The sequence below is a fragment of the Microbacterium sp. JZ101 genome (assembly GCF_053903175.1).
Genome location: NZ_CP096400.1, coordinates 2,038,369 through 2,499,741 on the forward strand (window position 1 = coordinate 2,038,369; position 461,373 = coordinate 2,499,741).

The 461,373-nt window shown below is 72.1% G+C and carries 392 protein-coding genes, 4 tRNA genes, 4 pseudogenes and 3 riboswitches (2 of these 403 cut by a window edge); of the genes and pseudogenes, 175 read left to right on the forward strand and 225 right to left on the reverse strand.

All coding sequences use genetic code 11. The features are described 5' to 3' along the window. Positions 1–606, reverse strand: the 5' portion of a protein-coding gene (locus tag M1D56_RS09580; protein WP_282977978.1) for an HAD family hydrolase. It extends 63 nt beyond the left edge of the window; the window shows 606 of its 669 coding nt (coding positions 1–606); the start codon lies at positions 604–606; its stop codon lies beyond the left edge, outside the window. Positions 607–678: 72 nt separating this feature from the next. Here M1D56_RS09580 and M1D56_RS09585 point away from each other — a divergent pair, with 72 nt between their 5' ends. Then, positions 679–1,530 (forward strand): PAC2 family protein, encoded by an 852-nt coding sequence (locus M1D56_RS09585; RefSeq protein ID WP_271172111.1) that lies wholly within the window; start codon positions 679–681, stop codon positions 1,528–1,530. A 36-nt stretch (positions 1,531–1,566) separates the two neighbouring features. Here the strand turns inward: M1D56_RS09585 and M1D56_RS09590 are convergent, their stop codons facing one another. From M1D56_RS09590 to M1D56_RS09610, 5 genes are all read right to left on the reverse strand, one after another. Beyond that, a complete protein-coding gene (locus M1D56_RS09590; protein WP_271172112.1) occupies positions 1,567–2,400 on the reverse strand; it encodes an undecaprenyl-diphosphate phosphatase in 834 nt (277 codons plus the stop codon). Between the two features lie 103 nt (positions 2,401–2,503). Continuing rightward, positions 2,504–3,799 carry a M20/M25/M40 family metallo-hydrolase gene (locus M1D56_RS09595; protein ID WP_456283399.1) on the reverse strand — a complete coding sequence of 432 codons (1,296 nt, stop codon included), beginning with the start codon at positions 3,797–3,799 and terminating at the stop codon, positions 2,504–2,506. A gap of 60 nt (positions 3,800–3,859) precedes the next feature. Next, positions 3,860–3,945: transfer RNA gene (locus M1D56_RS09600), tRNA-Leu, on the reverse strand. Between the two features lie 107 nt (positions 3,946–4,052). Beyond that, the gene (locus M1D56_RS09605; protein WP_456283401.1) at positions 4,053–5,141 is read right to left on the reverse strand and encodes a VIT1/CCC1 transporter family protein; all 1,089 of its coding nucleotides are present in this window, start codon (positions 5,139–5,141) and stop codon (positions 4,053–4,055) included. A gap of 113 nt (positions 5,142–5,254) precedes the next feature. After that, entirely contained in the window at positions 5,255–7,012 is a 1,758-nt protein-coding gene (locus M1D56_RS09610) for a DEAD/DEAH box helicase (RefSeq protein ID WP_374727734.1), read from the reverse strand. Positions 7,013–7,150: 138 nt separating this feature from the next. Here M1D56_RS09610 and M1D56_RS09615 point away from each other — a divergent pair, with 138 nt between their 5' ends. Further along, positions 7,151–7,975 (forward strand): SGNH/GDSL hydrolase family protein, encoded by an 825-nt coding sequence (locus M1D56_RS09615; protein ID WP_282977987.1) that lies wholly within the window; start codon positions 7,151–7,153, stop codon positions 7,973–7,975. Between the two features lie 3 nt (positions 7,976–7,978). Here M1D56_RS09615 and M1D56_RS09620 read toward each other — a convergent pair whose 3' ends face one another. After that, on the reverse strand, positions 7,979–8,806 hold the full coding sequence (locus tag M1D56_RS09620) for a TrmH family RNA methyltransferase (RefSeq protein WP_456283402.1): 828 nt from the start codon (positions 8,804–8,806) through the stop codon (positions 7,979–7,981). Between the two features lie 88 nt (positions 8,807–8,894). Here M1D56_RS09620 and M1D56_RS09625 point away from each other — a divergent pair, with 88 nt between their 5' ends. Further along, positions 8,895–9,761: a Sir2 family NAD-dependent protein deacetylase gene (locus M1D56_RS09625; protein WP_271172118.1), complete on the forward strand. Its 867-nt coding sequence runs from the start codon at positions 8,895–8,897 to the stop codon at positions 9,759–9,761. 24 nt (positions 9,762–9,785) lie between these two features. Beyond that, complete coding sequence (locus M1D56_RS09630) at positions 9,786–10,361, forward strand: histidine phosphatase family protein (RefSeq protein ID WP_324014535.1); 576 nt, start codon at positions 9,786–9,788, stop codon at positions 10,359–10,361. 46 nt (positions 10,362–10,407) lie between these two features. On the opposite strand, the gene M1D56_RS09635 is transcribed toward M1D56_RS09630, so the two are convergent. Further along, complete coding sequence (locus tag M1D56_RS09635) at positions 10,408–11,517, reverse strand: polysaccharide deacetylase family protein (protein ID WP_456283404.1); 1,110 nt, start codon at positions 11,515–11,517, stop codon at positions 10,408–10,410. Between the two features lie 135 nt (positions 11,518–11,652). On the opposite strand from M1D56_RS09635, the gene M1D56_RS09640 reads away from it, so the two are divergent. Continuing rightward, positions 11,653–12,126 carry an Lrp/AsnC family transcriptional regulator gene (locus M1D56_RS09640; protein ID WP_271172121.1) on the forward strand — a complete coding sequence of 158 codons (474 nt, stop codon included), beginning with the start codon at positions 11,653–11,655 and terminating at the stop codon, positions 12,124–12,126. Positions 12,127–12,133: 7 nt separating this feature from the next. Here the strand turns inward: M1D56_RS09640 and M1D56_RS09645 are convergent, their stop codons facing one another. After that, a complete protein-coding gene (locus M1D56_RS09645; RefSeq protein WP_456283405.1) occupies positions 12,134–13,009 on the reverse strand; it encodes an alpha/beta fold hydrolase in 876 nt (291 codons plus the stop codon). A 67-nt stretch (positions 13,010–13,076) separates the two neighbouring features. Between M1D56_RS09645 and M1D56_RS09650 the strand changes: the two genes are divergently transcribed. After that, entirely contained in the window at positions 13,077–13,847 is a 771-nt protein-coding gene (locus tag M1D56_RS09650) for a 3'-5' exonuclease (RefSeq protein ID WP_324014529.1), read from the forward strand. Between the two features lie 3 nt (positions 13,848–13,850). On the opposite strand, the gene M1D56_RS09655 is transcribed toward M1D56_RS09650, so the two are convergent. Further along, entirely contained in the window at positions 13,851–15,080 is a 1,230-nt protein-coding gene (locus tag M1D56_RS09655; protein ID WP_456283406.1) for a CDP-glycerol glycerophosphotransferase family protein, read from the reverse strand. A 136-nt stretch (positions 15,081–15,216) separates the two neighbouring features. On the opposite strand from M1D56_RS09655, the gene M1D56_RS09660 reads away from it, so the two are divergent. After that, the gene (locus M1D56_RS09660; protein WP_456285228.1) at positions 15,217–16,248 is read left to right on the forward strand and encodes a glycosyltransferase family 2 protein; all 1,032 of its coding nucleotides are present in this window, start codon (positions 15,217–15,219) and stop codon (positions 16,246–16,248) included. A 4-nt stretch (positions 16,249–16,252) separates the two neighbouring features. Here the strand turns inward: M1D56_RS09660 and M1D56_RS09665 are convergent, their stop codons facing one another. From M1D56_RS09665 to M1D56_RS09675, 3 genes are all read right to left on the reverse strand, one after another. Beyond that, entirely contained in the window at positions 16,253–17,683 is a 1,431-nt protein-coding gene (locus M1D56_RS09665; protein ID WP_456283407.1) for a CDP-glycerol glycerophosphotransferase family protein, read from the reverse strand. Continuing rightward, the gene (locus tag M1D56_RS09670) at positions 17,680–18,942 is read right to left on the reverse strand and encodes a CDP-glycerol glycerophosphotransferase family protein (protein ID WP_456283408.1); all 1,263 of its coding nucleotides are present in this window, start codon (positions 18,940–18,942) and stop codon (positions 17,680–17,682) included. The genes M1D56_RS09665 and M1D56_RS09670 overlap by 4 nt, the downstream gene beginning before the upstream one ends. Before the next feature lie 63 nt (positions 18,943–19,005). Beyond that, positions 19,006–20,499, reverse strand: coding sequence for a S1C family serine protease (locus tag M1D56_RS09675; RefSeq protein ID WP_282978001.1), 1,494 nt, complete (start codon positions 20,497–20,499; stop codon positions 19,006–19,008). Positions 20,500–20,606: 107 nt separating this feature from the next. Between M1D56_RS09675 and M1D56_RS09680 the strand changes: the two genes are divergently transcribed. Continuing rightward, complete coding sequence (locus tag M1D56_RS09680; RefSeq protein WP_456283409.1) at positions 20,607–21,809, forward strand: aminotransferase class I/II-fold pyridoxal phosphate-dependent enzyme; 1,203 nt, start codon at positions 20,607–20,609, stop codon at positions 21,807–21,809. Positions 21,810–21,812: 3 nt separating this feature from the next. Here the strand turns inward: M1D56_RS09680 and M1D56_RS09685 are convergent, their stop codons facing one another. Both M1D56_RS09685 and M1D56_RS09690 read right to left on the reverse strand, forming a co-directional pair. Beyond that, a complete protein-coding gene (locus tag M1D56_RS09685) occupies positions 21,813–22,619 on the reverse strand; it encodes a carbon-nitrogen hydrolase family protein (RefSeq protein ID WP_324014517.1) in 807 nt (268 codons plus the stop codon). A 9-nt stretch (positions 22,620–22,628) separates the two neighbouring features. After that, positions 22,629–23,168: a DUF6328 family protein gene (locus M1D56_RS09690; RefSeq protein WP_271172130.1), complete on the reverse strand. Its 540-nt coding sequence runs from the start codon at positions 23,166–23,168 to the stop codon at positions 22,629–22,631. Positions 23,169–23,258: 90 nt separating this feature from the next. Between M1D56_RS09690 and M1D56_RS09695 the strand changes: the two genes are divergently transcribed. Beyond that, positions 23,259–23,335: transfer RNA gene (locus tag M1D56_RS09695), tRNA-Met, on the forward strand. Positions 23,336–23,580: 245 nt separating this feature from the next. Here the strand turns inward: M1D56_RS09695 and M1D56_RS09700 are convergent. Together M1D56_RS09700 and M1D56_RS09705 are read right to left on the reverse strand one after the other, a co-directional pair. Then, a complete protein-coding gene (locus tag M1D56_RS09700) occupies positions 23,581–26,517 on the reverse strand; it encodes a UPF0182 family membrane protein (RefSeq protein ID WP_456283410.1) in 2,937 nt (978 codons plus the stop codon). 49 nt (positions 26,518–26,566) lie between these two features. Further along, a complete protein-coding gene (locus tag M1D56_RS09705; RefSeq protein WP_374727735.1) occupies positions 26,567–27,694 on the reverse strand; it encodes a YlbL family protein in 1,128 nt (375 codons plus the stop codon). A 121-nt stretch (positions 27,695–27,815) separates the two neighbouring features. Between M1D56_RS09705 and M1D56_RS09710 the strand changes: the two genes are divergently transcribed. After that, the gene (locus M1D56_RS09710) at positions 27,816–29,231 is read left to right on the forward strand and encodes a zinc-dependent metalloprotease (RefSeq protein WP_456283411.1); all 1,416 of its coding nucleotides are present in this window, start codon (positions 27,816–27,818) and stop codon (positions 29,229–29,231) included. A gap of 788 nt (positions 29,232–30,019) precedes the next feature. On the opposite strand, the gene M1D56_RS09715 is transcribed toward M1D56_RS09710, so the two are convergent. Next, positions 30,020–31,729, reverse strand: coding sequence for an ATP-dependent helicase (locus M1D56_RS09715; RefSeq protein ID WP_456283412.1), 1,710 nt, complete (start codon positions 31,727–31,729; stop codon positions 30,020–30,022). Continuing rightward, a complete protein-coding gene (gene nudC / locus M1D56_RS09720; protein ID WP_282978012.1) occupies positions 31,726–32,616 on the reverse strand; it encodes an NAD(+) diphosphatase in 891 nt (296 codons plus the stop codon). Before nudC ends, M1D56_RS09715 begins: the two co-directional genes overlap by 4 nt. A gap of 64 nt (positions 32,617–32,680) precedes the next feature. On the opposite strand from nudC, the gene M1D56_RS09725 reads away from it, so the two are divergent. Beyond that, a complete protein-coding gene (locus M1D56_RS09725; RefSeq protein WP_456283414.1) occupies positions 32,681–33,928 on the forward strand; it encodes a phosphotransferase in 1,248 nt (415 codons plus the stop codon). 6 nt (positions 33,929–33,934) lie between these two features. Here the strand turns inward: M1D56_RS09725 and M1D56_RS09730 are convergent, their stop codons facing one another. Together M1D56_RS09730 and M1D56_RS09735 are read right to left on the reverse strand one after the other, a co-directional pair. Next, positions 33,935–37,429, reverse strand: a complete 3,495-nt coding sequence (locus M1D56_RS09730) for an ATP-dependent helicase (RefSeq protein ID WP_456285229.1) — start codon at positions 37,427–37,429, stop codon at positions 33,935–33,937. Positions 37,430–37,431: 2 nt separating this feature from the next. Further along, the gene (locus M1D56_RS09735) at positions 37,432–40,665 is read right to left on the reverse strand and encodes an ATP-dependent helicase (RefSeq protein WP_456283416.1); all 3,234 of its coding nucleotides are present in this window, start codon (positions 40,663–40,665) and stop codon (positions 37,432–37,434) included. Positions 40,666–40,802: 137 nt separating this feature from the next. On the opposite strand from M1D56_RS09735, the gene M1D56_RS09740 reads away from it, so the two are divergent. Next, the gene (locus tag M1D56_RS09740) at positions 40,803–41,027 is read left to right on the forward strand and encodes a DUF3107 domain-containing protein (protein ID WP_271172138.1); all 225 of its coding nucleotides are present in this window, start codon (positions 40,803–40,805) and stop codon (positions 41,025–41,027) included. Between the two features lie 17 nt (positions 41,028–41,044). After that, a complete protein-coding gene (locus M1D56_RS09745; RefSeq protein WP_271172139.1) occupies positions 41,045–41,335 on the forward strand; it encodes a hypothetical protein in 291 nt (96 codons plus the stop codon). Positions 41,336–41,357: 22 nt separating this feature from the next. Here M1D56_RS09745 and M1D56_RS09750 read toward each other — a convergent pair whose 3' ends face one another. Further along, the gene (locus M1D56_RS09750; RefSeq protein ID WP_271172140.1) at positions 41,358–42,092 is read right to left on the reverse strand and encodes a ferritin-like fold-containing protein; all 735 of its coding nucleotides are present in this window, start codon (positions 42,090–42,092) and stop codon (positions 41,358–41,360) included. Between the two features lie 201 nt (positions 42,093–42,293). On the opposite strand from M1D56_RS09750, the gene M1D56_RS09755 reads away from it, so the two are divergent. After that, the gene (locus M1D56_RS09755) at positions 42,294–43,712 is read left to right on the forward strand and encodes a DEAD/DEAH box helicase (RefSeq protein WP_324014503.1); all 1,419 of its coding nucleotides are present in this window, start codon (positions 42,294–42,296) and stop codon (positions 43,710–43,712) included. A 4-nt stretch (positions 43,713–43,716) separates the two neighbouring features. Here the strand turns inward: M1D56_RS09755 and M1D56_RS09760 are convergent, their stop codons facing one another. Further along, positions 43,717–44,592 (reverse strand): PHP domain-containing protein, encoded by an 876-nt coding sequence (locus tag M1D56_RS09760; protein ID WP_456283417.1) that lies wholly within the window; start codon positions 44,590–44,592, stop codon positions 43,717–43,719. 94 nt (positions 44,593–44,686) lie between these two features. Between M1D56_RS09760 and M1D56_RS09765 the strand changes: the two genes are divergently transcribed. Beyond that, on the forward strand, positions 44,687–45,715 hold the full coding sequence (locus M1D56_RS09765; RefSeq protein WP_271172143.1) for an endonuclease/exonuclease/phosphatase family protein: 1,029 nt from the start codon (positions 44,687–44,689) through the stop codon (positions 45,713–45,715). 1 nt (position 45,716) lies between these two features. Here the strand turns inward: M1D56_RS09765 and M1D56_RS09770 are convergent, their stop codons facing one another. Next, the gene (locus tag M1D56_RS09770; RefSeq protein WP_271172144.1) at positions 45,717–46,112 is read right to left on the reverse strand and encodes a DUF3054 domain-containing protein; all 396 of its coding nucleotides are present in this window, start codon (positions 46,110–46,112) and stop codon (positions 45,717–45,719) included. Between the two features lie 53 nt (positions 46,113–46,165). Here M1D56_RS09770 and M1D56_RS09775 point away from each other — a divergent pair, with 53 nt between their 5' ends. Beyond that, the gene (locus M1D56_RS09775; RefSeq protein ID WP_456283418.1) at positions 46,166–47,578 is read left to right on the forward strand and encodes an aminopeptidase P family protein; all 1,413 of its coding nucleotides are present in this window, start codon (positions 46,166–46,168) and stop codon (positions 47,576–47,578) included. Positions 47,579–47,587: 9 nt separating this feature from the next. Here M1D56_RS09775 and M1D56_RS09780 read toward each other — a convergent pair whose 3' ends face one another. Together M1D56_RS09780 and M1D56_RS09785 are read right to left on the reverse strand one after the other, a co-directional pair. Beyond that, positions 47,588–48,268 carry an alpha/beta hydrolase family protein gene (locus M1D56_RS09780; protein WP_456283420.1) on the reverse strand — a complete coding sequence of 227 codons (681 nt, stop codon included), beginning with the start codon at positions 48,266–48,268 and terminating at the stop codon, positions 47,588–47,590. After that, the gene (locus M1D56_RS09785) at positions 48,265–48,951 is read right to left on the reverse strand and encodes a general stress protein (protein WP_456283422.1); all 687 of its coding nucleotides are present in this window, start codon (positions 48,949–48,951) and stop codon (positions 48,265–48,267) included. Before M1D56_RS09785 ends, M1D56_RS09780 begins: the two co-directional genes overlap by 4 nt. Positions 48,952–49,082: 131 nt before the next feature. On the opposite strand from M1D56_RS09785, the gene M1D56_RS09790 reads away from it, so the two are divergent. From M1D56_RS09790 to M1D56_RS09800, 3 genes are read left to right on the forward strand one after another with little or no spacing between them, the layout of a single operon-like run. Continuing rightward, complete coding sequence (locus M1D56_RS09790; RefSeq protein ID WP_271172148.1) at positions 49,083–50,372, forward strand: magnesium transporter; 1,290 nt, start codon at positions 49,083–49,085, stop codon at positions 50,370–50,372. Then, positions 50,372–50,902, forward strand: coding sequence for a DUF1003 domain-containing protein (locus M1D56_RS09795; RefSeq protein ID WP_416383304.1), 531 nt, complete (start codon positions 50,372–50,374; stop codon positions 50,900–50,902). Before M1D56_RS09790 ends, M1D56_RS09795 begins: the two co-directional genes overlap by 1 nt. Next, complete coding sequence (locus tag M1D56_RS09800; RefSeq protein ID WP_456283423.1) at positions 50,899–52,041, forward strand: P-loop NTPase; 1,143 nt, start codon at positions 50,899–50,901, stop codon at positions 52,039–52,041. Before M1D56_RS09795 ends, M1D56_RS09800 begins: the two co-directional genes overlap by 4 nt. Before the next feature lie 6 nt (positions 52,042–52,047). Here the strand turns inward: M1D56_RS09800 and M1D56_RS09805 are convergent, their stop codons facing one another. After that, complete coding sequence (locus M1D56_RS09805; protein WP_271172150.1) at positions 52,048–52,443, reverse strand: Sec-independent protein translocase family protein; 396 nt, start codon at positions 52,441–52,443, stop codon at positions 52,048–52,050. 79 nt (positions 52,444–52,522) lie between these two features. On the opposite strand from M1D56_RS09805, the gene M1D56_RS09810 reads away from it, so the two are divergent. Next, positions 52,523–53,158 carry an O-methyltransferase gene (locus tag M1D56_RS09810; protein WP_324014492.1) on the forward strand — a complete coding sequence of 212 codons (636 nt, stop codon included), beginning with the start codon at positions 52,523–52,525 and terminating at the stop codon, positions 53,156–53,158. Between the two features lie 77 nt (positions 53,159–53,235). On the opposite strand, the gene M1D56_RS09815 is transcribed toward M1D56_RS09810, so the two are convergent. From M1D56_RS09815 to dapE, 3 genes are all read right to left on the reverse strand, one after another. After that, on the reverse strand, positions 53,236–53,406 hold the full coding sequence (locus tag M1D56_RS09815) for a DUF3117 domain-containing protein (RefSeq protein WP_156240919.1): 171 nt from the start codon (positions 53,404–53,406) through the stop codon (positions 53,236–53,238). A 95-nt stretch (positions 53,407–53,501) separates the two neighbouring features. After that, a complete protein-coding gene (locus M1D56_RS09820) occupies positions 53,502–54,743 on the reverse strand; it encodes a hypothetical protein (RefSeq protein ID WP_456283425.1) in 1,242 nt (413 codons plus the stop codon). Then, positions 54,725–55,801: a succinyl-diaminopimelate desuccinylase gene (dapE, locus tag M1D56_RS09825; RefSeq protein WP_282978035.1), complete on the reverse strand. Its 1,077-nt coding sequence runs from the start codon at positions 55,799–55,801 to the stop codon at positions 54,725–54,727. The genes M1D56_RS09820 and dapE overlap by 19 nt, the downstream gene beginning before the upstream one ends. A gap of 79 nt (positions 55,802–55,880) precedes the next feature. Between dapE and dapD the strand changes: the two genes are divergently transcribed. Beyond that, the gene (gene dapD, locus M1D56_RS09830; RefSeq protein WP_456283427.1) at positions 55,881–56,834 is read left to right on the forward strand and encodes a 2,3,4,5-tetrahydropyridine-2,6-dicarboxylate N-succinyltransferase; all 954 of its coding nucleotides are present in this window, start codon (positions 55,881–55,883) and stop codon (positions 56,832–56,834) included. Positions 56,835–56,900: 66 nt separating this feature from the next. Here dapD and M1D56_RS09835 read toward each other — a convergent pair whose 3' ends face one another. The 11 genes from M1D56_RS09835 to M1D56_RS09885 all read right to left on the reverse strand — a co-directional run bounded on the left by M1D56_RS09835 (position 56,901) and on the right by M1D56_RS09885 (position 68,703). Continuing rightward, a complete protein-coding gene (locus tag M1D56_RS09835) occupies positions 56,901–58,196 on the reverse strand; it encodes a citrate synthase (RefSeq protein ID WP_271172155.1) in 1,296 nt (431 codons plus the stop codon). A gap of 180 nt (positions 58,197–58,376) precedes the next feature. Beyond that, positions 58,377–59,489 carry a succinyldiaminopimelate transaminase gene (gene dapC, locus M1D56_RS09840; protein WP_271172156.1) on the reverse strand — a complete coding sequence of 371 codons (1,113 nt, stop codon included), beginning with the start codon at positions 59,487–59,489 and terminating at the stop codon, positions 58,377–58,379. Between the two features lie 4 nt (positions 59,490–59,493). Then, positions 59,494–59,814, reverse strand: a complete 321-nt coding sequence (gene fdxA / locus M1D56_RS09845; RefSeq protein WP_271172157.1) for a ferredoxin — start codon at positions 59,812–59,814, stop codon at positions 59,494–59,496. 47 nt (positions 59,815–59,861) lie between these two features. Next, positions 59,862–60,260: a histidinol dehydrogenase gene (locus M1D56_RS09850; protein WP_282978038.1), complete on the reverse strand. Its 399-nt coding sequence runs from the start codon at positions 60,258–60,260 to the stop codon at positions 59,862–59,864. Between the two features lie 2 nt (positions 60,261–60,262). Further along, a complete protein-coding gene (gene typA / locus M1D56_RS09855) occupies positions 60,263–62,167 on the reverse strand; it encodes a translational GTPase TypA (protein WP_456283428.1) in 1,905 nt (634 codons plus the stop codon). 100 nt (positions 62,168–62,267) lie between these two features. Then, on the reverse strand, positions 62,268–62,816 hold the full coding sequence (locus M1D56_RS09860) for a PH domain-containing protein (protein ID WP_456283430.1): 549 nt from the start codon (positions 62,814–62,816) through the stop codon (positions 62,268–62,270). Continuing rightward, positions 62,813–63,358, reverse strand: a complete 546-nt coding sequence (locus tag M1D56_RS09865) for a PH domain-containing protein (protein WP_456283431.1) — start codon at positions 63,356–63,358, stop codon at positions 62,813–62,815. Before M1D56_RS09865 ends, M1D56_RS09860 begins: the two co-directional genes overlap by 4 nt. Then, positions 63,355–65,013: an ABC transporter ATP-binding protein gene (locus M1D56_RS09870; protein ID WP_324014479.1), complete on the reverse strand. Its 1,659-nt coding sequence runs from the start codon at positions 65,011–65,013 to the stop codon at positions 63,355–63,357. Before M1D56_RS09870 ends, M1D56_RS09865 begins: the two co-directional genes overlap by 4 nt. Before the next feature lie 23 nt (positions 65,014–65,036). After that, positions 65,037–65,969, reverse strand: coding sequence for an ABC transporter permease (locus M1D56_RS09875; RefSeq protein ID WP_271172163.1), 933 nt, complete (start codon positions 65,967–65,969; stop codon positions 65,037–65,039). Continuing rightward, a complete protein-coding gene (locus tag M1D56_RS09880) occupies positions 65,959–66,888 on the reverse strand; it encodes an ABC transporter permease (RefSeq protein ID WP_271172164.1) in 930 nt (309 codons plus the stop codon). Before M1D56_RS09880 ends, M1D56_RS09875 begins: the two co-directional genes overlap by 11 nt. A gap of 183 nt (positions 66,889–67,071) precedes the next feature. Further along, positions 67,072–68,703, reverse strand: coding sequence for a peptide ABC transporter substrate-binding protein (locus M1D56_RS09885; RefSeq protein WP_271172165.1), 1,632 nt, complete (start codon positions 68,701–68,703; stop codon positions 67,072–67,074). A 243-nt stretch (positions 68,704–68,946) separates the two neighbouring features. On the opposite strand from M1D56_RS09885, the gene M1D56_RS09890 reads away from it, so the two are divergent. Further along, entirely contained in the window at positions 68,947–69,708 is a 762-nt protein-coding gene (locus tag M1D56_RS09890) for a CPBP family intramembrane glutamic endopeptidase (protein WP_456283433.1), read from the forward strand. Between the two features lie 112 nt (positions 69,709–69,820). Here the strand turns inward: M1D56_RS09890 and M1D56_RS09895 are convergent, their stop codons facing one another. The 4 genes from M1D56_RS09895 to M1D56_RS09910 all read right to left on the reverse strand — a co-directional run bounded on the left by M1D56_RS09895 (position 69,821) and on the right by M1D56_RS09910 (position 72,451). Then, on the reverse strand, positions 69,821–70,750 hold the full coding sequence (locus M1D56_RS09895; RefSeq protein WP_456283435.1) for a hypothetical protein: 930 nt from the start codon (positions 70,748–70,750) through the stop codon (positions 69,821–69,823). 212 nt (positions 70,751–70,962) lie between these two features. Then, the gene (locus tag M1D56_RS09900; RefSeq protein WP_456283436.1) at positions 70,963–71,382 is read right to left on the reverse strand and encodes a GNAT family acetyltransferase; all 420 of its coding nucleotides are present in this window, start codon (positions 71,380–71,382) and stop codon (positions 70,963–70,965) included. Continuing rightward, complete coding sequence (locus tag M1D56_RS09905; protein ID WP_456283438.1) at positions 71,379–71,846, reverse strand: GNAT family N-acetyltransferase; 468 nt, start codon at positions 71,844–71,846, stop codon at positions 71,379–71,381. The genes M1D56_RS09900 and M1D56_RS09905 overlap by 4 nt, the downstream gene beginning before the upstream one ends. Beyond that, the gene (locus tag M1D56_RS09910) at positions 71,843–72,451 is read right to left on the reverse strand and encodes a GNAT family N-acetyltransferase (RefSeq protein ID WP_456283439.1); all 609 of its coding nucleotides are present in this window, start codon (positions 72,449–72,451) and stop codon (positions 71,843–71,845) included. The genes M1D56_RS09905 and M1D56_RS09910 overlap by 4 nt, the downstream gene beginning before the upstream one ends. Positions 72,452–72,500: 49 nt before the next feature. On the opposite strand from M1D56_RS09910, the gene M1D56_RS09915 reads away from it, so the two are divergent. Then, complete coding sequence (locus M1D56_RS09915; RefSeq protein WP_271172171.1) at positions 72,501–72,980, forward strand: NUDIX hydrolase; 480 nt, start codon at positions 72,501–72,503, stop codon at positions 72,978–72,980. A gap of 119 nt (positions 72,981–73,099) precedes the next feature. Here M1D56_RS09915 and gcvP read toward each other — a convergent pair whose 3' ends face one another. The 7 genes from gcvP to thiM form a co-directional block, all read right to left on the reverse strand. Next, complete coding sequence (gene gcvP, locus M1D56_RS09920; RefSeq protein WP_456285230.1) at positions 73,100–75,880, reverse strand: aminomethyl-transferring glycine dehydrogenase; 2,781 nt, start codon at positions 75,878–75,880, stop codon at positions 73,100–73,102. 65 nt (positions 75,881–75,945) lie between these two features. Beyond that, complete coding sequence (gene gcvH, locus M1D56_RS09925; protein WP_271173689.1) at positions 75,946–76,326, reverse strand: glycine cleavage system protein GcvH; 381 nt, start codon at positions 76,324–76,326, stop codon at positions 75,946–75,948. After that, on the reverse strand, positions 76,323–77,453 hold the full coding sequence (gene gcvT, locus M1D56_RS09930; protein ID WP_456283440.1) for a glycine cleavage system aminomethyltransferase GcvT: 1,131 nt from the start codon (positions 77,451–77,453) through the stop codon (positions 76,323–76,325). The genes gcvH and gcvT overlap by 4 nt, the downstream gene beginning before the upstream one ends. Before the next feature lie 10 nt (positions 77,454–77,463). Beyond that, positions 77,464–78,891 carry an L-serine ammonia-lyase gene (locus M1D56_RS09935; RefSeq protein WP_456283441.1) on the reverse strand — a complete coding sequence of 476 codons (1,428 nt, stop codon included), beginning with the start codon at positions 78,889–78,891 and terminating at the stop codon, positions 77,464–77,466. A gap of 47 nt (positions 78,892–78,938) precedes the next feature. Continuing rightward, positions 78,939–79,031: riboswitch (glycine riboswitch) on the reverse strand. After that, positions 79,032–79,122: riboswitch (glycine riboswitch) on the reverse strand. A 27-nt stretch (positions 79,123–79,149) separates the two neighbouring features. Continuing rightward, positions 79,150–80,658 (reverse strand): bifunctional hydroxymethylpyrimidine kinase/phosphomethylpyrimidine kinase, encoded by a 1,509-nt coding sequence (gene thiD, locus M1D56_RS09940; protein WP_456283442.1) that lies wholly within the window; start codon positions 80,656–80,658, stop codon positions 79,150–79,152. Beyond that, complete coding sequence (gene thiE, locus M1D56_RS09945) at positions 80,655–81,326, reverse strand: thiamine phosphate synthase (RefSeq protein ID WP_456283443.1); 672 nt, start codon at positions 81,324–81,326, stop codon at positions 80,655–80,657. The genes thiD and thiE overlap by 4 nt, the downstream gene beginning before the upstream one ends. After that, positions 81,323–82,156: a hydroxyethylthiazole kinase gene (thiM, locus tag M1D56_RS09950; protein ID WP_456283444.1), complete on the reverse strand. Its 834-nt coding sequence runs from the start codon at positions 82,154–82,156 to the stop codon at positions 81,323–81,325. Before thiM ends, thiE begins: the two co-directional genes overlap by 4 nt. Continuing rightward, positions 82,148–82,243, reverse strand: a riboswitch (TPP riboswitch). (Overlaps the previous gene by 9 nt.) A 151-nt stretch (positions 82,244–82,394) precedes the next feature. Between thiM and M1D56_RS09955 the strand changes: the two genes are divergently transcribed. The 6 genes from M1D56_RS09955 to M1D56_RS09980 all read left to right on the forward strand — a co-directional run bounded on the left by M1D56_RS09955 (position 82,395) and on the right by M1D56_RS09980 (position 88,821). After that, positions 82,395–83,000: an NUDIX hydrolase gene (locus tag M1D56_RS09955; RefSeq protein ID WP_324014856.1), complete on the forward strand. Its 606-nt coding sequence runs from the start codon at positions 82,395–82,397 to the stop codon at positions 82,998–83,000. An 83-nt stretch (positions 83,001–83,083) separates the two neighbouring features. After that, positions 83,084–84,415, forward strand: a complete 1,332-nt coding sequence (nadA, locus tag M1D56_RS09960; RefSeq protein ID WP_282979524.1) for a quinolinate synthase NadA — start codon at positions 83,084–83,086, stop codon at positions 84,413–84,415. Then, on the forward strand, positions 84,412–85,929 hold the full coding sequence (gene nadB, locus M1D56_RS09965; RefSeq protein ID WP_456283445.1) for an L-aspartate oxidase: 1,518 nt from the start codon (positions 84,412–84,414) through the stop codon (positions 85,927–85,929). Before nadA ends, nadB begins: the two co-directional genes overlap by 4 nt. After that, positions 85,923–86,774: a carboxylating nicotinate-nucleotide diphosphorylase gene (nadC, locus tag M1D56_RS09970; RefSeq protein WP_456283447.1), complete on the forward strand. Its 852-nt coding sequence runs from the start codon at positions 85,923–85,925 to the stop codon at positions 86,772–86,774. Before nadB ends, nadC begins: the two co-directional genes overlap by 7 nt. A 3-nt stretch (positions 86,775–86,777) precedes the next feature. Further along, positions 86,778–87,899: a cysteine desulfurase family protein gene (locus M1D56_RS09975; RefSeq protein WP_271173699.1), complete on the forward strand. Its 1,122-nt coding sequence runs from the start codon at positions 86,778–86,780 to the stop codon at positions 87,897–87,899. Positions 87,900–87,933: 34 nt separating this feature from the next. Further along, a complete protein-coding gene (locus M1D56_RS09980) occupies positions 87,934–88,821 on the forward strand; it encodes a glycosyltransferase family 2 protein (RefSeq protein WP_456283448.1) in 888 nt (295 codons plus the stop codon). Between the two features lie 157 nt (positions 88,822–88,978). Here M1D56_RS09980 and M1D56_RS09985 read toward each other — a convergent pair whose 3' ends face one another. Continuing rightward, a complete protein-coding gene (locus tag M1D56_RS09985; RefSeq protein WP_456283449.1) occupies positions 88,979–89,788 on the reverse strand; it encodes a hypothetical protein in 810 nt (269 codons plus the stop codon). Between the two features lie 288 nt (positions 89,789–90,076). Beyond that, a complete protein-coding gene (locus tag M1D56_RS09990; protein ID WP_282979637.1) occupies positions 90,077–91,951 on the reverse strand; it encodes an ABC transporter ATP-binding protein in 1,875 nt (624 codons plus the stop codon). Positions 91,952–92,102: 151 nt separating this feature from the next. Between M1D56_RS09990 and M1D56_RS09995 the strand changes: the two genes are divergently transcribed. Further along, a complete protein-coding gene (locus tag M1D56_RS09995) occupies positions 92,103–93,599 on the forward strand; it encodes an MDR family MFS transporter (RefSeq protein WP_421074488.1) in 1,497 nt (498 codons plus the stop codon). Positions 93,600–93,831: 232 nt separating this feature from the next. On the opposite strand, the gene M1D56_RS10000 is transcribed toward M1D56_RS09995, so the two are convergent. Further along, the gene (locus tag M1D56_RS10000; RefSeq protein ID WP_271173703.1) at positions 93,832–93,975 is read right to left on the reverse strand and encodes a MetS family NSS transporter small subunit; all 144 of its coding nucleotides are present in this window, start codon (positions 93,973–93,975) and stop codon (positions 93,832–93,834) included. Beyond that, complete coding sequence (locus M1D56_RS10005) at positions 93,972–95,537, reverse strand: sodium-dependent transporter (RefSeq protein WP_271173704.1); 1,566 nt, start codon at positions 95,535–95,537, stop codon at positions 93,972–93,974. Before M1D56_RS10005 ends, M1D56_RS10000 begins: the two co-directional genes overlap by 4 nt. A 110-nt stretch (positions 95,538–95,647) precedes the next feature. Between M1D56_RS10005 and M1D56_RS10010 the strand changes: the two genes are divergently transcribed. Continuing rightward, the gene (locus tag M1D56_RS10010) at positions 95,648–96,631 is read left to right on the forward strand and encodes a bile acid:sodium symporter family protein (RefSeq protein WP_324014453.1); all 984 of its coding nucleotides are present in this window, start codon (positions 95,648–95,650) and stop codon (positions 96,629–96,631) included. Between the two features lie 47 nt (positions 96,632–96,678). Here M1D56_RS10010 and M1D56_RS10015 read toward each other — a convergent pair whose 3' ends face one another. From M1D56_RS10015 to M1D56_RS10025, 3 genes are all read right to left on the reverse strand, one after another. Continuing rightward, positions 96,679–97,188 carry a COG4315 family predicted lipoprotein gene (locus M1D56_RS10015; RefSeq protein ID WP_456283451.1) on the reverse strand — a complete coding sequence of 170 codons (510 nt, stop codon included), beginning with the start codon at positions 97,186–97,188 and terminating at the stop codon, positions 96,679–96,681. A gap of 63 nt (positions 97,189–97,251) precedes the next feature. Continuing rightward, positions 97,252–97,935 carry a zf-HC2 domain-containing protein gene (locus M1D56_RS10020; protein ID WP_282979541.1) on the reverse strand — a complete coding sequence of 228 codons (684 nt, stop codon included), beginning with the start codon at positions 97,933–97,935 and terminating at the stop codon, positions 97,252–97,254. After that, positions 97,932–98,438 (reverse strand): sigma-70 family RNA polymerase sigma factor, encoded by a 507-nt coding sequence (locus tag M1D56_RS10025; RefSeq protein WP_271173708.1) that lies wholly within the window; start codon positions 98,436–98,438, stop codon positions 97,932–97,934. Before M1D56_RS10025 ends, M1D56_RS10020 begins: the two co-directional genes overlap by 4 nt. Positions 98,439–98,521: 83 nt before the next feature. On the opposite strand from M1D56_RS10025, the gene M1D56_RS10030 reads away from it, so the two are divergent. Beyond that, positions 98,522–99,004, forward strand: a complete 483-nt coding sequence (locus tag M1D56_RS10030; protein ID WP_456283453.1) for a DUF2231 domain-containing protein — start codon at positions 98,522–98,524, stop codon at positions 99,002–99,004. A gap of 1 nt (position 99,005) precedes the next feature. Here M1D56_RS10030 and M1D56_RS10035 read toward each other — a convergent pair whose 3' ends face one another. Then, positions 99,006–99,623, reverse strand: coding sequence for a class I SAM-dependent DNA methyltransferase (locus M1D56_RS10035; RefSeq protein ID WP_456283454.1), 618 nt, complete (start codon positions 99,621–99,623; stop codon positions 99,006–99,008). A gap of 52 nt (positions 99,624–99,675) precedes the next feature. After that, positions 99,676–100,992, reverse strand: a complete 1,317-nt coding sequence (locus tag M1D56_RS10040) for a cytochrome P450 (protein ID WP_456283455.1) — start codon at positions 100,990–100,992, stop codon at positions 99,676–99,678. A gap of 136 nt (positions 100,993–101,128) precedes the next feature. Between M1D56_RS10040 and M1D56_RS10045 the strand changes: the two genes are divergently transcribed. After that, positions 101,129–103,009 (forward strand): penicillin-binding transpeptidase domain-containing protein, encoded by a 1,881-nt coding sequence (locus M1D56_RS10045; RefSeq protein WP_456283456.1) that lies wholly within the window; start codon positions 101,129–101,131, stop codon positions 103,007–103,009. A 15-nt stretch (positions 103,010–103,024) separates the two neighbouring features. Here the strand turns inward: M1D56_RS10045 and M1D56_RS10050 are convergent, their stop codons facing one another. The 3 genes and pseudogenes from M1D56_RS10050 to M1D56_RS10060 form a co-directional block, all read right to left on the reverse strand. Further along, the gene (locus M1D56_RS10050) at positions 103,025–103,567 is read right to left on the reverse strand and encodes a mismatch-specific DNA-glycosylase (RefSeq protein WP_456285231.1); all 543 of its coding nucleotides are present in this window, start codon (positions 103,565–103,567) and stop codon (positions 103,025–103,027) included. Positions 103,568–103,774: 207 nt separating this feature from the next. Then, positions 103,775–103,942, reverse strand: a pseudogene (locus M1D56_RS10055) (putative quinol monooxygenase); the annotation flags it as partial. After that, the gene (locus M1D56_RS10060) at positions 103,942–104,559 is read right to left on the reverse strand and encodes a TetR/AcrR family transcriptional regulator (RefSeq protein ID WP_324014446.1); all 618 of its coding nucleotides are present in this window, start codon (positions 104,557–104,559) and stop codon (positions 103,942–103,944) included. The gene M1D56_RS10060 and the pseudogene M1D56_RS10055, both read right to left, overlap by 1 nt. 1 nt (position 104,560) lies before the next feature. Here M1D56_RS10060 and M1D56_RS10065 point away from each other — a divergent pair, with 1 nt between their 5' ends. Further along, positions 104,561–105,544: an alpha/beta fold hydrolase gene (locus M1D56_RS10065; protein WP_456283457.1), complete on the forward strand. Its 984-nt coding sequence runs from the start codon at positions 104,561–104,563 to the stop codon at positions 105,542–105,544. Between the two features lie 19 nt (positions 105,545–105,563). Here the strand turns inward: M1D56_RS10065 and M1D56_RS10070 are convergent, their stop codons facing one another. Next, complete coding sequence (locus tag M1D56_RS10070; RefSeq protein WP_456283459.1) at positions 105,564–106,070, reverse strand: pyridoxamine 5'-phosphate oxidase family protein; 507 nt, start codon at positions 106,068–106,070, stop codon at positions 105,564–105,566. A gap of 65 nt (positions 106,071–106,135) precedes the next feature. Beyond that, positions 106,136–107,005, reverse strand: a complete 870-nt coding sequence (locus M1D56_RS10075; protein ID WP_456283460.1) for a sigma-70 family RNA polymerase sigma factor — start codon at positions 107,003–107,005, stop codon at positions 106,136–106,138. Between the two features lie 88 nt (positions 107,006–107,093). On the opposite strand from M1D56_RS10075, the gene M1D56_RS10080 reads away from it, so the two are divergent. Continuing rightward, positions 107,094–107,597 carry a carboxymuconolactone decarboxylase family protein gene (locus M1D56_RS10080; RefSeq protein WP_324014442.1) on the forward strand — a complete coding sequence of 168 codons (504 nt, stop codon included), beginning with the start codon at positions 107,094–107,096 and terminating at the stop codon, positions 107,595–107,597. Positions 107,598–107,654: 57 nt separating this feature from the next. Here M1D56_RS10080 and M1D56_RS10085 read toward each other — a convergent pair whose 3' ends face one another. Then, positions 107,655–108,248 (reverse strand): NAD(P)H oxidoreductase, encoded by a 594-nt coding sequence (locus M1D56_RS10085; protein ID WP_456283462.1) that lies wholly within the window; start codon positions 108,246–108,248, stop codon positions 107,655–107,657. 65 nt (positions 108,249–108,313) lie between these two features. Between M1D56_RS10085 and M1D56_RS10090 the strand changes: the two genes are divergently transcribed. Continuing rightward, complete coding sequence (locus M1D56_RS10090) at positions 108,314–108,748, forward strand: MarR family winged helix-turn-helix transcriptional regulator (RefSeq protein WP_456283464.1); 435 nt, start codon at positions 108,314–108,316, stop codon at positions 108,746–108,748. Positions 108,749–108,839: 91 nt separating this feature from the next. Here M1D56_RS10090 and M1D56_RS10095 read toward each other — a convergent pair whose 3' ends face one another. Next, entirely contained in the window at positions 108,840–109,811 is a 972-nt protein-coding gene (locus tag M1D56_RS10095) for a helix-turn-helix transcriptional regulator (protein ID WP_456283466.1), read from the reverse strand. A 106-nt stretch (positions 109,812–109,917) separates the two neighbouring features. On the opposite strand from M1D56_RS10095, the gene M1D56_RS10100 reads away from it, so the two are divergent. Both M1D56_RS10100 and M1D56_RS10105 read left to right on the forward strand, forming a co-directional pair. After that, complete coding sequence (locus M1D56_RS10100; RefSeq protein WP_456283467.1) at positions 109,918–110,334, forward strand: VOC family protein; 417 nt, start codon at positions 109,918–109,920, stop codon at positions 110,332–110,334. Between the two features lie 103 nt (positions 110,335–110,437). Further along, positions 110,438–111,346: an alpha/beta hydrolase gene (locus M1D56_RS10105; RefSeq protein WP_456283469.1), complete on the forward strand. Its 909-nt coding sequence runs from the start codon at positions 110,438–110,440 to the stop codon at positions 111,344–111,346. Between the two features lie 14 nt (positions 111,347–111,360). On the opposite strand, the gene M1D56_RS10110 is transcribed toward M1D56_RS10105, so the two are convergent. From M1D56_RS10110 to ychF, 8 genes are all read right to left on the reverse strand, one after another. Next, positions 111,361–112,071, reverse strand: a complete 711-nt coding sequence (locus M1D56_RS10110) for a nucleotidyltransferase domain-containing protein (RefSeq protein WP_456283471.1) — start codon at positions 112,069–112,071, stop codon at positions 111,361–111,363. After that, entirely contained in the window at positions 112,055–112,612 is a 558-nt protein-coding gene (locus M1D56_RS10115) for a putative immunity protein (protein ID WP_456283473.1), read from the reverse strand. The genes M1D56_RS10110 and M1D56_RS10115 overlap by 17 nt, the downstream gene beginning before the upstream one ends. Positions 112,613–112,737: 125 nt before the next feature. Continuing rightward, positions 112,738–115,200, reverse strand: coding sequence for a hypothetical protein (locus tag M1D56_RS10120; protein WP_456283475.1), 2,463 nt, complete (start codon positions 115,198–115,200; stop codon positions 112,738–112,740). Between the two features lie 1,064 nt (positions 115,201–116,264). Continuing rightward, a complete protein-coding gene (locus M1D56_RS10125) occupies positions 116,265–116,555 on the reverse strand; it encodes a DUF7701 domain-containing protein (RefSeq protein ID WP_456283476.1) in 291 nt (96 codons plus the stop codon). Continuing rightward, entirely contained in the window at positions 116,552–116,992 is a 441-nt protein-coding gene (locus tag M1D56_RS10130; protein ID WP_456283478.1) for a RipA family octameric membrane protein, read from the reverse strand. Before M1D56_RS10130 ends, M1D56_RS10125 begins: the two co-directional genes overlap by 4 nt. A 29-nt stretch (positions 116,993–117,021) precedes the next feature. Continuing rightward, positions 117,022–117,402, reverse strand: a complete 381-nt coding sequence (locus M1D56_RS10135; protein WP_456283479.1) for a TIR domain-containing protein — start codon at positions 117,400–117,402, stop codon at positions 117,022–117,024. Between the two features lie 130 nt (positions 117,403–117,532). After that, a complete protein-coding gene (locus tag M1D56_RS10140) occupies positions 117,533–117,940 on the reverse strand; it encodes a hypothetical protein (RefSeq protein ID WP_456283480.1) in 408 nt (135 codons plus the stop codon). A 221-nt stretch (positions 117,941–118,161) separates the two neighbouring features. Next, positions 118,162–119,235, reverse strand: coding sequence for a redox-regulated ATPase YchF (gene ychF / locus M1D56_RS10145; protein WP_456283481.1), 1,074 nt, complete (start codon positions 119,233–119,235; stop codon positions 118,162–118,164). Positions 119,236–119,346: 111 nt separating this feature from the next. Here ychF and M1D56_RS10150 point away from each other — a divergent pair, with 111 nt between their 5' ends. Further along, the gene (locus tag M1D56_RS10150; protein WP_456283483.1) at positions 119,347–120,423 is read left to right on the forward strand and encodes an aromatic acid exporter family protein; all 1,077 of its coding nucleotides are present in this window, start codon (positions 119,347–119,349) and stop codon (positions 120,421–120,423) included. Here the strand turns inward: M1D56_RS10150 and M1D56_RS10155 are convergent. Genes M1D56_RS10155 through M1D56_RS10165 form a run of 3 tightly spaced genes read right to left on the reverse strand, consistent with a single transcriptional unit; the run spans position 120,413 to position 123,770 of the window. Continuing rightward, complete coding sequence (locus M1D56_RS10155) at positions 120,413–122,305, reverse strand: YhgE/Pip family protein (RefSeq protein ID WP_456283485.1); 1,893 nt, start codon at positions 122,303–122,305, stop codon at positions 120,413–120,415. The genes M1D56_RS10150 and M1D56_RS10155 overlap by 11 nt on opposite strands. Continuing rightward, on the reverse strand, positions 122,302–123,153 hold the full coding sequence (locus M1D56_RS10160; protein ID WP_456283486.1) for a hypothetical protein: 852 nt from the start codon (positions 123,151–123,153) through the stop codon (positions 122,302–122,304). The genes M1D56_RS10155 and M1D56_RS10160 overlap by 4 nt, the downstream gene beginning before the upstream one ends. Continuing rightward, a complete protein-coding gene (locus tag M1D56_RS10165; RefSeq protein ID WP_456283487.1) occupies positions 123,150–123,770 on the reverse strand; it encodes a TetR/AcrR family transcriptional regulator in 621 nt (206 codons plus the stop codon). The genes M1D56_RS10160 and M1D56_RS10165 overlap by 4 nt, the downstream gene beginning before the upstream one ends. Positions 123,771–123,874: 104 nt before the next feature. Between M1D56_RS10165 and M1D56_RS10170 the strand changes: the two genes are divergently transcribed. Beyond that, on the forward strand, positions 123,875–124,459 hold the full coding sequence (locus M1D56_RS10170) for a 3'-5' exonuclease (RefSeq protein WP_456283489.1): 585 nt from the start codon (positions 123,875–123,877) through the stop codon (positions 124,457–124,459). A 30-nt stretch (positions 124,460–124,489) separates the two neighbouring features. Here the strand turns inward: M1D56_RS10170 and M1D56_RS10175 are convergent, their stop codons facing one another. Both M1D56_RS10175 and glpX read right to left on the reverse strand, forming a co-directional pair. After that, on the reverse strand, positions 124,490–124,711 hold the full coding sequence (locus tag M1D56_RS10175) for a UDP-N-acetylmuramyl pentapeptide phosphotransferase (protein WP_271173757.1): 222 nt from the start codon (positions 124,709–124,711) through the stop codon (positions 124,490–124,492). A 120-nt stretch (positions 124,712–124,831) separates the two neighbouring features. Then, positions 124,832–125,836: a class II fructose-bisphosphatase gene (glpX, locus tag M1D56_RS10180; protein ID WP_271173758.1), complete on the reverse strand. Its 1,005-nt coding sequence runs from the start codon at positions 125,834–125,836 to the stop codon at positions 124,832–124,834. Between the two features lie 179 nt (positions 125,837–126,015). Here glpX and fbaA point away from each other — a divergent pair, with 179 nt between their 5' ends. Beyond that, on the forward strand, positions 126,016–127,044 hold the full coding sequence (gene fbaA / locus M1D56_RS10185) for a class II fructose-bisphosphate aldolase (RefSeq protein WP_282979568.1): 1,029 nt from the start codon (positions 126,016–126,018) through the stop codon (positions 127,042–127,044). A 59-nt stretch (positions 127,045–127,103) separates the two neighbouring features. Here the strand turns inward: fbaA and M1D56_RS10190 are convergent, their stop codons facing one another. Both M1D56_RS10190 and M1D56_RS10195 read right to left on the reverse strand, forming a co-directional pair. Continuing rightward, entirely contained in the window at positions 127,104–127,646 is a 543-nt protein-coding gene (locus M1D56_RS10190) for a DUF6264 family protein (protein WP_456283490.1), read from the reverse strand. Next, positions 127,643–128,704, reverse strand: coding sequence for a 4-hydroxy-3-methylbut-2-enyl diphosphate reductase (locus M1D56_RS10195; RefSeq protein WP_271173761.1), 1,062 nt, complete (start codon positions 128,702–128,704; stop codon positions 127,643–127,645). The genes M1D56_RS10190 and M1D56_RS10195 overlap by 4 nt, the downstream gene beginning before the upstream one ends. A 72-nt stretch (positions 128,705–128,776) precedes the next feature. Between M1D56_RS10195 and xseA the strand changes: the two genes are divergently transcribed. From xseA to M1D56_RS10225, 6 genes and pseudogenes are all read left to right on the forward strand, one after another. Further along, positions 128,777–130,069: an exodeoxyribonuclease VII large subunit gene (xseA, locus tag M1D56_RS10200; protein WP_456283491.1), complete on the forward strand. Its 1,293-nt coding sequence runs from the start codon at positions 128,777–128,779 to the stop codon at positions 130,067–130,069. Positions 130,070–130,081: 12 nt separating this feature from the next. Then, a complete protein-coding gene (locus M1D56_RS10205; RefSeq protein WP_271173763.1) occupies positions 130,082–130,306 on the forward strand; it encodes an exodeoxyribonuclease VII small subunit in 225 nt (74 codons plus the stop codon). Further along, positions 130,306–130,953: a DUF4245 family protein gene (locus M1D56_RS10210; protein WP_455971178.1), complete on the forward strand. Its 648-nt coding sequence runs from the start codon at positions 130,306–130,308 to the stop codon at positions 130,951–130,953. The genes M1D56_RS10205 and M1D56_RS10210 overlap by 1 nt, the downstream gene beginning before the upstream one ends. Next, positions 130,950–131,600 (forward strand): carbonic anhydrase, encoded by a 651-nt coding sequence (locus tag M1D56_RS10215; RefSeq protein ID WP_271173765.1) that lies wholly within the window; start codon positions 130,950–130,952, stop codon positions 131,598–131,600. Before M1D56_RS10210 ends, M1D56_RS10215 begins: the two co-directional genes overlap by 4 nt. A 19-nt stretch (positions 131,601–131,619) precedes the next feature. After that, a complete protein-coding gene (locus M1D56_RS10220; protein ID WP_271173766.1) occupies positions 131,620–133,014 on the forward strand; it encodes a class II fumarate hydratase in 1,395 nt (464 codons plus the stop codon). 197 nt (positions 133,015–133,211) lie between these two features. Beyond that, a pseudogene (locus M1D56_RS10225) lies at positions 133,212–135,263 on the forward strand (PhoX family protein); the annotation flags it as partial. Positions 135,264–135,681: 418 nt separating this feature from the next. Here the strand turns inward: M1D56_RS10225 and M1D56_RS10230 are convergent. The 5 genes from M1D56_RS10230 to M1D56_RS10250 all read right to left on the reverse strand — a co-directional run bounded on the left by M1D56_RS10230 (position 135,682) and on the right by M1D56_RS10250 (position 141,752). Next, positions 135,682–135,888, reverse strand: coding sequence for a YbdD/YjiX family protein (locus M1D56_RS10230; RefSeq protein WP_271173767.1), 207 nt, complete (start codon positions 135,886–135,888; stop codon positions 135,682–135,684). Then, on the reverse strand, positions 135,888–138,128 hold the full coding sequence (locus M1D56_RS10235) for a carbon starvation CstA family protein (RefSeq protein WP_456283493.1): 2,241 nt from the start codon (positions 138,126–138,128) through the stop codon (positions 135,888–135,890). Before M1D56_RS10235 ends, M1D56_RS10230 begins: the two co-directional genes overlap by 1 nt. 112 nt (positions 138,129–138,240) lie before the next feature. After that, positions 138,241–139,587 (reverse strand): PhoH family protein, encoded by a 1,347-nt coding sequence (locus M1D56_RS10240; protein WP_271173769.1) that lies wholly within the window; start codon positions 139,585–139,587, stop codon positions 138,241–138,243. 202 nt (positions 139,588–139,789) lie between these two features. Further along, positions 139,790–140,923, reverse strand: a complete 1,134-nt coding sequence (locus tag M1D56_RS10245; protein ID WP_456283495.1) for an aminotransferase class V-fold PLP-dependent enzyme — start codon at positions 140,921–140,923, stop codon at positions 139,790–139,792. A 43-nt stretch (positions 140,924–140,966) separates the two neighbouring features. Next, positions 140,967–141,752: an isoprenyl transferase gene (locus M1D56_RS10250; RefSeq protein WP_271173771.1), complete on the reverse strand. Its 786-nt coding sequence runs from the start codon at positions 141,750–141,752 to the stop codon at positions 140,967–140,969. Between the two features lie 65 nt (positions 141,753–141,817). Here M1D56_RS10250 and trhA point away from each other — a divergent pair, with 65 nt between their 5' ends. Continuing rightward, positions 141,818–142,555, forward strand: a complete 738-nt coding sequence (gene trhA, locus M1D56_RS10255; RefSeq protein WP_271173772.1) for a PAQR family membrane homeostasis protein TrhA — start codon at positions 141,818–141,820, stop codon at positions 142,553–142,555. Here trhA and M1D56_RS10260 read toward each other — a convergent pair. After that, on the reverse strand, positions 142,539–142,850 hold the full coding sequence (locus M1D56_RS10260; RefSeq protein WP_456283497.1) for a hypothetical protein: 312 nt from the start codon (positions 142,848–142,850) through the stop codon (positions 142,539–142,541). The two genes, trhA and M1D56_RS10260, sit on opposite strands and share 17 nt — an antisense overlap. A gap of 102 nt (positions 142,851–142,952) precedes the next feature. Between M1D56_RS10260 and M1D56_RS10265 the strand changes: the two genes are divergently transcribed. Together M1D56_RS10265 and greA are read left to right on the forward strand one after the other, a co-directional pair. Continuing rightward, positions 142,953–143,345, forward strand: a complete 393-nt coding sequence (locus M1D56_RS10265; protein WP_324014416.1) for a DUF4307 domain-containing protein — start codon at positions 142,953–142,955, stop codon at positions 143,343–143,345. A gap of 96 nt (positions 143,346–143,441) precedes the next feature. Continuing rightward, entirely contained in the window at positions 143,442–143,930 is a 489-nt protein-coding gene (gene greA / locus M1D56_RS10270; protein WP_271173775.1) for a transcription elongation factor GreA, read from the forward strand. Positions 143,931–143,977: 47 nt separating this feature from the next. Here greA and ilvA read toward each other — a convergent pair whose 3' ends face one another. Both ilvA and M1D56_RS10280 read right to left on the reverse strand, forming a co-directional pair. Continuing rightward, positions 143,978–145,249, reverse strand: coding sequence for a threonine ammonia-lyase (gene ilvA / locus M1D56_RS10275; protein WP_271173823.1), 1,272 nt, complete (start codon positions 145,247–145,249; stop codon positions 143,978–143,980). Between the two features lie 5 nt (positions 145,250–145,254). Then, positions 145,255–146,490 (reverse strand): AI-2E family transporter, encoded by a 1,236-nt coding sequence (locus tag M1D56_RS10280; protein WP_456283499.1) that lies wholly within the window; start codon positions 146,488–146,490, stop codon positions 145,255–145,257. A gap of 94 nt (positions 146,491–146,584) precedes the next feature. Here M1D56_RS10280 and M1D56_RS10285 point away from each other — a divergent pair, with 94 nt between their 5' ends. Both M1D56_RS10285 and M1D56_RS10290 read left to right on the forward strand, forming a co-directional pair. Continuing rightward, positions 146,585–147,853 (forward strand): winged helix-turn-helix domain-containing protein, encoded by a 1,269-nt coding sequence (locus M1D56_RS10285; RefSeq protein ID WP_456283500.1) that lies wholly within the window; start codon positions 146,585–146,587, stop codon positions 147,851–147,853. Positions 147,854–147,876: 23 nt separating this feature from the next. Further along, positions 147,877–148,800, forward strand: a complete 924-nt coding sequence (locus M1D56_RS10290) for a hypothetical protein (protein WP_456283502.1) — start codon at positions 147,877–147,879, stop codon at positions 148,798–148,800. A gap of 24 nt (positions 148,801–148,824) precedes the next feature. Here M1D56_RS10290 and M1D56_RS10295 read toward each other — a convergent pair whose 3' ends face one another. Next, positions 148,825–149,391 carry a LemA family protein gene (locus M1D56_RS10295; RefSeq protein WP_282979584.1) on the reverse strand — a complete coding sequence of 189 codons (567 nt, stop codon included), beginning with the start codon at positions 149,389–149,391 and terminating at the stop codon, positions 148,825–148,827. Positions 149,392–149,483: 92 nt separating this feature from the next. On the opposite strand from M1D56_RS10295, the gene M1D56_RS10300 reads away from it, so the two are divergent. From M1D56_RS10300 to M1D56_RS10315, 4 genes are all read left to right on the forward strand, one after another. Then, positions 149,484–150,020, forward strand: coding sequence for a GNAT family N-acetyltransferase (locus M1D56_RS10300; RefSeq protein WP_456283503.1), 537 nt, complete (start codon positions 149,484–149,486; stop codon positions 150,018–150,020). Positions 150,021–150,084: 64 nt separating this feature from the next. Then, a complete protein-coding gene (locus M1D56_RS10305; RefSeq protein WP_456283505.1) occupies positions 150,085–150,855 on the forward strand; it encodes an isocitrate lyase/PEP mutase family protein in 771 nt (256 codons plus the stop codon). A gap of 19 nt (positions 150,856–150,874) precedes the next feature. Then, the gene (locus tag M1D56_RS10310) at positions 150,875–152,035 is read left to right on the forward strand and encodes an aminotransferase class I/II-fold pyridoxal phosphate-dependent enzyme (protein WP_456283507.1); all 1,161 of its coding nucleotides are present in this window, start codon (positions 150,875–150,877) and stop codon (positions 152,033–152,035) included. Between the two features lie 24 nt (positions 152,036–152,059). Then, complete coding sequence (locus M1D56_RS10315) at positions 152,060–152,740, forward strand: DNA alkylation repair protein (RefSeq protein WP_282979588.1); 681 nt, start codon at positions 152,060–152,062, stop codon at positions 152,738–152,740. 60 nt (positions 152,741–152,800) lie between these two features. Here M1D56_RS10315 and M1D56_RS10320 read toward each other — a convergent pair whose 3' ends face one another. The 13 genes from M1D56_RS10320 to M1D56_RS10380 form a co-directional block, all read right to left on the reverse strand. Then, complete coding sequence (locus M1D56_RS10320) at positions 152,801–153,883, reverse strand: LCP family protein (RefSeq protein ID WP_456283509.1); 1,083 nt, start codon at positions 153,881–153,883, stop codon at positions 152,801–152,803. 145 nt (positions 153,884–154,028) lie between these two features. Continuing rightward, positions 154,029–154,101: transfer RNA gene (locus M1D56_RS10325), tRNA-Leu, on the reverse strand. 70 nt (positions 154,102–154,171) lie between these two features. Then, a complete protein-coding gene (locus tag M1D56_RS10330; RefSeq protein ID WP_282979590.1) occupies positions 154,172–155,563 on the reverse strand; it encodes an NAD(P)/FAD-dependent oxidoreductase in 1,392 nt (463 codons plus the stop codon). A gap of 35 nt (positions 155,564–155,598) precedes the next feature. Beyond that, positions 155,599–156,969, reverse strand: coding sequence for a S8 family serine peptidase (locus M1D56_RS10335; protein WP_324014407.1), 1,371 nt, complete (start codon positions 156,967–156,969; stop codon positions 155,599–155,601). After that, on the reverse strand, positions 156,966–157,484 hold the full coding sequence (locus M1D56_RS10340; RefSeq protein ID WP_455969592.1) for a DUF501 domain-containing protein: 519 nt from the start codon (positions 157,482–157,484) through the stop codon (positions 156,966–156,968). The genes M1D56_RS10335 and M1D56_RS10340 overlap by 4 nt, the downstream gene beginning before the upstream one ends. Before the next feature lie 9 nt (positions 157,485–157,493). Beyond that, positions 157,494–158,042 carry an FtsB family cell division protein gene (locus M1D56_RS10345; protein ID WP_271173788.1) on the reverse strand — a complete coding sequence of 183 codons (549 nt, stop codon included), beginning with the start codon at positions 158,040–158,042 and terminating at the stop codon, positions 157,494–157,496. A 33-nt stretch (positions 158,043–158,075) separates the two neighbouring features. Continuing rightward, entirely contained in the window at positions 158,076–159,356 is a 1,281-nt protein-coding gene (gene eno / locus M1D56_RS10350; RefSeq protein ID WP_271173789.1) for a phosphopyruvate hydratase, read from the reverse strand. Positions 159,357–159,443: 87 nt separating this feature from the next. Beyond that, positions 159,444–160,112: an O-methyltransferase gene (locus M1D56_RS10355; RefSeq protein WP_456283511.1), complete on the reverse strand. Its 669-nt coding sequence runs from the start codon at positions 160,110–160,112 to the stop codon at positions 159,444–159,446. A 10-nt stretch (positions 160,113–160,122) separates the two neighbouring features. Then, a complete protein-coding gene (locus tag M1D56_RS10360; RefSeq protein ID WP_455969600.1) occupies positions 160,123–160,914 on the reverse strand; it encodes an ABC transporter ATP-binding protein in 792 nt (263 codons plus the stop codon). A gap of 5 nt (positions 160,915–160,919) precedes the next feature. After that, complete coding sequence (locus tag M1D56_RS10365; protein ID WP_324014404.1) at positions 160,920–161,885, reverse strand: ABC transporter permease; 966 nt, start codon at positions 161,883–161,885, stop codon at positions 160,920–160,922. 21 nt (positions 161,886–161,906) lie between these two features. After that, positions 161,907–162,914, reverse strand: a complete 1,008-nt coding sequence (locus M1D56_RS10370) for an ABC transporter substrate-binding protein (RefSeq protein WP_456283512.1) — start codon at positions 162,912–162,914, stop codon at positions 161,907–161,909. Between the two features lie 99 nt (positions 162,915–163,013). Next, the gene (locus M1D56_RS10375) at positions 163,014–164,060 is read right to left on the reverse strand and encodes a DUF1648 domain-containing protein (protein WP_456283514.1); all 1,047 of its coding nucleotides are present in this window, start codon (positions 164,058–164,060) and stop codon (positions 163,014–163,016) included. A 27-nt stretch (positions 164,061–164,087) separates the two neighbouring features. Beyond that, positions 164,088–164,438: a GntR family transcriptional regulator gene (locus M1D56_RS10380; protein ID WP_271173795.1), complete on the reverse strand. Its 351-nt coding sequence runs from the start codon at positions 164,436–164,438 to the stop codon at positions 164,088–164,090. 86 nt (positions 164,439–164,524) lie between these two features. Here M1D56_RS10380 and M1D56_RS10385 point away from each other — a divergent pair, with 86 nt between their 5' ends. After that, entirely contained in the window at positions 164,525–165,784 is a 1,260-nt protein-coding gene (locus tag M1D56_RS10385) for an APC family permease (protein ID WP_456283516.1), read from the forward strand. Positions 165,785–165,787: 3 nt separating this feature from the next. Here M1D56_RS10385 and hisS read toward each other — a convergent pair whose 3' ends face one another. The 4 genes and pseudogenes from hisS to mfd all read right to left on the reverse strand — a co-directional run bounded on the left by hisS (position 165,788) and on the right by mfd (position 172,671). Continuing rightward, entirely contained in the window at positions 165,788–167,083 is a 1,296-nt protein-coding gene (hisS, locus tag M1D56_RS10390; protein WP_456283518.1) for a histidine--tRNA ligase, read from the reverse strand. A 25-nt stretch (positions 167,084–167,108) separates the two neighbouring features. Further along, on the reverse strand, positions 167,109–167,789 hold the full coding sequence (locus tag M1D56_RS10395; protein ID WP_456283520.1) for a MazG family protein: 681 nt from the start codon (positions 167,787–167,789) through the stop codon (positions 167,109–167,111). Between the two features lie 17 nt (positions 167,790–167,806). After that, positions 167,807–168,967, reverse strand: a complete 1,161-nt coding sequence (locus tag M1D56_RS10400) for a Na+/H+ antiporter NhaA (RefSeq protein WP_456283522.1) — start codon at positions 168,965–168,967, stop codon at positions 167,807–167,809. Positions 168,968–169,054: 87 nt separating this feature from the next. Then, positions 169,055–172,671: pseudogene (gene mfd, locus M1D56_RS10405) on the reverse strand (transcription-repair coupling factor). A gap of 72 nt (positions 172,672–172,743) precedes the next feature. On the opposite strand from mfd, the gene M1D56_RS10410 reads away from it, so the two are divergent. Then, positions 172,744–173,307, forward strand: coding sequence for a hypothetical protein (locus tag M1D56_RS10410; protein WP_456283523.1), 564 nt, complete (start codon positions 172,744–172,746; stop codon positions 173,305–173,307). 16 nt (positions 173,308–173,323) lie between these two features. On the opposite strand, the gene pth is transcribed toward M1D56_RS10410, so the two are convergent. The 3 genes from pth to M1D56_RS10425 all read right to left on the reverse strand — a co-directional run bounded on the left by pth (position 173,324) and on the right by M1D56_RS10425 (position 175,770). Beyond that, on the reverse strand, positions 173,324–173,908 hold the full coding sequence (pth, locus tag M1D56_RS10415; RefSeq protein WP_271173802.1) for an aminoacyl-tRNA hydrolase: 585 nt from the start codon (positions 173,906–173,908) through the stop codon (positions 173,324–173,326). A 70-nt stretch (positions 173,909–173,978) separates the two neighbouring features. Then, a complete protein-coding gene (locus tag M1D56_RS10420; protein WP_271173803.1) occupies positions 173,979–174,572 on the reverse strand; it encodes a 50S ribosomal protein L25/general stress protein Ctc in 594 nt (197 codons plus the stop codon). Positions 174,573–174,786: 214 nt separating this feature from the next. After that, on the reverse strand, positions 174,787–175,770 hold the full coding sequence (locus tag M1D56_RS10425; protein ID WP_324014396.1) for an alpha/beta hydrolase: 984 nt from the start codon (positions 175,768–175,770) through the stop codon (positions 174,787–174,789). Between the two features lie 123 nt (positions 175,771–175,893). Here M1D56_RS10425 and M1D56_RS10430 point away from each other — a divergent pair, with 123 nt between their 5' ends. Next, entirely contained in the window at positions 175,894–176,016 is a 123-nt protein-coding gene (locus tag M1D56_RS10430; protein WP_271173805.1) for a hypothetical protein, read from the forward strand. Positions 176,017–176,115: 99 nt separating this feature from the next. Then, positions 176,116–177,579 (forward strand): NADP-dependent phosphogluconate dehydrogenase, encoded by a 1,464-nt coding sequence (gndA, locus tag M1D56_RS10435; RefSeq protein ID WP_271173806.1) that lies wholly within the window; start codon positions 176,116–176,118, stop codon positions 177,577–177,579. A 73-nt stretch (positions 177,580–177,652) separates the two neighbouring features. Here the strand turns inward: gndA and M1D56_RS10440 are convergent, their stop codons facing one another. Both M1D56_RS10440 and M1D56_RS10445 read right to left on the reverse strand, forming a co-directional pair. Then, on the reverse strand, positions 177,653–179,149 hold the full coding sequence (locus tag M1D56_RS10440) for a sensor histidine kinase (RefSeq protein ID WP_309299973.1): 1,497 nt from the start codon (positions 179,147–179,149) through the stop codon (positions 177,653–177,655). Then, positions 179,146–179,886 (reverse strand): response regulator transcription factor, encoded by a 741-nt coding sequence (locus M1D56_RS10445; RefSeq protein WP_271173807.1) that lies wholly within the window; start codon positions 179,884–179,886, stop codon positions 179,146–179,148. The genes M1D56_RS10440 and M1D56_RS10445 overlap by 4 nt, the downstream gene beginning before the upstream one ends. Before the next feature lie 170 nt (positions 179,887–180,056). Here M1D56_RS10445 and M1D56_RS10450 point away from each other — a divergent pair, with 170 nt between their 5' ends. Beyond that, the gene (locus M1D56_RS10450; protein ID WP_456283525.1) at positions 180,057–181,517 is read left to right on the forward strand and encodes an ABC transporter permease; all 1,461 of its coding nucleotides are present in this window, start codon (positions 180,057–180,059) and stop codon (positions 181,515–181,517) included. Positions 181,518–181,543: 26 nt separating this feature from the next. Next, positions 181,544–182,227 carry an ABC transporter ATP-binding protein gene (locus M1D56_RS10455; RefSeq protein WP_456283527.1) on the forward strand — a complete coding sequence of 228 codons (684 nt, stop codon included), beginning with the start codon at positions 181,544–181,546 and terminating at the stop codon, positions 182,225–182,227. Positions 182,228–182,278: 51 nt separating this feature from the next. On the opposite strand, the gene M1D56_RS10460 is transcribed toward M1D56_RS10455, so the two are convergent. The 6 genes from M1D56_RS10460 to M1D56_RS10485 all read right to left on the reverse strand — a co-directional run bounded on the left by M1D56_RS10460 (position 182,279) and on the right by M1D56_RS10485 (position 187,821). Further along, positions 182,279–183,826 carry an FAD-dependent oxidoreductase gene (locus tag M1D56_RS10460; protein ID WP_455969581.1) on the reverse strand — a complete coding sequence of 516 codons (1,548 nt, stop codon included), beginning with the start codon at positions 183,824–183,826 and terminating at the stop codon, positions 182,279–182,281. Next, entirely contained in the window at positions 183,823–184,686 is an 864-nt protein-coding gene (locus tag M1D56_RS10465) for an FAD:protein FMN transferase (RefSeq protein ID WP_456283529.1), read from the reverse strand. Before M1D56_RS10465 ends, M1D56_RS10460 begins: the two co-directional genes overlap by 4 nt. Before the next feature lies 1 nt (position 184,687). Continuing rightward, positions 184,688–185,140, reverse strand: a complete 453-nt coding sequence (locus M1D56_RS10470) for a hypothetical protein (protein WP_456283530.1) — start codon at positions 185,138–185,140, stop codon at positions 184,688–184,690. Positions 185,141–185,248: 108 nt separating this feature from the next. Next, complete coding sequence (locus M1D56_RS10475) at positions 185,249–186,283, reverse strand: ribose-phosphate diphosphokinase (protein WP_324014390.1); 1,035 nt, start codon at positions 186,281–186,283, stop codon at positions 185,249–185,251. After that, positions 186,258–187,664 carry a bifunctional UDP-N-acetylglucosamine diphosphorylase/glucosamine-1-phosphate N-acetyltransferase GlmU gene (glmU, locus tag M1D56_RS10480; protein WP_456283532.1) on the reverse strand — a complete coding sequence of 469 codons (1,407 nt, stop codon included), beginning with the start codon at positions 187,662–187,664 and terminating at the stop codon, positions 186,258–186,260. Before glmU ends, M1D56_RS10475 begins: the two co-directional genes overlap by 26 nt. Positions 187,665–187,749: 85 nt before the next feature. Then, positions 187,750–187,821: transfer RNA gene (locus M1D56_RS10485), tRNA-Gln, on the reverse strand. Positions 187,822–187,922: 101 nt separating this feature from the next. On the opposite strand from M1D56_RS10485, the gene M1D56_RS10490 reads away from it, so the two are divergent. Beyond that, positions 187,923–188,426 (forward strand): MarR family winged helix-turn-helix transcriptional regulator, encoded by a 504-nt coding sequence (locus M1D56_RS10490; protein WP_271173815.1) that lies wholly within the window; start codon positions 187,923–187,925, stop codon positions 188,424–188,426. A gap of 6 nt (positions 188,427–188,432) precedes the next feature. Here M1D56_RS10490 and M1D56_RS10495 read toward each other — a convergent pair whose 3' ends face one another. Further along, complete coding sequence (locus M1D56_RS10495; RefSeq protein WP_456283533.1) at positions 188,433–189,377, reverse strand: aldo/keto reductase; 945 nt, start codon at positions 189,375–189,377, stop codon at positions 188,433–188,435. A 53-nt stretch (positions 189,378–189,430) separates the two neighbouring features. On the opposite strand from M1D56_RS10495, the gene M1D56_RS10500 reads away from it, so the two are divergent. Then, on the forward strand, positions 189,431–189,793 hold the full coding sequence (locus M1D56_RS10500) for a MerR family transcriptional regulator (protein ID WP_324014387.1): 363 nt from the start codon (positions 189,431–189,433) through the stop codon (positions 189,791–189,793). Between the two features lie 172 nt (positions 189,794–189,965). Here the strand turns inward: M1D56_RS10500 and M1D56_RS10505 are convergent, their stop codons facing one another. Both M1D56_RS10505 and M1D56_RS10510 read right to left on the reverse strand, forming a co-directional pair. Then, positions 189,966–190,445 carry a hypothetical protein gene (locus M1D56_RS10505; protein ID WP_456283535.1) on the reverse strand — a complete coding sequence of 160 codons (480 nt, stop codon included), beginning with the start codon at positions 190,443–190,445 and terminating at the stop codon, positions 189,966–189,968. A gap of 240 nt (positions 190,446–190,685) precedes the next feature. After that, on the reverse strand, positions 190,686–192,080 hold the full coding sequence (locus M1D56_RS10510; RefSeq protein WP_456283537.1) for a DUF222 domain-containing protein: 1,395 nt from the start codon (positions 192,078–192,080) through the stop codon (positions 190,686–190,688). A gap of 142 nt (positions 192,081–192,222) precedes the next feature. Between M1D56_RS10510 and M1D56_RS10515 the strand changes: the two genes are divergently transcribed. The 4 genes from M1D56_RS10515 (at position 192,223) to M1D56_RS10530 (ending at position 194,454) form a co-directional block, all read left to right on the forward strand. Then, positions 192,223–192,675 carry an N-acetyltransferase family protein gene (locus M1D56_RS10515; protein WP_456283538.1) on the forward strand — a complete coding sequence of 151 codons (453 nt, stop codon included), beginning with the start codon at positions 192,223–192,225 and terminating at the stop codon, positions 192,673–192,675. A gap of 54 nt (positions 192,676–192,729) precedes the next feature. Further along, positions 192,730–193,383: a GNAT family N-acetyltransferase gene (locus M1D56_RS10520; RefSeq protein WP_456283539.1), complete on the forward strand. Its 654-nt coding sequence runs from the start codon at positions 192,730–192,732 to the stop codon at positions 193,381–193,383. After that, positions 193,380–193,928 carry a GNAT family N-acetyltransferase gene (locus M1D56_RS10525; RefSeq protein ID WP_282978525.1) on the forward strand — a complete coding sequence of 183 codons (549 nt, stop codon included), beginning with the start codon at positions 193,380–193,382 and terminating at the stop codon, positions 193,926–193,928. Before M1D56_RS10520 ends, M1D56_RS10525 begins: the two co-directional genes overlap by 4 nt. 76 nt (positions 193,929–194,004) lie before the next feature. After that, on the forward strand, positions 194,005–194,454 hold the full coding sequence (locus tag M1D56_RS10530; RefSeq protein ID WP_456283540.1) for a DoxX family protein: 450 nt from the start codon (positions 194,005–194,007) through the stop codon (positions 194,452–194,454). 30 nt (positions 194,455–194,484) lie between these two features. On the opposite strand, the gene M1D56_RS10535 is transcribed toward M1D56_RS10530, so the two are convergent. Both M1D56_RS10535 and M1D56_RS10540 read right to left on the reverse strand, forming a co-directional pair. Continuing rightward, the gene (locus M1D56_RS10535; protein ID WP_456283541.1) at positions 194,485–196,290 is read right to left on the reverse strand and encodes an ABC-F family ATP-binding cassette domain-containing protein; all 1,806 of its coding nucleotides are present in this window, start codon (positions 196,288–196,290) and stop codon (positions 194,485–194,487) included. A 138-nt stretch (positions 196,291–196,428) separates the two neighbouring features. Further along, positions 196,429–197,448 carry an ABC transporter substrate-binding protein gene (locus M1D56_RS10540; protein ID WP_456283542.1) on the reverse strand — a complete coding sequence of 340 codons (1,020 nt, stop codon included), beginning with the start codon at positions 197,446–197,448 and terminating at the stop codon, positions 196,429–196,431. Positions 197,449–197,540: 92 nt separating this feature from the next. Here M1D56_RS10540 and M1D56_RS10545 point away from each other — a divergent pair, with 92 nt between their 5' ends. The 3 genes from M1D56_RS10545 to M1D56_RS10555 are packed head-to-tail and all read left to right on the forward strand — an operon-like array spanning position 197,541 to position 200,457. Beyond that, a complete protein-coding gene (locus M1D56_RS10545; protein ID WP_456283543.1) occupies positions 197,541–198,602 on the forward strand; it encodes a FecCD family ABC transporter permease in 1,062 nt (353 codons plus the stop codon). Further along, complete coding sequence (locus M1D56_RS10550) at positions 198,599–199,669, forward strand: FecCD family ABC transporter permease (RefSeq protein WP_456283544.1); 1,071 nt, start codon at positions 198,599–198,601, stop codon at positions 199,667–199,669. Before M1D56_RS10545 ends, M1D56_RS10550 begins: the two co-directional genes overlap by 4 nt. After that, positions 199,666–200,457 (forward strand): ABC transporter ATP-binding protein, encoded by a 792-nt coding sequence (locus M1D56_RS10555; protein WP_271172692.1) that lies wholly within the window; start codon positions 199,666–199,668, stop codon positions 200,455–200,457. Before M1D56_RS10550 ends, M1D56_RS10555 begins: the two co-directional genes overlap by 4 nt. A 60-nt stretch (positions 200,458–200,517) precedes the next feature. Here M1D56_RS10555 and mmsB read toward each other — a convergent pair whose 3' ends face one another. The 9 genes from mmsB to M1D56_RS10600 form a co-directional block, all read right to left on the reverse strand. Continuing rightward, positions 200,518–201,735 (reverse strand): multiple monosaccharide ABC transporter permease, encoded by a 1,218-nt coding sequence (mmsB, locus tag M1D56_RS10560; protein ID WP_271172693.1) that lies wholly within the window; start codon positions 201,733–201,735, stop codon positions 200,518–200,520. Further along, positions 201,722–203,248 (reverse strand): multiple monosaccharide ABC transporter ATP-binding protein, encoded by a 1,527-nt coding sequence (gene mmsA / locus M1D56_RS10565; protein ID WP_271172858.1) that lies wholly within the window; start codon positions 203,246–203,248, stop codon positions 201,722–201,724. The genes mmsB and mmsA overlap by 14 nt, the downstream gene beginning before the upstream one ends. A 99-nt stretch (positions 203,249–203,347) precedes the next feature. Further along, positions 203,348–204,466 carry a multiple monosaccharide ABC transporter substrate-binding protein gene (gene chvE / locus M1D56_RS10570; protein ID WP_456283545.1) on the reverse strand — a complete coding sequence of 373 codons (1,119 nt, stop codon included), beginning with the start codon at positions 204,464–204,466 and terminating at the stop codon, positions 203,348–203,350. A 176-nt stretch (positions 204,467–204,642) separates the two neighbouring features. After that, positions 204,643–205,632, reverse strand: coding sequence for a LacI family DNA-binding transcriptional regulator (locus M1D56_RS10575; RefSeq protein ID WP_456285232.1), 990 nt, complete (start codon positions 205,630–205,632; stop codon positions 204,643–204,645). Positions 205,633–205,786: 154 nt separating this feature from the next. Continuing rightward, positions 205,787–206,719, reverse strand: a complete 933-nt coding sequence (locus M1D56_RS10580; protein WP_456283546.1) for a 4-(cytidine 5'-diphospho)-2-C-methyl-D-erythritol kinase — start codon at positions 206,717–206,719, stop codon at positions 205,787–205,789. Next, entirely contained in the window at positions 206,716–207,588 is an 873-nt protein-coding gene (gene rsmA, locus M1D56_RS10585; RefSeq protein ID WP_456283547.1) for a 16S rRNA (adenine(1518)-N(6)/adenine(1519)-N(6))-dimethyltransferase RsmA, read from the reverse strand. The genes M1D56_RS10580 and rsmA overlap by 4 nt, the downstream gene beginning before the upstream one ends. Next, the gene (locus tag M1D56_RS10590) at positions 207,585–208,478 is read right to left on the reverse strand and encodes a TatD family hydrolase (RefSeq protein WP_456283548.1); all 894 of its coding nucleotides are present in this window, start codon (positions 208,476–208,478) and stop codon (positions 207,585–207,587) included. Before M1D56_RS10590 ends, rsmA begins: the two co-directional genes overlap by 4 nt. Before the next feature lie 19 nt (positions 208,479–208,497). Next, entirely contained in the window at positions 208,498–210,075 is a 1,578-nt protein-coding gene (metG, locus tag M1D56_RS10595) for a methionine--tRNA ligase (RefSeq protein WP_271172700.1), read from the reverse strand. A gap of 42 nt (positions 210,076–210,117) precedes the next feature. After that, positions 210,118–211,131 carry a LacI family DNA-binding transcriptional regulator gene (locus M1D56_RS10600; RefSeq protein WP_456283549.1) on the reverse strand — a complete coding sequence of 338 codons (1,014 nt, stop codon included), beginning with the start codon at positions 211,129–211,131 and terminating at the stop codon, positions 210,118–210,120. Between the two features lie 139 nt (positions 211,132–211,270). Between M1D56_RS10600 and M1D56_RS10605 the strand changes: the two genes are divergently transcribed. The 5 genes from M1D56_RS10605 to M1D56_RS10625 all read left to right on the forward strand — a co-directional run bounded on the left by M1D56_RS10605 (position 211,271) and on the right by M1D56_RS10625 (position 219,185). Beyond that, a complete protein-coding gene (locus tag M1D56_RS10605) occupies positions 211,271–213,274 on the forward strand; it encodes a beta-galactosidase (protein ID WP_456283550.1) in 2,004 nt (667 codons plus the stop codon). Between the two features lie 115 nt (positions 213,275–213,389). Further along, positions 213,390–214,619 (forward strand): sugar ABC transporter substrate-binding protein, encoded by a 1,230-nt coding sequence (locus M1D56_RS10610; protein WP_456283551.1) that lies wholly within the window; start codon positions 213,390–213,392, stop codon positions 214,617–214,619. 58 nt (positions 214,620–214,677) lie between these two features. After that, entirely contained in the window at positions 214,678–216,276 is a 1,599-nt protein-coding gene (locus M1D56_RS10615; RefSeq protein WP_456283552.1) for an ABC transporter permease subunit, read from the forward strand. A gap of 17 nt (positions 216,277–216,293) precedes the next feature. After that, positions 216,294–217,172: a sugar ABC transporter permease gene (locus M1D56_RS10620; protein WP_456285233.1), complete on the forward strand. Its 879-nt coding sequence runs from the start codon at positions 216,294–216,296 to the stop codon at positions 217,170–217,172. A 57-nt stretch (positions 217,173–217,229) separates the two neighbouring features. Then, positions 217,230–219,185, forward strand: a complete 1,956-nt coding sequence (locus M1D56_RS10625; protein WP_456283553.1) for a glycosyl hydrolase 53 family protein — start codon at positions 217,230–217,232, stop codon at positions 219,183–219,185. A 6-nt stretch (positions 219,186–219,191) separates the two neighbouring features. Here the strand turns inward: M1D56_RS10625 and rsmI are convergent, their stop codons facing one another. Together rsmI and M1D56_RS10635 are read right to left on the reverse strand one after the other, a co-directional pair. Continuing rightward, positions 219,192–220,007 (reverse strand): 16S rRNA (cytidine(1402)-2'-O)-methyltransferase, encoded by an 816-nt coding sequence (rsmI, locus tag M1D56_RS10630; RefSeq protein WP_456283554.1) that lies wholly within the window; start codon positions 220,005–220,007, stop codon positions 219,192–219,194. Then, on the reverse strand, positions 220,004–221,461 hold the full coding sequence (locus M1D56_RS10635; RefSeq protein ID WP_456283555.1) for a DUF4407 domain-containing protein: 1,458 nt from the start codon (positions 221,459–221,461) through the stop codon (positions 220,004–220,006). The genes rsmI and M1D56_RS10635 overlap by 4 nt, the downstream gene beginning before the upstream one ends. Before the next feature lie 113 nt (positions 221,462–221,574). On the opposite strand from M1D56_RS10635, the gene M1D56_RS10640 reads away from it, so the two are divergent. Continuing rightward, positions 221,575–223,122, forward strand: coding sequence for a dolichyl-phosphate-mannose--protein mannosyltransferase (locus M1D56_RS10640; RefSeq protein ID WP_456283556.1), 1,548 nt, complete (start codon positions 221,575–221,577; stop codon positions 223,120–223,122). 57 nt (positions 223,123–223,179) lie between these two features. Here M1D56_RS10640 and M1D56_RS10645 read toward each other — a convergent pair whose 3' ends face one another. The 9 genes from M1D56_RS10645 to M1D56_RS10685 form a co-directional block, all read right to left on the reverse strand. Continuing rightward, complete coding sequence (locus M1D56_RS10645; protein WP_456283557.1) at positions 223,180–224,355, reverse strand: glycoside hydrolase family 1 protein; 1,176 nt, start codon at positions 224,353–224,355, stop codon at positions 223,180–223,182. Positions 224,356–224,399: 44 nt separating this feature from the next. Further along, positions 224,400–226,103, reverse strand: a complete 1,704-nt coding sequence (locus M1D56_RS10650) for an ABC transporter ATP-binding protein (protein WP_456283558.1) — start codon at positions 226,101–226,103, stop codon at positions 224,400–224,402. Beyond that, positions 226,100–227,014: an ABC transporter permease gene (locus M1D56_RS10655; protein ID WP_282978545.1), complete on the reverse strand. Its 915-nt coding sequence runs from the start codon at positions 227,012–227,014 to the stop codon at positions 226,100–226,102. Before M1D56_RS10655 ends, M1D56_RS10650 begins: the two co-directional genes overlap by 4 nt. Continuing rightward, the gene (locus tag M1D56_RS10660; protein WP_282978547.1) at positions 227,011–227,991 is read right to left on the reverse strand and encodes an ABC transporter permease; all 981 of its coding nucleotides are present in this window, start codon (positions 227,989–227,991) and stop codon (positions 227,011–227,013) included. The genes M1D56_RS10655 and M1D56_RS10660 overlap by 4 nt, the downstream gene beginning before the upstream one ends. Then, positions 227,988–229,649 (reverse strand): ABC transporter substrate-binding protein, encoded by a 1,662-nt coding sequence (locus M1D56_RS10665; RefSeq protein WP_456283559.1) that lies wholly within the window; start codon positions 229,647–229,649, stop codon positions 227,988–227,990. The genes M1D56_RS10660 and M1D56_RS10665 overlap by 4 nt, the downstream gene beginning before the upstream one ends. Positions 229,650–229,804: 155 nt before the next feature. Further along, a complete protein-coding gene (locus M1D56_RS10670) occupies positions 229,805–230,905 on the reverse strand; it encodes a LacI family DNA-binding transcriptional regulator (RefSeq protein WP_324014358.1) in 1,101 nt (366 codons plus the stop codon). 145 nt (positions 230,906–231,050) lie between these two features. Continuing rightward, positions 231,051–231,887: an aldo/keto reductase gene (locus M1D56_RS10675; RefSeq protein WP_282978551.1), complete on the reverse strand. Its 837-nt coding sequence runs from the start codon at positions 231,885–231,887 to the stop codon at positions 231,051–231,053. Positions 231,888–231,936: 49 nt separating this feature from the next. Continuing rightward, positions 231,937–233,211 carry a glycosyltransferase gene (locus M1D56_RS10680; RefSeq protein ID WP_456283560.1) on the reverse strand — a complete coding sequence of 425 codons (1,275 nt, stop codon included), beginning with the start codon at positions 233,209–233,211 and terminating at the stop codon, positions 231,937–231,939. A gap of 136 nt (positions 233,212–233,347) precedes the next feature. Then, the gene (locus M1D56_RS10685) at positions 233,348–235,618 is read right to left on the reverse strand and encodes a glycoside hydrolase domain-containing protein (protein ID WP_456283561.1); all 2,271 of its coding nucleotides are present in this window, start codon (positions 235,616–235,618) and stop codon (positions 233,348–233,350) included. 85 nt (positions 235,619–235,703) lie between these two features. On the opposite strand from M1D56_RS10685, the gene M1D56_RS10690 reads away from it, so the two are divergent. Beyond that, positions 235,704–236,432, forward strand: coding sequence for a ribonuclease H family protein (locus tag M1D56_RS10690; RefSeq protein WP_456283562.1), 729 nt, complete (start codon positions 235,704–235,706; stop codon positions 236,430–236,432). On the opposite strand, the gene M1D56_RS10695 is transcribed toward M1D56_RS10690, so the two are convergent. Next, on the reverse strand, positions 236,398–237,288 hold the full coding sequence (locus tag M1D56_RS10695) for a DUF817 domain-containing protein (RefSeq protein WP_456283563.1): 891 nt from the start codon (positions 237,286–237,288) through the stop codon (positions 236,398–236,400). The two genes, M1D56_RS10690 and M1D56_RS10695, sit on opposite strands and share 35 nt — an antisense overlap. A gap of 61 nt (positions 237,289–237,349) precedes the next feature. Here M1D56_RS10695 and hrpA point away from each other — a divergent pair, with 61 nt between their 5' ends. Beyond that, a complete protein-coding gene (gene hrpA, locus M1D56_RS10700; protein WP_456283564.1) occupies positions 237,350–241,309 on the forward strand; it encodes an ATP-dependent RNA helicase HrpA in 3,960 nt (1,319 codons plus the stop codon). A 5-nt stretch (positions 241,310–241,314) separates the two neighbouring features. Here the strand turns inward: hrpA and M1D56_RS10705 are convergent, their stop codons facing one another. The 3 genes from M1D56_RS10705 to M1D56_RS10715 are packed head-to-tail and all read right to left on the reverse strand — an operon-like array spanning position 241,315 to position 243,387. Then, positions 241,315–242,037, reverse strand: coding sequence for a DUF1361 domain-containing protein (locus tag M1D56_RS10705; protein ID WP_456283565.1), 723 nt, complete (start codon positions 242,035–242,037; stop codon positions 241,315–241,317). Positions 242,038–242,060: 23 nt separating this feature from the next. Beyond that, on the reverse strand, positions 242,061–242,858 hold the full coding sequence (locus M1D56_RS10710) for a MerR family transcriptional regulator (protein WP_456283566.1): 798 nt from the start codon (positions 242,856–242,858) through the stop codon (positions 242,061–242,063). Further along, positions 242,848–243,387: a VOC family protein gene (locus M1D56_RS10715; RefSeq protein ID WP_282978558.1), complete on the reverse strand. Its 540-nt coding sequence runs from the start codon at positions 243,385–243,387 to the stop codon at positions 242,848–242,850. Before M1D56_RS10715 ends, M1D56_RS10710 begins: the two co-directional genes overlap by 11 nt. A 161-nt stretch (positions 243,388–243,548) precedes the next feature. Between M1D56_RS10715 and M1D56_RS10720 the strand changes: the two genes are divergently transcribed. The 17 genes and pseudogenes from M1D56_RS10720 (at position 243,549) to M1D56_RS10800 (ending at position 269,100) form a co-directional block, all read left to right on the forward strand. Continuing rightward, complete coding sequence (locus M1D56_RS10720; protein WP_271172725.1) at positions 243,549–245,759, forward strand: NADP-dependent isocitrate dehydrogenase; 2,211 nt, start codon at positions 243,549–243,551, stop codon at positions 245,757–245,759. A gap of 147 nt (positions 245,760–245,906) precedes the next feature. Next, complete coding sequence (locus tag M1D56_RS10725; RefSeq protein WP_456283567.1) at positions 245,907–246,872, forward strand: acetylxylan esterase; 966 nt, start codon at positions 245,907–245,909, stop codon at positions 246,870–246,872. 111 nt (positions 246,873–246,983) lie between these two features. Then, complete coding sequence (locus M1D56_RS10730) at positions 246,984–247,988, forward strand: LacI family DNA-binding transcriptional regulator (RefSeq protein WP_456283568.1); 1,005 nt, start codon at positions 246,984–246,986, stop codon at positions 247,986–247,988. 131 nt (positions 247,989–248,119) lie between these two features. Next, positions 248,120–253,117 carry a rhamnogalacturonan lyase family protein gene (locus M1D56_RS10735; RefSeq protein ID WP_456283569.1) on the forward strand — a complete coding sequence of 1,666 codons (4,998 nt, stop codon included), beginning with the start codon at positions 248,120–248,122 and terminating at the stop codon, positions 253,115–253,117. A gap of 77 nt (positions 253,118–253,194) precedes the next feature. Next, a pseudogene (locus M1D56_RS10740) lies at positions 253,195–254,969 on the forward strand (ABC transporter ATP-binding protein). A gap of 97 nt (positions 254,970–255,066) precedes the next feature. Next, positions 255,067–256,191, forward strand: a complete 1,125-nt coding sequence (locus tag M1D56_RS10745; RefSeq protein WP_456283570.1) for a Gfo/Idh/MocA family protein — start codon at positions 255,067–255,069, stop codon at positions 256,189–256,191. Continuing rightward, positions 256,188–257,114, forward strand: a complete 927-nt coding sequence (locus M1D56_RS10750) for a DUF6807 domain-containing protein (protein ID WP_456283571.1) — start codon at positions 256,188–256,190, stop codon at positions 257,112–257,114. Before M1D56_RS10745 ends, M1D56_RS10750 begins: the two co-directional genes overlap by 4 nt. 109 nt (positions 257,115–257,223) lie before the next feature. Continuing rightward, the gene (locus M1D56_RS10755; protein ID WP_456283572.1) at positions 257,224–258,501 is read left to right on the forward strand and encodes an ABC transporter substrate-binding protein; all 1,278 of its coding nucleotides are present in this window, start codon (positions 257,224–257,226) and stop codon (positions 258,499–258,501) included. Positions 258,502–258,669: 168 nt separating this feature from the next. Beyond that, complete coding sequence (locus M1D56_RS10760) at positions 258,670–259,974, forward strand: ABC transporter substrate-binding protein (RefSeq protein WP_456283573.1); 1,305 nt, start codon at positions 258,670–258,672, stop codon at positions 259,972–259,974. Positions 259,975–260,028: 54 nt separating this feature from the next. Beyond that, positions 260,029–261,012, forward strand: a complete 984-nt coding sequence (locus M1D56_RS10765) for a carbohydrate ABC transporter permease (protein ID WP_421074405.1) — start codon at positions 260,029–260,031, stop codon at positions 261,010–261,012. Then, the gene (locus M1D56_RS10770; RefSeq protein WP_271172734.1) at positions 261,009–261,908 is read left to right on the forward strand and encodes a carbohydrate ABC transporter permease; all 900 of its coding nucleotides are present in this window, start codon (positions 261,009–261,011) and stop codon (positions 261,906–261,908) included. The genes M1D56_RS10765 and M1D56_RS10770 overlap by 4 nt, the downstream gene beginning before the upstream one ends. Before the next feature lie 2 nt (positions 261,909–261,910). Beyond that, positions 261,911–262,552: a DUF624 domain-containing protein gene (locus tag M1D56_RS10775; RefSeq protein ID WP_456283574.1), complete on the forward strand. Its 642-nt coding sequence runs from the start codon at positions 261,911–261,913 to the stop codon at positions 262,550–262,552. Positions 262,553–262,579: 27 nt separating this feature from the next. Beyond that, positions 262,580–264,646 (forward strand): beta-galactosidase, encoded by a 2,067-nt coding sequence (locus tag M1D56_RS10780; protein ID WP_456283575.1) that lies wholly within the window; start codon positions 262,580–262,582, stop codon positions 264,644–264,646. A 163-nt stretch (positions 264,647–264,809) separates the two neighbouring features. Continuing rightward, positions 264,810–265,937 (forward strand): Gfo/Idh/MocA family protein, encoded by a 1,128-nt coding sequence (locus tag M1D56_RS10785; RefSeq protein ID WP_456285234.1) that lies wholly within the window; start codon positions 264,810–264,812, stop codon positions 265,935–265,937. 5 nt (positions 265,938–265,942) lie between these two features. Further along, a complete protein-coding gene (locus M1D56_RS10790) occupies positions 265,943–267,148 on the forward strand; it encodes a dihydrodipicolinate synthase family protein (protein ID WP_456283576.1) in 1,206 nt (401 codons plus the stop codon). After that, a complete protein-coding gene (locus M1D56_RS10795; RefSeq protein WP_421074402.1) occupies positions 267,145–268,011 on the forward strand; it encodes a sugar phosphate isomerase/epimerase family protein in 867 nt (288 codons plus the stop codon). The genes M1D56_RS10790 and M1D56_RS10795 overlap by 4 nt, the downstream gene beginning before the upstream one ends. A 57-nt stretch (positions 268,012–268,068) precedes the next feature. Next, positions 268,069–269,100 (forward strand): LacI family DNA-binding transcriptional regulator, encoded by a 1,032-nt coding sequence (locus M1D56_RS10800; RefSeq protein WP_421074401.1) that lies wholly within the window; start codon positions 268,069–268,071, stop codon positions 269,098–269,100. A 450-nt stretch (positions 269,101–269,550) separates the two neighbouring features. On the opposite strand, the gene M1D56_RS10805 is transcribed toward M1D56_RS10800, so the two are convergent. Further along, the gene (locus M1D56_RS10805) at positions 269,551–270,528 is read right to left on the reverse strand and encodes a LacI family DNA-binding transcriptional regulator (protein WP_282978571.1); all 978 of its coding nucleotides are present in this window, start codon (positions 270,526–270,528) and stop codon (positions 269,551–269,553) included. Between the two features lie 172 nt (positions 270,529–270,700). On the opposite strand from M1D56_RS10805, the gene rhaI reads away from it, so the two are divergent. From rhaI to M1D56_RS10830, 5 genes are all read left to right on the forward strand, one after another. Next, positions 270,701–271,879 (forward strand): L-rhamnose isomerase, encoded by a 1,179-nt coding sequence (gene rhaI / locus M1D56_RS10810; protein WP_271172744.1) that lies wholly within the window; start codon positions 270,701–270,703, stop codon positions 271,877–271,879. A 33-nt stretch (positions 271,880–271,912) separates the two neighbouring features. Continuing rightward, the gene (locus M1D56_RS10815) at positions 271,913–272,680 is read left to right on the forward strand and encodes a DeoR/GlpR family DNA-binding transcription regulator (RefSeq protein ID WP_456283577.1); all 768 of its coding nucleotides are present in this window, start codon (positions 271,913–271,915) and stop codon (positions 272,678–272,680) included. Positions 272,681–272,800: 120 nt separating this feature from the next. Then, a complete protein-coding gene (locus M1D56_RS10820; protein ID WP_282978575.1) occupies positions 272,801–274,837 on the forward strand; it encodes a bifunctional aldolase/short-chain dehydrogenase in 2,037 nt (678 codons plus the stop codon). An 88-nt stretch (positions 274,838–274,925) separates the two neighbouring features. Beyond that, positions 274,926–276,338, forward strand: a complete 1,413-nt coding sequence (locus M1D56_RS10825; protein ID WP_456283578.1) for a rhamnulokinase — start codon at positions 274,926–274,928, stop codon at positions 276,336–276,338. Next, complete coding sequence (locus M1D56_RS10830) at positions 276,335–277,294, forward strand: serine hydrolase domain-containing protein (protein ID WP_456283579.1); 960 nt, start codon at positions 276,335–276,337, stop codon at positions 277,292–277,294. Before M1D56_RS10825 ends, M1D56_RS10830 begins: the two co-directional genes overlap by 4 nt. Positions 277,295–277,350: 56 nt before the next feature. Here M1D56_RS10830 and M1D56_RS10835 read toward each other — a convergent pair whose 3' ends face one another. Together M1D56_RS10835 and M1D56_RS10840 are read right to left on the reverse strand one after the other, a co-directional pair. Next, on the reverse strand, positions 277,351–278,886 hold the full coding sequence (locus M1D56_RS10835) for a DUF222 domain-containing protein (RefSeq protein ID WP_456283580.1): 1,536 nt from the start codon (positions 278,884–278,886) through the stop codon (positions 277,351–277,353). A 243-nt stretch (positions 278,887–279,129) separates the two neighbouring features. Further along, positions 279,130–280,044 carry a pseudouridine synthase gene (locus M1D56_RS10840; RefSeq protein WP_456283581.1) on the reverse strand — a complete coding sequence of 305 codons (915 nt, stop codon included), beginning with the start codon at positions 280,042–280,044 and terminating at the stop codon, positions 279,130–279,132. A gap of 69 nt (positions 280,045–280,113) precedes the next feature. Between M1D56_RS10840 and M1D56_RS10845 the strand changes: the two genes are divergently transcribed. The 11 genes from M1D56_RS10845 to M1D56_RS10895 all read left to right on the forward strand — a co-directional run bounded on the left by M1D56_RS10845 (position 280,114) and on the right by M1D56_RS10895 (position 292,651). Further along, positions 280,114–280,848: a FadR/GntR family transcriptional regulator gene (locus M1D56_RS10845; RefSeq protein WP_456283582.1), complete on the forward strand. Its 735-nt coding sequence runs from the start codon at positions 280,114–280,116 to the stop codon at positions 280,846–280,848. Then, positions 280,817–282,091 (forward strand): alpha-hydroxy acid oxidase, encoded by a 1,275-nt coding sequence (locus tag M1D56_RS10850; protein ID WP_282978589.1) that lies wholly within the window; start codon positions 280,817–280,819, stop codon positions 282,089–282,091. Before M1D56_RS10845 ends, M1D56_RS10850 begins: the two co-directional genes overlap by 32 nt. Positions 282,092–282,153: 62 nt before the next feature. Next, positions 282,154–283,095: a quinone oxidoreductase family protein gene (locus M1D56_RS10855; RefSeq protein ID WP_456283583.1), complete on the forward strand. Its 942-nt coding sequence runs from the start codon at positions 282,154–282,156 to the stop codon at positions 283,093–283,095. A gap of 79 nt (positions 283,096–283,174) precedes the next feature. Continuing rightward, positions 283,175–284,482 (forward strand): O-acetylhomoserine aminocarboxypropyltransferase/cysteine synthase family protein, encoded by a 1,308-nt coding sequence (locus tag M1D56_RS10860; protein WP_456283584.1) that lies wholly within the window; start codon positions 283,175–283,177, stop codon positions 284,480–284,482. A 228-nt stretch (positions 284,483–284,710) separates the two neighbouring features. Then, a complete protein-coding gene (locus tag M1D56_RS10865; RefSeq protein ID WP_456283585.1) occupies positions 284,711–285,772 on the forward strand; it encodes a M24 family metallopeptidase in 1,062 nt (353 codons plus the stop codon). Positions 285,773–285,877: 105 nt separating this feature from the next. Beyond that, on the forward strand, positions 285,878–286,870 hold the full coding sequence (locus M1D56_RS10870; protein ID WP_456283586.1) for a LacI family DNA-binding transcriptional regulator: 993 nt from the start codon (positions 285,878–285,880) through the stop codon (positions 286,868–286,870). Between the two features lie 71 nt (positions 286,871–286,941). Further along, the gene (locus M1D56_RS10875) at positions 286,942–288,279 is read left to right on the forward strand and encodes a Gfo/Idh/MocA family protein (protein WP_456283587.1); all 1,338 of its coding nucleotides are present in this window, start codon (positions 286,942–286,944) and stop codon (positions 288,277–288,279) included. Further along, entirely contained in the window at positions 288,276–289,220 is a 945-nt protein-coding gene (locus tag M1D56_RS10880) for an NAD-dependent epimerase/dehydratase family protein (RefSeq protein WP_456283588.1), read from the forward strand. The genes M1D56_RS10875 and M1D56_RS10880 overlap by 4 nt, the downstream gene beginning before the upstream one ends. Then, complete coding sequence (locus M1D56_RS10885; RefSeq protein WP_456283589.1) at positions 289,213–290,124, forward strand: 5-dehydro-4-deoxyglucarate dehydratase; 912 nt, start codon at positions 289,213–289,215, stop codon at positions 290,122–290,124. Before M1D56_RS10880 ends, M1D56_RS10885 begins: the two co-directional genes overlap by 8 nt. After that, positions 290,121–291,209 carry a mandelate racemase/muconate lactonizing enzyme family protein gene (locus M1D56_RS10890; RefSeq protein WP_456283590.1) on the forward strand — a complete coding sequence of 363 codons (1,089 nt, stop codon included), beginning with the start codon at positions 290,121–290,123 and terminating at the stop codon, positions 291,207–291,209. The genes M1D56_RS10885 and M1D56_RS10890 overlap by 4 nt, the downstream gene beginning before the upstream one ends. Beyond that, positions 291,206–292,651 (forward strand): aldehyde dehydrogenase (NADP(+)), encoded by a 1,446-nt coding sequence (locus M1D56_RS10895; protein WP_456283591.1) that lies wholly within the window; start codon positions 291,206–291,208, stop codon positions 292,649–292,651. Before M1D56_RS10890 ends, M1D56_RS10895 begins: the two co-directional genes overlap by 4 nt. Before the next feature lie 96 nt (positions 292,652–292,747). On the opposite strand, the gene M1D56_RS10900 is transcribed toward M1D56_RS10895, so the two are convergent. The 5 genes from M1D56_RS10900 to M1D56_RS10920 form a co-directional block, all read right to left on the reverse strand. Then, complete coding sequence (locus tag M1D56_RS10900) at positions 292,748–293,911, reverse strand: ROK family protein (RefSeq protein WP_456283592.1); 1,164 nt, start codon at positions 293,909–293,911, stop codon at positions 292,748–292,750. Between the two features lie 159 nt (positions 293,912–294,070). Further along, positions 294,071–296,476 (reverse strand): beta-xylosidase/alpha-l-arabinosidase, encoded by a 2,406-nt coding sequence (locus M1D56_RS10905; protein ID WP_456283593.1) that lies wholly within the window; start codon positions 296,474–296,476, stop codon positions 294,071–294,073. A gap of 26 nt (positions 296,477–296,502) precedes the next feature. After that, positions 296,503–297,333: a carbohydrate ABC transporter permease gene (locus tag M1D56_RS10910; RefSeq protein ID WP_456285235.1), complete on the reverse strand. Its 831-nt coding sequence runs from the start codon at positions 297,331–297,333 to the stop codon at positions 296,503–296,505. Between the two features lie 59 nt (positions 297,334–297,392). After that, positions 297,393–298,385 (reverse strand): carbohydrate ABC transporter permease, encoded by a 993-nt coding sequence (locus tag M1D56_RS10915; protein ID WP_456283594.1) that lies wholly within the window; start codon positions 298,383–298,385, stop codon positions 297,393–297,395. Between the two features lie 8 nt (positions 298,386–298,393). After that, positions 298,394–299,671: an ABC transporter substrate-binding protein gene (locus M1D56_RS10920; protein WP_271172765.1), complete on the reverse strand. Its 1,278-nt coding sequence runs from the start codon at positions 299,669–299,671 to the stop codon at positions 298,394–298,396. A gap of 188 nt (positions 299,672–299,859) precedes the next feature. Between M1D56_RS10920 and M1D56_RS10925 the strand changes: the two genes are divergently transcribed. Further along, the gene (locus M1D56_RS10925) at positions 299,860–300,903 is read left to right on the forward strand and encodes a LacI family DNA-binding transcriptional regulator (RefSeq protein WP_456283595.1); all 1,044 of its coding nucleotides are present in this window, start codon (positions 299,860–299,862) and stop codon (positions 300,901–300,903) included. Between the two features lie 495 nt (positions 300,904–301,398). Here M1D56_RS10925 and M1D56_RS10930 read toward each other — a convergent pair whose 3' ends face one another. The 5 genes from M1D56_RS10930 to M1D56_RS10950 form a co-directional block, all read right to left on the reverse strand. Next, positions 301,399–304,278 (reverse strand): endo-1,4-beta-xylanase, encoded by a 2,880-nt coding sequence (locus tag M1D56_RS10930; RefSeq protein ID WP_456283596.1) that lies wholly within the window; start codon positions 304,276–304,278, stop codon positions 301,399–301,401. Between the two features lie 176 nt (positions 304,279–304,454). Further along, positions 304,455–306,782: an alpha-xylosidase gene (gene yicI / locus M1D56_RS10935; protein WP_456283597.1), complete on the reverse strand. Its 2,328-nt coding sequence runs from the start codon at positions 306,780–306,782 to the stop codon at positions 304,455–304,457. A gap of 105 nt (positions 306,783–306,887) precedes the next feature. Continuing rightward, the gene (locus M1D56_RS10940) at positions 306,888–307,895 is read right to left on the reverse strand and encodes a LacI family DNA-binding transcriptional regulator (protein WP_421074375.1); all 1,008 of its coding nucleotides are present in this window, start codon (positions 307,893–307,895) and stop codon (positions 306,888–306,890) included. A gap of 72 nt (positions 307,896–307,967) precedes the next feature. Continuing rightward, entirely contained in the window at positions 307,968–310,091 is a 2,124-nt protein-coding gene (locus M1D56_RS10945) for a beta-galactosidase (protein WP_456283598.1), read from the reverse strand. A 146-nt stretch (positions 310,092–310,237) separates the two neighbouring features. Beyond that, entirely contained in the window at positions 310,238–312,571 is a 2,334-nt protein-coding gene (locus M1D56_RS10950; RefSeq protein ID WP_456283599.1) for a glycosyl hydrolase family 95 catalytic domain-containing protein, read from the reverse strand. Between the two features lie 56 nt (positions 312,572–312,627). Between M1D56_RS10950 and M1D56_RS10955 the strand changes: the two genes are divergently transcribed. From M1D56_RS10955 to xylB, 3 genes are read left to right on the forward strand one after another with little or no spacing between them, the layout of a single operon-like run. Then, positions 312,628–313,356, forward strand: a complete 729-nt coding sequence (locus tag M1D56_RS10955) for an alpha/beta hydrolase (RefSeq protein WP_456283600.1) — start codon at positions 312,628–312,630, stop codon at positions 313,354–313,356. Positions 313,357–313,405: 49 nt separating this feature from the next. After that, positions 313,406–314,596: a xylose isomerase gene (xylA, locus tag M1D56_RS10960; RefSeq protein WP_455970819.1), complete on the forward strand. Its 1,191-nt coding sequence runs from the start codon at positions 313,406–313,408 to the stop codon at positions 314,594–314,596. 11 nt (positions 314,597–314,607) lie between these two features. Then, complete coding sequence (xylB, locus tag M1D56_RS10965) at positions 314,608–315,999, forward strand: xylulokinase (protein ID WP_456283601.1); 1,392 nt, start codon at positions 314,608–314,610, stop codon at positions 315,997–315,999. 60 nt (positions 316,000–316,059) lie between these two features. Here the strand turns inward: xylB and M1D56_RS10970 are convergent, their stop codons facing one another. After that, positions 316,060–318,534: a rhamnogalacturonan lyase gene (locus M1D56_RS10970; RefSeq protein ID WP_456283602.1), complete on the reverse strand. Its 2,475-nt coding sequence runs from the start codon at positions 318,532–318,534 to the stop codon at positions 316,060–316,062. A gap of 195 nt (positions 318,535–318,729) precedes the next feature. On the opposite strand from M1D56_RS10970, the gene M1D56_RS10975 reads away from it, so the two are divergent. From M1D56_RS10975 to M1D56_RS10985, 3 genes are all read left to right on the forward strand, one after another. Further along, positions 318,730–319,749 (forward strand): NYN domain-containing protein, encoded by a 1,020-nt coding sequence (locus M1D56_RS10975; protein ID WP_271172775.1) that lies wholly within the window; start codon positions 318,730–318,732, stop codon positions 319,747–319,749. Beyond that, positions 319,749–320,498 (forward strand): sulfite exporter TauE/SafE family protein, encoded by a 750-nt coding sequence (locus M1D56_RS10980; protein ID WP_456285236.1) that lies wholly within the window; start codon positions 319,749–319,751, stop codon positions 320,496–320,498. Before M1D56_RS10975 ends, M1D56_RS10980 begins: the two co-directional genes overlap by 1 nt. Positions 320,499–320,595: 97 nt before the next feature. Continuing rightward, complete coding sequence (locus M1D56_RS10985) at positions 320,596–321,198, forward strand: DUF624 domain-containing protein (protein WP_456283603.1); 603 nt, start codon at positions 320,596–320,598, stop codon at positions 321,196–321,198. Between the two features lie 71 nt (positions 321,199–321,269). Here M1D56_RS10985 and M1D56_RS10990 read toward each other — a convergent pair whose 3' ends face one another. The 6 genes from M1D56_RS10990 to M1D56_RS11015 form a co-directional block, all read right to left on the reverse strand. Beyond that, complete coding sequence (locus M1D56_RS10990) at positions 321,270–323,033, reverse strand: type 2 periplasmic-binding domain-containing protein (protein WP_324014308.1); 1,764 nt, start codon at positions 323,031–323,033, stop codon at positions 321,270–321,272. Positions 323,034–323,061: 28 nt separating this feature from the next. After that, positions 323,062–324,027, reverse strand: coding sequence for a carbohydrate ABC transporter permease (locus M1D56_RS10995; RefSeq protein WP_271172779.1), 966 nt, complete (start codon positions 324,025–324,027; stop codon positions 323,062–323,064). Positions 324,028–324,037: 10 nt separating this feature from the next. Beyond that, positions 324,038–325,039 (reverse strand): ABC transporter permease, encoded by a 1,002-nt coding sequence (locus M1D56_RS11000; RefSeq protein ID WP_456283604.1) that lies wholly within the window; start codon positions 325,037–325,039, stop codon positions 324,038–324,040. Positions 325,040–325,321: 282 nt separating this feature from the next. Next, positions 325,322–326,269, reverse strand: coding sequence for a nucleoside hydrolase (locus M1D56_RS11005; protein WP_455970053.1), 948 nt, complete (start codon positions 326,267–326,269; stop codon positions 325,322–325,324). 9 nt (positions 326,270–326,278) lie between these two features. Beyond that, on the reverse strand, positions 326,279–327,355 hold the full coding sequence (locus tag M1D56_RS11010; RefSeq protein ID WP_324014305.1) for a 3-deoxy-7-phosphoheptulonate synthase: 1,077 nt from the start codon (positions 327,353–327,355) through the stop codon (positions 326,279–326,281). A gap of 223 nt (positions 327,356–327,578) precedes the next feature. Beyond that, positions 327,579–330,104, reverse strand: coding sequence for an ATP-dependent Clp protease ATP-binding subunit (locus M1D56_RS11015; RefSeq protein ID WP_324014304.1), 2,526 nt, complete (start codon positions 330,102–330,104; stop codon positions 327,579–327,581). Positions 330,105–330,284: 180 nt separating this feature from the next. Between M1D56_RS11015 and M1D56_RS11020 the strand changes: the two genes are divergently transcribed. Genes M1D56_RS11020 through M1D56_RS11030 form a run of 3 tightly spaced genes read left to right on the forward strand, consistent with a single transcriptional unit; the run spans position 330,285 to position 331,770 of the window. Next, complete coding sequence (locus M1D56_RS11020; RefSeq protein WP_324014303.1) at positions 330,285–330,770, forward strand: DUF2975 domain-containing protein; 486 nt, start codon at positions 330,285–330,287, stop codon at positions 330,768–330,770. After that, the gene (locus tag M1D56_RS11025) at positions 330,771–330,980 is read left to right on the forward strand and encodes a helix-turn-helix domain-containing protein (RefSeq protein WP_271172785.1); all 210 of its coding nucleotides are present in this window, start codon (positions 330,771–330,773) and stop codon (positions 330,978–330,980) included. It begins immediately after the preceding gene. A gap of 34 nt (positions 330,981–331,014) precedes the next feature. Next, a complete protein-coding gene (locus M1D56_RS11030; RefSeq protein WP_456283605.1) occupies positions 331,015–331,770 on the forward strand; it encodes an EI24 domain-containing protein in 756 nt (251 codons plus the stop codon). On the opposite strand, the gene M1D56_RS11035 is transcribed toward M1D56_RS11030, so the two are convergent. Continuing rightward, the gene (locus M1D56_RS11035; protein ID WP_456283606.1) at positions 331,746–332,141 is read right to left on the reverse strand and encodes a histidine kinase; all 396 of its coding nucleotides are present in this window, start codon (positions 332,139–332,141) and stop codon (positions 331,746–331,748) included. The genes M1D56_RS11030 and M1D56_RS11035 overlap by 25 nt on opposite strands. 222 nt (positions 332,142–332,363) lie before the next feature. Here M1D56_RS11035 and M1D56_RS11040 point away from each other — a divergent pair, with 222 nt between their 5' ends. Further along, the gene (locus tag M1D56_RS11040; RefSeq protein WP_271172788.1) at positions 332,364–332,612 is read left to right on the forward strand and encodes a WhiB family transcriptional regulator; all 249 of its coding nucleotides are present in this window, start codon (positions 332,364–332,366) and stop codon (positions 332,610–332,612) included. A 108-nt stretch (positions 332,613–332,720) separates the two neighbouring features. Here the strand turns inward: M1D56_RS11040 and M1D56_RS11045 are convergent, their stop codons facing one another. Genes M1D56_RS11045 through M1D56_RS11055 form a run of 3 tightly spaced genes read right to left on the reverse strand, consistent with a single transcriptional unit; the run spans position 332,721 to position 336,175 of the window. Beyond that, the gene (locus M1D56_RS11045) at positions 332,721–334,214 is read right to left on the reverse strand and encodes a sensor histidine kinase (RefSeq protein ID WP_271172789.1); all 1,494 of its coding nucleotides are present in this window, start codon (positions 334,212–334,214) and stop codon (positions 332,721–332,723) included. 9 nt (positions 334,215–334,223) lie between these two features. Next, positions 334,224–335,522, reverse strand: coding sequence for an AAA family ATPase (locus M1D56_RS11050; RefSeq protein ID WP_456283607.1), 1,299 nt, complete (start codon positions 335,520–335,522; stop codon positions 334,224–334,226). Further along, positions 335,519–336,175, reverse strand: a complete 657-nt coding sequence (locus M1D56_RS11055; protein ID WP_456283608.1) for an SAF domain-containing protein — start codon at positions 336,173–336,175, stop codon at positions 335,519–335,521. Before M1D56_RS11055 ends, M1D56_RS11050 begins: the two co-directional genes overlap by 4 nt. Positions 336,176–336,273: 98 nt before the next feature. Between M1D56_RS11055 and M1D56_RS11060 the strand changes: the two genes are divergently transcribed. Beyond that, positions 336,274–336,537, forward strand: coding sequence for a helix-turn-helix domain-containing protein (locus tag M1D56_RS11060; protein ID WP_271172792.1), 264 nt, complete (start codon positions 336,274–336,276; stop codon positions 336,535–336,537). 4 nt (positions 336,538–336,541) lie between these two features. Here the strand turns inward: M1D56_RS11060 and M1D56_RS11065 are convergent, their stop codons facing one another. Then, positions 336,542–337,156, reverse strand: coding sequence for a hypothetical protein (locus M1D56_RS11065; RefSeq protein ID WP_271172793.1), 615 nt, complete (start codon positions 337,154–337,156; stop codon positions 336,542–336,544). 130 nt (positions 337,157–337,286) lie between these two features. Here M1D56_RS11065 and M1D56_RS11070 point away from each other — a divergent pair, with 130 nt between their 5' ends. Continuing rightward, complete coding sequence (locus M1D56_RS11070; RefSeq protein WP_421074363.1) at positions 337,287–337,727, forward strand: Rv3235 family protein; 441 nt, start codon at positions 337,287–337,289, stop codon at positions 337,725–337,727. On the opposite strand, the gene M1D56_RS11075 is transcribed toward M1D56_RS11070, so the two are convergent. The 3 genes from M1D56_RS11075 to M1D56_RS11085 form a co-directional block, all read right to left on the reverse strand. Then, positions 337,728–338,957: a pyridoxal phosphate-dependent aminotransferase gene (locus M1D56_RS11075; RefSeq protein WP_271172795.1), complete on the reverse strand. Its 1,230-nt coding sequence runs from the start codon at positions 338,955–338,957 to the stop codon at positions 337,728–337,730. A 90-nt stretch (positions 338,958–339,047) separates the two neighbouring features. Beyond that, complete coding sequence (gene secA, locus M1D56_RS11080) at positions 339,048–341,822, reverse strand: preprotein translocase subunit SecA (RefSeq protein WP_282978643.1); 2,775 nt, start codon at positions 341,820–341,822, stop codon at positions 339,048–339,050. Between the two features lie 116 nt (positions 341,823–341,938). Beyond that, positions 341,939–342,412, reverse strand: a complete 474-nt coding sequence (locus M1D56_RS11085; RefSeq protein ID WP_456283609.1) for an SRPBCC family protein — start codon at positions 342,410–342,412, stop codon at positions 341,939–341,941. Positions 342,413–342,659: 247 nt separating this feature from the next. On the opposite strand from M1D56_RS11085, the gene M1D56_RS11090 reads away from it, so the two are divergent. Both M1D56_RS11090 and M1D56_RS11095 read left to right on the forward strand, forming a co-directional pair. Continuing rightward, positions 342,660–343,640, forward strand: coding sequence for an epimerase (locus M1D56_RS11090; protein ID WP_456283610.1), 981 nt, complete (start codon positions 342,660–342,662; stop codon positions 343,638–343,640). 205 nt (positions 343,641–343,845) lie between these two features. Next, entirely contained in the window at positions 343,846–345,378 is a 1,533-nt protein-coding gene (locus M1D56_RS11095; protein WP_282978646.1) for a stealth family protein, read from the forward strand. Positions 345,379–345,381: 3 nt separating this feature from the next. Here M1D56_RS11095 and M1D56_RS11100 read toward each other — a convergent pair whose 3' ends face one another. Next, a complete protein-coding gene (locus M1D56_RS11100) occupies positions 345,382–346,350 on the reverse strand; it encodes a phosphodiesterase (protein WP_456283611.1) in 969 nt (322 codons plus the stop codon). A 141-nt stretch (positions 346,351–346,491) separates the two neighbouring features. On the opposite strand from M1D56_RS11100, the gene M1D56_RS11105 reads away from it, so the two are divergent. The 9 genes from M1D56_RS11105 (at position 346,492) to M1D56_RS11145 (ending at position 357,226) form a co-directional block, all read left to right on the forward strand. After that, positions 346,492–347,085, forward strand: a complete 594-nt coding sequence (locus M1D56_RS11105) for a PadR family transcriptional regulator (protein ID WP_456283612.1) — start codon at positions 346,492–346,494, stop codon at positions 347,083–347,085. Between the two features lie 198 nt (positions 347,086–347,283). Beyond that, positions 347,284–348,597: an ABC transporter substrate-binding protein gene (locus M1D56_RS11110; protein ID WP_456283613.1), complete on the forward strand. Its 1,314-nt coding sequence runs from the start codon at positions 347,284–347,286 to the stop codon at positions 348,595–348,597. A 24-nt stretch (positions 348,598–348,621) separates the two neighbouring features. Next, complete coding sequence (locus M1D56_RS11115; RefSeq protein ID WP_282978650.1) at positions 348,622–349,617, forward strand: carbohydrate ABC transporter permease; 996 nt, start codon at positions 348,622–348,624, stop codon at positions 349,615–349,617. Next, positions 349,614–350,471, forward strand: a complete 858-nt coding sequence (locus M1D56_RS11120; RefSeq protein WP_282978652.1) for a carbohydrate ABC transporter permease — start codon at positions 349,614–349,616, stop codon at positions 350,469–350,471. The genes M1D56_RS11115 and M1D56_RS11120 overlap by 4 nt, the downstream gene beginning before the upstream one ends. Continuing rightward, positions 350,468–352,936: a glycoside hydrolase family 2 protein gene (locus M1D56_RS11125; RefSeq protein ID WP_456283614.1), complete on the forward strand. Its 2,469-nt coding sequence runs from the start codon at positions 350,468–350,470 to the stop codon at positions 352,934–352,936. The genes M1D56_RS11120 and M1D56_RS11125 overlap by 4 nt, the downstream gene beginning before the upstream one ends. Then, the gene (locus M1D56_RS11130) at positions 352,933–353,874 is read left to right on the forward strand and encodes a glycoside hydrolase family 113 (protein ID WP_456283615.1); all 942 of its coding nucleotides are present in this window, start codon (positions 352,933–352,935) and stop codon (positions 353,872–353,874) included. Before M1D56_RS11125 ends, M1D56_RS11130 begins: the two co-directional genes overlap by 4 nt. A 17-nt stretch (positions 353,875–353,891) precedes the next feature. Next, the gene (locus M1D56_RS11135) at positions 353,892–354,797 is read left to right on the forward strand and encodes an N-acetylglucosamine kinase (RefSeq protein WP_456283616.1); all 906 of its coding nucleotides are present in this window, start codon (positions 353,892–353,894) and stop codon (positions 354,795–354,797) included. Between the two features lie 34 nt (positions 354,798–354,831). Next, on the forward strand, positions 354,832–355,878 hold the full coding sequence (locus M1D56_RS11140) for a LacI family DNA-binding transcriptional regulator (RefSeq protein WP_455970033.1): 1,047 nt from the start codon (positions 354,832–354,834) through the stop codon (positions 355,876–355,878). Between the two features lie 10 nt (positions 355,879–355,888). Continuing rightward, on the forward strand, positions 355,889–357,226 hold the full coding sequence (locus M1D56_RS11145) for a hypothetical protein (RefSeq protein ID WP_324014287.1): 1,338 nt from the start codon (positions 355,889–355,891) through the stop codon (positions 357,224–357,226). 64 nt (positions 357,227–357,290) lie between these two features. Here M1D56_RS11145 and hpf read toward each other — a convergent pair whose 3' ends face one another. The 5 genes from hpf to mtrA form a co-directional block, all read right to left on the reverse strand. Then, a complete protein-coding gene (gene hpf / locus M1D56_RS11150) occupies positions 357,291–357,956 on the reverse strand; it encodes a ribosome hibernation-promoting factor, HPF/YfiA family (RefSeq protein ID WP_271172810.1) in 666 nt (221 codons plus the stop codon). A 110-nt stretch (positions 357,957–358,066) separates the two neighbouring features. After that, positions 358,067–358,738, reverse strand: a complete 672-nt coding sequence (locus M1D56_RS11155; protein WP_456283617.1) for a ComF family protein — start codon at positions 358,736–358,738, stop codon at positions 358,067–358,069. A 97-nt stretch (positions 358,739–358,835) separates the two neighbouring features. Next, a complete protein-coding gene (locus M1D56_RS11160; protein ID WP_282978658.1) occupies positions 358,836–360,539 on the reverse strand; it encodes an LpqB family beta-propeller domain-containing protein in 1,704 nt (567 codons plus the stop codon). Continuing rightward, the gene (mtrB, locus tag M1D56_RS11165) at positions 360,536–362,197 is read right to left on the reverse strand and encodes an MtrAB system histidine kinase MtrB (protein ID WP_421074349.1); all 1,662 of its coding nucleotides are present in this window, start codon (positions 362,195–362,197) and stop codon (positions 360,536–360,538) included. Before mtrB ends, M1D56_RS11160 begins: the two co-directional genes overlap by 4 nt. A gap of 5 nt (positions 362,198–362,202) precedes the next feature. Continuing rightward, positions 362,203–362,883: an MtrAB system response regulator MtrA gene (mtrA, locus tag M1D56_RS11170; protein ID WP_271172814.1), complete on the reverse strand. Its 681-nt coding sequence runs from the start codon at positions 362,881–362,883 to the stop codon at positions 362,203–362,205. Positions 362,884–363,062: 179 nt separating this feature from the next. Between mtrA and M1D56_RS11175 the strand changes: the two genes are divergently transcribed. The 5 genes from M1D56_RS11175 to M1D56_RS11195 are packed head-to-tail and all read left to right on the forward strand — an operon-like array spanning position 363,063 to position 368,655. After that, the gene (locus M1D56_RS11175; protein WP_456283618.1) at positions 363,063–364,520 is read left to right on the forward strand and encodes a glycerophosphoryl diester phosphodiesterase membrane domain-containing protein; all 1,458 of its coding nucleotides are present in this window, start codon (positions 363,063–363,065) and stop codon (positions 364,518–364,520) included. Next, positions 364,517–365,194 (forward strand): DUF4129 domain-containing protein, encoded by a 678-nt coding sequence (locus M1D56_RS11180; RefSeq protein WP_421074347.1) that lies wholly within the window; start codon positions 364,517–364,519, stop codon positions 365,192–365,194. Before M1D56_RS11175 ends, M1D56_RS11180 begins: the two co-directional genes overlap by 4 nt. Then, positions 365,191–366,369, forward strand: a complete 1,179-nt coding sequence (locus M1D56_RS11185; RefSeq protein WP_456283619.1) for a DUF4350 domain-containing protein — start codon at positions 365,191–365,193, stop codon at positions 366,367–366,369. Before M1D56_RS11180 ends, M1D56_RS11185 begins: the two co-directional genes overlap by 4 nt. Before the next feature lie 41 nt (positions 366,370–366,410). Next, complete coding sequence (locus M1D56_RS11190) at positions 366,411–367,334, forward strand: AAA family ATPase (RefSeq protein ID WP_271172865.1); 924 nt, start codon at positions 366,411–366,413, stop codon at positions 367,332–367,334. Positions 367,335–367,350: 16 nt separating this feature from the next. Further along, a complete protein-coding gene (locus M1D56_RS11195) occupies positions 367,351–368,655 on the forward strand; it encodes a DUF58 domain-containing protein (RefSeq protein ID WP_456283620.1) in 1,305 nt (434 codons plus the stop codon). A 174-nt stretch (positions 368,656–368,829) separates the two neighbouring features. Here the strand turns inward: M1D56_RS11195 and katG are convergent, their stop codons facing one another. Together katG and M1D56_RS11205 are read right to left on the reverse strand one after the other, a co-directional pair. Further along, a complete protein-coding gene (katG, locus tag M1D56_RS11200) occupies positions 368,830–371,094 on the reverse strand; it encodes a catalase/peroxidase HPI (RefSeq protein ID WP_456283621.1) in 2,265 nt (754 codons plus the stop codon). Positions 371,095–371,127: 33 nt separating this feature from the next. Then, entirely contained in the window at positions 371,128–371,589 is a 462-nt protein-coding gene (locus M1D56_RS11205) for a Fur family transcriptional regulator (protein WP_416383293.1), read from the reverse strand. Between the two features lie 127 nt (positions 371,590–371,716). Here M1D56_RS11205 and M1D56_RS11210 point away from each other — a divergent pair, with 127 nt between their 5' ends. Then, positions 371,717–372,472: an aquaporin gene (locus tag M1D56_RS11210; protein WP_271172821.1), complete on the forward strand. Its 756-nt coding sequence runs from the start codon at positions 371,717–371,719 to the stop codon at positions 372,470–372,472. 7 nt (positions 372,473–372,479) lie between these two features. Here M1D56_RS11210 and M1D56_RS11215 read toward each other — a convergent pair whose 3' ends face one another. After that, on the reverse strand, positions 372,480–373,301 hold the full coding sequence (locus tag M1D56_RS11215) for an RDD family protein (RefSeq protein WP_456283622.1): 822 nt from the start codon (positions 373,299–373,301) through the stop codon (positions 372,480–372,482). Positions 373,302–373,317: 16 nt separating this feature from the next. On the opposite strand from M1D56_RS11215, the gene M1D56_RS11220 reads away from it, so the two are divergent. After that, on the forward strand, positions 373,318–374,313 hold the full coding sequence (locus tag M1D56_RS11220; protein WP_456283623.1) for a stage II sporulation protein M: 996 nt from the start codon (positions 373,318–373,320) through the stop codon (positions 374,311–374,313). 17 nt (positions 374,314–374,330) lie between these two features. Here M1D56_RS11220 and M1D56_RS11225 read toward each other — a convergent pair whose 3' ends face one another. Then, positions 374,331–374,537 (reverse strand): DUF3499 family protein, encoded by a 207-nt coding sequence (locus M1D56_RS11225; RefSeq protein ID WP_271172823.1) that lies wholly within the window; start codon positions 374,535–374,537, stop codon positions 374,331–374,333. 71 nt (positions 374,538–374,608) lie between these two features. Between M1D56_RS11225 and M1D56_RS11230 the strand changes: the two genes are divergently transcribed. Beyond that, on the forward strand, positions 374,609–375,067 hold the full coding sequence (locus M1D56_RS11230) for a hypothetical protein (protein WP_421074342.1): 459 nt from the start codon (positions 374,609–374,611) through the stop codon (positions 375,065–375,067). A 4-nt stretch (positions 375,068–375,071) separates the two neighbouring features. Here M1D56_RS11230 and M1D56_RS11235 read toward each other — a convergent pair whose 3' ends face one another. The 4 genes from M1D56_RS11235 to manA all read right to left on the reverse strand — a co-directional run bounded on the left by M1D56_RS11235 (position 375,072) and on the right by manA (position 380,990). Next, complete coding sequence (locus M1D56_RS11235) at positions 375,072–376,448, reverse strand: DUF5719 family protein (protein ID WP_456283624.1); 1,377 nt, start codon at positions 376,446–376,448, stop codon at positions 375,072–375,074. Continuing rightward, positions 376,445–379,240: a glycosyltransferase gene (locus M1D56_RS11240; RefSeq protein ID WP_456283625.1), complete on the reverse strand. Its 2,796-nt coding sequence runs from the start codon at positions 379,238–379,240 to the stop codon at positions 376,445–376,447. The genes M1D56_RS11235 and M1D56_RS11240 overlap by 4 nt, the downstream gene beginning before the upstream one ends. Before the next feature lie 74 nt (positions 379,241–379,314). After that, positions 379,315–379,635, reverse strand: a complete 321-nt coding sequence (locus tag M1D56_RS11245; protein WP_271172827.1) for a WhiB family transcriptional regulator — start codon at positions 379,633–379,635, stop codon at positions 379,315–379,317. A 197-nt stretch (positions 379,636–379,832) separates the two neighbouring features. Beyond that, the gene (manA, locus tag M1D56_RS11250) at positions 379,833–380,990 is read right to left on the reverse strand and encodes a mannose-6-phosphate isomerase, class I (RefSeq protein ID WP_456283626.1); all 1,158 of its coding nucleotides are present in this window, start codon (positions 380,988–380,990) and stop codon (positions 379,833–379,835) included. 49 nt (positions 380,991–381,039) lie between these two features. On the opposite strand from manA, the gene M1D56_RS11255 reads away from it, so the two are divergent. From M1D56_RS11255 to M1D56_RS11275, 5 genes are read left to right on the forward strand one after another with little or no spacing between them, the layout of a single operon-like run. Beyond that, the gene (locus M1D56_RS11255; RefSeq protein WP_456283627.1) at positions 381,040–382,467 is read left to right on the forward strand and encodes an O-antigen ligase family protein; all 1,428 of its coding nucleotides are present in this window, start codon (positions 381,040–381,042) and stop codon (positions 382,465–382,467) included. Then, entirely contained in the window at positions 382,464–383,777 is a 1,314-nt protein-coding gene (locus M1D56_RS11260; protein ID WP_271172830.1) for an O-antigen ligase family protein, read from the forward strand. The genes M1D56_RS11255 and M1D56_RS11260 overlap by 4 nt, the downstream gene beginning before the upstream one ends. A gap of 56 nt (positions 383,778–383,833) precedes the next feature. Next, positions 383,834–385,744, forward strand: a complete 1,911-nt coding sequence (locus M1D56_RS11265) for a glycosyltransferase (protein ID WP_455970017.1) — start codon at positions 383,834–383,836, stop codon at positions 385,742–385,744. Continuing rightward, entirely contained in the window at positions 385,741–386,754 is a 1,014-nt protein-coding gene (locus M1D56_RS11270) for a glycosyltransferase family 2 protein (RefSeq protein ID WP_324014271.1), read from the forward strand. Before M1D56_RS11265 ends, M1D56_RS11270 begins: the two co-directional genes overlap by 4 nt. Positions 386,755–386,758: 4 nt before the next feature. Then, positions 386,759–387,214 carry an acyltransferase gene (locus M1D56_RS11275; RefSeq protein WP_271172833.1) on the forward strand — a complete coding sequence of 152 codons (456 nt, stop codon included), beginning with the start codon at positions 386,759–386,761 and terminating at the stop codon, positions 387,212–387,214. Between the two features lie 8 nt (positions 387,215–387,222). Here M1D56_RS11275 and M1D56_RS11280 read toward each other — a convergent pair whose 3' ends face one another. Genes M1D56_RS11280 through M1D56_RS11295 form a run of 4 tightly spaced genes read right to left on the reverse strand, consistent with a single transcriptional unit; the run spans position 387,223 to position 393,799 of the window. Then, the gene (locus M1D56_RS11280) at positions 387,223–388,380 is read right to left on the reverse strand and encodes a glycosyltransferase (RefSeq protein ID WP_421074335.1); all 1,158 of its coding nucleotides are present in this window, start codon (positions 388,378–388,380) and stop codon (positions 387,223–387,225) included. Further along, positions 388,377–390,098, reverse strand: a complete 1,722-nt coding sequence (locus tag M1D56_RS11285; RefSeq protein ID WP_456283628.1) for a DUF6020 family protein — start codon at positions 390,096–390,098, stop codon at positions 388,377–388,379. The genes M1D56_RS11280 and M1D56_RS11285 overlap by 4 nt, the downstream gene beginning before the upstream one ends. Beyond that, positions 390,095–391,981 (reverse strand): DUF6020 family protein, encoded by a 1,887-nt coding sequence (locus M1D56_RS11290; RefSeq protein WP_456283629.1) that lies wholly within the window; start codon positions 391,979–391,981, stop codon positions 390,095–390,097. The genes M1D56_RS11285 and M1D56_RS11290 overlap by 4 nt, the downstream gene beginning before the upstream one ends. A 3-nt stretch (positions 391,982–391,984) precedes the next feature. Further along, positions 391,985–393,799 (reverse strand): glycosyltransferase, encoded by a 1,815-nt coding sequence (locus tag M1D56_RS11295; RefSeq protein ID WP_456283630.1) that lies wholly within the window; start codon positions 393,797–393,799, stop codon positions 391,985–391,987. A 145-nt stretch (positions 393,800–393,944) separates the two neighbouring features. Here M1D56_RS11295 and M1D56_RS11300 point away from each other — a divergent pair, with 145 nt between their 5' ends. Together M1D56_RS11300 and M1D56_RS11305 are read left to right on the forward strand one after the other, a co-directional pair. After that, entirely contained in the window at positions 393,945–395,591 is a 1,647-nt protein-coding gene (locus M1D56_RS11300; RefSeq protein WP_456283631.1) for a glycosyltransferase, read from the forward strand. A gap of 8 nt (positions 395,592–395,599) precedes the next feature. After that, positions 395,600–397,636: an acyltransferase family protein gene (locus M1D56_RS11305; RefSeq protein WP_456283632.1), complete on the forward strand. Its 2,037-nt coding sequence runs from the start codon at positions 395,600–395,602 to the stop codon at positions 397,634–397,636. A gap of 4 nt (positions 397,637–397,640) precedes the next feature. Here the strand turns inward: M1D56_RS11305 and M1D56_RS11310 are convergent, their stop codons facing one another. The 4 genes from M1D56_RS11310 to M1D56_RS11325 are packed head-to-tail and all read right to left on the reverse strand — an operon-like array spanning position 397,641 to position 401,589. Beyond that, the gene (locus M1D56_RS11310; RefSeq protein WP_456283633.1) at positions 397,641–399,044 is read right to left on the reverse strand and encodes a glycosyltransferase 61 family protein; all 1,404 of its coding nucleotides are present in this window, start codon (positions 399,042–399,044) and stop codon (positions 397,641–397,643) included. A 27-nt stretch (positions 399,045–399,071) separates the two neighbouring features. Continuing rightward, the gene (locus tag M1D56_RS11315) at positions 399,072–399,818 is read right to left on the reverse strand and encodes an ABC transporter ATP-binding protein (RefSeq protein ID WP_271172841.1); all 747 of its coding nucleotides are present in this window, start codon (positions 399,816–399,818) and stop codon (positions 399,072–399,074) included. Next, complete coding sequence (locus tag M1D56_RS11320) at positions 399,818–400,615, reverse strand: ABC transporter permease (protein ID WP_271172842.1); 798 nt, start codon at positions 400,613–400,615, stop codon at positions 399,818–399,820. Before M1D56_RS11320 ends, M1D56_RS11315 begins: the two co-directional genes overlap by 1 nt. Next, entirely contained in the window at positions 400,612–401,589 is a 978-nt protein-coding gene (locus M1D56_RS11325; protein ID WP_271172843.1) for a glycosyltransferase, read from the reverse strand. Before M1D56_RS11325 ends, M1D56_RS11320 begins: the two co-directional genes overlap by 4 nt. A 133-nt stretch (positions 401,590–401,722) precedes the next feature. Between M1D56_RS11325 and M1D56_RS11330 the strand changes: the two genes are divergently transcribed. Continuing rightward, complete coding sequence (locus tag M1D56_RS11330) at positions 401,723–402,184, forward strand: GtrA family protein (RefSeq protein ID WP_421074329.1); 462 nt, start codon at positions 401,723–401,725, stop codon at positions 402,182–402,184. Positions 402,185–402,385: 201 nt separating this feature from the next. Here M1D56_RS11330 and M1D56_RS11335 read toward each other — a convergent pair whose 3' ends face one another. Both M1D56_RS11335 and glf read right to left on the reverse strand, forming a co-directional pair. Continuing rightward, complete coding sequence (locus tag M1D56_RS11335; protein WP_456283634.1) at positions 402,386–404,437, reverse strand: DUF6541 family protein; 2,052 nt, start codon at positions 404,435–404,437, stop codon at positions 402,386–402,388. Positions 404,438–404,465: 28 nt separating this feature from the next. After that, entirely contained in the window at positions 404,466–405,605 is a 1,140-nt protein-coding gene (glf, locus tag M1D56_RS11340) for a UDP-galactopyranose mutase (RefSeq protein ID WP_324014260.1), read from the reverse strand. 96 nt (positions 405,606–405,701) lie between these two features. Here glf and M1D56_RS11345 point away from each other — a divergent pair, with 96 nt between their 5' ends. Genes M1D56_RS11345 through M1D56_RS11355 form a run of 3 tightly spaced genes read left to right on the forward strand, consistent with a single transcriptional unit; the run spans position 405,702 to position 407,967 of the window. After that, positions 405,702–406,187 (forward strand): GtrA family protein, encoded by a 486-nt coding sequence (locus M1D56_RS11345; protein ID WP_271172847.1) that lies wholly within the window; start codon positions 405,702–405,704, stop codon positions 406,185–406,187. After that, the gene (locus M1D56_RS11350; protein ID WP_456283635.1) at positions 406,184–407,014 is read left to right on the forward strand and encodes a glycosyltransferase family 2 protein; all 831 of its coding nucleotides are present in this window, start codon (positions 406,184–406,186) and stop codon (positions 407,012–407,014) included. Before M1D56_RS11345 ends, M1D56_RS11350 begins: the two co-directional genes overlap by 4 nt. Next, a complete protein-coding gene (locus M1D56_RS11355; protein WP_271172849.1) occupies positions 407,011–407,967 on the forward strand; it encodes a glycosyltransferase family 2 protein in 957 nt (318 codons plus the stop codon). The genes M1D56_RS11350 and M1D56_RS11355 overlap by 4 nt, the downstream gene beginning before the upstream one ends. Here the strand turns inward: M1D56_RS11355 and M1D56_RS11360 are convergent. Both M1D56_RS11360 and M1D56_RS11365 read right to left on the reverse strand, forming a co-directional pair. Continuing rightward, entirely contained in the window at positions 407,922–410,114 is a 2,193-nt protein-coding gene (locus tag M1D56_RS11360; protein WP_456283636.1) for a hypothetical protein, read from the reverse strand. The two genes, M1D56_RS11355 and M1D56_RS11360, sit on opposite strands and share 46 nt — an antisense overlap. Before the next feature lie 76 nt (positions 410,115–410,190). Beyond that, entirely contained in the window at positions 410,191–411,528 is a 1,338-nt protein-coding gene (locus M1D56_RS11365) for an MFS transporter (RefSeq protein ID WP_271172851.1), read from the reverse strand. Positions 411,529–411,689: 161 nt separating this feature from the next. On the opposite strand from M1D56_RS11365, the gene rfbA reads away from it, so the two are divergent. Genes rfbA through M1D56_RS11390 form a run of 5 tightly spaced genes read left to right on the forward strand, consistent with a single transcriptional unit; the run spans position 411,690 to position 418,100 of the window. Continuing rightward, on the forward strand, positions 411,690–412,559 hold the full coding sequence (gene rfbA / locus M1D56_RS11370; RefSeq protein WP_456283637.1) for a glucose-1-phosphate thymidylyltransferase RfbA: 870 nt from the start codon (positions 411,690–411,692) through the stop codon (positions 412,557–412,559). 5 nt (positions 412,560–412,564) lie between these two features. Continuing rightward, the gene (gene rfbB, locus M1D56_RS11375; protein ID WP_324014256.1) at positions 412,565–413,563 is read left to right on the forward strand and encodes a dTDP-glucose 4,6-dehydratase; all 999 of its coding nucleotides are present in this window, start codon (positions 412,565–412,567) and stop codon (positions 413,561–413,563) included. Between the two features lie 6 nt (positions 413,564–413,569). Beyond that, the gene (locus M1D56_RS11380; protein ID WP_324014255.1) at positions 413,570–414,982 is read left to right on the forward strand and encodes a bifunctional dTDP-4-dehydrorhamnose 3,5-epimerase family protein/NAD(P)-dependent oxidoreductase; all 1,413 of its coding nucleotides are present in this window, start codon (positions 413,570–413,572) and stop codon (positions 414,980–414,982) included. Beyond that, positions 414,979–417,018, forward strand: a complete 2,040-nt coding sequence (locus M1D56_RS11385) for an acyltransferase family protein (RefSeq protein ID WP_456283638.1) — start codon at positions 414,979–414,981, stop codon at positions 417,016–417,018. The genes M1D56_RS11380 and M1D56_RS11385 overlap by 4 nt, the downstream gene beginning before the upstream one ends. Beyond that, the gene (locus tag M1D56_RS11390; RefSeq protein WP_456283639.1) at positions 417,015–418,100 is read left to right on the forward strand and encodes a glycosyltransferase; all 1,086 of its coding nucleotides are present in this window, start codon (positions 417,015–417,017) and stop codon (positions 418,098–418,100) included. The genes M1D56_RS11385 and M1D56_RS11390 overlap by 4 nt, the downstream gene beginning before the upstream one ends. Here M1D56_RS11390 and M1D56_RS11395 read toward each other — a convergent pair. Both M1D56_RS11395 and M1D56_RS11400 read right to left on the reverse strand, forming a co-directional pair. Continuing rightward, positions 418,063–419,733, reverse strand: a complete 1,671-nt coding sequence (locus M1D56_RS11395) for a glycosyltransferase (RefSeq protein ID WP_456283640.1) — start codon at positions 419,731–419,733, stop codon at positions 418,063–418,065. The genes M1D56_RS11390 and M1D56_RS11395 overlap by 38 nt on opposite strands. 22 nt (positions 419,734–419,755) lie before the next feature. Next, a complete protein-coding gene (locus M1D56_RS11400) occupies positions 419,756–421,852 on the reverse strand; it encodes a hypothetical protein (protein ID WP_456283641.1) in 2,097 nt (698 codons plus the stop codon). 184 nt (positions 421,853–422,036) lie between these two features. Here M1D56_RS11400 and M1D56_RS11405 point away from each other — a divergent pair, with 184 nt between their 5' ends. Next, a complete protein-coding gene (locus M1D56_RS11405; RefSeq protein ID WP_456283642.1) occupies positions 422,037–423,338 on the forward strand; it encodes a UDP-glucose dehydrogenase family protein in 1,302 nt (433 codons plus the stop codon). A 1-nt stretch (position 423,339) separates the two neighbouring features. Beyond that, positions 423,340–424,248, forward strand: a complete 909-nt coding sequence (locus M1D56_RS11410) for a glycosyltransferase family 2 protein (RefSeq protein ID WP_324014250.1) — start codon at positions 423,340–423,342, stop codon at positions 424,246–424,248. Positions 424,249–424,272: 24 nt separating this feature from the next. Here the strand turns inward: M1D56_RS11410 and M1D56_RS11415 are convergent, their stop codons facing one another. The 6 genes from M1D56_RS11415 to M1D56_RS11440 form a co-directional block, all read right to left on the reverse strand. Further along, positions 424,273–425,034 (reverse strand): ABC transporter ATP-binding protein, encoded by a 762-nt coding sequence (locus M1D56_RS11415; RefSeq protein ID WP_271173826.1) that lies wholly within the window; start codon positions 425,032–425,034, stop codon positions 424,273–424,275. Further along, complete coding sequence (locus M1D56_RS11420) at positions 425,034–425,909, reverse strand: ABC transporter permease (RefSeq protein ID WP_271173827.1); 876 nt, start codon at positions 425,907–425,909, stop codon at positions 425,034–425,036. The genes M1D56_RS11415 and M1D56_RS11420 overlap by 1 nt, the downstream gene beginning before the upstream one ends. Before the next feature lie 96 nt (positions 425,910–426,005). Beyond that, a complete protein-coding gene (locus tag M1D56_RS11425) occupies positions 426,006–427,082 on the reverse strand; it encodes a glycosyltransferase (protein ID WP_324014248.1) in 1,077 nt (358 codons plus the stop codon). Next, positions 427,079–428,509: an LCP family protein gene (locus M1D56_RS11430; RefSeq protein WP_456283643.1), complete on the reverse strand. Its 1,431-nt coding sequence runs from the start codon at positions 428,507–428,509 to the stop codon at positions 427,079–427,081. The genes M1D56_RS11425 and M1D56_RS11430 overlap by 4 nt, the downstream gene beginning before the upstream one ends. An 11-nt stretch (positions 428,510–428,520) precedes the next feature. After that, on the reverse strand, positions 428,521–428,988 hold the full coding sequence (purE, locus tag M1D56_RS11435; RefSeq protein WP_282979736.1) for a 5-(carboxyamino)imidazole ribonucleotide mutase: 468 nt from the start codon (positions 428,986–428,988) through the stop codon (positions 428,521–428,523). A gap of 216 nt (positions 428,989–429,204) precedes the next feature. Further along, positions 429,205–430,035 (reverse strand): endonuclease domain-containing protein, encoded by an 831-nt coding sequence (locus M1D56_RS11440; protein WP_456283644.1) that lies wholly within the window; start codon positions 430,033–430,035, stop codon positions 429,205–429,207. Between the two features lie 278 nt (positions 430,036–430,313). On the opposite strand from M1D56_RS11440, the gene M1D56_RS11445 reads away from it, so the two are divergent. The 5 genes from M1D56_RS11445 (at position 430,314) to M1D56_RS11465 (ending at position 434,789) form a co-directional block, all read left to right on the forward strand. Continuing rightward, on the forward strand, positions 430,314–431,096 hold the full coding sequence (locus M1D56_RS11445; RefSeq protein ID WP_456283645.1) for a biotin--[acetyl-CoA-carboxylase] ligase: 783 nt from the start codon (positions 430,314–430,316) through the stop codon (positions 431,094–431,096). Between the two features lie 52 nt (positions 431,097–431,148). Further along, on the forward strand, positions 431,149–431,709 hold the full coding sequence (locus tag M1D56_RS11450) for a PH domain-containing protein (RefSeq protein WP_271173832.1): 561 nt from the start codon (positions 431,149–431,151) through the stop codon (positions 431,707–431,709). Between the two features lie 36 nt (positions 431,710–431,745). Beyond that, positions 431,746–432,867: a 5-(carboxyamino)imidazole ribonucleotide synthase gene (locus tag M1D56_RS11455; protein ID WP_282979657.1), complete on the forward strand. Its 1,122-nt coding sequence runs from the start codon at positions 431,746–431,748 to the stop codon at positions 432,865–432,867. Positions 432,868–432,988: 121 nt separating this feature from the next. Further along, the gene (locus tag M1D56_RS11460) at positions 432,989–434,560 is read left to right on the forward strand and encodes an acyl-CoA carboxylase subunit beta (protein WP_282979738.1); all 1,572 of its coding nucleotides are present in this window, start codon (positions 432,989–432,991) and stop codon (positions 434,558–434,560) included. A 13-nt stretch (positions 434,561–434,573) separates the two neighbouring features. After that, complete coding sequence (locus tag M1D56_RS11465) at positions 434,574–434,789, forward strand: acyl-CoA carboxylase subunit epsilon (protein WP_271173834.1); 216 nt, start codon at positions 434,574–434,576, stop codon at positions 434,787–434,789. A 214-nt stretch (positions 434,790–435,003) separates the two neighbouring features. On the opposite strand, the gene M1D56_RS11470 is transcribed toward M1D56_RS11465, so the two are convergent. From M1D56_RS11470 to M1D56_RS11485, 4 genes are read right to left on the reverse strand one after another with little or no spacing between them, the layout of a single operon-like run. Further along, the gene (locus M1D56_RS11470; protein ID WP_282979658.1) at positions 435,004–436,020 is read right to left on the reverse strand and encodes a hypothetical protein; all 1,017 of its coding nucleotides are present in this window, start codon (positions 436,018–436,020) and stop codon (positions 435,004–435,006) included. Continuing rightward, a complete protein-coding gene (locus tag M1D56_RS11475; RefSeq protein WP_324014243.1) occupies positions 436,017–437,315 on the reverse strand; it encodes a sensor histidine kinase in 1,299 nt (432 codons plus the stop codon). Before M1D56_RS11475 ends, M1D56_RS11470 begins: the two co-directional genes overlap by 4 nt. Continuing rightward, positions 437,315–437,962 carry a response regulator transcription factor gene (locus tag M1D56_RS11480; RefSeq protein ID WP_271173837.1) on the reverse strand — a complete coding sequence of 216 codons (648 nt, stop codon included), beginning with the start codon at positions 437,960–437,962 and terminating at the stop codon, positions 437,315–437,317. The genes M1D56_RS11475 and M1D56_RS11480 overlap by 1 nt, the downstream gene beginning before the upstream one ends. A 31-nt stretch (positions 437,963–437,993) precedes the next feature. Continuing rightward, a complete protein-coding gene (locus M1D56_RS11485) occupies positions 437,994–439,265 on the reverse strand; it encodes a class I SAM-dependent RNA methyltransferase (protein ID WP_456283646.1) in 1,272 nt (423 codons plus the stop codon). Positions 439,266–439,313: 48 nt separating this feature from the next. Between M1D56_RS11485 and M1D56_RS11490 the strand changes: the two genes are divergently transcribed. Continuing rightward, positions 439,314–439,967 carry a Maf family protein gene (locus M1D56_RS11490; protein WP_271173839.1) on the forward strand — a complete coding sequence of 218 codons (654 nt, stop codon included), beginning with the start codon at positions 439,314–439,316 and terminating at the stop codon, positions 439,965–439,967. Positions 439,968–440,045: 78 nt separating this feature from the next. Beyond that, positions 440,046–441,815, forward strand: a complete 1,770-nt coding sequence (locus M1D56_RS11495; protein ID WP_282979660.1) for an acetyl/propionyl/methylcrotonyl-CoA carboxylase subunit alpha — start codon at positions 440,046–440,048, stop codon at positions 441,813–441,815. A 76-nt stretch (positions 441,816–441,891) separates the two neighbouring features. Here the strand turns inward: M1D56_RS11495 and M1D56_RS11500 are convergent, their stop codons facing one another. From M1D56_RS11500 to M1D56_RS11540, 9 genes are all read right to left on the reverse strand, one after another. Continuing rightward, complete coding sequence (locus M1D56_RS11500) at positions 441,892–443,058, reverse strand: acyl-CoA dehydrogenase family protein (RefSeq protein ID WP_271173957.1); 1,167 nt, start codon at positions 443,056–443,058, stop codon at positions 441,892–441,894. A gap of 57 nt (positions 443,059–443,115) precedes the next feature. Beyond that, positions 443,116–443,943: an HpcH/HpaI aldolase/citrate lyase family protein gene (locus tag M1D56_RS11505; protein WP_271173841.1), complete on the reverse strand. Its 828-nt coding sequence runs from the start codon at positions 443,941–443,943 to the stop codon at positions 443,116–443,118. Next, positions 443,940–444,416, reverse strand: coding sequence for a MaoC family dehydratase (locus M1D56_RS11510; RefSeq protein ID WP_271173842.1), 477 nt, complete (start codon positions 444,414–444,416; stop codon positions 443,940–443,942). The genes M1D56_RS11505 and M1D56_RS11510 overlap by 4 nt, the downstream gene beginning before the upstream one ends. Further along, entirely contained in the window at positions 444,413–446,356 is a 1,944-nt protein-coding gene (locus M1D56_RS11515) for an acetyl/propionyl/methylcrotonyl-CoA carboxylase subunit alpha (protein WP_456283647.1), read from the reverse strand. The genes M1D56_RS11510 and M1D56_RS11515 overlap by 4 nt, the downstream gene beginning before the upstream one ends. A 5-nt stretch (positions 446,357–446,361) precedes the next feature. Next, positions 446,362–447,969, reverse strand: coding sequence for a carboxyl transferase domain-containing protein (locus tag M1D56_RS11520; RefSeq protein WP_456283648.1), 1,608 nt, complete (start codon positions 447,967–447,969; stop codon positions 446,362–446,364). An 8-nt stretch (positions 447,970–447,977) separates the two neighbouring features. Continuing rightward, a complete protein-coding gene (locus tag M1D56_RS11525) occupies positions 447,978–449,285 on the reverse strand; it encodes a dihydrolipoamide acetyltransferase family protein (protein WP_456283649.1) in 1,308 nt (435 codons plus the stop codon). After that, positions 449,282–450,301 (reverse strand): alpha-ketoacid dehydrogenase subunit beta, encoded by a 1,020-nt coding sequence (locus tag M1D56_RS11530; RefSeq protein WP_456283650.1) that lies wholly within the window; start codon positions 450,299–450,301, stop codon positions 449,282–449,284. Before M1D56_RS11530 ends, M1D56_RS11525 begins: the two co-directional genes overlap by 4 nt. Continuing rightward, positions 450,298–451,416, reverse strand: coding sequence for a pyruvate dehydrogenase (acetyl-transferring) E1 component subunit alpha (gene pdhA, locus M1D56_RS11535; RefSeq protein WP_456283651.1), 1,119 nt, complete (start codon positions 451,414–451,416; stop codon positions 450,298–450,300). The genes M1D56_RS11530 and pdhA overlap by 4 nt, the downstream gene beginning before the upstream one ends. Positions 451,417–451,746: 330 nt before the next feature. Beyond that, positions 451,747–453,186 (reverse strand): NAD(P)H-quinone dehydrogenase, encoded by a 1,440-nt coding sequence (locus M1D56_RS11540; RefSeq protein WP_271173848.1) that lies wholly within the window; start codon positions 453,184–453,186, stop codon positions 451,747–451,749. A 69-nt stretch (positions 453,187–453,255) separates the two neighbouring features. On the opposite strand from M1D56_RS11540, the gene M1D56_RS11545 reads away from it, so the two are divergent. Together M1D56_RS11545 and M1D56_RS11550 are read left to right on the forward strand one after the other, a co-directional pair. After that, a complete protein-coding gene (locus M1D56_RS11545; RefSeq protein WP_271173849.1) occupies positions 453,256–454,086 on the forward strand; it encodes a purine-nucleoside phosphorylase in 831 nt (276 codons plus the stop codon). Then, on the forward strand, positions 454,086–455,741 hold the full coding sequence (locus M1D56_RS11550; RefSeq protein ID WP_456283652.1) for a phospho-sugar mutase: 1,656 nt from the start codon (positions 454,086–454,088) through the stop codon (positions 455,739–455,741). The genes M1D56_RS11545 and M1D56_RS11550 overlap by 1 nt, the downstream gene beginning before the upstream one ends. 96 nt (positions 455,742–455,837) lie before the next feature. Here M1D56_RS11550 and M1D56_RS11555 read toward each other — a convergent pair whose 3' ends face one another. Further along, on the reverse strand, positions 455,838–457,760 hold the full coding sequence (locus M1D56_RS11555; RefSeq protein ID WP_324014235.1) for a BglG family transcription antiterminator: 1,923 nt from the start codon (positions 457,758–457,760) through the stop codon (positions 455,838–455,840). A gap of 162 nt (positions 457,761–457,922) precedes the next feature. Between M1D56_RS11555 and M1D56_RS11560 the strand changes: the two genes are divergently transcribed. The 4 genes in view from M1D56_RS11560 to M1D56_RS11575 are tightly spaced (at most 29 nt apart) and all read left to right on the forward strand, a layout consistent with a single transcriptional unit that may run on beyond the window. After that, positions 457,923–458,246: a PTS sugar transporter subunit IIB gene (locus M1D56_RS11560; RefSeq protein ID WP_271173852.1), complete on the forward strand. Its 324-nt coding sequence runs from the start codon at positions 457,923–457,925 to the stop codon at positions 458,244–458,246. A 16-nt stretch (positions 458,247–458,262) separates the two neighbouring features. Further along, positions 458,263–458,538: an HPr family phosphocarrier protein gene (locus M1D56_RS11565; protein ID WP_271173853.1), complete on the forward strand. Its 276-nt coding sequence runs from the start codon at positions 458,263–458,265 to the stop codon at positions 458,536–458,538. Beyond that, a complete protein-coding gene (gene ptsP / locus M1D56_RS11570; RefSeq protein ID WP_456283653.1) occupies positions 458,538–460,193 on the forward strand; it encodes a phosphoenolpyruvate--protein phosphotransferase in 1,656 nt (551 codons plus the stop codon). Before M1D56_RS11565 ends, ptsP begins: the two co-directional genes overlap by 1 nt. 29 nt (positions 460,194–460,222) lie before the next feature. Continuing rightward, positions 460,223–461,373, forward strand: partial view of a PTS mannitol transporter subunit IICBA gene (locus M1D56_RS11575; protein ID WP_456283654.1) — the 5' portion only. It continues 919 nt past the right edge of the window; only the first 1,151 of its 2,070 coding nucleotides appear in the window; the start codon lies at positions 460,223–460,225; its stop codon lies beyond the right edge, outside the window.

Below are 461,373 nucleotides of genomic sequence, written 5' to 3' on the forward strand. Positions count from 1 at the left end.
CCACAGCTCGTGTGCGCCGACGCCGTCGAGACCGACGAAGTGCGGCACTCCGAGCGACACGGCGCCCGACGAGACGGCGGCGCGCAGGCCGTTCGGCGAGTCCTCGATCGCGACCGTGTGGGCGATGTCGACGTCGAGCAGCTCGGCGGCGCGCAGGTACGGGTCGGGGTGCGGCTTCGGCATCGGCACGTCGTCTCCGCCGAGCACGAGGTCGAAGGCGTCGAACTCGAGCAGCTCGACGATCGCGGCTGCCATGCGGTGCATCGACATCGTGACGAGCGCGGTCTTCACGCCGGCCGCGCGCAGCTCGCGCAGGAGCTCCTGCGCGCCAGGGCGGAAGGGGACGCCGAGCTCGCCCATCTGGCGCAGCACGTCGTCGGTGAGGTGCTCGACGATCGCGTCGACCTCCATCCGCACGCCCGCTCCCTGCAGGACGCGCGCGGCGTCGTGCAGGCCGAGGCCCACGAGCTGCAGAGCCTGCTCGTGGTCCCACGTGCCGCCGAAGCTCTCCACGAGCGGCGTCTCCGCGGCCATCCAGTACGGCTCGGAGTCGATGAGGGTGCCATCCATGTCCCAGAGCACGGCGTGGGGCTGCTTCACTGTCACCGGTTCAGCCTACTGGGGCGGCATCCGGGACTAACCTGGACGGACACCCGCGCTGCGGGAGGAGGGAACCCGGTGCAGACACTCGGACGCAGGATCATCGTCGCCGCCTTCGACGGCTGGAACGACGCCGGAGAAGCCGCCACGGGAGCCGTGCGGCAGCTGCGCGAGGAGGCCGACCTCAGACCCGCGTTCTCGGTCGACCCCGAGCTCTACTTCGACTACCAGTACACGCGGCCGCAGATCGAGTCCGACGGGGAGGGCGGCCGCAGCCTCCGCTGGCCCGAGGCGACGCTGCACCGCCCCGAGCAGGGCACCGGCGACGTGTGGTTCTGGACGATCACGGGAAGCGAGCCGGCCCGCGCGTGGCGCTCGTTCGCGAGCGAGTTCGTCGACCGCGCGCTCACGGAGGGCATCACGGGCCTCGTGACGCTCGGATCGATGATGTCGGATGTGCCGCACACGCGGCCGATCTCGGTGTTCGCAAGCAGCGAGAACGCCGAGGTCCGGGCGCAGCTGGGCCTCGAGCGCTCGACGTACGAGGGGCCGGTCGGCATCCTGACCGTGCTCGGCGACGCCGCCGAGCGCGCGGGCATCCCGACGCTGTCGCTGTGGGCGAGCGTGCCGCACTACGTCGCGGGCGCGACGCCGTCGCCCAAGGCGACGCTCGCACTGCTCACGCGACTCGAGGAGCTCACGGGCGCGATCGTCCCCAAGGGGACCCTCGCGACCGACGCCGCCGCGTGGGAGGCCACGATCGACGCGGCGGCCGCGGACGACGAGGAGATGAGCGAGTACATCCGCCAGCTCGAGCAGACGCGCGACACCGTGGACTCGCCCGACGCATCGGGCGACGCGATCGCGAAGGCGTTCGAGCGGTACCTCCACCGCGACGACCCGCGCGACGGACGCGACGGCCGCCGCTGAGCGGAAGGGGCGCCGCACCTGGGCGCCCCTTCCCGATCAGTACGCGGTGAGGACGCCGGTCGCGAGCAGGGCGAACAGCACGAGGCCGAGGCCCACGCGGTACAGCACGAACGGCAGGAAGCTGCCGCGCTTGAGGTACCGCATGAGGTACGCGATGACGATCCAGCCCACGACGAACGCGATCACTGTCGCGACGAGCGTCTCGGCCATCCCGTAGCCCTGCTCGCCGGGCTCGGTGAGCGCGTGCATGAGCTCGTAGAGGCCGCTGCCGAAGACCGCGGGGACGGCGAGCAGGAAGGAGAACTCGGCCGCCGCCGTGCGGTTGTAGCCGAGCGCGCGAGCGGCGGTCGTCGTGGCCCCCGAACGCGACACGCCGGGGATGAGCGCGAGCGCCTGCGCGACGCCGAGCGTGAGCCCGTGCGGATAGGTGATGTGCGCCATGTCGCGCTCGCGACGCCCGTAGCGGTCGGCGAGACCGAGGATGATGCCGAAGACGATGAGGACGGTCGCGACGAGCCAGAGGTTGCGGAAGACGTCGCGGATGACGTCCTGGAAGAGGAAGCCGAGCACGCCGATCGGGAGCGTGCCGATGATGACGAGCCATCCCATCCGCGCGTCCGGGTCGTTGCGCGGCACGCGTCCGGACAGAGACAGGGCCCACTGCTTCACGATGTGGACGATCTTCTTCCAGAAGTACACGAGCACCGCGAGCTCGGTGCCGATCTGGGTGATCGCGGTGAAGGTCGCTCCCGGGTCCGATGCAGACGGCAGGAACTCGCCGACGACGCGGATGTGCGCGCTCGAGGAGATCGGGAGGAACTCGGTCAGGCCCTGCACGAGCCCGAGGATGATGGCTTCGATGAACGACATGGGGTCTTTCTCTCGCGATGCCGCGGCGGAGCGCGCGACGTCACGACTTTAGGCGACGGCTGCTGATGATCGCGTCAGACTCCCGGATGACCGGGGAGCGCGGCTAGTACGTACGGATGAGGTCGGTCAGCACCCGCTGGCCGAACTCCAGGGCGTCGACCGGGACGCGCTCGTCGACCCCGTGGAACATCCCCGTGAAGTCGAGGTCGCGCGGCAGCCGCAGCGGGGCGAAGCCGTAGCCGGCGATGCCGATCGTCGAGAGCGCCTTGTTGTCCGTGCCCGCGCCGAGCAGGTACGGCAGCACGGGGACGCCGGGATCGTGCCGCCCGAGGGCGCCGACCATGGCCTCGACGAGCGGGCCCTCGAACGGGATCTCCATGCCGATGTCGCGCAGGAACATCCGGATCTCGATGTCGGGGCCGACGATGCGCTGGACCTCCGCGAGGACGGCGTCCTCCGATCCGGGGAGGACGCGGATGTCCACGGTCGCGGAGGCCGCGTCGGGGATCACGTTGTGCTTGTACCCGGCGGTGAGCCCCGTGGGGTTGGCGACCGTGCGGAACGTCGACTTCACGAAGGCCTCGGCCGGGCCCGTGTGCGCAGCGAGCGCGTCGGGGTCGCGCGTGGGGTCGCCCGTGATCTCCCCGATCCCCTCGAGCAGGCGGCGGGTCGTCTCGGTGAGCTCGACCGGCCAGGTGCGCGCACCAAGGGCCGCGACGGCCTCGGCGAGCCGCGTGACGGCGTTCTCGGGGTGGAACCTGCTGCCGTGCCCCGCGCGTCCGCGGGCGACCAGCGTGACCCACATGAGGGCCTTCTCGCCGACCTGCAGGAGATAGGCGCTGCGGTCGCCCACGGGGATCGAGTACCCGCCGACCTCGCTGATCGCCTCCGTGGCGCCGTCGAACCACTCGGGGCGGTCGCGCACGACGAGCTGGGACCCCTCGACGCCGCCGTTCTCCTCGTCGGCGAAGAACGCGAGCACGAGGTCGCGCTCGGGCTGCTCCCCCGCGCGCAGCAGCTCGGCGACCGACGTGAGGATCATCGCGTCCATGTTCTTCATGTCGACCGCGCCGCGACCCCAGAGCATGCCGTCGCGGATCTCGCCCGCGAACGGATCGACCGACCAGTCGTCGGCCATCGCCGGCACGACGTCGAGGTGCCCGTGCAGCACGAGCGCCGGCTTGTCGGGATTGCGCCCCCGCACGCGCGCGCAGACGTTCGTGCGGCGCGGGATCGGCTCGTGGTACGCGGTCTCGAGGCCGAGGCCTTCGAGGTAGGTGCCCACGTACTCGGCCGCCTCGCGCTCGCCCCTCGCGTCGCCGCCGCCGAAGTTCGTCGTGTCGATCCGGATGAGATCGGCGGCGATGCGGGCGACTTCGGGGATCTCGGCTTCGGGCATGCGCTCCACGCTACCCGGAAACGGCGAAGGCCCCGGTCTCTCGACCGGGGCCTTCCGCTGTGCGCGAGGGGGGACTTGAACCCCCACGCCCTAATACGGGCACTAGCACCTCAAGCTAGCGCGTCTACCTATTCCGCCACCCGCGCATTGGGTGTGATCCGTTCTCCGGAGCTTCTCACTCCGTTTCCCGAACCGAGAGACAACATTACCACCCCTCCGGGACCCCGACGAACCGGGGCGCACCCCGGGCGCGTCACCCGAGCGACACGCCGAACAGGAGACCGAGCAGATACGTCACGGCGGCCGCCCCGAAGCCGATGCCGAGCTGCCGCAGGCCGCGCCGAAGCGGCGATCCCCCGGACAGGAGGCCGACCGTCGCACCGGTCAGCATGAGCGCGATCCCGACGAGGACGAGGGCGAGCAGCACCGCGGGCAGTCCACCGAGCCCGAGCAGCCACGGCAGGACCGGGATGATCGCACCCGACGCGAAGAAGAGGAAGCTCGAGAGCGCGGCGCGCCACGCCCCGCCGACGACCTCGTGGGCGTCGCCGTGCCGCGCGCGAGCGGGCATGCTGCCGCGCTTCGCATCCTCGATGACGGTGCGCGCGCGCTCAAGCGCCTCCTGCTCGCCGAGGCCGCGCGCCCGGTAGACGAGCGCGAGCTCGTTCGCCTCGAGGTCGAGATCGGGCAGACCCCCGTCGGCGTAGCCGCTCGGCTCCGTCGACTCGAGCAGCTCGCGCTGCGAGCGGACCGACACGAACTCCCCGGCGCCCATGGAGAGCGCCCCCGCGAGGAGTCCCGCGATGCCGCTCAGCAGCACGAACTCGGGGGCGACCCCGGCCGCTCCGATCCCGAGGACCAGGGCGAAGTTGCTGACGAGCCCGTCGTTGGCGCCGAAGACGGCCGCGCGGAACGTGCCGGACAGCCGACGGCGCCCCTTCGCGGCGAGGCCGCGCACGACCTCGTGGTGGATCTTCTCGTCGGCGCGCATCGCCGCGGTCGCCGACGGCTCGCTGTCGTAGGGCGAGCGCGCCTCGGCGTTCTGCGCGAGAGCGAGCACGAACACCGAGCCGAAGCGCCCGGCCATCCACCCGAGCAGGCGCGTGCGCACGCTCGCGGACGGCAGCTTCGACGGCTCGCCGCCCAGCAGCTCGACCCAGTGCGCCTCATGGCGCCCCTCGGCCTCCGCGAGGGCGAGGAGGATCTCCCTCTCCTCGCCCGAGCGCCGCCGCGCGAGCTGCTCGTAGACGGCGGCCTCCGCGCGCTCGTCGACGAGGTACTGCGCCCACCTGCGGCGGTCGGCTGGGGTCGGGGCGAGCGGATGGTCGGAGGGCGCGGCCAACGTCGGGCTCCTTCGTGGAGAGGTGAGGGGGGATGCCTCCACGCTAGTTCGCGGCCCGCCGCGTCACCGCGTCAGGACGCGGATTGACAGCATTTCGGAGCGCCGAACGAGCCTCAGCTGTGCACGCGCCGGCGAAGCGTGTCGATGCGCTTCTGCAGCTGCGCGACGGTCGCCTGTGCGACGGCCGGACCGCCGCACGTCTTCCGGAGCCAGGCGTGGATCGCGCCATGCGGCTCGCCCGACTGGCGCGCGTAGACGCCCACGAGGCTGTTCAGCAGCTGGCGCTGCTCCTTGAGGGTGCGGTGCAGCGGAGCGGGGAGGGTCGTCTCCTCCCCCGTCGACTGCGTGCGCGCCTCGCGCGCCTCCCGGTGCTTCGACTGGCGGCTCTGCCGCTGCATGAGCAGCTCGTGCACGTGCTCGGGCTCGAGCAGGCCTGGCAGCCCGATGAACTCGAGCTCCTCGTCGGTTCCCGGTTCCGCGAGCTGTCCGAACTGCTGCCCCTCGAACACGACGCTGTCGAAGTGCGCGACGGAGCCGAGCGACTGGAACTCGAACTCCTGCGTGAGCGCGTCGGACGCCTTGTCGCCGCGCTCCGCCGCCTCGAGCAGCGCGTCGTCGAGCCCGTCCTCGTCCTTCTCGCCGCGGTCGAGGACGTGGTCGCGCTGCCGCTCCATCTCGGTCGCGAGGGCCATGAGCACGGGGATGTTCGGCAGGAAGACGCTCGCGGCCTCTCCCCTGCGGCGAGCGCGCACGAAGCGCCCGATCGCCTGCGCGAAGAACAGCGGGGTCGACGACGACGTCGCGTAGACCCCGACCGCGAGCCGCGGCACGTCGACGCCCTCCGACACCATCCGCACCGCGACCATCCAGCGCGTGGTGTTCGCGGAGAACTGCTCGATGCGGCTCGATGCCTCGGCCTCGTCGGAGAGCACGACCGTCGGGCGCTGGCCCGTGATCTCGTGCAGGATCTTCGCGTACGCGCGGGCGTTCGTCTGGTCGGTGGCGATGACGAGGCCGCCCGCATCGGGCACGTGGTGCCGGATCTCGGTGAGCCGCTTGTCCGCGGAGCGCAGGACAGCGGGCATCCAGTCGCCGTTCGGATCGAGCGCCGTCCGCCACGCCTGCGACGTGATGTCCTTCGTGTTGTCCTGGCCCAGGTGCGCCTCGAGCTCGTCTCCGGCCTTCGTGCGCCAGGTCATGTGGCCCGAGTAGACATGGAAGAGTACGGGGCGCACGACGCCGTCGGCGAGCGCGCGGCCGTATCCGTAGCTGTAGTCGGTGATCGAGGTGCGCAGGCCCTGTGCGTCGGGCGCGTACTCGACGAACGGGATCGGCGCCTCGTCGCTGCGGAACGGCGTTCCGCTGAGGGAGAGGCGCCGGACCGCGGGCGTGTACGCCTCGCGGATGCCGTCGCCCCAGCTGAGGGCGTCACCGCCGTGATGCACCTCGTCGAGGATGACGAGCGTGCGCGCGCTCTTCGTGAGCTCGCGATGCACCTCGGGCTTCATCGCGACCTGCGCATAGGTCACGACGACCCCGTGATAGTGGCGCGCGGGCTGCCAGTGGCTGTTCTTGAACTCGGGATCGAGGCGGATGCTCACGCGCGCCGCGGCGTCGGCCCACTGCGTCTTGAGGTGCTCGGTCGGGCACACGACGATGATCCGATCGACCTCGCCGCGATGGCGCAGCTCGTTCGCGAGGGTCAGCGCGAAGGTCGTCTTGCCGGCGCCGGGGGTGGCGGCGACGAGGAAGTCACGGCGGTCGGGCTGCGCGAAGTAGATGTCGAGCGCCTCCTGCTGCCACGCGCGCAGCTTGCCCGCCGTCCCCCAGGGAGCTCTCTGCGGATAGGACGGACTCAGCACGGGGATCAACCCTAGACGGTGCCGCGGACACGATCTCCAGCGTTCGTCGAGACTAGCCCCGGGCGCCGAAACCGGTGCGGGGTGCGCTGGTCTCGACGACCGGGACTAGTCTCGATAGGCGCGGACGAGGCACGGAGGCGAGGGACCATGGCGACGGGCGACGAGACGCGGATGGCGGCGGCCGACAACGAGGGAGTCCACCCCTGGCGGCGCTATGTCGCTCTCGGCGACTCGTTCACCGAGGGGATCGGCGACCCGGATCCTGCGGCGCCGGGCGGCCATCGCGGATGGGCGGATCGCGTCGCCGAGGTGCTCGCGACGCAGGTCGACGACTTCGCCTACGCCAACCTCGCCGTGCGCGGGCGCCTCATCGGCCAGATCGTCGACGAGCAGGTCGAGCCGGCGATCGCGCTGCGCCCCGACCTCGTGACGTTCTGCGCGGGCGGCAACGACGTCATCCGCCCCGGCACCGATCCCGACGCGATCGCCGCCCAGTTCGAGGCAGCCGTCGAGCGCCTGGGCTCTCAGGGCGCGACGATCGTCGTCTTCACCGGGATCGACGTCGCGTGGACGCCGGTCTTCCGCCCGTTCCGCGGCAAGATCGCGATCTACAACGAGAACATCCGGGCGATCGCCGACCGCCACGACTGCGTCGTCGCCGACCAGTGGGCGCTCAAGGAGATCCAGGATCCGCGCTTCTTCGCGGCCGACCGGCTGCACATGAACCCGCTCGGGCACCACGAGGTCGCCCGCATGGTGCTGCGCGCGCTCAACGTCCCGAACGATCTGCAGCCGCTCCAGCCCGACCCGCGGCCCGCGACCTCCTGGCGGGCTGCGCGGCAGAACGATCTCGTATGGGCCCGCAGCCACCTCGTCCCGTGGGTGCTGCGGCGGCTCCGCCATCAGTCCTCGGGAGACTTCGTCTCGGCGAAGCGCCCGCAGCCCGGCCCGGTCTCGATCGCGGAGGACTGACCGTCAGCCGGCGGGCGGGTGCTGCAGCGCCCACAGCGCCACCGCAGCCGCCGACGCGACGTTGAGCGAGTCGACGCCGCCCGCCATGGGGATCGTCACGACGGTGTCGGCCGCTGCGAGCGCGCGACGGCTGAGCCCGTCGCCCTCGGAGCCCATCGCGAACGCGACCCGCTCCGGGCGGCGGGCGGCGAAGGCATCGAGCGGCACCGCGTCGTCGGCGAGCGCCATGGCGGCCAGGTGGAAGCCCGACGCGGTGAGCAGCTCGCGCGCGCCCACGCCCTCCCGAGGCGCCCACTCCGGCAGCCGCGTCCAGGGCACCTGGAACACCGTTCCCATGCTCACCCGCACGCTGCGACGGTAGAGCGGGTCCGCGCACCGCGGCGTCACGAGCACGGCGTCCGCACCGAGACCTGCGGCCGCGCGGAAGGCGGCGCCGACGTTGGTGTGGTCGACGATGTCCTCGAGTACGAGCACTGTCCTCGCGTGAGCGAGCACCTCGGCGACCGCGGGCGGCTCAGGACGCTGCATGGCCGCGAGCATGCCCCGGTGCACCGCGAACCCCGTCACCTGCTCGGCGACCTCGTCGGGGACGACGTACACCGGGACATCCCGATCGCCCACGAGCCGTTCGACGTCCGGAAGCCACTTGCGCGCCGTGAGCACCGACCGCGGCGCGTGGCCCGCGGCGAGCGCACGGCCGAGCACCTTCGCGGACTCGGCCATGTAGAGGCCGCGCTCGGGCTCGCTGACGCGGCGCAGCGCCACGTCGGTGAGGTCGCGGTAGTCGGCGAGGCGCTCGTCGGCGGGGTCGTCGATCGGGTGCAGGATCATCCGTCCATCGTCCCATCCGGGCGCGGGATGAGCCGTCCGTAACCTCCGCGAAAGACAGCGCGCCTAGACTCGGCCACGAGGAGGCTCCATGGTTCTCACCGAGCGGATCGACGCGGGCGCGGCCGCCGGCGTCCGGCAGGCGATCGAGGTGCTCGCGGGGCGCCGCATCGCCGTGCTGACCGGTGCCGGCGTGTCGACGGACTCCGGCATCCCCGACTACCGCGGCGAGGGTGCGCCCCGCCGCACGCCGATGACGGCGCAGACGTTCCTCTCCGACGAGGCGGCGCGGCGGCGCTACTGGGTCGGATCGCACCTCGGCTGGAAGGCGTTCGCGGCCGCCGAGCCCAACGCGGGGCACGCCGCGATCGCCGCTCTCGAGCGCACGGGGGTCGCCACGGGCGTCGTCACCCAGAACGTCGACGGGCTCCACCTGCGCGCGGGATCGCGCAGGGTCGTCGAGCTGCACGGCACGATGCGCCGGGTTCTCTGCACGCACTGCGGGCAGGTGTTCGACCGCCGCGACGTCGGCGAGCGCCTCGAGCGGGAGAACCCCTGGATCACTGTGCCGGACCGCGTGCAGCTCGGGCCGGACGGCGATGTCCTCCCCGCGTCGTCGGAGGGCTTCGTCGTCCCGGACTGCACGGTGTGCGGAGGCGTCCTGAAGCCCGAGGTCGTGTTCTTCGGCGAGTTCATCCCCGCGGAGAAGTTCCGGGAGGCCGAGCAGCTCGTGGCCACGAGCGGGGCCCTGCTCGTGGCGGGCTCCTCGCTCGTCGTGAACTCGGGCATCCGGCTCGTCGAGCGCGCACGGCGTCGTCGGATCCCCGTCGTGATCGTCAACCGCGGGGAGACCCGCGCCGACCGGCGCGCGACGGTGAAGGTCGACGCGGGCACGAGCGAGGTGCTCGCCGCGCTGGCCGACGAGCTGCCGGCCCTTCGAGGATCCGGCGCTCTCTGAGGCGCGTGCCCCTAGGCTCGAGGGGTGACCGTCATCACCCTCGTCCGCCATGGGCAGACCGACTGGAACATGCTCGGCCGCGTGCAGGGCCGCACCGACATCCCGCTCAACGACACCGGACGCGCTCAGGCGCGCGAGGCCGCTGAGGCGCTGCGCCACGGCGGATACGCGGCGGTCGTGTCGAGCCCGCTGAGCCGCGCACGAGAGACCGCCGAGATCATCGCCGGCGTCCTGGGGGTGCCGGGGCCCGCCCTGTACGACGGGCTCGTCGAGCGCGACTACGCCTCGGCCGAGGGCATGACCTCGGAGGACCTCTGGAAGCTCCAGCGCCGCGCCATGGGTCCTGACGCCGAGAGCGACGAGGCGGTTGCGACCAGGGCCGTGGCCGCGCTGCGCGACGCCGCTGCGGCGCACGCGCATGTCGACGGACCGCTCATCGCGGTCGCGCACGGGTCGCTCATCCGGGTGCTCATCGCCCTCGCTTCGGACGGCGAGTTCCCCCGCCCCGGCGAGCGCGTCGAGAACGGGTCGCAGCACGCGTTCCGCCTGGACGACGAGGGCCTCTCGCTCCTGTCGTACTCCGCTGTCCCTGCCGACTGACGCACGCGTCTCTCCCACGGCAACCGAGACACGCCGATCTGGCGTCTCAGCTCACGGCGTCGATGAAGGCCTCGAGGCCCATCCCGTAGTCGATCCGCACGCGCGGGAGGGCGAGCTTGTCGGCGCCCGGACGGACGAACCCCGGCTCGATCGTCACCGCCATCTCGAAACCCGCGTCGGCGACGCCCTGCTTGCTCCGCTCGTCGTAATGGCCGAACGGGTAGGCGACCACCTCCGCCGCCCCGAGGATGTCCGCCGACGTGCGCAGATCCGCGGCGATCTCCTCGGGGGTCCAGTTGACCATCCGTCCGCGCCCGTCCGCACCCGGATCGTGCATGTCGTGCGTGTGCGAGCGCTGCAGCACGTACGGCGACGGCGTCGGCTCCGAACGCCACTTCGTGATGACGAACGACGTCGCGAGCACGCCGTGCTCGTCGAGCACGGGCACCGCGAGGTCGAACCAGGACGCGTGCGCGTCGTCGTCCGTGACGATGACCGAGCGCTCGGGCAGCCGCAGCCGCCCGTCGATGAACGCCGACAGCTCGCGCCAGCTCGGCAGGTAGTAGCCCTCGTCGGCGAGATAGGCCATGTGCTGCTCGAAGTCGCCCGCGTACGCCCAGTTGAGCCGGAGGGGGTCGTCGACGCCGGCGGGGTCGGCGGTGAACTGGTGGTACATGAGGATCGGCACCCCGACGTCGGCGGCTGCGGTCTCCTCGGGTGTCGTCCACGCGGCGTGCAGCGGGAGCCTGCGGTCCTCGTCGCATGAGACGACGTCGGCGATGTTCACGCGCTGCGCGACGTCGAGGGCCGCCGCCGCCTCGGCGTCGAGGTACCAGCCGGCGAACACCGCGCCCTCGCGCTCCGGCAGCGGCAGCTCGGCGACGTGCGCGCCCTCGGTGGCGAGAACGGGATCGAGCGCGATGCCCTCCCCCGCGAAGGTGACAGCGCACGCGGCAGGGTCGCCGGCCTCCTCGAGCAGCGCGGCGGCCGCATCGGGCGCTGCGGTCGGGCTCGACGGTGCCGATGCACCGGGGGCGGATGCACCGGGCTCGGATGGCGAGGACGAGGACGGCGCGGATGGCGCGCACGAGAGCACGAGGACCGCTGCCGCGGCGACGACGGGAAGCGCGAGGAGGCGGCGGCGGGAAGCTCTCATATCCCGGTCAGGATAGCCGCTCGCGCAGTCACGGCCGTGTCGGCCGGGGTTCCGGACCAGCACGCGCAATCGATCCGATAACGACTGAGCAGGATGCGCAATCGCGCGACGGCCCGGGTGCTACCGTCTCTCTCTATGGCCTCCCTCGATCACGTCGATCTCGAGCTCCTCGCCGCGCTCTCCGAGGACCCGCGGGCGACGGTCGTCGCGCTCGCGGAGCGCCTTCGCCTCTCCCGCAACACCGTGCAGGCCCGCATGGCGCGCCTCGAGCGCGCGGGCGTGTTCCACTCGTTCGAGCGCGCGATCTCGACCGAGGGCCTGGGCTTCCCGCTCCAGGCGTTCCTGTCGATCGGCGTGCGCCAGCCCGAGCTCCCTGCGATCACGGACGAGCTGCGGCGCATCCCCGAGGTCATCCAGGTCTACGGCGTGAGCGGGCAGGTCGACCTGCTCGCGCTCGTCGCGTGCCGCGACGCGCGCCACCTCTTCGACGTCGACGCCCGCATCCTCTCCGTCTCGGGCGTCGAGCGCACCGAGACGTCCCTCGTGATGAGCGAGGCCATCCCCTACCGCGTGAGCGGCCTCATGGAGCTCGCGCGCCGCGAGCGCTGAGCGCGCCTCACACGAACGAGCGGATGGCCTCGGCCGCTTCCGCGGGCCTCTCGTAGTGGATGAGGTGGCCGACGTCGGCCAGCTCGACGAGCCGCGCATCGGGGAACAGCCCGCGCAGCGCGCGCTCGGCCTCGATCGGCGTGATGTCGTCGCGGTCGGCGGCGATGAGCAGCGTGGGCTGGGCGATGCGCGGGGCGAACGCGCGCACATCGTGCGACACGCTCGTGACGAACGCCTCGCGCAGCGCCTGCCGGTCGGAGAACCTCGAGAAGAAGCGATCATGCTGGTCGTGGATCCAGCGGCGCAGGGCCCTGTCGCGCGTCTTCGCCATCGCGATGCTCATGATCCGCACGATCACCGGCCAGCGCAGGAGCCACGTGCCGACGGGATCGGGCAGCCGAGCGCCCGCCGCGTAGTAGAGCACCGCCAGGCGCGTCATCACGCCCCGGGGTCCCTCGAGCGCGGGCGCGCCGATCGGGTTCACGAGGATCAGCCGCGGTGTCGGCAGTCCGCGGGCGACGGCCGCGGACGCGACGATCGATCCGAACGAGTGCCCGAGCACGACGGCGCCCGGCGCGACCTCGGCGGCGAAGGCGGTGAGCCACGCGACGAACGCATCCAGGTCGAGGGGCCGGCCCGGCACGGGCGGCGTCTCGCCGAAGCCCGGCAGGTCGGGCATGACGACGCGCACGCCGGGCAGATGCGCGACGACCGGCTCGAGCCCGTGGTGGTCTCCGCGGAACCCGTGCACCGCCAGGATGCTCGTCTCGGCGTCGTCGGGCCCGTACACCCAGTAGGCCGTCCGCGTGCCCAGGACCTCGACCTCCGCGCGGCGGACGGGGATGCGGGCGAGGCGGGACGCGTACGGGGAGGCGACGGGCACCGCACGAGTCTACGTTCGCCGGGGTGGCATACGCGGGTTTGTCCCCGCTGCGCCCTACATTCTCCCTATGGCGACATCATGGCCGGATCCGCCGCCCCTGTTCGAGCTCGATGACGCGGGCGAGCGCCCCACCTGGTTCGCCGCGCCCGGCGGGCGCCTGGATCGCCTCGGGGTGTTCGACCTCGAGACGACGGGCGTCGACGTCGAGTCCGACCGTATCGTCACGGCCTACGTCGGACTCCTCTCGGCCGACGGCACGGTCCTGCGGTCGCGTCACTGGATGGCCGACCCGGGCATCGACATCCCCGAGGGAGCGACCGCGGTCCACGGCATCACGACCGAGCGGGCGCGCGCGGAAGGGCGGCCGGCAGCCGAGGTCGTCGCCGAGGTCGTGTCGGCGCTCCGCGCGATCTTCGCCGAGGGCGTGCCGATCGTCGCGTACAACGCGCCCTTCGACTTCTCCCTGCTCAAGCACGAGGCCCTGCGCCACGGCGTCGAGCCGATCGCGTCGCCCACCCCCGTGCTCGATCCGCTCGTCGTCGACAAGACGTGCGACCGGTATCGCCGCGGCAAGCGCACGCTCGCGACCGTCGCGGCGCACTACGACGTGGTCCTCGAGGCCGCGCACGACGCGTCGGCCGACGCCGTGGCCGCGGGGCGGCTCGCCTTCGCGCTCGTCGAGCGCTACGCGGGGATGCTCCCCGAGGATGTCGCGGAGCTGCACGACCGGCAGATCGGCTGGGCGCGCGAGCAGGCGGAGAGCCTCACCGAGTACTTCGTGAAGATCGGCCGGCTCGACCCCGCCGACGCGCTCGACGGCAGCTGGCCGATCCGCTGAGGATCAGGACGACGAGCGCGCGCGCCACTCCTCCCAGCTCGCCATGAGCTGCTCGATGGCGGCGTGGAACTTCGCCGTGGCGATCCCCGGCGTCGTGTCGCCGAAGTAGTGAGCGACCCAGTGCGCGAGGCGCTGCGCTGCCTCAGGGTCCTCGCGCACGCGCTCGACGTGCGCGACGATGTCCGGGGCGTCGGCCGGCTCGAGCCATTCGCACGCCGACAGGTAGCCGCCCTCGTCGATCTCCGCAGCGGGGTCGGCGGGCCTCGTGATGAGCAGGGGCTTGCCGACCGCGAGCCGGTCGTAGACCATCGCCGAGATGTCGACGATCGCGACATCGGCCGCCGCGAGCTGCCATCCGAGCTCCGGCCGATCGTCGTAGACGTGCTGCGCGGACGGGTCCTTCTGGTTGGCCGCGCGGATGGCCTGGATGATCCGCTCGTTCGCCTCCCCGAACGCCGCGTTCACGACACCGCTGCGCGGATGCGGACGGTAGATGACGCGGTGGCGGCCGGTCGCGAGCAGCGCCGCGACGAGCGCCTCCCCGTGCGACGCCACCGAGCCGTAGCGCGCGGCGGGGCGGTCGCCCTCCCAGGTCGGCGCGTAGAGCACGACCGTGCGCTCGTCGGGCGTGTAGGGCAGCTCGCCCGAGTAGTGATCGGCCTGCGGGCGGCCGATCTCGATCGTGCGCGCATCGACGTCGTAGTCCCACAGCACGCGGGAGAGGCGGTCGCGCGCCGCCTGGCCCGCGACGAGAGCACGGTCGTAGGCCTTGTACTGATTGGTCGTCATGTACATCTTGTCGGACTCGCCGTGGTTGATGAACACGTGCCAGCGCTCGCCGTACCGGAACATCTGGAAGTTGCGCGTGTTCTGGTTCACGTAGAGCACGATGCGGATGTCCTGCGCCTCGAGGAACCGCTCGATGCTCGTCACGCTCGGGGTGAACGCCACCGGCAGCGCGCCGTCGTCGAGAAGCGCCTGCGCCCCGAGCGAGTTGCGCGCCATGACGACGACCGGCCAGCGCTCGGCGAGCTCCTGCAGCGGTCGGTACCACTGGCGCATCTGGTACATGTTGACCGCGCCGTCGGCGAAGTACACCGCGATCCGGAACCTCCGCGGGGTGAGCGGGGGCCGCGTGGCGAGCGTGCGGCGCACCGTCCTGTGTGCGTTCCGCGTCGCGACGGCCTTCCGGAGGAGCTTGATCGCCTTCTTCACATCGCGCGTCACACCCACCCGACCAGGCTACCGGGGGCTTTCCCGGCGGCCGTCATGGGATGATCGTCGAATGCGTAACGATCCCCTGCCGGGCCCCCGCGCGCCTCGGAGGGACGCGCCGTCGGTCCCGCTCGACGCGGGTGTGTCGTTCGTGATGCCGGTTCTCAACGAGGCCCCGTACCTGCGCCGCGCGGTCGAGTCGACCCTCGCGCAGGAGATCCCCGGGCCCGTCGAGCTCGTCCTCGCGCTCGGACCCTCGTCCGACGGCACGACCGAGCTCGCGCGCGCTCTCGCGGAGGAGGACGAGCGCATCGTCCTCGTCGACAACCCCGCCGCCGACATCCCGGTCGGGCTCAACGCGGCCATCCGCGCGAGCACGCACCCCACGATCATCCGCGTCGACGCCCACTCGGAGCTCACGCCGGGCTACGCGGCCCGCGCTCTGGAGACGCTCGCCCGCACCCGCGCGGGCAACGTCGGCGGCGTCATGCGGGCAGACGGACGGACGCCGTTCCAGCGCGCAGCCGCCTGGGCGTACAACTCCCCCGTGGGGCTCGGCGGCGGCGCGTACCACGGAGGGTCGCGCGAGGGCGAGGCCGAGTCGGCGTACCTCGGCGTCATGCGACGCGCCGTTCTCGAGGAGGTCGGGCTCTTCGACGAGACCATCCGCCGCGGCGAGGACTGGGAGCTCAATCTGCGCATTCGCACGGCGGGCTACCGCGTCTGGTTCGATCCCGCGCTGTCGGTGACCTACTGGCCGCGCGAGCGGTGGACGCGCCTCGCGCAGCAGTTCCTCGCCACCGGCCGCTGGCGCGGTGAGCTCTTCCGCCGCTACGGACGCCGCAACTCGCTCAAGTACTTCGCGCCGCCCGCGCTCGTGATCCTCGTGGCGCTCGCCGCGATCAGCGGGGCGCTGCAGCTCGCCGGCGTGCCCGCGCCCGGTCTCGCCATCGCGACGTGGGCCCTGTGCGCGCCGCTCGTCGCCTACGCCGCGCTCGTCGCGGCGGTCGCGATCGGCGCGCGGGCGCCCGGGCCGTTCGGATGGCGGGAGCGGGCATGGCTGCTCGCGGTGCTGCCGACCATGCACCTGTCGTGGGGAACCGGGTTCCTCACGGGCGCGGTGCGCGGCGCGCACGACACCGTCGACACCTCGCGCCTCTCCGGGCGCAACACGCCGCTGCCGTAGCGGGTCAGCCGACCGGCAGGAGCCCCTGGTCGATGAGGCGCGCGACCACGCGCTCGGCGGCACGGCCGTCCTCGCGCGCGTTGAAGGCGCGTCGCCACGCCGCGTAGCGCTCGGCGTACTCCGCGGGATCCGCCGCGAGCGCGGCGAGGAGGCCGTCCATGTCCTGCACGAGCGGGCCGGGGGCGCGCGCGGCGAGGTCGAAGTAGAACCCGCGCAGAGCGCCCCGGTAGTGGGCGAGATCGGGCACGAGGAAGTACATGGGCTTCCCCGTGACGCTGAAGTCGAACATCACCGACGAGTAGTCGGTGATGAGCGCATCGGCGGCGAGGAGGAGCTCTGACGTGTCGGGGTACGCCGTGACGTCGACGACCCGCGGACCCGCGACGTCGCGCCCGGGGATGAGGGTGCGCGAGTGCCCGCGGACGAGCACGACGGCGTCCGCCTCGACCGCGAGTCGCGCCGGGTCGATGAACGCCACGATCTCGTCGCGGTCGTCGCGCCAGGTCGGCGCGTACAGCAGCACGCGCTCCCCCGGCTCGATGCCGAGGCGCTCGCGCACGGCGAGCGGGTCGCCCGTGACGAGCGCGTCGTTGCGCGGGTAGCCCTCGACCCAGACGGGCTTGCGGAAGAAGGCGTAGGCGCGCGCGAGGATCCTCGCGGCGTACGGATTCTGCGCGAGGAGCACGTCCCACCGGCGCGACTCCTTGATGACCGCTCCCCATCGGCGCGGCGCGAACCCCTTGCGGTGGAGGGCGAGGCGCTTGAGCGGCGTGCCGTGCCAGGTCTGCAGCACGCGCTGGCCATCACGGCGGGCGAACGCGCGGCGGAGCCAGTCGTTGACGATCACGAGCTTCGCGACGCTCCGGGCGCGCCACCACTCGGGGCTCCCCTCGACGACCGCGACCGCGCCTTCCGGGACCGCCACGGAGAGATCGACCACGCTCCAGTAGCGGGTGACCCCCGGGGCGCGGAGCGCGATCTCCCGGTCGAGCGCGAGCGGGTTGCAGCTCGCGCTGCGCCCGTAGAAGCTCTCGAAGAAGACCGCGTCCTCGAGCGGCGCGGTGTGCGAGAGGTAGCGGCGCTCGAGCGAGCCCTGCGCCTCTCCGCCGTCGTACACGGGGTCGACGGGCGGGCCGACGAGCACCGTGTCGCCGTCGAGCTGCGCGCGCAGCGTGCCCAGCATCTCCACCGGCAGCGTCGCATCGAGCTCGGCGCCGGCGACGGCCACGCGATAGCGTCCGGACGGGAGCGGTCGCTCGGGCCCGCCCCAGCGTGCGGCGACGAGCGCGAAGCGCACCGACCATCCGCCCCCGCTCGCGGAGACCGCGCCCTCGACCGCCGCGCGCGAGCCCTCGAGGCGCGCCGAGGCGGGCGCGTCCCCCTCTCCCTCCACGACGAGGGCGGGGCCGTCCTGCTCGAACCGGGCGGTCGTCATCGGTTTCCTCTCCTCGGGCCCCTGGCCCGCGCGCGTCGAGCGACGATCGCATCGTGCACACGGCGAGCGCTGCCGCCGTCGCGGAACGCGTGCACGCGCTCGCTCAGTCTCGCAGACCGCGCGGTGCGATCTGCGAGCGCCGCGGGGTCGGAGGCGACCTCCGTCAGCTGCGCGACGAGGCCGGGCCAGCCGGTCGCGTAGTCCTCGCCGGCGACGTCCTCGTATCGGCCGTAGAAGCCCCGTCGCGCGCGGTACGCCTCCAGATCGGGGGCCAGGTACAGCACGGGCAGGGGCACGAGGCCCGCGTCGTACGCGAGCGACGAGTAGTCCGTCACGAGGACATCCAGTCCGGGCAGCGCCGCCGTGACGTCGCGCAGCCGATCGGAGCCGAGGTCGCGCACCCGGTCCGTCGGGAAAGGCGGCACGTACGCGCCCGCCCCCAGGCGGTGCGAGCGGACGAGCAGCACGAGGTCGGCCGCGGCGAGCGCGTCCACGATCTCGCGCCACTCCTCGGCCGTGGGAACGGCCGGGTCGGGCTCGCCGTCGCGCCAGGTCGGGGCGTAGAGCACGAGACGCGCGCCGTCGGGAAGATCGCCGACCGCCGCACGCAGGAGCTGCCGCGCGCGAGCCCTGCGCTCGTCCGCGGTGCCCGCGCTCAGCACGTCGACCCGGGGCTCCCCCGTCACCACCACGCGGTCATCCGGCAGCGCGAATGCCGACTCGAGGCGCCCCCGCACGAGGTGCGACGCGGCAGGGAGCAGCCGGATCCGGCGCTGCGCTCCCCGATACAGCCGGGCCAGCAGCCCGCGGACGAGCGTCGAGTCGGGCAGCAGCGCCGAGCGGACCGTCTCGGGCGAGTCGAGGCCGATGCGCTTGAGCGGGATGCCGTGCCAGAGCTGCACGAGGAATCCGCCCGACACGGCATACGGGTTCACATCGCCCGTGCCGTAGGACACGACGAGGACGCCGCCACGCGCGGTCGCCCAGAACCCGCGCCAGGAGAGCTTCGGGAGGGTCGGGATGCCCCGCGCGGCCGCCTCCTCCGCCTCGCGCGAGTCCGACGTCAGCCACACGGCACGGTGACCCTCGGCGGCCGCCACCTCCCACAGCGCGAGCGGCCCGTCGCCGACGCCCGCGCCGCATCCGAAGACCCAGCGGTCGCCGCGCGGGATCGCGAGCGTCGCGATCCTCCCCAGCGCATACAGGGGCAGGCGCAGGAGCTTCGCCGCGTTGCCCGCACCGAACGAGAAGGACGCCACCCCACGAGCGTACTGGTGGGGCGGCGTCCTTCCGGTCAGCCCGCTCTCACGGGCGCGGGGTGGTCACTCGAGGGTGCCGAGCTCGACCGTCGCGGTGTGCTCCTCGCCGTCGCGGACGTAGACCACCTCTGCCTCGCTGCCGCCGGCGGCCGCGCGGACCTGGGCGGTGAGGTCGACGGCGTCGTTGATCTTGGCGCCGTTGAACCGCGTGACGATGTCGCCCTCCTGCAGTCCGGCGGCCTCGGCGGCACCGCCCTCGACGACCTCGGCGATGTACGCGCCCGTGATGGTCGCGCCCTCGACCTGGCTCGAGGGCTGCACGCTCGCGCCGAGGAGGCCGTGCGTCGCGGTGCCGTTCTCGATGATCTCGTTCGCCACCCGCTCGACGACGTTCGACGGGATCGCGAAGCCGACGCCGATCGATCCGGACTCCGACGAGCTCTGATCGGCCGTCGCGATCGCGACGTTCACGCCGATGAGCTTGCCCTCGCTGTCGACGAGCGCGCCGCCGGAGTTGCCAGGGTTGATCGCGGCGTCGGTCTGGATGACCGAGATCGCGATGGACTCGCTCGCCTGCGCCTGCTGGTCCTCCTGGCCGGGGATGTCGAAGAACCAGGGACTCGATCCCTCTCCCTGCCCCTCGTCCTCGCCCTCGACGCTGTCGCCCTCGGGCGCCGCGGCCGACGCGATCTCGATGCTGCGGTTGAGCGCGCTCACGATGCCGGTGGTGACCGTGTTGGCGAGTCCGAGGGGCGCGCCGACGGCGACCGTCGTGGCGCCCACGTTGAGCTTCGACGAGTCGGCGAACTCGATCGGCGTGAGACCGGACGCGCCCTCGAGCTTGATCACCGCGAGGTCGTACGTCGGGTCGGTGCCGACGATCGTGGCGTCGTAGATGCGGCCGTCGCTCGCCGTGACACGCACGGTCGCGTCGGCCGCCGTGCCGCCGAGGGTCACGACGTGCGTGTTCGTGACGACGTAGCCGTCCTCGCTGATGACGACGCCCGATCCGCTGCCCGACGACTGCCCGCCGGCCACCTCGATCGTGACGACGCTCGGCAGCACCTCGGTCGCGACCGCCGTGGCCTCGTTGACCGACCCGGGGTTGTTCACCGTGATATTCGACGGCGCGCTGCCCGACTCCGCGACCGATCCGCCGCCGGCCGTCAGGGAGTTCGAGACCCAGCCGCCGCCGAAGCCCGCGCCGCCGCCGACGAGAGCGGCCACGAGGATGGCCGCGGCCACGCGGCCGCCGCCCTTCGACTTCCGCTCCTCCGCGCGCGGCTGCGGCGCCCACACGGCCTGCGGCGCGCCGTCGTGCGGAAGCGGCTGCGTGGGCTGCGTCGCGCCGAACGCCGCGCCCTGCCCCTCGCCATGCGCCTCGTACGCGCTCTGCGCGCGGTAGGGAGCCCCCGGGTGACCGGGAGCGGCGTGCGGCGGAGCGGCGTGCGGCGGCGTCGGCTGCGCGGGAGCCTCCTGCGGCCGCCCGTAGCCCGTCGGCGGCGCCGGCCGCGGCGGGATGTTCAGAGGGGTGTCTTCGGAACGCTGCTCGTCCATGGGTGCTCCTTCTTCCACGTCCTCTTCAGGGTGATCCCGCAGTCTGTGTGCTTCCTATGATGCGCGTATGCCGCGGGCGTGACTTCGCGCGCGGGTAGCCTGAGCGGATGCGACACGTCAGCGGCGCCTGGAGGCGCACCGCCGCAGGAGCCGGGCTGCTCGGGGCAGACGGCTCGCCCGCCCCCACGATCTTCGCCGAGATGTCGGCCCTCGCGACCGCCACGGGCGCCCTCAACCTCGGGCAGGGCTTCCCCGACGAGGATGGCCCCGCCGAGGTGCTCGACGCGGCGCGGGCGGCCATCGCCGGGGGCCGCAACCAGTACCCGCCGGGGCGCGGCGTGCCCGAGCTGCTCGAGGCGATCGCCGAGCACCAGCGCCGCTTCTACGGGCTGGAGCTCGATCCCGCGCGGGAGGTGCTCGTGACGGCCGGCGCGACCGAGGCGCTCGCCGCGACGCTGCTGGCGCTCGTGGACGGGCCCGACGACGAGGTCGTCGTCTTCGAGCCGCACTACGACTCCTACGCCGCGTGCGTCGCGCTGTCCGGGGCACGCTTGCGCACCGTGCCGCTGCGCTGGCCCGACTTCCAGCCGGACCTCGACGAGCTCGAGGCGGCCGTCACCGACCGCACCCGGATCATCCTCGTGAACGATCCGCACAACCCCACGGGGGCGGTGTTCTCGCGGGAGGCACTCGAGCGGATCGTGGCGCTGGCGGACCGCCATGACGCCGTCATCGTCACCGACGAGGTGTACGAGCACCTCGTGCACCACGGTCCGCATGTGCCCATCGCGACGCTGCCCGGCGCCGCAGCGCGCACGCTCACCATCTCGTCTGCGGGCAAGACCTTCCGGACGACCGGGTGGAAGATCGGCTGGGTCTCGGGGCCGGCCGAGCTCGTGGACGCGGTTCTCGCCGTCAAGCAGTTCCTCACGTACGTCAACGGCTCGCCGTTCCAGCCCGCCATCGCGGTCGGGCTCGGCCTGCCCGACGCGTTCTTCCGCGGGGTGTCCGCCGACATGCGACGCAAGAGCGAGATCCTCGGCGAAGGGCTGCGCGCGGCGGGCTTCGACGTCTCGACCCCGGCCGGCTCGTACTTCACCGTCGCGGATGCCGCGGCTCTGGGCGCGAGCGACGCGGCGGAGTTCTGCCGCGCGCTCCCCGAGCGCGCGGGCGTCGTCGCGATCCCCCTCACCGCGTTCGCGACGCGGGAGCGGCGCGACGAGTACCGCACGCTCGTGCGCTTCGCCGCCTGCAAGCGGGACGAGGTCCTCCAGGACGCGGCGACCCGCCTGAGCGCGCTGCGGAGCTGAGGCTCAGCGCGGGGCCACGCGGTAGCGCCGGAGCGCGAGCGCCGGGTTGACCCGCCGCACGTTGTCGATCGCCGATCGCTCGGCGAATGCCACGGCGACGTCGGTCGTCGTGCCCACGCTCGCGACCGCCGTCCCCTGCGGGTCGACGATGAGCGAGCTGCCGACCGCGAGCGGAGGCGTGTGGTCGGCCGCGGCGACGTACATCGTGTTCTCGATCGCGCGCGCGGTGACGAGCGTCCGCCAGTGATGCTCCTTGAGCGGACCGCGCACCCACTGCGCGGGAACGAGCGCGACGTCGACACCCGCATCCGCGAGGACGCGCGCCGACTCGGGGAAGCGCAGGTCGTAGCAGGTCATGAGGCCGCACACGAGGCCGTCGACCTCGAACGTCTCGGGCTCCGTCAGCGCCCCCGGCTCCACCCAGTCGGACTCGCGCTGACCGAACGCGTCGTAGAGGTGGGCCTTGCGGTACGTCGCGCGCACGCCATCCGCGTCGACCGCGACGACCGTGTTGCGCACGCGACGCGGGTCGTCGGCGCGCTCGAGGAGCCCCGCCACGATCACGAGGCCGTGGTCGGCGGCGACGCGGGCGAGGTGCTGCGCGAACGGGCCGTCGAGCGTCTCCGCGCGTTCGACGAGCGTCTCGTCGAACGGGTGGATGAAGCTGCTCGCATACTCGGGGAAGAGGACCACTCTCGCCCCTCGCTCGGCGGCGCGCTCGGCGAGCGCCGCGATGTCCTCGCGGTTGGCGCGGGGCTCGGCGCCCGGCGAGAACTGGGCGACGGCGACTCCGACGGCGTGCTCCGACATGCCGCCAGCCTATTGCGCCGGTCGCGGGGCGGCGTCGGCGGGGGCGCCGCTCTCCCCCGGCCGCGGAGGGCGCGTGCGCAGGAGGAGCGGCAGCGCGACCCAGAGGACCAGCATCACACCGCCGAGGATCCCTCCCGCGAGCCAGGCGGCCTGATCGCTCACGACGACGTCGAAGATGAAGCCGACCACGCCGACGAGGAGGACGGAGACGACGACGAGCGCCGACAGGAGCGCGATGTGCCCGAAGCGCACGGTGAGCCCCTTCCTCCCCTCGCGGAAGAGCACGCGGTGCAGCGCGACGGGCGCCAGCGCGATCACGGCGCTCACGGCGGAGAGCACGACGAGCACGAGGTAGAACACCCGCTGGCCGGCGGTGAGGTCGGCGAAGGCCGGCTGGAACGCGAGGGCGAGGAGGAAGCCCGTGATGATCTGGGTGCCGGTCTGCAGGACGCGCAGCTCCTGGAGCACCTCGTTCCAGTTGCGGTCGAAGCGCTCCGCCGCGCTCTCCCCCGGACGCAGTCCCGCCGCCCGTGCCGTGTCAGCCGTCATGCCCTCCATCATTCGCGCCACGCCCGGGGCGCGCAAAGGGGGCCGCTCGATTCGCCCTCTCCGCGACGCCGTGTTAGGCTGTTCATGTGCCGCGGGGTGGAGCAGTTCGGTAGCTCGCTGGGCTCATAACCCAGAGGTCGTAGGTTCAAATCCTGCCCCCGCAACCAAGTGAAGGCCCGGATCCGAGAGGATCCGGGCCTTCTGCCTTTTCTGCATGCGCTGCCTGCCCGGCGCTGGCCATCCCCTTCCTCGCGCGAGCGCAGGAGGATCCGCCCGCTGCAGGACGCCGATCGCCGCCGCCGTCCTGCAGCCATCCGATTCTCCTGCTGCGGGGCGGCGCACACGACCGGAGACGCGGAGCGGCCCCGCAGGATCGCTCCTGCGGGGCCGCGTGCGTGCGCGCTGCGCCGGCTTACTCGGCCGGGGCCTCCTCGGCCGCACCCGTGTCATCGACGAACGCGAGCAGGCGCTCGACGGCCTCGGTGAGGTCGGCGTCGGCCTCCGCGTACGCGACCATGTCGCCCTCCTCGAGCGCGGCCTTCTTCGCCTCGATCGCCGTCTGCGCATCGGCGAGAGCCTGCTCATAGGTGTCGCTCGACGGCGGCGTCGGCTGCGTCGGCTCCTCCGGCTGCTCGGGCTCGGTCGGCTGCTCGGTCTCCGGGTCGACGGGCGTGACATCCTCATCACCCGTGTCGGCACCCGAGTCGCCGCCGAACAGCTCGTCGAGCGCCTCGGCGAGGGTGTCCTCGAAGGCGAGCTGGTCGCCGAACGCGACGAGCACCTTGCGCAGGAGCGGGTACGACGTGCCGCCGGTCGACTGCACGTAGACGGGCTGCACGTAGAGCAGGCCGCCGCCGACGGGCAGTGTCAGCAGGTTGCCGAGGCTCACATCCGACGCGCCGATGGTGAGGATGTTCATCTCGTTCGCGATCTGCGAGTCCGAGTTGAACGAGTTCTGCACCTGACCCGGCCCCGGCACGGTCGTGTCGGCCGAGATCTCGAGCATCGTCAGCTTGCCGTAGTCCTCGCGCACGCTGCCGGCGTCGGCGCCCGCGTCGGAGTCGACCGCGAGGTAGCCCATGAGCACGTTGCGCGTGCCGCCGTCGGGGATGAACGTCGTGAACATCGAGAACGTGGCCTCGTCCTGCCCCGGCATCCGCATCGACAGATAGTACGGCGGCTGCAGCTGCTGGTCGCTGGTCGGGTCGTTCGGCGTCGTCCAGGCGTTGTCGCGCTGGTAGAACGCCCGGGCGTTGTCGACGTGGTACGTGCCGAGCATCGCGCGCTGGACCTTGAAGAGGTCCGTCGGGTAGCGCACGTGGCTCATGAGCTCGCCCGACATCTCGTCGATCGGCTTGATCGTGTTCGGGTAGATCTTCTGCCAGGTCTCGAGGACCGGGTCCTCCTCGTCCCACGCGTACAGCGTGACGCTGCCGTCGTAGGCGTCGACCGTGGCCTTGACCGAGTTGCGGATGTAGTTGATCTCGTCGATCAGCAGGTTCGGCGTCGGGTTGGTCGAGTCGCTGATCGCCTGCGACAGGCTGACCTGCGACGAGTAGGGGTAGGTCGCGCTCGTCGTGTAGCCGTCCACGATCCACACGATCCGGCCGTCGACGACGCTCGGGTACGGGTCGTTGTCGAGGGTGAGGTACGGCGCGGCCTTCTGCACGCGCGTGAGCGGATCGCGGTCGTAGAGGATCTGCGACTCCTCGTTCACGTAGTCCGAGAAGAGGATCTGCTCGGACTGGAACTTGAGCGCGTACAGCACGCGGTTGAAGAAGCTGCCGACGCTCGGGCCGCCGTCGCCGGAGAACGTCGTGTTCGTCTGCGACGCGCCCTCCTCGCCGGCGGGGTAGTCGAGCTCGACGGGGTCGGCGCCCTCGGGCGCTCCGACGATCGAGTACTCCGGGTTGTTCTCGCCGAAGTACACGCGCGGCTCGTACTCGAGGTCGCTCAGCGCGCCGCTGGACGGGATGCCGCCCTCGATGAAGACCGGCTCGCCCTCGTTCGTGCGCTCGTTGCCCTTGGCGGCGACCATGCCGTAGCCGTGCGTGTAGACGAGGGTCGTGTTGTTCCAGGTGCGCGCGTCGGCGTCGAGCTCGTCCATGTCGAGCTCGCGCACCGCGACCACGGTGTCCTGCGTCTCACCGTCGACCTCGTAGCGGTCGACGTCGAGCGTGTCCTCGAAGCCGTAGTACGCGCGGTACTGCTGCAGCTGCTGGACGGTCGGGCCGATGATGCCCGGGTCCATGAGGCGGATGGACGCCGTCGTGTCCGCGTCGTCGCGCAGCTGACCGGCGGCCGCGTCGGTCTCGGCCGCGAACGGCACCTTCTCGATGCCGTCGAGGCCGTACGCGGCGCGGGTGGCGTCGACGTTGCGCTGGTAGTAGTCCATCTCGAGCGCCTGCTCGTTGGGGCGGACCTGGAAGGTCGTCACGGCCCACGGGTAGCCGACGCCGATGACGAGCGAGGTCACGATGAGCAGGGCGGTCGCGATGAGCGGGTAGCGCCAGCGGCCGATGACCGCGGTCACGAAGAAGAGGATGGCCACGAGCGCCGCGACGATCGAGAGGATCGTCTGCGCGGGGATCACGGCGTTGACGCCCGCGTAGCCCGGGCCCGTGATGCGGCTGCCCTGCTCGACCATCGTGAAGTAGCGGTCGAGCCAGAGGCTGGCCGCCTGCACGAGGAGGTAGACGCCGGCCGTGATCGCGAGCTGGATCCGCGCGGGCTTCGAGATGCGCAGCTCGCCCTGCCCGATGCGGACCGACCCGTAGAGGTAGGCCACGAGCGCGGTGACGAGGAGGCTGATGAGGACGGTCGCCGATGCGAACCCGACGACGCCCGCGTAGAACGGCATCGCGAACATGTAGAAGCCCGTGTCGAGCCCGAACAGCGGGTCGGCGTCGCTCGTCGGCGTGCCGTTGGCCCACAGCCAGGCGGTCTCCCACTGCGACGAGGCCGCGAAGCCCGCGAAGAAGCCGAAGAACACCGGGATGCCCCACATCGCGAGGCGGCGGAGCGGCTCGACGACCTCCTGGTACCGGTCGAGCTGCGAGCTCAGGCGCGCATAGACCGGGCGCAGGCGGTAGGCGAGGAAGATCGCGAGCCAGACCGGCACCGCCATCCCCGCGAAGCCCACGACGAACATCACGACCCGAGCCGTCCACTGCGTCAGCAGCACCGACTCGAAGCCGAGCTGATCGAACCAGAGGAAGTCGGTGTAGAGCGATGCGAACACGAAGAAGGCGACGACGAGCGCAGCGATGACCGCAAGCGAGATCGTGACGATTCTTCGGAACGGAGACGGGGTCGTGGCCGGAGTCGGCGCTGAGGTCGAGGTCACCATTCCATCCTAGGCATGCGCATCACGCGCATCGCCCGGTCATGGGGAATGCTCAGCCGGCCGTGCACGTGGGCAGGTCGCCCGTCTCCCCCTGCGCGATCGCCTCGACGGCCGTCATGGCGTCGTCGAGTGTCTCGATCGAGAAGACCTCGAGACCCGCCGGGACATGTCCCACGACCTCGTCGCAGTTCGACGCCGGCGCGAGGAAGAAGTCGGCGCCCGCGCCGCGCGCCCCGTAGAGCTTCTGCCGGATCCCGCCGATCGGGCCGACCGTCCCCGCCGCGTCGATCGTGCCGGTGCCGGCGATCTCCTCGCCGCCGGTCAGCGACCCGGGCGTGAGGGTGTCGATGATGCCCAGCGCGAACATCGTGCCGGCGCTCGGGCCGCCGACGTCGTCGAGCTGGATCGTGACGTCGATCGGGAAGTCGAACGTCGTCGTGAGGTAGACGCCGATCAGCCACGTCGTCCTGCCGTCGACCTCGCCCTCCTCCGGCGTGATCTCGAGGTCCTCCTCCGCGCCGTCGCGCTGGACGGTGAGCGTCACGGGAGCGCCCTCGCCCTCCGCGACGATCTCCTTGAGCCGATCGATGTCGGCCACGTCCTCGCCGTTCGCGGCGACGATCACGTCGCCCTCCTCGACGACGCCGCTCGCAGGCGAGTCGTCGCTCGTGGGCCGCACGACCTCGAGGCGGGCGCCGACGTCGTAGCCCAGCTGCGAGAGCGCGGCGGCCGTCGCCTCGGCCTGCGAGTCGACCATGAGCGCGGCGTTCTGCTCCTCGCGCTGCTCGCTCGTCTGCCCCTCGGGGAACACCGCGTCGATCGGCACCACCGCGCGCGAGCCGTCGAGCCACGCGAGTGCGAGCTCGAACCACGACGGCGTGCGCTCGCGGTTGCCGACGACCTGCACGGTCGTGAGGTCGAGCGATCCCGACGTCTCGTACGTCTGCGCCCCCTCGACCGAGATGAGCGGCTTCTCCTCGCCGTCGTGGTCGGGCGCCGTCCCGATCGTGTCGTACACGGGCCCCGGCTGCTGGATGACGTACGACGTCGGCAGGAAGGTGATCGCGACGAGGGCGACGAGGGCGACCACGAGCGCCCAGATGCCCGCGACGGTGCGCCGTGACGCGGGCGAGGACGGCGTGCGGGCAGACCGGGAGTGCGGGGCGTCGATGAGTGTCACGGGGATCCTTCCGCCGTCGTTCGCGGGTGGCGTAAGCGCATCCGCCTCACTGCGGGAGGAGCACGGACCGGCGCGATTAGCCTAGATCGCACGGACCGAGACCGGCTGAAAGGCGGCTGACGTGGCTGACGACGACAGGACTCCCGACGACGACCTGCAGGAGCTCCTGCGCCGCCTCATGAACGGCGGCGCGATCGACCCCGAGCAGCTGTCGCGCATGGCGGGCATGCCCGTCGACCCGGCGACGCTGTCGCAGATGATGCAGCAGTTCCAGGGCATGTTCGCCGGCGCGCAGGACGGCTCGATCTCGTGGGACGCGACGAAGCGCCAGGCGCTCCACATCGCCAACCAGGACGGTCTCGGCGTGACGGACGGGCAGCGCACCGATCTCGACCAGGCCTTCGCTCTCGCCGGGCTGTGGCTCGGCGAGGTGACGACCCTCTCGCCGACCGCCGAGCTGCCGCGCGCGATCACGCGCGGCCAGTGGGTCGAGCAGACGCTGCCCGTGTGGCAGGAGGTGGCGGAGCCGGTCGCGACGAGCATCGCCGACGCGCTCACGGAGGCCCTGCGCTCGCAGGTGCCCGAGGAGATGCAGGACATCGTGCAGAGCGCAGGGCGCCTCATGCGCGGGGTCGGCGGCACGCTGTTCGCGACGCAGCTCGGCCAGGTCGTCGGCAAGCTCTCCCTCGAGGTCGTGAGCGGCGCGGATGTGGGGATCCCGGTGATCCCGGCCGGCAGCGCCGTGCTCCTTCCGCAGAACTTCGCGGAGCTGGGGGCCGGCCTGGAGATCCCGGAGGATCAGCTCGCGCTCTACATCGCGGCCCGAGAGCTCGCCTCGGCGCGCCTGTTCCGGCACGCGAAGTGGCTGCGCCTGCACATCCTCTCCCAGATCGACGACTACGCGCGCGGCATCAGCGTCGACACGGACGCGCTCGAGGAGATGGCGTCGCGCCTGGATCCCTCGAACCCGGAGGAGCTCCGCCAGGCGCTCGAGAGCGGCGCTCTGCTCCCCCAGCAGTCCGAGGCGCAGAAGCTCGCCCTCGCCCGCCTCGAGAACCTCCTCGCGCTCGTCGAGGGCTGGATCGACGTCGTGACCGCCGACGCGACCGCGCGCGTGCCGCATCTCGAGCGCATCGCCGAGGCCATCCGCCGCCGCCGCGCCGAGGGCGGGCCGGCCGAGGACGCGCTCGGCGCGCTCGTCGGGCTGCGCCTGCGTCCCCGGCGACTGCGCGAGGCGGCCGCCATGTGGCGCGCCGTCGGGGACGCCGTGGGCATCGCCGCGCGCGACAGCCTGTGGGACTACCCCGACCTCATGCCCACCTCGGAGGACATCGACGATCCGGCCGGTCTCATCGCGCGGCTCGAGGCGCAGGCCCGCGGCGAGCAGCCGGAGGCCGACGACATGGACGACGCGCTCGCGCGCCTGCTCGCCGAGGAGGCCGAGCGCACCGAGGGCGACGCCGACCGCGATGCGCCGGCGCCGCCGTCCGACGACGACGAGGGCCATCCGCGGCCCGAGGGCGACCAGCCCGTGTGACGTCTCCTCCACAGGCGGCCCGACCTGCGCGCGCAGGTCGGGCCGCCTGTGGACAGTCCGCTCGCGCCGGCGTCGCGCGGAGCAGAATCGCGCTATGGCGCACCTCAGCCTCGACCCCGCGCGGCTCCCGCTCTGGCGCGACGCCGCGACGATCCAGCTCGGACTCGACGGCGGCGTCCGGATCCGCGAGCCGGCGCCCTGGCAGGAGCGCCTCCTCGTCCGGCTCGCGGACGGCGTCGACGAGCACGACGACCTCGCGGGTGCGGTCGGCGTCGACGAGGTGCGCCTGCGGACGTTCCTCGCGCACATCGCCCCCGCGCTGCGGCGCGAGGAGGACCCCGGGCTCCTGCACATCCTCACCGCCGACGGCGTCTCCGCGGCGACGGTCACGGCGCTGTGCGACGCCCTCGCCGCGTGCGGATGGGCGCCGGAGTGGGTCACGCTCGCGGCCGTGAGCGTGCACGTCCCCGTCGCGCTCGTCGCCCATCACGCCGTCGCGCCAAGTGCGTGGGTGCCGCTCGTGCGCGACGACGTCGTCCATGCGCCGATCGTCTTCGCCCGCGAGAGCGCCGAGGTGGGGCCGCTCGTCCGCCCCGGCGAGACGCCCTGCCTCGGCTGCCTCGCAGCGCATGAGCGCGAGCGCGACCCGGCCTGGCCCGTGCTCGCGCTGCAGCTGCTCGCGCGCCGCCCGCCCGAGACGCCGTCGCCCCTCGTCGCGGCGACGGCGACGCTCCTGACCGAGCTCCTGCGCGCCCCGGCGGGCGACGACGCCGCGCGGTCCGCGCGCGTCAGCGGCGACGGGCGCCGGCAGTGGCGGAGCCACCGGCACCACGCAGAGTGCCTGTGCCGATCTCCGCGAGGAAGCGCGACGGCTCTCGCTGCAGCCGACCCGACGCCGACGCGCGAGGCCACGACAGCGACAGCGATCGCCCTGCGCGCGTGATGCCGACGTACGCGAGGCGCCTCTCCTCGTCGACCCCGTCGAGCGACGTCGCGTACGAGATCGGCAGGAGCCCCTCGGCGAGTCCCAGGAGATGCACGTGCGGCCACTCCAGGCCCTTGGCGGCGTGCAGGGTCGAGAGGGTCACCGTCTGCAGCGTGGGCTCGTGCTGGTCCTTCGCGCGGGCGAGAAGCCCCTCCGTGAACGCGCGGAGGGTCGTGCCCGGCGGGGCCTCCTCGGCGAGGCGCAGGATGGCGGCGCGCGCCTCCCACGCGTCGCGCAGGGCACCGCCCGCGGCCGGCGGCTCCTCGGCGTGGCCGAGGCTGCGCAGCACGTCGCGCACGAGGTCGGCGAAGCCCTGATCGGTCGGCGCGACCGACGCCCCGCGGAGGGCGAGCAGCGCCTGGCGCACCTCGGGCATGTCGAAGAACCGCCGCCCGCCGAGGACGGTCGTCGGGATCCCCCGCCGCGCGAGCGCGTCCTGGATCTCGGCGGACTGGGCGTGCGAGCGGTAGAGCACGGCGATGTCGGCCGGCGGCACCGACTCGAGCTGACGGGCGATGGCGTCGGCCACGCCCTCGGCCTCGAAGTGCTCGTCGTGGTAGCCCGTGACGACCGGCATCTCACCGGATGTCGCCGCGGCGGACGCCTCGAGCCGGAGCGCACCGGGACGACCGCGCATGAGCGCGTTCGCGACATCCACGATCGCCGGCGTCGAGCGGTAGTTGCGCTCGAGCCGCACGACCGTCGCATCCGGGTACCGGCGCTCGAAGTCGAGCAGGAAGCGCGCCTCGGCGCCCGTGAACGAGTAGATCGTCTGGCTCGCGTCGCCCACGACGCAGATGTCGCGGCGATCGCCGAGCCACAGCTCGAGGAGCCGGTTCTGCAGCGGCGAGACGTCCTGGTACTCGTCGACCGTGAAGTGGCGGTACTGCTCCCGCACGGCCCGCGTCACCTGCGGCTCCGCCTCGAGCATGCCCGCGCACGCGAGCAGGACGTCCTCGAAGTCGAGCTGCCGCCGGGAGTCCTTGAGCTTCTCATACGCGCGCATGAGGTCGACGAGTGCCGACGGGCGGATGCTGCCGACGGAGCGCTGCAGGGTCGCGTACTGCTCGATCGAGCGCATCGTGACCTTGCGCCACTCGATCTGCGCCGCGATGTCGCGCAGCGTCGCCTTGTCCGGACGCAGGCGCAGCTCGTCGGCGGCGTGCGCGAGCAGGCGCACCTTGTTGTCCACGATGGTCGGGGCGACGTCGCCCGTCACGGTGGGCCAGAAGAAGTTCAGCTGCGCGAGCGCCGCCGCGTGGAAGGTCTTGGCCTGCACGCCCTCGACGCCGAGCGCCCGCAGCCGCCCGCGCAGCTCGCCGGCCGCCTTGGCCGTGAAGGTGAGCGCCATGACGCGCTGCGGCGTGTACGCGCCCGTGTCGACCCCGTGCGCGATCCGGTGCGTGATGACGCGCGTCTTCCCGGCGCCGGCTCCTGCGAGCACGGCGACGGGGCCGCGCAGGATCGACGCTGCCCTGCGCTGCTGCTCGTCGAGGGCGTCGAGTGCGCTCACGCGGCCTCGTACCAGGCTCGGATGAGGCGGTGCGCGATCGAGACCGCGCCGGGCAGAGCGACGGGGCCGCGCCCGGCCAGGCCCTCGCCGATCTCCTCGCGGGTGAACCAGCGGACATCGAGGATCTCGGTGCCGTCGGCGCGCGCCTCGGCGTCATCGACGGCGGCCGCGTGGAACCCGAGCATGAGGGAGCGCGGATACGGCCACGGCTGCGAGCCGAGGTAGCGGATGCCGTCGACGCGGACGCCGGCCTCCTCGCGGATCTCCCGGTGGATCGTCGTCTCGAGCGACTCCCCCGCCTCGACGAACCCCGCGAAGCAGGAGTACATCCGCCCCTGCCACGAGGCGTTCGCGCCGAGCAGGAGGCGCTCTCCGTCGGCGCTCGTGATCGCGACGATCACCGCGGGGTCGGTGCGCGGGAAGTGCTCGCGGCCGCAGCCGGGGCACAGCCGAGACCATCCGGCCTGACGCACCTCCGTGCGCGAGCCGCAGGCCGGGCAGAACGGCGCGTCCACGAGCCAGCGGCCGAGGGCGACCGCGACGACGAGGACGTCGAGCTGCCCGGCGGGAAGGAGCGCGCCGGACGTCCGGATGGTGCTCCACTCCGCGTCCACGAGCAGGGCGTCGGCGTCCTGCGGGAACGCGGCCAGGAGCACCGCCGCGCCCGACGCATCGCGCCCGAGGAAGGCCCAGGTCGCGCCGTCGCGGACGTCGCCCGGCTCGACGAGCGCGAGCGCAGGCGCGGGGTCCGCCGCGACCGGGGCCGCGTCGCCGCGGACGGCGAGGACGCGCGTCGCGGGATCGGCGATCGCCGTCTCGAGCAGGCCGGGCGCGTCGCGCTCCTCCGCGCTCCTGTCGATCCTCGCAGGGGCGGAATGGACGGGCATCCGGTACCTCTCTCGCGGGCGTGGCGCGGTGGGACGAGCACGGCGGCGACCTAACCTGGTACCCATGCCACGCTCACTCCTCACTCTAGCCGCGGCCGCGACGGCCGCCGTGCCCGGTGCGGAGGTCACGGGCGTCAGGTCCCTCACGGCCGGCGGCGCCGGCCGCTTCGACGCGGCGGTCGCGACGCTCGCCGACGGGCGCGAGCTCGTCGTCCGCGTGCCCGTCGACGAGGCCGCCGAGCGCGAGATCTCGGCCGAGATCGTGGCGCTGCGCGCGCTCACGTCGGGCGTGCGCGAGCTCCTCGGCTTCGACGCCCCCGAGTTCCACGGCGCCGTGCCGTTCGACGGGACGAGCGCGGTGGTCACGGGCTACGTGCGCGGCTACCAGGTCGAGGCGAGCGAGATCCCGCCCGGGCGCGGGGTCGCGGAGTCGCTCGGCCGCGCGATGGCCGTGCTGCACGCGCTGCCCGGCTCGGTCGTCCGGTCGGCCGGGCTCCCGGTGCGCACGCCGGACCAGTCGCGCGCCGACATCGAGCGGGTGCTCGACGCCGCGGGCGCGAGCGGGCGCGTCCCCGTCCGGCTCATGGTGCGCTGGCGCGAGGCCGTCGAGGACGACCGACTCTGGGCGTTCGAGTCGTCCGTGTGCCTCGGCGGAACGCAGTCCACCTCGTTCGTGCTGACCGACGACGTCGCGGGCGTCCCGCGCGTCGCAGGCGTGCTCGACTGGCACGGCCTGTCGATCGACGACCCCGCCGTCGACCTGCGCTGGGTGGCGTCCGCGCCCGACGCCGCCGAGGACATCCACGAGGCGTACGCGGCGGCCGCGCACCGCGCGCCCGACGCCGCGCTGCGGGTGCGCGCCCGACTGCACGCCGAGCTCGAGTTCGCCCGATGGCTCGTGCACGGCCTCGAGGCGCACCGTCCGGACGTCGTCGACGACGCGGCGGCCCTGCTCGAGTCGCTGTCGGACGGCGTGCGCGACGACCGCCTGCTCGCGGGCCTCGGCGCCGCCTCGTCGGACGTCGACGACGCCCTCGCGGCGATCGGCCGAGTGCCCGAGACGACGCCGGCGGCGGTCGACACCTCGATGCAGACCGACGCGTACGACCCCGCTCAGCTCTCCCTCGACGGAGACGGCCACTGGGGCGAGCGGTGGGACGACGCGGACGCCGCCGAAGCCCGGATCACGACCGACACCGTCCCCGAGGTGCGCCTTCCGACGGCGCAGCCGGCGGACGATCCGTCGGGCGCGACGGTGCCGCTCGACATGGAGGCGTATATCGCCCAGGAGCGCGAGCAGCGCGGCGACTGACCGGCGCTAGCCGACGCGCGCCGCCGTGCGCCCCTGGGTCTCCTGCCAGCGCGCGGCGAGCTCCTCGGCGGTGTACACGCGGTCGCCCCGCAGGACGAGGTCGTCGGCGACGTAGTACAGGGCCACGTCGATCTCCTCCAGGGGCACCCCGTGCCGCCGGTGGTAGGCGAGCCGGTAGAGCGCGAGCTGCAGCATCCGCTCGTCGCGCTCGGCCGCCGTCTGCGGGGCTCGTCCGGTCTTCCAGTCGACGATCTCGATCCGCCCCCCGCGATCCTCCCGGCGGTAGACCGCGTCGAGCTTGCAGATCACGATGTGCTGCGGCGCGCCGCCGAGGGAGGGAAGGGGGAAGTCGATCTCCGTCTCGACCTCGAGGGGGCGCAGCGACGCCCACTCGCTGCGCAGGAACGTCTCCCGGAGTCGCTCGAGCGCCGCCTCGTCCTCGGCGGACACCTCGGTGCCCGCTGCGTCGTGATCGCTCCACAGCTCCTCGTCGCTCTCCCAGAGGGCGTCGTCGACGGACGATCCGGCGCCGGCCGCACCGGAGCGCGCCTCGACCCACTGATGGAACAGCGTCCCGATACGGGTCTGCTGGTACGGCCGCTCGGGCATGGGCCGCGCGATCTGCGACACCGTCCCCGAGAAATCGGACACGTAGTCCTTGAACCGCGACGCCGGCACGCGCGTGGGCACGCCGAACCGGCGCCCGCGCTCCCGCTCGGCGCGCTCGGCCAGCAGCAGGGCGAGCTCGTCCGAGGGCTCGGCGCTCGTCGCCGCGGCCACGGCCGCCGCGGCCGCCGCGACCCGTGCCCTCCGCGAGCCGAGCGGATCCATGGGCCAGGTCCTGGTCATCGACGCGCCCTCGTACGGGTTGTCGTCCGGATCGACGTCGCCGATCGGGTCGAGGCCCTGCTCGTCGATGATCTCGAGGAGGTAGTCGCTCGGCGTCCGCGGCGTCTTCTGACCCGCCCAGTGCGAGCCGGTCAGCAGCAGGTCGCGACGTGCGCGCGTGATCGCCACGTACGCCAGGCGCCGCTCCTCCTCGCGCTGATAGTCGCCGTTGGCTCTCTTGAACGCGGTGATCGCCGTCGCGAGCGCCTTCTCAGCGGCTCTGAACCGCTTGGCGGGGTCGTCGCCCGCTGACTCCATCGCGGCCTGAGGATCCCAGGCGAGCTGCGGAAGCGCCGTCCGGTCGCCGCGCAGGGCGAACGGCAGCACGCCGAAGCCGAGCCATCCGGAGGCGTCGGTCACGCGGCTGGGCAGCTCGTCCTTCACGAGGCGCACGACGGCCACCGCGTCCCACTCGAGACCCTTCGAGCCGTGGATCGTCAGCAGCTGCACGACCCCGGGCTCTGGCGGCTCCGGCCGCGGCACGAGCTCGTCCGTGCGCTCGGCCTTGTCGAGCCAGGCGAGAAGGCTCCCGATCGTGCCCCGCTCGTCCGCGGAGAGGAACGCGCGCACCTCGTCGCCGAAGGCGCGCAGCTGGGTGGCCGCGACGCGCGCCGGTCCGCGCGACTCGTTCGCGGCGAGCTCGATGTCGAGACGCAGCTCGAGCTCGATGAGGCGGATGAGCTCCGGGATCGGCTGGCCCGCGGCGCGACGGAGTCGCTCGAGCATCTCCCCGGCCGCGCGGAGCCGCGCGCGCCCTTCGGGGCTGATGCTCTCGAGCAGGCGGTAGTCGTCGCGGGCCGTGCGGATGAACTCGACCGCGTCGACGATCGACACCGCCTCGTCGGCCCCGCGCGACGCCCGAAGCCGATCGCGGACGTCGTCCGGCAGCGGATTCAGCGAGCCGTCCCGCTGCGCGAGCGCGGTCGCGAGGTCGTGGAGCGCCGCCATGTCGGCGACGCCGACCGCGAAGCGCGGGCCGACGAGCAGCCGGATGAGCGGGGAGCCCGATGTCGGGTCGTGGATGACCCGCAGCACCGAGACGACGTCGGTGACCTCCGGTGTGGACAGCAGTCCGCCGAGCCCGAGGATGCGGTGCGGGATGCCGCGGCGGCCCAGCGCGGACGCGAACGTCTGCATGTGCCGCTTCGACCGGAAGAGGATGGCCCCCGTGTGCGGGCGATCTGCTCCCGACGCGGCGTGCTCGGCGCGCACCGCGTCGAACCAGGCGGCCACCTCGTCGGCCTCGTCGTCGACGGTCTGGGCGAACCGCACGCCGACGCGGCCCTCGCCGGCGCCGGGCCGCGCCTCGAGCGCCGGCACCGCGAACGCCCCTGCGCCCTGCAGCGGGCGGAGCACGCGGTTCGCGGCGTCGAGGATGCGACGGTCGTTGCGCCAGCTCGTCATGAGGCTGTACGACGTGGCCGCGCTGTCGCGCGCGAACGCGCGCGCGAACGCGTACAGGTTGTCGGCGCTCGCGCCGCGCCATCCGTAGATCGACTGGTGCGGGTCGCCGACGGCCATCACCGCGCTGTCGCGGAAGAGCTCGGCGAGGAACCGGGTCTGGATGACCGAGGTGTCCTGGTACTCGTCGAGGAGGACAACGCGGTACTGCTCGCGCAGCTGCGCGCGCACGTCGGGGGCTCCCTCGACGATGTCGTACGCACCGCCCACCTGGTCGGCGAAGTCCAGCACGCCTCGGCGCGTCTTCTCGGCCATGTACGCCCTGACGAGCTGCACGAGCACGGGCATGGCGTGCAGATGCCGCCACGCCTTCTCGATGTCGCGGTCCTTCGCGTCGTCGACGTACGGCGCGATCGCCGCCTCCTCCGCCGCGCACACGCGCTCGAGCTCGTCGAGATCGACCCGGTGGTCGAGCACGTCGGCGGCGAGGCGCTGCACGGCGTCGATGAGCGTCGAGAGCGCCTTGTCGATGTCCTCGAGGCCGCCGATGTCGGCACGCAGCACGACCGCACGCGCGATGAGCCACGACGCCGACTGGCTGAGCATCGCGGCGTCGGGATCGCGGCCGATGCGCGCGGCGTGCTCGCGGACGATGGAGTCGGCGAACGCGTTGTACGTCGCGACCCGGGGCCGGATCATGAGGTCGTCCGCCGTGCGGGGCGCGGACGGATCCCAGCCGGTGGCGAAGCGCGCCGCGAGCTCGTCGAGCACCTGCCGCCGGATCGTCTCGCGCTGGCGCGGCGCGACGGCCGTCTCGACGCGCGCGAGCGCTCCCTCGGCGACGATGCGCGGCAGGTGCGGCAGCAGCCCCCTGCGGCCGAACTCGTCGATCACGGCCAGGCGCGCCGCGATCCGCTCCGCCAGCTCGCCGGCCGCCTTCCGCGTGAAGGTGAGCCCGAGGATCTCGTCGCGGCGCACGTGGCCGTTCGCGACGAGCCAGACCACGCGCGCGGCCATCGTCTCGGTCTTGCCGCTGCCCGCGCCTGCGACGACGAGCGCCGGCGTCTGCGGCGCCTCGATGACCCGCTGCTGGGCAGGCGTCGGCGTCGGCTGTCCGAGCGCCGCCGCGATGTCGGTAGCGCTGATGCCGTGCCCGCCCGGCCATCCGCCGGCCCGGCGGGTGTCGTCGGCGTGCAGGGTCTCGACGCCCATCGTCATGAGCTCACCGCCTCGATCGTGTGGATGCGGCACGGATGCACGCGCTGCTGGGTATCGGCGCAGTGCGCCTCGACCTGGGCGGTGAAGCTCGCGGCCGACATGCCGCGCGCCGCCTCGGCGACCCGGCGGAGGAACGCCGCGCGCGTCTCGGGTCCCAGTGCGTGCTGATGCGCGACCCGGTAGTCGCTCTTCGCGAGCGTCTGGGACACGATCACGAGCCGAGCTCCGCCGAGGGCGTCCGCAGGGGCGCCGTCGACGAGCCCCTCCTGCACCGCGATCTGGTAGGCCGCGAGCTGCGCGTGCTCCACGACAGCCGAGTCCGACGGCTTCTCGCTCTTGCCGGTCTTGAGATCGACCACGACGACGCTGCGCTCGGACGCGGCCTGGCGCATGGGCTCCCAGCCTCGGGCGCGCGCCGGGGCATGCTCGCCCGCTCCGGGCGGGTAGGACTCCACACGGTCGATGACGCCGCTCACGACCGCGCGATGCGGCGCCGCGATGTCCTCGCCCACGTGCACGGCGGGCGCGTCGTCCGCCGCGCGCGGCGACGTCTCGACCGCGAAGCGGAACGGGGCCTCGGACGCGATGACGTTTCCCCCGTCCGCGCGCACCCCGCGCAGGTAGGCGTGGAGGCGGTCCACGTAGAGGTCGGCACGGCGCCGCTCCTTCGCCGCGATCCAGGGGGTCTCGAAGTCGAGCTCGGGCCAGTGCTCCTCGACGACGGCGCGCAGCACGGCGAGGTCGCCGTCGGGCGCGCGCTCCATCGCCTCGTGCAGGATCGTCCCGATGCCCGCCGACGGGGGCGCGACGGTGTCGCCGCCGAGGGCCGCGATCACCCAGCCGAGACCGCACTCCTCGAACGCCTCGACGCGCGAGGGCGAGACCCGCGCGGGGCCGGCCGCGAGATCGCGCAGCGGCGCATCCGTCGTGGGGGCGAGCATGCCGTACCACTCGTGCGGGTCGGCGCCCGGGACGCCGGCTTCCGCGAGCACCCTGAGCTGCCCGGCCGCCGCCGCGCGGGCGGCCTCGTCGGCATCGTCGGTGAGCGTCCGCCGATGCCGGGCGACGAGGCCCCTCAGCGTGAGCGGGTGCTCCGCGCGCTCGCCGTCGTCGTCGCGCGGCGGAGGGAGGAAGGAGAACAGCGCGCTCGGCCCCGTATCGTCGTCGTCGACGGCGGTCACGAGCAGACGACGCCGGGCGCGCGAGATCGCGCGGACGAACAGGCGCAGCTCGTCGTGCAGTGCCGCGCGCCGCCGGTCGAGCACCCCGAGCGCATCCGCGCGGGCGCGCCCGGCGCGGTGCGCCTCGACCGCCTCCGCCAGCCGCCACGTGTCGAGGAGCCCGCCGCGCAGCCGCACGTTCGGCCACACCCCGTCCTGGACGCCCGCCACCACGACCGCGTCGAACTCTGCGCCGAGCGCGTTCGCCGGCGTGAGCAGGGTGACGGCGTCGTCGCGCTCGGGGGCCGAGAGGGTGTCCTCCGGGACGTCGCTGTCGAGGATCTCGCGGATGAAGGGCAGCGGCCCCTCCTGCGGGTTGCGCTCGATCGCCCGCTTGGCCGCGTCGAACAGCGCGACGAGGCCGTCGAGCGCGCGCCCCGCCTCCGCCGCGAGAGGGCCCTGTCCGAGCGCGAGGTCGCGCCACGCGCGGTCGAGCCGGCGTCCGTCGCCCGTGCGCGCGCGGTCCCACACGGTCCACAGGAGCTCGTGCACGGTCGCGCCGCGCGCGCCCTCGTCGTGCACGATCGAGAGCGTGCGCGCGAAGCGGGCGGCGGTGCGCCCCTCCGGGGTGTCGAGGAGGTCGAGCAGCACGGGCTGCGCGAGCGCCTCCCGCAGGAGAACGCGCGCCGGCCGACTGCCCCCCTCCGAGAGCTCGGCGTGACGCAGACGCGCGCGCAGCCGACGCAGACCCACACCGTCGAGACCGCCGAACGGCGAGCGCAGCGCCTCGAGCAGCTTGTCATCATCGCGGTCCTGAGCCTCCTGCAGGCCGAGGCGGACGATCTCGACGATGTCGCGGACGACCGCCTCGGCGCCGAGCGGGCGCTGCACCCCGGCCGCCCGCGTGGGCACCTCGCGCGCCGCGAGCTCGGCCTCGAGCGACGTGATCTGCCGCGTGTCATGCGCGATGACGGCCATCCGCTCCCACGGCACGCCCTCGACGAGGTGCCACTGACGCAGCGCACGCGCGATGCGGTCGGCCTCCTCGTACGGCGACGCCGCATGGCAGGTCTCCACCGTCCCGCCGGACGGCTCCTCGGGGCCGGGCGGCCTGCGGTGGTCGATCACGCCGGCCGCCCCGATGGCCTGGGTCACGCTGCGCGCGAGCCGCGTCAGCGCCGTCGTGCCCCGATGCGCCTCGTCGAGGACGTGACGCGGGCCCAGCGACGCCGCGAGGCGCGCGAACAGCTCGGGCGTCGCGCCGCGGAACGCCCCGGAGCCGATATCGGGATCGCCGAACGCGAGCACCGCTGCGCCCTGCGCGTGCAGGGCCTCGACGAGGGCGACGCCGCCGCGCGTGAGCTCCTGCGCGTCGTCGACCAGGACGACCCGCAGGCGCTCGAGCCCGGGCACGCGCGCGCCGTCGCGCACGGCGGCCGCGGCCTCCGCGTACAGCTCCGAGACGTCGCGATGCGGAGAGCGCATGCGATCGAGGACAGCCCGGTAGTCGCGGAGGAACCCGGCCACCGCCGTCCACGCATCGACGCCGAGCCGCGCCAGCTCGGCGGGCGTCGTCCCGAGTTCGGTCATCTCGGCGATGAACGCGCGCAGCTCCGAGCGGAACCCCTTCGTCGCGCGCACGGGCGCGCCGAGATGCGCGGGCCACCGCGATGCTCCGTCGCGCTCGTCCTCCTCGTCGCCGAGCAGGATGTCGGCGATGATGCGGTCCTGGTCGGCGCCGGTGAGGAGCTTGGGCGGCTCCCCGCCCCGCCGCACGGCGTCGGCTCTGACGACCTGGTACGCGAACGATCCCACCGAGCGCGCGAGCGGCCCGGGGCTCGCGACGTCGACGCGGAGCCCGAGCTCGTCCCGCAGACGCGTCGCCGACGCGCGCGTGGGCGTCAGGACGACGAGCTCGTCCGGCGCGACGCCGGCCGCGACGAGGGCGGCGACCCTGCCGACGAGCACCGCCGTCTTGCCGGTGCCGGGCGCCCCGACGACCGTGCCCGATGCGCCGTGGGGCAGCTCCACGACAGCGCGCTGCGCGTCATCCCATTCCGTGCTCGGCATGGACTCCACGGTACCCAGCGCCGCCGACATCCCCGGTCGGAGGCGCGGGCGTTCGCCCTGAGCGTTCGCGCGGCCGGGCGCATCCCGCCGTGCCGTAGGCTTTCGATGCAACGAACCGCAGACGAAAGGCAGTCACCGTGGAGATCCGAATCGGCATCACGAATTCCGGCCGCGAGCTGACCTTCGAGACGACCGAGAGCGCGGACGCCGTGAAGTCGGCCGTCGCCGCGGCCCTCGACGAGGGCGCGAGCCACCTCTCCTTCACCGACGTCAAGGGCAACTCGTACTTCGTCCCGTCGGCGAACCTCGCGTTCGTGGAGATCGGCACCGGCGAGACGCGTCGCGTCGGCTTCGTCGGCTGAGCCCGGGCGGGACGGCCGTGTACATCCTGCTCGCGATCATCGCCGCCGCGGCGATCGGCGTCGCGGCGCACTACGCGCTCCCGCACCGGGAGCTGCGCGGCGTCGCGCTGGTCCCGGCGGTGGGAACGGCCGTCGCCGCCGCTCTCTACGCGATCCTGACCTGGGCCGGGCCCGGCGAGGCCAGCCCCTGGCTGTGGATCGCCGTGCTCGCGGCCGGGGCGGTCGCCGCCGTCGCGACGGCGCTCGCATCCACGCGCATCCGCGCCCGGTCCGACGCGGCGGCTGCCGCGGCAGCCGGGATCCGCTGACCGCGCGCCGCGGCACTCCCGCTCAGGCCGCGAGGCCCAGCGCGTCCATGCGCCGCGCGTGCGCGGCCATGAGCGCGGTGAAGACGGGCTCGACGACCTTCTCGACGTCCTCGCCCCCGCGGGCCTGCGCGTCGGCCATCCCGCCCCGCAGCGCACTGCGGGCCACGAGCAGCGTGTCGCCGACGAGGCGGCGCGCCCACATCGACAGCAGAGCCCGCCACTCGTCGTCGCTCTCGATCGTGCGCACGAGGAGCTCGGCGATCTGCTGGCGGTCGTGGTCGGCGCGGAGCACCTTCGCGACCCTGCGTCCGCGCTCGCCGTAGCTCGAGGCGAGCGCGAGGTAGAAGTCGTCGAGCATGCCGGCAGTGATGTGCACGGTCAGCATGGTCTCGCGAGGCCGGGCCCCGAGCGTCTCGCGCCGGAAGGCGTCGAGAGGCTCCTGGAACGGCGCCATGAGCGCGGTGGGGTCGTCGCCGCCCTCTCGGATGATGTCGACGAGGCCGAGGTGCTTGCGCAGCGCCGCGCCCGCGGCCAGCGAGAGCGCCTCCTTCTCGTGCAGATCGGGCGTCGCCCGGATGAGCCGCGTGAGCGTCTCGAAGTAGCCGAGCTGGAGGTAGGCCGCCTGGCCGAGGAACGTGCGCACATCGGGCGCCAGCTCCTGGAAGTCGACGCGCACCGCGTCGGAGAGCTCTCCGCGCGGTCGCAGGCGGAGGATCCGCGCGGGCGTGGGCCGCTTCCAGAACTGCCAGTTCACCACGCCGAAAGCCTACGTCCTGCTCCCCTGCCCCGCCGCCATCCTCGCCTCCACGCGCCGCGGAGCCGCTGGCGCTAAGGTGGAGACGGCCCCGACGACGGCTCGGGGCACCGCGCCTGTGGCTGAGAAGGGCGTGGACGCATCCAGCGGCGCGGCCCCGTCCGGCATCCGCCGACCGGCCCGCCGAGACAGGCACACAACTCCATGACGTCATTCGCCGAACTCGGCATCGACCAGGACATCGTCGACGCGCTGGCCGCCAAGGGCATCGTCGACACCTTCCCCATCCAGGAGCAGACGATCCCCCTGTCCCTCCCGGGTCAGGACGTGATCGGCCAGGCCAAGACGGGAACGGGCAAGACCTTCGGCTTCGGGATCCCCGTCGTCCAGCGGCTGGGCCTCGACCCCGAGCCCGGAGTCAAGGCCCTCATCGTCGTGCCGACGCGCGAGCTCGCCGTGCAGGTCTACGAGGACATGGACCTGCTCACGTCCGGCCGCTCCACGAACGTCGTCGCGATCTACGGCGGAAAGGCCTACGAGGGCCAGATCGAGCAGCTCAAGGCGGGCGCGCAGATCGTCGTCGGCACGCCGGGCCGCCTCATCGACCTCGCGGGGCAGCGCCTGCTCGACCTCTCGCACGCGACCGAGGTCGTGCTCGACGAGGCCGACAAGATGCTCGACCTGGGCTTCCTCCCCGACATCGAGAAGATCTTCCAGCGCGTGCCGGCCAAGCGCCACACGCAGCTCTTCAGCGCGACGATGCCGGGCCCGATCATCGCGCTCGCGCGCCGCTTCATGGTGAACCCCATCCACATCCGCGCGACCGACCCCGACGAGGGCCTCACGCAGGCCAACATCCGCCACATCGTCTACCGCGCGCACGCGCTGGACAAGGTCGAGATCGTCGCGCGCATCCTGCAGGCCGAAGGGCGCGGCAAGACCGTCATCTTCACCCGCACGAAGCGCGCGGCGCAGAAGCTCGTCGACGAGCTCAACGACCGCGGCTTCAACGCCGCGGCCGTCCACGGCGACATGGGCCAGGAGCAGCGCGAGCGCTCGATGGCCTCGTTCAAGACGGGCAAGAAGGACGTGCTCATCGCGACGGATGTCGCCGCGCGCGGCATCGACGTCGACGACGTCACGCACGTGATCAACCACACGATCCCCGAGGACGAGAAGGCCTATCTCCACCGCGTGGGGCGCACGGGCCGCGCCGGCCGCACGGGCATCGCCGTGACGTTCGTCGACTGGGACGACCTGCACAAGTGGGCGCTCATCAACCGGGCACTCGACTTCGGGCAGCCCGAGCCCACCGAGACGTACTCGTCGAGCCCGCACCTCTACACGGACCTCGACATCCCCGCCGGCACGAAGGGCCGCCTGACGAAGGCGCCCGCCACGGGCGCCGTCCGCACCGCCAAGGCCGACGGCGAGGGCGCATCGCGCCCGCGTCGCCGTCGGCGCGCCGAAGGCGACGCACCGCGCGAGGGCGCGGCGCACGAGGCCGGCGAGGGGCGCGGCACGCACGACGGAGCCGGCAAGGAGCATCACGACGGCAAGCCCGCTCCTGCGCGCCGCCGTCGCCGGCGCCGCGCGTCAGGTCAGCCGCAGCAGGGAGCCTGAGCGCTCAGGCCCGCACAGGACGGGAGCCGACGCCGGCCGCGATGATCCGCTCGACCATCGCGGCCGGCGTCGTGTTCTCGCCAGGGAGGTTGGGCTTGCCGAGCCCGTGGTAGTCGCTCGAGCCCGTCGCGATGAGGTCGCGCTCGGCCACGAGCCGCTGCAGCACCTCCCGGCCGTCGGCGGTGTTCTCGCGATGGTCCACCTCGAAGCCGGCGAGCCCGGCGTCGACGAGATCGTGCAGCGTGCGCAGGGGGATCATCCCCGACCGCCCGGATGTCGCGGGGTGCGCGATCACGGGGACGCCGCCGGCCGCGCGCACGATCTCGATCGCGCGGAACGTGTCGGGCGCGTAGTGCGGAACGTAGTAGCCCTCGCGCGGGTGGAGGATGCCGTCGAAGGCCTCTCCGCGGTCGGCCACGATCCCCCGGGCAACGAGCGCGTCGGCGATGTGCGGGCGCCCGACCGTCGCGCCCGTCTGGGTCTGCGCGACGACGTCGTCCCAGACGAGGTCGTAGTCGCGCGAGATGTTCGCGACGATCCGCTCGGCACGGCCCATGCGATCGCCGCGCACCTCCTCCATCTGCGCCCGCAGCGCCGGGTCGTCGGGATCGAAGAGGTAGGCGAGCAGGTGCACGCTGCGCCAGTCGAGACGCGTGGAGAGCTCGGATCCCGGCAGGAACGTCATCCCGAGCGACACCGCCGCGTCGGCCGCCTCGGCCCACCCCGCCGTCGTGTCGTGGTCGGTCAGCGCGAGAGTGCGCACGCCGTGCGCGTGCGCCGAGCGGACGACCTCGGCGGGCGGCTCCGTCCCATCCGATCGGTTCGAGTGGAGGTGCAGGTCGGCCGGCTCCTCCACGCGGCGCGCACCCGAGACATCCATGGACCTCATCGTACGGCGTGCACGGAGGTCGCTCTCGGCCCCCACGGCGCGTGCTCGCGACGCTTTCCCAGCGGGTGCGCCTAGGGTCGGATCCGTGCTGCGCTTGCTCGGGATCCTCGTGACCGTGCTGTTCGCGATCGCGACGGCCGTCCTCACGTGGCCCGGCTTCTTCCGCCTCGAGCAGACCTTCCCGATCGCTCAGCTCGCCGCCCTCCGGGGGCTCGTCGTCGTCGCTCTCGCGATCATCACGATCCTCTTCCTGCTCGTCGCCTTCATCCGCCCGATGCGCGGTTTCGCGCTCTCGATGGCGCTCGTCTCGGCCATCGGCGCGATCTCGGGCGGCGTCGTCCTCGGCATGCGCGGCTACGGCACGGACGCCCTCCCCGCGGCGACCGACACGAGCGTGCGCGTGATGACCTGGAACACGGCGGGCAACGCCATGGGCGCCGACGAGATCGCGGAGACCGCCGTTGCCATGGGCGTCGACATCGTGGCGCTCCCCGAGACCGCGGACTTCGTCGGCGAGGAGGTCGCCGTCGCGATGCGCGACCTCGGCAGCCCCATGTGGGTGCATCACGTCGCGCTGCGGCCCGACGTCGAGGACGGGCCGCAGGCGTGGCAGACCACGCTGCTCATCTCGCCCGAGCTCGGCGACTACTCCGTGATCGAGGCGTCGAGCGACCTCACGAGCAACACCGAGGTCGTGCCGAGCGTCGTCGCGATGCCCGTCGACGGCCAGGGCCCGATCGTCGTCGCCGTGCACGCCGTGTCTCCGCAGCCGGAGTACATGGACGAGTGGGCCGACGACCTGCGCTGGGTCTCTGACCAGTGCGTCGACGGCAACGTCATCCTCGCGGGCGACTTCAACGCCACGATCGACCACATGGCCTCGCTCGGGGTCGACGGCGCCGACCTGGGCTACTGCTCAGACGCCGCGGCGACCACCGGGAACGGCGCGGTGGGCACGTGGCCGACCGACATCCCGGCCCTCCTGTCCGCGCCGATCGACCACGTCATGCACTCGGCGTCCTGGAAGGCGACCGGCTCCCTCGTGCTCACGAACCTCGACGACGCCGGCAGCGATCACCGGCCGCTCGTCGTGCAGCTCGAGCCCGCCGGCTGACTCACTGCGCTGACGGGCGCCTCCGGGCGCGCGCCGAGCGCAGGGCGTGCACGGCGAGGCGCCAGCCGACGAGGAAGACGAGCAGCACGATCGCCGTCACGACGACGAACGGGATCGCCGCGCCGCCGCCCGTGATCACGCGCAGCGCGAGGCCGCCGAGCGCCGTCATCGCCCACAGCGGGAGGCCCTTCCGCACGGGAGCAGAGGGATCCGTCCAGACGCGCAGCGCGAGCCATCCGGCGAGGAGCGCGACCGCGAACGGCCACGCGACGCGCACGAGGCCGGCGGGGTCCACGGCGCCCTCGTGGCTGGCCAGCCCGAGCGCCGCGAACACGATCACGAGCACGATGTCGGCGGCGAGAGCGGCAGGGGCGGAGGAGGACGTCGAGCGGGCCATGGTCATCCACCCTACGGGCCTCCTCCGCTGAGCTGCGGTGAGAGACTGGTGCCATGACCACCGGCGAGACGAACACCCAGGCAGAGGCCCAGAAGGCCGCCGACTCCAACACCAACCGTCGCCAGCCCTACCCCCAGGGCTTCCTCGACGTGATCTCGAGCGGATGGGCCGAGCGCCCCGAGCCCCTGCCGGAGCCGCGCGCCCAGGCGCCGTTCGCGGCGCGACGGCGCGACGCCGTCTCGGCCGCGTTCCCCGGGAAGCGCCTCGTCATCCCCGCCGGCTCGTTCAAGCAGCGCAGCAACGACACCGACTACCCGTTCCGTGCGCACTCGGCCTTCGCGCACCTCACGGGCTGGGCGGTGGACGCCGTGCCCGACTCCGTGCTCGTGTTCGAGCCGGCGGGCGACGACCACGATGTCACGCTGTACCTCCGCGATCGTGCCACGCGGGAGAGGCCCGAGTTCTACCGGGACGCGACGATCGGCGAGTTCTGGGTGGGTCCGCGCCCCTCGCTCGCGCAGGTGTCCGCCGACCTCGGCATCCGCACCGCCCACGTCGACGCGTTCGCGCGCTCCGACGAGGACCTCGTGCTCGAGGAGGACGAGGAGCTCACGCGCTTCGTCTCCGAGCTGCGCCTCGTGAAGGACGCGTACGAGATCGATCAGATGCGACTCGCGGTCGAGGTGACGGCCGCGGGATTCGACGACATCGTCCGGGAGCTGCCCCGCATCGTCGAGCACCCGCGCGGGGAGCGCGTGGTCGAGGGCGTCTTCCACCAGCGCGCCCGCAGCGACGGCAACTGGGAGGGCTACGACACCATCGCGGCGTCGGGCCCGCACGCCTGCTACCTGCACTGGACGCGCAACGACGGCGCGGTCGTCCCGGGAGATCTCATCCTCATCGACGCGGGGGTCGAGGTCGACAGCCTCTACACCGCCGACATCACGCGCACTCTGCCCGTGAGCGGGACGTTCACCGACATCCAGCGGAAGATCTACGAGGCCGTGCGCGAGGCGGCCGACGCGGCGTTCGCGGCCGCGCGCCCCGGCGTGCGCTTCCGCGCCGTGCACGAGGCCGCGATGGAGGTCATCGCCGCGCGCACGGCCGAGTGGGGGCTGCTGCCGGTGTCGGTGGAGGAGGCGCTCGACGCCGACCGCGGCGGCCAGCAGCGCCGCTACATGGTGCACGGCACGAGCCACCACCTGGGCATCGACGTGCACGACTGCGCGCAGGCGCGCCGCGAGATGTACTACGACGGAGAGCTCGCACCGGGCATGGTGTTCACGATCGAGCCCGGGCTCTACTTCCAGATCGACGACCTCACGGTGCCCGAGGAGTACCGCGGGATCGGCGTGCGGATCGAGGACGACATCCTCATGACCGAGGACGGCCCGGTCAACCTCTCGGCGGGCATCCCCCGCACCGCCGACGAGGTCGAGGCCTGGATCGCGCGTCTGCGCGGCTGAGCCGAGCGGTCAGCCGCGCGAGCGCTGCCGGATGAACCGCACGACGGGGTCGGCGAGCGATGCGCCGATCTCGTCGGCGGGCCGCCGCCGGCCCTTGACCTCGAAGGCGTGGGTGCCACCCGCGATCCACTCCACGGTCGCGTCCTGACAGGAGGCGACGGCGTCGTCGAACTGCGCGCGGGGCTGGATGAACGGGTCGTTCTCGCCCTCGACGAACAGCTGCGGCGGTGCGACAGCGGGCAGATGCTCGGCGCGCGGCTTCTCGGGCCTGCCCGGCGGGTGGAGCGGGTACGCGAGGTACACGAGCCCCGCGACGTCGAACGCGCCCTCCGCGGCCGCCATCGACGCCATCCGCCCGCCGTACGACTTGCCGCAGGCCCACAGGGGCGCAGGCAGGCTCGCCGCGGCGAAGCCCGCCACCGCGCGCCACGCGGCGATCGCGTGGGCGGCGGGCCCTGGCATCCGCCGACCCGCGACGATGTACGGGAAGTCGAACCGCACGGTGGCGATGCCGGCGTCGCGGACCGCGGCGGCGAATCCGACGAGGAATGGATGGTCCTTGCCCGCTCCGGCGCCGTGCGCGATCGCGAGCGTCGCCCAGGCTCCGTCGGGGGCGCCGACGGCGGCGGGCAGCTCGACGGCCCCCGCGGGCAGCTCGACGCGGATGGCGGCGGCGCGCTCCTCGGTCACGCGCGCTCGTCGGGACGCGCGGGCCGGTCCGACTCCGCGCTCTGCGGCTCGGAGGACGCCGCATCGGCCGGCGGCGCCGGCTCCGCGCTCTGCGGCTCGGAGGACGGCGCGGTGTCGGCGGACGCCGGCGCGACCGGCGCGCCCGTGCGCGGGTCGATGCGGACGCCGAACCGCGGCGGCTCCGTGAGCGAGACCGGGTCGATCCGCTCGGTCCGCGTCGGCGCGGTGCCGAGCACCTGGCGCGCCTTCGCGACGCTCGCGCGCTCGACCGCGACCTCGTAGTGGTCGGCGGTCACCTGCATGACGCTCGCGAAGTCGCGGCGGCGGCGCACGATCATGTAGTTGACGAGGCCGAAGACCATGCCCATCGCGACGCCGAGCAGGAGCATGCCGACGAACGCGCCCATCGGGAGGGCCGGGGTCCAGATGACGACCATCGCCCCGAGGAGCAGGCCGAGGAGCACGCCGTTGAGGGCGCCTGCCCACGCGGCCTGCGCCCAGCCGAGTCGACCCGTGACCTTCTCGATCGAGCGCAGCGCCGTGCCGACGATCGCGATGTCGCGCGCCGGGACCTCCGCGGCGATCAGCTTCGACACCGCCTTCAGCGCGCCGTCGTAGTCGCGGAAGCTCGCGACCGTCTCGCCGACCTCGGGGGCTCGGCCCCGCCCGCTCCACATGCTCATGTCGGCATTCTCCCATGCGGCCGCGCGCCTCAGCCTGTGCCCTGGCGATGCGCCGCCTGTGAGGGCGCGGCTCCCCTGAACATCGCGTGACGCCCGCGTCGCGGGAGGAGCGCGCGCATTACGCTGGGTGGGTGAGTACGCAGAGGGTTTTCGTGGCGCGCCTGGCCGGCTGCCCCGTGTTCGACCCCACGGGCGACCGTCTCGGCAGGGTCCGTGACGTCGTCGTCGTGTACCGAAGTACCGCGGCCCCGCGCGTCATCGGCCTCGTCTGCGAGATCCCGGGCCGTCGCCACGTGTTCGTCGCGATCGGACGCATCACCTCGATCGCCCAGGGCCAGGTCATCACGACCGGTCTCATCAACGTGCGCCGCTTCCAGCCCCGCGCCGACGAGGTGCGCGTCATGGCCGAGCTCGTCGGGCGCCGCGTCGACTTCAAGGACGGCTCCGGGTCGGCCGTGATCGAGGACGTCGCGATCGAGCCGAACCGCATCGGCGAGTGGGCCGTCGGGCAGCTGTTCCTCCGCAAGCCGAAGACGAGCGCCTCCCCCTTCGCGAAGGGTCCGACGACGTTCGCGACCTGGAGCCAGGTGCGCGAGCACCGCGCTCCTGGCGAGGCGCAGTCGGCCGAGCACCTCGCCGCGAGCTACGCCGAACTGCGCGCGGCCGACCTCGCGAACACGCTCCTCGACCTCCCGGAGGAGCGGATGATCCAGGTCGCCGGCGAGCTCTCCGACGACCGCCTCGCCGACGCCCTCGAGGAGATGCCCGAAGAGGACCAGGTCCACATCCTCGAGCGCCTGGGCGACGAGCGAGCGGCGGACGTCCTCGACGCGATGGATCCCGACGACGCCGCCGACCTCCTCGCCGAGCTCGCGCCGCAGCGCAGCGAGGAGCTCCTCGACCTCATGGAGCCCGAGGAGGCCGAGGACGTCCGCATGCTCCTCCGCTACGGCGCCGACACGGCGGGCGGCCTGATGACCACCGAGCCGATCATCCTCCCCGCCGACGCGACGATCGCGGAGGCGCTCGCGCTCATCCGCCGGCACGAGCTGCATCCCGCCCTCGCCGCGAGCGTGTACGTGACGCTGCCGCCCTACGAGACGCCCACGGGCCGCTTCCTCGGCGCCGTGCACTTCCAGCGCATGCTGCGCTACCCGCCCCACGAGCGGATCGGCGCGATCATCGACGAGACCATCGAGCCGGTCCCCGTGACGGGCTCGGCCTCGGAGGTGGCGCGCCGGCTCGCGAGCTACGACCTCGTCGCCCTGCCCGTGACCGACGCGGCGCACCGTCTCGTCGGCGCCGTGACGATCGACGACGTGCTCGACTACCTGCTCCCGGAGGACTGGCGCTCGCAGGACGCGGATGAGGAGATCCCGCGCGATCCCACGACGGGCGCGATCCGGACGGTGCGCGGATGATGGCCCGCGCCTCGGAGCTGCGCGGGCGGCGGCCGCGGATGGACACCGCGGGCGGGGCGCGCGATCGCGACCGGTTCGGGCGCGCGACCGAGTGGATCGCCCGTGCCATGGGGACGCCCTGGTTCCTGATCGGGCTCACGCTGTTCTGCGTCGCGTGGATGGCGTGGAACTCGCTCATGCCCGAGCAGTGGCGCTTCGACTCCGCCGCCCTCGGGTTCACGGCGCTCACCCTCATGCTGTCGCTGCAGGCCTCGTACGCGGCCCCGCTCATCCTCCTCGCGCAGAACCGCCAGGACGACCGCGACCGCGTCGCGATGGAGCAGGACCGCCAGCGCGCCGAGCGAAACCTCGCCGACACCGAGTACCTCGCACGCGAGATCGTCGCACTCCGGATGGCGCTGACCGAGGTCGAGGAGCGGATCGTCTCCCGCGACGCCCTGCGCGAGGAGCTGCGGGCCCTGCTCGAGCGCCTCGACGAGCGCGACGCCGAGCGCGGCGGCGAACCGCGAGCGACGGCGGGCGACGCATGACCGGCCTGCCCACCGAGGTCGTCGACGCGGTCCGCTCGGCCGTCGGCGCCGTCAGCGACCCCGAGCTGCGGCGGCCGCTCGCCGACCTCGACATGGTGCGCGACGTGCGTGCCGACGGCGATGCCGTGCGCGTCGAGATCGACCTCACGATCGTCGGATGCCCCGCGGCCGACCGCATCGAGCGCGACGTGCGGCGGGCGGCCGAGAGCGCAGCGCAGGGCGCCGCCATCGTGCTCGAGATCGGCGTGATGTCGCCCGCCCAGCGCAAGGCCCTCACGGAGCGCCTGCGCGGCGGAGCGGCCCGCGTCATGCCGTTCGGCCCCGACTCGCTCACGCGCGTGATCGCCGTGACGAGCGGCAAGGGCGGCGTCGGCAAGTCGACCGTCACGGCGAACCTCGCGGTGGCTCTCGCCGCCCGCGGGCTCAAGGTCGGCCTGATCGACGCCGACGTGCACGGCTTCTCGATCCCCGCGCTCCTGGGGCTCGTCGAGGGCGGCGTCGCGCCGTCCCCCACCCAGGTGGGCGACCTCATCCTGCCGCCCGTTGCGCACGGCGTGAAGGCGATCTCGATCGGGATGTTCCTGCGCAGCGGCGAGGAGGTCGTCGCGTGGCGCGGGCCCATGCTCCACCGCACGGTGCAGCAGTTCCTCACCGACGTGTTCTTCGGCGACCTCGACGTCCTCCTCATCGACATGCCGCCCGGCACGGGCGACATCGCGATCTCGGTGGGCCAGCTGCTCCCCCACGCCGACGTCCTCGTCGTGACGACGCCGCAGGCCGCGGCCTCCGACGTCGCCGTGCGCAGCGGCCTCGTCGCACGGCAGACCGGGCAGCGGGTCATCGGCGTGATCGAGAACATGGCCGCCCTGACCCTGCCCGACGGAACGTCGCTCGCGCTCTTCGGCGAAGGCGGCGGCGCCGCGGTGGCCGCGGCGCTGTCGGCAGATGGGCACGAGGTGCCGCTGCTCGCGTCGGTGCCGCTCAGCCCCGCCCTGCGCGCGGGCGGCGATGCCGGCGACCCGGTCGTGGTGTCGCACCCCGAGGATCCCGCGGCGCTCGCGATCGCAGAGGTCGCTGCCCGCCTCGCGGCCGAGCCGCGCCGCCTCGCGGGGCGGAAGCTGCCGGTCTCGCTCGCCTGACGCGGGTCAGGTCGCCTCGGAGTCGAACGGGGGCGGCGTCTCCGCCGTGAAGGTGCGGCGCGCGAGCGGCGTCGTCCGCGGCTGCCGGACGGGCGCCTGCGGAGCCGACGACGCGGATGGTGCGGGTGACGCCGGCGCGACGGGCGCGTCCTCGAGGAGGGCCTCGCGGATGATCCGGCGCGGGTCGTACTGCCGCGGGTCGAGCTTGCGCCAGTCGACGTCGTCGAGCTCGTCGCCCATCTCCTCCTTCATGCGCGTGCGCGCCCCCTGCACCCACTCGCGGGTGCGGCGCGTGAACTGCGCGAGGGTCTCGGCGTAGCGCGGAAGGCGCTCGGGCCCGATGATGAGCGCCGCGATGACGCCGATCAGCATCACCTTCTCGATCGTCAGGCCGAAGAACATGATCTCAGGGTACCGGGCCTCGTCGTGCGGTCCCGGCAGGGGCGGCGGCTTAGGCTGGAGAGATCGTCAGGAGGAACCCATGAGCGAACTGGACGCCGTCGCGCGCTTCGCCCGAGAGACCGTCGTCGAACCCGATCACATCGCTCGCGCCCGTCAGCACGCCCTCGAGCTCGGCGCCGCTCCGATCAGTCCGTCGATCGGAGCGCAGTGCGCCGTCATCGCGGCCGCCACGGGCGCCCGGTCGATCATCGAGATCGGCACCGGGGCCGGCGTGTCCGCCCTGTGGCTCCTGCACGGCGCCCCGCACGCGACCCTGACCACGATCGACAGCGAGCCCGAGCACCTCTCCGCGGCGCGCACCGCCTTCCAGAGCGCGCGGCTCCCCGTCGCCCGCACGCGCCTCATCACGGGGCGGGCGGCCGATGTCCTGCCCCGTATGAACGATGCGGCATACGACATCGTCCTCATCGACGCCGACGCGAAGGGCGTCATCGACTACGTCGAGCACGGCCTGCGCCTCGCCCGACCGGGCGGGACCGTGCTCGTGCCGCGCGTGCTCCACGGCGGCAGGGTCGCCGACCCCGTGCAGCGCGACGAGATCACGCGCACGTACCGCACGCTCCTCCAGGAGACGCAGGCGTCGAATGCCGTGATCGCCGCCCTCTCGACCGTGAACGAGGGCCTCCTGCAGCTGCACGTCTCACCGCGCCTCTGACGCGTCCGCACATGAGAAGAGCGGATGGCCGGAGTCGTTACCGACTCCGACCATCCGCTCTGTGACGGTCGTGATCGCTAGGCGTTCACGACGTCGCCCAGGACGCCGTACAGCTCCCGAGCCTCCTCGTCATTGACGGAGACGACCAGGCGCCCGCCCCCCTCGAGCGGCACGCGCACGATGATGAGGCGCCCCTCCTTCACGGCCTCCATGGGTCCGTCTCCGGTTCTCGGCTTCATCGCTGCCATCGCGGCATCCTTTCCGTTGTGGTCAGATGTCCAGTTTATCGGTCGACTGCACGCCCACCGACACGCGAGACGCGCGATGTCGCGCGCAGATCGCGTCACGGGATGAGCCAGAAGGTGTTCCCGAGGCCGTACATGCCGTGGATCCAGGCCCACTGCCCCGCGAGGCAGAGCGCGAGGGAGGCGAACCGGTACCCGCGGCCGCGCGGAACCGCCAGCGCCGCGCAGGCGAGCGGTGCAAGCGGCAGGAGCAGGCGGAAGACGCTCGACTGCGGGAAGAACACCGCGAGGAGGTAGACGAGGTAGCTGAGCGCCCACAGCTGCAGCTCGCCGCCCGCGCGGCGCGCCTGCGGCGCGAGCAGGATGGCCGCGACGGCGCCCACGACGAGGACGACGAGCAGGGCGTAGCCGGCCCAGGCCGGGATCCCCCAGATGCCCGCCCACACGGCCGCGGCCTGCGGCCACCCCTCGAACGGGATGAACCCGCCGGAGTCCCCCGTCCACGACCGTCGCCACGCGAGCTCGGTCGCGAGGTACGCGCCCGGGTCGCCCGTCACGACGCCCGCGATGTGCTGCCAGGAGAAGCCGACCGCGGTCGCGATCGCCCCCAGGGCGATGATGTGCACGACCTCCCAGCGCGTCGGTCCCCCGAGCGTGCGCCGCCGCTCGGGCGCGAGTCGCCAGAGGCCGTAGAGGCCGAGGAACAGCGCGAAGGCGAGGACGCCGGGGCGCGTGAACCCCATCAGCGGCACGAGCAGGTACAGGCCGCGCCACTGCCGCCGGACGACGCACAGCAGCGAGGCGATGAGGAGCAGGAGGAACAGCGACTCGGCGTAGCCGACCTGGAACAGCGCGGCGAGCGGGCCGGAGGCGAGCAGGACGACGCCCCACATCGCCTGGTCCTCGTCGAGGCGCTCCCTGAGGAGCGCGTGGAGCGCGACGCACGCGCCGTATCCCGCGGCGAGCGAGACGAGGAGGGCGCCCACCCACCAGGCTCCCGCCCCGAAGACGTTGCCGGCCAGGCGCGCGAGGTGGGCGTAGACCGGCATGAACGCCCACGCGTTCTGCGCGACCTCGCCGGTCTCGGTGAGCGGCAGCTCCGCCGGGTAGCCGCTCACGGCGACCGTCCAGTACCACTGGGCGTCCCATCCGAGGATGTAGTCGACGAGCGTCGGGTCGGGCCCGTGCCGCGAGGAGGACGGCGACTGCTGCGCCGTCAGCAGCATGAGCGCCGTCGTCACGAGCCGCGCCGCGAGATAGACCGCGGCCACCCGCGCGGGTGCGGGCCATGCGCGCCAGCCTGCCGCGGGTGCGGTCTCGGTCACCCCGCCGTGAGCCATGCGCGCAGGCTCCGCTCGCAGCTCTCGATCTGGGCGACCGCGACGCGCTCCTCGTCGTGGTGCGCGAGGCTCGGGTCGCCCGGCCCGTAGTTGACCGCAGGAACCCCGAGCGCCGAGAAGCGAGCCACGTCGGTCCATCCGTACTTCGGCTGCGGGACCGCGCCCACCGCCCGCACGAAGTCCTGGGCGATCGGCGAGTCGAGCCCGGGGCGCGCGCCCTGCGCGAGGTCGGTCACCTCGACCTCGAAGCCGTCGAAGACCTCGCGCACGTGATCGGCGGCCTCGGCGGCGGATCGGCTCGGCGCGAACCGGAAGTTGACCTCGACCTCGCACAGGTCGGGGATGACGTTGCCCGCGACTCCGCCCGAGACCCGCACCGCGTTCAGGCCCTCGCGGTAGGCGAGGCCGTCGACGACGATCTCCTGGGGCTCGTACGCCGCGAGGCGGGCGAGCACGGGCGCCGCGGCGTGGATCGCGTTGACGCCCATCCACGCGCGTGCGGAGTGCGAGCGCCGGCCGTGCGTGCGGACGACCGCCCGGAGCGTCCCGTTGCAGCCGCCCTCCACCTGCCCGTTGGACGGCTCTCCGAGGATCGCGAAGTCGCCCTCGAAGAGATCGGGCCGAGTCGCGGCGAGGCGCGTGAGCCCGCTGCGCGACGCCTCCACCTCCTCGTGGTCGTACCAGATCCACGTGATGTCGACGACCGGGTCCGACAGCTCGGCGGCGAGCTTCAGCTGCACCGCCGTGCCCGCCTTCATGTCCACCGTTCCCCGCCCCCAGATGAAGGGCTCGCCGTCGATCTCGATGTCGCGCGTGGGGAGGTTGCCGTTGAGCGGGACGGTGTCGATGTGGCCCGCGATCACGACGCGCTGCGCGCGCCCGAGCGCCGTGCGCGCGACGATCGTGTCGCCGTCGCGATGCACCTCGAGGTGCGGGAGCGGGCGGATGGCCGCCTCGATCGCGTCGGCGAGCATGCGCTCGTCGTCGGAGACGCTCGGGATGTCGCAGATCGCGCGGGTGATGTCGGCGGCGGACAGGGACAGGTCGAGCGTCGGCATGCCGTCGAGTCTATCGAGCGCGTCCGCGCGGCCCTCCGTCCGGGGAGGCCGGTCCCGCTCGCCCGATAGCCTGGTGTGCATGAGCGATGAACGAAAGGTCTGGGGCGTCGGCCTCGCGACCACCGCCGGCGATGGCACGGTTCTGGACACCTGGTACGGCGAGCTGGGCACGGGCGCGGCCGACGAGGCCGCGGTCGCGACCGCCCTCGAGCGCGTGGCCGCCTCGGCGGGCCCCGACGAGCGCCGCAACGTGACCGTCGACGCCGTGCGCGTCGAGATCGACCTCGACGAGGCGCCCGCGTCCACATCGGACGCGTACCTCCGCCTGCACGCCCTCTCTCACCGCCTCGTGAAGCCCAACGAGCTGAACCTCGACGGGATCTTCGCGCACCTCCCGAACGTCGCATGGACGACCGCAGGCCCCATGCATCCGGACGACCTCACCCGGCTGCGTCCCGCGCTCCAGCGCGCGGCCATCCAGGTGCAGTCCCTCGACAAGTTCCCGCGTCTGACCGACTACGTCCTCCCGCCCGGCGTGCGCATCGCGGACACCTCGCGCGTGCGCCTCGGGGCGCACCTGTCGCCGGGGACGACGGTGATGCACGAGGGATTCGTGAACTTCAACGCCGGCACGCTCGGCGCCTCGATGGTGGAGGGCCGCATCTCCCAGGGTGTCGTGGTCGGCGACGGCAGCGACGTCGGCGGCGGCTCCTCGATCATGGGGACGCTGTCGGGCGGCGGCACGCACCGCGTGTCGATCGGCCGGCGCACGCTGCTCGGCGCGAACGCCGGCATCGGCATCTCGCTCGGCGACGACTGCGTCGTCGAGGCGGGCCTCTACGTCACGGCGGGCACGAAGGTGCTGCTCGTCGACGAGCCGCCCACCGCCGACGGCACGCCCCGTGTCGTGAAGGCCGCGACGCTGCACGGAGCCGACGGCATCCTCTTCCTCCGGAACTCGACGACCGGGGCGATCGAGGCCCGACGTCGCAAGGGCGTCGGCGTGACGCTCAACGAGGCCCTGCACGCCTGAGCGGGGCCTCGCCGGAACGCGAAGAGGGCCGGACGTCGCACGACGTCCGGCCCTCTTCGCGTTCCGCTACGCGGTCGGGTACTGCCGCTCGGGCGAGCCCGTGAAGAGCTGCTGGGGGCGGCCGATCTTCGTCTTCGGGTCGAGCGTGAGCTCGCGCCAGTGGGCGAGCCAGCCCGGCAGGCGCCCGATCGCGAACAGCACCGTGAACATCCGCGTCGGGAAGCCCATCGCCTTGTAGATGACGCCGGTGTAGAAGTCGACGTTCGGGTAGAGGCGGCGCTCCTTGAAGTAGTCGTCGTTGAGGGCGATCTCCTCGAGCTCCTTCGCGAGGTCGAGGAGCGGATCGGTCACGCCCAGCGCCGTGAGGACCTCGTCCGCCGACTCCTTGACGAGCTTCGCGCGCGGGTCGTAGTTCTTGTAGACGCGGTGACCGAAGCCCATGAGCTTCACGCCGTCTTCCTTGTTCTTGACGCGCTCGACGAAGCGCTGCACGCTCTGACCGGAGTCGCGGATCTGCGCGAGCATCTTGAGCACGGCCTCGTTCGCGCCGCCGTGGAGCGGCCCCGAGAGGGCGTGGATGCCGGCCGACACCGACGCGAACTGGTCGGCGCCCGTCGAGCCGACCAGGCGCACGGTCGACGTCGACGCGTTCTGCTCGTGGTCCTCGTGCAGGATGAGGAGGCGCTCGAGAGCCCGCGACATGACCGGGTTCACCTCGTACGGCTCGCTCATGACGCCGAAGTTCAGACGGAGGAAGTTGTCGACGAAGCTCAGCGAGTTGTCCGGGTACAGGAACGCCTGCCCGATCGACTTCTTGTGCGCGTAGGCCGCGATGACGGGGAGCTTCGCGAGCAGGCGGATGATGTTGAGCTCGACGTGCTCGGGGTTCGCCGGGTCGGACTGGTGCTCGTAGTAGGTCGAGAGGGCCGAGACCGCCGACGAGAGGACGGCCATCGGGTGGGCGCCGTCGGGCAGCGCCGAGAAGAAGCGCTTGAGGTCCTCGTGGAGGAGCGTGTGACGGCGGATGCGGTCGTCGAAGTCGGCCAGCTCGGACGCCGAGGGCAGCTCGCCGTAGATGAGCAGCCAGGCCACCTCGAGGAAGCTCGAGTTCTTCGCGATCTGCTCGATCGGGTAGCCCCGGTAGCGCAGGATCCCCTGGTCTCCGTCGATGTACGTGATGGCAGACGCGGTCGAGGCGGTGTTGACGAACCCGTAGTCGAGGGTCGTGTGTCCCGTCTGACGCATGAGCGTCGAGATGTCGATGCTCGGGAGTCCGGACCTGCCCTGCAGGACCGGGAACTCCGCCGTCTTGTCACCGATCGTGAGGGTGGCCTTGTCGGCCGGGATTCCCGCGTCGCTCACAGCGCCTCCTGGCGGATCGTCTTCGCGACTTCTTCGGTCGCCTTGGATCTCGGTCGGCCGCCGGTCAGGCGGCACGGCACATGCCCGGTCGAGTGCGCGAGCCCTGTGCTTCTACAGCCTATCGGTCGTCCCGCCTACCTGTGAAAACTCCCAAACGGCCGGGCGATGCGTGGAGGATTCCTACGAAGACGCGCCCGCGAGACGATGCGCCGCGGCGGCGATGCGCTCGTCGCTCGCCGTGAGCGAGAACCGCACGTGCTGCGGGAAGTGCGGGCCGTAGAAGACGCCGGGGCCCGCGAGGATGCCGAGATCCGCGAGCCGGCCGATCGACTCCCACGCGTCGCGCCCCTCGGTCGCCCAGAGGTAGAGCCCGGCCTCGCTGCGGTCGATCCGGAAGCCGGCCGCCTCGACGGCGGGGCGGAGGATGTCGCGACGGGAGCGGTAGCGCGCCTTCTGCTCCTCGACGTGCGCGTCGTCGCGGAGCGCGACGGCCATCGCGTGCTGCACGGGCGCGGGCGGCATCAGCCCGAGGTGCTTGCGCGCGGTGAGGAGCTCGCCCACGATGCGCCCGCACCCGGCGATGAAGGCCGCGCGGTAGCCGGCGAGGTTCGACTGCTTGCTCAGCGAGTACACGCTGAGCAGACCGGCGCGGCTGCCGCCCGTGACCCGGGGGTCGAGGACCGACGGCACGGGCTCGCTCGCCCACGGGCCGTCCCAGCCGAGCTCGGCGTAGCACTCGTCGCTCGCGAGCACGGCGCCGATCTCGCGGGCGCGGCGCACGGCGGCCGCGAGCTCGTCCACGGTCCACGTGCGCCCGTCGGGGTTGCCCGGGGTGTTGATCCAGATGAGCTTCGCGCCCTCCGGCCATTCGGCGGGGTCGTCGACGGCGACCGGCGTCGCGTTCGCGACGCGCGCGCCGACCTCGTACGTCGGGTACGCGGCGCGCGGATGCACGACGATGTCGCCCTCGCCGAGGCCGAGCAGCGTCGGCAGGAGCGCCACGAGCTCCTTCGACCCGATCGTCGGCAGGACGTTGCGGGGTGCGAGGTCGGGCACGCCGCGGCGGCGCGCGTACCACTCGACGATCGCCTCGCGCAGCGCGGGGGTGCCCACGGTCTGCGGGTACGCGTGCGCATCGGTGGCCTCCGCGAGCGCGTCGCGGACGATCGCGGGGGTCGGGTCGACGGGCGAGCCGATCGAGAGGTCGACGAGCCCGTCGGGGTGAGCGGCAGCCCGCTCACGATACGGGACCACGGCGTCCCAGGGGTAGTCGTCGAGGTCGCGGACGCCCATCCGCTTACTCGCCCTGGGGCGGGAGGGCGGCGATGAGCGGGTGGTCCTTCTCGATCACGCCGACCTTCGACGCGCCACCGGGCGAGCCGATGTCGTCGAAGAACTCCACGTTCGCCTTGTAGTAGTCCTGCCACTCATCGGGCAGGTCGTCCTCGTAGTAGATCGCCTCCACCGGGCACACCGGCTCGCACGCACCGCAGTCGACGCACTCGTCCGGATGGATGTACAGCGACCGCTCGCCCTCGTAGATGCAGTCGACCGGGCACTCATCGATGCACGCGCGGTCCTTGACGTCCACGCAGGGAAGGGCGATCACGTAAGTCACGCCCTCAATCCTACGCGCGCGCGAGGCCCGTCGCCCGGAAGGCGAGCCTAAGCCGAGCCGGACGCCATCCGGCGCAGCTTCGCCATGTCGGGCCACGCGACAGCGACGAGGACGATCCCGGCGAGGAGGAAGGTCCACACATAGCCGAAGGGGAACTCCCCCTCCGCCGGCATCGGGACGACGACGGAGCCGCCGGGGCCTCGCCCCGAGTAGATCGTGAGCGCTCCGAGCATGCCGATGCCCGCCGCGAGAGCCGACCACCGATCATCCGTCAGGAGCCGCAACGACGTGAGCAGCCCGCCGCACGCGATCGCGGCCAGCACCATCCCGACGGGCACGGCGCCCCACGTGAAGGAATGGGCGATCGTGCTCGCGACGCCGAACACCGCGCCCGCGCAGAGCGCGACGAGCCACGTGACGACGTGCGCGAGACGATCGCCCCTCATGCTCAGCCCTGGCGCTTGAGGCGCGAGGCGGCGCGGGCGCGCTCGGTGGCGTCGAGGATCACCTTGCGGATGCGGACGGCCTCGGGCGTCACCTCGACGCACTCGTCCTCGCGCGCGAACTCGAGCGACTCCTCGAGCGAGAGCAGACGCGGGGGCGTCATGGACTCGAACGAGTCGGCCGTGGAGGAGCGCATGTTGGTGAGCTTCTTCTCCTTGGTGATGTTCACGTCCATGTCGTCGGCGCGCGAGTTCTCGCCCACGACCATGCCCTCGTACACCTCATCGGTCGGCTTGACGAAGAACGTCATGCGCTCCTGCAGCGCGATCATCGCGAACGGCGTCGCGACACCCGCGCGGTCGGCCACGATCGAGCCGTTCTGACGCGCGACGATCTGCCCGGCCCATTCGCCGTAGCCGTGCGAGATCGCGTTGGCGATGCCGGTTCCACGGGTGATCGAGAGGAACTCGGTGCGGAAGCCGATGAGGCCGCGCGACGGCACGATGAACTCCATGCGGATCCAGCCGGTGCCGTGGTTGATCATGTTGTCCATGCGGCCCTTGCGGTTCGCCATGAGCTGCGTCACGGCGCCGAGGTGCTCTTCGGGGACGTCGATCGTGAGGTGCTCGTAGGGCTCCTCGACCTTGCCGTCCGCGCTCTTGCGCGTGACGACCTGGGGCTTGCCGACCGTGAGCTCGAAGCCCTCGCGGCGCATGTTCTCGACGAGGATGGCGAGCTGCAGCTCGCCGCGGCCCTGCACCTCCCAGGCGTCGGGCTTGCCGATGTCGAGCACGCGGATCGACACGTTGCCGATGAGCTCGCGGTCCAGGCGGTCCTTGACCATCCGCGCGGTGAGCTTGTGGCCCTTGACCTTGCCGACGAGCGGCGAGGTGTTCGTGCCGATGGTCATCGAGATCGAGGGCTCGTCGACCGTGATCTGCGGCAGCGGGCGCACGTCCTCCGGGTCGGCGATCGTCTCGCCGATCATGATGTCGGGGAAGCCCGCGATGACCGCGATGTCGCCGGGGCCGGCCTCCTCGGCCGGGTACCGGTCGAGGGCCTTCGTCATGAGCAGCTCGGTGATGCGCGCGTTCTGCGTCGTGCCGTCCTGACGCACCCAGGCGACGGTCTGGCCCTTCTTGAGGGTCCCGTTGAACACGCGCAGCAGCGCGAGTCGGCCGAGGAACGCCGACGAGTCGAGGTTCGTGACCCACGCCTGCAGGGGCGCCTCGTCGTCGTACGACGGAGCCGGCACATGCTCGAGGATCGCCTCGAACAGCGGCTCGAGGTCGGCGTTGTCGGGCAGCGATCCGTCGGCGGGGCGGTTGCGCGACGCGGCGCCGGCACGGCCCGAGGCGTAGACGACCGGGACGTCGAGGAGCGCGTCGACGTCGAGGTCGGGGACGTCGTCCTGGAGGTCGCTCGCGAGCCCGAGCAGGAGGTCGTGCGCCTCCTCCTCGACCGCCGCGATGCGCGCGTCGGGGCGGTCGGTCTTGTTCACGAGGAGGATGACGGGGAGCTTCGCCTCAAGAGCCTTCCGCAGCACGAAGCGGGTCTGCGGAAGGGGACCCTCGGACGCGTCGACGAGGAGGACGACGCCGTCGACCATCGACAGGCCGCGCTCGACCTCGCCGCCGAAGTCGGCGTGGCCCGGGGTGTCGATGACGTTGATCGTCACGGGCACGTCGGTGTGCGCCCCGTTGTAGGTGATCGCCGTGTTCTTGGCGAGGATCGTGATGCCCTTCTCGCGCTCGAGGTCGTTCGAGTCCATCGCGCGCTCTTCCACGTGCGCGTGCTCGCCGAACGAGCCGGTCTGGCGCAGCATGGCGTCCACGAGGGTCGTCTTGCCGTGGTCGACGTGCGCGACGATCGCGACGTTGCGGAGATCGGAACGGTGGGCGAGCGCCATGAAGGGATCCTTCTGATGTGGGGGTTCCGCCCCGAAAGCGGGGCGTTCCATCCTATAGCGCGCTCGCGAGCGGGCGCTCAGGCTGCTCGGAGGCGGCCGGTCAGCCGGTGACGATCCCGCCCGTGACGCTGAGCGACCAGGCCGCCCACGCCGCGATCCCGGCGAGGACCAGCAGCGTCGGGATGTGCCATCCGCGGCGGACAGGGAGATCGGTCGGCCGCGCCCGCTCCCGGAAGAGCTCGAGCGTCGCGGCCTGGTCGTCGCCGGGCTGCTCGCGGCGGTTGATGTGCAGGTGGCGGCTGGCCGCGCCGGTCGCCGCGACGACCGTTCCGTCGTCGAGCGCGATCTCGAGCTGCCAGCGCATCCGGATGGCCCGCACGCGCGACCACGGGATCTCGACCACCCTCAGGCCGCCGCGCACGCGAAGGAGATCGTCGGTCGCGGTGACGCTCGGGGCGGCGAGGAGCACGTAGACGCCCCAGCAGAGCGCGAGGAGCCACGGCGCCACGAGGAGCGCGTCGAAGGGCCGCCCCCGCAGGACCGCGTCGCCGAGGAGGAGCACCGTCAGCAGGGCGGCGCACGCGAAGGCGACCCAGCCCGACGGGCGCCGGAACGAGACGCGGTACTCGGAGTCGCGCGAGCCGCTCATCGGGTCACCGCGACCGACACGGCTGCCCAGATGAGGATGGCCGCGAGCAGGCCGATCTCGCGCGCGTTCCAGGACGTGCGCACCTCTCCCCCGTCAGCCGGCGCCGCGCCATCCGCCGCGGCCTCGCGCAGCTCCCGGAGGATCTCGAGCTCGCGCTCGGCGGGCTGCGGGGTGTGAGCCCTGCCGCTCGGGCGCTTCGCGGCGGCTGCCCACGCCTGCAGGTCGCGGTCATCCGCGAGGACGAACGCGATCTGCCAGCGCAGCACGATGTCGCGCACCGCGCTCCAGGGCGCGCGCGTCGTGCGCAGCGGGTTGCGCACGACGACGCCGTCCTCGTCGGCGTGGACGCTCGGCGCGAAGAGGAACGTCCAGACGAACCAGACCGGCAGGAGCAGCCAGGGCGCGATGAGCACGGCGTCGACCGCGCTCCCGCGGACGACGACGTCGCCCAGCAGGAACACGACCACCGCCGACGTGGCGAGGAGCCAGACGATCCCGGCGCTGCCGCGGATCGTCCGGCTCCTCTGCTCGGGAGGCGTCATCGGCCGCCGAGCTCGACGGTCTGGCCGGGGATCGCGTCGAGGAGGCGACGCGTGTACTCCTGCTGCGGGTCGGCAAAGATCTGGTCCACGGCGCCCTGCTCGACGACCCGCCCGTGCTCCATGACGCACACGAGATCGGCCGCCACGCGCACGACCGCGAGGTCGTGGGTGATGAACAGGTAGGTGAGCCCCAGCTCCGACTGCAGCTCGGCGAGCAGCTTCAGGATCTGATCCTGCACGAGCACGTCGAGCGCCGAGACCGCCTCGTCGAGCACGACGATGTCGGGCTTGAGCGCGAGGGCGCGCGCGATCGCGACACGCTGACGCTGGCCGCCGGACAGCTCGTTGGGGTACCGCCATGCGAGCTCGCGCGGCAGGGCGACCTGCTCGAGCAGCTCGAACACGCGGTCCCTGCGCGACGCGGCGTCGCCCACCTTGTGCACGCTCAGCGGCTCGGAGATGAGCGCGCCGATCGAGCGCAGGGGGTCGAGCGACCCGTATGGGTCCTGGAACACCGGCTGCATCCGGCCGCGCAGCGAGAAGATCTCGCGCGAGGACAGCGTCGTCGCGTCCACCCCGTCGATGAGGATGTGCCCGCTCGTCGCCTGCTCGAGCTGGAGCACCATCTTGGCGACGGTCGACTTGCCCGATCCCGACTCGCCGACGAGGGCGAGCGTCTTCCCCTTGGGGATCTGGAACGAGACGCTGTCGACGGCCCGGAACGGCTCGCTGCGGAAGCCGCCGCGCCGGATGCGGTAGTCCTTCACGAGATCGCGCACCTCGACGACGGGTGCCGCGGCGTGCAGCACCTGGGTCGTCGTCTCGATGCCCCGGTCCTCGACGCTCGCCTGGATGCGCTGCGACGCGAGGCTCGGAGCCGCGGCGACGAGGCGCTGCGTGTACGGGTGCTGCGGGTCCTCGAGGATCTCGCGGCTCGGCCCCGACTCGACGATCTCGCCCTGGTTCATCACGACGATCGTGTCGGCGCGATCGGCGGCGAGGCCGAGATCGTGCGTGATGAAGAGGACCGAGGTCCCCTTCTCGCGCGTGAGCGAGGCGAGGTGGTCGAGGATGACCCGCTGCACCGTGACGTCGAGCGCGCTCGTCGGCTCATCGGCGATGAGGAGCGCGGGGTCGGCCGCGAGGCCGATGCCGATGAGCGCTCGCTGGCGCATGCCGCCCGAGAACTGATGCGGGAACTGGTGCAGGCGCCGCTCGGCGTCCGCGAGTCCCGCCTGCTTCAGCACCTCGATCGCGCGCTGCTCGACCTCCTTGCGGCCGGTGGCGATGCCGTTCGCGCGGATCGCCTCCTTCACCTGGAAGCCGATCGACCAGACCGGGTTGAGGTTCGACATCGGGTCCTGCGGGACGTAGCCGATGCGGCGTCCGCGGATGTCCTCCATCTCGCGGCGCCCGATCTTGGCGAGGTCGACGCCCTCCAGCTCGATCGAGCCCGCGGTGACCTTCCCGGTGCCGGGGAGGAGGTCGATGATCGCCGTCGCGGTCGTCGACTTGCCCGACCCCGACTCGCCCACGATCGCGACGGTCTCGCCGCGGTGGATGTCGAGATCCACGCCGTGGACGACCTCGCGCTGCTTCTTTCCGGTGCCGAACGCGACCTTCAGCCCGCGCACGCGCAGGAGAGGCTCGGTCATGGGTGTGCCCTTCGTGAGATCGGTCATCGCTGCGCCCTCGCCTTCGGGTCGAGCGCGTCGCGCAGCAGCTCGCCGAGCGTGATGAACGCGAGCACCGCGATCGTCAGCGCGAGCGACGGCCAGAACAGCGCCATCGGCGAGGTGCGGATGGAGGTCTGCGCCTGGCTGATGTCGTTGCCCCACGACATGGTGGTGCCACCGAGGCCGACGCCGAGGAACGACAGCGTCGCCTCGGCGACGATCGCCTGCCCGAGACTGATCGTCGCGACGACGATCACCGGGGCCATGGCATTCGGCAGGACGTGCACGAGAAGCGTCTTGAACCGCGACAGGCCGAGTGCGATGGAGCCCATCACGTAGTCCGCCTGCTTCACGCGGAGCACCTCCGCGCGCATGATGCGCGCGGTCGACGCCCATGAGAACCCGCCGATCGCGAACGCGAGGACGAGCTCGTTGCGCTGCTCCTGGAGCACCGTCATCACGACGATCGCCGCGACGATGTAGGGGATCGTGAAGAAGATGTCGCCGATGCGCGACAGCAGCGAGTCGAGCCATCCGCCGTAGAACGCCGCGAGCGCGCCCATGATGACGCCGATCACGGTGCCGATGATCGTGGCGAGCAGACCGACGACCATCGACGTCCGGGTTCCCCACACGAGCCGCGACCAGATGTCGCAGCCCTGGCGGGTGAATCCGAGCGGGTGCCCGGCGGTCGGGCCGCCGTTGCTGTTGGCGAGCTCGCACCCGAGGTAGGGCGAGGTCTGCGTGAAGAGGGTGGGCCAGGCGGCGATGAGCACGATGAGCGCGCTCACCGCGAGCGCGACCCAGAACGACGGGCGACGGCGCAGGTCGCGCCATGCGTCGAGCCAGAGGTTGCTCTTCCTCTCATCGACGCGGACCGCGTCGACGACGATGGTCTGCTTCACGGGGGCGACGAAGCGCGTGTTACTTGACATAGCGGATCCTCGGGTCGAGCAGACCGTAGAGCAGGTCGACGAGCAGGTTGATGAGCACGTACACGACCACGAAGATCGTCACGAACGAGACGACCGTGGGCGTCTCGTGCCGGATGATCGCCTGGAAGAGCGTGTTGCCGACGCCGGGCACGTTGAAGATGCCCTCCGTGACCGTCGCGCCGACCATGAGGATGCCGAACTGGGTCGCGGTGTCGGTCACCATGGGGATGAGCGAGTTGCGCAGCACGTGAACGGGGATCACGCGTCGTCGCGGGAGCCCCTTCCCGTAGGCCGTGCGGACCCAGTCCTGACCGAGGGTCTCGATCATCGACGAGCGCGTCAGGCGCATGCTCGCGGCGTAGATGCTGAAGCCGAGCACGAGCGCGGGCAGCCAGAGGTCGCCCCAGTCGTTGTTCGCGCCGACGGTCGGCTTGAACCACGCGAGCTGCACGCCCAGGAAGTACTGCGCGATGAACGAGAGCACGAAGATCGGCACCGCCACGAAGACGAGCGCGATGACGAGCATGAGGTTGTCGTACACGCCGCCCTTGAGCAGGGCCGATGTGGCGCCGACCACGATCGACAGCACGAAGGCGATCGCGACCGCCATGACCGCGAGCCGCAGCGTCACGGGGAACGTGCGCGCGAGCACCGTCATCACGTCCTGACCGGAGAACGTCACGCCGAAGTCGAGGCGGAGGATGCCGCCGAGGTAGTTGAGGTACTGCACGATGAACGGCTGGTCGAGCATGTACTGCCGACGCAGGTTCTCGATCACGGCGTCCGGCGGCTGCTTCTCGCCGAAGAGAGCCGCGATCGGGTCGCCGGGCATGGCGAAGACCATGAAGTAGATGAGCAGGGTGGCGCCGAGGAACACCGGTATCACCTGCAGGAGCCGTCTGAGGACGTAGCTGGCCATCCTCTTCCTTCCTGTGGATTGAGAGATCCGTGTCGGGTCACGGAAAAGGCACCGATCATTCGGTGCCGGAGTCGGGCCCCATCATCGCCCGGCGCTTCTGAGAGCGCGCTGGGGCGAGGCATGGGGCGAGGCGGCGACGGTGACCGTCGCCGCCTCGCGGGGAGAGAGCCTGCGGCTCTCCCGTCACTCGGCCTTGGTGATCTCGCTGTAGATCGGGACCGAGTTCCAGCCGAACTCGACGTTGTCGACGGTCTCGCTCCAGCCGCCGGTCACGTTCGAGTACCACAGGGGGATGGCGGGGAGATCGGTCAGCAGGACGGTCTGCGCCTGCTGGAAGATCTCGTTCGCCTCTTCGGGGTCGGTGGCGCTGATGCCCTCGGCGATCAGCGAGTCGAACTCCTCGCTCGAGTAGTCGCCGTCGTTCGAGCCGGCGCCGGTGGCGTAGAGCGGGCCGAGGAAGTTGTACAGACCCGGGTAGTCCGCCTGCCATCCGGAGCGGAAGGCGCCGACCTGCTTGTTGTCGCGCGCGTCGAGGTACGTGGCGAAGTCGGGGTACGGCTCGCCGATCGCGGTGATCCCGAGCGTGTTCGAGATCGAGTTCGCGACCGCGTCGACCCAGGCCTGGTGGCCGCCGTCGGCGTTGTACGAGATCGTGAACTCGTCGCCGCTGTACGGGCTGATCTCGTCGGCCTGCGCCCAGAGCTCCTTCGCGAGGTCGGGGTCGTACTCGAGGACCTCGCCGCCCTCGAGCGACTCGCTCCACCCGTCGATCACGGGCGACGTGAAGTCGCTCGCGGGCGTGCGCGTGCCCTGGAAGATGACGTCGGTGATCTCCTCGCGGTTGATCGCGTGCGAGATCGCCGCGCGGCGGAGGCGCCCCTCCTCATCCGTGGCGAAGTGCTCCTGCCACTCGGGGATCGTGAGCGACTGGAAGATCGCGGCCGGCTGGTTCACCCAGCGGTCGGGCAGGTCGCTCTCGAACGTCTCGAGCGCCGAGTCCGGGATCGCGTCGAGCACGTCGACGTTGCCCGCGAGCAGGTCCTGGTAGGCGGCGTCCTGCGTCGCGTAGAAGACGATGTTCAGGCCGCCGTTCTTCGCGGCGCGGGGGCCGTCGTAGTCGGGGTTGACGACGAGGTCGATGCCCTCGTCGTGCTGCCACGCGTCCTCGCTGGCGAGCATGTAGGGGCCGTTCCCGATCGGGCTCTCGCCGAACGCCTCCATGTCCTCGAACGCGACGTCGGGGAGCGGGTAGTACGCCGAGTAGCCGAGACGCTGTGCGAAGTCGGCCGCAGGCTTGTTGAGCGTGATGGTGAACGTGTAGTCGTCGACCTGCTCGAGGCCAGTGAGCTCGGAGTCCTCGTCCCAGCTGAAGCCCTCGATGTCCTCGAAGAAGTACGAGGCGTTCTGCGCGTTCGACAGCAGCGCGCCGTAGTTCCAGGCCTTGATGAAGTTGTCGACAGTGACCTCTTCGCCGTTCGTGAACGTCAGGCCCTCGCGGATCTTCACCGTGAGCTGCGTGGGCGAGTCGACCGTGATCTCCTCGGCGACGTCGTTCACGACGGAGCCGTCGGCCTCGTACGAGATGAGGCCCGCGAAGATCGAGTCGACGATCTTGCCGCCACCGGTCTCGTTCGTGTGGGTCGGGAGCAGCGGGTTCTGAGGCTCCGAGCCGTTGGTCGTGATGACGGCGGTCGATGCGCCGTCCGTCGGCGTCTCCTCGCCGGTGTCGCCGGATCCGCTTGCGCAGCCGGCGAGCGTGATGCCGCCGACCGAGAGCAGCGCGAGCCCCGCGAGGGCGATCTTGTTGCGCTTCACAGTGATTCCTCCGATGGAAGGGGTTGTAGGTGCCTTCACGGAGCCTCGGGAGTCTCCGTGAATGCGATGAGTGAAATCTAGGCTCCGATGCGGTCTGTGACAAACCTTCAGCGGAACCGTTACAGACCCTTTACTGGAGGGGCTCTCGATTTGGCAATCTGCGCCAACACGCCGTCGACTTCATGCACATGCATCGACGGCGTTTCGCACGGTCGCATCCCCGCGCTGTGCGAGTCTCGTGGTATGAGCGCTCCCCTCCCCGCCGCGCGGCCTTCGCGACGTCGCCTCGCCTGGGAGGTCGCGATCGTCCTCGCCCTGACCCTCGGGCAGTCGGCCCTCTACTCGGTGCTCTCGCTCGTGCGCGCTCTCCTGCGGCCGGTCGCGCTCGCAGACCAGTCCGCGGCTCTGAATCCCGCGCGCGCCGAGGAGCCGCCGTGGGACGCGGTCTACCGGATCCTCGACGTCTTCTTCGACCTCGCCCTCGTCGCCCTGGTGGTGTACCTGCTCTGGGAGCCGGGGCGGAGCGCCCTGCGGCGCATCGGGCTCGATCTGCGCGCCATCCCCCGGGACCTCGGCCGTGCGGCCATCCTGCTCGTGGTCATCGGCGTGCCGGGCCTCGCGCTCTATCTCGGCGCCCGCGCGCTCGGCCTCAACGTCGACGTGCAGGCGTCGTCGGGCGTCGAGGGATGGCTCGTCCCGATCCTCGTGCTGTCCGCGGTGCGCGCGGGGCTCCTCGAGGAGGTCATCCTGAACGGATATCTCGTCGACCGGCTCGCGCGCCTGGGCTGGCGCCCCTGGTCGGTCATCCTCGCCGTGGCGGGCCTGCGCGCTGCCTACCATGCCTATCAGGGGTTCGGCGCGATCGTCGGGAACTTCGCGATGGGCGTCGTGTTCATCTGGTGCTACCGCCGCTGGGGGCGGGTCATGCCCCTCGTCATCGCGCACGCGCTCATCGACGTCATCGCGTTCGTCGGCTATCCGCTCGTCGCACCCTACCTGCCGTAGGACCCGCCCGGCCTCGGTGAGACTAGTGCCCGTCGTCGAGACTGGCGCTTCGAGCACCGGTTTCGACGACGGGAGCTAGTCTCAACGACGCACTGGTCTCGCGGGCCGTTCGTCACCGCGAACGCGGGTTGCGCACCGCCGCGAAGACCTCCGGCGACCGCGGCCTGACGCGCGGGATGCCCGCGGCGACGAGGATCCGCTCGAACGGCTCGACGCGCACGACGTCTGACCATTCCCATCGGATCACCCGGCCTGCCGCGATCTGGAGCGCGTTCTCCCGGCGCCGTTCCTCACGCAGCACGAGCGCGGTCGACGAGTCCGTCGGCTGCGCGTACTTCGCGCGCCCGTCGGCTTCGCCGATGACCCGGACGGACCTCCACCACGCGTCGACCCGGCGAACTCTCCCGTTGACGACGAACTCGACCTGCGGTTCGGGCGACTCGAACCCGAGGAGCTCCAGGACCACGCGGCTGACGCTCTCGAGGACCGACTCCGATCTCGCGTCGGCCGCTTTCAGGGCAGCACGGCCGAGGCGAGCGCCGCGCCGGTTCGGCAGCTCGCGGATGCGCCGCTCGAGGTCGTCCGACGTCAGTCCGGACCGCAGCGCGGCGTCGACGACCGCAACGCCGAACGCGAGAGGCAGCACGCGCGCGAGGTCGATCGCGGTCTCGAGCTTCGACGTCATCCGCACGCCGTCGACCCGGACGATCTCCCGCTCCGCCATGCTCGTGTGGGCGAGAACGTCTCCCCGTCGATACGAATGCCCTCGGCCCATATGCAGCAGATGGATGTCGCGCGGCTCGCCGAACACAGGGAGGGCATGTCGCACGGCAGCCGACTCGAAGCACAGCACGGGATCGCGCAACGCCGAGACGGCCGCGCTGACCCTCCGCGCATACCGCTCATACGGGGCGAGCCGCGTCCAGTCGTCGGCCGCGACGTGCAGCCCGCGTCGCATCGGCACGGTCTGCCCCACCTGCCGGCGCAGTGCCCGCAGGCTGGCGTCGCGCCCAGTCCTATGCAGCTCGTCGCGGTCGGCCATGGCTCCAGCCTCGCGAAGCGGCTCCACGAGCGTGCGACGTCGATCGTCTTCTGGAGCAGACACGCGGAGCAGGTCGGCCTGTGCACGCACCGTCGCCGCGCTCCGCGCCCCTGCCGCCTTGGGACTAGCGCCGGTCGTCGAGACCGGTGCTCCGGGCAGCAGTCTGGGCGACGAGAGCTAGTCTCACGAGTGAGGGGACGCGCCGGGCGCCGCTACACGTCCGGGATCAGGCGCTTGCCGAGGACGGCGACGTCGTCGCGGGCGTACTCGAGCTCCGCGTAGTAGTCGATGACGCCGCGGTTCTCCGCACGGACCATCAGCATGACCTTGGGGCATCCGAGCGCGAGGAGCCGTCGCTCGGCCTCCGCCACGAGCGCGCGGCCGATCCCCTCGCCGCGACGGGCGCTCGCGAGGTACGAGAGCCAGCCGCGGTGCCCGTCGTAGCCCGCCATCACCGTGCCGACGACTGCGCCGTCGTCGTCTGCCACGAGAAGCAGCTCCGGCCAGACCTCCCGAGCGCGGCGGATGTCCTTGCGCGGGTCGTTCCAGGGCCGAGTGAGCCCGGCCGCCGTCCACAGCGCCACGACCGGCTCGACGTCCGCATCCACGAGCGGGCGGATGGCGATGCTCACGATGCGAGCTCCGCGAGCGACCGCGACCAGGCCACCTCGCGATCGAGCTGCCCCGTCTCGCGGAAGAGGAGCACCTGGTGCGTGTCGGCAAGGGCCGCTGCCAGCTCCTCCCGATCGGCCGGGACGAACCCGAGCTTCCGCCAGAACGGCCCGGACCGGCGGGAGAACAGCCACGCCGTCGTGGCACCCGCCTCCGCCGCCCGCGCGAGCGCGAAGCGCGCGAGAGACGTCCCCGTGCCGGCCGCGCGGCCATCCGGATGCACGGCGACGCTGCGGATGAGCGCGTGGCGGCCGTCGGCGCTCGCCTCGTAGCCGGTCGTCTCGACGATGCGGCCGGCGGCGTCGCGACGCAACCAGAGGCGCACCGACGGAGCGTCGAGGCCGCTCGTCGTGAGGTCGACCAGGCGCAGGAACGCCTCGACGTCGCCCGAGTCGGCGGCCGCCATCGGGACCAGAGCGGTCATGCGCGAGCCGCCTCCCGGTGCCGCTCGAGTCGCGCCTCGAGGCCGAGCCGCACGGCCGCCCACTCGTGCGGCAGGATCGAGAAGACCACGGTGTCGCGCACGTGCCCGTCGGGGAAGATCGCGTGGGCCCGCAGCACGCCGTCCTGCCGGGCGCCGAGACGGGCGATGGCGGCGCGCGACTGGTGGTTGTGCCAGTGGGTGCAGAACTGCACGCACACGCAGTCGAGCTCGTCGAACGCGCGCTCGAGCAGCAGCAGCTTCGCGGCCGGATTCACGCCGGTCCCCTGCGCCGAGCGCGCGAGCCACGTGTACCCGATCTCGACGCGGCGGTTCGGCGCGTCGATGTTGCAGTAGGTCGTCATGCCGAGCGCACGCCCCGTCCGGGCATCCACGACGGCCCAGGGCGCCATCCGCCCGGCCGCCTGCTCCCCGAGCCGCCGGTCGATCTCCGCGGCGACCCCGTCGGGCGAGGGGATGCGCGTGTACCAGGTCCGCCAGAGGTCGCCCTCCGCGACAGCCGCCGCCAGGTCGTCGTGATGCGCGGAGCTCAGCGGCTCCAGACGGACGATGTCGTTCTCGAGCACGGGGTTCGCAGCGAAGTCCACCGATCCACGCTATCGGTCGCCGCGACGTCCGCCCGCATAGGATCGCCTCATGGCGACCCCCGACTTCATCCTGCGACTGCGCGAGAGGATCGGGACCGACCCCCTGTGGCTCACGGGCGTGACCGCGGTCGTGCTGCGCGGCGATGGCGCAGAGCGCGAGGTGCTGCTCGTCCGGCGCGCGGACAACGCCCGCCTCACGCCGGTCACGGGCATCGTCGATCCCGGCGAGGAGCCCGCGGTGTCGGCCGTGCGCGAGGTGCTCGAGGAGGCCGCCGTCGTCGCCGAGGCCGAGTCGCTCGCGTGGGTCCACGCGACGCGGCCGATGACGTACGCGAACGGCGACCAGGCGCAGTACCTCGACCTCGTCTTCCGCTGCCGCTACGTCTCCGGCGAGCCGCACCCGGAAGACGGCGAGAACACCGAGGCGATGTGGCGCCGACTCGACGATCTGGGCGACGTCGACGCCGAGATGCGCGAGCGGATCCGGATGGCCGCCGCCGGCCATCCCCACGCGCGCTTCGAGACCTGATCCCGTCCCGCCCCGTCCCGTCACGCCCCGTCCCATCCGTCGGACTAGCGCCCGTCGTCGAGACCGGCGCGGGGAGCGCTAGCCTCGACGACGGGCGCTAGTCTCGACGACCGGCGCTGCTAGGCGAACGCCTCGATCGGCGGGCACGCGCACACGAGGTTGCGGTCGCCGTAGGCCTGGTCGATGCGGCGCACGGGCGGCCAGTACTTCGCCGAGCCGACTCCGGCGGGGTAGACCGCGGTCTCACGCGTGTACGGATGGTCCCACTCGCCGGCGATCGCGGCCGCGGCGGTGTGCGGGGCGTTCACGAGCGGGTTGTCCTCCACGGGCCACTCCCCCGCGCCCACGCGCTGCGCCTCGGCGCGGATCGCGATCATCGCGTCGACGAAGCGGTCGAGCTCAGCGAGGTCCTCCGACTCGGTCGGCTCGACCATGAGCGTGCCCGCCACCGGGAACGACATGGTGGGCGCATGGAAGCCGTAGTCGATGAGGCGCTTGGCGACGTCGTCCACGCTCACCCCGGTCTCGGCCTTGAGCGGCCGGAGATCGAGGATGCACTCGTGCGCGACGCGGCCCTGCTCGCCCGTGTAGAGCACGGGATAGTGGTCGGCGAGGCGCGCGGCGACGTAGTTCGCCGCCACGACCGCCGCGTCTGTGGCCTGCGTGAGCCCCTCGAGGCCCATCATGCGCACGTACGCCCACGAGATCGGCAGGATGCCGGCCGACCCGTACGGCGCGGCCGACACGGGGCCGATCCCCTCGGTGTCGCCGTCGCCCTGCGCGAGGGCGTGCGAGGGCAGGAACGGCGCGAGATGCGCCTTCGCCGCGACCGGGCCGACGCCGGGCCCGCCGCCGCCGTGCGGGATCGCGAACGTCTTGTGCAGGTTGAGGTGCGAGACGTCGCCGCCGAGGTCGCCGAACCGCGCGTGCCCGAGCAGCGCGTTCAGGTTCGCACCGTCGATGTAGACCTGGCCGCCCGCATCGTGGACGGCCGCGGTGATCTCGAGCACGTCGTGCTCGTACACCCCGTGCGTCGACGGGTACGTGATCATGAGCGCCGCGAGCGCATCGGCGTGCTGCGCGATCTTCGCGCGCAGGTCGTCGAGGTCGACGTTGCCGGCCTCGTCGCACGCGACGACGACCACGCGCATGCCCGCGAGCACGGCGGACGCCGCGTTCGTGCCGTGCGCGGAGGACGGGATGAGGCACACGTCGCGGTGCACATCGCCGCGCGAGCGGTGGTACCCGCGGATGGCGAGGAGGCCGGCGAGCTCGCCCTGCGACCCGGCGTTCGGCTGGAGCGAGACGGCGTCGTACCCGGTGAGATCGGCGAGCCAGCCCTCGAGCTGATCGATGAGCTCGAGGTAGCCGATCACGTCCTCCCGCGGCGCGAACGGGTGGATGCGCCCGAACTCCGGCCACGTGATCGCGGCCATGGCGGTCGCGGCATTGAGCTTCATCGTGCACGAGCCGAGCGGGATCATGCCGCGGTCGAGCGCGTAGTCCTTGTCGGCGAGTCGCTTGAGGTAGCGCATCATCGCCGTCTCGGAGCGGTGGCTCGAGAACACGGGGTGCGTGAGGAAGGGCTCCGTCCGGACGAGCTCCTGCGGGATCGCGACGGCGCCCGCCCCCTCGCCGCGCGCGCCTCCGAAGGCGCCCGCGACCGCGGCGAGCTCCGTCGACGTCGTCGCCTCGCCCACCGAGATGCCGACGGTGTCGGCGTCGACGCGGTGCAGGAGCACGCCGGCGTCGTGCGCCGCCGCCACGACGGCGTCCGCGCGGCCCGGCACGCGCACGCGGAGCGTGTCGAAGAACGCGCCGTCGACCACGTCGGCGCCCGCGTCCTCGAGCCATCCGCGCAGCTTGGCGGCCTTCTCATGCACGCGGGTCGCGATCTCCCGGAGGCCGTCAGGCCCGTGGTAGACGGCGTACATCGCCGCCATGACGGCGAGGAGCACCTGCGCGGTGCAGATGTTGCTCGTCGCCTTCTCACGGCGGATGTGCTGCTCGCGCGTCTGGAGGGCGAGACGGTACGCGAGCTGCCCGTCCGCGTCCTTCGAGACGCCCACGAGCCGGCCCGGGAGCTGGCGCTCGAGGCCCTGGCGCACGACCATGAATCCCGCGTGCGGGCCGCCGAACCCGAGCGGCACGCCGAAGCGCTGCGACGACCCCACGACGATGTCGGCGCCGAGCGAGCCCGGCGACGCGATGAGGGTGAGCGCGAGCAGGTCGGCCGCGACGACGGCCTGGCCGCCCGCGACGTGCACGGCGTCGATGACGCCCTGCGGGTTCCAGATGCGGCCCGACGCGCCCGGGTACTGGATGAGCGCGCCGAAGACCGACTCGGGCAGCGCCGCGCCGCCCGCGAGGTCGAGCTCCACGACCTCGATGCCCACGGCCTCGGCGCGCACGCGGAGCACGTCCTTCGTCTGCGGGAGCGCGTCGGCGTCGACGACGAACACGTCGGAGCCGCCGCGCACCGCGCGGCGCGCCACGAGCATGCCCTCGACGGCGGCGGTCGCCTCGTCGAGCATCGACGCGTTCGCGACCGGGAGCCCCGCGAGGTCGGCGACCATCGTCTGGAAGTTGAGCAGCGCCTCGAGGCGCCCCTGCGAGATCTCGGGCTGGTAGGGCGTGTACGCCGTGTACCAGGACGGGTTCTCGAGCACGTTCCGCTGGATGACCGACGGCGTGAGGGTGTCGCTGTAGCCGAGCCCGATCATGGGGGCCAGCACCCGGTTGCGCGCGGCGAGCGAGCGGAGCTCGGCGAGCGCCGCCGCCTCCGACACGCCGTCGCGCGGGATGGCCGAGCCCGCGGAGCCGAGATCGCGGATGACCGCGGGCACGGCCGCCGACAGGACGGCGTCGACCCTGCCGTCGAAGCCGATGACCTCCGCCATCCGCTCCTGGTCGGCGCCGGTCGTGCCGATGTGGCGCGCGGCGTACGCTCCGAAGCCCGCGGCGCTCACGCCTCGGCACCCGTGAGCGCGGCGTAGGCGGCGCGATCGAGGAGGCCGTCGACGTCGCCGGTCACGCGGACGCGGACGAGCCACGCGTCCTCGAACGGCGACTCGTTCACGAGCCCGGGGTTCTCGTCGACCGCGCTGTTGACCTCGACGACCGTCCCGTCGACGGGGGCGTACAGCTCGGACACGGACTTGGTGGACTCGATCTCGCCCATGACCTGGCCTGAGGCGACGGACGCGTCGGCGGCGGGCAGGTCAACGAAGACGACGTCGCCGAGCTGCTCGGCGGCGTAGTCGGTGACGCCGATCGTGGCGATGTCGCCGTCGATGCGGATCCACTCGTGCTCGGCGGTGTAGAGCAGCGCGTTGAGGTCGGTCATTTCTTCCTCCGGTAGAAGGGCGGGGTGGTCGGGGTGGCGGGGATGCGGGTGCCGCGGACGTCGACGGACAGGTCGTCGGCGTCCCTGGCCTCCTGGTCGACGTACGCGAGGGCGATCGGATGGCCGAGGGTCGGGCTGAGCGCGCCGCTCGTGATCTCGCCGACCTGGTGGTCGCCGCGGAACACGCCGTAGCCCGCGCGCCCGGCGCGGCGGCCCTCCATCGTGAGGCCGACGAGCACGCGCTCGCCCGGCCGCGCGTCGAGCGCCCGCGCGCCCACGAAGTCGCCCTTGTCGGCGGCGACGACGCGGCCGAGCCCAGCCTGCGACGGGAAGATGTCGCGCGCGAGCTCGTGCCCGTACAGGGGCATGCCCGCCTCGAGACGCAGCGTGTCGCGCGCGGCGAGTCCGGCCGGCACGAGGCCGTGGGGCGCTCCGGCCGCGAGCAGCGCGCGCCACAGCTCGACGGCGCGGTCGGCGTCGATGCAGAGCTCGAAGCCGTCCTCTCCCGTGTAGCCGGTGCGCGCGACGAGCAGCGGCGTGCCCGCGAACTCCGCGTCGGTCCACGCGTAGTTGCGCAGCTCGTCGAGCGGCAGGCCGAAGCCGCCCACCTCGGGCGCGCTCTCGAGGATGGCCTGGGCGCGCGGCCCCTGCAGGGCGATGAGCGCGAGGCGATCGGAGGCGTCCTCGAGGTCGGCGTCGAAGCCCGCGATGCGCGCCGACACCTCGGCGGCGACGGTGCGGCGGTTGCCCGCGTTGGCGATGATGAGGAACTCGTCGTCGGAGAGCCGGTACACGACGAGGTCGTCGATGATGCCGCCGTCCTCCGCGAGCATCATCGTGTACTTCGCGCGGCCGACCGCGACGGCCGACAGCCGCCCGGCGAGAGCGTAGTCGAGGAACGCGCCGGCGCCCGCGCCGCGCACGAGGATCTCGCCCATGTGCGAGATGTCGAACAGCCCCGCCGCCTCGCGCACGGCGCGATGCTCGGCGAGATCCGACGTGTAGCGCACGGGCATCCACCACCCGCCGAAGTCGGTGAACGACGCTCCCTGCGCCTCGTGCTCCGCCTGCAGCGGCGACCGCCGCAGGCCCTCCGAGGCGGAGGCGGTCGATTCGTCTGTGCTCACGCGGTTCTCCTCAGCATTCGACCACGTTGACGGCCAGGCCGCCCCTCGCGGTCTCCTTGTACTTGTCGCTCATGTCGCGGCCGGTCTGCCGCATGGTCTCGATGACGGCGTCGAGCGAGACGCGGTGCGTCCCGTCGCCCCACATGGCCATCTTGGCGGCATTGACCGCCTTTCCGGAGGCGATCGCGTTGCGCTCGATGCACGGGATCTGCACGAGGCCGCCCACCGGGTCGCACGTGAGACCGAGGTTGTGCTCCATCGCGATCTCGGCCGCGTTCTCGACCTGCTCCGGCGTGCCGCCGAGCACGGCGGCGAGAGCGCCCGCCGCCATCGACGACGCCGAGCCGACCTCGCCCTGGCAGCCGACCTCGGCGCCCGAGATCGAGGCGCGCGCCTTGTAGATCGAGCCGATCGCCGCGGCCGTCAGCAGGAACTCGACGGCCACATCGTCGCGGTGCTTCCCCGCGGCGACCGCGGGCGTGTAGTGCGTCGCGTAGTGCAGCACGGCGGGGATGATGCCCGCGGCGCCGTTCGTCGGCGCGGTGACGACCCGCCCGCCCGCCGCGTTCTCCTCGTTCACGGCGAGCGCGACGAGGTTCACCCACTCCTGGGCGTACGCGGGGCTGCGGTCGGGGTCCTCCTGGAGAAGCCGTGCGTGCCACTGCGGAGCGCGGCGACGGACGCGCAGGCCCCCTGGCAGCTCTCCGTCGGCGCGCGTGCCGGCCGCCACGCACTCGTCCATCGCGTCGCGGATCCGCAGGACCCCCTCGCGGACGTCGTGCGCAGACCGCAGCGCGCTCTCGTTGCGCAGCGCGATCTCGGCGATGCCCGCCTGCTCGGCCGCGCAGATCGCGAGCAGCTCCGACGCGGTCGAGAACGGATGCGGAACGGGCGTCTCGGTCGCCGTGGCCTCCTCGCCCTCGCGGACGATGAATCCGCCGCCGACCGAGTACCACGTGCCGTGCGCGAGCGTGCGACTCGCGGCATCCCTCGCCGTGAAGCGCAGCGCGTTCGTATGGCGGGCGAGCACGGTGAGCGGCGCGAGGCGGATGTCGCGCGCACGCAGCGGGACGGACCCCGTGCCACCCAGGCGGACGACGCCGTCGCGCTCGATGCGCTCCGCGCGAGCGGACACCTCGTCGGCGCGCACGACGTCAGGGCGACACCCCTCGAGGCCGACGAGCACGGCCGTGAGCGTGCCGTGGCCGGCGCCCGTGGCGGCGAGCGAGCCGAACAGCTCGACCTCGAGGGCCGCGACGAGCGGGATCCGCTCGGCGAGCTCGTCGGCGAACGCCGCGGCCGCGCGCATCGGGCCCACGGTGTGCGAGCTCGACGGCCCGATGCCGATCGTGAACAGGTCGAAGACCCCGACGAACGGCGCCCGGTCGCCGAGGGCGGTTCCGGCACGGCCGACGTCGTCGTCTGTCGTGTGCACCATCGAGGAACTCCCGTCTTCGGCACCCTCGCCGTGAGGGTGCGCCGAGTTCCTCCCGCTCTGTCATAGGCCTGAGAGTTTCCGCGGCGCCGCAGCTCCGCTTGCCCCGTCGGCGGGCGCGTGTGCGCCGCTTTCCAGAGTGACCTGCCGCCACGGTACGTGGGCCTGAGAGATTCCGGGAGGGGTTGCTCCTACGGCAGCCGCGCGAGCGCGGCATTCTCCCGTGACGGGTGGACGGTCGTTCAGTTGTGTGTGCCGATCCTACCCGGCGACCGCACCCGCCCGCGACTGCTCCCGCGCGACGGCATCGCGCCGCTGAGCGAAGAACGCGAGCTCGTGCCGGGCCGACACGTCGAAGGCCGTGCGCATGCGCGCGAGGCGCGCGTCGTCCGCGGCCCTGGCGTGCTCCTGCGTCCAGCGGATGGCCTCGCGCGTGGCGAGGTCGAACGCGTCGGATGCGTACATCTCGAGCCAGTCGGCATACGGATGGCCCGGGCGATTCGCGGCCGCGAGGCGCGCGCCGATGTCCTGGTAGAGCCAGAAGCACGGGAGCACCGCGGCGACGAGCACCGCGTGGTCGCCGGCCGCTGCCGTCGCCTGCAGATGATCCAGGTACGCCATGGTCTCGGCGGACGGCGTCGCCGGGGCGTCGGCCGGCGCATCGTCCAGCCGGGCGCGGTGCAGGGAGAGCTCGGTCTCCAGGCAGCTGTGCGCGGATGCCGCCCAGAAGGCCTGCTCCTCGAGCGTCGGCGCGAGCTCCGCGGCCCGGCTCAGCACGCGCGCGTACGTGCGCAGGTACAGCGAGTCCTGCGCGAGGTAGTGCGCGAAGTCGTCCCGATCGAGCGAGCCGTCCGCGAGTGCGCGCACGAACCACACGTCGTCGATGCCGGCGCGCAGCGGCGCGATGTCCTCCCACCAGGCGTCGAGCTCGGCGTCGCGGCGCGGGAGGCCTCCCGTCCGCCACAGGCCCGCGAGATGGTGGAGCGGGCCGTGCCCTCCCGGGCGGCCCACCTCGAGCTCGGAGCCCGACGCGATCGCGTCGCGCAGCCATCCGCGGGCGAGGCGCGCCGCCCAGGTCCAGCCGCCCTCGCGCGCGCGGAGCGTGGCGAGCGCCGCGGACAGGGAGCACCCCGTGCCGTGCGTGGCGGTCGTCTCGATCCGCGCGTCCGAGAACTCGGCGATGAGGCCATCCGGCCCCACCAGCGCGTCCGGGCATGCCGGGCCGTCGAGGTGCCCGCCCTTCGCGAGCACGAGCACGCCGTGGCGACGCGCGAGCGCGGCCGCCTGCGCGAGCGCGTCCGTCCACGATCCGATGGCCGCGACACCGGTGAGCACGGCCAGCTCCGGGAGGTTCGGCGTCACGACGTCGGCGAGCGACAGGAGATCGTGCAGCGCGCGCTCGGCCTCGGCGTCGATGAGGCGATCCCCGCTCGTGGCGATCATGACGGGATCCAGGACCACCGGCGGGCGCGTGTCGAGACCCCGCAGCCAGTTCGCCACGACAGCGACGATCTCCGCCGTGCCGAGCATGCCGATCTTGACGGCGTCGATGCGGATGTCGGCCGCGAGCGCGTCGAGCTGCTCGCGCAGGAACGACGCGGGCGGCACGTGCACGCCCGAGACACCCTGCGTGCTCTGGGCGGTGAGCGCCGTGATCGCGGCCATGCCGTAGCCGCCGCACGCGGCGATCGACTTGAGGTCGGCCTGGATGCCCGCCCCTCCCGACGGGTCGGAGCCCGCGATCGCGAGGATGTTCGGCACCGCGGTCATGCGACGACCTCGGCGTCCGCCCACTCGAACCGCAGCGCGGCCGCCGCCGCGGCGGGGAACTCCGCCGAGCAGATGGCGCGGACGACCGCGATCCCGGCGGCGCCCGCGCGCCGCGCGTCGCGCGCGTCGCCCGGGCCGACGCCGCCGATCGCGACGCACGGGAACTCGTGCGCGAGCTCGGCGAAGGCCGCGAATCCGGTCCATCCGATCGGGGTCGGATGGTCCTTCTTCGTCGGGGTGGCGCGCACCGCGCCCACGCCCAGGTAGTCGACCGTGCCGGCGGGGAGGCGCCGCAGCGCCTCGAGCTGGCGCGGCAGGCTCGCGCTCAGGCCGATGATCGCGTCGTCGCCCACGAGGCCGCGCACGCGGTCGGCCGGCAGGTCGGTCTGCCCGATGTGGACGCCGTCGACGGACGCTCCCGCGGCCTTCGCGGCCAGGTACACGTCGACGCGGTCGTTCACGAGCAGCGTCGCACGGCCGCGCATATGCGCGGCAGCGGCCTCGACGAGGGCGAGGAGATCGGCGGCGGACAGGTCCTTGCCGCGGATCTGCACGGTCGATGCCCCTCCGTCGACCGCCTGGGCGACGACGTCGACGAGCGAGCGGCCGGTGATCGTCGCGGCGTCCGCGACGAGGTAGAGGGAGAGGTCGAGAGGTCGCGCGGTCATGCCGGCACCTCCGTCGCGAAGCGCTCGGGCGCGGACACGTCGACCGCATCGACCCCCGCGAGCGCGTCGAGGAACGCCACCGCGAACGAGCCGGGGCCCGTCGCGACGGCCGCCGCGTGCTCGGAGGCGGCCGCGTAGACGGCGTGCGCCGCGATCGTGCCCGCGAACGCGGCATCCGGGCCATCCGCTGCCGCGACGCAGGCGGCCACGACCGCTCCGAGCGAGCAGCCGCCTCCCGTCATGCGGGTGAGGAGCGCGCTCCCGCCCGCGATGCGCTCCGTGCGCGCGCCGTCGGTGACCGCGTCGACCGCGCCCGACACCGCGACGACCGCGCCGGTGCGCTCGGCGAGCGCGCGGGCGGCGTCGAGCGCCGCATCGACCTCGTCGGCCGCATCGACCCCGCGCCCGCCCGAGCCGGCGCCCGCGAGCGCGAGCACCTCCGAGGCGTTGCCGCGGATCACGGTGGGCCGGTGCGCGAGCAGGTCGCGCGCGGCGCCGGTGCGCAGGCCGAGGGCGCCCACGCCCACGGGGTCGAGGACCCACGGCGTGCCGGACGCGCGTGCCGCGGCGACCGCGGCGGTCATCGCCGCGCGTTGCTCGGCGGTCGGCGTCCCGAGGTTGACCAGGAGCGCCGACGCGAACGCCGCGCACTCCCCGGCCTCCTCGGGGATGTCGGCCATCACGGGCGCCGCGCCCACCGCGAGCAGCGCGTTGGCCGTGACGTTCACGACCACGGAGTTCGTGATGCACTGCACGAGCGGCGCGGTCTCGCGCAGTCTCGACAGCACGGCCCCGGGGCCATCGGATACCGACAGGTGCGCGTCACTCATCAGCGACATCCCTCCGCTCGTCCTAACGAGATCAGGTGCATACGGGTGTGATCTCAGTCCCGGAAGGGGACACCCCGTGTCACTGCGAGCGAGCATAGCGGGTCCGCGATGGCCCGCGCGCCGGGTCGCCTACGCTCGAAGGGTGACCTCCCCTTCCGCGACCGAGAGCGCCGGCATCCGCGTCGCCGTCTCGACCGTGATCTTCTCGCTGCGCTCGCGGCCCGGGGCCGACGCGCTCATGATCCCGCTCGTGCGCCGCACGCGGGAGCCGTTCGAGGGCGCGTGGGCGCTCCCGGGCGGATGGCTCGACGAGCGGGAGGGGCTCGACGACGCCGCCGCCCGCACGCTCGCCGAGACGACCGCGCTCAGCCCGAGCTACCTCGAGCAGCTCTACGCCTTCGGCGACGTCGACCGCTCCCCCACGCGCGTCGTGTCGGTCGTCTACTGGGCGCTCCTGCGCTCCGACCTCGTGGATGCGCAGCGCGCCGCGGAGGACGCGCCGGAGAACGTCGAGTGGTTCGACGTGGACGACCTGCCGGCGCTCGCCTTCGACCACAACCGGATCGTCGACTACGCCGTGTGGCGGCTGCGCAACAAGGTCGGCTACAGCCGGATCGCGCACGGCCTCCTGCCCGACGAGTTCACGCTGACCGAGCTGCGGGAGGTCTACGAGGCCGTGCTCGGGCGCCGCCTCGACCCGTCGAACTTCCGCCGCCTCCTCGAGGGCTCCGAGGCGCTCCTCCCGACCGAGTCGTTCCGCACCGGCAAGCATCGCCCGGCGCGGCTGTACCGCTACAACTCGGAGGTCGAGCTCGCCGATCGCGGACCGCTCGGACCGGCCTGAGGAGCCCCGCTCGCCTTTGTGGTCAACCTGACTTAAAGTGGTGTCGACGACTTAGAGTCGAATCGACACGAACAGGGGTCCCCATGGCCGCGACCAGCATCACCCTCACCGCCCGCGACGCGAGCGTCGACCACGAGATCCAGGCGATCGTCTCGGGCGGCGCCGCGGGCTCGACGTGCTCGACCGACCTCGCCGCGGGGCCCTGGAGCTTCGACGCCGTCGCCGGGTACGGCCCGGGCGCCTCGATGGGCGACGTGATCCCGACCGACGCCCCGCGGCAGGGCGAGCTCCCCCGCGCCTACCGCGAGGCCCCGGAAGCCGAGCTGCACGATCGCATCCGGGCGGCGAAGGCGGCGCTCGGCGACCGCGTCGTCGTCCTCGGCCACTTCTACCAGCGCGACGAGGTCGTCCAGCACGCCGACTACGTGGGCGACTCGTTCCAGCTCGCGGGCGCGGCGAAGGCGCACCCCGAGGCCGAGGCGATCGTCTTCTGCGGCGTGCACTTCATGGCCGAGACCGCCGACATGCTGTCCCGCCCGGAGCAGTCCGTCATCCTGCCGAACCTCGCCGCTGGCTGCTCGATGGCCGACATGGCCGACATCGACCAGGTCGAGGAGTGCTGGGAGCAGCTCGCGGACGTGTACGGCCCGCTCGACGTGCCGGACGCGGACGGCCGCGTGCCGGTCGTCCCGGTGACCTACATGAACTCCTCCGCGGCGATCAAGGGCTTCGTCGGCCGCAACGGCGGAATCGTGTGCACGTCGTCCAACGCGCGCACCGTGCTCGAGTGGGCGTTCGCCCGCGGGCGCCGCGTGCTCTTCTTCCCCGACCAGCACCTCGGGCGCAACACCGCCAAGGCGATGGGCGTGCCGCTCGAGCGCATGCCGCTGTGGAACCCTCGCGCGCCGTACGGCGGGTCGTCCGAGGAGACGCTGCGCGACGCCGAGGTCATCCTCTGGCACGGCTTCTGCTCCGTGCACCGCCGCTTCACGGTCGACCAGATCGAGACCGCGCGCGCCGAGCATCCGGGCGTGCGCGTCATCGTGCATCCGGAGTGCCCCATGCCCGTCGTCGATGCCGCCGACGAGGCGGGATCGACCGACTACATCCGCAAGGCGATCGAGGCGGCGACCGAGCCGACCACGTTCGCGATCGGCACCGAGATCAACCTCGTGCGCCGGCTCGCCGCCGAGCACCCGCAGCACACGATCTTCTGCCTCGACCCCGTCGTGTGCCCCTGCTCGACGATGTACCGCATCCACCCCGGCTACCTCGCGTGGGTGCTCGAGGAGCTCGTCGCGGGGCGCGTGGTCAACCGGATCGGCGTCGACGACGCGGTGGCGGACCCGGCGCGCGTCGCGCTCGAGCGGATGCTCGCGGCCAAGCCCCTGCCAACGGGAGGCGCGCGCGCATGACCGGGGTCATCGTCGTCGGAAGCGGCGTCGCGGGCCTCGCGACGGCGCTGCACCTCGCGCGCGGCGGGGCGGATGTGCAGCTGGTCACGAAGGCGGGGATGGCCGACGGCAGCACGCGGCACGCGCAGGGCGGCATCGCGGCCGCGCTCTTCCCCGATGACAGCGTCGAGAGCCACGCGGCCGACACGCTCGCCGCGGGCGCCGGCCTGTGCGACCCCGCCGCGGTCGACGTGCTCGTGTCGGAGGGGCCGGCACGCGTGCGCGAGCTCATGGACCTCGGCGTCGCGTTCGACCGCGACGCCTCGGGCGCCCTGGCGCGAGGACTCGAGGCCGCGCACGCGCATCCGCGCATCCTCCACGCGGGCGGAGACGCGACGGGCCTCGCGATCGAGATCGCGCTCATCGCGGCCGCGCTCGAGGCGGGCGTCCGCCTTCGCGAGCGGACGCTCCTCGCCGACCTCCTCGTGGAGGACGGACGCGTCGCGGGAGTCGAGCTGCTCGCCGACGGGCGCCGGGAGGTGCTCCGGGCGGATGCCGTCGTGCTCGCGACCGGCGGAGCGGGGCGGCTGTGGGCGCGCACCACCAACCCCGACGTCGTGACCGGCGACGGCATCGCGGCCGCCCTGCGGGCGGGGGCCGCGGTCGTCGATCTCGAGTTCGCGCAGTTCCACCCCACCGTGCTCGCCGAGGGCACGCCGTTCCTCGTCTCCGAGGCGGTGCGCGGCGAGGGCGCCGACCTCATCGATCTCGACGGGCGGCGCTTCGTGCTCGACGACCACCCCGACGGCGAGCTCGCGCCGCGCGACGTCGTCGCGCGATCGATCTCCCGGCGGATGGCGGAGCAGGGCGGGCGCCCCGTCCTCCTGGACGCGACGCGCATCGGCCGTCGGCGACTCGAGGCGCGCTTCCCGACGATCGCGAGGGCGCTGGCAGCGCGCGGGCTCGACTGGGCCGCGCACCCGATCCCCGTCGCGCCGGCCGCCCACTACCTCATGGGCGGGATCGCGACCGACCTCGACGGGCGCACGAGCCTGGCCGGCCTCCTCGCCGTCGGCGAGTGCGCGCGCACGGGCGTGCATGGCGCCAACCGCCTCGCTTCCAACTCCCTTCTCGAGGGCGCGGTCTTCGCCGCGCGCGCGGCCACGGCCATCCTCGCGGGCGACGTCGATGCGGCGCCCGCGCTCCCCTCCGCGCCCAGCCCGGAGTCGCCGTCGGAGCTCGCCGCCGTCCCGCCCTTCTCGCGCGCCGCCCTGCAGCGGCTCATGTGGGATCACGTGGGGCTCCTCCGCGACGGCGCGGGCCTCGCGCACGCCGTGGCCGTGCTCGCCGCGTGGCAGGACGCCCTCCCCCGTCCGCAGACGGTCGCCGCGCATGAGGACGCGGGGCTCGTGCGCGTGGGCCTCGCCGCGGCGAGCGCCGCCCTCGCCCGGCCCGGCTCGGTGGGGTCGCATTTCCGCACCGACGACGCGTCCGCGCACGCGCGCGAACTCCTCTCAGCGGGTGCCGCATGCTGACGGCGTCGACGATCGAGCGCACCGTCCGCGCCGCCCTCGAGGAGGACGCGCCGTGGGGAGACCTCACGAGCGAGGCGTTCCTTCCCGCATCCGCTCACGCGCAGGCATCGCTCGTCGCGCGCGAGGACGGCGTGTTCAGCGGCGGCGAGGTCTTCCGGGCGGCGTTCGCCCTCACGGATCGCGCGACCGAGGTCGACCTCCGCGTGGCGGACGGCGCGCCCTTCGCCGCGGGCGACGTGCTCGCGACCGTCGCCGGGCCGGCCCGCGCGGTGCTCACCGCAGAGCGCATCGGGCTGAACTTCACCCAGCGGATGTCGGGCGTCGCGACGCTCACGGCGCGGTTCGTCGCCGAGGTGGCGGGCACCCGCGCGCGGATCGTCGACACCCGGAAGACGACGCCGGGGCTCCGCGCGTTCGAGCGGCATGCCGTCCGCTGCGGCGGCGGGCACAACCACCGGCACTCGCTGTCAGACGCGGTCATGGCGAAGGACAACCATCTCGCCGTGCTCCAGGCCGGCGGCGCCGACCTGACGACCGCCCTCCGCGCGGGCATCGCGCGTCTGCCGCACACGGCGCATGTCGAGGTCGAGGTCGATCGCATCGACCAGATCGAGCCCGTGCTCGCGGCCGGAGTCGACACGATCATGCTCGACAACTTCTCTCTCGACGACCTCCGTCGCGGCGTCGGGATCGTCGGCGGGCGAGCGATCGTCGAGGCGTCGGGCGGCGTCGACCTCGGGACGGTGCGGGGCATCGCCGAGACGGGCGTCGACGTCATCTCGGTCGGCGCGCTGACGCACTCCGCCCGCGCGCTCGACCTCGGTCTCGACATGCGCGTGAGCTGAGCCGTGCTCTACCTCGACAACGCCGCGACGACGCCCGTGCGGCCCGAGGTGCTCGCGGCCATGGAGCCCCACCTGACGCGCGCATTCGGCAACCCGTCGAGCCACCACACGGTCGGCGAGCGAGCCGCGCGCGCTCTCGAGGACGCCCGCGCCAGGGTCGCGGCCGTGCTCGGGATGCGCCGCGGCGACATCGTCTTCACCTCGGGCGGAACCGAGGCGAACAACCTCGCGGTGAAGGGGATCGCCCTGGGCGCTGCGCCGCGTGCACGGCACGTCGTGACGACGCCGATCGAGCACGAGTCGATCCTCGCCTCGGCCGATTACCTCCGCCGCCTCCACGGGTTCGAGGTGACCCTCCTCCCCGTCGACGCGGACGGCCTCGTCCGGCCGGACGACGTCGCCGCAGCCCTCCGCGACGACACCGCGCTCGTGTCGATCGGGCTCGCCAACAACGAGATCGGCACCGTGCAGGACGCGCGGGGCATCGCCGATGCGCTCGCGGGGCGCCGCGTCCCCCTGCACCTCGACGCCGTGCAGGCGGCGGGATGGCTGCCGCTGGCCGACACGGGCGCCGACGCGATCGCGCTCGCCGGCCACAAGATCGGGGCACCGCCCGGCACCGGCGTGCTCGCCGTGCGCGGACGCATCCCGATCGAGCCGCTCCTCCACGGCGGCGGCCAGCAGCGCGGTCGCCGCAGCGGCACCGAGGCGGTCGCGGATGCCGTCGGATTCGCGACGGCGCTCGAGCTCGCCGACGCCGAGCGCGCCGACAGCGCTCGGCGCGTGGCGGCCATCCGCGACGCCTTCATCTCACGAGTGCTCGCGCTCGTGCCCTCGGCGCGCCTCACCGGCCATCCGACCCGGCGCCTCCCCGGCACGGCGAGCTTCACCTTCGCGGGCACGAGCGGCGAGGCCGTGCTGCTCGAGCTCGAGCGCCGCGGCGTCGTCTCGTCGAGCGGGTCGGCCTGCGCCGCGGGAAGCGACGAGCCGTCGCACGTCCTCGTCGCGCTCGGGGTCCCGCCCCAGGAGGCGCAGACCGCGGTCCGCTTCACGCTCGCGCACCGCCACCAGGGCTCGCTCGACGCCGTCGCCGACGCCGTCGCCGCTGCGGTTGCTGCGGTCTGACCCCGGTGTCCCCGTGCGCCGATAGTCTCATCCGGTGACCACCGCTCCCCTCGTGACCGTCGTCGTCCCGGGCTTCGACATCGAGGGATACATCGCCGAGGCGCTCGACTCGCTGCGCGCGCAGACCCTGACCCGCTGGCGCGCGATCCTCGTGGACGACGCGTCGACCGATGGCACGGGCCGCGTGCTCGAGGAGTTCGCCGCGCGCGACGATCGCTTCCGGGTCATCCGGCATTCGCGGCGCAAGGGGCTCGGCGCGGCGCGCAACACGGCGCTCGCGCACGTGGACACGCCGTACCTGGGCTTCCTCGACGGCGACGACATCATGCTCCCGCGCGCGCTCGAGACGCTCGTCGGGTCGCTCGAGGCCTCCGGAAGCGACCTCGCGGTGGGGGCGTACGTGCGCCTGTGGCCCGAAGGAGGGTCGTACACGGCGGGAGAGGTGCAGCCGTGGGTCTCCGCCTCGACGAGCCCGCGGCGCGTCGGCGTCACGCTCGACGCGCACCCCGAGGTCACCGGGAACGTCGTGGCGTGGTCGAAGGTCTCGCGCGCGGGCTTCTGGCGTGCGCACGACCTGCGGTTTCCCGAGAACGCGCTCTACGAGGACCAGGCGATCGCTCAGCGGATGTACACGGCCGCGCGTGCGATCGACACGGTCCCCGACGTCGTCGTCCAGTGGCGCGTGCGCGCCGACGGGAGCTCGATCACGCAGCACGAGGCCGACCCCCGCGTCTTCCGCGCGTGCCTCGCAGCGATGCGCGACGGCCTCGCGGTGCTCGCCGGCCACGGCGCCGCGCAGCGTGCCCGGGCGGGTCAGATCCTGCGCATGGACATCCCTCGACTCTCCGCGATCGCGGACGCGTCCACCCGCTCCGACCTCGACGCGTTCGCCGCCGAGGTCGAGGCGCTGCACCGCGCCTAGCCCCCCACCGTCCCGTCCCCCATCCCGGCCCTTCCCCCTTCCATCCCATCCCCATGTCTCACCTCCCGCGTTCTCCGGCCGGGTCCTTGCCGCGAGTGGCCGCCATCCGCCGCTCTCACCGGCCGATCGAGGCAGAAGCCCGAAGGGACGTCGCCTCTCACCCACGCCGCGCGACCGCGGCGCGCAGGTCCGCCAGGAGGTCCGCGGGATCGGAGAGGTCGGCCTGGGTCACCGGGAGGTAGATCCAGCCGAGTGCCTCGAGACGACGCCGCAGCGCGAGATCTCGGCGCCACTGGTCCCGATCGCGGTGATGGTCGCCCTCGTATTCGACGGCGATCCGCTGCGCGGGCAGTGCGAGGTCCACGCGCGCGATGAAGCGGCCGGACGCATCGCGCACGACGAAGTTCGCCGCGAAGGGCCCGAATCCCGCCCGGACGAGCAGCAGCCGCAGCTCGGTCTCCTTGGGCGACTCGGCACGGTCGTCGATGAGCGCGACCGCCTCGCGGAGGACGCTCGGCTGCCTGTTCCGAGGACGCCGCGCGAGCTCCGCCTCGATGGCGGCCGCCCCGTGGTCGTGGGCGACGCGATCGCCGACCGCGACGAGATCGTCGAGGTCGAGGATCTCCGACAGGTCGCAGAAGGTGCGCGACGGCGACGTCAGCGGCAGACCGCGTCGCTGCCGGACCTGGTCGGCCGCGAGCTCCCGCTGGTGGCCGATGATCAGGCGGCCGCGCCGGGCGCGCGTGCCCGTCGGGGTCGTCACGTGCACGGTGCGCTCGGCTTGCTGCCCGAGCGGAAGGGGAAGCCCCCAGAGGACCGCCGCGGTCGTGTGACTGAACGCCGCCCCCGCCGGAAGCGAGAGCGCGACCGCGTGGCAGGTGCTCGCCAGCCCCTGCTGGTCGATGGGCAGGCGCGCGCCTCGAACGGGCGTCCACAGATCCGACGCGCGGGACCGGCGACGCGACACCTCGGGTGCGTCCGCGAGGCGGAACGCACGCCCACGGAGATGACGTGGGAGATCGGATGGTCGTGAGCTCACGGAGCGAGGCTCGCGCACGACGGAGTGGTCGGATGCGCGCATCCACACCCTCCGGCACCGCCGCACCGCCCTCCGCCCCCTGTGCACGAGCCGTGACCGGGGCACGGCCGGGGCCCGCACCGGTCCTCGCCGCGAGTGGCCGCCATCCGCTGCTCTCACCGGCCGATCGAGGCAACAGCCCGTCCGCGCTCGCGGCCGAACACCTGAGCCCTGGCTTCAGTCCTCCAGGACGCGGGTCGCAGCGAGCTGCTCGGCGGCGAGCTCGGCGTAGAGGCCGCCTGCCGCGACGAGCTGCGCGTGCGTGCCCGACTCCACGATGCGGCCGCCGTCCACGACGTGGATGGTGTCGGCGTCGATGACGGTGGAGAGGCGGTGGGCGATCGAGATGGTCGTCCGGCCGCGCGCCGCATTCTCGAGCGCCTCCTGGACGATCCGCTCGGAGACGGTGTCGAGCGCGCTCGTCGCCTCGTCGAGGAGGAGCACGGGCGGGTCCTTGAGGAGCACGCGGGCGATCGCGATGCGCTGCTTCTCACCGCCCGACAGCCGGTAGCCGCGCTCGCCCACGACGGTCTCGTACCCGTCCTCGAAACCGGCGATGATGTGGTGGATGTTCGCCTGCCGGCACGCGTCCTCGATCTCCTCGTCCGTCGCATCCGGGCGCGCATAGCGCAGGTTCTCCCGCACCGTCGCGTGGAAGAGGTACGTCTCCTGCGACACGATGCCGACGTGGTCGACGATGGACTCCTGCCTGAGCCGGCGCACGTCCTCGCCGGCGAACAGCACCCGGCCATCCGTCGCCTCGTAGAACCGCGGCGTGAGGTAGAGCACGGTCGTCTTGCCTGCGCCCGACGGGCCGACGAATGCCACGTGCTCGCCCGGCTCCACCGCGAACGACACGCCCTGCAGCGTCGGGCGGGTGTCGCCCGCCGCGTCCGGATAGCGGAACGAGACATCGCGGAACTCGACGCGGCCGACCGGGCCCGGGGCGTCCTCCACGTCGACGGCGTCGGCCGCGTCGGCGATCGCGGGCTTCAGGTCGAGGTACTCGAAGATGCGCGCGAAGAGCGCGAACGATGTCTGCACGTCGAGCGCGACCCGCATGAGGCTCGTGAGCGGCTGCAGCAGCCGTGCCTGCACGTTCGTGAAGGCGACGATCGTGCCCGCCGTGATCATCCCGGCGTCGCCCGCGACGAGGAAGCCCGCGACGAGGTAGATGACCGCGGGCACGGAGGCCATGAGCACGTGCACGACCGCGAAGAACCCCTGCCCCGTCATCGCCTGGCGGATCTGCAGGCGGATCTGGTTGGCGTTCTCCTCGGCGTAGCGAGCGGACTCCGTGCGCTGGCGGTTGAACGACTTCGACAGGAGGATGCCCGAGACGCTCAGCGTCTCCTGCGTGATCGCGGTCAGCTCGGACAGCGACTGCTGCGTCTGCGCCGCGATGCGTGCGCGCACCTGGCCCACGCGACGCTGCACGACGACGAGCACCGGCATGATGACGAGGGCGATCAGGGTCAGCCGCCAGTCGATGAGGATCATCGCGACGAGCGACGCGATGACCGTCACGGTGTTCCCGAGGATGCTCGTGAAGGTGTTCGTCAGGACGCTCGAGACGCCGCCCACATCGTTCTGCAGGCGCGACTGGATGATGCCCGTCTTCGTGCGCGTGAAGAAGCCGAGCTCCATCGCCTGGAGGTGATCGAACATCCGAACGCGCAGGTCGCCCGTCACGCGGTTGCCGACGTTCGAGGTGAACCACGTCTGCGCCACGCCGACGATCGCGCTCAGGAGGTAGAGGGCGATCATGAGGGCGACGAGGCGCACGAGGAGCGGGATGTCGACGGGCCCGCCGTCGACGGGGAAGAGAGCATCGTCGAACACCCGCTGGATGACAAGGGGCGGCACGACGCCGAGCGCCGCGCCGACGATCACGAGGACGGCGGTCGCGGCGATGCGACCGCGATACGGGCGGAAGAGCGCCACGACGCGGCGCCCGAGTCCGGGCACGCGCGGCGCCTGCGCGTTCAGTCTCCGCTGCGCCGCCTCGTCGATCGGCTTGCCGCCGCCGCGCCCGCCCATGCCCCGCCCCATACTCATGTCAAAGAGCATACATATGCTCGGAGCTGGTGGATCCGATCGGATCGGGAATGGCAACGGGAATGTCGCCGTTAAGCTGTAACGTTCGCGCGGAGACCCTTCTCCCCTCCGCCTCCGGCCTTCCTCTTCTCTCTCCAGGAGTCTCATGACGTCTACCGACACCGGCGCCATCCGCGCACAGCAGCAGGAGATCGATCCGAAGGGCATGCGCGTCATCTGGCTGCTGCTGATCGCAGCCTTCACGGCGATCCTCAACGAGACGACGATGGGCATCGCCATCCCGCACCTCAACGCGGACCTCGGGCTCGCGCCCGAGCTGGGCCAGTGGCTCACGAGCGCCTTCATGCTCACGATGGCCGTCGTCATCCCGACGACCGGCTTCCTGCTCCAGCGCTTCACGACGCGCCAGATCTTCCTCGCGGCGATGATCGCGTTCTCGCTCGGAACGCTCGTGTGCCTCATCGCGCCCGGCTTCGTCGTGCTCCTCCTCGGACGCGTCATCCAGGCCGCCGGCACGGGCATCATGATGCCGCTGCTCATGACGACGATGATGAACGTCGTCCCGCCGCAGTCCCGCGGCCGCATGATGGGCCGCGTGGGGATGGTCATCTCGCTCGCACCGGCGATCGGCCCGACCCTGTCGGGCGCGATCCTGACGACGCTCAGCTGGCGCTGGATCTTCGGGATCGTGCTGCCGATCGCGCTCGCGTCGCTCCTCATCGGCGCGAAGTGGATGACCAACCTCGGCGAGACGCGCAAGGCGCCGATCGACGTGCCGTCGGTCATCATGTCGGCGATCGCCTTCGGCGGGATCGTGTACGGCCTCAGCCAGTTCGGCGGGGGCGCCCACGGCGCGGCAGCAGACGGCGGCGCGAGCATCTCGCCGGTCGCGTCGGGAGCCATCGCGCTCGTCGTCGGCCTGGTCATGCTCGCGGTCTTCGTGATGCGTCAGCTCAAGCTGCAGCGCATCGACGACGCGCTGCTCGATCTGCGCGTGTTCCAGTCGCGCAACTTCACGATCTCCATCGTGATCATGGCGCTCATCGCCCTCACGATGTTCGGCTCGCTCACCCTGCTGCCGCTCTACCTGCAGAACGTCGTGGGCCTCGACGCGCTGCAGTCGGGCCTCATCCTCCTCCCGGGCTCCGTGCTCATGGGCCTCCTCGGGCCGATCATGGGCCGGATCTACGACGCGAAGGGCCCGCGCACGCTGCTCGTGCCCGGCACGATCATCGTGGCTGCCGCGATCTTCGTGTACGCGACGGTGAGCGAGCACACCCCGTGGTGGCTGCTCATGGCGGTGCAGACGGCCATGTCCGTCGGCATGGCGATGTCGTTCACGCCGCTGTTCTCGGCCTCGCTCGGATCGCTCGAGCGCCACCTCTACTCGCATGGCTCTGCCGTGCTCAACACGCTGCAGCAGGTCGCCGGCGCGGCGGGCGTCGCGATCCTCATCGCGACCTACTCGAGCATCCTCCATGCGGGCGAGGAGGCGGGCGTGCCCGCAGCCGCAGCCGGCGCCCCCGGCGCGCGGACGGCCTTCCTCATCGCGGCGATCATCTCGCTCGTCTCGGTCGCGCTGTCGTTCTTCGTGCGCAAGCCCGAGGAGCAGGAGGGCATGCCCGGCGGCCACGGCCACTGAGCTCCCTCGCACGCAAGAGGAGAGGGCCCGCGACCATGGTCGCGGGCCCTCTCCTCTTGTGCGCTCAGGTCAGGACGACTGCGCACCCGGCCAGCTGCACGCGCCGTCGGCGCACGCGGGGGCGTCCTCCGCGGACGCGGTCAGCAGCGGGACGAGCGGCGTCGCCCTGGTCTCCTCGGTCGTGGACATGCCGACCATGCTACGCCCGCGAGAGGACCCGGGCTCCGGAGCGTCAGTCATCGCCCTCGTCGTCGACAGCGCCGTCCGGATACGCCGGCACCTCGGGCTTCGACGAGAGGAAGACGATGCTCGCGACGAGCCCGCCCCAGATGAGGACGGCGGCGATGATGAAGAACAGCGTCGCGATGGCGGTCATCGCAGGTCTCCCTTCAGCGACACGGCGTCCGTCGCCGGCCACGGCTCGAACTTCTCCGGATCATGGCGCCACCGTGCGCCCGTGAGCGCGATCGCCCCGACGACCATGATGGCGACCGATCCCCAGCCGACGATTCCCAGGTAGGTCACGGGGTAGCCGCTGTATCCGTCGACGAGCAGCTCCACGATCTTCGAGACGAGCATGTAGGCGAGGACCACGGGCGCGACGATCGAGACGAGGAAGAGCCACACGCGGCCGACCTTGAAGGTCGACAGGGTGCTCAGGTGCGACGCGAGCTCGGGGCCGGCTCGACGCACCCACAGCACGACGATCGAGACGATGATCGCCGAGGCCACGATGCCGATGTTGTTCGCCCAGTTGTCGACCGTGTCGAGCGCGGTGAGGCCGGACGTGGTCGAGAAGAGCAGGATCGAGACGACCGCGAGCACTCCCCCCAGACCGTAGACGACCTGCGAGCGCGTGAGGCCGAACTTGTCTCGCACGGCCGCGATGATCACCTCGAGGATCGAGATGAGCGAGGTGAGGCCGGCGAGCACGAGTGCGCCGAAGAAGAGGGCGCCGAACCACTCGCCGCCCGGCATCTGCGAGACGATCGCGGGGAAGGTCATGAACGACAGCGCGACGCCGGTCAGCCCCTCGAGCTCCGCCACCGGGATGCCCTGCTCGAACGCGAAGAACCCGAGCGTCGCGAAGACGCCGATGCCCGCCAGCAGCTCGAACGACGAGTTGCCGAACGCGACGACGAGGCCGGGAGTGGTGAGGTTGACACGCCGGCGGCGGTAGGACGCGTACGTGACCATGATGCCGAAGGCGATGGACAGCGAGAAGAAGATCTGGCTGTACGCCGCGATCCACACGGATGGGTCGGCGAGCGCCGCGAAATCCGGCGTGAAGAACGCCGTGAGCCCGTCGATCGCGCCGGGGAGGAACAGGGCGCGAACGACGAGGATCAGGAACCCGATCACGAGCAGAGGGATGAAGATGACGTTCGCGCGCTGGACGCCCTTCACGACGCCCGCGCCGAGCACCACGAGAGCGACCACCCACATGAGGACGAGCGGGATCAGCACACCGGGAACGAACTCGAAGGTGATCGGCTCTGCCGCCACCTGCAGGTACTCCCCGACGAAGAACGCGGTGGGATCGGACCCCCAGCGCAGATCCCACGAGAAGACGAAGTAGCTCGAGGCCCAGGCGAGCACGGCGGTGTAGTAGATGCAGATGAAGACGCAGATCATCACCTGGAACCAGCCGATGCTCTCGCCCACGCGCCCCGCGAGGCGTCGGAAGGCGAGCGGGGCGGAACCGCGGAAGCGGTGCCCGATCGCGTAGTCGAGGAAGAGGATGGGGATGCCGGCGGTCAGCAGCGCGACGAGATACGGGATGAGGAAGGCTCCTCCCCCGTTCTCGTAGGCGACGCCGGGGAAGCGCCAGATATTTCCGAGGCCGACAGCCGACCCGAGCGCGGCGAGGATGAAGCCGATCTGACCGGTCCACACCTCGCGTGCCGGAACGGCGCCGGCCGTGTTCGTGCGAGACATTCTGTATCCCTTCACTGGGCGGTTGTCACGCCATCTCAGTATCGAGCGAGCGTAGCAAGATGCTCAGCAGACGCACAGGTGGCTCACCTGGATATGGCAGATTTGATCGGATGAGCCAGCCGACTGCATCCTCCGCTCCCGACCGCGCCGCACGGCGCGCGGTCACGGTCTTCCCGATCCTCGTGCTGGTGGCCGGGGTGATCGGATTCCTCCTGCCGGGAGCCGCGCCCGTGCTCGGGCCCGCGGTGCCCTGGCTGCTCGGATTCATCATGTTCTGCATGGGCCTCACCCTGACGCTCCCCGACTTCGCGCGCATCGCGAAGCGCCCGTGGATGGTCCTCGTGGGAGTCGTGCTGCAGTACCTCATCATGCCGCTGACCGCGTGGCTCATCGCCTTCGCGCTCGGCCTCCCGCCCGAGCTCGCGGCGGGCGTCATCCTCGTCGGCTGCGCCCCGGGCGGAACGGCGTCGAACGTCGTGACCTACCTGTCACGCGGCGACACGGCGCTGTCGGTCACCGTGACGACGTGCTCGACGCTGCTCGCGCCGATCATGACCCCGCTGCTCACCCTGTGGCTCGCCGGCACGTTCCTCGAGGTGCCGTTCGGCTCGATGATGGTGTCGATCCTGCAGACCGTCCTGCTGCCGATCATCGCCGGCCTCGTCGTGCGCCTCTTCCTGCGCGCGTTCGTGGAGCGCGTGCAGGCATGGTTCCCGTGGCTCTCCACGATCGCGATCTCGCTCATCGTCGCGGCCGTCGTGGCGGGCAGCGCGGATCGGATCGTCCAGGCCGGCCTCATCGTGTTCCTCGCGGTCGTGCTCCACAACGGCCTAGGGCTCCTGCTCGGCTACCTCGCCGCGATCGCGCTCGGGATGACCCAGCGCGAGCGGCGCGCGATCTCGATCGAGGTCGGAATGCAGAACTCCGGGCTGGCCGCATCGCTCGCGGCCGCGCACTTCTCGCCGCTCGCGGCGCTGCCCGCGGCGGTATTCTCCGTCTGGCACAACCTGTCGGGTGCGCTGTTCGCGATGGTCATGGGCCGCCGACCCGTGACCGACGAGCCGTCAGCGCCCGAGCCCGTGCGCGAGCGCTGACGATCCGCGCGCTGGCGGGAACCGCCCCGTCAGCGCGCGGCCGCCCGCTACTCGGCCATCCGCTCACCCGCGGGAGACAGCACCCACCAGACGTCGTTGACGCCCTGGCCGTTCACGTCTCCGGCTGCGGCATCGCCCGCGAAGTAGTAGAGCGGCCAGCCGTTCAGCGTCACCTGCGTCTCGCCGTCGACGCCCTCGATGGTGCCCACCTCGCCGGTGACGCCCTCCACCTCCGTCAGGTCGCCCTCGACGGTCACGGCAGGCCAGTTCTCGGCGCACTGCCCCTCGCAGGTGCTGACCCCGGCGCCCTGGGTGTCCTGGTCGAACATGTAGACGGTCATGCCCTCGCCGTCGACGACGATCTCGCCGAGCGGCGACTCGGCCACCATGAGGGTCGTGCCGTCGCCGGTCATCTCATCGGGCGAGGTCATGGGCTCCGAGGACTCCGACTCGGACGGCTCCTCCTCGGGCTCGGCGGCGGGCGCCGAGCAGCCGGCGAGCGCGAGCACGAGCACCCCTCCCCACACGGCCGACCTGATCACGTGCTTGCGGAACATGGCGATCCTCCGTTCACGACTGCGGTTCAGTCACCGGGGACACGATCCGCAGGCGCGTCGGGTTCACTTCCCCTTCAGCGGCGCAGCGCGCATGAGAACGTCGCCCGTCGTCGACGAGCGGATGTCGATGCTCGCGATCTCGTCGGGCGCGAGGGCCGTGCCGGCGCTGAGGCGGGCCGTCGACCCGGCCGTGGCCCGCCAGGTCGACAGCGCGCTCTCCGTGCCGTCTGCCGCCGTGACGACGAGGGTGTAGCGCCACTCGCGGTCGGAGGGGCCGTGTCCGTACGCGCACGTCATGTCGATGCGCGTGCCCCACGCCACCTCGGTGAGCTCCACCGACGCCTCGAGCGGCGCCGATCCGACGGGCGCCATCGCGACCACCGTGCTCTGCGGCTGCGTGACGGTCACCACGACGGGCACCGCGACGAGCACAGCGGCGAGCGCGGCGACGACCGCGACGCCCGCGCGCCGGCGCCGTCGCGAGCGGCGTGCGCCGAGCGCGACGAGCTGCGCGCGACGAGCGGCGTCGGGCCCGTCGCTGACGCGCTCTGCCTCGATCAGACCGCGGCCTCGGTCGGGTTCCACCCGAGACAGGAGCCCGACGATCGGAGCGAGGTCGGCGATCGCCGCCCGACAGCGCTCGCACTCGACGAGGTGGGCCTCGAACGCGGCGCGGTCGGCCGAGCTCAGCGCGCCCAGCACGTAGGCCGCGTCCCACTCGGCGAACCGCTCGTGATCGGCGTTCATCGCGTCACCCCTCTCTCCTGCAGCGCGAGGCGCAGCGCCCGCAGCCCGTAGTGCAGCCGGGACTTGACCGTGCCCTCCGGGATGCCGAGGTCCGCGGCGATCTCGACGGTCGACAGGCCGCCGAAGTACGCGCGGACGACGACGTCGCGATGCGCATCCGAGAGGACGCCGAGTGCCTCCTCGATGAGCAGGGCGTCGAAGATCGCGTCGGTCGCGTCCCGCACAGCCGATTCCGGCGTCTCGGCGACCGCGATCTCACGGCGATGCCGCGCGCTGCGCGCCTCGTCGATGACGATGTGCCGCGCGACCGTGTACATCCACGAGCGGGCCGTCTCCGGATCCTGCGCGAGGATGCGCGGCGTGCGCCAGGCGCGCAGGAGCGTCTCCTGGACGACATCGTCGGCGCCCGCGCGATCTCCCGTGAGGTGGACGACGTAGCGCCACACCGGGGCCGCGTGCGCGTCGAACAGCGCACCCAGTCGTGTCGCGTCATCGCCCGGCATCGCACACCTCCCCACTGAGGCAACGAGATGCGCGGTGCCCGGGTTCATCTGAACCGCCCGCCCTGCCATCCCGTGTTCCGAGTATGAACCCGTTCGAGGTCGCCGGTCTCCCCCTCCATCCGCTCGTGGTGCACGGTGCGGTCGTGCTCGTGCCCCTCACGGCTCTCGCGCTCGTGCTGGGCGCGATCCTCCCGTCGGCGCGTCGACGACTCGGCGCCGTGACGCCCCTCGCGGCCGTCGTGGCCGTCGTGCTCGTGTACGTCGCGGTCGTGTCGGGCGGAGCGCTCAAGGAGGTCGTCGGTCCGCTGCCTCAGGTCGCGCGCCACGAGGCGCTCGCGGTGCTCGTCCCTCCCTGGACGATCGGGATGGCCGTGGTCACGGTCGCGCAATGGCTCTGGTTCCGGCGGCACCCGGCGGATGGCGCGAGCGCGCGCGAGGCCTCATCTCGTCGCGATCGCGTCGTCGGCGTCGCGCTCGCTGTTCTTGCTCTCGTCACCGCATCGGGAGCCACGGTCTCGGTCGTCCTCGCGGGCGAGGCGGGAGCGCGCGCCGTCTGGGGCGGCTGAGTCAGCGCCGCGGGCGCACGGCGACGATCGCCGCATGCGGCCTCGCGCCCGGATCGGCCCGCCGCTCGATGTCGGTGACCGCGAACCCGGCCACTTCGAGAGCACGCCGCATCTCGGCGGCCGGCCACCGGTGCGCGGTCACGACCTTGTGCGGGAACGGCTCGATGTCGGCCCCGTCGAAGAACCCGATGAGCAGCGAGCCTCCCGGCGTCAGAGCACGCTCGAACTCGGCGAGGACCGCCGGGATCTCCGCGGGGTCGAGATGGATGAGCGAGTACCACGCGAGGATGCCGCCGAGAGAGCCGTTGTCGACGCGGAGGTCGCGAAGATCCCCGCGCCGGAAGGTCACGTCAGGGAAGCGCTCGCGCGCGCTGCGCACGAACGCGTCGACGAGATCGACGCCCTCGACCGCGCACCCGAGATCGTGCAGGTGCTTCGTCCAGTGACCGGGCCCGCAGCCGGCGTCCACGATCCGGCCATCGACAGACCGCGCCCAGGCGGTGATGCGCCGCTCGTCCGCGGGCGCCATGGCGTCCACCGATCCGAGCAGCCGCACGTACTCGTCCGCGCGCGCGGTGTACGCGTCGCGGACCGACACATCCGACGGCATCACGGTCATCCGGCTCCTCCTCTCGCGCGAGCCGCCCGGCGGGGCCCGGCCTCGATCGAGGCTACGCCGGCCCGGGTCCCGCCGCGCCGGAGTGGAACGGGCAGCGCCGGACGCGCCCGCCCGACGCGGGCATCGTCGGGAGCCTCCCCCGATTGACCTCCAGTCCGGAGCCGAGGATGGTCACCTGCGGGTCGCTGAGAGCGGCGATCGCGGTCGCGAGACCGGCGATCGCGAGCTTCTCACCGGGGCACCGATGCCCCGTCGCGACATCCGCGCCGCCGTGCGGCACGAACGCGGCGAGGGCCTCGTAGTCCTCGACGCCCGCGAACCGCTCCGGATCGAACTCGTCGGCGCGCTCCCACGAGCGCTCGTCGGTGTTCGTCCCGAGGATGTCGAGGACGACGCGTCCGCCTGCGGCGACGCGGCGGCCGTCGAGCTCGACGTCGGCGATGGCCCAGCCGGGGAGCATCGGCACGAACGGCGCTGTGCGCCGGATCTCCTGCGCGAACATCGTCGCGAGCGGGCCGCCCACGAGCGAGCCCCGCTCTCGCGTCTCCTCGGCGATGCGCTCGCGCCACGCGGGTCGGTCGTGCAGCTCCTTCGCGGCGAACGCGACGAAGCGCGCGACCGCGATCATCGGCCGCATGCTGTTCTGCAGCTCGATGCCGGCCGTGCGCGCAGGCAGGAGCGCGCCATCCGGCTCCCGGTGGTCCGCCCACGCGCGCAGCGCGGTGTCCGTCTCGGCCTTCAGCTCGCCGGCGCGGACAGCCGCGATCAGCCGCTCGGCATGGCGATCCGACCAGAGCCGGTTCGCGAGCGCGAGCAGATAGGCAGGCGAGTAGGGCGAGCCGAACCCGTCGACGATCTGGGCGAGCCGCCCCGCCCACCGCGTCTGGGCGTCGGCCGTGCCGGGCAGACCCGCCCATCGCATCGACGCACGCCCGAACGCGCCGACCGCGGCATCGTAGGCCGAGCGCGTGCCGCCGTCGCGCCATGCCTCGAGCTCGGTGCGCCACTCGCGCTCGAGGTTCGGGCCGAACCTCTCCACCTGCGCGTCCTCGTAGGCGACGTCGACGAAGGTCGCCTTGCGATGCCGGTGCGCCGCGCCGTCGAGACTGTGCACGGAGCCGTGCCCGAAGAGCGACTCCTGCACGATCGCGGGCATCGCCCCATGCCGCGCGATGCGGCTCTCGTCGTAGAAGACCGCGACGCCCTCGGGGCCGCGCACGAAGAGCGTCTCGTCGCCGAGGAGCCGCATCGGCGCGGAGCGCGCACCGTCGCGCACGCGGCTCCAGACGTGCGCGCCGAAGTCGTACCCGCGCAGGAGGAAGGACAGGGAGTCGTCGTGCAGCAGCTTGCCGAGTCGAGATGTCCGCATGCTCCCACCGTCTCAGGGATCAACGCGCCCTTCCAGGGGGCGGCGCCGAGCACGGCGGTGTGCTATCGGAGGATGCGTCATATCCGCATGGCAGGATGACGGAGGACGCCCGCTCGCTCGGAAGGACCACTGCTCCATGCCCCTCTCCCCGAAACGCGGCGCCGCCGTCGCGCTCCTCGCGCTGCTGCTCCCTCTCGCCGCGTGCACGAACGGCGCCGAAGACGCCGTCCGCGCCGCGGCGGACGACCTCGCCCAGGCCCTGACCGAGCGGACGCTCGACGGTGTCGCGCTCACGGCTCCGGAGGCGGCCGCCGCGTTCGACGAGCAGATCGCCCCGCTCGCGGACTACACGGTGAAGGTGTCGGCCGACGAGGTCGAGCGGGACGGCGCCGAGGCGACGGTCGCCCTGCACTGGAGCTGGGATGTCGACGGCCACGAGTGGACCTACGACACGACGGCCGCCCTCGTGGAAGGCGAGGACGAGTGGGCCGTCGACTGGACGCCCGCGACGCTCATCCCCGAACTCGAACCGGATGATCGGATCGAGATCCAGCGCACCTTCTCCCCGCGCGCCGAGGTCCTGGGAGGTGACGGAGCCCCCATCGTCACCGACCGCCCGGTCGGCCGGTACGGCCTCGACAAGACCGCGATCCCGGCGGAGGAGGTCGGCGCCTCGGCAGAGCGGATCGCGTCCGCCGTCGGCATCGATCCCGCCGCCTTCCGGGCATCCGCGGAGAGCGCCGGCCCTGAAGCCTTCGTGCAGGCGATCGTCGTGCGCGACGGCGAGGAGGATCAGCACGTCGATCCCGCGTTCTCGAGCATCCCCGGCGCACTCGTGGTGCCCGACGAGATCCCGCTCGCGCCGACGCGCACGTTCGCGCGCGAGATCCTCGGCACAGTCGGCGAGGCGACGGCCGAGATCGTCGAGGGCTCCGAGGGCGCCGTCCGAGCCGGCGACCAGGTCGGGCTCTCCGGTCTGCAGGCGCAGCACGACCGTCAGCTTCGCGGAACGCCGACCACCGTCATCGAAGCGGTCGGCGCCGAGGACGAGCGGCGCACGCTCGCGGAGTGGCCCGGCGAGGACGGCGAGCCGCTCGCGCTCACCCTGGATCCCGCCATGCAGATGCACGCCGAGGAGATCCTCGGCGGCCTCGGCGGCGAGGACGCGCCCGGGAGCGCGATCGTCGCCATCCGCCCGTCCACCGGCGAGATCCTCGCGGCGGCGAATGGCCAGGGCAATGCGGGCCTCAATCTCGCCACCACCGGCGAGTTCGCCCCGGGCTCGACCTTCAAGCTCGTGACGTCGCTCGCTCTCCTGCGATCCGGCGTCGCTCTCGACGACGTGCTGTCCTGCCCCGAGACGATCGAGGTCGACGGCTTCACGTTCAAGAACTACGACGACTACCCGGATTCGGCGCTGGGCGACGTGACCTTCCGCACCGCGATCGCGAACTCCTGCAACACGGCACTCATCGGCGCTCGAGACCGGATCGCCGACGGCGCGCTCGCCTCCGCTGCCGCGTCCCTCGGGCTCGGCTCCGAGATCGACCTCGGCTACCCGGCCGGGCTCGGCCGGGTTCCCGAGCCCGAGAGCGAGACGGAGCGCGCGGCCGACCTCATCGGCCAGGGGCGCATCATCGCCACGCCCCTGGCCATGGCGACGGTCGCCGCGTCCATCCAGGCCGGCGAGACCGTCGTGCCGCATCTGATCGCGGACCGGACGGGCGACGCCGAGCCGGCGGATCCGCTCACGGCAGACGAGGCGACCGCGCTGCAGACCCTCATGCGCGCGGTCGTCACCGAGGGCTCGGCGACCTTCCTGAACGGCATCGGCGACGTCGGTGCGAAGACGGGCACGGCGGAGTACGGCGAGCCCGGCGAAGATGGCTCGCACCCCACGCACAGCTGGATGGTCGGCACGCACGGCGACCTCGCGGTCGCCGTGTTCGTCGAGGACGGGGAGTCGGGCGCCGAGACCGCCGGACCGCTGCTTCGGGCCTTCTTCGAACGCTGGTGACCCGCGGCGGCCCGATCAGGCTCGGGCCGCCGCGGCCCAGACCTCGCGCCACTTCGCCGCGAGCGAGTCGATCGTCTCGTGCGCGTTGAGCCCGCTCGGCTGAGGAACGACCCAGAGCGCCACGCTGTCGGGCCATCCCCGGGCGAGGGGCGGATCCTGCGCTCCGAGCCTGGCCTTCGGCAGCGAGAACGCCGCGCGAAAGGCCGTCATGCCCGCCACCGCGACGACGCGGGGCCGGAGGCGCGCGACCTGCGCGACCACGCGGCGACCGCCCTCCCTCAGCTCGTCACGGCCGAGCTCGTCCGCGCGGGCGGTCGCGCGGCCGACGAGGTTCGTGATGCCGATCCCGCGCACGAGCAGCTGCTGCTCGTCTTCACCCGACAGCCCTGTCGATGCGTCCACCACGCGGTCCGTGAGACCGGCGCGCTGCAGAGACGGCCAGAACCGGTTGCCCGGACGAGCGAACGGCGCGTTGACCGCAGCCGTCCAGAGGCCCGGGTTGATTCCGACGATGAGCATCCGCAGGGCGTCCGGATCCGCCGGCAGGACATCGTCCATCGCTCGCGGGTCATCTGCCGCGAATCGCCGCAGGTCGTCCGCACGCGGCCGCCGCCCGCCGAGTGGCGACGGACGCCTCGGCTCCCCGAGCACGGGCGGCACGCCCTCGCGCGCGACGTAGCGGCGTTCGATCCCCGCGGTCGCGCGCGCCCACCTGCTCTGGGCCATCCGCGACCGATGGGCGGCGAAGGCGCTCTCGTCTGCGAACACCTCGTCGACCTGCCACGCGAGGGGGTCCGCGGTCGGGCGCACGTGGAACGCGAGGCACCCCGGCTCCGCGCGGGTCGCCGCGAGATGCGCGGGAAGGTGGCGCTCGACGCGCTCGGCCTCGGCGGGCGTCGCGCAGAGGAGGTGTCCCGTGAGGACGATGGGCATCAGGCCCCCCGGCCAGTCGGGCGCGCGTCCGCGACGCGCGCCCGCGGGGCTGCGATGCCGCGGACGCAGACCGCGAGCGCCGTGCGCCAGGCCTGCTCCCCCTGCAGAGCGCGCCGGCGCTCGAGCGCCGCGAGCCCCTCGCAGAGGGCGTGGAACGCGCGGACCTGCGCCCCCAGCTCCGGTTCGTCGACCGAGCCGCCGACCCGCGCGACGCGTGCCCGGAGCTCGGCGAGCGCCTCACCCCGCGCCGCTTCCGCCGACGGCGCGTCGTCTGCCGTCGGGCGGTCGAGACCGAAGGCGAGAGCGTAGAGGGCCGGATGACGCGCGGCGAACGCGCGAAGCGCCAGTCCGGCCTCGACGAGGTCTGCCTCCGGATCGTCGGTGACGGGCAGCTCGGCCACGCGGCGCCCGAGCAGGTCGAACCCTCGCACAGCGAGCCGCGCGAGGAGGTGGCCCTTGGAGGTGAACACGCTGTAGATCGCACGCGTCGTGACGCCGGTCCGCTCGGCGAGGGCGCGCACCGACAGAGCCGCGAGCCCGCCCTCCTCAAGCACCTGCTCGGCCGCCTCGAGCAGGTCCGCCTCGGTCTCGGCGCCGTACCGTCTGGGTCGTCCCACCTTGACAGACTATCGTCACATCGTTACATTACGTTGTAACGAAACTCGGGAGGTCATCGTGGACCCCACTCTCGCTCCGGTCGGACAGCACGCCTTCGGCGGGCGCCTCGAGCGCTTTCGCCTCCTCCGGCGCGAGCTCTTCGCGCGTCGCGGTCTCGAGCTGGACGAGCACCAGGTCATCCGCAGAGACGGGAGCCGCATCCATCTCCTGTCATCCGGCGGCGGCGACGAGGTCACCGTCTTCGTCCACGGCGGCGTGGGGAACAGCGCGGAGTGGGCGGACGTCGCGCCGCGCGTCACGGGTCGGGTCGCGATCGTCGACACCCCGGGCTTCGGCCTCTCGGATCCGCTCCCCTCCCCGATCGACGACTGGGGTCGCGCCTGCGCGAGCTGGCTGCTCGACGTCGTCGACGCCCTCGGGGCGGCTCACGTCCGCCTCGTCGGCTGCTCGATGGGCGGCTTCGCGACGATCCGGTTCGCGGCCGCTCACCCCGATCGCGTGGCGGGGCTCACGCTGGCGGGAAGCGCCGGCGGGCTGTTCGCGGACATCGGGCTCTTCCTGCGCCTGTGGACGGTCCCCGGCGTGGGCAAGGCGGTCTCGCGCCTGCCCCTGCGCGATCCGGAGGCCGTGCGCAGAAGGATGTTCGGGCCCTACGTGGCCGACCCCGCGCGGATCGCCGACGATGTGCTCGCGGTCGCCCTCGCGGACGTGAACCTCCCGGGCGCGAGAGAGGCGAGCCGAGCGGTGATCCGCTCCGTCGCCGACGCGCGGGGCTGGAAGCCGGCGGCGCGCGTGGACGCTGTCCTGGTCGCCGCGGACGTGCCGACCGCCTTCGTGTGGGGCGATGCCGACATCCATGCTTCCCCCGACGTCGCACGCGCCCTCGCCGCGCAGATGAGCGCGGCCCGCGTCGTCGTCGTTCCGGCCGCCGGGCACATCCCCCACCTCGACCATCCCGACGCCGTCGCGGACGCCATCCGCTGATCGGCTCGCGGCGCGCAGCTCACGCCGCCGCGATGCGCCACTCCCCGCCGGGATCGCGCACGACGCGGGCCTGCGCGAGGCCGAACGGCGGTGGCGTGACGCGTCGCCGCGCGTCCCAGAGCTCGATCTCGAAGGGGACACACCGGACCACGACGAACGCGGGGTCGTCCGGTCCTGCCGGCCAGAAGGCTCGCCAGAACGGCATGAACCAGCGGCGGCGGGCGGCCGCGTCCTCGAGCATCTCCGCCGCGCATCGGACGGTGACACAGGCACCGTCGCGTTCACGGAGGTACGAGAGGACGACTCTTCCGCTCCGGCGGATCTCGACAGCCTTCCGGCTGTGCGGCGACGTCCCGAAGTGCACGACGAGGTCGTCATCAGGCCGGAAGGGCTGCACAGCGCGGGCCCGCGGCCCATCCGGTGCGTCGGTGATGCACAGGCAGTAGCGAGCGCGCATCGTCGCGCGGGCGGCGTCGAGCCAGACGTCGACGGATGCGCGGTGCGCACGGATGCCCCGGCGGCGCACCAGCGGGCCGATCCGCTCGAGGAGAGCGCGCCGGGCTCGCCGGAGGCGCGAAGTGGACCGCGCGCTCACCGGGGCAGCTCGATTCGCGCGAGACGAGCGGGCCCCGCGTAGGCGTCGATGGCGACGATGCGCTCGCCGAGCACCGAGAAGGCCATCACCGACACCGCACGCTCCCCCACCTCGATGACGACGCCCGGCCGTCCGTCGACGAGCACGGGCACGAGCCGCGCGTCGGGGTTCGCGAACATCATCGCGTTGCCCGCGACCGCCTCGGCGCCGCGCACCACACGGAGGGGCGAGGTCGCCGTGTCCGCGCGGAGGACGACGTCGGGATCGAGCACGGCGATGAGACGCGGCAGGTCGCCCGAGCGGGCCGCCGCGAAGAACGCATCGAGCACGGTCCGCTGCCGCCGCGGGTCCGCGTCGCCACCTGCTCCCGCCGCCTGCACACGACGCCGTGCACGGGACGCGAGCTGGCGCACCGCCGCGGGAGACCGCTCGAGAAGCTCCGCGATCTGCTCGAAGGGGACGTCGAAGGAGTCGTGCAGCACGAAGGCGACGCGCTCCGCGGGGCTGAGCCGATCGAGGACGAGCATGAGAGCGGCGCCGACGGCGTCTGACAGCTGCGCCGCGACATCCGGAGCGCCCTCCGGAGTGTCCGTGTCCACGACGGGATCGGGCAGACCCTGTTCGTAGGCGATCTCGTTGCGGGTCGCGCGAGCGCGCAGCGCATTCAGACACACGCGCGATGTCACGGTCGTGAGCCAGCCGCCGAAGTTGTCGATGTCATCGTCGCCTGCGCGTGACACGCGAAGCCACGTCTCCTGGACCGCGTCGTCGGCGTCTGAGGCGGATCCGAGCATGCGCTGGGCGAGCCGTGCGAGCCGCGGTCGGTGCTCCTCGAAGCGGATGGCGAGGTCGTTCTGATCGGTCATGTCACATTCCCTCTGTTCGGCGGGTCACTCTACTGACCGCCCGAAACGCGGCGGTGTGACAGCACAGATGCGATACGAGGAGACCACCATGACCGACACCGCTCTGCTCACCCCCGCCGACGCCGACGCCGTCGTGGCGCACAAGGCGCGCATGCCCCATCCTGCCTTCCTCCTGGAGGGCGGGCTCGATGCCCTCACCGGGCTGAACCGCGTCGCCCGCTCGGCAGGACTGCCCGAGCCCCTCCTGCATCTGCTCTGCCTGCGCGCGAGCCAGATCAACGGCTGCAGCTGGTGCGCGGTCGACCACGCACGCGAGATGAGCGAGGACGGCGCATCGCCCGAGCGGATCCACTCGGTCGCCGCCTGGCGCGATGCGCCGTACTTCACCGAGCGAGAGCGGGTCGCGCTCGAGTTCACGGAGGCGATCACCCGCCTCGCCGATCACCACGACCCGATCTCGGACGAGCTCTGGTCGCGCATGACCGAGCTGTTCGACGCTCGCCAGATCTCGGCGCTCCTGTTCGAGATCGGCGCGATCAACGTCTGGAACAGGATCAACGCAGCCATCCGTCAGCCCGCAGGGCGGCGCTGAGCACGCCGGGCCGCGCCGCGTGAACGGCGGCGCGGCCCTGACCTGCGGCGCATCCCCCTACGCGGCGAGCGCGGCGGACGAGACGATCTCATCCACGCGCGCCGCGTCGGGCTCCTCGAGGGTGTCGTAGATGAGGTGGACACGGGCGTCACGGATCCCGCAGAACTCGGAGATGCCGACCCGCAGCTGGACATCGAGCGCCGTGTCGAATCCGTGGCGCGCGTAGTACGCCGACGAGGCGCCGGCCAGGCCGATCCAGAGCATGCGCGTGCCGTGGAGAGTCGACGGCTCGTAGGCGAACCCCCGGTTCCACACCCGATCGACCCAGCCCTTGGCGATCGCAGGCAGACCGAACCACCACACGGGGAAGACGACGACAACGAGGTCCGCGGCGGCGATGCGAGCCATGTGCGCCCGGACCTCCGCCGAGTACTCTTTCGTGTGATCGGCCCAGTCGGGCTCGTCCGCGGTGCGCAGCGACGGATCGAAGCCCTCCGCATACAGATCCAGGACGTCCACCGTGCTGCCCTCGGCGCAGAGCGTGTCCCGAACGCGCGCCGCCGTGGCGGCGGTCAGCGAATCACGGCGTGGATGTGCGACGACGACGAGCGCGTGCATCGATCTCGACTCCCTTCGGCGGTGGCACCGCATACTTGATCGACTCAAGCATTACCGTGGCACATTTGCTTGATTGGATCAAGTGTTATGCTCGGCGCATGGCAGCTCCGTCAGGACCCGTGTCGGCATCGACGGACGCCGAGCGCGCGATGTTCGACTTCGTCGACGCCTACGACAGGGCCTATGAGATCGCGGCCGCACAGCACGAGATGAGCGTCGCCCAGGCATGCGTGCTCGGACGCATCTCGACGCCGCGCGGGATGCGCGAACTCGCCGACGAACTCGAATGCGACGCATCGAACATCACGCAGATCGTCGGCCGACTCGAGGCGCGAGGCCTCGTGGAGCGCCACGCGAATCCCGACGACCGCAGGTCTCGACTGCTCATCCGCACGCCGTCCGGTGACAGCCTCAACGCCGCCTTCGAGCAGAGCTTCGCGTTCGCGAGGACAGCCGCCTCGCGACTCAGCGCTGACGAGCAGAGCCAGCTGGCCCAGCTCCTGCACAAGGCACTCGGACGAGCCCCGGCCTGACGCCGCGCGGGCTGAGACGGTGAACCCGAACGCCGCCGCGGCGCACCGTCAGGAGCCATCCGCCCCTCCCCGGCTCACGACCCGACAGAGCTCAGCCCGCGGCCCGCGACATCCTCGCCGCTGCAGCCCGGACGCGGTCGCGCAGCTCGTCCGGGCCGTCGATCGTCACCTTGCAGTCGAGGGCCGCGATCACGGGCGGCAGCCAGTCCAGGCTCTCGGCATGGATCACCGCCCGATACCAGGGCAGGCCGTCCTCGGACGCACCCTCTCCGTCGTCCAGCCGCTCGAGCCGGGCCACGCTCCGCGGCAGGTGAGGTCGGATGCGATCCTCGGTCGCCCGGATGCGCAGCACCACCTCCCACCGGTAGTCCGCGTCGGCGAACCGATCGAGCAGGCCTTCGGCATCCGGCCGCCGCGGCGGAGCGAAGGTCTCGCGCAGAGATCGAGCTGACCGAACCCTGTCGACGCGGAAGGTCCGCTCCTCCTCCCGATCGGTATCGAAGGCGATGAGATACCACCGATCCCCGTGCGCCACCAGGCCATGCGGATGGACCACTCGTCGGGAGAGCGCGCCGTGACGGTTGACGTACCGGAGATCGAGCGCCTGCCGAGATGCGACGGCCTCCGCCAGGGTCAGCGTGATGGCAGGGTCGGGAGCAGCGGCACCGCCCTGAGGGGTGCGCATCGTCGCACCGAGAAGGGCGTCGACCCGCTCCGCCTCCGCGGCCGGGAGCGCTCGCCGGATCTTGGTGAGGGCCGTCTGCGCCGCGATCTCGGGGTCACCCGACGCCGCCTGGGCACGGACGAGCCCGAGATAGACAGCCACCGCCTCCTCGGCGCTGAACATGAGCGGGAGGACCCGCTCGCCCGGCGCCACTCGATAGCCGCCGTAGCGCCCCCGCTGCGTCTCCACGGGCAGCCCGAGATCGACCAGCCGCGCCATGTCCCTGCGGATGGTCCGCTCATCGACGCCGAGCCGATCGGCCAGCTCGCCGACAGTGCGCTGATGCGCGGACTGCAGGAGGTCGAGCAGGCGCAGGGCGCGAGCGGTCGTGTCGGCCATCCATCCATTGTCCTCCGCATACAGGACATCTTTCGCCCGGTATTGCTCGTACCGTCACGTCTGTGGCCGAGTGCGTCGGCCACGGACAGGACAGAAGGAGAAGGCCATGGAGCTGGCAGCCACCCGCATCATCACCGACGACGTCGACGCTCTCGTCGCGTTCTACGAAGCAGTCACCGGAGCAGCCGCCGAGCGACTCCACCCGATGTTCGCCGAGCTTCGGACGCCCTCCGGCACGCTGGCCATCGCGAGCTCCGCGACCGTGCACCTGCTCGGAGACGGCGCCGCCGAGGCCCACGCGAACCGCAGCGTCGTGCTGGACTTCCTCGTCGACGACGTGGACGCGACCTACCGGGCCGTTCAGGACGTCGTCGAGGTGTTCGTCAACGCGCCGACGGACATGCCCTGGGGCAACCGGTCGCTGCTCGTGCGCGACCCGGACGGCAACCTCATCAACCTCTTCACGCCGATCAGCGAAGCGGGCCGGCGGCGCTTCGCGAAGGACGCCGGCGCCGAGCGCTGAACGCGCGCCTCCTCCGTCGGCGCGGAACGCGACCACGGGCGCTATGCTCGGCGCCGAGCGCGGAAGCCGCGTTCTTCCGGCGCCTCGTCCGATCGGAGAGCTCATGACCACCACCTCGGCCACCGGCGACGCACCTGCCGCGTCCGCGCAGCACGGGATGACGCCGATCCCCATCCCCGAGCAGCCCGACGCCATCGAACTCGGGACGGGACAGCCGCCGGAGGCTTCAGCACCCGAGGCGTGGCACAGCCAGTACGGAAGCATGTTCGCTCGCAATGTCAGCACCGCCACGCTCACGCCGTTCCTGCCCGACCCGGCCACGGCGACAGGCACCGCCGTGATCGTGGCTCCGGGCGGCGGATTCATGTCGCTGTCCATGGAGAACGAGGGGTGGGACGTCGCCCGCGCGCTCGCGAACCGTGGCGTCGCCGCCTTCGTGCTGAAGTACCGTCTCAAGCCGACTCCAGAGGATCTGGACGACTTCGACGCGGCGATCAGGGCGATGCTGGCCGCACCGCGCCTGTCGGACCGGCATGACCCGGCCACGGCGCTCCGCGGTCTGGATGCGCAGATCGCCGACGCTCGCGCCGCTTTCGCGCTCGTGCGAAGCCGCGCGGGCGAGTGGATGATCGATCCCGCGCGCGTCGGCATGGTCGGCTTCTCCGCGGGCGCGATGCTCACGGTCGCAACGGCCCTTGTCGGCGGGGATGCGAAGCCGGCGTTCATCGGCGATGTCTACGGCCCGCTCACGGCCTTCGACGTCCCTGAGGACGCCCCGCCGCTGTTCATCGCGCTCGCCGCGGACGATGGCCTGATGGACCCGAGGGGGTTTCCCCTCGTCGAGAGCTGGCGCGCTGCGGGGCGGCCGGTCGAACTCCACTTCTATGAGCGAGGCGGCCACGGCTTCGGCATGTATCCGAAGGAGACGACCAGCACGGACTGGTTCGGCTCGTTCGTGAGCTGGATGAGGATGCACGGTCTGCTGGAACGCGCCGAGCCGACGTCTCGCTGAACGTTGCGACTGCGCTACAGGCTGCTCGGCTTCTCGCCCCTGATGAAGCCGTCCTGCAGGTATCCCCCCACGGAGTCGAGCACTGCGCGGCACATGCCTGCCAGCGCGGCGTGATCATCCGCCCCGCGGTCGACCCAGGCGGCAAGACCGAAGGGATCCTGGTTGGCGCGCAGCTCGCGCAGGAGCCACTTCCCGGTCCCGATCCAGGCGGGCATCGAGCGCAGGGCCAGCTCAGCCGCCTCCCGCCACGCTGTCGCCATGACCACACGGACGGTTCCCGAGTCTGCTGCGTCCTCCAGATCATCGACGAGCGCCGAGAGGCTGTAGCGGCGTGCTCGAAGCTGATCCCTGTCGATGGGTGCCGGCCCGGCGGCGAGCGTCGCGCGCGACGCGGAGACCAGTTCGTCCACGATGTCGCCTTCGATCAGCGACACCCCGGAGCCGATGAGCCGATCCAGAACGGGACGAGCATCATCGCGCCCTTTGTCCAACCAGACCTGCAGCGCGTCCGGGCCGTAGACGAAGGCCTCCACCAAGCGCCCGTTGTGCGTGGTGGTCTGAACGAACGCCGTCGTCGACCATTCGCCGGGCAGCACCACGAGAATGTCCAGGTCCGAGGTCTCGGTCGCTCTCCCGGACGCAGCGCTCCCCCCGAGGAACGCCGCAAACGCCTGCGGGTAGTCGGCGCGCACGAATGCTCGTGCGCATTCAACGAAGTCCGTCACGACAGCCACTCTCGCCGAGCTGCGCTTGGATCTGGCGAATCGTCGAGCCGAGCACGCCGCGGGACAGAAGGCCAGGTGCGAGCGGACCTGACGGATCGGCACCGAGGGGCGAAAGCAGACGCAGCGCGGCACGCTCGCGCTCGCTGAGGTCCGCCACTTGCCAGCGCACCTCGTCCTGCACCAGCTCCGGCTGCTCGGGGTGCGCAAGCGAGACCGCCTTCGCTGCGTACGCCGCCGCGCCCAGCGCGTGAGCGGCCATGTGGGCGACAGCCGCCGCCTGGCCGACGGCGCGAGCGGCCGCCACTCCCGCGGAAGTGGTCGCTGCCCGTGCCGCCTTCAGAGCGACGAGGCGCTTTCGGATCTCCTGCCCAGCACTACTGTCCCCGGCGCTGTAGGCGCGAGTGCGGGCGACGGCATCGAGGATCTCGTCTCGCGCCACGTCGTCGGCATCGAACAGCGGGAGCACCCGCTCAGCGCAGGACAGCGCCCACCGCGCCAGCACGCGCCGGTCCGAGTCGCTCAATGTCTGATTCGACACCACGCGGCGAGGATATCCGACGCGGAAGCTCAGGCTGGCCAGTGCTCAGGACGCCGTCTACACGTTGAAGCGGAACTCCACCACGTCGCCGCGGTTAGCAACCACTACGTGCGGTATTGCGGGGGTCGTTAGCGGTCTCGCTTACCCCTCTTTTTCGGCTTCCGACTCGGATTCAGCCTGACGGTCGCCCTTCGCGCCGACGGTGGGATCGGACGCCCCATGACGGCCGGAGGGATGAGGCCCATCTCCGCAACGAAGCCGTCAAGCTCCTTGTTCTCCACCGGAGGCGAGTTGTCATAACGGATCGATCCGATGCGCTGCTCCTCATCGAAGACCACCATGAGCGCACGATCCGACTGAATCTGGTGCTTCTTCGCGAATCCGTAGGCCGCGAGCCGGGTACTGGCCTCTTGAATAGACATCTTTCGAGGTTTGGAGCCCATGAACAACGTCGGGTAGCCCCACGCTCCGGCGAACGCCATCATCGAATTGTGGTGGAGACCGTCCTGCCGGGTCATCAACGCCAAGCGTTCGACCATGTCGACCAGTGACTCCTGCGACTCCTCAGCAAGGTTCAACAGGTCTGCGCTGAAGCGGAACCACCCTGGCTTGTGCCCATCCTGAAGGAAGTCTATGATCTGGGCGATGCCCGGCAGGACGCCGAAGGAAGGCTTCTCGGCTTCTACATCGCTCGAGTCTTCCTGGAAATAGACCCAAGCGTCCAGCTCATCGGTTTGAGTCATCACGCGAGTGGGAACAGCCGACTCCTGATACCGGCGACGCTCCTTGCCCGTAGAAGGCGCGACGCCAAGGAACTCTTCGCTTACCCGATCAGGGTCCGGTTCAACCCACAAGCCGCCCGAGAGAAATAGCATGAAGAGATCGAGCTCGTCGACGGCTGAGAACTTCAGCGACACTTCCGACTCTGTGCGACGTCGCAGATAGAGCAGGAACTCCGCGGGCCTATCGATGACCTCGGCAATGACGCTGAGGTCGTGCAACGTCACGAGCCAAGGGAAACGATCACTTCCCACCACCTTGGCACGCACGAGTTCGTCCAAGGCAGTGGACAGCGGGCCGAAGTCGTCGAGGTAGACGGTCACCGAGCGAATCTCGCGGATCTCCGAGAGCTCCAGCCATTCGCGATTCTCAAGCCACAGCCCGTGATTGGTTCGGATATGGTTCTCAAGCCTGAGCGCCTGGTCGGTCGCGCTGCCGACCGTTTCCCGCAGGTCGGCAGACAACCTCTGGACATGCCCACGCCGCGCGTGACCCGAGATGCTCTTTGCCTTCACTTCTACGCAAATCGCGACATCCTCGATGATGAACAGCCCGTCTGCTTCAGTCTGCTCGGCGATCGAGTTGATGTCCTGCGCATCGGGTCCGAGCTCAGAAACCTCGACGCCCGGATTAGCGCGGAAGTATTTGAGGTTCGCGTGGGTTGCGTCTGAGCCCAGGAGGGCGGCAAGACGCTTCAGAGCGAGCCCCTCGCTCACGAACATGCGGCGCTTCTCATAACGGCGAAACTTTGCGGGGACCGCCTTGAGCGCCTCTTCGACGACTTGACGGAAGCAGTCGGTACCGATCGGCTTGCCTGTCAGGATGTAGTTGCCGTCGGCGTCCTTGAGCAGCGATGCGGAGCGGAGCGGGTTATCGCCGCTCAGGAACTTCGTCACTACGGCAAGCGCGTCGTCAGCGCCGTTGAATGACAGGCTGAACCGATCCAGAACGGCCTGGGTCCGATCTGCCGGCACGCCCGACGCTTCGGCAATATCTTGAACAGTGAGGGTTGCGCGCTCTCCAGGAAGCTCCAGCATACTCATCAGGGCGGAGCGCGCGTCCTTTTCAAACGCAGGATCGTTCTTCTTCTCGTCGCGTTGCTCGAACATCTCGCCGACGGTGTCGCGGATGGCGAAGAACTTCTCCCCGTGGACGCGAACGATTGCCTCACGCACAGCGCAGAAGTCCTCGTAGCTGAAACCAAGCGTCTCGAGGAGCAATTCACCGAGGTGGCGCGATGAGAACAGCTCTTCGTTGATCTCGTCATGGATATGCGCGTACTGCATGAACTGCACTGTCAGACCGTGGCTGACGAATTGGGCGGACAACATGGTCAGCGGCCCGAATTCGTTTCGCTCACCCGAACTGAATAGAGCGAAGGAGCCCAGGGTCAGCATTTCCCGCGCCCGTTCGTGCAGGTCGGGAATCAATCCCGCAGGGCGGGTCTTGCTCGTCGGCTTCGACACAGGCGCGCGCTGCCCCCTGGCGAGCAGAATGAGCGCAACGAGTTCGACAGCTGCCGGCATCTGATCAGCAAGGCTTTCGCGGTAGCCCTCGAGGATCATCGGCATCTCGCGCATCCGCATGAGCTCGATCACGTCGAAGGCGTCAGCGTCCTTCAACGACTCCGCGATGGCCTGGACATGCTCGGCGATTATCGCTGGGCCACGAAGCACGTACTCCCTCGGATTCTCCTCCTCGTTCATTCGACCAAGCATTTTCCCCATGCGCTCAAAGGCCGCGGCAAGACCCTCATCATCGGCCGTGACCATTCGCCCTGAAGGCAAATCGCGAGCCTGCTTCTTCCCCATGGCACTCCATTTCTGTCCACACAAACCGTAGATACTGGATTCCTACCCCATCGCAAGACCCTCATGGCCTCCTGGGCGTTCTTATCCTCTGCCAGGAGGGCGTGGCGTGTTGTTCGGCGGCGCAGGAGGCGGCCGTGAAGGCACGCTCGGGGTTAGCCATTACCACCTCACACGGGATCTCACCGCTCAGCAGCCCTGCCGGCGTACACAACCAGGCCCTGAGTATCCAGCCGCTCATACCAGCAGCTGTCAGCATCTTCACCATGGCAGACACGTCAGGATCGATCTGGCCGTCCTCGGTAAATTGCACGGACGGGATGAACACGGCCCATCACCGTAGCCATCCTTCACTCTAGGCGCGCTCAGCAGCAGAACAGAACGAGCCTGTTCCTCTGTCGATGGGCACAGCACCAACCTTCCAGGCCCACCACGCGGGCAGCCCGACCAGATCTCGCCCACTCGTGCAGCAGTCCCAGCGACTACTACAGCTCCCTCCCGTGATCGCGGGGGCTCTGTGGCTTGCACAGGCACTGCCAGAACTCCGAGTGGCGGTTGCGCCCTTTTAGGTCGACGGTATCGCCTGTTCTCGCGTTCGCCTCAGGCCTAGCCTTCGAGCCTAGACCTCGGTGAGCGCATCGATCGTCTTCGAGCGGCGAGATGCCGGCAGTTAGGCGACCGTGGGGCGAAGGGAGCACCTGCAACGATCGATCCCCGTCGAGCCCCGAGTTTTGAGTCAGACCTATTTTGAGTCAGCGCAACTAGCGAGAGATCGCGCGTCGAACAACTCGAATCCTCCCCAGAACTGACCATTCGGGGGTGCTTGCCAGCCACGCTCCCGCACCGCAGAAACGAGTGTCGGCCCCTGCCGAAGTTCCGAAGGGGCCGATTAAAAGCGCAGGTCAGCGGCATGAACGCTAAGCAACTGATGATAGATCAAATCTCGCCCGTCGAGTCCCATCGGAAGCCGAGAAGATAAAACCCCTGGTCAGAAGCCCTTCTTAGACATTGAACCTGAAATCCACCACGTCGCCACGGTTAGCAAGAGTCTGGCCGTGCAGCCTCACCTACTTGAGTCCGGCGGCGGCCTTCTTGATCGCCACGAGGAACGGACTGTCCTCACCGCGGGTCTCGGCGTCGAGATCCTCGAACGGGCGGATCGACTCGTGGCCCGGGTCGACTCCGATCATCCACGCCGACCAGGCATCGTGGACATCCGACGCCGTGGTGTCGCCGCCCTTCGCGCGCATCAGCACCGCGTACATGAGGAACAGCGCGTCGGAGCCCTCCGGCGCTTCGGCACCGTCCGGGAGGCACCCCTTGATCAGCTCGGCGTCGTGCTCCAGGTAGGTCGTCATGCGACCAGTCTCCCGATCAGGAGCATGACGTACAACAGCGCGAAGACCACGGGGACGATCTTCTCGACCGTCCCGAGCTGCTTGAACGCTGCTTTGGCCCTGGCGACCCTTCCCGCGAGTGCATCCGGCCCGCCTAGGGCGGCCCACTCATCCGAGAAGACCCTCACCGGTAGATGGTCGGCCTCGATCTTGTTGATGACGACGAACTTCGCCTCGTTGAGTCGTCGGTAGTTCTGGAGCAGGAACCACCAGCAGGCGGCGACCGCGATCCCTGCCAGGCAGACCGAGATGGTCAAGAGCGCCGAGCTCGCCGCCGTGCCCCGCAGGCCGACGACGGCCACGAGCGTCGTATTCACGGTGAGGAAGAACGCGTTCGCGACCGCGCGACGCGCCGACACCCTGTCGGCCATCTCAACGGCGAGTTTGTACGCCTCCATGACTCGGGGATCGGGTGTGGGATCGGCCGTCACCTTGCACCGCCGACGAGCTTCTTGAGGCTCGGCCAGGTCCACTTGTAGAGCTTGTCGCTGGGCTTCGCCGTCGTCGGCCTCGTGGAGCCTTCCGCGTAGCCGGCGAGAAGGAAGTACGGGATTCCCTCCTCCTGGGCGATGGCGAGCTCGACGGCCACGCCGGTCGCGGTGCGCATGTTCTTGCCGCACAGCACGATCACGAGGCCACTGGCGCGGATCCGGCGTCGCGCCTTGTCCTTCCAGTCCGCCGAGGGCTCCTTGATCGACCAGTCGGCGATCGTGAAGGGCGAGTCGGGATTCTTCGACTGGCCGACGAGCAGGTCCTTGAGCCTGGCGTCGTTGTCGTAATCGAAGCTAATGAATGCGCGCTGCGCCATGGGACCCTCCGGTGTCGTTCGTCCGGGTGTTCCCGGCCACGGTCATCCTGTCAGCAAGAACCGACAGTTCGGAGTACGTCACAGCAACACGGCACACATGGCGGCACTCACTGTCGTTACCGATTCGCCGTCATCGCCGGTCAGAACCCCGTCGCAACGGAACCTCAGCCGTGATGCCGAGAACACTCAGACGCAGCGTGATCTCCGCGCCTCCCCGGTTGTCCGAGGCAATGGCCCGCACATCGGTGTCTATGAGCGGCGCATCGACGTCGACTTCGACCGGCCCAGTTGTCACCGCGCTGAACGACCATGACGAACCTCGCTTAAGGAGCGCGGGCTTCACACGGACGACAGCCTCGTCGGCACGGGTACCTATCCCGGGCGAGATGGTCTGAACACCGCCGTTGACGGCGGTGAGTCCGTAGAAGGTCTGATCGAACTTGACGGCGATGGATCTCCCATTGTCAAACATGCCCGAGGCGAGATCGCGCGGGCCTGAGTTCCGAAGCATCACCGTCACTAGGTGCGGCGCGCTCACGGGGATGTCCCTATACGTCACCTCCAGAAGACCAGGCCCCACGCTCTCTGGTAGGAGCGGAATCGCATCGATCTCGACGTCCAGGCGCGCACGACGATTGCCCCAATGTCTGGTCGCCAAGATCGTCGCAGGGATGGCGAGGATCGCTACAACAAGTGCAGCGAGACCCAACCAAGTACCTGCGTCCAACTCAAATCTCCTCAGCGCCGTACTGCCAGAGGTTAAAGCGCAAACCGGAACTCCACCACGTCGCCGTCCTGCATGACGTAGTCCTTGCCCTCGATCCGCACGCGGCCCTTCGCCTTGGCCTCGTTCATCGACCCGGCCTCGTCGAGGTCGGCGAACGAGACGATCTCGGCCTTGATGAAGCCGCGCTCGAAGTCGGTGTGGATGACCCCGGCGGCCTGCGGTGCCGTCCACCCCTTGCGGATGGTCCACGCGCGCGCCTCCTTGGGCCCCGCGGTGAGGTAGGTCTGCAGCCCGAGCGTCTCGAAGCCGACGCGCGCGAGCTGGTCGAGCCCCGACTCCTCCTGGCCGAGCGACTGGAGCAGCTCGAGTGCCTCGGCCGGCTCGAGGTCGATGAGCTCCGACTCGACCTTCGCGTCGAGGAACACGGCTTTGGCGGGCGCGACGAGCGCCGCGAGCTCCGCCATCCGCGCGGCGTCGGTGAGGACGCCCTCGTCGACGTTGAACACGAACAGCGTCGGCTTGGCCGTCAGCAGGCCGAGCTCCTTGATCGGCGCGACGTCGAAGCCGGCCTGGAACAGCGTCTTGCCCGTGTCGAGCACGGCCTTCGCCTCGAGGGCCGCGGCGTGCACCGCCGGGTCGGTCTTCTTCCCCTTGACCTCCTTCTCGAGACGCGGCAGCGCCTTCTCGAGGGTCTGGAGGTCGGCGAGGATGAGCTCGGTGTTGATCGTCTCCATGTCGCTCGCCGGATCGACCTTGCCGTCGACATGCACGACATCCGTGTCGGCGAACCCGCGCACGACCTGCGCGATCGCGTCGGCCTCGCGGATGTTCGCGAGGAACTGGTTGCCGAGGCCCTCGCCCTCGCTCGCCCCGCGCACGATGCCGGCGATGTCGACGAACGACACCGGCGCCGGGAGGATCCGCTGCGAGCCGAAGATCTCGGCGAGACGGTCCAGGCGCGCGTCCGGCAGCTCCACGACGCCGACGTTCGGCTCGATCGTCGCGAACGGGTAGTTCGCCGCGAGCACCGTGTTCTTGGTCAGGGCGTTGAAGAGGGTGGACTTGCCGACGTTGGGCAGGCCGACGATTCCGATAGTGAGAGCCACGGGCATCCATCCTACGGCGCGGCGCCTGCGAGGCCGCCGCGCGGATAGACGACGACCCCGGACGCTGTCCACCCGTTCCGCGAGCGCACGGCGACCGGTACCGTCTCGATCATGACGTGGCGCGCGCGGTGGGAGGCGCTCAAGCGCCGCAGCCAGGAGCTCGAGGGGCCGGGGCGCGGCCTCCTCGCCGCCAAGACGGCTGTGGCGTGCGGTCTCGCATGGTACCTCGCACCCTGGGTGCCCTTCGCCGAGAACGAGTACTCCTACTACGCTCCCCTGGGCGCACTCGTGAGCATGTATCCCACACTGATGCGCTCGGTGCGCACGGGCCTGCAGACGCTCGCGGGGGTCGGCATCGGCATCGCGCTGGGCGCCGCGGGGCTCGCTCTCGTGCACGCGGGCGGTCCGGCCGTGGTCGCCCTCGGCGGCGTGGTCGGCGTCGGCGTCCTCGCGGGCGCCACGCGCTTCCTCGGGGCGGGCGGCGACTGGGTCGCGATGGCCGGGATGTTCGTCCTGCTCCTCGGCGGGGCCGACGCCGACCAGTTCTCGATCTCGTACATCGTCACGCTCGCGTTCGGCGTCGTCGTCGGCGTCGGCGTCAACCTCGCGATCGTGCCGCCGCTGCATCTCGGGTATGCCAGCCGGCGCCTCTCCCAGCTGAGGGATGCCGCGGCAGGGTCGCTTCGCGATCTCGCCGACCTCCTCGAGCGCGGCACCGGGCCCCGCGAGGAGATCGACACGATCGTGAGCGGGCTCCGTCGCACCGCCTCCGCGGTCGCGGCCGACGTGCTCAATGCCGACGAGAGCGCCCGGGGCAACCCGCGCTCGCGCGGCCACCGTGAGGAGCGCGCCGTCAACGACCGGCGCCGCAGGGCTCTCGAGCACACAGTGTTCTCGATCCGCGACCTCAGCGACGCGCTCTTCCGCTCGGGTGGCGAGGACGACGGCGAGCCCACGGTCGACCGCACGGCGCATGAGCCGCTCGTCACGGCGATCCGCGCGTGCGCCGACCTCGTCGCGGCGCCCCTCGAGTCCGAGGACGCCGACGATCTCGTGTCCGCCGCCGAGGACGCGGTCGCCGGCTACCTCTCGACCGTGCGCGACGCCGGGGCTCCGAGTCCCGAGGCCGCGACGGTCGGGTTCTGCCTCCAGCGCATCCTCGAGAGCGCCCGGCCGATCACCCGATGAGGGATGGCCGGAGGTCGCGCAGCGTGCGGCGCCGCGTCATCCGGAAGGTCACGACAAAGGCCGCGAGCAGAGCGCCGACGAGCCACAGCCCGAGGAACCCCGCGTCCGCCCAGGCGCGCGCGTAGTCCCCTCCGTACATGAGCTGTCGGATGCCGTCGACCGCATGGCTCATCGGCAGCGCCTCGTGCAGCGTCCGAAGCGGTGTCGGCAGCGTCTGATACGGGAACGTCCCGCCCGCCGTCACGAGCTGGAGCACCATGAGCACGAGCCCGAGGAACTGCCCGACGCTCCCCAGCAGCACGTTCAGCGTGAGGATGATCGCCGCGAAGGTCGCGGAGGTGAGGGCCATGAACCCGAGCATCGGCCAGGGCTGCGCCACGGCGTACCCGAGGGCGAACGCGACGACGCAGAACACGACGGCCATCTGCAGGATGCCGAGCGCCGCAGGCGTCGTCCATGCCGCGAGCGTGATGGGCAGGGGCCGCCGCAGCGCCGTGACCGCGCGCTTCGAGTAGGGCTTGACGATGAGGAACAGCGCGTAGATCCCGATCCATGCCGCGAGGCTGATGAAGAAGGGCGCCATTCCCGCACCGTACGACGACGCCTCCGTGATCGCATTCGACGACACGTGCACCGGGTCGGCGATCATCGCGGCGGCTGTCTTCCGCTCGTCCTCCGACTGGTCGGGGATCTGCGTGACAGCGTCGGCGAGTCCGTCACGCAGCTGCACGGCGCCGTCGTCGATCTTGACGAGGCCGTCCGCGAGCGACGACGCGCCGTCGGCGAGCTGCCGCACTCCGGTCGACAGGTCCTCCGCGCCGGTCTGGGCGCTCGAGATCCCGTCGACCAGCGCGGGCATCCCGTCCGCGAGCTTCTGCGTGCCCTCGGCGACCTGCGCGCTGCCGTCGGCGAGCGCCTGGATGCTGCCGGCGGCATCCTGCACCTGCGCGTTCGCGCTCTCGAGATCCGTCCGCACGGGCGAGACGATTCCGAGCACCGTCTGGATCTGCGTCTCGTCGAGACCGGCCTCCTGCAGGCGGCCCCGGATGTCCTCCTCCGTCGGGAGGTTCGCCACCGCGTCGCCGATGCGCTGCGCGACCGGCTGAACCGTCGCGGACAGCTGCGCGTTGCCCGCTGCGACCTGGTGCGCGCCGTCGTTGAGCTGGCGCGTCTGGTCGGGCAGCGCCGCGGTCGAGTCGCGCAGCGTCGTCAGGCCATCCGCGAGCTGCGAGGCGCCGTCGGCCGCCGTGCCGGCCCCATCCGCGAGCGTCGCCGATCCCGTCCGCGCCTCGCCCGTCCCGTCCGCGAGCTCCCGCGCGCCGTCTGCGGCGTCGACGAGGCCCGATCGCACGGTCGCGAGCCCGTCGAGCAGCTTCCGCGCGGCCTCCCGGCCGACCTCCTGCGTGAGGCTCGAGCGCACCTTCTCGCCGACCTGATCCGCGATCGTGCCCGCGAGGTAGCTGTTGGAGTCGTTCGTCGTGACCTCCACGACGGCCTGCTCGGGGTCATCCCCCGCCGCCGAGGTGAGCGCTCGCGAGAAGTCCGGCCCGAACGTCACGATGAAGTCGTACTCCCCCGAGCGGATCCCGTCTGCGGCCTCCTGCGACGTCGTGACATGCCAGTCCATCTCGGCGTCCTCGACGAGCTGGTCGCGCACCTGATCGCCGTAGTTGACCGTCTCGCCGTCCTGCGTGGCCCCTTCGTCTGCGACGACGAGCGCGACCGGCACCTGATCGAGGTTCCCGTACGGGTCGTCGTTGCCCCAGAGATAGAGGCCGGCGTAGAGCACGGGCACGAGCATGAGCGCCGCGAGCGCGAGCTTCGCCATCGGCGTGGCCGTGAGGCGCTTGAGCTCGGTGCGCACGAGGGTGAGGAAGGTCATCGTTCGGTCTCCTCCGCGTCGGGTCGCGACGCGATCGGGTCGGGGCAGGCGGATGCGGCGGCGGATAGCCCCGCGTCCGCGATGTCCGATGGCGCGGTGTCGGATGGCGCGGACGGAGGCGGAGTCTCCCGCTCGCCCTCGACGGGGACGTCGGCCTCGGAACGCAGGACGGTGACGGGCGGCGCGACCGGCAGCGGCGCGGTCTCGGCCGCAACCGGCTCGCGGACGACGTCGTGGACCTGGGCGTGCGCGTCGCGCTCGAGCGCCATGAGCGCCCCGACGGCCTCGACCGATGCGCCGCCGGCGAGCACGATCACGAGGAGCCCGCGGTCTGCCCACGACCGCGCGACCTCGTACCATCCGCGTGGGTCGCCGCCGTGGCGGTCGGGCGAGACGATGACGAGCGCCTCGACTCCGCGGCGACGCGCCGCCGTCTCGGTGAGGACGCGCACCCTCACCTCGGCGGGGAGCTCGCCCATGGCGGTGTCGCGGTAGGCGACGAGCCCCTCGTCGGCGAGCATCCGGCGCGCTGCGCGACGCGTGCCGCGCACCCCCGAGAAGGCGAGCTCCTCGCGGAGCACGGTGTGCAGGGCGAGATCGTCGACGGGGGCGCTCACGTCAGGCGCGTCGACGATCGCGACCGCGCGCCGCAGCGCTCGCGCGTCCGCGACGCCGTCGAGAGCGACCTCGCCCGAGTCGGGCGACATCCGGCCGCCGAGGATGAGCGACAGCACGCTCGGCCGCTGTCCGCCCTCGACGGGGACGACGGCGACCTCGCCCGAGCGGGCGTGGACCGTCGTCTCCGGCAGCACGCTGCCCTTCGAGATGCCCCGCGCCGAGATCCTCATGCCGCGCCCACCGCCATCGCGACGGCCGCGGCGTCGCGCCAGGACAGCCCGGCGACGCCGAGTGCCGTGACCACGACGAGATGCCGCGCCTCGGCGTCGCCGAGCCCGCGCCGCACGACCTCGTCGAGCACCGCGAGCGCGGAGTCCTCGATGAGCCGTGCCACGATCGCCGGCTCGGCGTCGGAGCGGAAGGCGCCCGACGCGGCACCGCGCGCGACCGCGTCGCGGAGGGACGCGCGGATGGGCTCGAGCCCGCGCGCGGCCGCTCGCTCGAGCGGTCCGCGCACGATCACGCGCGCGACGAGCTTGACGTCCGAGACCTCCTGCCAGAGCGCCATCCCGATCCGGGCGACATGCGCGGCCGGGTCGGGGTCGCCGACGTCGGCGAGTGCCGAGGCGATGCGCTCGGTGCCCCGCTCGACGAGCTCGCCGAGGAGCGCGTCCCGCGAGGGGAAGTGGCCGTACAGGGCGCGGCGACTCAGACCCGCCTCGGCGGCGACGGCGTCGATCGATGCCTCGGGATCGCGTCGGAGCAGGCGCGCGGCGGCCTCGAGCAGGGCTTCCCTGTTCTCAAGCGCGTCGCGGCGACGGCCACGGGGCGGTGCGGTCTCGTCCATGACCTCCACGGTAGTAATCTGCACATCGGTGTGCAAGTTATTTCGGAGTACTCACAGGCGCGCCGCGGTCCGCGCTCCCAGGAACGGTCGGAGAGACTTGACGGATGCCCCTCGACTTCACCGCGATCGACTTCGAGACCGCGAACTCCCGCCCGGAGTCCGCATGCCAGGTCGGTCTCGCTCGCGTGAGGGGCGGGGAGATCGCCGCTCGCGCCTCATGGCTGATCCGGCCGCCTGCGGGCTTCGACGAGTTCTTCGCCTTCAACTCGACGATCCACGGCATCCACGCCGACGACGTGGCCGGGGCGCCCGAATGGGCCGAGCAGTTCGACGATCTGCGCGAATTCGCGGGCGACGACATCCTCGTCGCGCACAGCGCGGCCTTCGACATGGGCGTGCTCGGTCGCGCGTCGGCGGCCACGGGCGTCGTCTGCCCGCCCTGGCGCTCGCTGTGCAGCCTCCAGCTCGCGCGGAAGACGTACGATCTCCCGTCCTACAAGCTGCCGAGCGCGGCGGCCGCGGCCGGCTTCTCCGGCTTCGCACACCACGACGCGGGCGCCGACGCCCTGGCGTCCGCGTACATCGTCATCGACGCGGCGCGCCGATTCGGCGTGGACGATGTCGAGGCGCTCGCGCAGTCGGCGGGCATCGCCATCGCGACGCTGCTCGTCGCCGAGCGGGTGGGCTGAGCCACCCACCCGCCGGGCGATTGGCCGGGGTCAGCCGGGCAGGAAGCTCAGCAGGGCGACGACCGCCGCCGAGGTGACCACGAACGCGCCGATGTGCCACCAGGGGCTCGCCTCCTGGTCCGGCGCGCGGCGAACGCGGAAGAGGACATCGGGGCGACGCGCCGGGTCCTTCGCGGCGGCGACGACTGCCTGCGCGCCCGTCCGGACGTCGGGTTCCCGCACGGTCTGCTGAACGGTCTCGTGCACTGCCATGATCTCGGTCCACCCCTCCCGTGACGCGCTGAGTCCTCCTGCGCCACCTCCATTGTCGCCGAAGTCGGCTGAGAGGCGGTCACAGACACATCACGAACGCGGCGGACCGCGCTCAGGGGATCAGAACCACTTCGACTCGAGGTGGTCCGAAGAGATGCGGCGGAGCGTGCCCGAGTGCCCGCGCAGCACGACGCTCTCGGTGTAGACGTAGCCGTCCTTGCGGCGCACGCCCTCGACGAGCGCGCCGTCGGTCACACCCGTCGCGACGAAGATCGTGTTGCTCCCGGCGACGAGGTCATCCGCCTCGTAGACGTGGTCCATCTTCAGGCCCGCGTCGATGCCCTTCTGCGCCTCGTCGTCGTCGCGCGGCCAGAGGCGGCCCTGGATGTGCCCGCCGAGGGCCTTGATCGCGCACGCCGTGACGATGCCCTCCGGGCTGCCGCCGATCCCGACGCACATGTCGGTGCGCGCATCGTGGCGGGCCGCGTTGATGCCGCCTGCGACGTCGCCGTCGCTCATGAGGCGCGTTCCCGCGCCCGTCGCGCGGATGTCCTCGATGAGCTGCTCGTGGCGCGGACGGTTGAGCACCGACACGACCATCTCCTCGACGGGCTTGTCGAGGGCCTTCGCGAGGAGGCGGATGTTCTCGGCGATCGGCAGGCGGATGTCCACCACACCGACGCCCGCGGGGCCCGTGACGAGCTTGTCCATGTAGAAGACGCTCGACGCGTCGAGCATCGTGCCGCGGTCGGAGAGCGCGATCACGGAGAGCGCGTTGTTGCGCCCGGCCGCCGTCAGCGAGGTGCCGTCGATCGGGTCGACCGCGATGTCGTACGAGCGACCGCGCCCCGTGCCCACGTGCTCGCCGTTGAAGAGCATGGGCGCGTTGTCCTTCTCGCCCTCGCCGATCACGATGACGCCGTCGAAGTCGACGGTCGCGAGGAACGCGCGCATCGCATCGACCGCCGCGCCGTCGGCGGCCTCCTTCGCGCCGCGGCCGATGAACGGGACCGAGCGGATCGCCGCGGCCTCCGTCGCGCGCACGAGCTCGAGCGCGATGTTGCGGTCGGGGTGGAGCGGGATGAGGTCGTCGGCGCTCGTGATCTCGTGCGTGTCGGCAGTCATGCTGAGAGAGTAGCGGCAGCGGATGGCGCAGATCGGTGTTCTTCGCGCGCTCCAGATCGAAGGATCTGCGTTTCTTTCCGGATCGTGAGGATCGCGCCCGATTGCCGCCGTCGTCGGAGCAGATCCGGCCTTCGCTAGGCTGAGACTGCACTCACCTCGCCATTCGAAGGAGCACCGCAATGCCCGTCGCCACCCCGGATCAGTATGCAGAGATGTTCGACCGCGCGAAGGCGGGCGGCTTCGCCTACCCCGCGTTCAACGTGTCGAGCTCGCAGACGATCAACGCCGTGCTCCAGGGCCTGACCGAGGCCGGCTCCGACGGCATCCTCCAGGTCACGACCGGCGGAGCCGACTACTTCGCCGGGCACACCGTCAAGGGCCGCGCCACGGGCGCGATCGCCATGGCGCAGTACGTCCGCGAGGTCGCCAAGAACTACCCCATCACGGTCGGCGTGCACACCGACCACTGCCCGAAGGACGCTCTCCCCGGCTTCGTGCTCCCGCTCCTGGAGTACTCGGAGGAGCTCGTGAAGAACGGCGGCGAGCCGCTGTTCAACTCGCACATGTGGGACGGCTCGGCCGTGCCGCTCGACGAGAACATCCAGATCGCGGCGGACCTCCTCCCCCGCATGAAGAACATCAACGCGATCCTCGAGATCGAGGTCGGCGTCGTCGGCGGCGAGGAGGACGGCGTCGCGCACGAGGGCTCGAACGAGGCGCTCTACACGACGGTCGCGGATGTCACGAAGGCCGTCGAGGCGCTCGGCCTCGGCGAGCAGGGCCGCTACATCGCCGCCCTGACCTTCGGCAACGTGCACGGTGTCTACAAGCCGGGCGGCGTCAAGCTCCGCCCCGAGCTCCTCGGCGAGATCCAGGAGGGCATCCAGGCGCGCTTCGGCACGGGCGAGAAGCCGCTCGACCTCGTCTTCCACGGCGGCAGCGGCTCGACCGACGAGGAGATCGCGCTCGCGGTCGCGAACGGCGTCGTCAAGATGAACATCGACACCGACACGCAGTACGCGTTCACGCGCTCGATCGCGGGCTACATGTTCTCGAACTACGACGGCGTCCTGAAGGTCGACGGCGAGGTCGGCAACAAGAAGCAGTACGACCCGCGCGCGTGGGGCAAGGTCGCCGAGTCGGCGATGGCCGCGCGCGTCGTGGAGTCGACCCGCCAGCTCGGCTCGTTCGGCAAGTCGCAGAGCTGACAGCGCTCTGAGACGACGAAGCCCGGCGCCGTGCGGCGCCGGGCTTCGTCGTCTCAGAGCTAGGCGCCGAACGACTCCTGCATCCGCAGCACGGCATCCCCGACGGCGGGATCGCTCACGAGAGGGATCACGACGACGATGCTCGCGAGCAGGTTGAAGACGACAGCGCCGAGGATCGGCACCCAGAACGTCAGGCGCCCGCGCCGCGCGACGCGCCATGACAGGAGCGCGGTCGCCATCCATCCGAGCGTCAGTACGATCACGGCCGCGACGCCCCAGATCCGCACGCCGGCCGGGTCGGCGAGCTCGACGTCGAGTCCCATCGTCTCGAGCAGGCGCGTGGTGTCGAGCACGAGCGGAATCGACTGGATGACGCTGACGATTCCGAAGACGAGCATCGCGACGGTCGCCGCACGGTCCACCAGGCGACCGCCCGACAGGAGGGGCGCGGCGTCGGCAGACGGCGGCGCGACGGGGGCCGCGGGGACCGGCGCGCGGGTCTCGGGAGCCGACGGGAGCCCCATGCGCGCGCGCTGCTCCTCGGGCGTGGCGTACTGCCCGAACCGCGGCTGCGGCCGCGCGTCGTCGCGGGGCTCGGTCATGCGCGGCCTCGGCCTCCCACGGCACGGGCGTCGCGGCGACCCGACGGATCCTGGCGGAGCTCCTTGGGCAGCGAGAACATGAGGTCCTCCTCCGCCGTCCGCACCTCCTCGACATCCCGGTAGCCGGCGCTCGCGAGCGCGTCGAGCACCTCCTGGACGAGCACCTCGGGCACGGAGGCGCCGCTCGTCACGCCCACGGTCTCGACGCCGTCGAGCCACTCCTGCCGGACCTCGCTCGCGTAGTCGACCCGGTAGGCGGCCTTCGCGCCGTGCTGGAGGGCGACCTCGACGAGGCGCACGCTGTTCGACGAGTTCGCCGAGCCGACGACGATCACGAGATCGGCTCCGGCCGCGACCTTCTTGATCGCGACCTGGCGGTTCTGCGTCGCGTAGCAGATGTCGTCGGACGGCGGGTTGTGCAGCTCGGGGAAGCGCGCGCGCAGGCGGTTCACCGTCTCCATCGTCTCGTCCACCGAGAGCGTGGTCTGCGAGAGCCACACGAGCTTCGACGGATCCTCGACCTCGATCGTGTCGGCCTCGTCGGGCGAGTTCACGATCGTGACGTTCTCGGGCGCCTCTCCCGCGGTGCCCTCGACCTCCTCGTGGCCCTCGTGGCCCACGAGCAGGATGTGGAAGTCGTCGCGCGCGAAGCGCACGGCCTCGCGGTGCACCTTGGTGACGAGCGGGCACGTGGCGTCGATGGCCTGGAGGCCCCGGTCCGACGCGGCGCTCACGACGGCGGGCGAGACCCCGTGCGCGCTGAACACGACGTGCGCGCCCTCTGGCACCTCGTCGACCTCCTCGACGAAGACGGCGCCCTTCGCCTCGAGCTCGCGCACGACGTGGATGTTGTGCACGATCTGCTTGCGCACGTAGACGGGCGACCCGTAGCGCTCGAGCGCCTTCTCGACCGTGATCACTGCGCGGTCGACGCCCGCGCAGTAGCCCCGCGGCGCCGCGAGCAGCACCCGCTTGCGTCCGGGCACGGGGTTATCCTGAAGGCGCACGCTCCTGCCCGGCACGCGGGGCACGGGCAGATGGATGGCGGTCGAGCTCATGCTCCGATCCTACGTGCGCCCCCTGGGGACAGGCAGGGTGCCGCCGTCCGAGGAGTGCGCCGCGAGGAGATCATGACGACGTTCCAGCCGGAGCCCGCCGCGGGCGAGCAGCCCCCCGCCGATTCCGTCGCCCCGCGCGACTCGAAGCCGGATGCGCCGACCTCGATCGCGCGCCTGAATCAGACGATCAAGGGCTTCATCGACCGCTGGGGCGCCGTGTGGGTCGAGGGCGAGATCACCTCGTGGAACGTGCGCGGCGGCGCCGTGTTCGGACGCCTGAAGGACCTCCGATCGGATGCGCAGATCTCGATCCGGATGTGGTCCAGCGTCCGCGCGCGCACCCCGGCCGATCTGAAGGTCGGCGACCACGTGATCGCGTGCGTCAAGGCGGATTACTACCCGAAGGGCGGTGACCTCTCCTTCCAGGTCACCTCGATGCGCCACGTGGGCCTCGGCGAGCAGCTCGAGCGTCTCGAGAGGCTCCGCGCGCAGCTGCGCGCCGAGGGGCTCTTCGACCCCGCCCGGAAGAAGCCGCTCCCCTTCCTGCCCCACGGCATCGGGCTGATCACGGGAGAGCGCTCGGATGCCGAGAAGGACGTCCTGCGCAACGCCGAGCTGCGGTGGCCGCACGTCGGCATCCGCACGATCCACGCCGCCGTGCAGGGCGAGCGCAGCGTGCCCGAGATCCTCCAGGCGCTCAGCGCGCTCGATGCGGATCCGCACATCGACGTCATCATCATCGCCCGCGGCGGCGGCGATCCGCAGACCCTCCTCGGGTTCAGCGACGAGCGCCTCGTCCGCGCGGTCGCGGCCGCGCGGACCCCGGTCGTGAGCGCGATCGGCCACGAGAACGACCATCCGCTGCTCGACGACGTCGCCGACCTGCGCGCCTCGACGCCCACCGACGCCGCGAAGCGCGTCGTCCCCGACGTCGGCGAGCAGCGGGCGCTGGTCGCGCAGCTGCGGTCGCGTCTCGCGACACGGCTGCAGCATCGCCTCCAGCACGACATCGCGCAGCTCGAGCACATCCGCTCGCGCCCCGTCCTGCGCGCGCCCGAGCGCCTCGTCGAGACGCGCGAGCAGGACGTCTTCCTCCTCGTGGCGCGAGGGCGCGACATCGCCCAGCGGCGCATCCACGACGGCGAGCGCCGCACCGCGGAGCTGCGGGCGTCGCTGCGCGCCCTCTCGCCGCAGTCGACGCTCGCACGGGGCTACGCGATCGCGCAGGCCGAGGATGGCGCCATCCTCCGGTCCGCGCAGGACGCGCCCCGTGGCGCGCGGCTCGTGCTCACCCTCGAGCACGGCGCCGTGTCGGCGACCTCGGGCGGACCGCTCGACGCGGGCACCGCGCCCGCCTCCTCGTAGGATGGAACCGCTATGACCGAACAGGCTCCCCCCGCCGACGTCGCGTCCCTCTCGTTCGAACAGGCGCGGGACGAGCTCGTCCGCGTCGTGTCCGAGCTCGAGCAGGGCGCGCCCACCCTCGAGCAGTCCCTCGCGCTCTGGGAACGCGGCGAGGCGCTCGCGGCGCGGTGCGAGGAGTGGCTGCTCGGGGCGAAGCGCCGTCTCGAGGCCGCGCGCGCCGCGGGGGGCGAGGCCTGATGGCGCGCGAGCCGCGCATCGCCGCACACCTCGGCCGCCCCGAGACGCCCGACGAGATCGCCGCACGGAAGGCCGAGAGCTCGCGCATCTACCGCGGCAGCCAGACGTTCCGCAACCTCATCGTCGCACTCGTCGTCTCGCTCGCCGTCGTGGCCGTCATCGTGTGGGGCGTGCCGCGCGGCGAGGCTCCGGAGCCTGCGCCCATCAACGTGGCGGCGATCGCCGCCGATGCCGAGGAGACGACGGGCCACGACGCGATCGTCCCCGACGCCCCGGACGACTGGCGCGTGAACTCGGCACGGCTCGAGAACGGCGACGTCACAACGTGGAGCATCGCGTACGTTCCGACCGAGACCGGCTTCCTCCGACTGAGCCAGGGCTTCGACGCCGACGAGACCTGGGCCGCGCGGGTCCTGGGCGGGGCGGCGCCGACCGATGCCGTCACGATCGACGGCGTCCGCTGGGACGTGTACGAGATCTCCGACCCCGAGGCGAACGCCAACGTGTCGTACGCGCTGGGCACCCAGGCCGGCGCCGACCACGTCCTCGTGTACGGATCCTCCGAGCCCGAGGTCGCCGCCGATCTCGCCGCGCTCGTGGCCGACCAGATCGACGCACTCGCGACCGCAGAAGGGACACCCGAATGAGCGAGAACCTCACCCCCGCCGAGGCGTGGGAGAAGATGCAGGCCGGCAACTCCCGGTTCGTGGCGGGCACGCCCGCGCACCCCCACCAGGATGTCCGCCGTCGTCACGAGCTCGCGGCGGGGCAGACGCCGCTCGCCACCCTCTTCGGATGCTCCGACTCGCGGCTGGCGGCCGAGATCATCTTCGACCTGGGCCTCGGCGACCTGTTCGTCGTGCGCAACGCCGGCCAGGTCCCCGGAGAGTCGATCGTCGGCTCCCTCGAGTACGCCGTCGAGGTGCTCGGCGTGCCGCTCCTCGTCGTGCTCGGGCACGACTCGTGCGGCGCGGTCCGCGCCGCGATCGACAGCACGGGGCCCGACGCACCCGTTCTGCCCCCGCACATCTGGCGTCAGATCTCGCCGATCGTGCCCGCGGTGCACGCGGCGCTGCGCGAGTCGGACGGCGCGACCCCCGCGACCGTCGATGCCGAGCTCGTCGGCCGCCTGCACGTGCGCGACACGATCGACTGGATCCTGCAGTCGTCCGAGCTGATCTCCCGCGCCGTCGCGGAGGGCCGTCTCGGCATCGTGGGAGCCAACTACCGACTGGCCGAGGGCACCGCGGTGCCCCACGTCACCATGGGCGTCGCGACCGACGCGGCCGCCTGAACCCGGAGGGAACAAGGAAGTGACCGAGATCGAGTACCGCATCGAGCACGACACCATGGGCGAGGTGCGCGTCCCCGCGACCGCCCTCTACCGCGCGCAGACGCAGCGCGCCGTGGAGAACTTCCCCATCTCGGGCAAGGGCCTGGAGTCGCGCCAGATCGCCGCGCTCGCGCGCATCAAGAAGGCGGCGGCCCTCGCCAACAAGGAGCTCGGGACGCTCGACGGCGCGATCGCCGACGCCATCGCGGCCGCGGCCGACGAGGTCGCCACCGGCGCCCACGACGACCAGTTCCCCGTCGACACCTACCAGACCGGGTCGGGCACGTCGTCGAACATGAACATGAACGAGGTCCTGTCGACGCTCGCGTCCGACCGCCTCGGCTCGCCCGTGCACCCCAACGACCACGTCAACGCCTCGCAGTCGTCGAACGACGTCTTCCCGACGTCGGTGCACGTCGCCGTCACCGAGGCGCTCATCACCGACCTCGTGCCCGCGCTCGACCACCTCGCGAAGGCCTTCGAGGAGAAGGCCGAGGCGTGGAAGTCGGTCGTCAAGTCCGGCCGCACGCACCTCATGGACGCGACGCCCGTGACGCTCGGCCAGGAGTTCGGCGGATACGCCCGCCAGATGCGGCTCGGCATCGAGCGCGTCGAGGCATCGCTCCCCCGCGTCGCGGAGGTCCCGCTGGGCGGCACCGCGGTCGGCACCGGCATCAACACGCCGCTCGGCTTCCCGCAGAAGGTCATCGCGCTGCTCGCGGCCGAGACCGGCCTGCCCATCACGGAGGCGAAGGACCACTTCGAGGCGCAGGCGAACCGCGACGGTCTCGTCGAGGCATCGGGCGCGCTCCGCACGATCGCCGTCTCGCTCACGAAGATCAACAACGACCTGCGCTGGATGGGCTCGGGGCCGAACACGGGGCTCGGCGAGCTCCACATCCCCGACCTCCAGCCCGGTTCGTCGATCATGCCGGGCAAGGTGAACCCCGTCGTGCCCGAGGCCACCCTCATGGTCTGCGCGCGCGTCATCGGCAACGACGCGACGATCGCGTGGGCCGGCGCGTCGGGCGCCTTCGAGCTCAACGTGGCGATCCCGGTCATGGGGACCGCGCTGCTCGAGTCGATCCGCCTCCTCGCCAACGCCTCGCGCGTGCTCGCCGACAAGACGATCGCGGGTCTCGAGGCGAACGTCGAGCGCGCGGCCGCCTTCGCGGGCATGTCGCCGTCGATCGTGACGCCGCTCAACAAGGTGATCGGCTACGAGGCGGCGGCGAAGATCGCCAAGCACTCCGTGGCGAAGGGCATCACCGTCCGCGAGGCCGTGATCGACCTCGGCTACGTCGAGCGCGGCGAGATCACGGAGGAGCAGCTCGACGAGAAGCTCGACCTGCTCTCGATGACGCACGCGGGCTGACGCGGAGCCCGCTCTCAGGGCCCGGGTGGACGATCGTCCGCCCGGGCCCTCTGCATGCGAGCCGTGCCCGGGGCGTCAGCCGGCGTTCGCCGCCGCTTCACCTGCCGGACACCCGGCATCGGTGAGGTGGTGGCGAGGGCTCTCCGGGGCCTGATCGACAAGGGATTCCCCCGCCCGCGAGAAGGAGACAGTCGAACATGGTCATCAACCTGGGCCGCACGCTGCCCATGGCGCAGCACGTCAAGGGCAAGCGAAGCGCCGTCACCTGCCACCTCAAGTGCGCCAACGCCTGCGCGAAGGGCGTGTGCAACACGTCCGGCAACGGCTACTTCCGCGACATCGTCGACGCCCAGCTCTCCCGCCGCGCTCTCCTTGGCCTCGGTGCGGCCGGCGCCGCCGCGATCGTGCTGGCGCCGTCGCTGGCCGGGCAGCGCGCCGCCGCGTCGACCGGCACCGCCTACGCCGCCGTGGGCGAGACCGGCGCCTTCGGCTTCGCCCCGATCGACCCCGTCGCGTACACGGTCGACAGCTTCGTCGTCCCGGAGGGATTCGACTGGACCCCCATCATCCGCTGGGGCGACCCGCTCTTCGCCGACAGCCCCGCCTTCGACGCACTCAACCAGACGCCCGAGGCCCAGGCCCGGCAGTTCGGCTACAACGTCGACTACACCGACATCATCCGCACCTCGGCCACCACGGCCATCCTCTTCGTGAACCACGAGTACACGAACGAGAACGTGATGTTCCCCGCCGAGCAGCTCGAGGGCGACGTCGAGCGCGTGCGCCGCGTCGGACTCAAGGCGCACGGTCTCAGCGTCGTCCAGCTCACGCGCACGAGCGAGACCGCGCCCTGGACGCCCGTCGTGGGCGGAGCCCTCAACCGCCGCTTCCTCGACGACACCCCGTACGCGTTCACCGGGCCCGCCGCGGGCAGCGAGCTCCTGCGCACGGTCGCCGATCCGGAGGGCAGGACCGTCCTCGGAACCTTCGGCAACTGCTCGGGCGGCACGACCCCGTGGGGCACCATCCTCAGCGGCGAGGAGAACTTCGACGGCTACTTCCGCTCGTCCGGCCTCTCGGAGGCCGAGCAGCGCTACGGCCTCGCCGACGAGGAGACCGCGCGCGGCTGGGAGAACGTCGACCCGCGGTTCGACGCGCGCACCCCCGGCTATGAGAACGAGCCCAACCGGTTCGGCTGGATCGTCGAGATCGACCCGACCGACCCGTCCTCGACGCCGCGCAAGCACACGTCGCTCGGCCGACTGAAGCACGAGGGCGCGAACGTCATCGTCGCCGCGAACGGCAGGGTCGTGGCGTACACGGGCGACGACGAGCGCTTCGACTACCTCTACAAGTTCGTCTCCCGCGACACGTACGTGGAGGGCGACCGCGCGCACAACATGACGCTGCTCGAGAACGGCGACCTCTTCGTCGCGCGATTCTCGGGCGACTCGCCCGCGACCGAGATCGACGGCTCGGGCACGCTGCCCTCCGACGGCGGCTTCGGCGGCTCGGGCGAGTGGCTCCCCCTCGTCGTCGACGGCGCATCGGCCGTCGACGGGATGAGCGTCGAGGAGGTGCTCGTGCACACGCGCCTCGCGGCCGACCGCGCGGGCGCCACGAAGATGGACCGTCCCGAGGACGTCCAGCCGCATCCGACGAGCGGCCGTGTCTACGTCGCGTGCACGAACAACAGCGACCGCGGCACGGAGGGCAAGGCCGGCCCCGACGAGGTGAACCCGCGCACCGAGAACCGCGACGGGCACATCATCGAGATCACCGAGGACGGCGGCGACCAGACCGCGCGCACCTTCGGCTGGACGCTGCTCCTCGTCGCGGGCGACCCCGCGCGCAACGACTCGGCGTACTTCTCCGGCTTCCCGGTCGACGAGGTCTCGCCCATCTCGTGCCCCGACAACCTCGCCTTCGACACGGCGGGCAACCTCTGGATCTCGACGGACGGCGCGCCCAGCACGATCGGGTTCAACGACGGCCTCTTCCGCGTCGGCCTCGAGGGCGACCAGCGCGGCCGAGTCGAGCAGTTCCTGTCGGTGCCGCGTGAGGCCGAGACCTGCGGCCCCGTCATCCACGACGACGAATGGCACGTGTTCGTGTCGGTGCAGCACCCGGGTGAGGACGGCTCGTTCGAGGAGCAGAGCTCGACGTTCCCGGACAGCATGAAGCAGGCCCCGCTCTCGGGCGCCGGCGGCGGGACGTTCGCCGGCCCCCGCCCGACGGTCGTCCAGGTGATGCCCGTGGCCGCGCCGTCGCCGACGCCCACGCCGACGGCGGAGCCCACCGCGACGCCTGAGCCGACGCCCACCGCGACGTCGACTCCGACGCCCACGACGACGCCGAGCGCGAGCCCCACGGCGACCCCGACCCAGGCGCCCACGCACGCTCCGTCGCAGACGCCGGTTCCGTCGCCGTCGCAGAGCGCCGCGCCGTCGCCGGGCCCCGACGCCCCGCTGTCGCCCACGGGCGGCGGCGTCGTTGGCGGCCTGCTCGCGGGCGCCGGTGCGCTCGCGACCGCGGGCCTGGCGTTCCTCGCCCGCCGCAAGCGCGAGAACGGGCAGCAGCCGTCCGAGACGACCGACGAGGTCTGACCGGTCCACGCGAGAGGGCCGGTCGGCGAGGAGACCCCTCGCCGACCGGCCCTCTCGGCTGTCAGCAGCAGCGCCCGCCGGGATCGAGGTCCTGCGCGCGATGGATCTCGCGCCAGAACTCCCGCTCGGTGAGCGGCTCGCGGTCGGGATGGCGCTCTCGCTCGTGCGCGAGGTACGCCGCGTACCGCGACTGCCCGGTCATCCCCGAGACGAAGCGCGCGCACACGCTGCCCACGGCGGCCAGCGGCGCAAGCAGTCGGATGGCCATCAGTGCCCCCGCGAGGGACGGCGCTCCGCGGGCAGGGCATCCCACTCGCGCTGCGCGGCCCGCTCCGCCGCCGTGGGGATGAGCCCTGCCGGGGCGAACCGGCGCGACGGGACGGGCGCGTCCTCGTTGTCGATCGTCTCGGTCGACCGCAGCGCCTGCACGACGCGGACGATCGCCGCGACGAGCACGATGAGCGTCAGCACGAGGAAGATGATCGAGAGCGTCCCCTGGATCGCCGTGTTGCGCACGACCGCCTCCATCGCCGCGACGCTCGGCGCGGTGCCGAACGAGGTCTCCCCCGCGGCGAGCGCGTCGCGGAATGCGGCGTGCTGCGCCCAGTAGCCGACCGCCGGCACGCTCGAGAAGATCTTGTGCAGCGACGCGACCGTCGTCACGACCGTGACGAACGCGAGCGGGAGCGCCACGATCCAGAGCGCCCCGAAGGTCCGTCGCCGCGCGACGATCGTGAGCACGACCGCGAGGGCGATCGCGGCGAGCAGCTGGTTGGCGATGCCGAACAGCGGGAAGAGCGTGTTGATGCCGCCGAGCGGATCCGTCACGCCCATGATGAGCACCGCTCCCCAGCCGGCGACCATGATCGCCGTGCAGATCCACGCTCCGAGCCGCCACGACGTGTCGCGGAACCGCGGCACGACGTTCCCGATCGAATCCTGGAGCATGAACCGTGCCACGCGCGTGCCGGCATCCACCGCCGTGAGGATGAACAGCGCCTCGAACATGATCGCGAAGTGGTACCAGAACGACATCATGCCGCTGCCGCCGATCCACTGGCCCATGATGAGCGCGAGCCCGACCGCGAGGGTCGGGGCGCCGCCCGTGCGCGACACGATCGACTCCTCCCCCACGAGCTGGGCCATGGTGGTGAGCGCGTCCGGCGTGAGCGAGACGCCGGTCAGCCCGAGCCCGTTCACCCAGGCCACCGCTCCCTCGACCGTGCCGAGCGTGGCGGCGGCCGAGGAGTTCATCGCGAAGTAGATGCCGCGGTCGATCGAGACGGCGGCGACGAGAGCCATGACCGCGACGAACGACTCCATGAGCATGCCGCCGTAGCCGATGAAGCGCGTCTGCTTCTCCTTCTCGATCATCTTCGGCGTCGTGCCCGACGAGATCAGGGCGTGGAAGCCCGAGAGGGCGCCGCAGGCGATCGTGACGAAGAGGAACGGGAACAGCGGCCCGCTCCAGACCGGCCCCGTCTCGCCGCTCGCGAACTCGCTGAACGCCGGCACCGAGATCTCGGGACGCACGAAGACGATCGCGACCGCGAGCGCGACGATCACGCCCACCTTCATGAAGGTCGAGAGGTAGTCGCGCGGCGCGAGCAGCATCCACACGGGCAGGACGGCGGCGACGAAGCCGTACACGATGATGGCCCACGCGACCGTCACGCGGTCGAGGTGGAAGAGGGCCTGCCCCCACTCGGTCGCCGCGATCGCGCCGCCGCCGACGATGGCCGCCATGAGGAGGACGAACCCGATGATCGAGACCTCGAGGATGCGGCCCGGGCGGATCCAGCGGAGGTACGCGCCCATGAACAGCGCGATCGGGATGGTCATGGCGACCGAGAACACGCCCCACGGGCTCTCGCCGAGGGCGTTCACGACGATGAGCGCGAGGATGGCCGTGATGATGATCATGATGAGGAGCGTCGCGAGGATGGCCGCGGCGCCGCCGAAGCGGCCCAGCTCATCCTTCGCCATCTGGCCGAGCGAGCGGCCGCCGCGGCGCATCGAGAAGAACATCACGAGGTAGTCCTGCACCGCCCCGGCCAGGACGACGCCCACGATGATCCAGATGGTGCCGGGGAGGTATCCCATCTGGGCCGCGAGGACGGGGCCCACGAGGGGCCCTGCGCCGGCGATCGCGGCGAAGTGGTGGCCGAACAGCACGACCCGGTCGGTGGGGACGAAGTCCTTGCCGTCCGACCGGTACTCCGCGGGCGTCGCGCGACGGTCATCCGGGCGCACGATCTTCCGCTCGATGTACTTCGCGTAGAAGCGGTAGAACACGAGGTACGTGCACACGGCGGCGAAGACGAACCAGATCGCGTTCACCGTCTCGCCGCGCACGATCGCGAGCATGGTCCATGCGACGCCGCCGAGGAGGGCGATGGCCGTCCAGATCACGATGCGCAGAGGCGTCCAGCGGCGGTCGTCGGGAACGGCGACCGGCGGCGACGCCTCGGTCTCGGGGGCGATGCGCGGGGCTGGGTCCTGTGCCATGGCCGTGACTCCTTCGTCTCCTCGTGCGTCGGCCGACATGCCGACCGGTATCCGAGGATACGCACGGCGACGGCGGCGGGGACGTTGCCCCGCCGCCGTCGCCGCGCCCGTGTCAGGAGAGCTCGCCGACCTCCAGCAGGTCGGTCACGAGGGCCGCGATCGCCGAGCGCTCGCTGCGCGTGAGCGTGACGTGCCCGAAGAGATCGTGTCCCTTGAGCGACTCGATGACGCTCGCGATGCCGTCGTGGCGGCCGACGCGCAGGTTGTCGCGCTGCCCCACGTCGTGCGTGAGGACGACCTTCGATCCCTGCCCGATCCGGCTCAGCACCGTGAGGAGCACGTTGCGCTCGAGCGACTGCGCCTCGTCGACGATCACGAACGCGTCGTGCAGCGAGCGGCCGCGGATGTGCGTGAGCGGGAGCACCTCGAGCATCCCGCGCTCCACGACCTCGTCGAGGACGTTCTGCGACACGACGGAGCCGAGCGTGTCGAAGACCGCCTGGCCCCAGGGGTTCATCTTCTCGGCCTGGTCGCCGGGCAGGTAGCCGAGCTCCTGACCGCCCACCGCGAACAGCGGCCGGAAGACGATGATCTTCTTCTGCTGCTGGCGCTCGAGCACCGCCTCCAGCCCCGCGCAGAGCGCGAGCGCCGACTTGCCCGTTCCGGCGCGCCCGCCCAGGGAGACGATGCCGACGGTCGGGTCGAGGAGGAGGTCGATCGCGATGCGCTGCTCGGCCGAGCGCCCGTGCAGGCCGAACACCTCGCGGTCGCCGCGGACGAGGCGCAGCTCGCCGTCGCCCGTGACGCGGCCGAGCGCCGAGCCCCGCTCCGACTGGATGACGAGGCCGGTGTTGACCGGGAGCCCCCGTGCGTCGTCGTGCAGCGCGACCTCGCTCTCGTAGAGGTCCGACATCTCGTCGCCCGAGACCTGCAGGGTCGCGATCCCGGTCCAGCCCGAGTCGACCGCCTGCTCGGCGAGGTACTCCTCTGCCGCGAGGCCGAGAGAGGCGGCCTTCACGCGCATCGGGAGGTCCTTGGAGACGATCGTGACGCTCTGTCCGTCCTGTGCGAGGTGCGCGGCGACGGCGAGGATGCGGCTGTCGTTGTCGGCGAGCCGGATGCCGCTGGGCAGCACGCTCTGGTCGGTGTTGTTGAGCTCGACGCGCAGCGTGCCGCCCTCGCCCACGGGCACGGGGAAGTCGAGGCGCCCGTGCTCGACGCGCAGCTCATCCAGGTGCCGCAGCGCGGCGCGTGCGAAGTAGCCGATCTCCGGATCGTGCCGCTTGCCCTCGAGCTCGGTGATCACCACCACGGGGATCACGACGCTGTGCTCCGCGAAGCGGAAGAACGCCCTCGGATCGCTCAGCAGGACCGAGGTGTCGAGCACGTAGGTGCGCAGGTCCTGCGCCTCCCGCGTCGTCGACCGCCGCCCGGTCTTCCTGACAGTGCTGGTGCTCACGCCCGTCGTGGTGGCCACGTCACACTCCCGACCCCGGGCTTCCGCCCGGATTCGACGAGTCGACCTGGGGCCACGAGTCGCAGTCCTGACGGCCGACCCGACCGGACGCCTTGCCCGGTGATCCGAAGCTACGACCGCCGGGGCGGTCTGCGGCGCATGGACACGCTGACGGGCGGATGAAGATCTCGTGAACGCGGCGAGGTCAGCCCACGCGCGTCTGCACGAAGACCGCGCACGCGTCATCGAGCATCCGCAGCGTCTCGTCGTCGGTCGCGACGTGCGGCGACACGCGGACGTATCCGGATCGCGCCGTCGCCGTCACCCCCGCGTTCGCGAGGGCGGCGCCGAGGGCTCCGACGTGACGCGCCCCGGGGTCGAGGGCGACGATGCCCGCGCGTCGGGCCGGATCGCGCGGCGTCACGACCTCGATGCCGTGCGCGTCGGCGATCTCGATGATGCGTCCGGCCCGCTCCGCCACGGCCGCCTCGATCTCGGCGATGCCCGCGGATGCGATCTCGCCGACCGCCGACGCGAGACGCGCGGCCGCCAGGGGGTCGGGGCGCGAGACCGTGAAGGCGCGGGCATCGGGCGCGGGCGCCGGCACGGGCACGACGTCGTACGGCAGGTCGTCGGCGTCCGTGCCGGTGGTGCCCGAGAGCACGGGGTCGAGCGCGACGCGCGCCCGTCGGCCGTACCACGCGAAGCCGGTGCCCCGTCCCGCCCGCAGCCACTTGTATCCGTGCGCCGCGACGACATCGGCGGCCGTCCATTCGGCGTCGACGACGCCGACGGCCTGCGTCGCGTCGACGATGAGCAGCCGGTCGTCGCCGATGACCTCGCGGATGCCTGCGAGGTCGGCGCGGTATCCGGTGCGGAAGTCGACGAGACTCACGGCCACCGCGCTCGTGGACTCGTCGATCGTCTCGGCGACGGCCTCGGGCGTGACGAACCGGTGCTCGGGCGCGATCCACTGCGGCACGATGCGGCCGAGGGCGGTCGCGGCCCGCGCGATCGTCACGGGGATGCTGGGGAACTCGAGGGGCGACGCGACGACGCCGCCCGTGATGCCGTAGACGGCCTGCGCGAGGCCGTGCGTGGTCGAGGGCTGCAGGGCGACCTCCGCGGGGTCCACGCGCAGGAGGCCGGCGATCGCCGCGCGCGCCTCGTCCGCACGGCCGGAGACGAGGCCGATCCCGCTCTCGCGACCGGAGCCGAGCAGCTCGAGATCGGCCATCGCCTCCTCGCGCACGGTGCGGGAGAGGGGGCCGAACCGCGCCCAGTCGAGATAGCCCGGTTCCACGTCGAACGAGGCGGTGAGGTCTGCGAGGGTGGTCACGCCACCATTCTCGCAGAGGCGGCGGTCCGCGAGGTTGCGCGCGTCAGCGGCCGAAGCGCCGGTCTCGCGACCCGAAGTCGCGGATGGCGCGGAGGAAGTCGACCTCGCGCAGGTCGGGGCCGAGCGCCTCGAGGAAGTAGAACTCGCTGTGCGCGCTCTGCCAGAGGAGGAAGTCGCTCAGGCGCTGCTCGCCGCTCGTCCGGATGACGAGGTCGGGGTCCTTCTGACCTCCCGTGTAGAGGTGCTCGGCGATCTGCTCGGGTGTGAGGTGCGCGGCGAGATCCTCGAGGGTGCCCCCGTTCGACCCGTGCTCGCGGATGATGCTGCGGACGGCGTCGACGATCTCGTGGCGTCCGCCGTACCCGACCGCGAGGTTGACGTGCAGCCCGCTGTTGCCTCGGGTGCGCTCCTCCGCGTCGCGCAGTGCGGACAGGAGGAAGTCCGGAAGGCCCTCGGAGCGTCCCACGTGCTGCACGCGCCAGTCCCGTCGTCGGGAGAGCTGCCCCGCGAGCCCCGCGATGATCTCGATGAGATCCTGCAGCTCGCGGCTGTCGCGCTTGCGGAGGTTGTCGTGCGAGAGCAGGTAGAGCGAGACGACCTCGACGCCGATGGCCTCGCACCACTCGAGGAACTCGCGCATCTTCGCGGCGCCCGCGCGGTGCCCGTGCGCCGGCGTCTCGTAGCCCAGCTGACGCGCCCAGCGGCGATTGCCGTCGATCATCATCGCGACGTGGTGGGGCACCTTCGCCGGATCGATCTGCCGGTGCAGCCGCGAGATGTAGAGACGGTACAGGGGCCCCCGTCCTGCCGCCGACCGCTCGCTGATCACCCTCCGAGCGTACTCCGGGCGTCCGCGTGCCGCTCACGGCATGCGCTGGCGCGTACTGTCAGACCATGACCTCCGACGAGCACACGCCCGCGCAGACCCCGGACGGCGTGCCCCGGCTCCCGCTGATGGATGCCGCGCGCGCGGACGCCCACGAGGAGCCCAAGCCGTCGTGGCGCGGCTGGATCCACGCCGGGACGTTCCCCGTCGCGATCGTGGCGGGCATCGTCCTCGTGGCGCTCGCCGACGGCGCGGCGGCGAAGGCCGCGTCGGCGGTCTTCGCCGCGTCGTCGCTCCTGCTCTTCGGCAACTCGGCGCTCTACCACCGCTTCCACTGGAAGCCCCGCACGCGTCTGATCCTCAAGCGGATCGACCATGCGAACATCCTCCTGCTCATCGCGGGCACGTACACGCCGATCGGCGTGCTCGCGCTGCCGCCGTCGAAGGGCGTGCTGCTGCTCGTCCTCGTCTGGACCGGAGCCCTCCTCGGGATCCTCTTCCGGGTGTTCTGGATCGGCGCCCCGAGGTGGCTCTACGTCGCCCTCTACCTCGTGCTCGGCTGGGCGGCCGTCATGTACATGGGCGATCTCTTCCAGGCGAACCGGACGATGATGGTCCTCGTGATCGTCGGCGGCCTCCTCTACTCGGCCGGCGCGGTCGTCTACGCGATCAAGAAGCCCAACCCGTGGCCGGGCCACTTCGGATTCCACGAGATCTTCCACGTGTGCACGGTGCTCGCGTTCCTCTGCCACTGGGCGGGGGCGCTGCTCATCGCGCTCGATCCCGCGTTCAACGGCCCGGCGTAGGCTCCTCGCCCGTCTCACCGCGGCCATCCGACGCCGTCCCGGTTCCCCGCGGATCGGCGCCCTCCTGCGCGGCCGCCTCCTGTGCGGCGGCCTCCTCCTCCGCGTCGAGCACGGCGTTCGCCTCCTCGCGGTACCGCGCCCGGCGCACGCGGCGCAGCATGTCGAAGACGAGGAGGAACACCGCGATGACGAGGACGACGATCGTCGCGAAGCCGAGGGGGCCGGGCGTGACGAGGTCCGGGTCCACGGTCGGCTGCGGGCTCGGGGTGGCGGCGAGCACGGCGAGAGCGGGCATCGAGGACTCCTCCGGGGTGCGCGGCGCCCGAGACGGGGCGCCGGGAAAAGGCGGTTAGCCTGGAGTCCCAGCCTAGTTCGCCCGACCTGAGAGGACGACGCCGTGACGATCCAGCAGCGTCTCGACGAGCGCTACGGGCGAACCCCCCGCCGCTCGCGCCGCATCGCATGGATCGCGGGAATCGCGCTCGCCGCCCTCGCGGTCGGGTGGTTCGGGTGGTCGACGATGCAGACCGCCGCCGCCGAGGTCGATTTCGACGATCTCGGCTACGAGGTGCGCAGCGAGCACGAGGTGTCGGTGACCTTCCAGATCACCTCGGGCTCGCGCGAGAGCGTCGCCTGCGCGCTCGAGGCGCTCGACGAGCAGTTCGGCGTGGTCGGCTGGCGGATCGTCGAGTACCCGCCGTCCGACGCCGTGTCGGCCTCGCACACCGAGAGCATCCCCACCGTCGCGGAGGCGACGACCGGAATTGTGAAGTCCTGCTGGGTTCCGTAAGATCGACGGTCAGTCCATCCGACGCCCCGGCGACCTGCCGGGGCGTCTTCACATATGCCGGCCCCCTCGGCCGCGCATCCACGAAGGAGACAGACCGTGTCCGATGACACCCAGGTCCCGTTCCTGACGCAGGAGGCGTACGACCGCCTCGCCGCCGAGCTCGAGCACCTCTCGACCACCGGTCGTGAGGAGATCGCGAAGCGCATCGAGGCGGCCCGCGAGGAGGGCGACCTCCGCGAGAACGGCGGCTACCACGCGGCCAAGGACGAGCAGGGGAAGCAGGAGGCGCGCATCCGCCAGCTGCAGGCGCTCCTCAAGGACGCGAAGGTCGGCGTCGCCCCCGAGTCCAACGGCATCGTCGAGCCCGGCACCGTCGTGACGGCGGTCGTGTTCGGCGACCAGGAGCGCTTCCTGCTCGGCAGCCGCGAGATCGCCGGAGGCACCGACCTCGACGTCTACAGCGAGCAGAGCCCGCTCGGCGCCGCCATCCTCGGCCTCAAGGAGGGCGAGAAGACGAGCTACCAGGCGCCCAACGGCAAGGACATCCCCGTCGAGATCGTCAAGGTCGAGACCTTCACGGGCTGAGCCCGCACGCGCGAGAGGGCGACGGCCGGCCGTCCGTCGCCCTCTCGTCATTCCGGCAGGATCTCGGGCCGGAAGCCCGCGTCGCGGAGGATCTGCAGCGTGAGCAGCTTGTGCTCCTCGCCGCGCGTCTCGACGGAGATCTGCAGGATGACCTCGCTGATCTGCATGCCCTGCCCGTGCCGTGTGTGCAGCACCTCGATCACGTTCGCTCCGGCCTCCGCGAGGAGCTCGGAGACGCGCGCGAGCTGACCGGGACGATCGGGCAGCGGGATGCGGATGGTCATGTAGCGGCCCGACGCGGCGAGGCCGTGCGCGACGACCCGCTGCAGCAGGAGCGGATCGATGTTGCCGCCCGACAGGAGAGCGACCGTGGACCCCTGCGGACTCACCTTGCCCGCGAGGATGGCCGCGACGCCGACCGCGCCGGCCGGCTCGACGACGACCTTCGCCCGCTCCAGCAGCACGAGGAGCGCGCGCGCGATGTCGTCCTCCCCCACGGTCACGACCTCGTCGACGAGCTCGCGGACGATCGCGAACGGCACATCGCCCGGGCGGGCGACGAGGATGCCGTCGGCGATCGTCGGCTTCGTCTCGACGCGCACGGGCTCTCCGGCGGCGAGCGACGGGAGCATGGGCGCGGCGTTCTCGGCCTGCACGCCGATGATCCGCACCGTGCGCCCCGCCGCGGCCGCCCGTGCCTTCGCGGCCGCGGCGACGCCCGCGATGAGGCCTCCGCCGCCGATCCCCATGATGATCGTGTCGACGTCGGGCACGTCGTCGAGGATCTCGAGGCCGAGTGTGCCCTGGCCGATGATCACGTCGCGGTGATCGAACGGGTGGATGAGCACGGCTCCCGTGCGCTCGGCGTGCTCCGCAGCGCGACGCAGCCCGACGTCGACGGTCGCGCCGTCGAGCACCACCTCGGCGCCGTAGCCCTTCGTCGCGAGGAGCTTCGGGACGGGAACGCCGAGCGGCATGTAGATCGTCGCCGGGATGCCGAGCTGCTGCGCCGCGAGCGCGACGCCCTGCGCGTGGTTGCCCGCCGAGGCCGCGACCACGCCGCGACGCCGCTCGTCCTCCGTGAGGCGCGACAGGCGGTAGGTCGCCCCGCGCACCTTGAACGATCCCGTGCGCTGAAGATTCTCGAGCTTGAGGTGCACCGGGGCGCCGAGCACCTCGCTGAGGTGCTGCGAGTACTCGGTCGGGGTGTGCTCCACGACGCCCTCGAGGAAGCGCGCGGCCTCCTCGAACTCGGCGAGCGCGGGGATCGGCGGGGCGTCCGGCGTCGCGTGAGCGTCCTCGGGTGCGTCCGCGTCCATCCGCGTCATGTGCGTGCCTTCCTGTGGTCGTCCTCGTCGCCTCGGCCGAGGCTCTTGGGGACCGTGCTCCAGATGAGATCGGCCGAGCGGACCTCGGCTCCCGTGCGCCACGACCCCGAGCTGAGCGTCACGGCCACGACGTTCACGAACGCCGCGACCGGCACCGCGAACAGGGCGCCGGCGATGCCGCCGACCATCGAGCCGCCCGCGACGACGAGGACGACCGCGAGCGGGTGCACCTTGACGGCCGATCCCATGAGGAGCGGCTGCAGGATGTGGCTCTCGACCTGCTGCACGAGCAGGACGACCGCGAGCATCGCGACGCCGATCCAGATGCCGTTGTAGGCGAGCGCGATCACGACCGCGAGTGCGCCCGTGACGATGGCGCCGACGAACGGGACGAATGCCCCGAGGAACACGAGGACTGCGATCGGGATGGCCAGGGGCACGCCGAGCGCGAACGCGCCGATGCCGATGCCGATCGCGTCGATCGTCGCGACGATGATCTGCGTGCGCGCGTAGTTGATGAGCGTGGTCCAGCCGTTGCGCGCCGCCGCGTCGACGGCCGGCCGCGCCGCGCGCGGGAAGAGCCTGAGGGTCCAGCGCCAGATGCCGGCGCCGTCGAGGAGGAAGCACAGGAGCACGAAGAGCGCGACGAGCGCGCCGGCGGCCACGTGCCCCACGGTCGAGCCCACCGCGAGCGCGCCGTTCAGGAGGAGATCGGCCTGCTCCTCGACGAGCTGGAGGCCTCCCGCGAGCAGGTCGTCGAGCTGCTGGGCGGTGACGAGCCCTCCGTCGATGAGGAAGGTCCGCAGACCGGCGATCGACTCGGCTGCGCGGGCGCGCACCTCCTCCGCCTGCCGCGAGATCTGCCAGACGACGAGCCACACGAGGCCCGTCACGATCGCCAGCGTCCCGAGCACGCTCACGACGACCGCGAGCACGCGCGGCACCCGGTGGCGCAGCATCCACGAGAAGAACGGGAACAGGAGGGCGGTGAGCAGCATCGCCACGAAGATCGGGATGACGAGCAGCTTGAACTGGATGACGAGCCAGACGATCACGGCGGCGACGGCGGCGAGCACGAGGAAGCGCCATCCGTAGGCCGTCGCGATGCGCAGTCCGACGGGGACCTCGACGGGATCCGCGGGCGGAGGGCTCGCGGGAGGAGCGCTCGGCGGCGCGGCGCGGCGTCGACGGAGGAATCCCGCGCGAGAGCTCGGGGGCGTGTCGTCGCTCATCCTCGTCATCCTAATCCCGCGTGCATTCCGCTGTCGGCACGCGATCGGCCGCCTGCGCGACCCGGTGTCGGAGGTCGCCGGTAGCGTTGCGCGCGTGAAGGATGTCCTCTCGGCTGCCGAAGCCCGCCGCGTGGGCCTCGCCGCCCAGGGCCTCTCCCGTGCGCGTCCGGCCGCGCCCTCGCTGCGTCATGTCCGCCGCGAGCTCTCGCGCATGCACGTCCTGCAGATCGACTCCGTGAACGTGTTCTCCCGGTCGCACTACATGCCGCTCTTCTCGCGGCTGGGGCCCTACGACCGGGATCTGCTGGATCGCCTCGTCCTGACCCCCGCGCGTCGGGGGCGGGCGCCCGAGCACGTCGAGTACCTCGCCCACGAGGCGACCTTCGTCCCGGTCGCGGACTGGCCGCTCTGGCGGTTCCGCATGGACGCCATGCGGAGCCGGTACGCGGGGCCGGGAAGCTGGTTCGCCGCGAACGCCGACACCGTGAACTGGGTGCGCGCCGAGCTCGCGGAGCGCGGACCGCTGCGGCCCGCGGAGATCGAGCGCGATGTCGAGGCGAGCCGCGGCCCGTGGTGGGGCTGGGACGACGTCAAGCGCGCTCTCGAGATGCTGTGGCGCTTCGGCGAGGTCGCGATCGCCGGCCGCAATGGCTTCGAGCGCCGCTACGGCCTCGCCGAGCACGTCATCCCGCACGAGCACCTCGAGCGCGTCGTCGCCCCCGACGACGCGGTCCGCGAGCTCGTGCGCCGGGCGGCGCTCGCATACGGCGTGGCCACGGCATCCGACATCGCCGACTACCACCGGCTGCGCGACCGCCGCGGCGTCCTCGCCGCCGTGTCCGACCTCGAGGACGCGGGAGAGCTCGTCCCCGTCGCCGTGCGCGGGTGGGAGCGCGCGGGCCGTGCGCTGCCGGCCTGGCGTCATCGGGACGCCGTGCTCCCCCGGCGCATCGACCGCGCGACCCTGCTCACCCCCTTCGACCCCGTCGTGTGGTTCCGCGAGCGCGCGGAGCGGATGTTCGGATTCGACTACCGCATCGAGATCTACACGCCGGCCGAGCGGCGCCGGTTCGGCTACTACTCGCTCCCGCTGCTCGTCGGAGACCGCATCGCGGGTCGGTTCGACCTCAAGGCCGACCGCGCGGCGGGCGCGCTGCGCGTGCAGTCCGCCTGGTGGGAGGCGCACGTCGATCCGGCCGCCGTCGCCGAGAGGGCGGCGGAGGCGCTGCGCGAGGCAGCGGCCTGGCAGGGGCTCGACGCGATCTCCGTCTCGCACTGGGGCGATGCCGCGGACGATGTCGCGCACGTGCTCGACGCGCCGCGCCACGCCCATCCCGGCGCTCTCCGAGCAACGGCTGATTAGTGTTGCGGGTGGAGGCAGCCCGCATGAAACGACCCCTGGTCCCGATCCTCGCCGTCGTCGGCGTGATCGTCGTCGGCATGCTCGCGATCGGCTTCTGGTCGACCAGCCGACCGGCGAGCGCGGAGGAGACCGCCGCGCGGTATCTCGACGCGCTCTCGTCGGGCGACGCCGACGCGGTCCGCGCCCTGCTCGCAGACGCCGACGCCGTGCCGGACACCGCGTGGAGCGCGTTCTCCACGGCGTCCGCGCATCTCTCCTCCGCCGAGATCGTCGAGGTCGACGAGTCGGAGGACAGCGCCCAGGTGCGGGCGGAGGCGACCCTCGACGGGGAGCCGCAGGAGCTCGCGTTCACGCTGACCTCCTCCCCTTCGGGATGGCACGTCGCCGAGGTCCCGCTCTCGCCCGTGACGGTGACGGCGACGCGCGGCGCCTGGGTGGATGTGGCCGGCGAGCCGGTCGCGCTCGAGGCCGGCGCCGCGCAGCTCGCACTCCTTCCGGGCTCCTACGAGGTGTCGGCGTGGCCCGCCGAGTACCTCGACGGAGCAGCCACGGCCGAGGTCGGCACGTCCGCCGAGCCGGTCGCGGTCGATCTCGCGCCGACGTTCACCGACCAGGCGCTCGCCGATGCCGAAGCCGAGCTGACCGCCCATCTGGAGGGCTGCCTCGCGACCGCCTCCGAGGTGCCGCAGGGCTGCGGGATGATCGTCCCCTGGCCGGCCGACCTCGCGGAGGCGGCCGAGGTCTCCTTCCGTGCGGACCGGATGCCCGAGACCGCGATCGACCTCGAGACGGGCACCTTCCAGGCCACCGGCGGCGCCGTCGTCGCGACCGTCACGGGCACGCGCCCCGACGGCACGGAGGGCGTCTTCACCTACCGCACCGATGCCTGGAGCCTCTACGGAACGATCTCGCTCGATGACGAAGGGCTCCTGCTCAGCGTGAACTGAGCAGGAGCCCTTCGGCCCGAGCGGTCAGAACTGGACGCGCGGCGGCTCGGAGATCGCGGCCCCGCCGTCGACCTCGAAGAACTCGCGCTGGGCGAATCCGAGGTTGCGCGCGAAGAGGTTGTTCGGGAACACCGAGATCTTCGTGTTCAGCTCGCGGACGCCGCCGTTGTAGAAGCGGCGCGAGGCCTGGATCTTGTCCTCGGTGTCGACGAGGCTGTGCTGCAGCTGCAGGTAGTTCTGGCTCGCCTGCAGCTGGGGGTAGGACTCCGCCACCGCGAACAGGCTCTTGAGGGCCTGCTGGATGTGGTTCTCGGCGACTCCCGCCTCCGCGGGGCCCGATGCCGCGAGCGTCTCGGCGCGCGCCCGCGTGACGTTCTCGAACACCGCCTTCTCGTGCGCCGCGTAGCCCTTCACCGTCTCGATGAGGTTCGGGATCAGATCCGCTCTTCGCTTGAGCTGGACCGTGATCCCGCTCCACGCCTCGTCGACGCGCACGTTGAGCTGGACGAGCGAGTTGTACGTCGCCCACAGGTAGATCGCCGCGATGACGACGATCGCCACCACGACGAGAACGGGAATCAACCACTCCACGACGGAACCCCCTTGGTTTCTGCGTCCATCCTAGACACCGCGCCCTCCGCGGCCACCGTGCGCCGCCTGCGCATCCGCATACGATGGCGTCCGTGATCGCACGACCCGACTCCTCCCTCCGCTTCCGCTTCGCGTCCGTCGACGACGTCGCGGCGATCGTCTCCGTCGTCGAGCGGGCATACCGTGCGGACGACGCCGGCTGGACGACCGAGGCGCACCTCATCGGCGGGCGCCGCACCGGCGCCGACGAGGTCGAGCAGCTCGTCGCCTCGGCCACCGGCGGGCTCCTGACGCTCTCCGATCACGGCGACATCGTCGCGACGTGCCACCTCGATCGGCGTGCGGATCACGCCTACTTCGGGATGTTCGCCGTCGACCCCGCCCGCCAGGCGCGCGGGTTCGGCGCGGCCCTCCTCGCGGAGGCGGAGCGCGTCGCACACGAGGAGTGGGGATCCCCGCGGATGCGGATGACCGTGATCTCGGCGCGGACGGACCTCATCGCGTGGTACGCGCGCCGCGGCTACCGCCCCACGGGCGGCACCTCGCCCTTCCCCTACGGCGATGCGCGCTTCGGGGAGCCGCGCGTGGCCGGCCTGCGCTTCGACGAGCTCGAGAAGCCGCTCGTGTGAGGTCACGGGAGACACACATGCGCGGACGACCCCGGCGGGCGCCGCGGGTCGATAGCGTCGAGGCATGAGCATTCAGGACAGGGCCCTCTCCCTCAAGTCGCTGCACGAAGCCCCCGAGATCCTCCGCGTCGTGAACGTGTGGGACGCGGTCAGCGCCCGCACGGTCGCCGACCTGCCGGGCACGCGGGCGATCGCCACGGCCGGCCACTCGATCGCGGCATCGCACGGCTTCAAGGACGGCGAGATGCCGCTCGAGGTCAACCTCGCGGCGATCGCGCGCATCGTCGAGGCGGTGGACCTGCCGGTCACGGCCGATCTGGATGCGGGATACGACGACGCGGCGGACACGGTGCGCCGTGCCATCGGCGTGGGCGTCGTGGGCGCCAATGTCGAGGACCGCCTGGCTCCGTTCGACGATTCCGTCGCGAAGGTCGCCGCGATCACCCGCGCGGCGGAGGCCGAGGGCGTGGCCTTCCAGCTCAATGCGCGCACCGACGCGTTCGTGCGCGCGGGCGACCGGCCCCGCGACGAGAGCATCGAGGACGCGATCGCACGCGGACGCGCGTTCCTCGACGCCGGAGCGAGCCTCGTGTTCGTTCCCGGCGCGCTCGACCGCGACACGGTCGCCCGACTCGTCGAGGGCATCGGGGAGCGCAAGGTCAGCGTGATCGGCCTGCCCGGCGCGCTGACGGCCGCCGAGTACGAGGCGCTCGGCGTCGCACGCATCTCCTACGGTCCTCTGACGCAGCGGGTCGCCCTCCGCGCGCTCCGCGATCTCGCCACCGACCTCTACGGCGACGGCGTGATCCCGCAGGACACCCCCGCCCTCAACTGACGGCCGTCGTCGCATGAGGATGTCCCGCCGCGCCGAGCGCGTGGAGCCCTTCCACGCGATGGCGTTCGGCGCGCGCGCCGCCGAGCTCGAGGCGGAGGGCCACCGTGTCATCCGCCTCGGGCTCGGCGAGCCCGACTTCGGCGCACCGCCGACCGTGCGCGAGGCGATGCGGGCGGCGATGGACGGCCGCCCGCTCCCCTACACGCCGGCGCTCGGGCTGCCGGCGCTGCGCGCGGCGATCGCGGGCTTCTACCGCGACCGGCACGGCGTCGACATCGACCCACGCCGCATCGCCGTCACGTCGGGCGCGTCTGCGGCGCTCCTCGTCACCCTGGCCGCGATCGCGGACGAGGGCGACGAGGTGCTCCTCGCGGACCCCTCGTACCCGTGCAACCGGCAGCTCATCGAGACGTTCGGCGCCCGCGCGGTGACCCTCCCCGCTCCCGCGGCCGCGCGCTATCAGCTCGATGCGGCCGCAGTCGCGGACGCCTGGACCCCGCGCACGCGCGCCGTCATGATCGCGACACCCGCGAACCCCACCGGCACGACCATCCGCCCCGACGAGCTCGCGGCGATCTGCGCCTTCGCGCGGGATCGCGGGGCCTGGCGTCTCGTCGACGAGATCTACCTCGACCTCGCCGATGAGGGCGAGGACGGGCTCCGACCGCGGACGGTGCTCGCTGATGATCCGGACGCGATCGTCGTGTCGAGCTTCTCGAAGTACTTCGGGATGACCGGATGGCGTCTCGGATGGTGCGTGCTCCCCGAGGAGCTCGTCGCGCCCGTCGAGCGGCTCGCGATGAACTACTTCCTGTGCGCGTCGACGCCCGCCCAGGTCGCGGCGCTCGCGTGCTTCACGCCGGAGACGCTCGCCGTCTGCGAGGACCGCAGGGCCGAGCTGCGCGCGCGGCGGGAGATCGCGCTCGCCGGGCTCGCGGAGCTGGGCCTGTCGGTGCCTGTGCCCCCGGACGGCGCGTTCTACGTCTACGCCGACGTGTCCTCGACCGGCATGGACGCCTGGGAGTTCTGCCGCCGTGCCCTCGAGGAGGTGCACGTCTCGCTCACGCCGGGCCGCGACTTCGGCGCAGCGACCGCGCAGACGCACGTGCGACTGTCGTACACGGCATCGCGCACGGAGCTCCGCGAGGGGCTCGCGCGCCTGCGCGCCCTGCTCGCATGAGCCGCAGGCGCGTACGCTGAGCTCATGGCCCAGGGGATCGCCGACTCGACCGTGTCCGATGTGCTCGCCGAGCTCGCCGCACTGGAGGATCCGCGGATGCGCGCGGTCAACGAGCGGCACGGCGACGACCACGGCGTGAACCTCACGAAGCTGCGGGCGGTCGCGAAGCGCCTCGGCGCCGACACCGGGCTCTGCCGCGCGCTGTGGCGCACGGACGACACGGCGGCGCGCCTCGTCGCCGTGCTCGTCGCGCGGCCCCGCGAGCTCTCCGCGGAGGAGCTCGACGCCATGCTGCGCGAGGCCCGCGCGCCGAAGGTGCAGGACTGGCTCGTGAACTACGTCGTGAAGAAGGGGCCGCACGCCGAGGCGCTTCGCACGCGCTGGTTCGATGACGCGGATCCGACGGTCGCGGCCGCGGGCTGGGACCTCACGACCGACCGCGTCGCGAAGAAGCCCGAGGGCCTCGACCTCGAGGATCTCCTCGACCGGATCGAAGCCGACATGAAGGATGCCCCGGACCGCCTGCAGTGGGCGATGAACCAGACGCTCGCGACCATCGGCATCCACCACCCGCACCTGCGTGAGCGGGCGATCGCGATCGGCGAGCGACTCGAGGTGCTCAAGGACTACCCCACGCCGCCGAACTGCACGTCGCCGTACGCCCCGATCTGGATCGCCGAGATCGTGCGCCGCCGCGAGGGCTAGATCACTCAGCTGAAGCAGGCGGAGGCTCGCCGCTGTACGGCCTCCTGACCGGTTCCCGCCTCAGCAGACGGGGTCGGCGGCCGTCCGCGTCACCGCATCGATGCGCTCAGAGGCGTCGTGCTCCTCGGTCGCGCCGTCGTCGAGTCCCGAGAGCTGGTCGTCCGCCGGAGTCTCGGGCAGCGCATCCGGTTCCTCGAGCTGCAGCGGCTCGTCCGCGGCTATGGCAGCCCACACACGGTCCGCGTCGTCAGCGGGCTCGACGCGATTCGGGTCTGCGGCGGCAGGCCGCCACGGCATCGTCAGGAAGGTGATCGCCTCATCGGGCACGGCGTCGACGCGCAGCGCGAGACCGGCGAGCCTCGCGACGGAGGCGAGTCCCTCGTCGACCGTCAGGGAGGAGGTCACCGCGTCGAGGAGCGCGTACAGGCGGTCGGGGCGCGCGAGCACCTCCGTGCTCGTCGCGCGCTGAACGATCGCCGACATCACCATCTGCTGGTTCTCCATGCGCGCGATGTCGCTGCCGTCGCCGATCGCATATCGCACACGAGCCAGCCCGAGCGCCTGCTCCCCGTCGAGCTCCTGCTCGCCCGCGGGAAGATCGAGCAGCGAGTGCCCGTCGTGGATGGGATCGGCGAGGCAGACGCGGATCCCGCCAACCGCGTCGACGACGGTCGCGAAGCCGTCGAAGTTCAGCGACAGCACGTGGTCCGCCTCGATGCCGGTGAGCTCGGCGACCGCCCGGACCGAGCAGTTCTCGCCGTAGTTGAAGGCCGCGTTGATCATGCCCCAGCCTCCGCCGAACGCACCGTGGCCGACGTCGCTGCATGCAGGGAGATCGAGGACCGTGTCGCGCGGGATCTGCACGGCATCGATCCGGGCGTTGTCCGCGGCGACGTGCACGAGCATCATCGAGTCGCTGCGTCGCGTGCCGTCGTCTTCCCCGAAGCGGCCGTCGCCCGCGTCCCGGCCGTCCGATCCCAGGACGAGCACGTTGACCGCGTCGGCGTCGGTCTCGAACTCGAGAGCCGACGAGAGCTCGTCAGCTCCCGAGGCGGGCTCGAGCGCGGCCACCGTGAGGTTCGCGTCCAGTCGGCTCACGAGCGCGATTGCCGTCCCGGCGGTGACGACGAGCACCGCCGCCATGGCTCCGAGCAGGATCCTCCGTCGTCTGAGAACGCGGCGACGCCTGCTCCTCCTCTCTTCCGCGCTCGAGGTCGGGCGATCGGGAGGGAGCAGAGCGTCATCCATAGACTTCTAGGTCACCATGCGTGCCCGGGCAGTTCCTGAGTCCCCCCGCTGGGATTCGAACCCAGACTGAAGCGAGTTTAAGTCGCCTGCCTCTGCCGTTGGGCTACGGGGGGGGTGGAAACGACGCTACGGCATGGCGAAGGCCGTCACCGACCAGCGGTGACGGCCTTCGCGCGAAGCTGCTCAACGAGCGGCCGCAGGCTCCTCGACCTTGGGCTGCTCGGCGGGAGCCGGCTGCTCCTCGACCTTCGGCTTCGGCCGCGAGGCGTAGGTCTCGAAGAAGACCCGGGGCGCCTGCGTCGTGCCGAGCTGGACGGTGTCGCGACCGAGGAAGAAGTTGTGCACCCAGCCCCAGATGACGCGCCACTTGCGCTCCCACGACGGCATCGCGAGGCCGTGGTAGCCGCGGTGCGCGACCCAGGCGACGAAGCCCTTGAGGGCGATCTTGCCCGACTGGAAGGCGCCGTTGTAGAGCCCGAGGCCCGCGACCGCGCCGAGGTTCTTGTGCACGTAGTCGACCGGCTGCTCGCCGCGGATGACCGCCACGAGGTTCTTCGCGAGGCGCTTCGCCTGACGCACGGCGTGCTGGGCGTTCGGGACGCACATGCCGCCCACGCCGCCGCCCGTGAGGTCGGGCACGGCCGCGACGTCGCCCGCGGTCCACGCGCCCTCGACGACATTGCCGTCGGCGTCGACGACACGCAGGTCGGCCTGGGCGCTGATGCGGCCGCGGGCCTCCTTGGGCAGGTCGCCGCCGTTCACGACGATGGGGTTCGCCATGACGCCCGCGGTCCAGATGATGAGGTCGGTCGGGTACTTCTCACCCGTCGACGTCTCGACGACGCCGTCCACAGCCGAGGTGACCTGCGTGTCGAGGTGCACGTGCGCGCCGCGCTTGGCGAGGTCCTTGAGGACCCACTCGCTCGTCTCGAGCGAGACCTCGGGCATGATGCGGCCCATCGCCTCGATGAGGTGGAACTGCGTCTCGTCGAACGAGATCTCCGGGAACTTCTCGAGCAGCGCGTTCGCGAGCGAGCGGAGCTCGGCGAACGTCTCGATGCCCGCGAAGCCGCCGCCCACGACGACGGTCGTGAGGAGGCGCTGACGGAGGGGGTTGTCCTTCGGGAGGGCGGCGGCCTTCTCGAAGTTGCCGATGAGGGTGTCGCGCACCGCGACGGCCTCCTCGATCGACTTCATGCCGATCGCGTTGTCGGCGATGCCCGGGATCGGGAACGTGCGCGAGACCGACCCTGCGGTCACGACGATCTGGTCGTAGGTGTACTCCCACGGCTCGCCGCCCTCGGGCGTGATCGTCGCGGTCTTGCGGGCGTGGTCGATCTTCGTGACCTTCGCCGTGATGAGCTTCGTGCGCTTGAGGTGACGGCGGTGCGAGACCACCGCGTGGCGCGGCTCGATCGACCCGGCCGCGACCTCGGGCAGGAAGGGCAGGTACGTCATGTACGGAAGCGGGTCGACGAGGACGACCTCGGCCTCTCCGCGTCGCAGGTGCTTCTCGAGCTTCCACGCGGTGTAGAACCCCGCGTATCCACCACCGACGATGAGAATCTTGGGCACGTGAAACGTCACTCCTTGAGTTGATGTTCGGCTGGCTATCGCTGCGCGCGCGTCGAACGAACGCGCCTGACCGCAGACACGACGCCGAGCACGACAAGAATACCAGCGGCGCTCAGCGCGAAGAGCGGCAGCGTCACCTCGCGCATGCTGTCGGCCGAGGGGGCGAACGGAGAGCTCGCCTCACCCGGTGCATCGGCGGGTGGGATGGGCGGGATCTCGACCGCTCCCGCTGTCGGCGTGGGCTCAGGGCCCGAGTCAGCGCGACGGTGGAGCGCGATCCAGTCCGCGAGGCTCCCCAGGGGGTTCTCGGCCACCCGCGAGACGGGAGCGCTCACGGCCGCCTCGGCGTCCACGAGACCGTATCCGTACTGCGGGTCGGGCACGTCCTCGACCTGGGGAGGACGGTTCGCGGTCGAGATGATCCGGTTGATCACGTTCGCCGCGTCGAGGTCGGGGTGCGCCGACCGCACGAGCGCGGCGATCCCGGCGACGATGGGCGCCGCGCCGCTCGTGCCGTTCCACGTCACGACGTCGCCCGTCGCCGAGACGCCGAGGAGCTGCTCGCTGGGCGCCGCGACGCCGATCGTGATGCCCTGCGTCGACGCGCCGACCGAGGCCACGCCGCGGGTGTCGACCCCGGCGACCGCGAGCACACCCGGGATGGTCGCGGGCGCGCCGACGACGGTCGTGCCGCTCGCCCGGTTCCCCGCTGCCACGACGACGACGACGTCGTGCTCGAAGGCGTACAGGAACGCGTCGTCCCAGCTCTCGTCCCAGTCGAGCGTGTTCGTCGTGAACGAGAGGTTGATGACATCGGCACCGTGGTCGACGGCCCACACCATCGCCTTCGCGACCTGCTCGTCGAACGGGACCGCCGCCGAGGAGCCGAAGCCGATCGAGATCGACAGCAGGTCCGCCTCCGGCGCGACGCCGATCATCCCGGTGTCCTCCCCTGTGCCGCGCCCGGCGGCGAGGGAGGCGACGTACGAGCCGTGGTTCTGGTCCTGCACGCCGACGGGCGTCCGGCCGTCCTCGGACCCGACGCCCGACACATCCGTGCCGTCGGCGACGGCGCCCTCGAACTCGACCGGACCCTTCGCGATGCCCGTGTCGATCACCGCGATCGTCGCGCCGGCCCCTCGCGTCGTCTCCCACGCCTCGTCGATGCCGTACTCCTCGAGCCAGTACTCGGCCGACCGGATCGGATCGTCGGGCTCGGGGGTCTCGGTGGGCGTCGGGGTCGGAGACGGGGTCTCGTCGTCGCCCTCGTCCTCGTCATCCGCCGTCGCGGGCGCGGCGACCGGCGCCGCGGGCGCCGTCTGCGCGAGCGCCGACGCCGACGCGGGAGCGGCCGCGCCCGCGAGCGCCAGGAGGGCGATGACGAGGGAGGCGACGCGTCGGGTCATGCAGCCGCGCCGGGATCCTCGCAGGCGCACCGCTCGGGCGACCAGGCCGATCGCTCGAGGGCGAGATCGCCGATCGGGTTCGCTCCCGGACCGGCGGCCAGGGCGTGCCCGGCGAGCGCGTGCAGGCACTTCACCCGGGTCGGCATGCCGCCCGCGGAGATGCCGGCGATCTCGGGCACGTCGCCGAACTGCGCGCGGTCGGCGAGGTACGCCTCGTGCGCGCGGAGGTAGCCAGCGCGCACGTCCTCGTCCGCCTCGAGCAGCGCGGCGAGCTCGGGCATCAGCTGGTTGGCCTCGAGGCGCGACATCTCGGCGGTCGCCGCGGGGTGCGTGAGGTAGTAGAACGTCGGGAATGGGCTTCCGTCGGGAAGGCGCGGCGCCGTCGCGACGACGGTGGGGTTGCCGCACACGCAGCGCGCGGCGATGCCGACGACGCCGCGGGCCTCGCGCTGCAGCTGCGCCGAGACCACCTCGAGATCGACGGGGCGCACGGGCTCGAAGGGAGGAGTCGTCACCCCGTCAGGCTACTGGTCGGTGCTGGAGTCGGGCTGGAAGACGCCCCCGCCGTCGAGCGCGGCGTCCTCTTCGGAGACGGCGTTCTCGGTGAGCCCCGCGGCCACGACCGACCGGAGCATCTGGCCCATCCAGTCGTGCTCGGCCTCCTCGACCTCGGCGCTCACGGGGTCGGGCTCGCGCGGCTGATCGGCCTCCTCGAGGTCGTTCTCCACGATGTACACGACCTCCCCCGGGAAGCCGTAGAACAGGCGCTCCCGCGCCTGGGTCGTGATGTAGGCGGGGTCCTGCCAGCGGGAGCGCTCGCGCTCGAGCGCGTCGACCTCGTCCTGGCTGACCTGGACGGCCTCCTGCAGGAACGCGATCCGCTGGCGCTGCTCGAGGTACGTGCTCGCGGTCGGCACGAGCACGAACGCCGCGAGCACGACGAGGCCGAGCATGATGACCGTGAACCCGGAGAGGCGGATGCCGCCGAGCCAGCCGCGCACGTCGACAGGGCGGCCGTCCGCACGGCCCCGTCCGCGAACGGCGGAAGGGGGAGCCGATGGTCTTCTCGCCATGACTCCCCCTTCCGAGCGGGACTTTCGCCCTGCTTACGCCGTGAAGCGCGGGAAGGCGCTGCGGCCGGCGAACTTCGCTCCGGCACCCAGCTCCTCCTCGATGCGCAGAAGCTGATTGTACTTCGCGACACGGTCGCTGCGAGCGGGCGCGCCGGACTTGATCTGACCGCAGTTGACGGCGACCGCGAGGTCGGCGATCGTCGTGTCCTCGGTCTCGCCCGAGCGGTGCGACATCATCGCGGTGTAGCCGTTGCTCTGCGCGAGCGCGACCGCGTCGAGCGTCTCGGTGAGCGTGCCGATCTGGTTGACCTTGACGAGCAGCGAGTTCGCGACGCCCTTGGCGATGCCGTCCGACAGACGCTGCGGGTTGGTCACGAAGAGGTCGTCGCCGACGAGCTGGACCTTGCCGCCGATGCGGTCGGTGAGGGCCTTCCAGCCCTCCCAGTCGTCCTCGGCGAGGGCGTCCTCGATCGTGACGAGCGGGAAGTTCGCGAGGAGGTCCTCGTAGTACGACGTGAGCTCCTCGGCCGTGAGCTGCTTGCCCTCGAAGTGGTAGACGCCGTCCTTGAAGAACTCGGTCGACGCGACGTCGAGGCCGACGGCGATGTCCTTGCCCGGCGTGAAGCCGGCCTTCTCGATCGCGGCCATGAGGAAGTCGAGCGCACCGCGGTTGCTCGGGAGGTCGGGGGCGAAGCCGCCCTCGTCGCCGAGGCCCGTGGCGTAGCCGCCGGCCTTGAGCTCGCTCTTGAGCACGTGGTAGGTCTCCGTGCCCCAGCGCAGCGACTCGCTGAAGGTCTCCGCGCCGAGCGGCACGAGGAAGAACTCCTGCATGTCGACGCCCGTGTCGGCGTGCGCGCCGCCGTTGATCACGTTGAGCGCGGGAACGGGCAGCACGTGGGCGTTGGGGCCGCCCACGTAGCGGAACAGCGGCAGGTCAGCGCTGTCGGCGGCGGCCTTGGCGACCGCGAGGCTCACGCCGAGGATGGCGTTCGCGCCCACGCGCTTCTTGTTCTCGGTGCCGTCGACCTCGATCAGCGCCTGGTCGATGACGCGCTGCTCGCTGGCGTCGAGGCCCTCGATGGCCGGGCCGAGCTCGTCGATGACGGCGTCGACGGCCTTCTGGACGCCCTTTCCGGCGTAGCGGCCCTTGTCGCCGTCACGCAGCTCGTATGCCTCGAAGGCGCCGGTCGACGCGCCGGAGGGGACAGCCGCGCGCTGCACGATGCCATCGTCCAGCAGCACCTCCACCTCGACGGTCGGGTTGCCTCGCGAGTCGAGAATCTCGCGAGCGCCTACAGCCTCAATCAGTGCCACGGAAGTACTCCTTGTCGGTGGGTGATGCGGGGAGCGACGTCGATCCGCTGGCCAGTCTATTGCCGACGCGCGGTCGGGCCTGACCGGTCAGACGCGCACGGCGATCGCGAGGCCGTCCCAGCCCTTCACGCCGACCGTCTGCAGGCCGGTCGCATCGAAGCGGGGGTCCTCGCCCAGCATGGCCAGGCCGGCGCGCACGCCCTGGATCTGAGGGTCGTCCGTGTCGGCGTTCGCCACCTCGCCGCTGCGCCCGATGTTGTCGACGACGATGACCGCGCCGGGCTGCGAGAGCCGCGCCGCCCAGTCGAGGTAGACGGTGTTCGACTCCTTGTCGGCGTCGATGAAGACGAGGTCGAACGGCGCCTCGTCTGCGAGAGCGGGCAGCACGTCGGCGGCGCGGCCGATGCGGATGTCCACGCGCTCCCCCACCCCGGCGGCGTCGACGTTCTCCCGCGCCAGCGCGGCGTTAGCCGGCTCGGCCTCGATCGAGATCAGCCGCCCGTCCGCGGGCAGCGCCCTGGCCATCCAGATCGCCGAGTAGCCGGCGAGCGTGCCGATCTCGAGCACCCGCCGCGCACGGGAGATCCGCACGAGCAGATGGAGCAGCTTGCCCGCGACGGGCGCGACCTCGATGGGCCGAAGATGCGCGCGATCCTGCGACGCGAGCGTGGCCTCGAGCGCGGGGTCGCTCCCGACGAGGGTCTCGGCGAGGTAGCGGTCGACGGCGGCCCAGGTGTCGGGATGCGAAGCGGTCATGCCCCGATTCTCAGCCCAGGAGGGCCCGGTCGTCGAGGGTCGCGCCCTTGATCTTCTGGAACTCGGCCAGGAGATCGGGAACCGTCAGCCTGCGCTTGCGCTCCTCGGTCGCCTCGAAGACGATGCGCCCCTCGTGCATCATGATCAGCCGGTTGCCGAGGGCGAGCGCCTGCTCCATGTTGTGCGTGACCATGAGCGTCGTGAGGCCGCCCTGCTCGACGATCCGCTGCGTGAGCCGCGTCACGAGGTCCGCGCGCTGCGGGTCGAGCGCCGCCGTGTGCTCGTCGAGGAGCAGGATTCGCGGCTGGGTGAAGCCGGCCATGAGCAGCGAGAGCGCCTGGCGCTGGCCGCCCGAGAGGAGCCCGACCTTCGCGTGGAGTCGGTCCTCGAGGCCGAGCTCCAGCACGCGCAGCTCCTCGCGGAAGCGCTCGCGCTGCTTCCGGGTGAGCCCGCGGCCGAGGCCGCGCGGCCTGCCGCGGCGCGCGGCGAGGGCGAGGTTCTGCTCGATCGTGAGGTTCGGCGCCGTGCCCGCCATCGGGTCCTGGAAGACCCGGCCGACGTACCGCGCTCGCTGGAACTCGCGGAGCCGGTTGACGCGGCGTCCGTCGATCGAGATCGTTCCGCCGTCGACGGCGATCCGCCCCGAGATCGAGTTGAGCAGCGTGGACTTGCCCGCGCCGTTCGACCCGATGACCGTGACGAAGTCGCCCTCGTCGAGCGTGAGGCTGAGCCCGGCGAGCGCGCGGCGCTCGTTGACCGTGCCGGGGAAGAACGTCTTGACGATGCCGTCCATGACGAGCATGGCGGTCACCTCCCTCTCTCGGCGCCCGCGGGCGCCGGGACGGCGGGCTCGGGCTCGCGCGGCGCGACGCGTCCGCCGCGGCCGCGGAGCGAGGGGATGCGCTTGAGGAAGCCCCAGCGCGGCAGCAGCAGCGCGAGAACGACGAGCACAGCGGTGACGAGCTTCATGTCGTTGGGGTCGAGGCCCGCCCGCATCGCGAAGAAGATGATGAGCCGGTAGAGCACGGCGCCCAGCACGACGGCGAGGCTCGCGAGCCAGATGAAGCGCTGGCCGAACACGGCCTGTCCGAGGATCACCGACGCGAGCCCCACGAGGATCAGGCCGATGCCCATGCTGATGTCGGAGAAGCCCTGGTACTGCGCGACGAGCGCGCCGCAGAGCGCGACGAAGCCGTTCGAGATCGCGAGCGTGAGGATGGTCGTGCGATCGGTCGAGACGCCGAAGCTGCGGATCATCGGCCCGTTGTCGCCGGTGGCCTGGATCGCCAGCCCGAGGTTGGTCGAGAGGAACCAGTCGACCGCGAGCTTCAGCACGACGACGCCGACGAGGATGATCGCGACGCCGCCCCACGTGCCGAGCAGGTCGGCGTCGCGCAGCGGGGTGAACAGCGTGTCGGCGCGCAGGAGCGGCAGGTTGGCCGCGACCGTGGCGTCCTCCTTGGCCGTGCCCATGATCCGCAGGTTGATCGACCACAGCGCGATCATGGTGAGGATGCCGGCGAGCAGGCCGTCGATGCGGCCCTTCGTGTGCAGGACGCCGGTCACGGCTCCCGCGACGACGCCCGCCGCGGCGCCGGTGAGGGTCGCGACGACGGGGTTCTGCCCCGTCGTGATCATCGCCGCGGCGACCGCCGCGCCCGTCGTGAAGCTCCCGTCGACCGTCAGGTCGGGGAAGTTCAGGACGCGGAACGTGAGGTACACGCCCAGCGCCATGACCCCGTAGACGAGGCCGAGCTCGATCGCGCCGATCATGCGCGTCCTCCCTGCCGGCTTCTACTCGACGGTCTCGGCCTGGTCGAGGATCTCCGCGGGGATCTCCACGCCCATGCGCTCGGCCGCACCCGGGTTGACGACGTAGGTGAACTCGCTGGCCGTCTCCACGGGCATGGTCGCGGGGTCGGCGTCCTCCTCGAGGATGCGCAGCGCCATCTCGCCGGTCTGGCGGCCGAGCTCGGTGTAGTCGATGCCGATCGTCGCGATCGCGCCGCTCTCGACCGTGCCCGCCTCGGCGGCGATGACCGGCGTCTTCTGGGTCTCGGCGACCTGGACGAGCGAGGCGAGTCCTGCGACGACCATGTTGTCGGTGGGCACGTAGATCGCGTCGACGTCGCCGAGCGCCTCCGTGGCCTGCGCGATGTCGTTCGCGGTGGTCACCGTCTGCGTGACGATCTCGATGCCGAGCTCGTCGGCGACCTCCTCGGCCGCGGCGACCTGGACCTCCGAGTTCACCTCGCCCGAGCTGTAGACGATGCCGACGGTGGCGGCGTCGGGCACGAGCTGCCGGAGCAGCTCGAACTGCTCGGCCATCGGCGCGGCGTCGCTCGTGCCGGTGATGTTGGCTCCCGGCTCCTCGTTCGAGTCGACGAGCTCGGCCGAGACGGCGTCCGTGACCGCCGTGAAGAGCACCGGGGTGTCGAGGATGGCCTGAGCGGCGGCCTGCGCAGCGGGGGTCGCGACCGCGAGGACGAGGTCGAGGTCGCTCGAGGCGAAGTTCTGCGCGATGGTGACGGCGTTCGCCTGCTCGCCCTGCGCGTTCTGCTCGTCGAACTCGACCGTCTCGCCCTCGACGTATCCGGCGTCGGCGAAGGCCTGCTTGAAGCCCTCGGTCGCCGCGTCGAGCGCGGGGTGCTGCACGAGCTGGCTGATGCCGATCGACAGCGATTCCTCCCCGCCGCCTTCCGATCCGCCGCCGTCCGACGAGCAGCCGGCGAGGACGAGCGCCGCGCCTGCGGCGAGACCTGCGGCGCCGAGGCCACGGCGGGAGAACGAGGAGAGTCGCATGGATCGGGTCCTTCGGGTGAGGGGTCCGGCGCCGTGCCGGAGGTCGGGTGCGGCGTCGCGCCGTCCACAGAATCGTAACGGGCGCGCGCGGGCGCGACGTCACGCCCTCGCGCGCTCGGCGAACCCGGCGAGCAGCGCCGCGGCCGTGTCGGCGTCGTCGACGGTGACGGTGAACGCCTTGCCGTTCGCCCGTGTGACCCGCAGCGCCTCGCCGGCGCGCAGCACGACGCCCCAGCCGCTGCCGACCGCATAGCGCCAGCCCCACCCGCCGTACTCGGCCATCGGGTTCACCAGGACGACCTCGACCGCGCGGATGTCGGACGCGGAGATGCGCACGCGGGGCCAGCCGATCGGCGCGCGCACCGTCAGCCCGGCCTCGTCGACCCGCACGCGGAAGACGCACCCGACGCCGACGAGGAACGTCACGAGCGCCGCCGCGGCGATCGTGATCCAGGTCCCGCCCGAGAGCGCGCCGTGCTGTGCGAGATCGAGGGAGGCGGTCACGAGCGCGATCGCGATGACGGCCGCGGCGGAGACCGCGAGGAGCGCGATGCCGACGGGCGCCATCGAGGCGGTGCGCGCCCAGACCGCGCGCTCGTGCGCCGCGAGCGCGACCGGACGAGGCCTCTCGCCCTCCTCGTGCGGAGGGTCGATCGTGACGAGCCAGGCCGCGATGCCGAGCGCGACCCCGACCGCGAAGCCCGCGGCCATCCCCCATGCGACCGGAGGCGCGTCCCTCGCGTCGTCCAGACCGACCTGGGCGAAGACGCTCGCGGAGAGCCCGACGCCGAGCAGTCCGACCTCCCACCAGATGACGGCGGCGAGCATGCGCAGGGACATGCGCCGCCCGTGTCGGCGAGTGCGTCCGCTCGCGCCCCCGCGCGCTCCGACGAGCGCGAGCCCCGCGACGAGGAGCGTCGTCCCTCCCCCGACGAGCGCGGTCAGCAGCGGGAGGGTCCACGCCGGCCCGAACCCGTCGGGGCCGCCAGCGGCTCCCCAGTGGATCGCGGCCGGGTCAGGCAGCGCGGGCACCTGCGCGAGCTGCACGAGAGCGAGCGCGAGGTGCACGGCGAGCGGGACGCAGAGGCCCACCCAGCGGAAACGGCGGAGCGCCTCCTCCGCGCCGGTGTGCTGCGATGCGGTCATCGTCTCCTCCTCGAGGGTTCGGTCGGTTCAGAGCTCGGCCGCGCGCACGGCGGCCGCGAGCGTCTCGCGGGATACGCCGTGCTCGGTCGCCCGACGCACGAGCGCTCGGATGTCGGCATCGAGCGCCGCGAGCGGAGCCGCCGCCTCGGTCACCACGGCGCCGCGCCCTGGCCGCATCGAGACGAGCCCCTCGTCGCGCAGCTGGCGGTACGCGTGGAGCACGGTGTGCAGGTTCACCCCGAGCGACGCCGCCACCTCCTTCGCGGCCGGGAGCCGGTCTCCGGGACGCGTGCGACCGGCGGCGGCATCCGAGCGGATGGACGCCGCGATCTGCGTGAAGACCGGCTCCTCGCGCGTCGGGTCGATGCGGATGAGCATGCAGTTATTCTAGCAGGACTATAACTTTAGGCGCGCGCACCGTGCTCGTCGTCTCGCCGCCACCCGCGCCTCATATACTGCGGCGCATGACGCCCCCTCCCGCGCTCGCACGACGACTCGGCGTCGGCGACGCCGTCGCGATCGGCCTCGGATCGATGATCGGGGCCGGGGTCTTCGCGGTCTTCGCCCCCGCCGCGGCCGCCGCGGGCCCGTGGCTGCTCGCGGGGCTGGCGATCGCCGCGGTCGTGGCGTTCTGCAACGCGACGTCGTCCGCGCAGCTCGCGGCCGTCCACCCCGTGGCGGGAGGCACGTACGCGTACGGCCGCGCCGAGCTCGGCGCGTGGTGGGGCTACCTGGCCGGATGGTGCTTCGTCATCGGCAAGATCGCGAGCTGCGCGGCGATGGCGCTGACGTTCGCGGCGTACGCGGCTCCCGCCGGCTGGGAGCGGCCCGTGGCCGTGCTCGCCGTCGCCCTTCTTGCCGGGATCAACCTGCTCGGCGTGACCCGCACGGCGCTCGCGACGAAGATCATCGTCGCGGTCGTGCTCGTGTGCCTCGCGGTCGTCGTCGCGGCCGGATGGGCCGCCCCCGCGGCCCCCGGCGGCGCGCAGACGCCGCCCGGGGTCGGGGCGTACGGCGTGCTTCAGGCGGCCGGCCTGCTCTTCTTCGCCTTCGCGGGCTACGCGCGCATCGCCACGATGGGCGAGGAGGTGCGCGATCCCGCGCGCACGATCCCCCGGGCCATCCCGCTCGCCCTGGGCTTCGCGATCGCCGTGTACGCGGTCATCGCCCTCGCCTCGCTGCGCGCGCTCGGCGTCGAGGCACTCGCCGCCTCCCCCGCGCCGCTCGCCGACGTGGTCGCCGCCGCGGGGTGGGACGCGGCGCAGCCGGTCGTGCGCGTGGGCGCGGCGGCCGCCGCGCTCGGCGCCCTCCTCGCGCTCATCGCCGGGATCGGGCGCACGACCCTGGCGATGGCCCGCGAGGACGACCTCCCCCGCTTCCTCTCCGCCATCCACGCGCGCACGCGCGTGCCGCACCGCGCCGAGGCCGTGATCGCGCTCGTCGTGATCGCGATCGTCGCGTTCGCGGACCTCCGCGGCGCGATCGGCTTCTCGTCGTTCGGCGTGCTCCTCTACTACCTCGTCGCGAATCTCGCGGCCTGGCGACAGGGCAGCGCCGTGCGCCGCTATCCCCGCTGGCTGCAGGCCGTGGGGGCGGCGGGCTGCGTCGTCCTCGCGTTCACCCTCCCCTGGCAGAGCGTCGTCGCGGGCGTCGTCGTCGTGCTCGCGGGTGCGGCGTACCGTCTCATCCGCCTCGTGGCCGAGCGCCGGGCGTCGGCGGAGTAGGCGTCAGGAGAGGGGCTTGAGCTCGAGATCGTCGCGCTCGGCTCCCGCCGACACCGTCGCGAAGGCCGTGTAGCCGTCGGCGGAGGCGCGCTCGAGCAGACCCTTGAGGTTCTTCGTCCGCTGCTCGAGGCGCACGCGCGAGCCCTCCGCGACGAGCGCCGCCTTGAGGGCGAGCAGCTCGGCGACCGGGACGTCGCGATCGTGCACGAGCACGACCGCCTCGGCGACGGCCGCCTCGGCGAGCGAGACGAGGTCGACGATCCGCTCGAAGCCGATCGAGAACCCGACCGCCGGCACGTCCTGCCCGAGGAAGCGGCCGATCATGCCGTCGTAGCGACCGCCTCCGCCGAGCGAGTACGACACCGACGGGTGGGCGATCTCGAAGATCGTCCCCGTGTAGTACCCCATGCCGCGGACGAGGAACGGATCGAACGCGAGGGGCAGCTCGGCGCCGACGGCGTCGGCGCCGCGGGCCGCGCCCACGGCCTCCCCGATGCCGACGAGGTGCGCGATGATCGCGTCGTCGACGCCCTCGGGCAGAGCCCCGCGGATCTGGGCCTCGCCGAAGGGCTCGTGCGCACGCTGCGCGACCTGATCGAGGAAGGACGCGAGCGCGTCGGCCGCCTCGTCGGACGCCCCGCGCTCGCGCAGCTCGGCCACGACGCCGTCGGCGCCGATCTTGTCGAGCTTGTCGATCGTGATGAGGACGCCCGGGCGCTCCTCGACGGGGAAGCCGAAGAGGTCGAGCATGGCGTCCAGTGCCCGGCGGTCGTTGATGCGCACGCTCGCGCCCTCGAGCCCGAGCGCGTCGAGCGTGTCGAGCGTCGCGGTGATGAGCTCGGCCTCCGCGCGCGCCGAGGCGTCGCCCATGATGTCGATGTCGCACTGCATGAACTGGCGGTATCGGCCCTTCTGGGGCCGCTCGGCGCGCCACACCGGCGCGATCTGCACCGAGCGGAAGACCGACGGCAGCTCGCCCCGGTGCGACGCGTAGAAGCGCGCGAGCGGAACCGTGAGGTCGTAGCGCAGCCCGAGGTCGCTCAGCTGGGCCGGATCGTCGGCCGCCGCGCGGACGCCGTCGGCGTCGAGGCCGCGCCGCAGGATGTTGAACGCGAGCTTCTCGTTGTCGCCGCCCACCCCGGCGTGCAGCCGGTCGTACTCCTCCATGACGGGCGTCTCGATCTCGTCGAACCCGTGCGCGCGGTAGCGCTCGCGGATGACGGCGAGCACGCGCTCGCGACGGGCCTTGTCAGCGGGGAGGAAGTCGCGCATGCCGCGCGGCGGGTTCACGGAAGCCATAGCGCCCCCATTCTCCCACGACGGGTCAGCCGCTCTCGGCGTCTCGGACCTCCGTCTCGAGCGCGCGGACGGCTGTGCGCAGCGCGCGCTCGGCGTCCCAGCCGCGGGCGCGGGCGATCGCCACGACCCCGAGGAGGGTGGCGCCGAGCTCCTCCTCGGTCGCCGGCAGCATGTCGGGGTCGTCCTCCGCGATGGCCTCGGCCGCGGCGACCTCCTCGGCGAGCTCGAGCCCCACGCCGACCAGCTCTGCCTTCGCGAGGACCTTCTGGGCGAGCGCGAGCGCGGGCATCGCGTGCGAGACGCCGTCGAGCACCGAGGTGCGCTCGCGCTTCTCGGCGGCCTTGGCGGCGTTCCACAGCTCGAGCACGCGCTCGGGCGTCTCCGCCGTCTCGCCCGCGAACACGTGCGGATGGCGGCGGATCATCTTGTCGGCGAGCCCCCGCGCGACGTCGTCGATCCCGAACGGCTCGTCGGGATGGTGCGAGGCGATCTCGGCGTGGAAGAGCACCTGCCACAGCAGGTCGCCGAGCTCCTCGCGCAGGGCCGCGCGGTCGCCGCTCTCGACCGCGTCGACGACCTCCGCCGACTCCTCGACGAGGTAGGGAACGAGCGCCTCGTGCGTCATGCCCTGCGTCCACACGCACCGCTCGTGCACGTCGCGCATGACGTCGACCGCGCGCCCCAGCTCGTTCCCCGTTCCGCTCATCCGGACATCCTGCCGCATCACGCCGACGTCGCCGCGGCGAGACGTCGATGGTGCCGCGCGCGCAGCGAGACGATCACGCCCGACAGAGCGAGTGCGATCATCGACCCGCCGAGGACCCCGAGGATGGCCTCGTCGCGCAGGAGGGCGTCACCGGCGAACGCGAGGTTCGACAGCAGCAGCGAGACCGTGAACCCGATGCCGCCGAGGGCACCGGCGGCGACGATGTCGGGCAGGCGGATCTCGGGCTCGGTCCCCTTCGGGCGGATGGCCATGGCGACGCCGCCGAAGAGGGTGATGCCGATGATCTTGCCGACCGGGAGGGCGATGAGGATGGCCCACAGAGCCGGCGAGAGCTCGCTTGGGGAGACCTGCGGGATGACCACGAGCGCCGAGAAGAACGCGAAGACCGGCAGGATGAGGCCGTTGATCCACGGCTCGAGGACGTGTCGCGCCTGCAGGCCCTCCCCCTGGCGGATGGCGAGACCCAGCAGCACGCCCGCGATGGTCGCGTGGATGCCGCCCTCGAACACGAAGGCCCAGGCGGCGAGCGCGATGACCACCATGAGCGGCACGACGACGAGCTTGTTGCGGTCGGACACGAAGCGGCTCAGGGCGCCGAAGGCGACGATGAGCACCGCGCCGATCGCGAGGCTTCCGAAGTCGATGTCGGTCGCGAAGAGCACCGCGATGAAGACGATGCCGACGATGTCGTCGATGATCGCGAGCGCGAGGAGGAACACGCGCACCTTCGACGGCAGGCCCTTGCCGAACATCGCCAGGACGCCGAGCGCGAACGCGATGTCGGTCGCGGTCGGGATGGGCCATCCGTCGCGCGTGGCCGGATCCCAGGCGATGACGAGATAGATGGCGATCGGCACGATCACACCGCCGGCTGCGGCGATGGCGGGCTTGAGCGCCTTGCCGACGGTGTTCAGCTGGCCGTTCGTGAGCTCGTACTGCAGCTCGATCGCGACCCCGAAGAAGAACACCGCGAGCAGCAGGTCGGCGACCCAGTGCGAGATCGAGAGGTCGAGCGGCGTTCCCGGCACCGCGAGATGGAGGTGGCTGAACTCGAGCACCGCGGGCCCGACCGGGCTGTTCGCGACGACGAGGCCGACGATCGCGGCGCCGAGGAGGAGGAAGGCGGGGAAGCGCTCGGAGCGCAGGAGCTTGAGCATGGGATCCTTTCAGGACCGACCGGGGACCGGGCGCGATCAGCGCCCGCCGCCGACCAGACTTCCCGGCACACCGCCTTCCACCCTACGTCACTCGGCCGGAGCGTCCTTCTTCGGCGCCGGGAAGAGCGCGTCGAGCAGCTGCCCGACCCAGGCGATGAGCTCGGCGTCGCCGAGCGGCTCGCCGCCCGCCTGCGGAAGGGGGACGACCATGGCCTCTCCCCCGCTCAGGATCTTCGCGCCCGGGTACAGGCGCTGCAGCCGGACCTTCATCGAATCGGGCAGGTTCGCCGGCGCGATGCGCAGATTGCGCCCCATCGCGACGACATCGGCGAGACCGGCCTGGGCGCGCGGCGGCGCAGGCGCGCGACGGCGATGAGGCCGTCGACCTCGGGCGGCGGCGCGCCGTAGCGGTCGACGAGCTCCTCCACGACGAGGTCGATGGCGTCGTCCTTCGCCGTCGCCGACGCGGCCGCCGACAGCTTCTGGTACGCCTCGAGCCGCAGCCGCTCGCTGTCGATGTAGCTCTCCGGCAGGCGCGCCTCAACGGGCAGCTCGAGTCGCAGCTCGGTCGGCCCCTCGGTCTCCTCTCCCCGGAACGTCGCGACGGCCTCGCCGATCATGCGCAGGTAGAGGTCGAAGCCGACGCCCGCGATGTGGCCGGCCTGCTCGGCGCCGAGGAGGTTGCCGGCGCCGCGCAGCTCGAGATCCTTCATGGCGACCTGGATGCCGCTGCCGAGATCGTTGTGGACGGCGATCGTCTCGAGCCGGTCGGCCGCGGTCTCGGAGAGCGGCTTGCCCTCGTCGTACACGAAGTACGCGTAGGCGCGCTCGCGGCCGCGGCCGACGCGACCGCGCAGCTGGTGCAGCTGCGCGAGGCCGTACTTGTCGGCGCGGTCGATGATGATCGTGTTCGCGTTCGCGATGTCGATCCCGGTCTCGATGATGGTCGTGCAGACGAGCACGTCGAACTTGCGCTCCCAGAAGTCGTCGACGACCTGCTCGAGCTGGTTCTCGCTCATCTTGCCGTGCGCGACCGCGATGCGGGCGTCGGGAACGAGCTCGGCGAGATGCGAGGCGACCTTCTGGATCGTCGTGACCCGGTTGTGCACGAAGAACACCTGGCCCTCGCGCAGCAGCTCGCGTCGGATGGCCGCGGCGATCTGCTTGTCGTTGTGCGGGCCGACGTACGACAGGATCGGATGGCGGTCCTCGGGCGGAGTCGCGAGCGTGGACATCTCCCGGATGCCGGTGACCGCCATCTCGAGCGTGCGCGGGATCGGGGTCGCGCTCATCGCGAGGATGTCGACGTTCGTCTTGAGCTTCTTGAGGGCGTCCTTGTGCTCGACGCCGAAGCGCTGCTCCTCGTCGACGATGAGCAGGCCCAGGTCCTTGAAGCGCACCTGCTCGGTGAGGATGCGGTGTGTGCCGATCACCATGTCGATGGACCCGTCCGACAGGCCCTGGATGGTCTCGCGCGCCTCCTTGTCGGTCTGGAACCGCGACAGCGCGCGCACCTTCACGGGGAAGCCCGCGAACCGGTCCTGGAAGGTCTCGAGGTGCTGCTTCACGAGCAGCGTGGTCGGGACGAGCATCGCGACCTGCTTGCCGTCCTGGATCGCCTTGAACGCCGCGCGCACGGCGACCTCGGTCTTGCCGAACCCGACGTCGCCCGAGAGGAGGCGGTCCATCGGGATCGGGCGCTCCATGTCGCGCTTGACCTCCTCGATCGTCTGGAGCTGATCAGGGGTCTCGGCGAACGGGAAGGCCTCCTCGAGCTCGCGCTGCCACGGGGTGTCCGGCCCGAAGGCGTGGCCCTTCGCCGCCATCCGCGCCGAGTACAGCTTGACGAGCTCGACGGCGATGTCGCGGACCGCCTTGCGCGCGCGGCTCTTCGCCTGCGCCCAGTCGCTCCCGCCCATCTTCGACAGCGTCGGGGCCTCGCCGCCGACGTACTTCGAGAGCAGGTCGAGCTGGTCCGTCGGCACGTACAGCTTGTCGCCCGGGTACCCGCGCTTCGATGGCGCGTACTCGAGCACGAGGTAGTCGCGCGTCGTCTTCGTCGCGTTGCGGCCGCCGCTGGAGACCTCCCGCTGGGTCATCTCGACGAATCGGCCGATGCCGTGCGTCGCGTGCACGACGATCTCGCCCGGCTTCAGCTGAAGGGGGTCGACGACGTTCTTCCGCCGCGACGCGAGCTTCTTGACCGCGCGCGTGTCGCCGCCGATCGCCCTGCCGTAGAACTCGTTCTCGGTGAAGAGGGCGAGCTTCACGCCCTCGACCGTGAAGCCGCGCTCGATCGCGGCCTGCACGAGGGTCGCGACCCCCGGCTCCGGCGCCTCGACGAGGCTGTCGACGATGCGCGCCGCGAGCCCGCGCTCCGACAGCACGTCGCGCGCGCGCTCCACGAGGCCGATGCCCGACGCCGCGACGACCACCGACCAGCCGTCGTGCAGGAGCTGAGCGATGTGCGCGGTGGCGCCCTCGACGTTGCCCTGGAAGGTCGGCGTCGCGGAGGCGCGCACGCGGATCGCGTCTCGCGCGTCGGGCACGGCGTCGAGGTCGTCGTGCTCGGCGAGCTCGGCCGCGATCTCGGCCGCTCCCGAGTCGAAGGGGCTCAGGGTCCACCACACGCCGCCGACCGATCGCACGTCGTCGCGCAGCTGGGCGAGGGTGAGGAAGTCGCCCGCATCGAGGTTGATGGGCGCGCTCGCTCCGCTCGTCGCGGCGCTCCACGCCGCCTCGAGGAACTCGCGGTTCGTCTCGCCGAGGGTGATCGACCGCGACACCGCGCGCTCGGGATCGACGAGCGCGACCGCCGCGCCACGGGGCAGGTAGGTCGGAAGCGACACGAGCGGCCCCGCGAGGACCGGCATGAGCGATTCCATGCCCTCGACCGGGATGCCCTCGCCCATCCGCTCGAGCATCTGCGCGATGCCGGGGTACTCGTGCTGCAGCTCGCCCGCGCGCTGGCGGATGTCGGGCGTCAGCAGGAGCTCGCGGCTCGGCACGAGCGAGACGGCCTCGACATCGCCGGGGAGCGAGCGCTGGTCGGCGACGGAGAAGGCGCGGATCTGGTCGACCTCGTCGCCGAAGAACTCGATGCGATACGGGTGATCGGCGACCGGCGGGAAGACGTCGAGGATGCCGCCGCGGACGGCGAACTCGCCGCGTCGCGACACCATGTCGACCCGGTGGTAGGCGAGCTCGACGAGGCGCTCGACGACGGTCTCGAGCTCATGGCCGCGCCCTCCCGCGCGCAGCTCGATCGGGTGCACGTCGCCGAGTCCGCTCGCGATCGGCTGGATGGCGGCGCGGATCGACGCCGTCACGATGAGCGGCGAGGCCAGCCCGGAATGCGCCGCGGCGATGCGGCGGAGGGTCTCGAGCCGTCGTCCCACGGTCTCGGGACTCGGACTCAGCCGCTCGTGCGGCAGCGTCTCCCACGCGGGGAAGTCGAGCACCTCGGCCTCGGGCATCACCGACGACAGCGCGGCGCCGAGCGCCTCCGCCCGCCGCCCGGTGGGCGCGACGACGAGCAGGACGGGGGCGTGCCCGCTCGCACGGCGGCGCTCGAGGAGGCCGGCGAGCATCGGGGCGTCCAGTCCGTCGACGAGCGAGAGATCCGCATCGACGGCCGACGCGGCGAGCGCGTCGCGGAAGGACCCGTCCTGTTCCAGAGCACTGACGATTCCCTGAACAGTCACCGCAGAAGTCTAGTCGCGCCCTCCGACACGGGCACGACGGACATCCGCGCCCCGCCTTCCTAGGATGGGCGCATGAGCGCCGACCCGCAGCCGCCGTACCCGCCCGCTCCCGGCGACCACTCGCCGATCTCCCCCGGCGGCGTCACGCCCGGCCAGCAGGCCTCGGGCGCCTATCTCTATCCGCCGACCGCGCCGTACCAGCAGCCGGGGGATCCGCGCTTCGCCGCCATGGTCGAGGCGCCCGCGCCCGCGCCATCCGCCGCCCTCGGCCGCGTCGCGCTCCTCCTCGCGCTCGTGGCACTCGTCGGCGGAACGCTCGTGATCGGCGTCTGCTGCTTCCTCGTCGGGGTGCAGGCCGGGCGCACGGACTTCGCGGCGGCGACCGAGTTCGACTGGTCGCTGCTCACGCCGGTGCGCGACGCCGTCCTCACCGGCGAGATCACGGCGTGGGTCGCCACGGCGCTCGGCGTGTGGGCGCTGATCCAGGGCATCGTCGCGATCGCACGACGACGCGGCAGGGGCGCGGGGATCGCCGCCGTCGTCATCGCCGCGGTCGCGCCCGTGGTCGTCGCCACGTCCGCCGCGATCGGCTTCTCGATCGGGCTGGCCGCGGGCCTGGACCAGGCCGGATTCTGACCTCGCGCCCCGCCGATCAGGCCCGCGGGGCGTGGAAGCGCTGCTGCGCGGCCACGAGGCCGTCCTCCGCGAGCCGCTCGACAGCGTCGGCCGCGTCGGACACGAGGATCGGGAGCGTCTTGCGCTCGGTCGCGCCGAACGGGTCGAGCACCCAGTCCGCGGGGTCCTGACGACCGGGCGGACGCCCGATGCCGACCCGCACGCGGGCGAAGTCCGGGGTGCCGAGCGCCTTCGCGACATCGCGGACGCCGTTGTGCCCGCCGTGCCCGCCGCCGGACTTGAGCTTGATGGTGTCGAACGGGATGTCCAGCTCGTCGTGCACGACCACGACGCGATCGGCGGCGAGCCCGTAGAACCGGGCGAGACCCGCCGCGGGGCCGCCCGAGACGTTCATGAAGGTGTTCGGCTTGGCGAGCACGAGCTTCGCCGCGCCCGGCCGCAGCCACGTCTCGGCCACGCGCGCGTTGGCCTTGTGCTGCCGGAACGTCGCGCTGCGGCGCGCGGCGAGCTCGTCGACGACCATCTGGCCGACGTTGTGCCGCGTCTGCTCATACCGCGGGCCGGGATTGCCGAGCCCGATGACCAGCCATGTCTCGGCCATCCTCATTCCCTCCTGGAGACGACGCGAGGGGGTGCGACCAGGTCGCACCCCCTCGCGTGGAAGATCCGCGTCACTCCGCGGCGGGTGCCTCTTCGCCCTCGGCGGCAGCCTCGTCCTCGACCGTCGCGCGCGGCGTGAGGATCGAGAGGATCTGGAGCTCCGGCTCGTCCGCGAGGACGGCGCCCTGCGGGAGCGCGATGTCGCCGGCCGTGATGACCGTGCCGTCCTCGAGGCCCTCGACCGAGACCTCGACGTGCTCGGGGATGTGCGTCGCCTCGACCTCGAGCTTGAGGGTCGCCGTCTCGAGGTTCACGATCGTGCCGGAGAACGACTCGCCGACGGTGGTGACGGGCACCTCGACGGCGACCTTCTCGCCCTTCTTCACGACGAGGAGGTCGATGTGCTCGATGACCTGGCGCACCGGGTCGCGCTGCACGTCCTTGACGAGCGCGAGCTCGGCGCGGCCCTCGACGTCGAGCTCGAGCAGCGCGTTCGCGTGACGGACGATGAGCGCCGTCTCGTGACCGGGCAGCGCGACGTGCACGGGCTCGGTGCCGTGGCCGTAGATGACGGCGGGGATCTTGCCGGCGGCGCGGAGGCGGCGGGCGAAGCCCTTGCCGAACTCGGTGCGGACCTCTGCCGCGAGCTTGTTCTGGTCAGCCATGTGTCTGCTCCTCGTGGGACACGCGGCCGAGCGGAGCCGCATGAAGTTCTGTCGGAAGTCCTCGGCTCGAACGCTGCGCGTGAGGAGGGCATGGGCCCGCATCACCGCGTCGATCACGGATGCCCGTCTCGCGCACGCGCGGAGGCACCCCTCGCCGAGGTCGTCGTCCATGCTACCCGACGCCGGCGGTCGGGAGAACCGCGGATTCCCAGCCTCAGCCCGCGACGAACCCGCTCACCCAGCGGTCCATGCGCGCGTACGCCTCCTCGCGCGCGTCGCGCCGCGAGAGGAACACGTCGTGGAGCGCCCCCTCGATGCGCTCCACGGTGACGCTGCGGCCCAGGCGGAGCGAGGCGCGCGCGATGTCGTCGACGACGAGGACCGAGTCGACGCGCGTGAGCTCATCGGACCACCGCGTGGGGGGAGCGCTGCGCGCGGAGAGCAGGACGCAGACCGGCGCGGCGATCCCGAGGCCGGCCGCGACGCGCGCGTGCCCGGCCAGCACAGCGCTCAGCCATCCGGCATGGACCGTCATCGTCTGCTCGGGGCGCCACAGCGGGTTCACCTCGACCGGGTCGTCGGGATCGGCCGCCTCGCGCTGGGCGCGGGAGTAGTAGCCCAGGTCGACCTGCGGCGCCGCGTCCATGGGGCGCCAGCGCGCCTGCATCTGCACGACGGGGGCGATCGCGGTGCGCACGCCGCTCAGCTGGAACTCGAGCCACGGGCTGTTGAGGATGAGCGCGCTCGCGACGTCGGGATGGCGCGCGGCCCAGAGGCTGAGCGTGAGGCCTCCGGTGGAATGGCCGAGCAGGACGAGGCGCCGCCCCACCGCGGGCTGCATCGCCGCGAGCGCCGCCGCGATGTCCTCGTCGTAGACGTCGAGGTCGGTCGTGTACCCGGGCGTCTGACCGGGCCGGAGGCTCCTGCCGTACTTCCGGAGATCGAGCGCGAAGAAGCGCGCGCCGCGATCGGCCCAGAAGCGCGCGAGCCGGCGCTGGAAGAAGTAGTCCGACCATCCGTGCACGTAGAGGACGTCGACGTCCTCGAGCGGACGCGCGCGCTCGAGGAACCGGCGCCGCCGCGGGAGGTGCCGGACGAGGGTGGCCACGACGTCGCCTTCGCCGTCGGCAGCGAGCGGCAGCTCGAGCTGCTCGAACCCCTCCCCCAGGATGTCCGGGGCCCACGCGCGCGCCGCCATGGGCCGAGCCTATCGAGGAGGGCCCGACGACGCCCGCGACTACGATGGAGGCGGCGCATCGCGCCGTCCTCGACCGTCCGCGCGCGCCCTGGAAAGGGCCGCGCATCTGCAGAAGGAGTCCCCATGATCGACGGCGCAGCCATCTCGCACGTGATCGCCTGGGTCATCGGCGGCATGTCCGTGACCTTCGTCGTGCTCGTCGCGGGCGCGATGTTCGCTCTCGGCCGGAGCTCGTACCGCAAGTGACGCCCTCCGCGCACTCACAACGTCACGGAGAGGCGCGTGAGGCGCGGGAGCACTACCCTGCATTACGTACGATCATTTCCCGTCCTCAAGGAGACGCGCGTGACTGACGCTTCATCGACCCCTGCCCTTGCGAACATCGGGGTCGTGGGCCTCGCCGTGATGGGCTCGAACCTGGCCCGCAACCTCGCGAGCCGCGAGGGCAACACGGTGGCCGTGTACAACCGCAGCCGCTCGAAGACCGACGAGCTCGTCGCCGAGCACCCCGAGGCCGGCTTCATCCCGGCGTTCTCCTACGAGGAGTTCGCGGCCTCGCTGTCGAAGCCGCGCACGGCGATCATCATGGTCAAGGCCGGTCGTCCCACCGACGCCGTGATCGACTCCCTCGTCGAGGTGTTCGAGCCGGGCGACATCATCGTCGACGGCGGCAACGCGTACTTCCCTGACACGATCCGCCGCGAGAAGGCCGTCCGCGAGACCGGCATCAACTTCGTCGGCGCGGGCATCTCGGGCGGCGAGGAGGGCGCGCTCACGGGCCCCTCGATCATGCCCGGCGGCTCGGACGAGTCGTGGGTCACGCTCGGCCCCATCCTCAAGTCGATCGCGGCGGTCGCCGAGGGCGAGCCCTGCGTCACGCACGTCGGACACGACGGCGCCGGCCACTTCGTGAAGATGGTGCACAACGGCATCGAGTACGCCGACATGCAGCTCATCGCCGAGGCGTACGACCTCATCCGCCGCGGCACGGGCAAGACGCCTGCCGAGATCGCCGACGTCTTCGCCGAGTGGAACAAGGGCGAGCTCGAGTCGTACCTCATCGAGATCACCGCCGAGGTGCTCCGCCAGGTCGACGCCGAGACGGGCAAGCCCCTCGTCGACGTGATCCTCGACCAGGCGGGTGCGAAGGGCACCGGCGCCTGGACCGTGCAGACGGCTCTCGCGCTCGGCGTGCCCGTGTCGGGCATCGCCGAGGCGACGTTCGCCCGCTCGCTGTCGTCGCACCCCGAGCAGCGCGCCGTGGCGGCGTCGCTCCCCGGCCCCGACGAGGAGTTCCGCGTCGACGACGTCGACGGCTTCATCGAGGACGTCCGCCAGGCCCTGTTCGCGTCGAAGATCATCGCCTACTCGCAGGGCTTCGACGAGATCCGCGCGGGCGCAGCGGAGTACAACTGGACGATCGACCTCGGCGCCGTGTCGAAGATCTGGCGCGCCGGCTGCATCATCCGCGCCCAGTTCCTCAACCGCATCGCCGACGCGTACGCCGAGCAGCCCGACCTCCCGGTGCTCGCGACCGCCCCGTACTTCGCCGAGGCGCTCACGCGCGGCCAGGCGGCATGGCGCCGGGTCGTCGTCGCCGCGACGCAGGCGGGCATCCCCTCGCCGGCGTTCTCGTCGTCGCTCGCGTACTACGACGGCATCCGCGCCGAGCGCCTGCCCGCCGCCCTCGTGCAGGGGCAGCGCGACTTCTTCGGCGCGCACACCTACAAGCGCATCGACAAGGAGGGCACGTTCCACACGCAGTGGAGCGGCGACCGCACCGAGATCGAGGCCGAGGACACCCACTAGCACTCAGCGAGCCGAAACGCCGCAGCGAGCCGACCCCCGCCCGGGGGTCGGCTCGCTCCGTCTCCGGCGCCGGTCAGGCCGGCGGGGCCTCGGCGGGCTTCGCGGGCAGGCGCACCTCGAACGTCGTGTCTCCAGGCGCGCTGCGCACGGAGATCTCGCCGTGGTGCGCCTCGACGATCGCCTTGGCGATCGAGAGCCCGAGGCCCGTCCCGCCGGTCTTGCGCGCACGCGACCGATCGCCGCGCGCGAACCGCGTGAACAGCTCGCCCTGGAGCTCCTCGTCGATGCCCGGCCCGTCGTCGTGCACGGTGAGCACGGCGCGCGTCCCGCTCCCCTCGCCCTCGAGACGCACCGCGAGCTCGACGTGCGTCCCCTCCGGCGTGTGCGTGCGGGCGTTCGCGAGGAGGTTCACCACGACCTGGGTGAGACGGCCGCGGTCGCCCGCGATGACGACGGGCTCCTCGGGCACCTCGACCGACCAGTCGTGATCCGGCCCCGCCGCCTGCTGGTCGGCGAGCGCCTCGACCGCGAGCTGGGTCAGGTCGACGGCGCCGAGCACGATCTCGTGCCCCTCGTCGAGACGCGCGAGGAGGAGCAGGTCCTCGACGAGCGAGGTCATCCGGATCGACTGCGCCTGGATGCGCTCGAGCGCCTGCTCCGACGTCTCGCTGAGCGACGGATCGCGCAGCGACAGCTCGGAGTAGCCCCGGATCGACGCGAGCGGCGTGCGCAGCTCGTGGCTCGCGTCGGCGACGAATCGGCGCATGAGCTCCTCGTTCCGCTGCCGTGCGTGCAGCGACGACTCGACATGGTCGAGCAGCGTGTTGAGGGCGGCGCCGACCTGCCCGATCTCCGTGCGCGGGTCGGCCTGCTCGGCCGGCACGCGCTCGTCGATCGACACGGATCCCTGATCGAGCGGCTGCTGCGCCACGCGGGTCGCGGTCTCGGCGACTGCGCGGAGGGGACGCAGCCCCGCGCGGATGACGAGGGTCGTCGCGATGCCGAGCAGGATCATCCCGCCGATCGTCGCGAAGAGGATGGTCGTCCAGAGCCGGCCGATCGTGCCCTGGACCTCGGCGGTGGGGAGGCCGATGACGAGTGACTGGCCGGTCTGCCGGATCACGGCCGTGCGGACGCGGTACGTGCCGAGATCGGACACCGCGACCGTCTCCGTGTGCGCCTCGCCGGTCATCGCCGTGACGACGTCGTCCACCTGCTCGGCGGTGAGCGCCGTGACACTCCCCTCGCCCACGACCGCGCCCGTGATGCCGCCGTCGGTCTCGGCGACGAGGAGGAGTCCGCGCTCGACCGGCGGGCCGACGAGAGCCTCCGCGGCGGTCTTCCCCGACGCGAGCGCCTCGGCGACCTGGTGGTCGAGCTCCTGCGTGGCCGAGGCCACGCGCTCGCTCAGCTGCTGGTCGAGGACGCTGCTCATGATCGCGCTCGTGAGGGTCGTGATGATCACGAGGATGACCGACACGATCGACACGATCGTGATCATGAGGCGCGCTTCGAACGTCAGCTGCCGGCGCGGCGGCGCGGCCAGCTCGTCGCGCGGCGCGTCGGTCACTGCGGCGCCTTGATCATGTAGCCCGCCCCGCGCACCGTGTGGATGAGCGCCTCGCGTCCGGCGTCGATCTTCTTGCGGAGGTACGAGATGTAGAGCTCGACGACGCTCGACTTGCCGCCGAAGTCGTAGTGCCAGACTCGATCGAGGATCTGCGCCTTCGAGAGCACGCGCCGCTGGTTGCGCATGAGATAGCGCAGCAGCTCGAACTCGGTGGCCGTGAGCTCGATCGGCGTCCCCGCGCGCTCGACCTCGTGGCTGTCCTCGTTGAGCGTGAGGTCGGCGACGCGCAGGATTGGCTCGACCTCGGCCGCGAGGGCCGTGCCGGAGCGGCGCATGAGGGCGCGCAGACGCGCGACGACCTCCTCGAGGCTGAACGGCTTCGTCACGTAGTCGTCGCCGCCGGCCGTCAGTCCCGCGACCCGGTCGCTCACGGCGTCCTTCGCCGTGAGGAAGAGCACGGGCACGTCGTTGCCGTTCTGGCGCAGCCGCTGGAGGACGCCCATCCCGTCGAGATCGGGCATCATGACGTCGAGGATGAGAGCGTCGGGATCGAACTCGCGCACCGCCTGGAGCGCCTCGAAGCCGCTGCCCGCTGCGCGCACCTCCCAGCCCTCCATGCGCAGCGCCATCGACAGCAGGTCGGTGAGCATCTGCTCGTCGTCGACGACGAGGACGCGCACGGGGCTGCCGTCGGGACGGGTGAGGGCGGGCGACGGAGTGCGAGCGGGCGTTGTCATGCGACCCATTGTGCTCCGCTTCCTATGGGTCTGCTATGGCACGCGCTATGCGCGGGCTGTGAGTGCGCGCGGCGCCGCATAGCCCGTTCATACGCCGCTCATGCCCCCTCCATCGCCGCGCTCCCTACGGTCGCACCTGGCCGCTCGCGGGGAGCGGCGAAGGGAGATCCATGTTCGGAACGTACCTGCGACGAGAGCTCGCGGGCCGGAAGCGGCAGACGATGATCGTCGCCTCCGGACTCGCGGTGGCGATCGCGCTCGTGATCATCGTGAATGCGCTGTCGGCCGGCGTCCGCGACGCCCAGAACGCGGCCCTCGAGTCGGTCTACGGCGTCGGCACCGACCTCACGGTCAGCGGGGCGGCGGCCGAGCCCGGCGAGGGCCGCGGCCAGCGCTTCGAGTTCGGCGAGGACGACGGCGAGACCGCCGAGGACGGGACCACGCAGGTGAGCCAGTCGCGCCTCGCCGTCGAGATGGGCCGGAGCACACTCGCGTCGTCCGCGGTCGAGACGGCGGCCGGCACCGAGGGCGTCTCCGCCGTGTCGGGCGCGCTCGCGCTCACCAACATCACGTTCGACGGCGAGCTGCCGAGCGCGCCGGAGGACGCCGGGGACGCCACGCAGGCCGCGCCCGCGGAGGGAGAGGCGCCTCCGGGCGGCGGAGGCGGGGGCTTCGGCGGCGGCGCCTTCGACCTCGACTCGATCAGCGTCCTGGGTGTCGACGACGCCGCGACGACGGCGGGCCCGCTCTCGTCGGTCGAGGTGTCCGACGGGCGGGCGCTGGAGGCATCCGATGCGGGTGCCGCCGTCGCCGTCGTCGACGCGACCTACGCCTCGACGAACGAGCTCGCGGTCGGGGACGCCGTCGAGCTGGGCGGCGAGGAGTTCGAGATCGTCGGGATCGCGGCGTCCGCGACCGACTCCGCCGACACCGCGGCCGACGTCTTCATCCCGCTCGACATCGCGCAGGAGCTCTCGGGCGCGGGCGACGTCGTCTCGACCGTCTACGTGCAGGCCGCGTCGGCCGGCGACATCGCCGCCGTGCAGGCCGCCCTCGAGGAGGAGCTGCCCGAGGCGACCGTGAGCTCGCAGTCCGACCTCGCGTCGACGGTCTCGGGGTCGCTGTCGAGCGCCTCGAGCCTCATCTCGAGCCTCGGCACGTGGCTCTCCGTCATCGTGCTCGCGGTCGCCGTGCTGCTCGCGGTGCTGTTCACGCTCTCGGGCGTCTCGCGCCGCACGCGCGAGTTCGGCACGCTCAAGGCGATCGGATGGACGAACGCGCGCGTCGTGCGCCAGGTCGCCGGCGAATCGGTCGTGCAGGGGCTCATCGGCGGCGCGGCCGGCGTGGCGCTCGGCGTGATCGGCGCCGTGATCATCGACCTCGTGCGGCCGACGATCTCGACGTCGTCCGCTGCGACGGCCGCCGGCCCCGGTGCGGGAGGCGGCATGGGCGGTCCGTTCGGCGCGATGGCCGAGACCGCGAGCGACATCGCGCTGACGGCACCGCTCGACGCCGTCGTCATCATCGCCGCCGTGGCCCTCGCGGTCGCCGGCGGCCTCGTGGCCGGGGCGATCGGCGGATGGCGCGCCGCGCGCCTGAGCCCCGCCGAAGCGCTGCGCTCGGTCGGCTGAGCGCGGACGGAACAGAGGAGAACATCATGACCACGCTGTATGCGCTCGAGGGCGTCCAGAAGACCTACCGGGCGAAGGGGCGCGAGATCCGCGCGCTCGCCCACGTCGATCTCTCGATCGAGCAGGGCGACTTCGTCACGATCCAGGGGCCGACCGGCGGCGGCAAGTCCACGCTGCTCCAGCTGCTGGGAGCGCTCGACACGCCGACGAAGGGCTCGATCTCGATCGCCGGATCCGAGCTCGGCCGGGCGTCAGCCGGGGAGCTCAGTGCGCTCCGCGCGGGCGAGATCGGCTTCGTCTTCCAGGGGTTCAACCTCATCCCCACCCTGACGGCGAGGGAGAACGTCGCCATGGGTCTCGAGCCGCTGCACCTGTCGAGGGACGAGCGCGACGCGCGCGTCGCCGAGGCCCTCGCGCAGGTCGGGCTGGCCGAGCGCGCCGACCATCGTCCCGCTGAGCTGTCGGGCGGCCAGCAGCAGCGCGTCGCGATCGCGCGTGCGATCGCGAAGCGGCCCCGGGTGCTGCTCGCCGACGAGCCGACCGGGAACCTCGACGAGCGCACGCGCGACGAGATCATGGACCTGCTCGAGCGCCTGAACGCCGATGGCCTGACCCTCGTCCTCGTCACGCACGACTCGGCCGTCGCGCGCCGCGCCCGCCGTCGGCTCCGCCTCGACCACGGCGCCGTGCATGACATCACCCGGCGGTGAGCCGGGCCGAGCGGCGGCGCGCCCTCTCGTCGGGTGCGCCGCCGCTCGGCGTCAGTAGCCGGCGAAGGCGTCGGTCGTGAGCGACCGCGCCCTGCCGAGCGCGGGCGCGAGATCGGCGATCAGGGCCGGCGGGCCGGAGACGTACGCGTGACGGGCCGCGATGTCCGGGACGGCAGCGGCCAGGCCATCCGCCGTGAGCCGCTCCCCTCCTGCCCACGCCCAGTGCGCGGGCAGGCCCGCGGGCTCATCCGGGGTGAACACGACCGTCCGGACGCCGGTCTGCTCGAGCTCGCGTCGATACGCGAGCTCGTCGGCGCGGGAGGCCACGAGCACGAGCACGGCATCGCGCCGCGCGCCCGAGAGCTGCAGGTGCCGCAGCTGCGACACGAAGGGCGTCACGCCGATGCCGGCGGCGACCATCAGCACCGGCGCATCCGCCGACCGCGGCAGCACGAAGTCGCCCCACACTCCCGTCACCGCGAGCACGTCGCCCTCGCGCGCCTCCGCGAGGGCGCGCTTGTAGCTGGAGAGCGCTCCCCCGCGGCTCTCGCGGAAGGCGATGCGGATGGTCGGGAGCTCCTCAGGCGCAGAGGAGATCGAGAACTCGCGGCGCGTCCCGCGCGCATCGGGCCGACGGTGCGGCACGTCGAGCTCGAGGTATTGGCCCGGCACGAAGGCCAGGCGCCGCTGGGCGGCGAGCGTCAGCTCCTGGACCGTCGGCGTCAGGGCGACGCGCCGGACGAGGGTGAGACGGACGGCGCCGCGCGCCGCGAAGGCGAAGGCGATGAGGTTGCCGATGAGGAGCGCGCGCTCCTGGCCGAGGGTGATGATCCCCAGCGGAATCGGCCAGCCGGCGAGCACGCCGACCACGACCGCGACGAGGTACTGCTGGCGTCGGCGCGGCGGGAGCGTGAGCGGCTCGGACAGCATGAACGCGCCGAGGAAGAGGAAGGGCGACTGCACGACCAGGCCCTGCAGCAGGCTCTCGAGCGGAAGCGAGAGACCGGCGGCGAGGAGCTGCACGATCGTGCGGGCGGCGCCGACGACCATCGCCACGACGAGGAAGAGGCCGACGACGCGGAGCTTCTCGGTGCGCCAGAGCACGAGGACGGCGAGGACGAGGAGCGGGGCGAAGAGCGCGGGGGTGCCCACCCACCACGCCGAGGTCGTGAGCGTCGAGAGCGTCGCGACCGTCGCCCCGACCGCCGCGGGATTCAGGATGTGGCGCCCGCGCCAGACGATCAGGTACTTCGAGAGCGACGCGGCCGCCGCGGCGATCGCCGCGCCCGCCAGGCCGGCGGCGTCGAGACCGGGGCGCACGACGAAGAGCAGGATGCCCGCAGTGATGAGCGTCGACTCGGGCCGCCAGACGAGCCCGAGGATGCGGTGCGCAGTGGCGTCGACGATCGCACCGACGCCGACGAGGACGGCGGCCGTCGCCAGGAGGGCTCCCGGCGAGGGCAGCACCAGGCCGAACACGGACAGGGCGAGCGCGATGGCCGCGAGCACCGCGAGGGCGACGAGGACGAGACGGTACATCGAGAACCGCCCGAGCGCGCGCATCCCCCGCTGATAGACCGAGGTGAGTCGTCCGATCATGTGAACAGCTCCGCTTCTCCCCGCTCCCGGCGGGAGCCCCAGGACCACTCGGCGCGGCCATCCGACAGCACGCGCACCCAGTGCACGCCGTGCGCGTGCGCGTACTCGGGCCCGCCGTCGAAGAACAGCGCGGTCGCGGCGGCGTCGGCGACCATCGCCGTGGGGGCGATCGCCCACGTGGCGACGACGGTGCGCACCGGAAGACCCGTCCGCGCATCGAGGACGTGGTGGAGCCCGTCGCCCCACGTGCGGCGATTGGCCGCCGACGCGCACAGGGCCTCGTCCTCGACAGTCACGATGCCGATCGCGCGCCGCGGGTCGTAGGGGTGCTCGAGGGCGACGCGACGGCGGCCGCGGACCCGCAGGTCGCCGCTCGCGTCGACGACCCCCTCACCCGGAACGCGGTCGGCGATGAGATCGACGAGGCGCCCCTTGCCGAGCGCCCCCACGTCGACGACGCCAGGGCCGCGCAGGCGGAGCTCGCCGTCGTCCCACGTCAGCCGCGCACGCCAGTCCGCCGGAGCCGGGAGCGGCTCCCCCGCACGCAGGCTGTACGACGAGTCGTACCCCAGCTGCTCGAGCGAGCCGCCGACGAGCGGGTTCACCGCGCCATCCGTCGCCGCGGAGAGCTCCGCGCACGCGTCGAGCATCGCCCCGGCGTCGGGCGGCACCGGCGCAGCGCCGCCCACGCGGGCGAGCCGGGAGACGAGGGAGTCGGGGCGGAAGCGCGACCAGGTCGCATCGAACGCCTCGACCTCCGCGGTCACCGCGTCGCGCACGTACGCGTCGAGCGGCTGCGCCGACTCGATCTCCCAGCTCGTGCCGATGGCGTCGAAGCGCCACACGGCCGACGCGGACACGTCAGACCGCCGCGTCCTGCTTGATCTGCTCGATCGCCGCGTTGAAGCCGCCGCTCGTGAGCGACGACCCGGCCACGCGGTCCACGGCGAGGTCATCGAGGGCGACCCCCACGACCTCGTCGGCGATGCCGCCGATGAACTGGGACTGGTACTGCCGGCTCTCGGCCGCCTGCGGGTCGCCGGTCACCTCGACCGCCGTCACCACGTCGTCCTCGATCGTCACGGTCACGCTGACCGTCTCGACCGTCTCCGGAGTCTGGTAGCTGCCCTCGGCCGTGTAGGTGCCGTCGACGTACGCCACCGTGCCGGAGTCGGTCGCCTGGCCGCTCGACGCGCCCGTCGTCGCGGTCTCGTCGTCCGCGGTGGCTCCCACGGTGACGGCGCCGCAGCCCGCGAGCGCCACGACGCCCGCGACTCCTGCGAGTGCGGCGCCGGTGCGAATGGATCGGTTCATGTCGGTCCCCTGTTCATCGGTGCCGCGGTGCGGCCGTGTGAGGCAACCCTAACCAGGCACGATGCGGGAACCGCTTCGCGGACCTTATGAGTCTGCTGTGACGGCCGCTCAGGCGGCGCCGTCGAACATGCTCGTGACCGATCCGTCGTCGAACACCTCGCGGATGGCACGCGCGAGCAGCGGCGCCGCGGAGAGCACCGTGAGCTTCTCGAAGCGGCGCTCCGGCGGGATCGGCACGGTGTCGGTGACCACGACGCGGTCGACGGACGCATCCTGCAGCCGCTCGACGGCGGGGTCGCTGAAGATCGCGTGGGTCGCGCCGACGATGACCTTCTTCGCGCCGTTGGCCTTGAGCGCCTGGGCGGCCTTCACGATCGTTCCGGCCGTGTCGATCATGTCGTCGACGAGGAGGCACGTGCGGCCGGACACCTCGCCGACGATCTCGTGCACGGAGACCTGGTTGGCGACCTTCGGGTCACGGCGCTTGTGGATGATCGCGAGCGGCGCCGAGAGGCTGTCCGACCACGTGTCGGCGACGCGGACGCGGCCCATGTCGGGCGAGACGACCGTGAGCGTCTCGCGCTCCTCCTCCGTGAGGGTGTCCTCGAAGTGGCGCAGCAGCACCGGCTTCGCGAAGAGGTGGTCGACGGGACCGTCGAAGAAGCCCTGGATCTGGGAGGCGTGCAGGTCGACGCTCATGATGCGGTCGGCGCCGGCCGTCGTGATCAGGTCGGTGACGAGGCGCGCCGAGATCGGCTCGCGGCCGCGCCCCTTCTTGTCCTGGCGCGAGTACGGGTAGTACGGCACGACCACGGTGACGCGCTTCGCCGACGCGCGCTTGAGAGCGTCGAGCATGATGAGCATCTCCATGAGCTCCTCATTGACGCTCTGGCTGAACGACTGGATGAGGAAGACGTCGCTGCCGCGCATCGAGACCTCGAAGCGCGTGTAGATCTCACCGGACGCGAAGGTGCGGTGCTCGGTCGGCGCGATGCCGATGCCGAGCTGCTCGCCGACGGCCTGGGCGAGCTCGGGATGCGAGCGCCCCGCGACCACCACCAGCCGCTTCTTCGTCTTGGTGACGACTCCCGGGGCGATGCCCCGTTCGAGGTCGAGGTCAATGGTCTTCTTCGTGCGCGCCATCGGCTGCTTTCTCCGCCGCTCGGGCACGAGCCGCGGCCTCTGCCGCTGCGGTGCCCGCCCTGTTCGTCTCGACCCACCCGGCGATGTTCCGCTGGGGTGCCACGCTGAGAGCGAGAGCGCCCGCCGGCACATCCTTGCGGATGACCGCGCCCGCTCCCGTCTTCGCGCCGTCACCCAGTGTAACGGGGGCGACGAAGACGTTGTGCGAGCCGGTGTGCACCTCGTCGCCGATCACCGTGCGGTGCTTGGCGATGTCGTCGTAGTTCGCGGTGATCGCGCCCGCGCCGAGGTTGACGCCGCGGCCGATCGTCGTGTCGCCGACGTACGAGAGGTGCGGCACCTTGCTGCCCTCGCCGATCGTCGAGTTCTTCACCTCGACGAACGTGCCGACCTTCGCGTCCGCCGCGAGCTCCGCGCCGGGGCGCAGGAACGCGAACGGACCGACGGTCGCCCCCGCGCCGATCACGGCGAGCGTCGCGTCGGTGCGCCGGACGGTCGCGCCCTCGCCGACCTCGCAGTCGAGGAGGGAGGTGTCGGGGCCGATCGTCGCCCCCTCGCCCACGCTCGTCGCGCCCAGGATGAAGGTGCCGGGCAGCACGGTCACGTCAGGGGCGAGCGATGCGGTGTCGTCGATCCACGTGGACGCGGGGTCGAGGATGGTCGCGCCCTCGACCTGCCAGCGGCGCACGGTGCGCGCATTGAGGATGGCCGCGGCCTCCGCGAGCTGCACGCGGTCGTTCACGCCGAGAGCGATGCGCGCGTCGGGTGCCGTCTGGGCGGCGACGCGTGCGCCCTCCTCGCGGAGCAGGCGGACGACGTCGGTGAGGTACATCTCCCCCTGCGCGTTCGCCGTGCCGATCCGCGCGAGCTGCGCGCGCAGCGCCGGCGCACGGAAGACGTAGACGCCCGCGTTGATCTCGGCGATGGCGAGCTCGTCGTCGCTCGCGTCCTTCTGCTCGACGATGCGGGCGACCGCGCCGTCGGCGTCGCGGATGACGCGCCCATAGCCCGACGGATCGTCGAGCGACGCGGTCAGGAGGGTCGCCTCGGCGCCCGAGCTGCGGTGCGTCTCGATGAGCGACGCGAGGGTCTCCGCATCGAGCAGCGGCACGTCGCCGCTCAGCACGAGGACATCGCCGCCAAACGAGTCCGGGAGGTTCTCGACCGCGACCTGGACCGCGCGCCCCGTTCCCGGGATGTCGTCCTGGTCGACCGGCTCCACGCCGGGGAAGTCGGCGATCGCCTCGACCACCCGGTCGCGCTCGTGGCGCACGACGACGCGCGTCACGACCGCGTCGAGCTGCTGCGCCGTGTGCAGGACGTGCCCGACGAGCGGGCGGCCGCCGATCCGGTGCAGCACCTTCGGGAGCTTCGATCTCATGCGCGTCCCCTGCCCCGCGGCCAGGATGACGATCGCCAGTTCGCTCTGTGTCACGTGGTTCTCCGTCACGTCGCTCTCCGTCACGCTCCGCCACCAGGATTCGAACCTGGTCCTCACAGCTCCAAAGGCTGTCGTGCTGCCGTTACACCATGGCGGACCACGGCCCCTGGCCGCCCCACAAGTCTGCCACGTGGCGTCGGCGGGCTCGGGTCGTCGGCCGGCGTCTGACCGATGGCGCGCGTGCGTGATACTGGACGGATGGCCACGGATACCGACGAAGTCGACCGCATCGTGGGCGCCTGGGCGACGCAGCGCCCCGATCTCGACTTCTCGCCGATGGAGGTGCTCTCGCGTGTCGACCGTCTCTCGCGGCATCTCGACCGCGCGCGCCGCGAGGCGTTCAGCCGCACGGAGATCGAGCCGTGGGAGTGGGATGTCCTCTCGGCCCTGCGCCGGGCCGGAGCCCCGTACCAGCTGAGCCCCAAGCAGCTGCTGCAGCAGACGCTCGTGTCGAGCGGCACCATGACGAACCGGATCGACCGCCTCGTGACGCGCGGGTTCGTCCGCCGGGAGTCCGACCCCGGCGACGGCCGCAGCGTGCTCGTCACGCTCACGGACGACGGCCGCACGCGCGTCGACGCCGCCATCACACGACTCATGGACGCCGAGGCCGAGCTGCTCGGCCGCCTGTCGGCGGCCGAGCGGACGCGGCTGGCCGCGCTCCTGCGCCGCCTCAGCCTCAGCTTCGACGGCGGGGTCTGACCGGGCTCAGCCCTCGACGTCGAGCCGCTCGAGCTGCGCGGCCGTGAGCTCGAGCGCGACGCCGTCGAGAGCGGCGTCGAGCTGGTGCAGCCGGCTCCCGCCGAGGATCGGGCGGATGCCCCGCGACACGAGCCACGCGAGGACGACCTGCCCGCGGGTCGCGCCCGCGTCACGGGCGACCTCGTCGAGGGCCTCGAGTCGGCGCGCGTTGCCCGGGTGGTCGTATACCGGGTCGATCTCCTTCTCCGGGTCGTCGTAGGCGCCTCCGAGGAGGGGTGTGTACGCCCAGATCTCCATGCGGTGCTCGCGCGCGATGTCGCGCTGCTCGTCGCTCAGGAGGCCGAAGGGGTGCACGACTCCCGCCGGCCGCACGCCCGGGCGCGCCCGCAGGTAGGTCGCGTTGAGCTGGAGCGCGTCGATCGGGAGGGCACCCGACGCCGATGCGTGCCGCCTCGCGCGCTCGACACGCCAGGCCGGATGGTTCGACGCCCCGACCCTGCGCACCTCGCCGCGCGCGACGAGCTCCTGCAGGGCGTCGACGGTCTCCTCGATCGGCGTCTGCCGGTCCTCCTGATGCAGCCAGAGGAGATCGACGGAGTCGACGCCGAGGCGCGAGAGGCTTCCCCGGAACGCGTCGTGGATCGCGCGACGGCTCAGGCCCGCGCGGTGCTCAGGCCAGGACCCGGCCCAGAGCGGCTCGGCGCCGACCTTCGTCGAGAGGCGGACGCGCTCGCGCATCCCCGGCCGTGCCGCGAGCCATCGGCCGAGCACGGTCTCGCTCGCGCCGCCGCGGCCATCCGCGCTCTCCCAGAACGCATAGCAGTCGGCGGTGTCGATCCACTCGCCGCCGCGTTCCACGAAGCGGTCGAGAAGCGCGAAGGACGCCTCGTCGTCGAGACGGGTTCCGAAGGTCATGGCGCCGAGGACGAGGGGTGTGGTGGTGACGGTCATGAGGACACGATGCGACCTGGAGCGCGCTCCAGGTCAAGCGCTATCGTGCGAGCATGACGACCTACTCCCCTGCAGAGGCCTCCACGCGCTCCGGCCTCTCCATCGACACGCTCCGCTACTACGAGCGCGAGGGGATCCTGCCGCCGGTCGCACGCGACGGCGGCGGGAGGCGCGTGTACACCGACGGCGACCTGTCGACGCTCGACTTCCTCAAGTGCCTGCGCGACACGGGGATGCCGATCGAGCGGCTGCGCCGGTACGGAGAGCTCTGCCGCGACGCGTCCACCCTGCGCGCCCGCGTCGACCTGCTGCGCGAGCACGCGGACGACGTCGATGCGCAGCTGGAGCTCCTGCGGCAGCGCCGCGCGAGACTCGACGAGAAGATCGCGTGGTACGAGGAGCAGATCGGCGCGTGATCGACGACGCCCGGAACGCCGCGACGGCCGACGCGCTGACAGCCGGACGTGCGGGAGCCTCGCCGGATCCGATCCGACGAGGCTCCCGTACGTAATCGGCCTCACGGCCGCGAGCTCACTCCTCCTCGTAGGAGCCGCTCTGCTCCGAGGATCCGCCGAAGGACGACTCCGATTACGAGTCGTCGCCGTAGGACGATCCGCTCTCCTCGCCCGACGACTCGCTGCCGTAGGAGGACTCGGACGACTCATCGCCGAACGCGGTCGGCTCGCCGCCGTAGGAGGACTCCGACGACTCGGACGACTCCCCGCCGTACGAGGAGTCGCCCGTCGACTCGCTGCCGTAGGACTCGCCCGACTCACCACCGTAGGAGGACTCCGACGACGACTCACCGCCGTACGAGGACTCGCTTCCATACGACTCGCCGGACGACTCGCTTCCGGTCGACTCGCCCGACTCGCCGCCGTACGACGACTCCGACGAGGCGCCGCCATATGACGAATCCGACGAGCCCCCGTCGTAGGAGCCGCCCTGCTCCGACGACTCGCCGTACGACTCCGAAGCCTCTCCGGAGTACTGGTCGCCCGACCCGAACTCCTCAGCCCCCTGCCCCTCGGACTGGTCGTTCTGCCCGAACTGATCCGAATTGCTCATGTTGTTCCCCCAACTGATCTGGATGTGAACGGCGCCGACGACGAGCGGTCGTCCTCGACCGACGCGAGCACGCCGATCCGAGCGATTCCCCCTCGCCTGGGTCAGGATGACCCCGGCTCCCCCAGGCCTACTCAGGGCGCACGGGAGCGTCAACCCCTCCCGCGCACTGTTCCCCGAACCTTCAGGCAGCTGCCCGCTCGTACACCGCGCAGGCTCACCGGGCAGCCCCTCCTCCACCGTTCAGAAGGGTGGTGGGTCGCCGTCGTGGATGAAGCGGACGACGGGCGGCGGCACGTCGGTGTAGGTGCGTCCCGTCGGCGACGTCCATTCGAGGACGCCGCCGGGTCTCTGCACGACCGTCCATGCGGAATGGTGCTTGAGGGTGTGATGGTATTCGCAGAGGTAGGCGAGGTTGCACACGCAGGTGGGCCCGCCGAGGCAGTGATCGATCGTGTGATCGGCGTCGGAGAGGCGCTTGCGGATGGGGCGACGGCATCCGGGGAACCGGCAGTGCTCGTCGCGCGCTCTCAGGTATCGGCGCTGCGCGGCGTTCGGGAAGCGCAGATCCACCGTGAGCAGCGCTCCGGTATCGGCGTCGACGAACAGCCGCTCCCACACGGGGGCGGTCGCAGCGAGCTCAACCGCCTGCACGACGGGGATCACCCCGTGCCCGCACAGCACGGCCGCCCCGCCCACGAGCCGCTCCGTCGGGCGTCCGAACGCGTCACGCCCCGACCCCTGAGCGGTCGCGTCCGCGGTGTCACCGTCGGGACACGGGTCGGCGAGCTCGTCGTCGCCCCCTCCGCCGATCTCCGCGGCGCCGGCGGCGCGGTGCTCGGCAGCGGCGATGAACGCGCGGGCGGGGATCGTGATCTGCACGCTCGCGCGGATCCCCGCGAGTCCCGTCGGCACTCCCTGCGGGCCGGCTGTGGGCGCCCCCGCGAGAGCGAGATCGCACAGCACATCCAGCTGCCGGGAGCGATCCACGATCCCCTCGCCGACCAGCGCGGACACGTACATCCGCACCCAGCCCATCCCGTGCCGGCCCCGCTGGAACACCACTCGACGCCGCCGAGCCTCCTCCTCGTGCCGCTCTCGCAGCGACCGCGGCTGCAGCCGCTCCGCCACGGCCTCCGCCACGGGACGCAGCCGGCCGGGTGTCAGCGCGTGCTCGGCCAGCACGCCCAGCACCAGCTCTTCGAACCGCGCCCGCGCCGTCGCGGACTCCAGCTCGTCCCCGAGCTCCACGATCACGCGCGCCTGCCCTGCCGAGACGCGCCCCGCCTGCATCGACGCGAGGACCCGCGGATACCGATTCACCAGCGCGACCGCGTCGGCCATCCGCGCCTCTGCCGTCGCCCGCGCGCATCCCAGCACGCCCGCGATCTCCTCTGCCAGCGCCCGGAAGGACCACCCTCGGCCCTCCTCGCCGTCGGCCAGAGCTCGCGCCTCCCGCGCGTACTGCTCCTGCGCGACCTCCACCATGTGCGCGATCAGGAGCGCCTGCATCGCCTCGAGCGACGCCAGGGACCGCCCGTTCACCTCCAGTGCATCCGCGAGCGCCCCCAGCCGAGCGCGCTCATCCGGCGTCGGCAGCCACCCCGTCGACGCCCGCGCACTCGAACTGATCTCCATATATCCATCATCACAAGGACCACCGACATTCGCAGCTCCAGACGACGCAGGCTCGGTGGAGATCGATCACGAAACGGCAACGGATCGCACGGCGAGGGCACTGCCGTCAGGGTCAGCCTCCCGTGCAGGGGACGATCTGAGGATGACACTGAGCGTTCGCCCTGTCGATGCGCGTGACTCCGACGAGTGGGCCGCCCTCTACCGCGGATATCGCGCGTTCTACCGGCTCCCCGATGACCCCGATGCCGTTGCCACGACGTGGACCTGGGTCCGCGAAGGAGCGCATGGCCTCGTCGGGCTCGTCGCCGTGGATGAGCGCGATCGCCCCGTCGCGCTCGCGAACCTGCGATGGTTCGCTCGGCCATCCACCGCGACGACGGGCCTCTACCTCGACGATCTCTTCACCTCTCCGGATGCCCGCGGAGCCGGCGCGGCAGGCATGCTGCTGAAGCACGCTGCCCAGCTCGCCGCTGCGGGAGGGGCGAGCGTCGTCCGCTGGATCACGGCCGCGGATAACGAGGTCGCCCGGTCCGTGTACGACGCCCATGCTGTCGAGACGCCCTGGGTGACCTACGACATGAAGCCGTCGGGGTGAGCGCGCCGCGCGTCCTGATCGCACGCACGCCCGCGCGTCGCATAGCCTGACCGGATGGGGATCGAGACCGTCTGGCCGCTGTTCGCGCTCGAGCTCGCCACGCCGCGCCTCACCCTGAGGCCGCTGCGCGACGAGGACCTCGCGCCGCTCACGGATGCGGCGATCGAGGGGATCCACGATCCGGACCGCATGCCGTTCAGCGCGCCATGGACCGACGCCGAGCCCGAGATCCTGCGACGCGAGTTCGCGCGGTTCCACTGGAGCCGGCGCGCGCAGCTCCGGCCGGAGGCATGGGGCATCAGCTTCGTCGTCCTCGAGGACGGCAGGCCCATCGGGATCCAGGATCTCGACGGACGCGACTTCCCCGCCCTGCGCACGGTGCACACCGGCTCGTGGCTGACCCGCTCCGCGCAGGGGCGCGGGCTCGGGCGCGAGATGCGGGCCGCGGTCCTCCTCTTCGCCTTCGACGTGCTCGGCGCAGAGTGGGCGGAGTCCGGAGCCGCCAGCTGGAATGCGGCGTCGCTCGGGGTCTCGCGCGCACTGGGCTACCGCGAGAACGGCATCGAGCGCGTCCGGGCGCGTCCCGACCAGGTCGACGATCTCGTGCGCCTGCGCGTCTCGGCCGCGGAGTTCGCGCGCCCCGACTGGGACCTCCGCGTGAGCGGCGCAGAGGCGGCGATCGGCGCGCTCATGCCGGCCCAGGCATGAACGCGCTGCCCGATGAGGTGATCCCTGTGCGCGAGGGGGTCGCCCTGACGGCCTTCGCGTCCGACGACGCGGCCGCCATCCACGCCGCGGTGGACGACGTGGAGATCCGCCGCTGGCTCCCGCTCCCCCGTCCGTACCCGCTCGAGCTCGCAGCCGACTGGAGCACCCGCGTCGCTGAGACCATCCGCGCGTCGGGATCCGGGCTCGTCCGCTGCATCAGGGAAGGCGAGCGGATGGCCGGCTGCATCGACGTCAAGCGCGTCGACTGGCGGGCGCGCACCGCCGAGCTCGGGTACTGGCTCTCACCTGCGCACCGAGGCCGCGGGCTCGCCGCAGGCGCCGTCGATGCCCTCGCCTCCTGGCTGCTCGAGGCGCAGGCGTTCGAGCGCGTCGAGCTCCGCATCGCGACCGGCAACGCGGCGTCCACGCGGGTCGCCGAGCGCGCCGGGTTCGTCTACGAGGGCACGGCGCGCAATGCGGGGTTCACGGATGGCGGCCGCGTCGACCTCGGGATCTGGTCGCGGATCGCCTCCGACCGGCGCTGACCGATTCGTCTTCAGGACGCGTTCACGCTCCGCGGCTAGCGTCCTCCATGCACATGCATCGATGAACGGAGACCTCATGCCCCCGATCCAGCAGCGCTTCCCCCTCGCCGGCGACATCGCCCTGCTCGTGCTCCGGCTCGCGCTCGGCACGATCATGATCGCGCACGGAGCTCAGAAGCTGTTCGCCTTCACGCTCCAGGGCACGACAGCGAGCTTCGAGGCGATGGGGATGCCCCTGGCCGCGATCACGGCTCCGCTCGCGATCGCCGTCGAGCTGATCGGGGGCGCGGCGATCGTGCTCGGCCTCGGCCTTCCCGTCGTGGGCGGACTCGTCGCCGCCCAGATGGCGGTCGCGACCGTGCTCGTGCATCTTCCGAACGGCGTGTTCGCCTCGGACGGCGGATGGGAGCTCACGGCCGCGCTCGGCGCCGCTGCGCTCGCACTCGCGCTCGTCGGCGGAGGCCGCTTCGGTCTCGACGCCGTGATCTCGGGTCGTCGCGGCGCCGTGAGGGAGATCGCCGTCTGACTCGGGAAGGCGCCCCGCACGAGCGGGGCGCTACTCGACGAGCTCGCTGAGCTCGAGCCAGCGCTCCTCGATCTGCGCCGTCTGCTCTTCGAGCGCCCGGATCTCGGCCGACAGCGCGCCCAGGCCCTCGTAGTCGCTCTGGTCGTGCGCAGCCATCCGGTCGTGCACCTTCGCGATATCGGCCTGGAGCTTCTCGAGCTTGCGCTCCGCGGCGGCGAGCTCCTTCTGCGCGGCCCGCAGCTCGGCGCCTGACAGCCCGGTGCCAGGCGTCGCCGCAGCGGCCGCCGCCGCGGCAGCCGGGGCACGGTCACGCGCGGCCTCCTGCGCATCACGCAGTCGGAGGTACTCGTCGACGCCGCCGGGAAGATGCCGCAGTCGCCCGTCGAGAACGGCGTACTGCTGATCGGTGACGCGCTCGAGGAAGTACCGGTCGTGCGAGACGACGAGGAGCGTGCCCGCCCAGGAGTCGAGGAGATCCTCCATCGCCGCGAGCATGTCGGTGTCGAGGTCGTTGGTGGGCTCGTCGAGGATGAGGACATTGGGCTGATCGAGGAGGATCAGCAGCAGCTGCAGGCGCCGCTTCTGCCCGCCCGAGAGGTCCTTGACGGGCGTCGACAGCTGCACCGACGAGAAGCCCATGCGCTCGAGCAGCTGGCCCGGGGTGAGCTCCTGCGCCTTCGAGCCCGACCCGATCGTGTAGCTCGTGCGCAGGTTCGAGATGACTACGCGCACCGGGTCCTGCATGTGCGGCTCGAGCTCGTCCATCCGCTGCGTCAGCGTCGCGACCTTCACGGTCTTCCCGCGCTTGACCCGGCCTGCCGTCGGCTCGACGGTGCCCGCGATCAGCCCGAGCAGCGTCGACTTCCCGGCGCCGTTCACGCCCAGGATGCCGGTGCGCTCGCCCGGTGCGATGCGCCACTCGATCCGGCGGAGCACCTCGCGTTCGCCGTACGAGACGGAGGCGTCGAGCAGGTCGACGACGTCCTTGCCGAGGCGCGAGACGGCGAGCGACTGGAGCGCGACCTTGTCGCGCACGTCGGGGACGTCGGCGATGAGCTCGTTGGCCGCGTCGATGCGGAACTTCGGCTTCGACGTGCGCGCGGGCGCCCCCCGGCGCAGCCACGCGAGCTCCTTGCGGGCCAGGTTCTGGCGCCGCTGCTCGATCGCCGCGGCCTGCCGGTCGCGCTCGACGCGCTGCAGGATGTACGCGGCATAGCCGCCCTCGAAGGGCTCGACGATCCGGTCGTGGACCTCCCACGTCGTGGTGCACACCTCGTCGAGGAACCACCGGTCGTGCGTCACGACGAGCAGCCCGCCCGCGTTCGCGGGCCACCGGCGCTTGAGGTGCGCGGCGAGCCACGCGATCGCCTCGACGTCGAGGTGGTTCGTGGGCTCGTCGAGCGCGATGACGTCCCAGTCGCCGGCGAGGAGCCGCGCGAGCGCCACCCGTCGGCGCTGACCGCCCGAGAGCTCCGCGAGCCGGGCATCCCACGGAAGGTCGCGCAGCAGACCCGCGATGACATCGCGCACGCGGGCGTCGCCCGCCCACTCGTGCTCCGGGGTGTCGCCGACGACGGCGCTCCCGATCGTGTCGTCGTCGTCGAGCGTGTCCGCCTGGTCGAGCACGCCGATCCGCACGCCCCCGCGCACCGTCACGCGGCCGCTGTCGGGTTCGAGACGACCCGCGAGCATCGCGAGCAGACTCGACTTTCCGTCGCCGTTGCGGCCGACGATGCCGATGCGGTCGCCCTCGTTCACGCCGAGCGTGACGGAGTCGAAGACGATGCGGGTGGGGAACTCGAGATGCAGGGCCTCGGCCCCGAGAAGATGCGCCATGTCCCTACCAGGGTAGGCGACCGGCCTGGGCGGAGGGGATGGCCGGGGCCGGCCATCCCCTCGCGCGTCAGCGGTTCACGTGTCCGATCACCTTCACCGCACCGTCCGAGATGCTGACAATGGTGCCGGGATCCGGCGTCAGTCCTCGAGCTGCGGGTCGACCCCGAAGTGCTCGGCGAGCGTGGTGATGACCTCGTGCGCGCCCTGGATCGACACCGACGCGAGGAAGACCGCGTCGTCGACGTAGAGCTTCTCGCCCTCGAGGCGGTCCCACAGGGGGTTCGACTCGAACTGCTCGCGCTGCGCGCGCGACGCGTCACCCTCTGCTCCCTCGGGCTCCCACGAGCTCACGAGGATGAGCCCGGCGTCGACGTCGAGGATCTGCTCCTGCGAGATGGGGACGAAGATCTCCTCCGTCGTGTCGGGCGCCGTCTCGGGGCGCGGGAGGCCCATGTCGGTGAGGATCTCGCCGATGAAGGAGTTGCTCGAGTAGAGCCGCGCGGTGTCCTCGCCGGCGAAGCGGACCAGGTCGACCGTGAGGTCGGGCTGCGCCTCGAGGATCTCGGCGCCGACCGCTGCGGCGCGCTCCTCGTAGGCGGCGACGGCGGCCTCGGCCTCGTCCTTCTTGCCGAGCGCCTCGCCGAGGAGCACGACGTTCTCGCGCCAGGTCGGGCCCGTGCTCTCCGAGAACACGGTCGGCGCGATCTGCGACAGCTGCGGGTAGAGCGCCTCCTGGCGCACCTTCGCGGAGATGATGAGGTCGGGCTCGAGCGCGAGGATCGCCTCCAGGTCGGGCTCGGCCATCGTGCCGACGCTCACGGCGTCGCCCGCGAACTCGCTGACGTCGCCGAGGTAGGGGGCGAACGGGTCGTCCGGGTCCTGGCGGTACTGGGCGTAGCCGACGAGGTGCGAGCCGAGCAGCAGGGTCGCGTCGACGTAGCTCGGGTCGAGCGCGACGATCCGGAGGGGCTCCTCGGGGATGGTCGTCTCGCCCATGGCGTGCTCGATCGTGATCGGGAACTCGGACGCCTCGGCGCTGGCCGCCGGGGTCTCCTCGGGGGCGGATCCGCTCTCGGCGGTCGCGGGGGCGCAGGCGAGAAGGCCGAGCGCGAGGCCGGCGATGCCGAGGGCGGACGCCGAGGTGCGCAGGGTGTTCATGCGGTCTTCCTCTATCGGGTGTCAGGAGGCCGTCGCGGGGACGGCGCGCGGACGGGGTCAGCGCGAAGGGTAGACTAACCTAAGAACTCCCGATGTCCCGACCGCCGGAGGCTCCCCTGACATCCGTCTCCGCGATCGCGCGCCCGAGCGAGCGCCGTGCCCGACCCCGCTCGCGACCGGCGGCCGCGCTCCTGTGCGCACTGCTCCTCCTCGTCGCGGTCGTCCTGAGTCTCGCCGTCGGCGGCCGGGTGACGTCCGTCGGCGAGCTCCTCGGCGCCCTGTTCGCGCCGACCGGAACGGACGCCGACGTGACGATCCTCGGCCTGCGCCTCCCCCGCACCGCGCTCGGGCTCGTCGTGGGTGCGTGCCTCGGCATCGCCGGCACGCTGACGCAGGGGCACACGAGGAATCCGGTCGCCGACCCGGGGCTCCTCGGCATCTACCAGGGGGCGGCGCTCGCGATCGTCGTCGTCACGGCGTCCGGAGCGAACCCGCCGGCCCTCGCCCTCGCTCTCTGCGCCTTCGCGGGCGCCCTCACGGTGGCCGTGCTCGTCTTCGCGATCGCGCGCGTCGCCCCCGGGCGCGAGGGCACCCTGTCGTTCGTGCTCGCGGGCGTCGCGATCTCCGCGCTGGCGTCGTCGCTCGTGACGGCGATCTCGCTGCTCGATCTGCAGGCGCTCGACCAGCTCCGGTTCTGGCAGGTCGGCTCCCTCGCCTCGCGCAGCGGCGCGATCGGCGCCGTCTGGCCGCTCATCGTCATCGGCCTCGTGCTGGCCATCGCCAACACGCGCGCCCTCAACGTGCTCGCGCTGGGCGACGACGCCGCATCCGCTCTCGGCCAGGCGCCCTGGCGCGCCCGCGCCGTCGGCATCGCCGCGATCGCCCTGCTCGGAGCATCCGCCGTGACCCTCGCCGGGCCGATCGCGTTCGCGGGCCTCATCGTCCCGCATCTCGCGCGCTCGCTCGTGGGGCCCGACTACCGGTGGCAGCTGACGGTGTCGGCGCTGCTCGGACCCGCGATCGTCCTCATCGCCGATACGGTCGGCCGCGTCGTCGCACGGCCGGGCGAGATCTCGGTCACCGTCGTCCTCGCGGTCGTGGGCGCCCCGCTGTTCGTCGCGATCGCCCGCTCGCGCAGGAAGATCGCGCTGTGAGCGCGCGGATGGCCGTGCCCGCGCCGGTCAGGATCGGGCGCCTCTCGGCGCTCGTGCGGCTGCGCGCCGTGGTCGCGACGGTCGCCCTCGCGCTGCTCGCAGGCGCCGCGTTCGCGCTGCATCTCTCGATCGGCACGACGGTGATCCCGCCTTCCGAGCTCATCGCGACACTGCTCGGGAACCCGCCCGACGATGCGACGGCCCTCGTCGTCCACGGCTTCCGGCTCCCGCGCGCGACGGCCGCGCTCACCGCGGGCCTCGCGCTCGGCATGTCGGGCGCCCTCACCCAGACCATCGCCCGGAACCCTCTCGCGAGCCCCGACATCCTCGGCGTGACCTCCGCCGCCGCGCTCGGCGCGGTCGCCGTCCTCGTGCTCGCGGGCGGCGCGAGCGCGGGCGCGAGCGGCATCGCGGCATCCGTGCTCATGCCCGCAGCCGCCCTCGGCGGCGGCATCCTCGCGGGAATCGCGACCGCCGTGCTCGGATGGCGCGGCGGAATCGACCTGCACCGCACGGTGCTCGTGGGCATCGGGGTGTCGTGGCTCGCCACGAGCCTCACGACCTGGCTGCTCACGCTCGGCGACGTCACGAACGCCGCGATCGCCGTGACCTGGATGAGCGGCTCCCTCAACGGGCGCGAGTGGAGCGCGATCGCGCCGAGCGTCGCCGCGATCGCCGTCCTGCTCGTCATCGGATCGGCGCTCGCGCACCAGCTCGCGCTCACCGCGTTCGACGACCAGACGGCAGCCGGCATCGGCGTGCGCCTGGGCCCCGTGCGTCTCGCCGTGCTCGCGACGGCCGTGCTGCTCGCCTCGTTCGCGGCCCTCGTCGCGGGCCCGATCTCGTTCGTCGCGCTCGCGGCGCCGCAGATCGCGCGCCTCGCGACGCACACGCCCACGCCTCCCCTCTGGGCGAGCGCGCTCGTGGGCGCGGTCCTGCTCCTCGCAGCCGACGTCGTGACCGCTCATCTCTTCCCCATCCCGCTTCCCGCGGGCATCGGCACGGCGCTCGTCGGCGTCCCCTACCTGCTGTGGCTCATCGTCCTGAACCGGAGGAGGATCGCATGACGTCCGCTCGCCTCGAGGCCTCGGCGCTCTCGCTCGCCTACGACGGCCGCGTCATCGTCGGCGACCTGTCGCTGGCCATCCCCGCGGGTCGCGTCACGGCGATCATCGGGCCCAACGGATGCGGCAAGTCCACGCTCCTGCGCGGGTTCGGGCGGCTGCTGCCGCCGGCCGCGGGCGAGGTGCTGCTCGACGGCGTCCCGCTCGCACGGCTCGGACACCGCGAGATCGCGCGGCGCATCGCGCTCCTCCCGCAGGCGCCGTCCGCGCCATCGGGGCTGACCGTGCTCGAGCTCGTCGCGCGCGGACGGACGCCCCATCAGCGCTGGTACGACCGGTTCTCTCGGGAGGACGAGCGCATCGTGCGCGAGGCCCTCGCCGCGACCCGGCTCGACGACCTCGCGGACGCTCCGCTCGACGAGCTGTCGGGCGGGCAGCGTCAGCGCGCGTGGATCTCGCTCACGCTCGCGCAGCAGACCGAGACCATCCTGCTCGACGAGCCCACGACCTACCTCGACGTCGCGCACCAGCTCGAGGTGCTCGAGCTCGTGAGGTCGCTCAACCGCACGTCGGGGCGCACGATCGTCATGGTGCTCCACGATCTGTCGCTCGCCGCCCGCTACGCGGACTGGCTCATCGCCATGCGCGACGGCGCCGTCGTCGCCGCGGGCGAGCCCTCGGAGATCGCGACCCCCGAGACCCTGCAGCGCGTGTTCGGCATCCGCTCCGCGCTCGTCGCGGATCCCGACGGCGGCGCGCCACACGTGCTCCCCCTCGGCCTTCCGGTCTGACGGACGCCGAAGGGCCGGAGCGTCCGAAGACGCCCCGGCCCTTCGCGGTCGGATGGCCGGTCAGCTCGCGCGCGTGCGGCGCTTGTTCCAGACGTCGAACGCGACGGCCAGCAGGAGCACGAGGCCCTTGATGAACTGCTGGTAGTCGGTGCCGATGCCGAGCAGCGACATGCCGTTGTTCAGGACACCCATGATGAGACCGCCCGTGATCGCGCCGATCACGGTGCCGACGCCGCCCTGGACGGCCGCACCGCCGATGAACGCCGCCGCGATCGCGTCGAGCTCGAACAGGTTGCCCGCGCCGGGGCCCGCCGAGTTGAGGCGGCCCGTGAACACGAGGCCGGCGAGCGCGGCGAGCACGCCCATGTTCACGAACAGGTAGAAGTCGACCTTCTTCGACTTGATGCCCGACAGGTCGGCCGCGTGGCGGTTGCCGCCGATCGCGTAGATGTGGCGGCCGAAGACCGACCGGTTCATCACGAGCGAGTACGCGAGGATGAGCACCGCGAGCACGATCAGGACGATCGGGGTGCCGCGCGATCCGGGGGCCACGCCGAGCAGGTACGTCATGTAGGCGATGAGCGCCGAGATGAAGACGAGCTTCGTGTAGAACCACGACGCGGGCTCGCTCTCGAGGCCGAGCTTCACGCGCTTGCCGCGCTCGCGCAGCGAGTTGCCGATGTAGAGCACGAGGGCGAGGATGCCCAGGCCCACCGTGATCCACTCGGCGGGCGAGCTCGACGCCGGGAAGAGCTCGGGGAAGAGGTAGCCGCCGCCCAGCTGGCGGTACTCCGTCGGGAACGGGGTGATCTGCGTGTTGCCGAGCACGATCTGGGTGAGACCGCGGAAGAGCAGCATGCCCGCGAGCGTCACGATGAACGCCGGGATCCCCACGTACGCGACCCAGAAGCCCTGCCAGGCTCCCACGAGCGCTCCGATGAGGAGCGAGACGAGGATGCCCGCCCACCACGGCCATCCCCAGTGCACGATGAGCACACCCGAGACGGCGCCGACGAAGGCCGCGACCGATCCGACCGACAGGTCGATGTGGCCGGCGATGATGATCATCACCATGCCGATCGCGAGGATGAGGATGTAGCTGTTCTGGACGACGATGTTCGAGACGTTGCCCGCCGTCAGGAGGCGACCGCTCGTGACGATCTGGAAGAACAGCACGATCGCGATCAGCGCGATGAAGATGCCGATCTGCCGGAGCCGTGAGGTCAGGAACGCGATCGCACCGCGCACGGGCGATTCGGTGGCGCTAGCTGAGGACATGGTCGGCTTCCTTCTCCTTGGTCATGAGCTGCATGAGCGACTCGGGCGTCGCCTGCTCGATCGGCAGCTCGCCGGTGATGTGCCCCTCCGAGATCGCGTAGACGCGATCGCTGATGCCGAGCAGCTCGGGCAGCTCGGACGAGATGACGATGATGGCCTTGCCCTGCGCCGCCAGCTCGTTGATGAGGGTGTAGATCTCGTACTTCGCGCCGACGTCGATGCCGCGCGTGGGCTCGTCGAGGATGAGCACCTCGGGGTCGGAGAACAGCCACTTCGAGAGCACGACCTTCTGCTGGTTGCCTCCCGAGAGCTTGCCGACGACCGAGGCGACCGACGGCGCCTTGATGTTCATGCTCTTGCGGTACCGCTCGGCGACGGCGAACTCCTCGTGCGCGTCGACCCACCCGCGTCGGGCGAGCTTGCCGAGCGACGCGAGGGAGATGTTCCGCTTGATGTCGTCGATGAGGTTGAGCCCGAAGACCTTGCGGTCCTCGGTCGCATACGCGATCCCCGCGTCGATCGCATCGGCGACGGTCTTCGTGTTGACCTCCTTGCCGCGCACGTACACGCGGCCGCGGATGTTCGATCCGTAGGAGCGGCCGAAGATGCTCATGCCGAGCTCCGTGCGCCCCGCGCCCATGAGGCCCGCGATCCCGACGACCTCTCCCGCGCGGACCGAGAGGTTCGCGCCGTGGATGATCGTGCGACCGGACTCGGTGGGGTGGTCGACCCACCAGTCCTCGACGCGGAAGACCTCCTCGCCGACATCGACCGTGCGGTCGGGGTACCGGTGCTCGAGGTCGCGTCCGACCATCCCCTTGATGATGCGGTTCTCGGAGACGTCGTCGGTCTTGAGCTCGAGCGTCTCGATCGTGCGGCCGTCGCGGATGATCGTCACCCGGTCGGCGATCGCCTTGATCTCGTTGAGCTTGTGGCTGATGATGATCGACGTGATCCCCTGCCCCTTGAGGTGGCGGATCAGGTCGAGCAGGTGAGCGGAGTCCTCGTCGTTGAGGGCCGCGGTGGGCTCGTCGAGGATGAGCAGCTTCACGCTCTTCGACAGGGCCTTCGCGATCTCGACGAGCTGCTGCTTGCCGACGCCGATCTCCTTGACCGGGGTCGCGGGGTTGTCGCCGAGCCCGACGCGTGCGAGGAGCTTCTGCGCCTCGACGTTCGTGTCGTGCCAGTCGATGAAGCCGTTCTTCTGGCGCTCGTTGCCGAGGAAGATGTTCTCGGCGATCGACAGGTGCGGGCTGAGCGCGAGCTCCTGGTGGATGATGACGACGCCTGCGCGCTCGGAGTCGCGGATGTCGCGGAACTGGGCGGTCTCGTTCTCCAGGACGATCTCGCCGTCGTAGGTGCCGTGCGGGTAGACGCCCGACAGCACCTTCATGAGGGTCGACTTGCCGGCGCCGTTCTCGCCGCAGATGGCGTGGACGGTGCCGCGCTCGACCTCGAGCGTCACGTTCTGCAGTGCCTTGACGCCCGGGAACTCCTTGGTGATGCCGCGCATCTCGAGGATGGTGTTCACAGGTTCGCTTTCTCGCCGTGAGGATGAGGGGTGACGGGCGCGCGGGTCCGCCCCGCCGTCGAGGCGGACCCGCGCTCCGTGCTACTCGAGCTCGCCGGCCTCGTAGTAGCCGCTGTCGATGAGGACTTCCTCGTAGTTGTCGGCCGTGACGATGACCGACTCGTGGAGGTACGAGGGCACGACCTTGACGCCGTTGTCGTACGTCTCGGTGTCGTTGACCTCGGGCTCCTCGCCGTGCATGAGCGCGTCGACCATGTCGGCCGCGGTCTCGCCGAGCAGGCGCGTGTCCTTGAAGATCGTCGAGTACTGCTCGCCCGCGAGGATCGACTTCACGCTGCCGACCTCGGCGTCCTGGCCGGTGATGACCGGCAGCGCGTCGGCCGAGTAGCCGCCGCTCGTGAGCGCCGAGATGATGCCGATCGAGAGGCCGTCGTACGGCGAGAGCACGCCGTCGAGCTTGGTGTCGCCGATGATCGTGAGGATGTTCTCCATGCGCTCCTGGGCCGTCTCCGGCAGCCAGCGCAGGATCGCGGCCTGGTCGAAGTCGGTCTGGCCGGACGGCACCGCGAGAACGCCCGAGTCGAGGTAGGGCTGGAGGGTGTCCATCGCGCCGTTCCAGAAGAACGTCGCGTTGTTGTCGTCGGGGCTGCCCGCGAAGAGCTCGATGTTGAACGGGCCCTTCTCGCCGGTCTCCTCGCCGTTCTCGTCGAGCACGCCGAGCCCCGTGAGCAGGCTCGTCGCCTGCTGCACGCCGACCTGGTAGTTATCGAACGTCGTGTAGTAGTCGACGTTCTCCGTACCGTTGATGAGGCGGTCGTATGCGATCACGGGGATGTCCTGATCGGCGGCCGTCTGCAGGACGTCGGTGAGGGTCGTGCCGTCGATCGACGCGATGATGAGGGCGTCGGCGCCGCTCGAGATCATGTTCTCGATCTGCGACACCTGGGTGGGGATGTCGTCGTTCGCGAACTGGAGGTCAACCTGGTAGCCCATCTCCTCCAGGGTCGCCTTGACGTTGTCGCCGTCCGCGATCCATCGCTCGGACTGCTGGGTCGGCATCGCGACGCCGATGGTCAGCGAGCTCGTGTCGACCTCGCCGCCCTCCTCAGCGGCTCCGCCTCCGGTGCGGTCGCCGCTGCAGCCGGCGAGGGCCAGTCCGCCGACGGCCACGATGCCGACGAGCAGAAGGTGCTTCTTCACGGGTGTTCTCCTCTGAATCCAGGACGTGTGCCTCCGCGTCACAGCGGGGGGATGCGCCGTCGAGGAGTCGCGGGACATCCTCGTCGGGGTCGCACGTCTCCGTGTGACCGTTCACATCGCGTCTTATCGTGCACCCGCCGCGCCGGGCTGTCAAGCCGACGCCGTGTCACATCTCGCTAACGACGCGGTGCGGCCGAGTCGCGCACGACGAGGGCGGGAGCCGGCGGCTCCTCCGCCGAGGGGGCCTCGCCGCGGAGGGATGCGAGGAGTCGCGCGATCGCACGACGGCCGAGATCCGCGAAGTCGATGTGGACCGTGGTGAGGGGCGGCCAGACATGTGCCGCGACGGGAATGTCATCGAAGCCCACGATGCTCACATCGCGCGGCACATCGAGACCCGCATCGCGGAAGCCGTGCATGAGCCCGATCGCCATGAGGTCGTTGGCCGCGAAGACGGCGGAGAAGTCCTGCCGTCGCGCGAGCTCGAGCCCCGCGTAGTGGCCGAAGTCTGCCGTCCAGTCGCCGCGGATCGGCGGGATCGTGGACAGATCCGCGTCGCGCAGCGCCTGCAGGTACCCGCGCATCCGCGAGTCCGCCTCGATCCAGTCCTGCGGGCCGGACAGATGGAGGATGTCGACGTGCCCCAGCTCGATGAGGTGCCGCGTCGCCATCCGCGCCCCCTCGAGCTGGTCGGGTGCGACGCTCTCCTCGAGCGCGCCGGATGCCGTCTGCAGGCTCACGAACGGCACGCCGATCGCCATGCCGCGAAGGACATGGAACACGCGCACCTGGGGGGCGAGCACGACGATGCCGTCGACCTGCTCGCGCAGCAGCTGCCGCACGGCGCCGCCGATCGCCTCCGGCGACGTGTCGGGGAGGTTGAGGGTGGTGACCGAGTAGCCCTCCTCGCGCGCCGCCTCCTCGATCGCCGCGATCGACGCGGTCGGGCCGAACTCGCCGACCGTGGCCGACAGGATGCCGATGAGATTCAGCTTGCTCGTGACGAGCGCGCGCGCGGCCTGGTTCGGCCGGTAGTCGAGCTGGCGGATCGCATCGAGGACGCGCTGCTTCGTCTCCTCGCGGATCGATGGATGCTCGTTGAGCACGCGCGAGACCGTCTGATGGGACACGCCCGCGAGGCGCGCCACATCGCGGATGCTCGGCATCCGCGGTCGCTCCGTTGCGTGGGCCACAGCCGTCTCGTCCTCACCTGATTCCGCGATGCGCACGGTCACATCGCCTCCCACAGTATGGCGCACGGACGCGCGCGGGGCCATCCCGGGCACGACGGGGCGTGGCGCGAGGGCGCTGCGGCGGCGCTCAGCCGACGATGCGCGCGCCGCGCACGGGACTGTGCGCGAGGAGCACATCCCGACCGGCGGCGTCCAGCACATCGCGGAGCTCCGCGGCATCCTCGGGCGATGCCGCGAGGAAGGCGACGGTGGGTCCTGAGCCCGACACGAGGCCCGCGAGCGCCCCCGACGACTCCCCCAGCTCGAGCGTCTCGGCGAGATCGGGGCGCAGCCCGAGCGCGGCCACCTGGAGGTCGTTGCGGAGCGTCTCGGCGAGCATCGCCGCGTCGCCTGCGCGCAGCGCCTGCAGCACGCCGGCGTCGACCTCGGGCACGGCGCGCGTGGGGGCGATGTCGAGCCGGTGCCGTTCGCGGTGGCGGTCGAGCGCCCCGTACACCTCGGGCGTCGAGAGGCCCTCCTCGTTCACGACGAGCACCCAGTCGAAGCGGCCGCGTGCGAGGGCCGGGCTCAGCTCATCGCCGCGACCGGTCCCGATCGCGGTGCCGCCCTTGAGCGCGAACGGCACGTCGGCGCCCAGCTGCGCTGCGAGGCGATGCAGCTCGGCCTGCCCGACCCGCGTGCCCCAGAGCGCGTCGCACGCCACGAGCGCGGCCGCGGCATCCGCCGAGCCGCCGCCCATGCCGCCAGCGACGGGGACCTCCTTGAACACGTCGAGATGGACGCCGCCCGCGTACCCGGTCTCCGCCGCGAGGAGGCGGGCCGCTCGGAGCGCGAGATTGCGGTCGTCGACCGGCACGCCCGAGACGTCGACCGTTCCCTCGACCGCGAGCGTGAAGCCGTCGGCATGGGTTGCGACGACATCCTCGTAGAGCGAGACGGCCTGGAAGGCGGTCGCGAGCTGGTGGTAGCCGTCGCTCTGACGGCATCCGACCTCGAGGAAGACGTTGATCTTGCCCGGTGCGCGCACGCGCACCTGCGGCTCCGACGACGCGAGGCTCATGGCGCCGTCGCCTCCGCGCCACTCGTCTCGGCGAGCGCGCGTGCGATCCGCAGGAAGTCGTCGATGTCCAGCGACTCGCCGCGCGCGGTCGGCGCGACGCCCGCGCGCTCGAGCAGCTCGGTCGCGCCCGCCGAGCCGCCGAGCTCGCCGGCGAGCGCCTGGCGCAGCATCTTGCGTCGCTGCTGGAACGCGAGATCGACGATCCGGAAGGTCCGCAGCCGCTCGTCCTCCGTGCCGCGCGCCGCGGCGTCGCGCTGGAACGCGACGAGCACGCTGTCGACGTTCGGAACCGGCCAGAAGACCTGGCGGGAGATGTTGCCAGCGAGCCGCCACGCGCCGTACCAGGCGGCCTTAGCGCTCGGGGCCCCGTAGACCTTGCTCCCCGGCTCGGCCGCGAGGCGCTCGCCGACCTCGGCCTGCACCATGACGACACCGCGGTCGAGCCGGGCGAACGTCTCGAGGAAGTGCAGCAGCACCGGCACCGACACGTTGTAGGGCAGGTTCGCGACGAGGATGGTCGGATCGCCGGGCAGCTCGGTGACGCGCAGCGCATCGGCGTCGACCACCGTGAGCGCGCCGTCCGGGACGCCGCGCTCGGCCGCCGTGCGCGGCAGCCGCTCGGCGAGCCGGTGGTCGATCTCGACGGCGGTCACGGTCGCGCCGGCCTCGAGGATGGCCAGGGTCAGCGAGCCGAGCCCGGGGCCGATCTCGACGACCCGCTCCCCCGCCTCGACGCGCGCGGTGTGCACGATGCGTCGCACGGTGTTGGCGTCGACGACGAAGTTCTGGCCCAGCTTCTTCGTGGGCGTGACATCGAGCTCGGCGGCGAGCTCGCGGATGTCGCCGGCCCCGAGGAGCCGCACGGTCATGTCCACTCCCCGTACACGGCGCGCGTGTTCGCGGCCAGCTGCGCGGAGAGCTCGTCGACGTCGGCACCCAGCTCCGCGGCCATGAAGCGGACCGTGACCGGCACGAGGTACGGCGCGTTCGGGCGCCCTCGGTGCGGCGTCGGAGTGAGGAACGGGGCATCCGTCTCGACGAGGATGCGGTCGCGCGGCGTCACCCGCAGCGCGTCGCGCAGGTTCTGCGCGTTCTTGAACGTGATGTTCCCCGCGAACGACACCCAGTAGCCCGCGTCGGCCGCCTCATGGGCCATGTCCTCGTCGCCCGAGAAGCAGTGGAAGACCGTCCGCTCGGGGGCGCCGACGCGCCGCAGCGTGTCGAGCACGTCGCGATGGGCGTCGCGGTCGTGGATCTGCAGTGCGACGCCGTGGCGCTTGGCGATGTCGATGTGCGCCTCGAAGGAGGCCTGCTGTGCGGGTCGCCCCTCCTCGCCCGTGCGGAAGTAGTCGAGCCCCGTCTCGCCCACGGCGCGCACGCGCGGGTGCCCCGCGAGCTCGTCGATGACTCCGAGCGCCTCCTCGAGGCGCCCCTGCTCGGCGTACGTCGGCGCGTCGTTGGGATGGATGGCGACGGCCGCGAGCACGCGCGCATCCCGCTCGGCGGCGGCGACGGCCCACCGCGAAGAGTCGATGTCGCCCGACGACTGCACGATGCCGGCGATGCCGACCGCGCTCGCCCGATCGAGCTGCTCCTCGAGCGAGAGCGGCTCGTCGCCGTCCTCGATCTCGAGGTGGCAGTGGTTGTCGTACACGGGCACCGCGAGCGGCTCGGGCGCGGCCGGGTAGCGCAGGTCCTTCCGCCCGTCCCGGCTCCGCTCGCGCACGTAGACGGTCGGGTCCGCCCCGTTGTCCTTCACGCCATCCCCCTCGATCGGATCACTCCGGCTGCTCGACCCGCGGGAAGAGCGGCTGGAGCGTGGACGTCGCCGTGCCGGCGGGGATGCCGCCCCACGCGCCGGCCTCGCGCACGGGCTGCTCGACGAGCGCCCCCAGGGCGCTCTCGACGCCCAGTGCGTCCCAGAGCTTGCCGGTGGCCTGCGGCATCACGGGCGAGAGCAGCACGGCGAGCGCGCGGAGCCCCTCGGCGCACGTGTAGAGCACGGTCGCCAGGCGGTCGCGCTGCGCGTCGTCCTTCGCGAGCGCCCACGGCTCGTTCTCGGTGATGTAGCCGTTGAGCTCGTCGACGATCGTCCAGATCGAGCGGATGGCCTCGTCGATGCGGAAGCGGTCGATCGCCGCATCGGCCTTCCGAGCCGCTTCCGCGACGGTCCGCTGGATCGCGAGGTCGCCATCCGCGTACTCCGCGGGAGCGGGGACGACGCCGTCGAAGTACTTGCCGATCATGGCGATGGTCCGCGATGCGAGGTTGCCGAACCCGTTCGCGAGCTCCGCCTGGTACCGAGCCGACAGGTCCTCCCAGGAGAACGAGCCGTCCTGGCCGAACGAGATCGCCGACAGGAAGTAGAACCGGTACGCGTCGGAGCCGAAGACGTCGGTGATCGCGTTGGGCGCGATGCCCGTGAGCTTCGACTTCGACATCTTCTCGCCGCCCACGAGCAGCCAGCCGTGCGCGAAGACGTTCTCAGGCACCTCGATGCCCGCGGCCATCAGCATCGCCGGCCAGATCACGGCGTGGAACCGGAGGATGTCCTTGCCCACGACGTGGTGCGCGGGCCAGCGGCGCGCGAAGTTGTCGGGGTCGGAGCCGTACCCCACCGCGGTCGCGTAGTTGAGGAGGGCGTCGACCCACACGTAGATGACGTGCGACTCGTCCCACGGGACGGTGATGCCCCAGTCGAACGTCGAGCGCGAGATGGAGAGGTCCTTCAGGCCCTGCTGCACGAAGGCGACGACCTCGTTGCGCGCGGACTCGGGCTGGACGAAGTCGGGGCGCTCCCGGTAGAGCTCGAGGAGGCGGTCCTGGAACTCGCTGAGCTTGAAGAAGTAGTTCTTCTCCTGCAGCAGCTCGAGCGGCTTCGAGTGGATCGCGCACACCTTGAGCCCCTCGAACGGCCCGGTGCCGTCGACGATCTCGCTGTCGGGCTTGAACTCCTCGCACCCGACGCAGTAGAGCGCCTCGTACTCGCCCGCGTAGATGTAGCCGCGGTCGTACACCGCCTGCAGGAACAGCTGGACGCTCTTCTCGTGACGCTCCTGCGTCGTGCGGATGAAGTCGTCGTTGGCGACGTCCAGCGTCCGCAGGAGCGGCTGCCACGACTCCGCCACGAGCTTGTCGACCCATTCCTGCGGGGTCGCGCCGTTCGCGGCGGCGGCGCGGATCATCTTCTGGCCGTGCTCGTCGGTGCCCGTCAGCATCCAGGTGTCGTCACCGGCCTGGCGGTGCCAGCGCGCGAGCGTGTCCACCGCCACGGTCGTGTACCCGTGCCCGATGTGCGGGACATCGCTCGGATAGTAGATCGGCGTGGTGATGTAGAAGGAACGGCCGGAAGTCACCAGGAGAGTCTATTCCGGGCCGCGCGTGCTCCGCGCCGAGCGTTACGCGCTCTCGCGCACGACGAGCGACGCCGGGAGCATGAGATCGCGGCCCGGGCTCCCCGCCACGACGTCGAGCAGCAGGGCGACCATCTGCTCGCTGATCCGGGCCCACGGCTGACGCATCGTCGTGAGCGGCGGATCGTGGGTCTCGGCGAGGCCCGAATCGTCGAACCCCGCAACCGCGATGTCGTCGGGCACGCGCAGCCCCTCGCGGCGCAGCGTCGCGACCGCACCGGCGGCCATCCCATCCGAGGCCGCGAAGACCGCGTCGATATCGCGCCCGCGTGCGAGCAGGCGCGCCATCGCGCGCGAGCCGGACTCGCGCGAGTAGTCCCCGCGCTCGACGAGCTCGGCGTCGTAGTCGCCGCCCATCTCCTCGCGGAACCCGGCGAGACGGAACCGGCCGCCCGGCGTGTCGTCGGGCCCCGCGATATGCGCGATGCGACGGTGCCCGCGGGAGCGCAGGTAGGCCGTCATCTCGCGCGCGGCGCGCGCCTCGTCGATGCCGACCGACGGGACGAGCCCCTCGAGGCCGAGCGGGACGCCCGTGCTGACGATCGGGATGCCGGCCTCGTGCATGCGGCCGAGGAAGGGGTCGGATGCATGGCTCGACACGAGGAGCACACCGTCGACGTGCCCCGCGCGCACGTACTCGAGCACGTTCGCCTTCTCGGCATCGGTTCCCGCCACGAGGAGCACGAGGGTCATCGACCGCTTCGAGAGGGACTCGGCAGCGCCGCGCAGCAGCAGGCCGAAGGTCGGGTCCTCGAACAGCAGGTGGTGCTCCTCGGTCAGGAGGAAGGCGAGCGATCCGGAGCGGCCCGTCGCCAGGCTGCGCGCGTGGTGATTCGCCGTGTAGCCCGTCCGCCGAATGGCGTCCTCGACCGCAGCACGCGCGTCAGGCGAGACCCAGTGCCCTCCGTTGATGACGCGGGAGACCGTGCCGCGCGAGACGCCCGCGACCGCCGCGACGTCGCGGATCGTCGGCTTGCGCGCGGGCGGCGTCTGCTCCATGGATCAAGACTCTAGCGCGAGCCGCGGGTGCGACTGGGACCGGTCACAGTTCGATAACGGATGGGCGATCGCCTTGGCGCTCCGACGACGCCGCGCCACACTGGGACCGGTCACAGCCCTTCGACCCGATGGAGCGTCCATGCCCGACCAGACCCCCCTGCGCGCCCTGCCCGGCATCGCCTTCGGCGGCGACTACAACCCCGAGCAGTGGCCGCGCGAGACGTGGCAGGAGGACGTCCGCCTGATGCGCGAGGCGGGCGTCAACCTCGTGAGCGTGGGGATCTTCTCGTGGGCTCTGCTCGAGACCGCCGAGGGCGAGTTCGACTTCGCCTGGCTCGACGAGGTGATCGGCCTCCTCCACGCGAACGGCATCGCCGTCGACCTCGGCACGCCGACCGCCTCACCGCCCGCCTGGTTCTTCGCCGCGCACCCCGACGCGCGCGTCGTCACACGAGACGGCACCGTCATGGGCTTCGGATCGCGCGGGATGGCGTCCCACTCCTCCCCCGCCTACCGGGAGGCGATCGTCCGCATCGCGAGCGCGCTCGCCGACCGCTACGGCGATCACCCCGCCGTCGTGCTGTGGCACGTGCACAACGAGTACGGCGTCCCGGTCGGCGAGGACTACTCGGAGCATTCCGTGCGCGCCTTCCGCGGATGGCTGCGCGAGCGCTACGGGTCACTCGACGCTCTCAATGCCGCATGGGGCACGGCGTTCTGGGGCCAGCACTACACGGCCTGGGAGCACATCGGCGCCCCGGCCGCGGCGCCGTCGGTCGTCAATCCCGCACAGCGCCTCGACTTCCAGCGCTTCACCGACCATCAGCTCCGCGCGTGCTTCATCGCCGAGCGCGACGCGATCCGCGCCCGCGCCCCGCAGCCGATCACGACGAACTTCATGGCGAACCAGAGCTGGACGACCGACCTGTGGGCGTGGGCCAGGGACGTCGACGTCGTATCCGACGACCACTATCTGTGGGCGGCCGACGAGGACGCGCACATCGGGCTCTCGATCGCCGCCGATCTCTCCCGGTCGGTCGGCGGAGGGAAGCCGTGGATCCTCATGGAGCACTCGACGTCGGCCGTGAACTGGCAGCCGCGCAACATCGCGAAGCGTCCCGGGGAGATGGCCCGCAACTCGCTGACGCACGTCGCACGCGGCTCGGACGCCGTGCTCTTCTTCCAGTGGCGCGCGGGACGCTCGGGCGCCGAGAAGTTCCATTCGGCGATGCTCCCCCACGCCGGCACCGACTCGCGCGTCTGGCGCGAGGTGGTTGCGCTTGGCGAGGGGCTGTCCCGGCTCGACGCGGTCGTCGGGTCGCGCGTCGAGGCCGACGTCGCCGTCCTGTGGGACTTCGAGTCGTTCTGGGCGCAGGACCTCGAATGGCGCCCGACCGAGGACCTCTCCCACCAGGAGCGCGTGCGCGCGTTCTACGAGCGTCTCTGGCGGGACGGCGTCACGGTCGACTTCGCGCTCCCTGGCCACGACCTGTCGCGCTACCGGCTCGTCGTCGCACCCGCGCAGTACCTGCTCACGGCGGCAGACGCCGCGAACCTCACCCGGTATGTCGAAGGCGGCGGAACGCTCGTCGTCTCGTACTTCTCGGCGGTCGTCGACGAGAACGACGCCGTCCACCCCGGTGGGTTCCTCGCTCCCCTCCGCGACGCCCTCGGCGTCGACGTCGAGGAGCACCTGCCGCTGCGCGAGGGCGCTGCTGCCGCAGTCGAATGGAGCGACGGCGCCCTGCTGGGCGCCGACCACTGGCAGGAGAGCCTCCGTCTGCACGGCGCCGACGTCGTCGGCGCCTACGCCGAAGGCCCCGCGGCGGGAGGCGCCGCCATCACACGTCACAGGCACGGCGCCGGAACGGGGTGGTACATCTCCACGCGCCTGGACGCGGAGGGGCTGCGCGCCGTCCTGTCCGACGTGTACGCCGATGCGGGGGTCGTCCCGTCGTCGACTCCGGATGGCCTCGAGGTCGTCCGGCGCCGCGCCGACGATCGCACGTTCCTCTTCGCGATCAACCACCGCGACGACGACGTCACCATCGACGCCGTCGGCCGCGAGCTGCTCACCGGCGCCACGGCGTCCGGATCCCTCGTCGTCCCCGCCGGGGGCGTCGCCGTCATCGAGACCGACTGACCCGCCCTCCGGGGCACCCCGGGGCCGCCCGGCCCGACCGATCCACCACCACCAGGTCGTGACGACGCGACCGCTTCGGCGGACGCATCGCATGGCCATCGAGAAGGAGACAATCATGCGCACGCAGATCGCATTCGCCGGCATCGCCGCCGCGTCGGCACTGCTGCTGGCCGGCTGCTCCGGCAGCGCCCCCGAGACCGCCGAGGAGCCGGCCGACGAGGGCTCGACCGCCGAGCTCGTCGTGTGGACCGACGAGGAGCGCGAGGACGCGATCGCCGCGGCCGCCGAGCAGTTCGAGGCCGACACGGGAGCGACCGTCACGCTCGTCCAGAAGAACTTCGAGGACCTGCGCAACGACTTCATCGCGCAGGTGCCCACGGGCGAGGGGCCTGACATCACGGTCGGCGCGCACGACTGGCTCGGGGCGCTCGTCACCGCCGGCGTCGTCGACACGATCGATCTCGGCGACGCGACGGGCGACTTCGAGCAGGTCGCGCTCGACGCGATGACCTACGACGGCCAGCTCTACGCGCTGCCGTACTCGCTCGAGACGGTCGCGCTCATTCAGAACGTCGACATGGTGGGCCCCGACGCCCCGGCGACCTGGGACGAGCTCGTGTCGATGGCGCAGGAGGCCGGGGCCGAGCGCCCGATCGCGGTCAACACGGCCGGCGAGACGGGCGACGCATACACGATGTACGGGCTGCAGACCTCGTTCGGCGCGCCGGTGTTCGTCCAGGACGAGACCGGCTCGTACACGGCCGAGATCGGCATGGGCGGCGCGAACGGCGAGGCGTTCGCGCAGTGGCTCCACGAGAACGGGTCGGCTGGCACGGGCTACATCTCGACCACGGTCGACTACGACATCAACAACGAGCTGTTCAACAGCGGCGCTGCGCCCTTCACGATCCAGGGACCGTGGGCGATGAGCGCCTATGCCGACGTCCCGAACGTCGCGGTACACCCCATCCCGTCGGCCGGCGGCGAGACCGCGGCGCCCTTCGTGGGCGTGCAGGGCTTCTACCTCAGCTCGCAGAGCGAGAACGCGCTGCTCGCTCAGGAGTTCCTCGTGAACTACCTCGCGAAGGAGGACGCGCAGCGTGCCCTCTACGAGGCCGACCCGCGCATTCCCGCGTTCACGGCGCTCGCCGATGAGGTCGCCTCCGACCCCGTCATCGCGGGATTCCTCGCCTCGTCGCAGAACGGCGTGCCGATGCCGAGCATCCCCGAGATGGGCTCGGTGTGGGACCTCTGGAACGCGGCCGAGGTGCAGATCATCGGCGGCGCCGACCCCGGAGCGACCTGGAAGCAGATGGTCGCCGACCTCGAGGCCGAGCTGGGCTGACCGGCTGCGCCGGGGCGGGCGGACGCGCGCCCCGGCGCTCCGGCGGAAGGAAGACGGAATGACGGATGTGACGACCGCCCCTGCGCGGCGCGGCGAATCGCACGCGCGCGGCTGGCGCGGGCTCGGATGGGGCTTCGTCGTGAAGCTCGTGCTCATGGGGATCGTCAACGCGCTCGGCATCGCGGTCGCGCTGTCGGCGTGGCAGGCGGAGTCGTGGATCGTGCTCGGCGCGTCTCTCGTGCTGCTCGCGATCGCGGACGCGGTGTACTTCTCACGACGGGCTCTGCCGCTCAAGTACCTGCTTCCCGGGCTCGTGTTCCTCGCCGTCTTCCAGGTGTTCGTGCTCGGCTACACGGCCTACGTCGCGTTCACGAACTACGGCACCGGGCATGCGGGCTCGATGGAGCAGGCCGTCGACGCAGCGCTCATCCAGGACGAGCGGCGGGATCCCGATTCTCCGTCCTATCCCCTCGCGGTCGTCGAGCAGGACGGCGAGCTCGGCTTCGCGATCGTCGACGAGGACGGCGTCGTGCGGGCCGGGACCGCCGACCAGCCGCTGGAGGTCGTCGCGGGAGCACCCACCGGCGGATCAGGCGCCCCCGAGACCGTGCCGGGGTGGACCGTCGTGCCGCGCGCGGACATCCTCACCGACCCCGATCTGCAGGAGCGCGTCGCGAGCCTGCGCGTCCCCGTCTCGGACGAGGCGGAAGACGGCTCGCTCCGCACCCGCGAGGGCACGACCGGCGCGGTCTACACCTCGGGCCTCGAATGGGATGCCGCCGCGCGGACCTTCACCGACACCGAGACCGGGGTCGTCTACGCGGCGTCCGATGACGGCCGCTTCGTCGCCGAGGACGGGTCGGCTCTCCCGACCGGCTGGTACGTCAACGTCGGATTCGATAACTTCGTGCGCGCCGTGACGGATCAGAGCCTCGCCGGGCCGCTCCTCCAGGTCGCGGCGTGGACGTTCGCGTTCGCCATTCTGACCGTGCTCACGAGCTTCGGCCTCGGGCTCCTTTTCGCTCTCATCTACAACGACCCCCGTGTCCGCGGCCGAAAGGTCCTCCGGACGCTCATGATCCTCCCGTACGCGTTCCCCGCATTCATGTCCGCGCTCCTCTGGCGGGGCATGCTGAACTCCGAGTTCGGCGTCGTCAACGACCTGCTCTTCCTCGGCGCCGACATCGCCTGGCTGGGCGATCCCCTGCTCGCCAAGGCCGCCGTCCTCTGGGTGAACCTCTGGCTCAGCTACCCCTACTGGTTCCTCGTGTGCACGGGCGCGCTCCAGGCGCTCCCCAGTGACACGCTCGAGGCCGCCACGATCGACGGGGCCGGACGCTGGCGCCGATTCCGATCCATCATCCTGCCGCAGCTGCTCGTGTCGACGGCACCGCTCGCGATCTCGTCGTTCGCGTTCAACTTCAACAACTTCACGATCATCTACATGCTCACCGAAGGCGGCCCCGCGTTCCTCGGCAACTCGGGACTGGGCGAGACCGACATCCTCATCTCCGCGATCTACCGGATCTCCGGCGTTGCGGGCGGATCAGCCGACTACGGCCTCGCGAGCGCCCTCTCGATCGTCGTGTTCATCGTCATCGGCGTGATCTCGGCGCTCGCCTTCCGACAGACCCGCAAGCTCGAGGAGTTCCAGTGAGCACTGTCACCGAACGCATCACGTCCCCTACCCCGGGGCGTCGCACCGCACGTCGCTCCCGCTGGTGGGCCGAGGTGGGCTGGAAGTACCCGGTCGCGGCGGTCATCCTCGTCTACGCGATGTTCCCGCTGCTCTACATCGTCTCGGCGTCGGTGAACCCGCGGGGAAGCCTCGCCGGGTCGAGCGCATTGTTCTCGGCTGTGAGCGCTGACAACTACGCCGCGCTCGCCGAGACGCGCTTCTGGACCTGGATGCTCAACACCCTCTACGTCGGCGGCGTCGCCGCGATCGGCGCGGTGCTCATGGGCGCAGCCGCAGCGTACGCCTTCTCGCGCTTCCGCTTCGCGGGACGGCGCGCGGGCCTCACGAGCCTCCTCATCATCCAGATGTTCCCGCAGACCGTCGCGTTCGTCGCGGTGTTCCTCCTGCTGCTCGCGCTCGGCGAGGTCGTGCCGGCCCTCGGAATCAACTCGCGCCTCGCGCTCATCTGCGTCTATCTGGGCGGCGCGCTCGGCGCGAACACCTTCCTCATGTACGGGTTCTTCAACTCGATCCCGATCGAGCTCGACGAGTCGGCCAAGATCGACGGCGCCTCGCACGCGCAGATCTTCTGGCGCATCATCATGCCGCTCGTGACGCCCGTGCTCGCCGTCGTCGCGCTGCTGGCCTTCATCTCGGCGTTCGGCGACTTCATCCTCGCGAAGATCGTCCTGACCAGCGAGGACAACTGGACCCTCGCCGTGGGCATGTACCAGTGGGTCTCGAACCAGCTCACGTCGCGCTGGGGCATCTTCGCCGCGGGCTCCGTGCTCGCATCGATCCCGGTCCTCGTGCTGTTCCTGTCGCTCCAGCGCTACATCGTCGGCGGCCTCACCGCGGGCTCCGTGAAGGGCTGAGCGCGCGCAGCGAGTCGAAACCGATCCCCATCCATCCACCCGCACGAAGGAGTGCCCATGCCATCCCCCATCCGAGCGGCCATCGCGACGGCCGCGGCCGTCTCCCTCGCCCTCGTGGCGTCGCCCGCGCATGCCGATGACGCGAGCATCGACATCTCGCTGTCCGCCGTCGACGGCCTGTCGGCCGACTTCATGACCGGCGTCGACGTCTCCTCCGTCCTCTCGCTCGAGGAGTCCGGGGTCGTGTTCCGCGACGACACCGGCGCGCCGGCCGACCTGTTCCACGTGCTCGCCGACCACGGCGTCACCGACGTGCGGGTCCGGGTGTGGAACGACCCCTTCGACGCCGAGGGACGCGGATACGGCGGCGGGAACGTCGACGTCGCACGCGCGATCGAGATCGGCGAGCGCGCGACCGACGCGGGGCTCGGCGTGACGGTCGACTTCCACTACTCCGACTTCTGGGCCGATCCGGGCAAGCAGCAGGCGCCGAAGGCGTGGGAGGGACTGACGGCTGCCCAGACCGCGGATGCGGTGCACGACTTCACCGCCGACGCGCTCGCGCGCTTCGCGGATGCAGGCGTCGATGTGCGGATGGTGCAGGTCGGCAACGAGACGAACAACGGCGTCGCCGGCGTCACGGGCTGGGACGGGATGGCGGAGGTGTTCCGGGCCGGGTCGGCGGCAGTCCGCGAGACGCTCCCTGACGCGCTCGTGGCCGTGCACTTCACGAATCCCGAGACGCCCGGGCGCTACGCGGGCTACGCCGCGGAGCTCGCCGCCCGCGGCGTCGACTACGACGTGTTCGCATCGTCGTACTACCCGTACTGGCACGGCACGATCGCGAACCTCACCGATGTGCTCTCGCACGTCGCGGAGGTGCACGACAAGAAGGTCGCGGTCGTCGAGACCTCCTGGGCCTACACGCTCGAGGACGGCGACGGCCATGGCAACACGATCGACCTCGCAAGCGAGGCCACGGCGTATCCCGTCAGCCCTCAGGGCCAGGCGACGGCGTTCCGCGACGTCGTGCAGGCGGTCGCCGATGTCGGCGATGCGGGGATCGGCGTGTTCTCGTGGGAGCCAGCGTGGCTCCCCGTCGGCCCTCCGGAGCAGCTCGAAGCGAACCGCCTCCTCTGGGAGCGCGACGGCTCGGGGTGGGCGACGAGCTACGCGGGCGCGTACGACCCCGCGGACGCGGGTCGCTGGTTCGGCGGGTCGGCCGTCGACAACCAGGCGCTGTTCGCGTTCGACGGCACTCCCCTGCCGTCGCTGCGGATGTTCGAGTACGTCCGCACCGGAGCGCAGGGGCCGCGCGTCGTGACCGGCGTCGAGACGGTCGCGCTCGAGATCGAGGAGGGCGAGGACGCCGCGCTGCCGGAGACCGTCACCGTCTCGTACAGCGACGGCACGACAGAGGATCAGCCCGTGGTCTGGGATGCTGTCGAGATCGACGGGCCCGGTGTCTACACGGTGGCGGGGCGCACGTCGGCCGGCCACGAGACGTCCGCGACGATCGAGGTCCTCGCCCGCTCGCACCTCCCCGGCGGCGGCTTCGAGGGAGACGGGGCTGCGCTGTGGACGCTCGCCGGCGACGGCGGCTCGATCGGATGGCAGGCCGACGCCTCGGCAGGGACGAATGCGCTCCATGTGTGGCTCGACCGCGACTTCACGGGTTCGGCGACCCAGGTCGTGACGGGTCTCGAGCCTGGCCGCTACGTCGCGACGGCGACGTCGCAGGGCGGCGGCACGCTGCCCGGCGACACGGTGACCCTCCGCGTCACGGCGTCGCCGACGCACCTGCCGGCGACCGCGGCTGACCGGGCGGCGCAGGCGCAGACGCGCACCGCGGAGGCGCTGCTCGCGTTCGACGGATGGCGCGCGTACGCCACCTCAGAGACCGACGCCGTGCGCGTGCAGCGCGGGCAGGAGGTCACGGTCGAGATCGCGTGGGAGCTGTCGGCCGGCGCGTGGGGAACGGTCGACGAGGTGCGCCTCGTGAAGGTCGGCTGAACGACCTCAGCGCGCCGCGAGCGCGGCCTGATACAGCTCGCGCGATGAGCGCCCGGTCGCTGCGGCGACCTCGGCGGCCGCCTCCTTGAGGCGGCCGCCGTCGGCGACGAGCGCGAGGACCTGGGCGACCGCGTCCTCGAGGGGCGTCTCGCGCCGCTCCGACCCGGCCACGACGATCGCGAGCTCGCCGCGCACACCGGCCTCGGCCCATCCGACGAGCTCGTCGAGCGTGCCGCGCGCGACCTCCTCGTGCAGCTTGGTGAGCTCTCGCGCGACGACCGCCCTGCGGTCGCCGCCGAACGCGGCAGCCATGTCGGCGAGCGTCTGCGCGACGCGCGTGGGCGCCTCGAAGAACACCATCGTGCGCGCCTCGGCCGCGAGCGCCGCGAGGGCGCGACGGCGGTCACCGGGCTTGCGCGCGGGGAAGCCCTCGAAGGTGAAGCGATCGGTCGGGAGACCGGACACCGCGAGGGCCGTGAGCACGGCCGACGGGCCCGGAACGACCGTGACGTCGACTCCCGCAGCGGCCGCGGTCTGCACGAGTCCGTAACCCGGGTCGCTCACGGTCGGCATGCCCGCATCGGTCAGCACGACGAGATCCTCGTCGCGCGCGAGCTCCACGAGCTCGGCCGCCTTCTGCCGCTCGTTGTGGTCGTGCAGGGCGATGAGCCGCGGACGGTTCTCGATGCCCAGCCCGGCGAGAAGGCGCTGCGTCGTGCGCGTGTCCTCGGCGGCCACGACGGGCGCCTGCTCGAGCAGCTCGACGAGGCGGCGCGACGCGTCGCCGAGATTGCCGATGGGCGTCGCGGCGAGGATGATCACCCCGCCAGCCTAGGCGCCGAGATGATGTCGGCGCGGTCGCGGAACCCGTCCGCGTTCACGCGCTCCTCCGCGACCTGCTTGCGCACGGCGGCCGCCTTCTCGTACAGCGAGGGATCGCCGAAGCTCGTCAGCACCTTCACGAGCACGGGGAGGAGCTCGATCATGAGGAAGAGCGCGGCGATGAGGAGATGCGCCCACCAGATCGCCGGCTCCTTCTCCGCGAGCCGGTTCAGCCCGCTGATCTGGCTGAGGAGCCCGATCGCGCCGGCGTTCGTCTCGGCGACGGATGCCGCCCGCGCGTTGTACGCGGCGAGCGCCGCGTCGTACTCCTGCTGCGCCGCGGGCAGCTGGTCCTCCGCCGCCTGGCGGTTCGCGGCCTCGGATGCCGCGGCGTTCTCGCCCGCAGCCGTCTCGGCCGCCGCGAGGGCCTCGTTCGCCTCGCGCAGCTGGGCGGCGAGGTCGTCATAGGTCGCCTGAGCCGCCGCGAGCTGGTCCTGCGCGGCATCGGAGCTCGCGCCCTCCCCCTGCACGCCCGTGCAGCCGGCGACCTCGCCCGCTCCCGTGCCGTCGAGCTCGCACTGGTAGAGCGCGCGCGCCTCATCGATCACGGTCTGCTGCGCCGCGAGCTTCTCGGTGAGGTCGTCGACCGTCGCCTGCGCGGCGGCCTGCGTCGCAGAGGCCGAGTCGGTGCCCGCGACGATGCCCGTCGCGGCCTGGTTCTGCAGCTCGCCCAGGCGCGCGGTCGCGGCGTCGAGCGCCTGCTTCTCGGGCCCGGAGTCGAGGGCCGCCTGGTCCTCCTGCGACTGCACGATGTTCGTCGAGGCGACCTCCTGCGCGATGTCGTTGCGGAAGGCCTGCAGCACGACGGGCTCCGCGACGACGACGCCGATGAGGAGCGCCATGATGACACGCGGCAGCGCGAGCCCGACGAGGCGCGCGATGCTGCGGGTCGCGGTCATCGTCGACGTGAGGAACCGGTCGAGGTTGAAGATGATGCCCGCCCAGACGATCGCGAGCGGCACCGCGAGCCAGACCGAGACCTGCACGCCGGTCGTGAGGGCGAAGAGCATCGACAGGGCGGACACGAGCGCGGTGCCGAGCAGCACGAAGAACATCTGCACGAACCGGGGCGTCTCGGTCGGGACGGTGTCGAGCACGTGCCCGTCCGCGCCGCCGAGGATCGCGAGCATGCGCAGACGCGAGCCGGGCGTGCGCGGCGGACGCGCCGCGCGACGTCGCGGAGCGCGCGGCGTCGGCTCGGGCTCGGCAGACGCCTCAGCGGGGCGCTCGTCGACCTCGATCGGCTTGGTCGGGGCGGCGGCGGTCTCGGGGAAGAACTCCCGTTCGAGGTACAGGGCTTCCTCGTCGGGAGCGGCGCCGTTCGGGTCGTCGTCGGGGAGGATGATCCGCCCCTGCGAGTCGTAGCGTCCCGGGCGATGCGCGGAGTAGGACATCCCGTCAACATACGAAGCCCGCCTGGGTGAGCGTTGTCAGGACCCTTGGAGCGGACCCGGCCGGGGAGTCGCCCGCCCCCGGGCGCCTCGCGCCCGCGCACTACGCTGGAGCCGTGACGCACGCGCTGCCCGAGGCATCCCCCCGCGACAGAGCCCTCGCGGCCATCCGCCAGCACGCGCGCTGGCTGGTGCCCTCGGCCCTCACGCTGCTCGCGGGCCTCCTGCGCATCGTCGGACTCGGCCATCCCCACGAGCTCGTCTTCGACGAGACCTACTACGTCAAGGACGCCTGGACCCTGCTGCATCTCGGCTACGAGGGCACGTGGCCCGAGGGCGCGAACGAGAGCTTCCTCGCGGGCGACACCGACGTGTACTCGGCGGATGCCTCCTTCGTCGTGCACCCGCCCCTGGGCAAGTGGATCATCGCACTGGGGCTCGCGGTCTTCGGCGCCGACTCGGGATGGGGCTGGCGGATCTCGACCGCCGTCGTCGGCACCCTCCTCGTGCCGCTGCTCGCCCTCGTCGCGCGCCGCCTCACCGGCTCCATCGCGGTCGCGGGCGTCGCGGGGCTCCTGCTCGCCATCGACCCGCTCGCGGTCGCGATGAGCAGGGTCGCGCTGCTCGACGGCATCCTCGCTCTCTTCGTGCTCCTGGGCTTCTCCTTCCTGCTGCGCGATGTGCAGGAGACGCGCGATCGCGTCCTCCGCGATCAGACCGAGGCGTGGGGGCCCGTCGTCTGGGCGCGCCCCTGGCTCCTCGCCGCGGGCGCCGCGTTCGGCGCCGCGACCGCCGTCAAGTGGTCGGGCATGTACGTCATCGCGGGCGTCGGGATCGGGCTCGTCGTCCTCGACGCGCTCTGGCGTCGCCGCGCGGGCGTCCGGGAGTGGTACTTCTCCGCGATCCTCCGCCAGGGCCCCGTCACCTTCCTGCTGCTCGTGCCGGCCGCCGCCGTGGTGTACCTGCTCTCGTGGAGCGGGTGGCTCGTCACGACCGGCGGGTACGACCGCGCGAGCGACGCGAACCCGCTGGTCGCCCTGTGGAACTACCATCAGGCGGTCTACGGGTTCCACGTGGGGCTCAGCGCGAGCCATCCGTACGCGAGCCCCGCGTGGCAGTGGCCGCTCCTCCTCCGCCCGACCGCGATGTGGCTGACGCGCCCCGAGGTCGGCACGACGACCTGCGCATGGTCGACCGACTGCATCGGCGTGATCGGCAGCATCCCGAACCCCGTCGTGTGGTACGCGGGGATCGCGGCCGCCCTCTTCCTCGTCTGGCTGCTCATCCGCACCCGCGACGCCCGATTCGGCTTCCCGCTCGCGGGGATCGCCGTGACCTACCTGCCCTGGCTGCTCTACCCCGAGCGCACGGTGTTCCAGTTCTACACGGTCGTCATGCTGCCGTTCGTCGTGCTCGGACTCGCGGTCGCGCTGCAGCATCTGACCCGCTCGCGGCAGCCCGACCTGCTCCCGTTCCCGACGGATGCGGAGGTCGCCTTCGCGACGGAGGCCGCCGATCGCGAACGGCGCGCGTGGCGCATCGCGGCGGCCGTGTTCCTCGCGGTGGCCGTCGTCGTGGGCGCGTTCTACCTTCCGCTCGCGCTCGGGATCGTCGAGCCGTTCCCGCTCTGGCAGCTGCACAACTGGCTGCCCAGCTGGGTCTGATCCCGCATGCGCGAGACCCCCGGAGCGCACGCTCCGGGGGTCTCGTGCGTCACGCGCTCAGCCGTCGAGGCCGTTGCGGCGCGCGACCTCGCCGAGCCAGGCCAGGCTCGGCTTCGGCGTGCGCGCGAAGGTCTCGCGGTCGAACGCGATGAGGCCGAACGTCGGCCGGTACCCGCTCGCCCACTCGTAGTTGTCGAGCGCGCTCCAGTGCTGGTAGCCGCGCACGTCGATGCCGTCCGAGATCGCGCGGTGGAGGACTTCGAGCGCTCCCCGCGTGTAGGCGACGCGTCGCGTGTCGTCCGACGTCGCGATCCCGTTCTCGGTGACGAGGATGGGCGTCCCGCCGGACAGCTCCCATGCCGAGCGGACGCCGAGCTCGAGCGCGTCGGGGAAGAACTCCCAGCCGGTGAGCGTCGTCTCGACGCCCTCCGCGACGGGCAGCGGGCCCTCCGGCCCGATGAACGTCCGCGTGTAGGCCTGAACCCCGACGAAGTCGTCACCCGCGGACTGCTCGAGGTACCAGAAGTCGCGCGGATGGCCGTACTCCTGCAGCTTCTCGTCCGCGCCGGGCTCGCCCGTCGAGTGGAACGCCTGCGTCGCGATGGTCCAGCCGGCCTTGATGCCCGGCACGGACCGGAGGATCTCGGCGGATCGACGGTGGGCGGCGAGCAGGGTGTCGGCGACGCCGAGGTCGGGATGCGGGAGCCCGTACGCGACGAGGTTCGCGGCATCCTCCCCGCCGGCGAGCATCGCGGCGATGTTCGGCTCGTTGATCGTGCACACGTGCTCGACCCCCTCGAGGATCGGCAGCACGGTCTCGGTGTAGCGCGCGAACAGGTCGACCGCGTCGTCCGCACGCCAGAAGCCGTCGTCCTGGAACCAGCGCGGCACCGTGAAGTGCATGAGCGTCACGGTCGGGTCGAGCCCCGTCTCGCGCGCCGTGTCGATCATCCGCCGGTAGTGGTCGAGCGCGGCGCGCGAGACGAACCCGCGCTCGGGCTCGATCCGCGCCCACTCGATCGAGAACCGGTAGGAGTTCAGGCCCGCGTCCGCGAGGAGGCGCATGTCCTCCGGGTAGCGGTGATAGTGGTCGGCGGCGTCGCCCGAGGGCTCCACCATCGGGGAGCCGGGAGCGTGCTCCATGACCCACCAGTTGCTGCCGACGTTGTTCCCCTCCACCTGATGCGCCGCGGTCGCGGCGCCCCAGAGAAAGCCATCGGGGAATGAGAGCACGGATGCTCCTCTCGCTGTTTCGGTTTCGGATGCCGCCCGCGCGCTCAGCGCGCGCGAGCGGGGTTCGGCACGGCGTCCAGGAGGCCGATCGTGTACGGCTCCTGCGGATGCTGCAGCACGTGCGCGGTCTCTCCGCGCTCGACGACGCGCCCCTGGTCGAGCACGAGGATGTTCTCGGTGACGAGGCGGGCGCTCAGGAGGTCGTGCGTGATGTAGAGCATGCTGATGCCCCAGCGCTCGCGCAGGTCCTCGAGGAGCGCGAGCACGCCGGCGCGCAGCGACACGTCGAGCATCGACACCGGCTCGTCCGCGATGAGCACCTGCGGATCGCTCGCGAGCGCACGGGCGATGACGACGCGCTGTCGCTGCCCGCCCGAGAGCTGGTGCGGGAGCTTGGCCGCGAACTGCTCGACGGGCGTCAGCCCCACGGTCTCGAGGAGCTCGAGGACACGGGCGCGCGCCTCGACTCCGCGCAGCCCCGTGTAGTTCACGACGGGGCGCGTGAGCGTGTACTCCACCGTGTGGAGCGGGTTCAGGGCAGCGTAGGGGTCCTGGAACACCATCTGCACGTCCTTGCGCAGGTCGCGCAGCCCTCTCCGCCGCAGCGACGGCACGTCGACGTCGCCGAAGCGGACGACGCCCGACGTCGGCTTCTCGACGCCCGTGATGAGCTTCGCGAGGGTCGACTTGCCCGACCCCGAGGCGCCCACGAGGGCGAGCGACTCCCCCGGCTCGAGCCGGAACGACACGTCGTCGACCGCGGTCACGGGCGCCTGTCCGCGGCGCGGAGCGGGGTAGGTCTTCGACACGCTCTCGACCGCGATGGCCGCATCCGCGCGACGGGTTCCGCGCGACCCGACCGTGGGCACGGTCTCGGTGCCCTCGGCACGCGTGGCGCCCTGCGCCTTGCGCGTCGCGAGGTCGACGAAGCCCGGGATCGAGATGTGCGCAGCACGCGGATCCGCGTAGTGGCTCAGCAGCATGCGCGTGTACGGATCCTGCGGGCGCTCGAGGATGTCGCGGCTCGGCGCGTCCTCGACGATGCGGCCCTCGTGCATGACCAGGACGCGGTCGGTGGCCTCGAGCACGATGCCGAGGTCGTGGCTGATGAGGATCGCGGTGAAGTCCTCGGCGCGCTGGAGAGCCTGGATCGTGTCCATGACCGCGTGCTGCACGAGCACATCCAGCGCGGTCGTCGGCTCGTCGAACACCATGAGCTGCGGCTCGAGCGACAGGGCGATCGCGATCGACGCCCGCTGGCGCATGCCGCCCGAGAGCTCACCCGGGTAGCGGTCGAGCGCCTCGGGCCTCAGCCCCACCTTGGCCACGAGCTCGCGCGCTCGCGCCTCGCGCTCGGGGCCGGCGACGTGGCCGTGCGCGGCGAAGACGTCGAGGAAGTGGCTCCGGATCGTGCGGACGGGGTTGAGCGCGTTCATGCCCGACTGGAGCACCATGGCGAATCCGCCCTGCCGCTGCCGGCGCAGCTCCTCGGCGTCGAGCTCGCGGATGTCGCGACCGCCGAAGAGGATGCGCCCGCCGCTGATCCGCGCCGGCGGCTTCTGCAGCCGGGTGAGCGCGAAGCCGAGCGTCGACTTGCCCGACCCCGACTCCCCCACGAGGCCGACGAACTCCCCGCGCCGCAGCGTGAACGAGACGTCGTCGACGGCCGTGACGGGCGCCGCTCCCGGCGACGCGTACTCGACCGACAGTCCCTGGACATCCAGCAGGATCTCGCGCTCCATGCTCATCGCCCCTTTCCTTCCCGCAGACGCGGATTCGAGATGCCGTCGACGCCGAAGTTGATGAGCGTGAGGCTCAGGGCGAGGAGGGCGATGCAGAGGCCGGGCGCGAACAGGAGCAGCCACTGGCCGGTGAGGAGCGAGTTGGAGTTCTGGGCCCAGTAGAGCATCGTCCCCCAGCTCACGATGCTCGAGTCGCCGAGCCCCAGGAACTCGAGACCCGCCTCCGCGAGGATCGCCGCCGTCGCGGCGCCGAAGAGCGTTCCGGCGATGATCGAGGTCATGTTGGGGAGGATCTCGCGGAACACGATCCGCGCGGGACCGTCGCCCGAGAACTGCGCCGACGCGACGAAGTCCCGTCCGCGCAGGGACTGCGTCTGGCTGCGCAACACCCGCGCTCCCCACGCCCATCCGGTCACGACGATGACGGCGACGATCATGAGCATCCCGCCGTTCTGCAGGTACGCCGCGATGACGATCATGAGCGGGAGCCCCGGGATCACGAGGAAGAGGTTCACCACGAAGCCGACGGCCTCAGCCGCGAACCCCCGCAGGTAGCCCCAGCTCAGTCCGATGAGCACCGCCACGACCGTGGAGAGGATGCCGGCAGCGAACCCGACCACGAGGCTCACCTGCGCGCCGTAGAGCAGCTGGCTGAGCACATCCTCGCCGGCCGCCGTCGTGCCGAGCCAGTGCTCCCACGATGCGTCGGCATTGCGCGGGAAGCCGTTGTCCTTAGGGCCGTACGGCGCGAGCACCGGCGCGAAGACGGCGGCGAGCGCGAACACGGCGAGGATGCACAGCCCGAGGCGCGCCTTGCCGTTGCCCCACAGGGTCGCGACCATGCGGCCGGCGGAGCGCCATGGGCGCGGCCCGGCGATCGAGCGCGGAGGCATCTTGACGTTCATGGTGGAGGTCATCGGCGAGTCCTTGGGTCCAGCACGCCGTACAGGATGTCGACGAGGAAGTTGGCGATGAGCACGCTGACAGTGATCATCAGGAAGAGCGCCTGCATGAGCGGGTAGTCCTGCCCGATCACGGCGTTGAAGAGCAGGTACCCGATGCCGGGGTACCCGAAGACCTGCTCGACGAGGATCGACCCGCCGACGACGCCGCCGAGCGTGAGGCCGAAGCCGGTGAGATTCGGCAGGATCGCGTTGCGCGCCGCGTAGCGGATGGCGATCGTCCGACCGCGCAGGCCGTTCGCCTCGGCGAACGTGACGTAGTCCTCGCCGAGCGTGTTGATCATCGCGTTGCGCATGCCGATGATCCACCCGCCGAGCGAGGTCAGCAGGATCGTGAGCGCCGGCAGCGCGGCGTGCCGGACGAGGTCGGCGACGAACTCCCCCGTGAATCCCGGTGTCGTGGTCGCGGCGTACGCGCCGGTGGTCGGGAACCAGTGCAGCACGTACCCGAGGAAGAACAGGAGCAGGAGCGCGGTCCAGAAGTACGGGAACGTGCTGAGGAAGGAGCCCGTCAGCGTCGGCAGCGCATCGAGCCAGGTCCCGCGCTTCCACGCCGCGAGCACGCCGATCAGGGTGCCGATGACGAACGCGAGCACCGTGACGATGCCGACGAGCCCGATCGTGTAGGGCAGCGCCGTCGAGACCATGCTCGAGACCGTCTGCGGATAGAACGTGTACGAGACGCCGAAGTCGAGCGTGACGACCTGGCCGAGGTACGCGACGTACTGGTCCCACAGGGATCCGCTCGGCACGCCGAGCTGCGCCTCGATCGCCGCCCGCGTGGCCTCGGACACCGGGCCGTTCTGCGAGAGCTTGGCGAGAGCGGCATCGGCGGGAGAGCCCGGCATCAGGCGGGGCAGGAAGAAGTTCAGGGTGATCGCGGCCCACAGCGTGAGAGCGAACAGGCCGAGCTTCTGGAGCAGGTACTTCACTGGTCTCCCTCCACCCGGTCCAGGCGCGGGAAGATCGCGAGCGGGGCCGAGTCGTAGTTCTGGGGGATCATGTACGGATCCTCCGCCGAGGGCCAGCCGGTGAACTTCGCGTCGTTGAAGAGCCCCCAGCTGCCGCCGTAGTAGAGCCCGATGACCGGCAGCTCGTCGTAGACGATGCCCTGCAGCTCGTGGACGATCTCGGTCTGCCGCTGCGGGTCGACCGTCGAGCGGTACTCGGTGAGGAGCGCATCCGCCTCGTCGGAGCGGAACCGCTCGAAGTTGTTCGCGGTCGTCTCGCCGCTCGGCACGTAGAAGTCGCTCGAGAGCAGGCTGTTGAACGACTGGTACACCTCGCCGTTCCCCATGCCGCCGATCGCCATCTCGAAGTCGCCGTTCGCGATCGCGCTCTGGTAGCCGGCCGGCTGCGGCAGCTCGAGGGAGACCTTCACGCCGACCTCGGCGAGCTGGCGCTGCACGGCCTGCGCGGCGCGCGTCCAGTCGGAGTAGCCGTTCGCCGTCGTGAGCGAGAACGAGAGCTGCTCCCCCGCGTCGTCGACGAGGCGGTCACCCTCGAGCTCGTAGCCGGCCTCCTCGAATGCCGCGAGCGCCGCGTCCTGATCCTGCGCGAGGACGCCGCTGTCGGGAATCGTCGGATCGAGGTACTCCTCCTGGTTGGGGAGGATGAGGCCCGTCTGTCCGGCGGGCTCCATGTAGCCCTCCGACGCGGTCTCGGCGATCTCCTCGCGATCCAGCGCGAGCGCGATCCCGCGTCGCACGTCGACGTCGTCGAACGGCTCGCGCTCGAGATTCGGCACGAGCGAGATGATGCCGACGGGAGGGAACCACCAGCGGTTGTGCGCGCTGGCGGCGCCCCAGGTGCCCTCGACGTCCGAGATGAAGGAGTAGGCCCAGTCGTAGCCGCGCGTCACGGTGTCGAGCTGGGTGTTCGTCGCGGGCAGGATGATGTGCTCGATCTCGATCGAGTCGGCCTGCCAGTACGTCGGGTTCCGGTCCATCGAGTACTGCTGGTCGCTGTAGTTGCCGAGCACGAACGGCCCTGTGCCGACCGGGTGCTCGTTGCGCCAGGTGCCGGGATCGTCGACCTCGGCCCAGATGTGCTCGGGGACCATGAAGGTCTTCCCGATGATCGACAGGGCGGGTGCGTCCTCGCCCTGCAGGCGGAACGTCACCGTCTGCCCGTCGGCCTCGACGCTCGCGAGGTGCTGCCACGCGCCGTAGATGTCGTTCGCGGGCGTCTTCTTGAGCATGTCGAACGTGAACGCGACATCGGCTGCCGTGAAGGGCTCGCCGTCGCTCCACTCGACGCCGTCGCGGAGGGTCATGACGATCGTCTCTGCGTCGGGCTGCTCCCACTCCGACGCGAGCCACGGCGTCAGCGACCCGTCGAGCGGGTTGACGAGGACGAGCGGCTCGTAGATCCACCGCGACGCGGTGCGCGTGTTCGTGAGATAGGGGTTGAAGGTGCGCGTGAACAGCGGGTTCCCGTGGTCGGCGTTGATGAGCATCGTGTCGTCGCCGATCGAGGGATCGGGCTGCGACGTGATCTGGATGCTGCATCCGCTCACCGCGAGCGCGACGGCGGCGAGCCCGGCGGCCGCCGCCCGCCGCCAGCGGTGGAGTCTGTGCGTCTTCGGCACGGTGTGACCTCGATGTCGTGTGTGTCTGGAGCACGGCTCCTCGTGAGGAGGAGACGTTCGCGGAGGGTGTCCGCACGACGAGTGTAAGCGCATACATTGCCGCGCGCAACGGTCTGCGGGGTGCTCCGATCCGCACGACGGAGGCGGAGCGCGCGTCAGCTCGCGCGCAGCGAGCTCTCGCGCAGGAGGATCTCGACCGGCAGCCGGACCGACACCGGCTCGGCGTCCGGCGCCTCGAGACGGTGCGCGAGCACCTGGATAGCGGCGCGCCCGAGCTCGATCATGGGCTGCCGCACGGTCGTGAGCGGGGGCGAGACGAGAGCGGAGGCGTCGATGCCGTCGAAGCCCGTGACGATCACGTCCTCCGGGACGCGGATGCCCGCGCTCGCGAACGCGTCCAGGGCCCCGAGCGCCATCTGGTCGTTCGACGACATGAGGGCGGCGGGAAGGCCGTGCGCGACGAGCTCCTCCCCCACGCGGCGCCCCGATGCCCGCGTGAAGTCCCCCCGGCGCACGTCGATCTCGTCGATGCGGAGTCCGGCCGCCTCGATCGCGCGACGGAAGCCCTCCCAGCGCTGCGCGCCATCGGGCGAGTCCGCCGGGCCGGCGAGGTACGCGGGAGGGCGCCCGTCGGTCTGCGCGAGGACGTGGCGCGTCAGCTCGGCCATGGCCTCGGTGTTGCTCACGGTGACGTGGTCGTGTCGGTCGCCGCGGCGGGGCCCTGCGAGCACGACGATGGGCACGCGCCGCGAGAGCCAGTCCAGCGCGTCGTCGGGGATGCTGCTGGCGAGGACGACGAGCCCGTCGACGCGACCGGCCATGTCGCGCACGGTCGAAGCTGACGGGTCGCCCCGCCCCACGCCCACCATGAGCACGAAGCCGCGCCGCCAGGCCTCGAGCTCGGCGCCGCGCAGCACCTCGTCCTGGAACAGCATCGATGCGCGGGCGTCGTCGCGCGGACCCGCGCCGCGGACGACCGTGAACGGCTCCCTGACCTCGTTCGCGAGCACGTCGAGAGCCGAGACGTCGTCGATCGCGTCGAAGCCCGGGAAGTACATGCCGAGCACGCCCGTGCGCCGCTCGGCGAGCCCGCGCGCGCTTCCGCTGGGCACGTACCCGAGACGCGAGACGGCATCGAGGACGCGGTCGCGCGTCTCCGGGCGCACCGCCTCGGGGGTGCGCAGCACGCGGGACACGGTCGCGATCGAGACACCGGCGCTCTCCGCGACGTCGTAGACGGTGGGCGCCTTCGACACAGACCGCTCCTCCCGCATGCGCGCCGGACCACCCGGGCGCAGTTCAGGCTAGCCGCAACCCGGCGGACGCCCGGGGAGGAGGTGCGGCGGTGCGCAGACAGCACGCGGCCGCCGCCTCCGGGGAGACGGCGGCCGCGCGGTCGGCTCAGTTGAACTCGAGCGGGTGTGCGCCCACGCGACCCGACCCGTCGAGGGGGTCGATGCCGTCGATGCGGGCGACCTCGTCGGCGGTGAGCTCGAAGCCGAACACGTCGAGGTTCTCGGCCATCCGCTCCTTGCGCGTCGACTTGGGGAACACGATGAAGCCCTTCTGCAGGTGCCAGCGGATGACCGCCTGAGCGGGCGTCACGCCGTGCGCCGCCGCCGCCTCGGCGACCGCCGGGTTCTCGAACAGCGGGTACTTGCCCTGGCCGAGGGGGCCCCACGACTCGATCTTCGTGCCGTTCTGCTCGGCCCACGCGAGCACATCCCGCTGCTGGTAGGCGGGGTGCAGCTCGATCTGGTCGACGGCCGGCACGACGCCGGTGTCCTTCACGATCCGGTCGAGGTGCTCGGGCAGATGGTTCGAGACGCCGATCGAGCGCGCCAGGCCCGCGTCGCGGATCTCGATGAGCTTCGCCCACGCGTTCGAGTAGGTGTCCTTCTCGGGCGTCGGCCAGTGCGTGAGGTAGAGGTCGACGTACTCGAGGCCGAGCTTGTCGAGGCTCTCGCGGATGGCGTCGTGCGGCTGCTCGCCCGACTGACGGTCGTTCCAGAGCTTCGTCGTGATGAACAGCTCCTCGCGCGGGATGCCGCTCTTCGCGATGGCGGCGCCCACCCCCTCCTCGTTCCGGTAGATCGCCGCCGTGTCGATGTGGCGGTAGCCGAGCTCGAGGGCCTCGCTGACGGCCTGCTCCGCCTCCGCCGGCGGCACGAGGAAGACGCCGAAGCCGAGCTGGGGGATGTCGTGGCCGGAGTTCAGAGTCACTGCGGGAATGTTCATGTCTCCACCTTATTGAGCGCGAGAGCGGTCGGCGCCGGAAGATGCGGATTCACACCGCCGCCGCCTGGAGCGCGTCGACGCGCGCGAACAGCGCGTCGAAAACGCTGCCGCGGTCGAACTGGAGCGCGTGCGCCCTGGCCCGCTCCTCCCACTCCGCGCGCTCGAGCACGTCCATGCCGATCGCGCGGTCGATCGCGGCCGCGATCTCATCGGGCGCGTCGACGCCGATGATGATCGCGGTGTCGCCGACGGCCTCGCCGACGCCGCCCGTGAGCGTGGTGATGGCCGGGCCACCGCCCGAGAGCGCCTTCTCGGCGAGCGCGATGCCGAAGGTCTCGATGAACTCCGGCCGCGGCTTCGTCGGGAGCACGTACGCGGCCGCGCCGGCGAAGAGATACGGCTTCTCGGCGTCGTCGACGTCGGTGAGGAACGTGATGCGGTCGGCGACCGGAGACGCCGCGGCGAGCGCGCGCAGCTCCTGCTCCTCTGGCCCGCGACCCGCGATGACGAGCCGGCGCGTCGCGGGGGCGCTCGATCGCGCGAAGCCCTCGATGAGATCGTCGACGCCCTTCGCGCGAGCCAGCCGCGAGAGGTAGAAGACGTAGCCGTCGCGCTCGAGGCCCCGCTGGGCGAGCCGCCGATCGACCTCGGCGCCGTCGAGATCGAGGAACAGCGAGGCGTCGATCGCGGGGTACGAGATCGCGATCCGCTCCTCGCAGCGCGCGGCGTACCGCGTGCCGTGGCGCGCGTCGAGCACGCGCGCCTCCCCGACGATGAGGTCCTTCGTGTACTGCGACACCGCGACGCACACGTCGCTCGCGAGATACGACTCGAGCACGTGCGCCGCCGCGCCGAAGCGGCCCTCGTTCACGCACTGGCGCACGACGTTCGTCACGTCGGATCCGACGGCCTCGGCCACCGTCACGACGTCGACGGGAAGCCCCGTGCGGCGCGCGACCGAGACGGCGTCGCTCACGGCCGTCGTGTGCGGGCTCAGGTAGAGCGACATCGCGACGGTCGGCACGCCGTCGGTGAACAGCTCGACGAGGCGCCCGACGAGACCTCCGATGTACCGCCCGTCGACGACCTTGTAGTCGCCGACCGGCTCGGGGCGCTCGACGAGGATCCCGGGGCTGTACGGGAGCACCGACTCGAGCGGCTTGAGCGGCAGCCCGGCCGACTCGAGGCGCTCGATGGGCCAGGTCACGATGCGCACCTCGTCGAAGCCGCGGGCGATGGCGGCCTCGGCGAGGTTCCGGGCCTCCCCCGAATGGCCGCAGATCACCGGATCGGCGCGGACGACGATGACGAGTCGACGGGTCATGCTGGCTCCTGTCCGAGGGGGCGGATGGTCGTGGATCGCGGGCGATCTGCGCGCGAGTTCGGGCGATGATACGACACGCATGTGTCGGCTGCGTGCGCGGTCTGTGTCGCGCGGTCGATCGACCCCGCCGCCCGGCTCAGCGCAGCGACCGCGAGCTCGGCGAGGCCTCGTGCGGATGCGACGGCGGCCGGCTCTCCCGGCCCCAGTCGCCCGGTTCGTCGCCCAGGTCGACCTCGAGCACTCCGCCCGCGCGCAGCTGGGCGCCGGAGAGCCACGGCGCGTGATGCGGACGGCCGTCGAGGCGCATCCCCTGCACGTACTGGGGAGCCGTGTCCCGCCCCACCCGCCGGAATCCCGTCGTCTGCACGACGAGCTCGCTCTCGCCGCCGAGGTCGATGCGCGCCTCGGGCCAGGCCGGGGCGTTGAGGAGCACGAGGTCCTGACCGGCGACCGGGAACATCCCGAGCGAGGCCCACACGACCCACGACGAGAGCCCGCCCGAGTCGTCGTTCCCCGGGAGGCCGCCGGGGCCCGTGCCGAACATCTGGTGCAGCGCCGCGTGCACGATCTCGGCGGTGCGGTCGGGGCGGCCAGCGTAGGTGTAGGCCCACGGCGCGTCCATGTCGGGCTCGTTGTTGAGCCCCTCGAAGCGGCCGAGCGCGTACCCGCCCTCCATCTCGACGTCGCCGGGGCCCACGCCGGGCTGGCGGACGGGAGCAGCGCCGAACCCGAAGAAGCGGTCGAGCATGCCCACGAACGCCTCGTCTCCGCCGGCGAGCGCGATGCGCCCCGCCATGTCGTGCCCGACCCGGAACGAGTAGTTGTACTTCGTGCCCTCGTAGAACGTGGAGTCGCGCAGCAGCCCGGTGTCGAGATCGAACGCATTGCGCCAGCGTCCAGCGAGCGCGAGGCACTCCTCGCGCACGCGACGGTCGCCGACGGCGGCGGCCACCTGGGCCGTGCACCAGTAGCCGAAGGCGATGTCGAGCGTGTGCGTGATCGGCTCGGCGCGACCGTGGGTGAGGAAGTCCTCGCCGTACGTGCGGCGCAGGTCGGAGAGCATGTGCACGAGCGCCCAGTCCCAGTCGATGCCCTCGAAGCCGGCGAGACAGAGGTCGGAGAGGAACGTGTGCGCGAGCGCGCTCGCCTGGCGCGCGAAGCGGTCCGAGCCCTTGGCCATCCGGTACCCGATCGGGAAGTTGCCCTCCTCCTCGCAGATCGTCACGAGGGCGTTCCCGAGCTCGACCGCCCGATCGGGGCGCAGCAGGGTGAGCAGCGGCAGCTGCGTGCGGTAGATGTCCCACATCGTGCAGAGGTCGTAGACGAACGGGCCCTCCGACGGCCAGAACGGGCTCTCGCCCATCGCGAGCGACGGCTTGATGAGCGAGTGGTACAGCGCGGTGCCGAAGACCGTGCGGCGCTCGCGCGTCTCGGCCTTCCGCGCCTCGCGGTCGGGCTCGCGCGGGTGCTCGGGCGGATCGGAGAGGCGGATGGCCCCGAGGTGCTCGGTCCATGCGAGCTGCGTCGCGGTGCGACGGTGGGCGAAGCCGCTGCCCTCCGGGCAGTCGGCGCGCAGGTTCCGCGCCGCGCGCTCCACGCCGCGCAGCGAGAACCCGATCCTCATCTCGATCGTCTGCCCCGCCGCGGCCGGCCCCGCCCACATGAGCCCGAAGGGGCGGAGCGTGGTCGGGCGGATGGCGTCGAAGTCGAGCCGCTTGCCGCCCGGCATGAGCCGGCGGTCGTACCAGAGCAGCTGGCGCCATCCCGGTGCGTCGGCCTCCATGTGCATCGCGAGGGGCGCGCCCTCGACGACGATCTCGCCCTCGGCGTGCCCGGGGGCCGTGGACTCGAGGTGCGCGCGCAGCGGCACGGTCGCGCCGTACGGGATGTCGAGGCCGCCGAGGGACAGGTCGACGACGAGCCGCGCGTCGCGGTGCTTCGGGAACGTGTAGCGGTGCACGGCGCTGCGCGGCCCGACCGTCACCTCGCAGCGGATGCCGCTCGAGAGCGTGCAGGCGTAGAAGCCGGGCGCGGCGACCTCGTCGGACACGTCCCACTGCTCGCCGAGCGCGTCGAGCGAGCCGAGCATGGGCGTCACGCGGACGTAGTTGTAGTACTTGCGGATGGCGCCGGTGCCGCTCTGCTGGAAGTGCGTGATGCCGCTCGCCACGGGCCGGTCCCGCAGGCGCGGGGGCACGCCCTCGGTCGCGAGGTCGTACTCGCCGTAGCCCGTGGGGTACGCGCCCGAGTACGCGCACGCCGAGACCATCCCGAGCGGGAAGGTGGCGCCCGGATGCGTGTTGCCGATCTGCGGCTTGGGCCACCACCACGACGCCGCGATGCCGCGGGGCTCGGGGAGATCGGCCGGCTGGGTCCCGATGAACGGATCGACGTCTGCGAGCTTCACGCGCCCGACGCTACCCCCGCCCCGCGTCGGGCGTGTGACGAACCGTCGCGCGGGAGATGTCAGCGCAGGAAACTACGCTGGCGGGATGAGAATCACCGCCGCCGCAGACGGCTCCGCCCTCGGGAACCCCGGTCCGATGGGGTGGGCCTGGTACATCGACGACGAGCGCTGGGCGGCGGGCGGCTCGCCTCACGGCACGAACAACCAGGGCGAGCTGCAGGCCGTGCTCGAGCTCCTGCGCGCCACGGCCGACGCCGGCGTCGCCCTGCTCATCGAATGCGACAGCCGGTACGTGATCGACTCCGTGACGAAGTGGATGCCCGGGTGGAAGCGGAAGGGATGGCGCAAGGCCGACGGCAAGCCCGTCCTGAACCGCGAGCTGCTGCAGGGGATCGACGAGGCCATGCAGGGCCGCGACATCGTGTTCTCGTGGGTGAAGGGCCACGCCGGCCATCCGCTCAACGAGGCGGCCGACGAGCGCGCGAACGCGGCCGCCCAGGCGTTCCAGCGCCGCGCGGAGCCGAACCGGGGCCCGGGCTTCGCCGCCGACCCGGTCGAAGGCGTGTCGGGCGGTGCCGTCGTCGCTCCCGAGCCGCCTGCCGCGTCCGGGCCGTCTGCCTCCGCGGCTCCGGCGCCGACCGCGGTGGATGAGGCGCTGTGGGGTGCCGACGACGAGCTCGCCCTCTTCCCGGCCCCCGAGGAGGAGATGGTCGAGCTGCGCCTTCTCCTCGCACCGGACGAGCTCGCGCGTCTGCGCGCGCGGGCCGCCTCGTGGGGCATCAGCCCCGAGGACGCGCTGCGTCGTCTGATCTGACCGGAGGCTGCGGGCGGTACACGAAGGTCACGAGGACGACCGAGATCATCATGAGCAGCAGCCACGCGACGAGCTTCGAGATCGAGACCGGCTGCCATCCGTCGGCCTGATCCGGGTAGATCCACGCGCCCGCCGCCGTCCCGACGTTCTCGGCGATCCAGATGAAGAAGGCGACGCCGACGAACGCCGCGAGCACGGGCATCCGCCGCCAGGGCCGCGTGCGGTGGTTGCGGAAGTGCATCGTGCAGCGCGCATAGAGCGCGACGACGAGGGCCAGCAGCACCCAGCGCGCGTCGGGCAGGAAGTGGTGCGCGAAGAAGTTCGCGTAGATGCCGGCCGCGACGAGGGCCGTGGCCCAGATCGGCGGGTAGCGCTCGAAGCGCAGCTCGAAGAGGCGGAAGACGCGCACGAGGTACGAGCCGACGGCCGCGTACATGAATCCCGTGTAGAGCGGCACGCCCGCGATGCGGAGCACGCCGCCGTCCTCGTACGACCACGACCCGACGTCGGTCTTGAAGATCTCCATGGCGGTGCCGACGACGTGGAACAGCAGGATGACCCACACCTCGCGGCCGCTCTCGAGCCGGGCGAGCAGCATGATCGCCTGGATCGCCACGGCCGCGATGACGAGCGCGTCGGTGCGCGCGAGCGCGGCGTCGTCGGGGTACCACAGGCGCGCCGCGACGAGCGCCGTGAGCATCGCCGCCCCGAAGATGCACGCCCACGCCTGCTTGAGCACGAACACCGTGAACTCGACGAGGCCGCGGCGCAGGGCTCCCCCGGGCTCGAGCCGCTCCAGCCGACGGTGCGCCCAGGCATCGATCCGCTGCTCGACCGAGGTGAACGCCCGTGACATGCGGTCGATCCTAGGGTCGGCGCGTGCACGCGCTCCCAGCGCACCTCTAAGCTGGAAGGCTATGTCCTCCCCCGTCATCGCCTACCCGCCCGAGCTGCCCGTCAGCGCGGCGCGCGACGAGATCGCCGCGGCCATCCGCGACCACCAGGTCGTCATCGTCGCGGGCGCCACGGGGTCGGGCAAGACCACCCAGCTGCCGAAGATCGCCTTCGAGCTCGGGCGGACGTCGATCGCGCACACGCAGCCGCGCCGCCTCGCCGCGCGGACCATCGCCGAGCGGGTCGCCGAGGAGATGCAGGTCGAGCTCGGCGGACTCGTCGGATACAAGGTGCGCTTCACCGACCAGGTGTCGGACGCGACGCGCATCGCTCTCATGACCGACGGCATCCTCCTCAACGAGATCCACCGCGACCGGCTGCTGCGCCGCTACGACACGGTCATCGTCGACGAGGCGCATGAGCGGTCGCTGAACGTCGACTTCCTCCTCGGCTATCTCAAGCGCATCCTGCCGGAGCGGCCCGATCTCAAGGTCGTCATCACGTCGGCGACGATCGACCCCGAGTCGTTCGCGAAGCACTTCGCGGAGCCGGACGGCACCCCCGCCCCCGTGATCGAGGTCTCGGGGCGCACGTTCGCCGTCGAGATCCGGTACCGGCCGCTGCTCGCGGACACGACAGAGGACGGCGAAGCGCCGACACCCCGGGCGTCGACCGAGGGCGGCGACGAGCCGAGACCCGACGAGCGGCCGTACGACGTCGAGGACGACGTGTCGGCGATCGTGCAGGCCCTGCGCGAGCTCGAGCGCGAGGCCCCGGGCGACGTGCTCGTGTTCCTGCCCGGCGAGGCCGAGATCCGCGACGCGGCCGACGCCGTCCGCGGGGCCTTCCGCAGCCAGACCGCGCCCGTCGAGGTGCTCCCCCTCTACGGCCGCCTGAGCTCGGCCGAGCAGCACCGGGTCTTCGAGCGCTCGACGGTCGCCGGCCTCAGGCGCCGCATCGTCCTCGCGACCAACGTCGCCGAGACCTCGCTCACCGTGCCCGGCATCAAGTACGTCGTCGACACCGGCACCGCGCGCATCTCGCGCTACAGCAACCGGGCCAAGGTGCAGCGCCTTCCGATCGAGGCGGTCTCGCAGGCGTCGGCCCAGCAGCGCTCGGGTCGCGCCGGCCGCACGAGCGCGGGCATCGCCATCCGCCTCTACGCGCACGACGACTTCGCGCGGCGCCCCGCGTTCACCGAGCCGGAGATCCTGCGGACGAGCCTCGCCTCGGTGATCCTGCAGATGCTGTCGCTCGGGTTCGGCGACATCTCCGAGTTCCCGTTCCTCACTCCGCCCGACTCCCGCGGCGTGCGCGCGGCCCTCGACCTGCTCGTCGAGCTCGGGGCCGTGCATCCGGCGCGCGATGGCGGGCAGCCGCGGCTCACGCGCATCGGCCGCGACCTCGCCCGGCTCCCGATCGATCCCCGCTTCGCGCGGATGCTCGTGGAGGCGCAGCGGAACGGCACGCAGCGCGAGGTGCTCGCGATCGTCGCGGGCCTGTCCATCCAGGATGTCCGCGAGCGCCCAGAGGAGCAGCGTGAGCAGGCCGATCAGGCGCACGCGCGGTTCGCGGATCCGACGAGCGACTTCCTCACGCTGCTCAACCTCTGGGACCACCTCCAGGAGCAGCAGCGCGCGCTCGGCTCGAGCGCGTTCCGGCGCCTGTGCCGCACGGAGTTCCTCAACTACGTGCGGGTGCGCGAGTGGTTCGACGTGCACCGCCAGCTGCAGGGGCTCACGCGCGGGCTCGGCCGTCGCGGCGAGCGCGATTCCGCCCCGCGGCGGGAGGGTGCGGCGGACCCCGCCGCCGTGCATCGCGCGATCCTCGCCGGCCTCCTGTCGCAGATCGGCGTGCTCGACGAGCGCGAGGCGAAGAAGGACCCGCGCTCGCGCGGCGCCGAGTACCGCGGCGCGCGCGGCGTGCGCTTCTCAGTCTTCCCCGGCTCCGTGCTGCGCAAGCGGCGCCCGCAGGCCGTCATGGCCGCCGAGCTCGTCGAGACCTCGCGCCTGTTCGCGCGGACCGCGGCCGCGATCGATCCGGCCTGGGCCGAGGACCTCGCAGGCGACCTCGTGAAGCGCCAGGTGTCGGAGCCGCACTGGTCGAAGGACTCGGGCGCCGCGATCGCGTACGAGAAGGTCACGCTGTTCGGCGTCGAGATCGTCCCGCGCCGACGCATCCCGTTCGCGCGCGTGGATCGCCCGGCCGCCCGGGAGCTCTTCCTGCAGCACGCGCTCGTCGAGGGCGAATGGGACGCGCATGCCCTGCCACAGCAGGTCACCGCGTTCCTGCGGCAGAACGCCGACCTCCGTCGGCGCCTCGAGCGCCTCGAGGACCGCGAGCGCCGCCGCGACATCCTCGCCGGCGACGAGGCCGTCTACGCCTTCTACGACGCGCGGATCCCCGCTGAGGTGTTCGACGTCCGGTCGTTCGAGAAGTGGTGGACCGACGCGCGCGCTCGCACGCCGAAGCTCCTCACGATGCGCGAGGCCGACCTCGTCGACGGCGCGGCGACCGCCGACGCGCGGGACTTCCCGACGCGCTGGACGCAGGGCGATCAGACCCTGAACCTCGCGTACCGCTTCGAACCGGGCGCCGAGGACGACGGCGTCGCGGTCGTCGTGCCGCTCCCGCTGCTCGCATCGCTGCGACCCGACGGCTTCGACTGGCAGGTGCCCGGCTTCCGCGACGAGCTCGTCACAGCGCTCCTCAAGGCGCTGCCCAAGGCCATCCGCCGCCACGTCGTGCCCGCGGCCGACTGGGCCGCGAAGCTGTCGGAGGAGCTGGCAGGACGAGGCCCCGAGGACAGCGCGGGTCTTCCCGCCGAGCCGCTGCTCGACGCCCTCGCGCGGCTCGTGCAGCGCGCGGCGAGCCAGCCGGTGTCGCCCGCCGACTTCGATCTCGAGCGCGTGCCGTCGCACCTGCGGATGTCGTTCCGGGCGGTGGATGCGCGCGGGCGCGCGATCGCGTCCGATCGCGACCTCGCGTCGCTGCAGAGGCGGCTCGCCGAGCGCACGCGCGACAGCGTCGCGAGGCAGATCGCGCGCGGCGGAGCCCGCGGCGAGCGCCGTCGCGGCGAGGCCGCCGTCGCGGCGGCGTCGGGCATCTCCGCGCCCTCCGCGGGCATCGAGCGCGCCGGCCTGTCGGACTGGACCTTCGGCGAGCTGCCGCCGGTCGTCGACACGCGCGTCGCGGGCGGCGTCGTCCGCGGCTACCCCGCACTCGTCGACGAGGGGCAGACGGTCGCGCTGCGCGTCGAGGCGACACCCGAGTCGGCCGCCCGTCTCACCCGCGCGGGTCTGCGCAGGCTCGTGCTGCTGCAGGTGCCCTCGCCCGCGTCGTACGTGCAGGAGCACCTCACGGCGAACGAGAAGCTCGCCCTCGCCGCGTCGCCGTACGCGTCGGCCAAGGCCCTCATCGAGGACTGCCGAGCGGCGGTCGCCGACGCCGTCCTCGCGCGTCATGGCGAGGTGCGCGACCGCGCGGCGTTCGAGCGCGTGCGCGACGAGGTCTCGCGCGGCTCGGTCGACGACGTCTTCGCGTGCGTCTCGCTCGTCGCGCGCATCCTCACCCTCGCGCGGGACGTGGAGCGCGCGATGAAGGGCGCGACGTCGATGGCGCTCCTCGGCGCACTGAACGATGTGCGCGGTCAGCTCGCTGGCCTGATCTTCCGCGGCTTCGTGTCGGCGGCGGGCGTCGAGCGCCTGGCGCACCTGCCCCGGTATCTCGAGGGCGCCCGGATCCGCCTCGAGGCGCTCCCCGACAATCCCGGCCGCGACCGCGCCTGGATGACGGAGTTCGAGCGCGCGCGGGCCGTCTTCGACGAGGCGGGCGGGGCCATCCCCCTGCCGCCGGATGCTCCCGCGCACATCGAGCGCGCACGCTGGCTGCTCGAGGAGTTCCGCGTGAGCCTGTTCGCGCAGCGTCTCGGCACGGCCGAGGCGGTGTCGCTCCCGCGCATCGCGAAGGCCCTGAAGGGCTGAGGGGCTCAGGCGGCCAGGGCGCCGAACCCGAGGAGGTACGTCGGGACGTAGATGAGGGCGATGAGCACCGCGTGCGTGAGCACGAACCCGCCCGCTTCGAGGGCCTTCCCGCGCTGGCGCAGGTGCGCGCGCAGCTTGCGGAGCAGCGAGACCGGATGGCGCACATCCCAGCTGTTGAACCGGAGGTAGCGCCCGAGGTAGACGCCCACGGCGCCGAGCACGATGATGACCGCCGCGAGCGCCCAGCTCGACGCGGGCACCGCGCCGATCGCGTTGGGCTCGACGAGCGCGAGGAAGGCCGTCTGCACGACCGCGAGGCTGAGCACCGCGTTCGCGATGCCGGAGAGCGTGAGTGTGAGGGTCTGCACGATGTCGTACCAGAGGGGCACCGGGTCGCCGTCGCGGCGGTGACTGAAGTTCAGCTCGGTGATGAGATAGATCGAGTTCGGGAAGAGCAGCACCCACACGATCGCGCCCACGACGACGTACACCCACACCGCGACCGCCGCGGCCCGTGGCCGCAGCGCCGTGAGCGACAGCAGCGCGGGGAGCCCGAGGAGCCCGGCGACCGCGACGAGCGAGACGAGGACCGGAACGAAGGAGAGGCCGATGTTCAGCAGCATCGGCCGGTAGAGCGGCACGCCGTACACCGCCGATCGGAGCCTCACGAGCACGATCGCGTAGATGTTGAGCAGGACGACGGCGATGCACGCGACGAGGACGGCCACGCCACGACCCTAGCCGCGTCCCGCTACTCCCAGACCGCCGTCTCGGGGTCGATCCCCCGCGCGCGTGCGCTCTCGTCGACCGCACGCCGGAACCAGGCCGCGAGGCCGACGCGGATGCCGTCGTAGTGCGCCGCGAACCCCGGGTCCGACTCGTAGCGGCGGGCAAGGCACACCTGCATCTGGTGGCTGAGCGGGAAGTAGGCCGAGAACGCCTCCCGGTGGTGCTCGACGAGGTCATCGGCCTCGGCGCTGCCCGGTGCGACACCGCGGTCCATCGCGTCCGCGAGCGAGCGCTCGACGCCCGCGACGCGGTCGGCGACCTCGCGCCACTCCTCGGCGGTGCGGTCGGCGGCCGCCTCGGCGAACTGCCGCCACTGCCGTGTGCCGCCGTAGGCCTCGCGTGCGCCGCGCGCCTGCTCGGGGTCCCAGCCCGATCCGAACACCTCCCGCTGCACCTCGTCCGCGAGCGGGACGCCGCGCTCGTGCGCGGCGATCATCCGCTCGAGGCCCGATCCGAGCCGGTTCAGCCGCGCGATCCGCTCCTCGAGCTGGGCGTGCGCCGCCCGGAGCGTGCCCGCCGCCTCGGGCGACGCGCCGTCGAGGATCGCGCGGATGTCCTCGAGCGCGACGCCGATCTCGCGGTAGATCGCGACGCGGCGCAGCCGATCGAGGTCCGGCGCCGTGTACAGCCGATAGCCCGCCGGCGTCCGTTCCGACGGGCTCGCCAGCCCGATCGCGTCCCAGTGGTGCAGCGTCCGCACCGTGACCCCGAGCTGCGCAGCCGCCTGCCCCACCGTCAGGCCGTCGACGTCATCGCGCATGCTCCCCATTCTGCTCGCGGGCCGCATCGGGCGCCGTGATGCCGAGCTCCGCCAGGTGGCGCGCGGCGTCGCTCTCCGGGTCCCAGGGCAGGGGCGCGGTGAACACGACCCGGGCGTTCTCGGGTGTCCGGATCTCGAGGTCGCGCGTGCCCCACGGCGTGTCGCGCGGGCCGTCGACCGCGTCCGCCCTGAGGGCACGGCACGCGGCGGCGACCGGCTCGATCTGCCGGAGGACGCAGGCGAAGCTGACGCTCATCGCGGGAGGCGGCGCGGGGGCATCGCCCGCGGGCACGAGGAGGACGTCCTGGAAGGCCCAGCGCCGCAGATGCACGATCCCGCCCGGAACGCTGAACAGCTCGATGAAGCCGAGCCCTCTCGTCCAGAACTCCACGGACGCGGGCAGGTCGGGCGCGGGGATGGTGACGAAGGAGGGCATCGCGTAGATGCCGCGGAACGGCTCGGGCGCGACCGCGTCGGGGTCGCGCGGCGGCACGGGGCTGATCTCGAAGGCGTCGTAGTAGTCGGTCATGCGCTCCACCCTCGAGCCTGACGCTGCGTGAGGGTCAAGTCGCGTCCCGCTTTCGTCCGCGCAGAGCCCACCAGGTATCTTGATGTCGAGACAGAATCGCGCCATCCGCGTGCCATCCGTCGTTCCCCGGCAACACCCCACCGTCTGGAGTCGCCTCACCCATGTCAAAGATCATCTACACCCACACCGACGAGGCGCCGCTGCTGGCGACGTACTCGCTGCTGCCGATCATCTCGGGCTTCGCGTCCAAGGCCGGTGTGGAGTTCGAGACGCGCGACATCTCGCTCGCGGGCCGCATCATCGCGCAGTTCCCCGAGCGTCTCACCGAGGCGCAGCGCATCGGCGACGCACTCGCCGAGCTGGGCGAGCTCGCCAACGAGCCGAGCGCCAACATCATCAAGCTCCCCAACATCTCGGCATCGGTGCCGCAGCTGAAGGCCGCGATCGCCGAGCTGCAGGCGCTGGGCTACGACATCCCCGACCTCCCCGAGGACCCGCAGACCGAGGACGAGAAGGAGGTCGCCGCGCGCTACGACCGCGTCAAGGGCTCCGCGGTGAACCCCGTCCTGCGTCAGGGCAACTCCGACCGCCGCGCGCCCGGCGCCGTCAAGGCGTACGCGAAGGCGCACCCGCACCGCATGGGCGCGTGGTCGGCCGACTCGAAGACCTCGGTGGCCACGATGGGTCACGACGACTTCCGCTCGAACGAGAAGTCGTTCGTCTCGCCCGCCGACGACGCGCTGCGCATCGAGCACGTGGCGGCGGATGGCACGGTGACGGTCCTCAAGGACAAGGTGGCGGTTCTCGAGGGCGAGGTCGTCGACGCGACCTTCATGAGCGCCAAGGCGCTCGACGCGTTCCTCGCCGACGCGATCGCGCAGGCCAAGCAGGAGGGCGTGCTGTTCTCGGCGCACCTCAAGGCGACGATGATGAAGGTCTCCGACCCGATCATCTTCGGCCACATCGTCAAGGCCTACTTCGCTCCCGTCTTCGCGCAGTACGGCGCCGACCTCGAGGCGGCCGGCCTCTCGGCCAACGACGGCCTCGGCGGAATCTTCGCCGGCCTCGAGAAGCTCGAGAACGGCGCCGAGATCCGTGCGGCGTTCGACCGCGCCCTCGCCGACGGCCCCGAGCTCGCGATGGTCAACAGCGACAAGGGCATCACGAACCTCCACGTGCCGAGCGACGTGATCGTCGACGCGTCGATGCCCGCGATGATCCGCATCGGCGGGCACATGTGGGGCCCCGACGGCGCCGAGAAGGACACGCTCGCCGTCATCCCCGACTCGTCCTACGCGGGCGTGTACCAGGCCGTGATCGACGACTGCAAGGCGAACGGCGCCCTCGACCCGACGACGATGGGCACCGTGCCCAACGTCGGCCTCATGGCGCAGAAGGCCGAGGAGTACGGCTCGCACGACAAGACCTTCGAGATCGCCGAGGCCGGGACCGTGCGCGTCGTCAACGGCGCAGGCGAGACGGTCCTCTCCCACGAGGTCGAGCAGGGCGACATCTGGCGCGCCTGCCAGACGAAGGACGCCGCCATCCGCGACTGGGTGAAGCTCGCCGTCACGCGCGCGCGCCTCTCGAGCACGCCCGCCGTGTTCTGGCTCGACGAGACCCGCGCGCACGACGCGAACCTCATCGCGAAGATCGAGCGCTACCTGCCCGAGCACGACACGGACGGCCTCGACATCCGCGTCCTCGCGCCCGCCGAGGCGACGACGTTCTCGCTCGAGCGCATCCGCCAGGGCCTCGACACCATCTCGGTGACGGGCAACGTGCTGCGCGACTACAACACCGACCTGTTCCCGATCCTCGAGGTCGGCACGTCGGCGAAGATGCTCTCGATCGTCCCGCTGATGGCGGGCGGCGGCCTCTTCGAGACCGGCGCGGGCGGCTCCGCTCCCAAGCACGTGCAGCAGCTCGTCGAGGAGAACTACCTGCGCTGGGACTCGCTCGGCGAGTTCTTCGCCCTCGCGGCGTCATTCGAGCACCTCGCCCAGACCACCGACAACGCGCGCGCGCAGGTGCTCGCCGACACGCTCGACGCCGCCACGGGGACGTTCCTCGAGCAGGACCGCTCCCCCGGTCGCAAGCTCGGCACGATCGACAACCGCGGTTCGCACTTCTACCTCGCGCTGTACTGGGCGCAGGAGCTCGCGCGGCAGACGCAGGACGCCGACCTCGCTGCGGCGTTCGCGCCGCTCGCGGAGAAGCTGGCCGCCGACGAGGAGAAGATCGTCGAGGAGCTCCTCGCCGTCCAGGGCAAGCCCGCCGACATCGGCGGCTACTACCGTCCGGACGCCGAGAAGACGGCCGCCGTGATGCGCCCCTCCGCGACGCTCAACGCCGCGATCGACGCGCTCTGACCATCCGCTCGACGACGCCCGCCCCTCGCCGGGGGCGGGCGTCGTCGCATACCGGGCCGGATGACGCTTTCCGTCGAGCGCACGCGGCGCGCTAGGCTCGCCCTCGGTCCTTCCACCGCAGCCCCGACCTCAGGAGGAACGCCGACGATGGCGCACTTCGATCTCCCCCTCGACCAGCTCCGCACGTACCGGCCCGAGCTCCCCGTGCCCGACGACTTCGACGCCTTCTGGGAGCGCACGCTCGCCGAGTCGCGGGATGCGGCCTGGGCTCCGCGCCTCGAGCCGGTCGACACCGGGCTCACGCTGGTCGACGTGCACGACGTCGCGTTCGCGGGCTTCGGCGGCGACACCATCCGCGGCTGGTGGCAGGTGCCCGCCGCGAGCGCGCCCCGTGCGATCGTCGTCGAGTTCGTCGGCTACTCGGGCGGCCGCGGCCCTGCTCACGAGGTGGGCTCGTTCCCGCTCGCGGGATGCGCACGGCTCATCGTCGACACGCGCGGCCAGGGCTGGGGTCACTGGAGCATGGGCGGCGCCACGGCCGACCCGCACGGCAGCGGCTCGCAGGCGCCGGGCGTCATGACGCGCGGCATCGAGAGCCCCGAGACCTACTACTACCGTCGCGCGTTCACCGACGCAGCGCTCGCCGTCGACGCCGCTCGCGCGCTCGCACCCGGGCTCCCGGTCTTCGTCGCGGGCGGAAGCCAGGGCGGCGGCCTCTCGATCGCCGCGGCCGCGCTCGCCGACGATGTGGCGGGCGCCATGCCCGACGTGCCGTTCCTGTGCGACTTCCCGCGCGCGACGACCCTCGTGGACTCGATGCCGTACGGCGAGATCCGCACCTACCTCTCGGCGCACCGCGACCGCATCGACGACGTCTACCGCACGCTGTCGTACTTCGACGGGGTCACGCTCGCGTCGCGGGCGACGGCTCCCGCGCTGTTCTCGGTCGCGCTCATGGACACGATCTGCCCGCCCTCGACGGTGTTCGGCGCCTTCAACGCGTGGGGCGCGGAGGACAAGGAGATCGAGGTCTATCCGTTCAACAACCACGAGGGCGGGGGCGGCGCGCAGCGCGCGGCGCAGCTGGCGTGGCTCGGGCGTCGCCTCGGCTGACGACACGGCACTCGCCCGCGCCGCCTGGCGTCGCCCGCCGCGGCGCTGTGCCACACTGATCTCGTAAAGCGTTTACCGAGCCGTCGCAGAGGACGGCGGGACGGGGGTCGGATGAAGCGGGTGGGCATCCGCGACGTCGCCGTCCTCGCCGGCGTCTCGATCAGCTCGGTCTCGAACGCCCTCAACCGGCCGGAGGCTGTGAGCGATCACGTGCGCACGCGCGTGCACGCCGCCGTCGACCAGCTCGGGTACGTGCCGCTGCGTGCGGCGCAGCAGCTCCGCGCGGGGCGCAGCGGACTCATCGGCATGACCGTCATCAGCATCGGCAACCCCTTCTTCGCCGAGATGCTCGAGGGCGCCGAGGAGGCGACGTCGGCCGCGGGCTACCAGGTCATGCTCGGCAACAGCGACGACAGCGCCCAGCGCGAGAGCAGCTATCTCGAGCTGTTCGAGCAGGCGCACGTGGAGGGCATGCTCATCTCGCCGTTCGGAGACGTCGGGCCCGCGCTCGAGCGCCTGCGCGCGCAGCAGATCCCGGTCGCGCTCGTGGACGGCGTCGACGAGAAGGGGCTCACGCCCTCCGTCTCGCTCGACAACGTGCTGGGCGGGCGGATGGCCGTGCAGCACCTCATCGAGCTCGGCCGGCGGCGGATCGCGTTCGTGGGCGCGCGCGAGGAGGTCCGCCAGACGCGCGACCGCCTGCGCGGAGCCGCCGCGGCGGCGCAGGACGCGGGCCTCTCCCTCGACGTGACGCTCAGCGGGCGCACGACTCCGCGAGTGGGCGCCGAGATCGGCGAGCGCATCGCCGCGCTGCCCGCGGCCGAGCGCCCCGACGCGGTGTTCGCCGCCAACGACCAGCTCGCGTGCGGGATCGTCCATGCGCTCGTCTCCGCGGGCATCCGCGTTCCCGGCGAGATCGCCATCGTCGGCTACGACGACATCCCCTTCGCCTCGATCGCGGCCGTGCCGATCACGTCGGTGCGGCAGCCTGCGCGCGCGATGGGGCGCCGCGCCGCGGAGATGCTCGTCGATGCCGTGCGCGGCGCGGCGCCCGCCGCAGCGCCGACCGAGGTGTTCGCGCCCGAGCTCGTCGTCCGGGCGTCGACGCGCGCCTGACTCCCCGCGCGTCAAAACGTTTCATGTCCTGTCTTGACGGTCGCCGTCGCCGACGCTATGGTGCCCGGGAAGCGCTTTCCTGAAACGTTTCCGTGCGATGAAGCACGACGTCCCCCACGATCGGAGTTGATGTGAAGGGCAGAACCCTGCGCGCTGGCGAGCCCGCCTGCGAACCGACGGATGGCCGGGGGCCGCGCGCGCTGCGCGGCCTCGCGATCGCGACGGCGGCTGCCGTCGCCTTCGGATGCATCGGCGGCGCGAGCGCCGCGCACGCCGCGACGACACCGGCCGACACGGCGGCGGCCGGCCAGCCCGTGCGATTCGACTTCGGCCCCGGCGCCGTGGCCGACGGCTACACGCAGGTCACGGCGGGCTCGGCGTACTCCCCCGAGGCGGGCTTCGGCTTCGCCCCGGGCGCGACGGTGACCGAGACCGACCGCGGCGGCGACCCTCTGAAGGGCGACTTCGCGACAGTGAGCGGCTCGAGCTTCGTCGTCGATCTCGCGAACGTCGACTACACCGTCTCGATCGTCGCCGGCGACACCGGCGGCACGACCGAGATCGCGATCGCGAGCGAGCAGATCCAGAAGGTCCAGACGACCTCGAAGGCCGCGGGCGCCTTCCTCGAGATGAACTACGACATCGCCCTCGTCGACGGGCAGCTGTCGTTCGACTTCACGGGCGCGGCCGCCAACATCAACGCGATCGTCATCACGCCGCAGGCTCCGCGCGAGGCCGCGGCGACGCCCACCGCGTACCTCACCGGCGACTCCACCGTGCAGACGTACGACCCGTACTGGGAGCCGCAGGCCGGCTGGGGTCAGATGATCGACCAGTTCCTCACCGACGCCGTCGCCGTGGACAACCGCTCGATCGGAGGCCGCTCGTCGCGGTCGTTCGTGCAGCAGGGCCGCCTGGACGAGATCCTCCGCGTCGTGCGGCCCGACGACTACGTCTTCGTGCAGTTCGGCCACAACGACGCGACCGCGTCCGTGCCCGAGCGGTACACGCCGCCGGACCAGTTCGACGACTACCTCCGCATCTACGTCGAGGGCACTCGCCAGCGCGGGGGCATCCCGGTGCTCGTGACCCCGGTGAACCGGCTCGACGTCGACAGCGAGACGGGGCTCTTCAACGAGAGCTTCCCCGAGTACGTCGCGGTCATGAAGGCCGTCGCCGCAGAGCTCGACGTCCCGCTGGTCGATCTCTCCGCCTCGAGCCGCGCCTACCTCGACGCGATCGGCGCCGAGGCCGCGAAGTCGGTCTTCCTCTACGCCGACCCCGGGGTGTACCCGAACCGCCCGAACGGCGTGCAGGACAACACGCACTTCCAGGAGTACGGCGCGATCCAGATGGCGCGCCTCGTCGCGCAGGGCGTGGCCGAGCTCGGCCTGCCCATCTCGGAGGCGGTCGAGGTCACCTCGCCCTCCGAGCTCCCCGCTGCGGTCACGGGTCTCGCCGTGGCCGGAACCTCCAGCACCTCGGTGTCGCTCGAATGGGACGAGACCGCGGGCGCCGACATCTACCGGATCTACCGCAGCGAGGCCGGAGCCGACGCGTTCACCCTCGCGGCGACATCCACTGTGCCGCAGAAGAGCATCGGCTCGCTCGCGGAGGGCGGCGCGTACGACTTCCGCGTGAGCGCCGTCAACGGACTCGGCGAGGGTCCGTCGAGCGACATCGTGACCGCGACCACCCGCGCCGCGGCGTACCGCTACGACTTCCAGCCGGCCGGCGCCCCGGTCGGCGCGGGCTACACGGAGGTCAACCGCTCCACGGTCTACTCGGCGGAGCGGGGCTACGGCATCGTCGACCCGACGGGGATGATCGACCGCGACCGCGGCGCATCGGCCGGCGACGACGTCGCGCGCGACTTCGTCGCGTACTTCAACGGCAGCTACGAGTTCGCCGTCGACGTGCCCAACGGCGAGTACTCGGCGAGCGTCACGGTCGGCGACCTGCTCGGCACCGTCCGCACGAACGTCGAGATCGAGGGCAGCGACGAGGGCGGCCTCTCGGTCAGCCGCGGCAGCACGACGAAGGCGATCGACGGCATCACGGTGAGCGACGGGCAGCTCAGCACCGTGATCTCGGGAGCGACCGGCCACCTCAACGGCCTCACGCTCACGCCCATCCTCGTCGCGCCCGCGGCCATCCGGCTCGACGACCTCGCATTCGACGGCGCGTCCGCGACGGCCGCGCTGTCCTGGGATGCCGCGCCCGAGGCTGCGGCCTACCGGCTGTACCGGACGACCGATGACGGCACCGTCCTCGTCGGCGAGACGGAGGGCACCTCCTTCGTCGACGAGACGGCGCAGCCCGGCCAGACCGCGACCTACGCCGTCACCACCGTGACCGCGCGGGGCGACGAGTCGGTGCCCTCGGTCGGCGTCGAGGTCGAGGTCATCGACCCGGATGTCGCGGTCCCCGCGGCGCCCACGGGCCTCGCCTACGGCGACGTGCTCAAGAACTCCGTGGCGCTCTCGTGGGACGCGTCCGACGGCGCGCTGTTCTATCTCGTCAGCCGTCAGGACAAGAAGGGCGAGTGGCAGGTCATCGCGCGGGCGGATGAGCCCGCGTACGTCGACGAGGACGTCCTCACGACGATCGCGTACACCTACCGCGTGCAGGCCGTGAACGCGGGCGGGGCGTCCGAGCCCTCGGAGCCCGTTACCACGCCCGCGGTCACGACGCTCGATCGGGCCGCCGAGCGGCTCGATCGCGCCCCCGTGGCCGTCGCGCAGGAGCAGGGCGTCTACGTCGGATGGCGCCTGCTGGGCGACGATGCGCAGGATGCCGCGTTCCACGTCTACCGCGACGGCGAGCGCATCACCGAGGAGCCGATCGTCGACACGACGAACTACCTCGATGCGGCGGGCTCGGCCGACTCGACGTACCGCATCGCGATCGTCGAGGACGGGGTGTCGTTCTGGGCGACCGAGGAGTTCCGGCCGTGGGAGGACGGGCAGTCGCTCGACATCCCCCTGAACAAGCCGGCCGACGCGTACTCGAAGGACGGGCAGCCGTATTCCTACCGCGCCAACGACACGTCGGTCGCGGACCTGGATGGCGACGGCCAGCTCGAGTACGTCGTCAAGTGGGATCCGACGAACTCGCAGGACAACTCGAAGGCCGGCTACACGGGCAACGTCTACCTCGACGCGTACGAGCTCGACGGCACGCAGCTGTGGCGCATCGACCTCGGCATCAACATCCGAGCGGGAGCGCACTACTCGCAGCCGATGGTCTACGACCTGAACTCCGACGGCCGCGCGGAGGTGGTCGTGAAGACCGCCGACGGCACCGAGGACGGCCAGGGCACCGTGATCGGCGACGGCAGCAAGGACTGGCGCAACTCGTCGGGCTACATCCTCACCGGACCCGAGTACCTCACGGTGTTCGAGGGCACGACGGGCCGCGCGATCGACACGATCGACTACGTGCCCGGCCGCGGCGACGTCGCGTCGTGGGGCGACAGCTACGGCAACCGCGTCGATCGCTTCCTCGCGACCGTGGCGTACCTCGACGGCGAGCACCCGAGCGTCGTGTTCTCGCGCGGCTACTACACGCGCGCGGTGATCGCCGCGTTCGACTTCGACGGCGAGAGCCTCAGCCAGCGCTGGGTGTTCGACTCCTCGACGAAGGGCAACGGCGACTACGCGGGTCAGGGCAACCACGCCATGATCTCCGCCGACGTCGACGCCGACGGGAAGGACGAGATCGTCTTCGGATCGGCGACGATCGACGACGACGGAACGGGCCTGTACTCCACGGGTCTCGGCCACGGCGATGCCGAGCACGTGAGCGACTTCGACCCGGCGCGCCCGGGCCTCGAGGTCTACGCCGTGCACGAGGACATGGGCCGGTCCGGCAGCATGGGCGCGACCTACCGCGACGCGGCGACCGGCGAGGTGCTGTGGTCGGTCCCCGCGACGAAGGACACCGGCCGCGGCGCGATGGCCGACATCGATCCGCGCTACGACGGCGCCGAGGGCTGGAACATCGGCGGCACGGTGGCGTGGGACTCCCGGGTGGGCACCCTGCGCAACGTGTCGGGCGAGGAGATCTCCACGGCCATCCCCGCCGCCAACTTCGTCGCCCAGTGGGACGGCGACCTCCTCAGCGAGATCGTCGACCACGCGTTCGACACGACGACGCGCCTGGGCTCGCCCGTCGTGTCGAAGTGGGACTACGAGAACGGCGTCGAGGTGCCGATCTTCGAGCCGGAGGGCGTCCTGACGAACAACGACACGAAGGGCAACCCCGCTCTCCAGGCCGACCTGTTCGGCGACTGGCGCGAGGAGCTCGTGTACCGCACGACCGACTCGACGGCGCTGCGCATCTTCACGACGACGGACGTCACGGAGCACCGCCTCCGCACCCTGATGTCGGACGCGCAGTACCGCCTCGCCGTCGCGTGGCAGCTCACCGGATACAACCAGCCGCCGCACACGAGCTACTACCTCGGCGAGGGCATGGAGACGCCGGCCGCTCCCCGCCTGGCCTACACGACCGACGCCGCACCGGCCGAGGTCGTGCCCGGGCCGGCGACGGCGGCGCCCGCGAAGGGCGTGCTCTCGACGACGAGCGGATGGGCCTACGGTCTGAAGGACGGCGACTACACCGTCACGATGAACCTGTGGCACGGCCAGAACGCGCACACCATCCGCCTGTTCGAGAACGGCGAGCTCCTCACGGAGGCGCACCTCGCCGACCGCACTCCCGACGCGCAGGAGTTCTCGTTCGACGTGACGGGCCGCGTGAACGGCACGTACGAGTACACGTGCGAGCTCGTGAACCAGCACGGCACGACCCCGTGCAAGCCGGTCACCGTGAAGGTCGTCGACGCGAACCCCGGCACGGCCGTGCTGTCGCACGACAACCACGACCGCGACGGCGACTACACCGTCACCGCGAACCTCTGGTGGGGCACGAACGCGACGTCGTACCGCCTGTACGAGGACGGGCAGCTCGTCGACGAGCAGGAGCTCACGGCGGCGACGCCGGAGGCCCAGACCGCGTCGACGCTCCTGACCGGCCGAGCCGCGGGCGAGCACGTGTACCGCGCCGTGCTCGCGAACGCCGCGGGCGAGACCGAGACGAGGGAGATCCGGGTGACCGTGAAGTGATCCGGCGCCCGGTCGCCGCGAAGTGCGGCGACCGGGCGTTCCTTCGGCGAGGCCGGATGGCCCACGACGGCCGTAGCATGGCTGACGTGACCGAGAAAACGCTTCCCCGGCCCGTCCGCATCGACGGATCGCACCCCGCCCGCTCGGTCGTCCGCCTGCTGCTGCGGCGGAAGGGGCGGATGGCCGTGGCCGTCGGCGCGTTCGCGCTCAAGGAGATCCCCCTGTGGGCGCTCCCGGTCGTCACGGCCGCCACCGTCGACATCGTCGCGTCGGACGGCGAGGTCATCCACGTGCTCGGCTGGTTCGCGGTCGCGGCGCTCCTGCTGCTGCAGAACTACCCGAACCACATCGTGTACACGCGGATGTTCATGACGGTCGTGCGCGACACCGGGGCCGAGCTGCGCAACGCGCTCGCGCAGCGGCTGCAGAACCTGTCGATCGGCTTCCACACGCGCCAGAGCGCGTCGGTCGTGCAGACCAAGGTCGTCCGCGACGTCGAGAACATCGAGGTCATGCTGCAGCAGGTCATGCACCCGCTGCTGTCGGCCGCGATGGTCCTCCTCGGCGCCGTGACGATGACCGCGTTCGTCGTGCCGCAGTTCCTGCCGATCTACCTCCTCGCCGTTCCGCTCGCCGTGCTCATCCGCTGGGGCACCTCCCGCCGCTCGCGCGCGAGCAACGAGCGCTTCCGGCGCGAGGTCGAGGGCTTCTCGGCGCGCGTCGGCGAGATGGCCTCGCTCATCCCGATCACCCGCGCGCACGGGCTCGAGCAGACGGCCGTCACGCGCGTGGCCGCAGGCGCCGACGAGGTGCGGCGCGCGGGCTTCGTGCTCGACCTGCTCAACGGGCGCATCGCGTCGATGTCGTGGGTGGCGATGCAGCTCCTCGGCGCCGCGTGCCTCGTCCTCGCCGCGGTGTCGCGCTGACGGGCATCGTCCCGATCACGCCGGGCGAGGTCGTCATGCTGTCGTCGTACTTCGCGCTCCTCACGCAGGGGATGACGCAGCTGCTGCTCCTCCTCCCCGTCGCCGCGCGCGGGATGGAGTCGCTGCGCTCGATCGCCGAGGTGCTCGAGGAGCCCGACATCGAGGTCAACGAGGGCCGGCGTCGTGTCGATGCCGTCGTCGGCGCGATCGCGCTCGAGAACGTGACGCACCGCTATCCGGACGCCGACGTCGACGCGATCCGCGACGTCTCGCTCGACATCCGCCCCGGCGAGACCGTCGCCTTCGTGGGGTCGTCCGGCTCGGGCAAGTCGACCATGCTCAACCTCGTGCTCGGCTTCGTGCGCCCCACGGGCGGTCGCATCCTGCTCGACGGGGCCGACACGCGCGAGCTCGACCTGCGGACCGCCCGCCGTCACGTGTCGGTCGTGCCGCAGGAGTCCGTGCTGTTCGAGGGCACCATCCGGGACAACGTCGCGTACGGGCTGGAGCACGCCGACGACGAGCGCATCCGCGCGGCCCTGCGCGACGCGAACGCGCTCGACTTCGTCGACGCGCTGCCCGACGGATGGCACACGATCGTCGGCGAGCGCGGCGCGCGCCTGTCGGGCGGGCAGCGCCAGCGGATCGCGATCGCCCGCGCGCTCGTGCGCGACCCGCGCATCCTCCTGCTCGACGAGGCCACGAGCGCCCTCGACCCCGAGTCGGAGCGACTCGTCAAGGAGGCGCTCGATCGCCTCATGTCGGGGCGGACGACGCTCGTCGTCGCGCACCGGCTGTCGACGGTCCGCAGCGCCGACCGCATCGTCGTCCTCGAGCAGGGCAGGATCGTCGAGCAGGGCGCGCACGATGAGCTCCTCGCGCGCGACGGCCGCTACGCACGGCTCCACCTGACCCAGGCGCTCTGACCCGCGAGCGGCGCCTCGGCTCGCTCGCGCGGCCGAATCGCGATACCCTGTCGGCAAGCGCTTTCCCACCGGGCGCCCTATGCGAAGGAGCAGCACCATGGCCATCCGCGTCGCCGTCATCGGAACGGGAGCGATCTCCCGCGTGCAGCACCTGCCGAGTCTGCGCGCGCTCGGCGATCGCGTCGAGGTCGTCGCGGTCGCCGATCTCAGCGCCGAGTCCGCGGCGTCGGCCGCGGCCGAGTTCGGCGCCGCGAACTGGTACACCGACGTCGCCGAGCTGCTCGAGCGCGAGCGCCCCGACCTCGTCACCCTCGCGACGCCGCCGATCGCCCACAAGGAGGCCGCGATCGCCGCTCTCGACGCCGGCGCGTGGGTCCTGTCGGAGAAGCCGCCGACCCTCTCGCTCGCCGACTACGACGAGATCATGGCGCACGAGGGCGAGAACGGCCCCTACGCCGCCTACATCTTCCAGCACCGGTTCGGCTCGGCGGCCGAGCGACTCCGCACGCTCATCGCCGAGGGCGCGCTCGGCCGGCCGCTCGTCGCGAAGTGCGACACGCTCTGGTACCGCGATCCGTCGTACTTCGCCGTGCCGTGGCGCGCGAAGTGGGCGACCGAGGGCGGCGGCCCGACCATGGGCCACGGCATCCACCAGATGGACATGCTCCTGTCGCTCCTGGGCGAATGGACCGACGTCACGGCCGTCATGTCGACGCTCGCGCGCGAGACCGAGACCGAGGACGTCTCGTTCGCCGTCGTGCGCTTCGCGTCGGGCGCCCTCTGCTCGATCACGAACAGCCTCCTGTCGCCGCGCGAGACGAGCCAGGTGCGCATCGACTTCGAGCACGCGACCGTCGAGGTCGAGCATCTCTACGGCTACGGCAACGCGCACTGGACGTGGACGCCCGCGCCGCACGTCGCCCCCGAGACGGCGGCGGCCTGGGCGCCGACGGACGATGTGCCGAGCTCGACCCACGTGCCGCAGTTCACGCAGTTCGTCGACAGCATGGAGCGCGGCGAGCGGCCCCGCGTGAGCGGCGCGGACGGTCGGCGCGTGATGGAGCTCGCGGCGGGCATGTACAAGTCCGCCCTGACCGGGCGGGCGGTCGCGCGCGACGAGCTCTCCCCCGCCGACCCGTTCTACGCGTCGATGCCCGGCGGCGATCCCGTCGGGGCGACCGCGCGGATCCATGCCGGCACCATCCGATCGGCGCGCGCATGACCGGCTTCGCCCTGCACGAGGAGGAGGCCTCGATCGTCGTCCGCGCGGGCGGGATGGAGGTCGCACGATATGTCTTCGCCGAGGACGCCCCGGCATTCGAGGGCCCGAAGCCCTACCTCCATCCGATCCGGGCCCTCTCGGGGGCGCCGCTCACGGGCTTCCGCCCCTGGGACCACCGCTGGCACAAGGGCCTGCAGATGACCCTCACCGATGTCTCGGGCCAGAACTTCTGGGGCGGCAACACCTACGTGCACGGACGCGGCTACATCCCGCTCGACAACGTGGGGCGCATCCGCCACGACCGCTTCCGGGCGCTCTCGGATGGCCCGGCCGCGGTCATCCGCGAGGACCTCACGTGGATCACGGCTTCGGGCGACGCGTGGCTGAGCGAGGCGCGCGAGCACCGATTCCACACCCTCGACCCCTCGCGCGGGCTCTGGGCGCTCGACATCGCGTCGACGCTGCGGAACACGAGCCAGCGCGAGCTCGTGCTCGGGAGCCCGACGACGAACGGCCGAGAGAACGCGGGCTACTCTGGCCTGTTCCTGCGCCTGACGCGCTCCTTCACGGGCGGCACGGTCGTCGCACCCGACGTCAGCGGCGTCGCCGCCGCCCGTGCGGGCGCCGAGGCCGATGAGCTGATGGGATCGGAGGCGCCGTGGCTGGCGTTCTCGGGCCTGCACGACGAGATCGACGGGGGCGGGACCGTGCTCGCGTTCGCCGGGCGCTCGAGCGGCTCGCCGGCCATCCGCTGGTTCGTGCGCGCAGAGCCGTTCCCCGTGCTCGCGCCGTCGCCGACCTTCGCCGAGACCGTGGTGCTCGCGCCGGGTGCGGAGCTCGCGCTCGCGCACCGTCTCGCGTTCCTCGACCGCGTCTGGGAGCCCGACGAGGTCGCGGCGCTCGCCCGTGAGCTCGCGCCGTGACATCCGGCTTGTAAAACGTTTCTGACTGCACTAGCGTGCCCGATGGGAAGCGCTTTCCAACGTGGGAAGCGCGCCTTCACACAGCGAAGAAGCAGACAGGAGAGCAGCGATGAAGCGACGGCTCATCCGCGTGGCCGCGGTCACGGCGGCGATCGGATCCCTCACCCTGGCGGGATGCGCGAGCTCGGGCTCCGGCTCGACCGAGTACGACCCGGACGAGAAGGTCGAGCTGACCTTCACGTGGTGGGGCAACGACGACCGCGCGCAGCGGTACGAGAAGCTCATCGAGGCATTCAACGAGGAGCACCCGAACATCACCGTCAACGGGTCGTTCACCGACTTCCCGTCGTACTGGGAGAAGCGCCAGACCGAGGCCGCCGGCGGCGGCCTCCCCGACGTGTGGCAGTTCTCCGACACGTACCTGCGTCAGTACGCGCAGAACGGCATGCTCGCCGACCTCAGCGAGTGCGCGGAGTACGTGGACACCGCGGCGATCGACGAGGGCCTGCTCGCGACCGGCCAGCTCGACGGCGCGCAGTACTCGCTCCCGCTCGGCTACAGCACGTGGGCCGTCTTCCTCAACGACGACATCCTCGCCGAGCACGGGATCGAGCCCTACCCGGGCGGCACGAGCTTCGAGGACTACTCGGCGTGGATGGCCGAGGTCACCGAGGCGACCGGCGGCGCCGTGTACGGCGGCACGGACTACACGCAGCGCATCCAGAACTTCGAGAACGTGCTGCGCGCGCAGGGCGGCAACCTCTTCACCGAGGACGGCGAGCTCGGGTTCGACGAGGACGACCTCCGCGCCTTCTGGGAGAGCGGCGCCGCCGACCGCGACGGCGTCGTCGTGCCCCAGCAGAAGCTCGAGGAGCTGAGCCCGGTCTCGGGCTTCGGGGCGAACGTCACGGCGAGCGAGGCGAGCTGGAGCAACTTCGTCGCGGCCTATCTCGCGGACTCCGGCGCATCGAGCATCTCGATGGTCGCGCCGCCCACCGCCGAGGAGGACGCACAGGACCTCTATCGGCAGGCCGGGCTGCAGATGGCCGTGTCGGCGAAGAGCGAGCACCCCGAGGCCGCCGCGATCTTCCTCGACTTCGTCGTGAACAGCCCCGAGGCCGGCGAGATCTTCGGCACGTCGCTCGGCTTCCCCGCGTCGGAGACGAAGCTCGAGGGCGCGACCCTCGAGGGCCCCGACAAGCAGGTGGCGGACTTCCTCGCGTCGGTCGAGGAGCGCATCGGCGACGCTCCGCCCGCGCCCGTCGTGGGCTACGGCTCGCTCGAGCAGAAGTTCTGGGATCTCGGCAAGGAGCTCGGCCTCGGCACCGTCTCGGTGGACGACGCCGTGTCGCAGTTCTTCTCCGAGGCGAAGGTCATCCTCGGCTGATCCGCCCGCCCTTCCCGCCCTTTGTCACGGTACGGCCACGACACGGGCGGGAAGGGGCCTCCCCCTTGTGAAACGTTTTTACGCGCGCTAGAGTCTCGGGCAAGCGCTTTCCACCCCATGGCGCCCGCCCGCTCCGGGCATGGACGATGTCGTTCTGAGAGGACAAAGATGTTCCCCACCAAGAGGCTGGCCGCGACGGCGGCCCTCGTCGCGATCGGCGGCCTGACACTCGCCGGCTGCTCCGGCGGCTCCCCCGAGGCCGTCGAGACCGTCGACCCCAACGAGGAGGTCACCCTGACCTTCGCGTTCTGGGGCAACGACGTCCGCGCGGCGCTCTACGAGGAGGCGTTCGCCGCCTTCAACGAGGAATACCCCAACATCACCATCCAGAGCTCGTTCCTCGACTTCCCCGCCTTCTGGGAGAAGCGGCAGACCGAGGCGGCCGGCGGCGGCCTGCCCGACGTCATGCAGTTCGACTACTCGTACCTGCGCCAGTACTCCGAGAACGGCCTGCTGCTCGACCTCACGCCGTACGTCGGCGACATCATCGACGACTCCGCGCTCTCGGAGGAGATCCTCGCGATCGGCCAGGTCGGCGACGGCAACTACGGCATCACGACCTCGACGAACGCGTGGGCGATGTTCCTCAACCCGACCCTCCTCGAGGAGATCGGCGTCGAGGGCTTCGCCGGCGGCACCTGGGAGGACTACAACGCGTGGATGGCCGAGGTCACCGACGCCGCGGAGGCCAAGGGCATCGAGGCGTGGGGCGGCGGCGACTGGACCGGCCGCATCCAGAACTTCGAGCTGCAGATGCGCGCACAGGGCGAGGACCTCTTCACGGAGGACGGCGAGGCGAACTTCACCGAGGACGACCTGCGCGCGTTCTTGGAGCAGGGCTCGGAGATCCGCGAGGACGGCACGACCATCGAGCAGCAGCGCGTCGAGGAGCTGACCCCGCTCGGCGGCTTCGACTCCGCGCTCACGACGAGCGAGCTCGTCTGGGACAACTTCGGCGCGGGCTACCTCGCCAACCTCGGCGAGGGGTACTCGACGCTCGACCTCGTCGCCCCGCCGGTGACCGAGGAGGGCGCGAAGGACCTCTACCTCAAGCCGTCGATGCTGCACGCGATCTCGGCGAACACCGACCATCCCGAGGCGGCCGCGACGCTCGTGGACTTCCTCGTGAACAGCCCGGAGTCGGGTGAGATCTTCGGCACGAACCGCGGCCTGCCCGCCTCGCAGACGGCCCTCGAGGCCGCCGAGCTCGACGAGTTCAGCCAGAAGGTCGCCGACTACGAGGCGTCGATCGCCGACCGCCTCGGCGACGCCCCGCCCGTGCCGATCGTCGGCTACGGCACCCTCGAGGAGAAGTTCCGCCAGCTCGGCACGGAGCTGAACTTCGGCACCGTCACGGTCGACGAGGCCGTGGACCAGTTCTTCTCCGAGATGGACGTCGTCCTCAACCAGTAACCCCGTGGCGGCCCGGACGCACGCGTCCGGGCCGCCCCACCCGATCGGGAGATCATGACCACCACCCTGACGAGAACGGTCGTCACCGCCGACAGCGGCGGGCGGCGATCGCGTGCGGGGGCTCCGCCGCTGCGGCCGGGCCTCAAGAAGAAGGGCCTGCGCGAGACGCTGGCCGGCTACGCCTTCCTGGCGCCCTGGCTCGTGGGCTTCCTCGGGCTCACCCTGGGCCCGATGGTCTACTCGCTGTACCTGTCGTTCACGTCGTACAACCTCTTCACCGACCCGAAGTGGATCGGCCTCGAGAACTACGTGCGCATGTTCACGGACGACCCGCAGTTCGTGCAGTCCGCGACGATCACGCTCGTGTACGTGCTGGTCGGCACGCCGATCAAGCTCGCCGCGGCGCTCGGCATCGCCCTGCTGCTGAACTACCGCGACCGCGGCGCGGCGTTCTTCCGCTCGTCGTTCTACGCCCCCTCGCTCATCGGCGCCTCCGTCTCGGTCGCGATCGTGTGGCGCGCGATGTTCAACACCGACGGCCCCGTCGACTCGACCCTCTCGATCTTCGGGATCGACCTGGGCGGATGGGTCGGCAACGTCGACCTCGTCGTGCCGATGATGATCCTCCTCGCCGTGTGGCAGTTCGGCGGCACCATGGTGATCTTCCTCGCGGGCCTCAAGCAGGTTCCGAAGGAGCTCTACGAGGCCGCCGAGATGGACGGCGCGGGGGCGCTGCGCCGCTTCAGGGCCGTCACCGTCCCGATGCTCTCGCCCGTCATCTTCTTCAACCTGCTGCTCGAGCTCATCGGAGCGTTCCAGGTGTTCGCATCGGCGTACATCATCTCCAACGGCACCGGCGGCCCCGCCGGGATGACGAACTACATCACGATCTACCTCTACAAGCGCGGCTTCACCGACGGCCAGTTCGGGTACGCCTCGGCCATCGCGTGGATCGTCATGCTCGTCGTCGCCGTCATCGCCGTGATCCTGTTCCGCACCCAGAAGTCCTGGGTCCACTACGCCGGAGAAGACCGATGACCTCCACCGTCTCCACGCACCTGGTCACCACCGGGCGCCCCGCGCCCCGCAAGCGCGTCACGCGTCGCGGCTGGCAGACGATCATCTGGTTCGTCGTGCTGCTGGCGATCACCCTCGTCGTCATCTACCCGCTCATCTGGCTGGTCGCGTCGACCTTCAAGCCCAACAGCGAGTTCGGCCAGAACCCCGGCCTCATCCCGTGGGCGCCCACGCTCGACAACTACGTCAAGGTCGGCGAGGGCATCGCCGGCATCCCGCTGTGGCGGTTCTTCGCGAACTCGCTCATCCTCGCGGTGTCGGCGGTGATCGGCACGGTCCTGTCCTCCGCCCTCGCGGCCTACGCGTTCGCGCGCGTGAAGTTCAAGGGCCTTGGGATCCTCTTCTCGGCCATGATCGGCACGCTCCTGCTGCCGTTCCACGTCGTGATCATCCCGCAGTACATCTGGTTCCAGAAGCTCGAGCTCGTCGACACCTTCGTGCCGCTCATCCTGCCGAAGTTCCTCGCGACCGAGGCGTTCTTCGTGTTCCTCATCGTGCAGTTCATCCGGCAGATCCCGCGCGACATGGACGAGGCGGCGCGCATCGACGGCGCAGGACACGGGCGCATCTTCTGGTCGGTCATCCTGCCGCTCATCAAGCCCGCCCTCGTCACCTGCGCGATCTTCACCTTCATCTGGACGTGGAACGACTTCATGGGGCCGCTGCTCTACCTCAACAGCCCCGAGAACTATCCGCTCCCGATCGCCCTGCGCCTCTACAACGACCAGACGTCCGCGTCGGACTACGGCGCGACCGTCACGGCCAGCCTCGTCGCGCTCGTGCCGGTGATGCTCTTCTTCATCGTGTTCCAGCGCTTCCTCATCGACGGCGTCGCGACCCAGGGCCTGAAGGGCTGACCATGAGCAGAGGCGAGCGCGCCGCCCGCCGCGCGGCGGCATCGGGTTCGGGCCCGACGCACGACGAGCCCGGGCGCAACCCGGGCGCGGCGGGCGCGCTCGCCCTGTTCGGCGAGGTGCTCCTCACGGGCGTGCTCGTGACCGTCTGCGGGCTCCTCGTCGTCACCCTGCCCGCCGCGCTCGCGGCGGGCATCCGCCACCTGCGCCGATACGCGCGCGCCGAGGGATCCTCGATGCGCGCGTTCTGGGGCGACGTCCGCGCGGCGCTGCCCGGCGGGATCGTCGTCGGCCTCGCGTGCGCGCTGATCGCGGGCGTGCTCGCGATCGACATCCTGCTCGCCTCGTCCGGGCTGCTGCCCGGCGGCGAGCTGATCGCCGGATTCGGCTGGCTGCTCGCGGCCGCCGTCGCGGGGGTCCTGCTCACCGCGTCGGCGGCGTGGTCGCCCGAGAGCGGATGGCTCCGCGCCATCCGCTCGCTGCCGCCGGCGATCGGCCGGGACCTCCCCGGATTCCTGTACCTCGTCGTCGCGGCCGCGTTCGTGGGCCTCGCGACCTGGATGCTCCCTCCCCTGCTCATCCCCGCACTCGGGTGCGCGGCCCTCGCGGCCGTCGCCGTCCCCGAGCGCCCCCGCCGTCGGCGCTGACGCCGACGTACCCCGGATTCGAGGACCATGCTCTACGGCGCCGACTACAACCCCGACCAGTGGCCGGAGCACGTCTGGGACGACGACGTGCTGCGCATGCAGGAGGCCGGGGTGACCACCGTGAGCCTCGGGATCTTCGCGTGGTCGCGCATCCAGCCCGCGCCCGACGTGTGGGACTTCGCGTGGCTCGACACCGTGATCGGCAAGCTGCACGCGGGCGGGATCGGGGTGAACCTCGCCACCGCGACCGCCTCGCCGCCGCCGTGGGCCACGGTCGCGCACCCCGACATCCTCGCCGCAGACGAGAACGGCGCGCCGTACTGGCACGGCTCGCGGCAGCACCACTCCCCCGCCTCGCCGACCTACCGGCGGCTCGCCGCCGAGCTCGTCCGCCGCCTCGCCGAGCGCTACGCGCAGCACCCCGCCGTCGTCATGTGGCACGTGGGCAACGAATCGGGCTGCCACCTTCCGGTGGAGTACTCGGACGCCGCGCGCGACGCGTTCCGCGGCTGGCTGCGCGCGCGCTACGAGACGATCGCCGCCCTCAACGCCGCGTGGGGCACCGACTTCTGGGCCCAGCGATACGGCGCGTGGGAGGAGGTGTTCCCGCCGCGCAGGGCCCCGTACAGCCGGAACCCGTCCCAGGTGCTCGACTACCACCGCTTCATGTCGGACATGTGGCTGGAGTGCTACCTCGCCGAGCGGGACATCATCCGGGCCGCCGGCGCGACGCAGCCGATCTCGACGAACATGATGGGCCCGTTCAAGCCCGCCGACTACACGACGTGGGCGCCGCACATCGACGTCATCACCGACGACTGCTACCCGGACCCGCTCGATCCGCATCGCGTGCGCAACACGGCCTTCCAGCGCGACCTCGTCCGCTCGCTCAAGCGGGGCCGTCCGTGGCTGCTCATGGAGCAGGCGGCCGACGCGGTGAACTGGCGCCCGGCGAACCCGTCCAAGCGCGACGGGCAGCTCGCCGCCGAGACCGCGCAGTCGGTCGGCCGCGGGGCCGACGGCATCTTCTTCTTCCAGTGGCGGCAGTCGCGGGCGGGCTCCGAGAAGTTCCACTCGGCGATGCTCCCGCACGCGGGCACGCGCACGCGCACCTGGCGGGAGGTCACCGCGCTCGGGGCGACCCTCGCGGCCCTCCCCGAGCTGCCCGCTCCGGGCGACGACGCCCCGGTCGCCCTCGTCTTCGACTGGGAGAACTGGTGGGCGGTCGAGGCGGCCGACCACCCGAACCGCATCGACTACCTCGCACTGCTGCGCGAGTGGTACGGCGCGCTCCACCGCCGCGGCATCATGGTCGACATCGTGAAGCCCGAGCACGTCGACGGGCGGTATCGCCTCGCGATCGCGCCGTTCCTCTATCTGCTGCGCGACGAGGGCGCCGCGGCGCTCGAGGGCTTCGCGGCCGCGGGCGGGGTGCTCCTGACCGGGCCGTTCAGCGACATCGTCGACGCGAACGACCGCTTCCGCGACGGCGGGTTCCTCACGCAGCTCGGCCCCGTGCTCGGCGTCGCGCTCGAGGACTTCCGCCCGCTCGTGCCGCCCGCACTCGATCACATCGCCGAGCGCGCCGGCGAGGAGGGCTCGCACGGCTCGGGGGCGGAGACCTGGGTCGCCGAGGATGTCCGCGAGGCGCGCTTCGCGCTCGGAGACGGTCGCGAGGCGGTCGGGACGTTCTTCGCGGAGGCGCTCTTCGCCGACGACGCCGCGGTCGTCGCCTCGTTCACGACGGGTCCCTCACGCGGGCGTCCTGCGCTGACCCGCCGCGCACACGGCGAGGGATCGGCCTGGTATCTCGCGACCATGCCCGACGACGCCGGACTCGACCTCGTCCTGGGGCTCGTCATCGAGGAGGCGGCGGTCGAGCCGGTCCTCGGAGACGCCCCGCCCGCCGGCGTCGAGGTCGCGCGCCGCGGCGACCTCGTCACGCTCATCAACCACGGCGACACCGACGTCGTCGTGGATGTCGCTGGCACCGACATCCGCTCGGGCGCGGCGATCTCATCCGTGGCTCTCGGGCCGCAGGAGTCGGCGTTCCTCCTCGCTCCCGCGCGCGTGCTCACGACCGCGGCCCCCTGATTCCCACCGGGTGGGAAAACGCCATCCGGAGGGGTTGCACTCAGGAGATCCGGTGTGCCACACTCTTGGAAAGCGTTTACCCAACGAGGGGCAGCCCTCGATGAGAGCAAGGAAGCACATCGTGACCACCGCCACCCCCGCCGTCCGCGAGATCGGCATCATCATGAACGGCGTCTCCGGGCGCATGGGCTACCGTCAGCACCTCGTGCGCTCGATCCTCGCGATCCGCGACGCGGGCGGCGTTGAGCTGCCCGACGGCTCGAAGGTGACGGTCCGCCCGCTCCTCGTCGGCCGCAGCGAGGCGAAGCTCGCCGAGATCGCCGCCCAGCACGGCATCGAGGACTACACGACCGACCTCGACGCGGCGCTCGCCGACCCGACCTGGGAGATCTACGCCGACTTCCTCGTGACGAAGGCCCGCGCGACGGCTCTGCGCAAGGCGATCGCGGCCGGCAAGGCCATCTACACCGAGAAGCCCACCGCGGAGTCGGTCGAGGAGGCCGTCGAGCTCGCCCGCCTCGCGAAGGAGGCCGGCGTCAAGACGGGCGTCGTGCACGACAAGCTCTACCTCCCCGGCCTCCAGAAGCTCAAGCGCCTCATCGACTCGGGCTTCTTCGGCCGCATCCTCTCGGTCCGCGGCGAGTTCGGCTACTGGGTCTTCGAGGGCGACTGGCAGCCGGCCCAGCGCCCCAGCTGGAACTACCGCGCCGAGGACGGCGGCGGCATCATCGTCGACATGTTCCCGCACTGGAACTACGTGCTCGAGAACCTCTTCGGCGAAGTGAAGAGCGTCTACTCGCACGCGTCGATCCACATCGCCGACCGCTGGGACGAGAAGGGCGAGCACTACGACGCGACCGCCGAGGACGCCGCGTACGGCATCTTCGAGCTCGACGGCGGCGTGATCGCGCAGATCAACTCCAGCTGGACCACGCGCGTCAACCGCGACGAGCTCGTCGAGTTTCACGTCGACGGCACGCACGGCTCGGCGGTCGTCGGCCTCTTCGGCGCGAAGATCCAGCCCCGCAACGCCACGCCGAAGCCGGTGTGGAACCCCGATCTCGAGGACACGCACGACTACGAGGCCGACTGGCAGAAGGTCCCGACGAACGACGTCTTCCTCAACGGCTTCCGCCAGCAGTGGGAGGAGTACCTCACGTCGTACGCGCTCGGCACCGACTACGCGTTCGACCTGCTCGCGGGCGCGCGCGGCGTGCAGCTGGCCGAGGCCGGTCTCGAGTCGAGCCGCACGGGCGCCAAGGTCGTCCTGCCCGAGCTGACCCTGGAGTGAGTCGGATGACGGAGCACTTCACCCTCGTCGCCGCCGACGGCGGCCTGAGCCGCGTCGCGCTCAACGACGCGGGCGTCTACACGAAGCCGCAGAAGGCGCTGCGCAGCCGCGTCGCCTACGCGGCAGCGCACGTCGTGCCGGTCGTCTGGGGCGACAACACCCCCGGTCAGCCCGCCCAGATCGACTGGGACGCGACGCTCGGCTTCCGCCGCGCCGTGTACTCGTGGGGTCTCGGGGTCGCCGACGCCATGGACACCGCCCAGCGCAACATGGGTCTCGACGCGACGGCCGTGCGCGAGCTGATCAGCCGCAGCGCCGAGGTGGCGCGCGAGGAGGGCGGCTCGGTCGTCGTCGGCGTCAACACGGATCACGTCGACGAGCACACGATCTCGCTCGACGCCGTGATCGACGCCTACAAGGAGCAGCTGCACTTCACGGAGGAGCAGGGCGCCGGCCCCGTGCTCATGGCGTCGCGCCACCTCGCGCGCGTCGCGACGAGCGCGACCGACTACCTGCGCGTGTACGGCGCCGTCCTGCAGGCCGCGACGACCCCGGTCGTCCTGCACTGGCTCGGAACGGCGTTCGACCCCGAGCTGGCCGGCTACTTCGGCGCCGACGACTGGGAGACCGCGTCGAACACGCTCGTGCGCATCATCGAGGAGAACCCCGGCAAGGTGTCGGGCGTCAAGATGAGCCTCCTGAACGCCGAGTCCGAGGTGGCCGTGCGCGAGCGCCTGCCCGAGGGCGTGCGCATGTACACGGGCGACGACTTCAACTACGTCGGGCTCATCGGCGGCGCCGACGTCCCCGCGGCGACCCAGCCGGCGGCGACCCCGGGAGCGACGCGGACCCACTCCGATGCCCTGCTCGGCGCATTCGCGGCGATCACCCCGGTCGCCTCCGCGGCCATCCAGGCGCTCGACGCGGGCGACCCCGACGAGTACCTGCGCATCCTCGGCCCCACCGAGGAGCTCAGCCGTCAGGTCTTCGCCGCGCCGACGTACTTCTACAAGACGGGCGTCGCGTTCCTGTCGTGGCTGAACGGCCATCAGTCCGCGTTCCAGATGGTCGGCGGCCTCCACTCGGCCCGCAGCATCCCCCATCTCTCCCGCATCGTCGAGCTCGCGAACGCCGCGAACGCCCTCGAGGACCCCTCCCTCGCGGCCGCCCGGTGGAGCGACTACCTGCGTCTGAACGGAGTCGGAGCATGAGCGTCCCGCACCCGCGCCTGTCGATCAACCAGGCGACGATCAAGTACACGACGGTCGCCGAGGCCGTCCGGGTCGTGCAGGATGCCGGCATCGGCGCGATCGGCCTGTGGCGCGAGCAGGTGCAGGAGGCGGGTCTCGACGAGTCGGCGCGCATCATCGCCGACTCCGGCCTGCGCTACTCCACGCACTGCCGCGGCGGATGGTTCACCGTCGAGGAGGGCCCGGCACGCCGCGCGGCGATCGACGACAACCGCCGCGCGATCGAGGAGACCGCGACGCTCGCCGCCGCAGGCGCCGAGGGCTCGCGCGCCGTGCTCGTCCTCGTCGTCGGAGGGCTGCCGGAGGGGTCGCGCGACCTCGTCGGCGCCCGCGAGCGGGTCCGCGACGCGGTCGCCGAGCTCGCGCCCGATGCGCGTGCCGCGGGCGTGACGCTCGCCCTCGAGCCGCTGCATCCGATGTACGCCTCGGACCGCTCGGTGCTCTCGACGCTCCCCCAGGCGCTCGACATCGCCGCGGACTTCGACCCGTCCGTCGTCGGCGTCACGGTGGACACGTTCCACATCTGGTGGGACCCGGATGTGCTCGCGCACATCGAGCGCGCGGGTCGCGAGGGCCGCATCGCGACCTACCAGGTGTGCGACTGGAAGACGCCGCTCGAGGCCGACAACCTCCTGTCGCGCCACTACCCGGGCGACGGCATGATCGACTTCGGACCGATGACCCGTGCCGTCGAGGCGACCGGGTACGACGGCGACATCGAGGTCGAGCTGCTCAACCAGTCCATCTGGGACACCGCGCCGGCCGAGGCCGTGCGCCGCACGATCGCGGGCTTCGAGTCCGCGGTCGCCCCTCACCTCGTGTGACCCGCGGGAGGGTGCGCCGCGCGCACCCTCCCGCCCCTCCGGCGATAGGCTCAGCGGATGACCGACACCACGGTGCGCACCGGCGGAGCGCCCACGCTCCATGACGTCGCGCGCGAGGCCGGCGTCTCCCTCGCCACGGCGTCGCGCGTGCTCAACGGCTCCACCCGCAAGGTGGCCGAGGCCTATCGCGAGCGCGTGCAGGCCGCAGCGGACCGCCTCGGCTACACCGCGAACCTCTCCGCGCAGGCGATCGCCCGCGGGACGTCGGCGACGGTGGCCCTGCTCGTCGCCGACATCGCGGACCCCTACTTCGGCCAGATCGCCTCGGGCGTCGCGCATGCGGCCGACGAGGCCGGCCTCATCGTCACGATCGCGATGACCGAGCGCGACCCGCAGCGCGAGGTCGCCCTCGTGCGGGCGCTGCGCGGCCAGCGGCCCCGCGGCATCGTGCTCGCGGCGTCGCGCGACACGGCGAGCGACGCCGACGCGCTCACCGCCGAGATCGCCTCCGTCCAGTCGACCGGCGGACGCGTCGTCACGCTCGGCGCCGCCCTTCCCGGAACGCGCGTCGTCGCGTACGAGAACGAGGCCGGCGCCCGTGCGCTCGCGGGGAAGCTCACCGCCCTCGGATATCGCGACGCCGTCGTGCTCGCCGGCCCTGAGGGCCTGCGCACCTCGGACGACCGTCTCGCCGGCTTCACCGCCGGCTTCGCGGATGGCGGCGGCGCGACGCCGCGGATCGTCCGCGGCCAGATCTCGCGCGATGCCGGCTACGAGGCGACCACGCGCCTCCTCGAGGAGGGCCTCGAGCCCGGGACGCTGCTCTTCGGGATCAGCGACGTCGTCGCGATCGGCGCGATCTCGGCCATCCGCGATGCCGGGCGCGCGCCCGGCTCGGATATCGCCGTCGCGGGTTTCGACGACATCGCCACGGGACGCGACGTGACCCCCGGTCTCACGACGGTGCACCTTCCCCTGGAGGAGCTCGGCGCCCAGGCGCTCCGCGCCGCCGTCGAGGACGACTGGACGCCGCCCGCACCAGTGTCGCTCGAGGTGCTCGTCCGCGACAGCACGCCTCCGCGCCAGTGACCCGGCGGCCTCGCGCGGCAGACGACGCGACTCCGGGCCATCCTGGGATCCCGTGTCTCAGTTCTCGCCGGAATGGCCGCCGGATACCCACGTCAGGTGAGACACGGACACCCACCCCGGCCGCCCGTGTCTCACCACACGCCGGAAACACCCCCGGATAACCGCCGCGCGTGAGACAAGGGCGCCGCCCCGACCTCCCATGTCTCACCACACGCCGGAAACGCCCCCGCATAACCGCCGCAGGCGAGACACGGACACTCAGCCCGGCCACCGATGTCTCACCACACGCCGAAAACGCCCCCGGATAACCGCCGCGCGTGAGACACGGACGCCGCCCCGACCACCCATGTCTCACCACACGCCGAAAACGCCCCCGGATAACCCACGCACCCGTACCTCGCGCTCGCGGTCGCGTCGCTGTGGCTGATCCTCGCGGCGTGACCGCCCGGGCTACGCCGTCGCGCGGACGACGACCTGCGGCTCGAAGCGCACGTGCTCCCCGGGCTCCTGCGCGAGCAGCTCGATCGCCGTCGCGCCGAGCAGCTCAGCGGGCTGGCGCACCGACGTGAGCGGCACGACCGTCGACGCGGCGAAGTCGATGTCGTCGTAGCCGACGAGCGCGATGTCGTCGGGAACCCGCACGCCGCCCGTCATCGTGAGCGCCTGCAGCAGGCCGACCGCGACGAGGTCGTTCGCGGCGAAGATCCCGTCCGGTCGCCTGCCGGTCGGACGGCGCAGCAGCGCCTCCCCCGCTGCGCGGCCGTGCCGCACCGTGAGGTCGTCGATCTCGACGCGCTCGAGCGCGGCACCCGCAGCGGATGCCGCGGCGCGCGCCCCCTCGAAGCGGTCGCGCACCTGACGGAGCCCGCTCGGGCCGCCGACGAACGCGATCCGCGTGCATCCGCGCGCCAGCAGGTGCTCTGTCGCGAGCCGCCCACCCTTCCGGTCGTCCACGGAGACGGTCGACAGACCATCCGAGTCGCCCTCGTGATCGACGAGAACGACCGGAACGCCGCGCTCCGCGAGGCGCTCGAAGTGCTCGAGGTCGCCGGTCAGCGGCGTCGCGATGACCCCGCTCGCGCGCTGCTCGGCGAACAGGTCGACGAGCCGGCGCTCGCGCTCGCCGTCCCGCGCGCTGTCGGACACGAGCACCGACAGGCCGTCCTGCTCCGCGCGCGCGTCGGCACCGCGGGCGACATCGGCGTAGAAGGGGTTGCGCATGTCGAGCACGATGAGCCCGACGCTGCGGCTGCGGCCCGCGCGCAGCTGCCGCGCGGCGTCGTTCCGCACGTATCCGAGATCGCGGATGGCGCGGCGCACGCGCTCGACGGTCTCCGGGGCGACCCGCTCGGGATGGTTGAGAGCGTTGGACACCGTGCCGGCCGAGACGCCGGCTGCCGCGGCGACATCCTTCACGCTGACGGTCATCCGCCACCTCCCCGCTCATCGTATCGGGGAGGCGTCGGATGGCCCGGTCGCGACGGACGTCGTCCGCATCGGATGACTGCCGTGACGGCCGCGCCGGTTGACCTCGCGCCGGCGCTGTGCCACCATGAACACGACGATCGATTGAATCGTTTTAAAGCGAAAGGCACTGTCGATGACGACCCCCTCCTCCGTCCTGAGCGACGAGATCCTCGGCCAGCTCGAGAAGCAGGCGATCGAGCTCCCGTCCTGGGCGTTCGGCAACTCCGGCACCCGCTTCAAGGTCTTCGCGACCGCCGGCACGCCGCGCGACCCGTTCGAGAAGATCTCCGACGCCGCGCAGGTGAACAGGCTCACCGCGCTCGCGCCATCCGTCGCCCTGCACATCCCGTGGGACCTCGTCGACAGCTTCGACGACCTGCGCAAGCACGCCGAGGACAACGGCGTCGCGCTCGGCACGATCAACTCGAACACCTTCCAGGACGACGACTACAAGTTCGGCGCCCTCACGCACGAGGACGCGGCGATCCGCCAGAAGGCGATCGACCACCACTTCGCGTGCATCGACGTCATGAACGCGACCGGCTCGCGCGACCTCAAGATCTGGCTCGCCGAGGGATCGAACTACCCCGGCCAGGCCGACATGCGCGGCCGACAGGACCGCCTGAACGACTCGCTCCAGAAGATCTACGAGCGCCTCTCGGGCGAGCAGCGCCTCGTGCTCGAGTACAAGTTCTTCGAGCCCGCGTTCTACCACACCGATGTGCCCGACTGGGGCACGTCGTACGCGCAGGTGGCCACGCTCGGCGAGCGCGCGATGGTGTGCCTCGACACGGGACACCACGCGCCGGGCACGAACATCGAGTTCATCGTCATGCAGCTGCTTCGCCTCGGCAAGCTCGGCTCGTTCGACTTCAACTCGCGGTTCTACGCCGACGACGACCTCATCGTGGGCGCGGCCGACCCGTTCCAGCTCTTCCGCATCCTCTTCGAGGTCATCCGCGGCGGCGGCTACGCGAACCCCGACGTCGCGTTCATGCTCGACCAGTGCCACAACGTCGAGAACAAGATCCTCGGCCAGATCCGCTCGGTGCTGAACGTCCAGGAGATGACGGCCCGCGCGCTGCTCGTCGACCAGGACGCGCTCCGTGCCGCGCAGGTCTCGGGAGACGTGCTCGCCGCGAACGCGGTGTTCATGGACGCGTTCTACACCGACGTGCGCCCGGCCCTCGCGCAGTGGCGCGAGTCGCGCGGCCTGCCCGCCGACCCCATGGCCGCCTACCTCGCCTCCGGCTACCAGGAGCGGATCGAGGCCGAGCGCGTCGGCGGCGTGCAGGCGGGCTGGGGCGCGTAAGCGGCCTCGCCCTCCGGGGATAGCATCGGCGATATGGCCACCACCGGGACCGTCGACGCCGAGGCGCGCCGCGCGCGCATCCTGGACCTCCTCTCGAAGAGCGGACGGGTCCGGATCGACGAGGCGGCCTCGACGCTCGACGTCTCGGCGATGACCGTGCGCCGCGACCTCGCCGACCTCGAGGCGGAGGGGATGCTGCGGCGCGTCCGCGGCGGCGCCGTCGCATCCGCGCGGCCGCGCTCGTTCACCGAGCGGATGGCCACGGGCGCGGAGGCGAAGCTCGCCATCGCACGCAAGGTGCAGCACCTCCTCCCCCTCGACGGCGCGATCGCGGCCGACGCGTCGTCGACGGTCGGGGTGCTCCTCTCGCAGCTCCCCGACGACACCGCGCGCGAGCTCCTCGTCGCGACCAACTCGCACGAGAACTTCCAGGTCGCCCGGCGCGCACCGGGCTCCACCGCGATCCTCGTGGGCGGCGAGGCCGAGCCGCGCACGGACAGCTTCGTCGGCCCGATCGCGTGCGCCGCCGCCCGGAGCCTGCACTACCGGCGCTTCTTCACGTCGGCGTCGGCGGTAGAGCCCGAGCGCGGAGCGTTCGAGGTGACGATGGCCGAGGCCCAGGTGAAGGCCGCCTTCGCGGAGTCGGCGGACGAGACCATCCTCCTCGCCGACAGCGCGAAGCTGGGGCAGAACGCCCTGGCGCTCGGCCTCCCGTGGCAGCGCATCTCGCTCCTCGTGACCGAGCTCGACCCCCGCGACCCCGCACTCGCCCCCTATCGCGAGCTGGTCGCCATCCTCTGACCGGCCGCACGGCCGATTCCGCGGACGACCATTGCCTCGTGTGTTACTTCGTGAGATAATTCACAACAGAGCACACGACGCGGTGCCTCCGACGCGTCCGACATCCCTCGAAGGATCCTCATGACGAACCCCACTGTCGCTGACCTCATCGCCCGGTCGAACCGGCTGGGCGCCGACCCGAAGAACACGAACTACGCCGGCGGCAACACGTCGGCCAAGGGCACGGACACCGACCCGGTGACCGGAGAGCCCGTCGAGCTGCTCTGGGTGAAGGGCTCGGGCGGCGACCTGGGCACGCTCACCGAGAAGGGCCTCGCCGCGCTCCGCCTCGACCGCATGCGCGCGCTCGTCGACGTCTACCCCGGCATCGAGCGCGAGGACGAGATGGTCGCGGCGTTCGACTACTGCCTGCACGGCAAGGGGGGTGCGGCGCCGTCGATCGACACGGCGATGCACGGCCTCGTCGACGCCGCGCACGTCGACCACCTGCACCCCGACAGCGGCATCGCGATCGCGACCGCGGCGGATGGCGAGGAGCTGACCGCGCGGATCTTCGGCGACAAGGTGGTCTGGGTCCCGTGGCGCCGCCCCGGCTTCCAGCTCGGCCTCGACATCGCGGAGATCAAGAAGGCCAACCCGCAGGCGGTCGGGACGATCCTCGGCGGTCACGGCATCACGGCGTGGGGCGACACGAGCGAGGAGAGCGAGCGCAACTCGCTCTGGATCATCGAGACCGCGCAGAAGTACATCGACGAGAACGGCAAGGCCGACCCGTTCGGCGGCGTCCGCCCGGGCTTCGAGGCTCTCCCCGAGGCCGAGCGCCGCGCGAAGGCCGCCGCGCTCGCCGCGACGATCCGCGGCCTCGCGTCCACAGACAAGCCGATGGTCGGCCACTTCACCGACTCGGACACGGTGCTCGACTTCCTCGCCTCCGAGAAGGCGCCCGCGCTCGCCGAGCTCGGCACGAGCTGCCCCGACCACTTCCTCCGCACCAAGGTCAAGCCGCTGCTGCTGGACCTGCCCGCGACCGCGTCGGTCGAGGAGTCGATCGCGCGCCTGAAGGAGCTGCACGAGCAGTACCGCGCCGACTACACGGCGTACTACGAGGCGCACGCGACCGCCGACAGCCCGGCCATCCGCGGCGCCGACCCGCTCATCGTGCTCGTCCCCGGCGTCGGCATGTTCTCGTACGGCGCGAACAAGCAGACCGCGCGCGTCGCGGGCGAGTTCTACGTCAACGCGATCAACGTCATGCGCGGCGCAGAGGCCCTCTCGACGTACACGCCGATCTCCGACGCGGAGAAGTTCCGCATCGAGTACTGGGCGCTCGAGGAGGCCAAGCTCCAGCGCATGCCGAAGCCCAAGACCCACCAGGGTCGCATCGCGTTCGTCACGGGCGCCGCATCGGGCATCGGCAAGGCCATCGCGAAGCGCCTCGCCGCCGAGGGCGCGTGCGTCGTCGTCGCCGACCTCGACCTCGAGAAGGCGCAGGCGGCGGCCGCCGAGCTCGGCAACTCGGACGTCGCGATCGGCGTCGCGGCGAACGTCGCCGACGCGGAGGGTGTCCAGGCCGCGATCGACGCCACGCTGCTCGCGTTCGGCGGCATCGACCTCGTCGTCAACAACGCCGGCCTGTCGCTGTCGAAGCCGCTGCTCGAGACCACCGAGAAGGACTGGGACCTCCAGCACGACGTCATGGCGAAGGGCTCGTTCCTCGTCTCGAAGGCGGCAGCCAAGGCGCTCATCGAGCAGGGCATGGGCGGCGACGTGATCTACATCTCGTCGAAGAACTCGGTCTTCGCGGGCCCGAACAACATCGCCTACTCGGCGACCAAGGCCGACCAGGCGCACCAGGTGCGTCTGCTGGCGGTGGAGCTCGGCGAGCACGGCGTCCGCGTGAACGGCATCAACCCCGACGGCGTCGTGCGCGGCTCGGGCATCTTCGCCGCCGGCTGGGGCGCCAACCGCGCTGCCACCTACGGCGTGAAGGAAGAGGAGCTCGGCCAGTTCTACGCGAACCGGACCATCCTCAAGCGCGAGGTCGTCCCCGAGAACGTGGCGGACGCGGTCTACGTGCTCACGGGCCCCGAGCTCAGCCGCACCACGGGTCTCCACATCCCCGTCGACTCGGGCGTCGCAGCCGCCTTCCTGCGCTGACCCGTCCCGGAGCCCGGCGCGCGCGACCGCACACGCGCGCGCCGGGCTCCTCCCCCGCCATCCCCTTCCCCTGAGGAGCGTCCCGCCCATGACCGTCACCGTCGCCGCCGTCGACCTCGGAGCCACGAGCGGCCGGGTCATGCTCGGCCACGTCGGCCCCGACGAGCTGCGCCTGGAAGCCGTCGCGCGCTTCCCCAACACCCCGGTCGAGACGATCGACGGGCTGCACTGGAACATCCTCGAGCTCTACCGCTCGATCGTCGAGGGCCTCCGCGCCGCCGCGCAGACCGGCGACGTCGCCGCCATCGGGATCGACTCGTGGGCCGTGGACTACGCTCTCCTCCGCGGCGGCCGCATGCTCGGCACGCCCTATCACTATCGCGATGCCCGCACCGCCGCCGGCGTCGACGCCGTCCACGCGGTCGCTCCGTTCGAGGAGCTGTACGGCGAGAACGGTCTGCAGTTCCTCGCGTTCAACACGCTCTACCAGCTCGCCGCCGACCGCATCGCCGGCACGCTCGACCTCGCCGATGAGGCCCTGCTCATCCCCGACCTCATCGCCTACTGGCTGACCGGCGAGAAGGTCGCCGAGAGCACGAACGCGTCGACCACGGGACTCCTGCGCGTGGGCGGCGGGGACTGGAACCGCCCCCTCGCCGAGAGCCTCGGCATCCCCTCGCGCCTCCTGCCGACCCTCGTGCAGCCCGGCCACCGCATCGGCACGCTACGCGACGCCGTGCGCACGGCCACGGGGCTCGACGCGCCCGTCATCGCGGTCGGCTCGCACGACACGGCCTCGGCCGTCGCGGCGATCCCGATGACCGACCCCGATGCGGCGTACATCAGCTGCGGCACGTGGGGCCTCGTCGGCGTCGAGCTCGACGCGCCGGTCCTCACCGAGGCGAGCCGCGCCGCGAACTTCACGAACGAGGGCGGCGTCGACGGCCGCGTGCGCTTCCTGCACAACGTCATGGGCCTGTGGCTCCTCTCGGAGTCGGTGCGCGCGTGGGAGCGCGAGTCGGGCGAGACCATCGACCTGCCCGCCCTGCTCGCCGAGGCCGCGGCCGTCGAGGCGCCGCAGCCCGTCTTCGATGCGAACGACCCCGTCTTCACGGCGCCGGGCGGGATGCCCGACCGGATCGCGAGCTGGCTGTCCGAACGCGGGCTCGCCGTGCCGCAGTCCCGTGCCGCGTTCGCGCGCTGCATCGTCGAGAGCCTCGCGTCGGCGTTCGCGGACGCCGTCCACGCCGCCGCCGAGCTCTCCGGCAAGCGCGTGAACGCCATCCACCTCGTGGGCGGCGGCTCGCTCAACGAGCTCCTCTGCCAGCTCACCGCCGATCGCGCCGGTCTCCCCGTGCTCGCTGGGCCCGTCGAGGCGACCGCCCTCGGCAACGTGCTCGTCCAGGCCCGCGCGCTCGGCGAGATCTCCGGCTCCCTCGAGGATCTGCGCGAGCTCGTCGCGCGCACGACCGCGCCGCGACGCTTCGCGCCCCGCGCATGACCGGCTGGGGCGCGGCGTTCGACTGGACGCGCCGCCACGTCGACGCGGGCCGCATCCCGACCGCGGTCCTCGGCATCGCGACGGCCGACGGCGTCGTCGCGCTCGATGCCTTCGGCGCGACGGATGGCCGCACCGCGCGGATCGACGATCCGTACCGCCTGTTCTCGATCACGAAGGTGCTCACGGGGCTCGCCGCCGCGCGCGCGATCGAGCGCGGCCTGCTCACGTCGCAGACCCCGCTCGCCGACGCCGTGCCCGAGGCGGCCGCCGCCCGCGACGACGTCGTGCGCCTCGAGCACCTCATGGCGCACACCTCGGGGCTCATCGAGCCGACGCTCGACCCGGTCGAGGGGCTCGCCGCGGCGCTGCGCCGCCCTGGCCGCGACTTCGCCGTCGGCACCGCATCGCGCTACTCGTCGATCGCATTCCAGGGCGCGGCCGAGCTCGTCCGCCACGCGACAGGACGGTCGTGGGAGGACGAGGTGCGCGCCTTCGCGCCCGGACTCGTCCTCGACGAGGACGCGGACCCGCACCGCATCCCCGACATCGAGGCGAGTCTCGACCTCGACCGCTTCGCCGCCTCGCGGCACCCGGGCGCGGGCGCCATCGGCACGGCGGGAGCGCTCCTGGCGCTCGGCTCGGCCCTGCTCCGCGGCGGCGCGGACGTCGTGCGCCCCGCGACCCTCGAGATGATGCTCCGCCCCCTCACGACCGGCGTGCCGCGCCTCGAGCCGTACCCCGCGGAGCGCGGACAGGACTGGGGCTTCTCGTGGAACCTCCGCACGCGCGCGCCCGCCCTCATCGACCGCGACGTCTACGGGCACGCGGGATGGTCGGGCACCGAGTTCTGGATCCATCCGACCGCGGGCATCGCGTGGACGCTGCTGACGAACCGCGCGAACGGCCACGGCCTCGACGCCGATCAACTCGACAACGCGATCATCTCGAGGGTCTGAGCGCTCAGAGCGCGCATGACCGAGGGCAGAGTTCTCCCCTGAGACGCGGTGTCGTGTCAGAAGGGTGGTGGTTCGTCGTCGTCGGGGGTGAAGCGGGCGACCGGTGGCGGGGTGTCGGTATAGACGCGCCCGTTCGGGGAGGTCCATTCGAGCACGCCGCCTTCTGTCTGGGTGACGGTCCATTGGGTCATCTGCTCGAGCATGTGATGTGTCTCGCAGAGGTACTCGAGATTCCGGACGTTCGTGGGCCCTCCCCGGGAGTGGGGGTGGGTGTGGTCGACGTCGACGTAGTGCTTGCGGATGGCCTGCCGGCACCCGGGGAACCGGCACCGCTCATCCCGCGCCTTCAGGAACCGCCGCTGCGCGGTGGTGGGGAATCTCTGGTCCACGGTGAGGAGGACCCCGGTGTGCGCGTCGGTGAACGCACGGTTCCAGATCGTCGCGTCCGCGGCGATCTCCTTGGCGTCGATGATCGGGATCGGTCCTGCCCCGGCAAGGGTGGCGCCCTCGGTTCTGTGGGTGGGGTCGGCGAGCGCTTCGGCGGGGATGGTGATGTGCACGCTCCCGCGGATCGCCCCGAGCCCCACCGCCGGAGATTTCGGGGAACGGAACGCCGCACCCGATCCCGCGGCCGAGGCAGCGTCCGAACCGGATCCGGCGGCCGCGCCGGGTGACGTGCGCGCGTCCGCGCGAGCGCCCGCATCAGCGCTTGCGCCCGCGTCGCCGTCGACGCCCATGACGCCCAGGCCCACATCACCCGCCTTCACGTCCGCATCCGCGCCGCTTGTGCCTGTGGCGCCGAGTCCGACATCGCCGGCTTTCGCATCCGCACAGTCGAAGGTGGCGCCGTAGAGGTGGTCGTGGCCGGTGGGGGTGCCGGTGAGGGTGAGGTCGGTGAAGATGTCCGCCCGGATCTCATCCAAGGTGCGGTCATCCGCGAGCGCGGCCGGGTCGCCGGCGCGGCGGGCGGCGGCGCGCGCGGCGATGACGGTCTTCGCCATCTGGTCGATGCGGTCCATCATCCCCACCCCGAGCACGTTCGCGACCTCCGCGTCGAACGCGCCCATCGCGTCCTCCCCGGGCCGGAACCCCACCCGCCGCCTCTTCCGGGCGGCCTTGTGGCGGTCGCTGATCGAGACCGGGTCCAGTTCCTGCGCGACCTTCCGCGCCACCTCCGCCAACGCCGCCGCGGTCATCGGCACCCGGTCCAGCCGCTCCAGCACCCGCACCTCATACGTCGCCCGCACGGCAGGGTCATCGAGCCGGTCCCCGCACAGCACGATCGTGCGCGCGTGCGGCAGCGACACCGTCCCCGCCGCGAGCCGGTCCCGCACCACCGGGAACCGGGACACCAGGTTCGTCGCGTCGTTCATCTGCCGCTCCACCGACCGGCCCGGGGTGTGCGTGGCCGCGGCGATCTCCTCCGCGATCGCCCGATGCGCCCACGCCCGCGACGAACCCCCGGCCGCGACCTGCCGCTCATGCTGCGCCCACGCCACCTGCGACGCCGACGCCAACGCCATCTGACGCGCCGCCTGCGCGTGAGCGATCACCCTGTCCGCCGCCCGGATCGCCTCGATCGCCGACTCCACCGCCGCACGCTCCGAAGCCGTCGGGCACGGACCATCCCCTTCACCCCACACAGCCCCATCGCTCATGACACCAGTGTCCCGCCCACCACGGACATTCGAAGACCCCTACGAGCTAGAACGAAGCACAATAGGTCACAGAACGATAACGAAGCGGGCGTGGGATCGTCGCTCCCAATCCCGGCGTCAGGCCTCAGACACCGCGCCCGCGGGGCACGGACGTGCGTCGCCCAACGCACCGCGCCGTCACTTCTGCGCTGGGAACGCCTCCAGCACCCGTCGGCTCTCGAACTCCCGCTCCGTGCCGTCGACGGGGTCGACGAACCGCAGCGTGCGCGCGAGCAGCTGCAGAGGGGATGAGAAGTCGTCGATGTCGACCTCCTGCACGCGCGGGTAGATGGGGTCGCCGACGATCGGCCGCCCGATCCGGTTCATGTGCAGGCGGATCTGGTGGGTCTTCCCCGTGAAGGGCGTCGCGCGATAGCGCGCGAGGCCGCCGCTCTCCTCGATGAGCTCGATGAGCGTGTGCGCGTTCGGCGGGCGGTCATCGTGCTCGAACGCCTGCATGACGCCGTGCTCCTTGGTGATGCAGCTGCGCACGTGCGCGGGCAGCTCGAGGTCGCCGGGCGCCGCGGCCACCGCCTCGTACTCCTTCTGCGGCACGCGCTCCTCGAACATCGACTGGTAGGCGCGCCGCCACCGCCGCTCGGTCGTGAGGAGGAGGACACCCGCGGTCACGCGGTCGAGACGGTGCGCCGGAGAGAGCTCGGGGAGGCCGAGCATGCGGCGAACGCGCACGACGACGCTCTGCTGGACGTGCCGGCCACGCGGGATGGTCGCGAGGAAGTGCGGCTTGTCGACCACGACGATCCGCTCGTCCTGGTGCAGCACCTCGAGCGGGAACGGCACCTCCGCCTCCTCGCGCAGATCGCGGTGGAACCAGACGAACATATGGGGACGGAACGGCGCATCCGGAGCGAACGGGCGGCCCTCGTCGTCGACGAAGGCGCCCTCGTCGAGCATCTCGTCGAGACGCTCGGGCCGCAGGCGCGGCATGTGCGCGGCGAGGTGGTCGCGCAGCGAAGCGTGCGGGCTCGTGCGCGGCGTCCGCACCCACGCCGCATCGAGGCCATGACGCTGCGGAAGCGGGGAGCGGGGCATCCCTCGACGGTACCCCGCAGACGTGATAACGTGTGGTCTGACCACAGTGGTCTGACCACAGGAGACGTCATGGCAGACGATCAGCGCGCCTGGGAGAGCGTCCTCTCCCACCTCGAGCGCGCCCTGCTCGACGGATCGCTCGCCCCCGGCGACCGCCTCCCCGGCGAGCGTGCGCTCGCGGCCGAGCTCGGCGTCGGGCGCTCGAGCGTGCGCGAGGCCATCCGCGTGCTCGAGGTGCTCGGCCTGGTCCGCACGGCGACCGGCTCGGGCCCCTCGTCGGGCGCGATCATCGTCGCGGTTCCCGGCGGCGGGATGTCGGCCCTCATGCGGCTGCAGCTCGCGGCCAGCGGGTTCCCCGTGTCCGACATCGTCGACACGCGTCTCGTGCTGGAGACGCACGTCGCGCGCCATCTCGCGCGCATCTCCCCCGACCTCTCGGCCGCGACGTCGCTCCTCGACGCGATGGACGAGCCCTCGCTCTCGGAGGCCGAGTTCCTCGCGCTCGATCAGCAGTTCCATCTCTCGCTCGCCGAGGCCTCGGGCAACCAGGTCATCACGGCGACGATGGCGGGCCTCCGATCGGCGATCGAGTCCTATGTGACCGCGGGAGCGCACGCGGTCGGCGACTGGACCGCGACCTGCGCGCGGCTCCGCGATGAGCATCGCGGCATCCTCGCGGCGATCGCCGACTCCGACGAGGACGCCGCGGCCACGGCCATCCGCGACCACATCACGACCTACTACGACCAGATCACCACGGAGAGGGAGCAGAATGCTCAAGCGCCAGCTGCCCAACCCCGCTGAGCTCCTCGAGCTCATGCAGTTCAAGAAGCCCGACCTCAACGGCAAGCGACGCCGTCTCGAGGCGGCGCTCACGACGTACGACCTGCGCGCGATCGCCAAGCGCCGCACACCGGCGGCCGCGTTCGACTACACCGACGGCGCCGCCGAGGGAGAGCTCTCGATCGCGCGCGCCCGCCAGGCCTTCGAGGACATCGAGTTCCACCCCGACATCCTCCGGCCGGCCGAGCACGTCGACACGTCGACGACCATCCTCGGCGGGCCGAGCGCGCTCCCATTCGGCATCGCGCCCACCGGGTTCACGCGCCTCATGCAGACCGAGGGCGAGTACGCGGGCGCGGGCGCCGCCGCCGCCGCGGGCATCCCGTTCACGCTGTCCACGCTCGGCACGACCTCGATCGAGGACGTCAAGGCGACGAACCCGAATGGCCGCAACTGGTTCCAGCTCTACGTCATGCGCCAGCGCGAGATCTCGTACGGCCTCGTCGAGCGCGCCGCCAAGGCCGGGTTCGACACCCTCATGTTCACGGTCGACACCCCGGTCGCGGGCGCCCGCCTGCGCGACAAGCGCAACGGCTTCTCGATCCCCCCGCAGCTCTCCCTCGGCACGATCGTGAACGCCATCCCGCGCCCGTGGTGGTGGTTCGACTTCCTCACGATGCCCAAGCTCGAGTTCGCGTCGCTCTCGTCGACGGGCGGCACGGTCGGCGACCTGCTCAACGCCGCGATGGACCCGACCATCTCGTACGACGACCTCGACATCATCCGCTCGATGTGGCCCGGCAAGCTCGTCGTGAAGGGCGTGCAGAACGTGCCGGACGCCAAGCGCCTCGTCGACCTCGGCGTCGACGGCATCGTGCTGTCCAACCACGGCGGCCGTCAGCTCGACCGCGCCCCCGTGCCGTTCCACCTCCTGCCGAACGTCGTGCGCGAGGTCGGCTCCGACGCGACCGTGATGATCGACACGGGCATCATGAACGGCGCCGACATCGTCGCCTCGGTCGCGCTCGGGGCGAAGTTCACGCTCGTCGGCCGCGCGTACCTCTACGGGCTCATGGCCGGCGGCCGTGCGGGCGTCGACCGCATGATCGCGATCCTGCGGACCGAGATCGAGCGCACCATGGCACTCCTCGGCGTCTCCACCCTCGAGGAGCTCGAGCCGCGCCACGTGACGCAGCTCAGCCGCCTCGTGCCGGTCGCCCCCGCGCACGTCGCGGCGGCCGAGGCCGCCGCCGCGCGTGCCTGACCTCGAACGGAAGGGGCGTCGGGATCGGTCCCGGCGCCCCTTCCGCGCGCTACCGTGAAGGCATGGCGAAGGCGATCCAGCACACCGAGCTCGGCGGCCCCGAGGTCCTGACGCTCGCAGACGTCCCCGATCCCGTCCCCGGACCCGGCGAGGTCGCCATCCGGGTCGAGGCGGCCGGCGTGAACCCCGTCGAGTGGAAGCTCAGGACGGGGCTGCGCCCCACTCCGCCGATCACCGAGCCCCGCCGCGTCGGCAGCGACGGCGCCGGCCACATCACCGCGGTCGGCGCGGACGTCGACGGCTTCCGCGTCGGCGACCCGGTCGCGTTCACGGGCGCACAGGGTGCCTACGCGACGGATGTCGTCGCACCGGCCGATCACGTGTTCGCGCGCCCCGCAGGCGTCAGGGCCGCACAGGGCGCAGCGCTCGGCATCCCGATCGGGACGGCGTACCAGGCCCTGCGCTCGCTCGGCGTGCGCGCCGACGACACGCTCCTCGTGCACGGCGGCTCCGGCGCCGTCGGACAGGCGGTCATCCAGTTCGCCGTGCTCGCCGGCGCACGCGTCATCGCCACGACGAGCGACGCGCGGGCCGACCGCGTGCGCGGGCTCGGCGGCGAGCCGGTCGCGTACGGGCCGGGCCTCGTCGACCGTGTGCGCGCGCTCGCCCCGCACGGTCCGACCGTGATCCTCGACGCCGTCGGCACCGACGAGGCGCTGCACGCGTCACTCGAGCTCCTCGACGACCGCACGCGGATCGCCACGCTCGTGCAGGGCGCGAAGGCCGACGCGCTCGGCATCCGCGCCTTCAGCGGAGGCTCGCCTCGGCCGCTCACGCCGCAGCAGGAGGCCTGGCGTCTGGAAGCCGTGCCGGTCGCGCTCGCGCTCCTGGCCGCCGGGCGGTTCAGCGTCGAGATCGGCGAAGCGCTCCCGCTCGCCGAGGCGCCGCAGGCGCATCGGCTCGTCGAGGAGGGCGCGAACGGCAAGGTGCTGCTCATCCCCTGACCCGGCGCGGCATTCCCGCGCCGAAACACGGCGTCATACGGATTCCGGGCGACCCCCTGCGGGTCGACAGAATGGCCGCATGACACAGGCCGAGCCGACGGCGGGATTCGCCACGACCCAGCTCCACGCGGGCTACGTGCCGGGCACACCCGAGTTCACGGTGCTCCCTCCCGTGTACCAGTCCTCGGCCTACGCCTTCTCGTCGCTCACCGAGGCGCGCGAGAAGTTCGCGCTGCGCGAGAAGGGCTACATCTACAGCCGCAACAACAACCCGACGCAGGCCGTGCTCGAGCAGCGCCTCGCGCGTCTCGAGGGCGGCGTGGCCGCCGCGGCCGTCGCCTCGGGCCAGGCCGCGGTCGCGCTCGCGACGCTCGCCCTGCTGGGGCGCGGTGGCCACATCGTCGCGGCGAGTCAGCTGTACGGGGGCACGGTCGACCTCTTCGACGACACCTTCCGCGACTTCGGCCTCGACGTCACGTTCGTCGACCAGGACGACCTCGACGGATGGCGCCGCGCGGTCCGTCCGAGCACGCGCGCGTTCTTCGCCGAGTCGGTCGCGAACCCGATCGCGCAGGTGCTCGACATCTCGGCGGTCGCCGACATCGCCCACGAGGCCGGCGTGCCCCTCGTGATCGACAACACGGTCGCGACGCCGTTCCTCCTCCGCCCCCGCGACTTCGGCGCCGACATCGTCGTGCACTCCGCGACGAAGTTCATCGGCGGACACGGCTCGTCGCTCGGCGGCGTCGTGGTCGACCTCGGCACGTTCGACTTCTCCGCCGAGCCCGAGAAGTGGCCCGGCCTCTTCGTGCCGCACTGGCGCTACGGCGACGTCTCGCTCTGGGAGGCCTTCGGGCACGAGCGCGCCTTCACGACCCTCGTGAAGTCGAAGTTCGTCGGCGATCTGGGCCCCGCGCTCTCCCCCTTCAACGCGTTCCAGCTCATCCAGGGGCTCGAGACCCTCGACCTGCGCGTGAGCCGCCACGTCGCGAACGCGAAGGCCGTCGCGGCCTTCCTCGACGCCCATCCGTCGGTCGGCGTCGTCTTCCACCCGTCGATCGAGACGAATCCGTGGCGGGCGCGCGCCGAGACGTACCTCCCGAAGGGCTCGCCGAGCGTGTTCGCGTTCGAGCTCGCGCCGAGCGACGAGGACACGTTCGACCGCGTGGAGCGGGTGATCGACGCCCTGCGGACGATCCGCCTCGTGGCGAACATCGGCGATGCGCGCACGATCGTCGCGCACCCCGCCTCGATGACGCACAACCACATGACGCCCGATCAGCTCGCGGCCGCCGGCATCTCGCAGGGCACCATCCGCATCTCGGTCGGCCTCGAGGAGGCCGCCGACATCATCGCCGACCTCGACCAGGCTCTCGCCCGCGCCTAACGCCCTCGTCCGCGCAGCCGGTCGCAGCCCGTCGCACTGCGTTGCCCGTCGCACTGCCCGTCCCGCGCAGCCCGGTCGAGCGCAGGACTTTCCGTCCGGAGCAGGACCATCCGCGCGTTCGCGTCCTGCAGCCGCGCGATTCTCCTGCTGTGGCGACGGCACCGGCCGTGCCGCCGCACCGAGAAACCGGTTCCTCGCGTAGAGTGTGTGCCGAGCAAGGGAGCACCCATGACCACGCTGACCGGCAGAGCCGCCGTCTCGACCGACCGTCCGCACAAGCTCGCGCGCATCGCGGACCTCCTCGACCGGCGCGGCGCGACCGCCCTCCGGCTGACATCCGGCGCGAGCCTGTCCTGGCTGCTCGACGGGGCGCGCACCTCGGTCCCGCTCGGCGGTCCGCCCGTCTTCTCGGCGGTGGTCCGCGTCGACGGCGAGATCGTCGTGACCGCCCCGCGCAACGAGGCCGAGCGTCTCGCGGAGGAGGAGATCGGCGGCGCCGAGATCCGCCCCGTCGACTGGTTCGCGCCCCTCGCGCCGCCCGTCGACGGCGTCGTCGACGAGGCCGAGCTCGAGGTCGAGCTGCGCGCGGCGCGCGCGAGCCTTCTCCCGGTCGAGCACGAGCGCTACCGGCGTCTCGGCGCCGACGCCGCGCGCGCGACGACCGAGGTGCTCGCCGAGGCGTCTCCCGAGATGTCGGAGTTCGAGCTCGCCGGGCGACTCGCGCACGCCATCCTCGCCCGCGGCGCCGAGCCGGCGGTCGTGCTCGCCGCGGGAGCCGCCCGGGGCGGGGTGCAGCACCCGCTGCCGACGGCGGCCCCGCTCGGCGACCGCGCGATGGCGGTCGCGACCGCGAAGCGCGACGGCCTCCACGTGAGCCTCACGCGCTGGGTGCGCTTCCGCGGATCCGAGCCGGATGGCGCACCGCGGGTCCTCGAGGTCGAGGCCGATGCCTGGGCGGCGACGCGCGCGGGCCGCGCGCTCGGCGACGTGCTCGACGACATCGCCGCGAGCTACCGGCGCCATGGCTTCGGCGAGGACGGCTGGCTGCGCCACCACCAGGGCGGGCCGACGGGATACGCGGGACGCGACCCCAAGGCCGCGCCCGCGCTCCGCGACCGCGTGGTGGAGAACCAGGCCTTCGCCTGGAACCCCTGGGCCCCGGGGGTGAAGGTCGAGGACACCGTCGTGCTCGATGGCGCGGGCGGCGTCGAGGTCCTGAGCGCTGACCCCGCCTGGCCCCGCATCGACGTGCGCGGCGTCGCGCGTCCCGCGACGCTCGAGGTCGGATGACCGGCTGGACGACGGCATCCGCGCACGGCTTCGCACGTCTACCGCCTGCCGACCCCGGAGGACGGCTGACGGGACGATCGCCCGACGGCGGATACGCTCGAAACCATGACGGCCAAGCTGCGCATCTCGGATGTCGCGAAGCACGCGGGAGTGTCGCCGGCGACCGTGTCGCGGGTCATGAACGGCAACCCGAAGGTCGACCCGGCTCTCGTCCAGCGCGTGCAGGACGCGGCGGCCGAGCTCGGGTACACCGCGAGCCCCCTCGCGCGAAGCCTCGCCCTCGGGAAGACCCAGACGGTCGCGGTGCTCGTGCCCGACCTCGGGAACCCGACCTTCCAGGCCATCCTGCGCACGCTGAGCCGGGCCGCGGCGGGCGACGGCTACCACGTGCTCGTCGCCGACTCCGCCGAGGTCGCGGCCGACGAGGCGGCGCTCGCGCTGCAGGCCCGCCGGCGCACCGACGGCATCGTGCTCGTCGCGCCGCGCATGCCCGACGATGAGCTCGCCGCGGCACTGCCGCGTCTCGCTCCCGCCGTGCTCGTGAACCGCGGAGGGGACGGCGCCCCCGTCGTCGCGGCCGACTACGGCCGCGGCCTCCGCGAGATCATCGAGCACCTCCGGATGCTCGGCCACCGTCGCCTGCTCTACCTCGCGGGCGTCCCGGGCAGCGCGTCGAACGCGCGGCGCGTCGCGGCGATCGCCGAGGCGAGGGCCGCCCATCCGGATCTCGACATCGCCGAGGCACCCTGCGGGACGGGCTTCGCCGACGGCTCCGCGGCGGTCGCGACCGTGCGCGCCCACGAGGCCACGGCGGTTCTCGCCTACAACGACCTCGTCGCGATGGGCCTCCTCAGCGCACTCCACGAAGAGGGCGTTGCGGTCCCGCACGAGGTGTCCGTGACGGGCTTCGACGACATCCCGTTCGCACGCTACACGACACCGCCTCTCACGACCGCGAGCGTTCCGACCGATCGGATGGGCGAGCTCGCCTGGAGCGCGATGCGGGCGCTTCTCGAGGACGACGCGGCCGCGCCGCCCGTCGTGCTCGCGCCGACGCTCGCCGTGCGCGGCAGCACCGCCCCTCCGCCCGCTTCCTGAGCCGCACGCTGGCCTCCGCAGGCGACCTCGTGGTATCGTGAGAAACCGCTTTCTCAGGAAGGGACTCACCGATGAGCCAACTCCGGTACGCCGTCGTCGGAACCGGCCACCGCGCCCAGATGTATGTCGACGCGATCACCGACACCTACGCCGACCGGGCGGCGCTCGTCGCGCTGTGCGAGCCCAACCCGGTCCGCGCCGACGTGTACGCGCAGCGGGTCGCAGGCAAGGGACTGCCGACGCCGAGCGTCTGGACGCCCGACCGCCTCGAGGACATGATCCGCGACGAGCGCATCGAGCGGGTCGTCATCTGCTCTCGCGACGACACGCACGCCGAGATGATCGTGCGCTCGCTCGAGGCGGGCGTCGACGTCGTCGTGGAGAAGCCGCTCACGATCGACGCCCCGAGCGCCGCGCGCATCGAGGAGGCGGTCGCGCGCACGGGCCGCCAGGTCGTCATCACCTTCAACTACCGCTACTCCCCGCGCAACAGCGCGCTGCGCGAGGTCGTGCGGTCGGGTCGGATCGGGCGGGTCACGTCGATCGACTTCTCCTGGATGCTCGACACGAAGCACGGCGCAGACTACTTCCGCCGCTGGCACCGCGAGAAGGCGCATTCGGGCGGGCTCCTCGTGCACAAGTCGAGCCACCACTTCGATCTCGTCAACTGGTGGATCGCGAGCGAGCCGCGGCGCGTGTTCGCCTCGGGCGGTCTGCGCTTCTACGGTGCACAGAACGCGGCCGCGCGCGGGCTCGGCGAGCGACCCGAGCGCGGCACGCACGAGGGCGCGCACGATCCGTTCGAGCTCGACCTGCGCGAGGACCCGCGTCTGAAGACCCTGTACCTCGAGGCCGAGCAGCACGACGGCTACGTGCGCGACCGCGACGTCTTCAGCGACGGCATCACGATCGAGGACAACCTCGCTCTCGTCGTGGACTACGCGTCGGGAGCCACGCTCGGCTACTCCCTCAACGCCCATGCGCCGTGGGAGGGCTATCGCGTCGCGATCAACGGCACCGAGGGCCGCGCCGAGCTCGAGGTCGTCGAGCGCGGATCCCTCGTGCCCGACGAGGGGCTCCATCCCGTGCTCGACCCGAGCGCGGTCGACGCGGAGACGTCGGTCCTGCGCCCGAGCGGCGAGCGCCTCATCGTGCAGCGGCACTGGGAGGAGCCCGTCGAGATCGAGATCCGCCGGTCGGGCGAGGGGGGCCACGGGGGCGGCGACGCCCTGCTCCTCTCCGACGTCTTCGTCGGCCCCGGCGACGACCCGCTCGGGCGGCCTGCCGACTGGAGCGACGGCATCCGCTCGATCGCCGTCGGGATCGCCGGGAACCGCTCGCTCGAGACGGGACTCCCCGTGCGCGTGTCCGACCTGGGCATCGCGCTGCTCGCCGAGGACCGGCCGTGAGCCGCATCCTCGTGACCGGCGGCGCGGGGCGCCTCGGCCGCACGCTCGTCGCGGGCCTCGCGGCCGCGGGCCACGACCTCGTGTCGGTCGACCGGCAGGTCTCCGACGCCCCCGAGCTCGCGGGCGTCGAGCAGGTCGCCGCCGACCTCAGCGCCCCCGGCGCGGCGGCCGACGCGATCGCGCAGGCGCGCCCCGACGCCCTCATCCACCTCGCGGCGATCGCCGTCCCGTTCAGCGCTCCCGAGGACGTCATCATGCGCGCGAACGCGGGACTCGCGGTGTCGGTGATGGGAGCCGCGGCGGCGGCGGCCGGCGTCGGGAGGATCGTCGCGGCGTCGAGCCCGACCGTGCTCGGCTACGGCGCTCCGACGGGCTGGACTCCCGAGCGGCTTCCGCTCGACGAGGACACGCCCCCGCTCCCCTGGAACGCGTACGCGCTGTCGAAGCTCATCATCGAGCAGTCCATCGGCATGCTGCGTCGTCAGACCGGCGACGCCATCCGCTATGCGGCCTTCCGCCCCTGCTACGTCATCGCCCCCGAGGAGTGGGCGGGCGCGCCCACGCAGCAGGGCCACACCGTCCGCGAACGGCTCGACGACCCGGCGCTGTCGGCCCCCGCGCTGTTCAACTACGTCGATGCGCGCGATGTGTCCCGCTTCGCCGACACGCTGCTCGCGGCCATGGGCGACATCCCGAACGGCGAGGTGTTCTTCGTCGGCGCCGACGACGCCCTCGCGCGCGAGCCGCTCTGCGAGCTCCTCCCGCGCTTCCACCCGGGCACGGCCCGCGCGGCCGCCGAGCTCACGGGCACCGCTCCGGCGTTCTCGAACGCCAAGGCGCGGCGCCTGCTCGGGTGGAGCCCCCAGCACGCGTGGCGCGACGAGCTCGGCGAGCGCGTCGCGGTGTCCGCATCCCCTCGACAGGAGAACCGCCTTGACTGACCTCGCCATCCCCGACCGCGTCCTGTTCTTCCCCGTGACCGCCTTCGATGCGCACGACAGGGTCGACGCCGACCTCGTCGAGCAGCACGTCGCGGGCGCTCTCGCCCACGAGCCGGGCGCCGTGTTCGCCGCGTGCGGCACGGGCGAGTTCCACACCCTGTCACTCGAGGACGTGCGCGCGGCCGTCACGGCCGCCGTGCGCGCGACGGCAGGACGCGTGCCCGTCATCGCGGGAGCCGGCGGCCCGCTCGGCCACGCGGTCGCCTGCGCGCGCATCGCGGCGGAGGCCGGCGCCGACGGCCTGCTCGTCATGCCCCCGTACCTCGTCGGCGCACCGCAGGAGGGCCTCATCGCGTACGTCGAGCAGATCGCCGCGGCGAGCGACCTCCCCGTGATCGTCTACCACCGCGCGAACGCGCAGTTCTCCCCCGGGTCGGTCGCGCGCCTCCTGCAGAACCCGCGCGTCGTCGGCATCAAGGACGGCACGGGCGACGTCGCGCTCGCACAGCAGTTCGTGCTCGAGGCGGCCCGCGCCGAGCGCGACGTGCTCTTCTTCAACGGGCTGCTCACGGCCGAGCTGTCGCAGGCGGCGTACACCGCGATCGGCGTGCCGATGTACTCCTCCGCCGTCTTCGCGATGCTGCCGGAGGTGGCCGTCGCGTTCTTCTCCGCGCACCGCTCGGGCGACACCGCGCGACAGCGCGCGCTCCTCGAGGGCTTCTACGCGCCTCTCGTCGCGCTCCGAGACGAGACGCCCGGCTTCGCCGTCTCGCTCATCAAGGCCGGCGTGCGGCTCTCCGGCCTCGACGTCGGCTCCGTGCGCGCGCCGCTCATCGACCCGAACCCGGATCAGCTCGCGCGCCTCGCGGCCCTCCTCGAACGCGGGCGGGAGCTCGCCGCGTGACGACCATCCGCTCGCTCACGGCGCGCCTCGAGCGCGTGCCGCTCGTGCGCCCGTGGGCGGCCGACGTCAGGAGCGTCGGCGTCATCGCCACGACCGTCGTCCGCTCGGACGGCGCCCGCGGATGGGGCTTCTCGTGGACGCCGCAGATCGGCGCCGAGGCGGTGCTCGCGATGCTCGAGCACGACATCGCTCCGGCCGCGATCGGCCGCCTCGCAGACCCGACGCGGACGTGGGATGAGCTGTGGCGGAACCTGCACGAGGCCGGAGGCGGCGGCATCACGACGATCGCGCTCGCAGGGCTCGACCTCGCCCTGTGGGACGCCGAGGGCCGCGCTCACGGTGCCCCGCTCTCGACGCTCATCGGCCGCCGTCGCGACAGCGTGACGGCGTACGGCAGCGGCGTGAACCTGCACTACACGCAGGACGAGCTCGTCGCGCAGGTGCGCCGCTGGGTCGATGCCGGCTTCGACGCCGTGAAGATCAAGGTCGGCCGGCCCGACCCCGCCGAGGACGCCGACCGCGTCGCCGCCGTGCGCGAGGTGCTCGGACCCGACCGCGGCCTCATGATCGACGCGAACCAGCGGTGGGATCTCGACCGCGCGACCGCCGCGATGGAGCTGCTCGCCCCGTTCGCGCCCGCATGGATCGAGGAGCCGCTGCGCGCCGACGACCTCGCGGGTCATGTCGAGCTGTCGCGGCGCATCCCGACGCCGATCGCGGTGGGCGAGAACCTGCACACCGTGCATCGATTCGAGGAGTTCCTCGCGAGCGGGGCCATCCGCTTCGCGCAGCCGAACGTCGTGCGCGTGGGCGGCATCACGCCCTTCCTCCGGATCGTCGAGCGCGCGCACGCGCACGGCGTGCAGGTGCATCCGCACCTGCTGCCCGAGCTGTCGGGGCAGCTCGCGCTCACGCTCCCGGGCGACCCGCTCGCGGAGGACGTCGAGGACGCCGGCTTCGGCGATCTCGGGGCCCTCGCCGATCCCAGCCCGGTGCGCATCGCAGACGGGCGCCTCACGGAGGCGCCGCACCTCGGCCTCGGCCTGCGCTTCCGCTACCATCCCGATCTGGAGGTCGCCTCATGACCACGACACCCGACCAGCTCGACGAGATCGTCGCCCGCGCGCGCACCGCGTTCCCCGCATGGCGGGACGCCGACGCGGCCACCCGCGCGCGCTGGCTGCGCGCGCTCGCCGACGCGCTCGACGCGGCCGCGGACGAGCTCGTCGAGATCGCCGACAGCGAGACGCGGCTCGGCGGCACGCGCCTGCGCGGCGAGGTCGCCCGCACGACCGGGCAGCTGCGCCTCTTCGCGGGCGTCGTCGAGGAGGGCTCCTACCTCGAGCTCACCGTCGACGACGCCGACCCCTCGGCCACGCCGCCTCGGCCCGAGCTGCGCCGTCTGCTCGTGCCGCTCGGCGTGGTCGCGGTGTTCTCGGCGTCGAACTTCCCGTTCGCGTTCTCGGTCTGCGGCGGCGACACGGCATCGGCCCTGGCCGCCGGGAATCCCGTCGTCGTGAAGGCCCACTCCGGGCACCCCGAGCTCTCGCGGCGCACCGCGCAGATCGCCGCCGCCGCGCTCGAGGCCGCGGGGGCGCCGAGCGGCTCCCTCGCGCTCGTCGAGGGGCGCGCGGCGGGGAACGCGCTCGTGGTGCATCCGGCAGTGCGCGCCGCCGGCTTCACGGGCTCGGTCGCCGGAGGGCGCGCGCTGTTCGACCTCGCCTCCGGACGACCCGACCCGATCCCCTTCTACGGAGAGCTCGGCAGCCTCAATCCCGTCGTCGTCACGCGAGGCGCGGCAGCCGCCCGCCGCGACGAGCTCGCCGCAGGGCTCGTCGGCTCGTTCACGCTGGGCTCCGGTCAGTTCTGCACGAAGCCCGGCGTCGTGTTCGTGCCGCGCGGAGCGGGCTTCGAGGACGCCGTCGCGGCGCAGGTCGCCGACGCGCACGGCGGGCCTCTCCTCACCGACCGCATCACCGAGGCCTTCCCCGAGGGCGTCGACCGGCTCGCCGCCGACCCGTCCGCGACGGTGATCGCGCACGGCGCCGCATCGGATGGCGCGCGCCCGGTCGTCATCGCGACGGACGCCGCCGCGATCGCCGAGCGCCCCGACGTGCTCCTCGAGGAGGTCTTCGGCCCCGCGACCCTCCTCGTCGCGTACGACGACGAGGAGCAACTGCTCCGGGCGATCGCGGCCGTCCCCGGCAGCCTCACGGCGACCCTGCATGCGGAGGAGGACGAGGAGGTCGACGCCCTCGTCGACGCGCTCACGGCGGTCGCCGGGCGCGTGCTGTTCGCAGGCTGGCCGACGGGCGTCGCGGTCACGTGGTCGCAGCACCACGGCGGACCGTGGCCCGCGACGACCTCGCTGCACACCTCGGTCGGAGCCACGGCCATCCGGCGATTCCTGCGCCCCGTGGCGTACCAGGATGCGCCGCAGCGCCTTCTGCCCGCGCCCCTGCGCGACGAGGCGCTCGCGCGACTGCCGCATCGCCGCAACGGCGGGCTCGTCGTCCCGCGCGGCTGAGGGCCGCGGAGCCGGGGCGGCGCGGGGCGGGGACGGGACGGGTCGGGGGCGCGTTTCGGGCTCGCCGCGTTTCGGTCCCGCGGCGACCGCCGCCCCTCAGGCGAGCGGATCGGCGAGCAGCGGAGCGAACGCGGCCTCGGCGGCGCCGATGAGGAGACGGTCCTCGGCGAGCGCCGCAGGACGGATGTCGAGCGCCTCGGCAGGCGCCGCGAGAGCATGACGCCGGACGGCCTCGTCGAACCCCTCGGGGTCGGCCGCGACGATCATGCCGAGGAACCCGCCGAGGACGATGGCCGACGGGTTCAGCACGTTGACCGCATTCGCGAGCGCGGTCGCGAGGATGCGCCGCTGCCGGGCGACCTCGTCGACGACTCCGGGAGCGGACGACTCGGCGAGCGCGGCGGCGAGGGTCGGGTCGTCGGCCGAGGACAGGCCGAGGGCCGCGAGGAGCCGCGCCCTGCTCACCTCGTCCTCGAGCACGCCGCCGGGCGTCGCGCGGTCGGCTCCGTCGAGGATGCCCGGCGTGTTCTGCCCCCACTCCCCCGCGTAGCCGCCTGCGCCGGCGATCACCCGCCCATCGAGGATGAGCCCGCCGCCGATGCCGCTCGCACCGCCGTTGAGGTAGACGACGTCGTGGTGCCCCTCTGCCGCCCCGAACAGGTGCTCGGCCCGCGCGCCGAGGGTCGCGTCGTTGCCGACGACGACCGGCAGCCCCACGCGATCGGCGATGAGGGCCCCGACGGCCGCATCGCGCCAGCCGAGGTGCGGAGCGAGACGCACGACGCCGTCGTCCGCGCGGACGAGACCCGGCACGGCCACCCCGACCCCGACCATCCGCACGTCGCGCAGAGAGCCCTCTCGCCATCCGCTCACGATCCGCGCGATGGCGTCGGCCGTCTCCTCAGGGGTGAGCAGGTGGTCGACCTCCTCGCGGGCGCGAGCGCGCACGGTGCCGTCGAGGGCGATCGCGCCGATCTCGAGCGCGTCCACCTCGGGGTTCGCCGCGATCGCGACGACATCGGCGCTGGGCGCGACGATCGGCGACGGACGGCCCACGCGCCGCGTGGGGTCCGGCTCGCGTTCGACGACGAGGCCGGCGTCGACGAGCGCGCCCACGAGGTCGGCGACCGTCGAGCGGTTGAGGCCCGTCGCGGCCGTGATGCGGGCGCGCGACTGAGCGCCCTCCTCGTGCACGAGCCGCAGCACCTCGCCGAGGTTGCGGCGCCGCACGCCCTCGACGCTCATCGCCCGTTCCGCCATCGCGATCCCCTCGCCATTTGTCGTTCCGATCACGATATCCGGGTCCCGCGGCGCGCGCGGTGCGGCGTGCCGGGCGGCGCGCTCTGCCCTCGCGCGGATCGGCGGCGCCGGGCGGTGGCCATCCCCTCCGGATGGCCACAGCCCCGGCACCGCGGGCGCTCAGCTGACGGGTGCCTCAGCCCGCTCGAGGGCGTCGACGCGCACCTCGACGAGCCGGGGGTCCGCGGCCGTCACCTCGTGCACGTCGCCCGTGAGCACGACGGTCGCGCGCGCGGTCGCGTCGCCCGGGAGCGTCCGCTCGACCCGCGCCCGCGTGCTGCTGATCGAGCCGTCGCCGTCGGCGCGGACAGACGATGCCTCGGCGTGAGCCGCGACCCACAGCTCGACGTCGCCGGGCTCGACGACGCGGACGAGACGGCGGTCGCTGAACGCGAAGCGCTGAGCGGGCACGTCGAACACGACGCGCGCGGACGCGCCAGGCTCGAGCGCGACGCGCGCGAAGCCGAGCAGCTGCGCCACGGGGCGCGCGATCGACCCGACGACGTCGCGCCCGTAGAGCTGGACGACGTCGACCCCTGCGCGCTCGCCCGTGTTCGTGACGGTCACGGCCGCGCGGATCAGGCCGTCCGTCGGCGCCGCGGCGTCGACCTCGAGGTCGGCGTACGCGAACGTGGTCCCGGTCAGGCCGAAGCCGAACGGACGCAGCGGCGTCGAGTCGGTCGACGTCACGTCGGACGGGCCGCCCAGACGCGGGTGCAGATAGCGGTACGGCTGCGCACCGGTCGAGCGCGGAAGCGACACCGGCAGACGTCCCGACGGGGCTGACGCCCCCGTGAGGATGTCGGCGATCGCGAGCCCGCCGCCCTCTCCGGGGAAGAACGCCTGGAGGACAGCGGCGGGCGCGGTCTCCGCGTCGAGCGCCCACTCGATCGCATACGGACGGCCGGTGAGGAGCACGAGCACGACGGGCGTGCCGGTCGCGACCGCGGCCTCGACGAGCGCGCGCTGGGGGCCCGGCAGGTCGAGCGACTCGACGTCGTTGCCCTCGCCGACCGTGCCGCGCCCGAACAGTCCGGCCTGATCGCCCGCGACGACGACCGCGACATCGGCCGAGCGCACGAGCTCGACGGCCTCCGCGAAGCCCGAGCGGTCATCGCCCTCGACCTCGCAGCCGCGCGCGTGCACGATCTCCGCCTGCGGGAGCGCCGCGGCGAGAGCCTCGCGCACCGTGGGGATCTCGAATCCGAGCGGATGGTCGGGGTGATGCGCGAGGACGTGGTTCGCGAACGAGTAGCAGCCCTGCAGCGCTTCGGCGCGGTCGGCGTTGGGGCCGATCACGGCGACGCGGCGCGCGGCGGCGGGAAGCGGCACCGCTCCCTCGTCGCGGAGGAGGACGAGCGACTCCGCGGCGAGTCGCCGGGCGATCGCGCGGTGTCGCGGCGAGTCCACGTCGATCTCGACGGGCGGCTCGTCCGAGAAGGCGTCCTCGTCGAGGAGGCCCAGCTCCTCCTTCTGCGCGAGCACCCGCAGCACGGCGCGGTCGACGAAGCGGATGTCGATCCCGCCCGACCGCACCTGCTCGGCCAGCGGCGCGAGATAGGCGTCGCCCGCGGGCAGCTCGACGTCGATGCCGGCCCGGAGCGCCTGGACGGCGGCTTCGCCGCGGTCAGCCGCGACGCCCTGCATGACCTCGAGGAACGCGACCGAGAAGTAGTCCGAGACGACGACGCCGTCGAAGCCGAGCTCGTCCCGCAGGACGGTCGTGAGCAGTCCGAGATGCGCCGCGACGGGCTCGCCGTCGATGTCGGTGTAGCTGTTCATCACCGATCGGGCGCCGCCGTCGCGGAGCGCCATCTCGAACGGGGGCAGGTAGACGTCGGCGAGCTCTCGCGGCCCCGCCGAGACGGGGGCGTGATTGCGCCCCGCCTTCGACGCCGAGTAGCCGAGGAAGTGCTTGAGCGTCGCATGCACGCCCGCGCTCTGCAGGCCGCGCACGTAGGCGGTGCCGACCGTGCCGACGAGGTACGGATCCTCGGCGATGCACTCGTCGACGCGCCCCCAGCGCGGGTCGGCGATGACGTCGAGCACGGGCGCGAGCCCCTGGTGGATCCCGAGCTCGCGCATCGTGTCGCCGATCGCGGCGCCCATCTCGGCGACGAGGTCGGGATCGAACGACGCGCCCCACGCGAGCGGCGTCGGGAAGGTCGCGGCCTTCCACGCGGCGAGCCCGGTGAGGCACTCCTCGTGGACGATCGCGGGGATCCCGAGGCGGGTCTCGGCCTTCAGCCGCCGCTGCTCCGCCCACAGCCACGCGGCGCGCTGGGCCGGGTCGACGGGCCGCGTGCCGTACACGCGCGTGTAGTGGCCGATGCCGTCGCGCGTGATCTCGGCGAGAGTCGCTCCCGCATCGTCGCCGGCCATCTCGCCCTGCATCGGCGCCACGACCTCGCCTCCGCGGTCGAGCCAGTAGCCGACGAGCTGGGCGAGCTTCTCCTCGAGCGTCATGCGCTCGAGGAGAGCGCTCACGCGCTCGGACACGACGGGCAGAGGGGGCAGTTCGGTCATGGCGTTCCCTGCGGATCCGGGGGCGGTCATCCCTTGACCGCCCCGCTGAGGCCGCCGACGATGCGGCGTTCGAAGAGGCTGAAGAAGATGAGCGCGGGCAGCATCGACAGCGACGTGAACGCGAGCACGCGCGCCGTGTCGACGGAGTACTGCGACGCGAAGTTCTGCACGCCGAGGGGCAGCGTGAAGAGGTTCGGGTCGCTCAGGATGAACAGCGGCAGCATGTACCCGTTCCACGACCCGATGAAGGCGAGGATGCCCGTCGTGATGACGCCGGGGAGGCTCAGCGGCAGCACCATCCGGAAGAAGAAGCCGAGTCGGCTCGCCCCGTCGATGGAGGCCGCCTCCTCGATCTCCGCGGGGATGGCCCGCAGGAACGGCACGAGGATGATGATCGTCGTCGGGAGGGCGAAGGCGATCTGCGGCAGGATGACGCCGAGCAGGCTGTTCGTCAGGCCCAGGCTGCGCACGAGCAGGTAGAGCGGCGTGATCGCGACCGTGACGGGGAACATGAGTCCCGCGGCGAAGAGCGCGTACAGCGCGCCCTTCCCCATGAAGTCGTAGCGCGCGATGACGTAGCTCGCCATGAGCCCGAGGGCGACCACACCCGCGGTCGTGGCGAGGGCCGTGATGGTCGAGCTCGCCATGGCCTGCCAGAAGGTGCCGCTCGCGAGCACCTCGGTGTAGTTCGTCACGACCCACGGGGCGGGGAAGCCCGATGGGTCGGCGGTGATCTGCGAGTTCGTGCGGAAGCCGCCGAGCACGATGTAGAGGACCGGCCCCATGCAGATGGCGATGAGGACGACCGCGCAGAGGTAGGTGATCGCGCGGCTGCCGTCGCCGGGGCAGCGTGCGATGCCGCTTTCGACGCGGCGCCGCCGGCGTGCCGACGGCACGACGAGGAGGGTGGTCGAGCTCACTTCCTCCGCTCCTTCCCGCCCGTGAGGGCGCCTTCCGTGTCGCGTCGCAGCACGAAGCGCTGGTAGACGAGCGCGACCACGAGCGAGATGACGAACAGCACGACGGCGACCGCGTTGCCGAAGCCGTAGTTGCCCGCCATGTGGCCGTTGAGGTACATGTACGTCGCCATGGTCGAGGTGCCGGCCGTCGCGGAGACGTACTGGCCCCAGATGATGTTGACGAGGTCGAACAGCTGCAGCGATCCGATGATCGACAGGAACGCCCAGATGCGGATGGTCGGCCCGAGCAGCGGCAGGGTGATCCGCAGCTGGATCTGCCAGAACGACGCGCCGTCGATCGCGGCGGCCTCGTACAGCTCCTCGGGGATGCCCTGCAGGCCGGCGAGCATGAGGATGACCGCGAAGCCGATGTACTTCCACGTGATGATGAGGATGAGCGTCCACATCGCGAGCGCCGGATCGGCGATCCACGACGCCCCCTCGATGCCGAGCTTCCCGAGCAGGCTGTTGACCGCGCCCGCGTCCTGGAGCATGAGGCTCCATCCGGTTCCGACCACCACCTCGGCGATGACGTACGGGACGAAGATGAGGACGCGGATGATCGACCGCCCGCGGATCCGCTGGTTGAGCAGGAGGGCGAACAGGATGGCCAGGGGCCCCTGCAGCACGAGCGACGCGATCACGATGACGCCGTTGTGGATCACGGCGTCGCGGAACGTCGGGTCCTGCAGGATCGTGATGTAGTTCTGCAGCCCGATGAAGTTCGTGGGCGGGCCGAACCCCTTCCAGCTGAAGAAGCCGTAGTAGGCCGCCATCAGCACGGGGAAGATGACGAACGCGAGGAAGACGACGACCGCCGGACCGGCGAGGAGCGCGATCTCGCCGCGCTTGCGCCAGTCCGCGGCGCCGCGGCGCGCTCGGGCGGGCCGCCCGGCGGCCGACGCGGGAGCGTCGGCCACCGGGGGCACCTCGATGAGGGAGGAGCTCATGACGTTCCTCAGCCGCGCGCCGCCGCGCCCTCGACGGCCTCGACGATGCCCTCGGGCGAGCCGTTGCCGGAGAGCAGCTCGACGACCGCCGTGTTGAGCGCGTTGCCGACGCTCTGGCCGAGCAGCGTGTCGAGCCACACCGTGACGTACGCGGCCTCGTTGTAGGCCTCCATGAGCGGCTGCAGGGCCGGGTCGGTGACCGCGCCCTGAGCGGCCTTCGAGGCGGGGATGGTCTGGTACGCCTCGGCGTACTTCTCCTGCCACTCCTGCGACGCGATGAAGTTGAGGAAGTCCTCGCAGGCCGACGGCGAGTCGACCGAGCACGAGTAGCCGTCGACGCCGCCCATCATGGCCGTCGGGTCGCCGTCGCCGCCGTCGACCGCCGGGAAGGGGAACCAGCTCAGGTCTGCGAGGGGCTTCTGGTCGGGGGTGAGCGAGGCGATGACGCCCACGTCCCAGCCGCCCATGAGCTCCATGGCCGCCTGGTGGTTGGCGAGCAGGCCCGCCGACGAGCCGGCGCCCTGCTGCGCCGAGGTCGTCAGGTAGCCCTCGTTGAACGGCTGGGTCTCGGCGAAGTCGGCGAGGTCCTCGCCCGCGGCCAGCCAGCAGTCGTCCGAGAAGTCGAGCGTCGTCGCGATCTCCGACATGACCTCCTGGCTGCACTCGCGCAGCGCGAAGAAGTAGTACCAGTGCGCGGCCGGCCAGGCGTCCATCGCGCCGAGCGCGATCGGGGCGACGCCCGTCTCCTTGAGCTTCTCGGTCGCGTCGACGAGCTCGTCCATCGTGCCGGCCGGCTCGACGCCCGCGTCGGCGAAGAGGTCCTGGCTGTAGAAGATGCCGCCGGGCAGCACCGCCGTGGGGACGCCGTAGGTCGCGCCGTCGATCGTGAAGGCATCGAACACGCCGTCGCCGTAGTCGGCGCGGACCTCGTCCGAGATGAGGTCGGAGAGGTCCTTGACCGCTCCGGCCTCGACGACATCCGCGAGCTTGCCGCCGCCGCGCGCCATGAAGAGGTCGGGCATGTCGCCCGAGTTCACGGCAGTCTGCAGGCGGCCATCCATGTCCTCGTTCTGGATCGACTGGACGTCGATCGTGACCCCTTCGTTCTCGGCCTCGAACGCGGCGGCCGCGTCCTCCCAGTACTGCTTGCCGGGTCCGGTGGTCGAGTTGTGCCAGAGCGTCATCGTGACGTCCCCGTCGTCCCCGCCGCCGCTGCCGCCCGCGCAGCCCGTCAGGGCCACCGCGCCGGCGACGGCTGCGATCGTCAGGATCCTGTGTGCTCTCATCGCGTCTCTCCTCGTCCTCGAGTGGGAACATCCCGGGCATCCGTCGGACATCGACGGTCGCCCCGCGAAGACGAGAATGTCATCGCTCACGACAAATTGTCAATCGTTATCGACATCGTTTTCGATAACGATTGAAACACGGCCGTGTCCGACCGCGATCCGGGGCCGTCCGGCAGTAGCGTTGACGCGTGACGTTCCCCCCGACCCCGGAGGCCGCGCCGAGCGGCCGCGCGACCATCCATGATGTCGCGCGTGTGGCCGGCGTGTCGGTGTCGACCGTCTCGAAGGTGATCAACGGGCGGTACGGCGTCTCGGCCAAGACCTCGGCGCACGTGCTGCGCGTGGTCACGGAGCTCGGCTACGAGTCGTCGCTCATCGCCGCCTCGCTCCGGCGCGGCCGCACGCACGTCATCGGCGTGCTCGTCGCGGAGTTTGAGCCCTTCGCGCTCTCTCTTCTCGAGGGGATCTCGGAGGCCCTGCAGGGCACGGGCTACGATCTGCTCTCGTACGCGGGAAGCCTCTCGGGGCCGACCGAGGGGCAGCATGAGGGCTGGGAGCGCCGCTCCCTCTCCCGCCTGGGCGGCACGCTCATCGACGGCGCCATCATCGTGACGCCGACCGTCGAGGCGCCATCCGCCAGCGTGCCGGTCGTCGCGATCGACCCGCACACCGGCCCCGCGGGCGCGACGACCGTCGACAGCGACAACCTCGAAGGGGCGATCGCCGCGACCCGTCATCTCATCGAGCTCGGCCACAGGCGGATCGCGCACGTCCGCGGTCGCCGCGACCTGGAGTCCGCCCGCCTGCGCGAGGAGGGTTACCGGACGGCCCTCGCGGAGGCCGGCATCGCGTTCGACCCCGCGCTCGTGGTCGACGGCGGGTATCGATCCGAGGAGTCGACACCTGCCGCCGAGCAGCTCCTGTCGCTCGCCGACCCGCCGACGGCCGTGTTCGCGGCGAACGATCTCTCGGCCATCCGCACGATCGAGATCGCACGCGCGCGCGGGATCTCCGTCCCCGACGACCTGTCGGTCGTCGGCTTCGACGACATCCCCGCCGCCGCCTCGCATGAGCCGCCGCTGACGACCATCCGGCAGCCTCTGCGCGAGATGGGCGCCGCCGCCGTGCGGATCCTGCTCGGCAAGCTCGACGGCGGCGATGACGCGAGCGACGCCCATGTCCGGATGCCCGCCCAGCTCGTCATCCGGGCATCCACCGCGCCCGCCCGCTAGCTCCTGCCCGCCCCTGCCCGGGTGGCAGTGACCGGCACCCCGGTTGCATGTCTCACTTGGTGTGGGAAAGAGGCGCCGTATCCCGCGGCATCTGAGACACGCGGGCGCCACCCCGGTTGCATGTCTCACTTGGCGTGGGAACCGGGCGCCGTATCCCGCGGAACATGAGACACGCGGGCGCCACCCCGGTTGCATGTCTCGCTCGACGTGGGAAAGAGGCGCCCATACCCACCGCACGTGAGACATGCGGGCCCCACCCGGCCAGCATGTCTCACTTGGTGTGGGAAAGAGACGCCCATACCCACCGCACGTGAGACATGCGAACACCGTCGCCGGGATCACTCCCTCAGCGTGTCTCACGCCGGGCGGGAAACCCGGGCGGATTCCGACCGCGTGTGAGACACGGAAGCGGGCGGGACGCCGTCGACGCCCCGCCCGCTCTCGCCGCCACTCAACGGGTCGGCCACCCGCACTCCGCGGGTCAGCCGCCTCCGCTCAGCGACTCAGCTTCACCCGCGTCTGGGCGAGGACGTCGCCGTCCGCGCTCGCAGTCAGCTGCCACACGCCGGGGCGGTCCGGGAGGGCGACCGTCACCTCCGCGACGCCGCGCGCGTCGGCCGCCGCCGTGCCGATCACCTCGCCCGTGCGTCCCTCGCCGCGCGCGGCACTGACCTCGACCATCTCACCCGGCGCGGCGCCGGTGACCGTGACGACAGTCTCCGCCCCCGCCTGGGCACCGGCGGGCACCGTGATCGACGGCTCCTGCGGCGCGGCGACGAGCTGGACGACACCCCAGCGCGCGGTCGACTGGTAGCCCAGCCCCGTCGGGTCGGCCCAGTTGCGGATGCCCGTGCGGGCACCGGCGGCCGCGTCGTTCACCTGGATGTCGAGGCCCTGGAAGGTGCCCGGCCCACCCGCGCCATCGAGGCGGATCGCCGCCTCGACGACGTAGCCCGTCTCGGTCCGCGCGGCTGCGGTGTCCGTGCGCGCATCCTGCGTGGCCTCGTCGCCGGTGCCGAAGGAGACGACGCCGTCGGCGTTCACGCGCAGCTGCATGTCCTGCGCACGGTAGGCGCCGTTCTTGGCGTTGCCGGCGTCGACGTAGATCTCGACCGAGTCCTGGATCCAGGGGTCCACGCCGCTGACGTCGACCACCGGGTCGGCGACCTCGGCGCGGACGTACAGCACGTCGTCCCGCCAGAGGAGCCGCGCCTGGGCGGTCGCACCCGCCTCGCCGTCGACCTGGATGTCCGTCGCGACCGTCGCGGCGTCCGCCCACACGTCGTCCGGCGCACCGTCGATCACGGGCGCTGATGCGGCCTCAGGGACCTCGGCGTACGCGAGAGGGCCGACGAGCGCGAGCGAGCCCTGCGTGCCCTCCGCACTCCAGCCGCCGCGCGGCGATGCGTCGTCCACGACGCGCACGTCGAACAGGACGCTGTCGCCCTCCGCGGCCGCGAGCGGCAGCGCCGCGACCACGGCGTACCCCGTCGCCGTCTCCGAGACCACCGCTTCGACCTCGGCGCCTCCCCCGCGCGGGACATCCGCTGTCTCGCCGTTCCAGGAGAGCACCACGCGATCGTCGCCCGGCGTGGTGTCGTCGACCTCGACATACACGGTCAGCCGGTCGGCGTCCCAGCGCAGCTGGAAGCGCGCGGCGTCACCCGCCTCGTGCAGAGGAAGCTGGCGCCAGGCGACATCCGAGGCGGCATCCGCGTCGAGCGGCACCGCACCCTGGAAGACCGACGCGCTGCGCGCCGGCGGCGGCAGCTCTCCCCCGGCGGCCCCGTGGAACGCGGGCTTCGCCTGCAGGGCGTCGTCGAACAGAAGGGGCGCCCCCGAGTCCACGCGCCACGAGCGTCCGTCGGTGAGACCCCAGACCGACACGGAGAACAGCTCGCCCGCACGCTCGCGGAACGCGTCGAAGACGGCGCGGTAGTAGTAGCCCTGGTCGACGAGCAGCGCGTCCGTGACCGGCGTGCCGGTCGTCACGTCGAGCTCGGTGACGGCCTGCGTCACCCCCACGTCGGCGAACCGGTCGAGCGCGCCGGCGAGCGCGGAGACGGGCGTCGACAGCGACACGTGGAACTGATGCCCCACGCCGTCCACCGGCACGCCGCGCGCGAGAAGGCGGTCGACGAGCGCCGCGTATCGGTCCTGCTTGCCCGCCTGCTCGGTGTTGTAGTCGTTGATGAAGAGCGTGACCGGGCGGTCGGCGCCGTCCGCGGCGTACACGTGGTTGAACGCCTCGTCGGCGTACTGGAACGCGAGGTCGACGAACTCCTCGCCGAGCACGTCGTACCAGCGGCTGCGGCGCATGCCGTCGGCGTACTGCGCGCCGTCGTCGATGACCTCGTTGACGACGTCGAGCGCGACGAGCGGGTTCTCCGCTCCGAACGCGCCCCATCCGGACGAGAGGTACTCGGCGACCGCGAAGATGTGCGTGCGCATGCGCTCGGCGAGGATGGCCTGATCGGCTTCCGAGTTCGTGAGCGGCGTGCCGTCGTCGTGCTCGAAGAACCAGGCCGGGGTCTGGCCGTGCCAGACGAGCACGTGGCCGTAGAGCCGCAGGCCCTCATCTCGCGCGAAGTCCATGAGAGCGATCGCCTCAGGATGCGGCGTGAACACGCGGTCCGCGTCGTACCAGGCCTCGGGCTTCATGTGGTTCTCGGGCGTGATCTGGTCGAAGTGCCGCGTGAGGAGCTCCGCTGCCGCGCCCGTCGTCTCTCGGCTGTCGATCGCGACGCCGACGGGGAAGTCGACCGTGTCCTTCAGCGGGACCGCATCCTCGACCTGCGGGTCGCCGACCGGCGTGACGACGATGTCGTCGACGAGGAGGTCGGAGGTGTTCGTGCCGCCGTACGCCGTCTCGAAGTACAGCTGCGCGCTCTCGGCGGCGCCCATCGTGAACCGCGCACTGAGCTGCGTCCAGCCCGTGTCGGTCGCTGCGGCGTGCTGCGCGATCGTGTCGTAGCTCGTCGCGCCCGAGGTCGTCCGCGCCATGCTCGCCCACACGGCGTCGGCGGGCTGTCCGGGCGCGAAGCGCACCCAGGCCGTGAGGTCGTACGTCTCGCCGGGGATGAGCACGCCCGTCACATCGCGGATGATCCCGCTGCCCTGCGCGGTGCGGTCCGCGATGAGGGCGGCACCGACCCCCGCGTGGGCATCGGCGTCGGTCACGGTGACGGTCGGCGCGCCGGATCCGCTGTCGCGCGGCGCCCAGCCGTCAAGACCGCTCTCGAAGTCGGTCGCGATCACGGGCGGCGCCTCCTCGGCGGCGGCCGGAACAGCCGCAAGGGCCGAGGCGGCGAGCAGCGACGCGGCAAGCGCAGCGAGCACGCCGCGGCGGCGTCTGCGAAGGGGTGAGGGCATCATGCACGCTCCTTTGCGCGGGACGGATGGTCGGCACCCAGGCTGGTGGACGCCGTGCGATCCGCGCAAGGAAAAGTTGCGGTCCCAAACTTAGCGTTGCGAAATCGTTATCGATATCGATGCCCTCACCCGCCTGCGGAGAGGCGCTCCTCGCGCGACAGGATCGCGCAGCGGCCGGATCAGAGGGTGAGCTCGGCGACCCCGTCGGACGCGCGGACGGTCTCACCGCCGATCGCGCCGATCGAGAAGGCGACGACCTCCTCGGAGGAGATGCGGACGGATCCCTGCGCGCGCTCGACGCGGAAGCGCGCCGTCCGGCCATCCGCCGCGGTCACCGTGAGGGCGCTCTCCCCGTCCGCTCCGCCCGGCGCGACCCGCAGCGTGAGGTCGTCGAGGTAGTCGTAGTCGGTCGTGTCGTCGCGCGCGCCGACCGGCAGGACGGCGCCGGGGCGGACGTAGAGCGGCACGCTGTCGAACGCGTGGGTCTCGCGGCGCCATCCGCCGCTCACCGTCTCGCCCGTGAGAAGGCTCGTCCACTCCCCCGCGGGCAGGTAGAGATCCACGGCGCCGTCCGCCGAGAACACGGGCGCGACGAGCAGGTCCGGCCCGAGCATGTACTGCCGGTCGAGGTAGGCGGTCGCGGGATCGTCGGGGAACGCGAGCGGCATGGGTCGCATGACCGGCGTGCCGCTGCGGTGCGCCTCGAGTCCGGCCGCATGCAGGTACGGCATGAGCGCGAGCTTGAGGCGCGTGAACCGGCGGGCGACCGAGACCGCGCTCTCGGCATCGGCCTCATCGCGCCCCTCCGCGTCGTCGAACAGCCACGGCACGCGGTAGCTCGTGGACCCGTGCAGGCGGCTGTGACTCGAGAGGAGCCCGAACGCGAGCCAGCGCTTGAAGACCGCGGGGTCGGGCATGCCCTCGAATCCGCCGATGTCGTGGCTCCAGAAGCCGAAGCCGCTGAGCGAGAGCGAGAGGCCGCCGCGGAGGCTCTCGGCCATCGACGCGAACGACGACGTGTTGTCGCCGCCCCAGTGCACGGGCATCCGCTGGCCGCCGGCGGTCGCCGACCGCGCGAACAGCACGGCCTCGCCCTCACCGCGCTCGGCCTCGAGCACCTCGAACACGGCCTCGTTGTAGCGCTGCGTGTAGAGGTTGTGCATCCGCTCGGGGCTCGAGCCGTCGAAGTAGTCGATCTCGAGCGGGATGCGCTCGCCGAAGTCGGTCTTGAAGCAGTCGACGCCCTGGCGGATGAGCCGCCGGAGGTGGTCCTGGTACCACGCCGTCGCATCGGGGTTCGTGAAGTCGACGAGCGCCATGCCCGCCTGCCACAGATCCCACTGCCAGACCGAGCCGTCGCGCCGCGTGACGAAGTAGCCCTTCTCCTTGCCCTCCGCGAAGAGCGGCGAGCGCTGGCCGATGTACGGATTGATCCAGACGCACACGCGCAGCCCGCGCTCGTGCAGACGGCCGAGCAGCCCTTCGGGATCCGGGAACACGCGCGGGTCCCACTCGAAGTCGCACCAGTTGAACTCGCGCATCCAGAAGCAGTCGAAGTGGAACGTGCCGAGCGGGATGTCGCGCTCGGCCATCCCCTCGATGAAGCGCGTCACGGTCGCCTCGTCGTAGTCGGTCGTGAAGCTCGTGGTGAGCCACAGGCCGTACGACCACGCGGGCAGGCGAGCCGGGCGCCCGGTCAGCGCCGTGTAGCGCTCGATCACGCCGGCGGGGTCGCCGCCCGCGAAGACGTAGTAGCTGAGGGACTCGCCCGCGACCGAGAACTGCACGCGCTCGACGGCCTCCGACCCGACCTCGTAGGAGACGTGGCCCGGGTGATCCACGAGCACGCCGTATCCCCGGCTCGAGAGATGGAACGGGACGTTCTTGTACGCCTGCTCGCTCGAGGTGCCGCCGTCGGCGTTCCAGATGTCGACCGTCTGGCCGTTCTTCACGAGGGGCCCGAATCGCTCGCCCAGCCCGTAGATGAGCTCGCCGACGTCGAGGGCCAGCTGCTCATGGACATAGGCGCCGGCTTCCGTCGCGCCGAGCGGCCCCCGTTCGACCGCGGCGTCCGGGGCGAGGCGGATGTAGCCGAGCGACTTCTCGCCGCTCGACGTGAGCACCCGCCCGGTCTCGACATCGTGGAAGACGAGGCTCCACGGAGCTCCACGGGTGATGGTCGCGCGGATGCGGCCGCTCGTGATGCTGCCGGCCGCGTCGTCCACGACGACGTCGCCGTGCCCGTCCTCGGCGCCGACGAGGTCGAACGAGACCTCGCCTCGGCCGCCCTGGTGGTGCTCGATGCGCACGCCGATCACCCCGGGCAGCGGCGAGTGCAGCGAGACCGTGAGGGTCGCGCGGTTCAGGGTGTCGCCGCGGCGCTCGATGACCTTCGTCGGCACGGTCGCGTTCAGCGTGCGCCCGTCGGCCCAGACGTCGTACGCCTCGCGCCCGTAGAGGGCGTCGACGCCCTGCCGCAGCTGCCAGAACCCGTCGGTGAACTTCATGGCCGGGATGCTCCTGTCGTGACGCCCGTCGGCGGGCGGAGTGGATGAGAAATTCTCGAAGCGCTTCGATGACCGACGCGCAGACGCGCGTCGGTGCGGCGCGCCTCAGGCGGGCGGCGCGATCGAGCTGCGGTCGATGAACGCGGGCGGGAGCAGGAGCGGCGGGCCCGGCACGACGCCCTCGACCGCCGCGAGCATGCCCTCGACGGCGATCCTCCCCATCTCCTCGATGGGAAGCGTCGTTCCGCTCAGCCGGTGCTCGAGCCGCCCCGGGTCGTAGCTCGCCGCGGCTGCGAGGAGGGAGATGTCGTGCGGGACGCGCAGCCCGCGCTCGTCCAGGCGCCGCAGCGCCTCCTCCACGACCGGCTCGTTGCAGTGGAACACGATCGCCGTGACGTCGGGGGCCGCCCCGAGGATGAGGTTGACCGCCTCCGCACCCGTCCCCCGCTCGATGCCCGCCCACTGACGAACGAGACGGACGCCCCGCTCCTGAGCGGCCTGCTCGAGAGCGTGATCGAAGCGGCCGATGAATCCCGCGCGCCGATCCACGAAGCTGTGCGGGTGGCCGATCATGCCCACGACGCGATGCCCCGCATCCGCGAGCCGCGCGATGGCGTCGCGCGCCGCCGTCTCGAAGTCGAAGTCGACGCAGGCGACCCCCTGCGCGTGCTCGGAGATGCCGATGAGCGCAGCGGGGATGCGCCCCGCGCGGACGATCGGAAGCCGCTCGTCGTCCTCGGCGACGCCCATCATCACGACGCCGTCGACGAGCGAGCTCGCGCTCACCCTCCGGATGCCGTTCACCTCGTCGTCGCGGGCGAGCAGCAGCACGTCGTAGTCGCGCCCGCGCGCGGCCTCGACGACCGCGGAGGTGAACCGCATGTGCGTCGGCAGGTGCCCGTCGGCGCGCAGCGGCGCGCTGAGGGCGAGGATCTGCGTCCGGGCGCCGGCGAGGATGCGCGCGGCGGCGTGCGGCTGGTAGTCGAGCTCGGCGATGGCCTGGTCGATCCGCTCGCGCGTCGAGCGCGAGATCGTGCGCTTGCCGGAGAGGGCGTACGAGACCGTGCTGATCGACACGCCGGCGAGCTTCGCCACCTCGTTGATCGTCGCCATCTTCACTCCGTTGTCTAAGCGCTTCGACTGTCCCGCGATCCTATCCGCGAGGACATTGCCCTGCAACTCCCATCATCGCCCGACCATCCGCTCGATCTCCACCTCCGCTCCGCGCGCGACGCGCAGGACGGCGCTCGCTCCCGGATCGAGCGTGAAGCCGCGCGAGAGGTCGCTCGCTCGGATGAGCTCGAGCGCCTCGCCGCGCACCCGCACCGGCTCGGCGCCGTGATGGAGGAGGAAGAGGAAGTCCGCGCGCGCCCCGCGCCGCCTCACGGCTTCGACGCCGAGCGCTGCGGCGCCCACGACCGTCTCGCGTGCCCCCGCGCGCTGCGCGAGCTCGGCGAGCAGGGTGTCCCGGGATTCCTGAGCGAGCCGGGCCGACACGTAGACCGCCGTCCCCGCGCCCCGCTCGGCCTCGGTGATGGCGGCGTGCCCCGCGAGCGGGCCGTCGACGTAGCGCGCGAGGACGCGCGCATCCGACGCATGCAGGCGCTCCGTCCACTCCTCCGCACGCAGGCCGCCCTCGATCGCGACCCCCGCGCCCGGCTCGAGCGGCACGATCTCGTCCGCGCCCGCGCCCAGGAGGTCGCTCAGCAGGGCAGGGTAGCGGCCAGCGCCGATCCGGAGGCTCTCGTCCGCGAACCCGGACGGCGTCGTGACGACGAGGCGCCCGCCCGCGCGCACGAACCCCTCGAGCCATCCGACGGTCTCCCGCGCCATGGCGTACAGCGCGGGCACCACGAGCAGGCGCAGGTGCGAGACCTCCCCGCCCGGCCGCACGAACTCCGTCGCGATGCCCTTCCGCCAGAGCGCGCGGTGCGTCGCCCGCACCTCGTCGGAGTACGACAGGGCGTCGTTGGGCAGGTGCGGCGTCTCGAGCGCCCACCAGCCGTCGGCGTGCCACACGATCCCCACCTCGGCCGGGACGACCAGGCCATCGGCCGGCGGCTCCGCGACCTCGCCGATGGCCTCGAGGATCCGGCCGAGCTCGACCACGGGCTCGAACAGCGGCGAGTCGCCGCCCCCGTGCGGCACGAGCGCGCCGTGCCACTGCTCGGCTCCCGCCGCGCTCTGCCGCCACTGGAAGAAGAGCGAGCTCTGCGAGCCGCGCGCGATGTAGCCGAGGGAGTTGCGGATCATCCGATCGGCCGTCTTGGCGTGCGTGCGATCGCCGACGCGGATGCCGCGCGCGTTCTGCTCCATGAGCACCCAGGGCCCGCCCGCCCATGACCGGGTGAGGTCCGCGCCGTAGGCCACGTGCGCCTCGCCGTCCGGGCCGGTCGTGTCCAGGTAGTGGTCGATCGACACGATGTCCTGCGCGGCGGACCACGACCACTGCTCGAGGTGGTTCCAGGTGGGCAGCATGAAGTTCGTCGTGACGGGAGCGGACGAGCCGGCCGCGCGGATCTCCGCCTTCTGCTCCTCGAAGGCCGCGAGCATCTCGTCGGAGGAGAACCGCCGGAAGTCGATGAGGAGCGCGGGGCTGTGCAGGTACTGCGTGGCGCGCGGAGGGAGGATCTCCTCCCACGTCCCGTAGCGCTGCGACCAGAACGCGGTGCCCCACGCGGCGTTCAGCGCGTCGAGATCGCCGTAGCGCCTCCGCAGCCAGGCGCGGAAGGCGCGCGCCGCATGCGGCCCGTAGTCGAGCGTCCCGTACTCGTTGTGGATGTGCCATCCCCGCAGGCGGCGATGGCGTCCGTATCGCTCGCCGAGCATCCGCGCGATCCGCCGGGACGCCTCGCGGTACGCGGGCGCGCTCACCGCGTACGTGTCGCGGGAGCCGTGCGAGAGCACGACCCCGTCGGGCCCGACGGGCATCGCGTCAGGGTGCGCGAGCGTGAACCACGGCGGCGGCGACGCGGTCGGCGTGGCGAGGAAGAACCCGATGCCGGCCTCGTCGAGCAGGGAGATGACCTCGTCGAGCCAGCCGGTCTCGAACCGGCCCTCGCGCGGCTCGAGCAGCGCCCAGGAGAACACGCCGAGCGTCACGGTGTTCACCCGCGCGCGCCGCATGAGGGCGATGTCCTCCCGCCAGATCTCGCGCGGCCACTGCTCGGGGTTGTAGTCGCCGCCGAACAGGAGCATGCCGGGCGCATACGCGCTGCGCGTGCCGTCGGTCATCCTCGATCCCTCCTCGCCGTCGTCGGCGGGCCGCGCCGCCGCGACGAGGCGATGCGTCCCGGTCCTCTGCGGCACGGGTCCCTTCGGCCGATGGCGCGCAGACGCGGCCTCGTCGCGGCGGACGTTCTCGCACCCCATTGTCGAAGCGCTTCGCTTGACCCTAGCGCGCCCCTTCCGCCCTTTCAACCCCGGGCCGACCGCACGGGCGCCGACACGCGCGCTCAGGCGTCGAAGTCGGCGGCCGACACGACCGTGTCGGCCGCCGACGACACCTCGATCTCGATCTCGCGGCCGCTCCAGCGCAGCCGCATCCGGCCATCCCGCCCGGCTCGCGCGCGCAGGCGCGCGGACACGAGACGGCCGTCCGCCCAGGCGATGTCGACGACGACGCCCGGCCGCGCGATGAGCCCCGCGACCCGGCCGGACGCGAGCGCCGTCGGCACGGCGGGCAGGAGGTCGATCCGCCCGCGATGGCTCTGCAGGAGGCACTCCGCGAACCCGCCCGTGAACCCGAGGTTCCCGTCGATCTGGAAGGGCGGGTGCGCCGCGAAGAGGTTCGCGTAGAGTCCGCCCGACTCGCCGAAGCCGCTCCCGCGCGCGTCCCGGAAGAAGAGTCGCAGGAGATCCGCGACGCGGTCCGCGCGTCCGAGGCGCGCCCAGAGCGCCGTCTTCCACGCGAGCGACCAGCCGGTCGAGTCGAGCCCCCGGCGGTCGAGCGTCACGGCCGCCGCGCGCTCGAAGGCCTCGTCGGCCGCGTCGCCGGGATAGAGCGGGTAGAGATGGCTGACGTGGCGATGCTGCGGGTCGACCTCATCGACGACGGCGTCCCATTCGAGGACGCCCTCGTCGGTCGCACGCGACGAGACCTCGGGCAGCGCGTCGAGCGCGTCACGGGCGGCGCCCACGAGCGGGTCGTCGTCGGGACCGAGCGTCACGACGGTGCCGAGCAGCTCGCGCGCGAGCGCGAGGTCCATCGTGCTCGTGACGCCGACGCCGACCTCGTGGCCGCCCACCCGGAAGGTGTTCTCGGGGGATGTCGACGGTGCGGTCCCGAGGGAGCCGTCGGGCAGGCGGACGAGCCAGGCGAGGAGGAACTCCGCCGCACCGCGGGCGAGCGGGCGGAGCGTGCCGTCGACGAAGCCGTCCGGCGCCGAGCCGAACGCGACGTGCTCGGACAGGTGGCGGATGAGCCACGGTCCTGCGAACGGCCAGAACGCCCAGCAGGGAGAGCCGTGCCCCGCGCCCACCGTGGCGGTGAAGGCCCACGCGTCGCTGTTGTGGTGCGCCACCCAGCCGGGCGCGCCGTAGTCGATCTCCGCCGTCCGCGCGCCGCGCTCGGCGAGGGCGCCCACGAAGCGGATGAGCGGCTGTGCGGTCTCCGGAAGAGCGGTCACCTCGGCGGCCCAGCAGTTCATCTCGGTGTTGATGTTGAGCGTGTAGTTCGAGCTCCACGGCGGACGCATCTCGGCGTTCCACAGACCCTGCAGGTTCGCGGGGAGCCGGCCCGGCCGCGAGGACGAGATCAGCAGGTACCGGCCGTAGTCGAACAGCGTCGCGACGAGATCGGGATCCGCCGCGGCGACGTCGCCTGCGCTGCGCGCGCGCTCGAGACGCTCGGAGGTGGACGCGTCGGGAGCGCGCCCGAGGTCGATCCGCACGCGGTCGAAGAGCTCGGCGTGCGCGCGGACGTGCGCTGCCCGCAGGCGCTCGTACCCGCTCGCGAGGGCGGCCTCGACGCGCTCGTGCGCCCGGCGGAGCGCGTCATCGGGCGACGCGAGCTCGGCCGTGGGCCCTGCATACGTGGTCTCGATCGCGAGAGCGAACACGGTCCGCTCCCCCTCCTCCCGGCGGCGGACGACGACGGCGACCTCGACGGTGCGCTCGCCGTCGTCGGGCCACGTCGCGGCGGGGAGGTCGGGCTCGTGTCCGGGCGCGACGTCGAGGGGCGCCGCGAGGAGGGCCGCGAAGCCGTCGGCGAGCTCCTCGCGCGCCGTCTCGCGCAGGGGCGTCGAGAACGACAGCTCGATCGGCGCGGCGGCGCCGGACACCGCGTGGACGAGCACGTCGTCGGCCGCCGACACGAAGGTCTCCGCGGTCTGGTCGCCCGCGCGCAGCTCGTGGACGGCCGCGCCGAGGTCGAGGGCGCGGACGACGGGAGTCCGATCCTCCCCCGCGCGCGGGCCGACGACGAGCGACCCGACCGGCAGGAACGCCTGGCTGTAGCCCGACTGACGGCGCTGGAGCAGCTCCTCCGCCTCGCGCGGCCGACCCTCGAGCACGGCGCGCCGCGCCTCGGCGAGCAGGCGCTGCGATTCCTCCGGCGCGAGCGGACGCTGCCGCTCGTCTCGCCACGGCGCTCCCGACCAGACGCTCTCCTCGTTGAGGTGCAGCACGGCCCGCACGCCGCCTCCGCACATCGCGCCGATGCGGCCGTTGCCGAGAGGAAGGGCCTCGAGCCACTCGCGCGCCTCCCCCTCGAAGACGAGCCGCCGGCCACCGCGCCGGCGCGCGCGTCGGGAGGTCTCGTCGGGGTCGGTCGTGCGGTCGGGCGTCATCGCATCAGGGCACACGCGGACCACGATACGGTGCGCGCGGATGGTAGGAAACGAGCATGACCCACGCCGACGAGATCGTCTTCCTGCCCGCCCGCGCCGAGGCTCCCGAGAGCCGCCCGCTCATGCTCGTGCTGCCGGGAGGCGGCTACGCGCATCACGCCCCGCACGAGGCCGAGCCCGTCGCGGCGTGGCTGAACGACGCGGGACTGAACGCCGTGGTCTTCCGCTACCCGGTCGCGCCGCAGCGCCATCCCGACCCGATCGTCGCGACCCGGTCGCTCCTGGCCGCCCTCCGCCGCGGCGAGCACGGGGCCTTCGACGTGTCGCGGATCGGCGTGCTCGGCTTCTCGGCGGGCGGCCACCTCGCGGCCACGCTCAGCAGCGCGCCCACGGCGGCGGAGCGCGCGGCGCACGACGTCGACGCGCGGCCCGACCTGGCCATCCTCTGCTATCCGGTCATCTCGATGACCGATCTCGTGCACCGCGGCTCCGTCGCCGCGCTCCTCGGCCCCGACGCGCCCGTCGCCGCCCGCGCGGCGCTCGACGCCGACGCCCTCGTCGATGAGCGCACGCCGCCGACGTTCCTGTGGCACACGGCCGCCGACGAGGCGGTCCCGGTGACGCACGCGCTCGCCTACACCCGCGCGCTCGTCCGTCACGGCGTACCCGCTGACCTGCACGTCTTCGCGGAGGGCGCGCACGGAAAGGGACTCGCGACCGGCCTCGGACCGATCGAGGGATGGACACGCCTCGCGGTGGACTGGATCCGCGAGCAGGGTTGGTGATATGTTCATTTCCACAACATTTCACCGACGACGCTGAAGGCGGATCCTCATGTCGCTCACACCCACCAAGGACGACAAGTTCTCGTTCGGTCTCTGGACCATCGGCTACAACGGCACCGACCCGTTCGGCGGCCCGACCCGACCGGCGCTCGACGTCGTGCACGCGGTCGAGAAGCTCGCCGAGCTCGGCGCCTACGGCCTCACGTTCCACGACGACGATCTGTTCGCGTTCGGCTCGACCGACGACGAGCGGCAGAAGCAGATCGACCGGCTCAAGGGCGCGCTCGCCGACACCGGCGTCGTCGTCCCGATGGTCACGACGAACCTGTTCAGCGCCCCCGTCTTCAAGGACGGCGGCTTCACCTCCAACGACCGCCAGGTGCGCCGCTTCGCGCTGCGCAAGGTGCTGCGGAACATCGACCTCGCCGCCGAGCTCGGCGCCAAGACCTTCGTCATGTGGGGCGGTCGCGAGGGAGCGGAGTACGACTCCGCGAAGGACATCCGCGCGGCTCTCGAGCGCTACCGCGAGGCGGTCAACCTCCTCGGCGACTACGTCACCGACAAGGGCTACGACATCCGGTTCGCGATCGAGCCGAAGCCGAACGAGCCGCGCGGCGACATCCTCCTCCCGACGCTCGGCCACGCGATCGCGTTCATCGACTCGCTCGAGCGCCCCGAGCTCGTGGGCCTCAACCCCGAGGTCGGCCACGAGCAGATGGCGGGACTGAACTTCGCAGCGGGCATCGCGCAAGCGCTGTACCACGGCAAGCTCTTCCACATCGATCTGAACGGCCAGCGTGGCATCAAGTACGACCAGGACCTCGTCTTCGGTCACGGCGACCTGCACAACGCGTTCGCGCTCGTCGACCTCCTCGAGAACGGCGGCCCCGGCGGCGTCCCCGCCTACGACGGCCCCCGCCACTTCGACTACAAGCCCAGCCGCACCGAGGACGAGACGGGCGTGTGGGACTCGGTCTCCGCGAACATGCGCACCTACCTCCTCCTCAAGGAGCGGGCGGCCGCCTTCCGCGCCGACCCCGAGGTGCAGGAGGCGCTCGCGAGCGCGAAGGTGCTCGAGCTCGGCCAGCCGACCCTGAACGAGGGCGAGTCGTACGACGACCTCCTCGCCGACCGCTCGGCGTACGAGGACTTCGACGCCGACGCGTACCTGGGCGGCCACGGCTTCGGCTTCGTGCGGCTCCAGCAGCTCGCGACCGAGCACCTGCTCGGCGCCCGCTGAGGACGGCGCGGATGACTCTCGTCGCGGGCATCGACTCGTCCACGCAGAGCTGCAAGGTCGTCGTGCGCGATCTCGCCACCGGCGAGATCGCGCGCACGGGCCGCGCATCGCACCCCGACGGCTCCGAGGTCGACCCCCGGCACTGGTGGGACGCGCTGCAGTCGGCGATCGCCGACGCCGGCGGGCTCTCCGACGTCGACGCGGTGTCGATCGCGGGGCAGCAGCACGGCATGGTCGCTCTCGACGCGCGCGGCGAGGTCATCCGCCCCGCCCTCCTCTGGAACGACACGCGCTCGGCCGATGCCGCGGCCGCGCTCACCGCGGAGGTCGGCGCCGAGGCCTTCGCGGAGCGCGCGGGGCTCGTCCCCGTGGCCTCCTTCACCGCGACGAAGCTGCGGTGGCTGGCGGATCATGAGCCGGAGAACGCCGCGCGCGTCGCGGCCGTCGCGCTCCCGCACGACTGGCTCACCTGGCGCCTGCGCGGCTTCGGACCCGACGGCGAGCGCGGCCCCGTGCTCGAGGAGCTCGTGACCGATCGCTCCGACGCGAGCGGGACGGCGTACTTCGACCCGTCGCGCGACGTCTACGACCGCGACCTGCTCGCACGCGCTCTGCGCCGCGACGCCAACGCGATCGTGCTCCCCCGCGTCCTCGCTCCCGCCGAGCACGTCGACGGCCCCGGCTTCGTCGTGGCGCCCGGTGCCGGCGACAACGCGGGCGCGGCGCTCGGCCTCGATGCCCGTGCGGGCGACATCGGGATCTCGATCGGCACGAGCGGCACCGTGTTCGCCGTGACGGATGTCGCGGTGCAGGACCGGACGGGAACGGTCGCCGGGTTCGCGGATGCCGCAGGCGGCTTCCTGCCGATCGTCACGACCCTGAACGCAGCGCGCGTGCTCGACGCGACCGCGGCTCTTCTCGGCGCAGACCACGCTGAGCTCGCGCGGCTCGCCCTCGCCGCCGAGCCGGGAGCGGGCGGGCTCGTGCTGCAGCCCTGGTTCGAGGGCGAGCGCACTCCCAACCTGCCCGATGCGACAGCGACGCTCTTCGGCATGACCCTCGCCTCGACGACCCGCGAGAACCTCGCCAGGGCCGCGATCGAGGGCGTGCTGTGCGGGCTCGCGGAGGGCCTCGACGCGATCCGCGCCCACGGCGTCGCCGCCGAGCGCGTGCTCCTCGTGGGCGGAGCGGCGCAGAGCACGGCCGTCCAGGCGATCGCGGCGCAGGTCTTCGATGCTCCCGTCGTCGTGCCCGAGCCGGGAGAGTACGTCGCGCTCGGCGCGGCGGCCCAGGCCGCGTGGGCGCTCACCGGCACGCGCCCGGAGTGGCCGCTGCAGATCGCCGCGACCCTCCCCGTCGACACGCGACCGGTCATCCGCGAGCAGTACGCCGCGCGCCGCTGACCCGGACGCAGAGGAGGGCCGCCGCCGGCAGTCGCCGGCGGCGGCCCTCCTCTTTCGGGATCAGCGACCGGCGCGGAACGCGAACTCCCACGTCGACTCGACCTCGGGAGCGAGGGCGAACCACGCGTCGGGCACCGCGACGATCTCGACGGAGCCCTTCGCGCGATGGAAGCCGGGCGCGACCTCGGCGCCGTCGACGTAGTACGCGACGCCGTGCGCATCGGGGATCTCGTAGCCGTCGCGGCCTCGGCCCGCCTCGTCGACGAAGATCGGCGCCGGCGCGACGACCTCGCTCGTGTAGACGGGCACGTCGCCCCAGTCGATGTCGGAGGCGAGGCGGTAGCCCGTGTAGCTCGGCTGGTTGTACGCCGTGTTCTGCCGCGCCACCTCCGCACGGTACTGGGGCTCGTGCATGAGGGTGGTGAGCTTCCGGTCCGTCACCTCGGTGGAGAGGTGGATCCGGATCTCGGAGCTGTCCGCCGAGCGCACGAGGAGCTCCTCGCGCCAGTCGCCGAAGACGTCGGCGACGAGGGCGGGGTTGCCCTTCGTGCCGTTGTTCGAGCGCGTCCCCTCGGCCTCGAGAAGAACCTCTCCCGAGCCGTCGACGATCCGCACGTCCTCGTCGCCATAGCCCTCGACGATCTGCGTCGTCATGTCGGCCGCCCAGCGGATGGACTGGTTGGTGCCCAGCCCCTCGACCGGCGTGCCGGAACCGGGCGGCATCGACGCCCAGAACTCGAGCCCCGGCTGGTCGGGATCGACGTCGCCGACCATGCCGCGTCCCGTGTCGCGACCGGAGTACTCGCCCTCGAGCACCTCGCCGGTCGCGGCGTCGCGGAGCGCCCATCCGTAGGGCGCCCAGACGCCGCCCTCGTGCACCGTGAAGATCTCGAGGCCGCTGCGCTCGGGGAGGATGTCGGTCACGTGCATCGCGTCGCCGTGCCCGAGCCGCGCCGTCGTCCCTGGCGCGGCGCTTCCCTCGGGCATCTCGGCGAACGAGCTGTAGAGCAGCGACCCGTCATCGTCGATCGTCGCCGACCCGTACACGATCTCCTGCCTGCCGTCGCCGTCGACGTCGGCCGCTGAGAGCGAGTGGAATCCCTGGGTCGTGAGCGTGCCGAACTCGGGGTCCGTGCCGTCGACGCCGTGCGGCGAGGCGTTGAACGGGTTGGCCATGGGCGCGTGCCCGCTGTCGACGTACCAGCGCTCCGAGAGGCTCTCGCCGTCCCAGTCGTAGGCGACGAGCGTAGAGCGCGTGTAGTAGCCGCGGGCGAAGATCGCGGAGGGGTGCGCGCCGTCGAGGTACGCGACACCCGCGAGGAAGCGGTCGTTGCGGTTGCCCGGCTCGATCCGCGCCATGGCATAGTCGCCCCAGAGCAGGCCGTCGTCGCCGCGGCCCGGCTTGTAGTCCACCGTCTCGAGCTCGGCGCCGGTCAGCCCGTCGAACACCGTGAGGTACTCGGGGCCCGTCAGCACGAAGCCCTCGAACTTCCGCAGCTGGTTCCGCGCGGACCGCGACGGCGCATAGACGTCGATGAAGTGGTCGACGAGCGCGGTCGCGTCGGCCTCCGAGAGGGGGTAGTCGTAGCGCGGTTCGATCCCGAAGGCCTCCTCGAGCGTCGCGGGCCACTGACCGGACACGACCTCGTCGCGCTCGCTCCATCCGCGGAACACCTCCACGAGGTGCGCCCGGTAGTCCGCCGCCGACATCCGGTAGTCGTCCGCGTCCGTCACGCCGGCGGCCGCGTCATCGGCCGGGATCGTGACGTAGGCCGTCTGCCCCTGCGCGGTCACGCTCGTGCCCGGCGCGGTCTTCATCATGATCTCGGAGCGGCCGTCGCCGTCGAAGTCGTAGACCATGAACTGCGTGTAGTGCGCACCCGAGCGGATGTTCACGCCGAGGTCGATGCGGTGCAGCAGGGTGCCATCGGCCTCGTAGGTGTCGATGTACGTGTTCCCCGTGTAGCCGACCTGCGAGACATCCTTGGCGTTCGACGGATACCACTTCACGACGTACTCGTAATCGCCGTCGCCGTCCATGTCCCCCACCGACATGTCGTTCGCCGAGTAGGTGTACGCCTCGCCCGCGGGCGTCACGCCGTCAGCCGGCTTCTGCAGCGGCAGCGTCGCGGAGGCGCCGTTCCACGGTGCGGTGCTGCCGCTCGCCTCGAGCTCGACGCCGTTCACGATGGGAGCCACGCGGTAGGCGGAGGACGCCGTGCCCTCGGGATCGAGGAGGTTCGTGCTGTCCGTCACCGTCGCGATCCGCTCGCCGTCGCGGTAGACGGCGAAGTCCGGTCCGGTCATCCCCGCCTCTCCTGCGCCCGAGGTCTCCTCGGCGAGGAGGCGCCAGCTGAGGAAGACCCCGTCGTCGGTGCGCGCGGCGACGAGGCCGCGGTCGAGCCGCTCGAGCTGCGGCACGGGCGGCTCTCGATCGTCGGCGTGCGCCGCGATGCCGGGCATCGCGGCGACCAGCGCTGCGGCCAGCGCGCCGACGCCGGCGCGCGCGGCCCAGCGGGCGGATGGTCGGGTCATGTCGGACTCCTCATCGTCGTCGATGGATGTGAAACGTTTCAGATTTGAGAGAAAACGCTTTCCGCACATCAGACCGTAGCGGCGTGCGCGCCATCCGACAACCCCTCACCATCCGGGTGATGGGCACCCGGCGCGACGCACAGCCGACGCGGCTACGCTCGGAGGAGTCCCATCCGCCCCATCTGAGGAGCCGCCGTGCCCGAGACCCACGATGACGGCCGGGTCGCCGTCTACCTCGACTTCGACAACATCGTGATGTCGTGGTACGACCGGGTCCACGGGCGCAACTCCTACAGCCGAGACCGCGCACGGATCGCCGAGAACCCGCAGGATCCCGAGATCGCCGACCGGCTGTCCCGCGCGATGGTCGACGTGGGCGCGGTCATCGACTACTCGGCGTCGTACGGAACGCTCGTGCTCACACGCGCCTACGCCGACTGGTCGTCGCCCGTGAACGCCATCTACCGCCAGCAGCTCGTCGCGCGCGCGGTCGACCTCGTGCAGCTCTTCCCCGCCGCCGCGTACGCGAAGAACGGCGCGGACATCCGCCTCGCGGTCGACGCCGTCGAGGACATGTTCCGCCTCCCCGACCTCACGCACGTCGTGATCGTCGCGGGCGACTCCGACTACGTGCCGCTCGCGCAGCGCTGCCGGCGCCTCGGCCGCTACGTCGTCGGCGTGGGCGTAGCGGGCTCGACCGCCAAGTCCCTCGCCGCGGCGTGCGACGAGTTCGAGCCCTACGACTCGCTCCCCGGCGTGCAGCTGCCCGCGAAGCCCGCCGCCAAGGCGAAGACCGATGACAGGGGCGAGAGCGCCGACAAGGCGGAGGGCGCGAAGGACGCGACGAAGGCCGCCGGGGCCGAGGCGAAGGACGACGCCGAGCCGAAGGCGAAGCCGCGCACGCGCCGGGCGTCGAAGTCCAAGCCCGCCGAGGAGCCGGAGACGTTCCTCGCCTTCGACGAGACGCCGCCGGAGGACCTGCACGCGGCCGCGTCGCGCCTGCTGGAGCGGGCGCTGCGCGTCGGCCAGGGCAAGGGCGATGACGCGGGATGGCTGCACAGCTCGGCCGTGAAGCAGCACATCCGCCGCATGGACCCCTCGTTCAGCGAGAAGGCCCTCGGATACCGCTCGTTCTCCGACTTCCTCAAGTCGCGCGAGGACCTCGCGGAGCTCGAGGAGACGGGCCACGAGCGCCTCGTGCGGCTCAAGGCGTGATCGCCGACCTCTCCCCGATCGTCTGGGCGGCGCTCGCGATCGGCGCGCTCGTCGTCGGCCTGTCCAAGACCGCCGTGCCGGGCGGCGCGACGCTCTCGGTCGCCCTGTTCGCCGCGGTCCTGCCCGCCAAGGAGTCGACCGGAGCCCTGCTCATCCTCCTCATCGTGGGCGACATGTTCGCGCTGCTGTCGTACCGGCGGCACGCGGACTGGAAGGTCATCGTCCGGATGGCGCCCGCGGTCGTGCTCGGTCTCGTCGCAGGCTGGGCGTTCCTCGCCGTCGCCGACGACGCCTGGGTGCGGCGCGTCATCGGCGTCCTCCTGCTGCTCGTCGTCGCCGTGACGCTGTGGCGCCGATGGCTCCAGGCCCGGTCTGAGGCCGAGCCGGGAGCGCGGTCGGGCGCGGTCGCCGCGGCGACCTACGGCGCGCTCGGCGGATTCACGACCATGGTGGCGAACGCGGCGGGCCCCGTGATGTCGATGTACTTCCTCGCGGCGAAGTTCCCCGTGAAGGCGTTCCTCGGCACATCCGCCTGGTTCTTCGCGATCGTGAACATCGCGAAGCTGCCGTTCTCCGTGGGGCTCGGCATCATCACGCCCGGCTCGCTCCTGCTCGACCTCGTCCTCGTGCCGGCCGTCATCGTCGGAGCTCTCGTCGGCCGCCGCGTCGCGTCGCGGATGGACCAGCGCGTGTTCGATCGGCTCGTCATCGCCCTGACGATCGCGGGCGCGGTGTACCTGCTCGTCTGAGGCCGCGGCCGAGAATCGAAGCGCTTCGCCGGTCTCCGGCTAGAATCCGACGAGGAGTTCGCCGGGGCCGCCGCCCCCGAGGAGAGGCCGATCCGCGATGAAGCTCGACCCCGAAGGCAGGGCCCTGAGCGGCCTCTCGACGTTCCTCACGTTCGTCGGGCTCAACGTCGCGTACCTCGTGGCCTGCCTTCCGGTCGTGACGATCGGCGCCGCGACCTCGGCTCTCTTCGAGGTCGCGATGCGGTACTCGGACGACGAGCAGGGCCGCCCTCTCGCGGACTTCTTCCCGGCGCTCGCACGCGACGCCGCCCGCGGCACGGTCGTGCTCCTCGTCTTCGGCGTCCCGGCCGCTGCGCTGGTCTTCAGCGGCGTGTTCTGGATGGCCCTCGGCAGCGTGCTCGGCTCGGTCGCGGGCATGCTCTCGTTCCTCGGCGCCGTGTGGCTCTTCGCGGCCTTCCTCTACGGCTGCGCGCTCGTGGCGCGCTATGCGCAGCCCCTGCGCCAGACCCTGCGCAGCGCGCTCCTCCTCCCGGCGGCGGAGCCGGCGCGCACCCTCCTCCTCCTCGCGCTCCCCGCGGGCTGCGCGAGCCTGGCCTTCGTGCTCCCGCCGTTCTGGATCATCCTGCTCACCATCGGGTTCTCGGTGGGCGCCTACGCAGCGGCCTTCGCGTTCCGCAGCGCCTTCGCACGGCACGGCTGAGCGCGCTCGCGCAGCGCCGGAGGGGCCGGTCCCGCGCCATGCGCGCGACCGGCCCCTCCGGTGCGAGACGGTCAGCCGAACTGCTCGGCCACCGCGACGCGCGCGTCGTTCTGCGCCTCGGCCTTCTCCATGTCGAAGGCGAGCACCTTGTCGTAGCCGAGCCCCTCGACCGTGGTCTGCAGGTCGTCGAGCAGGGCGTCGAACTCCGCGTCGTCGCGGGCGAAGACCATCTGCCATGAGTACTGCACGATCTGCGCCTTGATCTGGTTGCGGAGCGTCTCGATCTCCGACGTGTCGGGGGGCGACGTGTACCCGCCGCCGGGGGCGACGAGGATCTGGTCGTGCGTCTCGAGGAAGTCCATCGTGGAGGTCGCGCCGTCCATGTGCGACGACCAGTCCTCGGTGAATGGGTTCGACTGGGTCTCCTGGAAGCTCGGCCAGAACGTGTAGCTGTACGGGAAGCCGGTGTCCGGGTCGACGTCGGCGGGCAGCACGACCGTGACGTTGAGCGCCGACACGCCGTCTCGGTAGGTGCCGCCGCCCCATTCCTCCGGAACAGCGGCCTCCCCGGTCAGGAGCGCCTCCATGCCGAACTCGGTGAGCTCGGGCTCGCCGTCCGCCCCGACCTCCCAGGTCAGGCCCTGCGGTCCGGCGGCGGCGCCCGTCTGGCTGCCGTTCACGTACGCGCCCTCTGTCGAGTAGAGCCAGTCGATGAAGGCCGCGATGCGCTCCGGATCCTCCGCGTCCGCGCCGATCGCGAGCACCTGCTTGCCGCCGTAGATCTCGGCGCCGTACGAGAAGATCTGCTGGTCCTGCATGTTCACCATGCCGAAGCCCTTGCCCTCGGCGGTGTTCTCCGGCGTGTTGAAGGCCGACTGGCCGAGCCACGGCCAGAACGAGAACAGCACCTGCCCGTTCTGGTACTTCGTGAACATCGTGTCGTAGTTCTGCGTGGTCGACTCGGGGTCGACCAGGCCGAGCTCGTTGGCCTCGTGGAAGAAGCGCAGCGAGCGCACGTACGCGGAGTCGTCGTCGATGATGCTCTGGTAGTCGGACCCGTCGGCCTTCGCCAGCGCGAAGCCCATCTCGTCGTACCCGTAGAACGTCGCCGGCTGCTTGGCGTTGTTCATGAAGTTGCCGTCCCAGTCCTTGAAGAGGGACAGCCCGTAGACGGGCTGCCCGTTCTCGGCGGTCGGGTGCGCGGCCTGCATGTCGGCGAGGATCGGGAGGAGGTCCTCGAGCGTGCCCACCTCGGGGTAGCCGAGCTCCGCGTAGTAGTCCCACCGGACGTAGGGGCCGAAGGTCGGCTCGAGCCCCTCCGACGACTCCGTCGGAGGGATCGAGGAGACGCTCGTCGGGAAGGCGTAGACGCCGTCCTTCCCCTCGTTGAGCTTGTCGACCGCGGCGTCGAACCGGGGCGCGTGCTCCATCCGGTCGTAGTACCCGCCCGCGTCGAGCACGAGCCCGCCCTCGATGAGCTCGTCGAGCTTCTCCCCCTTGTCCGTGATGATGAGGTCGCCGAGATCGCCCGCCGAGACGCGGGTGTTGTAGAGCGTGTCGCCTCCGCCCGCGACGTTGGGGGCGATGATGTTGAGCTCCATGTTGAACTTGTCCTTGACGATCTTCGCGAACCATCCGCTCTGCACGCCCATGTAGTTCGCGAGGCCGTCGAAGACGTCGATCGTGATCGTCTCCTCCCAGGCCTCGGGGAAGCTCCCGCTGCCCGAGTCCTGCGCATCGGACGGCTGCTCGCCCGTGATGAGGGAGCAGCCCGCGAGCGACGCGACCGCGAGGGATCCGACCGCGACTCCCGCGGCCAGTCTGGTGAGCTTCATTGCCTGTCCTTTCCTCTGAGCCCGGCCGTCAGCCCTTGACGGCGCCGAGCATGATGCCCTTGACGAAGAACCGCTGGAAGAGCGGGTAGATGAAGATGATCGGGAGCACGACGATCACCGAGATGGTCATGCGGATCGAGGTCGCCGTCTGCGTCGTCGCGGCACCCGCGATCGCGCTGAGGTCGCCGCCCGCGTTCTGCGCCGCCTGGGCGAGCGACGACGCCTGATTGAGGAACATGTACAGCTGGTACTGCAGCGTGTACAGGCTCTGGTCGGTGATGTAGATCAGGGTGTCCTGGAACATGTTCCACTGGGCGACGGCGGAGAAGATGGCGACGGTCGCGAGGATCGGGGTCATGTTCTGGAGGTAGACCCGGAAGAACACCTGCAGGATGTTCGCGCCGTCGACCTCCGCCGCCTCCTGCAGCGAGCGCGGCATCGACTCGACGTAGGTCTTGACGAGGATGATGTTGAACGGCTGGACGACGAACGGCAGGACGTAGACCCAGAAGTTGTTCGTGAGCCCCAGCGCCTTGACGATGATGAAGACCGGGATGAGCCCCGCGCTGAAGTACATCGTCACGACCGTGAACCGGTACCAGAAGCTGCGGCCCCACATCCGCTCCTGCGTGAACATGAAGCCGAGGAAGGCCGACGCGAGCACGGTCGCCGCCGTGCCGAGGACCGTGCGCGCGACGGTGACCGCCGCGGAGGTCGCGAGTCCCTTGAGCTGGAAGATCTCGGCGTAGTTCTCCAGGTGGAACCCGACGGGGAAGAGCCGCACATCGCCCAGAGCCGAGGCGTCGTTCGCACTGACCGAGTTGATGATGAGGTAGTAGAAGGGGTACGCGCAGAGGATCGCGAGCACCGTGAACATCGCGTAGTTCAGGATGTGGAACGCGAGGTCGCCGGCCGACCTGCTGCCGGTGCGGGGCGCGCGTCGATCGGGCGCGAGGCCGGGCGCGACGAGTGCGGATGTCTCGGTGACGGTCATGTTCGCTGCCTCAGATGATCGACGAGCCGCGCGTGCGCTTGGCGATGGCGTTGACGGTGAAGAGCAGGACCACGGAGATCACGCTCTTGAGCATGCCGACGGCGGTCGCCATCGACAGGTTGTTGCCGGTCAGGCCGATGTTGTAGACGTACAGGTCGAGCACCTCGATGTGCTCCTTGTTGAAGGCGTTCTGGAACACGAAGTACTGCTCCATGCCGTTGTTGAGCAGGTTCGCGATCGAGAGCATGAGCAGGACGATGTAGGTCGGCATGAGCTGCGGCACCGTGATGTGCCACATCGTCTGGAAGCGGCCGGCGCCGTCGAGCTTGGCGGACTCGTAGAGGGAGGGGTCGATGCCCGCGATGGCCGCGAGGTAGATGATCGCGCCCCATCCGAGTCCCTTCCAGAGACTCCAGAGCGTCATCGTGATCCAGACGCCCTCGCCGCCCGAGTCGAGGAACTTCATGGGCGCCGTGATGAGGCCGGAGTCGACGAGGACGTCGTTCACGAGCCCCGTGCTCGAGAACAGGGAGAACGCGATCATGTACACGAGCACCCACGAGATGAAGTTCGGCATGGTCGTGAGCGTCTGCACGGAGTTGCGGAACCACGGCGCCTTGATCTCGTTGAGGAAGATCGCGAACGCGACGGGGAGGACCGAGGTCGCGATCCCGAGGAAGCTCATCGCGAGCGTGTTGGTGAGCACCTGCCCGATCTGCGCGATCTGCGCGGGCGAGTTGAACATGAGCTCGAACCACTGCAGGCCGACGAACTCGCTCCCGGCGAGCCCGAGCGCCGGCCGGTAGTCGTACAGGGAGTAGATCCACCCGTACAGCGGGAAGTACGAGAACAGGAAGATCAGCACCATGAACGGCACGATGCACAGGAACATCCCGAACGACGTGCGCCGACCGCGCCGCCGCGCCCGCGACCGCCCGCGCGGCCCGCCGGCACCTGCGGCGAGAGACGCGGTCTCCGGAGCCGCGCTTCCGACCTCCGTGAGCACGCTCATCGCGCGCCTCCTCTGCACCGGCTCATCTCACTCCTTCGTGTGACCCGCGACGTGCCCTCTTCCGAGAATCAGTCGAATCGCTTCGATAAAGCTACGCAGAGACGTCGCGGGCGTCAAGGGGAAATGTGGCGAGCGCACACGGTAGGCGCGATCAAGCCCGGAATCACGCGGGATTCGCGGTGCGAGGCGACGTCGCAGCCCTGGCCCGGATCGACCGCCATTTGTCGAAGCGCTCCGCGAAACCGCCCGAAGCGGGGGTGCGGCAGGCTGCGGAGCGCGCGGTCAGGCGCTCGCGATGAGATCCACCATCCGGTCCTCGAAGCCCGGCTCGACCTCGAGCACGACCCGATGGCGCGCGCCGTCGACCTCGGGCCATCCGCGCCACATGCCGCGCAGATCGGCCACCGTGCGACCGCGGCTCGGACCGTGCGTCGTGTCGACCTCGACGTGCACGACGGGTGCGACGACGGTCGACACGAGCCCGCACCCGACCGCGACCGCGAGCGCGTCGTGGTTCGCCGAGGTGCGCTCGCCGGTCACCTGCGCGTAGTACCCGAAGTAGTGGTCGAGGATGTCTGCTGCGTAGCGCCCAGCGCGGCCGCCCGCGGCGAGGCGCGCGCGATGCTCCTCGGTGAGGAGCGTGCGCATCGTGACGTCGAGGCCCACCATCGTGACGGGCCACGCGGCGTCGAACACGCGCTGGGCCGCCTCGGGATCGTGCCAGATGTTCGCCTCGGCCCCCGGGGTGACGTTGCCGGGGACGAACGACGCGCCGCCCATGATCGTCACGGCGCGCACGCGGGACGGAAGATCGGGATCCGCATCCAGGGCGAGCGCGAGGTTCGTGAGCGGCCCGACCGCGACGATCTCGAGCTCGTGCGCGTGCTCGCGGCTGAGCCGCAGCAGCAGATCGACCGCGCTCTCGCGCGCGAGGACCGGCGCGAAATCGAGGTCCGCCCTGCCGCCCTGCCCATCGGCACCGTGGACCGCCGTCGAGAACTCCGGCGCCGTCCCGTCATACGGACCGGCGGCCCCCGCGGCAACCGGGACGTCGGAGCGCCCCGCGATGTCGAGCACGTACGCGGTGTTCCGCGCGGCCTGCGCGACATCGATGTTGCCCCAGGTCGCCGTGCACGCGAGCAGCTCGATCTCGGGCGCCCGGCACGCCGTGAGGATGGCCAGGGCGTCGTCGATGCCGGTGTCGACGTCGAGCACGATCTTGGTCGTCACCGCTCGAGCCTACCCGGCGCGTCCGCCCCGCCTCGCGCGCGCGGCTGCCGCCAGCAGGCCGAGCGCGTCGACCGTGGTCTCCCAGGACAGGCATGCGTCCGTGACGCTCTGACCGTAGACGAGCCCGGCGGGTCCGCGGGCGACGTCCAGCGGCTGCGCGCCCGCGACGAGATTGCTCTCGAGCATGACACCCGCGATCGCGCCGCCCGCGGCGACCTGCTCGGCGATCTCGCCGGCCACCGCGAACTGCCGCACGTGGTCCTTCCCGCTGTTCCCGTGGCTCGCGTCGACGACGAGACGCGGCGCGAGACCGGCAGCTGCGAGGCGCGAGGCCGCGGCCTGCACGTGCTCGGGGCCGTGGTTCGGGCCGTCCGCCCCTCCGCGCAGGATCACCGAGGTGTCGGGGTTGCCGGTCGTCGCGACGAGACTCGCGCGGCCGTCCGCGCCGATTCCGAGGAACGCCTGCGGTGCGGCCGCCGCCCGGGCCGCATCGATCGCCACCTGGATGCCGCCGTCCATCCCGTTCTTGAACCCGATCGGCATGGACAGGCCGGAGGCGAGCTGTCGGTGGATCTGACTCTCGGTCGTGCGCGCGCCGATCGCTCCCCACGTGACGAGGTCGGCGATGTACTGCGGGCTGATCGGCTCGAGGAACTCGGTCGCGCAGGGCAGACCGAGCGCCGTGACGTCGCGGAGGAAGCGGCGGGCGAGACGCAGTCCGGTCGCGATGTCATGGCTTCCGTCGAGGTGCGGATCGTTGATGAGGCCCTTCCAGCCGACCGTCGTGCGGGGCTTCTCGAAGTAGGTCCGCATGACGACGAGGAGATCCTCGTCGTGGCGTCGGGCCTCCTCCGCGAGCCGCGCGGCGTAGTCGAGCCCCGCGGCCGGGTCGTGGATCGAGCACGGGCCGACGACGACGAGCAGGCGGGGATCGTCTCCGGTCATCACCGAGCGGACGGCCTCGCGCGCGGCGCCGACGAAGGGGGCGCTGTCGGCGCCGGGCAGCTCTGCGGCGATCTCAGCGGGGCTCGGGAGGGTCGTGAACGAGGCGACGTGGATGTCGGATGCGGCCTCGATGGTGTCCATGGCAGGTCCTGTCCCTGGTCGGGGCGGACCCTCTTGCGCAGAGCCCGCCGAAACGGCGAAGGGCAGAGCGATCGCTCTGCCCTGTCGGCTCTGGAGGTGTCGGCACGCTACATCCGCGACGGCCCCTCCGGAGCCGACTCGTCATACGCATACCAACGGGTTGTCATGCCGCCACTCTAGTGCACGGAGGGCGGGCGGGTCGCCCCGTCCGCCCTCCGATCTCTCACGCGGCTGCCGGAGCCATCCGCTCCGCACGGACGACGAGACCGTCGTCGATCGCATCGACCGTGACCGAGCCGCCGTCCGCGAGCTCCCCCGTCACGAGCAGATCCGCGATGCGGTCGTCCACCTCGCGCTGGATGAGACGGCGCAGCGGCCGAGCGCCGAACTCGGGCTCGTACCCGTTGCGGGCGAGCCACGCCACCGCGGCATCGGTCGCCTCGAGGGCGATATCGCGCGCGGCCAGCCGCGCGCGGGTCGCCCCCAGCAGCAGGTGCACGATCTGCGCGAGCTGCTGCTCGTCGAGCTTGCGGAAGAGCACGATCTCGTCGATGCGGTTGAGGAACTCGGGGCGCATCGACTCGCGCAGACGCCCCATCACGCGATCGCGCAGATCCTTCTCGTCGAACTCGCGCCCCGCGGCCGAGAAGCCGATCGCGCCCGAGCGCGAGGTCAGGAACTCCGAGCCGAGGTTCGAGGTCATCACGACGACCGTGTTGCGGAAGTCGACGGTGCGCCCCTGCCCGTCGGTGAGCCGCCCGTCGTCGAGCACCTGCAGGAGCAGGTTGAACACGTCGGGGTGCGCCTTCTCGATCTCGTCGAAGAGCACGATCGAGTACGGGTTGCGCCGCACGCGCTCCGTGAGCTGACCGGCCTCGTCGTATCCGACGTATCCCGGAGGGGCCCCGACGAGGCGCGAGACGGTGTGCCGCTCGCCGAACTCGCTCATGTCGAAGCGCACCACGGCGCTCTCGTCGTCGAACAGGCTCGCCGCGAGCGCCTTCGCCAGCTCGGTCTTCCCGACGCCGGTCGGCCCGAGGAAGAGGAACGACCCGACCGGGCGGCGGGCGTCGCCCATGCCCGTGCGACTGCGGCGGACGGCCTTGGCGACCGCCGTCACCGCATCGTCCTGGCCGATCACGCGGGCGTGCAGCTCCTCCTCGAGGCCGGCGAGACGCTCGCGCTCGCTCTCGGTGAGGCGGTTCACGGGGATCCCGGTGGCGCGGCTGATGACGGCCGCGATCTCGGGCTCGTCGACGATCGCGCGCCCGGCCCCGTCGGCCGAGGTGGCGTCGGCGAGGCGCGCCTGCACGGTCGCGATCTCGTCGCGGATGCGGGAGGCCTCCTCGTAGTGCTCGGCAGACACCGCGGCGTTCTTCTCCGCCTCGAGCTCGGCGAGACGCGCGACGAGCTCCTGCGTGTCGACGGGAGCGCCCAGACGCAGCCGCACCCGGGCGCCGGCCTGGTCGATGAGGTCGATCGCCTTGTCCGGCAGCACGCGGTCGGACAGATAGCGGTCGCTCAGCTCGACGGCCGCCCGCAGCGCGTCGTCGGTGTAGGTGACACGGTGGTGCTCCTCGTACGCCGGGCGGAGCCCCTCGAGGATCGCGATCGCGTCCGCGGGCGACGGCTCGCCGACCCGCACGGGCTGGAAGCGGCGCTCGAGCGCGGCGTCCTTCTCGATCTTGCGGTACTCGGAGAGCGTCGTCGCGCCGACGAGGTGCAGGTCGCCGCGAGCGAGACGCGGCTTGAGGATGTTGCCCGCGTCCATGGCTCCCTCTCCCCCGCCGCCGGCGCCCACGAGGGTGTGGATCTCGTCGATGAAGAGGATGAGCTCGCCCTTCTGCGCGGCGACCTCCTCCATCGTCTTCGTCAGGCGCTCCTCGAAGTCGCCGCGGTAGCGCGTGCCCGCGAGCATCGCGGGGAGGTCGAGTGCGACGACCCGGCGGTTCCGCAGCTGCTCCGGAACGGCTCCCGCGACGATGGCGGACGCGAGGCCCTCGACGACGGCGGTCTTGCCGACGCCGGCCTCGCCCACGAGCACGGGGTTGTTCTTCGTCCGGCGCGAGAGGATCTCGATCGTCTGCTCGATCTCGTCGGCGCGGCCGATGACCGGGTCGAGCGCGCCGTCCCGCGCGAGCGCCGTGAGGTCGGTGCCGTACTTCTCGAGCATCGATCCGCCCGCGGTCCGCCCTGCGCCCTGCTCGGGCGCGGCCTGCGGGTCCACGCTCTCGCGCGCGCCCTGGGTGAGGGCCTCCGCGGTCACGCCCGAGCGTGCGAGGATCTGCCCGGCGGGCGTGTCCTGTGCGAGCACGAGGGCGAAGAAGAGGTGCTCGGGGTCCACATAGGTCGAGCCAGACGAGCGCGCCACCTGGAACGCGTGGAACAGCGCCCGCTGCACGGCCGCCGTCACCGCGGCGGCGTCGACGTGGGCCGAGGCACCCTCGCGCGGAAGGCGCTCCTCAGCCTCCCGTGCGATCGCCTCGGGGTCTCCGCCGACGCGCGAGATCGCGTCGGCGACGGTCGGGTCGCCGACGAGCACGTGGAGGACGTGCAGCGCGTCGAGCTCGAGCTGCCCGCGACCGAGGGCGTAGCGCCCCGCCCGCTGCAGGAGCTCCTGCGTGCGCGAGCTGAGGAAGCGGCTGAGATCGATCGAGCGGCTCGCGCGAGCACGCTCGCCCTGCAGATAGCGCGCGAGGAACTCGTCGAACGAGCTCGGCCCATCCTGGGGGAAGTTGTTCTCGGGCATGTCCCGGCATCTCCTTGAAAGTTGCGTCGTTCCCTATCAAGTATGGAACTTGAGTCGGAGTCTATCAAGATCAACGCGATCCCGTGCGCGCTATTCCCGCCCGCGAGAATCTGTCGAGCGACTTGCACAATCGAACGACTATCAATAGATTTCCGCTGTGATTCAATGAACGGAGCGACCGTGAGCAGAGCGACGATCCTCATCCTGCGCGTCGTCATCGCCCTCGCCCTTGCCGGCTCGGTCGTCGTGCAGGCGTTCCTCCTCCCGCTGATCTGGGTCGACCTCGAGGGTGTGGAGACCGCATCGCGGGTCGCCTTCGTCGTCATCCTCGGGCTCGGCGTCGCGACGATGCAGGTCTTCGGGGTGTGCGTGTGGCAGCTCCTCACCAGGGTCCGGCGCGGCTCGATCTTCTCGGAGTCGTCCTTCCGCTACGTCGACGTCATCATCGGGGCGATCGCGGCGGCCGCCCTGCTCGCCTTCGCGCTCGCGATCCTCCTCGCCCCGGGCAGCGCGGCCCCGGGTCTCGTCGGCCTCGTCTGCGGTGCGTCGCTCGTCCTCGGGGGGATGGCGCTGCTCGTCGTCGTCATGAAGGCGCTGCTGCGGCAGGCGATCGCGCGCGAGCACGAGGCGCAGGCCCTGCGGGACGAGCTCGGCGAGGTGATCTGAGTGCCGATCATCGTGGACATCGACGTCATGCTCGCCCGCCGGAAGATGTCGGTCGGCGCGCTCGCCGAGCGGATCGGCATCACTCCCACCAACCTCGCCGTGCTCAAGAACGGACGCGCCAAGGCCGTCCGCTTCGCCACGCTCGACGCGCTGTGCGAGGCCCTCGAGTGCCAGCCGGGCGATCTGCTTCGCTGGGAGCCCGAGGAGTGAGCCCGCGGCGCACGGCGTTTGCTTTCATGGACGCATGAGCGAGTTCTGGGCGGGCGTGCGCACGCTGCTGGAGGGGTTCGGCTGGTGGCGGCGAGATCCGCGTGTGATGGCGGCCGCGCTCATCCCCGCCGCGATCGTCGGCGCGGCGATGGCGGCCGCGCTCATCGCCCTCGGAGCACTCCTTCCCGCGATCGCCGAGGACCTCACTCCCTGGGCGGAGGACTGGGCCGCGATCTGGACCATCCTCGTGCGCGTGCTCATCGGCGCCGCCGTGCTCGCGGGCGGACTCGTGGTGGCGGTGACGATGTTCACCGCCCTCACCCTGCTCGTGGGCGAGCCCTTCTACGACCGGGTCTGGCGCTCGGTCGAGGCCGCGCGCACGGGGTCCGTTCCCGAGAGCGCGTACGGCCTCTGGCGATCGGTCGCAGACAGCGCGTCGCTCATCGCCCGCGGGCTCGCGATCGCCGTCGCGAGCGTCGCGCTCGGGTTCGTCCCCGTGGTCGGCGCACCGCTCGCCGCCGTCGTCGGAGCCGCGCTCTCCGGCTGGGTGCTCTCCGACGAGCTCACGGCGCGTGCGCTGTCTGCGCGGGGCATCGGGGCGCAGGAGCGACGGGCACTGCGGCGCGAGTCCCGCGCACGGGTCGCGGGATTCGGGATGGCGACGCACGTGTGCCTGCTCGTGCCCCTGGGCGCGATCGTCGCGATGCCGGCCGCCGTCGCCGGCAGCACGCTCCTCGCGCACACGCTCCTCGAGCGGCGCTCCGCTCAGTCGTCGAGCGCGCGGGGCTGAGCCCGCCCGGCCTCGCGGGCGGCGAAGAGCAGCACGGCGAGCACGATCGCGGCCGGGACCGCGAGGCCGACGGCGACGGCGACATGCGCGTACTCCCCCGTCGCGGCGCCGATCGCGACCGCGATGATGAGCAGCTGCACGACGATCGCGCCGGATCGTCCCCAGGACAGGCCCCGTGCGATGCCGCGCGCGAAGGCGCCCACGGCGAGGGCGCCGACGAGCGTGAGCAGGAGGAGGGCGATCGCGCTGGGCATCGAGGCGACATCCGCCGAGCCGAGCGCGAGCACCTGCCAGCCGGCGAGGGCGAGCACGCCCACCGCCTCGAGTCCGACGAGCACGGCGGCCGTCCGTGCGGTCGCGCTGGTGGCCATGGCTCTCCTCGCTCCCCGTGCCTCACACCGCACGCATGATCAGGGAACGGACAGAAAAAACCCTTGCCCGAGAACCTCGCGTGTATGACAATTGTTAACGGTGTGTTTCCCACAGCGTGGTGGGGCGGAACCTGCACAGGTCCGTCGCACATCCAGCGTAATCCACCCGTTTTGCCACGCTGTGCTTTCCCTGAGAAACCCCACCCCGCAAGGAGCATTCCTATGGACTGGCGCGACAAGGCCGCCTGCCTCACCGTCGACCCCGAGCTGTTCTTCCCCGTCGGGAACACCGGCCCCGCGATCGACCAGATCGAGAAGGCGAAGTCCGTCTGCGCTCGCTGCACGGTCACCGAGATCTGCCTGCAGTACGCCCTCGAGACCGGCCAGGACTCGGGCGTCTGGGGCGGCCTCAGCGAGGACGAGCGCCGCGCGCTCAAGCGCCGCGCCGCTCGCGCCCGTCGCGCGAGCTGACCGGAAGGCACCGTCGCGCCAGCTGACCTGAGGCACCGTCGCGCGAGCTGACCGCAAGCGCCGTCGTCTGAAGAAGCCCCGCCTCGGCGGGGCTTCTTCATGTCCGGATCAGCTGCGGATCCACCTCAGGGGAACCGCGATTGTGACCTCGGTCCCGCCGTGGAAGGCGGTGTCCGGCGCGTCGATCGTCGACCAGTCGATCGTCCCGGAGAGCTCTCCCTGGATGAGCGTGCGGACGATCTGCGTGCCGAGGCCGCGGCCGACCTGGCCATCGGGCAGACCGCTGCCGGTGTCGCGCACGCGCACCTCGAGGCGGGTGTCGTCGCGGTCGGCGACGATCTCGACCTCGCCCTCGCGCCCCGCGAGCCCGTGCTCCACCGCGTTCGTGACGACCTCGGTGAGCGCGAGCGCGAGCGGCGTCGCGTACTCGCTGGGGAGCGTTCCGAACCGGCCCTTCGTGCGCGTGTGCGCGACCGTGTTCTGCGCGGCCGCCACCTCCGCGACGAGGCGCAGCACGCGCGCGAACACCTCGTCGAAGTCGACGTTCTGCGCGAGCCCCTCCGACAGCGTGTCGTGCACGACGGCGATCGCGGCGACCCGCTGCATGGCCTGAAGCAGCGACTCGCGCGCCTCCTCCGAGGTCGTGCGCCGTGCCTGGATCCGCAGCAGCGAGGCGACCGTCTGCAGGTTGTTCTTGACGCGGTGGTGGATCTCGCGGATCGTCGCGTCCTTCGTGATGAGCTCCTGCTCCTGGCTGCGCAGCTCGCTCACGTCGCGGCACAGGACGATCGCGCCCGTGCGGTGGCCGTGGTCCTTGAGCGGGATCGCACGCAGCGACACGGTCACGCCGCGCGCCTCGATGTCGCTGCGCCATGGCGCACGGCCCGAGACGAGGATCGGCAGGCGCTCGTCGGTGTCATGAGACGCCGGCAGGATCTGGCTCGTCACGTCGGCGAGGTTCTCGCCCTCGAGCTCCTCCGCGAAGCCGATGCGGTTGAACGCCGACAGGGCGTTCGGGCTCGCGAACGTGACGATGCCGTCGACGTCGAGGCGGATGAGCCCGTCGGCGGCGCGCGGAGCGCCCCTGCGCGGCCCGGTCGGCGCCGAGAGGTCGGGGAAGTCGCCGGTCGCGATCATCCGGAAGAGATCGTCGGCGCAGTCGTTGAAGGTGATCTGCTGGCGCGACGGCGTGCGCACGTCGCCGAGGTTCGTGTGGCGCGTGAGCACGCCGATCGCGCGGAGGCCGTCGTCCTCCCGGATCGCGATCGGCACGGCGCGCACGCGCGTGGGCGTCTCCTCGAACCACTCGGGCGAGGACGAGTCGACGATCTGCGCGGTCTGGAACGCCTCACGGACCTGCGCCTGCCACTGCGGTCGGACGCGGCCTCCGACGATGTCGCGATAGAAGAGCGTCGCGGCGCCGCCCGGGCGCGTGTGCGCGACCGCGATGTAGGAGTCGTCCGACGTGGGCACCCAGAAGACGATGTCCGCCGAGGCCAGATCGGCGAGCAGCTGCCCGTCGCCGGCGAGACGGTGCAGCCATTCGATATCCGATTCGCTCGAACGGCCCTGGGCGGAGACGAGATCGCTGAGGGTCGACACGCGTCGAGTCTATGCCGACCGCGCGCCGTCCTCCCCGCGTCCGCGCGCTCGCCGCGCCGGGCGCGCGATGCGGCGACCCCGCTCCCGCCCGAGCGGGATGAGCGCCGCCTCCTCGTCGCCGCGGCGTCCGTCGACGCGCGCGACGAGACGGCGGACGGCCTGAGCCAGGGCCGAGCGCGGCATGACCTCTCCGACGGGGCGCGCCGCGAGGAGGGCGGCGTCGGCCGCGCGAGGATCGAGCGGCAGGAACGAGACGTCGTCGACCCCGCCGAATCGCTCGAGCGTGCGCCGGACCTGGCCGCGGGCGTCGATGCCGAGCGGGCCCGTGCGCAGGCGGTTGACGGCGACGACGACCGGGGTCGCGCCGACGATCGCGCGCAGCTCCGCGTATCCGCGGAGGAACCGCGCGATCCCGATCGGGTCCGCCGCGGCGACTGCGACCACGACGTCTGCCGACGAGAGGGCCGCGAGCGTCGCGGCGTTGCGGCGGGGCCCGTCGAGGTCGCTCATGATCTCCTCGTCGGACTCGAGCGACGCCGCCGTGTCGACGACCGTGACGTCGGCCCATCCGCGGCACGCCTCGAGAGCCGACGCCACGCGCCGCTCCGACAGCTCGGGCCACCGTGCTGCCCGGTTCAGCCCGGGCAGGACGTCGACGATGCCGTCAGCGCCGCCTACGGGCAGGCTCAGGCGCGTGAGCTCCGCGGCGTCGAGCCCGCCGAGCTCCGCCTGACGGCAGGCGGCCGCGAACCCGGGCCCCTCGTCGGCGAGCCCGAGGGCGATGGCGACCGCGGGCGCGTGCGTGTCCGCGTCGACCAGCGCGACGTGGCCGCGCGTGCGCGCGGTCTCGACGGCGAGCTCGATGGCGACCGTCGTCCGCCCCGGCGCGCCGTGCGCGCCCCACACGGCCACCACCCGCCCGCGCTCCCCGCCGACGGCGCGCACCGCCAGGGATCCGCTCCGGATGGCCTCGGCCACGCGCCAGCCCTCCGCCGCGAGGGGCAGCGGATCGGCGAGGCCGAACGCGCGCGCGAGGCGCACCTCGCCCGCGCGTTCGCCCAGCGGCACGATGCGGACGCCGTGCCGGTCGCAGGCGCCCACCACGCCGTGCGTGAGCGCCGCGCGGGACGCCGGCAGGACGAGCGCCTCGGCGGAGCGCAGGACGTCCCAGGCCTCGGCCGTCGGATCGCCGAGCGAGCGGGCGATCGTCTCGGACGGCCAGGTCGCGATGACCGAGAGGCCCTCGTCCTCGAGGGCCTCGGCGAGAGCCGACCCGCGCGGCTCGTCGAGCGCCACGACGACGTTCACGATCCGGCTCCGGACTGCGGGACGGCCGAGAGCGCGGCGCCCGAGGACACCGCCGCGAGCACGTCGGCGACGCGCGCCCGGTCGATCACGAGCTCGATCGACGCTCCTGCCGCGCCCATCACGGCGTCGTCGCGGAGCACGGCGGCGACCGTCGCGTCCGCGACGAGGATGCGCGGCTCGTCGTAGACCCCCTGCTCGAGGAGGGGCGCCGCCCAGAGCTCGACCGCCGTGCCCTCCCCGACCGACGACGGCACGTCGACGGCGCTCTCGACGACGACGGTCGTGACCGCCGCCTCGTCGGCCGGCGTCACCGCCGACGAGGGGACGAGCTCGCCGGCCTCGATCGTGCGCGTCGCGACGTACCCCTCCGCGAGCTCGTGAGGCGCGAGGTAGGCGTCCTCCGCGCCGCCCAGGGCGACGTCGACGACCTCGAGATCGCCCGCGGTCACCGCCTCCCCCGGGACGATCGTCGTCTCGGCGGCGAGCACGGGCGCGGTCTGCCGGGCAGCCGACACAACCCACCAGACCCCGGCGATCGACGCGACGATGAGGGCGAGGCCGATGAAGAACCGCGCGTCGCCCCAGAACACGCGCCGGCGACGCGGAACGGGGGCGAGGGCGGCGACGTCGCGGATCGGGGTCGTCGTGGTCATGAGCCCATGCTGTCCGAATCGGCGCGACGCCTGAGAAAGTTATCCACAGGATGGCGCGTCCGGGTCCCCGGAGACCCGCCCCTGCCCATAATGGGGCCATGCCCGACAACTCCGACGTGCGCTACCTCGCGCCCGCTCAGGTCGCCGAGCTGCTGGGCATCGAGGCGGACGAGGTCGTCGAGCTCGTCCACGCCGGACGACTCCGCGGCGCGCGACTCGGCTCGCCCGCGCGCTGGCGCATCGAGCAGCTCAGCGTCGACGAGTACCTCGAGGACCAGCACGAGGAGACGCGGCGGATGGCCCTGTGGCGGGAGTCGAACGAGGCGAGCTTCCCCGAGCTCTGGGGCCGTCGGCGCCCCTGACGGCTCACGGCGCGACGACGCCGACCGCGGCCGCCACGCGCACCCAGGCGACGGCCTCGAACGACACGATGCGGAACGCCGTGACCGCGGCGGAGCGGCGGGGCGAATCGGGGTCGTGCAGCGCCAGGTCGAGGTGATCGGCGCCGACGCGGTCGATCGTGCCCGACAGCGCGCGCCCCGACACGACGCCGATCGCCACGGCGGCCCTGCGCCGCGCGAGGTCGCGCAGAGCGAACCCGAAGGTGACCCGCTGCGCGAGGCGGCTCTCGGGCTCGGTCGGGCGGGCGCTGCGCAGGAGCTCGCCCTGCGCCGCGCCGATCGAGCGGATGGCCGGGAGCGGCACGAGCACCGCGCTCTCCGCCGCGCCGTGCGCGCGGAGCGGGCGAACGGCCATCCAGTCCGCCCCGACCGAGGTGACCGACGCCTCCAGCGACGATCCGTCGCGCAGCTCGATCGACAGGGGCGAGGCCGCCGACTGCGCGAACGCCACGAGGCGCTCGCGGAGGGCGAGGCGGGACACGCGCAGCCGCTCGGCCTCGGAGTCCAGCGCGGCCCGCTCGGCCTCCCACTCGGCCGCGAGCTGGTCCTCCAGGTCCTCGAAGAAGCGATCCCAGCGCATTTGCGAGAGCGTAGGGGAAAGCGCGCGGCCGCGTCATCCGCTCTCCACAGGCATGTATGCGGGGTTCCCGGCCGCGCGGGCGTGCTGGTTCACTCGGGCAACCCTTCTCCCCGACCGGAATGAGGCTGTCATGCCGCCGAATGCCGCGGGTGCGACCTCTCGCAGACGGTCCCACCGCACCGAGGAGGACGTCGAGGAGCTCTTCGCCCCGCAGCGCACGTCCTCCGCCGAGCTCCCCGATCCCGCGCCGCTCGTCGCGGCCCTCACCCGCGGCATCCTCGAGGCTCTCGCCGGCACGCGCGAGGTCGATCAGCTCGCGCGCTGGCTCGCCGAGGAGACGTACCTCAAGCTCGTCCAGCGCGCGAACCTGTCGCGCCGGGCGCGCAGCGCACGTCGGATGCCGGCGCAGCGCCCCGTCTTCACGGTGCGCACCATGCGTCAGATGGCGCCGGCCGACGGCGTTGTGGAGGTCGTCGTCATCGTGGCGATGCCCGACCGCACCCGCGCGCTCGCGATGCGCCTCGAGGGTCTCGACCGCCGCTGGCGCGCCACCGACATCCGGATCCTCTGACTACCGCTGCCGGTAGGACGACAGGAAGTTCCCGAGCCGCTCGATCGCCTCGCTGAGCACACGCGCCTCGGGCAGGGTCACGACGCGCAGGTGATCCGGCGTCGGCCAGTTGAACCCCGTGCCCTCGACGAGCAGGATGTGCTCCGACACGAGCAGGTCGTACACGAGCTGCTTGTCGTCGCGGATCTCGTGCACCTCGGGGTCGAGCCGCGGGAACGCGTAGAGCGCACCGTCCGGGCGGACGCACGAGACGCCCGGGATGGTCGAGAGCTTCTCCCAGGCGACGTCGCGCTGCTCGTGGAGGCGCCCGGTCGGAGCGATGAGGGCGTCGATGGACTGCACGCCGGTGAGCGCGGCGAGCACGGCGTGCTGTGCCGGCACGTTCGCGCACAGCCGCGTCGACGCGAGGAGCTGGATGCCCTCGAGGAATCCCTTCGCGTGCTTCTTGGGACCTGTGATGACCATCCATCCGGATCGGTACCCGGCGACGCGGTAGGTCTTGGAGAGGCCGTTGAACGTGAGGACGAGGAGGTCGGGGGCGACCGTGGCGGTCGGGATGTGCACGGCACCGTCGAAGAGGATGCGGTCGTAGATCTCGTCCGACAGGATCAGCAGGGAGTGCTCGCGCGCGATCTGCGCGATCCCCTCGAGCAGCTCGCGACTGTACACGGCTCCCGTGGGGTTGTTCGGGTTGATGACGACGATCGCCTTGGTCTTCGAGGTCACCTTCGAGCGGATGTCCTCGAGGTCGGGCTGCCAGCCGTTCTCCTCATCGCACAGGTAGTGCACGGGGGTGCCGCCGGACAGGCTCGTCATCGCGGTCCACAGCGGGTAGTCGGGCGCGGGGATGAGCACCTCGTCGCCCTCGTCGAGGAGCGCCTGCATCGTCATCGTGATGAGCTCGGACACGCCGTTGCCGAGGTAGACGTCGTCCGGATCCACGTGCGGGAAGCCGGGGGTCTCCTCGTAGCGGCTGACGATCGCGCGGCGCGCGGGCAGGATGCCGCGGCTGTCGCTGTAGCCGTGCGCATACGGGACGGCCTCGATCATGTCGCGCACGATCTGGTAGGGCGCCTCGAAGCCGAAGATGGCGGGGTTGCCCGTGTTGAGCTTCAGGATCGAGTGCCCGTCCGCCTCGAGCCGCGTCGCCTCTGCCAGTGCTGCCCCGCGGATCTCGTAGAGGACGTTCTGGAGCTTCGCGGACTGGCCGAGGGGACGGAGGGAGTTCATCGCATCAGGATATGCCCGCGCCGGGCGTGGCTCGGTGCGACGAGGGCGGGCCACCGGAGATCCGGTGGCCCGCCCTCGTCGCGTCGCGCGCTACTTCTTCTTCGCGGCCCTGCGCTGCTCGCGGTTCTGCGGCACGGGCGCCGCGGCGCCGTCGTCGTCGGTCCGCTGGCCGAACGCCCCGCGCGGCGCGTCCTTCTGACGGGCGCGGTCGGTCTGCGACTTCTGGACCTGGCCGCGCTCGTTGCGCACCTCGACGTCGCCGTCCTCGCTGGGCGCCGAGTACTCGAGACGCTGCTCGGCCGGCGCCTCGGCGAGGCCCTTGGCCTCCACCTGCGGCGCGGCCTGGTCGTCCTCGCCGACCTTGCGCACCTCGACCTCGAGGTTGAAGAGGTAGCCGACGGCCTCCTCCTTGATCTGCCCCATCATCGCCTGGAACATCGAGTACCCCTCGCGCTGGTACTCGATGAGCGGGTCGCGCTGCGCCATGGCCCGCAGGCCGATGCCGTCCTTGAGGTAGTCCATCTCGTAGAGGTGGTCGCGCCAGCGGCGGTCGAGCACCTGGAGCACGACGCGGCGCTCGAGCTCGCGCACGGCCTTCTCGCCCAGCTGCTCCTCGCGCTTCGCGTACGCGATCTTCGCGTCGCTGAGCAGCTCGCGCTTGAGCGCCTCGGCGGTGATGCCGCCCTTGCGCGCCCCGGCCTCGGCCACGACCTCGTCGATCGTCACGCCGACCGGGTACAGCGTCTTGAGCTCGGTCCAGAGCGCGTCGAAGTCCCAGCTCTCGTTGTGGCCGCCCGACGTGTGGTCGTCGACGATCGCCGTGATGGCGTCCTCGATGAAGTGCTCGACGCGGTCCTTGATGTCGTCGCCGTGCAGGATGGTCCGGCGGTCGGCGTAGATCGCCTCGCGCTGGCGGTTGAGGACGTCGTCGTACTTCAGGACGTTCTTGCGGGCCTCGGCGTTGCGCGACTCGACGGCGGCCTGCGCGTTCTTGATAAGGCGCGAGACGAGCTTCGACTCGATCGCGACGTCGTCCGGGAAGTCGGTGCGCGACAGGAGCGCGTCTGCCGGGCCCGACTGGAAGCGGCGCATGAGGTCGTCGGTGAGGCTCAGGTAGAAGCGGCTCTCACCGGGGTCGCCCTGACGGCCGGCGCGTCCTCGGAGCTGGTTGTCGATGCGACGCGACTCGTGGCGCTCGGTGCCGAGCACGTAGAGACCGCCGGCCTCGCGCACCTTGGCCGCCTCCTCCTCGACGCGCTCCTTGACGGCGTCGAAGACGGCGGGCCACTCGGCCTCGTACTCCTCCGGCGTCTCCTCGGGAGAGAGGCCCTTGGCCTTCATCTCCTGGACGGCGATGAACTCCGCGTTGCCGCCGAGCATGATGTCGGTGCCTCGACCCGCCATGTTGGTCGCGACCGTGACGGCGCCGAGCTGACCGGCGCGCGCGACGACCTCGGCCTCGCGTGCGTGGTTCTTCGCGTTGAGGACCTCGTGCCGGATGCCCTTCTTCGACAGCAGGCGCGACAGGTACTCGCTCTTCTCGACGCTGACCGTGCCGACGAGCACCGGCTGACCGTTCGCGTGGCGCTCCGCGATGTCCTCGACGACCTGCGCGAACTTGCCCTGCTCGTTCTTGTAGACGAGGTCGGTCTGGTCCTTGCGGACCATGGGCCGGTTGGTCGGGATCGGGATGACCCCGAGCTGGTATGTCGACATGAACTCGGCGGCCTCGGTCTCGGCCGTGCCCGTCATGCCCGCGAGCTTGTCGTAGAGGCGGAAGTAGTTCTGCAGCGTGACGGTGGCGAGCGTCTGGTTCTCGGCCTTGACCGGGACGCCCTCCTTCGCCTCGATCGCCTGGTGCATGCCCTCGTTGTAGCGGCGGCCCACGAGGATACGGCCGGTGTGCTCGTCGACGATCATGACCTCGTCGTTCATGACGACGTAGTCGGTGTCGCGCTTGAAGAGGGCCTTGGCCTTGATCGAGTTGTTGAGGAACGAGATGAGCGGGGTGTTCGCCGACTCGTACAGGTTGTCGATGCCGAGGTAGTCCTCGACCTTCTCGATGCCCGCCTCGAGAACGCCGACCGTGCGCTTCTTGATGTCGACCTCGTAGTCGACGCCCTCCTCGAGGGTGCGCGCGATCTTGGCGAACTCGGCGAACCAGCGGTTGGCCTCGCCCGACGACGGGCCCGAGATGATGAGCGGCGTGCGGGCCTCGTCGATGAGGATCGAGTCGACCTCGTCGACCACCGCGAAGAAGTGGCCGCGCTGGACGAGATCCTCCTTGCGCCACGCCATGTTGTCGCGCAGGTAGTCGAAGCCGAACTCGTTGTTCGTGCCGTAGGTGATGTCGGCCGCGTACTGCTCCCGGCGCACGGCGGGCGTCTGGCCCGACACGATGATGCCTGTGGTCATGCCGAGGGCGCGGTACACGCGGCCCATGAGCTCGGCCTGATACGACGCGAGGTAGTCGTTGACGGTGACGACGTGGACGCCCTTGCCGGCGATCGCGTTGAGGTACGAGGGGAACGTGGCGACGAGCGTCTTGCCCTCACCGGTCTTCATCTCGGCGATGTTGCCCAGGTGGAGCGCGGCCCCGCCCATGAGCTGCACGTCGTACGCGCGCATCCCGAGCGTGCGCTTGGCGGCCTCGCGGACCGCCGCGAACGCCTCGGGCATGAGCTGGTCGAGCGTCTCGCCCTTCTCGTGGCGCGCGCGGAGCTCAGCGGTCTCGCTGCGCAGCTCCTCGTCGGTCAGCTTCGCGTAGTCCTCCTCGAGGGCGTTCACGGCGGTGACCACCCGCTGCAGCTGCCGTCGGACGCGTCCTTCGCCGGCACGGAGCAGCTTCTCGAACGGATTTGCCACGTATCACTCCTCGATCGGGTGCCTCATCCCGGGCGGATGGGCCAGGTCGCCGTCGAACGGCGACGGGCATACTCGCCCATGTTATCCGGCCGTGACAATGACCGGCCAGCAGACTCTCAGTCGGCGCGCTCACCCCATCCGCCCGACGCGCTCAGCTGTCGGAGGAGGTGCGCGTTGCGGCGGCGGATGAGGCGGCGCAGATACGGAACGAGGACGAGCCGCTCCGCGATCGCGCCGAGCACCGGCGCGGCGAGCTCGATCTCATCGATCATGCGCGACCCCGCGCCGTGCGGCTCGAACACGTGAACGTGGCGGAACAGCCGGAACGGTCCGCGCATCTGCTCATCGACGAAGCGCACCCCCTCCTCCAGCTCGGTGATCACCGAGGTCATCGTCCACGGGACGCCGAAGTGCCAGGCGCGCCAGGTGACCGTCTCCCCGAGGCCGATCGAGCCCGCCGTGACGCCCCCGATCGCGCGCTCGCGCGACGAGGCCATGGACGCGACGTGCGCATCGACGTCGAGCGACACCGCGAACAGGCGCTCCGGCGGGAAGCCGGTGTCCGACACGATCGTGAAGCGGCTGCTCATAGCGCGATGCTCGCATGGCGCCCGCTCGAGACGGCGCAGCCCGCGCCAGGTGTCGACTCCGCGCCGAGCGCCGCGCCCCTGCCGCCGTCATCGGCGCGGACTGGCACACTCGCGCGCGCACCGCGACTTCGGCGCCGACGCGCACACTCGCGCCGGCGCCGCACCCGATGTCTCGACGTCGAGAGACGATGCGCGGCTCCTTGAGAGGATGGCCCCGAGCGGCTCGCGCCGCGGGAGGGGGATGCGGATGGCCGACACCGAGCGGATCGCGGTCGTCGCGGGGGCGAGCGGCTTCGTCGGACGCGCGCTCGTCCGCGCGCTCGAGGCGGAGGGGCACACGGTTCGCACGATCGGCCGCGGCGGACCCGCCCGGTGGGACGACCCCGCGTCGATCGCCGCGGCGATCGATGGCGCGGATCTCGTCGTGAACCTCGCCGGGAAGTCCGTCAACTGCCGGTACACCGATCCCCATCGCGACGAGATCCTGCGGTCCCGCGTCGACACGACTCGCGCGCTCCGCGAGGCGATCGCCGCCTCAGCGCGGCCTCCGCGCGTGTGGATGAACGCGAGCACGGCGACCATCTACCGGCACGCGACGGACCGCCCTCAGACCGAGAGCACGGGCGAGCTGGGCACGGGCTTCTCGGTCGACGTAGCGCGGGAGTGGGAGCGCGAGCTCTTCGCGGGCGACCTCCCGGCCACGCGCCGCGTCGCGCTGCGGATGGCCATCGTCCTCGGCGACGGGCCGGCGACCCGGCTGCTCTTCCTCCTCGCCCGCCTCGGCATCGGCGGCCCGCAGATCGACGGATGGTGGTTCCCCCATCGCCGCTACCGCGGGATCGGCTCCGCCCCGAGCGGCGACGGACGCGCCCCGCGGCACCGCACGGGCGGCCGCCAGCGGTTCAGCTGGGTGCACATCGACGACGTGATCGCGGCCATCCGCTTCCTCGAGACGCGCGACGACATCGACGGCGTCGTCAACGTCGCGTCTCCGAACCCGAGCGACAATCGCACGCTCATGCGGACCCTGCGCCGCATCGTCGGCGCGCGCTTCGGCCTGCCCGCGTGGCGCTTCATGCTCGAGCCCGCGATGTGGGTCATCCGCACCGAGCCCGAGCTCGTGCTGAAGAGCAGGTGGGTCGTTCCCGAGCGGCTCATCGCCGCCGGCTTCCGCTTCTCGCACCCCGCCCTCCTCGAGGCGCTGCAGGACGTCGCGCCGCACCGCTGACCTGCGAGGATGCCGCGAATCGGCGACCGGATCCCTTACCGCATGGCGGTCGGCTTGTCGAGGGTGCATCCGCAGCGTCACGCGCTGTCTATCATTCAGTCAGGAGCTGTTCACGAGACGTCGTCCGGGAATCCCCGCCTCCGTCGGATCGGCTCCATGTTCCCCGTCCTGACGGCGTCCGCCGTAAGTAGATACGAGGTGATTGATGACGCTTCTGGGCACCCCTTCCGGTCGCACCGCACACTCCCCGCGCGAGGTCGCTCCCGACCATGCCGCCACGCGCCTTCATGACGGGATCCTGCATCTCGTCGAGGAGTCCACACCGGACGAGGCCCAGACAGCCGATCTCCTCGCGCTCGCCGATCTCCTCGAGCGCGCGGGCCTGCAGCCGCTCCTCCTGCGCCGGACGAGTGGGCGCCCCGCCCTCGCGCTCGACGTCGAGGACAAGCCCGCCGCGCTCGCCGCGCTGGCCGCCGACGAGGGTCCGTGGGCGGCGGCGCGCTCGGCCCGACGCGTTCCCGTGCCGCTCTCCTCGGGGGTCGAGTCCGCGTTCGCGAAGGACGTCGCGGTGCTCTTCCGCCCGCGCATCGTGCCGTCGGGCACGCTGAGCTACGGCGCCGACTGCGGCGTGCGCCTCGAGTTCTGGCGTCGCGAGGGCGCCATCGTGCGCGCCCCGCGACGGAACGCGCTGACCCGCCACGTGATCGCGGCGGACGACCTCGCTCTGACGACCATCCGCCGGCATGGACGCGAGTGGCGCACGCTCGAGGGGATGTTCGATGCGGGTCCGCACGAGGTGACCTTCGACATCGACATGGTCTTCTCGTGGGTCGACGGCTCGTCCAACGACTTCCAGCGCGAGCGCGCGAAGCGCATGAACGCCTACGTCGTCGGGGAGGGCGACGCGCACGCCGCGCGCTACCGCCACGTCGACGAGCTGCGCTACGCCCTGCGCAGCGTGCACATGTTCGCCCCGTGGGTCCGCCGCATCTTCATCGCGACCGACAGCCCCGCGCCGCGCTGGCTCGCCGAGCACCCGCGGGTGACGATCGTCCGCAGCGAGGAGTTCTTCGCCGACCCGACGGTCCTCCCGACCCACAACTCGCACGCCGTCGAGGCGCAGCTGCACCGCATCCCGGGCATCGCCGAGCACTTCCTGTACTCGAACGACGACATGTTCTTCGGCCGTCCGGTCTCCCCCGAGATGTTCTTCACCGCGGGCGGGCTCACGAAGTACGTCGAATGCGGCGTGCGCATCGGCGTCGGCCCCTCGCGACCGAGCCGGTCCGGCCACGACAACGCGGCGCGCGTCAACCGCGACCTCCTGCGCGAGCGCTTCGGACGGGTCATCCTTCGCGATCTGCAGCACTGCGCCACGCCGCACAGCCGCGAGGTGATGTTCGAGCTGGAGCGCGAGTTCCCCGAGGAGTTCGCGCGGACGGCGGCGGCCCGCTTCCGCAGCGCGACCGACATCTCGGTCACGAACTCGCTCTACCACTACTACGCGACGTTCACCGGACGAGCTCTCGCGACGACCGAGCCGCGGACGGCGTACATCCAGACGACGCAGCGCGATGCGCCAGCGCGGATGGGGCGACTGCTGGCCGGGCGGGACGTCGACATGTTCTGCCTCAACGACGGCAGCGAGCCCGAGCTGCCGGAGGAGCTGCGCGCACGGGTCGTCCGGGAGACGCTCGAGGCCTACTTCCCCGTCAAGGCGCCGTGGGAGAGCGACTGACCGTCACCCCACGAGCGGCAGCGGCTCCGTCGGCGGCGCGACCTGCTCGGCGACCGGCGCGTCGGATGCGACCGTGCGGGACGGGCTCGCGGGCGGGATGACCACGCCCGCGCGCTCGAGCCGGCGCGCGGTCTCCTCGGCCGAGGTGATCTCGGCGGGCGGCGCGTCCGAGAACGGCACCACAGAGTGGACGATCGTCTCGTCGTAGACGTGCACGAGGTTGTACGACTGCGCGCCGTCGCGCGGCTGCATGCCGCCGTCGGCGATGCGCAGGTCCTGCGTGTAGCAGGACGACGACGCGACCGACACCGGGATCCCGGCGAACGTCGCCGTCGACGAGAAGTGCACGTGGCCCGCGAGGATGGCACGGACGTCGCTCCCCCGCAGCACCTCGGCGAGCGCCTGCTGATCGCGCAGCTCGACGAGCGTCGCGAGATCGAGGACGCACGGGATGGGCGGGTGGTGCATCGCGAGGATGGTCCCGCGCGGCGCGGGCAGGGCGAGCTCGAGCGACAGCCACTCGAGCTGCTCCGCCGACACCTCGCCGTGGTGCGCTCCGGGCACCGACGTGTCGAGCACGATGACGCGAAGCCCGTCGAGGTCGTGGACCGCGTCGACCGGTGCGTCGCCCGCCTCGCCGAGGAGCTCGCGTCGGAACGGGTCGCGGGCGTCGTGGTTGCCCATGACCCAGATCACGCGCGCCCCGATGCGCTCCGCGGCGGGCGCGACGGCGTCGCGGAGCTGCCGGTAGGCGTCGCGCTCGCCGAGATCGGCGAGGTCGCCGGTGAAGACCAGCGCGTCGGGGCGCGCCCCGGACTGCTCGATCTCCGCGAGCATGCGGCTCACGTGCTCGGCGGCGTCGATCCCGAAGACGCCGCCCTCGGCTCTCAGATGCGTGTCGCTCAGATGGACGAGCACGTGACTCGGGCGCGCGTACTCGGATCTCCGTGGCGTCATCGACGGTCCGGCCATGTTCGCGATGGTAGCGAGGCGCCTCGCACTCTCAGCGCGACACAAGGCGATGTCCGGGAATCTCTGCGATCCGCCATCCGATCGGTACGCTCGTATCTGCATACGCGGCATCCCTTTTCGCCGCGCGGACCGGAGGTGCGGATGTCGGTGCGACACGGACTGCTGGCGATCCTGGATCAGGGCCCCTGCTACGGGTACCAGCTGCGCACCGAGTTCGCGCGCCGCACGGGGGGAACGCGCACCCTCAACGTCGGGCAGATCTACAACACGCTCGAGCGCCTCGAGCGCGACGGGCTCGTCGAGCGCGGCGAACCCGACGCGCAGGGGCACGTCTACTGGAGCATCACGCCCGCCGGCCGCGAGGCGGCGCACCTGTGGCTCGAGACGCCCGTGGATCCATCCGATCGCGACGCGCTCGCGGTCAAGCTCGCCCTCGCCGCGACCCTCCCGGGCGTCGACGCGGGCGCCGTGCTCCGCGCCGAGCGCGAGGCCGTCGACGCCCGGATCGAGGGTCTGCGCGCCGCCGTGTACCCCGGTTCGGAGCAGGAGGGGCCCGAGCGGGTCGCGTGGTCGCTGATCTCCGACGCGCTCCTCTTCTCCGCGGAGGCGGATGCCCGCTGGCTCGCGCACGCCGAGGAGCGTCTCGCCGCGCATTCCGACCACGCGCTCGCGCTCGACCTCTCGACCGAGCGCCCGAAGCGCGGCCGCCCCGCGCGCCCCGTCGCCGCCGTCTGACGCACGGCTGCTGCCGCGTTCCGCGGCAACCGCGACGCGAACCGGCCCCCGAATCGAGCCCTCCCGCGCACCTCGAACACCTGCCACAACTAAAGCGCTTTACATTGCGCCGATTCTCCCGTACGCTCGCTCATCAGCACCCGGAGAGCGCGAAGGCGCGTGCTCCCGATGAGTGCCTCGAACACGAGGAGAAGGAACATGGCAAAGAAGGCATGGGCAGGCGCCGCGATGCTCGCCGGCGGTGCGCTGCTGCTGACCGCGTGCGGCGGCGGCGCGGCGAACGACGCCGACAACACCATCGACGGCGAGCCCTCGGGCGAGATCAAGGTCGTCACCTGGCGCACCGACCTCGTCGAGGACGGCACGTTCGAGAAGTACGCGGAGGAGTTCCAGAAGCTCCACCCCGACGTGACCGTGACGTTCGAGGGCATCACCGACTACGAGGGCGAGATGAAGACGCGCCTCAGCACGACGAACTACGGCGACGTCATCGGCATCCCCTCGATGCTGCCGAGCCAGTACGAGCAGTTCCTCGAGCCGCTCGGCGAGACCGAGGAGCTCGCCGACACGTACCGCTTCCTCACGACGCACACCTACGAGGGCACGCAGTACGGCCTCGCGGTCGGCGGCAACGCCAACGGCATCCTCTACAACAAGCGGGTGTTCGAGGAGGCGGGCGTCGAGACGCTGCCGACGACCGAGGACGAGTGGCTCGAGGCGCTCCGTCTCGTCGACGAGAACACCGACGCCATCCCGTACTACACGAACTACAAGGACGGATGGCCGCTGTCGCAGGCCTTCAGCAACCTCGGCGCGATCACGAACGACCCCGACGCGGGCATCACGCTCGCCGAGGACCCCGAGCCGTGGACCGAGGGCACCGACGTCTACGCGATCGACTCGCTGCTCTACGAGACCGTCGCGGCGGGTCTCACCGAGGACGACCCCCTCGCGACGAACTGGGAGAAGTCGAAGGTCGACTTCGCGACGGGCCGGATCGCCACGATGGCGCTCGGCTCCTGGGCCGTGTCGCAGATGCAGGCCGCGGCCGAGGAGAACGGCGCCTCCCCCGAGGACGTCGGCTTCATGGCCTTCCCCGCGAACGTCGACGGCCAGCAGTACGCCACGATCGGCGGCGACTACAACCTCGGCGTGAGCCGCCACTCCGAGCACAAGGCCGCGGCCTGGGCCTTCATCCAGTGGCTCATCGAGGACTCGGGCTTCACCGAGACGCAGAACATGATCTCGACCGTCATCGACAAGCCCGCGCCCGACTATCTCGCCGAGCTCGAGTCCGCCGGCGTCGAGCTCCTCGAGACGAACCCCGCGCCCGAGGGCAAGGAGAACCTCCTCCGCGAGATCGCGGACACGGCGCAGATCGACCTGTGGGGCCCGCTGTACCGGCAGAAGCTCGTCGACATCGCCCGCGGCGCCGCCGACGGCGACAAGGAGACCTCCTTCGCCGAGCTGAACTCGACCTGGAGCGACGCCCAGGCCCGGGTCGGCGAGTAAGCCCCCTCACGAGACGGAGACACCATGACGACCTCGGCTCCCGCCGGCGCATCCGCCGCCACGCGCGCCGCCGTCATCGTGCCCTCGCCCGAGCGCCGGGGGCGCGGCTCGCGCCGCGACCCCGGCGCCCCCGGGCGCGGGGCGCCGACGAGCCGGACCGCTCTGCAGCGACTGACCCCCTGGTTCTTCCTCTCGGGAGCGGTGGGCCTGCTGCTCCTCTTCAGCTACTGGCCCGCCCTCAACCTGCTGTACTACAGCGTCACGGACTGGGACGGCCTCGACCTCGAGAAGAACTTCGTCGGGCTCGAGAACTACATCGAGGTCTTCACGAACCCGCGCATCTTCAGCGTGTTCGGCGTGAGCCTCTACTACTTCGCCGCGTCCTTCGCGCAGATGGCGATCGCGCTCTACTTCGCCACCCTCCTGAGCTTCTCGACGAGGTTCTCGAACTTCTTCCGCGGCGTCCTGTTCTTCCCGTACCTCATCAACGGCGTCGCGATCGGCTTCGTCTTCCTGTACCTCTTCCAGCCGGGCGGCACGCTCGACACGGTGCTCTCCTGGTTCGGCGTGGCAGAGCCTCCGCAGTGGCTCGGCGACCCGGAGGTCGTGAACTACTCGCTCGCCGCGACGTCGGTGTGGCGGTACACCGGCCTCAACTTCGTCCTGTTCCTCGGCGCGATCCAGTCGATCCCCGGCGACCTGTACGAGGCCGCCGAGCTCGACGGGGCGAGCCGCTGGCAGCAGTTCTGGGCGATCATCTTCCCCGGCATCCGCCGCATCATCGGCCTCTCGTTCATCCTCGCCATCTCCGGCAGCCTGAGCGTCTTCGAGGTCCCGTTCGTCATGACCGGCGGGGCCAACGGATCGAGCACGTTCGTGATCGAGACCCTCTCGACCGCGTTCAGCTTCCGCAACGTCGGGCTCGCGTCCGCCATGGCGGTCGTGCTGCTCGCGATCGTCCTGCTGGTGACGTGGATCCAGCGACTGGTGTTCCCCGACGAGAAGGTTGACCTGACATGACCGCGATCGCATCCGCGCGCACCCCGCTCATGCGACTGCGCAGCATGAGCGCCACGACGGCCAAGTACGTCAGCCTGATCATCGGCGCGGTCCTCACGCTGCTCCCGCTGTCGGTCGTGCTCATCGCCGCGCTCAAGACCGAGCAGGAGTACCTGCAGACCGGTCCGTTCGACCCTCCGGCCAACTGGCTCAACCTCGAGAACTTCGCGACGGCGTTCGAGAGCGGCCGGATGCTCGAGGGGTTCGTCAACACCCTCATCGTCCTCGGCGTCTCGCTCGTGGGCACCATCATCCTCGGCACGATGTGCGCGTACGCGCTCGATCGCTTCGCCTTCCGCGGGAAGAAGCTCATCTTCGGGCTCTTCCTCGTCGCGACGCTCATCCCCGGCGTGACGACGCAGGTGGCGACCTTCCAGCTCATCAACGGCATGGGCCTCTACGACACCAAGATCGCGCTGATCCTGCTCTTCATGGGCACCGACATCATCGCCATCTACCTGTTCATCCAGTTCATGTCGTCGATCCCCGTCTCCCTCGACGAGGCGGCCATGATCGACGGCGCGAGCCGGTGGACGATCTACTGGCGCGTCATCCTGCCGCTGCTGCGCCCCGCGATCGCGACCGTCGTCATCATCAAGGGCATCGCGGTCTACAACGAGTTCTACATGCCGTTCCTCTACCTGCCGTCCGAGGGGCTCATCTCGACGTCGCTGTTCCGCTTCAAGGGGCCGTTCGGCGCGCAGTGGGAGCTCATCGCCGCCGGCTCGATCCTCGTCATCATCCCGACCCTGGTCGCCTTCCTGTTCCTGCAGAAGTGGATCTACCGGGGCCTCACCTCAGGAGCCGTCAAGTGACCGACATCCTCGCCCTCGCCCCCGCCGTCATCCGCCGCGACCTGCACGAAGGCTGGAGCGCGCGCGCCGTGGCCGGCCCGGTCCCGGAGTCGGTCGCGGGCGCGACCATCCCCGCGACGGTGCCCGGGTGCATCCACACCGATCTGCTCGCGGCCGGCCTCATCGACGACCCGTATCTCGACGACAACGAGGCCGCCCAGCGGTGGATCGGGCTGACCGACTGGACGTACGAGACGACGTTCACGTGGTCGGCGGATGGCCATGAGCGGCACGATCTCGTGTTCGACGGTCTCGACACGGTCGCGACGGTGACCCTGAACGGGCGCGTCGTGCTCGAGTCCGCGAACCAGCACCGCACCTACCGCGTCGACGCGCGGGACGCGCTTGTCGAGGGCCACAACGTGCTCGTCGTGGCGTTCTCCTCGCCCGTGAAGTACGCGGGCGCCCGCAGCATGGAGTACGGCGCCCGACCGCGCCCGTACCCGCTGCCGTACGAGGCCATCCGGAAATCCGCCGCGAGCTTCGGCTGGGACTGGGGCATCGCGACCGCGACGAGCGGCATCTGGCGGCCCGTGCGGCTCGAGTCCTGGTCCATCGCGCGCATCGCCGAGGTGCGCGTGGACGCCGCGCCGACCCCGGATGGCGGCGCGCTGCGCGCGGATGTGCGCGTCGAGCGCGCGGACGCCGATCGCGCACTGCATCTCGCGGTCGAGATCGACGGCCGCACGGCCGAGGCGGAGCTCGCCATGGGGGTGGACGCCGCGCACATCGAGGTCGCGGTCCCGGGCGCCGCGCTCTGGTGGCCTGCCGGCTACGGGGAGCAGCCGCTGTACGACGTGCGGCTCGCGCTGTCAGCCGATGACGCGCCGCTCGACGAGGCGACCCATCGGGTCGGCTTCCGCTCGGCGCGCTGGGACACGACCCCCGATGCCGACGGCACGCCGTTCGCGCTGCACGTCAACGACGTGCCGGTGTTCGTCAAGGGCGTGAACTGGATCCCCGACGACGCGCTCGTCACGCGCGTCGACGCCGCCCGCTACGAGCGTCGGCTCCGTCAGGCGCAGGCCGCCGGCATCAACCTCATCCGCATCTGGGGCGGCGGCATCTACGAGTCGGACGACCTCTTCCGCCTGTGCGACGAGCTGGGGCTCCTCACCTGGCAGGACTTCCTGCTCGCGTGCGCGGCCTACCCCGAGGAGGAGCCGCTGCGCGGCGAGATCGAGGCCGAGGCGCGCGATCAGATCGTGCGGCTGTCCGCTCACCCCTCGCTCGTGCTCCTGTGCGGCAGCAACGAGAACCTCATGGGCTTCGCGGAGTGGGGATGGCAGACGGCCCTCGACGGTGCGACGTGGGGTGCGCACTACTACTTCGAGCTCTTCCCGTCGCTCGTCGCCGAGCTCGCGCCGCACATCCCCTACGCTCCCGGCAGCCCGTTCAGCCCGAACGGCGAGGGTCCGAGCGACGACGCCCACGGATCCGTGCACCTCTGGGAGCAGTGGAACCGCCAGGACTGGCTCACCTACCGCGACCACCGGCCGCGCTTCGTCGCCGAGTTCGGATGGCAGGGCCCGGCGACGTGGACCACGCTGCGCGACGCCGTGTCCGACGATCCGCTCACTCCGGAGTCGCCGGGGATGATCGTCCACCAGAAGGCGATGGAGGGGAACACGAAGCTCACGAACGGGCTCCTCCCCCACTTCCGCATGCCGCGCGACATGGAGGGCTGGCACTGGGCGATGCAGCTCAACCAGGCGCTGGCCGTCCGGACGGCTCTCGAGCACTTCCGGTCCTGGGCCCCGGTCACGATGGGCGCGATCGTCTGGCAGCTCAACGACTGCTGGCCGGTCACGAGCTGGGCGGCGATCGACGGCGCCGAGCGGCTGAAGCCGCTGTGGCACGCCCTCAAGCAGGCCTTCGCGCCGCGGATCGCCACCATCCAGCCGCGCGGCGACGGGCTCGCGGTCGTCCTCTCGAACGACACGGGAGAGACGTGGGAGGGCACGCTCGCGACGGCCCGGCGCGGCTTCGACGGGACGGCCATCGCGGAGGACGCGCAGCCCTTCTCGATCCCGCCGCGCGGAACGACGACGCTCCCCCTTCGCCCGGAGCTCGCGACACCGGATGACGCGGCGGCCGAGCTCGTCGTCGCGTCGGCGGACGACGTGCGGGGCCTGTGGTTCTTCGCCGAGCCGCGCGACTCGCGCCTCGCTCCGGCCGTCCTCGACTTCGAGGTGCGCCCTGTCGACGGCGGCACCGAGGTCGAGATCACCGCGCGGAACCTCGTGCGCGACCTGTCCCTGCTCGTCGACAAGGCGCATCCCGACGCCGTCACGGAGGACGGGCTGTTCACCCTGCTGCCCGGCGAGACGGCCGTCTTCCGCGTGCGGCATCCGGAGCCGATCGATCTGCCCGCCCTCCTCTCCGAGCGGGTCATCCGCACGGCCAACGAGCTGGTCGCGCGATGACCCTCGACGACGGATACGTCTGCGGCATGACATGGGGGTGGACCGGCGTGCGCGGCACGTGGGCCACTCCCGCCGCGGCCGACTCGATGCGGCGGATGGCCGACCACTCCGTGACCTGGACGGCGCTCGCGTACGGCGCCCTGCAGGACACGGCGATCAGCACCGACATCCGCTTCCAGGACGAGCCCACCGTGACCGACGACGAGATCGTCTGGGCCATCCGCGAGGCGAAGGCGCTCGGGCTCAGGGTCTGCCTCAAGCCCGTCGTGAACGTCGCCGACGGGACCTGGCGCGCGCACATCGGCTTCTTCGACTGGGACGTGCCGGGCGAGCCGAGCTGGACGCAGTGGTTCGCGTCGTACCGCGCGTTCATCCTGCACGCCGCGCGCATCGCGGAGCGCGAGGGATGCGAGATGCTCTGCATCGGCTGCGAGATGGTGCGCGCCGACGCGCGCGAGGCCGAGTGGCGGGCGCTCATCGCGGATGTCCGCGCGGCGTACCGCGGTCTCGTCACCTACAACTGCGACAAGTACCAGGAGGACCGCATCACCTGGTGGGACGCGGTCGACGTCATCAGCTCCAGCGGCTACTACCCCGAGGACGCGTGGGAGGCGCAGCTCGACCGGATCGAGCCCGTCGTCGCCGCCCACGGCAAGCCGTTCCTGTTCCTGGAGGCCGGATGCCCGTCGCGCGAGGGGTCGGCCGCCCTCCCGAACGACTGGAGCCTCGCGGGCGCGCCCTCGGGTGAGGAGCAGCTGCGCTACTACCGGACGATGTTCGCCGCGTGCGATGCGCGCGACTGGGTGCGCGGATTCATGCTGTGGGACTGGCCCGCCCAGCTGTACGCCCCCGACGAGGCGGCGCGCAACGACGACTACTGCCCCTACGCCAAGCCCGCGGGCGGATGGCTGCGCGACGCGTACGCGGAGCGCGGGTGACCGCCGGGAGGAGAGAGATGACCGTCCTGTCGATCGACGCCGGCCAGACCGGCGTCCGCGCCCGCGTGGCCGGAGGCATCGTGCGAGAGTCCCCCGGGCTCCGCACCCACGAGCCCTTGCCCGTGCAGCTCGCCGCGGCCGCGCGGCGAGCGATCGACGAGGGCGCGACCGAGGTCGATGCCGTCGTCGTCGGGGCCTCGGGCCTCGTCGACGGCGGCGCCGACGCGGCCGCTCTGCACGCGCTCCTCGCCGATGCCGGCGTGCGCGAGGTGCGGCTCGCCCACGACTCCATCACGTCGTACCTCGGGGCCCTCGGCGATGTGCACGGAGCGGTCGTCGCCGCGGGGACCGGCGTCGTCACGCTCGCCGTGGGCCCCGAGAGCTCGTGCCGCGTCGACGGCTGGGGGCACATCATGGGCGACGCGGGCAGCGGCTACTGGATCGGCAGGGAGGCGCTCGACGCGGTCATGCGCGCGCACGACGGCCGCGGACCGGCGACCCTGCTGAGCGACGACGTGCGCACCGTGTGGCGCGACCTCGAGACCGCCTACATCCTGCTCCAGTCCGACCCGTCGCGCGTGAGCAGGGTCGCATCGTTCGCGCGCGCGGTCGCGCGCCGTGCGGCCGACGGCGATCCGGTCGCGCTCGACATCTCGCGGCGCGCCGGCGAGCAGCTCGCGCTGAGTGTCGTCGCCGGTCTCCGCCGAGCGGGGCTCGAGGGCGCGGACGCGCCCGTGGCCCCGGTCGGCGGCGTCTTCGGCTCGGCTCCGATCGCCGATGCCTTCTCGGCCGCGCTCGCCGGGCGCGCTCCCCATGCGCGCATCGTGACCGCGCGGGGCTCGGGCCTCGACGGCGCGACCCTGCTCTCGGGCGTGGGCCCCGGCCATCCGCTCGCCGCCTCGGTCGCGGTCGTGCGACGCTGAGCCGGTCCGCGCAGGCGTGGCATAGGGTTCTCGTGTGGCGGGGACACGACGGCGCACGGGGCGGGTGACGATCAGCGACATCGCGGCGCGCGCGGGGGTGTCGATCGGGGCCGTGTCGTTCGCGCTCAACGGCCGCAAGGGCGTCTCTGAGGAGACCCGTGCGCGCGTGCTGCGGGTCGCCGACGAGATGGGATGGGCCCCGGCCAGCAGCGCCCGCTCGCTCGCGGAGGCGCGCACCGAGACGTTCGGGCTCGTGCTCGCGCGCGATCCCCGCAACCTCGGCGTCGAGGCGTTCTACATGAAGTTCTTCGCGGGCCTCGAGAGCGAGCTCGCGGAGCGCTCGTACAGCCTCCTGCTGCAGGTCGTCCCCACGCCCGAGGCCGCGTACGCAACTCTCTCGAAGTGGCACAGCAGCGGCCGCGTCGACGGCATCATCCTCACCGACCTCGAGCTCGACGACCCCCGCATCGGCCTCTCGAAGGCGCGCAATGCGCTGCCCACCGTCGTCGTCGGAGACCCGGCCGTCTCGGGCGGGCTCACGACCGTGTGGACCGACGACGCGACCTCGATGCGGTCGGCGGTCGGCCACCTGCGCGAGCACGGCCACACGCGGATCGCCCGCGTGTCGGGCCTCGCCGCGCTCGCCCACACGAGCATCCGCGATGACGCGTTCGTCGCCGAGATGACGCGCGCGGGGCTCGAGCCGACGCTCGTCCACACCGACTACTCCCCCGAGGACGGCGCACGGGCGACGCGCGCGCTGCTCACCTCGCCGCACCGCCCCACCGCCCTCATCTTCGACAACGACGTCATGGCGGTGGCCGGGCTCACGGTCGCGATGGAGCTGGGCGTGCGGGTGCCCGACGAGCTGTCGATCATCGCGTGGGACGACTCGGTTCTGTGCGAGCACACGTTCCCGCAGCTCACGGCGCTCAGTCACGACGTCGTCGCCTTCGGGGCGCACGTCGCCCGGCGCCTGTTCGACCTCATCGACGGCGCCGCCCCGGCCGCGCACCTCGACTCCACCGCCCTCCTGCGCCCGCGCGGATCGACCGCCCGTGCGCCGCGGGAAGCGCCGTAGGATCGAGAGCATGGCAGGTTTGTGGGGTCGACGCCGACGGGAAGAGCGCGAGCAGCAGGAGTCGGCCGACGCCGACCTCGCACGGCGCGCCCGCACCGCGCTGGTGACAGCGGACGAGCGGATCCGGGCGACCGGAGACGAGCTGGTCTTCGCCGTCGCCGAGCTCGGCGAAGGACCGACCGAGGATCTGCGCACCGGCCTGGCCGCGGTCAAGGAGCACATGGCCGAGGCCTTCCACCTGCACCAGCTCAACCACGACGAGATCCCCGACACCCCGGAGGAGCTGCGCACGCGCAACGCGCGCATCATCCAGCTCTGCGACTGGGCCGAGGACGTCCTCGACGAGCGCACGGCGGCGCTGCAGGCGCGCATCGCGCTCGTCCGGCAGGCCCCGCAGATCCTGCAGCAGGTCCGCGCCGACGTCGAGCGCCTCCGCGAGCGGCTCCCGCAGGCGCGCACGACCGTCGAGCGCCTCGCGCGTCACTACAGCCCCGAGGCCCTGCAGCGCGTGCGGGTGAACGCCGACGAGGCGGAGCAGCTGCTGGACTTCGCCCTGCACTCGGCCGACGTGTCGGAGCGCCGCCGCGAGGCGCGGCGCGGTGAGGAGGCAAACCTCGCCCTCGAGACCGCCACCGAGGCCGTCCGCCGTGCCACGAGCATCCTCGACGGTGTCGACGACTTCGAGATCGAGGCGATGCGCGCGCAGTCGACCCTGGCCGACGTCGTCGCCGACTCCCGCGGCGATATCGTCGCGGCGCGGCAGGCTCCGCAGACGCCCGAGGTGACCAGGGCGGTCGCCGACCTCGAGGCGGCGCTCGCCGCCCTGCCGGGCCCCGGCACGCCCTCCGACCCGTTCTCCGACCTCGCCTCGCTGTCCGACGCGAACGCCGCGCTCGACGCCGCCGTCGCGAAGGCGCGCGAGCGCGCGGCGCGCCCCGTGCCGTCCATCGCGCACGTGCGCCACGACATCGACGCCGCCGACCGCGCCATCGCCGTCGCGGGAAGCCTCATCAACGGCCACCGCGGCTGGATCGGCGCGGACGCCCGCACGCGCTACGCCGAGGCGCAGCGCGTGCGGATCGACATCGATCCCCTCGTCGCCGACGAGGACACGCGCGAGCAGGCGCAGCAGCTCGCCCGCCGGGCGGCGCAGCTGGCGCACGAGGCGCTCCAGCTCGCGCAGCGCGACATCGACTCGTCGCGCCCCGATGACGACGACTGGGGCTCGTGGGGCGGCGGCCGACGCGGGCCGCGCGGCGGGGGCTTCGGCGGCGGAGGCGGCGGCCTCCTCGGGCCGGTGCTCGGCGGCGTGCTGCTCGGCGGCCTCATCGGCGACGTCTTCGACTGATCCCGCGCACACAGGCGGATGGCCCGGATCCTGCGATCCGGGCCATCCGCCTGTCACGAGGTCGTCACGACGCGAGCACGTCCTCCACGGGAGGGGCCTGCGTCGTCAGCGCGATGACACCGTAGTCCCAGCCGCGGCGCCGGTAGACGACGCTCGGGTGGTCGGTGCGCGCGTTGATGAAGAGGAAGAAGTCGTGGCCGACGAGCTCCATGCGGTCGACGGCCTCCTCGACGGTCATCCACTCGGGCTCGAAGGTCTTGCTCCGGATCACGACGGGCGTGTAGGCCTCGTCCTCCTCGGTCTGCTCGACGACCGGCACGGTGCCGGTCGCGACGGCCTGGAGCGTCTCGACGGTCGCCGGCTGCACGTCGAGCCCCTCGAGCGCCCCCTTCTCCTTCGCGAAGCGCGCGGCGCGCGGGTGCAGACGCCCGCTGACCTTCTTGTCCTTCGCACGGCGGATCTGCTCGCTGAGCTTCTCGATCGCCATGTCGAGCGCCGTGAACTTGTCGGCGTCGTGCGCCTCCGCCCGGATGACCGGGCCGTTCCAGAAGATCGTGAGCTCGACCGACTCCTCCTCGAGACGGCCCCCGCGATGCGCGTGGTGCGTGACCTTCACTTCGAGACGCTGGGCACGCGGGGCGAGCGACGCTATCCGCTCGCTCTTCTCCTCGACCACGGTGCGGAATCGCTCTGAGACGCTGACCCCCACGCCGACGATGTTCGTGTCCATCTCTGCCTCCCTATCCGGTCCGACCGGTGTGAGCGGCGGACCTGCGGTCGCCTTGGTGTCCCCCACCGTATCCCCGGCGCGGACGGGTGTCACGAACTATCTCGAAACGATCACGCGTGTCGTGTTCGCGGCGGGAGAACGCGCGGCGTCGCCGCGAGCGTGGCCGCGCCGAGCACGAGAGCACCGGCCTCGGCGAGCGCGCGACGGGCCTCGCGGAGCGTCGCCCCGGTGGTCACGACGTCGTCGACGATGACGACCGCGTGCCCCTCGACACGGCGGCGCACGGCGAGCGCTGCCGCGACGTTGCGCCCGCGCTCGGCCACGTCGAGCGCACGCTGGTCGTCGATGCGGCGGGCCCAGCGCAGCGCGCGCAGCGGGGCGACCCCCGCGTGGTGCAGCAGCAGCTCGACCGGGCGGTAGCCGCGCCGTCGCGACGAGGCGGCCGACGGCGGGATGGGCACGGCGTCGACGAGGCGCCCGCTCGCGACGGCGCAGCTCACGAGCGCCGCCCGCAGCGCCGGCGCGAGGACGCGGGCGAGGTCGGTGCGCCCGCGCTGCTTGAATGCGCGCAGGGACGACGCCGCGGCACCCTGATAGGCCAGCCCGCTGATCACCTCGAAGTCGTCGTCGAGGGTGCGGCGCACGACACACGGCCCGAGCGCCGCGCGGCAGCGGTCGCACACGGCGGCGCCGGGTGCCCCGCATCCCGCGCAGTCGACGGGCAGGAGCAGGGCGCCGGCCTCGCGCAGGGCGACGCGCAGGCGATCGGTCATCGTCGTCATGAGGCCACCCTGCGCATGCCGCGGCCTCCGCAGGGACTCCGCCGTCGGCACACGGCGCGGCACGCCGACGCCGCGCGCCTGTGCACGCGGCGTCGGCTCAGCCGGGCAGGCCGAGCTGCGTCGCGAGCACCTCGACGCCCTTCGCCGACTCGGTGGGATTGCGGCCGCGCATGACGAGCAGGCTCCCCTCCGAGGTCAGGAGGCGCACAGGCGAGTCCTGGTTGCCCGCCCCCACTGCGACGACGTTGAGCGGCGCGGTCGCGGTCGTCCCCGGCGCCCCGATGGGCTGCTGGATGAGCTGCGCGCTGTCGGTGCCGCCGGCCGCGATGCCGACCGTGCTGTCGTCGATCCAGGCGAGGTCGATGCCCGGCATGCGCAGCTGCGCGATCCGCGTCGGCGCGCCCACCGAGAGCGGCGCGCCGTCGAAGTCGCGCTCGATCGCCGACACGATCACCCACTGCTCGTCGCCGATCGCGACGATCGCCGCGATCCGCGCGCCGTCGCGCGAGACGTCGATCGCCGTCACGCGGGAGACGTCGGTCCATCCGCCGGTCATCGGGGTCGGCTCGAGGTCGGCGCTCCAGGCCGTGAGCGAGCGCGGATCGCCCGGCCGCACCGTCCAGATCCATCCGTGCGGGTCGAGCGCGGGCGCGATCGCCTTGCCGCCCGCGTCGATCTCCGACGGATGGTCGTCAGCCGTGACGCGCATGACGCGCCCGTCCGCGAGGCCCACGGCCGCGATCTGCTGGTCGGCCGACATCGCCACGGACGCGATGTCCTCGGGGAAGTCCGAGAGGACCTCCGACATCCCGTCGACGGCGACGACCTCGCCGCCGGACAGGTAGCCGAACCCGTCGTCCGTGAGCACGAGCGCGCGCGAGTCGATCCGCGTCGACGCGACCGGCGCCGCCGGCACGTCGACCTCCTGGCCCTCGACCGTGAGCGCGACCTCGCGCACGTCGGTCGACGCCAGGCTCTGCTCGAGCTGCGCGCGCATGCGGCTGAGCGTCTCGTCGTCCGCTCCCGCGGCGTCGGTGAGCTCGACGTGGGCGACGCGATCGGCGTCGACCTCGATCGTCCCGCTCGCGAGCTGGACGTCGTCGGCGAAGGCGGTCTCGACCCCGGGAGCGAGCCAGTCGCTCGGCGCGCCCTCCACGAGCTTCTGCACGATGCGCGTGGGCGCGTGCTGGAGCGTGAGGAACCACCGCCGGTCGGGCACGATGTGCCGCCACGTCGCATCGAAGTAGGCCAGGTCGTGCGCGGCGTACAGCTCGCGGAAGAAGAGGCGGTCGAGCACGATGCCGTCGGGGGCCGACACGATCCGCCACTCCCCCTCGGCGTCGCGCGCGAGCTCGAACGACAGCGAGGTCGTGCCGTCGGCGATGAGGCGGTATCGCCCGTCGGAGTCGACCACGGCCTCGCCGTGCACCTCGGCCGAGACGCTCGCGGCGTCCTCCGATGCCGAGACCTCGCTCACCTCGCGGTCGTCGGTCGTATCGATCGTGACGCTCGCGACGGGGTTCCATGTGTCGGCGAGATCGTCGGAGAGGTACTCGCGCGCGGTCGCCCAGCTCTGCTCGGGCGAGATCGACGCGCGCAGGAAGCCGTCGACGATCTCCTGCGGCGAATCGCCGGGGCGCGGCGACTCGGCGTCGTAGCTGCCGCCCGTGACGTCCTCGACGACGTCGCCCGGGGCGTTGCCGACCGAGACCGGGCCGCTCATCGGCAGGCCCGAGCACGCGGCGAGCGCGAGAGCGGGAACGAGGACGAGCGCGGCGAGCACGCGGCGGAGGCGGGTCATGCGGGGTCCTCCTCGTCATCGGTGCGGATGGGCTGGGTCAGCCCGAGCTCGTCGGTCACGCTCTCGGTGGGCTCGACGGGGATCGGCGAGCGCTCGACCGGCTGCCCCGGCACACGCGGGACGGTGAGCACGAAATGCGACCCGCGCCCCGGCTCCGACCACAGCTCGAGGGCGCCGCCGTGGAGCTTCGCGTCGCCGAGCGCGATCGCGAGGCCGAGGCCCGTGCCCCCGAGCGTGCGCTTGCGCGACGGATCCGCGCGCCAGAACCGGTCGAAGACGCGCGCAGCCTGCTCGGGCGACATGCCGAGGCCGTAGTCGCGCACGCCGATCGCGACCGCCCGGGCGTCGCTGTCGATCGTGATGACGATCGGCCGTCCCTCGCCGTGCTCGATGGCGTTGCCGATGAGGTTGCGGAGCACGCGGCGGACGCGCCGCGGGTCGACGTCGACCGGCGAGTACCCGCCGGGCGCCACGATGCGCAGCTCGCTGCCGTGCTGCGCCGCCACCTGCCGCATGGAGGCGGCCACGTCCTCGGCGAGCTGCGCGAGGTTCGTCGACTCCAGCTCGAGCTGCACCGAGCCGGCGTCGTAGCGGCTGATCTCGAGCAGATCCGTGAGCAGCTGCTCGAAGCGCGCCACCTGATCGTGCAGCAGCTCGGCCGCGCGCGCCGTCGCCTCGTCGAACTCGGCGCGACGGTCGTTGATCATCTCGGACGCGAGCCGGATGGTCGTGAGCGGCGTGCGCAGCTCGTGCGAGACATCCGACACGAACCGCTGCTGCACCTGCGAGAGCTCGGCGAGCTCGGTGATCTGCGCCTCGATGCTGTCGGCCATGGCGTTGAACGAGCGGCCGAGAGCCGCGAGCTCGTCCTTGCCGCGGACGGGGAGCCGCACGTCGAAGTAGCCGGCGGCGAAGCGCGCGCTCGTCTGACTCGCCTCGATGAGCGGCTGGGCGACTGTGCGCAGCACGAACCACGAGATCGCCGCGACGAGCACGACGAGCACCATGCCCGTGACCCACAGGGTGCCCTGCACGAAGCGGAGCGTGCGGTCTGCCTCCTGCAGGCTGTACGCGAGGTACACCTCGTACGCGCCCGCGTTCTGCACCTGGAGCTGCTGGCCGACGACGATGCCGGGCACCGGCTCCTCGTCGTCGTCGAGCTGCAGGGCGACGGACTGCCACCACTGGTTCTCGTCGGAGGCGCGCACGCGCTCGCGGAGCCCCTCGCTGAGGATGGCCTCCTCGCCGTCGGCGAGGAGGAAGGCGAAGTCGGGCGGCGCGATCGCCGACGGCGCGTCGTCGATGCGGAAGTAGGCGAAGTACGGCGTGCCGCCCTGGCTCGTGAACGCGGTGCGGGCGTCGAAGAGCACCTGCTGGAGGGCCGCGCCGTCCGCGGCGACCTCGGCCGTGTCGATGACGTCCTGCGCGGCGAGCACCGCGCGCTGCGCCTGATCGAGCACCTCGTCCCTGCTCGTGGAGAAGAGGTTGTTGTGGATGGCCAGGGCCGTCCACACGCACGTCACGGCGATCGCGAGCGCCGTCGCCGCCACCGTCATGAAGGTCGTGCGGAAGCGGAGCGAGCTCGTCCACTGCGCCCGGATGGCCGGCACCCAGGTCGACGGGCGCCGGAGCGTGATGCGCGCGGGCCCCTGCGACATGCGCGCTAGATCGCCGCGCCGGCGCGATAGCCGACGCCGCGCACCGTCATGACGATCTTCGGGTTGTCCGGATCGATCTCGATCTTCGCGCGCAGGCGCTGCACGTGGACGTTCACCAGGCGCGTGTCGGCCTTGTAGTGGTATCCCCAGACCTGCTCGAGGAGGGCCTCGCGCGAGAAGACCTGCTGCGGCTTCGAGGCGAGAGCGACGAGCAGCTCGAACTCGAGGGGCGTGAGCGAGATCGGGGTCTGCCCGCGACGCACCTCGTGCGCCGCGACGTCGATCGTGAGGTCGCCCGCGCGCAGGACGTCGCCCGACGACTCGGGGGCCGGTCGCAGGCGCGTGCGGATGCGCGCCACGAGCTCCTTCGGGTTGAAGGGCTTGACGATGTAGTCGTCGGCGCCCGCCTCCAGGCCCGCGACGACATCGGCGGTGTCGGAGCGGGCGGTCAGCATGATGATCGGGACGCCCGACTCCCCCCGGATCTCGGAGCAGATCTCGATGCCGTCCTTGCCGGGGAGCATGAGATCGAGCAGCACGAGGTCGGGGCGCTCCTGCCGCCAGCTGTCGACGGCGAGCGCTCCGTCCGCGCAGAAGGCCGTGTCGAAGCCCTCCGTGCGCAGGACGATGCCGATCATCTCGGCGAGGGCCGTGTCGTCGTCGACGACGAGGATGCGGGCGCTCATGAGGCTGGTCCTTTGCTCCGGTTGCGCGCCGACGCGCGTCGTTCGCGCGGGCGAGGCGTCCTCGACAGCCTAGACGAACGGTCGCGCCGAGCGGCGGCGACACGGGGCCCTGCGCGTGTGACACGATGAGAGCGGGGGCGGCAGCCGTCCGCTCGCAGGCAGGTCGAGGGAGGATCGACGTGACCGCAGAACCGTCGTGGACGCCGGCGCCGCGGGGCGGGCTCATCCCGCTCCAGCCGCTCGGGTTCGGCACGATCCTCGGCAGGTCCTTCTCCGCGCTGCGCGGCAACCCCCGCGTGCTCCTGGGCTTCGCGATGGTCGTGCAGCTGGCCGCGTCGATCGTCGGGGTCGTCGTGATCGGCTGGGTCACGTACGCGGCGATGTCGCGCCTCGACACCGTGAACGAGTTCTCCGACGACTTCGGGCTCATCGCGGCCGGCTCGACGCTCATCGCGGTTCTCACGACGATCGGCGTCGCGCTCGTGATGAGCGTCCTCGGCATCATCGTCCAGGCGGTCGTCGTGGGCGAGGTCGCCCACGCAGCGCTCGGCGAGCGCGCGACGCTCGGCGCGATCTGGCGCCGGGTGCGCCCGGTCGTGTGGCGTCTCATCGGGTACTACGCCCTCGTCACGATCGCCGTCTCCGTCGCCGTCGGCGTCCTCATCGCGGTCGGGTTCGCGCTCGGCTCGGTCGAGATCTGGATGGCCGTGGTCTACGGTGTGCTCGCCGCGCTGGCGGCCATCGTGCTGTACGCGTGGCTCGGCACGAAGCTCTTCGTCGTGCCGAGCGCGATCATCCTCGAGCACGCGACGGTGATCGGCGGCATCCGCCGCTCGTGGCAGCTCACGCGCGGCCGGTTCTGGCCCACGTTCGGCATCATCGTGCTCATCGGCCTGATCATGAACACCGCCTCGTACGTCGTGGGCATGCCGTTCACCTTCCTCGGCTCCGCGATGTCGAGCATCTTCGCCCCGACGGGGTCTCCCGACGCGGCCGCCGGGATCGGCTTCGTGCTCGCGATCGCCGCGAGCCAGATCGTGACGCTCGTCATCTCGTCGGTGACGGTGGTCGTGCAGGCGACGTCGTCGGCGCTCGTCTACATCGACGCGCGCATGCGCCGCGAGGGCATCGACCTGCGGATGCAGTCCTACGTCGAGCGCCGAGACAGCGGCCGCACCGACCTCGACGACCCCTACGCCTTCGACCCCGACGCGGTCGCGCCGGTGCGGGCGTCCTGGCCCGCATACGCGGGCCCCGCGTACGGCTCTCCCGCCGCGCCCTACGGCGCGCAGCCGCCGTACGGGCAGCCGGCACCGCAGTACGGGCAGTACGCACCCCAATACGGACAGCCGGCACCCCAGTACGGTCAGCCGACACCCCAGTACGGTCAGCCGGCACCGCAGTACGGCCAGTACGCACACCAGTACGGTCAGCCGGCGCCGCAGTACGGTCAGCCGGCCCCGCAATACGGGCAGTACGCGCCGACTTCCGGACAGCCGGCGCCGTCGGAGCGCACTCCCGACGCGTCCGGCGCCCCGGCATCGGCCGAGCGCCCGACCGCCCCGCCGTACGCGCGTCCCGTCGACACCGGCTCGGCGCCCGACGCGGGGCGGACGGACGCCGCGGACGGCTCGTGACGGGCGCGCAGCTCGCGACCGGCGCGCTCCGGCTCGTCCTCGCGACCCTGCCGGACGGCGACGAGGCCCGCGACTGGGCCGAGGACGAGCTCGGCGACCCGGTCTACGACGCCGCCCAGCCGACTCTCCTCGACCGCATCGCCGGGGCGATCGCCGACTTCTTCGCGCGGCTCTTCGACACCGAGCTCGGCGCCGAATGGAACCCGCTCCTCGCGATCGTCGTCACCGGCGTCATCGCGATCGTCGTCGTGTGCGCCTTCCTCATCTGGGGTCGCCCCCGCTCCGCGCATCGCGCGCCGTCGCGCTCGGCGCTGCTGTTCGGCGAGGACGAGCACCGCACGGCGGCGGAGCTCCGCGCCTCAGCGGCTCGCCGAGCCGAAGCGGGCGACTGGACCGGCGCCGTGGTCGACCGGTTCCGCGCGCTCGCACGGTCGCTCGAGGAACGCGACCTCCTCGATGCTCCCCCCGGCACGACGGCCCAGCGCTTCACCGTGCTCGCGAAGGCGCCGTTCCCCGCTCACGCGGACGCGCTGTCGCGGGCCGCCGCAGCGTTCGACGACGTGCGCTACCTGCGCCGCGAGGGCACCGCCGAGATGTACGCCGCCGTCGCGCAGCTCGACGACGCGATCTCGGCCGCGCGCCCCGCGCGCCTGCGCGAGGGGGTCCTCGGATGACCGAGCTCCGGGAGGGCGCGCCGGAAGCCGCACCCGCGCGCCGCGGCCGGCGCGCCCTCGGCTGGATCGCCCTCGTCGCCGGGTTCGTCGTGTTCGGCCTCGTGCTCGTGCTCGTCGCGGGTCGCGAATGGTCGCAGCGGCCGGCGCTCGACGCGGAGTCCGCGGGCCCGGACGGCGCGCTCGCCGTCACCCGGCTGCTCGAGGAGCGCCTGGACGTCGACGTCGTCATCGTGTCGAGCCTCGACGAGGCGCTCGACGCGGTCGACGACGGAACAGGGCTCGCGCTCGGCTCGACGGCCCCGCTCGCCGATGACGACGTCGAGCGGCTCGTGGCGCAGGCGGGCGACACCGTGCTCCTCGCGCCGACCTCGCGCGATCTCCGCATCCTGTTCGCCTCCTCCGGCTTCCAGGCCTTCGGCGACGGCACGCCCGCCGCGCCGTCCTGCGGGCTCGAGGTCGCCGTGAACGCAGGCGATGTCGTGCCCGGAGAGGCGTACGACCGCGGCGGCGCCGACGTCGCCTGCTACCCGGTCGCCGACAGCGGGTTCGCCCTCCTGCAGCAGGAGGGCGACGGCCGTACGGTGTCCGCGGTCGACGGCGCGTCCCTGCTCGTCAACGAGCACCTCGACCGCGAGGGGAACGCGGCGCTCGCGCTCGGGCTCCTCGCGGCGCGCGACGAGCTCGTCTGGTACCTGCCCCGCATCGCCGACGCCGCGAGCACGGCCCCCGCGACGCTCGGCGAGCTCACGCCGGCGTGGGTCACCCCCGCGATCGTCGCCGCCGCACTCGCCGCTCTCGCGGCCGGCATCTGGCGGGGCCGGCGCTTCGGCCCGCTCGTCGCGGAGGATCTGCCGGTCACGGTGCGCGCGAATGAGACCCTCGAGGGGCGCGCGCGGCTCTACGCGCGCGCATCCGACGCCGCGCACGCCGCCCGGCTGCTGCGCGCGGGGGCATCCGCCCGGATGGCCGTGCGACTCGGCCTGCCTCGCACCGCGCCGCCCGCCGAGGTCGCCGACGCCGCGGCCATCCGCCTGCGCGCACGCGCCGACGCCGTGCGCGGCATCCTGCTCGCCGAGCCCCACGACGACGCATCGCTCGTGGCCTTCGGCGAGCGCCTCCACGACCTCGAGACGGCCGTCGACGCGGCCGTCCGCACCGAAAGGACACCATCGTGACCGAGACCCCGAACGGCGATCCCGCGGCGCTCCGCGAGGCGATGGGGCGCGTGCGCCAGGAGATCGGCAAGGCCGTCGTCGGCCAGGACGGCGCCGTGAGCGGCCTGCTCATCGCGCTGCTCGCCCGCGGCCACGTGCTGCTCGAGGGCGTGCCCGGCGTCGCGAAGACGCTCCTCGTGCGCACCTTCAGCCGGGCGCTGGGCCTCGACACCAAGCGCGTCCAGTTCACGCCCGACCTCATGCCGGGCGACGTGTCCGGCTCGCTCATCTACGACGCCCGCTCGGGCGAGTTCGAGTTCCGCGAGGGCCCGGTGTTCACGCACATCCTCCTCGCCGACGAGATCAACCGCACACCTCCGAAGACCCAGGCCGCCCTGCTCGAGGCGATGGAGGAGCGGCAGGTCTCGACCGACGGCGTCACGCGCCCGCTGCCGGCTCCGTTCCTCGTGGCGGCGACCCAGAACCCGATCGAGCACGAGGGCACGTACACGCTGCCGGAAGCGCAGCTCGACCGCTTCCTCATGAAGCTCGTCGTCGAGGTGCCCGCGCGCGATGCCGAGGTCGCCGTGCTCCGCCGCCACGCCGACGGGTTCTCGCCGCGCGCGCTCGACGGGGTCGAGGCGGTCGTGACGGCGTCCGACATCGCGTCCGCTCAGCGGGCGGTCGAGGCGGTGACGGTCACCGACGACGTGCTCGCCTACATCGTCGACCTCGCGCGCGCGACCCGGCAGAGCCCCTCCGTGCAGCTGGGCGCGAGCCCGCGCGCGGCGACCGCGCTGCTGGCGGCGGCCAAGGCATGGGCCTGGCTCGGCGGCTACCCTGCGATCACGCCCGATCACGTGCAGGCGATGATCGTGCCCGTGTGGCGACACCGCATCCGCCTCCGAGCCGACGCCGAGATCGAGGGCGTCTCGGTCGAGGCCGTGCTGACCTCGGTGCTGCAGCAGACGCCGGTCCCGCTCTGAGCGCGCGGAGGTCGCCATGTACCTGACCGGCCGCTTCGCCGTGCTCGTGGGCTGCGGGATCGTGCCCGTCGTCCTCCTGGGCGGCTCGGCGCCATGGGCTGTGCTCGCGATGTGGCTCGTCGTGTGCGCGGCGGTGCTCGTCGCCGACGTCGCCGCCGCGGCCGACCCGCGCGCCCTCCGCGTGCTGCGCGAGGCCCCGGCCCGCGTCCGGCTGGGCGAGCCGGCATCTGTCCTCGTCCGCCTCGTGAACACGGGCCAGCGCCGCCTGCGCGGGCGCGCGAGGGACGCGTGGCAGCCGACCGCGGGGGCTCCCGCCGAGCGCCTGGCGATCGACGTGCCGCCCGGCGAGTCCCGGGCCTACCGCGTCCCGCTCCTCCCCCGGCGGCGCGGCGAGCTGCGCTCCGCGTTCGTCGCCGTGCGCAGCGCGGGCCCGCTGGGCATGGCGGGGCGCCAGGCCGTGATCGCGGCTCGGGGAGCCATCCGCGTCCTGCCGCCCTTCCACAGCCGCCGCCACCTCGCGAGCCGCGTCGCGCGGCTGCGCGAGCTCGACGGCAACACGAGCATCCAGGTCCGCGGTCAGGGCACCGAGTTCGACTCGCTCCGCGAGTACGTGCGCGGGGACGACGTGCGCTCGATCGACTGGCGGGCCACAGCCCGCGCGTCGACGACCATGCTCCGCACGTGGCGACCCGAGCGCGACCGCCACGTCGTCATCGTGATCGACACGGGCCGGACGTCCGCTGCGCGCGTCGGAGACAGCACGCGTCTCGAGGCCGCGTTCGAGGCCGCGCTCCTCCTGTCGGCGCTCGCGCAGCGCGCGGGCGACCACGTGCATCTCGTCGCGTTCGACAGGGTCGTGCGCGCGCGCGTCACGGGCGTCGAGGGGCCGGCGCTCCTGCCCGCACTCGTCGACGCCCTCGCTCCCGTGGACGCCCAGCTCATCGACACCGACTGGGATGCCGCGCTCGCGCAGGCGCGCCGGCTCGCCCCGCACCCGTCGCTGCTCGTGCTGCTCACGGCCCAGGAGTCCGTCGACGCCTCGCGCGCGTTCCTCGGCGTCCTCCCGTCGGCGGCGCGTCGCGGCACGGTCGTGCTCGTCGGCGCCGCCACCGACACGACCCTCGAGAGCGCGGCGCGCGAGCGGGGGTCGGCCGACGCCGTGTACCGCGCAGCCGCCGCCGAGGCCGGGCTCTCGGCCGCGCGGCGCGTGGCGCGGGCGATCGAGCGGGCCGGCGCCGACGCCATCTCGGCGTCGCCGGACGACCTCCCGCCGCTCGTCGCCGACCGGTACCTCGCGCTCAAGCGGGCCGGGCGCCTGTAGGGACATCCGCGACCGGGGGCCGGCCTCCCTCGCGGCGCCGCCGCCCCGGGCCCTTGCCCCGAACGGCCGCCACCGCCATCCGACACCGGCCCTTCGCGGCAAGAACCCCGTTCCGGACGCCGGACACGGCGGAGCGGCCCGCCCCCGACGGGGACGGGCCGCTCCGCGGCGGGCTCAGGCCAGGTCGAAGCGGTCGAGCTCCGTGACCTTCGTCCACGCCTTCACGAAGTCGCGCACGAACTTCTCGTGCGCGTCGTCGCTCGCGTAGACCTCGGCGAGCGCGCGCAGCTCCGAGTTCGAGCCGAACACGAGGTCGACGCGCGTGCCGCGGCCGAAGACCTCGCCCGTGACGTCGTCCGTGGCCTCGAACGCGTGCTTGCCCGGGTCGAGCGGACGCCACGTCTTGCCGAGGTCGAGCAGGTTCACGAAGAAGTCGTTCGTGAGCGTGCCGGGGCGGTCGGTGAACACGCCGTACGGCGAGCCGTCCCAGTTGGCGCCGAGCACGCGCAGCCCGCCGACGAGGACCGTCATCTCGGGCGCGCTCAGCGTGAGGAGGTTCGCCTTGTCGATGAGGAGGTACTCCGCGGGGAGCGTCGCGTCGGGTCCGGTGTAGTTGCGGAAGCCGTCGGCGATGGGCTCGAGGTAGCCGAACGACGCAACGTCGGTCTGCTCCTGCGTGGCGTCGGTGCGACCCGCGTGGAAGGGGACCCGCGCCTCGACGCCGGCGTCCTTCGCCGCCTTCTCGACACCCGCGTTGCCCGCGAGCACGATGAGGTCGGCGAGCGACACCCGCTTGTCGCCCGTCTGCGCGGCGTTGAACGAGGCCTGGATGCCCTCGAGCACGCCGATCACCTTCGCGAGCTGCTCGGGGTTGTTGACGTCCCAGTCCTTCTGCGGGGCGAGGCGGATGCGCGCGCCGTTGACGCCGCCGCGCTTGTCGCCGCCGCGGAAGGTCGACGCGGCGGCCCAGGTCGTCGAGACGAGCTCGGCCACCGTGAGGCCCGACGCGAGGATCTGCTCCTTGAGCACGACGGCGTCCGCCGCGTCGATGAGCTCGTGGTCCACCGCGGGGAGCGGGTCCTGCCAGATGAGGTCCTCGGCGGGCACCTCAGGGCCGAGGTAGCGGGCCTTGGGGCCCATGTCGCGGTGCGTGAGCTTGAACCACGCACGGGCGAACGCGTCGCTGAAGGCCTCCTGGTCGTCGCGGAAGCGCAGCGAGATCTCGCGGAACGACGGGTCCTCGCGCAGGGCGAGGTCGGTCGTCAGCATGCGCGGCTCGCGCTTGCCGTCCGAGTGCGCGAGCGGAACCATGTCGCTGCCGCCGCCGTTCTTCGGTCGCCACTGCTTGGCGCCGGCGGGGCTCTCCATGAGCTCCCACTCGTAGCCGAAGAGGATGTGGAAGAACTCGTTGTCCCAGCGGGTCGGGTGGTAGGTCCACGTGACCTCGAGACCCGACGTGATCGTGTCGTCGCCCTTGCCCGAGCCGTGCGAGCTCTTCCAGCCGAGGCCCTGCTCCTCGAGGCCCGCGGCCTCGGGGTTGTCGCCCACGTGCGTGTCGGGTGCGGCGCCGTGCGTCTTGCCGAACGTGTGACCGCCCGCGATGAGGGCGACGGTCTCGTCGTCCTCCATGCCCATGCGGCGGAAGGTGGTGCGGATGTCGTCGGCCGCGGCGAGCGGGTCCGGCACGCCCTCCGGGCCCTCCGGGTTCACGTAGATGAGACCCATGTGCGTCGCCGCGAGCGGCTTCTCGAGCTCGCGGTCGCCCGAGAAGCGCTTGTCGCTTCCGAGCCAGATCTTCTCGGCGCCCCAGTACACGTCGTCGTCCGGCTCCCAGACGTCGGCGCGGCCGCCGGCGAAGCCGAACGTCTTCAGGCCCATCGTCTCGAGCGCGACGTTGCCGGCGAGGATCATCAGGTCGGCCCACGAGAGGCTCTTGCCGTACTTCTTCTTCACGGGCCAGAGGATGCGGCGCGCCTTGTCGAGGTTCGCGTTGTCAGGCCAGCTGTTCAGCGGAGCGAAGCGCTGCTGTCCGGCTCCCGCACCGCCGCGGCCGTCCGTCGCCCGGTAGGTGCCGGCGCTGTGCCATGCCATGCGCACGATGAGCGGGCCGTAGTGGCCGAAGTCGGCGGGCCACCAGGGCTGCGAGGTCGTGAGCGTCTCCGCGATGTCGGCCTTCACCGCGGCGAGGTCGAGGGACTGGAAGGCCGCCGCGTAGTCGAAGTCCTCATCCGCGAACGGGTCGGAGACCGCGGGGTTCTTCGCGAGCAGCTTGAGGTTCAGGCGCTCGGGCCACCATTCCCGGTTCGGGTCGCCCTGGGTGGGGTGGACGAGGTCGGCGCGCGGCTCGCTCGCCGGCAGGTCGGCCGCGGGCAGGCGGGTCGTGTCGTCGGCGGAGCCGTCGTGGATGACGGGGCAGCCCGTGATCGTGTCGCTGCTCATGGATGTCCTTTCGTTCGCGGAAGGAGGGGTCGGTCAGGAGTCGCCGGACGAGGCGTCGCAGTCGGGGCACACGCCCCAGAACGTCACCTCGGCGACCTGGATGCGGAAGCCGGTCTCGTGAGCGGGGTGCAGGCACGGGGCCGCCCCCTGCACGCAGTCGATGTCGTCGACGCGTCCGCACGACGTGCACACGACGTGGTGGTGGTTGTCGCCGACGCGCAGCTCGAAGAGGCCCGGCTGACCGCTCGGCTCGATGCGCCGCGCGAGTCCGGCCTCGACGAAGTCGCCGAGGACGTTGTACACGGCCTGCAGGCTCGTGCCCGGCACGGTGTCGCGCACGCGGTCGAACACCTCGTCGGCGCGCGCATGCGGCATCGTCGCGAGGGCCGTGTAGACGGCTCGTCGCGGAGTCGTCACGCGCAGCCCGACGGCGCGGATGGCGGCCTCGGCGTCGGGGGCGGGCGGGGTGAGGGTCACGTCGTCCATGCTAGCCATCGTTTTGAACTCTTCAAAACAAGAGCCGCTCCCGGCGTGTCCGCCGCCATGCACGCGCCCTGCCCCGCTCCTCGGCACCGTGTGCCACGATGCAAGCGAGAGCAGACCATCCGCCCGAGAGGATGTCATGTCCGAGAGCACCTCCCCCGCCCCGACGACGCCCGCTGCGCGCCTCATGGCCGAGGCCGTCGGGACCTTCCTCCTCGTGTTCGGCGGCGTCGGCACGGCCCTGTTCGCGGCGCATCTCGCCGACGCGGGCGACGCGTTCGCACCGGGCATCGTGTACCTCGCCACCGCGGCGGCCTTCGGCCTCTCCGCCGCGGTGGGCGCAGCCGCGTTCGCGGGCGTCTCGGGCGCGCACTTCAATCCCGCGGTCACCCTGGGCCTCGCCGTGGCAGGACGGTTCCCGTGGGCGGAGGTGTGGAAGTACGCCCTCGTCCAGGTGATCGGCGGTGCGGTCGCGACGACCCTCCTCGTGCTGATCGGCCTGTTCGGGCCCGCCGGATGGCTCGAGGCCGCGCAGAACGGAGGGTTCGCGAGCAACGGCTGGGGCGAGCGGTCGCCGGGCGGGTTCGACCTCCCGGCCGCGATCATCGCCGAGGTCGTGCTGACGGCGGTGCTCGTCCTCGTTGTCCTCGGAGCGACCCATCCCGAGCGCGGCACGGCGCTCGCTCCGGGCGCGATCGGCCTCGCGCTCGCGCTCATCCACCTCGTCGGCATCGTCGTCGACGGCGCGTCCGTCAACCCTGCCCGCTCGATCGCGACCGCCGTCTACGGCGGCGGCGCGGCGCTCGCGCAGCTGTGGCCGTTCCTCGTCTTCCCGCTCGTGGGCGCCGTGCTCGCCGGCTTCGCCTGCCGCCTGATCTTCCTCGATCGCCGCTGAGCCGACGTCAGCGGGCGAGCCGGGCGACGCGCTCGTCCTGCAGAGCCAGGGCGCGCAGCTCCCGATCGCGCCGCGCGGCGACGACCGCGCGCAGCAGGATCTCGGGCGGCACGGGCGGAAGCGGGCTGACGAACGGGGCGATCTCGCGTGCGAGGTCATGTGCAACGCGTTCGCGCGCGGCGGGGAACATCCGGCCAGCGCCCGCGACGAACTGCGAGACGCGGCGCCCGAGCCGATCCGGCATCCGACCGACGTCGGCGATCGCGGCCCACGACTCCATGCCCGCCGGGAGGGAGAAGTCGGCCGGCGGCAGCCGCGGCGTGCGGGTGCGCTCGGCGTAGGTGCCGGCCACGAGATCTCCGAGACGCTGCGAGCGCGGCGTGAACATCCCGACGAGCAGCGCCGTCCCCCCGGCGGTCATGTACGTCTCGAAGACGCCGACCAGGGCGCGGATGAGCGCGTGCCGGAACCCGATCGCCCCGCCGTCCGAGCGGACGACGCGACCGCCGACGACGAGCTTGCCGAGGCTGCGCCCCTTCGTGAGCGTCTCGACCGTCGTCGGCAGGAGGACGAGCACGATCACGAGCATGACGACGAGCGCGATGCGCATCGTGGCATCGTCGAGGACGCCGAGGTCGAGCAGGCGCCAGACGGCGAGCGCGAAGAGCACGTAGAGCCCGATCGACACGACCACGTCGGTGAGGGCGCCGGTGGCGCGCAGCACGAGCCCGACCGGCTGGATGTCGAGCGCGACGGCCTCTCCCGTGAGCACCTCGTCGTCACGGACCGCCTGCACCGTGGCGCGCGCCGGAGCGGATGGCGTCGACATGCGTACAGTTAATCAGGTGAACCTCGACGCGCTCACGGCCGCTCGCGCCCGCGAATGGGCGCGGCTCGACGCGCTCTCGAAGAGCCGTCGGCTCACGGGCCCCGAGGTCGACGAGCTCGTCGCCCGCTACCAGGCGGCGTCGGCGGACCTCGCCGACATCAAGACGAGTGCGGGGCGCACGCCGCAGGGCGACCACGTCTCGACGATGCTGTCGCGCGCCCGCCTGCGGCTGACGGGCGCGCCGGAGAACGTCCTGCGGACCCTTCCCCGGTTCTTCGCCCTCCAGCTCCCCGCGGCCCTGTACCGCGTCCGGTGGACGACGCTCGTCATCGCGGCCCTCTTCGTCGCGGTCGTGGCCCTCGTCGCGGCGTGGGTCTCGAGCGACCCGGCCCTCGTCGCCTCGCTGGGGCCGCAGGCCGCTCTCGAGCACTACGCGCGCGAGCAGTTCACCGAGTACTACACCGAGAACCCGGCCGCCGTGTTCGCCGGCATGGTGTGGACGAACAACGCGTGGATCGCCGCGCAGTGCGTGCTGTTCGGCGTCACGGGGGTGTTCCCCGTCTACGTCCTCATGCAGAACGCGGTCGGACTGGGGACGGCGGCCGCCGTCATGTTCGCGTTCGATCGGGGCGACGTGTTCGTGCTGTACATCCTCCCGCACGGTCTCCTCGAGATGACCTGCATCTTCGTCGCGGGCGCGGCCGGGCTCCACATCTTCTGGGCTCTCGTCGCGCCGGGCCCGCGCACCCGGCTCGCCGCGCTCGCGAACGCCGGGCTCTCGCTCGCGACGATCGCCATCGGGCTCGTGTTCGCCCTCGCCCTGTCGGGCGTCGTCGAGGGATTCGTGACCGGCCAGCCCTGGCCGTGGTGGCTCAAGATCGGCATCGGCGCGCTCGCGCTCGGCGTCTTCCTCTTCTACATGCTCTTCGTGGGGCGGAGGGCGGCCAGGGCCGGCGAGACCGGAGGACTCACGGAGTACGAGGCGGGAACCCCGCGGCTCGTCTCCGGATAGGGATGGCCGGGCGCCCGCTAGGCGCGCAGGGTCTCGTGGCGGAAGACGACCCACCCCTGCGGGACGGACAGCCGCTCGGTGTGGAACGCGCAGAGATCGTGCGCGTGCGGGTCGTCGCCCGCGCCGAGCGGTCCGACGGCCGCCATCTGGTCGGCATAGTCGTAGGTCATGGTCGTCACGGCCTCGCGGGCGCAGCCCACCTTCGAGCACAGTCTCTCGCGCATCCCGGATAGCCTATCGAGGCCGCGGCGCCGGACAGCGACGACGCGCAGCGCGCGAGCCTAAGCTGGGAGGCATGAAGTGGTGGAATCGCGCACCCCGTCCCGTCGTGCGGCGCTCGACGGGACGGCACGGCCGCCACGGTCGGACGGGCCGCAGCTCGATCGTGCGCCCTCCGCTGCCGCCCGTCGACACCCGCTACGAGCGGTTCGACGTCGCCGTCGGCTCGGCCGCCGAGTACCTGCGCGGGGCGTGGCCCGAGCTGCGCGACGTGAGCTTCGAGATCGCCGGCCTTCCCGCCGAGCCATCGGAGGACGGCATCCCGCGGTGGCGCATCGACCGCGCGGCGCGTCGGATCATCCTCTTCCGCATCCCCGTCGAGCGGCTCAGCCGCATCCACGGCTCGATCGGCCTCGCGCGCGCCGACGACTTCCACCGCCGGCTCGTGATCGAGGGCGCGGTCTTCCGCGCGGCGGCCGACTACCTCGACCGCGATCCGTGGGACCTCGCGCCCGACCGCTACCGCTGGTTCTGACCGGTCACGGGTAGACGCGGACGTCCTGCGGCGCGGCCGCATCGCGCTCGACCGGGAGACCGGCGAGGGCCGACCCGCTCTGGAACCCGACCGACGCGTGCACGGCCGACCCGCCGGGGTCGAGCACGAAGACGCCCGCCTCGGCGAGCTCGACGGACGCGAAGCCGCCCGCCGGCACCTCGAGGGTCTGCGACTCGTCGCCGCGCGTGATCGCGACGGCGGTGTCCTCGTCTCCGGGGTTGTAGACGCTGAGGCGCGCGCCCGGACCGTCGGGGACGGCGAACGCGGTCGGCGCATCGAGCGCGGGAGCCGCCGCGTACCAGGCGTAGTCGGAGCCCGCGCCGAACCCCGTGGCCTGCCACGCCGCCGCGACGAGCGGCTGATCCGACTCGACGAGCACCGTGTAGCGCCCCTCGGGGAGTCCGCCGATGTCGACCGACATCGGCTGGTCGGCGGTCAGGGCGACCTGCTCGGGCGCGCGCGCGGGCGATCCCCCGCCCTCGGGCAGCACGGTCACGGTCGCCGTCGCGTCCGACGTGGAGAGCAGTCGCACGAGCCCCGCCGAGTTCTCGCTCTCGCTCGCCTCGCGCGTCACGCTGATGCCGGGGATGGCCTGGACCGGTGCGGGCGCGACGGATGGCTGCAGGTCGATGCCCCCGGGCTCGAGCGTGCGCACGAGGCTCGACTGCAGCGTGACGCGCACAGGGGCGCCGTCGGCGGTCACCCGGACGGACGGCGCCTCCTCGCCCTCGGCGATCCCGGCGAGCGGGATGGCCACCTGCTCGCCCGCGGGGATGGCGATCGCGTCGGACCCGACGGGCGTGCGCCGGCCGTCCACGCCGAAGACGTCGAGCGCGACGACCGCGTTGACGTCGGTCGGGTTCGCGATGAGGAGGATGCCCGTGGAGCCCGTCGTGACATCGCCGCCCACGATCCAGGACTCCATGAGGGGTCGGCGGCACTCCGACGCCGCGAAGCCGCCGAGGTCGAGGTCGTCGGTCTCGAACGAGGAGGCCGCCGCGACCGGAACCGCCTCGCGCCCGTCGGGGCTCTGCCGGAAGACGGGCACGGCCGCTCCGTCGACGCCCGCGACGGTGAGGTCGACGCGCTCGGGCTCGCCGTCGGCCGTGCTGCCCGAGACCACGCGCGGGTCGGCGGCCGCGGTGAGCCCGCCCGCGTCCTCGGCCGAGCGTCCGAGCGCGAGCAGGGGGCCGTCGCATGCGAGCACCGTCTCGGCGGGCGCCGGCGCCACGTCGACCGCAGGCGCCTCGCCTCCCACGACGGGCCACGGGACGACTCCGACGCCGAGCGCGGCGGCGACCGCCGCCGCCGAGACGACGGCGCCGATGCCGATGCGCGCCGACACGGTCGCCCTGCTCATGAGGCCTCCTCGTACTCGGCGGCGATCACACGCGGCTTCCGGCGAGCCGCGCGATGCGACGCGGGCGTCGGCACGGCGAGCAGCAGCGCGACGGCGACCGCGATGAGCTGGATGAGCGCGATCCCCCGAGCCGTCTGCGCGTCGTCGTCCGAGATCGCCGGTCGCGGCGCGCGATCGACGTCGACGCTCCAGAGCACGCCGCGCGGCGTCTCCCCCACGCGCACGAGCCCGGCCCGCTGATCGATCGCCGTCGCGGCGGAGAGGCGCAGCACGCGCGCGGCGTCGCTGTCCTCGCCCTCCGCGGCGAGCAGCACGAATCCCACGCCGCGCTCGGCGAGCGCCCCGGTCGCGTCGGCCGAGGACCCGGCCACGAGGTCGGTCGCGATCTCCGCGATGCGCCGGTCGCCGTCGGAGAGAGCGGGCTGCGTGGACTGCAGCGTCGACTGGCCGCCGAGCGTCTCGCTCGCCCCCCAGACGACGGATGCCGCGACGCCCCCGTCGGGCTGGGGCGCGAGCACGAGGGTCGCGACGTCCTCGGCGATCGCGGCCTGCGCCGAGACGTACGCGGGCAGGGTCGTGTCGGTTCCGCTGCGCAGCGCCGCCTGCCCGCGGTGGACGGCGGTGAGCGAAGGGATGGCGGCCAGCAGCACGCACGCGGTGGCGATGAGCGCGGCGGCGCGCAGGACCGCGCGCGGCGCGAAGCCGACGTCGAAGGCGATGACCGCTGCCGCGACGAGGCCGAGCCACGCGAGGCTGAGCCCCGCACCGGGCCAGACGGCGACGGGCTGCGACTGCGCCCACGCGACCTGGACGGACAGTGCGGCGCCGGCCGTCGCGAGGCCGAGCACGGCGATCACGATCATCGCGATCCCCGCCCGCCAGCGGCGCGTGAGCGGCGCGACGAGCGCGGCGAGCGCGACCGGGGCGAGCAGGATCGGCACCCACCACGTCTCGGCCGGGAGTCCGAGGCCCGCGAGGAAGCCTCCCCATCCGCCCGGGTCGGACGTCGGGAACCCCAGCGCGATCCGCCAGCGCTCATCGGCCGCGAGCACGGGTCCCGCCCACGGTCGCCCGGGATCGGCCAGCAGCGCCCACGGCGTCCCGCGATCGAGCTGCGCGAGGACGACCGGGAACGCGAGCGCCGCGCTGGGGACGAGCGTCCACACGACGCGCGCGATGCCCCGCGGGCGCAGCGCGCAGGTCAGGACGAGCCCGAGCGCCCACACGACGACGAGCGCAGGGGCCAGCGACGGCGCGCACGCGACGACCGCGGCCAGCAGGAGCGACGCGGTGCCGGCAGCACCCCAGGACCGGTGCGCCGCGGCGCCGGCGAAGAGCAGCCACGGCAGGAGCAGGTGCACGAGGACCGCCGCAGGACGGGGGTCGACGAGCGCCGAGAGGAAGCTCGGGGCGAGCGCCCACAGCGCCGCCATCACGACACGCAGCCCCGAGCGCACCGTGACCCGCGTCGCGGCGAACCAGGCCCCGAGCACCGCCAGCGGGAGGGCGAGCAGCCACAGCGCGAGCAGCGCGAACGACGGGCTGCCCGGCCACAGCGACCCCAGCAGGGCGGTGACGGCCGCGAACGGGTCGGCCGGCGACACGACGTCGAGCCCGACCGCACGGCGGCCGAAAGCGGCCTCGGCCCACAGCCCCGACACGGTGCGCGCGAGGGGCAGCAGAGCGCCGCCCGCGACGCCCGGCCAGGACAGGAGCGCGAGGAAGGCGACGACGCTCACGACGCCGGCGGCGAGCACGGCCCACGCGCCGCCGCCGCTGAAGAAGCGCAGCTCGCGGCGGACGACCGGATGGTCGTGCGAGGCCTGTCGCTCGCGCAGGCTCTCGCGGGTGGCCCGGAGGGCGTCGACCGCGGCCCACGAGGCACGGCGCGTCCGGCGGATGCGCGCGCGCGAGCGCGCCACGGCCGGGATCCGGGCCATCGCGACGATCGCGGCCGCCCATTCGGCGGGCACGAAGGCCGGGTTCTTCGCGATGAGCTGGACGGCCGTCTTCCAGAGGGCGAGCGGCAGGAAGGAGAGCCAGTGCAGCAGGACGCCCCAGGCGGGCGCGTACGCGAGTCGGCGATGCAGCTGGGCGGTGCGCTGACGGAAGTCGTCGCGCATCCGCTTCCGCGCCGGTCTCGGCACGGCGACGCGGGCACGCGGGACGAGCGCGACGCGCCGGCCGGCGAGGTGCGCGCGCACACCGAGGTCGAGGCCCTCGTCGACGCCGAGGAGCGCGCGATCGGGCACGAGGTCGGCGACGACCTCGCCGCGGACGAGAACGCCGCGGATGTCGGAGCCGAGCACGTCGTCGAGCGCGTCGTACTGCCCCTGATCGAACTCGCCGTCGGCGAGCTCGACGGCGCGGCCGAACCGGGTCATGCTCTGCCCGAGGGAGACGATGCGGTCGACGTCGTCCGCGTCGACGAGCTTGGGGGCGGCGATCGCGATCGACGGCCCGCGCTCGAGCTCGCCCGCGAGGGCCGCGAGGGCGGTGGCATCGGGTGTCGCGTCATGGGCGAGCAGCCAGACCGACGCCCCGGGCGTGACGCGTCGCAGCGCGAACTCCACGGCGGCCGCGAACGGCGTCGCGGCGGACGCCTCGATCACGCCCTCGGCGCCGGACGCCGACACGAGCTCGCGCACGGGAGCGATCGGACCGCACACCACGATCGTGAGCGCGTCGACCGGACGGGTCTGCGAGCGGACGGCCTCGAGGGTGCGGCCGAGCACCTTCACGGCTTCCGGGGATGAGCGCGCGACGAGGACGGCGTGGACTGCGGCGGGCATGACCCGGCAAGCCTAAGCCGGGGGCCGCGTCGAGCCGTCCACCGGCGCGCCGGGCGGGCGGATTCCCAGGCGGGTCAGCTCGCGCGGCGCTTGAGCTTGCGGCGCTCGCGCTCGCTCAGGCCGCCCCAGATCCCGAACCGCTCGTCGTTCTGGAGCGCGTACTCGAGGCACTGGGCGCGCACGTCGCACGTCGCGCAGATGCGCTTCGCGTCGCGGGTCGAGCCGCCCTTCTCGGGGAAGAACGCCTCGGGGTCCGTCTGGGCGCACAGCGCGTCGCTCTGCCAGGCGAGCGCCGTGTCCTCCTCGGTCGCAGGCCGCACTCCGGGAACACCGAGGTCGACCGGATCCACGAACCAGTTGTCGGGAACTCCGGATCGATACTGCGAAGTCGCCATCGTCGCTCTCCCACCCCTTGTCCTATCCCCCCACGCGGGCAGCGTGTGCACCTAATTACAACCGTGTGATTCGGATAGGTCAAGTCGCGGATCGTAAACCCTGAAGGGGAGATTGAAGGTTCACCGGGCGTGTCGGCGTGTCGGCGAGGCGTGTCGCCGACACCGGGACGCGCCGTGCTGCAGCGCGTCCCGCCGCGTCAGGCCGCAGCGCCCGGCTCGGCGACGAAGACCTCGCCGTCGCCGTCGAACCGCAGCTGCGCCGTGTCGGGCGTCGCGAACAGAGCGCGTCCCGGCACGAGCTCGACCGCGTCGCCGCCGTCGGACACCGTGACCGCGCCGGCCGTCGCGAGCACGATCGCGGGGCCAGCGGGGCGCAGGCTCGCCTCCTCGTCCTCGCCCGCGCGCACGCGCAGGAGCCGGAAGTCCGCGACCGGCACCGGGAACGCCTCGACGCCGCGGCTGCCGTGGTCGACCGCGACGGGGAGCACGACGGGCACCTCGCCCGGGGTCGGGTCGACGACCGCGAGGAGCTCGTCGACGTCGATCCGCTTGGGGGTGAGGCCGCCGCGGAGCACGTTGTCGCTCGCGGCCATGAGCTCGACGCCGAGACCCGAGACGTAGGCGTGCAGCTGACCCGCGCCGAGGAACAGCCCCTCGCCGCGCCGCAGGAGCACGTAGTTCATGAGGAGCGCGACGACGACGCCGGGGTCGCCGGGATAGATCGATGCGACGCGACGCGCGTTCGCGAGCTCGGCCGCGAACTCGGTCGACTGGGCCTCGTCGAGGGCGGCGATGATCTCCGAGACCGTCTCCCCCGCCTCGCCGCCCAGCAGCCAGCCGAGCGCCTGGCGCAGGCCCTCCGCGTCGACGAGGCGATCGCGCAGCGGCGCGGCTGCGGGGCCGATCGCGTCGAGCAGGCGCCGCGTCGCGTCGAGGTCGCGCAGCCCGCAGAGCGCCTCGAAGCGGTCGCTCAGCGCCACGATGATCTCGGGCTTGTGGTTGTCGTCGACGTAATTGCGGGGAGCGTCGGCGTCGAGCGACGCCTCACGCGCGAACCCCTCCTCAGCCTGCGCCTTGGTGGGGTGCACCTGGATCGACAGCGGCGACCCGGCCGCGAGCAGCTTGAGCAGGTACGGCAGGCGCCCGGTCGGCGAGACGTGCACGCCGTTGTCCGCGATCCACGCGTCGAGGGTGCGGCCGCTGCCGTCCGCGAGGTCAGCGGGATCCGACGGATGGTCTCCGAACCAGACCTCGGCCTCCGGCCCCTCGGCCGGCTCCCGGCCCTCGAGAGCGGCGAGCAGCGAACGCGATCCCCAGGCGTAGTCGCGCGGGACATTGGTGAGCGGTACGAGCACGATCCCACCTTAGGGTGCCCGCGCGCGGCGGACGGTAGCCTGGTGCGCGATGACGCAGCTGAGCCGCCATCCGGTCGCGGACCCGCCCACCGCGCCGGAGCGCGAGAAGACGGGGCATCTCCTGCTGCGCGCATACGCGGTGCTCGTGGTGTTCTCCGCGCTCGCCCACTCGTTCTGGTACAACCTCGCCGGGGTGGCCGGTGCCGCGGTCCTCCTCGGAGCGCTCACGCTCGCGACCCTCGCGATCTGGCTGCCGCGCCTGCGGCGCTCGCGGCGGGCGACGCCGTTCGCGTGGCGTCGGCTCCCCTGGCTCGGGCTCGCCTATGCGGCCTTCGCGCTGCTGTCGCTCCTGTGGTCGGCGTGGCCGGCCGCGACGGCGGTGACCTGGCTGCTCCTCGCCTCCGCGACGCTGCAGGGGCTGTTCCTCGCCGACGCCCTCACCTGGCGCGAGCTCGTCCGCTGCCTCGAGATCTCCCTGCGCTGGGTGCTCGGCCTCTCGCTCCTCCTCGAGCTGTGGGTCGCGGGCATCCGCCGACGGCCGCTCCTTCCGAACTTCTCCGACGCCCCCGCCGATCCGGACCCGCACTGGTACTGGGTCCGCGGCAACCTCCTCGACGGCGTGCTCGATCCCGGGCGCGTGCAGGGCATCGTCGGCAACGCGAACCTCCTCGGCATCCTGTGCCTGCTCGCGCTCATCGTGTTCGGCATCCGGCTGGCCGACCGGGCGCCGTCGCCCGCCGTCCGCATCGTCTGGATCGCCGTCGCGGCCTTCCTCCTCCTCCGCTCGGGATCCGTCACGACGCTCGTCGCGCTCGTCGCGGTCGCGGGCGTCCTCTGCGCCGCCCTCCTCATCCGCCGCGCCGCGCTGCCGCGCGGTCGCACGCCGCTGTATGCGGTCTTCGCGGGCGTGGCCGTCGTCGGGATCGTCTCCGCGGTGCTCCTGCGCGAGCGGCTGCTCGCGCTCGTCGGGCGGGAGGGCGACCTGACCGGCCGCGGCGACATCTGGCAGGCCGTGCTCGAGCGCGCGAGCACGCGGCCCGTCGCCGGCAACGGCTTCGCGAGCCCGTGGCTCCCATGGGACCCGGCCTTCGACGGCTGGATCCTCGACCACGGCATCACGGTCTTCCACGCGCACGACATGTGGCTCGACGTCTACCTGCAGCTCGGAGCGATCGGCGTGGCCCTCGTCGCGGGCGTGTTCGCCGCGCTCACGTGGCGCGCGTGGTTCTTCGCCGTCGACCGCCCGCGCTGGGACATCCGCGCTGACCGCCCCTATCAGGCGATCACGCTGCTGCCGATCCTCGTCGTCGCGATGCTGCTCGTGCAGGGGCTCACCGAGTCCGGGCCGATCATGCTGTGGGGCTGGATGCTCGTGACGCTGCTCGCCTTCAAGATCAAGTCCGTCCCGCTCGTCGACGTCGGGGTCGCCGAGGCGTCGGCGCCGGAGAGGCGTCCGCTGCGGGTGCGGCGCGGATGAACCCGTACTCGCCCGTGCGGATGGCGGCGCGCCTCCTGCGCTCGGCCGATGTCGCGCGCGCCTACACGCTCGCGACGCTGCTGGCGGCCTTCGGGTCGCACGCGGTCGAGCGCACCGCGGGGCGCGTGACCCTCGCGACCGTCATCGTGTCGCTCGTCGTGCTCGGCATCGGCATCATCGCGGCACGGCGGCGCGAGCTGCGCCCCCTCGGGTTCGCCCCCACGAGCTTCGTGGTGTTCCTCGTGTGGGCACTCGTCTCGACGATCTGGTCGAACGACGACGACGCGACCCTGGGCGGATGGATGTCGCTGGTCGCCTACGGGTTCCTCGCGCTCGTGATCGCGCACATCCGCGACACGCTGCAGACGGTGCGCGCCATCGGCGACGTCCTGCGGTGGCTGCTCGCGGCATCCCTCGCCCTCGAGATCCTCTCCGGGATCCTCCTCGACATGCCGTTCCCGTTCCTCGGGATCGCGGGCCAGATCGCGAACGGGGGCCCGATCCAGGGCCTCTTCGGCACCCGCAACATGCTCGGGTTCGTCGCGATCGTCGCCCTCGTCACGTTCCTCGTCGAGTGGCGCACCCAGTCCGTCCCGCCGCAGAAGGCCGCGTTCTCGATCACGCTCGCGGCCCTGCTCGCGGTGCTGTCGGCCTCCCCGACGGCGGTCGTCCTCGCGCTGTCCGTCGCGGTGGCGCTGCTCGCGCTGACCCTCGTGCGCCGCGCGGCCCCCGAACGGCGCCGGTCCCTGCAGTGGACGCTCGCGATAGCGCTCGTGCTGTCGCTGTCGATCGCCTACGCCCTCCGCCATCCGATCCTCCGCTGGCTCGACGCGACGGCGGGCTTCTCGCTGCGCGCCGACCTCTGGAACGCGATCCTCACGTGGGTGGGCAACCGTCCGATCCAGGGCTTCGGCTGGCACGGCGGCTGGGATGCCGACGCGTACCCGATGAACGTCATCAACGTGCTCCTGGGCGAGTCGCACCGCTCGGCGCTCAACGCCTACTTCGACGTGCTGCTCCAGCTCGGCTGGGTCGGCCTGCTGCTCTTCGCCGCGCTCTGCGGCGTCGCGTTCGTGCGCTCCTGGCTCGTCGCGAGCGAGCGGAAGTCGACGGTGTACGCGTGGACCCCGGCCGTGCTCGCGGCGCTCATCGTCGACTCGATGTTCGAGAGCTTCACGCTCGAGGGCGCCGGCTGGCTGCTGCTCGTGCTGTGCGCCGTCCGCGCCGGCCAGTCCCGCTCGTGGCGCGAGAGCCTCGATCTCGTGGCGAGCGGGGGCGAATCACAGGATCCCCTGGCACCGCCGCGATAGGCTCGACGGCGGCCCGAACCCGGCGCCGATCCCGTCTCGCACCCGGAGCTCTCGCCGTGACACACGTCCTCCAGAGCGTGGTCTTCCCGCTCGACCGCGATCCCGACCTCCTGCCGCTGTACATCGATCCCGAGGTCTGGTCGACGATCGACGAGGAGCCGGTCCGCGTCTCCGACGTCGCGCATCTCTCCGACATCCTCGGCCGCACGCGCGCGCGGATCCCGGCCGGGACGCGCGTGTCGTTCGCGACGTACTTCAACGCCTTCCCTGCGTCGTACTGGCAGCACTGGACGAGCGTCCGCTCGGTGCGCCTCGCGGTGCGCACCGAGGGCACGGCGACCGTGCTCGTGTACCGCTCGACGGGCGACGCCGCCCAGCAGCGCATCGACACGAAGGACGCGTTCGGCGACGCCGAGACCGTGTTCGACATCCCGCTCACGCAGTTCAGCGACGGCGGATGGCTGTGGTTCGACGTCGTGGCCGGCGCGGAGGACGTCGTGCTCGCCGGCGGCGAGTGGACGACCGAGCAGGAGCCCGCGCGCACGGGCAAGGCGTCGCTCGGGATCACGACGTACAACAAGCCCGACTACTGCGTCGCGACGCTCGGCGCGCTCGCCGACGCCCCTGAGGCGCTCGAGCTCGTCGACCGCATCTTCATCGTCGACCAGGGCACGCAGAAGGTCGCGGCCCAGGACGGGTACGACGAGGTCGCCGCGCGCCTGGGCGACCAGCTGCAGGTCGTCGAGCAGCCGAACCTCGGCGGCTCTGGCGGCTTCGCGCGCGCGATGCACGAGACACTGCAGCGCCCCGAGAGCGACTTCATCCAGCTCCTCGACGACGACGTCCGCATCGAGCCGGAGTCCATCCGCCGCTCGATCACGTTCGGGCGCTTCGCGACGCAGCCCGTGCTCGTGGGCGCCCACATGTTCGACCTCCTCAACCGCCCGCGGCTGCACGCGTGGGCGGAGGTCGTCGACGAGCAGCCGTTCATGTGGCGCAACCTGTATCAGGAGAGGATGCCGCACGACTTCCGTCGCGCGAACATCCGGCAGACGCCCCTGCTGCACATGCGCATGGACGCCGACTACAACGGCTGGTGGATGTGCCTCATCCCGACCCAGGTCATCCGCGAGGTGGGCCTCGCGCTGCCCGCGTTCATCAAGTGGGACGACGCCGAGTTCTGCCTGCGCGCGCGCGAGGCCGGCTACCCCACGGTGTCGCTGCCCGGCGCCGCGCTGTGGCACGTGTCCTGGATCGGCAAGGACGACTCGATCGACTGGCAGGCGTACTTCCACGCCCGCAACCGGATCGTCGCCGGCCTCCTCCACTCGAATGCGCCGCGCGGCGGGACGCTCATCCGCCACTCGCGCCGGGTGGACCTCAAGCACCTGATGATGATGCAGTACTACCCCGTCGCGCTGCGGAACCGCGCGCTGCGGGACGTGCTGCGCGGGCCCGCGCACCTGCGGGAGAACCTCGCGACCGCGATGCCGGAGGCGCGCTCCCTCGCCGCCCGCTTCCCCGAGACGGTCGTCCATCGCGACCCCGAGGTCGTCATCCGCTCGCGGCGCGGGCGCCAGGTCTTCCAGCGGCTCAAGCAGCATGTCTTCGACAGCCCCACCGGATGGCGGCTGCGTCTCTTCACCGCGCAGACGCTGGTCTCGCACTGGCTGCGGGAGCCCGACCCGGCCAACGTCGAGCGCCCCGAGGTCGAGTTCGGCAAGTCCGACGCGCACTGGTGGCGCGTCCCGCTGTACGACTCGGCGCTCGTGAGCGCGGCGGACGGCTCGGGCAAGAACATCTACACGCGCGACCGGCTGCTGTACCGGCGCATGCTCCTGGACTCGATCCGGCTGCACGCGCGCCTGCGGCGGGAGTGGCCGCGCCTGCAGCGGGAGTACCGTGAGGCGCTGCCCGGCCTCGTGTCCGAGGGCGCGTGGCGCGAGATCTTCGAGAGGCAGTCATGAGCGAGAAGACGTCCGTCGTGGAGCAGAGCTACGACCCGCGCGCGTTCGACCCGGCGACCGCGACCATCGTGGTCGTCACCTACAACCGCTCGCACCTCCTGTCGAAGCTGCTCGTCTCGATCGGCGAGATGGACCCGAAGCCGGGCCACGTCGTCATCGTCGACAACGCGTCGTCCGACGACACGACCGAGGTCGTCGAGTCGTTCCGCGCGGAGATCGGCACCGAGATCGTCTACCGGCGTCTCGAGGAGAACACGGGCGGCTCCGGCGGGTTCAGCGAGGGCATGCGCGTGGCGTACGAGCTCGGCTCGACCTGGATCTGGCTCATGGACGACGACGTCGAGGTGCTCCCCGACGGGCTCGCGCGCATGGGCGTGTGGGCGCCGCGCTTCAAGAGCATCCAGGGGCGCCGCTACGACTACGACGGCAGCGAGTTCTACTGGCAGTACCGCCTGTCGATCCCGCTCGGCATCCCGATCCCCTTCGCCCCGGCCGGATTCGATGCCACGGGGTACCGCGAGATGAACTCCGGGTGCTTCGAGGGGATGTTCATCCACCGCGACATCGTGCAGAAGGTCGGGCTGCCCGATCCGCGCTTCTTCATCTACTGGGACGACTCGGTGTACGGATGGCTCGCGTCGCTCCAGACGACATCCGCGATCGTCAACGAGTTCGTGCTGCGCCGCACGCGCGAGATCAAGCAGTGGGACATGGGCGTGCGCCATCTCAACGCCTCGAGCAACGCGTACCGCTACTACATCATGCGCAACCGCGGCATCATGCGGCACTACTTCGCCGAGCACGGCGCGTACCGCCCCGTCCTCTTCGCCCTCGGCACGGCGCTGACCTTCGCCAAGGAGCTCATCCGCCTCATCGCCGTGGAGCGGACCGTGCGGGGAACGAGCAACCTCTTCCGCGGCATGCGCGACGGACGCCGCATCGCGAAGGACCGCTCGTGGCGCACCATGCCGCCGCTCGACGCTCCTGCCGCGCAGGACGAGAAGCGCTGAGCCCGTGCTGACCATCGCCGAGGACGCGGTCGTCGACCCGTCGGTCAAGCTCCTCCACCGCGACGGCGATCGCGACATCGCGATCGGGGCCCGGACGAAGATCTACCGCGGGGCCGAGATCCTCGGCCCCGTCGAGATCGGCGAGGACGTCTTCATCAACCGCGACGCGTACATCCGCCCCGGCACGCGCCTCGGCGACCGCGTGAACCTCGGGCCGTTCGTGCGCCTCATCACCGACACGCATGAGATCGGCGGGCACGACAAGCGCGCGGGCGACGTGCGGCACGAGCCGATCTCGGTCGGCGACGGCACCTGGATCGGCGCGGCCGTCACGGTCGTCGGGGGCGTCCGGATCGGCGCCGGGTGCGTCATCGCGGCGGGCGCGGTCGTGACCTCGGACGTGCCGGACGACACCATGGTCGGCGGCGTGCCGGCTGCGGTCATCCGCCGCCTGCGCTGACGCGACCGCTACAGCTCGCCGGGCGCGGTGACCTGCTCGTCGATCTCCTCGAGCACGCGCTGCGTCCGCGCGGAGCGGCCGCGCCGGGGCGCGTACACGACGAGAGCGTGGAACGCGTAGCGGGCGACGAACGCGACCGCGAGCGTGATCGCCGCCGCGACGACGCTCGAGATGTGCCACGTCTCGACGAGCAGCGCGAGCACGGGGATCCGCACGAGCGCCTCGGTGTTGTTGAACGCGAACGACTTCGCGAACCGCGTGCGCCCGCTCGAGGCCTCGTCGAGCATCTCGCGGAAGACGAACCGCTCCTGCAGGAGGAAGTTGCCGATGATCGTCGCCTCCGCGGCGATGATCGCCGCCCAGATGTAGGGCATCCCGAGCTGCGTGAGCGTCCACATGATCGCGAGGTTCGCGACCGCGCCGAGCCCGCCGATGATCGCGAACGCCGACATCTTGCCGAAGCGCAGCGCCGCGAGCTGCACGAGGAAGCGGGCCCCCTGGCGGATCGACGCCTTCGACGCGCCCGCCGCGCGCTCGGCGAAGTCGAACGGGATCTCGGCGACGCGCAGCTGCTGCCGCGCGAGGATCTCGAGGAGGATCTTGAAGCCGCGCGGGCGCAGGAGCGCGAGGTCGACGCGCGTGCGGTCGACGAGGAAGAACCCGGTCATGGGGTCGGAGCAGTCGCGCAGTCGCAGCGGGAACATCGCCTTCGTGAGCGCGGTGGTGACGCGCGAGACGAGGTTGCGGGTGAGATCGGCGAGACCCGCCGCCGAGCCGTCGCGCACGTAGCGCGACGCGACGACCGCGTCGACGTCTCCCGCGCGGAAGCGCGCGACGAGCGCGGGGATCCGCTCGGGCGGGTGCTGGAGGTCGCCGTCGATCACGACGCACGCGTCGTGGGCCGCCTGCTCGAGGCCCAGGATCACGGCGCCGCTGAGCCCGCCGACCGGCTCGTCGCGGTGGATGACGCGCACGGGGATGTCGACGAGGCCGGCGACGCGGCGCACCTCGTCGGCCGTTCCGTCGCTCGAGTCGTCGACGAACAGGACCTCGCACGCGACACCGTCCATGGCGGCGACGATGCGCCGCACGAGCGGCTCGACATTCGGAGCCTCGTTGTAGGTGGGGACGATGATCGTCGCGCCGGCGAAGTGGTCGATCGTCATCCGGGGGTCGCGTCGCTCTCGGTCAGGGGCGCCGGGGCGGCCGGCGCGAGGTCGTCCTCCCGATTCTGCCAGCGGACGGGGGTGAGCATCATGCCGATCGCGAGCACGCTCCCGTACACGAGCGGCAGGATGTACCGCGGCAGCGCGACCGGGCTCGCCACGAGGAAGGCGAGGTTCACGAGGAGAGGCGACACCGCGAGGACGTGCAGCGGGCTGCGCCGGCGGATGGCGTACGCGAGCGCGATGAGCGGCACCCACGACGCGTAGAACGCCTTCGAGGAGAGGAGGTTGCCTTCCGCGAGCGACTCGGTCGCGCGGTTGACCGCGAGGCGCGCGTCGTCGAGCACGGCCGGCTCGTGGAGGTCCTCGATCGCGGCCTCGATCTCGGCGCGCGTCGTGGTCGGCAGAGCCCTGGCCTCCCAGAAGTCGAGATAGCGGTCGAGCACGATCCCGCTCTGGAAGATCATCGGCGTGACCGGGGCGAAGTACTCGAAGGTGTTCGCGGCCGTCGCCGACAGCGCGGTGCCCGGATAGCGGATCACCTGCGCGAGCCACACCCGCGCGTAGGCGAGACGCTCCTCGGAGCCGGCCTCGAGGTTCCAGCGGCCCTTCACCGCATCCGAGCGCCGCGGCACATACGCCTCGCCGAGGCCGTCGTAGCGCAGCACGGCGTCGATGACCGCGCGCTCGTCTGCGGGGATCTCGTCGCCGTGCTCGGCGACGATGCGCGCGGTCTGCTGGACGGGGATCGTGAGCATGTCGGTCGCTGTGCCGGGCGCGATGCCGATCGCGGGGAGGACGAGGAGCGGCCACACGACGTTCGTCACGAGGAGCGCTCCCGCAGTCCCCGCTGCGACGCGCAGGCGGGCCCGCCGCGCGCAGATCACCAGCAGGACGACGGCGCACACGACGACGAGGTAGACGTTGGTGCGCTTGGCGAGGATGAGCGGGATGACGATGGCGAGCGCGACGGCGCCCACGCGCGCGCTGAGCAGCACGCGCCCGCGCGTGCGCACGGCCTCGACGAAGAGCACGAGGAAGGGGAGCCAGAACACGGCGGCGAACGCGTCCTTGCTCATGACCGACGGCGCGGCCATGAAGACCGGCAGGACGGCGACCGCCGCTGTCAGCGTCCAGCGGATGGGGCGCGCCATCCCGAGCCATCCGAGGTAGGTGAGCACGAGGGCCGCACCGGCCGCCGTGGCGGCTTCCTGCAGGAGGAGGAAGGCGAACAGGCCGATCCGATCGTCGCCGAGCGCGGATCCGAGATCCCAGAACCATCCGAAGACCATCGTGTCGAACCACGGATGGTGGTCGGTCTGCTCGAGCAGCCCCATCCACTGGAGCCGCTGCGTGATGGTGTCGCTGTCGACGTTGCCCGGCGCGTGCACGAGCAGCCACGGCAGCCAGCCGGCGAGGATGGCGCCGGCTGTCGGCAGCAGGCGCCGGCGCGCGGTCTCGCGGAAGGACGCCGGCTCGGGCGCCGCGCGACGCCCGTCGAGCCAGCGGAACAGCAGGGTCAGCGGGACGAAGAGCGCGGCGGCGAGTCCGAGGACGACGAGGCCGCTGCCGACCGCGGCGCCGACGGAGCCGGCGAACCACACCGCGCTGTCGTTCGCGTCGAACGACGCCCCCACGACGACGAACGCCGCGAGGACGAGCGCCGTGGCCGCGGCATGCGGGTCCCACAGGGCCCGCAGCGCGGAAGGGCGGTTCACGCCTGCGCCCGCTGCGTCTCGGCCGACGGGGAGGACGCCTCGCTCCTGTTCCGCCGACGGGCGACGAGGGCGACGGCGACCGCGAGCGGCGCCGTGGCGAAGAACCCGAGCGCGTAGCGCATGCCGCCCGAGACCGGGCCGGCGAGGAAGGTCGCCATGAGCGCGGCGGCCGGCAGGGCGAAGGCCGCCTCGAGCCCGGCGCGCTTGCGCCAGAGCACGACGAGCGCGAGGATCCAGATCCACGTGACGAAGCCCGGAGACAGCGTCATCCCGATCACGGGGATCGCGAGATACCCCTCGTCGAGGAGACCGTGACGCTCGATGAGCGCGCGGATCCCCGTGAGGGGCTCCCCCTGCTCGCGGTCGCCCGTGATCTGATACGGGATGTCGAGGACGATCCCGCGGATGTCGTTCCACGACTCGTGCACGACGCCGTCGTACGAGGGCGCGCCCGGCGCCCAGTAGCCGACCGTGTTCGCGAGCGTCGCGGTGATCGCGGACCCGGGGTACTCGGCGACGAGCCGCAGCCATCCGCTCACGAACTCCCCCGTCGTCCGCTCCTCCCACGCCGCCCGCGCGTCGAGCTTGATCGGGTCCGCGAAGCCGGGGATGTAGTGGTCGCCGACGTCGTCGACGCTCCACCACGTGAAGACGTCGTCCACGAACGCCCGGTCCTCGTCGCTCATCGTCGCGTGGTGGTCGTGCGCGATCCGCGCGATCTGCTGCAGCGGAACCGACCACGCCTCGGTCTTCGGGCCGGGCTGCACGTCGAGCGCCGCCGAGAGCGGCCCCGCATAGAGTCCGTACGCGACGACGCATGCCGCGAGCACGGCGCCGACGCGCTTCCACTGGCGGCGGAACGGGATGATGAGCAGTGCGACGCCGAGCAGGACGACGTGGACGCCGTTGTTCCGGAGGACCATGGTCGCGATGCCCGCCGTGAGCAGGAGGACCCACGGCCACCGCGCGCGATCCCCGCGTCGGACGGCGCGCGAGACCTCGACGATCCCGATGAGGAAGAGCACGAAGGCCGACATGAAGGGGATGTCCTTCACGACCGTGATCGACGACAGGCTGAGCACGGGCAGCAGCGCGATCCACGCCCAGAGCGCCCACCACATGCGCGGCCCGACGCCCCATGCCGCGATGCGCCAGAGCAGCACGGCGAACACCGCGCTGGTCGACAGCATCTGCAGGACGGCCGCGAACGCGAGCGCCGCGGAATCGCTCAGGCCGAGGAGCTGCCACACGCCGTTCCACGCCGCGATGAGGAGGGAGTGCCCGACCGGCTCGTAGGACTCCCAGGGGCCGAGCCCGCGCGCGTAGGAGAGGCTCCGGTAGGTGTCGAAGAAGATGAGCCCCGGCCACCACACGAGCAGGTACGGCAGTCGGCAGAGCACGATGAGCCCGAAGACGAGCCCGAGGGGGCGCCATGGCGTCGGCCCCGGTGCCCGCAGCGCCTCGACGAGTCGGCTGAGCCGCCCGCGACGGGGAGCGGGCACGGCGGCGGCGTCGGGCGTCGCGCGGTCGGCGAGATGCAGCAGGACCGCTGCGCCGAGGACGGCGGCGTACGCGGTGCCGAGGCCGTGCACGGCGCTCCAGCCCGACGGACGCAGCAGCCAGAGGTCGGCCTCCTCACGCAGGAGGGAGATGCCGGCCAGCTCCGCGACCGCGTAGGCGAGGCCCACCGGCACCGCCCAGCGCCAGACCTCGCGCGGCAGACGGCCGAGCGCGAGCCATCCGCCGTAGGCGATCGCCGCGAACGCCGCGATCGCGACGAGGCTGTTCCCCTCGAGCACGTCGCCGAGGGTCGCGGGCGTCGTGCCCGCGCACAGCGCGAGCGTCGTGGCGAACGCCCCCGCCACGGCGATGAGCACGCGCACGGCTCAGACCTCGGGGGCGCGCCAGCCGCGCCACTGCTCGAACGAGCCGTTCAGGAGCTGCGAGTCGGTGCGCTCCCACGTGTGCTTGGACGAGTGGCGGATGTACATGTAGCCGAGCGAATGCGTGCGGTACCCGATGCCGCCCTGCGTCTCGACGCGGATGAGCACCGAGCGGTCCGTGGAGTTCGGCGTGGGACGCCATCCGCCGAGCGCGTCGAAGGCCGCCCGCGACAGGAGCATCGCGCCGCCGGCGACCTGGTCGTGGTAGCGCTCGGTCGCGAACGTCCGGTGCACGGTCTGCGCGACCTCCTCGAAGAAGAGGTACTCCGTCGTCTTCCCGACGATGTCGGCACGGGAGTAGAGGTGCGCGAGGACGAGGTCGAAGACGTGGTGCTCGCTGTACCAGTCGTCGTCGTCGAGCTTGGTGATGAGGTCGCCGCTCGAGCGCCGGACGCCCTCGGCGAGGGCCGCGCCGAACAGGACGGTGCTCGGGACCTCGACCACGGTCACATCGAGCCCGCCGAGCTCGACCCCCGACAGGTCGGGAGCGGGGATCCCGTGCGCGACGACCACGACCTCCATGTGCGGGTACGTCTGCCGCGCCATCATCTCGAGCACGCCGGGGATCAGCTCGCCGCGCATCGTCGAGAGCACGACGCTCACCGAAGGGAGGTAGCGCGAGCCCGTGCGATGCTCGACGGCCGATGCGAGGCGCAGGAAGCCGGCGTGGTCGTGCATCGCGGCGCGCCGCAGCGCGACCGAGCGGCGCTCGCGCTCGAGCCCCATCGCGGGCCGATACGGGCGCCGGATGGCCTCGGCGATCCGCGGCGAGAGCTGCTCGGGCGCGATGGCGACGCTGTCCGGCAGCGAGTGCAGGATGACGCCGGCCGCCGCGAGCTCGGCGAAGCGGGTCGTGAGTCCCTCGGGGACGGGGCCGGCGAGCCCTGCGAGCGGCGAGAGGTCGACCGCCTCGACATTGCGGACGGCGGCGACGTCGCGCGCGCTGAGCGGCTCCGCGATGGCGAACTCGATGGGGCGGAGGTCGGGGTCGGTCGCGCCGAGGAGCCGGACGACCCCGCGCGGACGGTCGATGACGAGCCGTCGCGCCGGCGGCGACGGCTTGAACCCGAGGATGCGCCCGACCGGGTTGTGCACGTTGAGGTCGATGACAGGGCGCTCGACGCGCGGGTGCCCGAGGAGCGCCTCCCCCACCGTGAGCTGGTGGACGGCATCCTCCTCCTCGCGCGCGAGATCGGTGCGCGCGGTCAGCAGCACATCGGCCTTGCGCAGGTGCCGTCCCTCGAGGGCAGGGGCGATCGGCTCGAGCTGCGGGATGCGCCGGCTCGGCAGGAGCGGCAGCGCCTCGGCGCCCGCGCTCGGATCGACCGCGAGAAGCGGGAAGCCCGCCCCGACGACCGGCGCGTCCGGGACGAAGGCGGGGATGAGGGCGTCGAGCACGCGCGCGACGGGAAGCGGCGCGTGCAGCGAGACATGCGCCGACGCCGTGCGGCGCGCGGGGTCGTGCGAGAGCGTGACCGTGCGCGTGTCGCGCAGCGGCGCCATCCGGCCGCGCCAGCGCGGCGAGGGCGCCTCCCAGCGCTCGATGTGGACGCGCAGGTCCTGCGTCATCGCGCCGTCGGCGGCCATCACGAGGTGACGGAGCGCGTCGACGTCCGGCACCCGCAGGCGCACGGGCAGCGGCTCGTCCGCCGTCGACGCGAGCGCCGGCGCCTGGCGCGGATCGGTCACGACGTGCTCGCCGTCGCGGTCCGGGGCGTCCTGCTCATCGGGGCGACGGAACCAGCGGCGGACGGGCATAGATCGATCGGCTCCCCGAGTCGGCGGACGGATGGCCGCGAGCGCGGCGCGAGGAGTCTATCGTGCGCGCCTTTCGTCCCCGTGAGAGCGCGTCCGGCGGGCCGCGTCCACCGCTCTCGGAGAAAGCGCACCGTAGAATGACGCGGTGACCAGGCCCGCCGCATCCCCCGAGCCCGCCCCGATCGTCTACCAGAACCAGTGGCGCGACGTCTTCGACGGCACGCTCCCCGACGGCTGGGAGCCGACGAAGTCCGTCTCCGTCGTCATCGCGTCGTACAACAGCAAGACTCTGCCGCTCACGCTCGCGTCGCTCGCCGCGCAGGACTACCCCGAGGACCTGCTCGAGGTCGTCGTCGTGGACGACGGCAGCGAGCCGCCCGTCGAGCTCGGCGAGGTCGTGCCGAAGAACATCCGCCTCATCCGCGTCGAGGAGGGCTGGGGCCGCTCCAACGCGACCGACATCGGCATCAAGGCCACGTCGGGCGACATCATCTACTGGGTCGACTCCGACATGATCCTGTTCCGCGACAACGTGCGCCAGCACGCGAAGTGGGCGCACTTCATCCCCGAGGCGGCCACGATCGGCAACAAGGGCTTCATCGAGGAGTGGGACTACACCCCCGAGACGGTGTACGAGAAGGTCCTCGACGGCACGATCGGCGACGACTACGACCGCGCGACGCTGCACGAGCACTGGTCCATCCAGATCTTCCGCGACACGGACGACCTCAACACGTCGCACGGCCGCAACTACTCGACGCACATGGGCGCGTGCGCCTCGGTCACGCGCGAGGTCTACGACCGCACGTTCGGGCAGGACACCCGTCTCCACCTGGGCGAGGACACCGAGATCGCCTACCAGCTCTGGCAGGCCGGCGCCGTCTTCATCCCCGTCGAGGAGGCGCTCACGTGGCACCTCGGCCGCGGCACGGTGCAGGACCACGCGGTCAAGGTGGCCTGGCACAACGACGTGCACTTCGCCCAGCGCATGCCGATCCCGCGCTACCGCCGCAAGGCCGACAACCGCATCTGGGAGGTGCCGCTCGTCAAGGTCGTCGTCGAGGTGACCCCCGAGACCGCGTACCTCGCCCGCAACTGCGTCGACCGCATCCTCAACAGCACCCTCACCGACGTGCACGTCGTGCTCGTCGGCCCGTGGTCGCAGCTCCACGAGGGCCGGCGGAAGATGCTCGCCGACCCGCTGAACGAGCTCTACCTCGTGCGCGAGTGGCTGCGCACCGACAACCGCGTGATCTTCGCGGAGGAGGTGCCCGAGACGGTGTTCCCGGCCCCGTACCGCGTCGACCTGCCGATCACGGTGGGCGTCACGAGCGACAGCCTGATGCAGATGTACCGCCAGATCGACGGCAACCGACTGGGCGCGGTGCGCTACTTCACGCCCGGTCACACGAAGGACGACTCCGTGACGATCTGGGACTCGGCCGCTGTGGCCCGCGCCAAGCGGTACCTGCGCGAGGGCGACGCGATCGAGGACCTCGTCGACCGGGTCTGGGGCTTCCAGTGGGGCTCGAACGACACGGCGCAGCTCATCGACCTCCGCGAGGCCGACCTCTCGGAGCGCGTGACGCGCGTCGACCCGCGGGTCGCCGAGCTCGAGGCCGAGGTCGCCGCGCTGCGCGCGCGCATCGCGCCGCCGCCGTCGCTCGCGCGTCAGATCGCCCAGCGGCTCAACGCCGCATCGGGCGGGCGGCTCGCTCCCGTCGTCCGCGGCGTCAACGCCCGGCTCGGCGGCGCGCCCGCCGCGGCCATCCGGCGTCTGCGCCGAGGCTGATCGAGCGGATGACGTCCCGCACAGACGCATCGCATCAGTCCGGCTTCCGCCCGGACATCCAGGCGCTCCGCGCGATCGCGGTGCTCAGCGTCCTCCTCTACCACCTGTGGCCGAATCGGCTGACGGGCGGCTTCGTCGGGGTCGACGTCTTCTTCGTCATCAGCGGCTACCTCATCACCTCGCACCTCGTCCGCGAGCGCGAGAAGACGGGGCGGATCGCGGTGGCGCGGTTCTGGGCGCGACGCGCGGTGCGCCTTCTCCCCGCGTCGCTCCTCACCCTCGCGGCGACCGCGGTGGGCGTCCTGCTGTGGGTGCCGCGCTCGCTGTGGGACCAGTTCCTCGGCGAGGTCGGCGCGGCGGCGCTGTACGTGCAGAACTGGCGCCTGCTGTTCGACAGCGTCGACTACCTCGCGGCCGACAACCAGCCCTCCCCCGTGCAGCACTTCTGGACCCTGTCGGTCGAGGAGCAGTTCTACGTCGCCCTGCCGCTCCTGCTCATCGCCGCCATGGCGCTCCTGCGCCGCGTCGCGTGGCGGAAGGTCGCCGTCGGCGTGCTCGCCACGGCGACCGCCGCCTCGTTCGCATACAGCCTGTGGCTCACCGCCTGGTCGGCGAGCGAGGCCTACTTCTCCACGCTCACCCGCGCATGGGAGTTCGGCGTCGGCGCCCTCGCGGCCTTCCTCCCGCTCATCGCCTGGCGCGCGATGTCGAACGCGCTCGCCGTCGCCGGCGTCGCGCTGATCGCTGTGAGCACGGTCGCGCTGTCGGGCACCACGCCGTTCCCGGGCGCGGCGGCGCTGCTGCCCGTCGTGGGCACGGCCCTCGTCGTGTGGGCGGGCGGCGGCTCGTTCCTCGCGCCGGTCGGGGCCGCGCGCCCCGTCGCGTTCACGGGCGCCGTGTCGTACGCCGTGTACCTCTGGCACTGGCCGCTCATCGTGCTGCTCCCCTACGCCACGGGGCATCCGCTGACGACCGTCGAGAAGGTCGCGATCGCGGCCGCGGCGTTCACCCTCGCGTGGGCGTCGACGCGCTTCATCGAGAACCCGGTCCGCCTCTCGCCGAGCCTGCTCGCACGTCGCCGGCCCCGCACGGTCGCGGCGTGGGCCGCGGCCGGCATGGCCTGCGTGCTCGTGTTCCCCGTGGCGGCGTCGGCGACCCTCCGCGCGGAGGAGGAGCGCGTGCTCGCGGCCACCGAGTCGCTCGTCGAGACTCTGCCCGACTGCTTCGGCGCGCAGGCGATGGACCCCGAGCTCGCACCGTGCGAGAACCCCGAGCTCGACGCCTACCCGCTCGTGCCCGCTCCGATGGACGCGGCGAGCGACGACGCCAACCGCGACGCGTGCTGGTCCGGCCCGGATGAGACCGTGCTGCGCGTCTGCTCCCTCGGACCCGACGCCGACTGGGACCGGCACCTCATGGTGATCGGCGACTCCCACAGCAACGTGTTCGTGGGCGCCTACGCGCGCATCGCCGAGGAGCGCAACTGGCGCATCGACATCGCGGGGCACGGCGGCTGCTACTGGACGGACGCCCTCGTCGAGCGCTCGACGCCCGTGTCGACCGACGCGTGCACCGCGTGGCGCGGCGAGATCGCGGACTACGTGGCGGAGAGCACCGACGGGATCGATGCGTTCGTCGTGACGCGCTCGTCCGATGGACGGGACGCGGATGCGACCACGGTCGACGGCATGGTGTCGGCGTGGGGCGCGCGTCCGGATCCGACCGTGCCCGTGATCGCGATCCGCGACAATCCCCGCATGCCGGCTGAGACCATCCAGTGCATCGAGGCGGATCCGGAGACCGCGAACGAGAGGTGCGCGCAGCCTGCCGACGCCGTGCTGCACGACGACGGGCAGACTGCGGCGGCGGAGCGCGACCCGAATGCCACGGTCATCGATCTGACCGAGTTCTACTGCGCCGACGGCACGTGCCCTGTCGTCATCGGCGGAGTCGTCGTCTATCGCGACGGGCACCACCTGACGGCGACCTACGCGGCGACCCTCGAGCCCTATCTCTCCGAGCGGCTCGCGGCCGCGCTCGGCTGACGCCTCAGCCGCGCGCGACCGTCCACGCGGTCTCGCCGCCGGCGCGCTCGTGGCGCACGACCGTGCCCTCGCGCTCGCGCAGCGCGGCGGCGGCCTCCCGCCCCGCGGCGTCGTCGTCGAGCACCCACACGGTGTCGGCGGTCGCGAACTCGGCGGACGCGTCGACGTCGCGGAGCACCTCCTCCGCCGTCTCCCCCGCGATGCGGATGAGGTCGTACGTCCCCGGCGTCTCGACGAACAGCTCCCGGTAGCGTGCGAGCGGGAGCTCGTCGACACGGCCCTCGAGCGTCCGATAGGCGCGGGGGTCCTCCTCGAGGCGCGTGCTGACGACGAGCACCGTGCGCGCACCCGACGTCGCGGCCGCGAACGCCGTGCGCGCGCCGACCTCGAGCAGGCGCTGCACCTTCCGCTCGCGCGCGATCGCGGCGGCCGCCCGGTCGCCCGCCCGCGGCGCGAGCGGGAACGCCCGCGGCACCTCGAGCGCGTCGAGCAGGGCCACGGCGCTGCGCGACAGCTTCGTGACGTCGCGTCCCTCCGCGTGGAGGATCCGCTCGCCCGCGAGCGAGTGGAAGCGCTGATCGACATCGCGCGCCTCGCCGATCGTGCGGAAGTTCCTGTGCTCGGGCCCGCGGCGACGCACGACCTCGAAGCGCCGCGCGCCGACATCCGCGAGCAGGAGGATCGCGTGGAACGCGGATCCTTCCTCTCCCCCGATCACCTCGGCGCGCGAGATCTGGTCGAGCTGCTCGCGCACCGACATCCGCTCGGGATTCACGACCGTCCATCCCGCCGCCCGCAGATGCCGCTCGGCCGCGTCGGACCCGAGGTCGCGGATGCCCGAGTCGATCGCGCCGCGCGAGAGCCACAGGCGGCGGCCCCGCTCGGCGGATGGGCCGCGGTGCTGCGCGAGGAAACGCGCGTGATCGGGGTGGATCCAGTCGTCGTAGCGGTAGCCGATGTCGGGCACGTGGAGCGTGCGGAACCGCGTCGGGCGGGTGATGAAGCGGATCGGGTTGCGGACGCCCAGGATGTCCAGGATCTCGCGCTGCCAGGGGCGGAAGGACTCCCGGTCGCCCCAGGTCTGCGCCGCCGTCCACACGATCGGCACGTCGGGGGCGGCGGATGCCGCCGACAGGCGCGCGAGGCTCTCGAGCAGGAAGTGGCCGAAGTGCATGTGGAGATCGCCGGCGTAGATCGCCTCCGGCACGTCGGCGTCCTCGATGTCGACCAGGAGCTCGAGCGGGACCGGCGATCCGCGCAAGCCGGAGCGCCGGTCCGTCACGGTGCCGTCGACGTAGCGCCCGGACGCGTCGAAAACCCCCATGAGCAGCTCGCCCGGACGGTCCTCGCGCACGACGACCGGGGAGACGACGGCGTCGGAGACGACGCGGGCGGAGAGCGGTTCCATTCCGTTCACCCTACCGGCGGTGCCCGGTCAGACCGGGTTGTCGGCGTTGTACGCGGCGACGACGTCGTCGATCGGCGCGTCCATGACGAGCGCGTGATCGCGGATGTAGAGGCCGCGCGTGCAGAAGCGCCGCAGGTCGCGTTCGCTGTGGCTCACGAAGAACAGGGTGCGCCCCGACGCGAGCAGCTCGTCGATGCGGGCGTAGCACTTGGCGCGGAAGGCCTTGTCGCCGACCGCGAGCACCTCGTCCACGAGCAGGATGGGCTCGTCGAGCTGCGACACGACGGAGAACGCGAGGCGCACCTTCATGCCGTTCGAGAGGTGCTTGTAGGGGGTGTCCTGGAAGTCCTCGAGCTCGGCGAAGGCGATGATGTCGTCGTAGCGGGCCGCGATGTGGGCACGGCTCATGCCGTGGAGTCCCGCCGTGAGGCGGACGTTCTCGCGCACCGTGAGGTCGCCGACGAAGCCTCCCGTGATCTCGATGAGCGGGGCGACCCCGCCGCGCACGACGACCGATCCCTCGTCGGGCAGCAGGACCCCCGCGACGAGCTTGAGGAGCGTGGACTTGCCCTGGCCGTTGCGGCCGACGACGCCGATGGACTCGCCGGGGCGCACGCGGAAGGAGACGTCCCGCAGGGCCCAGAACTCGTCCTTGGGCGCGCGCCGCGAGGCGCTCGCGAACATCGACTTGATGCTGCGCCGCCCGCGCCGGTTCCGCCGGAACCGCACGCCGAGACCGTCGACCTCGATCGCGTAGGCGTCGTCGCGCTTCATCACAGCTCCTTCAGCAGCGGACGCTCGAGGCGGCGGAAGGTGAGGATGCCGACGCCGAGGAACAGCAGGCTCATGAGCGCTCCCGCGACGACCGCGAAGGTGTCCCACTGGCCGGGGAAGAAGCCCACGCGGTACAGCGTGAAGATGCCCGCGAGCGGATTGAGCGCGCCGAGGTCGCTCACGGCACCGGGCAGGTCGCCGATCCCGTAGATGATCGGCGACGCGTAGAAGAGCACACGGAGGATCAGGCGGGTGGTGCGCTCGAGGTCGGAGAAGAGGACGCACAGCGGCGCGACGAGGAGCCCGAGCCCCACGAGCAGCACCGTCTGCAGGAGCACCCCGACCGGGAAGAGCAGCAGCTGCCATCCGACCGTCGCGCCCGCGGCGACCGCGAACAGCACGAGGACCGGGAGCGAGCACAGGAACTCGACGCCCTTGCTCAGCACGATGCGGTTGATCCAGATCGAGCGGGGGATGGAGGTCGAGCGGACGAGCTTGGCGTCCTTGTTGAAGGCGCGCGTGAAGTCGGTGACGGCCGCGTTGAACCAGACCCACGGCAGCAGCGCGGTCATGAGGAACACGATGTACGGCTCCTCGCCGACCCGGCCGCCTCGATGGAAGACCTGCGTGAAGACGAACCAGTAGATGAGGCTCATCACGAGCGGATCGAGGATCGACCACAGGTAGCCGAGCCAGCTCGTCGCGTAGCGCACCTTGAGGTCCCGCGCCGAGAGCAGCCACAGCGAGTGGAGGTAGCGCCGCGGCGTGCCCGGCGCACCGACGACGCCCGAGCTCACGACGCGGTGCCCCTGAGCAGCGGGGGCTCGGATCCCGACGTGTCGGCCGCGGCGGGCGCGCTGTACTGCAGGTAGATGAGGCGGCTCTGCTCGCGCCGTGCCCTGAGCACGCCGTCGAGCACGAAGCCCACGGTCCAGGCGAGGGCGCCGGCGAGGCCGAAGCCGACCGCGAGGACCGCGGTCGGGAAGCGGGGCACGAGTCCGGTCTGCGCGAACTCCACGACGAGCGGGATGCCCAGGACGACGCCGACGAGCATCGCGACCGCACCCAGAAGGCCGTAGAAGAGGAGCGGCCGCTCGTAGCGGATGAGCTGGACGATGAGCGAGAGGATGCGGAATCCGTCGTGGTACGTGCGGAGCTTGCTCTCGCTGCCGGCGGGCCGGTCGCGGAAGCCGACGTGCACCTCGGTCTGCGGGACACGGATGCTCATGACGTGCACCGTCAGCTCGGTCTCGATCTCGAACTCGCGCGACGCCGCGGGGAAGCTCTTCACGAAGCGCCGCGACATGACCCGGTAGCCCGAGAGCATGTCGCTGACCTCGGAGCCGAAGATGCCTCCGACGAGCCAGTTGAAGCCGCGGTTGCCGAGCTCGTGCCCGGGACGGTACGCGGTCTCGGTCTTCTGGTCGCGCACGCCGAGGACGTGGTCGTACGGCCCCTCCTGCAGCGTGCGGATCATCTCGGGCAGCGCGGCGGCGTCGTACGTGTCGTCGCCGTCGATCATGACGTAGATGTCGGCGTCGACGTCGGCGAAGGCGCGGCGCACGACGTTGCCCTTGCCTTTGCGCTCTTCGCGGCGAACGATCGCGCCGGCCTCGCGCGCGACCTCGGCTGTCCGATCGGAGCTGTTGTTGTCGTAGACGTAGACCGTCATGCCCGGGACGGCGGCGCGGAGATCGCGGACGACCTTCCCGACCGCGAGCTCCTCGTTGTAGCAGGGGACGATCGCGGCGATGACAGGGGACGACGTCATGGAGAGCACTTTCGGCGACGTAGGATCTTCGATGGACCGCATGGCGCCGAGACGGCCGCCGTCGGAGCCGGTTCAGGCTAACACGCGGCTCTGCCGAAACCCCTCGGCACACGCCGCCCTCACGAGGAGCACGATGCACGCGAACGCGGCGACCCGGAAGGCCAAGCAGGCGGGGGCCTTCCTCGTCATCGGCGGTCTCGCGTTCCTCGTCGATGCGGGCGTCTACAACCTGCTCGTGTTCTGGGTGACCGGCGACGGGCCGATGCACGGACAGCCGCTGGCCGCCAAGATCATCTCGATCGTCGTGGCGTCCCTCGTGACGTACGTCGGGAACCGGTACTGGACCTTCTCCGACCGGCATCTGCCGCACCGCTTCTCGCGCTACGCGATCTTCGTGCTGTGCAACCTCATCGCGATCGGCCTCCAGCTCGGCTGCCTCGCGTTCTCGCGCTACGTGCTGGGTCTCGACGACGTCGTCGCCGACAACATCTCGGGAACCCTGATCGGGCAGACCCTCGCGACCGCGTTCCGCTTCCTCACGTACGACCGGTTCGTGTTCCCGCACGAGGAGCCCTCCCCCGCCCCGCGCCCGTAGCGGGTCACGATCGCGCGCCAGGGGGTCGCATGTCTCACTCCCCGCCGGAATCCACCGCCAAATCCCGCCGCGAACGAGACACGCCGACCCCCACGTGTCTCACTCGACGAGGGAATCCGGGGCGAAAACGCGCCGCGAGTGAGACATGCAGGAGCGTGCGAGCATGCCGGTCCCGGGGGACGCGGCTGACCTGCCCCGCAGCTACTCCGCGGGCAGCGGGCCGCAGCGGTCGATGCGGTAGAGCGTCGACTCGCCGTCCGTCGCGACCTCCGTGAAGAGTCCCGCCTCCACCGCGGCGTGCGGTCCGGGGAAGTGATTGCCCGCGGGGTCTCCTCCCCCGAACTCGTGCGGGTTGTAGAGCACGTGCCGCACGCGGAGGGCATCGAGCGCGCGGCACACCGCCGGGTCACTGTCGATGTCCATGAGGCCCCACGCGAGCGTCTGACGCAGCGGATCCCACTGTCCGTTGACGTGCGGGAAGACCGGCTCGCGTCCGGCGTACAGCTGGGTCAGCGCCGAGCCGTCCCACGGGTCGCCGAGCACACGCTCGCCCGCGGGCACCTCCTCGGCCACCTCGTGGTCCATGAAGTCGATCTGCTTCTGAGACACGACCTCCCACTGCGCTCGCTCGTCGGGCATCGCGAACACGTCCGCGATCGCCGATGTCGTTCCGGTGAGGGCGAGCCCCGCCGCCGACACCACGGCGACGGCCAGCGCGAGCGGCGCGGCGAGGCGCGCGAGCGCTCGACGGGATCCGCCCGTCCGGATGGCGCGCTCGGCCGGGAGGGCCCGGCGCGCGAGCGCGAGCGCGCCGAGCGTCGCGAGAGGGACGGCGACGACGGGCAGCGCGGCCGCGAGGCGGAGGCGGTCCTTGTACCAGACCCCCGTCGCGAGCTTCGCGATGACGCCGTCCGAACCGGCGGCGAGAACGAACAGGGCAGCGACGAGCACGAAGGCGACGACGAGCCACCGCGTGCGCCGGGTGCGGAGCGCGACCCCGGCGCCGACGATGACGAGGAACGCGAGGAAGGGCGCGACCGTCGTCACCGCGCCGCCCTCCCCCGTCATCGCCTGCAGCGTGAGAACCTGCACGACGCCCTCCCAGATGCCCTGCACCGCCTGCGCCTGCGGGCCGGAGAGGCGGCTCTCGATCGGCTCGTCGAGGAGCCCGAACCGCAGGATGGCGATCGCGAGCGCCGCCGCCGACAGCGCGACGCCGCCGACGACGCCCGCGACGAGCACGATGACCGCGCGGCGGCGCGCGCGCCCGCCGCGTCGACGGGCGCGCGCGAACGCGTCGCCGAGAACCCACGCGACGAACGGGATGCCGATGAGCGCCCACGTCGGGAGGACCCGCGGATGAGCCACGGCGAGCGCCCCGACGGACAGGCAGCCCGACAGCGCCGCGAGCATGACGGCGCGTCCCCGCTTCCCGGGTCGCGCGAGCGCGACGCCCCGGACGGCGAGGACCGACAGCGCGACCGCCGCGGGGAGCAGCGCGTGCGCGAGGCCCGTGGGGTAGATCGTGCCCCACGAGAGCAGCGCGTAGGGGAACGCGCCGAAGGCGGCGCCGAGCGGGAGCGCGACGAGGGCGACGGTTCCCGTGGAGCGCCCTGGGAGCGCGACCTGGGCGAGCCAGGCGACCCCGGGCAGCCAGACGAGCGCCTGCACGGCGAGCCATGCGGCGTTGAACGCGACGGGAACCGGCACGCCGCTCCCCTGCACCGTCATCACGACGAGCGCGTGCCACGCCGACGGGTAGTACGCGATCCCCGTCGCGCCCGTCTCGATGAGCGAGCGCAGCGTGAGGGGCGAGGCCGAGAACCCGTCCAGGATGGCCGACACGGCCGAGAGGTGGAAGACGTTGTCGTAGGTCTGCGAGATCCGAGACGGGTCCGGCACCCCCGCGAACGCGACGACGCCGACGATCGCGCCGGCGAGGGCCCACACCGCGGCGAGCGCGCGCGGCGGGATGGCCGCGCCCGTCACGACGAGGTCGGGATGCGCGCGCCGGACGAGGAGGGATGCCGCGAGCCCGACGAGCGCGACGGCGAGCACCTGCACGACATGGAACGGCGCCCCGAGCGCGCCGAACACCGCCGCCGCGACGCCCGCGCAGCACACGCTCGCGAGCGACGCCACCGCGACGCGCGCGACCGCGCCCATGCGCAGGGGCGCGGTCGCGATGAGCCCGGGTGCGAGCACGGCGAGGAGCGCCGACACGAGGGCCGGCGCGACGACGACCCAGCTCATCGGACTCCTGCCGTCAGGCGGGCGCGGGTCAGCCGTTCAGCTGGTTCTGCCACATCGACAGCGCCGACCCGATGGCCATGTGCATGTCGAGGTACTGGTACGTGCCGAGACGGCCGCCGAAGAACACGTCCTTCTCGCCCTTCGCGAGCTCGCGGTAGGCGAGCAGACGCGCGCGGTCCTCATCGGTGTTGACCGGGTAGTACGGCTCGTCGGCGCGCTCGGCGAAGCGCGAGTACTCGCGCATGATGACCGTCTTGTCGGTCGGGTACACGTCGGCGCGCTCGGGGTGGAAGTGCTTGAACTCGTGGATGCGCGTGAAGGGCACATCGGCATCCGGGTAGTTCATGACGCTCGTCCCCTGGAAGTCTCCGATGTCGAGGACCTCCTCCTCGAAGTCGAGCGTGCGCCAGCTCAGCGCGCCCTCGACGTCGTCGAAGTAGCGGTCGACCGGGCCCGTGTAGACGATCGGCACCTGGCCGACGAGCGCCTTCTTGTTGAGCGGCTGCGACTCGTCGAAGAAGTCGACGTTCAGCTTGACCTCGATGTTCGGGTGGTCGGCCATCCGCTCGAGCCACGCGGTGTAGCCGTCGGTCGGCAGGCCCTCGTGCGTGTCGTTGAAGTAGCGGTTGTCGTAGTTGTAGCGCACGGGGAGGCGGCTGATGATGTCGCCCGACAGCTTCTGCGGGTCGGTCTGCCACTGCTTCGCGGTGTAGTCGCGGAAGAACGCCTCGAACAGCGGGCGGCCGACGAGGGCGATGCCCTTCTCCTCGAAGTTGCGGGCCGTCTTGACGTCGAACTCGCCCGCCTGCTCCTTCACGAGGGCGCGCGCCTCGTCGGGCGAGTACGCGGCCTGGAAGAACTGGTTGATGGTGCCGAGGTTCACCGGCAGCGGGTACACGACGCCGTTGTGGTTCGTGTACACGCGGTGCACGTAGTTCGTGAACGTCGTGAAGCGGTTGACGTACTCCCACACCTTCTCGTTCGAGGTGTGGAAGAGGTGCGCCCCGTAGCGGTGCACCTCGATGCCCGTCGTGGCCTCGTTCTCGCTGTACGCGTTCCCGCCGATGTGGTGGCGGCGGTCGATGACCGTGACCTTGCGCCCGGCTGCTGCCGCGCGCTCCGCGATGGTGAGTCCGAAGAATCCGGAGCCGACGACGAGGAGATCCATCCGTGGTGCTCTTTCTCTCAAGGGGAAGGGCCCTGGCACGCTGTCGCGGCCTCCCCGAGTCTATGTGCATGCCCCTCGCGTATCCTGATGCCGCACATGAGCAACGAAGAATCCCCCGCCGAGACCGAGGCCATCGCCGGGATGAGCGGGCCGGATGGCCCGCTGCTGCGCCTCTTCCGCGACCGTCGCGTCGCCTTCCTGTTCGTCGGGGCCGTCAACACCGCGATCGGCTTCGCGTGGTTCGTGCTCTTCTCCCGTCTGTTCGAGGCCGGATGGCCGGGCGCCGCCTGGACGGTCTTCGCGGTCATCCTGTGCGCGCAGATCATGAGCACGCTCAGCGCGTTCGTCTTCTACCGGAAGCTCGTCTTCCGGGTGCGCGGCCACGTGTGGCTCGACTTCGCCCGGTTCCAGCTCGTGTACCTCGGGACGTTCATCCTCAACTTCGTCGTCGTGCCGCCGCTCAAGCTCTGGCTCGGCTGGCATGAGATCGTCGCGCAGCTCCTGTTCACGGTCGTGATCGCGTTCGCCAGCTGGTTCGGGCACAGCCGCTTCTCGTTCCACCGCAAGAAGGAGGACGCGTGACCGCTCCGCGCATCAGCGTGGTCATCCCCGCGTACAACAACGGCCGCACGCTCGGCGAGACGATGCGATCCGTGCTCGACCAGCAGGTCGACGGGCTCGAGCTCGTCGTCGCCGACCACGCGTCGTCGGACGACACATGGGATGTCATGCAGGGCTTCGCCGCCGACCCGCGCGTGACCCTGCTGCGCACGGAGGCCGGCGGCGGCGCCGCGCGCAACTGGAACCGCGTGACGGACGCCGCGACCGGCGCCTACCTCAAGCTCGTGTGCGGCGACGACGTCCTGCGGCCCGGCGTGCTCGCACGCCAGGCGCGGCTGCTCGAGCGGTCGGGCGCCGTCCTCACCGCCTGCAAGCGCGACATCATCGATGCCGAGGGCAAGGTGCTCATGGCCGGATGGGGCCTCACGGGGCTCGGCCGGCCCATGTCGGGCGGCGAGGCGCTCCGCCGCACCGTGCGCGCAGGCCGCAACCTCCTCGGCGAGCCCGCCTCCGTCATGATGCGCCGGGAGGCGTTCGCGGCCGCCGGCGGATGGCACGGCCGCTTCTCCTATCTGATCGACCTCGCGAGCTACGCCCGCGTGCTCGTCGGCGGCGGGTTCACGCCCGACACCGAGGTGGGCGCGACGTTCCGGATGAGCGACACGCAGTGGTCGGTCGCGCTCGTCGACGAGCAGACCGCGGAGGCGCGCGCCTTCCACGCCTGGCTGCGCGCCGAGCACCCCGACATCGTGACCGAGGCGGATCGGCGCATGGGCGACATCCGCGCCGGTCTCATGGCCCAGGCCCGGCGCATCTCGTACCGTGTCCTCAAGAGGAGGATGGGATGACCGTGCGCCGGCGCATCGCCTACGTGCTGCCGATCTACAACGAGGAGGGGAACATCCCCCTCCTGTACGAGCGCCTCGTCTCGGCCACGGCGCCGCTCGGCGACCGCTACGACGTCGAGTTCGTCTTCGTCGACGACGGCAGCCGCGACCGGTCGCTCGAGCTGCTGCGCGGACTGCGCGCGCAGGACCCTCGCGTCTCCGTGTACGCGCTCGCGCGCAACTACGGCCACCAGATCGCCGTGACGGCGGGCCTCGACGTCGCCGACGCCGACGCCGTGATCGTCATGGACAGCGACCTGCAGGACCCTCCCGAGGTCAGCCTCGAGCTCATCGAGCGGTGGGAGCACGGCGTCGACGTCGCCTACGCGCAGCGGCGCACGCGCGACGACGGCCTCTTCAAGCGCACGACGGCGCACGGCTTCTACTGGCTGCTGAGCAAGCTCTCGAGCGTGGACATCCCCCGCGACACGGGCGACTTCCGCCTCATGGACCGCCGGGTCGTCGAGGAGCTGCGCAAGCACCCCGAGCGCAACCGGTTCATCCGGGGGCTCGTCGCATCGATCGGGTTCCGCCAGGAGGCCGTCCTCTTCGACCGCGACGCGCGGCACGCGGGCGAGACCGGCTATCCCCTCCGGAAGATGCTCAAGCTCGCGGGCGACGGCATCTTCGGCTTCTCGACCGCGCCCCTCAAGCTCATCAGCCGCGTGGGCGGCGCGATGGCCGTCCTCGCGCTCCTGTGGACGATCTACCTCGTCATCGCGCGTCTCGTGAACCCGGAGTCGGTCATCGAGGGCTGGACCTACCTCGCGGCCGGGATGTTCCTCCTCGGCGGCGTGCAGATGCTCATGCTGGGGGTGCTCGGCAGCTACCTCGGCCGCATCTACGTCGAGGTGCAGGGCCGCCCGCTCTACGCCTTCGCGGTCGCCGAGGCCGGGCCCCCGCCCGCGCGCTGACGGAGGCGCGCCGCCCCGCGCCCGATGAGCCAGCCGAGGCCGATCGCCATCGCGAGGCCGTAGGCGCCCATGAGCAGCGGCCACGCGGGCGGGCGGAACGACACGGTCACCGTCTCGCCGGGCGCCACGTCCGTCGCGTCGACTGTGAGAAGCCAGCCCCGCAGCGGCTCTGCCTCCGCCGCGCCCGCGACGGCGTAGCCCGGGTACGGCAGACGGCTCAGCACCACGCGCCCGTCCTCGCCGGCCTCGTCGACCTCGAAGGACACCGACGTGTCGTCCTGCGCGGTCACCGTGACGCGCGTGTCGGGAGCCGTCCACACGACGCCGCCCGCGCTCGGCAGCGCCTCATCGCGCTCGAAGAGCCAGGTGTACTCGCCGTCAGCTGCGAGCGTCCATCCCTCGGGCGCCTCCGGCTGCTCGGGGTACGTGTCCTTCATCGCGACGATCGTGCTCACGCTCATGAGGTCGGCCACGCGCAGGCCCGTCTCCTCGTCGACCGACCACAGCGTCTCGAGGGCGTCCTCGCAGGTCTGCCCGCGCAGGTCGATGCAGAGGTCGTCGCCGAACGTCTCGAACGGCAGGACGGTGTAGAGGCTGCTCACCTCCGTCGGGCTGAAGTACCAGAGGTTGGCGAGCAGCCGCTCCGACCAGCTGTCGCGGTCCTGCCATCCGTCCTCCGCGTCGCCGACGACGATCGCGTCGCCGTGCGCGTCCGGGAGGACGGCCTGCAGGGCCGTCGCGCTGTCGGGCGCGCTGCGGCTCGGCAGCGGCGACTCGGGCAGGAAGCGCATCTGCCCCGCGGCGAAGACGGCCGTCACGATCATCGCCGCGACCACCGCGACGGTCGTGCGCCGTCGCACGCGGGGCGAGCGCGCGACCCATCGCAGCGCGACGAGCGCCGCGAGGGAGACGAGCGCGGCGGCTCCGATGGCCTTCCACGCGTACGGCCCGTTTCCCCAGGTCAGGACCGAGGTCACGGCGATGACGAGCGCCGAGAGCCAGAAGGCGCGGCGCGTCGCCCCCGCGGGGAAGCGGCGCGAGATCCCCACCGCGAAGAGCACGATGAGCACGATCGCGAGATACGGGATGAGACGCAGCGGCCAGCGGATCGGCCCCATGTGGCTCGGCCCCAGCACGAGCGCGAGCACGAGGCCGCCGAGCACGAAGAGCGGGATGGCGCGCCGCACGGCCGAGCGCGCGAGCGGCAGCGCGAGCGGGAAGAGCAGGAGCACCCACGCGATGTAGACGAGCGGACCGGGCGTGATGTCGCCGAACCAGGAGCGGATGGTCGCGCTCACCCAGGGACTCCCCGCCGACGCGAGGTCCGTGAGATCGGCGTTGAGGAACCCGAGGTTCTCGAACGGCGCGTTCCCGCGCTCCGTCACGGGCGCGGTGAGGACAGCGGGCAGGTACACGACGATCGTGAGCAGCGCGCCCCACGCCGAGGCGAGCAGGGTCCGCAGCACTCGGGGGCCGTCGCGGCGCACCGCATGGCGCACGAGCGACTCGACGAGCACGACGACGAGCATCATGACGCCGAACACGTAGCCGACCGTGATGAGCAGGTAGCTCGCGACGAGGTACGGCAGCGGCGAGCGGCGGTGCTCGACCGTGCGCCGCAGCGCCCACCACACCCACGGGAACAGCGCGACGTTGATGAGGTCGGTCGACCAGGACGCGGCGTCCATGTAGACGACGAAGCCGGACGACGGCACGAGCACGCCCGCGAGCGCCGCCCACGGACGGTGCGCGCCGAACTGGCGCGCGAGCAGGTAGACGCCCAGGGCGAGCACGACGAGGAACGCGAGCTTCACGCCGGTCGCGTGCGCGACCGGACTCTCGCTGAGCCGCGCCGTGACGGCGATGAGCCACGTCATGGGGTTGAGGAGGCCCCACTGGCCTTCGGCCCAGTAGTTGCCGGCCTGCCAGGCCGATGGGTCGAGCATCGGCAGGCGCCCCTGCAGGAGCTGGTCGCCGAGCTGCCACCACTGCCCCGCCGAGCCGCGCTCGGTGTCGTCGGAGAAGTAGAACCGCGGGGTCACGAGGAGCCGTGCGGCCGCGAGAGCGAGGGTCGCCAGGACGGTGAGAAGGGGCCAGCCCACCCGCTGCGCGCGCCGCCGTGCCCGATTCGTGCCGTCCGCCGTCATCTGTCCTCCGCTGCTCGCCCCGCCGCGCGGCGGGCCAGACTCGATGGTAGTGCGAGCGGCCGGGCGGACCCCGCGATCAGCGCGCAGGGCCCTCGAGCTCCTCGAGCGAGCGGCCGCGGGTCTCGCGGGTGAGGAGCGTCGCGAGCGCCGACACCGCGCAGATGGCGAACGTCACGGCGCCGATCGTGAGCGGCACGTTCTCCGTCCCAGGAGGGGCGATCGCCGTGAACAGCGACGGGAAGAACGCCGCCAGCATGAGCCCGATGTTCTGCGACACGGCGAAGCCGGTCACGCGGATGCGCGCGGGGAACTGCTCCTGGAAGAAGGTCGCGAAGGTCGCGTTCCACATCTGGAAGAAGATGCTCTGCACGATGACGACGAAGACGAACACGAGCACGAGGCTGCGCTGCTCCACGGCCCACAGGTACGCGACCGTGAGGAGGCCTCCGCCGAGCCCGCCCGCGACCATGAAGCCACGGCGTCCGAACCGGTCGGACAGGCCGCCGAAGATCGGGATGGTGAGGGCGGCGGTGAGATTGGCCACGAGCGTGACCCAGAGGAAGTCGCTCGTCGAGAACCCGATCCCGTACCCCTCCTGCGTCGCATACGACACGCCGAAGACGAGCGTGGCCATCCCGATCACGTTCGTGAACGTCATGAGGATGCAGCGGATCATGACCCACGGGTACGAGCGCAGGAGCTCCACGACGGGGAACCGGCGACGGACCTCGACGGCGCTCTCCGCGGAGAAGACGGGCGTCTCGTGCACGCCGCGGCGGATGAGGTATCCCGCGATGATGACGACGGCGCTGAGGAGGAACGGGATGCGCCATCCCCACGCGGCGAAGTCCTCCTCGCTGAGCACGGCCGCGAGCGGGAGCATCACACCGGTGGCGAGGATGGAGCCGATCTGGGTGCCCTGCAGCGTGAAGCTCGTGAAGAAGCCCCGTCGCGCGTCGGGCGAGTGCTCGACGACCATCGCCCCGGCGCCGCCCAGCTCTCCCGCGACGGCGAATCCCTGCACGAGGCGCAGGATGACGAGGAGGATCGGCGCGAGGACGCCCACCTGCGCGTACGTCGGGAGGAGGCCGACGAGCAGGGTCGAGAAGCCCATGAGCAGCATCGCGAGGATGAGGACGTTCTTGCGCCCGCGCCGGTCGCCCCAGGCGCCCAGCAGCACGGCGCCGACAGGGCGCGCGACGTAGCCGACCGCGTAGGTCGCGAGGGACGAGATGATGCCCACCGTCGGGTCGCCGGTCGGGAAGAACACGACCGGGAAGACGAGCGCCGCGGCCTGCGAGTAGAGCGCGAAGTCGTAGTACTCGAGGGCGCTGCCCACCCATGCGCTGAGGGCCGCCTTCTTCGGCTCCCGAACGATCCCGCTGTCGGCTTCGGCCTGCTTCGCTGCGCTCATGCCGTCACTCTCCTGTCCGCACTGACTCGCCGACCCGATCGTGGGTAAGCGTTTTCCATCGTAATGGAACGTTTCAATCGCGACAACTCGGGCGTCGGTGGGCGGTGCGGGCGACGGCGTCCGCCAGGGGTCACGGGGTCTCCTGTGTCACGATGGGCTGTGTGAAGGGCATCATTCTGGCGGGTGGGTCGGGGACGCGTCTGCATCCGGTGACGTTGGGCACGTCGAAGCAGCTGGTGCCGGTGTATGACAAGCCGATGGTGTACTACCCGCTGTCGACGCTGATGCTGGCGGGGATCCGGGAGATCCTGGTGATCACGACGCCGCATGATGCGGCCTCGTTCGAGCGTCTGCTGGGGGATGGGTCGCAGTTCGGGGTGTCGATCTCGTTCGCGGTGCAGCCGTCGCCGGATGGGCTGGCGCAGGCGTTCACGATCGGGGCGGATTTCATCGGCGATGACAAGGTCGCCCTCGTGCTGGGCGACAACCTGCTGTACGGGCCGGGGCTGGGCACGCAGCTGAAGCGGTTCGCGGACGTGGACGGGGCGGCGGTGTTCGCGTACTGGGTCGCGGAGCCGTCGGCGTACGGGGTGGTCGAGTTCGACGGGACGGGGCGGGCGGTGTCGCTGGAGGAGAAGCCCGCGCACCCGAAGTCGAACTACGCCATCCCCGGCCTGTACTTCTACGACAACGACGTCGTCGACATCGCCCGCGGGCTTCGGCCCTCCCCGCGGGGGGAGCTGGAGATCACGGACGTGAACGCCGCGTACCTGCGACAGGGGAAGCTGCGGGTGGAGGTGCTGCCGCGCGGGACCGCGTGGCTGGACACCGGCACGTTCGATCAGATGGCCGACGCGGGAGACTACGTCCGGACGATCGAGCGGCGCACCGGGTTGAAGATCGGGTCTCCGGAGGAGATCGGGTGGCGGCAGGGGTTCCTGTCCGACGACGACCTGCGTCAGCGGGCGCAGAAGCTGGTGAAGTCGGGGTACGGGGCGTACCTCCTCGAGGTCCTGGAACGGGGTAAGTGAGCATCGTGGGCACTCTTGTCGTCACCGGCGGGGCCGGTTTCATCGGATCGAACTTCGTCCACCACGTCATCGCGCACACCGACCACCGGGTGATCGTGCTGGACAAGCTCACCTACGCCGGCAACCCCGCCTCCCTGGCCGGGCTGCCCGAGGACCGCGTCGAGCTCGTCGTGGGCGACATCGCCGACGCGGACCTCGTCGACTCCCTGTTCGCCCGCGCCGACGCGGTCGTGCACTACGCCGCGGAGTCCCACAACGACAACTCCCTCAACGACCCCCGCCCGTTCCTGGACACCAACATCGTCGGCACCTACACGCTCCTGGAAGCCGCCCGCCGCCACGGCACCCGCTTCCACCACATCTCCACCGACGAGGTCTACGGCGACCTCGAGCTCGACGACCCGGCCCGGTTCACCGAGACCACCCCCTACAACCCCTCCTCCCCGTACTCGTCGACGAAGGCCGGCTCCGACCTGCTCGTGCGCGCGTGGGTGCGCTCGTTCGGGATCGCCGCGACCATCTCGAACTGCTCCAACAACTACGGCCCCTACCAGCACGTGGAGAAGTTCATCCCCCGCCAGATCACGAACATCATCCGCGGCATCCGCCCCAAGCTCTACGGCGCCGGGCAGAACGTGCGCGACTGGATCCACGCCGACGACCACTCCTCCGCCGTGCTCACGATCCTCGAGCACGGCCAGATCGGGCAGACCTACCTCATCGGCGCCGACGGCGAGAAGAACAACAAGGACGTCGTCGAGCTCATCCTCACCCTCATGGGCCAACCCCGAGACGCCTACGACCACGTCGCCGACCGCCCCGGCCACGACCTGCGCTACGCGATCGACTCCACCAAGCTCCGCACCGAACTCGGCTGGACCCCCCGCTACCAGGACTTCGAAGCAGGACTCGCCGCGACCATCGACTGGTACCGCGAGAACGAGACCTGGTGGGCACCCGCCAAAGACCACGTCGAAGCCTTCTACGCCTCGAAAGGACAGTGACCGGCAGTGACGACGTTCGGCAAGACCCTCGCCGTCACCGACACCCCGATCCCGGGGCTCGTCGTGCTCGACCTGCCCGTCCACGGCGACGCCCGCGGCTGGTTCAAGGAGAACTGGCAGCGGGAGAAGATGACCGCGCTCGGGCTGCCCGACTTCGGGCCCGTGCAGAACAACATCTCCTTCAACGACAAGCCCGGCACCACCCGCGGCATCCACGCCGAACCGTGGGACAAGTACGTCTCCGTCGCGACCGGGCGCATCTTCGGCGCCTGGGTCGACCTGCGCGAGGGCCCCACCTTCGGGGCCGTGTTCACCGCCGAGCTCGACCCGTCGAAGGCGATCTTCGTGCCCCGCGGCGTCGGCAACAGCTACCAGACCCTCGAGCCCGACACCGCCTACGTCTACCTCGTCAACGACCACTGGTCCCCCGACGCGGCCTACTCCTTCCTCAATCTCGCCGACGAGACCGTCGCGATCGACTGGCCCATCCCGCTCTCCGACGTCGAGATCAGCGACAAGGACCGCACCCACCCGCGCCTGGCCGACGTCACCCCGATCCCGCCCCGCAAGACCCTCGTGCTCGGCGCGAACGGCCAGCTCGGCCGCGCCCTGCGCGCCCTCCTCGGCGACCGCCCCGACATCGAGTACGCCACCCGCGCCGACCTCGACCTCGCCTCCCCCGACCTCGACACCGCACGACCCTGGCGCGACTACGACGTCATCGTCAACGCCGCCGCCCACACCGCCGTCGACCACGCCGAGACCCCCGAGGGCCGCACCCAGGCCTGGGCCGCGAACGCCACCGGCGTCGCTGCGCTCGCCCGCATCGCGACCGAGCACCGCTGCACCCTCGTCCACATCTCCAGCGACTACGTCTTCGACGGCACATCCGACGCCCCCTACCCCGAGGACGCCCCCCTCTCGCCCCTCGGCGTCTACGGGCAGACCAAGGCCGCCGGCGACGCGATCGTGCAGACCGTCCCCCGCCACTACCTCATCCGCACCAGCTGGGTCATCGGCGACGGCCGCAACTTCGTCACCACCATGGCCTCCCTCGCCGAACGCGGCATCGACCCCTCCGTCGTCGCCGACCAGACCGGACGCCTCACCTTCACCGACGACCTCGCCGCCGGCATCCACCACCTCCTCACCACCCGCGCCCCCTACGGCACCTACAACCTCACCGGCAGCGGACAGCCCGCCACCTGGGCCCAGATCGCCCAGAGCGTCTTCACCCTCACCGGCCACGACCCCGCCCGCATCACCCCCGTCACCACCGACGCCTACTACGCCACCGCGACCGGCCCCATCGCCCCCCGCCCCCGCAACAGCGTCCTCGACCTCGCCAAGATCACCGCCACCGGCTACACCCCCGCCGACCACACCGACCGCCTCACCGCCTACCTCACCCCGCAGTGACCACGCGCACCCCCGCGCGCGCCGATATCCAGGCCCTCCGCGCCCTCGCGGTGCTCGGCGTCGTCCTGTTCCACATCTGGCCGCGAGCCCTGCCGGGCGGCTACGCGGGCGTCGACGTCTTCTTCGTGATCTCCGGCTTCCTCATCACGGGCCAGCTCGTCCGCGCACGCGAGCGCGGGACGCTGAGACTGGGAGCGTTCTGGGCCGCCCGCGCCCGCCGCCTGCTGCCCGCGAGCCTGCTCGTGCTGCTCGCGAGCGTCGTGCTCGTGCTCGTGTGGACGCCCGCGCCCCAGCAGGCCCACGACCTGCGCTCGATCGTCGCGAGCGCGCTGTATGCCGTGAACTGGCAGCTCGCGGCCGACGGGGTCGACTACCTCGCGCACGACGCGGCTCCGCCGATCGCCCAGCACTACTGGTCGCTCGCCGTCGAGGAGCAGTTCTACCTCCTGTGGCCCCTGCTCGTCCTCGCCGCCACCGCGCGCCGCCTGCGGGGGCGACGGGTGCTCGTCGTCGGCGCCGTGGCGGTCGCGGTCGTCGGCTTCGCGGTGAGCGTGTGGCTCACGGGCGCGAGCTATCCGTACGGCTACTTCTCGACCGCGAGTCGCCTGTGGGAGTTCGCGCTGGGCGCGATCGTCGCGCTCCTGCCCCCACTCGCCCTGAGGGCATCCGTCCGCCTGGCCATCTGGGTCGCCGCGGTCGCCGCGCTGGTGATGGCGATGCTCGTGTTCGACGCCGCGACGGCTTTCCCCGGCCCCTGGGCGCTCGTGCCGACCGCGGCGACCGCGCTCCTCATCGCGATCGGGCCGACCGCGCCCGCGCACGCGTTCGAGCGACTCGTCGCATGGCGCCCCGTGCAGTGGGTGGGCGATCAGTCGTACGGCGTGTATCTCTGGCATTGGCCCCTCGTGGTGATCGCGCCGCACGTGCTCGGCCGTGCGCCCGACCTCCCTGAGAACCTGCTGCTGCTCGCGACGACCTTCGTGCTCGCCGCGGCGTCGAAGCGGCTCGTGGAGGATCCGATCCGCTTCGGCGCGCGCCCCCGCGCGGCCCGGCCCTCCCGGATCCTCGCCCTCACCGCAGTCGGGATGGCGGTGGTCGTGGCCGTCGCCGCCCTGCCGATGTGGCACGGAGCGACGGCGGCAGCCGAGCAGCGCGCACAGGCCGAGGCGAGCCTGCGAGATCCCGCCCAGTGCCGCGGTGCGGCAGCCCTCCTCGAGCCGGGCTGCGCCGGCCGCGCGGACGACCGGCATCCGATCGCGGATGTCGTGCCCGCCCTGGCCGGCCTCCGCGACGACACGGCCGGCGCCTTCGACTGCTACGACTTCGACCCCGGCGCAGGCGGGGAGCCGGTGTCGTGCACGTTCGGCTCCGAGGCGCCCGGCGCGGTCCGGGTGGCGCTGCACGGGGACTCGCATGCCGCGATGCTCATCCCCGCCCTGCGGGAGGTCGCCGACGAGCGCGGATGGCGCGTCGAGACGTTCGTGGGGCGGGGCTGCGTCTGGCAGGAGCCCGCGAGCGCCGCGTGCGCCGAGCGGAACGCACGGCTCGAGAGCCGTCTCGCCGACGGGGCGTACGACGTGCTGCTCGTCACCGCGGTCAACTCCGCCGAGCGCGACGCGGCCGCGCAGGCCGCGGTCGCCGACCGCTACGCCGAGGCGTGGCGGTCGGCGCAGGAGGCGGGGACGCGCGTGGTCGTGCTCGCCGACAACCCGCGTGTGCCCGCAGCCGCCCAGGACTGCGTGGCCACCGCGGATGTGCTCACCGAGGCGACCTGCGCGATCCCGCGCGCCGACGCGGCGCTCGAGAGCGATCCGCTCCGCGCGACCGCGGCGTCTCTCGACGCGCCGCTCGTGGATCTGTCCGACGCGTACTGCACGGCCGACGCGTGCCCCATGATGCTGGGAGGCGTGCTCGTGTACCGCGACCTCCACCACATCACGGGGTCGTTCAGCACGACGCTCGGCGGCTATCTCGCCGAGCGTGTGAGCGCGGCGATCGGCGTCGAGCCGTCGCCCACCCCGAGGAGGAGTCGATGAAGAACGCCGGAACCGTGCTCGTGTTCCCCACGTGGCCGGAGAACCCCTACCTCAACCTCCTCGAGCTGGCGGCCCGTGCTGCCGGCTACCGCTTCCGGGGCGCGACGACGCATGCCGAGCTGCTGCACGCCCTGCCGGCCCTGCCCCGGGGCGGCGTCGTGCACGTGCACTGGACGACCCCGCTCGTGCAGGAGGCCGCCGACGAGGCCGACGCCCGCGACCGTCTGCGCCGCCTCCTCGCGGCGCTCCGCGACGCCCGCCGCCGTGGTGTGCGGATCGTCTGGACGCTGCACAACCGACTGCCCCACGAGCTGCGCTTCCGGGACGCCGAGATCGCGCTCTACCGGGGCCTCGCCGACCTCGCCGACGTCGTGCACGTGATGGCGCCCGACACGGCAGCGGTCGTCGCCGACGTCGTCGCGCTCGATCCGGCCCGGATCCGCGTCATCCCTCATCCCAGCTACGAGGGCATCTATGACGCGGGCGTCGACCGCACCGCCGCGCGGGCGTCGTTCGGCCTCGCGGAGCGCGATCGCGCGGTGCTCTTCCTCGGGCAGATCCGGCCCTACAAGGGCGTCGACGCGCTCGTCGAGGCCGCGACCGCCGCGGGCGACGACATCGTCCTCCTCCTCGCGGGCGTCGTCAAGGAGCAGTCGGAGGAGGAGGTCGCCGCGCTCCTTCCCGACGCGCTCCGCGCGCACACGCAGTTCTCCTTCGTGCCCGACGGGGATCTCGCGCGCTGGTTCCGCGCTGCCGACGTCGCGGTGTTCCCGTACCGCGCGATCCTCAACTCGGGCAGCGTGCACCTCGCCGCCACCTTCCGGGTGCCGGTCGTGCTGCCGGATGAGCCGCACCTGCGCGAGCAGTTCGGGGACGAGCGCTGGGTGGCGTTCTTCGACACCGCGCGGCCGGCGGCATCCATCGCCGAGCTGCTCCGCGACCGCGACCTGTTCGCGGGCGTCGGCGAGCGCGACTTCGCGCGCTTCACGGCCGGGATCTCGCCGTGGCGCACGGCGAGCGCCTACCGCCGTCTGCTCGACGAGCTCAGCGCAGCGCCCTCGCCCGCTCTCGCGCCACGATGAGCGCTCGCCGGACCGCCCGCGGCGCCCAGTGCCGCCGGCGCCGCACGACGGTCACGCCGTCGACGCGCGCGTAGAGGAACGGATCCCGCGGGTCGTACGCGGGCAGCTCCCCCTCCCCCGCGACGGCCACCGCGACGCCCTCCCGGGCGACGAGAAGCGCCGGGGTGAGGGGTCGGTGCAGCGGCAGCGCGCCCGCCGGGAACACCGCGCGCCATCGCCACCCGCCGCGGACGTCCGCGCGCCACGTCGTCTCCGCGGCGGGGACAGGCGGGCGGCCCGCGAACTCCCCGTCGTGGAGCACGGGAACGCACGCGTCCTGTCCGCGGGCGCTGCGCCCCTCCACGACGAGCGATCCTCCGATGCGCGCGACGTGCGTGACCCGTCCGTCGAGCTCACGGCGTGCCGCGAGCGCCCGCCCGAGGTCGCGCTCGACGACGCGCGCCTCGGGGACGAGCATGAGGGCGCGCTCGCCGAGCACGCGGCGCACCGCCTCGACGAGCCGGTGCCAGGCATCGACGTCCTCGTCATCCGACCGCAGCGACGAGGTGAGCGGCGTGATGAGCGCCTCGCGCTCCTCGGGAGACAGCGCCGCGACGCCGTCCAGGGCGTCCAGTGCCGCGTGCCAGTCCGCGACGGGCTGCGGGCCGAGCCCCGTCATCCATCGTGCGAGCGGACGGATGGCGGCGCGCCCGCCTGCCGCGGCCATCCGCAGCACGAGCGCGCGGAGCGGGTCGCCGGCGAACGGCGGCGTCGCCTCGAGAAGCTCCCGCAGCGCGTCGCGCACACGCTCATCGTCCGCTCCGTCTGCGGCGTCGCGCGCCGCCCAGCGCGCGACGTGCACGAACCCGTCCCGCTCGCGCACGAGATCCGCGTACACCGTCGAGAGCCGCTCGTCACCCGCGTCGGCGACGAGGCGCGCGCAGGCGAGCTCCTGGTCCAGATAGCTGAGCAGCGACGCCGCCGAGTCGGCGCGCGCCGACATCGAGCTGCCGCCCGGCCGCTCGCGGTAGAGATAGACGACGTCGGAGACGACGTCGACCCGGCGCGCGCGCAGGTAGGCGCTGACCATCGGCACGATGTCGTTGGACCGCGGGACGTCGGGGAAGCGGATGCCCGTGCCGCGCAGCCAGTCGAGCGCGAAGGCCTTGTTCCAGCAGGGGCGGCTGAAGAGCAGCGTGGGCTCGTCGCGCAGGGTCGTGCCGCGCGCGGGACGCTCGAACGCCGGCATCACGTCGGTCGGCCGCCACGTGTCGGCGGGACGGAACTTGAGGTAGTCGCCGAACGCGATATCCGAGCCGCTGCGGGCGAGGCTGTCGACGAGGGCGACATAGGCGCCGTCGGGCACGAGGTCGTCGCCGTCGCAGAAGACGAGGAACCGCCCTCGGGCCGCATCCATCCCCGTGTTGCGCGCCGTGCCGCCGCCCCGACCGGCCGACGGGATGAGCCGCACCCGACTGTCGCGCTCCGCGACCTCCGCGACGATGTCGGCCGTGCCATCCGTCGAGGCGTCGTCGACGACGAGGACCTCCATGCCCGCGACGCGCTGGGCGAGGACCGTCTCGAGCGTCTCGCGGATCCACGGGGCGACATCGTGCGTGGGGATCACGACGGACAGGACCGGGCGCTCAGTCACCACCCGATCCTATCCGCGCGCATCAGCGGACCGCCGAGCCCTTCGGCAGGAAGTCCACGGTCTGCGCCGTGAGGGTGAGGATGGTCGGCCACGCTCCCCCGTTGAGGCGCCGCACGGCCGCGACCGACGTCACATGGCGCAGGCGCCCGCCGTCGAGCACATAGACGCGATCGCTCGTGGCCGACTTCACGAAGATGCGGCCGGGCACGCGCCCGCCGGAGAGATCGAGCACGCGGCACGTCGCCGTGTCGAGGGTCGTCACCGCGAAGCCCGCCGTCGTGGTCACGGCACGCAGCCTGCCGCCGGCGGCGAAGTACGTCGTGCCGCCGCAGCGGGCGAAGAGGCTCAGGCTCCCCTTGTCGGCGTACCCCGTGAGCGTCGCGCCCGGGACGTGCGCGTCGACGCCGCGACCGAGGCCGTACTCGTCGGCGAAGCCCCAGCTCGGGAGGTACACGAGGCGGCGGTCGGAGGTCGCGAGGTACACCCGGGCGGACGAGGTCCGCTTGACCCACGAGCCGGGCGCGAACCGGACCTCGCCGATCGTGTAGCGCGAGAGGCCCGACGGCGGCATGACGGCCGCGAACGGCTTCGACGATCCCGCGAGTGCCGCCGCGGCGGCGGCGTCGTAGAGCGGGTGCAGCTTCGAGCCGCTGATGAGGTGGAGCGTCGTGCCGCTCCACGTGCGGCGCGCGACGTTCGTCATCGTCGCGCCCTGCTTGACCGCCGTGTACGTGCCGGCCGTGAGGGCGAGCTCCGTGCCGCACCTGCCGCCCCACTGCCAGACCTGCGTGCAGGTCGTGAAGCGGTGGCGCTGGCCGCCCTGCAGGAGCGAGATGTCGCCGGTCGACGCGTTGCGGATGAAGCGCGAGGACGTGCCCTTCGTCGGGTATCGCGCCGCCTCGTCCGCCGAGACCGAGCGCCACGAGCCGAAGGCGGCCTCGTATGCCGAGAGCAGCTCTCTCGTGACGTGGACCTTGCTCGCGCCGTTGAGGAGGAAGATGTCTCCGTTCGGCGTCCGGATGAGACCCGACGTCGGCCCGCGCGTCGCCCCGAACCAGTCGGTGAAGTAGTTGTAGAAGTTCCGGTTCCCGTAGGCGGAGCACGCGTCGCCCGTGCCGTACCCGGCACGCAGCGCCGCGGCGTTGGGCTGATACGGCGTGTAGTAGTAGAGGCTCGCCGTGGCCTTGTTCCGGATCGTGACCGGTCCCGAGCCGCACGACGCGTTCGGGTGATACCGGACCTGCGACACCTTCCCGACCGGGAACCAGTCGAACCAGCTGGACTTCGCGTAGATCTGGTACTGCCGTGCCGCGCCGTAGACCTGGTTCTGGAAGCCGTAGTAGCGGGTGTCGCAGGCCGAGGTGTCGGGGCAGGCCATGCCCATCGCGATCGTGTACCGCCACGAGCTCGGCCACGTGTGCGTGACGAGTCCCTGCTCCTTCTGCAGCATCACGAGGAGCACCTTGGGGCTGATGCCGCACGCCTGCGCGACCTTCGCGATGATCGTCGCGGCGGACTCGCTCGAGGCGCCCTGATAGGGCTTCGTGCAGTACGCGTCGGCCTTGCGCGACGTCGTGCTCGCGCGGAAGTCCTTGAGGCAGGTGTACCCCGACTGGCAGGTCGGCACCTTGCGCTTCAGGAAGTCCTGGATCTGGGCGGCGCTCATCGACCCGCTGTCGTAGAACACGGCGTCGCTGATGATGTTGCCCGGGTCGAACCCGACCAGGCTCACCGCGCTCGCGCGCAGCTCCGCGCCCTCCTCGACGACCGCGGCGTCGAGCGTCGTGTCCTGCGCGACGCGGTCCATCTCCTCGTCGGTGAGCGCGCCGGGGGTGGGCGAGGGCGTCGGCGTCGCCCTGGGGGTCGGCGACGCGCTCGGCGTGGGTGCGGCACTCGGGGTCGGCGACGCACTCGGCGTCGCGGACGGGAGCGGCGGCGCGCTCGGCAGCACGCCGGGGGCCGTCGTCGCCGAGATGACGGGCTCGTCATCCGGGTCGGGCGCCACGGCGAGGGCCGGGCTCGCAGCGGAGATGACGCCCGCGAGGAGCGAGACGACCGCGAGGGTCGACAGAGCGAGACGTCCGCGCGCGTGCGCCGACGTGCGAGAGGGTGCACGCATGTGAACAGTGTGACAGATGTGAAAGCTCTGAGAAGGGGCGGATGGCGCCGGGCCTGCCGCGCGGGCCGCGTCCATGTCGCTCCGAGGGTGGCCGGGCGGGTCCATGGGAGGATTGACGGGTTGCGTCGCACGGCCCGGTCCCCGGCCCGGCGCGTTCGAGTCGGCCAGAGAGGTTTCAGGCGTCATGAAGTTGAGTGTGATCGGTTGCGGGTATCTGGGTGCGGTGCATGCGGCGGCGATGGCGTCGCTGGGGCACGAGGTCGTCGGGATCGATGTCGATGAGGCCAAGATCGCCAAGCTCGCCGCGGGCGAGACGCCGTTCTTCGAGCCCGGGCTCGGGGAGATCCTCACCCAGGGGCTGGAATCGGGTCGCCTGTCGTTCACGACCGACATGTCCGCCGCCGCGGGCGCGCAGGTCCACTTCATCGCCGTGGGCACCCCGCAGCGCCACGACGGCACCGGCGCGGACATGACCTACGTCAACGCGTCCGTCGAGTCCCTCCTGCCGCACCTGCGCCCCGGCGACCTCGTCGCGGGCAAGTCGACCGTCCCGGTCGGCACCGCCAGCCGCCTGGCCGAGCTGATCGCCCCCACCGGCGCGCACCTGGCCTGGAACCCCGAGTTCCTCCGCGAGGGCTTCGCGGTCAAGGACACCATCGAGCCCGACCGGCTCGTGTACGGCGTCTCCGACACCACCGGCGCCGACGACACCGCCACCCTCGACGCCGTCTACCACACCGCGATCGCCGCGGGCACCCCCCGCCTGGTCACCGGATACGCCACCGCCGAGCTCGTCAAGGTCGCCGCCAACAGCTTCCTGGCCACCAAGATCAGCTTCATCAACGCGATGGCCGAGATCGCCGAGACCGTCGGCGCCGACGTCACCCAGCTCGCCGACGCGATCGGACACGACAACCGCATCGGACGCCGCTTCCTCAACGCCGGCGTCGGATTCGGCGGCGGCTGCCTGCCCAAGGACATCCGCGCCTTCACCGCCCGCGCCGAGGAACTCGGCAAGGGCGAATCCGTCGCGTTCCTCAAGCACGTCGACGAGATCAACCTCCGCCGCCGCCAGCGCGTGGTCGACCTCGCCGTGGACAGCTTCCCCGACCACATCAACGGCCACCGCGTCGCCGTCCTCGGCCTCGCATTCAAGCCCGACAGCGACGACACCCGCGACTCCCCCGCCCTCGACGTCGCCGTCCGCCTCAAGGGCCTCGGCGCCGACGTCATCGCCTACGACCCCGAAGCGATCCCCAACGCCCGCCGCGCCCACCCCCAGCTCGCCTACGCCGACACCCTCGACGACGCCCTCACCGGCGCCGAGACCGTCGTCATCGCCACCGAATGGAGAGCCTTCCGCGACCTCGACCCCCACACCACCCGCGACAAGGTCGCCCGCCCCGTCATCATCGACGGCCGCAACATCCTCACCCCCACCACCTGGCGCGACGCCGGCTGGACCTACCACGGCATGGGCCGCTGACATGACCCCCCGCGTCGCCGTCGTCGTCCGCACCAAGGACCGCCCCGACTTCCTGCGCAGGGCGCTGCGGAGCATCACGGGCCAGACGCTGACGGCGTGGGAGGCCGTGATCGTCAACGACGGCGGCGACCCCGCGGTCGTCGACGCGCTCATCGCGGCGCTCCCCGACGAGCACCGCGCGCGTGTGCGCGCGGTGCACTCGGAGACGTCGCGCGGGCGCTGGGTGAGCGCGAACGCGGGGGTCCTCGCGACCTCTGCGCCGCTCCTCGTCCTGCACGACGACGACGACACATGGCATCCCGAGTTCCTCGAGCGGGCATCCGCCTACCTCGACGCCCACCCCGAGCGCGGCGGCGTGGTGTCCCGCATCGAGATCGTGTGGGAGGAGCAGCAGGGCGACCGCCTCGTCGCCGTCCGCCGCGAGGTGTTCCAGCCGCAGCTCACGGTGCCGACCCTCGCCGACACGCTCCTGTTCAACCGGTACGTGCCGATCGGCTTCGTGTACCGCCGCAGCCTCCACGAGGAGCTGGGCCTGTACGACGACCGGCTCCCCGTCGTCGGCGACTGGGACTTCAACCTGCGCGTGCTCGCGCGCGGTCCCCTCGAGTACCTCGCCGACGAGCCGTACGCGTACTGGCACCAGCGCACCGGCGCCGACGGCGCAGCGGGCAACAGCGTGATCGAGTCGCGCGGGGATCATGAGAAGCACGATGCGCTCATCCGCGATGAGGCGCTGCGCGCGTACGTCGACGAGCACGGGCTCGGCCTCGTGCTCTACCTGACGAAGTTCATCGACCGGCGCTTCGTCGAGGTCGAGAACGGCATCCGCGACGAGGTGCGCCGCGAGGTGGGCCGCCTCAACGTCCTCCAGCGCGGCTACGACAAGGTGCGGCGCCGCCTCGCCCGCTGACCGGCCGCACGGCGTCGCGCGCGATCAGTGCGGCGTCGTGCGGACGAGCTCGACGGCCTCGTCGATCGGGCCATCGAAGAGCACCTTGTGCTCGTGGATGAAGATCCCGCGCGAGCACAGGCGCTTCACGGTGCCCATGTCGTGGCTCACGACGAGCATCGTGACGCCCTTCGCCGTGAGCTCCTCGATCTTCGCGTAGCACTTCTGGCGGAACGGCGCGTCGCCGACCGAGAGCACCTCGTCCACGAGGAGCACGTCGAGGTCGACGTGGATCGCGACCGCGAAGGCGAGGCGCATGAACATGCCCGAGGAGTAGTGCTTCACCTCGGTGTCGATGAAGTCGCCGATCTCGCTGAACGCGACGATGTCGTCGAAGCGCGCCTCGATCTCGTCCTGCTTCATGCCGAGGATGGCCGCGTTGAGGTAGACGTTCTCGCGCCCCGAGAGCTCGGGGTGGAAGCCGGCGCCGACCTCGATGAGGCCCGCGACCCGGCCGCGCGTGAAGACGCGTCCCTTGTCGGGTTCGAGCACGCCCGACACGAGCTTGAGCGTCGTCGACTTCCCGGATCCGTTGAAGCCGAGGACGGCGACCGACTCGCCTTCGCCGATCTGGAAGCTCACGTCGTCGAGCGCCGTGAAGACGTCGCTGCGGACCTTCTTGCGCTGGATCCAGCCGATGAACGCCTCCTTGAAGGAGTGCGTGTTGCGCTTGAGGAAGAGCTTCGACACGTGGTCGATGACGATCGCCGGCTTCGTGGCCGACGTGACGGTGAGGGTGTTCGACATCACAGATCCTGGGCGAAGGTGCGCTCGAAGCGGCGGAACGTCAGCTGGCCGATGACGAGGATGACCGCGCACAGCGCGACGGCGATCCCGAGGTACACGAGGAAGTGCTCGGGGAACCCGTGCGGCTGTTCGTCCGCGTTCGTCGGGACGGTGGGCTCCCAGAACGTCCAGTGGAACAGCTCGACCGCGATGGTCACGGGGTTCGACATGTAGAGGTGGAGGATCCAGCCCGTGGCCTTCTCCTCCACGAGCGTCCACGCGTAGAGCACGGGCGACGCCCACGTCGAGACCATGCGGATGATCTCGACGAAGTTCTGCGCGTCGCGGTAGCGCACGTTGATGCCCGCGAAGAAAAGGCCGAGGCCGAGCGCGAGCGCGGCGATGAGCACCATCCCGAGGAGCATCGCACCGAGGCCCGCGAACGTGGGCAGCCAGCCGTAGATGAGGCTGACCACGAGGAGGATGGCCAGCTGCGGCAGGAAGTGGATGAACGCCACGATGATCGCGGAGATCGGGAAGAGCTCGCGCGGCAGGTAGATCTTCTTCACGAGGGCGCGGTTGTCCACGATGGCCGTCGTCGCGTTGCCGAACGCCTCGTTGAAGAAGTTCACGGCGACGAGACCGGCGAAGAGGTAGATCGGGAAGTTCGTGATGCCCCGGTTGCCGTCGAAGATGAAGCCGACGACGAGGAAGTACATGAGGAACTGGATGCCGGGCTTGACGTACGACCACGTCCAGCCGAGCACCGAGTTGCGGTAGCGCGTCGCCGTGCCCTTGCGCACGAGGAGGCGGAGCAGATACCGCCAGCGGAACACATCCGCGAGTCCGCGACCTCGGCCGGGGACGTCGTATTCCGACAGATCGATCGTCGTCACTGGTGCGCGCCCTGCCTCGTCAATCGGGAAAAAGCCACACGCGATCCTATCGCCGCACCCGCGGGCAACCTGGAGGCCAGCCCCGAGCGCGCGGCGTCAGAGCTCGGCATGCAGCTGCCAGACCTTCTCCGCCGCGCTGTGCCACGAGAACGCGCGCGACCGATCCCGCGCGCGCAGCGCCATCCGCTCGTCGTCGATCGCCGCCGCGAGCGCGTCGCCCATCTCGGCGCCGTCGACGACCGCGCCACCGTCGAGGACGACCTCGCGGTGTCCGTCGCAGTCGGCGGCCACGACGGGGGTGCCGAGGGCCATCGCCTCGACGACGCGCCAGGGCCACGCGGCCCGCGTCGACCCGGCCGCGAACGCCGCGGCGTGCGCGAGAACCGCGGCGCGGTCTCCCCGGTCGAGCGAGCCGTGCGTCCGAACGCGCTGCGGATCGGCGCCGACGGCGTCCGCGATCTCCCGAACCGCGCCGTCCTGCCCCTCCGGCACGTCGATGACGACGACGTCCGCGTCGACGGCGCGGGCGGCCGCGAGCGCGCGGGCGAGGCCGTCGGACGCCGCGGCTCCTCCGGACGCCGCGATGTAGCGGGCGGGCAGCGCGAGGTCGCGGCGACGCGCGTCGACGTCGCTGGGGATCGAGAAGCCCTCGGGCGGCGCACCGGCGACGACCCGGACGCGCGGACCGAACGCGGCATGCTCGGCGAGGCGCTCGGCGATCGCGTGTGTCGGCACGACGATCGCATCGGCGTGCTTCTGCGCGCGCTTCAGGAGCGCCTGCTCGAGCGCGGCAGCCGCACGGGGCAGCTCGCCCGGCGCCTCCCACGCGCGCAGATCCCACAGCGTGACGACGGTCTGCGCGTGGTCCTTCGCCCGGTCATGCCGGACGAGGGGCGCGAGGAGCGTGGGCGCGTGGATGAGGCCGCCCTCGGCGCCCGCGGCCACGCCCATCCGCCAGGCCGCGACGAGCTCCCGGCGCGCGAGAGCGAGGCGCTTCTCGCTCGAGATGCCGTCCAGGCGCAGCGGCTCTCCGGCTGGTGCGATCGCGTCGACGACGCAACCCGAGGGCGCCGACTCGATGAGCATGCGCGCGAGGTCGCGCGCGGCCGCGGAGAGATCGGGGTCGGTGGGTGCCGCGAGCTGGTCGAGGACGACTCGCAGCCGCACCGTCATCCCGACGACTCCTCGGGGTGCAGGACGCTCTTGAGGTAGGCGTGGATGGCCGCGAAGTCGGGCGACTCCTGGTCGACCGCGATCGGCCCCTCGGGCGTCAGCTCGACGGAGGTCACCGCCTGGCTCTTCGCCTCGACCGCGAGGTCGAGGAAGGTCGGCAGGAGCGACTGGGGGATGTCGGTCTCGACGATCGCGGTGCCGGCGCGTGCGACGTCCTGGAAGCGCGTGAGCACGTTCTCCGGCGTGAACTGCGCGAGGATCGCCTCCTGCAGCTGCCGCTGCCGCTGCATGCGGTCCCAGTCGCTCGTCGTGTAGCGGGAGCGCGCGTACCACTGCGCGGTGTCGCCGTCCATGTGCTGCGCGCCGGGCTCGATCCATCCGATCGCCCAGTCCTCGGCCGGCTGGCCCTCGTACGCGGGCCCCCCGCCCTTCGGCAGGCGCTGCGACACCTCGATGTCGACGCCCCCGAGCGCGTCGACGAGCGCCGCGAAGCCGTTCATGTCGATGAACGCGTAGTACGGGATCTCGAGGCCGGTCACGCCCTCGGCCGCGTCCTTCGTGGCCTCCACGCCCGGCGACGAGCCGTGGCGCTCGGCGTCGGGGTAGAGCGAGGCGCCCTGGTCCTCGCGGCAGATCTCGGCGGCCTGGCGGATGTGGTTCATCCAGTCGTCCCAGCCGCACGACGGATCGGCGTGCCCCTCGAACCCGTTCGGGTAGAGCGCCTGCATGGGGCTGCCGTCGCTGAACGGCGCGGCGCCCAGCTCGCGCGGGATGCCGGTGATCGTCACGGCGCCGGTCGATGCGTTGATGGAGACGACCGAGATGCTGTCGAACCGCATGGAGTCGCGGCCGTCGCCCGAGTCCGCGCCGAGCAGGAGGATGTTGTAGTAGCCCTCGCTCGGCGGCACGACCGGCGCGCTCGCGGCGAAGATCGAGCCGAGCGCGTTGGAGGCCGCGACGAGGCGCGGCGCGGCGTAGGCCACCGTGCCGCCCGTGACGACCATGAGCAGGATCGCGAGCGCCGCGATGCCGAAGCGCGCGGGGCTCTGCGTCCGGACGAGCCGGACGAGCCGGAGCGTGTCGATCGACAGGACGATCCAGAGCACGCCGTACGCGACGACGATCGCCGCGAGAGCGAGCAGCACGAGCGGGTTGAGGAGGATGGTCATGGCGCCGTCGCGCCAGAGCAGGAGCGCGAGCGCGCCGACCGCGACGAGCACCCAGGACAGGAGGGTCGCCCCCAGGCCGAAGCGGCCCAGTCGGCGGCTGCCGGCGAGCACCTGCGCGGACCCGGGGATGACCCAGCCGAGCAGGACGAGCCACCATCCGCGGCGCGTCATGAGCGCCGCGTCGGCCGCGTCGGGGTGCCGCATCGGGCGCGTCTCGACGAGAGCGCTCGATCGCAGCGGCGTCCGGGTGCGTGCCATGGCGGCAACCGTCACAGAGAGCCCTTCAGACGTGCGTTCTTCTCCTCGACCTGGCGCTCGAGGTCGCGGGCGTACTCCTCGATGCGGTCGGCGATCGCGGCATCGGCGGTGCCGAGGATGCGCGCGGCGAGGAGGCCGGCGTTCTTGGCGCCGTTGATCGAGACGGTGGCGACGGGGATCCCCGCCGGCATCTGGACGATCGACAGGAGGGAGTCGAGCCCGTCGAGCGTCTTCAGCTGCACGGGGACGCCGATCACGGGAAGCGCCGTGACCGACGCGAGCATGCCGGGCAGGTGGGCCGCGCCGCCGGCTCCCGCGATGATCGCCTGGAGTCCGCGGCCGCGCGCCTCGCGGCCGTAGCGGATGAGCTTGTCCACCGTGCGGTGCGCCGAGACCACCTCGACCTCGTGCGGGATGCCGAGCTCGGTGAGAGCGGTCGAGGCGTCGACCATGACGCGCCAGTCGGAGTCGGAGCCCATGACGACGCCGACGAGGGGCGTTTCGGACGAGTTCAGCACCCGACAAGGCTAGGGCGAGACCCTGGAAATCGCCGGGAGCGACATCGCCTCGCTCCCCGGGCCCGCGCCATCCGCCATCCCCTCGGCGTCCGCGCGAGCGCAGGAGAATCCGTCGAGAGCAGGACCACTGCGCGGGCATCGTCCTGCGCTCACGCGGATCTCCTTCCCTCGCAGCGGTCAGAGGTGCAGTCCCTGCGCCATCGCCGAGCGCAGCGAAGACTCGACATGGTCCCAGTCGTGCATCACCTCGAAGTAGTCGAAGCGGAAGACGGTGAAGCCCAGGAGACGGAGCGCCCGGTCGTGCGCGATATCGGCGCGCCGCTGACGCGCGTCGCTGTGGAAGGCGAAGCCGTCGAGCTGCACGACGAGCCGACGGCCGATGAGGGCGTCCACGGGGCGACCGGCGAGCCACACCTGCTGCCGGAAGGGGATGCCCGCGCGGCGGCAGCGGTACGCGAACCGGGACTCCACGCCCGAGTCGGATCGGACTCCCGCCTCCGCGGCGAGCGCACGGGCCGCGACGCTGCCCCACTTCGTCCGCGCCATGGCGTTGGCGGAGATCCGGGTCCGCGCGAGTGCCGACTCCCACACGGCGAACGCCGCTTCGCCGTCCGCGCACACCGCGATGCACGCAAGGACGTTCTCGATCGGATCGAGCAGGGTCCGGGGTGGGACGGCGACGACGGGCGACGCCCAGTGCGCGCGCACGCCGGGTTCGCCGGCGCGCGCATTCGGTGCGAGCGCGATGTGGATCGCATCGGCCGAACCAGGCGGGCACCAGAGCCCGTGCTGCTCGAGCGCGCTTCGGCAGGTGATGCGCCCGCCGAGGCGCGCCGCGGCGTGGACCTCTGCCGGCGCCTCGGGAAGGACGAGCCAGGAGCGACGCAGCAGCGCGATGCCCTCGGCGCGGGCGGCACGGCGCAGGCGATCGGGCGACCACCCCGACTCGAGGAGATCGCGGCGGTGGCGGTACCCGCCGTGGGCGGAGAGGAGTGCGCGCAGGGACATGCGGAGAGCCTGGCCCCCGCGGAGCGTCCGGCGAGCGCCACTCCTCCGCGCTGTGGACGGACCCGCGGCGGCGCACGCGGCTGTGCACAGGGTGTCGGCGCCCCGGCTGCCCCGTCGGGCCTGCCCCGCGTCGCCATCCCCGCCGCCCGCCGCAGGAGAATCCGCCGAGAGCAGGACGGATTCGGCCGTGCCGTCCTGCCATCGGTGGATCCTCCTGCTGTCGCCGGGGCGGACCCCCGCTCCGACGCCGACCAGGGCCATCCGGCTAGGGTCGACGGGTGAGCTGGGAGCGGACGCGCACGGTGGCAGGGCGGATGGCGGAGGTCGCGCAGACGGGGTCGACGAACGCCGATCTCGCGCGCGCGATCGCGCAGGGCGAGGAGTGGCCGCACCTCGGGGTGCTCCTCACGCACGACCAGCAGGCGGGGCGCGGCCGACTCGACCGACGCTGGGTCGCCCCTCCGGGCGCCGCCCTCGCCCTGTCGGTCGTCCTGCGGGTGCCCGATCTCCCCCTCGCCGGGCGCGGCTGGATCCCCCTCGTCGCGGGAGTCGCGATGCAGCGTGCGGTCGCGGCCCAGACCCCGGGCATCCGGGTCGGCCTGAAATGGCCGAACGACGTGCTCGTCGCACACGAGGGCGACGAGCTCCGGAAGATCTGCGGCGTGCTGGCCGAGGGCACCGCCGACCCCGACGCCGTGATCGTCGGCACGGGGGTCAACACGCGCCTGCAGCCGATCGACCTCCCCGTGCCGACGGCGACGTCGTTTCCCGCGCTGGGCCTGGCCTGCGACGAGGACGCCCTCGTCGCGGACTACCTCACGGCGCTCGACGGCCTGCTCCGCGGTCTCGCCCGGGCGGGCGGCGACGCCGTCGCGTCCGGAGCGCACGCCGCGGCGACCGCCGTGTGCACGACGCTCGGCCGCGACGTCGCCGTGTCCCTCCCCGATGGGACGACGCTGCGGGGGCGCGCGACCGAGCTCGCTCCCGACGGGCGCCTCGTCGTCGTCGCGGACGGCGACCGCGTGGCGGTCTCGGCCGGCGACGTCGTGCATGTCCGCTGAGCGGCCCGGCGCGGCGCGGCGGAGTCCTGCCCGCGTCGCGGACAATGGGGGCATGAGCACGCCTGGACTCGCGGGTCGGCCCGCCACGCCGCCGGTCGCCCCCGCGCCCGAGCTGCTCGTGGCGCGCCTGCACGGCCACGCCCGACGGCTCACCTGGTCGGCGCTGCTCGTCATCGCCACGGCGGGCGCGACGGGCTACCTGCTCGGCAACCTACCGGCTCCCTTCGAGGACTGGATGCTGCTGGCCGCGGCGGGCGCCGTCGTCCTGCTCGGCGCCGTCCTGCCGCTGCTCGCATGGCTCACCCGCACGTACACGATCACGACCCGGCGCGTGATCGCGAAGCGCGGCCTCCTCGCCCGCGACCACAGCGAGCTCTCGCACACACGCGGCTACTCCATCCGACTCCGCCGCGGGGTGCTGCAGCGGATGTGGGGAGCGGGCACGCTCGTGCTGTCCGACGGCGTCACGGCGCCGCTCGTGCTGCGGGACGTGCCCGACGCCGGCCTCGTGCACGAGGTGCTCGCCGACCAGGTCGAGATGAGCCAGATCCAGGCGCACCGCGAATCGCAGGGCTTCTCGTTCGGGCACCAGCTGCCCGCGCCCCGCGGCTGATCGTTCGCGGGTCCGCCGATGCGTCAAAATGGACGCATGACGATGCGTGTGGGTGTGATCGGCGGCGGCCAGCTCGCGAGGATGATGATCGCTCCCGCGGTCGAGATGGGCATCGAGCTGAGCGTGCTCGCCGAGCAGGAGGGCATGTCGGCCGCACTCGCCCAGGCCGCCGTGGGCGACTACCGGGATGCCCAGACCGTGCTCGCGTTCGCGAAGGACGTGGACGTCATCACGTTCGACCACGAGCACGTGCCGCAGGACGTCCTGCACGCGCTCGTCGACGCGGGCGTCGCGGTGCACCCGGGCCCCGACGCGCTGCGCTTCGCGCAGGACAAGCTCGTGATGCGCCGCCGCCTGGCCGAGCTCGGCGCGCCGCAGCCCGACTGGGCCGCCGTCGCCGAGCCGTCCGAGCTGCAGGCCTTCCTCGACGACCACGGCGGGCGCGCGGTCGTGAAGACGCCGCGGGGCGGCTACGACGGCAAGGGCGTGAAGGTCGTCTCGCGCCCGGAGGACGTCGCCGACTGGTTCGCCGACTTCGACGGCGAGGCGCTGCTCGTGGAGGAGCTCGTCGACTTCCGCCGCGAGCTCGCGCAGCAGGTGGCGCGTCGCCCGAGCGGCGGGATGGTCGCCTACCCCGTCGTCGAGACCGTGCAGCGCGGCGGCGTGTGCGCCGAGGTGCTCGCGCCCGCCCCCGACGCGAGCGAGAAGCTCATGGAGGTCGCCGCGCGGCTCGGCAAGACGATCGCCGAGGGGCTGCGCGTCACGGGCATGCTCGCGGTCGAGCTCTTCGAGACCGTCGACGACCGCATCCTCGTCAACGAGCTCGCGATGCGCCCGCACAACAGCGGGCACTGGACGCAGGACGGCGCCGTGACGAGTCAGTTCGAGCAGCACCTGCGCGCGGTCCTCGACCTCCCGCTCGGCGCTCCCGACGTCGCCGCGGGCGCGGTCGTCATGGTGAACATTCTCGGCGGCCCGCAGGGCGAGCAGCTCACCGACCGCTTCGCCGCGGCCATGGCGGCGCATCCGCTCGCCAAGATCCACACCTACGGCAAGGAGCCGCGCCCCGGTCGCAAGGTCGGGCACGTCAATGTCGCCGCCGATGAGCTCGACGACGCCGCGTACGAGGCGCGCGCGGCTGCCGCCTTCTTCGACTGATCCGCGCGGGTCTCCGAGGGCGGTGTCGCCGCACCACACAGCTTCACGACGGGCGTTGTGTGTGCCCTCCAAGTCGCGCGCGGCGGCCGCGACTAGTGTGGAACGCGTGACCGAACCCGACATGTCCACGACCCAGGGCAAGATCGCCGACCTGCGCGCCCGCTACGACGAGGCCGTCGTCCAGGCCGAGGCGAAGGCGCAGGAGAAGCAGCACGCCAAGAACAAGCTGACGGCGCGCGAGCGCATCGAGCTGCTCGTCGACCACGGCTCGTTCGTCGAGTTCGACGAGTACGTGCGCCACCGCACGACCGCGTTCGGGATGGAGAGGTCGCGGCCGTACGGCGACTCGGTCGTGACCGGCGTCGGCACGATCCACGGTCGCACGGTCGCCGTCTACGCGCAGGACTTCTCGACCTTCGGCGGCTCCCTCGGCGAGGTCGCGGGCGAGAAGATCATCAAGATCATGGAGTTCGCGCTGCGCGGCGGGATGCCCATCGTGGGCATCCTCGACTCGGGCGGCGCGCGCATCCAGGAGGGCGTCGTCGCCCTCGGCAAGTACGGGGAGATCTTCCGCCTGAACACCGCCGCGTCGGGCGTCATCCCGCAGATCTCGATCATCATGGGCCCCGCGGCGGGCGGCGCGGTGTACTCCCCCGCGCTCACGGACTTCGTCATCATGGTCGACAAGACGAGCCAGATGTTCGTCACGGGCCCCGACGTCATCAAGACCGTGACCGGCGAGGACGTCGGCATGGAGGACCTCGGCGGCGCCTACACGCACAACACGCGCTCGGGCGTGGCCCACTACCTCGCCGAGGACGAGGACGACGCGCTCGACTACGCGCGCACCCTCCTCGGCTTCCTGCCCGACAACAACATGGCGGATGCGCCGGCGTACGAGTCGGCGTTCGAGTTCGAGACGACCGACGCCGACCGGCAGCTGAACACCCTCATCCCCGACTCGCCGAACCAGCCGTACGACATCCACGAGGTCATCTCGCGCACGGTCGACGACGGTGAGTTCCTCGAGGTGCAGCCGCTGTTCGCGCCGAACATCGTCATCGGCTTCGGCCGCGTCGAGGGTCGCACGGTCGGCATCATCGCGAACCAGCCCTCGCAGATGGCGGGCACGCTCAACATCGACGCGGGCGAGAAGGCGTCGCGCTTCGTGCGCTTCTGCGACGCGTTCTCCATCCCGATCGTCACCCTCGTCGACGTGCCCGGCTACCTGCCGGGCACGGATCAGGAGTGGACCGGCGTCATCCGCCGCGGCGCGAAGCTGCTCTACGCCTACGCCGAGGCCACCGTCCCGCTCGTCACGGTCATCCTGCGCAAGGCCTACGGCGGCGCCTACATCGTCATGGGCTCGAAGCAGCTCGGCGCCGACATCAACCTCGCCTGGCCGACCGCCGAGATCGCGGTCATGGGCGGCCAGGGCGCGGTGAACATCCTCTACCGCGGCGAGCTCAAGAAGGCCGAGGAGGCGGGCGAGGATGTCGCCGCCGTCCGCACGCGCCTCGCGAACGAGTACACATACAATGTCGCGAGCCCGTTCCTCGCGGCCGAGCGCGGCGAGCTCGACGGCATCATCGAGCCGGCCGCGACGCGCGTGGCGATCGCGAAGGCGCTGCGCTCGCTCCGCGGCAAGCGCGCGGAGCTGCCGCCCAAGAAGCACGGGAACATCCCGCTCTAGCGGGAGACGGCGCATGTCCGAGCAGAACGACATCCCCCGCGTCGACGTCGTGCGCGGGAACCCGACCGACGAGGAGCTCGCGGCCATCGTCGCGGTCGTGTCCGAGGCCTACACGCAGGAGGCGGCATCGGCCGTCGTCGACGACACGCCGTCGTTCGACGCGTGGACGAGGTCGCGCCGTCTCCGCCGTCCGCTCGCACGCGGCGGCTGGGGCCGCTTCGGCGGCTGAGACCGCTCAGGGGGCCGGTTCTTGTCCCCCGAAATACCTACAGACACGAGCTTGCGGGTTTTCCATACTGGATATGGAAACGCTTGTGCGTTGGCCGCCCCATCCGCTCCAGGGTAAGCAGATGGCGAGTCGGCACACCGCGGACGGTTTTCGGGTAACCGTCCGCACGGCCGGGGGTGAAGGATCACCCCCGGCCCTTTCCTTTTTCCCCCCCTCAGGAGGCCGCGGGCCGACGGATCTCGTGCCACAGCGCGACCGCGTCCTCGTCGGAGTGACCGCCCGCGGCCGCACGCCCCACGATCGTCACGGCGATGTCCGGATGCGGAGCGGTGCGGATGATGATGCGGCCGGCATCCGCGGAGGCGAGCGTCTGCGCGAGCTCGGCGCGGATGGCCGCCAGCGCGTCGTCGCCGAGGTCGTCGAGTCCGCCCTCGTCGAGGACCGTGACGGCGGCGCCGCCCTCGCGGAGCGTCGCGATGACGCGCCGGACGTCGTCGTCGAGGAGCCGGGCCCCGCGCAGCTCGTCGCGCAGCGCGCCCTCTGCGAGCCAGGCGGCAGCGCGCTGCTCGTCGGTGAGGGCGCCTCCCGACGCGATCACCTGGGTGAGCACGGGCGCCGCGACCTGCAGGGCGTACTGCACGCGCTCGCGCCGCTCGCGGCGGCGCACGAGCTGCGCGGACTGCCATGCCGCCGACGCCTGCTGCAGGCTCGCGAGCTTCACGGTGTCGGAGTAGGCGCGGTCGGTCGAGATCTGCATGAGCTGGCCGACCCCGACCCAGAGGAACGACCCGACGAGGCCGAAGGCGAGCGCGTTCCCGATGCCCATGAGGATGGAGCTGCTCACGCCGAGGAGCGCGATCCCCGTCCACGCCGAGATCGGGCGGCGGCGCACCATGACGATCGTCATGAGAGCGCCCGCTCCCCCGACGTACCAGGTGACGTGCGGCGCCATCCGCGCGCTCTCGTCCGCGCAGGCCGTCACGACCCACGGCATCGCGGCCGACACCGCGAGAGCGCACGCGGTCGCCCACACGGGCAGGCGCGCGACGTCGCGGCGCGCGGAGTCGACCGAGCGCACGGCGAGCACGAGGATGGTCGCACCGAGGTAGAGCACGACGCCCGCGATGAGGAATCCCGGCCGGTCGACCGGCTGCGTCGGGAAGACGCCGCGCGCGGCGAGGTACCCCGAGAACGCCGCGGCGAGGATCGTGAGGACCTTGCGGACCTTCACGGGGCCTCCTCCGCCTCGCGCCGGTAGAGGCTGTCGTCGTCGCCCGCCGGCCAGGTGATCGTCACGACCGTGCCGCGCTCGTCGGATTCGATGGCCGCTCCGCCGCCGACCGCCGCCACGCGCGCGAAGATCGACGCCCGGATGCCGAGGCGGTCGGCGGGGATCGACGCGAGATCGATGCCGCGGCCCGCATCCGACACGACGATGCGGATGCGCCCGTGCCGCGCGGTGAGGCGCACGGCGAGGCCGCGGCCATCCGCGTGCTGGATGGAGTTCGCGACGGCCTGCGTGGCCGCGAGGACGAGCGCGCGCGCGACGCGGCCGGGGATGCCCGGCATGGGCAGCTCGTCGCCCGCCACGGCGAGCACGACGCCGAGCCCTCGCGCCTGCGCCTGGAGCTCCGAGGCGATCCAGGCGGAGGTCACGGGGGCGTCGCTGCCCTCTGGCTCGTCGGACTCGGCGTTCGCGAGGCGCGTGAGCGCCTCGCGCGCCATCGACACGGCGAGCTGGCGCTCGCGATCCGACTGCGCGCGGCCCGCGGCGATGAGGGCGGCGAGCACGCTGTCGTGCATGAGGGCCGCGACCTCGACGCGCTCCTGCTCAGCGGCCTCGGCCGAGGCGGCGCGGGAGTACTGGTCGATCGCGGCGGCGCGCGCGGCGTCGACGCCCGCGGCGAGACTGCGGAACATCCAGATGAGCGCGACCGCGGTTCCCCCGACGATGAGCGAGAGGGAGACGTCGTAGACCGACGTCAGCCAGTGCTCGGCCGAGAACTCGCCGCGCGAGAGCCGGACGATCGCGAACAGCAGCGGGACGACGACGACCCACACGAGCTGCCAGGCCACGGGGAAGACGAGGGCGGCCGCCGCCGGCGCGACATTGAGGAGGAAGAAGACCCAGGGGCCTCCCGCTGGCTCGTACCGCGGCTCGGGGAGCGCCCAGAACAGCAGCAGCGAGAGCGGGAAGAGGAAGGCGAACACCGTGGCCGCGGGGCGCGCCCACCGGCCCGCGAGACACGCGGCGATCATCGCCGCGAGCGACGCGAACACGGTGGCCGTGAGCAGCGTGCGCGGGAGCGGGTCGAGGTCGGACCCCATGGCGGTCAGGAACGACTGGACGCCGAGGAGGGCCGACGCGAGGGCCACGGCGATCTGCAGGACCCGCTCGATGCGTGCGGAGGTGAAGCCGCGCTCGATCTCGACGGCGGTCGCCGTGCGGCGCGGCAGCACGTGCGTCCAGGCCTCGGCGATCGCCTCCTGTCCCGAGGGGATCCCGCGCGTGCCGCCCGCGGACATCACCCCTCCGCGGGCGCTTCGACGATGCCGTCCTCGATCGCCCGCCGCAGCAGATCCACCTTCGTCGGGGCGGGGCGCCCGACCTCGGTGTACTTCACGCGGATGCGCGTGATGTTCTCCTTGGCCGTCGAGTACGCGATGCCGAGGCGGTCGGCGACGGCCTTGAGCGGGAGCCCCGCCGCGTACAGCCGGAGCACCTCGCGCTCGCGCGTGGCGAGCTGCGCGTCGGCGAACTCGCGGTCGCCCTCGACGGCGCTGGCCCACTCGACGTTGTTGAGGGGCTCGCCGCCCGCGGTCGTGTGGACGGCGCTCAGGACGTCCTCGAGGGGCGACGACTTGCTCACGACGCCGGCGGCGCCGGCCGCGAGCGCCTCGCGGACCGCCGCAGGACGATCGGCGACGGAGTGGATGATCACGGAGGACTCGCCCGCGAGCCGGAGGACGTTCTCGGTGACGGTCGCGCCGTCGCCGAGGGTGAGGTCCAGCAGCACGACGTCGACGGGCGGCGCCTTCGTCTCGGCCCGCCACGCGAGATACGCCGAGACCGAGACGCCGCTGTAGACGACCTCCTGGCCGTCGCGCTGCAGCGCCGCCTCGAGCCCGAGACGAACCGACTCGTGATCGTCGATCAGGGCCACGCGTGTCATGGCGAGAAGCCTATCGCCAGGCGACGCTGGCTCACGCGCGGCGCAGGACCGCGAGCGCCTCCACATGGTGCGAGTTCGGGAAGAGATCGAACGCCTCCAGGCGCTCGGGCGCGTAGCCGTGGGCGCGGAACAGCCCCACGTCGCGCGCGAGCGCGACCGGGTCGCAGGCGACGTAGACGACGGCGGACGGCTCGAGCGCGGCGACCGCGTCGACGACCTCGCGGCCCGCCCCCGCACGCGGAGGGTCGAGCAGGGTCACGCCCCGACGCAGCGCGTCGCGGTCCGCGGGCTCCGCGTCCGCGGCGAGCGCGCCGAGCCAGCGCTCGACGCGTGCGGTCACGGCCTCGGCGCGCGGATGGCGCTCGAGGTTCTCGCGCGCGTGCGCGGTCGCGCGGGGCGTGGACTCGACGGACGTGAGACGGGCGTCGCCGTCCGCGGCGGACGCGAGCGCATCGGCGAAGAGCCCCACCCCGCCGTAGAGGTCGAGGTGCCACGCGTCGGCGTCGAGGCCGTGCGGCGCGATGTCGTCGAGGGCACGGGCGACCGCCGCGTGCAGCGTCCGCGCCGCGAGGCGGTGCACCTGCCAGAATCCGCCCGCATCGACCTGGAAGCCGCGGTCGCCGACGCGCTCGACCACGACCTCGGGGGCGGGGGCCGGCTGCGCGCCCCGCGTGCGCCGGCGATCCGGGCGGCGGATGACCCGGACGCGCCCGTCGGCCGGCCGGACGAGGTCGACCCGGCCGGGCTTCTCGCGCTGGAGCGCGAGGGCGGCGCCCTCGATCTCCGCGACGGCGAGCGGGTGGTGCGCCACCTCGATGACGCGATGGCTGCGCGAGGCGAACGGGCCGATCCGGCCATCCGCGTCGACATGGAGCCCGACGCGCGTGCGCCAGCCCGTGCCATCCGCCGACTCGGTCTCGTCGCCGTCCGCGGCGGGCGCGACGACCACGTCGACCTTCTCGTCCGCGAAGCGCGCGAACGCGTCGCGGAGGACATGCGCCTTGAGCTCGCGCTGGTGCGCGAGCGCGATGTGACCGAGGTCGGCGCCGCCGACCCGGTCGGCGGGGTCGCGGGCGATGTCGGCCTCGGCCCAGATGTGCGGCTGGCGATGCTCCGACGCGTCGAGCACCTCGAGCGCCTCGGCTCGCGCGAAGCTCTTCTTGACCTCCGCGACCCGCGCGCGGACGCGCTCCCCGGGGACGGCGTCGGGCACGAAGACGACCCTGCCCTCGTGCCGCGCCACGAAGACGCCTCCGTGCGCGATGTCCGTGACCTCGAGGTCGACGACGTCTCCCGTCTGCATGCTCCCATCGTCGCACCTCGCCCCTGGCGGATCGCCTAGCGTGGAGCCATGCAGGTCTGCCTCGCCTCGACGTCTCCCGCGCGCCTCATGCTCCTGAACCAGGCCGGCATCGAGCCGCTCGCGATCGCCCCCGCCGTAGACGAGGAGGCGGCGATCGCCGAGCTCGAGGAGCGCGAGGGCCGGGTGCTGCCGCCCGACGAGCACGTCCTCGTCCTCGCACGCCGCAAGGCGGCGGATGTCGCCGCGCGCGTCCTGCAGGTCCACCCCGGCTTCGACGGCGTCGTGATCGGCGGGGACTCCATGTTCGAGCTCGACGGGGAGATCTACGGCAAGCCCTATACGCCCGAGGCGGCGACGGCGCGCTGGCAGGGCATGCGCGGCCGCACCGGCGTCCTGCACTCGGGCCACGCGGTCATCCGCGTCCGCGCGGAGACCGAGCCGGTCGAGGCGCACGCGACCGCGCGGGCCTCGGTGTCGTTCGCCGCGGACGTGAGCGACGACGAGATCGCCGCGTACGTCGCGACGGGCGAGCCCCTCCTCGTGGCCGGCGCGTTCACGGTCGACAGCCTGGGCGGTGCGTTCATCGAGCGCGTCGAGGGCGACCCGTCGACCGTCGTCGGCATGTCGCTCTCGACCGTCCGCCGCCTCGTCCGAGAGCTCGGCGTCGAGTGGACGTCGCTCTGGAACCGCCTGCCGTCGTAGGGAACGGCACACCTTTCGGCGCGCACTTTGTGAGGGTCACTCAAAAGGCGGCGTCCGACCGTGACTAGTCTGGAACGCATGCCTGATATCGCCAAGGTGCTCATCGCGAACCGCGGCGAGATCGCCGTCCGCATCATCCGCGCAGCCCGCGACTCGGGGATCGCCTCGGTCGCCGTCTACGCCGACCAGGACCGCGATGCGCTGCACGCGCGCCTCGCCGACGAGGCCTACGCCCTCGAGGGCGCCACGAGCGCCGAGACCTACCTGCAGATCGAGAAGATCCTCTCGGTCGCCCGTCGCTCCGGTGCGGACGCCGTGCACCCGGGCTACGGCTTCCTCGCGGAGAACGCCGCGTTCGCGCGCGCCGTGCAGGCCGCCGGCCTCATCTGGATCGGGCCGTCGCCCGAGGCGATCGAGGCGCTCGGCGACAAGGTCACCGCGCGCCACGTGGCCGAGAAGGTCGGCGCGCCGCTCGCGCCCGGCACGCCCGGCCCCGTCGACACGGCCGAGGAGGTCGTCGCGTTCGCCGAGAAGGCCGGCCTCCCGATCGCGATCAAGGCGGCCTACGGCGGCGGCGGCCGCGGACTCAAGGTCGCGCGCACCCTCGACGAGGTGCCGGAGATGTTCGAGTCGGCCACGCGCGAGGCGATCGCGGCCTTCGGCCGCGGCGAGTGCTTCGTCGAGAAGTACCTCGACAAGCCCCGCCACGTCGAGACGCAGTGCCTCGCCGACGCCGAGGGCAACGTCGTCGTCGTGTCGACGCGCGACTGCTCGCTGCAGCGCCGTCACCAGAAGCTCGTCGAGGAGGCCCCCGCTCCGTTCCTCACGGACGAGCAGAACGCCATCCTCTACGCCGCATCCAAGGCCATCCTGCGCGAGGTCGGCTACACGGGCGCCGGCACGTGCGAGTTCCTCGTGGGTGCCGACGGCACCATCTCGTTCCTCGAGGTGAACACCCGCCTGCAGGTCGAGCATCCGGTCTCCGAGGAGGTCACCGGCATCGACCTCGTCCGCGAGCAGTTCCGCATCGCGGCCGGCGGCACCATCGACTACGACGACCCGGCTCCGCAGGGCCACTCGATCGAGTTCCGCATCAACGGTGAGGACCCCGGTCGCGGCTTCCTGCCCCAGCCCGGCCCGATCCACGTGTTCAAGACCTTCGGCGGCCCGGGCATCCGCCTCGACTCGGGCGTCACCGCGGGCGACGAGGTCTCGGGCGCGTTCGACTCGCTCCTGGCGAAGATCATCGTCACCGGCCGGACGCGCGAGGAGGCGCTCGAGCGCTCGCGCCGCGCCCTCGACGAGTTCGAGGTCGCGGGCCTGCCCACGGTGCTCCCGTTCCACCGCAAGGTCGTGCGCGACCCCGCCTTCACGGCGGAGGACGGCGTCTTCGGCGTGTACACGCGCTGGATCGAGACCGAGTTCGAGAACGACATCCCCGCGTGGGACGGCGAGCTCGAGGCGCCGCGCGCGGCCGAGAGCCGGCACACGGTCGTCGTCGAGGTGAACGGTAAGCGGCTCGAGGTCAGCCTGCCCGACCGCGTCGTGACGGCTCCCGGCGCGACCGGCCGCCCCGCGGCCGTCCCCTCGTCCCGCCGCAAGCACGGCGGCGGCACCGCGACCGCGGGCGCCTCGGGCGATGCCCTCAAGTCGCCCATGCAGGCGACGGTCGTCAAGGTGGCCGTCGAGGAGGGCCAGCAGGTCGTCAAGGGCGACCTCGTCGTCGTGCTCGAGGCGATGAAGATGGAGCAGCCGCTGCACGCCCACAAGGACGGCACGATCGGCTCGATCGACGCGACGCCCGGCGCCACCGTCGGTGCGGGCCACCAGCTCCTCCTGATCGGCTGATCTCCCCCGGGCATGTCCCACGTGTTCCGGCCATCCGCCCCCGGAACCCGGAACACCTGGGACATGCGTGGGCTGGTCAGCCGAAGGCGCGGTCGAAGCCGAGGCTGCGGGCGATGATCCCCAGCTGGACCTCGGTCGAGCCCTCCCCGAGCGTGAGGATGCGCGCGTCGCGGTAGTGCCGCGCGACCGGGTTCTCGTTCATGAACCCGTACCCGCCCCAGATCTGGGTCGCGTCCGACGCATTGGCGACCGCCGCCTCCGATCCGATGAGCTTCGCGAGCGAGGCCTGGGTCGTGAACGGCGCCCCCGCGTCGATGCGGCGAGCCGCGTCGTGCATGACCGCGCGGGCCGCCGCGACACGGGCCTGCATCCGCGCGATCGTGAACGCGATGTGCTGGTTGTCGCCGATCGGGCGCCCGAAGACGACGCGGCGCTTGGCGTGCAGCACGGCCTGCTCGAGGCACCCCTGCGCCGCGCCCACGCAGAGCGCCGCGAACGCGACCCTGCCCTCGTCGAGCACGCTGAGGAAGTTCGAGAAGCCGCGGCCGCGCTCCCCCAGGAGGTTCTCCTCGGGCACGCGGACACCGTCGAACACGAGCGGATGCGTGTCGGACGTGTGCCACCCGACCTTGTCGTATGCGGGCAGCGCGGTGAACCCGGGCGTCGGGACCGGCACAATGATCGTCGACAGCTCGGGCCCTCGCCGTCCGTCGCGCCCGACGCGCTCGCCGGTCACGGCGGTCACAGTCACGACGCTCGTGATGGGCGTACCCGAGTTGGTGATGAACTGCTTGGATCCGTTGATCGTCCACCAGCCGTCCGAGAGCGTGGCGGTCGTCTTCGTCGCCCCCGCGTCGGAGCCCGCCTCGGCCTCGGTGAGGCCGAAGGCGGCGAGCGCCTCGCCGCGTGCGAGGGCGGGCAGGTGCGCGCGGCGCTGCTCCTCGGTGCCGAAGCGGTAGATCGGCATCGCGCCGAGCCCGAGACCCGCCTCGAGCGTGACCGCGATGGACTGGTCCACGCGCGCGAGCTGCTCGACCGCGACGCACAGGTGCAGGTACGACTTGCCCTGCCCGCCGTACTCCTCGGGCAGCGGCAGGCCGAACAGCCCCATCCGCCCCATCTCGGCGATGATCTCGAGCGGGAGGCGGCGCTCGGTGTCGTAGGTGTACGCGGCGGGCGCGACCACGTCGTCGGCGAACGCGCGCACGGTGCGCGCGAGCTCCTGCAGATCCGGCTCGAGCATCTCGGTGCCGTCGACGGGGGTGCGGGTGGGCGTGATGAGCGACATCGTCGTCTCCCTTCAGGGGGCGGGGCTCGTGGCCCCGCGTGCGGTGCGCGCGAGGATGGCGCGCGCGTGTCGGAGAACCGGCTCGTCGACCATGCGGCCCTCGAACCGGAAGACGCCGCCGTGCGCGGAGGACTCCGCGATCAGGCGGCGCGCCCAGGCGGCCTCGGCATCCGAGGGCGCGAACGCCGCCCGGATGGCCGCGACGTGCGACGGATGGATGGCGGCCTTCGCGGCGAACCCGCTCGCGGCCGCATCCTCGGCCTCGGCGCGGCAGCCGTCCAGGTCGCCGATGTCCAGGTGCACCGCGTCGACGGCCGCCTTCCCGAAGGCTCCCGCGGCGAGCAGGATGGCCGAGCGCGCGTGCATCGCGACGGCGCGGTAGGCGCCGTCCTGCGTGCGGCTGGAGGTTCCGCCGATCGACGCGACGAGGTCCTCCGCGCCCCACATGAGCGCCGTGACGCGCGGGTGCGCCGCGATCTCCGCGGCGCGCACGACGCCCGCCGCCGTCTCGCACAGCGCGACGACCTCGAGGTCGCCGAGCGCGTCGACGTCTGCGGCGGCCTCCGTCTTCGCGAGCATCACGGCGCGATACGGCGACCGGCGCACGGCGTCGAGGTCGGCGGCGAGCTGTCCGCTCCGGGCGTCGTTGACCCGCACGAGAGTGCGGGCGGGGTCGAGCGCGGACTCCACCACCGCGCGACGAGCGGCGTCCTTCGCGTCGGGCGCAACGGCATCCTCGAGGTCGAGGACCACCGCGTCGGCTCGCTCGGCCGCCTTCGCGAACCGGTCGGCGCGGTCGGCGGGGCAGAAGAGCAGAGCGGGACCGAGCGCGACGCTCATCGCGGCCTCCCCTGCATGAGCACCGTGCGGACCGCGCGGGCCACGACGACGCCGTCCTGGTTGCGGCCGATGTGCTCGAGGGTCACGATCCCCTGGCCGGGTCGGGAGCGCGAGGGCCGCGTCTCCTGCACGCGCGTCTCGCCGTAGAGGGTGTCCCCGTGCCGCATGGGGGCGGGGAACTCGACGCTCGTGAACCCGAGGTTCGCGACGATCGTCCCGTTCGTGAGCTGGCCCGTCGACATCCCGACGATCGTCGCGAGGGTGAGCATCGAGTTGACGAGTCGCTCGCCGAACTCCGTCTGCGCCGCCCAGTGCGCGTCGAGGTGCAGGGCCTGCGTGTTCATCGTCATGGTGGTGAACAGCACGTCGTCGGCCTCGGTGATCGTGCGGCCCGGCCGGTGCTCGTAGACGACTCCCGTCTCGAACTCGTCGAACCACAGCCCGCGCTGGGTGATGCGGCGCTCGGCGCTCACGGCGTCCCCTCCTCGTCTGACGCCCCCGCAGGGAGCAGGATCCGCGCGACCTGCTGGCCGCGCGACACGGTCTCGCCGACCGCGACGTCGAGGCGCACCATCCCGGCGACCGGCGCGCGCAGGACGTGCTCCATCTTCATCGCCTCGACGCTCGCGACGGCCGCGCCCTCGCCGATCTCCGCGCCGTCGGCGACGTGGACGGCCACGACGGTCCCTGGCATGGGCGAGGCGAGGGCGGGCGCGGCTCCCCTGCGCACCCGGCGCGGCGGGGCGTACGGGGCGACGCGCGCGTCGCCGTCGGGCCCGACCGCCCACAGCGCGCCCGCGGGGTCCCCCGGGTCCTCGAGCACCCGCACGGCGCGGGCGTCGGCCTCCGCGACCGGGCGCGTCACGCCATCCCGTTCGACCGAGATCCGCCACGGCGTCGCACGGATGTCGATCGACACGGTCGCGACGGCGTCGCCGTCCGCGTAGCGCAGCCGTGCGCCCCGCGCCCCGCCGATGCGCCAGCCGTCGGCGGCCCACGCCCCCGTCGTCGGCGGCAGCTCGTGCAGCGCGCACGCGGCGAAGGCCGCGTCGGGCGTCGTCTCCGCCGCGAGGCGGTCGACCTCGCGGTCGACGAGGCCCGTGTCGAGGGCGCCGTCCGCGACCGCCGGCACCTCGAGCAGTCGACGGAGGAAGCCGAGGTTCGTGACGATCCCCGGCAGGTGCGTCTGCGCGAGCGCATCGCGCAGACCCGCGACGGCGTCCGCGCGCGTCGCGGCGTGGACCGCGATCTTCGCGAGCAGGGGGTCGTAGTGCGCGCCGACGGCCGTCCCGGCCTCGACACCCGCGTCGACGCGAGCGCTGCTCGGCCATGCGACGTCGATGAGCCGCCCGCCCGTCGGCAGGAACCCGGCCGACGGATCCTCGGCGTAGACGCGCGCCTCGATCGCGTGCCCGGTCATCCGCATGTCCTCCTGCGCGATCGCGAGGCGCTCGCCCGCCGCGACGCGCAGCTGCTGCTCGACGAGATCGACGCCGGTCACGAGCTCGGTGACGGGATGCTCGACCTGCAGCCGCGTGTTCATCTCCATGAAGAACGGCTCATCGGGGCGCGCACCCGACACGATGAACTCGACCGTCCCCGCCCCCGTGTACCCGACGGCCCGGGCCGTCTCGCACGCCGCGCGCCCGATCGCCTCGCGCTGCGCCGCGTCGAGGAGCGGGCTCGGCGCCTCCTCGATGATCTTCTGGTGACGACGCTGCAGGGAGCACTCGCGCTCCCCCAAGTGGATGATCGCGCCGTGCGCGTCGGCCAGCACCTGCACCTCGATGTGCCGAGGGTCGGCCACGAAGCGCTCCACGAAGAGGGTGTCGTCGCCGAACGCGCCGGCCGCCTCGCGCCGCGCCTGCGCGAGCGCCGCGGGCAGGTCCTCGGGGCGGTCGACCCGGTGCATCCCCTTGCCGCCCCCGCCCGCCGACGGCTTCACGAGCACGGGGAAGCCGACGCGCGCCGCCCCCGCGATGAGCGCGGCGTCGTCGAGCCCCGGCTCGGCGATGCCGGGCACGGTGGCCACGCCGCGCGTCTCGACCGCGGCGCGCGCGCGGATCTTGTCGCCCATCGTCTCGATCGCCCCGGGCGGCGGGCCGATGAACACGATGCCGGCCTCCGCGCAGGCCCGCGCGAACGCGGCGTTCTCCGACAGGAAGCCGTACCCGGGGTGCACGGCCTGCGCACCCGCTGCGAGCGCGGCGGCGATGACCGCCTCGATGTCGAGGTACGACCGCCGCGGATCGGCGGGGCCGATGCGGATGGCCTCGGTCGCGGCGCGCACGTGGGGTGCGTCGGCATCGGCGTCGGAGTGCACCGCGACCGAGGCGATGCCGAGCCGATCGAGCGTGCGGATGACCCGCAGCGCGATCTCGCCGCGGTTGGCGATGAGGACCCTGTCGAACATCGCCCTCACATCCGGAAGACGCCGTAGCGGACGTCGGGCAGGGGCGCGCGGCCGACGACGCCCAGGGCGAGGCCGAGCACGCGACGCGTGTCGGCGGGATCGATGACGCCGTCGTCCCACAGGCGCGCGGTCGAGTAGTACGGCGACCCCTGGCGCTCGTACCGCTCGCGGATGGGCTCCTCGAACGCGGCCTGCTCGGCGTCGGACCAGGCGCCGCCGTCGGCCTCGATCTGCTCGCGCTTGACCGTGGCGAGCACGCTCGCGGCCTGGGGCCCTCCCATCACCGAGACCCGCGCATTGGGCCACAGCCAGAGGAACCGCGGGTCGAACGCGCGACCGCACATGGAGTAGGTGCCGGCTCCGAACGACCCTCCGACGACGACGGTGAGCTTCGGGACGCGCGCGCACGACACCGCGGTGACCATCTTCGCGCCGTTCTTCGCGATCCCGCCGCGCTCGTACTCCGCGCCGACCATGAAGCCCGTGATGTTCTGGAGGAAGACGAGCGGGATGCCGCGCTGGTCGCACAGCTCGACGAAGTGCGCGCCCTTGAGCGCGCTCTCCGAGAAGAGAACGCCCTGGTTCGCGACGATGCCGACGGGGTGGCCGAGGATGCGCGCGAACCCGGTCACGAGCGTCGTGCCGTAGCCCGCCTTGAACTCGTGGAACGCGCTCGCGTCGACGAGGCGGGCGATGATCTCACGCACGTCGTACGGCGTCTGGAGATCCTCGGGGATGGCGGCATAGAGCGTCTCGGGTTCGACGACCGGCTCGCGGGGCGGGGCGATCTCCCACGGCGGCGCCGGGTCGGGCGGGAGCGTCGCGACGATGTCGCGCACGATGCGCAGCGCGTGCTCGTCGGAGTCGGCGAGGTGATCCGCCACGCCCGACACCGTCGTGTGCAGCTCGCCGCCGCCGAGGTCCTCGGCCGAGACGACCTCGCCGGTGGCCGCCTTGACGAGCGGCGGGCCGCCGAGGAAGATCGTCCCCTGCTCGGCCACGATCACGGTCTCGTCGCTCATGGCGGGCACGTAGGCGCCTCCCGCGGTCGAAGAGCCCATGACGCACGCGATCTGCGGGATGCCCGCAGCACTCATCGTGGCCTGGTTGTAGAAGATGCGGCCGAAGTGCTCGCGGTCGGGGAAGACCTCGTCCTGCATCGGGAGGAATGCGCCGCCCGAGTCGACGAGGCTGATGCACGGCAGCCGGTTCTCTCGCGCGACCTCCTGCGCGCGGAGGTGCTTCTTGACCGTGAGCGGGAAGTACGTGCCGCCCTTGACCGTCGCGTCGTTGGCGATGACGACGCAGCGGCGGCCCGACACCGTGCCGATGCCGGTGATGAGACCGGCCGCGGGCGCCTCGTCGTCATACAGGCCGTTCGCCGCGAGCGGCGACAGCTCGAGGAACGGGCTGCCCGGATCGAGCAGCCGGTCGACGCGCTCGCGCGGCAGCAGCTTGCCGCGCGCGACGTGCCGCTCGCGCGCGCGGGCACTGCCGCCGAGCGCCGCGGACTCCAGCCGAGCGCGCAGGTCGGCGACGAGCTCGCGCATCCGCGCGTCGCGCGCCGCGCCCTCCGCGCCGCCCGCGTCCACCGTCGTCGTCAGCCGCTCCATGGCCATCCTCACCCCCGTGCGAGCGCGAGCCCCGGTCGCTCGAGCATCTCCCCGACGTCGACGAGGAAGGCGCTCGCCTCCCTGCCGTCGATCACCCGGTGGTCGAACGACACCGTGATCGTCATGACGTCGCGCAGCGCGATGCGGCCGTCGTGCTCCCAGGGCGTGCGCCGCACCGCGCCGAGGGCGACGATCGCCGACTGCCCGGGCGTGAGGATCGGGATGCCGCCGTCGACGCCGAAGACGCCGACGTTCGACACGGTGAGCGTCGACGACGTGAGCGCGGCGAGCCCGATCGAGCCGTCGCGCGCGGCGGCCGCGCGCTCGGCGATGGCGCCGGCGAGCGCGATGGCGTCGAGACGCTCGGCGTCGTCGACGCTCGCGACGACGAGACCGCGGTCGGTCGCGACTGCGATGCCCAGGTTCACGCGATCATGGAACTCGATCTCCCCCGCGTCGGCGTCGAAGCGCGCGTTGACGCCGGGCGTGCGTCGAGCCGCGAGCACGATGGCGCGCGAGGCGAGCGAGAGGAGCGTCGGGCTCGCCCCGCCCTCTGCGGCGAGGTCGCGGGCGAGGCGCAGGGTCTCCGTGACGTCGACCTGCAGGAAGCACGCGGCGTGCGGGACCGAGAGCGCCGACGCCGTCATCGCCTTGGCCGTCTCCCGGCGCAGCCCGCTCAGGCGCTCGCGGTGCGAGGTCGGCGGCGCGGGGTGGGCGGCCGCGCGATCGAGGTCGGCGCGTGTGACGACGCCGCCCTCGCCGGTCGGCGTGACCGCGGCGAGGTCGATCCCCCGCTGCTTCGCGAGCTGGCGGACCGGCGGGAACGCGCGCGCGGGCGACCGCTCCGCGCGCACGAACGGCGTCTGCGCGAACGTGCGCGGTCTGCGCGTGGCGCGCCGCGCTCCGTCCATCCGCACCGACCCGACGAGCATGGCGACCCGCTCCTCGGACGGCTCGGATGGCTCGGGCTCCTCGGGCTCTGCGGATGGCGCGGGCGGGACGTCCGCGGATGGCGCGGGCGGGGCGTCCGCGGATGGCGCGGGCTCTGCGGACTCGGGGTCGGCCGCCTCTGCGGCGTCCTCGAGGTCGTACTCGACGAGCGGGGCGCCGACCTCGACGGTCTCGCCCTCGCTCGCGTGCAGGCGGCGGATCACGCCCGCGTAGGGGCTCGGCAGGTCGATGACGGCCTTGGCGGTCTCAACCTCGGCGATGACCTGGTTGAGCGTGACGGAGTCGCCCTCAGAGACCTTCCACGCGACGATCTCGCTCTCGGTGAGGCCCTCCCCGAGGTCGGGCAGGCGGAAGACGGCGGTCATCGCGCGCTCCCCTCGAGGACAAGCCCCGTCCGCGACGAGCGGCGCCCGAGCGAGCGGTCGACCGCGTCGAGGATGCGGTCGAGGCTCGGCAGGTAATGGGACTCGAGAGCGGATGGCGGGTAGGGCGTGTCGTATCCGGTCACGCGCTCGGGGGTCGCCTCGAGAGCCCCGAACGCCCGTTCGACGACGCTCGCGATGAGCTCGCTCGACACCGACACCTCGGCGGGCGCCTCGTGGGCGACGACGAGGCGCCCGGTCCGCTCGACGCTCGCCACGACCGTGTCGACGTCGAGCGGCGAGATGGAGCGCAGGTCGATGACCTCGATCTCGATCCCCTCGTCGCGGGCGGCGAGGGCGGCGTCGAGCGCCGTCTGCACGACCGCCCCGTACGCCGCGAGCGTGACGTCGCGTCCGCGGACGAGCACCTCGGCGGTGTCGAGGTCGCGCACGAGCGCCGTGTCGACCTCCCCCTTGGACCAGTACCGCGCCTTGGGCTCGAGGAACACGACGGGGTCGTCGCTCGCGATCGCGGCACGCAGCGTCGAGTAGGCCTCCTGCGGGCTCCACGCCGTGACGACGCGCAGGCCCGGCGTGTGCGCGAAGTACGCATCGGGCGACTCGGCGTGGTGCTCGACCGAGCCGATTCCGCCGCCGAACGGCACGCGGATCGTGACGGGCATCCGCAGCCGACCGTGCGTGCGGTAGTGCAGGCGCGACAGCTGCGTGACGATCTGGTCGAGCGCGGGGAAGACGAAGCCGTCGAACTGGATCTCGACGACCGGTCGCGCGCCGCGGTAGGCCATGCCGACCGCGGTTCCGACGATCGCGGACTCGGCGAGCGGCGCGTCGATCACGCGCTCCGCGCCGAAGCGCGCCTGCAGTCCGTCCGTCACGCGGAAGACGCCGCCGAGCCGCCCGATGTCCTCGCCCATGAGGACGACGTCGGGATCGCCCTCGAGCGCGTCCGCGAGGGCGCGCCCGACGGCCGCGCCCAGGCTGAGGGTCTCGACCGTCATCGCTCCTCCTGGATGCTCGCCGCGAACGCGAGGTGCTCGGCTCGCTGGCGCCGGATCCGACGCGTGGGCGTGACGGTCACGTGGTCGAAGAGGCTCTCCGGGGCGGGTGCCTCGGCCTGCACGACGGCCGCGCGCATCTCCTTGGCGATCGCGTCGCAGCGGATCCGCGCGTCCTCTCGGATGTGCTCGATCGGCGCCCCGACGGAGGCGAGGTGGCGCTCGAGCCGGTCGATCGGGTCCTTCGCGCGCCAGGCGTCGACCTCGTCGGCGTCGCGATAGCGGCCGGGGTCGTCCGTCGTCGTGTGTGGGCCCATCCGGTACGTGACCGCCTCGACGAACGTCGGCCCCTCTCCCCGACGCGCGCGGTCGGCCGCCGCGCGCATCGCGGCGAGGACCGCGAGCACATCGTTGCCGTCGACGCGGATGGCCGGGATCCCGAAGCCCGTCGCGCGCAGCGCGAGCGCGGCGTGCGACTGCACGCGGACCGGCTCGGAGATCGCGTACTGGTTGTTCTGGCAGAGGAACACCACGGGAGCCTGGAACGAGCTCGCGAACACCATCGCCTCGCTCACGTCGCCCTCGCTCGTCGCGCCGTCGCCGAAGCACGCGACCGCGATGTCGTCGCCGCCGTCGCGGCGCACCGCCATCGCGTATCCCGTCGCGTGCAGGGTCTGCGCGCCGATGATGATCTGGGGCGTGGCCATCCGATGCGCGAGGGGATCCCAGCCCGAGAGCGCGTGGCCCTGCCACACGCGCAGCAGGTCGCCGAGGTCGACGCCCCGCAGCACGGCGAGGGCGTGCTCGCGGTACGAGGCGAAGACGAAGTCCGTCTCGCGGAGGGCGTGCGCGGCCCCGACCTGCGCCGCCTCCTGTCCGCGCAGCGGCGGCCACAGCACGAGCTCGCCCTGACGGGTCAGGGCGAAGGCCTCCTCGTCGACGCGGCGCACGAGGGACATGTCGACGAAGAGGTCGGTGAGCGCGGTCTCGTCGAGGTCGGCCAGGTGCTCGTCGAGCGTGCGGCACGCGTGTCGGGAGCCGTCGGGGGCGAGGACGCCGAGCGGGGTGTCGAGCCCCTCGACCAGCTCGCTGCGGGGTGCGGGAATGGCGATCGACATCGCGGAACCTCCTCGTTCGCGCTGCGCCTTGTGGGCGTCATTGCCGTCCTGGTCCGGACACCGCTCACGCTACGCCGACCCAGCAGACCGAGCAATGACATCCGTCAGAAGTCCGCAGATTGCTCACTCCTCGCCGCCCCTCCGGCTCTGCATGTCTCACTTATCGTCGTTATGGGACCCCGAAACCCACGACGAGTGAGACATGCACGAGGGCGGCATGCGGGAGGGCGGCATGCGAGGAGCGGCGTGCACGAGAGCGGCATGCGAAGAGCCGGCCCGGGACGATCCCGGGGCCGGCTCTTCCGCGCGCCGCGCCGGCGCCTGAGGTCGCTAGCTCCGGCGGTCGACGTGGTGCAGGGCGCGCGCGGCGTCGGTGATCGAGCCGGCGAGCGACGGGTACGCCGCGAACACGCGCGCGATCTGATCCACCGTGAGACGGCGCTCGACCGCGATCGAGATCGGGTAGATGAGCTCCGACGCGCGGGGCGCGACGATGACGCCGCCGACGATCGTGCCGGATCCCTCGCGCGCGTAGAGCTTCACGAAGCCGTCCTTGACGCCCATCATCTTCGCGCGCGCGTTCGAGGCGAGCGGCAGCTTGTGCACCTCGGCGCTGACCTCGCCCTCGTCGACGGCCGGCTGCGTCCAGCCGACGGTCGCGATCTCGGGGCTCGTGAAGATGTTCGAGGCGATCTTGTGCGTGTCGAAGGGGATGGCCACATCGCCCATCGCGTGGAAGACCGCGGTGCGGCCGAGCATCGACGCGACCGACGCGAGCGGCATCATCGTCGTGCAGTCGCCCACCGCGTACACGTTGGGCACCGACGTCCGCCCCACCTTGTTGATGCGGATGTGCCCCGACTCCGTGCGCTGGACGCCCGCGTCCTCGAGGCCGATGCCGGCGGTGTTCGGGATCGAGCCGACCGCCATGAGGCAGTGCGAGCCCTCGACGACGCGGCCGTCGGAGAGGGTGACGGTGACGCCGTCTCCCGTGTTCTCGACCTTGTCGGCGCGCGACTTCGCGAGCAGCGTCATGCCGCCGCGCGTGAAGACCTTCTCGAGGACCTTCGCAGCGTCCTGGTCCTCGCCGGGGAGCACCTGGTCGCGGCTGGAGACGAGCGTGACCTTCGCGCCGAGGTTCATGTACGCCGACGCGAACTCGGCGCCCGTGACGCCGGATCCGACGACGATGAGGTGCTCGGGCACCGCCTCGAGGTCGTACAGCTGCTTCCACGTGAGGATGCGCTTGCCGTCGGGCTTGGCCGAGGGCAGCTCGCGCGGCGACGCGCCCACCGACACGATGATCGTGTCGGCCTCGACGCGGTCGAAGTCGGTGCCCTTCGGCCCCGTCGAGACGACGATCGCCTCATCGCCCTCGAGGCGCCCGTGTCCGGAGATGATCTTGACGCCGGCCTCGATGAGCTGCGCGCGCATGTCCTCCGACTGCTGCCCCGCGAGCGCGAGGAGGCGCTTGTTGATCGCGAGGAGGTTGATGGCGACCTCGGGCTTGAGCGGCTTGCCGTCCTCGCCGCGCGCGTAGAACTGCACGCCGAGCTCCCCCGCGTCGGCGATCGACTGGGCCGCGTCGGCCGTCGCGATGAGCGTCTTCGACGGGACGACGTCGGTCAGCACCGCCGACCCGCCGACGCCCGTGTGCTCGACGAGGGTCACGTCGGCGCCGAGCTGAGCGCCCGCCAGGGCCGCCTCGTAGCCGCCGGGGCCGCCTCCCAGAATCGCGATGCGCTGCGTCCGCTCGAAATCAAAGACCATGCCTCCATTCTCCCCCTTCCTGCGAGATCGGCACGACCCCGGCCGGAGACCGGTCGTTATGCTCATGCCATGACTCTGGAAGGCGCACATCCGCTCGATCCGCCCGCCGACCCGTTCGAGGTCGCCCAGGCCGCCGCGGCCGACATCGCGCGGCTCACGGGGGTCGAGCGACACGACGTCGCGGTGACCCTCGGCAGCGGCTGGGGCAAGGCCGCCGAGCTCATCGGCGAGACCGTCGCGACCATCCCGGCGACGGAGGTCACGGGCTTCTCGCGCCCCGCGCTCGAGGGGCATGTCGGAACCCTCCGCAGCGTCCGCACGCCCGCGGGCAGGCACGTGCTCGTGATCGGCGCGCGCACGCACTACTACGAAGGGCACGGCGTCCGCCGGGTCGTGCACAGCGTCCGCACCGCCGCGGCGACGGGTGCGAAGGTCATGGTGCTCACCAACGGCGCGGGCGGCATCAAGGAGACCTGGAGCGCGGGCCAGCCCGTGCTCATCAGCGACCACATCAACCTCACGGCCGACTCGCCGCTCGAGGGCGCGACGTTCATCGACCTCACCGACCTGTACGCCACGCGCCTGCGCGACATCGCGCTCTCGGTCGACCCGACGCTCGACAGCGGCGTCTACTGCCAGTTCCGGGGCCCTCACTACGAGACGCCCGCCGAGGTGCAGATGGCGAAGGCGATCGGCGGCGACATCGTCGGCATGTCGACCGCCCTCGAGGCCATTGCCGCGCGCCAGGCCGGCATGGAGATCCTCGGGTTCTCCCTCATCACCAACCTCGCCGCGGGGATCTCGCCCGATCCGCTCAGCCACGAGGAGGTCATCGAGGCGGGGCGGATGGCCGAGGGCCGGATCTCGGCTCTGCTCGCCGAGGTCGTGGGGAAGCTCTGATGGACGTCCTGTCGCACGCGCGCGACTGGCTCGCGCAGGACCCGGACCCGGTCACCCGCGAGGAGCTGTCCGGGCTCATCGCGCGCGCGGAGGGCGGTGATGCCGCGGCCTCGGCAGACCTCGCCTCCCGCTTCGCGGGGCGCCTCGCGTTCGGCACGGCCGGCCTGCGCGGAGAGCTCGGGGCGGGCCCCATGCGGATGAACCGCGTGCTCGTGGCGCAGGCGGCCGCCGGCTTCGCGGCGTACCTGTCCGAGCGCGCAGCGGACGGCGCGCGGCCCCGCGTCGTCATCGGGTACGACGGGCGCCGCAACTCCGACGTGTTCGCGCGCGACTCGGCGGAGATCTTCGCGGGGGCCGGGCTGACCGCCATCCTCCTCCCCCGCCTTCTGCCGACGCCCGTCCTCGCGTTCGCGGTGCGCCACCTCGGCGCCGACGCGGGCGTCATGGTCACCGCGAGCCACAACCCGCCCGACGACAACGGGTACAAGGTCTATCTCGGCGGGGCCGATGAGGGCGCGCAGATCGTCTCGCCCGCCGACCGCGAGATCGCCGCGCACATCCAGCGCGTCGCCGACGAGGTCCGCGTTCCCGACCTGCCGCGCTCCGACGCGTACGAGCTCGCCGACGAGGAGGTCGTCGAGGCCTACGTCGCCGCGACCGCCGCGGTCGCGCCGGCCCCCGCATCGGCCGCCGGGATGCGCTGGGCCTACACGGCGATGCACGGCGTCGGGTGGGAGACGCTCGAGCGCATCCTGGCGCGCGCCGGGTATCCGGCCCCGGCCGTCGTCGCGGAGCAGATCGCGCCCGACGCGGCCTTCCCGACCGTCGCGTTCCCGAACCCCGAGGAGCCGGGCGCGATGGACCTCGCCTTCGCGACGGCAGCCGCGCACGACGCTGAGTTCGTCCTCGCGAACGACCCCGACGCCGATCGGCTCGCGGTCGGCGTGCCGGGCCCCGACGGATGGCGGCGCCTGACCGGCAACGAGATCGGGATGCTGCTGGGTGCACGGGCCGCACGCGCCGCCGAGGGCACGCCGGGGGCGTCGCTCGCCTGCTCGCTCGTGTCGTCGCCGGCGCTCGGAGCGATCGCCGAGCGGCACGGACTGGACTTCCACACGACGCTGACCGGGTTCAAGTGGATCTCGCGCGCCCCGGGCATCGTGTTCGGCTTCGAGGAGGCCCTGGGCTACCTCGTGAACCCCGAGACCGTGCGCGACAAGGACGGCATCTCGGCGGCCGTCGCCGTCCTCGGCCTCGCGGCAGAGGCGCGAGGCCGCGGGACGACGATCTCCGGGATGCTCGACGAGCTGGCCGCGGAGATCGGCCACTTCGCGAGCGGCCAGGTCTCGATCCGCGTCGACGACATCTCGATCATCGGCCGGATCATGGATGCGCTCCGCCAGTCGCCGCCCAGCGCGTTCGGCGAGCGCGCCGTGACGCGCGCGGAGGACCTCCTGCACCCCGCGCACGGCGGCCCGTCGGGCGACATCCTGCGCTACACGCTCGACGACGGCTCGCGCGTCATCGTGCGCCCGAGCGGGACGGAGCCGAAGCTCAAGGCGTACCTCGACGTGCGCGGCGACTCCCCCGAGGACGCCGCTGCCCGCCTGTCCGCGCTCGACGCAGCGGTGCGGGAGGCGCTCGACCTGGGCTGAGCCGCCCGGAGGCGGCTCACGGCGTTTCGTCTCGCTGCGTTTCGACTCGCTGCGCTCGCTCAACGTCCGGCGGCGGCTCCCGGAGCTCGCAGAGTATTACTGGCCGATGATCGCGACGAGCTCGTCGAGGAAGCCGGTGAAGTCGGTGCCGCGGCGGATGATCCGCTGCACGTTCTCACGCTCGCCGAACACCTCGACGAACTGCTCGAACACCGTCTGGAACGCCTCGCGGTCGCTCTCGCTGAACGCGGCGAGGGCGACCACCTGCACGCGCCCGTCTCCCCATGCGACCGACGGGTCGGCGATCCCGATCGCGATGGCCGTGCGCGATGCCGTCATCCGCAGCGCATGCGGAACCGCGAGGGCGTCGGTGAACGCGGTCGACGACATCCGCTCGCGCTCGATCGCGCCCTCGACGTAGGCGTCGTCGATCACCCCGCGCTCGACGAGCAGCGCGCCGAGGGCGCGGATGATCCCCTCCTCGCCGAGGGCGTCGTCGAGGCCTCGGACGAAGGCGCCGGCGTCGAAGTAGCGCTCGAGCTCGGCGCGCAGCCGCGACAGGCGGCGGCCCCGGCGGATCCGGGCGGCGGCCTGCATGACGCGCTCGACGTCGCCGTCGGTGAGGAACGGGCGGATGCGGACCGTGCTCTCGGACGGCGTGGGCGGCTCGATCGTCGTCAGCACGAGGTCGGTGTCGATCGCCTTCCAGTCGGGGTCGACGCGCGTGACGACCTCGGTGACCTCGACCGCCTGCCCGAGGGAGCGGGTGATGCTCGAGCGGAGGAGCTCGTGCAGCTCGTAGTAGCCCGGGCACACGATCGTCGCGGTGAGGCGGGTCTCGGCGCGCCGCTCGCGCTCGAGCTCGCCGCCGACGTGCATCGCGATGTACGCGATCTCGTCGTCGCGGATCGACATGCCGAGCCGTTCGGACAGCTCCCCCGCGATCGAGACGGCGACCTCGAAGATCATCGGGTACGTCGTCTTGAGCGATCGGGTGAGCGGGTTGCGCGACCACGCCTGCTCGCGGGCGCGGTGCGCGAGGTTCTGCACGTGCAGCGCGAGCCGCTCGACGAACTCGTCGCGGCCGAGCGCGACGAGGTACTCGTTCGACACCCGGGCGACCGCCGCGCGGACGGCGGCGTCCACGACCGGGTCGACGCCCGCGGTGCCCACGGCGCCGGCTCCGGGCACGACGACGCGCGTGAGGAGGAGCGAGGCGAGGTGCATGCGATCGCCGCGCCCGAGGGTCACCCCGAGGGCCGCCTCCGCGAGGCGCCCGACCACCTCGGCCAGGCGCTCCTGCTCGGCGGGCGGCGTGCCGTGCACCGTCTCGAGCGCGCGGCCCTGGCTCGCGCGATCGACGGCGATCGACACGTGCAGCGTGACGTCGGCGACGGCGAACTCGTTCACGAAGTAGCCGAGGTCGCCGAGCTCGGCCGCGAGGGCGGACTTGAACCGCCCGAACGCCTCGGCGGGAACCGAGGTCGATCCCGCGACCCGGCGGAGCGCCTCCACGTCGAACGCGCCGTCCTCCATCTCGTCGTGCGCGAGCGACGACAGCAGGCGGCGGCGCGCGAGCTCGGTGCCGACGAGCGCGATGCGCGGCCCGCTGCGGTCGAGGGAGAGCTCGCCGCCTTCGCGGACGAGAGCGCGCACGCGCGCGAGGTCGGACTCGAGCGTCGCCTCGCTCACGTGGAACGCGTCGGCGGTCTCGTACACGTCGAGGCCGTCGTCCGCATCGATGAGCGCATGGATGAGCCGGTGCAGGCGGTCGCGCGGCGCGCTCTGCGGGGGCTGGTCGCGCTCGCGCAGGAGCGCGGCGCCCGTGGGGTGCGCGCGATACCCCGCGGGGCCAGAGGCGATGACCGGATGGTCGGGCACGCGCGCGTTCACGGCGGTCACGTACGAGCGCACGCTGCGCGGCGTGACGCCGAGGAGGTCGGCGAGCGCCGCGGCCGTCATCCATCCGCCGTCCCTGAGGAGGATCGCGACGAGACGATCCTGACGCTGTCTCGACACGCGCACCTCCTCCTCCGACAGTCAATCACGTCGCGCTGGGCGCGGGCGCACGCCCCGGGCGCGCTGCGGCGTGTGGGGCCGCCCGCGCTTTCCGCCCGGGCGGAAGAAAGAGTGGTTGTCCTGCCGAGCGCGCCTCGGGAGGATGAGGATCAGGAGGCGTCGATGAGGATCCTGGTTGTGTGCGGTGCAGGGGCATCGAGCACGTTCGTCGCGCATCGTGTGAACCGCGCTGCGCGCGCCGCCGGGCTCTCCTGGTCGGCCTTCGCGGGCACGCAGGTGTCGCTGCCGGTCGATCTCGACGCGGCGGACATCGTGCTCGTGGGGCCGCACCTCACGACATCGCTCGACGCGATCCGCGGGGCGGCGTCGCCGCGCGGGGTCGCCGTCGTGCCGCTGCCGGACGACGTCTTCACCGACACCGACGGCACGCGCGTGCTCGCGCTCGTGCGGGCCGCCGCCGCCCCGGATGCGCCCGCATCCGAATGAACCGCAAGGAGCACCCATGTCCGCTGTCACCCGCACCGTGAAGATCGCATCGTCGCACGGACTGCACGCGCGCCCCGCCAAGCTCTTCGCCGAGGCCGCCAAGAACTCGGGGCTCGCCGTCACGATCGCGAAGGGCGACGGCAAGCCCGTCAACGCCGCGAGCATCCTCGGTGTCATCTCGCTCGGGGCCAACACGGGCGACGAGGTCACCCTCACGGTCGAGGGCGACGGCGCCGAGGCCGTGCTCGACCAGCTCACGGCTCAGCTCGAGACCGACACGGACGCCGAGTGATGCTCGAGCTCCGCGGCGTCGGGATCGGCCAGGGCGTCGCGCAGGGGCCGATCGCCCGCATGGCATCGCGCCTCGAGCCGCCGCGCGACGAGAAGAGCGCGAAGAGCCCCGACGAGGAGAAGGCCGCGGTCGCCGCGGCGGTCGCGGCCGTCGCCGCGGAGCTCAACGCCCGCGGCGAGCGCGCCGGCGGCGCGGCCCGCGACGTGCTCGAGGCCCAGGCCATGATGGCCGAGGACCCGACCCTCGAGGAGGGCGTCCACGCGCGCATCGACGCGGGCAGCACGGGCGAGTGGGCCGTGCACGCGGCCTTCGCGGAGTTCGCCGAGACCCTCCAGGCGATGGGCGGCTACCTCGGCGAGCGCGCCGCCGACCTCGCCGACGTCGCGCAGCGCGTCATCGCGCACCTGCGCGGTGTCTCCGCTCCCGGCGTGCCCGACCCCGGCCATCCGTTCGTCCTCGTCGCGCCCGACCTCGCCCCGGCCGACACGGCCCTGCTCGACCTCGAGAAGGTCCTCGCGGTCGTGACCACGGAGGGCGGCCCGACGTCGCACACGGCGATCCTCGCGGGTGACAAGGGCATCGTGGCGATCGTCGGGACCGGCGAGAGCGATGCGCTCGTCGACGGCGCCGTCGCGATCGTCGACGCGGCGGCCGGCGTCGTCACGATCGACCCGACCGACGAGCAGCGCGCGGCGGCGGCCGAGCGCGCGGAGGCGCGGCGCGCCGCGGCGAGCGCGCCGATCACCCCCGGTGCGCTCGCGGACGGCACGGCCGTGCCGCTGCTCGCGAACCTCGGCAACCCGGATGGCGCGGCCGAGGCCGTCGCGCTGGGCGCCGAGGGCGTGGGGCTCTTCCGCACCGAGTTCCTGTTCCTCAGCTCCGACGAGGCGCCCAGCGTCGAATCGCAGACGGCGTCGTACACGAAGCTCCTCGAGGCCTTCCCCGGCAGGAAGGTCGTGGTGCGCGCGCTCGACGCGGGTGCGGACAAGCCGCTGAAGTTCCTCACCGACGAGGGCGAGGAGAACCCCGCGCTCGGCCGACGCGGTCTGCGCGCGCTGCGCCACCACGAGGAGGTCCTCCGCGACCAGCTCACGGCGCTCGCGAACGCCGACGCGGCGACCGACGCCGATCTCTGGGTCATGGCGCCCATGGTGGCGACGGTCGAGGAGGCCGAGTACTTCACGCGCATCGCGCGCGAGCACGGCATCAAGACGGCCGGCGTCATGGTCGAGGTGCCGTCGGTCGCGCTCCTCGCGGACGCGGTGTACGAGGTCACCGACTTCGGCTCGGTGGGCACGAACGACCTCGTGCAGTACACGATGGCGGCCGACCGCATGCTCGGCACGGTGTCGTCGTACCAGGACCCGTGGCACCCCGCCGTGCTGCGCCTCATCGCCGAGATCGGCCGGGCCGGCGCGAAGCACGGCAAGCCGGTCGGCATCTGCGGTCAGGCCGCGGCCGACCCGCTCCTCGCGGTCGTCCTCGTCGCCCTGGGCGCCACGACGCTGTCGATGTCCCCGCCCGCACTCGTCGACGTGCGCGCCGAGCTCCTGAAGCACACCCTCGAGGACGCGCAGCGCATCGCGCAGGCCGCGCTCTCGGCGAGCAGCGCGGAGGCGGCGCGCGAAGCCGCCCGAGCCGCCGTCTCCTCCTGAGATCCCCCACAGCAGAAAGCCCGATACCCATGAGTGACACCCGCACCGCGGCGAAGACGCCCGGATCGCTTCGCGTCGGAGTGCAGAAGGTCGGCACCTTCCTCTCCGGCATGATCATGCCCAACATCCCCGCGCTCATCGCGTGGGGCCTCTTCACCGCGTTCTTCATCGAGGTCGGGTGGACGCCCAACGAGGCGCTCAACTCGATCGTCGGGCCGATGATCCACTACCTCCTGCCGATCCTCATCGCCGCACAGGGCGGTCGGATGATCTACGACACGCGCGGCGCGGTCGTCGCGGCGATCGCGACGTTCGGCGCGATCGCCGGCTCGGACTGGCTCATCGGCCTGCAGAACGCGGACCTCCCCGCGGGCGAGAGCCCCATCCCGACGATCCACATGTTCATCGGCGCGATGATCATGGGCCCCCTCGCCGCGTGGATCATGAAGAAGCTCGACGCGCTCTGGGAGGGCCGCGTCAAGGCCGGCTTCGAGATGCTCGTCAACATGTTCTCGGCCGGCATCTTCGGCTTCGTCGCGGCGATCTTCGCGTTCTACGTGCTCGCGCCGGTCGTGAACTTCCTCATGAACATCCTCGGCGGGGCCGTGGGATGGCTCGTCGACAACAACCTGCTGCCGCTCACGAGCATCCTCATCGAGCCGGCCAAGGTGTTCTTCCTCAACAACGCGATCAACCACGGCGTGCTCACGCCGCTGGGCCTCGCGCAGGCGACGGAGGACGGCAAGTCGATCCTCTTCCTCCTCGAGGCGAACCCCGGCGTGGGCCTCGGCCTGCTCCTCGCCTTCGCCTTCTTCGGCGTCGGCGCGGCTCGCGCCTCCGCTCCCGGTGCCGCGATCATCCATTTCTTCGGCGGCATCCACGAGGTGTACTTCCCGTACGTGCTCATGAAGCCGACCCTCATCCTCGCGGTGATCGGCGGCGGCATGACGGGCGTGGCGACCAACGTGCTCTTCCGCTCGGGCCTCGTGGCCCCTGCGGCGCCGGGCTCGATCATCGCCGTCCTCATCCAGACCGCGCGCGACAGCTACCTCGGGGTCATCCTCGCGGTCGTGCTGTCTGCTGCCGTCACGTTCCTCATCGCCGCCGTCATCCTGCGCGCGAGCCGCAAGCGCGACCTCGCCGCCGAAGCGGCGGGCGCAGACGGATTCGCCGACGCCGT

Bases quoted from the DNA above. Each gene is read 5' to 3' on its own strand.
- mtrB (WP_421074349.1), bottom strand. From the start codon at position 362,197: ATGTCGCAGGGGCCCGCGCGCATCACGCTCCGGCGCCCGTCGACCTGG.
- M1D56_RS10790 (WP_456283576.1), top strand. From the start codon at position 265,943: ATGACGGAGCACTTCACCCTCGTCGCCGCCGACGGCGGCCTGAGCCGC.
- M1D56_RS10800 (WP_421074401.1), top strand. From the start codon at position 268,069: ATGACCGACACCACGGTGCGCACCGGCGGAGCGCCCACGCTCCATGAC.
- M1D56_RS11500 (WP_271173957.1), bottom strand. From the start codon at position 443,058: ATGCTCGAGCCGGATCTGCAGGAGCTCGCGCGCACCGTGCGCGCGTTC.
- M1D56_RS10690 (WP_456283562.1), top strand. From the start codon at position 235,704: ATGAGAATCACCGCCGCCGCAGACGGCTCCGCCCTCGGGAACCCCGGT.
- xylA (WP_455970819.1), top strand. From the start codon at position 313,406: ATGTCGCTCACACCCACCAAGGACGACAAGTTCTCGTTCGGTCTCTGG.
- M1D56_RS11515 (WP_456283647.1), bottom strand. From the start codon at position 446,356: ATGTTCGACAGGGTCCTCATCGCCAACCGCGGCGAGATCGCGCTGCGG.
- M1D56_RS11010 (WP_324014305.1), bottom strand. From the start codon at position 327,355: ATGGACACCATCGAGGCCGCATCCGACATCCACGTCGCCTCGTTCACG.
- M1D56_RS09770 (WP_271172144.1), bottom strand. From the start codon at position 46,112: ATGGCCCGCTCGACGTCCTCCTCCGCCCCTGCCGCTCTCGCCGCCGAC.
- M1D56_RS10320 (WP_456283509.1), bottom strand. From the start codon at position 153,883: ATGGCGGCGGTGCTCGTCGTCACCGCCGGGACGGCAATCGCGCTCGTG.
- yicI (WP_456283597.1), bottom strand. From the start codon at position 306,782: ATGAAGTTCACCGACGGGTTCTGGCAGCTGCGGCAGGGCGTCGACGCC.
- M1D56_RS11060 (WP_271172792.1), top strand. From the start codon at position 336,274: ATGCCCGACAACTCCGACGTGCGCTACCTCGCGCCCGCTCAGGTCGCC.
- M1D56_RS10575 (WP_456285232.1), bottom strand. From the start codon at position 205,632: ATGCCGAGCATCCGCGATGTGGCGCGCCTCGCGGGCGTGTCCCATCAG.
- M1D56_RS10460 (WP_455969581.1), bottom strand. From the start codon at position 183,826: ATGATCGGACGACTCACCTCGGTCTATCAGCGGGGGATGCGCGCGCTC.
- M1D56_RS11040 (WP_271172788.1), top strand. From the start codon at position 332,364: ATGGACTGGCGCGACAAGGCCGCCTGCCTCACCGTCGACCCCGAGCTG.
- M1D56_RS10915 (WP_456283594.1), bottom strand. From the start codon at position 298,385: ATGAGCTCCTCCCTCATCGAGGTGCCCCCGGTGGCCGACGCTCCCGCG.
- M1D56_RS11505 (WP_271173841.1), bottom strand. From the start codon at position 443,943: ATGAGCGTCGCGCTCGGTCCCGCTCTGCTCTTCTGCCCCGCCGACCGC.
- M1D56_RS10635 (WP_456283555.1), bottom strand. From the start codon at position 221,461: ATGTCCTACTCCGCGCATCGCCCGGGACGCTACGACTCGCAGGGGCGG.
- M1D56_RS10680 (WP_456283560.1), bottom strand. From the start codon at position 233,211: ATGACCCGTCGACTCGTCATCGTCGTCCGCGCCGATCCGGTGATCTGC.
- M1D56_RS09905 (WP_456283438.1), bottom strand. From the start codon at position 71,846: ATGACCGCTCTGGTCCCGATGGCGGCCGCCGACTCGGGCGACGTCGAG.
- M1D56_RS10205 (WP_271173763.1), top strand. From the start codon at position 130,082: ATGACCGAACAGGCTCCCCCCGCCGACGTCGCGTCCCTCTCGTTCGAA.
- M1D56_RS11520 (WP_456283648.1), bottom strand. From the start codon at position 447,969: ATGGAGCGGCTGACGACGACGGTGGACGCGGGCGGCGCGGAGGGCGCG.
- M1D56_RS11430 (WP_456283643.1), bottom strand. From the start codon at position 428,509: ATGGCACGCACCCGGACGCCGCTGCGATCGAGCGCTCTCGTCGAGACG.
- M1D56_RS10355 (WP_456283511.1), bottom strand. From the start codon at position 160,112: ATGACCGCTTCGCATCCCGACACCTGGGCCGCCGTCGACCGCTACCTC.
- M1D56_RS09620 (WP_456283402.1), bottom strand. From the start codon at position 8,806: ATGATCCTGCACCCGATCGACGACCCCGCCGACGAGCGCCTCGCCGAC.
- M1D56_RS11345 (WP_271172847.1), top strand. From the start codon at position 405,702: ATGAGCAACGAAGAATCCCCCGCCGAGACCGAGGCCATCGCCGGGATG.
- M1D56_RS11365 (WP_271172851.1), bottom strand. From the start codon at position 411,528: ATGAGCGCAGCGAAGCAGGCCGAAGCCGACAGCGGGATCGTTCGGGAG.
- M1D56_RS09595 (WP_456283399.1), bottom strand. From the start codon at position 3,799: ATGCCCGAAGCCGAGATCCCCGAAGTCGCCCGCATCGCCGCCGATCTC.
- M1D56_RS11465 (WP_271173834.1), top strand. From the start codon at position 434,574: ATGTCCGAGCAGAACGACATCCCCCGCGTCGACGTCGTGCGCGGGAAC.
- mmsB (WP_271172693.1), bottom strand. From the start codon at position 201,735: ATGTCCTCAGCTAGCGCCACCGAATCGCCCGTGCGCGGTGCGATCGCG.
- M1D56_RS11405 (WP_456283642.1), top strand. From the start codon at position 422,037: ATGAAGTTGAGTGTGATCGGTTGCGGGTATCTGGGTGCGGTGCATGCG.
- M1D56_RS10090 (WP_456283464.1), top strand. From the start codon at position 108,314: ATGGCAGCTCCGTCAGGACCCGTGTCGGCATCGACGGACGCCGAGCGC.
- M1D56_RS11495 (WP_282979660.1), top strand. From the start codon at position 440,046: ATGCCTGATATCGCCAAGGTGCTCATCGCGAACCGCGGCGAGATCGCC.
- M1D56_RS09690 (WP_271172130.1), bottom strand. From the start codon at position 23,168: ATGACGGCTGACACGGCACGGGCGGCGGGACTGCGTCCGGGGGAGAGC.
- M1D56_RS09800 (WP_456283423.1), top strand. From the start codon at position 50,899: ATGACCGGCCTGCCCACCGAGGTCGTCGACGCGGTCCGCTCGGCCGTC.
- M1D56_RS10760 (WP_456283573.1), top strand. From the start codon at position 258,670: ATGTTCCCCACCAAGAGGCTGGCCGCGACGGCGGCCCTCGTCGCGATC.
- M1D56_RS10780 (WP_456283575.1), top strand. From the start codon at position 262,580: ATGCTCTACGGCGCCGACTACAACCCCGACCAGTGGCCGGAGCACGTC.
- M1D56_RS11155 (WP_456283617.1), bottom strand. From the start codon at position 358,738: ATGACGACGATGACCGATCGCCTGCGCGTCGCCCTGCGCGAGGCCGGC.
- M1D56_RS10530 (WP_456283540.1), top strand. From the start codon at position 194,005: ATGCCCCCGATCCAGCAGCGCTTCCCCCTCGCCGGCGACATCGCCCTG.
- nadB (WP_456283445.1), top strand. From the start codon at position 84,412: ATGACCGGGGTCATCGTCGTCGGAAGCGGCGTCGCGGGCCTCGCGACG.
- M1D56_RS10100 (WP_456283467.1), top strand. From the start codon at position 109,918: ATGGAGCTGGCAGCCACCCGCATCATCACCGACGACGTCGACGCTCTC.
- M1D56_RS09680 (WP_456283409.1), top strand. From the start codon at position 20,607: ATGCGACACGTCAGCGGCGCCTGGAGGCGCACCGCCGCAGGAGCCGGG.
- M1D56_RS09760 (WP_456283417.1), bottom strand. From the start codon at position 44,592: ATGGATGTCTCGGGTGCGCGCCGCGTGGAGGAGCCGGCCGACCTGCAC.
- M1D56_RS11120 (WP_282978652.1), top strand. From the start codon at position 349,614: ATGACCGCGATCGCATCCGCGCGCACCCCGCTCATGCGACTGCGCAGC.
- M1D56_RS11355 (WP_271172849.1), top strand. From the start codon at position 407,011: ATGACCGTGCGCCGGCGCATCGCCTACGTGCTGCCGATCTACAACGAG.
- M1D56_RS10615 (WP_456283552.1), top strand. From the start codon at position 214,678: ATGACGGATGTGACGACCGCCCCTGCGCGGCGCGGCGAATCGCACGCG.
- M1D56_RS10860 (WP_456283584.1), top strand. From the start codon at position 283,175: ATGACACAGGCCGAGCCGACGGCGGGATTCGCCACGACCCAGCTCCAC.
- M1D56_RS10010 (WP_324014453.1), top strand. From the start codon at position 95,648: ATGAGCCAGCCGACTGCATCCTCCGCTCCCGACCGCGCCGCACGGCGC.
- M1D56_RS11145 (WP_324014287.1), top strand. From the start codon at position 355,889: ATGGCAGGTTTGTGGGGTCGACGCCGACGGGAAGAGCGCGAGCAGCAG.
- M1D56_RS10870 (WP_456283586.1), top strand. From the start codon at position 285,878: ATGACGGCCAAGCTGCGCATCTCGGATGTCGCGAAGCACGCGGGAGTG.
- M1D56_RS10125 (WP_456283476.1), bottom strand. From the start codon at position 116,555: ATGACGACCTACCTGGAGCACGACGCCGAGCTGATCAAGGGGTGCCTC.
- M1D56_RS10215 (WP_271173765.1), top strand. From the start codon at position 130,950: ATGAGCGAGAACCTCACCCCCGCCGAGGCGTGGGAGAAGATGCAGGCC.
- dapC (WP_271172156.1), bottom strand. From the start codon at position 59,489: ATGGGCGTCCGCGACCTCGACGACTACCCCTGGGACGCCGTGGTCCCG.
- mtrA (WP_271172814.1), bottom strand. From the start codon at position 362,883: ATGAGCGCCCGCATCCTCGTCGTCGACGACGACACGGCCCTCGCCGAG.
- M1D56_RS10085 (WP_456283462.1), bottom strand. From the start codon at position 108,248: ATGCGGTGCCACCGCCGAAGGGAGTCGAGATCGATGCACGCGCTCGTC.
- M1D56_RS11230 (WP_421074342.1), top strand. From the start codon at position 374,609: ATGAAGTGGTGGAATCGCGCACCCCGTCCCGTCGTGCGGCGCTCGACG.
- M1D56_RS10600 (WP_456283549.1), bottom strand. From the start codon at position 211,131: ATGGAGCAGACGCCGCCCGCGCGCAAGCCGACGATCCGCGACGTCGCG.
- M1D56_RS09915 (WP_271172171.1), top strand. From the start codon at position 72,501: ATGGCGACCCCCGACTTCATCCTGCGACTGCGCGAGAGGATCGGGACC.
- M1D56_RS10385 (WP_456283516.1), top strand. From the start codon at position 164,525: ATGACGCCCCCTCCCGCGCTCGCACGACGACTCGGCGTCGGCGACGCC.
- M1D56_RS11055 (WP_456283608.1), bottom strand. From the start codon at position 336,175: ATGACCACGACGACCCCGATCCGCGACGTCGCCGCCCTCGCCCCCGTT.
- M1D56_RS10520 (WP_456283539.1), top strand. From the start codon at position 192,730: ATGGGGATCGAGACCGTCTGGCCGCTGTTCGCGCTCGAGCTCGCCACG.
- M1D56_RS11525 (WP_456283649.1), bottom strand. From the start codon at position 449,285: ATGACCGCCGTCTTCCGCCTGCCCGACCTCGGGGAGGGCCTCACCGAG.
- M1D56_RS10210 (WP_455971178.1), top strand. From the start codon at position 130,306: ATGGCGCGCGAGCCGCGCATCGCCGCACACCTCGGCCGCCCCGAGACG.
- M1D56_RS10170 (WP_456283489.1), top strand. From the start codon at position 123,875: ATGCCCCTCGACTTCACCGCGATCGACTTCGAGACCGCGAACTCCCGC.
- M1D56_RS09815 (WP_156240919.1), bottom strand. From the start codon at position 53,406: ATGGCAGCGATGAAGCCGAGAACCGGAGACGGACCCATGGAGGCCGTG.
- M1D56_RS10395 (WP_456283520.1), bottom strand. From the start codon at position 167,789: ATGAGCGGAACGGGGAACGAGCTGGGGCGCGCGGTCGACGTCATGCGC.
- M1D56_RS10135 (WP_456283479.1), bottom strand. From the start codon at position 117,402: ATGGCGCAGCGCGCATTCATTAGCTTCGATTACGACAACGACGCCAGG.
- M1D56_RS11105 (WP_456283612.1), top strand. From the start codon at position 346,492: ATGTCGGTGCGACACGGACTGCTGGCGATCCTGGATCAGGGCCCCTGC.
- M1D56_RS10825 (WP_456283578.1), top strand. From the start codon at position 274,926: ATGACCGTCACCGTCGCCGCCGTCGACCTCGGAGCCACGAGCGGCCGG.
- M1D56_RS10195 (WP_271173761.1), bottom strand. From the start codon at position 128,704: ATGAGCTCGACCGCCATCCATCTGCCCGTGCCCCGCGTGCCGGGCAGG.
- M1D56_RS11070 (WP_421074363.1), top strand. From the start codon at position 337,287: ATGCCGCCGAATGCCGCGGGTGCGACCTCTCGCAGACGGTCCCACCGC.
- ilvA (WP_271173823.1), bottom strand. From the start codon at position 145,249: ATGGACGCGGACGCACCCGAGGACGCTCACGCGACGCCGGACGCCCCG.
- xseA (WP_456283491.1), top strand. From the start codon at position 128,777: ATGACGACGTTCCAGCCGGAGCCCGCCGCGGGCGAGCAGCCCCCCGCC.
- M1D56_RS10625 (WP_456283553.1), top strand. From the start codon at position 217,230: ATGCCATCCCCCATCCGAGCGGCCATCGCGACGGCCGCGGCCGTCTCC.
- M1D56_RS10650 (WP_456283558.1), bottom strand. From the start codon at position 226,103: ATGAGCATGGAGCGCGAGATCCTGCTGGATGTCCAGGGACTGTCGGTC.
- M1D56_RS11085 (WP_456283609.1), bottom strand. From the start codon at position 342,412: ATGAGCAGCCGCTTCACGATCGTGTCGGACACCGGCTTCCCGCCGGAG.
- M1D56_RS10605 (WP_456283550.1), top strand. From the start codon at position 211,271: ATGCCCGACCAGACCCCCCTGCGCGCCCTGCCCGGCATCGCCTTCGGC.
- M1D56_RS10655 (WP_282978545.1), bottom strand. From the start codon at position 227,014: ATGACCTCCACCATGAACGTCAAGATGCCTCCGCGCTCGATCGCCGGG.
- M1D56_RS10490 (WP_271173815.1), top strand. From the start codon at position 187,923: ATGGCCACGGATACCGACGAAGTCGACCGCATCGTGGGCGCCTGGGCG.
- M1D56_RS10715 (WP_282978558.1), bottom strand. From the start codon at position 243,387: ATGACCGACTACTACGACGCCTTCGAGATCAGCCCCGTGCCGCCGCGC.
- M1D56_RS10290 (WP_456283502.1), top strand. From the start codon at position 147,877: ATGAAACGACCCCTGGTCCCGATCCTCGCCGTCGTCGGCGTGATCGTC.
- M1D56_RS10775 (WP_456283574.1), top strand. From the start codon at position 261,911: ATGAGCAGAGGCGAGCGCGCCGCCCGCCGCGCGGCGGCATCGGGTTCG.
- M1D56_RS10540 (WP_456283542.1), bottom strand. From the start codon at position 197,448: ATGAACACCCTGCGCACCTCGGCGTCCGCCCTCGGCATCGCCGGCCTC.
- M1D56_RS10805 (WP_282978571.1), bottom strand. From the start codon at position 270,528: ATGACCGTCAGCGTGAAGGATGTCGCCGCGGCAGCCGGCGTCTCGGCC.
- M1D56_RS11455 (WP_282979657.1), top strand. From the start codon at position 431,746: ATGACGATGCGTGTGGGTGTGATCGGCGGCGGCCAGCTCGCGAGGATG.
- M1D56_RS10445 (WP_271173807.1), bottom strand. From the start codon at position 179,886: ATGACAACGCCCGCTCGCACTCCGTCGCCCGCCCTCACCCGTCCCGAC.
- M1D56_RS11280 (WP_421074335.1), bottom strand. From the start codon at position 388,380: ATGACGATCGACCACTTCGCCGGCGCGACGATCATCGTCCCCACCTAC.
- M1D56_RS09895 (WP_456283435.1), bottom strand. From the start codon at position 70,750: ATGGCCGACCGCGACGAGCTGCATAGGACTGGGCGCGACGCCAGCCTG.
- M1D56_RS09880 (WP_271172164.1), bottom strand. From the start codon at position 66,888: ATGGCCAGCTACGTCCTCAGACGGCTCCTGCAGGTGATACCGGTGTTC.
- thiD (WP_456283442.1), bottom strand. From the start codon at position 80,658: ATGACCGCGGTGCCGAACATCCTCGCGATCGCGGGCTCCGACCCGTCG.
- M1D56_RS11330 (WP_421074329.1), top strand. From the start codon at position 401,723: ATGCACGCGAACGCGGCGACCCGGAAGGCCAAGCAGGCGGGGGCCTTC.
- thiM (WP_456283444.1), bottom strand. From the start codon at position 82,156: ATGAGTGACGCGCACCTGTCGGTATCCGATGGCCCCGGGGCCGTGCTG.
- M1D56_RS09700 (WP_456283410.1), bottom strand. From the start codon at position 26,517: ATGGTGACCTCGACCTCAGCGCCGACTCCGGCCACGACCCCGTCTCCG.
- M1D56_RS09730 (WP_456285229.1), bottom strand. From the start codon at position 37,429: ATGGGCGTCGAGACCCTGCACGCCGACGACACCCGCCGGGCCGGCGGA.
- M1D56_RS11530 (WP_456283650.1), bottom strand. From the start codon at position 450,301: ATGACGGTCGAGACCCTCAGCCTGGGCGCGGCCGTCGGGCGCGCCCTC.
- M1D56_RS10470 (WP_456283530.1), bottom strand. From the start codon at position 185,140: ATGAACCGATCCATTCGCACCGGCGCCGCACTCGCAGGAGTCGCGGGC.
- M1D56_RS10375 (WP_456283514.1), bottom strand. From the start codon at position 164,060: ATGACCGCATCGCAGCACACCGGCGCGGAGGAGGCGCTCCGCCGTTTC.
- M1D56_RS09875 (WP_271172163.1), bottom strand. From the start codon at position 65,969: ATGTCAAGTAACACGCGCTTCGTCGCCCCCGTGAAGCAGACCATCGTC.
- M1D56_RS10370 (WP_456283512.1), bottom strand. From the start codon at position 162,914: ATGCGACTCTCCTCGTTCTCCCGCCGTGGCCTCGGCGCCGCAGGTCTC.
- M1D56_RS10950 (WP_456283599.1), bottom strand. From the start codon at position 312,571: ATGACGCCCGACCGCACGACCGACCCCGACGAGACCTCCCGACGCGCG.
- M1D56_RS10730 (WP_456283568.1), top strand. From the start codon at position 246,984: ATGAAGCGGGTGGGCATCCGCGACGTCGCCGTCCTCGCCGGCGTCTCG.
- M1D56_RS10420 (WP_271173803.1), bottom strand. From the start codon at position 174,572: ATGGCTGACCAGAACAAGCTCGCGGCAGAGGTCCGCACCGAGTTCGGC.
- M1D56_RS11090 (WP_456283610.1), top strand. From the start codon at position 342,660: ATGGCCGACACCGAGCGGATCGCGGTCGTCGCGGGGGCGAGCGGCTTC.
- M1D56_RS10000 (WP_271173703.1), bottom strand. From the start codon at position 93,975: ATGACCGCCATCGCGACGCTGTTCTTCATCATCGCCGCCGTCCTCATC.
- M1D56_RS10850 (WP_282978589.1), top strand. From the start codon at position 280,817: ATGCTCAAGCGCCAGCTGCCCAACCCCGCTGAGCTCCTCGAGCTCATG.
- M1D56_RS11115 (WP_282978650.1), top strand. From the start codon at position 348,622: ATGACGACCTCGGCTCCCGCCGGCGCATCCGCCGCCACGCGCGCCGCC.
- M1D56_RS11095 (WP_282978646.1), top strand. From the start codon at position 343,846: ATGACGCTTCTGGGCACCCCTTCCGGTCGCACCGCACACTCCCCGCGC.
- M1D56_RS10165 (WP_456283487.1), bottom strand. From the start codon at position 123,770: ATGGACGAGACCGCACCGCCCCGTGGCCGTCGCCGCGACGCGCTTGAG.
- M1D56_RS10020 (WP_282979541.1), bottom strand. From the start codon at position 97,935: ATGAACGCCGATCACGAGCGGTTCGCCGAGTGGGACGCGGCCTACGTG.
- M1D56_RS10495 (WP_456283533.1), bottom strand. From the start codon at position 189,377: ATGACCGTCACCACCACACCCCTCGTCCTCGGCGCCATGACCTTCGGA.
- M1D56_RS10855 (WP_456283583.1), top strand. From the start codon at position 282,154: ATGGCGAAGGCGATCCAGCACACCGAGCTCGGCGGCCCCGAGGTCCTG.
- M1D56_RS10755 (WP_456283572.1), top strand. From the start codon at position 257,224: ATGAAGCGACGGCTCATCCGCGTGGCCGCGGTCACGGCGGCGATCGGA.
- M1D56_RS10310 (WP_456283507.1), top strand. From the start codon at position 150,875: ATGTCCCGCCGCGCCGAGCGCGTGGAGCCCTTCCACGCGATGGCGTTC.
- M1D56_RS09660 (WP_456285228.1), top strand. From the start codon at position 15,217: ATGCCGGTTCTCAACGAGGCCCCGTACCTGCGCCGCGCGGTCGAGTCG.
- M1D56_RS11450 (WP_271173832.1), top strand. From the start codon at position 431,149: ATGAGCACGCCTGGACTCGCGGGTCGGCCCGCCACGCCGCCGGTCGCC.
- M1D56_RS09635 (WP_456283404.1), bottom strand. From the start codon at position 11,517: ATGAGAGCTTCCCGCCGCCGCCTCCTCGCGCTTCCCGTCGTCGCCGCG.
- M1D56_RS10160 (WP_456283486.1), bottom strand. From the start codon at position 123,153: ATGAGGATCTCGGCGCGGGGCATCTCGAAGGGCAGCGTGCTGCCGGAG.
- M1D56_RS11065 (WP_271172793.1), bottom strand. From the start codon at position 337,156: ATGCGCTGGGATCGCTTCTTCGAGGACCTGGAGGACCAGCTCGCGGCC.
- nadA (WP_282979524.1), top strand. From the start codon at position 83,084: ATGGCCGCGACCAGCATCACCCTCACCGCCCGCGACGCGAGCGTCGAC.
- dapE (WP_282978035.1), bottom strand. From the start codon at position 55,801: ATGCCGACGCTCGACCTGTCCCTGTCCGCCGCCGACATCACCCGCGCG.
- M1D56_RS11035 (WP_456283606.1), bottom strand. From the start codon at position 332,141: ATGGCCACCAGCGCGACCGCACGGACGGCCGCCGTGCTCGTCGGACTC.
- M1D56_RS10130 (WP_456283478.1), bottom strand. From the start codon at position 116,992: ATGGAGGCGTACAAACTCGCCGTTGAGATGGCCGACAGGGTGTCGGCG.
- M1D56_RS10995 (WP_271172779.1), bottom strand. From the start codon at position 324,027: ATGACCGTCACCGAGACATCCGCACTCGTCGCGCCCGGCCTCGCGCCC.
- M1D56_RS11485 (WP_456283646.1), bottom strand. From the start codon at position 439,265: ATGCAGACGGGAGACGTCGTCGACCTCGAGGTCACGGACATCGCGCAC.
- M1D56_RS11135 (WP_456283616.1), top strand. From the start codon at position 353,892: ATGACCGTCCTGTCGATCGACGCCGGCCAGACCGGCGTCCGCGCCCGC.
- M1D56_RS09995 (WP_421074488.1), top strand. From the start codon at position 92,103: ATGACGTCTACCGACACCGGCGCCATCCGCGCACAGCAGCAGGAGATC.
- M1D56_RS10335 (WP_324014407.1), bottom strand. From the start codon at position 156,969: ATGACCCGACGCGTCGCCTCCCTCGTCATCGCCCTCCTGGCGCTCGCG.
- M1D56_RS10970 (WP_456283602.1), bottom strand. From the start codon at position 318,534: ATGACCCGACCATCCGCCCGCTGGGCCGCGCGCGCCGGCGTCGGCGCG.
- M1D56_RS10230 (WP_271173767.1), bottom strand. From the start codon at position 135,888: ATGGCCATCCGACTGCTTGCGCCGCTGGCCGCCGTGGGCAGCGTGTGC.
- M1D56_RS09820 (WP_456283425.1), bottom strand. From the start codon at position 54,743: ATGGCTCACGGCGGGGTGACCGAGACCGCACCCGCGGCAGGCTGGCGC.
- M1D56_RS09785 (WP_456283422.1), bottom strand. From the start codon at position 48,951: ATGAGCATGTGGAGCGGGCGGGGCCGAGCCCCCGAGGTCGGCGAGACG.
- hpf (WP_271172810.1), bottom strand. From the start codon at position 357,956: ATGGACACGAACATCGTCGGCGTGGGGGTCAGCGTCTCAGAGCGATTC.
- M1D56_RS10830 (WP_456283579.1), top strand. From the start codon at position 276,335: ATGACCGGCTGGGGCGCGGCGTTCGACTGGACGCGCCGCCACGTCGAC.
- M1D56_RS11490 (WP_271173839.1), top strand. From the start codon at position 439,314: ATGCAGGTCTGCCTCGCCTCGACGTCTCCCGCGCGCCTCATGCTCCTG.
- purE (WP_282979736.1), bottom strand. From the start codon at position 428,988: ATGGGCTCCGACTCCGACTGGCGCGTCATGGTCGACGCCTCGACCGCT.
- M1D56_RS10515 (WP_456283538.1), top strand. From the start codon at position 192,223: ATGACACTGAGCGTTCGCCCTGTCGATGCGCGTGACTCCGACGAGTGG.
- M1D56_RS11295 (WP_456283630.1), bottom strand. From the start codon at position 393,799: ATGCCCGTCCGCCGCTGGTTCCGTCGCCCCGATGAGCAGGACGCCCCG.
- M1D56_RS10555 (WP_271172692.1), top strand. From the start codon at position 199,666: ATGACGTCCGCTCGCCTCGAGGCCTCGGCGCTCTCGCTCGCCTACGAC.
- M1D56_RS09755 (WP_324014503.1), top strand. From the start codon at position 42,294: ATGACGTCATTCGCCGAACTCGGCATCGACCAGGACATCGTCGACGCG.
- glmU (WP_456283532.1), bottom strand. From the start codon at position 187,664: ATGAGATCGAAGCTCCCGAAGGTGCTGCACCGGATCGGCGGCCGCCCG.
- M1D56_RS11335 (WP_456283634.1), bottom strand. From the start codon at position 404,437: ATGAGCTGGGTCGTCGTCGCGCCGGCCCTCGTGTCGGCGCTCCTCGCC.
- M1D56_RS10900 (WP_456283592.1), bottom strand. From the start codon at position 293,911: ATGGCGGAACGGGCGATGAGCGTCGAGGGCGTGCGGCGCCGCAACCTC.
- M1D56_RS10710 (WP_456283566.1), bottom strand. From the start codon at position 242,858: ATGCGCGATGACGTCGACGGCCTGACGGTGGGGCAGGCGGCTGCGCAG.
- mmsA (WP_271172858.1), bottom strand. From the start codon at position 203,248: ATGCGCGGCATCACCAAGGAGTTCCCGGGCGTCAAGGCACTGCAGAAC.
- M1D56_RS10795 (WP_421074402.1), top strand. From the start codon at position 267,145: ATGAGCGTCCCGCACCCGCGCCTGTCGATCAACCAGGCGACGATCAAG.
- typA (WP_456283428.1), bottom strand. From the start codon at position 62,167: ATGGCGCTCGCCCACCGTTCCGATCTCCGCAACGTCGCGATCGTCGCG.
- M1D56_RS10930 (WP_456283596.1), bottom strand. From the start codon at position 304,278: ATGATGCCCTCACCCCTTCGCAGACGCCGCCGCGGCGTGCTCGCTGCG.
- M1D56_RS10955 (WP_456283600.1), top strand. From the start codon at position 312,628: ATGACCCACGCCGACGAGATCGTCTTCCTGCCCGCCCGCGCCGAGGCT.
- M1D56_RS11550 (WP_456283652.1), top strand. From the start codon at position 454,086: ATGGACGTCCTGTCGCACGCGCGCGACTGGCTCGCGCAGGACCCGGAC.
- M1D56_RS10840 (WP_456283581.1), bottom strand. From the start codon at position 280,044: ATGCCCCGCTCCCCGCTTCCGCAGCGTCATGGCCTCGATGCGGCGTGG.
- M1D56_RS10315 (WP_282979588.1), top strand. From the start codon at position 152,060: ATGGCCCAGGGGATCGCCGACTCGACCGTGTCCGATGTGCTCGCCGAG.
- M1D56_RS09625 (WP_271172118.1), top strand. From the start codon at position 8,895: ATGGTTCTCACCGAGCGGATCGACGCGGGCGCGGCCGCCGGCGTCCGG.
- M1D56_RS09955 (WP_324014856.1), top strand. From the start codon at position 82,395: ATGATCCCGCTCGTGCGCCGCACGCGGGAGCCGTTCGAGGGCGCGTGG.
- M1D56_RS09775 (WP_456283418.1), top strand. From the start codon at position 46,166: ATGACCACCGGCGAGACGAACACCCAGGCAGAGGCCCAGAAGGCCGCC.
- M1D56_RS10895 (WP_456283591.1), top strand. From the start codon at position 291,206: ATGACCACGACACCCGACCAGCTCGACGAGATCGTCGCCCGCGCGCGC.
- M1D56_RS09725 (WP_456283414.1), top strand. From the start codon at position 32,681: ATGCCACGCTCACTCCTCACTCTAGCCGCGGCCGCGACGGCCGCCGTG.
- M1D56_RS10365 (WP_324014404.1), bottom strand. From the start codon at position 161,885: ATGATCGGCGCGATCGAGCTCGGCCTCGTCTACGGGGTCATGGCGCTG.
- M1D56_RS10095 (WP_456283466.1), bottom strand. From the start codon at position 109,811: ATGGCCGACACGACCGCTCGCGCCCTGCGCCTGCTCGACCTCCTGCAG.
- glf (WP_324014260.1), bottom strand. From the start codon at position 405,605: ATGGATCTCCTCGTCGTCGGCTCCGGATTCTTCGGACTCACCATCGCG.
- M1D56_RS10580 (WP_456283546.1), bottom strand. From the start codon at position 206,719: ATGAGCCTCGCGTCGTCGGAGCCGCAGGTGCGCGTGCGCGCACCGGGC.
- M1D56_RS11360 (WP_456283636.1), bottom strand. From the start codon at position 410,114: ATGACGGCGGACGGCACGAATCGGGCACGGCGGCGCGCGCAGCGGGTG.
- M1D56_RS11205 (WP_416383293.1), bottom strand. From the start codon at position 371,589: ATGGCTAGCATGGACGACGTGACCCTCACCCCGCCCGCCCCCGACGCC.
- M1D56_RS11130 (WP_456283615.1), top strand. From the start codon at position 352,933: ATGACCCTCGACGACGGATACGTCTGCGGCATGACATGGGGGTGGACC.
- M1D56_RS10400 (WP_456283522.1), bottom strand. From the start codon at position 168,967: ATGCTCAAGCTCCTGCGCTCCGAGCGCTTCCCCGCCTTCCTCCTCCTC.
- rsmA (WP_456283547.1), bottom strand. From the start codon at position 207,588: ATGACCGTGCGGCTCCTCGGGGCCGGCGACATCCGCGAGCTCGCCGCC.
- M1D56_RS11390 (WP_456283639.1), top strand. From the start codon at position 417,015: ATGAAGAACGCCGGAACCGTGCTCGTGTTCCCCACGTGGCCGGAGAAC.
- M1D56_RS10260 (WP_456283497.1), bottom strand. From the start codon at position 142,850: ATGCCCGCTCTCGCCGTGCTCGCCGCCACCCCGAGCCCGCAGCCGACC.
- M1D56_RS10410 (WP_456283523.1), top strand. From the start codon at position 172,744: ATGAGCGCCGACCCGCAGCCGCCGTACCCGCCCGCTCCCGGCGACCAC.
- M1D56_RS10455 (WP_456283527.1), top strand. From the start codon at position 181,544: ATGACCACGCTGTATGCGCTCGAGGGCGTCCAGAAGACCTACCGGGCG.
- M1D56_RS11190 (WP_271172865.1), top strand. From the start codon at position 366,411: ATGGGGCGCGTGCGCCAGGAGATCGGCAAGGCCGTCGTCGGCCAGGAC.
- M1D56_RS09865 (WP_456283431.1), bottom strand. From the start codon at position 63,358: ATGACGCCTCCCGAGCAGAGGAGCCGGACGATCCGCGGCAGCGCCGGG.
- M1D56_RS09810 (WP_324014492.1), top strand. From the start codon at position 52,523: ATGAGCGAACTGGACGCCGTCGCGCGCTTCGCCCGAGAGACCGTCGTC.
- M1D56_RS11400 (WP_456283641.1), bottom strand. From the start codon at position 421,852: ATGCGTGCACCCTCTCGCACGTCGGCGCACGCGCGCGGACGTCTCGCT.
- M1D56_RS10005 (WP_271173704.1), bottom strand. From the start codon at position 95,537: ATGTCTCGCACGAACACGGCCGGCGCCGTTCCGGCACGCGAGGTGTGG.
- M1D56_RS11475 (WP_324014243.1), bottom strand. From the start codon at position 437,315: ATGTCCGCGGGCGGCACGCGCGGGATCCCCTCGGGACAGGAGGCGATC.
- M1D56_RS11245 (WP_271172827.1), bottom strand. From the start codon at position 379,635: ATGGCGACTTCGCAGTATCGATCCGGAGTTCCCGACAACTGGTTCGTG.
- M1D56_RS09650 (WP_324014529.1), top strand. From the start codon at position 13,077: ATGGCGACATCATGGCCGGATCCGCCGCCCCTGTTCGAGCTCGATGAC.
- M1D56_RS10500 (WP_324014387.1), top strand. From the start codon at position 189,431: ATGACGACCTACTCCCCTGCAGAGGCCTCCACGCGCTCCGGCCTCTCC.
- thiE (WP_456283443.1), bottom strand. From the start codon at position 81,326: ATGACCGCGCGACCTCTCGACCTCTCCCTCTACCTCGTCGCGGACGCC.
- M1D56_RS11480 (WP_271173837.1), bottom strand. From the start codon at position 437,962: ATGACACGCGTGGCCCTGATCGACGATCACGAGTCGGTTCGTCTCGGG.
- M1D56_RS10845 (WP_456283582.1), top strand. From the start codon at position 280,114: ATGGCAGACGATCAGCGCGCCTGGGAGAGCGTCCTCTCCCACCTCGAG.
- M1D56_RS11310 (WP_456283633.1), bottom strand. From the start codon at position 399,044: ATGGAACCGCTCTCCGCCCGCGTCGTCTCCGACGCCGTCGTCTCCCCG.
- ptsP (WP_456283653.1), top strand. From the start codon at position 458,538: ATGCTCGAGCTCCGCGGCGTCGGGATCGGCCAGGGCGTCGCGCAGGGG.
- M1D56_RS09935 (WP_456283441.1), bottom strand. From the start codon at position 78,891: ATGGTGCACACGACAGACGACGACGTCGGCCGTGCCGGAACCGCCCTC.
- katG (WP_456283621.1), bottom strand. From the start codon at position 371,094: ATGAGCAGCGACACGATCACGGGCTGCCCCGTCATCCACGACGGCTCC.
- trhA (WP_271173772.1), top strand. From the start codon at position 141,818: ATGACCTCCGACGAGCACACGCCCGCGCAGACCCCGGACGGCGTGCCC.
- M1D56_RS10030 (WP_456283453.1), top strand. From the start codon at position 98,522: ATGAACCCGTTCGAGGTCGCCGGTCTCCCCCTCCATCCGCTCGTGGTG.
- M1D56_RS10045 (WP_456283456.1), top strand. From the start codon at position 101,129: ATGCCCCTCTCCCCGAAACGCGGCGCCGCCGTCGCGCTCCTCGCGCTG.
- M1D56_RS10920 (WP_271172765.1), bottom strand. From the start codon at position 299,671: ATGAGAGCACACAGGATCCTGACGATCGCAGCCGTCGCCGGCGCGGTG.
- M1D56_RS11075 (WP_271172795.1), bottom strand. From the start codon at position 338,957: ATGAACTCCCTCCGTCCCCTCGGCCAGTCCGCGAAGCTCCAGAACGTC.
- glpX (WP_271173758.1), bottom strand. From the start codon at position 125,836: ATGACTGCCGACACGCACGAGATCACGAGCGCCGACGACCTCATCCCG.
- M1D56_RS11240 (WP_456283625.1), bottom strand. From the start codon at position 379,240: ATGCCCGCCGCAGTCCACGCCGTCCTCGTCGCGCGCTCATCCCCGGAA.
- M1D56_RS10305 (WP_456283505.1), top strand. From the start codon at position 150,085: ATGAGCATTCAGGACAGGGCCCTCTCCCTCAAGTCGCTGCACGAAGCC.
- M1D56_RS10035 (WP_456283454.1), bottom strand. From the start codon at position 99,623: ATGACCGTGATGCCGTCGGATGTGTCGGTCCGCGACGCGTACACCGCG.
- nudC (WP_282978012.1), bottom strand. From the start codon at position 32,616: ATGCCCGTCCATTCCGCCCCTGCGAGGATCGACAGGAGCGCGGAGGAG.
- M1D56_RS11235 (WP_456283624.1), bottom strand. From the start codon at position 376,448: ATGAGCAGGGCGACCGTGTCGGCGCGCATCGGCATCGGCGCCGTCGTC.
- M1D56_RS09685 (WP_324014517.1), bottom strand. From the start codon at position 22,619: ATGTCGGAGCACGCCGTCGGAGTCGCCGTCGCCCAGTTCTCGCCGGGC.
- M1D56_RS11440 (WP_456283644.1), bottom strand. From the start codon at position 430,035: ATGTCCCTGCGCGCACTCCTCTCCGCCCACGGCGGGTACCGCCACCGC.
- M1D56_RS09990 (WP_282979637.1), bottom strand. From the start codon at position 91,951: ATGGGGCGGGGCATGGGCGGGCGCGGCGGCGGCAAGCCGATCGACGAG.
- M1D56_RS10610 (WP_456283551.1), top strand. From the start codon at position 213,390: ATGCGCACGCAGATCGCATTCGCCGGCATCGCCGCCGCGTCGGCACTG.
- M1D56_RS10905 (WP_456283593.1), bottom strand. From the start codon at position 296,476: ATGACCGAACTGCCCCCTCTGCCCGTCGTGTCCGAGCGCGTGAGCGCT.
- M1D56_RS10990 (WP_324014308.1), bottom strand. From the start codon at position 323,033: ATGAAGCTCACCAGACTGGCCGCGGGAGTCGCGGTCGGATCCCTCGCG.
- nadC (WP_456283447.1), top strand. From the start codon at position 85,923: ATGCTGACGGCGTCGACGATCGAGCGCACCGTCCGCGCCGCCCTCGAG.
- M1D56_RS11305 (WP_456283632.1), top strand. From the start codon at position 395,600: ATGACGTCCCGCACAGACGCATCGCATCAGTCCGGCTTCCGCCCGGAC.
- M1D56_RS11325 (WP_271172843.1), bottom strand. From the start codon at position 401,589: ATGACGTCGTCCCCTGTCATCGCCGCGATCGTCCCCTGCTACAACGAG.
- M1D56_RS10280 (WP_456283499.1), bottom strand. From the start codon at position 146,490: ATGAGCGACGACACGCCCCCGAGCTCTCGCGCGGGATTCCTCCGTCGA.
- M1D56_RS10175 (WP_271173757.1), bottom strand. From the start codon at position 124,711: ATGGCAGTGCACGAGACCGTTCAGCAGACCGTGCGGGAACCCGACGTC.
- M1D56_RS09640 (WP_271172121.1), top strand. From the start codon at position 11,653: ATGGCCTCCCTCGATCACGTCGATCTCGAGCTCCTCGCCGCGCTCTCC.
- M1D56_RS10940 (WP_421074375.1), bottom strand. From the start codon at position 307,895: ATGGCGACGATCAACGAGGTGGCGAAGCTCGCCGGCGTGTCGATCAGC.
- M1D56_RS11160 (WP_282978658.1), bottom strand. From the start codon at position 360,539: ATGACCCGCCTCCGCCGCGTGCTCGCCGCGCTCGTCCTCGTTCCCGCT.
- M1D56_RS10875 (WP_456283587.1), top strand. From the start codon at position 286,942: ATGAGCCAACTCCGGTACGCCGTCGTCGGAACCGGCCACCGCGCCCAG.
- M1D56_RS10505 (WP_456283535.1), bottom strand. From the start codon at position 190,445: ATGAGCAATTCGGATCAGTTCGGGCAGAACGACCAGTCCGAGGGGCAG.
- M1D56_RS10820 (WP_282978575.1), top strand. From the start codon at position 272,801: ATGACGAACCCCACTGTCGCTGACCTCATCGCCCGGTCGAACCGGCTG.
- gcvP (WP_456285230.1), bottom strand. From the start codon at position 75,880: ATGGCGGAGGTCATCGGCTTCGACGGCAGGGTCGACGCCGTCCTGTCG.
- M1D56_RS10425 (WP_324014396.1), bottom strand. From the start codon at position 175,770: ATGGCGGCGCGCGCGTGGGCCCCGGACATCCTGGGGGAGGGGTTCGAG.
- M1D56_RS11110 (WP_456283613.1), top strand. From the start codon at position 347,284: ATGGCAAAGAAGGCATGGGCAGGCGCCGCGATGCTCGCCGGCGGTGCG.
- M1D56_RS11410 (WP_324014250.1), top strand. From the start codon at position 423,340: ATGACCCCCCGCGTCGCCGTCGTCGTCCGCACCAAGGACCGCCCCGAC.
- M1D56_RS10190 (WP_456283490.1), bottom strand. From the start codon at position 127,646: ATGACCGAGCCCCGCGACGACGCGCGGCCGCAGCCGCGGTTCGGGCAG.
- M1D56_RS11015 (WP_324014304.1), bottom strand. From the start codon at position 330,104: ATGCCCGAGAACAACTTCCCCCAGGATGGGCCGAGCTCGTTCGACGAG.
- M1D56_RS11565 (WP_271173853.1), top strand. From the start codon at position 458,263: ATGTCCGCTGTCACCCGCACCGTGAAGATCGCATCGTCGCACGGACTG.
- M1D56_RS11185 (WP_456283619.1), top strand. From the start codon at position 365,191: ATGACCGAGCTCCGGGAGGGCGCGCCGGAAGCCGCACCCGCGCGCCGC.
- M1D56_RS11425 (WP_324014248.1), bottom strand. From the start codon at position 427,082: ATGACGGTGCGGCTGCGAGTCGTCCTCGACCAGCTCGCGGCACCCACC.
- M1D56_RS11255 (WP_456283627.1), top strand. From the start codon at position 381,040: ATGACGCAGCTGAGCCGCCATCCGGTCGCGGACCCGCCCACCGCGCCG.
- M1D56_RS11210 (WP_271172821.1), top strand. From the start codon at position 371,717: ATGTCCGAGAGCACCTCCCCCGCCCCGACGACGCCCGCTGCGCGCCTC.
- M1D56_RS10785 (WP_456285234.1), top strand. From the start codon at position 264,810: ATGAACGGCGTCTCCGGGCGCATGGGCTACCGTCAGCACCTCGTGCGC.
- M1D56_RS10025 (WP_271173708.1), bottom strand. From the start codon at position 98,438: ATGCCGGGCGATGACGCGACACGACTGGGTGCGCTGTTCGACGCGCAC.
- M1D56_RS10080 (WP_324014442.1), top strand. From the start codon at position 107,094: ATGACCGACACCGCTCTGCTCACCCCCGCCGACGCCGACGCCGTCGTG.
- pdhA (WP_456283651.1), bottom strand. From the start codon at position 451,416: ATGTCGATCGCCATTCCCGCACCCCGCAGCGAGCTGGTCGAGGGGCTC.
- M1D56_RS11100 (WP_456283611.1), bottom strand. From the start codon at position 346,350: ATGGCCGGACCGTCGATGACGCCACGGAGATCCGAGTACGCGCGCCCG.
- M1D56_RS11545 (WP_271173849.1), top strand. From the start codon at position 453,256: ATGACTCTGGAAGGCGCACATCCGCTCGATCCGCCCGCCGACCCGTTC.
- M1D56_RS09850 (WP_282978038.1), bottom strand. From the start codon at position 60,260: ATGAGGGGCGATCGTCTCGCGCACGTCGTCACGTGGCTCGTCGCGCTC.
- M1D56_RS10510 (WP_456283537.1), bottom strand. From the start codon at position 192,080: ATGGAGATCAGTTCGAGTGCGCGGGCGTCGACGGGGTGGCTGCCGACG.
- M1D56_RS11460 (WP_282979738.1), top strand. From the start codon at position 432,989: ATGTCCACGACCCAGGGCAAGATCGCCGACCTGCGCGCCCGCTACGAC.
- M1D56_RS10150 (WP_456283483.1), top strand. From the start codon at position 119,347: ATGACGTGGCGCGCGCGGTGGGAGGCGCTCAAGCGCCGCAGCCAGGAG.
- M1D56_RS11225 (WP_271172823.1), bottom strand. From the start codon at position 374,537: ATGCGCGAGAGACTGTGCTCGAAGGTGGGCTGCGCCCGCGAGGCCGTG.
- M1D56_RS10545 (WP_456283543.1), top strand. From the start codon at position 197,541: ATGTCCCGACCGCCGGAGGCTCCCCTGACATCCGTCTCCGCGATCGCG.
- gcvH (WP_271173689.1), bottom strand. From the start codon at position 76,326: ATGACCGACCTCAACGCGCTGCTCTACACCGCCGAGCACGAGTGGATC.
- M1D56_RS11195 (WP_456283620.1), top strand. From the start codon at position 367,351: ATGTACCTGACCGGCCGCTTCGCCGTGCTCGTGGGCTGCGGGATCGTG.
- M1D56_RS10475 (WP_324014390.1), bottom strand. From the start codon at position 186,283: ATGGCGCGCACGAAGAAGACCATTGACCTCGACCTCGAACGGGGCATC.
- M1D56_RS09870 (WP_324014479.1), bottom strand. From the start codon at position 65,013: ATGACCGAGCCTCTCCTGCGCGTGCGCGGGCTGAAGGTCGCGTTCGGC.
- M1D56_RS11560 (WP_271173852.1), top strand. From the start codon at position 457,923: ATGAGGATCCTGGTTGTGTGCGGTGCAGGGGCATCGAGCACGTTCGTC.
- M1D56_RS11415 (WP_271173826.1), bottom strand. From the start codon at position 425,034: ATGTCGAACACCCTCACCGTCACGTCGGCCACGAAGCCGGCGATCGTC.
- M1D56_RS09675 (WP_282978001.1), bottom strand. From the start codon at position 20,499: ATGGACGAGCAGCGTTCCGAAGACACCCCTCTGAACATCCCGCCGCGG.
- M1D56_RS10345 (WP_271173788.1), bottom strand. From the start codon at position 158,042: ATGGCGAGAAGACCATCGGCTCCCCCTTCCGCCGTTCGCGGACGGGGC.
- M1D56_RS10050 (WP_456285231.1), bottom strand. From the start codon at position 103,567: ATGGACGATGTCCTGCCGGCGGATCCGGACGCCCTGCGGATGCTCATC.
- M1D56_RS10525 (WP_282978525.1), top strand. From the start codon at position 193,380: ATGAACGCGCTGCCCGATGAGGTGATCCCTGTGCGCGAGGGGGTCGCC.
- M1D56_RS10535 (WP_456283541.1), bottom strand. From the start codon at position 196,290: ATGGCGCATCTTCTCGGGGCCGAGGCCCTGCATCTCGAGTTCCCCACC.
- M1D56_RS10105 (WP_456283469.1), top strand. From the start codon at position 110,438: ATGACCACCACCTCGGCCACCGGCGACGCACCTGCCGCGTCCGCGCAG.
- M1D56_RS10360 (WP_455969600.1), bottom strand. From the start codon at position 160,914: ATGCTCGTCATGGACGGCATCGTCAAGACGTTCTTCCCCGGCACGGTC.
- M1D56_RS10015 (WP_456283451.1), bottom strand. From the start codon at position 97,188: ATGTTCCGCAAGCACGTGATCAGGTCGGCCGTGTGGGGAGGGGTGCTC.
- pth (WP_271173802.1), bottom strand. From the start codon at position 173,908: ATGGCCGAGACATGGCTGGTCATCGGGCTCGGCAATCCCGGCCCGCGG.
- M1D56_RS09890 (WP_456283433.1), top strand. From the start codon at position 68,947: ATGAGCGCTCCCCTCCCCGCCGCGCGGCCTTCGCGACGTCGCCTCGCC.
- fbaA (WP_282979568.1), top strand. From the start codon at position 126,016: ATGCCCGTCGCCACCCCGGATCAGTATGCAGAGATGTTCGACCGCGCG.
- M1D56_RS11000 (WP_456283604.1), bottom strand. From the start codon at position 325,039: ATGAGCGTGCTCACGGAGGTCGGAAGCGCGGCTCCGGAGACCGCGTCT.
- M1D56_RS10725 (WP_456283567.1), top strand. From the start codon at position 245,907: ATGGCGCACTTCGATCTCCCCCTCGACCAGCTCCGCACGTACCGGCCC.
- M1D56_RS09665 (WP_456283407.1), bottom strand. From the start codon at position 17,683: ATGACGACCGCCCGGTTCGAGCAGGACGGCCCCGCCCTCGTCGTGGAG.
- M1D56_RS10075 (WP_456283460.1), bottom strand. From the start codon at position 107,005: ATGACCGATCAGAACGACCTCGCCATCCGCTTCGAGGAGCACCGACCG.
- M1D56_RS09795 (WP_416383304.1), top strand. From the start codon at position 50,372: ATGGCCCGCGCCTCGGAGCTGCGCGGGCGGCGGCCGCGGATGGACACC.
- M1D56_RS11315 (WP_271172841.1), bottom strand. From the start codon at position 399,818: ATGAAGCGCGACGACGCCTACGCGATCGAGGTCGACGGTCTCGGCGTG.
- M1D56_RS10235 (WP_456283493.1), bottom strand. From the start codon at position 138,128: ATGGCACAGGACCCAGCCCCGCGCATCGCCCCCGAGACCGAGGCGTCG.
- M1D56_RS10720 (WP_271172725.1), top strand. From the start codon at position 243,549: ATGTCAAAGATCATCTACACCCACACCGACGAGGCGCCGCTGCTGGCG.
- M1D56_RS11540 (WP_271173848.1), bottom strand. From the start codon at position 453,186: ATGGTCTTTGATTTCGAGCGGACGCAGCGCATCGCGATTCTGGGAGGC.
- xylB (WP_456283601.1), top strand. From the start codon at position 314,608: ATGACTCTCGTCGCGGGCATCGACTCGTCCACGCAGAGCTGCAAGGTC.
- M1D56_RS11030 (WP_456283605.1), top strand. From the start codon at position 331,015: ATGAGCGAGTTCTGGGCGGGCGTGCGCACGCTGCTGGAGGGGTTCGGC.
- M1D56_RS10675 (WP_282978551.1), bottom strand. From the start codon at position 231,887: ATGAACATTCCCGCAGTGACTCTGAACTCCGGCCACGACATCCCCCAG.
- M1D56_RS09615 (WP_282977987.1), top strand. From the start codon at position 7,151: ATGGCGACGGGCGACGAGACGCGGATGGCGGCGGCCGACAACGAGGGA.
- M1D56_RS09860 (WP_456283430.1), bottom strand. From the start codon at position 62,816: ATGAGCGGCTCGCGCGACTCCGAGTACCGCGTCTCGTTCCGGCGCCCG.
- M1D56_RS09590 (WP_271172112.1), bottom strand. From the start codon at position 2,400: ATGTCGTTCATCGAAGCCATCATCCTCGGGCTCGTGCAGGGCCTGACC.
- M1D56_RS10040 (WP_456283455.1), bottom strand. From the start codon at position 100,992: ATGCGGACATCTCGACTCGGCAAGCTGCTGCACGACGACTCCCTGTCC.
- M1D56_RS11260 (WP_271172830.1), top strand. From the start codon at position 382,464: ATGAACCCGTACTCGCCCGTGCGGATGGCGGCGCGCCTCCTGCGCTCG.
- M1D56_RS10865 (WP_456283585.1), top strand. From the start codon at position 284,711: ATGACCACGCTGACCGGCAGAGCCGCCGTCTCGACCGACCGTCCGCAC.
- M1D56_RS10745 (WP_456283570.1), top strand. From the start codon at position 255,067: ATGGCCATCCGCGTCGCCGTCATCGGAACGGGAGCGATCTCCCGCGTG.
- M1D56_RS10985 (WP_456283603.1), top strand. From the start codon at position 320,596: ATGAAGCTCGACCCCGAAGGCAGGGCCCTGAGCGGCCTCTCGACGTTC.
- hrpA (WP_456283564.1), top strand. From the start codon at position 237,350: ATGTCCTCCCCCGTCATCGCCTACCCGCCCGAGCTGCCCGTCAGCGCG.
- rhaI (WP_271172744.1), top strand. From the start codon at position 270,701: ATGACGACCCCCTCCTCCGTCCTGAGCGACGAGATCCTCGGCCAGCTC.
- hisS (WP_456283518.1), bottom strand. From the start codon at position 167,083: ATGGCTTCCGTGAACCCGCCGCGCGGCATGCGCGACTTCCTCCCCGCT.
- M1D56_RS09805 (WP_271172150.1), bottom strand. From the start codon at position 52,443: ATGTTCTTCGGCCTGACGATCGAGAAGGTGATGCTGATCGGCGTCATC.
- M1D56_RS10430 (WP_271173805.1), top strand. From the start codon at position 175,894: ATGATCGACGGCGCAGCCATCTCGCACGTGATCGCCTGGGTCATCGGC.
- M1D56_RS10750 (WP_456283571.1), top strand. From the start codon at position 256,188: ATGACCGGCTTCGCCCTGCACGAGGAGGAGGCCTCGATCGTCGTCCGC.
- M1D56_RS10155 (WP_456283485.1), bottom strand. From the start codon at position 122,305: ATGACCTTCCTCACCCTCGTGCGCACCGAGCTCAAGCGCCTCACGGCC.
- M1D56_RS09735 (WP_456283416.1), bottom strand. From the start codon at position 40,665: ATGCCGAGCACGGAATGGGATGACGCGCAGCGCGCTGTCGTGGAGCTG.
- dapD (WP_456283427.1), top strand. From the start codon at position 55,881: ATGAGCGATGAACGAAAGGTCTGGGGCGTCGGCCTCGCGACCACCGCC.
- M1D56_RS11215 (WP_456283622.1), bottom strand. From the start codon at position 373,301: ATGTCGACGCCATCCGCTCCGGCGCGCGCCACGGTGCAGGCGGTCCGT.
- M1D56_RS10450 (WP_456283525.1), top strand. From the start codon at position 180,057: ATGTTCGGAACGTACCTGCGACGAGAGCTCGCGGGCCGGAAGCGGCAG.
- M1D56_RS10695 (WP_456283563.1), bottom strand. From the start codon at position 237,288: ATGTCACGGGCGTTCACCTCGGTCGAGCAGCGGATCGATGCCTGGGCG.
- M1D56_RS10765 (WP_421074405.1), top strand. From the start codon at position 260,029: ATGACCACCACCCTGACGAGAACGGTCGTCACCGCCGACAGCGGCGGG.
- M1D56_RS10380 (WP_271173795.1), bottom strand. From the start codon at position 164,438: ATGCTCATCCGCATCGACCCGACGCGCGAGGAGCCGGTCTTCACGCAG.
- M1D56_RS10815 (WP_456283577.1), top strand. From the start codon at position 271,913: ATGGCCACCACCGGGACCGTCGACGCCGAGGCGCGCCGCGCGCGCATC.
- M1D56_RS11270 (WP_324014271.1), top strand. From the start codon at position 385,741: ATGAGCGAGAAGACGTCCGTCGTGGAGCAGAGCTACGACCCGCGCGCG.
- M1D56_RS10120 (WP_456283475.1), bottom strand. From the start codon at position 115,200: ATGGGGAAGAAGCAGGCTCGCGATTTGCCTTCAGGGCGAATGGTCACG.
- M1D56_RS10770 (WP_271172734.1), top strand. From the start codon at position 261,009: ATGACCTCCACCGTCTCCACGCACCTGGTCACCACCGGGCGCCCCGCG.